At 58.5% G+C, this 461,373-nt stretch carries 365 protein-coding genes, 2 tRNA genes and 3 pseudogenes; 187 read left to right on the top strand and 183 right to left on the bottom strand.

Translation table 11 applies throughout. The features are described from left to right. Positions 1–3: 3 nt before the first annotated feature. Positions 4–1,539, bottom strand: a complete 1,536-nt coding sequence (locus Pan181_RS24690) for a BCCT family transporter (RefSeq protein WP_145251485.1) — start codon at positions 1,537–1,539, stop codon at positions 4–6. Between the two features lie 133 nt (positions 1,540–1,672). Between Pan181_RS24690 and Pan181_RS24685 the strand changes: the two genes are divergently transcribed. Beyond that, entirely contained in the window at positions 1,673–2,419 is a 747-nt protein-coding gene (locus Pan181_RS24685; RefSeq protein ID WP_145251483.1) for a sulfotransferase-like domain-containing protein, read from the top strand. Here Pan181_RS24685 and Pan181_RS24680 read toward each other — a convergent pair. From Pan181_RS24680 to Pan181_RS26395, 5 genes are all read right to left on the bottom strand, one after another. Further along, positions 2,416–3,711 (bottom strand): LamG domain-containing protein, encoded by a 1,296-nt coding sequence (locus Pan181_RS24680; RefSeq protein ID WP_145251481.1) that lies wholly within the window; start codon positions 3,709–3,711, stop codon positions 2,416–2,418. The two genes, Pan181_RS24685 and Pan181_RS24680, sit on opposite strands and share 4 nt — an antisense overlap. A gap of 6 nt (positions 3,712–3,717) precedes the next feature. Continuing rightward, the gene (locus Pan181_RS24675; protein ID WP_145251479.1) at positions 3,718–4,770 is read right to left on the bottom strand and encodes an NHL repeat-containing protein; all 1,053 of its coding nucleotides are present in this window, start codon (positions 4,768–4,770) and stop codon (positions 3,718–3,720) included. 183 nt (positions 4,771–4,953) lie between these two features. Further along, positions 4,954–5,796, bottom strand: a complete 843-nt coding sequence (locus tag Pan181_RS24670; protein ID WP_145251477.1) for an MBL fold metallo-hydrolase — start codon at positions 5,794–5,796, stop codon at positions 4,954–4,956. Positions 5,797–5,808: 12 nt separating this feature from the next. Beyond that, positions 5,809–6,270, bottom strand: a complete 462-nt coding sequence (locus tag Pan181_RS24665) for a PaaI family thioesterase (RefSeq protein WP_145251475.1) — start codon at positions 6,268–6,270, stop codon at positions 5,809–5,811. 6 nt (positions 6,271–6,276) lie between these two features. Then, a complete protein-coding gene (locus Pan181_RS26395) occupies positions 6,277–6,654 on the bottom strand; it encodes a NifB/NifX family molybdenum-iron cluster-binding protein (protein WP_197528680.1) in 378 nt (125 codons plus the stop codon). Positions 6,655–7,488: 834 nt separating this feature from the next. Here Pan181_RS26395 and Pan181_RS24655 point away from each other — a divergent pair. Continuing rightward, on the top strand, positions 7,489–9,123 hold the full coding sequence (locus Pan181_RS24655; RefSeq protein ID WP_145251471.1) for a GDSL-type esterase/lipase family protein: 1,635 nt from the start codon (positions 7,489–7,491) through the stop codon (positions 9,121–9,123). A 338-nt stretch (positions 9,124–9,461) separates the two neighbouring features. Here the strand turns inward: Pan181_RS24655 and Pan181_RS24650 are convergent, their stop codons facing one another. After that, on the bottom strand, positions 9,462–10,415 hold the full coding sequence (locus Pan181_RS24650; protein ID WP_145244891.1) for an IS110 family RNA-guided transposase: 954 nt from the start codon (positions 10,413–10,415) through the stop codon (positions 9,462–9,464). A 783-nt stretch (positions 10,416–11,198) separates the two neighbouring features. Between Pan181_RS24650 and Pan181_RS24645 the strand changes: the two genes are divergently transcribed. From Pan181_RS24645 to Pan181_RS24635, 3 genes are all read left to right on the top strand, one after another. Continuing rightward, positions 11,199–11,444: a type II toxin-antitoxin system Phd/YefM family antitoxin gene (locus tag Pan181_RS24645; RefSeq protein WP_145251469.1), complete on the top strand. Its 246-nt coding sequence runs from the start codon at positions 11,199–11,201 to the stop codon at positions 11,442–11,444. After that, positions 11,441–11,863 carry a type II toxin-antitoxin system VapC family toxin gene (locus Pan181_RS24640; protein ID WP_197528679.1) on the top strand — a complete coding sequence of 141 codons (423 nt, stop codon included), beginning with the start codon at positions 11,441–11,443 and terminating at the stop codon, positions 11,861–11,863. The genes Pan181_RS24645 and Pan181_RS24640 overlap by 4 nt, the downstream gene beginning before the upstream one ends. A gap of 840 nt (positions 11,864–12,703) precedes the next feature. Then, positions 12,704–14,578 carry a metallophosphoesterase gene (locus tag Pan181_RS24635; RefSeq protein WP_145251465.1) on the top strand — a complete coding sequence of 625 codons (1,875 nt, stop codon included), beginning with the start codon at positions 12,704–12,706 and terminating at the stop codon, positions 14,576–14,578. Between the two features lie 106 nt (positions 14,579–14,684). Here Pan181_RS24635 and Pan181_RS24630 read toward each other — a convergent pair whose 3' ends face one another. Then, positions 14,685–15,956, bottom strand: a complete 1,272-nt coding sequence (locus Pan181_RS24630; protein ID WP_231943696.1) for a hypothetical protein — start codon at positions 15,954–15,956, stop codon at positions 14,685–14,687. Between the two features lie 22 nt (positions 15,957–15,978). Continuing rightward, on the bottom strand, positions 15,979–16,719 hold the full coding sequence (locus Pan181_RS24625) for a hypothetical protein (protein WP_145251463.1): 741 nt from the start codon (positions 16,717–16,719) through the stop codon (positions 15,979–15,981). 969 nt (positions 16,720–17,688) lie between these two features. Here Pan181_RS24625 and Pan181_RS24615 point away from each other — a divergent pair. Further along, a complete protein-coding gene (locus Pan181_RS24615; protein WP_145251459.1) occupies positions 17,689–18,504 on the top strand; it encodes a metallophosphoesterase family protein in 816 nt (271 codons plus the stop codon). 45 nt (positions 18,505–18,549) lie between these two features. On the opposite strand, the gene Pan181_RS24610 is transcribed toward Pan181_RS24615, so the two are convergent. Continuing rightward, positions 18,550–21,150 (bottom strand): polynucleotide kinase-phosphatase, encoded by a 2,601-nt coding sequence (locus tag Pan181_RS24610; RefSeq protein WP_145251457.1) that lies wholly within the window; start codon positions 21,148–21,150, stop codon positions 18,550–18,552. A gap of 2 nt (positions 21,151–21,152) precedes the next feature. Then, positions 21,153–22,625, bottom strand: coding sequence for a 3' terminal RNA ribose 2'-O-methyltransferase Hen1 (locus tag Pan181_RS24605; RefSeq protein WP_145251455.1), 1,473 nt, complete (start codon positions 22,623–22,625; stop codon positions 21,153–21,155). Positions 22,626–23,308: 683 nt separating this feature from the next. Here Pan181_RS24605 and Pan181_RS24600 point away from each other — a divergent pair. After that, complete coding sequence (locus Pan181_RS24600; RefSeq protein ID WP_197528677.1) at positions 23,309–25,282, top strand: ATP-binding protein; 1,974 nt, start codon at positions 23,309–23,311, stop codon at positions 25,280–25,282. Here Pan181_RS24600 and trhA read toward each other — a convergent pair. Then, positions 25,270–25,926 (bottom strand): PAQR family membrane homeostasis protein TrhA, encoded by a 657-nt coding sequence (trhA, locus tag Pan181_RS24595; protein WP_145251451.1) that lies wholly within the window; start codon positions 25,924–25,926, stop codon positions 25,270–25,272. The genes Pan181_RS24600 and trhA overlap by 13 nt on opposite strands. A 176-nt stretch (positions 25,927–26,102) precedes the next feature. Here trhA and Pan181_RS24590 point away from each other — a divergent pair, with 176 nt between their 5' ends. Together Pan181_RS24590 and Pan181_RS24585 are read left to right on the top strand one after the other, a co-directional pair. Continuing rightward, positions 26,103–27,092 (top strand): serine/threonine protein kinase, encoded by a 990-nt coding sequence (locus Pan181_RS24590; protein ID WP_145251449.1) that lies wholly within the window; start codon positions 26,103–26,105, stop codon positions 27,090–27,092. Positions 27,093–27,114: 22 nt separating this feature from the next. Continuing rightward, a complete protein-coding gene (locus tag Pan181_RS24585) occupies positions 27,115–27,879 on the top strand; it encodes a hypothetical protein (RefSeq protein WP_145251447.1) in 765 nt (254 codons plus the stop codon). Here the strand turns inward: Pan181_RS24585 and Pan181_RS24580 are convergent. Both Pan181_RS24580 and Pan181_RS26390 read right to left on the bottom strand, forming a co-directional pair. Next, the gene (locus tag Pan181_RS24580; protein ID WP_197528676.1) at positions 27,824–30,181 is read right to left on the bottom strand and encodes a family 43 glycosylhydrolase; all 2,358 of its coding nucleotides are present in this window, start codon (positions 30,179–30,181) and stop codon (positions 27,824–27,826) included. The genes Pan181_RS24585 and Pan181_RS24580 overlap by 56 nt on opposite strands. Positions 30,182–30,244: 63 nt before the next feature. Further along, entirely contained in the window at positions 30,245–30,391 is a 147-nt protein-coding gene (locus Pan181_RS26390; RefSeq protein WP_197528675.1) for a hypothetical protein, read from the bottom strand. A 67-nt stretch (positions 30,392–30,458) separates the two neighbouring features. Between Pan181_RS26390 and Pan181_RS24575 the strand changes: the two genes are divergently transcribed. Next, the gene (locus tag Pan181_RS24575; protein WP_145244898.1) at positions 30,459–31,400 is read left to right on the top strand and encodes an IS5 family transposase; all 942 of its coding nucleotides are present in this window, start codon (positions 30,459–30,461) and stop codon (positions 31,398–31,400) included. On the opposite strand, the gene Pan181_RS24570 is transcribed toward Pan181_RS24575, so the two are convergent. Then, a complete protein-coding gene (locus Pan181_RS24570; protein WP_145251443.1) occupies positions 31,397–33,538 on the bottom strand; it encodes an SHD1 domain-containing protein in 2,142 nt (713 codons plus the stop codon). The two genes, Pan181_RS24575 and Pan181_RS24570, sit on opposite strands and share 4 nt — an antisense overlap. A 208-nt stretch (positions 33,539–33,746) precedes the next feature. Here Pan181_RS24570 and sufU point away from each other — a divergent pair, with 208 nt between their 5' ends. Then, positions 33,747–34,130, top strand: a complete 384-nt coding sequence (sufU, locus tag Pan181_RS24565; RefSeq protein ID WP_145251441.1) for a Fe-S cluster assembly sulfur transfer protein SufU — start codon at positions 33,747–33,749, stop codon at positions 34,128–34,130. Between the two features lie 211 nt (positions 34,131–34,341). Next, positions 34,342–36,441 carry a glycoside hydrolase family 172 protein gene (locus Pan181_RS24560; protein ID WP_145251439.1) on the top strand — a complete coding sequence of 700 codons (2,100 nt, stop codon included), beginning with the start codon at positions 34,342–34,344 and terminating at the stop codon, positions 36,439–36,441. Positions 36,442–36,456: 15 nt separating this feature from the next. Here the strand turns inward: Pan181_RS24560 and Pan181_RS24555 are convergent, their stop codons facing one another. Continuing rightward, on the bottom strand, positions 36,457–38,196 hold the full coding sequence (locus tag Pan181_RS24555; protein WP_145251437.1) for a prenyltransferase/squalene oxidase repeat-containing protein: 1,740 nt from the start codon (positions 38,194–38,196) through the stop codon (positions 36,457–36,459). A gap of 471 nt (positions 38,197–38,667) precedes the next feature. Here Pan181_RS24555 and gyrA point away from each other — a divergent pair, with 471 nt between their 5' ends. Together gyrA and Pan181_RS24545 are read left to right on the top strand one after the other, a co-directional pair. Further along, positions 38,668–41,361 (top strand): DNA gyrase subunit A, encoded by a 2,694-nt coding sequence (gyrA, locus tag Pan181_RS24550; protein WP_391483970.1) that lies wholly within the window; start codon positions 38,668–38,670, stop codon positions 41,359–41,361. A gap of 344 nt (positions 41,362–41,705) precedes the next feature. Continuing rightward, positions 41,706–43,181, top strand: coding sequence for a nitronate monooxygenase (locus tag Pan181_RS24545; protein WP_145251435.1), 1,476 nt, complete (start codon positions 41,706–41,708; stop codon positions 43,179–43,181). Positions 43,182–43,186: 5 nt separating this feature from the next. Here the strand turns inward: Pan181_RS24545 and Pan181_RS24540 are convergent, their stop codons facing one another. The 5 genes from Pan181_RS24540 to Pan181_RS24520 all read right to left on the bottom strand — a co-directional run bounded on the left by Pan181_RS24540 (position 43,187) and on the right by Pan181_RS24520 (position 50,206). Further along, positions 43,187–43,996 (bottom strand): hypothetical protein, encoded by an 810-nt coding sequence (locus Pan181_RS24540; protein ID WP_145251433.1) that lies wholly within the window; start codon positions 43,994–43,996, stop codon positions 43,187–43,189. A 107-nt stretch (positions 43,997–44,103) separates the two neighbouring features. Then, positions 44,104–47,163 (bottom strand): VWA domain-containing protein, encoded by a 3,060-nt coding sequence (locus tag Pan181_RS24535; protein WP_197528674.1) that lies wholly within the window; start codon positions 47,161–47,163, stop codon positions 44,104–44,106. A gap of 690 nt (positions 47,164–47,853) precedes the next feature. Beyond that, the gene (locus Pan181_RS24530; protein WP_197528673.1) at positions 47,854–48,414 is read right to left on the bottom strand and encodes an SMI1/KNR4 family protein; all 561 of its coding nucleotides are present in this window, start codon (positions 48,412–48,414) and stop codon (positions 47,854–47,856) included. A 298-nt stretch (positions 48,415–48,712) separates the two neighbouring features. Then, a complete protein-coding gene (locus tag Pan181_RS24525) occupies positions 48,713–49,354 on the bottom strand; it encodes a hypothetical protein (RefSeq protein WP_145251428.1) in 642 nt (213 codons plus the stop codon). Between the two features lie 183 nt (positions 49,355–49,537). After that, entirely contained in the window at positions 49,538–50,206 is a 669-nt protein-coding gene (locus tag Pan181_RS24520; protein WP_197528672.1) for a TVP38/TMEM64 family protein, read from the bottom strand. 232 nt (positions 50,207–50,438) lie between these two features. Here Pan181_RS24520 and Pan181_RS24515 point away from each other — a divergent pair, with 232 nt between their 5' ends. From Pan181_RS24515 to Pan181_RS24510, 3 genes are all read left to right on the top strand, one after another. Continuing rightward, positions 50,439–51,503 (top strand): hypothetical protein, encoded by a 1,065-nt coding sequence (locus Pan181_RS24515; protein WP_145251424.1) that lies wholly within the window; start codon positions 50,439–50,441, stop codon positions 51,501–51,503. A gap of 194 nt (positions 51,504–51,697) precedes the next feature. Then, on the top strand, positions 51,698–52,327 hold the full coding sequence (locus Pan181_RS26725; protein WP_231943695.1) for a sulfatase-like hydrolase/transferase: 630 nt from the start codon (positions 51,698–51,700) through the stop codon (positions 52,325–52,327). A 10-nt stretch (positions 52,328–52,337) separates the two neighbouring features. Beyond that, positions 52,338–54,032 carry a sulfatase-like hydrolase/transferase gene (locus Pan181_RS24510; RefSeq protein WP_231943694.1) on the top strand — a complete coding sequence of 565 codons (1,695 nt, stop codon included), beginning with the start codon at positions 52,338–52,340 and terminating at the stop codon, positions 54,030–54,032. Between the two features lie 298 nt (positions 54,033–54,330). Here the strand turns inward: Pan181_RS24510 and Pan181_RS24505 are convergent, their stop codons facing one another. Next, positions 54,331–54,657, bottom strand: a complete 327-nt coding sequence (locus Pan181_RS24505; protein ID WP_231943693.1) for a hypothetical protein — start codon at positions 54,655–54,657, stop codon at positions 54,331–54,333. A 444-nt stretch (positions 54,658–55,101) separates the two neighbouring features. Between Pan181_RS24505 and Pan181_RS24500 the strand changes: the two genes are divergently transcribed. The 5 genes from Pan181_RS24500 (at position 55,102) to Pan181_RS24480 (ending at position 60,306) form a co-directional block, all read left to right on the top strand. Beyond that, complete coding sequence (locus tag Pan181_RS24500) at positions 55,102–56,244, top strand: efflux RND transporter periplasmic adaptor subunit (RefSeq protein WP_145251420.1); 1,143 nt, start codon at positions 55,102–55,104, stop codon at positions 56,242–56,244. Further along, complete coding sequence (locus Pan181_RS24495; protein ID WP_145251418.1) at positions 56,241–57,455, top strand: ABC transporter permease; 1,215 nt, start codon at positions 56,241–56,243, stop codon at positions 57,453–57,455. The genes Pan181_RS24500 and Pan181_RS24495 overlap by 4 nt, the downstream gene beginning before the upstream one ends. Before the next feature lie 5 nt (positions 57,456–57,460). Beyond that, entirely contained in the window at positions 57,461–58,207 is a 747-nt protein-coding gene (locus Pan181_RS24490; protein ID WP_145251416.1) for an ABC transporter ATP-binding protein, read from the top strand. A 194-nt stretch (positions 58,208–58,401) separates the two neighbouring features. Then, the gene (locus Pan181_RS24485) at positions 58,402–58,941 is read left to right on the top strand and encodes a LysE family translocator (protein ID WP_145251414.1); all 540 of its coding nucleotides are present in this window, start codon (positions 58,402–58,404) and stop codon (positions 58,939–58,941) included. 57 nt (positions 58,942–58,998) lie between these two features. Continuing rightward, entirely contained in the window at positions 58,999–60,306 is a 1,308-nt protein-coding gene (locus Pan181_RS24480) for a right-handed parallel beta-helix repeat-containing protein (RefSeq protein ID WP_145251412.1), read from the top strand. 34 nt (positions 60,307–60,340) lie between these two features. On the opposite strand, the gene Pan181_RS24475 is transcribed toward Pan181_RS24480, so the two are convergent. From Pan181_RS24475 to Pan181_RS24460, 4 genes are all read right to left on the bottom strand, one after another. Beyond that, entirely contained in the window at positions 60,341–60,940 is a 600-nt protein-coding gene (locus Pan181_RS24475; protein ID WP_231943692.1) for a hypothetical protein, read from the bottom strand. 24 nt (positions 60,941–60,964) lie between these two features. Beyond that, positions 60,965–61,612 (bottom strand): IS630 family transposase, encoded by a 648-nt coding sequence (locus Pan181_RS24470; protein ID WP_145244957.1) that lies wholly within the window; start codon positions 61,610–61,612, stop codon positions 60,965–60,967. Continuing rightward, positions 61,600–62,064 carry a helix-turn-helix domain-containing protein gene (locus Pan181_RS24465; RefSeq protein WP_145244956.1) on the bottom strand — a complete coding sequence of 155 codons (465 nt, stop codon included), beginning with the start codon at positions 62,062–62,064 and terminating at the stop codon, positions 61,600–61,602. Before Pan181_RS24465 ends, Pan181_RS24470 begins: the two co-directional genes overlap by 13 nt. 146 nt (positions 62,065–62,210) lie before the next feature. Beyond that, positions 62,211–62,549: a hypothetical protein gene (locus Pan181_RS24460; RefSeq protein ID WP_145251408.1), complete on the bottom strand. Its 339-nt coding sequence runs from the start codon at positions 62,547–62,549 to the stop codon at positions 62,211–62,213. 202 nt (positions 62,550–62,751) lie between these two features. Here Pan181_RS24460 and Pan181_RS24455 point away from each other — a divergent pair, with 202 nt between their 5' ends. Continuing rightward, a complete protein-coding gene (locus Pan181_RS24455) occupies positions 62,752–63,783 on the top strand; it encodes a hypothetical protein (RefSeq protein WP_145251406.1) in 1,032 nt (343 codons plus the stop codon). 93 nt (positions 63,784–63,876) lie between these two features. Here Pan181_RS24455 and Pan181_RS24450 read toward each other — a convergent pair whose 3' ends face one another. After that, positions 63,877–65,550: a sigma-70 family RNA polymerase sigma factor gene (locus Pan181_RS24450; protein WP_145251404.1), complete on the bottom strand. Its 1,674-nt coding sequence runs from the start codon at positions 65,548–65,550 to the stop codon at positions 63,877–63,879. A gap of 633 nt (positions 65,551–66,183) precedes the next feature. Here Pan181_RS24450 and Pan181_RS24445 point away from each other — a divergent pair. The 4 genes from Pan181_RS24445 to Pan181_RS24430 all read left to right on the top strand — a co-directional run bounded on the left by Pan181_RS24445 (position 66,184) and on the right by Pan181_RS24430 (position 69,812). Next, positions 66,184–67,551 (top strand): hypothetical protein, encoded by a 1,368-nt coding sequence (locus tag Pan181_RS24445; RefSeq protein WP_145251402.1) that lies wholly within the window; start codon positions 66,184–66,186, stop codon positions 67,549–67,551. A gap of 104 nt (positions 67,552–67,655) precedes the next feature. Then, positions 67,656–68,024 carry a DUF2237 family protein gene (locus tag Pan181_RS24440; protein WP_145251400.1) on the top strand — a complete coding sequence of 123 codons (369 nt, stop codon included), beginning with the start codon at positions 67,656–67,658 and terminating at the stop codon, positions 68,022–68,024. A 108-nt stretch (positions 68,025–68,132) separates the two neighbouring features. Then, the gene (gene panB, locus Pan181_RS24435; RefSeq protein ID WP_145251398.1) at positions 68,133–68,930 is read left to right on the top strand and encodes a 3-methyl-2-oxobutanoate hydroxymethyltransferase; all 798 of its coding nucleotides are present in this window, start codon (positions 68,133–68,135) and stop codon (positions 68,928–68,930) included. Between the two features lie 102 nt (positions 68,931–69,032). Next, positions 69,033–69,812 carry an ABC transporter ATP-binding protein gene (locus tag Pan181_RS24430; protein WP_231943891.1) on the top strand — a complete coding sequence of 260 codons (780 nt, stop codon included), beginning with the start codon at positions 69,033–69,035 and terminating at the stop codon, positions 69,810–69,812. Positions 69,813–69,906: 94 nt separating this feature from the next. On the opposite strand, the gene Pan181_RS24425 is transcribed toward Pan181_RS24430, so the two are convergent. Next, on the bottom strand, positions 69,907–70,893 hold the full coding sequence (locus Pan181_RS24425) for a cupin-like domain-containing protein (RefSeq protein ID WP_197528669.1): 987 nt from the start codon (positions 70,891–70,893) through the stop codon (positions 69,907–69,909). A 373-nt stretch (positions 70,894–71,266) separates the two neighbouring features. Between Pan181_RS24425 and Pan181_RS24420 the strand changes: the two genes are divergently transcribed. Further along, a complete protein-coding gene (locus Pan181_RS24420) occupies positions 71,267–75,613 on the top strand; it encodes a beta strand repeat-containing protein (protein WP_145251392.1) in 4,347 nt (1,448 codons plus the stop codon). A gap of 116 nt (positions 75,614–75,729) precedes the next feature. Then, on the top strand, positions 75,730–76,272 hold the full coding sequence (locus Pan181_RS24415) for a hypothetical protein (RefSeq protein ID WP_145251390.1): 543 nt from the start codon (positions 75,730–75,732) through the stop codon (positions 76,270–76,272). Positions 76,273–76,281: 9 nt separating this feature from the next. On the opposite strand, the gene Pan181_RS24410 is transcribed toward Pan181_RS24415, so the two are convergent. From Pan181_RS24410 to Pan181_RS24385, 6 genes are all read right to left on the bottom strand, one after another. Then, positions 76,282–77,961 carry an alpha-keto acid decarboxylase family protein gene (locus Pan181_RS24410; protein ID WP_391484005.1) on the bottom strand — a complete coding sequence of 560 codons (1,680 nt, stop codon included), beginning with the start codon at positions 77,959–77,961 and terminating at the stop codon, positions 76,282–76,284. 89 nt (positions 77,962–78,050) lie between these two features. Then, entirely contained in the window at positions 78,051–78,269 is a 219-nt protein-coding gene (locus Pan181_RS24405) for a PLDc N-terminal domain-containing protein (RefSeq protein ID WP_197528668.1), read from the bottom strand. Between the two features lie 93 nt (positions 78,270–78,362). Beyond that, positions 78,363–79,391: an S-methyl-5-thioribose-1-phosphate isomerase gene (gene mtnA, locus Pan181_RS24400; protein ID WP_145251384.1), complete on the bottom strand. Its 1,029-nt coding sequence runs from the start codon at positions 79,389–79,391 to the stop codon at positions 78,363–78,365. 116 nt (positions 79,392–79,507) lie between these two features. Continuing rightward, positions 79,508–81,427, bottom strand: coding sequence for a hypothetical protein (locus tag Pan181_RS24395; protein ID WP_145251382.1), 1,920 nt, complete (start codon positions 81,425–81,427; stop codon positions 79,508–79,510). Positions 81,428–81,624: 197 nt separating this feature from the next. Beyond that, positions 81,625–83,289 carry a hypothetical protein gene (locus tag Pan181_RS24390; RefSeq protein ID WP_145251380.1) on the bottom strand — a complete coding sequence of 555 codons (1,665 nt, stop codon included), beginning with the start codon at positions 83,287–83,289 and terminating at the stop codon, positions 81,625–81,627. Positions 83,290–84,708: 1,419 nt separating this feature from the next. Beyond that, complete coding sequence (locus Pan181_RS24385) at positions 84,709–85,074, bottom strand: DUF4145 domain-containing protein (protein ID WP_145251378.1); 366 nt, start codon at positions 85,072–85,074, stop codon at positions 84,709–84,711. 21 nt (positions 85,075–85,095) lie between these two features. Here Pan181_RS24385 and Pan181_RS24380 point away from each other — a divergent pair, with 21 nt between their 5' ends. Together Pan181_RS24380 and Pan181_RS24375 are read left to right on the top strand one after the other, a co-directional pair. Then, positions 85,096–85,560, top strand: coding sequence for a helix-turn-helix domain-containing protein (locus Pan181_RS24380; protein ID WP_145244956.1), 465 nt, complete (start codon positions 85,096–85,098; stop codon positions 85,558–85,560). After that, positions 85,548–86,195 (top strand): IS630 family transposase, encoded by a 648-nt coding sequence (locus tag Pan181_RS24375; RefSeq protein ID WP_145244957.1) that lies wholly within the window; start codon positions 85,548–85,550, stop codon positions 86,193–86,195. The genes Pan181_RS24380 and Pan181_RS24375 overlap by 13 nt, the downstream gene beginning before the upstream one ends. 1,020 nt (positions 86,196–87,215) lie before the next feature. Here Pan181_RS24375 and Pan181_RS24370 read toward each other — a convergent pair. From Pan181_RS24370 to Pan181_RS24355, 5 genes are all read right to left on the bottom strand, one after another. Beyond that, positions 87,216–87,968, bottom strand: a complete 753-nt coding sequence (locus Pan181_RS24370) for a flagellin (RefSeq protein WP_145251376.1) — start codon at positions 87,966–87,968, stop codon at positions 87,216–87,218. A gap of 248 nt (positions 87,969–88,216) precedes the next feature. Next, positions 88,217–88,996 (bottom strand): peptide-methionine (R)-S-oxide reductase MsrB, encoded by a 780-nt coding sequence (msrB, locus tag Pan181_RS24365; protein ID WP_145251374.1) that lies wholly within the window; start codon positions 88,994–88,996, stop codon positions 88,217–88,219. A gap of 231 nt (positions 88,997–89,227) precedes the next feature. Beyond that, positions 89,228–90,511, bottom strand: a complete 1,284-nt coding sequence (locus tag Pan181_RS24360; RefSeq protein WP_145251372.1) for a cysteine desulfurase — start codon at positions 90,509–90,511, stop codon at positions 89,228–89,230. A gap of 227 nt (positions 90,512–90,738) precedes the next feature. Next, positions 90,739–90,900, bottom strand: a complete 162-nt coding sequence (locus tag Pan181_RS26385) for a hypothetical protein (protein WP_197528667.1) — start codon at positions 90,898–90,900, stop codon at positions 90,739–90,741. A 247-nt stretch (positions 90,901–91,147) separates the two neighbouring features. Further along, complete coding sequence (locus Pan181_RS24355; protein WP_145251370.1) at positions 91,148–91,801, bottom strand: PEP-CTERM sorting domain-containing protein; 654 nt, start codon at positions 91,799–91,801, stop codon at positions 91,148–91,150. Between the two features lie 323 nt (positions 91,802–92,124). Between Pan181_RS24355 and Pan181_RS24350 the strand changes: the two genes are divergently transcribed. From Pan181_RS24350 to Pan181_RS24325, 7 genes are all read left to right on the top strand, one after another. Next, positions 92,125–93,156: a GlxA family transcriptional regulator gene (locus Pan181_RS24350; protein ID WP_145251369.1), complete on the top strand. Its 1,032-nt coding sequence runs from the start codon at positions 92,125–92,127 to the stop codon at positions 93,154–93,156. Between the two features lie 108 nt (positions 93,157–93,264). After that, entirely contained in the window at positions 93,265–93,945 is a 681-nt protein-coding gene (bshB1, locus tag Pan181_RS24345) for a bacillithiol biosynthesis deacetylase BshB1 (protein ID WP_145251367.1), read from the top strand. A 13-nt stretch (positions 93,946–93,958) separates the two neighbouring features. Continuing rightward, entirely contained in the window at positions 93,959–94,081 is a 123-nt protein-coding gene (locus tag Pan181_RS26830; RefSeq protein WP_261342242.1) for a hypothetical protein, read from the top strand. A gap of 815 nt (positions 94,082–94,896) precedes the next feature. After that, complete coding sequence (locus Pan181_RS24340) at positions 94,897–95,427, top strand: hypothetical protein (protein WP_145251365.1); 531 nt, start codon at positions 94,897–94,899, stop codon at positions 95,425–95,427. Positions 95,428–96,655: 1,228 nt separating this feature from the next. Then, positions 96,656–97,099 (top strand): 50S ribosomal protein L13, encoded by a 444-nt coding sequence (rplM, locus tag Pan181_RS24335; RefSeq protein ID WP_145251363.1) that lies wholly within the window; start codon positions 96,656–96,658, stop codon positions 97,097–97,099. Positions 97,100–97,159: 60 nt separating this feature from the next. Beyond that, the gene (gene rpsI, locus Pan181_RS24330) at positions 97,160–97,561 is read left to right on the top strand and encodes a 30S ribosomal protein S9 (protein WP_197528665.1); all 402 of its coding nucleotides are present in this window, start codon (positions 97,160–97,162) and stop codon (positions 97,559–97,561) included. A 207-nt stretch (positions 97,562–97,768) separates the two neighbouring features. Beyond that, complete coding sequence (locus Pan181_RS24325) at positions 97,769–98,707, top strand: SHD1 domain-containing protein (RefSeq protein ID WP_145251359.1); 939 nt, start codon at positions 97,769–97,771, stop codon at positions 98,705–98,707. Between the two features lie 47 nt (positions 98,708–98,754). Here the strand turns inward: Pan181_RS24325 and Pan181_RS26380 are convergent, their stop codons facing one another. Beyond that, positions 98,755–99,219 carry a hypothetical protein gene (locus Pan181_RS26380; RefSeq protein ID WP_197528664.1) on the bottom strand — a complete coding sequence of 155 codons (465 nt, stop codon included), beginning with the start codon at positions 99,217–99,219 and terminating at the stop codon, positions 98,755–98,757. Positions 99,220–99,360: 141 nt separating this feature from the next. Next, complete coding sequence (locus Pan181_RS24315; RefSeq protein WP_145251355.1) at positions 99,361–100,035, bottom strand: hypothetical protein; 675 nt, start codon at positions 100,033–100,035, stop codon at positions 99,361–99,363. Between the two features lie 222 nt (positions 100,036–100,257). On the opposite strand from Pan181_RS24315, the gene Pan181_RS24310 reads away from it, so the two are divergent. Further along, complete coding sequence (locus tag Pan181_RS24310; protein WP_145251353.1) at positions 100,258–100,773, top strand: thioredoxin family protein; 516 nt, start codon at positions 100,258–100,260, stop codon at positions 100,771–100,773. 32 nt (positions 100,774–100,805) lie between these two features. Here the strand turns inward: Pan181_RS24310 and Pan181_RS24305 are convergent, their stop codons facing one another. Then, positions 100,806–101,390, bottom strand: a complete 585-nt coding sequence (locus Pan181_RS24305; protein WP_145251351.1) for an ankyrin repeat domain-containing protein — start codon at positions 101,388–101,390, stop codon at positions 100,806–100,808. A gap of 573 nt (positions 101,391–101,963) precedes the next feature. On the opposite strand from Pan181_RS24305, the gene Pan181_RS24300 reads away from it, so the two are divergent. The 3 genes and pseudogenes from Pan181_RS24300 to Pan181_RS26720 all read left to right on the top strand — a co-directional run bounded on the left by Pan181_RS24300 (position 101,964) and on the right by Pan181_RS26720 (position 105,529). Next, complete coding sequence (locus tag Pan181_RS24300) at positions 101,964–103,592, top strand: DUF1549 domain-containing protein (RefSeq protein WP_197528663.1); 1,629 nt, start codon at positions 101,964–101,966, stop codon at positions 103,590–103,592. Positions 103,593–103,645: 53 nt separating this feature from the next. Continuing rightward, positions 103,646–104,947, top strand: a complete 1,302-nt coding sequence (locus tag Pan181_RS24295; RefSeq protein ID WP_145251347.1) for a DUF1501 domain-containing protein — start codon at positions 103,646–103,648, stop codon at positions 104,945–104,947. A gap of 48 nt (positions 104,948–104,995) precedes the next feature. Beyond that, positions 104,996–105,529: pseudogene (locus Pan181_RS26720) on the top strand (MgtC/SapB family protein). A gap of 37 nt (positions 105,530–105,566) precedes the next feature. Here Pan181_RS26720 and Pan181_RS24285 read toward each other — a convergent pair. From Pan181_RS24285 to Pan181_RS24275, 3 genes are all read right to left on the bottom strand, one after another. Beyond that, positions 105,567–106,163: an SMI1/KNR4 family protein gene (locus Pan181_RS24285; RefSeq protein WP_145251345.1), complete on the bottom strand. Its 597-nt coding sequence runs from the start codon at positions 106,161–106,163 to the stop codon at positions 105,567–105,569. A gap of 213 nt (positions 106,164–106,376) precedes the next feature. Further along, a complete protein-coding gene (locus Pan181_RS24280; RefSeq protein WP_145251343.1) occupies positions 106,377–107,252 on the bottom strand; it encodes a class I SAM-dependent methyltransferase in 876 nt (291 codons plus the stop codon). A gap of 65 nt (positions 107,253–107,317) precedes the next feature. Then, positions 107,318–108,025, bottom strand: a complete 708-nt coding sequence (locus Pan181_RS24275; RefSeq protein ID WP_197528661.1) for an SGNH/GDSL hydrolase family protein — start codon at positions 108,023–108,025, stop codon at positions 107,318–107,320. Between the two features lie 89 nt (positions 108,026–108,114). Between Pan181_RS24275 and uvrA the strand changes: the two genes are divergently transcribed. Both uvrA and Pan181_RS24265 read left to right on the top strand, forming a co-directional pair. Further along, complete coding sequence (gene uvrA, locus Pan181_RS24270) at positions 108,115–115,146, top strand: excinuclease ABC subunit UvrA (RefSeq protein WP_145251339.1); 7,032 nt, start codon at positions 108,115–108,117, stop codon at positions 115,144–115,146. 218 nt (positions 115,147–115,364) lie between these two features. Further along, positions 115,365–115,787 (top strand): helix-turn-helix transcriptional regulator, encoded by a 423-nt coding sequence (locus Pan181_RS24265; RefSeq protein WP_197528660.1) that lies wholly within the window; start codon positions 115,365–115,367, stop codon positions 115,785–115,787. Here the strand turns inward: Pan181_RS24265 and Pan181_RS24260 are convergent. From Pan181_RS24260 to Pan181_RS24235, 6 genes are all read right to left on the bottom strand, one after another. Next, positions 115,732–116,142 carry a hypothetical protein gene (locus Pan181_RS24260; protein WP_145251335.1) on the bottom strand — a complete coding sequence of 137 codons (411 nt, stop codon included), beginning with the start codon at positions 116,140–116,142 and terminating at the stop codon, positions 115,732–115,734. The genes Pan181_RS24265 and Pan181_RS24260 overlap by 56 nt on opposite strands. A gap of 24 nt (positions 116,143–116,166) precedes the next feature. Then, the gene (locus tag Pan181_RS24255; RefSeq protein ID WP_145251333.1) at positions 116,167–116,805 is read right to left on the bottom strand and encodes an RNA polymerase sigma factor; all 639 of its coding nucleotides are present in this window, start codon (positions 116,803–116,805) and stop codon (positions 116,167–116,169) included. Between the two features lie 57 nt (positions 116,806–116,862). Beyond that, a complete protein-coding gene (locus Pan181_RS24250) occupies positions 116,863–118,359 on the bottom strand; it encodes a hypothetical protein (protein WP_145251331.1) in 1,497 nt (498 codons plus the stop codon). Beyond that, positions 118,359–120,461, bottom strand: coding sequence for a serine/threonine-protein kinase (locus Pan181_RS24245; protein WP_145251329.1), 2,103 nt, complete (start codon positions 120,459–120,461; stop codon positions 118,359–118,361). Before Pan181_RS24245 ends, Pan181_RS24250 begins: the two co-directional genes overlap by 1 nt. A gap of 178 nt (positions 120,462–120,639) precedes the next feature. After that, positions 120,640–122,064 (bottom strand): FHA domain-containing protein, encoded by a 1,425-nt coding sequence (locus Pan181_RS24240; RefSeq protein ID WP_145251327.1) that lies wholly within the window; start codon positions 122,062–122,064, stop codon positions 120,640–120,642. Positions 122,065–122,174: 110 nt separating this feature from the next. Then, a complete protein-coding gene (locus tag Pan181_RS24235; protein WP_145251325.1) occupies positions 122,175–122,984 on the bottom strand; it encodes a hypothetical protein in 810 nt (269 codons plus the stop codon). A gap of 280 nt (positions 122,985–123,264) precedes the next feature. On the opposite strand from Pan181_RS24235, the gene Pan181_RS24230 reads away from it, so the two are divergent. Then, complete coding sequence (locus Pan181_RS24230; RefSeq protein ID WP_145251323.1) at positions 123,265–123,870, top strand: OB-fold nucleic acid binding domain-containing protein; 606 nt, start codon at positions 123,265–123,267, stop codon at positions 123,868–123,870. 5 nt (positions 123,871–123,875) lie between these two features. On the opposite strand, the gene Pan181_RS24225 is transcribed toward Pan181_RS24230, so the two are convergent. Next, a complete protein-coding gene (locus Pan181_RS24225) occupies positions 123,876–124,499 on the bottom strand; it encodes an ATP-dependent Clp protease proteolytic subunit (RefSeq protein ID WP_145251321.1) in 624 nt (207 codons plus the stop codon). A 448-nt stretch (positions 124,500–124,947) separates the two neighbouring features. Here Pan181_RS24225 and Pan181_RS24220 point away from each other — a divergent pair, with 448 nt between their 5' ends. The 6 genes from Pan181_RS24220 (at position 124,948) to Pan181_RS24195 (ending at position 131,956) form a co-directional block, all read left to right on the top strand. Further along, entirely contained in the window at positions 124,948–125,964 is a 1,017-nt protein-coding gene (locus Pan181_RS24220) for a DUF4339 domain-containing protein (RefSeq protein WP_145251319.1), read from the top strand. Positions 125,965–126,033: 69 nt separating this feature from the next. Then, positions 126,034–126,873 (top strand): hypothetical protein, encoded by an 840-nt coding sequence (locus Pan181_RS24215; RefSeq protein ID WP_145251317.1) that lies wholly within the window; start codon positions 126,034–126,036, stop codon positions 126,871–126,873. Positions 126,874–126,882: 9 nt separating this feature from the next. Then, positions 126,883–127,995 (top strand): dGTP triphosphohydrolase, encoded by a 1,113-nt coding sequence (gene dgt, locus Pan181_RS24210; protein WP_197528659.1) that lies wholly within the window; start codon positions 126,883–126,885, stop codon positions 127,993–127,995. Further along, positions 127,992–129,158, top strand: coding sequence for a glycosyltransferase family 4 protein (locus tag Pan181_RS24205; RefSeq protein WP_145251315.1), 1,167 nt, complete (start codon positions 127,992–127,994; stop codon positions 129,156–129,158). Before dgt ends, Pan181_RS24205 begins: the two co-directional genes overlap by 4 nt. A 237-nt stretch (positions 129,159–129,395) precedes the next feature. Further along, on the top strand, positions 129,396–130,781 hold the full coding sequence (locus Pan181_RS24200) for a hypothetical protein (protein ID WP_145251313.1): 1,386 nt from the start codon (positions 129,396–129,398) through the stop codon (positions 130,779–130,781). Positions 130,782–130,924: 143 nt separating this feature from the next. Then, the gene (locus Pan181_RS24195) at positions 130,925–131,956 is read left to right on the top strand and encodes a glycosyltransferase family 9 protein (RefSeq protein ID WP_145251311.1); all 1,032 of its coding nucleotides are present in this window, start codon (positions 130,925–130,927) and stop codon (positions 131,954–131,956) included. A 1,083-nt stretch (positions 131,957–133,039) separates the two neighbouring features. Here the strand turns inward: Pan181_RS24195 and Pan181_RS24190 are convergent. The 4 genes from Pan181_RS24190 to Pan181_RS24175 form a co-directional block, all read right to left on the bottom strand. Next, the gene (locus tag Pan181_RS24190; RefSeq protein WP_145251309.1) at positions 133,040–133,945 is read right to left on the bottom strand and encodes a hypothetical protein; all 906 of its coding nucleotides are present in this window, start codon (positions 133,943–133,945) and stop codon (positions 133,040–133,042) included. Positions 133,946–134,038: 93 nt separating this feature from the next. Next, on the bottom strand, positions 134,039–134,548 hold the full coding sequence (locus Pan181_RS24185; protein WP_145251307.1) for a tetratricopeptide repeat protein: 510 nt from the start codon (positions 134,546–134,548) through the stop codon (positions 134,039–134,041). Positions 134,549–134,648: 100 nt separating this feature from the next. Beyond that, positions 134,649–135,434, bottom strand: coding sequence for a DUF6386 family protein (locus Pan181_RS24180; protein WP_145251305.1), 786 nt, complete (start codon positions 135,432–135,434; stop codon positions 134,649–134,651). Between the two features lie 122 nt (positions 135,435–135,556). Beyond that, complete coding sequence (locus Pan181_RS24175) at positions 135,557–136,087, bottom strand: hypothetical protein (RefSeq protein ID WP_145251303.1); 531 nt, start codon at positions 136,085–136,087, stop codon at positions 135,557–135,559. Between the two features lie 1,166 nt (positions 136,088–137,253). Here Pan181_RS24175 and Pan181_RS24170 point away from each other — a divergent pair. From Pan181_RS24170 to Pan181_RS24155, 4 genes are read left to right on the top strand one after another with little or no spacing between them, the layout of a single operon-like run. Beyond that, complete coding sequence (locus tag Pan181_RS24170) at positions 137,254–138,387, top strand: RidA family protein (RefSeq protein WP_145251301.1); 1,134 nt, start codon at positions 137,254–137,256, stop codon at positions 138,385–138,387. Between the two features lie 35 nt (positions 138,388–138,422). After that, positions 138,423–139,997 carry a DUF1553 domain-containing protein gene (locus Pan181_RS24165; protein ID WP_145251299.1) on the top strand — a complete coding sequence of 525 codons (1,575 nt, stop codon included), beginning with the start codon at positions 138,423–138,425 and terminating at the stop codon, positions 139,995–139,997. A 26-nt stretch (positions 139,998–140,023) separates the two neighbouring features. Then, positions 140,024–141,421: a DUF1501 domain-containing protein gene (locus Pan181_RS24160; RefSeq protein WP_231943690.1), complete on the top strand. Its 1,398-nt coding sequence runs from the start codon at positions 140,024–140,026 to the stop codon at positions 141,419–141,421. An 11-nt stretch (positions 141,422–141,432) separates the two neighbouring features. Beyond that, complete coding sequence (locus tag Pan181_RS24155) at positions 141,433–143,331, top strand: PPC domain-containing protein (RefSeq protein ID WP_145251297.1); 1,899 nt, start codon at positions 141,433–141,435, stop codon at positions 143,329–143,331. 158 nt (positions 143,332–143,489) lie between these two features. Here the strand turns inward: Pan181_RS24155 and Pan181_RS24150 are convergent, their stop codons facing one another. The 3 genes from Pan181_RS24150 to Pan181_RS24140 form a co-directional block, all read right to left on the bottom strand. Further along, positions 143,490–145,337, bottom strand: coding sequence for a dockerin type I domain-containing protein (locus Pan181_RS24150; RefSeq protein ID WP_145251295.1), 1,848 nt, complete (start codon positions 145,335–145,337; stop codon positions 143,490–143,492). Positions 145,338–145,422: 85 nt separating this feature from the next. After that, a complete protein-coding gene (locus Pan181_RS24145) occupies positions 145,423–146,517 on the bottom strand; it encodes a LamG-like jellyroll fold domain-containing protein (RefSeq protein WP_145251293.1) in 1,095 nt (364 codons plus the stop codon). Between the two features lie 104 nt (positions 146,518–146,621). Continuing rightward, positions 146,622–147,743 (bottom strand): DUF1559 domain-containing protein, encoded by a 1,122-nt coding sequence (locus Pan181_RS24140; RefSeq protein WP_145251291.1) that lies wholly within the window; start codon positions 147,741–147,743, stop codon positions 146,622–146,624. Positions 147,744–148,440: 697 nt separating this feature from the next. On the opposite strand from Pan181_RS24140, the gene Pan181_RS24135 reads away from it, so the two are divergent. Together Pan181_RS24135 and Pan181_RS24130 are read left to right on the top strand one after the other, a co-directional pair. Further along, positions 148,441–148,986, top strand: coding sequence for a sigma-70 family RNA polymerase sigma factor (locus Pan181_RS24135; RefSeq protein ID WP_145251288.1), 546 nt, complete (start codon positions 148,441–148,443; stop codon positions 148,984–148,986). Positions 148,987–149,035: 49 nt separating this feature from the next. Next, the gene (locus Pan181_RS24130; RefSeq protein WP_145251286.1) at positions 149,036–150,472 is read left to right on the top strand and encodes a hypothetical protein; all 1,437 of its coding nucleotides are present in this window, start codon (positions 149,036–149,038) and stop codon (positions 150,470–150,472) included. Positions 150,473–150,534: 62 nt separating this feature from the next. On the opposite strand, the gene Pan181_RS24125 is transcribed toward Pan181_RS24130, so the two are convergent. The 4 genes from Pan181_RS24125 to Pan181_RS24110 all read right to left on the bottom strand — a co-directional run bounded on the left by Pan181_RS24125 (position 150,535) and on the right by Pan181_RS24110 (position 154,128). Next, on the bottom strand, positions 150,535–151,938 hold the full coding sequence (locus Pan181_RS24125) for a Gfo/Idh/MocA family protein (RefSeq protein WP_145251284.1): 1,404 nt from the start codon (positions 151,936–151,938) through the stop codon (positions 150,535–150,537). Between the two features lie 46 nt (positions 151,939–151,984). Further along, positions 151,985–152,767 carry a 3-keto-disaccharide hydrolase gene (locus Pan181_RS24120; RefSeq protein WP_145251282.1) on the bottom strand — a complete coding sequence of 261 codons (783 nt, stop codon included), beginning with the start codon at positions 152,765–152,767 and terminating at the stop codon, positions 151,985–151,987. A 186-nt stretch (positions 152,768–152,953) separates the two neighbouring features. Then, complete coding sequence (locus Pan181_RS24115) at positions 152,954–153,424, bottom strand: nuclear transport factor 2 family protein (RefSeq protein ID WP_145251280.1); 471 nt, start codon at positions 153,422–153,424, stop codon at positions 152,954–152,956. Positions 153,425–153,546: 122 nt separating this feature from the next. Beyond that, the gene (locus tag Pan181_RS24110; protein ID WP_145251278.1) at positions 153,547–154,128 is read right to left on the bottom strand and encodes a carboxymuconolactone decarboxylase family protein; all 582 of its coding nucleotides are present in this window, start codon (positions 154,126–154,128) and stop codon (positions 153,547–153,549) included. Positions 154,129–154,355: 227 nt separating this feature from the next. Here Pan181_RS24110 and Pan181_RS24105 point away from each other — a divergent pair, with 227 nt between their 5' ends. The 9 genes from Pan181_RS24105 (at position 154,356) to Pan181_RS24065 (ending at position 169,761) form a co-directional block, all read left to right on the top strand. Next, complete coding sequence (locus Pan181_RS24105) at positions 154,356–155,972, top strand: sigma-54 interaction domain-containing protein (protein ID WP_145251277.1); 1,617 nt, start codon at positions 154,356–154,358, stop codon at positions 155,970–155,972. Between the two features lie 1,797 nt (positions 155,973–157,769). Then, positions 157,770–158,132, top strand: a complete 363-nt coding sequence (locus tag Pan181_RS24100; RefSeq protein WP_145251275.1) for a 50S ribosome-binding protein YggL — start codon at positions 157,770–157,772, stop codon at positions 158,130–158,132. 443 nt (positions 158,133–158,575) lie between these two features. Further along, positions 158,576–159,202 carry a hypothetical protein gene (locus Pan181_RS24095; protein ID WP_145251273.1) on the top strand — a complete coding sequence of 209 codons (627 nt, stop codon included), beginning with the start codon at positions 158,576–158,578 and terminating at the stop codon, positions 159,200–159,202. A 4-nt stretch (positions 159,203–159,206) separates the two neighbouring features. Next, positions 159,207–159,941 (top strand): hypothetical protein, encoded by a 735-nt coding sequence (locus Pan181_RS24090; protein ID WP_145251271.1) that lies wholly within the window; start codon positions 159,207–159,209, stop codon positions 159,939–159,941. A gap of 1,275 nt (positions 159,942–161,216) precedes the next feature. Then, positions 161,217–163,049, top strand: a complete 1,833-nt coding sequence (locus Pan181_RS24085; RefSeq protein WP_145251269.1) for a hypothetical protein — start codon at positions 161,217–161,219, stop codon at positions 163,047–163,049. Continuing rightward, entirely contained in the window at positions 163,050–164,711 is a 1,662-nt protein-coding gene (locus Pan181_RS24080; protein ID WP_145251268.1) for a radical SAM/SPASM domain-containing protein, read from the top strand. Next, positions 164,708–165,760 carry a hypothetical protein gene (locus tag Pan181_RS24075; RefSeq protein ID WP_145251266.1) on the top strand — a complete coding sequence of 351 codons (1,053 nt, stop codon included), beginning with the start codon at positions 164,708–164,710 and terminating at the stop codon, positions 165,758–165,760. The genes Pan181_RS24080 and Pan181_RS24075 overlap by 4 nt, the downstream gene beginning before the upstream one ends. An 89-nt stretch (positions 165,761–165,849) precedes the next feature. Continuing rightward, a complete protein-coding gene (locus Pan181_RS24070; RefSeq protein WP_145251265.1) occupies positions 165,850–167,070 on the top strand; it encodes a hypothetical protein in 1,221 nt (406 codons plus the stop codon). A gap of 435 nt (positions 167,071–167,505) precedes the next feature. Continuing rightward, complete coding sequence (locus Pan181_RS24065) at positions 167,506–169,761, top strand: glutamine synthetase III family protein (RefSeq protein WP_145251263.1); 2,256 nt, start codon at positions 167,506–167,508, stop codon at positions 169,759–169,761. 211 nt (positions 169,762–169,972) lie between these two features. On the opposite strand, the gene Pan181_RS24060 is transcribed toward Pan181_RS24065, so the two are convergent. The 3 genes from Pan181_RS24060 to Pan181_RS24050 all read right to left on the bottom strand — a co-directional run bounded on the left by Pan181_RS24060 (position 169,973) and on the right by Pan181_RS24050 (position 174,607). After that, positions 169,973–170,449 (bottom strand): CBS domain-containing protein, encoded by a 477-nt coding sequence (locus Pan181_RS24060; RefSeq protein WP_145251261.1) that lies wholly within the window; start codon positions 170,447–170,449, stop codon positions 169,973–169,975. A 432-nt stretch (positions 170,450–170,881) separates the two neighbouring features. Next, on the bottom strand, positions 170,882–172,957 hold the full coding sequence (locus Pan181_RS24055; RefSeq protein WP_145251259.1) for a hypothetical protein: 2,076 nt from the start codon (positions 172,955–172,957) through the stop codon (positions 170,882–170,884). 135 nt (positions 172,958–173,092) lie between these two features. Beyond that, positions 173,093–174,607, bottom strand: coding sequence for a carboxypeptidase M32 (locus Pan181_RS24050; RefSeq protein WP_145251257.1), 1,515 nt, complete (start codon positions 174,605–174,607; stop codon positions 173,093–173,095). 216 nt (positions 174,608–174,823) lie between these two features. On the opposite strand from Pan181_RS24050, the gene Pan181_RS24045 reads away from it, so the two are divergent. From Pan181_RS24045 to Pan181_RS24020, 6 genes are all read left to right on the top strand, one after another. Beyond that, on the top strand, positions 174,824–175,330 hold the full coding sequence (locus Pan181_RS24045; RefSeq protein WP_145251255.1) for an RNA polymerase sigma factor: 507 nt from the start codon (positions 174,824–174,826) through the stop codon (positions 175,328–175,330). After that, the gene (locus Pan181_RS24040; protein WP_145251253.1) at positions 175,303–175,980 is read left to right on the top strand and encodes a hypothetical protein; all 678 of its coding nucleotides are present in this window, start codon (positions 175,303–175,305) and stop codon (positions 175,978–175,980) included. Before Pan181_RS24045 ends, Pan181_RS24040 begins: the two co-directional genes overlap by 28 nt. Next, on the top strand, positions 175,977–177,470 hold the full coding sequence (locus Pan181_RS24035; RefSeq protein ID WP_145251251.1) for a hypothetical protein: 1,494 nt from the start codon (positions 175,977–175,979) through the stop codon (positions 177,468–177,470). The genes Pan181_RS24040 and Pan181_RS24035 overlap by 4 nt, the downstream gene beginning before the upstream one ends. Before the next feature lie 61 nt (positions 177,471–177,531). Beyond that, on the top strand, positions 177,532–179,208 hold the full coding sequence (locus Pan181_RS24030) for a DUF1559 family PulG-like putative transporter (protein ID WP_145251249.1): 1,677 nt from the start codon (positions 177,532–177,534) through the stop codon (positions 179,206–179,208). 102 nt (positions 179,209–179,310) lie between these two features. Then, positions 179,311–180,252 carry a M48 family metalloprotease gene (locus Pan181_RS24025; protein WP_231943689.1) on the top strand — a complete coding sequence of 314 codons (942 nt, stop codon included), beginning with the start codon at positions 179,311–179,313 and terminating at the stop codon, positions 180,250–180,252. Next, complete coding sequence (locus Pan181_RS24020; RefSeq protein ID WP_197528657.1) at positions 180,249–180,761, top strand: putative molybdenum carrier protein; 513 nt, start codon at positions 180,249–180,251, stop codon at positions 180,759–180,761. The genes Pan181_RS24025 and Pan181_RS24020 overlap by 4 nt, the downstream gene beginning before the upstream one ends. Positions 180,762–180,817: 56 nt before the next feature. Here the strand turns inward: Pan181_RS24020 and Pan181_RS24015 are convergent, their stop codons facing one another. Continuing rightward, positions 180,818–181,363, bottom strand: coding sequence for a hypothetical protein (locus Pan181_RS24015; protein WP_145251247.1), 546 nt, complete (start codon positions 181,361–181,363; stop codon positions 180,818–180,820). A 749-nt stretch (positions 181,364–182,112) separates the two neighbouring features. Between Pan181_RS24015 and Pan181_RS24010 the strand changes: the two genes are divergently transcribed. Next, positions 182,113–183,585, top strand: a complete 1,473-nt coding sequence (locus tag Pan181_RS24010; protein WP_197528656.1) for an alpha-L-fucosidase — start codon at positions 182,113–182,115, stop codon at positions 183,583–183,585. A gap of 10 nt (positions 183,586–183,595) precedes the next feature. Here Pan181_RS24010 and Pan181_RS24005 read toward each other — a convergent pair whose 3' ends face one another. Beyond that, on the bottom strand, positions 183,596–184,447 hold the full coding sequence (locus Pan181_RS24005) for a phosphatidylinositol-specific phospholipase C/glycerophosphodiester phosphodiesterase family protein (RefSeq protein WP_197528655.1): 852 nt from the start codon (positions 184,445–184,447) through the stop codon (positions 183,596–183,598). 256 nt (positions 184,448–184,703) lie between these two features. On the opposite strand from Pan181_RS24005, the gene Pan181_RS24000 reads away from it, so the two are divergent. From Pan181_RS24000 to Pan181_RS23970, 7 genes are all read left to right on the top strand, one after another. After that, positions 184,704–185,942 (top strand): aminotransferase class I/II-fold pyridoxal phosphate-dependent enzyme, encoded by a 1,239-nt coding sequence (locus Pan181_RS24000; protein WP_145251241.1) that lies wholly within the window; start codon positions 184,704–184,706, stop codon positions 185,940–185,942. Positions 185,943–186,070: 128 nt separating this feature from the next. Beyond that, positions 186,071–187,189, top strand: a complete 1,119-nt coding sequence (gene carA, locus Pan181_RS23995; protein ID WP_145251238.1) for a glutamine-hydrolyzing carbamoyl-phosphate synthase small subunit — start codon at positions 186,071–186,073, stop codon at positions 187,187–187,189. Positions 187,190–187,419: 230 nt separating this feature from the next. Further along, complete coding sequence (locus Pan181_RS23990) at positions 187,420–187,932, top strand: hypothetical protein (RefSeq protein WP_145251235.1); 513 nt, start codon at positions 187,420–187,422, stop codon at positions 187,930–187,932. 26 nt (positions 187,933–187,958) lie between these two features. Further along, positions 187,959–189,293 (top strand): formylglycine-generating enzyme family protein, encoded by a 1,335-nt coding sequence (locus tag Pan181_RS23985; RefSeq protein ID WP_145251232.1) that lies wholly within the window; start codon positions 187,959–187,961, stop codon positions 189,291–189,293. Between the two features lie 108 nt (positions 189,294–189,401). Then, positions 189,402–190,322, top strand: coding sequence for a TRAFAC clade GTPase domain-containing protein (locus tag Pan181_RS23980; protein WP_145251229.1), 921 nt, complete (start codon positions 189,402–189,404; stop codon positions 190,320–190,322). A 54-nt stretch (positions 190,323–190,376) separates the two neighbouring features. Then, positions 190,377–190,733, top strand: coding sequence for a hypothetical protein (locus Pan181_RS23975; RefSeq protein ID WP_145251226.1), 357 nt, complete (start codon positions 190,377–190,379; stop codon positions 190,731–190,733). Between the two features lie 336 nt (positions 190,734–191,069). After that, the gene (locus Pan181_RS23970; RefSeq protein WP_145251223.1) at positions 191,070–192,452 is read left to right on the top strand and encodes a hypothetical protein; all 1,383 of its coding nucleotides are present in this window, start codon (positions 191,070–191,072) and stop codon (positions 192,450–192,452) included. Between the two features lie 171 nt (positions 192,453–192,623). Here Pan181_RS23970 and Pan181_RS23965 read toward each other — a convergent pair whose 3' ends face one another. Both Pan181_RS23965 and Pan181_RS23960 read right to left on the bottom strand, forming a co-directional pair. Continuing rightward, positions 192,624–193,205 (bottom strand): DUF6580 family putative transport protein, encoded by a 582-nt coding sequence (locus Pan181_RS23965; RefSeq protein ID WP_145251220.1) that lies wholly within the window; start codon positions 193,203–193,205, stop codon positions 192,624–192,626. A gap of 65 nt (positions 193,206–193,270) precedes the next feature. Next, positions 193,271–193,771, bottom strand: a complete 501-nt coding sequence (locus Pan181_RS23960) for a DUF4430 domain-containing protein (protein WP_197528654.1) — start codon at positions 193,769–193,771, stop codon at positions 193,271–193,273. Positions 193,772–193,937: 166 nt separating this feature from the next. Here Pan181_RS23960 and Pan181_RS23955 point away from each other — a divergent pair, with 166 nt between their 5' ends. The 5 genes from Pan181_RS23955 (at position 193,938) to lptE (ending at position 203,320) form a co-directional block, all read left to right on the top strand. Further along, entirely contained in the window at positions 193,938–196,088 is a 2,151-nt protein-coding gene (locus Pan181_RS23955) for a 3-hydroxyacyl-CoA dehydrogenase NAD-binding domain-containing protein (RefSeq protein ID WP_145251214.1), read from the top strand. A 79-nt stretch (positions 196,089–196,167) separates the two neighbouring features. After that, entirely contained in the window at positions 196,168–197,328 is a 1,161-nt protein-coding gene (locus Pan181_RS23950; protein WP_145251212.1) for a thiolase family protein, read from the top strand. A gap of 364 nt (positions 197,329–197,692) precedes the next feature. Next, on the top strand, positions 197,693–201,025 hold the full coding sequence (locus Pan181_RS23945; protein WP_145251209.1) for a type II secretion system protein GspD: 3,333 nt from the start codon (positions 197,693–197,695) through the stop codon (positions 201,023–201,025). A gap of 343 nt (positions 201,026–201,368) precedes the next feature. Beyond that, positions 201,369–202,670, top strand: coding sequence for an outer membrane protein assembly factor BamD (bamD, locus tag Pan181_RS23940; RefSeq protein WP_197528653.1), 1,302 nt, complete (start codon positions 201,369–201,371; stop codon positions 202,668–202,670). Positions 202,671–202,777: 107 nt separating this feature from the next. Continuing rightward, on the top strand, positions 202,778–203,320 hold the full coding sequence (lptE, locus tag Pan181_RS23935; RefSeq protein WP_145251203.1) for an LPS assembly lipoprotein LptE: 543 nt from the start codon (positions 202,778–202,780) through the stop codon (positions 203,318–203,320). Positions 203,321–203,386: 66 nt separating this feature from the next. Here the strand turns inward: lptE and eutB are convergent, their stop codons facing one another. Beyond that, entirely contained in the window at positions 203,387–205,594 is a 2,208-nt protein-coding gene (eutB, locus tag Pan181_RS23930; protein ID WP_197528652.1) for an ethanolamine ammonia-lyase subunit EutB, read from the bottom strand. Positions 205,595–206,007: 413 nt separating this feature from the next. Between eutB and Pan181_RS23925 the strand changes: the two genes are divergently transcribed. From Pan181_RS23925 to fliM, 4 genes are all read left to right on the top strand, one after another. Beyond that, a complete protein-coding gene (locus tag Pan181_RS23925) occupies positions 206,008–207,465 on the top strand; it encodes a PQQ-dependent sugar dehydrogenase (protein ID WP_231943688.1) in 1,458 nt (485 codons plus the stop codon). 38 nt (positions 207,466–207,503) lie between these two features. Then, positions 207,504–208,397: a dihydropteroate synthase gene (folP, locus tag Pan181_RS23920; RefSeq protein ID WP_231943687.1), complete on the top strand. Its 894-nt coding sequence runs from the start codon at positions 207,504–207,506 to the stop codon at positions 208,395–208,397. Between the two features lie 110 nt (positions 208,398–208,507). Further along, the gene (locus Pan181_RS23915) at positions 208,508–209,782 is read left to right on the top strand and encodes a glutamate-5-semialdehyde dehydrogenase (RefSeq protein ID WP_145251194.1); all 1,275 of its coding nucleotides are present in this window, start codon (positions 208,508–208,510) and stop codon (positions 209,780–209,782) included. Between the two features lie 45 nt (positions 209,783–209,827). Next, complete coding sequence (gene fliM / locus Pan181_RS23910; RefSeq protein WP_145251191.1) at positions 209,828–210,913, top strand: flagellar motor switch protein FliM; 1,086 nt, start codon at positions 209,828–209,830, stop codon at positions 210,911–210,913. Between the two features lie 17 nt (positions 210,914–210,930). Here fliM and Pan181_RS23905 read toward each other — a convergent pair whose 3' ends face one another. After that, positions 210,931–212,766, bottom strand: coding sequence for a carbon starvation CstA family protein (locus Pan181_RS23905; protein WP_145251188.1), 1,836 nt, complete (start codon positions 212,764–212,766; stop codon positions 210,931–210,933). Between the two features lie 173 nt (positions 212,767–212,939). Between Pan181_RS23905 and Pan181_RS23900 the strand changes: the two genes are divergently transcribed. Together Pan181_RS23900 and asnS are read left to right on the top strand one after the other, a co-directional pair. Further along, entirely contained in the window at positions 212,940–213,989 is a 1,050-nt protein-coding gene (locus Pan181_RS23900; RefSeq protein ID WP_145251185.1) for a thioredoxin-disulfide reductase, read from the top strand. Between the two features lie 186 nt (positions 213,990–214,175). After that, positions 214,176–215,582: an asparagine--tRNA ligase gene (gene asnS, locus Pan181_RS23895; RefSeq protein ID WP_145251182.1), complete on the top strand. Its 1,407-nt coding sequence runs from the start codon at positions 214,176–214,178 to the stop codon at positions 215,580–215,582. Between the two features lie 47 nt (positions 215,583–215,629). Here asnS and Pan181_RS23890 read toward each other — a convergent pair whose 3' ends face one another. Then, complete coding sequence (locus Pan181_RS23890; protein WP_145251179.1) at positions 215,630–216,370, bottom strand: PEP-CTERM sorting domain-containing protein; 741 nt, start codon at positions 216,368–216,370, stop codon at positions 215,630–215,632. 263 nt (positions 216,371–216,633) lie between these two features. Here Pan181_RS23890 and Pan181_RS23885 point away from each other — a divergent pair, with 263 nt between their 5' ends. From Pan181_RS23885 to Pan181_RS23875, 3 genes are read left to right on the top strand one after another with little or no spacing between them, the layout of a single operon-like run. After that, a complete protein-coding gene (locus Pan181_RS23885; protein ID WP_145251176.1) occupies positions 216,634–217,329 on the top strand; it encodes a thioredoxin domain-containing protein in 696 nt (231 codons plus the stop codon). Then, positions 217,326–219,509 carry a response regulator gene (locus tag Pan181_RS23880; protein ID WP_145251173.1) on the top strand — a complete coding sequence of 728 codons (2,184 nt, stop codon included), beginning with the start codon at positions 217,326–217,328 and terminating at the stop codon, positions 219,507–219,509. Before Pan181_RS23885 ends, Pan181_RS23880 begins: the two co-directional genes overlap by 4 nt. A 37-nt stretch (positions 219,510–219,546) precedes the next feature. After that, positions 219,547–220,737 carry an HD domain-containing phosphohydrolase gene (locus Pan181_RS23875; RefSeq protein WP_145251170.1) on the top strand — a complete coding sequence of 397 codons (1,191 nt, stop codon included), beginning with the start codon at positions 219,547–219,549 and terminating at the stop codon, positions 220,735–220,737. 79 nt (positions 220,738–220,816) lie between these two features. Here Pan181_RS23875 and Pan181_RS23870 read toward each other — a convergent pair whose 3' ends face one another. Further along, positions 220,817–221,971 (bottom strand): S1C family serine protease, encoded by a 1,155-nt coding sequence (locus Pan181_RS23870; protein ID WP_145251167.1) that lies wholly within the window; start codon positions 221,969–221,971, stop codon positions 220,817–220,819. A 191-nt stretch (positions 221,972–222,162) separates the two neighbouring features. On the opposite strand from Pan181_RS23870, the gene Pan181_RS23865 reads away from it, so the two are divergent. The 6 genes from Pan181_RS23865 (at position 222,163) to lptB (ending at position 228,432) form a co-directional block, all read left to right on the top strand. Continuing rightward, the gene (locus Pan181_RS23865; protein ID WP_145251164.1) at positions 222,163–222,453 is read left to right on the top strand and encodes a (2Fe-2S)-binding protein; all 291 of its coding nucleotides are present in this window, start codon (positions 222,163–222,165) and stop codon (positions 222,451–222,453) included. A 118-nt stretch (positions 222,454–222,571) separates the two neighbouring features. Continuing rightward, positions 222,572–223,189, top strand: a complete 618-nt coding sequence (locus Pan181_RS23860) for a DUF4254 domain-containing protein (RefSeq protein WP_145251162.1) — start codon at positions 222,572–222,574, stop codon at positions 223,187–223,189. 48 nt (positions 223,190–223,237) lie between these two features. After that, positions 223,238–224,392, top strand: a complete 1,155-nt coding sequence (locus Pan181_RS23855) for a glycosyltransferase (protein WP_145251159.1) — start codon at positions 223,238–223,240, stop codon at positions 224,390–224,392. A 97-nt stretch (positions 224,393–224,489) separates the two neighbouring features. Further along, entirely contained in the window at positions 224,490–225,653 is a 1,164-nt protein-coding gene (lepB, locus tag Pan181_RS23850) for a signal peptidase I (protein WP_145251156.1), read from the top strand. A gap of 100 nt (positions 225,654–225,753) precedes the next feature. Next, a complete protein-coding gene (gene lepB / locus Pan181_RS23845; RefSeq protein WP_145251153.1) occupies positions 225,754–227,580 on the top strand; it encodes a signal peptidase I in 1,827 nt (608 codons plus the stop codon). A 111-nt stretch (positions 227,581–227,691) separates the two neighbouring features. Beyond that, entirely contained in the window at positions 227,692–228,432 is a 741-nt protein-coding gene (gene lptB / locus Pan181_RS23840) for an LPS export ABC transporter ATP-binding protein (RefSeq protein WP_145251150.1), read from the top strand. On the opposite strand, the gene Pan181_RS23835 is transcribed toward lptB, so the two are convergent. Further along, on the bottom strand, positions 228,429–230,372 hold the full coding sequence (locus Pan181_RS23835) for an acyl-CoA dehydrogenase family protein (protein WP_197528651.1): 1,944 nt from the start codon (positions 230,370–230,372) through the stop codon (positions 228,429–228,431). The genes lptB and Pan181_RS23835 overlap by 4 nt on opposite strands. A gap of 235 nt (positions 230,373–230,607) precedes the next feature. Between Pan181_RS23835 and Pan181_RS23830 the strand changes: the two genes are divergently transcribed. Both Pan181_RS23830 and Pan181_RS23825 read left to right on the top strand, forming a co-directional pair. After that, positions 230,608–231,720 (top strand): aminopeptidase, encoded by a 1,113-nt coding sequence (locus Pan181_RS23830; protein WP_145251147.1) that lies wholly within the window; start codon positions 230,608–230,610, stop codon positions 231,718–231,720. Between the two features lie 743 nt (positions 231,721–232,463). Further along, on the top strand, positions 232,464–234,512 hold the full coding sequence (locus Pan181_RS23825) for a methyl-accepting chemotaxis protein (RefSeq protein ID WP_197528650.1): 2,049 nt from the start codon (positions 232,464–232,466) through the stop codon (positions 234,510–234,512). Positions 234,513–234,546: 34 nt separating this feature from the next. Here Pan181_RS23825 and Pan181_RS23820 read toward each other — a convergent pair whose 3' ends face one another. After that, the gene (locus Pan181_RS23820) at positions 234,547–236,034 is read right to left on the bottom strand and encodes a porin (protein ID WP_145251144.1); all 1,488 of its coding nucleotides are present in this window, start codon (positions 236,032–236,034) and stop codon (positions 234,547–234,549) included. On the opposite strand from Pan181_RS23820, the gene Pan181_RS26365 reads away from it, so the two are divergent. Continuing rightward, the gene (locus Pan181_RS26365; protein WP_197528649.1) at positions 236,033–236,203 is read left to right on the top strand and encodes a hypothetical protein; all 171 of its coding nucleotides are present in this window, start codon (positions 236,033–236,035) and stop codon (positions 236,201–236,203) included. The genes Pan181_RS23820 and Pan181_RS26365 overlap by 2 nt on opposite strands. On the opposite strand, the gene Pan181_RS23815 is transcribed toward Pan181_RS26365, so the two are convergent. Beyond that, positions 236,190–237,227, bottom strand: coding sequence for a sialate O-acetylesterase (locus tag Pan181_RS23815; protein WP_197528648.1), 1,038 nt, complete (start codon positions 237,225–237,227; stop codon positions 236,190–236,192). The two genes, Pan181_RS26365 and Pan181_RS23815, sit on opposite strands and share 14 nt — an antisense overlap. 515 nt (positions 237,228–237,742) lie before the next feature. Here Pan181_RS23815 and Pan181_RS23810 point away from each other — a divergent pair. The 4 genes from Pan181_RS23810 to Pan181_RS23795 all read left to right on the top strand — a co-directional run bounded on the left by Pan181_RS23810 (position 237,743) and on the right by Pan181_RS23795 (position 243,653). Continuing rightward, positions 237,743–240,553, top strand: coding sequence for an MMPL family transporter (locus tag Pan181_RS23810; RefSeq protein ID WP_197528647.1), 2,811 nt, complete (start codon positions 237,743–237,745; stop codon positions 240,551–240,553). A 434-nt stretch (positions 240,554–240,987) separates the two neighbouring features. Further along, complete coding sequence (locus Pan181_RS23805) at positions 240,988–241,299, top strand: ArsR/SmtB family transcription factor (protein WP_145251135.1); 312 nt, start codon at positions 240,988–240,990, stop codon at positions 241,297–241,299. A 94-nt stretch (positions 241,300–241,393) separates the two neighbouring features. Further along, positions 241,394–241,951: a rhodanese-like domain-containing protein gene (locus tag Pan181_RS23800; RefSeq protein ID WP_145251132.1), complete on the top strand. Its 558-nt coding sequence runs from the start codon at positions 241,394–241,396 to the stop codon at positions 241,949–241,951. 52 nt (positions 241,952–242,003) lie between these two features. Next, a complete protein-coding gene (locus tag Pan181_RS23795; protein WP_145251129.1) occupies positions 242,004–243,653 on the top strand; it encodes an FAD-dependent oxidoreductase in 1,650 nt (549 codons plus the stop codon). A gap of 66 nt (positions 243,654–243,719) precedes the next feature. Here Pan181_RS23795 and Pan181_RS23790 read toward each other — a convergent pair whose 3' ends face one another. Continuing rightward, positions 243,720–244,733: an isoaspartyl peptidase/L-asparaginase family protein gene (locus tag Pan181_RS23790; protein ID WP_197528646.1), complete on the bottom strand. Its 1,014-nt coding sequence runs from the start codon at positions 244,731–244,733 to the stop codon at positions 243,720–243,722. Between the two features lie 84 nt (positions 244,734–244,817). Here Pan181_RS23790 and Pan181_RS23785 point away from each other — a divergent pair, with 84 nt between their 5' ends. Then, positions 244,818–245,906 (top strand): IS630 family transposase, encoded by a 1,089-nt coding sequence (locus Pan181_RS23785; RefSeq protein ID WP_145246142.1) that lies wholly within the window; start codon positions 244,818–244,820, stop codon positions 245,904–245,906. A 123-nt stretch (positions 245,907–246,029) separates the two neighbouring features. Here Pan181_RS23785 and Pan181_RS23780 read toward each other — a convergent pair whose 3' ends face one another. Both Pan181_RS23780 and Pan181_RS23775 read right to left on the bottom strand, forming a co-directional pair. Beyond that, positions 246,030–246,260 (bottom strand): hypothetical protein, encoded by a 231-nt coding sequence (locus tag Pan181_RS23780; RefSeq protein WP_231943686.1) that lies wholly within the window; start codon positions 246,258–246,260, stop codon positions 246,030–246,032. A gap of 8 nt (positions 246,261–246,268) precedes the next feature. Then, a complete protein-coding gene (locus tag Pan181_RS23775; protein ID WP_145251123.1) occupies positions 246,269–246,934 on the bottom strand; it encodes a DUF6677 family protein in 666 nt (221 codons plus the stop codon). Positions 246,935–248,615: 1,681 nt separating this feature from the next. Between Pan181_RS23775 and Pan181_RS23770 the strand changes: the two genes are divergently transcribed. Further along, a complete protein-coding gene (locus Pan181_RS23770) occupies positions 248,616–249,317 on the top strand; it encodes a hypothetical protein (RefSeq protein ID WP_145251120.1) in 702 nt (233 codons plus the stop codon). A 564-nt stretch (positions 249,318–249,881) separates the two neighbouring features. Here Pan181_RS23770 and Pan181_RS23765 read toward each other — a convergent pair. Next, on the bottom strand, positions 249,882–250,271 hold the full coding sequence (locus tag Pan181_RS23765; RefSeq protein WP_145251117.1) for a hypothetical protein: 390 nt from the start codon (positions 250,269–250,271) through the stop codon (positions 249,882–249,884). Positions 250,272–250,482: 211 nt separating this feature from the next. Continuing rightward, positions 250,483–250,938 (bottom strand): nuclear transport factor 2-like protein, encoded by a 456-nt coding sequence (locus tag Pan181_RS23760; RefSeq protein ID WP_145251114.1) that lies wholly within the window; start codon positions 250,936–250,938, stop codon positions 250,483–250,485. Positions 250,939–251,548: 610 nt separating this feature from the next. Between Pan181_RS23760 and Pan181_RS23755 the strand changes: the two genes are divergently transcribed. Continuing rightward, a complete protein-coding gene (locus Pan181_RS23755; protein WP_197528645.1) occupies positions 251,549–252,235 on the top strand; it encodes a PEP-CTERM sorting domain-containing protein in 687 nt (228 codons plus the stop codon). A 167-nt stretch (positions 252,236–252,402) separates the two neighbouring features. On the opposite strand, the gene Pan181_RS23750 is transcribed toward Pan181_RS23755, so the two are convergent. The 4 genes from Pan181_RS23750 to Pan181_RS23735 form a co-directional block, all read right to left on the bottom strand. Beyond that, complete coding sequence (locus tag Pan181_RS23750) at positions 252,403–253,557, bottom strand: GTPase (RefSeq protein ID WP_145251109.1); 1,155 nt, start codon at positions 253,555–253,557, stop codon at positions 252,403–252,405. Between the two features lie 68 nt (positions 253,558–253,625). Beyond that, entirely contained in the window at positions 253,626–254,525 is a 900-nt protein-coding gene (gene xerC, locus Pan181_RS23745) for a tyrosine recombinase XerC (protein WP_145251106.1), read from the bottom strand. A gap of 105 nt (positions 254,526–254,630) precedes the next feature. Then, positions 254,631–254,867: a hypothetical protein gene (locus tag Pan181_RS23740; protein ID WP_145251103.1), complete on the bottom strand. Its 237-nt coding sequence runs from the start codon at positions 254,865–254,867 to the stop codon at positions 254,631–254,633. A gap of 157 nt (positions 254,868–255,024) precedes the next feature. After that, the gene (locus tag Pan181_RS23735) at positions 255,025–256,206 is read right to left on the bottom strand and encodes a hypothetical protein (protein WP_197528644.1); all 1,182 of its coding nucleotides are present in this window, start codon (positions 256,204–256,206) and stop codon (positions 255,025–255,027) included. Between the two features lie 445 nt (positions 256,207–256,651). Between Pan181_RS23735 and Pan181_RS23730 the strand changes: the two genes are divergently transcribed. Continuing rightward, entirely contained in the window at positions 256,652–257,620 is a 969-nt protein-coding gene (locus Pan181_RS23730; protein WP_197528643.1) for a hypothetical protein, read from the top strand. Positions 257,621–257,763: 143 nt separating this feature from the next. Here Pan181_RS23730 and Pan181_RS23725 read toward each other — a convergent pair whose 3' ends face one another. Further along, a complete protein-coding gene (locus tag Pan181_RS23725) occupies positions 257,764–258,351 on the bottom strand; it encodes a glycosyltransferase family 2 protein (protein WP_145251094.1) in 588 nt (195 codons plus the stop codon). Positions 258,352–258,687: 336 nt separating this feature from the next. Here Pan181_RS23725 and hisI point away from each other — a divergent pair, with 336 nt between their 5' ends. Together hisI and Pan181_RS23715 are read left to right on the top strand one after the other, a co-directional pair. Further along, complete coding sequence (hisI, locus tag Pan181_RS23720; protein WP_145251091.1) at positions 258,688–259,077, top strand: phosphoribosyl-AMP cyclohydrolase; 390 nt, start codon at positions 258,688–258,690, stop codon at positions 259,075–259,077. A gap of 14 nt (positions 259,078–259,091) precedes the next feature. Continuing rightward, positions 259,092–259,556 (top strand): RidA family protein, encoded by a 465-nt coding sequence (locus Pan181_RS23715; RefSeq protein WP_145251088.1) that lies wholly within the window; start codon positions 259,092–259,094, stop codon positions 259,554–259,556. Between the two features lie 21 nt (positions 259,557–259,577). Here Pan181_RS23715 and Pan181_RS23710 read toward each other — a convergent pair whose 3' ends face one another. Beyond that, positions 259,578–260,981 (bottom strand): hypothetical protein, encoded by a 1,404-nt coding sequence (locus tag Pan181_RS23710; RefSeq protein ID WP_145251085.1) that lies wholly within the window; start codon positions 260,979–260,981, stop codon positions 259,578–259,580. Positions 260,982–261,162: 181 nt separating this feature from the next. After that, positions 261,163–262,629 (bottom strand): trypsin-like peptidase domain-containing protein, encoded by a 1,467-nt coding sequence (locus Pan181_RS23705; RefSeq protein ID WP_145251082.1) that lies wholly within the window; start codon positions 262,627–262,629, stop codon positions 261,163–261,165. 446 nt (positions 262,630–263,075) lie between these two features. Here Pan181_RS23705 and metG point away from each other — a divergent pair, with 446 nt between their 5' ends. Continuing rightward, a complete protein-coding gene (gene metG / locus Pan181_RS23700) occupies positions 263,076–265,151 on the top strand; it encodes a methionine--tRNA ligase (protein WP_145252434.1) in 2,076 nt (691 codons plus the stop codon). A gap of 2 nt (positions 265,152–265,153) precedes the next feature. After that, on the top strand, positions 265,154–266,119 hold the full coding sequence (locus Pan181_RS23695; RefSeq protein WP_145251079.1) for a DMT family transporter: 966 nt from the start codon (positions 265,154–265,156) through the stop codon (positions 266,117–266,119). A 20-nt stretch (positions 266,120–266,139) separates the two neighbouring features. On the opposite strand, the gene Pan181_RS23690 is transcribed toward Pan181_RS23695, so the two are convergent. Then, entirely contained in the window at positions 266,140–267,306 is a 1,167-nt protein-coding gene (locus tag Pan181_RS23690) for an AraC family transcriptional regulator (protein ID WP_145251076.1), read from the bottom strand. A 319-nt stretch (positions 267,307–267,625) separates the two neighbouring features. On the opposite strand from Pan181_RS23690, the gene Pan181_RS23685 reads away from it, so the two are divergent. Beyond that, complete coding sequence (locus tag Pan181_RS23685; protein WP_145251073.1) at positions 267,626–268,513, top strand: dienelactone hydrolase family protein; 888 nt, start codon at positions 267,626–267,628, stop codon at positions 268,511–268,513. A 106-nt stretch (positions 268,514–268,619) separates the two neighbouring features. Here Pan181_RS23685 and Pan181_RS23680 read toward each other — a convergent pair whose 3' ends face one another. From Pan181_RS23680 to Pan181_RS23670, 3 genes are all read right to left on the bottom strand, one after another. Beyond that, entirely contained in the window at positions 268,620–270,053 is a 1,434-nt protein-coding gene (locus Pan181_RS23680; RefSeq protein WP_145251071.1) for a sialate O-acetylesterase, read from the bottom strand. A gap of 383 nt (positions 270,054–270,436) precedes the next feature. Beyond that, positions 270,437–273,478, bottom strand: a complete 3,042-nt coding sequence (locus Pan181_RS23675) for a PEP-CTERM sorting domain-containing protein (RefSeq protein WP_145251068.1) — start codon at positions 273,476–273,478, stop codon at positions 270,437–270,439. A gap of 133 nt (positions 273,479–273,611) precedes the next feature. Beyond that, positions 273,612–274,721: a DUF1559 domain-containing protein gene (locus Pan181_RS23670; protein WP_145251065.1), complete on the bottom strand. Its 1,110-nt coding sequence runs from the start codon at positions 274,719–274,721 to the stop codon at positions 273,612–273,614. Between the two features lie 458 nt (positions 274,722–275,179). On the opposite strand from Pan181_RS23670, the gene Pan181_RS23665 reads away from it, so the two are divergent. The 3 genes from Pan181_RS23665 to Pan181_RS23655 all read left to right on the top strand — a co-directional run bounded on the left by Pan181_RS23665 (position 275,180) and on the right by Pan181_RS23655 (position 279,943). Then, positions 275,180–275,740: a sigma-70 family RNA polymerase sigma factor gene (locus tag Pan181_RS23665; RefSeq protein ID WP_197528642.1), complete on the top strand. Its 561-nt coding sequence runs from the start codon at positions 275,180–275,182 to the stop codon at positions 275,738–275,740. Positions 275,741–275,797: 57 nt separating this feature from the next. Then, positions 275,798–277,339 (top strand): hypothetical protein, encoded by a 1,542-nt coding sequence (locus Pan181_RS23660; RefSeq protein WP_145251059.1) that lies wholly within the window; start codon positions 275,798–275,800, stop codon positions 277,337–277,339. A gap of 666 nt (positions 277,340–278,005) precedes the next feature. Continuing rightward, positions 278,006–279,943: a DUF4914 family protein gene (locus Pan181_RS23655; protein ID WP_145251056.1), complete on the top strand. Its 1,938-nt coding sequence runs from the start codon at positions 278,006–278,008 to the stop codon at positions 279,941–279,943. A gap of 96 nt (positions 279,944–280,039) precedes the next feature. On the opposite strand, the gene Pan181_RS23650 is transcribed toward Pan181_RS23655, so the two are convergent. After that, entirely contained in the window at positions 280,040–283,867 is a 3,828-nt protein-coding gene (locus Pan181_RS23650) for a PEP-CTERM sorting domain-containing protein (RefSeq protein ID WP_145251053.1), read from the bottom strand. A 241-nt stretch (positions 283,868–284,108) separates the two neighbouring features. On the opposite strand from Pan181_RS23650, the gene Pan181_RS23645 reads away from it, so the two are divergent. Further along, positions 284,109–284,573: a helix-turn-helix domain-containing protein gene (locus tag Pan181_RS23645; RefSeq protein WP_145244956.1), complete on the top strand. Its 465-nt coding sequence runs from the start codon at positions 284,109–284,111 to the stop codon at positions 284,571–284,573. Continuing rightward, a complete protein-coding gene (locus tag Pan181_RS23640; RefSeq protein WP_145244957.1) occupies positions 284,561–285,208 on the top strand; it encodes an IS630 family transposase in 648 nt (215 codons plus the stop codon). Before Pan181_RS23645 ends, Pan181_RS23640 begins: the two co-directional genes overlap by 13 nt. Here Pan181_RS23640 and Pan181_RS23635 read toward each other — a convergent pair. After that, on the bottom strand, positions 285,196–285,951 hold the full coding sequence (locus tag Pan181_RS23635; protein ID WP_145251050.1) for a LamG domain-containing protein: 756 nt from the start codon (positions 285,949–285,951) through the stop codon (positions 285,196–285,198). The two genes, Pan181_RS23640 and Pan181_RS23635, sit on opposite strands and share 13 nt — an antisense overlap. Before the next feature lie 409 nt (positions 285,952–286,360). Between Pan181_RS23635 and Pan181_RS23630 the strand changes: the two genes are divergently transcribed. The 9 genes from Pan181_RS23630 (at position 286,361) to Pan181_RS23590 (ending at position 296,667) form a co-directional block, all read left to right on the top strand. Further along, the gene (locus Pan181_RS23630; RefSeq protein ID WP_145251047.1) at positions 286,361–286,900 is read left to right on the top strand and encodes a sigma-70 family RNA polymerase sigma factor; all 540 of its coding nucleotides are present in this window, start codon (positions 286,361–286,363) and stop codon (positions 286,898–286,900) included. Continuing rightward, complete coding sequence (locus Pan181_RS23625; protein ID WP_145251044.1) at positions 286,897–288,654, top strand: FecR domain-containing protein; 1,758 nt, start codon at positions 286,897–286,899, stop codon at positions 288,652–288,654. The genes Pan181_RS23630 and Pan181_RS23625 overlap by 4 nt, the downstream gene beginning before the upstream one ends. A 60-nt stretch (positions 288,655–288,714) precedes the next feature. Next, positions 288,715–289,743 (top strand): DUF1559 domain-containing protein, encoded by a 1,029-nt coding sequence (locus Pan181_RS23620; RefSeq protein WP_145251042.1) that lies wholly within the window; start codon positions 288,715–288,717, stop codon positions 289,741–289,743. Between the two features lie 8 nt (positions 289,744–289,751). Beyond that, positions 289,752–290,192, top strand: a complete 441-nt coding sequence (locus tag Pan181_RS23615) for a hypothetical protein (RefSeq protein ID WP_145251040.1) — start codon at positions 289,752–289,754, stop codon at positions 290,190–290,192. Between the two features lie 14 nt (positions 290,193–290,206). Continuing rightward, complete coding sequence (locus tag Pan181_RS23610; RefSeq protein ID WP_197528641.1) at positions 290,207–291,337, top strand: arylsulfatase; 1,131 nt, start codon at positions 290,207–290,209, stop codon at positions 291,335–291,337. A 71-nt stretch (positions 291,338–291,408) separates the two neighbouring features. Then, positions 291,409–292,350, top strand: a complete 942-nt coding sequence (locus Pan181_RS23605; RefSeq protein WP_145244898.1) for an IS5 family transposase — start codon at positions 291,409–291,411, stop codon at positions 292,348–292,350. Between the two features lie 22 nt (positions 292,351–292,372). Continuing rightward, complete coding sequence (locus tag Pan181_RS23600; RefSeq protein WP_145251036.1) at positions 292,373–292,678, top strand: sulfatase/phosphatase domain-containing protein; 306 nt, start codon at positions 292,373–292,375, stop codon at positions 292,676–292,678. Positions 292,679–292,734: 56 nt separating this feature from the next. Beyond that, entirely contained in the window at positions 292,735–295,275 is a 2,541-nt protein-coding gene (locus Pan181_RS23595; RefSeq protein ID WP_145251034.1) for a sulfatase-like hydrolase/transferase, read from the top strand. A gap of 51 nt (positions 295,276–295,326) precedes the next feature. Then, positions 295,327–296,667 carry a dockerin type I domain-containing protein gene (locus Pan181_RS23590; protein ID WP_145251032.1) on the top strand — a complete coding sequence of 447 codons (1,341 nt, stop codon included), beginning with the start codon at positions 295,327–295,329 and terminating at the stop codon, positions 296,665–296,667. Here the strand turns inward: Pan181_RS23590 and Pan181_RS23585 are convergent. The 7 genes from Pan181_RS23585 to Pan181_RS23555 all read right to left on the bottom strand — a co-directional run bounded on the left by Pan181_RS23585 (position 296,664) and on the right by Pan181_RS23555 (position 308,054). Beyond that, on the bottom strand, positions 296,664–299,507 hold the full coding sequence (locus Pan181_RS23585) for a dockerin type I domain-containing protein (RefSeq protein WP_145251031.1): 2,844 nt from the start codon (positions 299,505–299,507) through the stop codon (positions 296,664–296,666). The two genes, Pan181_RS23590 and Pan181_RS23585, sit on opposite strands and share 4 nt — an antisense overlap. A 36-nt stretch (positions 299,508–299,543) precedes the next feature. Beyond that, positions 299,544–301,184 (bottom strand): hypothetical protein, encoded by a 1,641-nt coding sequence (locus tag Pan181_RS23580; RefSeq protein WP_145251028.1) that lies wholly within the window; start codon positions 301,182–301,184, stop codon positions 299,544–299,546. A gap of 53 nt (positions 301,185–301,237) precedes the next feature. Next, the gene (locus Pan181_RS23575; protein WP_197529313.1) at positions 301,238–302,239 is read right to left on the bottom strand and encodes a DUF1559 domain-containing protein; all 1,002 of its coding nucleotides are present in this window, start codon (positions 302,237–302,239) and stop codon (positions 301,238–301,240) included. A 155-nt stretch (positions 302,240–302,394) separates the two neighbouring features. Further along, positions 302,395–303,741 carry a LamG domain-containing protein gene (locus Pan181_RS23570; protein ID WP_145251024.1) on the bottom strand — a complete coding sequence of 449 codons (1,347 nt, stop codon included), beginning with the start codon at positions 303,739–303,741 and terminating at the stop codon, positions 302,395–302,397. 94 nt (positions 303,742–303,835) lie between these two features. Continuing rightward, a complete protein-coding gene (locus Pan181_RS23565; protein WP_145251021.1) occupies positions 303,836–305,302 on the bottom strand; it encodes a hypothetical protein in 1,467 nt (488 codons plus the stop codon). 68 nt (positions 305,303–305,370) lie between these two features. Continuing rightward, on the bottom strand, positions 305,371–307,020 hold the full coding sequence (locus tag Pan181_RS23560; RefSeq protein WP_145251018.1) for a hypothetical protein: 1,650 nt from the start codon (positions 307,018–307,020) through the stop codon (positions 305,371–305,373). A gap of 119 nt (positions 307,021–307,139) precedes the next feature. Then, positions 307,140–308,054, bottom strand: a complete 915-nt coding sequence (locus Pan181_RS23555; RefSeq protein ID WP_197528639.1) for a PEP-CTERM sorting domain-containing protein — start codon at positions 308,052–308,054, stop codon at positions 307,140–307,142. A gap of 610 nt (positions 308,055–308,664) precedes the next feature. Here Pan181_RS23555 and Pan181_RS23550 point away from each other — a divergent pair. Continuing rightward, on the top strand, positions 308,665–309,255 hold the full coding sequence (locus tag Pan181_RS23550; protein ID WP_145251012.1) for a phosphonate degradation HD-domain oxygenase: 591 nt from the start codon (positions 308,665–308,667) through the stop codon (positions 309,253–309,255). Here the strand turns inward: Pan181_RS23550 and Pan181_RS23545 are convergent. Then, positions 309,252–310,556: an aspartate aminotransferase family protein gene (locus Pan181_RS23545; protein ID WP_145251010.1), complete on the bottom strand. Its 1,305-nt coding sequence runs from the start codon at positions 310,554–310,556 to the stop codon at positions 309,252–309,254. The two genes, Pan181_RS23550 and Pan181_RS23545, sit on opposite strands and share 4 nt — an antisense overlap. Before the next feature lie 173 nt (positions 310,557–310,729). Here Pan181_RS23545 and Pan181_RS23540 point away from each other — a divergent pair, with 173 nt between their 5' ends. After that, positions 310,730–311,974, top strand: coding sequence for an AraC family transcriptional regulator (locus Pan181_RS23540; RefSeq protein WP_197528638.1), 1,245 nt, complete (start codon positions 310,730–310,732; stop codon positions 311,972–311,974). 33 nt (positions 311,975–312,007) lie between these two features. On the opposite strand, the gene Pan181_RS23535 is transcribed toward Pan181_RS23540, so the two are convergent. Then, complete coding sequence (locus tag Pan181_RS23535) at positions 312,008–313,141, bottom strand: 2-aminoethylphosphonate--pyruvate transaminase (protein ID WP_145251004.1); 1,134 nt, start codon at positions 313,139–313,141, stop codon at positions 312,008–312,010. A gap of 350 nt (positions 313,142–313,491) precedes the next feature. Here Pan181_RS23535 and hemG point away from each other — a divergent pair, with 350 nt between their 5' ends. Beyond that, positions 313,492–314,967: a protoporphyrinogen oxidase gene (gene hemG, locus Pan181_RS23530; RefSeq protein ID WP_197528637.1), complete on the top strand. Its 1,476-nt coding sequence runs from the start codon at positions 313,492–313,494 to the stop codon at positions 314,965–314,967. Further along, positions 314,964–316,070: a TIGR04053 family radical SAM/SPASM domain-containing protein gene (locus tag Pan181_RS23525; RefSeq protein WP_145250999.1), complete on the top strand. Its 1,107-nt coding sequence runs from the start codon at positions 314,964–314,966 to the stop codon at positions 316,068–316,070. The genes hemG and Pan181_RS23525 overlap by 4 nt, the downstream gene beginning before the upstream one ends. 22 nt (positions 316,071–316,092) lie before the next feature. Here the strand turns inward: Pan181_RS23525 and Pan181_RS23520 are convergent, their stop codons facing one another. The 4 genes from Pan181_RS23520 to Pan181_RS23505 form a co-directional block, all read right to left on the bottom strand. Beyond that, a complete protein-coding gene (locus tag Pan181_RS23520; protein WP_145250997.1) occupies positions 316,093–316,590 on the bottom strand; it encodes a hypothetical protein in 498 nt (165 codons plus the stop codon). Between the two features lie 58 nt (positions 316,591–316,648). Then, entirely contained in the window at positions 316,649–317,671 is a 1,023-nt protein-coding gene (locus Pan181_RS23515; RefSeq protein ID WP_145250993.1) for a 2-oxoacid:ferredoxin oxidoreductase subunit beta, read from the bottom strand. A gap of 128 nt (positions 317,672–317,799) precedes the next feature. Beyond that, complete coding sequence (locus Pan181_RS23510) at positions 317,800–319,653, bottom strand: 2-oxoacid:acceptor oxidoreductase subunit alpha (RefSeq protein ID WP_145250990.1); 1,854 nt, start codon at positions 319,651–319,653, stop codon at positions 317,800–317,802. Positions 319,654–319,770: 117 nt separating this feature from the next. Then, positions 319,771–320,664, bottom strand: a complete 894-nt coding sequence (locus tag Pan181_RS23505) for a hypothetical protein (protein WP_145250988.1) — start codon at positions 320,662–320,664, stop codon at positions 319,771–319,773. A 139-nt stretch (positions 320,665–320,803) separates the two neighbouring features. On the opposite strand from Pan181_RS23505, the gene ribB reads away from it, so the two are divergent. Beyond that, entirely contained in the window at positions 320,804–322,012 is a 1,209-nt protein-coding gene (gene ribB / locus Pan181_RS23500; protein WP_145250985.1) for a 3,4-dihydroxy-2-butanone-4-phosphate synthase, read from the top strand. Positions 322,013–322,033: 21 nt separating this feature from the next. Here ribB and Pan181_RS23495 read toward each other — a convergent pair whose 3' ends face one another. The 6 genes from Pan181_RS23495 to Pan181_RS23470 form a co-directional block, all read right to left on the bottom strand. Next, positions 322,034–323,197, bottom strand: a complete 1,164-nt coding sequence (locus tag Pan181_RS23495) for a M24 family metallopeptidase (protein ID WP_145250982.1) — start codon at positions 323,195–323,197, stop codon at positions 322,034–322,036. Between the two features lie 80 nt (positions 323,198–323,277). After that, positions 323,278–324,174 (bottom strand): glycosyltransferase family 2 protein, encoded by an 897-nt coding sequence (locus tag Pan181_RS23490; RefSeq protein WP_231943685.1) that lies wholly within the window; start codon positions 324,172–324,174, stop codon positions 323,278–323,280. A gap of 11 nt (positions 324,175–324,185) precedes the next feature. Beyond that, entirely contained in the window at positions 324,186–326,003 is a 1,818-nt protein-coding gene (locus Pan181_RS23485; RefSeq protein ID WP_145250979.1) for a hypothetical protein, read from the bottom strand. 482 nt (positions 326,004–326,485) lie between these two features. Next, positions 326,486–328,258 carry a biosynthetic-type acetolactate synthase large subunit gene (ilvB, locus tag Pan181_RS23480; RefSeq protein WP_145250976.1) on the bottom strand — a complete coding sequence of 591 codons (1,773 nt, stop codon included), beginning with the start codon at positions 328,256–328,258 and terminating at the stop codon, positions 326,486–326,488. A 201-nt stretch (positions 328,259–328,459) separates the two neighbouring features. Continuing rightward, positions 328,460–328,684: a hypothetical protein gene (locus Pan181_RS23475; RefSeq protein WP_145250973.1), complete on the bottom strand. Its 225-nt coding sequence runs from the start codon at positions 328,682–328,684 to the stop codon at positions 328,460–328,462. 172 nt (positions 328,685–328,856) lie between these two features. After that, positions 328,857–329,723 carry a FliM/FliN family flagellar motor C-terminal domain-containing protein gene (locus tag Pan181_RS23470; protein ID WP_145250970.1) on the bottom strand — a complete coding sequence of 289 codons (867 nt, stop codon included), beginning with the start codon at positions 329,721–329,723 and terminating at the stop codon, positions 328,857–328,859. A 170-nt stretch (positions 329,724–329,893) separates the two neighbouring features. On the opposite strand from Pan181_RS23470, the gene nadA reads away from it, so the two are divergent. After that, positions 329,894–331,024, top strand: a complete 1,131-nt coding sequence (gene nadA / locus Pan181_RS23465; RefSeq protein WP_145250967.1) for a quinolinate synthase NadA — start codon at positions 329,894–329,896, stop codon at positions 331,022–331,024. 8 nt (positions 331,025–331,032) lie between these two features. Here the strand turns inward: nadA and Pan181_RS23460 are convergent, their stop codons facing one another. Next, positions 331,033–332,211 (bottom strand): DUF1570 domain-containing protein, encoded by a 1,179-nt coding sequence (locus tag Pan181_RS23460; protein WP_197528636.1) that lies wholly within the window; start codon positions 332,209–332,211, stop codon positions 331,033–331,035. 218 nt (positions 332,212–332,429) lie between these two features. Here Pan181_RS23460 and Pan181_RS23455 point away from each other — a divergent pair, with 218 nt between their 5' ends. Then, positions 332,430–333,662 (top strand): LL-diaminopimelate aminotransferase, encoded by a 1,233-nt coding sequence (locus Pan181_RS23455; protein ID WP_145250961.1) that lies wholly within the window; start codon positions 332,430–332,432, stop codon positions 333,660–333,662. Between the two features lie 95 nt (positions 333,663–333,757). Here the strand turns inward: Pan181_RS23455 and Pan181_RS23450 are convergent, their stop codons facing one another. Both Pan181_RS23450 and Pan181_RS23445 read right to left on the bottom strand, forming a co-directional pair. Further along, on the bottom strand, positions 333,758–334,864 hold the full coding sequence (locus tag Pan181_RS23450; protein WP_231943638.1) for an ISKra4 family transposase: 1,107 nt from the start codon (positions 334,862–334,864) through the stop codon (positions 333,758–333,760). Positions 334,865–334,901: 37 nt separating this feature from the next. Continuing rightward, positions 334,902–335,147: a hypothetical protein gene (locus Pan181_RS23445; RefSeq protein ID WP_145246355.1), complete on the bottom strand. Its 246-nt coding sequence runs from the start codon at positions 335,145–335,147 to the stop codon at positions 334,902–334,904. A gap of 159 nt (positions 335,148–335,306) precedes the next feature. Here Pan181_RS23445 and Pan181_RS23440 point away from each other — a divergent pair. Beyond that, positions 335,307–335,380, top strand: a tRNA-Pro gene (locus tag Pan181_RS23440). A 1,534-nt stretch (positions 335,381–336,914) separates the two neighbouring features. Here the strand turns inward: Pan181_RS23440 and Pan181_RS23435 are convergent. From Pan181_RS23435 to Pan181_RS23415, 5 genes and pseudogenes are all read right to left on the bottom strand, one after another. Next, the gene (locus Pan181_RS23435) at positions 336,915–337,856 is read right to left on the bottom strand and encodes an IS5 family transposase (RefSeq protein WP_145244898.1); all 942 of its coding nucleotides are present in this window, start codon (positions 337,854–337,856) and stop codon (positions 336,915–336,917) included. 221 nt (positions 337,857–338,077) lie between these two features. Next, complete coding sequence (locus tag Pan181_RS23430) at positions 338,078–338,476, bottom strand: hypothetical protein (protein ID WP_145250958.1); 399 nt, start codon at positions 338,474–338,476, stop codon at positions 338,078–338,080. Positions 338,477–338,574: 98 nt separating this feature from the next. Continuing rightward, a pseudogene (locus Pan181_RS27090) lies at positions 338,575–339,267 on the bottom strand (RHS repeat-associated core domain-containing protein); the annotation flags it as partial. A gap of 287 nt (positions 339,268–339,554) precedes the next feature. Then, a complete protein-coding gene (locus Pan181_RS23420) occupies positions 339,555–340,580 on the bottom strand; it encodes an IS110 family RNA-guided transposase (RefSeq protein WP_197528511.1) in 1,026 nt (341 codons plus the stop codon). A gap of 305 nt (positions 340,581–340,885) precedes the next feature. Further along, a complete protein-coding gene (locus Pan181_RS23415; RefSeq protein ID WP_145250952.1) occupies positions 340,886–342,016 on the bottom strand; it encodes a hypothetical protein in 1,131 nt (376 codons plus the stop codon). 182 nt (positions 342,017–342,198) lie between these two features. Here Pan181_RS23415 and Pan181_RS23410 point away from each other — a divergent pair, with 182 nt between their 5' ends. Continuing rightward, positions 342,199–343,005: a 3-keto-disaccharide hydrolase gene (locus Pan181_RS23410; RefSeq protein ID WP_145250949.1), complete on the top strand. Its 807-nt coding sequence runs from the start codon at positions 342,199–342,201 to the stop codon at positions 343,003–343,005. 6 nt (positions 343,006–343,011) lie between these two features. Continuing rightward, the gene (locus Pan181_RS23405) at positions 343,012–343,533 is read left to right on the top strand and encodes a TlpA family protein disulfide reductase (RefSeq protein WP_145250946.1); all 522 of its coding nucleotides are present in this window, start codon (positions 343,012–343,014) and stop codon (positions 343,531–343,533) included. A gap of 2 nt (positions 343,534–343,535) precedes the next feature. Here the strand turns inward: Pan181_RS23405 and Pan181_RS26360 are convergent, their stop codons facing one another. Both Pan181_RS26360 and Pan181_RS26355 read right to left on the bottom strand, forming a co-directional pair. Beyond that, positions 343,536–344,555: a transglutaminase-like domain-containing protein gene (locus Pan181_RS26360; protein WP_197528635.1), complete on the bottom strand. Its 1,020-nt coding sequence runs from the start codon at positions 344,553–344,555 to the stop codon at positions 343,536–343,538. 263 nt (positions 344,556–344,818) lie between these two features. Beyond that, complete coding sequence (locus Pan181_RS26355) at positions 344,819–345,262, bottom strand: hypothetical protein (protein ID WP_197528634.1); 444 nt, start codon at positions 345,260–345,262, stop codon at positions 344,819–344,821. Between the two features lie 466 nt (positions 345,263–345,728). On the opposite strand from Pan181_RS26355, the gene Pan181_RS26350 reads away from it, so the two are divergent. The 3 genes from Pan181_RS26350 to mnmA all read left to right on the top strand — a co-directional run bounded on the left by Pan181_RS26350 (position 345,729) and on the right by mnmA (position 348,828). Continuing rightward, complete coding sequence (locus Pan181_RS26350) at positions 345,729–346,700, top strand: hypothetical protein (RefSeq protein ID WP_197528633.1); 972 nt, start codon at positions 345,729–345,731, stop codon at positions 346,698–346,700. Positions 346,701–346,751: 51 nt separating this feature from the next. Beyond that, the gene (locus tag Pan181_RS23395; protein WP_145250940.1) at positions 346,752–347,648 is read left to right on the top strand and encodes an aminotransferase class IV; all 897 of its coding nucleotides are present in this window, start codon (positions 346,752–346,754) and stop codon (positions 347,646–347,648) included. Positions 347,649–347,718: 70 nt separating this feature from the next. Then, the gene (mnmA, locus tag Pan181_RS23390) at positions 347,719–348,828 is read left to right on the top strand and encodes a tRNA 2-thiouridine(34) synthase MnmA (protein ID WP_145250937.1); all 1,110 of its coding nucleotides are present in this window, start codon (positions 347,719–347,721) and stop codon (positions 348,826–348,828) included. Positions 348,829–349,262: 434 nt separating this feature from the next. On the opposite strand, the gene Pan181_RS23385 is transcribed toward mnmA, so the two are convergent. Beyond that, positions 349,263–350,171, bottom strand: coding sequence for an all3515 family Zur-repressed PEP-CTERM protein (locus Pan181_RS23385; protein ID WP_145250934.1), 909 nt, complete (start codon positions 350,169–350,171; stop codon positions 349,263–349,265). Positions 350,172–350,272: 101 nt separating this feature from the next. Here Pan181_RS23385 and Pan181_RS23380 point away from each other — a divergent pair, with 101 nt between their 5' ends. Both Pan181_RS23380 and Pan181_RS23375 read left to right on the top strand, forming a co-directional pair. Next, complete coding sequence (locus tag Pan181_RS23380) at positions 350,273–350,737, top strand: helix-turn-helix domain-containing protein (protein WP_145244956.1); 465 nt, start codon at positions 350,273–350,275, stop codon at positions 350,735–350,737. Beyond that, on the top strand, positions 350,725–351,372 hold the full coding sequence (locus Pan181_RS23375; protein ID WP_145244957.1) for an IS630 family transposase: 648 nt from the start codon (positions 350,725–350,727) through the stop codon (positions 351,370–351,372). The genes Pan181_RS23380 and Pan181_RS23375 overlap by 13 nt, the downstream gene beginning before the upstream one ends. A 30-nt stretch (positions 351,373–351,402) precedes the next feature. On the opposite strand, the gene Pan181_RS23370 is transcribed toward Pan181_RS23375, so the two are convergent. The 7 genes from Pan181_RS23370 to ilvN form a co-directional block, all read right to left on the bottom strand. Next, on the bottom strand, positions 351,403–352,173 hold the full coding sequence (locus Pan181_RS23370) for a hypothetical protein (protein ID WP_145250931.1): 771 nt from the start codon (positions 352,171–352,173) through the stop codon (positions 351,403–351,405). A 942-nt stretch (positions 352,174–353,115) separates the two neighbouring features. Next, positions 353,116–353,829 carry a ribonuclease PH gene (gene rph, locus Pan181_RS23365; RefSeq protein WP_145250928.1) on the bottom strand — a complete coding sequence of 238 codons (714 nt, stop codon included), beginning with the start codon at positions 353,827–353,829 and terminating at the stop codon, positions 353,116–353,118. 35 nt (positions 353,830–353,864) lie between these two features. Then, positions 353,865–354,779, bottom strand: coding sequence for an ornithine carbamoyltransferase (gene argF / locus Pan181_RS23360; RefSeq protein ID WP_145250925.1), 915 nt, complete (start codon positions 354,777–354,779; stop codon positions 353,865–353,867). A gap of 72 nt (positions 354,780–354,851) precedes the next feature. After that, complete coding sequence (locus Pan181_RS23355) at positions 354,852–356,042, bottom strand: aspartate aminotransferase family protein (protein WP_231943684.1); 1,191 nt, start codon at positions 356,040–356,042, stop codon at positions 354,852–354,854. Between the two features lie 239 nt (positions 356,043–356,281). Continuing rightward, complete coding sequence (gene argB, locus Pan181_RS23350; protein WP_391483969.1) at positions 356,282–357,178, bottom strand: acetylglutamate kinase; 897 nt, start codon at positions 357,176–357,178, stop codon at positions 356,282–356,284. Between the two features lie 70 nt (positions 357,179–357,248). After that, complete coding sequence (gene ilvC, locus Pan181_RS23345) at positions 357,249–358,286, bottom strand: ketol-acid reductoisomerase (RefSeq protein ID WP_145250922.1); 1,038 nt, start codon at positions 358,284–358,286, stop codon at positions 357,249–357,251. 82 nt (positions 358,287–358,368) lie between these two features. Further along, positions 358,369–358,905, bottom strand: coding sequence for an acetolactate synthase small subunit (ilvN, locus tag Pan181_RS23340; protein ID WP_145250919.1), 537 nt, complete (start codon positions 358,903–358,905; stop codon positions 358,369–358,371). Positions 358,906–359,169: 264 nt separating this feature from the next. Here ilvN and Pan181_RS23335 point away from each other — a divergent pair, with 264 nt between their 5' ends. Together Pan181_RS23335 and Pan181_RS23330 are read left to right on the top strand one after the other, a co-directional pair. Then, positions 359,170–359,994: a tetratricopeptide repeat protein gene (locus Pan181_RS23335; protein WP_197528632.1), complete on the top strand. Its 825-nt coding sequence runs from the start codon at positions 359,170–359,172 to the stop codon at positions 359,992–359,994. Between the two features lie 184 nt (positions 359,995–360,178). Further along, positions 360,179–360,439 carry a hypothetical protein gene (locus tag Pan181_RS23330; protein ID WP_197528631.1) on the top strand — a complete coding sequence of 87 codons (261 nt, stop codon included), beginning with the start codon at positions 360,179–360,181 and terminating at the stop codon, positions 360,437–360,439. On the opposite strand, the gene Pan181_RS23325 is transcribed toward Pan181_RS23330, so the two are convergent. Then, positions 360,427–362,037, bottom strand: a complete 1,611-nt coding sequence (locus Pan181_RS23325) for a LamG domain-containing protein (protein WP_145250913.1) — start codon at positions 362,035–362,037, stop codon at positions 360,427–360,429. The genes Pan181_RS23330 and Pan181_RS23325 overlap by 13 nt on opposite strands. Before the next feature lie 211 nt (positions 362,038–362,248). On the opposite strand from Pan181_RS23325, the gene Pan181_RS23320 reads away from it, so the two are divergent. Continuing rightward, positions 362,249–363,550 carry a glycoside hydrolase family 43 protein gene (locus Pan181_RS23320; RefSeq protein WP_197528630.1) on the top strand — a complete coding sequence of 434 codons (1,302 nt, stop codon included), beginning with the start codon at positions 362,249–362,251 and terminating at the stop codon, positions 363,548–363,550. On the opposite strand, the gene Pan181_RS23315 is transcribed toward Pan181_RS23320, so the two are convergent. From Pan181_RS23315 to Pan181_RS23270, 10 genes are all read right to left on the bottom strand, one after another. Further along, a complete protein-coding gene (locus tag Pan181_RS23315; protein ID WP_145250907.1) occupies positions 363,547–364,305 on the bottom strand; it encodes a methyltransferase family protein in 759 nt (252 codons plus the stop codon). The two genes, Pan181_RS23320 and Pan181_RS23315, sit on opposite strands and share 4 nt — an antisense overlap. Before the next feature lie 93 nt (positions 364,306–364,398). Further along, entirely contained in the window at positions 364,399–365,694 is a 1,296-nt protein-coding gene (locus Pan181_RS23310) for an alpha/beta hydrolase family protein (RefSeq protein WP_145250904.1), read from the bottom strand. Between the two features lie 118 nt (positions 365,695–365,812). Continuing rightward, the gene (locus tag Pan181_RS23305) at positions 365,813–366,550 is read right to left on the bottom strand and encodes a hypothetical protein (protein WP_145250901.1); all 738 of its coding nucleotides are present in this window, start codon (positions 366,548–366,550) and stop codon (positions 365,813–365,815) included. A gap of 606 nt (positions 366,551–367,156) precedes the next feature. Then, entirely contained in the window at positions 367,157–367,621 is a 465-nt protein-coding gene (locus Pan181_RS23300) for a hypothetical protein (protein ID WP_145250898.1), read from the bottom strand. 430 nt (positions 367,622–368,051) lie between these two features. Further along, positions 368,052–368,234 carry a hypothetical protein gene (locus Pan181_RS23295; RefSeq protein ID WP_145250895.1) on the bottom strand — a complete coding sequence of 61 codons (183 nt, stop codon included), beginning with the start codon at positions 368,232–368,234 and terminating at the stop codon, positions 368,052–368,054. Between the two features lie 727 nt (positions 368,235–368,961). Next, a complete protein-coding gene (locus tag Pan181_RS23290; protein WP_145250892.1) occupies positions 368,962–369,957 on the bottom strand; it encodes a sigma-54 interaction domain-containing protein in 996 nt (331 codons plus the stop codon). Between the two features lie 442 nt (positions 369,958–370,399). Continuing rightward, a complete protein-coding gene (locus Pan181_RS23285) occupies positions 370,400–371,314 on the bottom strand; it encodes an LpxI family protein (protein ID WP_145250889.1) in 915 nt (304 codons plus the stop codon). A gap of 19 nt (positions 371,315–371,333) precedes the next feature. Then, a complete protein-coding gene (gene lpxD / locus Pan181_RS23280) occupies positions 371,334–372,422 on the bottom strand; it encodes a UDP-3-O-(3-hydroxymyristoyl)glucosamine N-acyltransferase (protein ID WP_145250886.1) in 1,089 nt (362 codons plus the stop codon). A gap of 158 nt (positions 372,423–372,580) precedes the next feature. Beyond that, positions 372,581–372,997 carry a hypothetical protein gene (locus Pan181_RS23275; RefSeq protein WP_145250883.1) on the bottom strand — a complete coding sequence of 139 codons (417 nt, stop codon included), beginning with the start codon at positions 372,995–372,997 and terminating at the stop codon, positions 372,581–372,583. A gap of 129 nt (positions 372,998–373,126) precedes the next feature. Beyond that, positions 373,127–373,555, bottom strand: a complete 429-nt coding sequence (locus Pan181_RS23270; protein WP_145250880.1) for a hypothetical protein — start codon at positions 373,553–373,555, stop codon at positions 373,127–373,129. 89 nt (positions 373,556–373,644) lie between these two features. Here Pan181_RS23270 and Pan181_RS23265 point away from each other — a divergent pair, with 89 nt between their 5' ends. Next, the gene (locus tag Pan181_RS23265; RefSeq protein ID WP_391483957.1) at positions 373,645–373,842 is read left to right on the top strand and encodes a transposase; all 198 of its coding nucleotides are present in this window, start codon (positions 373,645–373,647) and stop codon (positions 373,840–373,842) included. A gap of 22 nt (positions 373,843–373,864) precedes the next feature. On the opposite strand, the gene Pan181_RS23260 is transcribed toward Pan181_RS23265, so the two are convergent. Continuing rightward, positions 373,865–374,635, bottom strand: a complete 771-nt coding sequence (locus Pan181_RS23260; protein ID WP_145250877.1) for a hypothetical protein — start codon at positions 374,633–374,635, stop codon at positions 373,865–373,867. Positions 374,636–374,824: 189 nt separating this feature from the next. On the opposite strand from Pan181_RS23260, the gene Pan181_RS23255 reads away from it, so the two are divergent. The 3 genes from Pan181_RS23255 to Pan181_RS23245 all read left to right on the top strand — a co-directional run bounded on the left by Pan181_RS23255 (position 374,825) and on the right by Pan181_RS23245 (position 379,260). Beyond that, positions 374,825–376,063 (top strand): lactate racemase domain-containing protein, encoded by a 1,239-nt coding sequence (locus Pan181_RS23255; protein WP_145250874.1) that lies wholly within the window; start codon positions 374,825–374,827, stop codon positions 376,061–376,063. 20 nt (positions 376,064–376,083) lie between these two features. Further along, complete coding sequence (gene ygfZ / locus Pan181_RS23250) at positions 376,084–376,926, top strand: CAF17-like 4Fe-4S cluster assembly/insertion protein YgfZ (protein ID WP_145250871.1); 843 nt, start codon at positions 376,084–376,086, stop codon at positions 376,924–376,926. A 297-nt stretch (positions 376,927–377,223) separates the two neighbouring features. Continuing rightward, entirely contained in the window at positions 377,224–379,260 is a 2,037-nt protein-coding gene (locus Pan181_RS23245) for a TonB-dependent receptor plug domain-containing protein (RefSeq protein ID WP_197528629.1), read from the top strand. Between the two features lie 10 nt (positions 379,261–379,270). Here Pan181_RS23245 and Pan181_RS23240 read toward each other — a convergent pair whose 3' ends face one another. Then, on the bottom strand, positions 379,271–379,882 hold the full coding sequence (locus tag Pan181_RS23240) for a CPBP family intramembrane glutamic endopeptidase (RefSeq protein WP_197528628.1): 612 nt from the start codon (positions 379,880–379,882) through the stop codon (positions 379,271–379,273). Positions 379,883–380,096: 214 nt separating this feature from the next. On the opposite strand from Pan181_RS23240, the gene ppdK reads away from it, so the two are divergent. After that, positions 380,097–382,787 (top strand): pyruvate, phosphate dikinase, encoded by a 2,691-nt coding sequence (gene ppdK / locus Pan181_RS23235; protein WP_145250862.1) that lies wholly within the window; start codon positions 380,097–380,099, stop codon positions 382,785–382,787. A 118-nt stretch (positions 382,788–382,905) separates the two neighbouring features. Here ppdK and rimI read toward each other — a convergent pair whose 3' ends face one another. From rimI to Pan181_RS23210, 5 genes are all read right to left on the bottom strand, one after another. Then, complete coding sequence (gene rimI / locus Pan181_RS23230) at positions 382,906–383,424, bottom strand: ribosomal protein S18-alanine N-acetyltransferase (RefSeq protein WP_145250859.1); 519 nt, start codon at positions 383,422–383,424, stop codon at positions 382,906–382,908. Between the two features lie 446 nt (positions 383,425–383,870). Further along, entirely contained in the window at positions 383,871–384,458 is a 588-nt protein-coding gene (locus tag Pan181_RS23225; protein ID WP_145250856.1) for a hypothetical protein, read from the bottom strand. Positions 384,459–384,753: 295 nt separating this feature from the next. Continuing rightward, positions 384,754–385,065: a pyrimidine/purine nucleoside phosphorylase gene (gene ppnP, locus Pan181_RS23220; RefSeq protein ID WP_145250853.1), complete on the bottom strand. Its 312-nt coding sequence runs from the start codon at positions 385,063–385,065 to the stop codon at positions 384,754–384,756. Between the two features lie 427 nt (positions 385,066–385,492). Next, positions 385,493–386,320, bottom strand: coding sequence for a hypothetical protein (locus tag Pan181_RS23215; protein ID WP_145250850.1), 828 nt, complete (start codon positions 386,318–386,320; stop codon positions 385,493–385,495). 167 nt (positions 386,321–386,487) lie between these two features. Next, positions 386,488–387,096, bottom strand: a complete 609-nt coding sequence (locus Pan181_RS23210; protein ID WP_145250847.1) for a hypothetical protein — start codon at positions 387,094–387,096, stop codon at positions 386,488–386,490. A gap of 1,318 nt (positions 387,097–388,414) precedes the next feature. On the opposite strand from Pan181_RS23210, the gene Pan181_RS23205 reads away from it, so the two are divergent. Then, complete coding sequence (locus Pan181_RS23205) at positions 388,415–389,050, top strand: hypothetical protein (protein WP_145250844.1); 636 nt, start codon at positions 388,415–388,417, stop codon at positions 389,048–389,050. On the opposite strand, the gene Pan181_RS23200 is transcribed toward Pan181_RS23205, so the two are convergent. The 8 genes from Pan181_RS23200 to Pan181_RS23165 all read right to left on the bottom strand — a co-directional run bounded on the left by Pan181_RS23200 (position 389,047) and on the right by Pan181_RS23165 (position 399,097). Continuing rightward, positions 389,047–391,269, bottom strand: a complete 2,223-nt coding sequence (locus Pan181_RS23200; protein WP_145250840.1) for a cation:dicarboxylate symporter family transporter — start codon at positions 391,267–391,269, stop codon at positions 389,047–389,049. The genes Pan181_RS23205 and Pan181_RS23200 overlap by 4 nt on opposite strands. Before the next feature lie 362 nt (positions 391,270–391,631). Beyond that, on the bottom strand, positions 391,632–393,008 hold the full coding sequence (locus Pan181_RS23195; RefSeq protein ID WP_145250837.1) for a sulfatase family protein: 1,377 nt from the start codon (positions 393,006–393,008) through the stop codon (positions 391,632–391,634). A 114-nt stretch (positions 393,009–393,122) separates the two neighbouring features. After that, positions 393,123–393,764, bottom strand: coding sequence for a YdeI/OmpD-associated family protein (locus tag Pan181_RS23190; RefSeq protein ID WP_145250835.1), 642 nt, complete (start codon positions 393,762–393,764; stop codon positions 393,123–393,125). A 177-nt stretch (positions 393,765–393,941) separates the two neighbouring features. Beyond that, positions 393,942–394,862 carry a hypothetical protein gene (locus Pan181_RS23185; RefSeq protein ID WP_145250832.1) on the bottom strand — a complete coding sequence of 307 codons (921 nt, stop codon included), beginning with the start codon at positions 394,860–394,862 and terminating at the stop codon, positions 393,942–393,944. Positions 394,863–395,017: 155 nt separating this feature from the next. Continuing rightward, a complete protein-coding gene (locus Pan181_RS23180) occupies positions 395,018–396,028 on the bottom strand; it encodes a DUF1214 domain-containing protein (protein ID WP_145250829.1) in 1,011 nt (336 codons plus the stop codon). Between the two features lie 269 nt (positions 396,029–396,297). Continuing rightward, the gene (locus tag Pan181_RS23175; RefSeq protein ID WP_145250826.1) at positions 396,298–397,260 is read right to left on the bottom strand and encodes a hypothetical protein; all 963 of its coding nucleotides are present in this window, start codon (positions 397,258–397,260) and stop codon (positions 396,298–396,300) included. A gap of 30 nt (positions 397,261–397,290) precedes the next feature. Continuing rightward, a complete protein-coding gene (locus tag Pan181_RS23170) occupies positions 397,291–397,926 on the bottom strand; it encodes a hypothetical protein (RefSeq protein WP_145250823.1) in 636 nt (211 codons plus the stop codon). Between the two features lie 79 nt (positions 397,927–398,005). Next, positions 398,006–399,097, bottom strand: a complete 1,092-nt coding sequence (locus Pan181_RS23165; protein WP_197528626.1) for a retropepsin-like aspartic protease — start codon at positions 399,095–399,097, stop codon at positions 398,006–398,008. A gap of 290 nt (positions 399,098–399,387) precedes the next feature. Between Pan181_RS23165 and Pan181_RS23160 the strand changes: the two genes are divergently transcribed. The 7 genes from Pan181_RS23160 to tpx all read left to right on the top strand — a co-directional run bounded on the left by Pan181_RS23160 (position 399,388) and on the right by tpx (position 404,485). Beyond that, complete coding sequence (locus Pan181_RS23160; protein ID WP_145250816.1) at positions 399,388–399,846, top strand: hypothetical protein; 459 nt, start codon at positions 399,388–399,390, stop codon at positions 399,844–399,846. Beyond that, positions 399,843–400,253, top strand: coding sequence for a TadE/TadG family type IV pilus assembly protein (locus Pan181_RS23155; RefSeq protein ID WP_145250813.1), 411 nt, complete (start codon positions 399,843–399,845; stop codon positions 400,251–400,253). The genes Pan181_RS23160 and Pan181_RS23155 overlap by 4 nt, the downstream gene beginning before the upstream one ends. A 64-nt stretch (positions 400,254–400,317) precedes the next feature. Further along, on the top strand, positions 400,318–401,409 hold the full coding sequence (locus tag Pan181_RS23150; RefSeq protein WP_261342261.1) for a vWA domain-containing protein: 1,092 nt from the start codon (positions 400,318–400,320) through the stop codon (positions 401,407–401,409). A 30-nt stretch (positions 401,410–401,439) separates the two neighbouring features. Further along, positions 401,440–401,859 carry a TadE/TadG family type IV pilus assembly protein gene (locus Pan181_RS23145; RefSeq protein ID WP_145250807.1) on the top strand — a complete coding sequence of 140 codons (420 nt, stop codon included), beginning with the start codon at positions 401,440–401,442 and terminating at the stop codon, positions 401,857–401,859. Positions 401,860–402,338: 479 nt separating this feature from the next. Beyond that, complete coding sequence (locus tag Pan181_RS23140) at positions 402,339–403,163, top strand: PEP-CTERM sorting domain-containing protein (RefSeq protein WP_145250804.1); 825 nt, start codon at positions 402,339–402,341, stop codon at positions 403,161–403,163. Positions 403,164–403,293: 130 nt separating this feature from the next. Continuing rightward, entirely contained in the window at positions 403,294–403,851 is a 558-nt protein-coding gene (locus tag Pan181_RS23135; protein ID WP_145250802.1) for a hypothetical protein, read from the top strand. A gap of 115 nt (positions 403,852–403,966) precedes the next feature. Next, positions 403,967–404,485, top strand: a complete 519-nt coding sequence (gene tpx / locus Pan181_RS23130) for a thiol peroxidase (RefSeq protein WP_145250799.1) — start codon at positions 403,967–403,969, stop codon at positions 404,483–404,485. Between the two features lie 4 nt (positions 404,486–404,489). On the opposite strand, the gene Pan181_RS23125 is transcribed toward tpx, so the two are convergent. Beyond that, positions 404,490–404,984: an FxsA family protein gene (locus tag Pan181_RS23125; RefSeq protein ID WP_145250796.1), complete on the bottom strand. Its 495-nt coding sequence runs from the start codon at positions 404,982–404,984 to the stop codon at positions 404,490–404,492. A 280-nt stretch (positions 404,985–405,264) separates the two neighbouring features. Between Pan181_RS23125 and Pan181_RS23120 the strand changes: the two genes are divergently transcribed. Then, positions 405,265–406,299, top strand: coding sequence for a PIN/TRAM domain-containing protein (locus Pan181_RS23120; protein ID WP_145250793.1), 1,035 nt, complete (start codon positions 405,265–405,267; stop codon positions 406,297–406,299). A gap of 26 nt (positions 406,300–406,325) precedes the next feature. Here the strand turns inward: Pan181_RS23120 and Pan181_RS23115 are convergent, their stop codons facing one another. The 3 genes from Pan181_RS23115 to Pan181_RS23105 form a co-directional block, all read right to left on the bottom strand. Further along, positions 406,326–407,009: a DOMON domain-containing protein gene (locus Pan181_RS23115; protein WP_145250791.1), complete on the bottom strand. Its 684-nt coding sequence runs from the start codon at positions 407,007–407,009 to the stop codon at positions 406,326–406,328. A 144-nt stretch (positions 407,010–407,153) separates the two neighbouring features. Next, positions 407,154–408,263 (bottom strand): alanine dehydrogenase, encoded by a 1,110-nt coding sequence (gene ald, locus Pan181_RS23110; protein ID WP_145250787.1) that lies wholly within the window; start codon positions 408,261–408,263, stop codon positions 407,154–407,156. A gap of 212 nt (positions 408,264–408,475) precedes the next feature. Then, complete coding sequence (locus Pan181_RS23105; RefSeq protein WP_145250784.1) at positions 408,476–409,912, bottom strand: sulfatase-like hydrolase/transferase; 1,437 nt, start codon at positions 409,910–409,912, stop codon at positions 408,476–408,478. A 96-nt stretch (positions 409,913–410,008) separates the two neighbouring features. Between Pan181_RS23105 and Pan181_RS23100 the strand changes: the two genes are divergently transcribed. Together Pan181_RS23100 and Pan181_RS23095 are read left to right on the top strand one after the other, a co-directional pair. Further along, on the top strand, positions 410,009–411,121 hold the full coding sequence (locus tag Pan181_RS23100) for a hypothetical protein (RefSeq protein ID WP_197528624.1): 1,113 nt from the start codon (positions 410,009–410,011) through the stop codon (positions 411,119–411,121). 378 nt (positions 411,122–411,499) lie between these two features. Beyond that, positions 411,500–412,195, top strand: a complete 696-nt coding sequence (locus tag Pan181_RS23095) for a hypothetical protein (protein WP_145250779.1) — start codon at positions 411,500–411,502, stop codon at positions 412,193–412,195. Between the two features lie 793 nt (positions 412,196–412,988). Here Pan181_RS23095 and Pan181_RS23090 read toward each other — a convergent pair. From Pan181_RS23090 to Pan181_RS23075, 4 genes are read right to left on the bottom strand one after another with little or no spacing between them, the layout of a single operon-like run. Next, entirely contained in the window at positions 412,989–413,693 is a 705-nt protein-coding gene (locus Pan181_RS23090; protein WP_145252422.1) for a TFIIB-type zinc ribbon-containing protein, read from the bottom strand. Then, a complete protein-coding gene (locus Pan181_RS23085; RefSeq protein ID WP_145250776.1) occupies positions 413,690–414,262 on the bottom strand; it encodes a hypothetical protein in 573 nt (190 codons plus the stop codon). The genes Pan181_RS23090 and Pan181_RS23085 overlap by 4 nt, the downstream gene beginning before the upstream one ends. Further along, a complete protein-coding gene (locus Pan181_RS23080; RefSeq protein ID WP_145250773.1) occupies positions 414,263–414,793 on the bottom strand; it encodes a BON domain-containing protein in 531 nt (176 codons plus the stop codon). It lies immediately after the preceding gene. Between the two features lie 17 nt (positions 414,794–414,810). Then, on the bottom strand, positions 414,811–415,191 hold the full coding sequence (locus Pan181_RS23075; protein WP_145250770.1) for a hypothetical protein: 381 nt from the start codon (positions 415,189–415,191) through the stop codon (positions 414,811–414,813). Between the two features lie 262 nt (positions 415,192–415,453). On the opposite strand from Pan181_RS23075, the gene Pan181_RS23070 reads away from it, so the two are divergent. The 3 genes from Pan181_RS23070 to Pan181_RS23060 all read left to right on the top strand — a co-directional run bounded on the left by Pan181_RS23070 (position 415,454) and on the right by Pan181_RS23060 (position 418,544). Then, positions 415,454–415,795 carry a hypothetical protein gene (locus Pan181_RS23070; protein WP_145250767.1) on the top strand — a complete coding sequence of 114 codons (342 nt, stop codon included), beginning with the start codon at positions 415,454–415,456 and terminating at the stop codon, positions 415,793–415,795. A gap of 195 nt (positions 415,796–415,990) precedes the next feature. Then, positions 415,991–417,622, top strand: a complete 1,632-nt coding sequence (locus Pan181_RS23065; protein WP_231943683.1) for an amidophosphoribosyltransferase — start codon at positions 415,991–415,993, stop codon at positions 417,620–417,622. A gap of 91 nt (positions 417,623–417,713) precedes the next feature. Continuing rightward, positions 417,714–418,544, top strand: a complete 831-nt coding sequence (locus Pan181_RS23060; RefSeq protein ID WP_231943682.1) for a glycerophosphodiester phosphodiesterase — start codon at positions 417,714–417,716, stop codon at positions 418,542–418,544. Between the two features lie 14 nt (positions 418,545–418,558). Here the strand turns inward: Pan181_RS23060 and Pan181_RS23055 are convergent, their stop codons facing one another. The 4 genes from Pan181_RS23055 to Pan181_RS26715 all read right to left on the bottom strand — a co-directional run bounded on the left by Pan181_RS23055 (position 418,559) and on the right by Pan181_RS26715 (position 424,822). Beyond that, positions 418,559–421,492, bottom strand: a complete 2,934-nt coding sequence (locus Pan181_RS23055) for an alpha/beta hydrolase family protein (protein WP_145250764.1) — start codon at positions 421,490–421,492, stop codon at positions 418,559–418,561. 106 nt (positions 421,493–421,598) lie between these two features. Further along, complete coding sequence (locus Pan181_RS23050) at positions 421,599–422,447, bottom strand: sugar phosphate isomerase/epimerase family protein (RefSeq protein WP_145250762.1); 849 nt, start codon at positions 422,445–422,447, stop codon at positions 421,599–421,601. A 112-nt stretch (positions 422,448–422,559) separates the two neighbouring features. Further along, positions 422,560–424,263 carry a DEAD/DEAH box helicase gene (locus Pan181_RS23045; protein WP_231943681.1) on the bottom strand — a complete coding sequence of 568 codons (1,704 nt, stop codon included), beginning with the start codon at positions 424,261–424,263 and terminating at the stop codon, positions 422,560–422,562. Continuing rightward, a complete protein-coding gene (locus tag Pan181_RS26715) occupies positions 424,247–424,822 on the bottom strand; it encodes a hypothetical protein (protein ID WP_231943680.1) in 576 nt (191 codons plus the stop codon). The genes Pan181_RS23045 and Pan181_RS26715 overlap by 17 nt, the downstream gene beginning before the upstream one ends. 417 nt (positions 424,823–425,239) lie before the next feature. Here Pan181_RS26715 and Pan181_RS26710 point away from each other — a divergent pair, with 417 nt between their 5' ends. From Pan181_RS26710 to Pan181_RS23005, 8 genes are all read left to right on the top strand, one after another. Next, on the top strand, positions 425,240–425,638 hold the full coding sequence (locus Pan181_RS26710; protein WP_231943679.1) for a hypothetical protein: 399 nt from the start codon (positions 425,240–425,242) through the stop codon (positions 425,636–425,638). Between the two features lie 316 nt (positions 425,639–425,954). Continuing rightward, complete coding sequence (locus Pan181_RS23035; protein ID WP_145250756.1) at positions 425,955–427,067, top strand: phenylacetate--CoA ligase family protein; 1,113 nt, start codon at positions 425,955–425,957, stop codon at positions 427,065–427,067. 263 nt (positions 427,068–427,330) lie between these two features. Beyond that, on the top strand, positions 427,331–427,792 hold the full coding sequence (locus tag Pan181_RS23030; RefSeq protein WP_145250753.1) for a hypothetical protein: 462 nt from the start codon (positions 427,331–427,333) through the stop codon (positions 427,790–427,792). 88 nt (positions 427,793–427,880) lie between these two features. Then, on the top strand, positions 427,881–429,302 hold the full coding sequence (locus Pan181_RS23025; RefSeq protein WP_145250750.1) for an aldehyde dehydrogenase family protein: 1,422 nt from the start codon (positions 427,881–427,883) through the stop codon (positions 429,300–429,302). A gap of 212 nt (positions 429,303–429,514) precedes the next feature. Further along, a complete protein-coding gene (locus Pan181_RS23020) occupies positions 429,515–430,627 on the top strand; it encodes an iron-containing alcohol dehydrogenase (RefSeq protein ID WP_145250747.1) in 1,113 nt (370 codons plus the stop codon). Next, positions 430,605–431,759: an outer membrane protein assembly factor BamB family protein gene (locus Pan181_RS23015; RefSeq protein ID WP_145250743.1), complete on the top strand. Its 1,155-nt coding sequence runs from the start codon at positions 430,605–430,607 to the stop codon at positions 431,757–431,759. Before Pan181_RS23020 ends, Pan181_RS23015 begins: the two co-directional genes overlap by 23 nt. 60 nt (positions 431,760–431,819) lie before the next feature. Then, positions 431,820–433,127 carry a coproporphyrinogen-III oxidase family protein gene (locus Pan181_RS23010; protein ID WP_145250740.1) on the top strand — a complete coding sequence of 436 codons (1,308 nt, stop codon included), beginning with the start codon at positions 431,820–431,822 and terminating at the stop codon, positions 433,125–433,127. 447 nt (positions 433,128–433,574) lie between these two features. Continuing rightward, positions 433,575–434,126 (top strand): hypothetical protein, encoded by a 552-nt coding sequence (locus tag Pan181_RS23005; protein ID WP_145250737.1) that lies wholly within the window; start codon positions 433,575–433,577, stop codon positions 434,124–434,126. A 180-nt stretch (positions 434,127–434,306) separates the two neighbouring features. Here Pan181_RS23005 and Pan181_RS23000 read toward each other — a convergent pair whose 3' ends face one another. Continuing rightward, positions 434,307–434,741 (bottom strand): hypothetical protein, encoded by a 435-nt coding sequence (locus Pan181_RS23000; RefSeq protein WP_231943678.1) that lies wholly within the window; start codon positions 434,739–434,741, stop codon positions 434,307–434,309. Between the two features lie 778 nt (positions 434,742–435,519). Here Pan181_RS23000 and Pan181_RS22995 point away from each other — a divergent pair. The 3 genes from Pan181_RS22995 (at position 435,520) to Pan181_RS22985 (ending at position 439,973) form a co-directional block, all read left to right on the top strand. Beyond that, entirely contained in the window at positions 435,520–437,049 is a 1,530-nt protein-coding gene (locus tag Pan181_RS22995) for a DUF7453 family protein (protein WP_197528623.1), read from the top strand. A gap of 281 nt (positions 437,050–437,330) precedes the next feature. Beyond that, entirely contained in the window at positions 437,331–438,713 is a 1,383-nt protein-coding gene (locus Pan181_RS22990) for a PQQ-binding-like beta-propeller repeat protein (RefSeq protein WP_145252416.1), read from the top strand. Between the two features lie 27 nt (positions 438,714–438,740). After that, complete coding sequence (locus Pan181_RS22985) at positions 438,741–439,973, top strand: hypothetical protein (RefSeq protein ID WP_145250729.1); 1,233 nt, start codon at positions 438,741–438,743, stop codon at positions 439,971–439,973. A gap of 36 nt (positions 439,974–440,009) precedes the next feature. On the opposite strand, the gene Pan181_RS22980 is transcribed toward Pan181_RS22985, so the two are convergent. The 3 genes from Pan181_RS22980 to Pan181_RS22970 form a co-directional block, all read right to left on the bottom strand. Continuing rightward, on the bottom strand, positions 440,010–441,245 hold the full coding sequence (locus tag Pan181_RS22980; RefSeq protein WP_145250726.1) for an FAD-dependent oxidoreductase: 1,236 nt from the start codon (positions 441,243–441,245) through the stop codon (positions 440,010–440,012). Between the two features lie 45 nt (positions 441,246–441,290). Beyond that, entirely contained in the window at positions 441,291–441,563 is a 273-nt protein-coding gene (locus Pan181_RS22975) for a hypothetical protein (RefSeq protein WP_145250722.1), read from the bottom strand. A 143-nt stretch (positions 441,564–441,706) separates the two neighbouring features. Beyond that, positions 441,707–443,965, bottom strand: coding sequence for a redoxin domain-containing protein (locus tag Pan181_RS22970; RefSeq protein ID WP_145250719.1), 2,259 nt, complete (start codon positions 443,963–443,965; stop codon positions 441,707–441,709). A gap of 717 nt (positions 443,966–444,682) precedes the next feature. Here Pan181_RS22970 and Pan181_RS22965 point away from each other — a divergent pair. Further along, positions 444,683–446,728 (top strand): thioredoxin domain-containing protein, encoded by a 2,046-nt coding sequence (locus Pan181_RS22965; protein WP_145250716.1) that lies wholly within the window; start codon positions 444,683–444,685, stop codon positions 446,726–446,728. Here Pan181_RS22965 and Pan181_RS22960 read toward each other — a convergent pair. Next, positions 446,725–447,084, bottom strand: coding sequence for a hypothetical protein (locus Pan181_RS22960; RefSeq protein WP_145250713.1), 360 nt, complete (start codon positions 447,082–447,084; stop codon positions 446,725–446,727). The two genes, Pan181_RS22965 and Pan181_RS22960, sit on opposite strands and share 4 nt — an antisense overlap. A 27-nt stretch (positions 447,085–447,111) precedes the next feature. Further along, positions 447,112–448,278 (bottom strand): nickel pincer cofactor biosynthesis protein LarC, encoded by a 1,167-nt coding sequence (gene larC, locus Pan181_RS22955; protein ID WP_145250710.1) that lies wholly within the window; start codon positions 448,276–448,278, stop codon positions 447,112–447,114. A 208-nt stretch (positions 448,279–448,486) separates the two neighbouring features. On the opposite strand from larC, the gene Pan181_RS22950 reads away from it, so the two are divergent. The 5 genes from Pan181_RS22950 to Pan181_RS22930 all read left to right on the top strand — a co-directional run bounded on the left by Pan181_RS22950 (position 448,487) and on the right by Pan181_RS22930 (position 452,479). After that, entirely contained in the window at positions 448,487–449,416 is a 930-nt protein-coding gene (locus Pan181_RS22950; protein ID WP_197528622.1) for a hypothetical protein, read from the top strand. A 61-nt stretch (positions 449,417–449,477) separates the two neighbouring features. Continuing rightward, positions 449,478–449,858: a MazG-like family protein gene (locus Pan181_RS22945; RefSeq protein ID WP_145250705.1), complete on the top strand. Its 381-nt coding sequence runs from the start codon at positions 449,478–449,480 to the stop codon at positions 449,856–449,858. A gap of 4 nt (positions 449,859–449,862) precedes the next feature. Continuing rightward, the gene (locus tag Pan181_RS22940; protein ID WP_145250702.1) at positions 449,863–450,966 is read left to right on the top strand and encodes an ATP-grasp domain-containing protein; all 1,104 of its coding nucleotides are present in this window, start codon (positions 449,863–449,865) and stop codon (positions 450,964–450,966) included. 132 nt (positions 450,967–451,098) lie between these two features. Next, on the top strand, positions 451,099–451,581 hold the full coding sequence (locus Pan181_RS22935; protein WP_145250698.1) for a metallophosphoesterase family protein: 483 nt from the start codon (positions 451,099–451,101) through the stop codon (positions 451,579–451,581). A gap of 139 nt (positions 451,582–451,720) precedes the next feature. Then, positions 451,721–452,479 carry an SGNH/GDSL hydrolase family protein gene (locus tag Pan181_RS22930; protein ID WP_145250695.1) on the top strand — a complete coding sequence of 253 codons (759 nt, stop codon included), beginning with the start codon at positions 451,721–451,723 and terminating at the stop codon, positions 452,477–452,479. Between the two features lie 90 nt (positions 452,480–452,569). Here the strand turns inward: Pan181_RS22930 and Pan181_RS22925 are convergent, their stop codons facing one another. Then, positions 452,570–456,238, bottom strand: a complete 3,669-nt coding sequence (locus Pan181_RS22925) for a proline dehydrogenase family protein (protein WP_145250693.1) — start codon at positions 456,236–456,238, stop codon at positions 452,570–452,572. Between the two features lie 260 nt (positions 456,239–456,498). After that, the gene (locus tag Pan181_RS22920; RefSeq protein WP_145244898.1) at positions 456,499–457,440 is read right to left on the bottom strand and encodes an IS5 family transposase; all 942 of its coding nucleotides are present in this window, start codon (positions 457,438–457,440) and stop codon (positions 456,499–456,501) included. Between the two features lie 130 nt (positions 457,441–457,570). Here Pan181_RS22920 and Pan181_RS22915 point away from each other — a divergent pair, with 130 nt between their 5' ends. The 3 genes from Pan181_RS22915 to Pan181_RS22905 all read left to right on the top strand — a co-directional run bounded on the left by Pan181_RS22915 (position 457,571) and on the right by Pan181_RS22905 (position 458,758). Continuing rightward, positions 457,571–457,924 (top strand): STAS domain-containing protein, encoded by a 354-nt coding sequence (locus tag Pan181_RS22915; RefSeq protein ID WP_145250690.1) that lies wholly within the window; start codon positions 457,571–457,573, stop codon positions 457,922–457,924. A gap of 129 nt (positions 457,925–458,053) precedes the next feature. Further along, positions 458,054–458,500, top strand: coding sequence for an ATP-binding protein (locus Pan181_RS22910; protein ID WP_145250687.1), 447 nt, complete (start codon positions 458,054–458,056; stop codon positions 458,498–458,500). Between the two features lie 185 nt (positions 458,501–458,685). Next, positions 458,686–458,758 (top strand) — tRNA-Asn (locus tag Pan181_RS22905). Between the two features lie 169 nt (positions 458,759–458,927). On the opposite strand, the pseudogene Pan181_RS27085 reads toward Pan181_RS22905, so the two are convergent. The 5 genes and pseudogenes from Pan181_RS27085 to Pan181_RS22880 all read right to left on the bottom strand — a co-directional run. After that, positions 458,928–459,941: pseudogene (locus Pan181_RS27085) on the bottom strand (tyrosine-type recombinase/integrase); the annotation flags it as partial. 68 nt (positions 459,942–460,009) lie between these two features. Next, positions 460,010–460,357, bottom strand: a complete 348-nt coding sequence (locus tag Pan181_RS22895) for a type II toxin-antitoxin system PemK/MazF family toxin (RefSeq protein ID WP_145250684.1) — start codon at positions 460,355–460,357, stop codon at positions 460,010–460,012. Between the two features lie 2 nt (positions 460,358–460,359). After that, positions 460,360–460,608 carry a ribbon-helix-helix protein, CopG family gene (locus Pan181_RS22890; protein WP_145250681.1) on the bottom strand — a complete coding sequence of 83 codons (249 nt, stop codon included), beginning with the start codon at positions 460,606–460,608 and terminating at the stop codon, positions 460,360–460,362. 102 nt (positions 460,609–460,710) lie between these two features. Beyond that, the gene (locus tag Pan181_RS22885; protein ID WP_145250678.1) at positions 460,711–460,899 is read right to left on the bottom strand and encodes a hypothetical protein; all 189 of its coding nucleotides are present in this window, start codon (positions 460,897–460,899) and stop codon (positions 460,711–460,713) included. Positions 460,900–460,997: 98 nt separating this feature from the next. Continuing rightward, positions 460,998–461,210 carry a helix-turn-helix transcriptional regulator gene (locus Pan181_RS22880; protein ID WP_145250675.1) on the bottom strand — a complete coding sequence of 71 codons (213 nt, stop codon included), beginning with the start codon at positions 461,208–461,210 and terminating at the stop codon, positions 460,998–461,000. Positions 461,211–461,373 lie beyond the last annotated feature (163 nt).

The following is a 461,373-nucleotide window of genomic DNA, read 5'->3' as shown; positions in this document are numbered from 1 at the left end:
GGGTCAGGTCTGAGTGACCACTGGTTCTTCGCGAACGAGCGAGCGGGCGACCGAGTAGCAGATGAGTAGCAGGATCACCGCTAGTGGCAATCCGGTCATGATCTGGAACGCCCGCATTGGTGCCATTCCTCCGCCGAGTAGTAGCACTGCGGCGACCACTCCTTCGAGTGTCGCCCAGAATACGCGTTGCCGTTTCGGTGGGTTGCGATCGCCGCCGGAGGCGATGTAGTCGATCACCAGCGAAGCCGAATCGGACGAAGTGACAAAGAACACAATGATCACCAGCAACGACACAATCGATAGCAATGTGGGGAGCGGAAAGTCGCTAAAGAACACAAAGATGGCAATCGCAAAGTTGTCGGCCACCGCGGTGGCCAGTTCGCTATCGCCATGTTCGATGCGATCGAGTCCCATGCCGCCGAACACACAGAACCACACGCAGGTGACCAACGTGGGGAGCATGAGCGCGCCGAGCAGGAACTCGCGAATTGTGCGCCCTTTGGAAATCCTGGCGACAAACAACCCGACGAAAGGCGACCATGCGATCCACCATCCCCAATAGAACAAGGTCCAGTCCGATTGCCAGGTTGTCGAACCGCCGAAGCTCGACACAAGCGAGTGCTCGACGACTTCTTGAAGGTAATTGCCTCCGTAGGAAACGATCGACTCGAGCCCTACGCCGGTCGGTCCAGCAATGAGCACAAATAGCCAGAGAGGCAGCGCGAGCCAAATTGCGAGTTTGCTGAGGAACTTAATGCCTCGATCGAGCCCGCTCACGACCGACACGGTCGCAATCGCAGTGATAAACGCAATAAGCATTAACTGAGTACTAAGAGACGATTGGATGCCAACCAGATGATTCAAGCCCGCGTTGATTTGCTGCGCTCCAAAGCCGAGGCTCGTAGCAACGCCGAACATGGTGCCAAGGATGGCGAACACATCCACGATGCTGCCGAGCAGCCCGTTGGTGTGCTCGCCGAAAACAGGATAGAGCACCGCGCGGAAAGTAAGCAGTTGCCCGCGACGATAAGCCGCGTAGGCCATGCCGAGCCCTGCGACAGCAAAAATGGCCCACCCGTGGAGTCCCCAGTGGAGCAGCGTGATATCCATGGCCAGGTGCGCTTTTTGGTTGACCGTGGACGAGGGAACCGGAGGATTCTCGAAGTGAGTAATCGGCTCGGCGACCGACCAAAAGAGAATGCCGATGCCCATGCCGGCGCTGAACAGCATCGAGAACCACGTGAGGTATCCGAACTCCGGGTGATCGTCGGGCTTGCCGAGCTTTACGTTGCCATACTTCGTGCAGCAAAGCACCAGGCAGAACAGCAAGCAGAGCGTGACAGTCAGATGATAGAACCATCCCATGCTGTCGCTGATGGCCGACTGGGCGGTTCCGAACACCTGCGTGGCGGTTTTCGTGTAGACGACGCCGAAGAGTACGAAGATCGCAATGAGCAATGCAGAGGTAAAAAATACTCCAGGGTCTGCTTTCAGGCGAAGCAGTTTGGAGAGTCTCTCAACGATTCCTGGAGAATTCATGACCCTCTAGTTTTTGCGGGGGAACGGTTCAATCGGCCGGTGTTTGCCGTTAGTCTAACGGATCGACCCGCAGCAGGCGACTGCTTGCGGAACCGCGCGAACTTTCAGATAGCTGCCGAGACGGGAGAAAGCCATGAACCACCTCATCGCCCTCTGGGCGCACCCACGATCGCGTTCTACCGCGCTGGAGCGTGTGTTCATCGAACGAGGCGATTTTCATGTGCTCCACGAACCGTTCGCTGCGCTTTACTACCAGCACGAACAGCGCGCGGCCGCGGTGAAGTCGTCGTTGGACGCGGAGGAATCGTGCGACTACGCAACCATCCGCAATCGGCTGCTCGGGCTGGTGCAGGACGAAGACCTGTTTTTCAAGGACATGTGCTACCATTGCCACGACCATCTGAAGGCCGATCAGCCGTTGTTGCAGCGGATGACGCATGTGTTCCTGGTTCGCGATCCCAAGCCGACGATCGCGTCGCACTTTGCGAAGAACCCCTGTGTGACGCTCGAGGAAATCGGCTACGAGAAGCAGGCCAGCATCTTTCGCCAAGTGCAGGCTGTTCAGCGTTCGATGCCGATCGTGGTGTGCGCCGAAACGCTGGTCGCCCACCCGACGAGCGTGCTCTCAGAGCTTTGCCAGCGACTCGAGATCGCGTTCGATGCCAAGTCGCTAAACTGGTCGGCTGGGCAGCACGACAAATGGCAGCAATGGCAAGGCTGGCACGAGGAGGTTGCCAACAGCCAGGGGCTGCATCGCGAGAATACCGAGTACGAGCAGACCGTCGAGAACAATCCGACGCTTGCAGAGTACTACGATTACCATTTGCCTTACTACGAAGAGATGCACCAGCACCGCATCGTCGCCGATGAAGCTCTCTAAGGGGCTGACACCATCGGCTGCTTGGCGATGCCGGCGAGCAACGCTAACTCGGTGGAAGTCAGCGCCCGGTCGAACACCGCGACTCCGCCGATCCAGCCGGTGAAGCCGACGCTCCGACCGCTATGGATCACCCGCCCGATGGTGAAGGGTCCGCCGGTATCGTCGTCGGCAGGGGTATAGATGCTGTGAGGATACCACCAGGGGTTCAGTCGCAACGCAATGAGCTCGCGATCGGTTTCGTCCCACGCTCCCTGAGCGTTCCGGCGAAGCGTGAGCTCCACCTTGGTGTAGGCGTACTCGCGTTGTTCGGTCCGTTCGGTCGGCGACTCGCTTAGCACCTTGGTTGCTACCGGCGTGTCCTCCGGCGGGTTGTAGTACTGATCGGCCGGAAACGACGGGTCCTCGCCCTGCTGCAGGCCCGGCACCCCGGCGTAGTAGCCTTGCATGTAGGCTTGGTAAGCCGAGCCGATCAGGCCATCGCGTTTCGGACGCTCCAGCCAGCGATCGTCCGAGTTGCCGTCGACCCAGCCGGTGAGCTGCTCGGTGGAATGGTCGAGCGTCATCGCCAGGCAGTGCCAGGAGTGGTCGAGCACGTCCGCTGGAGAGTCGGCCGACACGGCCGGCACTTGCGCGGCCGAATTGCACTTGTGCAGCGCGTACTTGTTGAGGAACGACCCGGCGCCGTTCTCCGACACGTGACCACAGGCGCTGCCGGAGTAGTTGAGTCCCGCGAACAGGGCGTACTGTCGCTGGCCTCGCTCCACCTTGGCGATGCCGGCCGTCTCGCGTTGCTTGAGGTCGGTTCCTTCGTGCCAGATGCCCGCCAGGGCGTGGTTGCCGCTTTCGCGGATCGCCCAGACCACGACGGTGACCGATCGAGCATCGCCTTTGATGTCGAGCGGGGTATCGTGCAGTCGGCTTCGCGGAACATACAGGAACGGGCGGAAGTCGGGCTCGCTTTCTTTTACGATGCGGACCGCCTGCCCGAACGGACCACGCCCGAGCAGCGGAAAGTCGTCGTACGTTGCTTCGCGACCCTGCTGCCAGTAGTCGCGGACGTAGTTCGCTGCGTCGAGGGGATAGCGCTCGTCGCCCTCCGGCACGTGGGCGACGAAACGCCGCTGCCTGTCCGGCTCGCGATCGACGAAGTCCCAGAAGGCAACGAGTCCTGACAGCTGCGTGACCTGCTCCACCCGCTCGCGCTGGCTCGCCGGAGCGGCCGCGAAAGTCGTGACCGCCAAAGCATTGGTCAGGCATACCCACGCGAACGCGAGCCGGTGATTGTCGAACATGGTGGGTTACTCACTTGCGATCGGCAGCAACCGGGTGACCCGGCCTGCTTTGTTCCAGTCCTGCACGTACAAGCCGCCATCGGCGTCGAAGCCCAAACCATGCGGGGCGGTGAACACGCCAGGTTGCCAGGCAGCTTTGTCGACACCAAAGTTGGCCTGCTCCGACTTGTTGGTGTTCTCTCCCAAGCGGGCGAGCAGCTTGCCTTCGCGGTCGAGCACGGTCACCCGCCCGTTCAACTCGGCCACGTAGCAACAATCCCCTTTCAGCACCGGCAGGCAGGGACGCGACACGTCGGTGGAATAGACCGATACAAACTCTCCTTCGAGCGTGTAGTGTTCGAGTTGGCTTGCTTCGCGATTGGCGATCAGCAGGCGCGGCTCGTCGAAGCGGTCGTCGTACGCCAGGCCATGGCAGCAATTGAATGCGCCGGGATCCTGTCCTTTGCCGCCGAACGTGGCCAGGTGCTTGCCCTCGGCGTCGAAGAAGTGCACCTTGTTCGATCCGTAACCGCACGAGGCGACGATCTGCCCATTGGGTAGCAAGCACACGCTGGTCACTCCGTCGAAGCCCCCATCGACCTCGCCGGTCTTCTCGTTGGGAATCGACAGCAGCACGGTGCCGTCGAGGGCGATCTTCAACACCTTCTTTTGCCCAGGACTGGCAGCGACGATCACTTGCTTGTCCCCCTCTTTGGTCATCACCATCGAGTGTAGATACTGCGTCGCAGGACCGAGCGTGGTGATCCGCTGGCCGTCGGCGTCGAGCACGAAGATGCCTTGCTCGGCGTCGGTACTCACGTATACCCGATTCTCCGCATCCACTACCACGCTGCCGTGCGTTGGTCCGTGGAAACTCTCCTCGACGTTGCGAAGCCAGTCGTAGTCGAGTTGGTAGCGATGCTCGCCGGCACCGGTAATCACCGGGCGACCTTCGGCCAGGGCCTCGGCGTAGTCGGCCGCCGCTGCGGCGGCGACCGGGTGGGTGTGCACCCCTTCGTGGGCTACGGCGTAACCTGGGACGAACAACAGCAGGGCAGCAGCGGCGTGGGTAAACTTCATGCTGGCTATCACGGGAGAGAAGGAAATGGGCGGGACAAACCATCGCCGAACAGGCCGAGCCGGTTCGCACGATTGGGCAACATTGTACCCGCCGGTTGCATAGTTTTCCTTATATTTCTGAGAGGAACCAAAGATTGCCGCCGACGTGCGATTAGCGGTGAAAACCAGCGATTCAGTCCCCCCTTAAGCGCGGAACTCGAATCGTGTGCCGACCGGGCAAGGGACCCAGCGATCGGGGAATTCGGCCCACAACCGCGCGGCCGAGCGACCTCCCGAGCAGTGGGCCGGGGCAATCATCTGCACCCCCAACGAAGTGAGCGACCGGATGGTCCGCTCCATCCGATCGCTCGAAGCGTTTAGCAGATGCATACCGCCGATCACCGCGTGCAGTGGTTTGCCATCGGTGAGTTGCTGAATATACTCAAGCGTGTTGATCACCCCCGCGTGCGCGCACCCGAGAAGCACCACGGTTCCCTCTGCGGTGTCGAAGAACAACGCCTGATCGTCGGGAATGGTGTCGATGCGGGTGCAATCGGAGTCGAGGTAAAAGTCGCCGCCGGTGTTTTCGAACTCCGTCGCGCGCGGCACGCCGCCGGTTACCGTCACCCCGTCCAGGATTTGTGTCGGTTGCTCGGTCCACACCAACTCGGCCCGGCGCTGCCAGTCGACTTCAGTGAGCCCGCCGCGAATGCCGATGGCCGACGTGGTTCCGTTGCTCCGACGACTGTAGCGAGGTTCCAACGCCGCGGGGTGCAGGAACAGCCGCGGTCGCGTGGCCTGATGCAGCACTTCTTTCAGACCGCCGGTGTGATCGTAATGGCCATGCGACAGCACGACCGACTTGACCGTTCGCAGGTCGATACCCAAGCAGGCAGCGTTATGGCAGAGCGTCTCCGAAGTTTGTCCGGTGTCGAATAGCAGACGCTGGTCGTCCACTTCAATCCAGAACGCCAAGCCATGTTCGCCACGAACGTGTTGGCCATTCGCGGTGTTTTCTACCAGTGCTGTGATTGCGATGTGAGTCATGAGATGAGGGCTTCAGTCGCCATTCCAAAGCTGCTTTAACTGGTTGTCGTTGGTCATGAACATGCCGGTAGCGATGGCACGCACGCGACCTTCTTGCACGATTTTCGACTTCAACACAAATAGCGGTGGGTTCCGCCGGCTGACGGTCGCAACAACCTGTGCTGGTGTGCCAACATGGAGCGGCCGCTTATACCGCACTTGTAAATCGGCGGTATAAGCGACGATGCCTTCGGCAAATAAGCAGTTGGTCATCGCTCCATCCAGCAGCGAGGCAATCACCCCCCCATGCACCAGGCCCGAGTAACCTTGCCATTGCTCAAGGCACTCGAACGTTGCGGCTACCCCTCCCTCGTCGGTCGCAGCGTACTCGACCTTCAACCCACAGGTGTGCTGCTCGCTGCAGACTATGCATCGCGGGTGTTGCTCTTGCCGGGCTTGCTCAAGGAGTTCGTCAGGAGATGTCTCGGAACCCACCGCACGCTACCTTTCCGATTCGCAATGATGCTCGTGATCATGATGATGGTGGTCGTGATGGCAGTCGTTCTCTCCTTCGAGTAACGTGCCTGCCAGGTAAGCGTCGACCAACTCAGCGGGCGTTGCTTTGGGGGCTCCCACAATCGTGCGTATACCAAACTTCGCAAGTAGCGCGAGCGCGTGCTGTCCCATGCTGCCAGCGATCACAACTGTCGCCCCTTTGTCGCGCAACCAGGTTGGCAACACCCCCGGCTTGTGCGGCGGAGCATCGAGCAACTCGACCTCGACCACATCGAGCCCATTTAAAGTAAACAGCGTGACCTGCGGGCAATGGCCAAAGTGACCGTAGAGTTGCCCTTGCTCCGTGGGAATAGCGATCTTCACGAGTGGGTTCCTGATGCAATAAGAAGCGAGACGACCAGCGGCGATTACTGTACTTATTTTATAGCAGTTGCCGAGTAGTGTCACTGACGGTAGCCGGGATAGTCGACCCTGGTTGCGACAAGCATCGCAAGCAATGACAGCAGTGCATGCCATTGTTTGCACACCGTGCACAGTCGCTCGGCGCGAATCGCACAGAAGCAAGCAACCGATGTCTGTGCGAAGTAAGGATGCCGAGCAATCCCAGGGGCAAGTGAATGAACGCTCGCGATGAATGTCCGAGTGGAGTCTAGTCGCTCCCCAGGTGGCCGAGCGATGCGGTGCCACTGTGCGGTTACAGCCATGCACAACATCGTCAGCAGCCACAACAGCGCGACCCGTTTGGTCGCAACTTCGGCGATCTGTTTCACTCAAGAAAGGCGGCGCAGCCCTGCCCCGCCACAGGTAAGTTTCGGTCGCCTCCGGAGGCCCGACCGCATGTTTCGTCGATTCGGCGTAAATCCGCATATGGATCGAACTCCCACTCTAATTCTGTTGATTCGGCCGCAAAAGACGTAGGGATTATTCATGGGTACGCGCATGGGAACATGCATTTGCACTAGGGCTAAGAGTGCTATTTATCTGGGACAAAAATCCCATGGCAATTCTGGTCGATTCGCATCAAGCACTCGATGGATGATCACCAAACGCGAAAAAGGAGAAAAAGATACAACAGCCAAGGAGTATGCGTTATCTTGTTCGTTTGGTGCCGGTGCCTCGTTACAGTGGTACTGGAGATCGTGGCTTCGTGCTTTGCGCAACATGCGATGACTCTTCTCGTTCGCGAAATGGATGAACATGGGTATTCGATTTACTCGGTCATGGGTGGTGCTGCTGATCGGCTGCCTCGTTGCTCCCCCGCTACGAGCCGAAACGCTCTCGACCGCTTTCGAACAACTGGGCATCGAGACGGAGCCGCTCGAGTTTCATGAGTTCTCCGGGGTGCAATTCAAACTAAATGGTGTTACCGCGTACGTGGTGGAACCCAAAGAGTGGGCGTCTGGCAAACCATGGATCTGGCGCGCTCGGTTCTGGGGACATGAGCCAGAGCTCGACCTCGCCTTGCTCAAACGCGGCTACGCGGTCGCTTACTGCGATGTGCAAAACTTGTTTGGAAGTCCTCAAGCGGTTGCGCGATGGAACGAGTTCTACGCGGTCGCTCAAAAGCTGCAGCTTCACCCGAAGCCAATCCTTGAAGGGATGTCGCGCGGGGGGCTCATCGTGTTTAACTGGGCGAAGGCCAATCCGCAGTGCGTTAGCGCGGTGTATGGCGACAACCCGGTTTGCGACATTCGCACCTGGCCAGCCAAGTACTCGCCCGACGACTGGAAGCGGTGCCTGGCGGCTTACGAGTTGACCGAGTCGCAAGCGAGCGAGTTCCAAGGCAATCCGATCGATGGCTTGCAGCCGCTGGCCGACGCCGACGTGCCGGTCTATCTGGTGCTCGGCGAAGACGACCGTGTGGTGCCGATCGAACAGAACGGCCTCGAACTCGCCCGCCGCTACCAAGCGCTCGGCGGCACCGTGCGCACCTGGCGAAAGCCGGGCCAGGGCCATCATCCTCATGGACTGCATCCGGTGACTCCTCTGCTGAATGAGTTGTTGATTGCCTCGCCGCGTGACGAGCTTGATCCGCTTCCGCTCGAGATGCTCACCGCCAAGCAGCGGATCCTCGTGCTTGGCGATTCTATTACTTACAGCGGGCAGTACGTATCGCACCTGGCGACCTGGGCGAAGCAGACGCACCAGATGCCGGCCGAGCGGTTTTTGAACGTCGGGGTTCCTTCTGAAACCGTCTCCGGTTTGTCGGAGCCGGGCCATGCGGGGGGCAAGTTCCCGCGGCCCGATCTGCACGAACGACTCGCGCGGGTGCTCGACCACACCAAGCCCGACCTGATTCTCGCCTGCTACGGCATGAACGATGGTATCTATCAATCTTTTGACTCCGAGCGGTTTCAGGCTTACCAGGCGGGTTTAACCAAACTAAAGCAGGCGGCCGACGAACGTTCCGTCAACATCGTGTTCTTCACTCCTCCGGTGTACGACGCCCACCAGCAGGCGGAGCAGCTTGAGTACGAAGGGGTGATGCACTGCTACGCGAGCTGGCTCATCGCTCAGCACCATGAGCAAGGCTGGCACGTAATCGACCTGCACTTCGCGATGCAGCGCCAGCTCGATGCGAACCGAGCGAGCGACCCGCAGTTCACCTGGCAATCCGACTCGGTGCATCCCAACGACGCAGGGCATCGCGCGATGGCGGCCGCGGTGATTCACGGGTTTGCTCCGGAGTTCGATCCTGCGGAGCTCGACTCGCCTACGTATCGTGCGCAGTTCGCCGAAACGCACGAAACCCTCAAAACAATTCAGCAATCGAAACTCGAAGCCACCGGACACCGCCGACCAAACATCCCCGGCTACCGCCCGGAGAAGTAGCGCCCCGACCGACTCTGCATAGGTGCTCGCGAATAGATTCCCACCGCTGGGCAAATAGATTCCCAATTTTCCCACCGATGGGAAAATTGAATCTCCGCCCACTCTACAAAACCAGTGGTTTTCGGCCTCGAATAGATTCCCATTTCCCAAAACGCATCGAATGGGAATCTATTTTCGCAGTGGGAATCCATCGCAAGTCGTTTGTCAGCAGCGAGTTGCATCAACACCTCCGCGATAGATGCCCAAAATAGATTCCCATCCATGGGAAAGTATTTTGAGTTGGGAGTTGGATGTTGGGAGTTGGAAGTTAGAAAGGGCAGTAGCGACTGTCTTAAAGTTCAAGTCTCTTTGGAGCATTTCCAGTCCGTTTTTGTTTTGATCATGGCATTGAGTATCAGCAGTAGTTTTCGCATGCAGGCGGTGAGAGCGGTCATCTTGGCTTTGCCTCGCTGCAGAAGTTGCTGGTAGTGTTCGCGGATAATCGGGTTGTGCTGGGTGGCCACAAGAGTGGCCATGTAGAGTCCCTGACGCACCGCCGCTCGACCGCCGCCAATCATACGCTTGCCACGCAAGGTTCCGCTGTCGCGGTTGATCGGTGCCAGCCCTGCCAAGCGTGCCACTTCGCGACGATTGAGAGTGCCCAACTCCGGCATATCGGCGAGCAAGGCCGCCGCCGTCGTCGTTCCTACGCCAGGCACCGTGACTAGCAGCGACGAGCGTTCTTGAAACTGAGGATCGGCTTTGATGAGCTGTTGAATCTGTTGGTCGAGCTGCTCCAGTTGTCGTTGGTAGAAGTCGATCGCTTCTTCGATCGACTGACGCACCTGCTCATCTCGCTGCGTGCCTCGCCGATTCTTTTCCCGTGTCAGAGCATCACTCACCTGCTGACGACGAGTTCGGAGGGAGCGGAGTTTTTGCTCGTTTTCCGAGGGTTTTTGGGTTTCTTTGGGCTGCATCAACACGGCATAGCGGGCGATCACCAGCGCGTCGAGGCGATCGGTCTTGGCGAGCTGACCTTGCGCGCGGGCGAAGTCGCGAATCTGACGTGGATTGACGACACTCACCGCAATCCCTTGCTCGCGAAGGAAGTCGACTAGCATGCGTTCACAACCTCCCGTGGCTTCCAGGCAGGCGTGGGTCACCTGATGCTGCACTAACAACTGCCGAAGTTGCTGGCATCCTTCTTGACCGGCAGACCAATGATGCATCTGCGGTTGCCCCGCAACGACGATGTCCCAGTGGTATTTGGAAACATCGATCCCAATCCAAGTACTTTGCAAATGGTTTTCCATCGATTACCCTTCCTTGCATATGCGAGCTTGTTAAAACAGCTCTGGCGACTGTTCGGGCTAATGCGACAGGCGGCCGGCCGGCGATCCAGCTACGAGATCGGTCTCGTGAGGACCGAGGGTGGGACGATCTACCGGCGGCCGCCGTCTTCTACTTCGTTCGCTACGCTCACTCCGCAGAAGACGGCGAAATCGTTGATAGCACCACCTCTGCAAGATACAAGGGTGGGTCCAGGAGCTTCCAGCGACGCAGCCCCACCACCGCTTTTCCCACCCGCGCAGCAGCGAACGCCCACGCAGGCAACCATTCGCCTGCGTGTCGCTAGAAGTCGGACGTAAAAACAAGCATCACATCTCGCAAACCTCCAATCACTAAAAATGCCAACAGCCGATAGCTGAAAGCCGACAGCCACAACCACCTATTCATTAGAACACTGCAGGTGGCCAATTCCCAGCGAAAAGTGGAGCATTCAGAAAAATCGTTTAGCCCGCAGCCGAAGGCGATGGCTAGCGATGTGGAACAAGTGCGACCACCAGACTTCTCACGCAGAGTGTCGCGGGCAGCGAATCGCGATAGCCACGGACTCGACCAGTCACCGGCATATCTCGTCAATGACAACACGCGTGCGTCCGAGCCCGAAATAACGCACCTTGGCTTGCCATGAGCGACACCAAGTCGGGGACTACTTCTGGATCAAACGCGTCGCCATACCGGCTGTATTTCTGTTGACTTTCGCCATTCCGCGGGCGATAATTTAACTAGTTTGACTAGTCAAGGAAGCTCGCATGCCAACAACCCCCTGGAACATCGCCGACGCCAAGAGCAAGCTCAGCGAAGTGCTGAACTTGGCGGAAGAGCAAGCGCAGGTCATTACCCGTCGCAATCGCCAGTACGTCGTGCTCGACGGCGATGAATATCGACGGCTCACCGGAGAGCGACCAAGTCTTAAGGGGCTCATCCTGAATGGGCCTAGTCTAGATGGCTTGGATGTTGATCGCGACGAATCCCCTGGCAGAGAGCTAGAGCTGTGAGAACACTCGTCGATACATGTGTACTATCGGAAGTGCAGCGGAAGCAAGGCAGTCTTCAAGTGCGCACGCGATTCGAGGCAATTGCCGACGAAGACATCTACCTCAGTGTGCTCACGCTTGGTGAACTCCGGAAGGGGATCGACAAACTGCGTGCCAGCGCTAGGAAACAGTCGCTCTCGCTATGGTTTGAGCAGCTAATACTTACGGCCAAGGATCGCTTGCTACCTATTGACTGCGAGACCGCCATAATCTGGGGAGAGATTACGGCCAAGTGCGCGAAGAAAGGTCGATCGATTCCGGCGGTGGACGGGCTGATCGCGGCGACGGCATTACGGCATGGTTTACACTTAATGACCAGGAACGTATCGGACTTTGAGCCGACCGGCGTGATGCTGATCAATCCATGGGACGAGCGTTGAATTGGCAGCTATCGCGAGCGCTACCCACAGGTGCAGCAACCCGCTCATTCCGATGGTTGTCTCCGCTTCTTCCGCTGCAAACCAATGCCGACTTCGACAAAGAGTCCAAGGACAACTCCCAAGAAGACTAGCAGCACTTTCTCCTCTAACCTGCCACCAATATCAGCAGCGCGGCTCAAAACTCTTCGTTCGGATCCAGGGAGAAGATCGGAAAGGATGGAGAGGGAGATCGGTCACTACCCAACATTGATTCAGCGGAGGTCAAAGGGTAGTAAAAGTAGCAACAGGTCACATGGAAATCACGGCCGAATTGCGTGCGCGGGTTTGCAAAGAAGTAGGTGTTTGACAACGATCCAATATCAAACCGTTTTTGGGCAATCGGTACCCAAACCAAGTAAGAGACTACATAGGCTACCAAGCAAATGGCAACCATGCCCAGGCTATTAGTGAAACGTTTCATCTTTTCGAATCCTGTTACCTGACACGGGACTCTTTATTATCGCGGATCGTCGGACTGGCACAGCCATTCATCGGAGAGTTCATCTGTATTTGATTTTATGACGTAATGCGGGACGTTGCCATTATAGCGAATAAGCAAGGCCTTCATTCCCCAACGACCCCCCAACCACCGACTCCCCACACCACCCTCCAGGGCGCAGAGGTTTTGACTCTTTCGCCCTCAGCTGTCGCGTTGCCCCTTGGTGGCTAGGGTTTTGCCCTCTGCGGGGTGCCTCGCGGGCGTTTTGCCGCGGTAGCTTCTTACAAACTTCACACGCATCCGCCATAATCGCTGGCCTTGTATCTGACTCTCCAAACCCCTTCGCTCGCGAGGTTGCTTCGATGGTGTGTGCTGCGAAACGGACGATGCTCGGCGCTTTGACGCTGATGATGTGCTTGACCCTAATTCCTGTCGCTAGCGGGCATACGGGTCCCGATCCGATTGCTCATTGGTACTTCACCGACAAAACCGTCGGCGACTCGGTGGTGACTGGTCGCTTGGGGCCCGATGCCGATTTGCGCGGCGCGCCGAAGTTGGTGAGCGACCGACTCGGCTCCGCCATGCGGTTCGATGGTTCGCAGGATGCGTTGGTGGTCGAAAAACGGGTGGAAGGGGCTTCGTCGAAGTTCATAACCGTCGCGGTGTGGGCGAGCATCGAGCAGCCGGCCGTTGATGGCACGCTGGTTGGGTTGGCCGAAGCCGATGGCAAGGCCGAGAAAGGGTGGAGCCTCGGCTACAACGATCGCGTGTTCAAGCTGATGCTCGCGACTCGCGACGCCGACGATGGCGACGGGCACGCGACCACGCTGCTCGGCACCACCGAGTACCAGCCCGGCAAGTTGTATCACGTGGTCGGTACCTACGATGGAGCGACCGCCTGCTTGTACGTGAATGGCAAGCTCGAAGCCACCACCGCCGATCAGCATGGCGACATTTACTGGCCGCGGCATTCGTCGCTGTCGATCGGCATGGATAGCGATTACGATGAGCCCCGCTTCCACCGCGGCATGATTCGCGACGTCGCGATCTACAACCTCGCGGCGACCGACAAGTGGGTGGCCGAAGAGTTCGATCACAACAGCGAACTCGCGGAGCTTGAAGCTCCCACGACCGACGAGCCGTTTGGCTTCGTGGTCCGCCCGTACTTGCAGTACGCGACCACCGAGAGCATTACCGTGATGTGCGAAACCACCGAGCCGGCCAAGATGACCGTGCTGTTCGGTGGCCTCGGCGAGTCGACCCGACGGGTGAGCGAAGAGAGCGACGTACTGCTGCACGAACTGAAACTCGATGGGCTCGAGCCCCAGGCGGGGCATCACTACCAGGTGCTTGTCGAGACTGCCGACGGCAAGCAGCTAGAGGCCCCGCTGTCGACGTTCCAAACCGCCTCGCTGCCCGGCACGCCCTACACGTTCGGCGTGATCGGCGACACCCAAGGCAATCCCAAAGTGAGTCAGAAGCTCACCGACCTGCTCTGGGCGCAGCGGCCAAACTTCATGGTGATCGCTGGCGACCTCACCGAAACCGGCACCAACAAGAGTCACTGGACTGAGCACTTTTTCCCTGGGCTGCAGCCGATTGCGTCGCGGGTGCCGTTCTATCCGGTGCTTGGCAACCACGAACGCAACGCGAAGTTCTACTACCAGTACATGTCGCTGCCGGATCCCGAGTTCTACTACTCGTTCAAGTACGGCAACGCGGAGTTCTTCATGATCGACTCGAACCAGCGGCTCGATGTCGAGAGTGAGCAGTACAAGTGGCTCGCGAAGGCGTTGGCCGAATCGGAGGCTACTTGGAAGTTCGTTACCTACCATCATCCCGCGTTCTCGTCGGACGAAGACGACTACGGCGATCTGTGGAAGGGCGAGAAGTCGTCGTGGGGCGAACAACGGCTGCGCCACCTGATCGACCTGTACGACGAGCACCAAGTCGACGTCGTCTGGAACGGGCATATCCACTCGTACGAACGGACCTGGCCGATGAAGAAGCAGCAAGTCGTCGAGCGCGGCGGCACCGTGTACGTGGTAACCGGCGGCGGCGGTGGCGGACTCGAAACCGCCGGCCCGATCAAGCCGTGGTTCCAGAACATGGTCAAGCACGGGCATCACTACTGCCTGGTGTCGGTCAACGGCCGCCACATGGAGTTCAAGGCCTACGATCTGGAAGGCCGACTGTTCGACGTGATGACCATCGACAAATCGCCGAGCCAACCCTAGCCGGACAAACACCCCACCAGAGTGAAACGCACAACGCCGAAGGAAGCACTGCTTCCTTCGGCGTTGTTGTTTTGACTGGGTGTGGGAGTCGCGTTTCACCCCCGCCTCACTCCCCCAACCAGAGCGCCTTGATAGTTTCTTCTTGCGAGTACCCAATCGGGCAGCGGCTGCTTTTCGTGTTCGCGCGGTAGCTGCTGTCGGTTTGGTTCGGGCAGGTGATCAATCGGCTCACGGGCATCTGCAGGTGCCCGTTGGCGTCGGTGCGGCGGACCCAATCGTGGGCGTAGGTCAGCCATTGCTTGCGGTACGGTTCGGGCTGCTGCGCGTACCAGGAGATTTCGTCCCACCCCCACACAAAGGCCGAGTTCGTGTCGGCCACGTTCGGTTGAGGGCCCGGCCCGTAGTTGTCGAACTCCACCAGGTAAGGCAGGCTGTCGCAACTCCATCCGCTCGGGGTCTGGCACCCTTTGCTGCGCTTGAAGATCGAGTCGAGGAAGCCGACTTCCAGCACCGCCTGCTGCGGCTTGTCAGGCACCTCTTTGATTCGCAACGGGAACGAGTTGAAATCGAGCAGGCTCACGCCGTCGACCACCATGCCCCCCTGCGGCACGTGGGCGTCGAGCAGCACCAGGTGCCGCCGGGCATGCAGCTTGGCGTACGCTCGGATTCTGGCGACGAGCGTCGCCCAGGTGCGATACTCGGGATCGGCCATGCCGATCAGGTCGACCTGACCAAGGTGCAAGGCTTCGCAGCCGAGGTCGATGTACGCGCCGGCCAGGTAGTAGAACCAGAGCTGCGTTTCGAGCTGCGTGATGTCGGGCACGCTCGAGCGGCCCCAATGCCCGACCATGCGGCCCTGGGGATTGAGCATCGCTTCATACGAAAAGTTCCGCTGCTCAACTGGCAGATCAAACTCCTCGAACACCCAGGCCGGGATCGGCACCTGATTGACCTCGGGGCTGACCGTTTCGAACAAACAGCCTTGGAAAATCACTTCGTCATCGTCGGCATGCACTTGCTCGATCAAGCGTGTCGCCTCTTGCCAGAAGCTATCGTCCACCAGGCGTGCCTCGCCATTCCAGCGATAGACCGCCCGCCCGATGAACTTCGCACCGATGTTCTGGATGAGCCGCACATCGTCGTCGCGGTACAAGTACTCGCGATTGCCCTCGGTGTCGCCGGTGACCAGAAAGTAGGCCATCGTCACGGAGCGATCGAGGTAGTTCTCAAGCACGCTTCGCGAGATGGTGGTGTCGAACTGATAATCGCGGTCGCTTCGCGGAGCCGATTCTGAGGCAACCTGCTGCGACCAAGCCGCTTCGGCAACCAAGGCCAAGCTGGCGATGAGCGCCAGTGGTAGGACGAGACGATGTGGCATGGATGTGGTTCCTTTCGTGTCGCTAGCGATCGATAGAGCAGGGGATGGCCGAGCGACCGATGCTACGCTGAAGCGTCCGCATCAGCCCCAATCCGATCAGGCCCATGAGTAGGGTATTTGGTTCTGGAATTGCTTGTCCAACAAGCGTGAATCTATAATCATCAAACTGTCGAACATCTGACAAGTCAGATAGATCAAACCACCCCGCTCCAAGCTGCCTTGCAACATAATCTGGACTGCCAAGGTCTGGGTTATTCAGAGGCATCGCTCCATTTCCTGTTGTGTCGAACAGTCCACTTCCCAGTACGATTGCATACCATCCAGGAGCTAGAACTAAATCCAATTCGCCGAAGACTTCCTTTGATACCTCTGGAAAGGGAATTATCGTGTGGCCCAGCACATCAGGGGTGGATAAATTCTCTGAATCTGGGAAGTCCGCTTGATCCTCCAGAGCTACTATGGCTCCAAAACAAGTATCAAGAGAAACGCTTGAGCCGACGAGATGAACACCAATCTTGGAAGTAGCAACCGTATGCGCTAGCTCAAATCTAACTCCGCTGAACACAGCGGGACTGATGCTGGAGCTAGGTACGTTACCGGCTAAAACTTCGTCCCAAGTAACTCCCGTTCGCCCCAGTGCCCCACTTTCGAACAAAATTAATTCCGCTCTTCCTGCAGAAGAAAACAACCCCAAGATAAGGGCTATTCTCAACAGCCTACTGGTTGCATCTTGAACTGTCGCGTACAAACTTAGAAACCGCATGGATGGTTCCTCGCATTATGGACGCGCGTTTGTCGCCATGTTATTGCTGCGAGTAGAGCACCGCCGAAGGAAAACAGAGCGATCCCCGAGGGTTCTGGAATGGCCGTGGTACTGAGTTCGAACCACATGCCACCGCTTGTACCAACGTTCCAAGGGCCTGTTGCTACGTCGTCATTCGTAGCCGCAAGGTCTTGATCGATCAGCCCATTTGCTCTCGCCCATGCCCATCCACTGCCCGGCCTTGGATTGTTTAGGATGGAAAGCCAGTACGTTGTCCCGCGATTGAGTTTAACTCCATCCCCTAGATTCAAAACGAACTCAATTGGTGCACCGATTCCATTGAGGAGTTGGCCATTGGTTGGTTGCCAAGTCGATGCGGAATTGACAGAGAAAGTTCCGCTTGCAGTTGGAGTTGTTGGTGAGCCAGCGTTGTCATTCAGGATAACGATCTTGAAATCGTCGTCTGGCATTGGGGATGGTGGGATGCCTGTTGCATCATAACCTCCAATAAATCGAATGGAACGAACCGTGTATTGCCCCGTACCTTCGACCAAGAAATTGTCTGCGATCTTCTGGCGATCTTGGAGATTTGACGAAGTATAGGACGCCCACGGTTCCTCTGGCGTCGTTTGACTATAGATCACTGCCGCGTGGGCCGGCGACGGCCAACCGCCGACGGCAAGTAGCACTGTCGCGTACAAACTTAGAAACCGCATGGATGGTTCCTCGGGCGAATGCCCTGGTTGGGGGATCCGCGATCGTAAGGGACGAGAAAACAGCAAACCCCATTCTAACCGCGGGGCGAGGAACACGACCACTGTTTGGGGAATCTGCCGTTGGAGACATGGAAGGCTGCTTTGGTATGGGAGGGACCAAGCGAAGCGGGCGAAGTTCTCGCAATTTCATTTGCTATTGCAGTACACCAATAGCGCGAACCACGCTGCGCCCTCGCGTGTCGTTGGCTGCACCATGCGTATCACCGGTATCGAGCCTGTTCTGCTGCTGGAAATCCCATTTCTCAATGCCGGACGTGGAGCTGGTGGGTATTACCGCGACCGGCTGCCGGTGCACCTTGGGTACGTCGACACTCTGCCCCAGGGGACTTCGGCCCTGATCGTGACCGCCGACCTGCAAGGCCGCGAGACGTTCGATACGTCGGCCGGTAGTCCCCTGCGACTGCTCGGCGAGGTGCTACCTCGCTGGCTCGTGGAGCAGGTGCTGTGCGCTCTCACACTACCAGCTGGAGAGATCGGAGTGCTCCTGGCGGGCGACTTCTACACCGTGCCGGCGCTCGACAAACGAGGCGGATCAGGCGACGTGACGTCGGTCTGGCAAGCATTCGCGGATGAGTTCGACTGGGTTGTTGGAGTCTCCGGGAATCACGATCTGTTTGGCGACGCGGCCGATCGTCCCCGGCTTGCCAGCGGCATGCACTTTCTCGATGGCGACATCGTTCAGCTAGGCGATCGTCGCATCGCAGGATTGAGCGGCATCACCGGCAACCCCCGGCGACCGTGGCGGCGCGACGAGCAGGCGTATCTCGATGCGCTGGAGCTACTGCTCTGCGACGCTCCCGAGATACTTCTTTTGCACGACGGACCCGGCATCGCCGAGCATGGCCTGGCTGGTTCGCACCGCATCCGTCACACGCTTGAGCAAGCAGACCCGCTGCTGATTGTGCGAGGCCATGCTCACTGGGACGTTCCGCTAGCCGAATTGACGAACACAACGCAAGTGCTGAACGTCGATGCGCGAGTCGTCGTGCTCCTCGAGTCCCCGCGCTAACAAGCTCGATCCCCCTCAGCTCGCAAAACCAGTCGCCCCCGCGGGCTATAGTCGGGGGTCGACCGGTTCGCTCTCTAAGGCGAGCACGCCGAAGACGCACTCGTGCACCCGATGCAACGGCTCGCGGCGGGCGAATCGTTCGAGGGCTTCGACTCCCAGCGCGAATTCGCGCAAGGCGAGCGAACGCTTGGTGCCCAACCCTCGTTTCCGCAAGCGGTCGAGGTTGGCCGGCTCGGTGTAGTCGGGACCGTAGATGATCCTCAGGTACTCGCGGCCGCGGCACTTGAGGGCCGGCTGCAGCAGTCCCTTCTTCCCTTTCGCAATGAAGTCGAGCGGCTTGACCACCATCCCTTCGCCCCCTTGCGCGGTAAGCTTGAGCCACCACCCGATGGCGTCGTCCACCGCTTGGGGATCGGTCACGTCGACCGTACGGTACTGCGTGGCCAGCAGCACCGCGGGATCGTGCCGACAGATCTCGGCCAGCGTTTGCATGTGCCACTGGTGATCGCGCTGCACGTGCACGCGGGCTTCGGTCGCTAGCAAGTGAAACGGAGCCAGCTTGTAATCGTCGAGCGAAGCGACCGGCCAGCAGTACTGACGATACGCGTCGACGAACTGGTGGGCACTTTGCTCGCGACGCGCAAAACGCTCGGCAAGCCCCGCGGCTAACTCGGCTTCGTCGCCAGCGAGTCGGGCGGTGGTTGCAGTCAGCGCAGCCTGAACTGCTGGCAGCGCGGCCGTGGCCGATGCTCCCACCGCTGCGTACTGCGTGCGCAGCAGCTCCTGAGCCTTGGCCGACCAAGGCATCAACTCGCAGTCCAGCACCGCCCAGTCGGTGTTCAGCTCGTCCCAGAAGCCAGCCGAGTCCATCGCGCTCCGCAAACGCTCGAGCAGCGCGGCTTCGAGCTGGGTGTCGCTGAAGAACCGCCGCCCGGTGCGGGTGACGATCACGCCGGCTTCCTCCAGCACGCCAAAACGTTTGGCGGCCACCTGCGAGTCGCGGCAAATCACCACCACCGCCCGCGAGCCCATGTGCTTCTCTTCGCACACCACGGTCGGCACGCCTTGGTTGCGATAATAGGCAAACGCTTGCTCGGGGTGTTCGAGGTAACCTGGCAGCAAACTGGTTTCCGATGGCGACATCGTCGGCGGCAAGTAAACGAGCCACTTCGGATTGGCCGCGAACCGGCTCATTACTTCGAGCGCAGCGGTGCCATTCTCCTCGCGGATCGTCACGTTGTGTCGCAGCCGAGTCGAGACGATTCGCTTGCCAGTAACGTCGGCCAGATCGAGCAGGTCGTCGCGCTCCGCAGCGGTTGGGTTTTCCGGCGCGGGTTGCTGGTCGCCGAGAAACGGCCGGGCGGGCTCGCAGTAGGTGTGCTTCGCCGCGACCGACACGGTTTCGAGCTCGGGGTAGCGCAGCGCGGTTAGCGCTCCGCCGAACACGCAGCCAGTGTCGATGTTGACCGTTTTGTTCAGCCAGTCGGGCTCCGGAACCGGCGTGTGGCCGTACACCACCATCGCGTCGCCGCGGTAGTCGGCCGCCCACTGGTACCGCACCGGCAGGCCAAACTCGTCGGTCTCGCCGGTGGTTTCGCCGTACAGGGCGAACTCGCGCACCCGCCCAGAGCCGCGGCCCTGCATCGATTGCTTCATGCCCGCGTGGGCGACCACCACCTTGCCCTCGTCGAGCACGTAGTGACTCACCAGTCGGTCGAGGAAGTCAGCCAGCTCTTGTTCGAACGTGCCGCGCACTGCCGCATCGATTGCTTGCAGCTCGGCCATGGTCTCGGCCAGCCCGTGCGTGAGCTGCACGTTCTTGCCGCGGAGTTTGCGAAGCAGCTTCACGTCGTGGTTGCCTGGTACGCAGAGCGCGGATCCCTCGTGCATCATGTTGCGGACCAGACTCACCGTGTCGAGCACGCGCGGACCACGATCGACCAGGTCGCCGACGAACACCGCCTGGCGACCCTCGGGATGCGTGTAGCACAGCGATCCCCAGCCGGGGCCTGGTTCACGGACCGGTTGCGACTGGTAGCCGAGTTGCGCGAGCAGTTGTTCCAACTCGTCGCAGCAGCCATGCACGTCGCCGATGAAGTCGAACGGGCCACGCACGTCGCGCTTATCGTTCCACAGCGGCACTCGCTCGATGGTTACCTCGTCGATCTCTGCAGGCGAGCGGAGCACGATCACATGGCGGAATCCTTCGCGGCGAAGGTGCTTAAGCGACTTGCGAAGCTGCGAACGCTGCTGCCGAATCACATGCTCGCCGAAATGGCGATCGCTCCGCTGATTGTTGCGCTCGCGGCAAATCTCTTCGCGGACGTCGAGTACGATGGCCACCGGCAACACATGATGCTCCCGGGCAAGCTTCACCAGCGGCTGACGGGCCTCGCGCTGCACGTTGGTCGCGTCGACCACGGTCAACCGCCCCGCGGCCAGTCGCTTGCCGGCAATGTAATGCAGCACGTCAAACGCATCGGTCGTCGCGGCTTGATCGTTCGGGTCGTCGCTCACCAGCCCGCGACAATAGTCGCTCGAGAGCACCTCGGTCGGCAAAAAATGCCGCTGCGCAAAGGTGCTCTTCCCCGAACCACTAGGGCCGATAAGTACGACAAGGGACAAGTTTGGAATCTCAATCGCCACGACTAATTTCCATCTCCAATCTCCAAGGGGACCGAACTACTCGATTCCCCTCCCTCCCATTCAAAAATCGCCATCTGCGACGGGGCGCCGATCTCCGGTTCCGCTGGGCCGACTGGTAGGAAGCGTACTTGGTAGCCAAACCGCGTGGCGAGTTGGCGGGCCCACGTTTCGAATTCCTCGCGGGTCCACTCGAAGCGGTGGTCGCTGTGTCGCATCTGGCCGGCGGGCAGCGACTCCCACATTGTGTTGTACTCCCGGTTCGGCGTCGTGAGCACCACCGCCCGCGGTCGGGCGTGCTCGAACACTACTCGCTCCAGGGCGGCCAGTCGCGGTGGGTCGAGATGCTCGATCACTTCCACCAGCGCGGCCGCATCGAAGTTGGCCAGCCGCGCGTCGCGGTAGGTAAGCGCTCCATGAATCAAGCGGATGCGGTCTCGTTGCCGATCGGGCAAACGGTCGAGCTTCAGCCGCCGGTGAGCAATCTCCAGCGCGCGGACCGAGACGTCCATGCCGAGGATTTCGGTGAACTGCGAGTCGGCCAAGAGTTCGCGGAGCAGTTTGCCTTCGCCGCATCCCAGGTCGAGCACTCGCCGCGCGCCGGTGGAACGGATCGCCGCCAGCACCGCCCCGAGCCGCTGGTCGTGCAGGCTCAGCTCGCGCTCTTCAGCCGGAGTAATGGTCTCTGCCGATGGGGGTGTTTCAGTCAGGTCGTCGTCCGTCTCGGTGGCTTCTTCCTCCACCAAGCGGGCGAGCGCCTGGCGCACCAGGCTGTGCCGCTTGGTGAGGTAGCGGCGGGTAATGGTCGCTCGCTCGGGATGGTCGGCCAACCACGACTCTCCTTTGGTCAGCAGTTTGTCGACTTCGTCGCTGCCGATGTAGTAGTGCTTCTTGTTGTCGAACACGGGAATCAGTACGTACAGGTGCTGCAGCAACTTGGCCAGCGGAATCGTGTGCTGTAGCTCGATCGTGAAGTAGGGACCTTCGCCCCACTCGGGGAATTGCTCGTCGAGCGGATGTCGAGTCGCCTGAATCTCGTAGCCGAGCGGGGCGAACAGCTTCTCAATCAACTCCAGCGGCGAAGTCTGCGCAGTGCCTCGCACGGGGAGCACTTCAAGTCGGGCGGTGAGCGGAAGCGGGGTGTCAACGAGTTCCTCACGCTGCGGAGCCTTGCCCGACAAGGCCGAACGAAACACCTGTGCGATGGCGACGCTCATCAGCGACGAAGCGACGTAAGGACGATCGTTGACGTATTGATCGAGCAGGCCCCCTTTCCAGTTCCCCCGCCCGCGGACGAGTTCCACCGGATCGATGTCGAGCAGCAAGCAGGCGGTGCAGCATTCCGTGGAGGCTTCGGGATAGAACACGTGGGCTTTGCCGACTGCCAGCTCGAAGGTTTGGCAGCGGTCGGGATGCTTCTGCAGCAGAAAGCCCAGGTCGGTCGCCGGGGCGTGAGTCGTCGAAATCGTCAGCAGCATCGAGGGTCGTCATCCGTTGTCATGCGAGTCGTCCATTTGGTGGGAGCGGCCATCTAGCAGAAAGCTACCAAGGAGGGGGGGCGAGTCCCCACCGCTTCCTGTAAGGGAGAGGCCATGCGATGGATAGAGGTTCACCAGAAAAAAGGAGGCAAAATCGGTTTCCCGCGTTAGCAGCAGGTAGAGTCGCTCCGAGGTGGCCAAAAATAAGTCTTGCATCTCTGGTGCAACTTGTTCTAATTAGGTTAATGAACAAATGTTCATTTGTGTTGTGTCGTGGTCGTCCGCTGTCGAGTGGATGATCGATGAGGTACTCGGTTTGCCTTGGGGGCAAAACAAAGGGAGACATATTGGTGTTATTCGACGTAAACAGTGTTGTATCAATGGCTTGTAAATGGCTAGATGACAGGTGCGATATGAATAGTGCCCCCACCAATCGATTTTCGGGGCTTTTGGAGTGGGGGCACAATCAAGGGCTAGGAGGCCAGGACACAAGATGATCAGCCGACGATTCACCGGGTATCGGAGATTGTCGCGAACGGGGAGGCTTGGAGCGATTGGAGTGATTGCATTGCGTGAAGCAAAGGTGCCGGTGTGCGAGCGATCTGCAGATCCTCCGGGCTGACCTATTCTTTTTTGTAGGTACTGAATTTAGGGGGACTGGAGGCTGTTACATGCCGGGGGCAATGGATAAATCGAATCACTTTCAAGGCATCAGCTCGCTGTGGTCGCGGTGCGGGTTCGTACTTGCTGCGCTACTGCTGGTGGCCGTGGTGAAGTGGCTTACCCTTGAAGCGTCCATCCATACATCGGACTCTGACGGGGCGCTCATTAGTCTCGCTGGCCAACAAGGGATGCTTAGCCAACGCTTAGGCAAAGCGGCGGTCGGTTTGAGCCTGGCGAATGAGCAAAATGCCACGAACGACTGGGACTACTGGAACAAGGTGTTGTCGAGCGTGCTCGAAGAGTTTGAGCACGGCCATCTCGCGGTTCGCGATCTCAAGTCATCGGCCGGCCTGGCTGGTACCCACAGTCCCGAAGTCGCTGCCAAGCTGCGGGCGATGCAACCGAGTTACAATGCAATCACCACGTTCATTGACGATTTGCTGGCGAATGCCAAGACGGCTGCCACGGATGGTTCGACCCTTCGCATCGACAATCGGGAGATGCAGCGATTGCTCGCGCTCACCGATGAGTATTTGGAATTGATGAACGAAACCGTATTTCAATTGGCCGACGAGAGCCGGGCGAAGGTGATTGCGACTCGCGATCTTTCTCGCTGGGGCATGGTGGCGACACTAATTCTGATTTGTTTGGAAGCGATCTTGGTGCTCGCGCCGGCGATCACCCGGCTTCGCCAAGAGCACGAAGAGTTGCTGGAAGCATACGGAACAATTGAAGACGAGCGAGCCCGAGCGATCGAGCTGAACGACTCGCTGGTTGCTTCCTGGACGATGAACGAATCGATTTTCCAAACCGCTGCGGATGCGATCATTGTGATCGACAGCAGCGGGCGGGTAAAGCGCGCGAACGAAGCGGCCGCATCGATGTTCCAGGTCGATCGCGATCACCTTATTGGTTCGCAACTCAGTCACTACGTACAGCTTGATAGCGAAGAGCTGTTCCGGCTCTGTCAGGATCAATCGGTTGGGTCGCAGAGTACCAATCTGTTAATCTCGAACCAGCTTGTGAATGGGTATCGTGGCACCAAGGCGTTCCCTGTGGAGCTTTCGGTATCGAGCGCTTACGTGAATGGTCGGCGAATTTACACTGGTATTCTACGCGACGTGAGCCAACGGACCGAGATGGAAAGCCAGTTGCAGCAAGCGCGTAAGATGGAAGCCATCGGCGTACTGTCGGCTGGCATCGCCCATGAGATCAACACGCCGATTCAGTTTATCGCGACCAACTTGGAGTTCGTCAAGGAGCGATTCGCCGACGCTGCTGCGCAGGAAAAAGAGGAGCAGTGGTCGGACGGCTCGTCGCACGAACAGACGTTGCATTTCGATTCGGATTGCCAGGATCTGGTGACCGAGATTAGCGACGCACTCCAGGACTGCGAATCGGGCCTCGATCGGGTGATTGAAGTCGTCCAGGCGATGAAGGAGTTTTCGCATAAAGAAGCTGCAGAAACCGAATTGGTGGATATCAATCGCTGCCTGCGAAACGCAGCGATCATCACCCGCAATCACACGAAGCATCTTGCCGAAATCGATTTTTCGCTAGGCGAGTCGTGCGATGTGTTTGGCTTAAATACTCCCCTGTACCAAGCGTTTGTGAACCTGATTATCAACGCGGCCGACGCTATCGAGGAACTCAATGGCGATAATGGCCAGAAGGGTAGGATTGCGATAAGCACGCGTCGCGACGAGCAAGGGGTCGAGGTTCGCATCTCGGATACCGGTTGCGGGATGACCACCGAGGTGGCTGCGCGAGCGTTCGAGCCATTCTTTACGACCAAAGGCGTCGGGCGCGGCAGCGGACAAGGCCTGGCAATCACCTATCGGTCGATTGTTAATTTGCATGGCGGACGGATTTCGATCGAGAGCGAACCAGGATCCGGCACTACGTTCCGTTTGCTGATTCCGTACGAAGCGGTCCGGCACGAAGATGAACCGACCGCGCCGCCAGCTACTGGCGAGCTGGCTCAGAGCGTGTAGTAGAACACCGCAGCAAAGTGAAACGCGGTGCCCGCGATCACAAACAAATGCCAGATCGCGTGATGGTATGGCAACTGCCGCCAGAGAAAAAACACCACCCCAATGGTGTAGGCCACGCCACCCAGGCCAATCAGCACGAGTGCCTGTATTGGTAACACGTGTATGATCGAGCCGGTTGCCAACACCGCCGACCAGCCCATCGCCAGATAAATGCCGACTCGTATGGCGGTGGAATGCAGTTTCTCTGCCAGCTCGCCATAGATGCCGAGCAAGGCAATCACCCACACGAACGCCAGCAGCGACCAGCCCACGACCGTCCGCATATTCGCCAGGATAAAAGGAGTGTAGCTCCCGGCAATCAACAGAAAAATCGCCGCCTGATCGTAGCGACGACCGCGCTGCTTCGCAGCATGCAAACGCTCAGGCACTGCGTGATAAACCGTCGAAGCCAGATATAACAAAACCATCGACAGACCGAACACCGCGCTACCAATGAGCTGCCAGGAATTGCCTTGATGGAATGCCAGGAGAAGCAGTTGAATCATGCCAACTACCGCAACGAGAGTAGCCGCACCATGCGTTATCCAATTGGCAACCTCCTCCTGCGGAAGGTAGTGTCGCCGCTGGGTAAAGCGTGTGATCATCGGAGTCGGTCCGGCGTGGCAAATCTCAAAGAGCAAAGTGCCTGGAGTGTACCACAGAAGTCGCAAGGTGGTTAGGCGACCAACAAAGGTTGCAACTACCGATAAATTCGGCGAGAATCGTATTAACCGAAGCCATTGAATTCCCTTTTCTATCCTCCTCGCAGCACGTCTCGTTTATGTCTCCTCGTCGGATTACATTCCTGCCTACGAAGGCCACGTTCAAGCTTGGCGAGCGGCTTGGCATGGGAACCGTGGGAGTCGTGTACCAGGCGACGAGTCCCGACATCGACGAGCCCGTTGCGCTGAAGTTGCTGCACCCGAACGTGTCGGGCGACGAGAACATCGTGAATCGCTTTGAACGCGAGATCATGATCATGGAGCGGCTGAATCATCCGCACATCGTCAAGCATTACGGCGGCGGCATCATGGATGGGCAGCACTTCTACGCGATGCAATTGCTCGATCATGGTTCGCTGAAAGATCGCTTGCAGGAACAAGGTCCCCTGCCCTGGCCGCAGGTAGCGGTCTATACCATTCAAATCGCCTCGGCATTGCAGCACGCCCACAACCATGGCATCGTGCATCGCGACCTGAAGCCAAGCAATCTGTTCTTCGACGAAAAAGGTAACCTGGTACTCGGCGACTTCGGTATCGCCCGCGATACCCACTCGGCCGAGTTCACCGACCATGGCATGACCGTCGGCACGTACGCGTACATGGCGCCCGAGCAGATCACCGCCGACTCGCACCTTGGCCCGAAAGCCGATCTCTATTCGCTCGGCTGCGTGATGTACGAGATGCTCACCGGCAGCCCTCCTTTCAAGGGTGCCAACTTCGCTCAGGTGTGGGAGCAGCATTTGAATCGCGATCCCGAACCGCTTGCGAAGCATGGGGTCGACTGCCCTGAATGGCTTGAGTCGCTAGTGCGCCAGTTGCTCGAAAAGGTGCCGCACGATCGCCCCTTCAGCGCGCGGACCGTACAAGGCTATTTGCATCAGCATCTGGTCGAAGAGTTTGGCGAAGAGGAAGCCAAGGAGCTGCTGACCAACCTCCCTTCGATCAGCAATACCGCTCCGATCCGCGAGCAGCCGAGAACCTGGGTGTTGTGGCTCGCGCTGGCCGCGATCGTCGCCGTCTGCACGATCGCTGTGCTTCGCGGGTCATGAGAGTTGGGAGACTCGCACCATCATGAAACTTCCCCGCTTTCGCGTTCGGGCGCTGTTGGTGACGACCACCATCGCCGCCGTGCTGGTCGCATGCCTGGCCCCCTGGCTGCGAGAAGTCGATTGGTTGCACGCCCTGCAAGCGGTCCCGCTGCGCATCGCCTGCATTCTGGTGGGATGTATTCCCTATGGTCTCGGCACGCTCTGGAAGAAGCAGTGGGGTACCGCTCCGCCGAAACCAGAAGAGGTGCGATTTGTGGTTCGGCGAAGACTCTGGCAGTTCATTAATGTCTTTAGTCTAGTCTGCCTGCTAGTGATGGCTGCCTACGTTTTGCACTGGGACCTGGCACCAAGGGTTAACTCTCTAATAACTGGTCGTGTCTCTCAGAAGATTGCATGCCTGTTATGGGTAAACGTTGGATTCATGGTGCCGATGGTGATTGATGCATTTCGAAACAGCTTGAAGGAGCTACAGCTTACCGATGAGGGGGTCGTTTCTTTTCCACGAATTTGGCGATGGAAGGAGCTTGGTGGATGGCATTGGTTAGATCGTAAGCGGGGGGTCTTCACACTGACTTGGAAGGGATCCGTCGCGGGAAATGGAACTCACCAAGTAGCCCCCGAGCAGGTAGACGCGTTGGATGCGTTCTTGCGAGGCTATCTACAGCCGGAATTATGGTGGTCTTCCAGCCCACAAGACGAGTCGACTGTCGAAGCCACATCGCCAACGCACACTACTCCGCAGGAGCCTGAAGCTGGATGCGAGTTGGTTGATCGCGATCACAAGTGAGGGTGCCATTCTCCGGGTGCAGTTCTACGACTTGAATCACTGTGCGGCGCTGGGCGGGGGTGTCCTCGCCCTTCCGCGGGCCCTGCCGGCCGGGGTGGGTGAAGTAAAACAGATACGCCCGGTCGCCTTGCACCACCACGTCGGGGTGTTGCCCAGCGACACGGTCCTCGTCGCCGAGGCCAGGTTGCTGCAACAAGTTGTGAGGCTGGCGCTGCCAGCTAAGCAGGTCGTCGGAGCGATAGAGCGCGAGCCCTTGCCAGACGTCGGTGATCATCCAGTAGGCGTCGTCGAAGCGAAACACCGTGGGGCCCTCGCCCGACTGATCGCCAACCGCCTTGCCCTGATCGCGCCAGGTGAAAAGGTCGTCGCTATCCGCGTAGTAAATCGACTTACGATCGACCTCGTTGTTGTACCACATCCGCCAGCCTCCGGAGGGGAGCGGGTAGACACACGCGTCGATCACCCGCTGCGAAGAGAGCACGATCGGCCCATGCGATTTCCAATGCACCAGGTCGTCGCTGGTCAGGTGCACGATGGCTCGCGGATGCCGCCAGTCGTCGAACACACCCGGAACGACGGTAAGGAACATATGGAACTGGTCGCCAGCGGCAATCACTTCGGGCGCCCAGAAGGTGGGCTCGCCATCGACTCCCGGGCCAGTGGCTTGGATGTCGCCGACGCGTTGCCAACTGGCTCCTCCGTCGCGCGATTCGGCGATGCTGATGGGAGTGCCGTGCACCCAGGAGACCCCGCGGAGGTTGGGACGATTGGCCCGGCGGTTGGTGAAGAACATCCACCAGCTCTGGCGGTCGGGGTTCCAAATCACTACGGGATCGGCCGCTCCATCGTACACCGGATCGACGTACAGCGGTTTCTCGGCGATGCGGCCGAGGTGCGCATCGCTGGAAGGCTTGCCAGTGACGAGCAGCAACCTCGACCCGTGTGGCGGAGTCGGGATCGAAAGCGTTTCGGCGACCTTACCAAGGTCCTGCCGAGTCCAGAGATCGCGGACCTCGACGCCGGGCGCGAGGCCGAGCCATTTGGGGTCGAGGCGATCGTCGAAGCTCTCGTTATCGTCGGCGATGTTGAACACCGCCAGGTATTTGCCACCAGCGGCAACATGGTCGGGTGCGTCGCTCACCCAGAGGATGCGCGACGCGTCGCGCCATACTTGTTGCGGCCGCGAGCCATGCTGATTCACCGCGAGCACTTCGGGGTTCGTGATCAAATCGATCGTCTCCTGATCGCTGGTCGGCAGGTCGCCGCCAAACATCAACGGCGAGCGGGCGATCGCCCAGGCTGTGATCAACGTCTGCTGTTCCTCGGGCGTGAACCGCGTGGTGCGTTCGCCTCCGCGTTCTCCGCGAATCGCCAGGCGGCCGAGCGGAAGCATGTCGCCATCGGGCCAGTGCCCTTCGCTGCGATAGGGTGTCCAGAGCTGGAGCTGCCGGAACTGCCGGCGGAGGGCCGGCCAGTCGTCCCAGAAGTCGTTCGACACCCGCCAGAGATTCGCGTGGTCGTGAATGTGCGAAGCGTGGTCGAGTGGAGTCGGGCCGGGCGAGGTGCTCAGCACGATCGACCGCCCGCAACGATCGATTGCGGTGCGAAGCATCTCGATTTCGTCCGCGTGGTAGTTCTTCTCACCAGGCTGGGCGTAGGGATTGTTGAGGTCGTCGACCTTCACGTAGTCGACTCCCCACGAGGCGTACAACTTGAACATCGAGTCGAAGTACGCCTGCCCGGCGGGCGACTTCCGTACGCCGCGCATGTCGCGCAGCCAGTTGGCCCCTTGGTCGGTCACTGGAACGTCGCGAGTGGTGAATTGACTGTCGGCGATCGGATAGCCTTCTGCCGGGGCGCCGAGGGCCGGATCGATGGCCGCTTTGGGCAGGCCTCGCATCAAGTGAATGCCAAACTTCAACCCGAGCGAGTGAACGTAGTCGGCCAGCGGTTTGAATCCAGCCCCATCTTGCGACGAAGGGAAGCGATTGGGAGCAGGAATGAACCGCCCATGCTCATCGAGCGTGAACACGGGATCGGTTTGGTTGTAGGGGCGAGTCGCGGGGTTCTGCACGGTCCAACGAATGTCGACTACGACGTATTGCCAGCCATGTTGCTTCAGGTGCTCGGCCATGAACTCGGCGTTGCTACGCACCTCGGCTTCGGTGACCGACGAGCCATAGCAGTCCCAGCTATTCCACCCCATCGGCGGAGTGGCCGCCCACGAGGCAAAGTCGTCGTCCGCCTGTAGGTTGGCCGACAAGGCGAAGATTACGAGCAAACACGGAAGGAGTTTTCGCATGGAGGAGTACCGCCGATTGAGGATAGAAAACCTGCCCCAAGTCTTGCAGGTCATTTGTAGCGACTAAAAACTAGCACCCCCCGATCCACCACCCTCGAGGTCGGTCACGCCGAAAGCGCCGCTGTGAGTCGCGTCGCCAGGGCGGATGATCTCTTTGGGAAACTTGGATTCGGTGAGCAATTTTGTATTAGGAGTGGCCTTGTTGAACAATTAGTCACAAACCTCCGTAAAAACTAACGTGGAATGGAACCACGTACCTTTTTTACGGAGATCGAACATGGCTACGAAAGAAAAACGAACCTACAAAGTCACGAACTGGAAGGAGTATAACAAGTCGCTCATCGAGCGTGGAAACATCACTATTTGGTTTAGCGACGAGGCGTTGGAGAACTGGGAACATCCTAACGACCAGACAAAAGTCGGTCGCCCTTTTGTCTTCAGCGATACGGCGATCGAGTGCTTGCTGACGATTCGCGAACTGCTGAAACTTCCCTATCGGCAGACTGAGGGATTCGGCCGCTCGCTGGTGGCGATGTTGGGCGTCGAGGCAGCGATTCCCAATTATTCTTCGCTCGCCAAGCGAGCCAGCAAGCTGAATGTTTCGCTCGATATCGCTAACAAGAGGGGCGACATCGATATCGTGGTGGATAGCACCGGCATGAAAGTGTTTGGCGAGGGCGAATGGAAGATGCGGACGCATGGCAAGTCGAAGCGGCGGACATGGCGGAAGCTGCATTTGTCGGTGAATCCTGACACCCGCGAGATTGTGGCGGAGATTTTGACCGAGAACAGTTGCCACGATGCCGATGCGGTTCCCGAAATGCTGGAGCAGGTGGAGCAGCCCGTAAAAAAGTTTCACGGCGACGGTAGTTACGACAAGTGGAAGGTTTATGAAGGGCTGGAATCCGAAGGCATTGAGCCGGTGATTCCGCCGCAGCACAACGCCAAGATCAAACAACATGGCAACTCTGCGGAGGAGCCTTTGCCCCGGGACGAGGCAATTCGTCAGATTCGACGCAAGGGGCGTAGGAGTTGGAAAGAGGAAGTGGGCTATCATCGTAGAAGCTTGGCGGAAACGACCATGTACCGAGTGAAACAAAGCTTTGGGAGCCATCTCAAAAACCGAGTATTCGAAAACCAACAAACGGAAGCCCGCTTGCGCTGTAAAATCATCAATCAATTCACCCAACTCGGGCTTCCACAGTTCGAGTGGAGTTAGTCAACAAGGCCATTAGGAGTCGTCAACCGCTGTAGCGCCTGGTCGACCGACTCGTTCTCGTCCATCCAGATGGTCATGCCAGGTTTACCCATGTTGCCATGCCCCCAAATTTTCTTACCACGGTAGGTCAAGGTGAGCGAGGAGGGGTGTGGGGTGATGGTGCGTTCGACGATGTCTTCCGGCCGAGCACGAAACCGGTCAGGACCCATATTGATTTTGATGGTTTGTGAAGGGAGCTTCTTGCAGACCGCGGTCACTACCAGATCCGATCCGTCGCCGACCACGTAGCCTGCTTCCTCAAGATTGGCCGTGACCGCCTGACGTACGGTTTCGGCGGAGATCACCCGTTCGTCGATGTCGAGCTTCAGCGATACACGATCGCCGGCCGAAGCGACGATAAGGTCTTCCGGCGCGCCTAGCTTCTCCTGCATGGCAATCATCGCGGGCGAGGGAAGTTCGAGCGTGCGAAGCACCGGTGGGCCGTCGTGGTTCTTGGGCACCACGCAAAGCAGGCCGTTCTTTAGGCTGCTCTTGGTGGTGTGACTTCTTAGTCCCTCGAGTTCCCACAACAAGATCTTGCGTTGCCAGTCGTACACATAAGCATTGCGATGCAGCAGCAAATTGCCCGCCCATACCAGCGACGAATGGGGGAAGTGAGTGCTGTGGTCGAACACCTGCTCAATCTTGCCGGTCTGCAGATTCACGATCAGGATGCCTTGATGAAAGCCGATGGCCATCATTTGGTTGTCGGCCCTGAACGCGATGGTATCGAGAAATATAGCGGAAATCTCTCCCGTACTAATCGAAGCGACATGTTCTTGTGTATCGAGATCGATAATCGCGATGCTCTTATCGGTCTTGAGTGCGAGATAGCGAGAGTCGGGACTGATGGTCACGTCGTCGTCGCCAAACGACATACTGACGGGCAACTCAGCAATCGCTTTGGCGGTGGTGGCATCCCAAAGGGTTAATGCGTTGTTATGACTACCGAGAGTCATGACTAGACCATCGCCGATAAACCATGCGTTCTCGATGCGACGTTCGTGCTCGCGCTGCGCGGCTCCGTAAGGCTCCCAGGTAACGAGCGGGGTCAGTTGGTTGCCGTTGAGTTCGCCGATGGTCAGTTCCGTGGCACCTCGACCGAATTCCACTTCTCCATAAACCACACGACCCGTTTCGGCGTCGACCGATAGCACTTCGTTCTTGGGAGGAAGCGGACAGAGCCCCAGCGATTTACCTGACGTCAGGTTGATGTATTCCAAGTAAACCGCTTCGTCTCGGCCAACGCTTCCTTGTTTGCGTGCGACGATCGCGCGATCGCCCGACGCCGATAAGTCGCACGACATGACGTCTTCGAAAAAGGGATCGGAGTCGGGGATCGATCCGAGACTCACCGGCTTGGAGCGCGCGGCGACCTTCGCCGGCGGGGCCCCTTCGGGCACAAAGGTCCACTCGGTGAACGATTGCGGTACGATTCGCTTCGCGTCGCTGCGATCGCCGACGCGAAGTTGTTGCGACGAGTTACCTCCCATGGCTGGCCGAGTGCTGGGGGCCACGGCAAACGGGTTTTCGGAAGCTTCGCTTTGAGAGTTCACGAAGTCTTGATCGGCGTCGGAGAGTTTGTCGAGCGGAACCTCGATCGTCGAGCCATCGACCTTCTGCAAAACGACCTTGTCGCCGTTCATTCCGCCGTAGGAGGCTTCGATCGAGAAGCGCCCCGATTGATCTTTCCAGGTGCGGCTCTCGGCAGTCGACTCTGCCAGGTCAAACGGACTTTGAGCCGAGGGGGGGGCAGCGGGCCTCATCGCGGGGGGCGACCGCGTCGGGGAATTGGCGGCAGCAGCGGGCTCGCTGCGGAGCGGCCGCAGGTCGGACGAGAAATACGAGCGAGTGAGTCGCTTTTCGAGCATATCAGCCGAAATGTCGCCGTGCGAACCGTCGTCGTCCAGGAGTACCGTGATACGCGACCCGCGATAGCCGGTCACGGTGCCGGGCGACCAGTCGTCGCCCCGGTTGACCTCCACGCGATCGCCGCGGTTGTACCCTTGTTGCTGGGCCTCGGCAGGGGGGGCCGCAACCAACCAGCAGCAGCCCAACAGCAGAAATGTCCAACAAATAGGTTGAGTGGGCCGGGTCATCAAGTGCTCCCCCGAAGATAAGCAAGACAAGCGAAAAAAAGTTTAGTTAGCGGGTAACCTCAAGCGTACACAAGATTCAGCGATGCTTCCAGCTTCGAATCGCCGAGGAGTTGGTTTGCCAACTGGAACTAAACCACTAAACTGGTAAATAATGCGGGCCTATTGGTCCAGATTCCCCCAGCGAACGACTACGTCCTACGAAGCAGATATGCCCAACGAAGAAGAAATCTACCAGGAACATATCCTCGATCACTACGAAGATCCGTTCCACCGCGGCCATCTCGACGGGGCGACCCACGCCCACGAGGAGAAAAATCCGCTGTGCGGCGACATCGTGCGGATCGAGCTCGAACTGGACGATGAGGGCAAGATTCGCGATTGCTACTTCCAAGGCGATGGCTGCGTGATCAGCCAGGCGTCGGCCTCGATGCTGCTCGAAGAGATGTACGGCAAGACCGTGCAAGAGGCGATGTCATATCGCGCCGAAGACATGCTGGAGCTGTTCGGAGCGAAGCTCACCCCGAATCGCCAGAAGTGCTGCTTGCTGGGATGGAAGACCTTGCAGCAGGCGGTGCACTCGCCGGTAAAGTAGTTGCACGGGTAAAGCGATGGTGAATGCAACGCCGTCGCCCGGCGGTTGGTCGCCTAATTAGGTCTCTCTAAGCTCACTCTGAGAAAAATTCGATCCGAGCGGATTCCAGTCCCATCCAGTCCCCGGTGCGCGATACCATAAGCGAAGCGGTCGGCGAGCGGTGCCTCGCCGCGAGTGTCCGTTTCGTTATCTCTCTCAGGTGGAGTCTGCAATGCGTACTGAATGGCGGTGGTGTTTAGCGCTGCTCCTGCTGGTTGGTGGAAGTTCCCTCGCAACGGCCGAGCCGGTGACGCTCGAGTCGCTCCTCGGCGAGATGACCAATCGCGATACCCTGGCCCGCTTGCCCGAGCCGAGCTACACCTGCAGTCAGGCGTCGAGCTACGATCGCAACACGGTCGAACCGGACGATCACAATAGCTGGATGGCAAACGCCGATCGCAGCCAATGGGTGCGGATCGAAGAGCGCGAAGTCGATGGCAAGCTCCGCAAAGAGTTCGTGATGATGGACCAAGAAGGTCCAGGAGCCATCGTGCGTTTGTGGGCAACCTGGCATGGCCCGCAAGGCAAACCCTTCTCGAACGGCACGCTGCGCGTCTATCTCGATGGCAGCGACACGCCGGCCATCGAAGGGCCGATTCAACAGGTGATCGATCAAGGGCTGCTGGCGGGTGCTCCGCTGTCGCAGGGTGTTTCGCCGGAGACCGACTATCGCCGCCGTGGGCATAACCTGTACTTGCCGATTCCGTACGCGAAGCATTGCAAGGTGACCTACTCCACCGACGTGCTCATGGATATCGGCGCCCGCCAGGGCGAAGCGCTTTACTATCAAATCAACTACCGCACGTACGCGCCGGAAACCGAGGTCGAGTCGTTCTCGATGGAGAAGCTTGCCGAGGCGAAACCGGCGGTGAGAAAAGCTCAAGACGTGTTGCTCGAAGAGTTTGCTCCTCAGGCAAACAGCTCGGCAGAATCGCAGGCGACGCTCGCCGCTGGCAAGAGCATCGAGGGAGAGTTCACCGGCAGCCAGGCGATTCGTGAACTCTCTCTGAAACTTGAAGCCGACGACTTGCCGCAAGCCTTGCGTTCTACGGTGCTGAAGATCGAGTTCGACGGTGAGCCTTGTGTCTGGTGTCCGGTTGGCGAGTTCTTTGGCATTGGCTACCAACCGTCGGAGTATCGTTCGTACAATACGCAGATGAACTCCGATGGCACCTTGGTTTGCCACTGGGTAATGCCGTTTAAGAAGTCGGCTAATTTCTCGCTCAAAAACCTTGGCACTCAACCGGTGCAAGTCGCGTTTCAAGCCAAGGCTTCCTCCTGGCAATGGGACGACCGCTCCATGCACTTCCACTCCGTTTGGCACGAACTCTACAAGGTCGATACCTGGGTAGGGGCCGATCGCCCGGGCGACGCTGCGTACGACGTGAACTACGCCACCATCGAAGGGCAGGGTGTCTATGCCGGTGATACGCTGACCGTGTTCAACGGCGCGGCCGCCTGGTGGGGCGAAGGGGACGAGAAGATCTACGTCGACGGAGAGACCTTCCCCTCGCACATCGGCACCGGCACCGAAGACTACTACGGCTACGCGTGGTGCATGCCGACCAAGTTTGCCGCACCATTCCACGCCCAACCAACCGGCGATGGCAACGTGGCCGGCGGATTCTCAGTGAATAGTCGCTATCGCGCACTCGATGCGATTCCGTTTACCAAGTCGATCAAGTTCGACATGGAACTCTGGCACTGGGCGTCGACCAAAGTGAACTACGCCCCCACGGTGTTTTTCTACGCCCGCCCAGGAGCGACCTGCAACATTCAGCCCGATGCCGAAGCGGCCGCTCGCGAGATCATGCGTTCGCGGGCTCAGCTCGGCACGTTGTTTGCCATCGAAGGGGCGCTCGAAGGCGAGAACCTGAAGGTAGCCAGCAAGACCGCTGGAGTGACTACGCAGCAACGTAGCGGCACCTGGCGCTGGAGCAACGAGGCCCAACTGTGGTGGCGCGAAGCTGCGGAAGGCGACGAGCTGGTCGTCGAGTTCCCCGTGGAGCAAGCGGGCAAGTACCGCGTGGAGTTCGGCTACACCAAGGCTCCCGACTACGCCAAGGTCGACTTGTTGGTGAACGACGAGAAGGCGTTGTCACTCAACGGCTACGATACCCAGGTCACCACCCACCAGGGTGAGCTTGGCACCTTCGACTTGCTCGAGGGAACCAATCGACTCACGGTACGCATCACCGGCCACGACGCAAAGGCGATTCAGCGAGGGATGTTTGGCCTCGACTACCTGAAGCTTGACCGCGTGGATCGGTAGCCAGCCGGAGTTCGCCTAGTCGAGCTTTATTTTGCGGAACAGCGGGGCGTGCCGATAGTACACTTCGAGCGTACACGTGGCCAATACGGTCATGTAAAGTCGGCCCCCCTGTCCGCCGTGCGGGGTGTTCGGGTCCCAGCTACCCGCAGCATGACCAACACGCACCTGCGAAGTGACCAGGGCGTCGGACATTGCTTCGTTCCAGGTGCGCCATTCCCGCCCGCCCCAGTGGTGCACCAACTGGGTGCCGTAGTACCAGTAGTAGATGTTCGGTTGGCGATGATTTACCGGGTGGCGGCGCACCAGCTCGCGGACCCCTTCGCGCAAGCCGGGCTCGTCCTGTTTCCAACCCAAGTAGATGCGAGATAGTAACCCTTCGGCAGTCATGGCCGGCGTGTCCCGCTGCCCTGGCTGGTAAGCGTACATCGATCCGATGCGGTCGGTCTGCACTTGATCGAGAAAACGGCTCGCCTGGGCCAGCGTACCTGGTTCCACTCGCAGGCCGGCTGCCCTGGCCGAGTGCAAGGCCATGAGTTGCCAGCCGGTGACACTCAGGTCGCCCCGTTCGCCAGGCACGTATCGCCAGCCACCAGCGGAGTGCTGAGCGTGCACCAGAAAGTTCACCGCCCGCTGCGCGGGGTCGTGTAGCATTTCGTCGCCGGTCAGAGCGTAGGCATCGGCCAAGGCGATGGTTGCCAGGGCGTGCGAGTACATGCCCGCGTTGCGATCGCTCTCGGTGGCCAAACTGCCATTCGCACTCTGGGCGAACAGTAAGTACTGCAGGCCATGGCTCACCGTGTCGCGATAGATTCCGGTGCGGTGGGTTTGCCCCGCACCGAGCATCGCTTGCAGCGCCAGCGCGGTTGCCCCCTCGTCGCTATGCATGCTCGCCCGATCGTGACAGCGACCATTGCACTCGCCCGCGTGATCGAATCGATCGAGCGACCAGCTGCCGTCGTTGTTTTGATGCAGCGCCAGCCAGCGGAGCGCTTTAGCCACTGCGGCTTCGGTGAGGTTGGTTCCTCCTTCGGCCTCGAGCACCTTCTGGCGAATTCTCGGGTCGCGGGCCGACAGCATCCGATCGTAGGGATTGTTGGAAACCAGACGATCGGCCACTCGATCGAGCGGCGGCAAGTTCGGCGCATCGGCCGGATCTTCGATCGCCAGGTCCTTGGCCCAACGCTCGGCTTCTTGCTCTTCGGGTGTATCGACGTCTTCCAGTGGTACTTCAAAGCCAACGGTCTGAATCGACTGGCTCAGTTCGTCTCCCTCGCGCTCGTCCTTATCGAATACCACGCTGAGTTCGATTGCAGGATCTTCCACCGGCAAGCTCCCCCAACCGAGGATCGCCAGCAGCAGGAGCATCAGCAGGTGAGCCAGAATACTCATCAAGCAGGCGAGCAGTTGATGCAAGCTGCGCATCAGTTGCTTGGCCCGAGAGGCAATTCGCGGCGGAGCGGTGACGTTGATCAACGGAATGTCGTCTACCGCAACCGCGCTCGGCAAAGCCGACTGAGGAGTAAGCTGCGGCGCGGGAGTTGCCTGCTCGCTGGCTTGCTTTCGGCGACTATTCGCTTTGGCTGTCGACGGAGCGATCGGCAAATACTCGAGCGAAATCGAAGTGCCACACCGCAGGCAGTCGGCCGTACGCAACCACAGCCGTACCGACATCGGCATGCCGCAGTCGGGGCACGCGCACGCGTCGACCCCTGGGTCGAGGGTCGGCGCGTCGGCTGTCGGTTGTTTGGTTGGCATTCGTGGAGAGAACAAAGAGTAAGTGGATCGGTCGTGCAATCTCGTCGCGGGCCGGCGCACCTGCAGCCATTTGCAGGCTTGGAGCGTGGGACTTCGGCGACCTGAGCACAGCGCAATGGATGACGAGCTTCGCTAGCTCCCATTCTACTGCCGAGCCGATTGGTCGGGCCACGCTACTTGTACGGAAAATGTCCCCCAATGGTTGTGTGCTGGCAAAGCGGAGCGACCATGCCGGATGTACCGTTCTCGGGTAGTTGATGGCATGGAGTCCCCCCGTAGCGCGACGAGCGCCTACGACATAGTTCGCTGGCGCCATGGCTTGCTTTTCCCGATTGGGGAAAATAGGCGGAAAACAGCCAAAAACACCGCGATCCAGGGGGTGGTTCACGAGGCTCCGCTCGTTGTGATTCAGGCCAAAAAACGGTAGAATACGGGCTTACTCCTACTCCCTTTTCGCAAGGATGAACCAACGTGGCAGACGAGACAAACGAGCCGGAAGAAACTGGTGCTGGCGCGGAAGCACAGGGTAGTCCTGAAGAGGCGGCCATTGCTGCCCGGCTAATCGATTTGCCGATCGAAGACGAGCTGAAAGACAGCTACCTGACGTACGCGATGAGCGTGATTGTCAGCCGAGCTTTGCCCGATGTTCGCGACGGCCTGAAGCCCTCGCAGCGTCGTATTCTCGTCGCCATGAACGACTTGAACCTCGGCCCGGGGGCGTCTCGGGTGAAGTGTGCGAAGATCTCGGGTGATACGAGTGGTAACTACCACCCGCACGGTGAAAGCGTGATTTACCCCACCTTGGTCCGCATGGCCCAGGAGTGGAACTTGCGGAGCGTGCTGATCGACAAGCAGGGTAACTTTGGCAGCATCGCCGGCCTGCCGCCAGCGGCTATGCGATATACCGAAGCCCGGTTGTCGCCCGTCGCGTCGATGATGCTCGATGATCTCAAGCTCGACACGGTCGACTTCGTGCCGACCTACGACGAAAGTCGCCTGGAGCCGGTGGTGCTTCCCTCGAAGTTCCCCAACCTGATGGTGAACGGTTCCGGCGGTATCGCGGTGGGGATGGCTACCAGCATTCCGCCGCATAACCTCCGCGAAGTCTGCTCCGGCATCATCGCTTTGATCGACGATCCCGAAGTGAGCATCATCGGGTTGATGGATCACATCCAAGGTCCCGACTTCCCCACCGGCGGCATCATTTGCGGCCGCAGTGGCATTCTCAAAGGCTACCAAACCGGCCGTAGCACCGTGGTGGTTCGCTCGCGGACCAGTGTGGAGGAAAAGGGCAAACGCACCCGCATCGTCATCCACGACATTCCTTACCAGCAAACCCGCGACGCGATGGTGAAGAAGATCGCCACGCTGGCGAGCGAAGGCAAGGTCGGCGGCATCAGCGACGTTCGCGACGAGAGCGATCTGAAAGAGCCGGTGCGGATTATCATCGAGCTCAAACGCGATGGCGATCCCGATATCGTGCTCAATCAGCTCTATAAGTACTCGCCGCTGCAGGACACGATTAGCGTGATCTTCCTCGCCCTGGTCGACGGCAAGCCGCGGGTGCTGAACCTCAAGGAGATGTTGCAGGAGTTCCTGCGACACCGCGTGATCGTGATCCGCCGCAGGACCCAGTTCTTGCTCGCCCGCGCACGGCGTCGCAAGCACACGGTTCAAGGTTTGCTGTTGGCCCATGCGAACATCGACGAAGTGATTCGCGTGATTCGGGCGTCGAAGACGCAGCCCGAGGCCAAGCAGGCGTTGATGCAGATCAAGACGCCCGGCGCATTGTTGCGTCGCGCCCTCGGCGACGAAGGCTACGCCCAGTTCCAGGACGAACGCGGGGTAGCCGAAGAGTACTCGCTGACTCCGGTGCAAGCCGACGCGATCCTGAAGATGACGCTCGGTCAGTTGGTGAATCTCGAGCAAGAGAAGCTCGCCGACGAGCATGCCGAGTTGCTCAAGCAGATTGCCGAGTACATGTCGATTCTGGCCGACGAGGCTCGCATCTACGCGATGATTCGCGAAGAGATGGAAGAGCTGATGAACTCGCGGTACGCCGACGATCGTCGCACAGAAATCTCCGGCGAAGAGATCGGCGAAGTCAACATGGAAGACCTCATCGAAGAAGAAACGATGGTGGTTTCCATTTCGCACAACGGCTACATCAAACGCACGCCGGCCAGCACCTACCGGGCCCAGCGCCGGGGTGGCAAAGGCATCAAGGGAGCGACTGTCGACGACGACGATCCCGTCGAGCACCTGTTTGTCACTAGCACGCACGATTACCTGCTGTTCTTCACGAACTTCGGTAAAGTGTACTGGCAAAAAGTCTACAATCTTCCTGCCCTCTCGCGCGAGAGCAAAGGTCGGGCGATCGTGAACCTGCTGAATCTGGCCGAAGGGGAGAAAATCGCCGACTGCCGCGCGATTCGCGACTTGTCGCAGCCCGATTGCTACCTGGTGATGGCTACCCGCCAAGGCCTGGTGAAGAAGACTGAGCTCAAGGCCTACAGCCGCCCGATGAAGACCGGCATCATCGCCATCAAGCTGAAGGAAGGGGATGAGCTGGTCGACGTCTCGCTGGTGCATCCTGGCGACGAACTGTTGCTGGCCACCGCCAAGGGCATGGCCATTCGGTTCAGCGAAGCCGACGCCCGTCCCATGGGTCGCAACGCTAGCGGCGTGAAGGGCATTAACCTGACCAAGGGAGATTTCCTGGCCGGCATGGTAGTGACCGACCCCGAGGCTACGCTGCTCACCGCTACCGAGCATGGCTTTGGCAAGCGTACCCCATTCGGGCCAAACGCAACGAGTGAAGAACCCGAAGACGACACCACCAATGGTGAAGAGGACGAAGCGTCGAGCTCGTTCAAGTACCGTACGCAAAACCGCGGCGGTAAGGGGCTTCGCGATATCAAGACCACCGATCGCAACGGTCCTGTGATTGGCATCGCCCGCGTGAACGACGACGATGAGCTCTTGATGATGACCGCTCGCGGCAAGATCCAACGCATCAAAGCTAGCGACATCGGCACCATTGGTCGTAACACCCAAGGGGTAAACATCATGACCCTCGGCGACGACGATACGCTCACCGCGATCGTCCGCGTGCCAGCCGAAGAGCTCGACGACGAGCCGACCGAAACGCCGGCTGCAGAGTAGAAATTAAACAGGCGTTCTGGACCTTAATGGAAGCATTAAGGTCCAGCGCTTGTTCTATGCAAAAGATGCTAAAGAGGGTTCGATTCTTTCTTTTAGAAGCCGCTTCGTTCGGTGCCGTAAAACCCACCGCATTCGCTGTCATCCGACAAAATGCCGAGCAAATGTTTGTTTGTCTGCAGGCAATCGTCGACTATCGCCTAGCCTCGTTGCTTTCGAGGCGCTAGAATAGTGCACAGCATGAGGCTAAGACGCGGTTCGCCATCCTTGCAAGTGGGGCGATGCGCTGAGATGGTGAGCCATTGGTACCTCATCGCACGAATCTACTTTCTCAAGAGCGTCCCACCATGCCGCGATCAGAAGAGCGTCCCGAACCTATCATCATTCAAGGTGGCATGGGGGTCGCCGTCTCCGACTGGCGCCTTGCCAAGGCGGTGTCGCAAGCTGGTCAGCTTGGCGTTGTCTCGGGCACTGCGATCGAAACCGTGTTGGTTCGTCGGCTGCAGCAAGGCGATGCTGAAGGCCACATGCGTCGCGCCCTCGACGCCTTCCCTTATCCCGCGATGGCGAAGCGAATCGTCGAGCGCTATTTTGTCGAAGGGGGCATTGCCCCTGGCGCTTCGATCGCGACGACGCGGGTGATTACCGATCAACCGACTCGCGAGCAACTCGAGCTGGTAGTTGCGGCCAACTTCGTCGAAATCTACTTGGCCAAAGAAGACCATTCGGGCGTGATTGGCGTGAACTACTTGGAGAAAATCCAAACGCCAACGCTGCCCTCGTTGTTTGGTGCCATGCTCGCAGGCGTCGACTACGTGCTGATGGGAGCCGGTATCCCGAAGTCGATCCCCGGCATCCTCGACCGCTTGCAGGACGGGCTCGAAGTGGAGCTGCCGCTGCACGTGGAGGGAGCCACCGACGACGATCACTTTGTCGCCCGCTTCAATCCGATGGAGCTGTGCGACAACGATATTCCCTGGCTCAATCGGCCTAAGTTCCTCGCCATCGTGGCCTCGGCGACCCTGGCCAGCATGCTCCGTCGCAAGTCGACCGGGCAGGTCGACGGTTTTGTGATCGAAGGCCCAACCGCCGGTGGGCACAACGCTCCGCCACGTGGCAAGGCTGGTTTGAACGAACGTGGCGAGCCGATCTACGGCGATCGCGACGATGTCGACCTGAACGCCATCGCCAAGCTTGGTTTGCCTTACTGGCTGGCCGGCTCGTGCGGCTCGCCCGAGGGCTTGCGTCAGGCGCTGGATGCCGGCGCGGCTGGTATTCAAGTCGGTACTGCGTTTGCATTCTGTAACGAGTCGGGCATTCTCGACCACCTCCGGCACTCGGTGCTGGCCGACGTGCTGGCTGGAAAGGTCGACGTACTGACCGACCCGCTTGCCTCGCCGACTGGGTTCCCGATCAAGGTGTTGCAGCGCGACGCGACCATGTCCGACGATATGCTTTACGCCGAGCGGAATCGGGTGTGCGACTTGGGTTATCTGTGTCATGGCTATCGTAAGGAGGATGGCAGCATCGGTTGGCGTTGTCCTGGCGAGCCGGCAAAGGCTTATGTTCATAAAGGTGGCGAGCAGCAGGAGACCGTTGGTCGCAAGTGCATTTGCAACGGCCTGCTGGCCACGGTTGGCCTCGAGCAGCACCGCGGCGGCAAAGCCGAGTTGCCGCTGCTCACCTGTGGGCTCGACGTGGCGAACCTTGGTCAGTTTGTGCAAGCTGCCGAGCACCTCGACTACTCGGCAGCCCAGGTGATCGAGCACCTGCTAACCGGCACACCAAAACCAGCTCCAGCAGCAGCCGAGAGCAACAGCTAAAGCGACTAGCCCGAACTCATCGCTCGGTGCTTCAGCCAGGCTATCGGTACGACCATCAGCAGTAGCCATGCGCTAGTCGGCTCCGGCACTTCCACGGTCGTCAGACGCAGTGGAGTCGACAGGCTGCGGAACGCAAACTCCACGTCGGGTAGCCGCCCCCGGGGTTCGTTCAGATTGGTTACCGACGTCACCAAGTGCGACATCTCCTCGTAGGTGCCGACTCGTACGTTGTACGAAGTGCTTTCGAAGCCGGGATCGAGTTCCACGTTCACTCCGTATTGGTTGCCCGGGAGCGTCTCGAACGTCACGGTCGAGTTGAATGCTCCTCCTACCGAAATGAACTTGTCACTCGGCACCGGCACGCCGGGCGGGTACTGCCAGCTGACGACATACGACTCGCCGACCACGGCCAGGTCTTGCGGGCTGGTGATGGTCGGTACTTCGTGAAACACGTCGTCCAGCGCAAACGGAGCGAGCTCGAATTCCCACTGCTCGACCTCCGCGCCGGGGATCGGCGACTCTGGTCGATCGATCTTCCAGGTGCCGAAGTAGTTGCTCTGGAGCTCGGCAAACGAAGCGACCTCGATCGAGAACGACGGAGGCGACGAACCAAACAGCGGCCCGATCTTCTCGCCGGTCGGAGCGGTGAAGCTCACCCACGGATCGCCAAAAAACTCAAACGCGTAGCTCACGCCGGTGTCGGTCGGCGATTGCGTAAGCGTCAGCGGCAAGCGAAACGGCTGAGCGGTCGCCGAGCGCGTAGCGACGATACTTGCCAGTGTGATAAGTAGCCAACAGAGGTGCCTGGTTTGCATGTAGCTCTACTCAGAAGTTAGGACAGAAGGTGACAAGCGGATCCGAGGCGATGCTAAACCACGCTTGGTACAGTGTCAAACATTTCGTGTTGTCGGGTGTGTGTTGATTAAGAGTCTCGGCGCGTCGCTTTGCGTTTGGCCTGCAAAAGTCGTTCGGTATAGCTGGCCGCTGCGTCGCTTTCGGGCGAGTCGCCTGCCAGATGCGGTTCTGTGCCAGTGGATGTATTGGTCGTGGAGTCGCTGCCTGAAGTGCGAGGGGGTGTTGTTGTTGCTGTTGCGAGCGGGCTGGTTGTCTCCGGCGGTGTCTGCTCCGGTTCTTTCGCCCGGCGGGTTGCTAGTTCGTCGTGCAAGTGTTGTTTGCGGCTGCGGAGTCGCTCGAGCGTGGCCGGCGTTTCGGCGCTCGGCTGGCGACCAAGTTTGCGACCGAGCCAGGCGGCGAGCGAGTGTCGAGTGCTCGCCCAATCGAAACGCACGCGACGCACGCCGACGTCGCCGACGTACAAGCAGGCGGCGGCCATCAGCAGCCAGGGCCAGATCGAGTCGACCGCTACCGCTTTCGGCAGGTCGTGTCGGAACGGGTTCGATTGGCTTGTCGCCAGCTGCTCGGCCGACTCGTCGAGTTCGGTGGGATCGACACCGCCGATCAGCTGTCCGGGCTCGCCGCCGCGGGGTTGTAGAGCGGCAATTGTTTCAAGCAGCGACACGTTTGCCGCGCGGTCGCGATACTCCGGCGAGTAGCCGACGCTCACGCCGGTGCGAAGCGTCGGGCCATCGGCCGGTACCACCGCCACGACGTAGGTGCCTGGTTCGTGCGAATCAAAATGTCCCACGTAGCGCCCTGGCGCGATTTGCTCGACCAGCATCGGGATCGCTTGCGAGTCGGGCCCGACCACGGTGCCGAGCATGCCAGTGTTTTGGTTGATGAACTGGTTCTCGTTGTCGAGTGCGTCGACCACCACCGTGGTGGTTCCATCACTGGTGGTGGTTGCGAGCGTGTAGTTGTGCGAGCCGTCGGTCGGCCGCATGCTGGAGCGAATCATGTTCGTAAAGAACGCGTCGTAGCCCGACCAGCCGGTCCACTCGTTGGTCCACCGCCGGCCCGCGTCGCTGGTGAACGCGACCACGCGGCCGAGGCCATAATTCCAGGTCGCCAGCAACGTGCTATTCTCCGCGTTCGGCGGGGCGGGGGAGCGTAGCACCACGTCGACCAGCGCGTTGTCTTTCACGGTGGTCATCACAAAACCGCGCATCGCCGGGAACGAGTCGCCGAGTCCTTCGATCATCGGGTCGTCGCTCACCACGATCGGCGTTTGCGGAGGAACCAGGTCTCGCAGCAGCGGTCGCGACACGCGTCGTACCTCTCGCATGAAAATGCGAGGCACCGCCAGCGGGCTGCGGACCGCGTAAAACTTGCCACCTCCCGCGGCGGCAATTTTCGTGAGCAGCGGAATCTGCGCGTCTTGCCCAATCGCGACCGACGTGATCGTGATCTTCGCCGCCCGGGCGCGTTGCAGTAGGTCGGCGTACGGGCGGTCGGGCGTTTGGCCATCGGTGAGCACAATCATGTGCTTGACCGACGCTTCGGCTTTTTCCAGGTCGGAGACCACCTGCTCGAACGCGGCGTACATGTCGGTACCACCACCGGCCGACAGGCGGTCGATCGCCGCGGTGGCTCGCTTGGCGTCGCCGACGTTTTGCAGCTTCACCACCGGCAGCGCGGTGGAGTCGAACGCCACGACGCTAATCATGTCGCGCTTGCCGAGGGCTTTTACCGCAGCGATGGCGGCCGCCTTGCTCGACTGCATCTTCACGCCATCCATCGAGCCCGAGCGGTCGATCACCAGGCCCAACGCACCAACCGGCACCACCTTGGCGTCCTGCACCTGGCAGTCGACCGGCAGCGCCTGCTCGAGCAAACTGCCGGCCCAACCACCGGCTCCGTAGCTGTTGGGTCCGCCGATGACCACCAGTCCGCAACCGAGGCTTTCGGTGTTTTCGATCAGCATGCGCAGTTGATCGTCGGTGAAGGCCAGCACCTCGTCGCCGGTGGCGGTGCCTGCGAGCGGCACGTCGGCCAGCACCACGCAGTCGAAGCGTTGCAGTTCGATGAGCGACGAGAACATCATCGAAGTGTCCATCACCTCGACCTCGAGTCCGTTGCGTCGCAGCGCGGCAACCAATGCTTCGTGCTCGCCAGGCTCTTCGGCGTTCTCGATCAGCAGCACCTGCCCGGCGCCGACGATCTGCGTGAACGCGGTCGCTCGGTTGTTGCGAGCGGTGGCGTCCGACTGCGGATCGGCCGGTGAGAACCGCGCCTCGTAGGTGAAGAAGCCCGGGCGGTCGAGTTCGTCGTGGATGCTGAGCACGGTTTTGCCGGGCGGGAGTTCCACGAACTGCTCGGCGAAGATCTCTTCGCGCCCAAACGCTTGACGCACAAGGCGGAGCGTGCCGAGGGTGTTTGGCTGCTCGGCCGGAGCGTCGACGTCGAGCACCACCCGCATTTCAAACGTCTCGTGGTCGCGCACCCGCGCGGGGAGAATCAGCTTCTCCACGGACACTTCCACGTGCTGCTGCAAAGCGACCGGCACCACATCGATGCTGATGCCCGCGTCGGTCAGCAGTTGTGCTTCGGCTACCGCGTTACCGAGGTTCTCGTTGCCATCGGTCACCAGCACCACGCGTCCTGCGGAGTCGTCGGGAAACATGCCGCGGGCGTGGGCCAGCGCGGCCGCCAGGTCGCTGTATTCGGGATCCACCAGCGCGTGCAGCCGCCGCAGGGCTGGCATCGTCGTGAGCGGCGGAATCTCAATCTCGGGCTTGCGTCCGAAGACCATCACGCCGACCCGGTCGTTCGTTTCGTCGCGGCGGTGAGCCTCGACCGAAGCGTTGACGAAGTCGAGCATGGCGTCGCGCTGATCGTCGGGAATGCTGTGCGACTGATCGAGCAGGTAAAGCACGGTCAGGCGATTGTTCGTCCGCATGATTTGCGTATCGGCCAGGGCCAGCACCACCAGGGCGAAGACCAAGGTCCGCAGCGTATTGGCCAGCATCCACTGCAGTCCGCGGAGTCCGCTGAAGCCGCCGCGGCCGATCCACCAGATCGCCGGCACCAGTGCGAAGAGCCACAGAAACTGGGGACGATCGAATTGCAGCCAGATAGAATTCAAAACGCGTGCTCCTTCTCTAAGCGTGTTGGCAGATAAAGTCATTAGAACAGGTTGTCTGCCGAGCGACCACTAAAACGGGGGAGCGTATGGCCGAACGCCGGAATGCCGAGGGAGTGGAATGCGTCATCCCAAGTGGTTTTGCCCCAATTGCCCCCACTTTGTCAGAGAGCGGGCGAAACGAGGTTTCGTAACCTGAAGCGACACAAGCAGTTGCGATTTTGCCCCCACTCGCAAACCGCCGAAAATCGATTCGTGGGGGCTTTATTTTCTGTCGAGCGATCGCGCGGTGGACGTAAGTGGTGCTGCCCCAGGCAGTTAGCGACCGAGCCAAGCGAGCCCGGCCTGCGATTGTGCCCCCAGTCGTTGCGGGGGGAGACCGAAAAGGGACCAAAGTGGGGGCAAAACGCCGCGCGGGTCGCCGAGGGCGAACTACCGAAGCAAGGAGTCGATTGTCAAAGAACAGTGGTACGGTGTATCTGTACAGTACCTATTGGAGCAAGTTCGGTGTCCAATTTCAAGCAAAAAATCGAGCCGTTTAGGACAGTTTGGACCGGTGCTAGTTGGCTGTCTATGTCTTTTGAGCGGCGGCGGTGAATGGAGGGGATGCTTTACCGTGGCATCCTAGCGAAGCGGTGATTCGGAACGCTGGGAGTCTCTTGTTTTACTGAGGCCGTGGAGCCGCGAACAGCCCTATGTCCAGAGTTCTAAGTCATCGAATGGCATCTCCACCAAGCTCTCCCAGAAAAGATGAAAATCGTCCGCGACCCACGACACAAACTCGGTTGAAGGTTGATCGTCGTCTGGTTCGGGAGAAGAGCTTGGATAGTACCAATAGGCCACTTGACCGAATGAGTCTGGCCGCAAATCCAAGCACAGGCGATGAACATGAGCATCGACTATTCCAATTGGAAGGAACTCTGCAGGCAGCCATTCTCGTATGTAATCTGGTTGCTGCTTGGTCAGTTGGAAATGAGGGTGATCCCCAATTCCAAATAGAGTTAATAGCTGCGATGCCTGCATTCCGGAATTGCAAAAAGCATCGGAATCTCCGTGATGCCAGTCAGCGGGAACCGCAACCCCTTTGTTCTTGTAGTCGATGGCAAATACAGGAACAATCTCGGTATTGTCGAAATCAGCACCATTCGTCGTGCTGAGGAAGTCTCGATATGCTTCAGGTAACTGGAGACCAAGTTGTTGTTCGAAATCCAGAATGGCAGTCTCCGCAGCCGGTTGGAAAAGATCTGCTTGCATAGAATGTCTGGGATACGAATCCATGAGTACTTCTTTTAATACGGAATATGGAGCAGTATAAAAAAGCGGGCCAATCGTGGTGCGTCGCAAGTTTACTTTGGCTGGCCGCAATGGTGCGAGGGACGTCTCCAATCCTAACTTTGCCACCTTGGCTTAGAATAGAGTGCGTGCGATGCACTGGCTAGCACCGATCGCTGTTAGAGAAGCTGGTGGTGGTGCGTGAAAGAATTGCCATCCAGGTGGCGATAGCCGTGATTCGGCGTGGCAGACCGCGGATCGCCAGAAGCTAGTTGCAGTGCTACTTAACGATCGGCATTGCCGGCGCATCGACGGCGCGCTCGACCGTGATCTGCAGTTGCCATTGGTCTTTGTCGCCGAACGAGGCCGAGGTTTTCTCGCCGATGCGGACGGTCTTGATGAACCGCCCTGTGACCGTGTTCACTTGCAGCGACTCGCGGATCTCCTGCGACTTGCCGGAGTCGACCGATTGCAGGTTGGCCGACAGATCGACCAGCACCTTCTCGTCGTCGAGACTCAGCACGGTGAACTCAAACACCGAGCCTTCGTGCAGCTTGCGGGTGATCGGCACCGCGACTTCGCCATCTTGCTTCATCGCGATAGTGAACGTGGTTTCGGAGGTGTCGGACATCTTGACGCACTCGCCATCGCGAGCCACCACTTCCGGCGTGTGGAACGAGAGCGAGTCGGAGATAATGTCGCAGACCACTTTGTATTGCGAGTCGGAAGGGGAAAGCGTCGACAGATCGGGCGCGCGGGTGATGCGAATCGTGTCGGGCAGCTTCTGGCACTTCGGCTCAGCAGCAGTCGCTGCTGCCGGAGGGGTTGGGGCGTCGGACGACTCCTCGGTCTTGGCGAAATGCCCGTAACCGAGTAGCACGATCGAGAGTTGAAGCGAGACCGAAAGCAAGTATCTTTTCATCGTGGCACCTTCAGGACGATTCGTAAAACGAGCCGATGCGAGCAGGCTTCGACCGAGCCAGCAGTCGTACCACTCCAACGATAAGCGCAGCGGTAAGCTGCGTCGGCGGGAGGCCGGGTACGGTATTTAGCGGCAGCACGCGTAGCCCGCAAGATCAATGCCAAGCCGGCTTGCGAGCGCGGGCTAGGGTTCGTTGGCAACGCGTTCGTTCCGCCGTTGCTGCTTGAGCCAGCGGTGTCGCACCACCCAGGTCATTGCAAGCGGGACGACGACCGAGAGCACGATGGCCATGAACATCCACTCCTGCTCGCTCGCCTGCTGCCCGAGCACCGCAAACGCCGTTGCGACGGCCGCGTTGCCGATGCCGAGGGTCCAGAGCAATCGCGGCCACGAGGTGTCGAGCGTTCCGCAGAGCAGCACGGTCGCCTCGGCCAGAATCGGCAGCGGCCGAGTCACCAGCAGCAGCCAGGCGTCGTGCTGTCGGGCGGTCGATTTAAGTCCCTCCAGGTCTTCGGGCGAGGCCAAGCGTCGGGTGACCGCCGGGCCCAGGCGTTTCGCGACCGCAAACGCCGCGAGGCCGCCGAGCATCAAACCGGTCCAGGCCGCGATGGCAGTGGGGAGCACGCCGATCTGCCCGCCAGCTAGCGTGATGACCGGCCCCGACGGCACCGGCAGCAGGATGTCGGACGCCAGCAACGCGATCAGCAGCCCAGCGACCCACCCTGTTGAGGGGGGCTCGGCCTGCCAGCGCTCGAGCAGCGACTCGAGTGGCCCGCTCCAGAACAGGGCTGTTACCATCGGAATTGCCAGCACGATCGCGATGACCCCAACCAAGCGAACAAGCAAACGCATAGCAACGTGATAGATGGGGGGTAAATTGTTGACTTTACGCAACACGGGTCTAGCTTTACGTGAACGCCTGCCGTGTGCGCGTTGTATTGAACGCACCATCGCAAGCCATCGCGTTTCGGCCCGAGTCGGCCTGGGAGTGACCGACCACCGAACTCGCGCGACGCCTGTGCGGCACGCCCTAGAAGCATCCATTATACACACCGCTCGTCGGTGCAGAACTGCCATGCCTGCCATGAATTCCCGCTACACTTTTGCTGCCTTCATGTCGTTTCTGCTGGTACTCGCGTTGGCCTCGTTTTCGGTGGCCCAACCGGTGGCCTCGAGCGACCGTAGCGATCAACTGCAGCGACTGGTGAACGCCCTCGGCGAACAGATTGCCTTGGTGCGGACACGCGACGAGCGGGTGGCCGATCTGCGTCTGAAGATGCTGGCTTACGCGTTGGACGAGTGGAACGCCTCGGGGCGGACCGACGAAGACTTTGCCGCCATGCAAACGTGGCTCGAAAAGAGCATCGACTCGGCCATGTCGGGCGGGCGTCGCCGGATGCCGGTGGTGCCGATGTTCTCGGTGCCGCAAGTCGCCGAAGCGGTGCCAGCCCCGTCGCCTGCGAGCGACGAGGAACCAATCAAGACATTTGCCACCGAGGATACCACACCAAGCGAACCTGCCCCGGCCGAAACCGCGCCGAGCTTACCAGCGACCACCGGCCCCTCGCTAGCGGCCGCCACCCCCGACGAAGCAGCGACCGCGGTTCCATCGCAGCCAGCCGAGCGTCGCGACCCATCGCGCCAGGCGACCCCCAAGAAGCAAACTGCCAGCATCTGGCAGCGTCATCCAGCGGCCCAGCCGATCGACCTGAGCGACCCCTTCGGCGACGAAGGCCCTGCTGAACCATCGAGCAACGAGTCGCGAGTGGTCATGCGGCCAGCGGCCATGTCGTCGCTCACTCCTGCGAAAACGCGAGTCGAAGTGAACGTGATGGAACTCGGCGCCCGAGTGAAGGGTTACATCCACGGGCTGCGTGGCGTAGAAGCTCGCTTGCTGGCCAACGACGAGATGTCGGCCGACGAGCTACTGATCGTGGTTCGCGAACTGCGTCAGCTCTCGAATCAACGCGACCTGCTGTCGCTCTATCTGGAGACCGAGGCCCTCGAGTCGTCGACTCAACCGACCGAACTGCCAACCGTCGAGCACGCCCGCCGGATGATCAACCGCCGGTTGGAACAACTGCAAGAAGCCGGCGAGTCGGACCGCAAGGTCCTCGACGCAACCGAAGCCGAGCTGATCGGGGTTTAGTGTTGGCAGCAGCGGCGGGCTTCTGCTGGGGTGGGAGTTCTGGCGTTTTAGTGGAGAAATGGCGTCGTAGGCCGTGACGACAACAATATCTATCGCCGACGCTGAAAAAAGATGATTCTCAGGCTGCATTGACTCCGGTACAATGCCAGCCAGTCAATCTCTTCTCCGCACTATCTTCGAAAGGGAGCCCTCGCATGCGCAAGCAACTTTGTATCGCTCTCGTATTGTCAGCGTTTTTGTCCGTGGCATCGGCCGCGGAGCCCGATCGCACCGAGATTCCGATGCCGCTCTCGGAGTTCGAAGGCAAGATTGGCAAATCGTTTGAGGATTCCCAACAGGACTATCCCCAGCCGGTTCAGCCTCCGAAGGGAGCGCCGAATATCGTGCTGATTCTGATCGACGACTTGGGCTTTGGTCATCCTTCTACGTTCGGCGGACCTATTCCAACACCAGCCCTCGATCGACTTGCTTCTGCAGGACTGAAGTACAATCGCTTCCATACGACTGCCATTTGCTCACCAACGCGTATCGCCCTGTTGACCGGTCGCAATCACCACCAATGCGCTACGGGAACAATCACTGAATTATCGACTGGGTACCCCGGCTATCACAGCATCTGGCCGCGAAGTTGTGCGTCGATTGCCGAAGTGCTGAAGGATAACGGATACAACACTGCCGCCTGGGGCAAGTGGCACAATACGCCCGATTGGGAAACCAGCCCCATTGGCCCCTTCGATCGTTGGCCGACGGGGTTGGGCTTCGAGTATTGGTACGGATTCCAGGGGGGGCGAGACGAGCCAGTGGTATCCCCAACTGTTCCGTAATACCACTCCCGTGGAACCGCCGAAGACCCCCAAAGAAGGCTACCACCTTACCGAGGACCTTACCGACGATGCGATCGCTTGGATCGCCCGACAGGAATCGATTGCCCCAGATAAACCGTTTTTCGTTTACTTCGCAACGGGAGCCACTCACGCTCCGCTGCACGCACCGAAAGAATGGATCGACAAGTTCAAGGGAAAGTTTGATCAGGGCTGGGACAAGGTCCGCGAAGAAACGTTAGTGCGCCAGAAGATGCTTGGATTGGTTCCGGAAAACACCAAGTTGACTCCGCGACCCAATGAGATTCCCAGTTGGGATGGGCTTCCGGAGGACGCTAAGCGACTTTACGCCCACCACCAGGAAGCGTTTGCCGGATTCCTGGCCCATACGGATTACCATGTTGGCCGTCTGCTCGATGCCGTGAGTTCCCTTCCCGATGCAGATAACACACTGATCATTTACATTGCTGGCGACAATGGCCCAAGCGCCGAAGGCAGCTTGACCGGCACCACCAACAACATGATGACCCAGAATGGGCTCCCCGATACGGTCGAATCGCAAATGCAGGAGATCGATGAAATCGGAGGTCCCAAGCACGAAAACCACTATCCGGTTGGTTGGGCCTGGGCCGGGGCTTCCCCGTTTCAGTGGATGAAACGGGTGCCGTCGCATTTTGGAGGAACTCGCAACGGAATGGTCGTCTCGTGGCCAGCAAAGCTTAAAGATGTCGGGCAGACACGCAGCCAGTTTCATCATGTGATTGACATCGCACCGACCATCTACGAGGCGGTCGGCATCCCAGAGCCGAAAATCGTCAACGGCGTTGAACAGACCCCTATCGCCGGTGTCAGCATGGTGTACACCATCGCGGATCCTAATGCGGAGGGAAGGCGGAAGACCCAGTACTTCGAGACCGGAGGGCATCGTGCCATTTACCACGACGGATGGGTAGCGGCTTCGTTCCATGGGGTTCCTTGGGAACTCGCAGGGTCCATCGGTTTTAAAGATAGTGAGTGGCAACTTTACAACATCGAAGAGGATTTCTCGGAGGCCGTCGATCTAGCCGACAGCAACCCTGAGAAACTGAAAGAGCTGCAATCGATCTTCGACGAGGAAGCAAAGAAATACAACGTCTATCCGCTGGACGATCGGTTCGCCGAGCGGGCGACGAATCCCCAACGTCCGTCGGTGACCCGTGGTCGCGAATCGTTTCGATACGCATCGGGTACCACCCGCATCCCCGAGGGAAGTGCGCCGCCTATCTATCAAAGGTCGCACAGCATTAGTGCGACTCTCAAAACGGATGGCCAAGCGGAAGGAGTCATTGCGGCCGAAGGGGGAAGTTCCGGCGGCTACACCCTGTACGTCAAAGATGGCAAGTTAGTTTACGAATACAACTTCTTTGGCAAAGAGCGTTACATCATTGCCTCGAAGTCCAAGCTGCCCGACGGCGACGTCGAAGTGACCATGGATTACGTGCAGAATCCCAACAAGCAAGACAATCCATCCATCGGTGGGGCGGTCACTCTCTCCGTTAATGGCAAGAAAGTAGCCGAGGGGGAACTTAAAAATGTTGTCCCCGCTCGCTTTTCCGCAACGGAAACTCTAGACATCGGCGCAGACCTAGGATCCACGGTGTCGGAGACTTACAAGGCACCCAACGAGTTTGGCGGCACCATCAAAGCGGTAAACTTCAAGTTGAAGTGACGCAATGTTCGTCTTGCATTATCGGAGCCATCTTCAACAGCCCTGACGCCCTCTTGTTGACGACGACAATGAGGGATGGTTGTTGCGAAGTACCAGTGGATCGACCACTCCGTAGGCTTCGCTCATCGGTGATAGAGAAGCAAACACCCCGAAGCGGGCACTCCAAAGGTGTTTAATGCTCTATAGACTCTGACTGTTTTCAGGGGAATTGCGTAAGTCGAGGGACCGTTGTCCTCGAACGAGTCGTACCTGAGCGTTGTAGCCTGCTAAAATAAGTTAGAGTGAAATATTTAGTGGGTTATCCAAGTCGCAGCTTGTCTCGTTCCGAAGTCAGCGTGATCGTATGCAGTACACCAATCACAAAGAGCGAGTTGTGCGTGTCGCCAGTCACTTGTTGGTGCAGCAAGGTGAGCTGACCGAGTCGCGTGTGGAGAGTATCTTGCGACACGGTTTGAATGGTCGTCTGTTTGAAGATCCCACGCTTCGCCCCGACCATATTCGCGTCGGTCTGGTGGAATTGGGGCTTCTTCACAGAGAGAGCGACGGGAGTCGCTACTGGATCGATCGGGAGCAATTCGTCTCCCCGGCGAACATCCAAGGGATCTTTGGCCAACACTACCCGCATGAACGAATCAAAGGTGTTGAGCACTTGGTTAAGAAGGTTGCCGCATTTGCAAATCGCCACGAGTTGATGGCGAAATAGTCGAAGTCGCGCTTCTGGATCACTGCGATTCGATAGCAAGCATCCGCTGCCTTGCTGGATTGAACGGTATCACTGTCTTCGTTAATCCGCATGCTGCGATGATGGTGCTGAGTACAAAGTGCCCCACCGCCAGTACGCGCACTCATCTCCACCGGTCTGATCAGCTTCCTGTAACCAAGTCAGGTGAAAACAGCTTCCGGGAGCTGAGCCGCTGCAACTACCGGACTCCCTAGAGCAGCTTGTCTCGTGTTCTGGCACTGCAGTTGGTCGCTCTGTTTTGCTACATTTGTATATGTGGCGTGGGGAATGCCGCGGCTTTCGGGCTCTTGTCTCAAATCGTCTAAGTCCGCCTAGAAAAGTACTACGATGATCACTTGGTTTCGCTATCTTCGGTTGCCGCTACTCGTGGCAGCGATTGCCGGTGCTGTGTTCTATGTGCGCACTCGGCCAGTTCCTGTGGAAGTGCATGAAGTGGAAACCGGTCCGTTGGTGGCCGAGGTCATGGGCACTGGCACGCTCGAAGCCCGAGTCCGCGCGACGATTAGCCCCAAGATTTCTGGCCGGATTGCGGAGGTGCTTGTCGACCAGGGCGATTCCATCAAGGCGGGGGAGTTGCTTGCTCGACTCGATGACGACGAGTGGGCCAAGCAAGTGAAGGTTGCCGAGGCCACGATCGAAGCGGCGAGGGCTTCGCTCGGTCGATTCAAAGCCGAGCAGCAACAAGCACAATCGACGCGCGTGCTGGCCGAATCGGAGTTCAATCGGATGAGTGAATTGGTGGGCCAAAATGCGGTAACCCAATCGGAGTTCGATAAGGCCCGCGAAGCACTCGAGGTCGCCAAGGCCGGTGTTACGCGGGCCGATGCGGCATTGCTGGAAGCCGAGCAGCAAGTTGTCCTGGCTAAGGAGTCGCTTGCCTACCAGGAAACCCGATTTGCCGACACGCGACTGCTTGCTCCCTTCGATGGCCTGGTGATCAAACGATACCGTGATGCGGGGGCCATTGCTGTGCCGGGTAGTCCGATTATCGATATCATCTCGCTAGACGAACTTTGGATTTCGGCCTGGGTCGACGAGACCGAGATGGACCGGCTGAAGTCCGATTTGCCCGCCCGAGTGGTGTTTCGCTCGGAGCCCGAGAAGGATTACCAGGGACAAGTCGCTCGACTCGGCAAACAGTCGGATCGCGAAACCCGGGAGTTCGTCGTTGATGTAAGGGTGGTGGAGCTGCCGGAGAATTGGGCCATCGGTCAGCGGGCGGAGGTTTACATCGAGTGGGCGCGGACCGACGAAGTGACGATCGTCCCTGAGCGTCTCGTTAGTCGCCGCAACGGTCAGGCGGGCGTTTATGTCGTCAGGAAGTCGAGAGCAGAGTGGCAACCAATCGAGATCGGCTTGCAGGGACGGGAGGAAGTCGAGGTCACCAAGGGACTCGCGCCCGGCGATAAGATGGTGACACCGGTCCGCGACAACATGTCCTTGGAGGGGCGGAACGTCCAATTGCCATGAACCTCGCCCTCAAGGATATTCGCAACAACCTCGGGCGGTTCTCGCTCACGACGGTCGGCATCGGCATGCTACTGATGATCGTCATGGGCATGGCGGGCATCTACCGCGGCTTGCTCGAAGATGCAACGCTGCTGATTCATCGCATCGACGCTGATCTGTGGGTGGTGCAGCAGGATACCCGTGGGCCATTTGCCGAAATCTCGCGAGTTCCTACTTCGCTGGTGCATCGCGCCGCAGCGGTACCTGGGGTCGAGTCGGCGCGGGAATTCGTATTCCACACCATCCAGCGAAGGCGGCAGGGCAAGTTGCTGCGAATCTCGCTGCTGGGGCTGAGTTGGCCCGAGGACAATGGAGATTGGATTCCGCTCGTCGCCGGGCGACATCTGCAACAGAACCATTACGAGATGATTGCCGACGTGAGCCTGGGGCTCGATCTCGACGATCAGATTCAACTTGGCAAGAACGATTATCGCATCGTCGGATTGACCAAGGGCATGGTTAGCACCGGTGGCGATGGCATGGCGTTTACCACGGTTCAAGACTCGCAAGCGATTCAGTTCGATACGCCAGCCGAGGCGATTCGCCTGGAGCGAGCCGCCCGCGACAATCGCGGACAGACCAGCGAGGCCTTCCTCAAGCAGCCGCAACTCACGGAGCAACTGTCGCTGCCGGCCAGCGAACTTCCGGGCATGCCTGGACCAAGCCTCAGCGCGGTGATCGTCAAGCTGAAACCGCAGGCCGACTCGGCGCAAGTTGCCCAGCTCATCGACAGTTGGGACGACGTGTCGGTCTACACGACCGATGGGCAGGAAGATCTGCTGGTGAAAGGAATCGTCGACAAAGCCCGTCGCCAGCTCTTGATGTTTCGAGTGCTGTTAACGGTCATCGCTGCGATAATCATGGCCCTGATCTTGTACACGCTTACGTTGGATAAGATTTATTCGATTGCATTGCTCAAGCTGATTGGGGCACCCAACTACGTGATTTTGGGGCTCATATTGCAGCAAGCACTGTTGCTCGGGGTGCTCGGGTACGCGATTGCTTATGCGGCCGGCACTTGGTTGTTTCCGTCGTTCCCTCGGCGAGTCGTGTTGACCGACGGCGATCTGCTGCAACTGGGCGTGGTGGTGCTAGTGATCTCGGTGCTCTCCAGTTTGCTAGGCATTTGGAAAGCACTGAAGGTTCAGCCCAACAGCGTATTGATGGGGTAACCAGTATGACACCACAAGTCGCCGACAACTCAAGCATTGCTTCGCCCGATGGCCGTGAAGTGGCCATCCAGACCACCGGGCTGACCAAGGTATATGGCAGTGGTAACACCGAGGTGGTAGCCATGCGCGACGCCGACATGGTGGTGCATGCCGGCGAGGTGGTCGCGCTGCTAGGGCCTAGCGGTTCGGGCAAGTCGACTTTCCTGACCGCGGTGGGACTCATTAACCCACCAACCGCGGGCCAGGTGACCATTGGCGGGCAACTGGTGATGGACGGCCCGCTGCCCAAGGTCAACTTGCGGGCGTTTCGGCGCAAGTATGTTGGATTCGTGTTTCAGAAGTCGAACCTCATCGACTTCTTGAACGCTCGCGAAAACGTTCAAATCGCCATGGAACTCAATGGCATGTCGTCGCTCGCCGCCCGGCGGCGGGCGATGCAACTTCTCGACTCCTTGGGAGTCAGCGATCGCAGCGAGCATCGCATTGCCATGCTCTCCGGCGGCCAGCAGCAGCGAGTCGCGGTGGCGCGGGCCTTGGCGAACAACCCCAAAGTCATTCTGGCCGACGAGCCAACCGCTGCCCTCGATAGCCACCGCGGGAGACAGGTCATGGAACTCTTCCAGCGGGTCGCCCGCGAGTTTGGCGCCGGCGTGATTGTTGTGACGCACGATCATCGCACGCTCGATGTGTTCGACACCATCTACGAGATGGAAGATGGCATCATGCGCGAGGCTACTGCCAAGCAACCGTGACTCAACAACGGCAAACACGCTCCGCGCGAGCCAGACGACGAACCGCCCAGTCGCTACAATCAAGGCGAACACCCTGGCCCCCCCGGCCGCGCAGTTGCCATCTGCTGGCCATGCACAACCGTTTCTCGCCATCGAACGATGCCTAGCAGGATTGCAATCCACTGATCGAGACCTTCTTCATTACGCTTCCGCTAATGCTTAGCCCTGGGCCTGCGAATTTGGTCTGTTTGGTGCTTGCTTCCCGCTATGGTCTTCGACAGACAGCCTGGTTCCAGATGGGAATTGTGTTGATCTACGCTCTGGTTGGTTTTGCCCTGGCGGTCACAGCCACTCAGCTCGGGAGTGTGTTTCAGAACGCAGCGGTGTTTCTGCAAGTGGCTGGAGGGGCGTTCATTGTGTACCTCGGTGTTCGCTTTATGGTCTCCAGCCCCAAGCTTGGCGAGTCGGATAGCGCGCCGACGTTCAAGTCAGGTGTGTTATTGCAGATGTTGAACCCAAAATACCCGCCGGTGGTGCTCGCGATTCTGGCCGCCCGGTCCGAATCCAATAACCTGGCCACCGTAGGCGTGGTTGTCTCCGTCGGCGCCCTGGGACTCATAACCTATGCTTGCGTAGGGTCGCTCGTTTACCGATGGACCCTCGACGATCGTTACCTGCGATGGTTCAACATCGCCTTCGGCTGCCTGCTTTGCGCGGTGGGAGTGTGGATGGCAAGCGGAGTCGCTGGAAGGTGATCCAACCCCGCCCGGCGGTTCGTATCGAAGTGAGGAAGCAGACGGGAACTAAAGACGATGCTCAAACAATGGATCATGGCGTACCTTTGTGTGATCGGTGCTGCGTACGGAGCTGACTTCCACGCGACCCCGACTGGTGCTGGTCTTCAGGATGGATCGGACTGGAGCAACGCCCTGGGAAAAGATTCCCTGTCGACGGTCTTCAACGAAGTCATGCAACCGGGCGACAGGCTGCTACTCGGTAGCGGAGTCTACTCCGCTGCCAAGCTGAATTTAAAAGTGGGAGGAGAGCCACCGGCTCCCAAGGTCATTGCCGGAGTCGATCGCGGAGAGGGTTTGCCATGCCTGCGAGGATCGTGGTCTATCGAATCGCCCGCCGAAGGGGCTACTGCGATTCGGATCGATGCGGGTGTCTCCAATGTCACCCTCACCGATTTGCGGATCGAGCGTTTTAAGATGGGAGTGCATGTTCCTTCCAGCAAAGGACTCAAGAAGTCGAGCCAGCTGGTGTTTCGCAATATCGATATGCAATGGATGAGGCACGGTTTTTATCTTGCTGGGTGCACGAATACGACTCTCAAAGGCTGCGATCTCAGTCGCTACAGCAAGCACGGATTTCGATTCGAGGAAGGGTGCTCCCACATTCAGCTCCTGGAGTGCACGGCCGACTGCTCCACAGGCGATGCGGAGTGGGAGAAGCAGACCGAGCTGTTTCCTTTCGGGTTTATTGTCAATCAATCCAGCGAGCAACAAACCGATTTTCTGTTTCAGGATTGCCTGGCTCAAAATAACCGGATGCCATTGCAGGATCGGAAGTACAAAAACGGAGATGGTTTCGTCGTGGAGAAAACGACCACGAACGTCGAGTTCGTCCGCTGTCGGGCGATCCGGAATCAAGATGGGGGATTCGACTTGAAGCCCCGCGGTATCAAGCTTCGAGATTGCGTCGCGGTCGACAACTCCCGGCAATACCGACTCTGGGACGATGGCACCCTAACCAACTGTTTTGCCGGGCGGGGAACCGTGGGGCTGTGGAACAACGGTGGTTCGGTGGTGGTAACCGACTCGACCTTTTTCGGTCTCACCGATGCGGCCGTGCTAACAGACGACCATGCCGACGGGGGAGTGGTGCTGCAGAACTGCATCGTCGCGTCGTGCAACCGAGTCGCCCGCCATACCGCCCACGGGAAAACGGAGCAACGCGAGACGCTGGTCGCTGATTCGCCAAACGCGAACGGAGTCGTGTCGTTTGTGGGAGACGAAGAGAAAACATGGACCGGGCTCACCAACGCCATGAACGCCCGCTCGCATCCCGATAAGGGCTATCGCTATATAGGGCGAAGGGTTGGGGATACGGGGGAGTAGTTGAGCGATGTGCGGGTTGATGGCCTCTTCCTTGTCAGGGCTTTAACACAGCCATGCGATAGAAGTCTCCACTATCGTGCCCCATCACTACCGCCCGAATCGGTGCGGACTTAAGCAACTGCGTTCGCATGGGGCCATGACACCAGTTCGAAATAACGAGAGCAAGGTACCCGTGGCACAAGAAGGCTTCACCAAGGTAGAAGAGATTGTCTTCTTCGAGCAATTCTACGCGGCGGTAGATTTCAGGCAGTACCTTCGATTCGGCATATCTCCCGTCTGGTAGATATTTAAGATTGCAAACCCACTCGTCGGACTCGGAATCCGCATCAAAATCGGTGGATCCACCAATGTAGGTTTGGCATATTGCTTCACCATCATCGGTGCAAGGATTGAATAAACCAAACCAGAGACCATTAATCTCTTCCGAAGGTGGCTCGGCTGTGAGTAGTTCCGATAACCAGTTCGTCAGTCGTTCTTGATCCGAGTCGAAATCGAGTTGGCGAAGCTGGGTCCATAGCTCCGTATGAGCAGGCGCGACGGAATCGCAATAGTCGAACCACTTCGACATGCCAGTAGCAACGGGTAGCGGATTCGACGCAACGTCTTCTATTAGCCGTGCTGACTCTGCAAACATCCCACTAGTACGTCGTCCCGGAAGTCATTTCCTATAGAGTTCAGGGAAGACGCGTTTGGCGTCTTTTCGATGGAAGGTCCAATTGATTTTGATTTTCTTCCGATTGCGGTCGCGTGAACAGTGGGAGAGTTCGCTTTGAACCTTGTCGAGCGAAGCCAACCGACGTCCCAGGCATTGTCGCTGTATGGCCGAGATTTCGATCTCGGCCATGTTGAGCCAACTGGCATGCTTGGGGGTAAAATGCCACACAATCCGCTCCAGCATTGGCCGAGCCGCCTCCTCGCCAAAGGTTTCGATCAACGACTTCTCGTTGTGCGTGTTGAGGTTGTCCATCACCAGATGAACCCGCTCTGCGTCGGGATAGCGCTTCAAGAGGTCGCGGACGAACCGGGCGAAGTCGGCTCGCTTGCGGTGACGCTTGGCCTGAACGAATCGCTTGCCCGCCTTCGGCTCGACCGCCACGAACACGCTGCAGGTTCCGCAGCGGCGGTACTCGTAGTCCTGCTTCGCGATCTTGCCGGGTGCCGCGGGCTCGGGCGGCCGCGCGTCGTCGACCCTCTGATAGGGCTGCTCGTCGAGGCAGACGACCGGCTCGTTCGGGTCGAGCGGCTTCTCGTACTGCTCGAGGACGTCCTCCATCCGCTCACAGAACTCGTCGTTCAGCTTGGGCACGCACCAAGTTTTTTTCGCCACGGCTTCAGGTCGTGTTCCTTGAGCCACAGCGAGACCTCCGTCACGCTGAGCGAATCGACGAAGCCTTCCTTCACCGCGTGCTCGCACAACAATTCCAGCGTCCAGCGAGCCCGTCCCTCGGGCGGCTCGCTGCACGCCAGGGCGATTACCTGTTGCTGCTGCCGCTTGGTGAACTCTGGGGGGCGGCCCGAGCGAGGCGCATCGTACACCGCCCGCTGGACGCCCTCTTCGCAGAACCGCTTTCGGACGGCTCGGACGTTGCGCGTCGTGCAGCCCACATGCTCGGCGATCTCTTCGTCGGTGCATCCCGAGTCCGATTTCAATAATATCTGGCAGCGACGCACCACTTGCGCCGCGCGGGCGCCTGAGCGTGCTAGCTGCTCCAAACCTCCACGGGCCTGGTGGTCCAGGCAAACAATGTGCTTTTTCATTCCGCAGCATATAGCAGCGGAATGGATTTCAGGAAAGACGTACTAGTATCCAGCATGCCGTGTTCCTGTGATTTAGGTGTAATTCGCTAGTTGCAATGGTTTAATTGTAGGATTTCAGCTTCAAAGAATATACGGTAGTCGCCGAGTCACAGGATGTAACCGGTCTTCGCGATTTTGGCGTAGTCGATGACTACAGCATTGGTAGTGGTGGGCGAACGTAGCCAGCGATTGAGCACCCGTCGAGCAGAGTGTACCTCTCTCACCCAGTGACCCAGGCTGTGAATCGCAGAGGTGATGCATTGGTCGTTCTGGGAATGAATTGCCGAGTCCATCACCCCTACGGATTCCTCCATCATGGCTGCCGAGGAATTGCCAGGATAGAGCACGAAGATATCCCACAGCATGTAACACAAGAAACCGATGTGCCCATTCACGTGGTCGTTGCCAATGTTACGAACCGGAGCAGTGCAGTACCGCTCGATCAAGTCGAGTTTCCATTGCGCGTCACGCAGGCCCTTGCTTCGTATTCGATACTCCCCCACAAGCGAGTGCTAGCATCGCTAGCCCTAAGGCAAAAGGCTGCTATTTCCCGAACGTGAATGCTATAGGTGCGGATCGGCGTGCTTGCTACACTCCGGGCCCTTCCCAACTTTGCATTGCTCCTGATATCTCGGAGAGAATAGGTTCATGCCTCGCCCGAAGACAATCGTACTGACTGCCCTCCTGTCGATGTGCTGCGCGACGCTGTTCGCTCAGCAGCCGGGGACGACTATTCCCGCGCGAACGCAAACCCAGCCCGCGGTTCAGCCGCAAGGCGTGCAGCCTCAGGCTGGGCAGACGTTGCCGGGGGCGCCGATGCCTCCGTTTGTGGTGCCGGTTGAGCATCAACGATGGCTCGATCAGGTGCTGGCCAAATGGGAATCGGACAGCAACCAGGTAAAGAACTTCTCCTGCGAGTTCGAACGGGCGCGTTACAACATCAACGGGCCGGATCCAAACCGCGTGTCGTTGTTCGCCAAGGAGAAGGGCAAGCTCAGCTACCACAAGCCCGACAAAGGGAGTTTCGAGATCGTGGAGTCGTTGGTGTGGATGCCGAAGTCACGCCCTGCGACCGATCCTAATCAACCTGTTCAACCGCAGCCGCAGCAACCGCTCGGTGAGTATGCGAAGCCGGTCGACAACAAAGGAAACGAGTTGCCCGGAGAGCATTGGGTAAGTAACGGCAAGAACATCTATCAATACCGCACACATACGGATCCGAAGCAGCTGGTGGTCACTCCGATTCCTCCTGATCTGCAAGGAGAAAACATCGTGGAGGGTCCCCTGCCCTTCTTGTTCGGTGCCAAGGCGGCCGATCTGAAGGAACGGTTTTGGTTCGAACCAGCGAAAGACCTGTGCCGCGATGGGTACATCGGCCTTCACGCCAAGCCGAAGCGTCAAGCCGATGCAGCTGAGTATTCCGACGTGTGGGTTGCTCTGCGGAACGAACCTGGCAAGCCGCTGATGCCTGCTGGAATTCGCATCGTATACCCCAGCGATCCTCGCCAGCCGATGTGGGATCAGTTTGTGTTCGATCTGGAAGGATCGAACGTCAACAGCATGCTCGCCAGCGCGATGAACTCGCTATTCAGCGAACCGACCACTCCGTTTGGTTGGAAACGCGTCGTAGAGCAAATGCCGCAGCAGGCTCAAGCCTCGTCGGGCACGCAGCGTCAGTAAATGAAAAAATCCCCTCCCATGGTGCCTCTCCCCCCGAAAGGGAGAGAGGCTGGGAGAGGATGGAGTGGTTCATGCGATCGCGGAACTCGATGGTTATAGATCGAGAGCGATCTTCTCTTCTTTGGCTGCTTGACGCAGTTTGCTGAGCGCCCGTAGTTCGATCTGGCGGATGCGTTCCTTGGTAACTCCAAGTTCGGCACCTACTTCTTTCAGGGTTTGCGGTTCCTGGCTGTGATCCAGGCCGAATCGCCCAATGATGATCTTCTGCTCGCGTTCGTCGAGCCGGCGAAGGATTCGCTCGATCTGTTGCTCGCGATGCGATTGCACCGACTCGGCCAGCATCGGATTGGCCCGCGATTCCTCGGTGGCCGCGAACAGTTCGTCGTGGCTCGTGCGGAAGCGATCACGATGCTTGAACTCGCTGGGAATCGTGCGGGCGAAGTTCTTCATGATCGCCCACGTGGCGTACGTGCTGAACTTGTTGCCGCGGGCGAAGTCGAACTTCTCAATCGCACGGAGCAGCGACATGTTGCCGTCGCTCACTAGCTCGAAGAAGTTTTGATCGGGCGTAACGTGACGCTTGGCGATCGAGACCACCAATCGCAAGTTGGCCCGGGCAATCTCGTTCTTCGTGGTGACGATGCGATCGTACAGGGCTTCGATGTCGTCGAGCAGCGTCGCCTTGGGGTTGGCTGGATCGAGCGAGTCGCGAAGCTTCGACGCCTTGAACTTCAAGTAGTTGTACTTGCGGAACAAGTGGGCTTCCTGCTCGCGAGTGAGCAGCGGCATTTCGTACAGGGCGGCCAGGTACGGGGGCAATCCGCTTGGCATCTTCGCCTTGCGGGTCGGCTTGTCGGCCTCGGGCATCTCGCCCAGGCATGCATTGTCGGCACCCTTGCGGCTGAACCGTGGGTTGGGGATGAAGTCGAGCGGCAACTCCATGACCTCGGCCACGCGGATCTCGTTGATCACACGATAGATCGTGGTCTTGGTGCGACCGTATTGCTTCATCAGCTTTTCGATCGGCATCCCCCGGCGATACTGTTGGAAGAGTCGCTGCTTCTGCGCGGGGGTGATTGGCAACTTCGCACTGGGGAAGATTGCCATCTGTGGATTTTCTTTGTCGAACTGACGGATCGTCGAGCGGATGGTCTCCACACTACGACCCGAACGCTCGGCGAGTCGCCGGGAGATTTCGCTCTGGCAGGCACCGCCGCTCGCCAGGCGACGAGCGCCAGCGATGATCTCGTTACGCTGTTCGTCGGTGAGTTGGCTGAAGCGGGCACCGCGCGAAACGCGCTTGCCATTGTTCTTCACAAAGCGGTCGACGCTGCTGCGAAGGAATCCCACTCGTTTGCGACCGTCGAACACGAACCGGCGGCTCACGAGGCCCAGTTCGCGCCAGCGCGAGATGGTTTTGGTCGATACGTTGAACTGACGCGCTAGCTGCTCGACGGTAAGCACTTGCTCGCCGACCGCTTCGGCATCGAGATCAATGGAGTCCGAAAGGTCTTCCACCAACAGCCGCAGGTCGTGCAGCAGATCTTCGCCTTGCATTTGCTGCTTGGCGTCTTCGTTGTTGGCGTCGGGACGATAACCGGTGACGCGATAGCACACGTACTCGTACGTGTAGGTCTTGTCGGCGACCGTATCGGCAATGAGATGTTCGGCGGCCTCGACTTGTTGCAGGCGTTTGGCGCGCGGGGCGTACCTTACCTGCTGGTCACGTAGGCGTCGTATAGCGTCGGATTGATAGTGGCGATGCATGCTGGGCACCTCTTTCGCGTTTCGCCTCTTCGGTCCGTACACTCCATGCGGTCAATTCGCTGCTAGCAACATTACAGGCGGCCAGCAAATGGTACGTGGTTCCGAGTCTTGGTCAGCGGGATCCTTGGGTTGGGAACTTCGAACGGGTTAAGGGTGAGGGAAACAGCATCGCAGGGGGATGCTAGTTAGGATTTCGTCGCGAGGCCTGCCATCTTGGAGACCAAAATCTGGCCAGCCCCGGCGTATGCGCCATGCCGAGTCGCGTCAAGGTTTGCTAGCGGCATTCGGACTGTACTTGTTGTACGCAGTAAGACGGAATTGGGTCTTGTACGCAGTAAGACGGAATTGGGTCGAGAGAAAGTTCGCGCCGCGAGCCGGATTTCTTCCCTGGTTCGTGAAATGTTTCACAAACGATTCACCGCAACCCCCGGAATCACCGGGGTTTAGGGCAATTTGAGTGATCCATGCGGGATTCATATTCTCCAGGTCTTATTTCTGAGAGCTTACCCAGCTTAACAATGCGGAGTCCTCGCCGGGTGAAGTGAACTTTCTTACCCGTCGCAGTCGATTTTACCCGACAGGTCGAGAAGTAAGCCCAGCGGGACCGCCTGCGCAAGAATAGGAATCGCCAATATGTCTGTTCGCCCCCTCAATTTTCTGGTTGCCACGGTAGGTTTTGCCTGTTCGCTACTACCTGCGGCCGTGGCGCCGGCCATCGAGTTGGGGCCTGACGACGCGCTCGGCGTTCGGCAATCCGTGCAGCTCGAACTCGAACTCGGCGGCGATCTGGTGTTCGAGCCGAGCGATCCCAAACAACCAACCAAGACTCCGGTGCATGTCGAAGCCAAACTCGGGTACGACGAAGTTCGGCAACCCGGCGATACGGTGCAAAGCATCCGGTATTACACGGAAGCATCGGCTACCACTAAGGTGGGAAATAACACCCGCAACTTGCAGCTAACTGACGAGCATCGGTTGATGGTCGCCAAACTCCAGGGCGGTACTCGCCTGCTGTGCGGGGTGGCTGGTCCGCTAGAGCAAGAAGAGTTCGACCTGGTCGACGTCGTTGGCGACTCGCTCGTACTCGAGTGGTTGTTACCCGCCCGCGATGTGGAGAAGGGCGATTCGTGGCAGGCCGACATGGCCACCTTGCAGGTGCTGACCGGCCTCGACAGCATCGAGCAGTGCGAAGTTTCCAACGTGCTGAGCGATTCGAATCCACAGTACGCCCGCTGCCAACTCGCTGGTAGCGTGCAAGGCACCATTCACGGAGCAGCGGTTACCCTGGAACTCGATGGCATCTACTTGGTGAACCTGGCCCAAGGTCAGCTCACGCACTTCAACTTGGCGATTCGGCAGAAGCGGCAAGTCGGCCCTGCGACCCCTGGTTTGGACGTCGTGACCAAGATTCGCATCCGTCGCACGCCGGCTGCGAGCGACTCGCCGCTGACCGACGAACGGATGGCTACCGCCGAGAAAGCGCTTGAGACTCCACAGCAACTGGTGCGTACCACCAATCCAAGGATGGGATTCGCTGCGGTGCACGACACCCAGTGGCACGTTACGAGCCGGGCGGGCGGCAACATGGCACTCCGTCGGGTGAACGTGGATGGCATGCTGACGCACGCGAATATCACGAAGCTCGCCCCACGTACGCTGGAAGCCGATACCGCGCTGGGCGAATTCCGCGCCGACGTGCTTCGCTCGCTGGGCAGTTCGCCAACCAACGTGGCCGCCGACGAGCAATGGATCAATCCGCAGGGTTGCCGGGTGATGAGCGTCACGGTGGTTGGCAAGGTGAACGATCAACCGGTCGAATGGCATTGCTATCAGGTGGCTCCTTCGGTGGAAAACGAATCGCTGCATCGCCTGGCTCTCACCTTTACTGTGGAGCAGGAGAAGGTCGAGTCGCTCGGCACTGCTGATCGCGATCTGGTCGACGGCATCGAGCTCACCGCCGACACGGTGGAGCAAGCCATCGTGAACCCGCTACGCAAATAGTCGCCGCATCACGCTGGCGGTTGGGTAGGCAGTGGCCGCGAACCGTGGGACAATCAACCGGTCCGTTCCTTAGTTCGAGGCCTTTGTTCCAGGGTGATCCAGCCATGCCGAATTCCACCGCCAAGAACGTGCTCGGCGAGCCGCTGCAGGCTTGCTGCACGAGTCCCATGACCGGTTTCTATCGCGACGGTTTCTGCCACACCGGCGGAGGCGATGTCGGCGTGCACGTGGTCTGCGCCGAAATGACCGCCGAGTTCCTCGAGTTCAGCAAGAGTCGCGGCAACGACCTGTCGACCCCGCGACCGGAGTTCGACTTCCCGGGCCTGGTGCCGGGAGACCGCTGGTGCTTATGCGCGGCTCGTTGGAAAGAGGCCTACGACGCCGGCATGGCTCCGCCGGTGGTGATCGACGCCTGCCATATTTCGTCGCTCGAGTTTGCCTCGCTCTCGGAGCTAAAAGAGCACGCGGTTTAGGTCCACCAGAGAATGGGGCCCCACGCGAGGCGAAGCTCTGCGCGTTACAATGGCAGGTCCCCAATGGGCTCCCTTCCTTTCCCCCTCGACCAGGCGCACCCAACGATCATGCCTCGCCCTAAACGGATCACCGTTCCGCAATTCACGGACTATAAGCAGTCGGGCAAGAAAATCTCGATGCTCACCGCGTACGACTATCCAACTGCTCGTCTGCTCGACGAAGCGGGCGTGGATGGCATTCTTGTCGGCGACACGCTCGGCATGGTGGTGCAAGGGCACGAGACCACGTTGCCAGTGACGATGGACGAGATGATCTACCATGCTGAGATGGTAGGGCGGGCGGTCGACCATGCGTTGGTGGTAGTCGATATGCCGTTTCCCAGCAATCACTTGGGGCAACACAAAGCAGTGGAGTATGCCGGCCGCATCTTGAAAGAGTCCCGCGCCCAGGCGGTGAAGCTGGAAGGGGGAGCCGAGCAGGCCGACACGATTCGAGCGCTGGTGAGCGCGGGCATTCCGGTGATGGCCCATTGCGGGCTCGCCCCGCAGAGCGTGCATAAACTCGGCGGGTATCGCGTGCAGCGCGATCACGACAAACTACTGGCCGACGCCCACTCGGTAACCGAAGCCGGCGCATTTGCCATGGTGCTGGAGTGCATTCCTAGCGAACTAGCGAACGAAATCACTCAGGCGATTGCAATTCCCACCATCGGCATCGGTGCCGGACCTAGCTGCGACGGGCAGGTGCTCGTGATCGCCGACCTGCTAGGCATCACCAGCGGCTACGTGCCGAAGTTCGCCAAGCAGTACGCGAATATCAAAGACACCATCATCTCGGCAGTCGAAACCTACTGCAACGAAGTTCGCACCGGAGAATTTCCCGGCGAGTCGCACGAGTACAAGTAGTGCTTCCGTAAGCGGAAAGTAATCCACCAGTGGAGCCAAAAGCGTTGTTGCGCGAGGTTCCATCAACGCATCGAGGTTGGAGGAGAGCGAACTGTGGTACCGATGATTGAACTGCAGGCGGTCGACTACACGCAGCAGGAGACCGAGATCATTCGCCAGGTAAGCTGGCAACTGCGAACCGGTGAGCACTGGGCCATTCTGGGCCCCAATGGGTCGGGCAAGACCACCTTGCTTAAGCTGGCATGCGGCTACGAATGGCCGAGCGGCGGCCGAGTACTCCGCCATGGTGAGGAGCTAATCGACCTCCGCGAATGGCGCAAACGCATCGGCTGGATTGCTAATGACCTGGTGGGCAAGGTACCGAAACGCGACTTGGCGCTCGAAACCGTGGTGACCGGCCGCACCGCCCAGGTGGGATTGCGATACCTGCCAACCTTCAAGCCGTCGGAGCAAGACTTTGCCGATGCGGCGGAGCGACTGCAGGAGATTAGCTGCTCGCACCTGGCCGAAAAGCCATTCGGCGTGCTCTCGCAAGGCGAGCGTCAGCAAGTGCTGTTCGCCCGCGCACGAATGGCCGATCCGGTGCTGTTGGTGCTCGACGAACCATGCGCCGGCATGGACCCAGGCGTCCGCGAGCGATTCCTCGCCTGGCTCGATGCGCAGCTCTCGAAGCCCGATGGCCCGACCACGTTGTTGGTAACGCATCACGTGGAGGAAATCATGCCGAGCATTACGCACACGCTCTTGATGAGCGATGGCGAAATCGCCCAGGCGGGGCCGACGAGCGAAGTGGTGAGCAAGGCCACAATCGAGTCGGCCTACCAAACCAAACTGGCCGAACTGCGTGAGCTAGGTGGTCGTCGTTGGCCGATTTGGGGCTAAACGCAAACAACCCAGCAGCCAGCCATCGATTGGGTTCGATGGCCGTCTGCCGGGCGCGGTGTTGCGTTCGGGGTGCCGAGCGTCGCGGCTCGTGCTAGCTAGCGACGAGTTCTTTGTCCAGATGGGGAGCTACCATCTGGCCTTCGACTCCTTCTTTCAATCGATAGCCATGCGGCGCTTCGGGATCGACGTAAAAAGTCTTGGGATAGACGAACTGCTCTTTCTGCTTGCCAAATAGTCGATCGACCAGTCGGAAGCTGCGTGCTAGCAGCTGCTTGGCGTGGGCCGTGGGGCCATCGGCGGCGATGTGCTGGCTCGCGATGCCAAACTTAGTGCGTAGCAAATGGTTGGCCGAATGCACGTTCAACCGCCGGCGAGCCCGCGCGTTTTTGTGCTCGGTCGAGAGCGACACATTCAGCCCTTCGAGATTGCAAACCCGATGGGGGGTGAGCTGTGGCCAGGTAATCAGCTGGCCTGGCTGGGCGTCGTACACGAGTGCGTAGCGATCGAAACTGGGATCGTAGGGCACATCCTCCGACCACTCGCCGGAGCAGACTTTCTCGAGCACCTGCGACGACGCGAATCGGTTATCGAACGGCGGGTACACCCACACTCGTTTGGTGCCGCGGATGTGCCACAGCATGTTCACCGGCATATCAACGTGATACGGAACCCACGCCGAAGGGGACGAGATCAGCAGATTCGCGGTGCGATTCTCGGCAACAAAGCCTGCCTTCTGCTGCTCGATATCGTCGTACAGCGAATGAATCGCCCGGGCGTAGTCGGGGTGGTTGTCGATCATCCGCCGGCAGTTGATCCAGAGCTGACCCTCGCGAACCAACTGCACCAGTTCGCGGCCGCTAACGCCGTTGCGTTCGCCTTCGCGCCAGTCGAACACATCGGGATCGACTCCCATGGTGTTGATGCTCAGGTCCTCCGCAGGATGGCTATCGATGATGTCAGCCAGGGCGTCGTCGGTAAACATACCGGTCTCGGCCAGGCCATGCTGGGCGACGAGCACGCCTTGTTCAACGGTGTCGAAGTCTTCTTGGGTCCAGTTGCGGAGGAGCGAGTCGTTCATGGGCATAGGTTTCTTGCAGAGAGGGTAGAGCAGAAGGTTGGTTCTGCCAGAGAGCAATGCAACCGCTGGGCCAATCAGCTAAACAGGCGAATTCCTGGCGTTTTGCGAACTAGCATGTTGCTCTCACGCCACACGATGAAGCGTTGGCGAAACATCGCAGCGGTTTCATTCGCTAGCAATGCAGGCAACCGCCTAAGCTGCCCAGTCTGCCAATCGTAGCGATTGTGCGGAAAGCGTTAAGCGTAGTGGTTGTAGCGGTCCGATGTTGTTTTCGAACCCCCACCGGTCTACCGTTCCGTTGGAAAATTGAGTCGGAGAGTTAGTTGTGGAGCTAAAAGCAACCGCTAAGCATTGTTCTGTTGCGTCGATCCTGATGCTGGTGCTCTGTATGGGCACGCAGGTAAGCGGACAGGGAATCGATTATCAACTGGGGGTGGGATACAACTCCGGCGACTCCATCGGCCTCGACGATGGCTTCAGTCGCTTCGAGGCGTGGGTTCCGCTGGGACAGCCGGTGATGGACACGATCGTGTTCGCCGACCTGCGGTTCCTGTTGTACAACGACAACTCCGACGCATTGGGCTTCAATGCCGGTCTCGGTGGACGCTGGCACGATGTGTATCGCGATCGCATTTGGGGCGGCTACGCCTACTACGATCAGCGCGATCTGGGAGTCACCGACTATCAGCAGATCACGTTCGGCGTGGAGAACCTCGGCCGCTTGTGGGACTTCCGCTTCAACGGGCATATTCCCCTGAGCAACGATCCCACGATTCTCCCTCTCGGCGATATCCAAACGTCGTTCGTCGGCGAGAACATGATTCTCTCGAACTTGACCATCGAAAACGCCATGCGTGGCATCCATGGCGAAATGGCTCGTCTGTTGGTCGATCGTGGCAACTACCAAGTTCGCGCCGCGATTGGTGGCTACGCGTTTGAAGATCCCGATCTCGACGTCACCGCCGCCGGCCCGCGGGCGCGGCTCGAGTTCCGTGGCGGCGACGAGTTCTGGCTCTCTGGCTACGTGCAGCACGACGACGAGTTCGAAACCACCGGCGGTGTCACCGCGGTCTGGCGATTTGGCGTCACCGGCAGCGGTCGCCATGAGCATTCGTCGTACAGCGTGGCCGCGCGGATGGGCGACCCGGTCGAACGCATTCAACATATCGCGGTCCATCGCACCGAAGGTGGTAGCGACACTTCGATCGTAGCCAACAATGCCGATGGAACGCCGATGACGTTCGCCCATGTCGATTCGGCACTGGTCGGCGGCGACGGCACCGCAGAAACGCCGTTCGCGTCGCTCACCGACGCGCTCGCGACCACGGCCGACGTGGTTTACGTGCATGGCAACAGCTCGTTTAATGGCAACTTCACGGTCAGCACCGCCGGCCAACAGGTGTTTGGCGAAGGGGTGACCCACACCGTATTCACACAGCAACTCGGCTACGTCGTCATTCCGACCGTCAACGGCGGAGCACTGCCGCAGATCACCTCGGCTGGCACCGCCTTTACCGTGGCTGCCAACAACGTGGAACTGGCTGGCTTCGACGTCACTGCTGGCGCGACCAACGCGGTGGTCGCCAACGCGGTCTCCGATCTCACGGTTCGCGACATGCAAGTGACCGGAACCACCGGCTCCGGCTTTAGCTTCACGAATCTCACTGGCGACCTCAACGTATTGGACAACGTGGTCACCAGCAGCGGTGGTTCAGGCATGGAGGTCACTGGCGACCTGAGCGGCACGATTGCTGACAATACGTTTGATAGCAATGGCGCGGCCGGTATCGGCATAACTGGCCTTGTCACCGGGGACATTACCGGCAATACCACCAATTCGAACACAACAGATGGCATTTTGGTGGCGGGAAGAGTTGAGGGCAGCATTGCTGACAACACCGCCAACTTGAACACCGCATCGGGTATTCGAGTGACGGGATCAGCCACTGGAAACATTACTGGCAACACCGCCAATAGCAATGGCGAGTTCGGTCTGTTCGTTGGATCCGGAGGGCCGGCCAACGGCGTCGTTGGCAACATCAACAACAACACGACCAACGACAATGGAACTTCGGCCAACGGCGGCGGTGGTATTCTTGTAGATGGAACTGTCACCGGCAACGTGTTCAGCAATGCAGCCAATGGCAACTCCGAAGGCGTCCTCTACGCAGGCAACGGAATCGAAGTCACCGAAACCGTCACTGGCAGTCTGTTTAGCAACACGACCAGTACGAACGAGGGAACAGGCCTCGTGATTCGCGACATCACTGGTAGCGTGAATGGCAATACGGCTTCAGGCAACGGTGCGGGAGCCGCTGGTGGCGACGGCATCATTATCTTGGGGGCGGTTGGAGGATCGATTGTCAGTAATATTACTAACGACAATATCAAAGGTGGTGTTGGTGGCCATGGTATGGTGGTTGCTGGCAATGTAGCCGGTGCTGTGACTGATAACACCGCGAACAACAATGGTGGTGCAGGTCTATCGTTCTCCAGCGGTGTGACCGGCAACGTGAGCGGCAACTCGGCCAACAGCAACGGCGGTGCAGGTATCGTCGCAGCCATGTTTGGGGCCGACGTCATTAACAACTCGACTTCGACCAACGCACTCGATGGCTTGCTTGTTCAAGGAAACGTAACCGGTAGCGTCAGCAGCAACACCGCGTTGGGCAATGGCACCTCGGTTGGCGGCGAAGGTGGTACCGGTATTCTGGTTACCGGCAACGTTGGTGGCTCGGTCAGCAGCAACACCACGAATCTCAATATTGCTGGTTCGGTCTCCGACGGCGACGGCATTCATATCGCTGGCACCGTGGGTAGCGATATCGCATCCAACGCGGCCACCAACAACGGTGGCTACGGCATCACCGCTGGCTCGACCGTCGATGGCTCGGTGAGCAGCAACACCACGAACGACAACGCTTCGGGTGGTATGCTCTTCACCGCGGTTACTGGTAGCATCACTGGCAATACGGCCAACTCGAACGACGCAGTCGGTATTCAGGCGACTAGCGTAGGGGCTTTGGTCAACAACAACGAGACCAACCAAAACGATTTCGGCGGCATGATTGTCACCGGCAACGTGGTCGGCAGCGTTTCGAATAACACCGCCAGCGAAAACGGTCAGTCGGCCGGGGGCGAAGGTGGTAACGGACTCGTGATCGGAGGCAATGTAGGTAGCAACATCACCGGCAACACCACCGAGTCGAACCTCGGCGGCTCTGTCGACCAGGGCGATGGTCTGGTCGTCTCTGGCGACGTGACCGGCACCGTGAATGCGAATATCTCCAGTTCGAACGCGGGTAACGGTATCGTCGCCAATAGCGTCGGCAGCAACATCACGACCAACACCACCTCGAACAATGGCTTCGATGGTCTGCAAGTGACCACCACCGTGGGTGGCAACGTCACCGGCAACACCGCGTCGGACAACGGCCAATCGGCTGGCGGCGAAGGTGGCAACGGCATGACCTTCGGCGGGGCGGTGACTGGCAACATCACCAACAACATTGCCTCGAACAACCTGGCTGGATCGGTGAGCGATGGCGATGGTATCCATCTGGCAACCGCCCACGCGGCTAGCATCAGCGGCAATACCACCAGCTTCAACGGCGGCGATGGTGTGTCTGTCGACGGCGACCTCGATGGCAATCTGGTGAACAACACCGCTTCGGGCAACGCTGGCGATGGTCTCAACATCAATGGCACCGTGACTGCCGACGCCTTTACACTTACCACTGGTGTAAGCGGCAATACCACCAGCAGCAACGGTGGCAGCGGTATCAACATCGCCGGCGGACTGGTTGCCTCGTCGGCAAACCCAGTGCGATCCGCACTGGCGAACAACACCGCGTCGAACAACGGTGTTCATGGCATCGGAATCGGCGGCGACGTGCGGGCCGACGTGTTCGGCAACGAAACCGAAGGCAACGGTACCTCCGCTTCGGGCGGTCACGGTATCTTTATCGATGGCAACCTGGTCGGCGATATCGAATCGAATACCTCCGAGGGCAACCTGGCGGGAGCCACCTTCGACGGCGATGGCCTGCACATCAATGGCGACGTCGAAGGACCATTCTTCAGCGTGGTCGTGCCGACTTCGACCGCCAGTTCGATCTTCGATAACACCTTCAGCGGCAACGATGGAGATGGCCTCGAGATTACCGGTAGCGTGATCGGTACACTCGATTTGAACGTGGCTTCCAACAACGGCGGCAACGGCATCAACATCGGTGGCTTTGTCGATAGCCTCGACGCCAACGGCGACGCGGTGACCTCGAGCACCACCAACGCGAACGGCTTGAACGGCATGCTGGTCGGTGGCGATGTTGTCGGCAACTTGTCGCTCAACACCGCAACGAGCAACGGTTCCGACACGCAAGGCGGTCGCGGTATCAATATCCTCGGCGGGGTCGATGGTGATGTTTCTCTAAACGTTACCAACTCGAACCTGGCCGGCGTCTCTGGCGATGGCGACGGGTTGGCCATCGCGAACACCGTGACTGGCGACGTTAGCTCGAACACCGCTTCGAACAACGATGGCAACGGCATGACCTTCGGGACCAACATCGAAGGCGACCTTTCCAACAATACCGCCAGCGACAATGGTGGAAATGGCATCGAGGTGGTCGGCACGCTCGATGGCAACGAAGTGGGAACCACCGTCGAAGACAACACCGGAGATGGCCTTCGCATCAACGGCACCGTGATCATTCCATAGTGTGGTTGCACGAGAAACACAGTGAAAAGCACCTCAGCCCGGCGAGCTTCAACTCGCCGGGCTGTTGGTTTTGGGGAGACTTACCATGCATTGCTCTTCCCTGCGGAGACCAACGAATGGAAGTGCCCGAACAATTGTCCGACTACTTGATCGTTAGCGACCTGCGGGACTCGCTGTACGAATTAAGGACCAGGCAGATCAACTGGTTCTTTAAGCTCGTGGTTTGTCTCGTGGGTGGCACGTTTCTCTGCATCATCGCAACCGACGACCGTGGCAATCCATGGATCGAATGGCCGCTAGTCGTTATCGGCATTCTCTATGTAGTGGTTACGGTTACGTTTCGGAGAGAGGTAACGATCGACTTGGCGGCTGGTACCGTTGCGAGTCGCGCGTATGCTGTTTTCCGACAGCCGATTTACCGCCGAAGCTGGCATATTCGCCCCGACATGCGGATTGTCCTTCTCAAAAATCTCGACAATGAAGCCGACTACTACACGCTAGCGATCGCGGATGGTCGCAAGCTCTTTCAGCTGGATGGTCGCCAACCTATCACTCCCGAGGATCGCGAAACACTGGAACAGTTAGCTGTGTTCCTGGCTCAGTTGCTGGGGATTGAGTTTGCCGGTTACGAGTCCCCTTGGAAGCGGTTTTACTGGTAGTAGACTGACTTACCCGCCGACCACGGTCTGCTGCATCTTGGCACCCAAGCGGTCGAGCGCGCGGCTCGAATCGGTCGGGCTCAAGTGAACGTGCAGAATGCTTGGGCCAGAGCGATCATCCCACGCGGTATTCAGCGCGGTATCGAACTCTCCTTCGGTGAACACTTCGTAGCCGGTGCCACCGCCGAGTACTTCGGGCAGCTTGTGGTAGTTCCACGTGTGAATGTCGTTAAACTTGTACTCACCGGGGTGTAAGAGTCGCTCGGTGCCATAGCCGCCGTTGTTGAGTACGATGATGATCGCAGGAATCTTGCGGGCGACGAGGTTCGAGAGTTCCATGCCGGTCATCTGAAAGGCACCATCCCCGACGATAGCGACCACCCGCGCCTCGGGCGAAGCGGTCGACGCGCCGAGCGTCGCCGGCACGGCAAAGCCCATCGACGTGTAGTAGGCGGGGCTGATGAACTCGGTATGCCCGCGCGTCGTCAGTTCGGTCGACGAGAAGAGCGAATCGCCGATGTCGGCAATCACGATCGTGTCGTCCACCAATTGCTCGTCGAGGCGATCGATCATCCGCGAGATGGTCATTTTCTCTTCAGGCTGCAGCACGAAAGGCTGTTTGTTCCAGTCGGTCGGCGCGGGAGGAAGCTGCTGCTTCGGGCGCGGCTTCCGTTCGGCCAAGCCGGCGATGAAGTCGTCGAGCCGTACATCGTGGTAATGGTGATGGCGAATCCGCAGCTCTTCACTCGTTGCGTAAATGCAATCGCTGTGATCCAGCTCGGCGGTGTAGATGCCGAGGTTGATGTCGGTCATAAAGGTGCCGAGCATCACCACGCAGTCGCTCTCTTCCACGTACCTGGTGACTTCGGGTTCACCGAGTGCCCCTTCGTACAAACCCATGTATTGCGGATGGGTTTCGGCAACCACTCCTTTGCCAAGCATCGTAGCAGCCATCGGCAGCCCTGCTTCTTCGGCCAGCTTCAGCACTTGGTCGCGCAACGAGAAGCGATGGATCTCCACGCCCAGCAGCAGCACTGGCTGCTTGGCATTCTCAATTCGCTTGGCGGCTTCCTCCACCGCTTCGGCCAGCGCGCGGGTGTCGCTTACTACCTCTAGGTGTTCGTACACTGGGTTTTGTCCCGGGCGGACATGCACCATGTCGCGAGGAATCTCCAAGTAGACCGGCCGGCTGTATCGCTTGCAGGAAGCGAGCACGCGATCGATCTCGCGGAACGCGGTGTTCGGGTCGTTCAACTCCGCCCCGGCGATGCACAGCTTTTCGAACACGTCGTACTGCGTGCGAAAGTTGCGAACCATATGGTGCAGCAGCGGATTGTGAATCCGCTCGCGCAGGCCTGGCGAGCCAGTGATCATCACCACTGGCGACTTTTCGGCGTACGCCCCAGCGATGGAGTTGCACACGCTCAAACCACCCACGCAGTAGGTAACACAGAGTGCGCCCATGCCTTTGACGCGGGCGTAAGCATCGGCCGCGAATCCCGCGCAGTCTTCGCGGGTGCAACCGATGGCGTTCAGCTCACTCTTTTCCAGCAACGTATAGAACGACAGCACGTAGTCGCCCGGGATGCCGAACACGTCGGCGATGCCATAGTCCTGGAGGCGGCGGATCAGGTACTCGCCGATCGAGGGATTCGAGTCTCCAAGGTGGGGGTGGGCGGGCACGGTCATCGGCATAGTGGCGTTCCTTCGGGCAAGCAATGAGTCGACTAGCCAGCGAGCAAAACCTCGCCGGCTAGCCGCATTGTACCGCAAAGTGGTTATTCGCCATACATCGCGATCCGCTCATGGCGGCGAACCACCAGATACAGCACCGCCCCGAGCAGGTGACCAAAGAAGATCACCAACGCCCATAAGATTTTATCGTTGGTGTCCGAGGGTTCCTTCACCAGACACTCGATAAACATCCAGAGCCAAAAGATGTTAGCTGCAATGGCCAGGAACACGAATATCAGGATGCAGGGTAACCCAATTGCCAAATCTACCATCTCTCCTCCCCTCACAAAGGCATATAAACAGGTACTATTCGCTTGTTTATTCGCCGACTGGAGAGGGATCTTGGCAATCAGCGGCTAATTGGCCACCATTTTTGTCACCGTGTCGGTAGTAACGGGATTAATCACGCCTCGCTCGGTGATGATGCCGGCAATCAGCTCGGCCGGAGCGACGTCGAACGCTGGGTTGTAGACCTCGACCCCCTCGGGAGCAAACATCACTCCCCCCGGTTTGGTGATCTCGCTGGCAGCCCGCTCCTCGATCGGGATTTCAGCGCCAGTCGCCAGCGACAGGTCGAACGTGGTGGTCGGCGCGGCCACGTAGAACGGCAGCCCATGAGCCTTCGCGTGCAGAGCAACTCCGTAGGTGCCGATCTTGTTGGCCGAGTCGCCATTGGCCGCGATGCGATCGGCCCCCACGATGGCAGCAGCCACGCGTCCTTCACGCATCACCTGGGCGGCCATCGAGTCGCAAATGAGCGTTGCTTTCACTCCGCGGTCGGTGAGCTCCCACATGGTAAGCCGGCTGCCTTGTAGCAGCGGTCGAGTTTCGTCGGCATACACGTGCGGCCCAAAGCCTCGGCGGTGCAGTTCGAACAGCACCGCCAAAGCGGTGCCGTCGCCGCCAGTGGCTAGCGCGCCGGTGTTGCAGTGGGTGAGAATGCCGCTTCCTTTGGCCAGGGTTTGTTCCAGCAAATCCGCCCCATGACGCCCGATGGCCGCGCACTGCTCAGCATCCTCAGAATGTATCGCTTTGGCTTCGGCCAGCAGCCGCTCTGCAAGCTCGTCGCGGTCGGCGTCGTCGGCGACGCGCCGCATGCGATCGAGCGCCCAGAACAGGTTGACCGCAGTCGGGCGGCTGGTCGCCAGGTGGTCGCAGGCCGACTTCACCGACTCGTGCGAGTCGCTGGTCGCCAGCACCACCGCGTAGGCGGCCGCTACCCCGATGGCTGGTGCTCCGCGGACCGAAAGCTTGCGAATCGCCCACCACACGTCGTCGACAGTTTCGCAGTCGAGCAGTTCCGTTTCGGCGGGTAGTTTGGTCTGGTCGATCAACCGCAAATGGCCGTCGACGCCGCCAATCCATTCAATGGTGGGAGTAGACATGGTTCGAGAGTTCCGTGCTGCGTGCGAAGTCTTAAGCAATGCACAGAGTCTAACCGAGCAAGCCGGGTGCATGCTACCGACTCTCAAGAGCTGAGCTTACCTCTCGCAGCAGAAGCTTACTCTGGCAGGTTCCAGCCGATGGAGAGCCAGCCGTTGCCGCTCTTAGCTTCTTGCATCAGCAGCGGGCCTTTGTCGGCAATGCGTTCCGGCAGCTCGAGCGTCGGCAGGTTGATCTCTTTGGGGAAACCACGGCCGGATTCCGCCTGGCGGTTCAGCTCTTTGGCCAGATTGCCCCGCAGGCCGACTTCGCGACCGCTAAGGCCTTTGCCGTCGGCCGGATCGAATGCGGTGGGGAACACCTCGATCTCACCCTCACGCACCAGGGTGAGGCCGCCGTCCTCGACCTGCATCCCGTAGGTGGTGACGATGTCCCACCCGTCGTAGGTCGAGTCGCCTGCAGTGAGTCGAGTTGCGTGTAAGCGGAGCCGAACCTGGTTGTCGAGGAACTCGATCGTCACCGGGCGTTGGCGACGCAGTTGCATGCTCCAAGGCTTGAACTCGTCGGTGTCGTCGCTAGCTTGTTCCTCGCGCTCTTCGCGGGCTTTGTCGATAGCCTTCGTCACCGCTTCAGGCAACGTGACATCGAGCTTCGGCTCGCTGGTGGCCGTGGCCTTTTCGACCGTCGCCCCACCGAGGTAGGTCGTCATGATGTTGGCCACGGCGGTCTCGTGCAGATTCACGGTCACGTCGTATGCTGCCGACAGACCCTCCGGCGTAGTGTCGGCGCCGAGTTGTCCGCGGGCGGCCTGCAGCAGTTCGACGTTCAGCGCGTCGTCGGTACTCGAGAAATGCACGAAGCCAGGCTCGGCGTCGCGATCGGCCATCGGTTCCTTGAAGCTGTGCAGGTACTCGTAGCGGGCGTCTTGCAGCTTCGGCAGCAGTTCGTCGTCCATGTTCTCGGCAATGCGCTGCTCGGCGTGTCGCGAGGCAATTGCGTCGGCCTGTGGTTTCTTCTCCGCCACCTGGCGTTCGCCGATGGCCGAGATCAAGCGACTACCGATGCCGCCACCTTGCTTCTGGACGCTCTGGGTCACCGTACGAGTGGTGGCCGACACTTGGGCCGGGTAGTTCCAGAAGTTGCTATCTTCGAAGTCCAGCCGCTTGGTGGCCGTGAACGGGGTGGTGCCGCTGCTGCGAATCACCACCGGGCCGTTGTAGCCGACCGTCTGCGATTGGGTGACTCCTTCGAGCGTCATCTTCAGCGACGCCTTCTCGTCGTTCGGCATCAGGTCGATCGAGACCGAAGCCGTCGTCCAACCGGTACCGTGGATCGAGGTGCCGAGAATGCAGTCGTTCACCGGCGAGTTGTTGTCGACCGGTTCGCTCAGCAGCTTGTTGATAATCGTCTCCGAAATCTGCGTCTGCAGATTCGCGTGTCCAAAGCGTTCGTTCAACAACTCGTTGAGCTTGGGAGTGCGATCGATGCTCGAGAAGAACTCCAACCGGCGTTCAATCTCGTAGCGTGCGCGGGCCGAAGGTTCGCTCTCGTAGCGATCAAGGTACTTGGTGAGCAGTTCCAGCTGGCGGGCGACCGCACGTTGCTGATCGTTCACCCGGCCGATATTCACCAGGCTCAGGTAACGGTCAATCGCCTCGCGAACCCGGCGGAACGCTGGCAGCTCGGTGCCATCGGCGCCGGAGCGAAGTTTATCGAGGGTCTCGGCCAGCGCTTGCAGGTCGGGATCGGCAGGGTTGTCGATGTTCTTCTTCACACCCTCCCACTTCAGGTAACGCTTCCAACGCTCGCCCCGATCGCTGCCGGGGATGAGCAAGGTTTCGAGCTCCGTAGCAGCCGCGGCCAGCTCTTCACGCTGGGTCTCCAGCTCTTCGGGCGAAACAGGTTGGTACTTGGTCTTGGCTTCTTCGATGGCGGTGGCCAGCTCGCCATCGACCGCGAAGGTCGTCAGGGGAGCTGCAATAAGCGTCACAGCAGCGAATGTCCAGCAAGCGAGTTGCAGTCGATTCACAGAAGGCATGTCGGTTAATCCTAAGCGCAATCCAGAGTGGCCGGAGGGGGGCGTTTTTGTACAAGCGCCCTGGAATCCCGGTGCCGGCAAAGTCTTCCCAATCTACCCCGCTGCCCGTGGGTTGTCCATCGACAGCAGCGGGCCGATCGCTGACGGGAGTGGCCTGATTAACCGACAAATTCCGCAGAAACCCGCGGTTTGCCTGCTTATAGGTCGCGAAGCTGCTTGAAGAAGTCTTCGGCGTTGTCGCGCTGAGTACGCGGCAAGTGTTGGCTCGTTTGCGGGTCGGCAGGTTCCGAGTTCGCACTCGACAGTTCCTGCTCCTCGGCTACCTGAGTATCGCCGCTGATGTTCGGACCATCGGTGAATCCGCCGAACGTGGCCGCACCCTGTTCGGGTTTCTGACGCACGCGGGTGTCGCGGAACTGGGTGTCGTTCTTTTCGTCGGGACGGAAGCCACCCCCTTTGCCTTCGCCCATGCCGTTGCCCATCTTGTTGCCCTTACCTTGACCTTGGCCTTGGCCTTGACCACCCCCCTGGCAGGCTTCGCAACCCTCGCCGTTGCATTGCTCACAGCCCATCGCGTTCTTCGCGTCTTCGAGCTGCTGCAGGGCTTCGTCCAGCATTTCCATCTGGTCGTTCTCTTGCTGCATCTTCTCGAGCTGGTCGGCGATGTCTTTCATCGCCTGCGCGGCGCCTTGTTTGTCACCGTTGTTCATGCACTCCTGGCACTCACCCATTTTCTGGGCCAGCTTGTCGAGGTTGTTCATCTGCTGCTGGTTCTGCATCATCTGGTCGAGCTTCTGCTGCAGCTCGCCCGCTTTCGCGAGGTCGCCATTCTTGCGTTGCTCTTCCACCTGACGCTTGAGCTGCTCCATGGCGTCTTTGTTCGCCTGAGCGGCTTCTTCCAGCTTCTTTTTCATTTCGTTCAGTTGATTATTGAGCGCTTGCTTCTGCTCTTCGGTCAACTGGTCGCTCGCGATCTTGTCCTGCAAGGCTTCGATTTCTTCGAGGGCTTTCTTCCAGTCCCCTTCTTTCATCGCCTTCGCCGCTTTATCAGCAGGACCTTCGCTAAGCTGCTTCATGTTCTCCATCTGCTTTTTCAGCTCTTCGGAGGTACCGAGCTCGGCGCGACGCTCTTCGAGTTGCTTGGCCAGATTGTTGAGCTTGACCGTGGTCTTCTTGCGGTCGGCCATGTCGTCTTTGTTCAGGTCCTTCGTTTCGTCCTGCAGTTGACGAAACATCTCTTCGGCCCCTTCCACCTTGTTCAGTTCGGCCTTCTTCTTCATTTCGTCGAGCTTCTTCTGCAGCTCTTCGTTGGCTTTCTTCACGCGAGCTTTGGCCTCGGCCGAGACAACCGAGGGCTCCACGCTACTCACCGCCTGGCGATTGCTGCCGAACACGATGAGCGCGGCCATCACCACCGCGGGTACCAATGGCAACCACGCGCGGCGATCAACGTGTGGGCGGAACTTCTCGCTGATGTCGATGCGATCGATCCGGCGGGCAGCGTCGTGCAGTAGCGCCTGACCCGCTGGCGTTTCCAGATCGGCCGGCGCCAGAGCCAGGCTGCTGGCCACGCGTTCGCGAAGATCGTACCGGCGATCGATTTCCATGGCCGCGTCTTGCGCGGTGCGGCACTTCAGCCAGGTCATCACCGATGCGGTCACAACACCCGCCACGCAGGCACCAATCAACCAGCCGAGCGCCCAGGCGTCCGGCAGCTTGGGAATCACCATCAACTGCGGCAGCGCAATCGCAATGGCAGCCACGATGAACGCCGCAAACAAACTCCACACTAGATACTGAAGGAACTGTTCGACCACCAATCGGCGGCGAGCGCGACGCACTTGAGCGAGCAATTGGTCCATGACAGTCTTCCTGAAAACAGTAGGTGGAGCGGGTACAACCTTACCTAAGTATATCGGACTCAGCATGCGGGGTCACGTAAGATTCCCCCGGTCTGCAAGCATTCCGTACTACTATTCGTAAGACGCACGGCCGACTTGGAAAGTTCCATAAAACCTGCGGGCAACGCTCTTTCTAACTCCCCCAGATGGGATAGTTCCCCAGTCTTCCCGAATAGATTCCCACGCCGGCAATAGATTCCCACTGCTGGGCAAATAGATTCCCAATTTACCCACCGATGGGAAAATTGAATCTCCGCCCACGCTACAAAACTAGCGGTTTTCGGTCGCGAATAGATTCCCATTCCCAATAACGCATCGAGTGGGAATCTATTTTCCCGCTGGGCACTTATCGCAAGTCGTTGGTGGGTAATGAGTTGCATCAACACCTCCGCGATAGTTGCCCAAAATAGATTCCCATGGGTGGGAAACTATTCTTGGTTGGGAGTTGGGGGTTGGAAGTTGGGAGTTCTGAATGCGAAATGTCATCTTGAGGGAGCTTCCAGCGACTGAAAGATCTCAGCTAGCCATTTCGGGCGTGTCACCAACAAGCGACTCGTAGGATGGGACCAGGAGCTTCCAGCGACGCAGCCCCACCACCGCTTTGCCACCCGCGCAGCAGTGAACGCCCACGCAGGCTACCATTCGCCTGCGCGTCGCTAGTCGTTCGAGTTCAAAACAATCATCACATCGCAATCACCTCCAATCACTAAAAAGCCAACAGCCGAGAGCTGAAAGCCGACAGCCTCAGTTGCCTGTCCATTAGAACACCATAGGTGGCCAATTCCCAGCGAAATCTGGTGAGAATAAAAGCACAAAATTCACCCTCCCGCTTGCGGGACGGGTCGGGCTATCAGGCCCGGGGAGGGTAGCACCAGAGTGCGGCGCGAGAATCGAGCCAGCATGGCAGAGTCGCCGTGACAGCGGAGCAACTGGGTAGCACCAACAGCTGGGCGCACGACGCATTGCCACTTCGCAAAAACGCCCACGCCCAGTTGTCGGTTGGCGAAGCCCAAAAGGCGACCCCATCCGTGACGATCCGTGTTCATCCGTGGCTAGAAGAAAACGGATTCTAACGTCCCAGGCTACCCGTTAACACCGATCGTTCGTCGGGCTCGTTGGCTTCTCCGTTCTCCGAGTGTCGCGACGCCCCACACAAAGCAACCAACACACTGCTGGTAATTGGGTAACGTGGCGGATCATGATCGAGCCGACATACGATCGGGAAAGGGTCGGTGACAAGCTAGCAATGGAAACTATTTTGCGGACGCTGTAGTGGTGCCACTCTGCCAGTTCTAGCCGTGCATGGAGACTACTGCATCTCACCTAAGCGATAGTGAATGGACCTGTCCCCGTTGCGATGCTCACACTTGATAGTTCCGCTCAGCTTAACTGATTAGCAACAAAATCTCGAACGCCTTGGATCATCAGCTTTACATCACCATCTTCGAATTCCCCTGGATGACCATGGGCGGCTGAGTTCCTGATCTTTGCCCATGCCCGAACCTGGTCGGCTCGCATTTTATTGTAGACATTAGCTTTTGCCAGATCATCGTTCATCTTGTTGAGTTTCTCTGATGCCTCGACATTATCAGTCTGTTCACAAAGCTTGCGAAGTGTGGTCTCGAGAACAACACCAGCTGTAACAGCGGCAGGGGTCTTATAGCCAGATGCCAAGAAGTGATCAGCTTGCTCCAACTCGTCCGAAAAGACTTCTGCATGAACTAGTACGTCTTTCCTGAAATCCATTCCGCTGCTATATGCTGCGGAATGAAAAAGCACATTGTTTGCCTGGACCACCAGGCCCGTGGAGGTTTGGAGCAGCTAGCACGCTCAGGCGCCCGCGCGGCGCAAGTGGTGCGTCGCTGCCAGATATTATTGAAATCGGACTCGGGATGCACCGACGAAGAGATCGCCGAGCATGTGGGCTGCACGACGCGCAACGTCCGAGCCGTCCGAAAGCGGTTCTGCGAAGAGGGCGTCCAGCGGGCGGTGTACGATGCGCCTCGCTCGGGCCGCCCCCCAGAGTTCACCAAGCGGCAGCAGCAACAGGTAATCGCCCTGGCGTGCAGCGAGCCGCCCGAGGGACGGGCTCGCTGGACGCTGGAATTGTTGTGCGAGCACGCGGTGAAGGAAGGCTTCGTCGATTCGCTCAGCGTGACGGAGGTCTCGCTGTGGCTCAAGGAACACGACCTGAAGCCGTGGCGAAAAAAACTTGGTGCGTGCCCAAGCTGAACGACGAGTTCTGTGAGCGGATGGAGGACGTCCTCGAGCAGTACGAGAAGCCGCTCGACCCGAACGAGCCGGTCGTCTGCCTCGACGAGCAGCCCTATCAGAGGGTCGACGACGCGCGGCCGCCCGAGCCCGCGGCACCCGGCAAGATCGCGAAGCAGGACTACGAGTACCGCCGCTGCGGAACCTGCAGCGTGTTCGTGGCGGTCGAGCCGAAGGCGGGCAAGCGATTCGTTCAGGCCAAGCGTCACCGCAAGCGAGCCGACTTCGCCCGGTTCGTCCGCGACCTCTTGAAGCGCTATCCCGACGCAGAGCGGGTTCATCTGGTGATGGACAACCTCAACACGCACAACGAGAAGTCGTTGATCGAAACCTTTGGCGAGGAGGCGGCTCGGCCAATGCTGGAGCGGATTGTGTGGCATTTTACCCCCAAGCATGCCAGTTGGCTCAACATGGCCGAGATCGAAATCTCGGCCATACAGCGACAATGCCTGGGACGTCGGTTGGCTTCGCTCGACAAGGTTCAAAGCGAACTCTCCCACTGTTCACGCGACCGCAATCGGAAGAAAATCAAAATCAATTGGACCTTCCATCGAAAAGACGCCAAACGCGTCTTCCCTGAACTCTATAGGAAATGACTTCCGGGACGACGTACTAGGTTTGTGAGGTCGAAAAGGTATCCGCCCTCAAACTCGTCTCTTGCGGATTGGAAGACTGCCCACATGTTTCTAAAGCTCACATAGGTCCGTGAACTGTTGTCAACTTCCATTACGCGTCTTGAGAAGGCCTGGTGTGTAGGGTGATACTCGCCAAAAACCCTTCTGAGCAGACTATGGGCGGAGGTGCGCCACTGGACATAGAGTTCAGCATTCACTAGATCAGCATGATTCTTGGAATTTTGAACCGCTTGCCCAAGAGTATTGAGTTCGCTGAACCGCTTTTGGACTTTATCCACCTTGCACGCCCTTATAGTAAATGACCACCAAATCTCTGACTTGTCAGCATTCCCCAGGTCCCGACAACAGGGGACTGTTAACTCCATCTTCACTCTCTGCTTCAAAGATGAGTTCCTGGACGCCCAAATTGCTTTCGCGGACGTTCTTTAGCTTAGCATGGCGGAGCAAGTACCTCACTTCCGCATTAATACAGTGGAGTTCGCCATTGGGAAGAGATGAGGGGCCTGAGTAGCCAGACACGCGAACACGAACCGTTGCTCCGTACTTGGGCTCTGCAAAGCCAACTCGTTGCAAGCTGCCGCTCTCTTCCTTTACGTCGATAACGTTTGGAATCTCAATGGCGGTCCCGCTGGACTCAAAGATGACTCGCCACTTCATGATCTAGTTTGCCTTCTCGGGTGAGGATTCTAAAGCCGGGATTATAACACCTTGAGCTAGATAATTGTGAGTGGAATGCATGGCGATTCAAATTCTCACGATGGCCAGTCTAGCGAATAGTGGTTTGACAGGAAACGGGTACACGACCAGGAGACTCTGAGGATATCCCATTCGTAAAAATCCGCGGCAGGGCAGATTAGTCGGCCCGAGTCATTCTACCCGATTCCCTGAAGGGAATCGTCCCCCAGCAAGGGGTGCGCGCCGGAGAGTTCCGCGCGAGATTACCCTGGATAGATCTTAGGCAAACAGCTTGTGACGCATGCCCTAGATGTTTAGCAGTAGTCGCATTTGGCTCTCCTTGTCACGGTTCGTGAGCGCCAGTAGAGCGATGGATGCTTTGGTGAGCGTTTGGCTGCGGGCCAGGTTGGCTGTTTCGGTGGCGAAATCGGCGTCTTCGAGCGTACTGAGCGTTTGCAGGTTGATCACTTGCTGGTCTTCTCGCAGGCGCTCGATGGTGTCGAGTTCCGCCCGTTCGTAGGCGCCGATTGCCGCCCGGGCGTTGACGATGGCGGATTGCTTGTCTTCGACGAGTGCTAAGGCTGCTTCCATATCACCGTCGACCACGTTGGCTGCACCACCCGAGCGAAGTTCGTACAACGCCGCCGAATTGCTTACTCCAGTGGTTCCATTGGCAATTTGGTCTATCGCGTCGAGCGACGCGTCGATCTGCTGCTGATAAGCGGTAAGTTGCGATGGCGAATTGAACCCATCGGCCGCTGAGACCAACACGCCCCGCACTTCGTTCAATACACCTTGAACCTGAGTGATTGCCGACTCACGAATGTGTAGCTGCGAACGCTCGTAGCTGCTTGCCCGCGACTGTCCATTGAGCTCGACAATATCGCCTCGAATCTTCTCAGCAGCGATCAACCCGGCCGGATCGTCGCTGGCGTGGTTGATTTGCTTGCCCGTGCTCAGACGCTCGGTGGCAGTAAACACGGAACGCGCGTTGCGATTATGGTTGTTGATCAGCTGTCCGTAGATGGCTGAGCTGTTCTGCCCGAGTGGTGAGATCAAACCAAGTGCTCCTACAGAGGGGGCAAGGCCTAATGAAAAGAGGTGGTACGCATTGAAACAAATAGCTTACAAACCCCATTCGCCAATCGGAAAACCACAAAAAGGCGGGAAGCAATCGCGATGATGCCAAAAAGCAGCGCACGCAGCCTGGAGAGAAGCGACTCGACACTCGCTTGAAGTATGAAGTCCCACGATTGCTGGCTTCGTGGCATGGGAACTCGAGTTCGAATGCCGAGCAGCGCGGTGGGTTATTCGTCGGCGGCTTGGGGAGCCTCGGCCGCGGGGGCTGGCGATTCTTCGCTCGGTTCGTCTGAGTCGACGGGCGTTTCGGCTTGCGACGACTCTTGCTGCTTGGCCGCTGCTGCTTTCGCTTCTTTGGCCTGCTGCTCGGCTTCGCGTTTCGCCTTGGCTTCGGCGGCTCGCTTCGAAATAAACTTGAGCGACACCGAGTTGATGCAGAACCGCTCGCCGGTCGGCACGTTGTAACCGTCCTGGAACACGTGACCCAGATGCGAACCGCAGCGGGCGCAGGTGACTTCCACGCGATTCATTCCCAGGCTAAAGTCGGGCGTGCGGACCACGCGGTCTTCGGCCTTCGCGGCGTAGAACGCCGGCCAGCCGCAGCCCGAATCGAACTTGGTGTCCGACTCAAACAGCACCTGCCCACAACCAGCACACATGTAGTAGCCTGGTTTGAAGTGGTGGTCGTACTTGTTGACGTACGGGCGTTCGGTCCCTTTCTCGCGAAGCACGCGATACTCTTCGCGAGTGAGCAGCTTGCGCCATTCGCGATCGGTGCGGACCACTTTGTCCGACTCCTTCGCTTCGGCGTCGGTTTTCTCGGCGTCGGTCTCCGCGGTGTCGGCCTTCTCAGCAGTCGCTTCGGCCGGAGTCGCTGGTTGCTCGTTGGCGACCTCTTTCGCTGCGGGCGTATCGGTGGTCGCGGTCTCGTCGGAGTAGCTGTTACTCGCGAACAGAGTAATGGCAACTAGAAATAGGAGAGTGCTGGCAGCGATGAGCGACTTCATTGGGAACCCTTGGTTTAAGAGGGATGCGGTCGGCGACAGGCGTGAACAAGGTATTCGGCTGGGTACGGTGAACTCTACGATCGCGACGCGGCCATGGCAACTACAACTGCTGCGCGAGGGTGAAATATCGTACGCTGGCACCCACCGAGCGGGGCGATACGGCCCGTTTTGCCACGGAACAAGGCGGTTTTGCCTAGGCTGCGACTGGTCGTTGCAGCGGACGATGCGTCGCTACTCCTCTACTTTGCGGCGGCGGCGTCGGCGGCCGGTCGGGCGGAACATCCCGGCGATCTCGCTCAGCCCGGCGGCCAGGGCGTCGACCTCGGCCAGGGTGCTATACAGGTAGAAGCTCGCCCGGGTGCTGGCGGTAATGCCCAGCGAGTCGTGCAGCGGCTGCGTGCAGTGGTGCCCCGCCCGCACTGCGATGCCGCGCTGGTCGAGCAACTGGGCGATGTCGTGCGCGTGAGGCTGCGTGAGCACGAAACTCACCAGGCCCGCGCGATGCTCCGGCGCAGGGCCCAGGATGGTGAGCCCTTCGATCGCGCTGAGCTTCTCGTAGGCGTATTCCACCAGCACATGCTCGTGCTGGGCGATCCGCTCGAGGCCGATCGACTGCAGGTAGTCGACCGCGGCCCCTAAGCCAATCGCCTGAGCAATCGGCGGTGTGCCGGCTTCGAACTTGGCCGGCAGCCCGGCCGAGGTGAAACCATCGAGCGTCACTTGGCCAATCATGCTGCCGCCGCCGAGGAAGGGGGGCATCGCTTCGAGCAACGACTCTTTGCCATACAGGATGCCAACGCCGCTGGGGCCACACATCTTGTGGCCGCTGAGCGCCAGGAAGTCGACGTCCAGCTCCACCACGTTGGTCGCCAGGTGCGGGGCGCTTTGCGCAGCGTCGACCACAATCACCGCCCCTACCGCGTGGGCGCGACGAGCCAATTCGGCCACCGGGTTCACGGTGCCGAGCGTGTTCGAAACGTGCGTGACCGCCAGCACCTTGGTACGTTCGGTGAGCACGCTGTCGAGCTGCGACAGGTCGAGCCGGCCATCGTCGGTGAGCGGAATGTGCTTGACCACCGCTCCGGTCCGCTCGGCCAGCTGGAACCAGGGGACCAGGTTCGAATGATGTTCCATCGGGTTCAGCAGAATCTCATCACCCGCACCGACGTTCGCGTTGCCCCAGCTGCGAGCCACGGTGTTGATCGACGCGGTGGTGCCCGGCGTGAAGATCACCTCGTGGTCGAACTTGGCCCCGAGGAACTTCTGCAGCTTGCGCCGGGCCTCCTCGTACGAGTCGGTCGCCCGTTCGCTCATCACGTGAATGCCTCGATGCACGTTCGCGTAGCCGCGGACGTAGACGTCGCGCACCACGTTCATCACCTGCAGCGGGCGTTGGCTGCTCGCAGCGCTATCGAGAAACACCAGCGGCTGATCGCCATGCACGTGCTCGGCGAGTATCGGAAAGTCGCTGCGGAGCGATTCGGGGAGTAATTGCGCGGTTTCGACAGCAGGCATGGCGGAGCGTAGCAGCGTAGGAGGGGGGAACGATTTCGGCGGGGAGGCATCTCACACACACGCTCGCGCGTCCGCACCACGATCGCGGGCGGGGCAAAAACGGTGCGCTGCCTGGGGGGTGCGTTAAGCAGCAAGGCGACCAGCTTCGTGTGGTCGGCGCGTGCAGAGGCTCACTGGTTCCATCCTACGGGGCGACCAGCAACAACGGCAAGGAGTTGACTGCTACCTCAGTCCTGCGGAGGAGGGTCGGCCAGCCGGCTATCGATGTCGACCGCCCGGGGATCGCGGTAGTCGTTCAAGTTGAACTTGGGCATACGCCACGACATGCAACCGGTGCCGGCCGCAAGGCTGAACAGGAGGAGCAGGCAGGTAATCGTTCGACGGAACATGGCTGTTTCGCTGCAAATAAAGGTGGAAAGCGGGCGGAGTGTGGCAGACCACGGTCCGCGAGTCCAGAGCAGTTGCTCCGCTGCTAGCGGATTGCTTTTCCCCCTTCCAAAAAGCAACAAAACCGTCGCGCCTGCCGACCGGGAACTGCCCAAATAAAAAAAGGGGGACACTCTGCCTGGGTGGAGCTGGGCAGAGTGTCCCCGTGGGGGAACGGCTTCTTTTACGACGGCCTGCAGCTGGGCGCGGTTAACCCAAGCGGCGGCGGACCAGCCCAACCGCAGCGGCGGCAGCACCAAACATTACCAACACCACACTCGCAGGCTCGGGCACGGTAGTAAGACCCGCATTCGAAGCATCGGGGGCGAAGTCGGTAATCTGGTTGTTCGCCCCGAGTCCGACTCGAGGCCACAAATTCCAAGTGTAGTCTTCGGGAGCAAATCCCGTGGATGGGAACAACGACAACGGCAACTCGGTCGAGGCGATGGTACCGCCATCGATCGACACGCTGCCTGGGGCCAGGTCGACACTACCCCCGTTAAATAAGTCGACATACGAGCCAGTGCCATCGGGCCGGAGGATCAATACCGAGTCGAAAAACACTCCCGCTCCAATCGCGGGGTCGCCGGTCAGGAACCGTTCGGTTCCTTGTCCACGGTCGAGTCCCCATACGTACAACGCCCCGTCGGTCAGGCCGATGTCGTCGGCATGGGTAGCCGTAAAGGCGAGCGTATTGGCTTGCCGGTCGAATACCACTTCGGACGACAAAACGTCCAGGTCACCGTTGGCCGGACCAGAACTGTAGGTTGGCAGCAAGTCGCCTGCCGGATCGACCACGATTTCGGCACGAGCGATCGACGAGACAGTTGCGCAAAGTATCACTGCTAAAGTAAATCGAACCATTCAAAACATCTCCTAAGCTGAGACTCTAAGTGTCACCATCCAACCGAGTCCCCTAGACAGAGTTGCGATGGTGTTGCCCCTGATAAGGTGCTTGCAACTGGCCGCACGCTGGTTTTAAGACCACGGTGCATTGCAAGTAACGAAACAGGCCCTTGCGGCAAACGCGCTGTCGACAAGCAAAACGTTCGCCAAGCGAAATCACAGTTTCATCCTAGAAGGCAGGCAGCAGCGAACAATGACGATCATCGGGCAATAAAGGACAACTTCCGCCAACGGTCTGCGCGCAAATAGCAGGCTCGGGAATACCTCGCTAGAATTGGGGAATGGAAAGTTTCTCTTCACGGCGAGTTTGGGTTTGTGTGACGCCAGGCTCCGCGCCTTTGGATATTACCGGTCCGTTCGATGTGTTCCGCCGCGCGAACGAGGTTACCGAGTCGGAGTACTACGACCTAAGGGTGGTTGGCGCGCGACACCGCAGCGTCGAAACGTTCAGCGGCTTGGGATTCATGGCTCAAGCCTCCTTGGACGAGGCGGCCTGCGAGGGCCTGCCCCATACGCTGGTGGTTAGCGGTGGTAATCCCGACGTCCCTGCTGGCAGCGACGATGCGTACCTAGCCAATTGGCTTCGCGAACAGTCGTCCCGCATTCACCAAGTCTGCTCGGTTTGCTCGGGGGCGTTCCTCCTGGGCGAAGCAGGATTACTGGACGGCCGGCGGGCAACCACGCATTGGAGTTTGCTCGCGTTGCTTCAGCAGCGGTTTCCCAAGGTCAGCGTGGTCGACGATGTCTTGTTTGTCGGCGACGATAAAGTGTGGACCTCGGCAGGGGTAACCTCGGGCATCGACATGGCGCTTGCCATGGTCGAAAGAGATTTGGGGTATCAGGTTTCGCTAGCGGTCGCGCGGTTCTTGGTGTTGTTCCTCCGCCGCTCGGGGAACCAGCGTCAATTCAGCGCCCCGCTGGCGGGGCAACGAACGGAACGCCGCAACCTGCGCGAGCTGCAGGTCTACATCGCCTCGCACCTAAACGACGATTTGACCATCGACCGACTCGCCTCGGTCTGCAAGATGAGCCCCCGCAATCTGTCCCGCGTGTTCAAAAACGAACTGGGCCTCGGCTTGGGCGAGTTTGTTCGAGCTGTTCGCTTAGACGAAGCCCGGCGATTGTTGGAGAGCACCGACCTGGGGGTTTCGCAAATAGCCGTGAAAGTGGGCAGCGGCGACGAAAGCACATTGCGCCGCTGGTTTGCCGATCGATATGGGGTCTCGCCCACACAGTACCGCGAGCGTTTTCAGGCCTCGTCGCTCTGGATGCCCAGCCCCCAGCGTGGGGGCGAAAGCCAGGTGGCGGACTAGGATGTTTGTAGCCTCGATGTGCGGTTGCCTCGCAACCGAGTGCAGGCGAAGATACTTAGAACCACCCACCCTTCTACCGTTTGACCAACGCCATCCCCCCACTCCGCCATGCTCGACGCCCTCGTGATTGCTCCCCACCCCGACGATGCGGAACTTGGCATGGGCGGGGCCATCCTCAAGATGCAGGCGGCCGGCCTGCAGGTCGGCGTGCTCGACCTCACCAGCGGCGAGCCGACACCGCATGGCACGCCCGAGCTGCGGCAGCGCGAAACGGCCGCGGCCTCCAAGATCTTGGGTCTCCAGTGGCGTGAGAACCTCGGCCTGCCCAACCGCAGTTTGGAGCCGACGCTCGAAAATCGCGCGAAGCTGGCGGCCGTGTTCCGGCAAACCCGCCCGAAGTGGTTGTTTGCTCCCTTCTGGGTCGACGCGCATCCCGATCACACCGCGGCTACCAAGCTGGTGGACGACGCCCGCTTCTGGTCGAAGCTCACCAAGACCGACATGCCCGGCGAGCCATTCCACCCGCAGCGCATCTACAACTACTACTGTGTTCACTTGAAGATGACCCTCCAGCCGGCTTTCGTGCTCGATATCTCTGCCGAGTGGGAAACCAAGTTTGCCTCGATCAAGGCGTACGAAAGCCAGTTCATCACCGGGCGCGACGGCTCGTTCCTCGAAAAGCTCCGCGACGAAGCAAGCTACTGGGGCAAAACCATCGGCACCGCGTATGGCGAACCGTTCAACTGCCGCGAACCCTTGGGCCTCGGTACGCTGACGGGATTGGTCTAGTGCGGACGACGAGTTGCGAGAGGTCTTACGGCGGTTGAAACAGATTGCCGACGATGCTCAGGTCGAAGCACGGATTGAACAGATGGACATCGAACAAGAAGTGTCGCAGATTGTTGCCACGGCTGTTTCGCGGTAAAACGATCGACGGTGAACCGAGTGAAATCTCGTTTGGTTGCTCTCGATTTCGTTCGCTCGAACCTACGAATCTCGCAAGAAAACTTCGCTTTCTCCCTCGACCACTCTGCGGGCCCAAAACCGTGCGATTGCCGACGAGTCGTGTCGTTTGTTTGGCTCGTTTTGGGACTGGTAATCACGCGATTTCGCGGCGAAGCTTGCGAATGACTCGACAATTCGCGTTCGTCCACGCGAATTCGGGAATATGCAGTGACATTTTTTCTTGTGCGGTTTTGCTACACGCGATGCAAAGAGGGTGTTGCACGATCCAACAGATGACGGGTGACTGAAATCTTTGACAGTCTCAGAATTGAACGTCCATTTGATGGACAGGTTTTTTCGCTCGTGCTATAGCGGCGTTTCTCGCTTGCCCGGCGATTTATTCTAGGTACCATGTCATCAGCAACGCACACTCGGAACAACAAAACGCGTTGCCGTTTCGTCGGACGAAACTCCCGCCGCAAGAGCCAATCGCTGGGCACGCGGCAATCCGCCCAGCAGTCTGTTACCCACACTCGTCGACCCAGCTCCCAAGTTTGGTTGCTAGCGATCCATTGCCTTGATTGGTGAATGCTGGCTGAAACCAAACCCACTTTGGTTCGTACACGGTAGGTAAGGGTAAGACTGTCGCCAACCTTCGCTCTCCCCTTGAGCCTGGTTGGCGACCAGAGAAACGCGCGAGCTTGGCAACTCGCATTCGTGGTTCGAACAGATTAGCGATGATTGCTTGGCCGCGAATCTCTTCTTTTTCGGAACTAGAGTAAGGAGGCAACCAAAATGAGTGTTGCTGATAACTGGGACACAACTCAAACGAGTGGAGCGGCAGTGCCGATTTCCAACAACCAGACAGCCGTCGTGCGGCATCGCATTGCCGAGGTACGCCGACAACAAGGAGTATCGGTTCGCAGTATTACCCGCAAGCTGGGACTCTCCACCGAAGAGATTCGTCGACAGGAGGATCCCACGTGCGACCTTACCCTCTCGCAGCTCGCCGCATGGCAGAAAGCGCTCGAGGTGCCGCTCGCGAATCTGCTGGTCGACTCCGACGCCCCGCTGTCGAGCCCGGTGCTGCATCGGGCGAGGTTGCTTCGCATCATGAAGACCGTGCAGGCGATTCGTGAAGGTACCAACGACAAAGGTACCGAGCGGATGGCCATCATGCTCGCCGAGCAACTGCTCGAGATGATGCCCGAACTCAAGGAAGTAAGCGGCTGGCACACCGTTGGCCAGCGGCGCACGCAGGACGAAGTGGGGCGCATCGCCGAACGACCGATCTCCGATTATTTCGCTCAAGACGCCCTCCGGTAGCAACGAGCGTTTGCCCCGGCGGCCGGCTGTGCTACTGGATACTCCGATACGACCTCGCTCCAGCCGGCCGCTTTTCTGCATCCATTGATTACCCCTCGCGTTACCCCCCTCCCCTTCTCCCCCCGCGCGGCGGATTCTGGCAGGCAGCGCCGGATACACCCCCCGCCGGGCCAGGAGGAGAGAACCTCAATCCTCTCAGTCGAGGTTCTGGGCTTGCTATCGCGAGCCAATAGTGCACGATTCCTTCCAGTTTTCGCTGGAAATTGGCCATCGATGGTGTTCTAATGGACAGGTGACGTGTTGTCCGTTGTTTGTCGTCAGTGGTCCGTAGTTGGAGGATGGAAAGATGTAACCGAGTGAAGATCAAATCGCTCGAAACCATCTACCACGCAAGCGCGCTGTAGCGATGCCGCTTGTGTGGGCGTTCGCTGCTGCGCGTGTGGCAAAGCTGTAGGCTTTAGGCTGTAAGCGGTAGGCTAGATCTTTCAGTCGCTGGAAGCTCCTTCAAGATGACATTTCTACATCCAACTCCCAACTCCCAACATCCAACTCCCAACCAGAATACTTACCCACCCATGGGAATCTATTTTGAGCAATTTGAGAGGAGGAGTGGCCGTAACCCATGAAATACCAACGACTTGCGATAGATTCCCACTGCGAAAATAGATTCCCACTCGATGCGTTTTGGGAAATGGGAATCTATTCGAGCGCGAAAATCCCTGGTTTTATAGAGCGGGCGAAGATTCAATTTTCCCATCGGTGGGTAAATTGGGAATCTATTTGCCGAGCGTTGGGAATCTATCCCGCCGATGCGGGAAGATGCAGACCTGGACGGATGGGAGAGCAACAGGATGGGATGGGTAAGTTCATGATTGGATGCCAAGCGCCGACGGGTTTCCTGCTGCTATCGGGATGCCTGGATCCCCTCCTTCTCTGTGCCACCTCCAGTGATTTGCCCCCTCCCGGTCGAAAAAACGAGGGAGTTGGGAGCTTGCGTGAAGTTTGCTGGTATTTCCGGCGTTTTTTCGCAGCCACGCCCGGTTTCGGCCCCTTGCTAATCTGGGGGATAGTTGGTAATCTTCGGGACTTCGCCAAACTCTCGCTACCCATTCGAGCGAGCGTCGCCCAGGCGTCGGGCTTGTGAAGTAGTCGGGCCCGGCCGCAGTTTGCGAGCGACCCGCCCTGGGGTGGAGTTAGCGTGTAAGCAGATAATTTCCGCGATTTGTGAGTGCGATCGATGAAAACTACCATGATTAAACCCGCCGATGTCGAGCCAAAGTGGCTGCTGGTGGACGCTACCGACAAAGTAGTGGGCCGGCTGGCCAGCGACATTGCCGTGCGGTTGATGGGCAAGCATCGCCCCACCTACACCCCGCATGTCGACACCGGCGACTTCGTCGTGGTGGTCAACTGCGACAAGGTGCACTTCACCGGTAAGAAGTGGGACCAAAAGAAGTACACTTGGTACACCGGTTATACCCGTCAACGGTCGATCACGGCCGGCGAGCAACTTGAGCGGCATCCCGAGCGGGTGCTTCGCGAAGCCGTGCGTCGCATGTTGCCGAAGAACAAGCTCGCCCGCAAAATGCTGGACAAGCTCAAGATCTACTCCGGTAGCGAACATCCTCATCAGGCCCAGAACCCCGAAACGGTGGAGCTGGCCGTTAAGTAATCCAAGCCTCACCGCCTGGTTTACTCCCGATCCTCGAATCCCGATCCCTGAATCCAACTCATGGCCGAAACCAAAGTACTCGATGCCCTTGGCACTGGTCGCCGCAAGACCTCGGTAGCACGTGTTCGTATTCGTCCCGGCAGCGGCAAAATCACCATCAACAAGCGCGAGCTCGAAGAGTACTTCGTGGTTCCGCAAGATCGCAACGCCGTGACGGCTCCCTTGGAGAGCTGCGAGCTTCGCGACAAGGTCGATGTGATCATCCGCGTTCACGGCGGTGGCAACACCGGCCAGGCGGGTGCCTGCATGCAGGGTATTGGCCGTGCTTTGATGAAGTACGACAGCGACCTGCACGAGAAGCTCCGCGAAGGCGAATACCTCACACGCGACTCGCGTATGAAGGAACGCAAGAAGCCCGGTCTGCACGGTGCCCGTCGTGGTACTCAGTTCTCGAAGCGTTAATTCGCCGACGAGACCAGCCGAATCGCTCAAACGGCCGAATTCCTCCGGGATTCGGCTGTTTTTTATGCGCGGATGCCTTCCTCCTCTCCCCACTCCCGATCATCTCGCTTCGCGATAGGCAAAACAATCGTTGCAAAGCTAGCGTACTCCAAGGACAATAGAAGCTCTTGTTCGCCACCTCTCTGAATCACCAAGCACCTATCTATCATGCCTCGGTTTGCCCCACTCGCCACGCTGGTTGTACTCTCCCTCGCCGCCACCTCCACCGCGCTGGCGGGTAAGGTGCGAACCTGGACCGACTCGACCGGCAGGTACACCGTCGAGGCCGCGCTGATCGCGTTCGACGAGCATCACATCGTGATCGAGCGGGAGAGCGACAAAGCGCTCGGCACGGTCGACATCGACAAGTTGTCGGAAGCCGATCAGCAGTACCTCGCGTCGAAAGAAGCGATCGACGAAGCCGATCAGGCGAGCGGGCAGCTGCAGAAGTGGACCCTAAGTAACGGCCTGCAGATCACCGGCCGGCTGGTCGACTTCGGCCGCAAAGAGATGGTGCTCCGCCGTAGCCGTGGCAACATCTACGTGAACGATCGCATGTTCGACAACCTGCCGGAGGTCTATCAGAAGATCATTCCGCTCGTGGTCGGCAACGCAGGCAATAAGGTTACCGACAAACGCACGCTCACTTCCTGGCTTGCCAGCCGCAAGGGAGAGCCACAGGAGTTCACCGTCGACGGCGTCGTGCTGCAGCTAGAGAACGGCGACGAATACGGGCTGCCATTCTTCTTGTTCAGCAAGGAAGATCGCAACGTGCTGGAGCCTGGCTGGGAAGCCTGGCTGGCGGCGAACACCGACCAGGACTTCGACGAGCAGCAAGAGGAAGCCTTGAAGATGCAGGTGGAAGCCGCCCGCTATCGTCAAGAGCAAGCCTACGATCGGCACATCGCCGAGCTGCAACTCGGCATGCAGGCGGTCGACGCCGGCGTGACCAGCGTGTGGGAAGTCACCCTCTACCCCGCGGCCGGCAACAACGGCCCGCCGCTGTGGGTCACCGGCTTCGCCCGCGACAGCCGCCAGGCCACGCAGATGGCCCTGACCCAACACCCCGGCTACGTCGCCGGCCCGGTGCGCCGAGTGAGCCGTTAGCGACAATTGGTAGGGTGTATGCAATACACCACCAGTAGAGCAATCCATCATCTCGACCTGGCGGCCCTCAGTGCGCTAATCGCTCCCGCTTTCCAGAGCGATTTTGCATGGGCCGAAGCGTACTCAGGGAAGGTCGCTTTCAACACCTCGCGCACTTGCCCCGCGACTGGGTCGAAGAACCCCCACTGCCGCTCGGCATCAGTTTCCAGTCGCCATTCGCTGCAGGGCATGCCTATGCGCAGCGTCGCCCAGCCATCGGCACTCCCAAGTGTCATAAGGGCTGTCGGCTTTGGAAGGCATTGCTTCATGACATACCACCAGGAGTCGTCGTCAAGCAGCAATCGCGACATCCTTCGAACCATCGCTTGATCCAGCGGGCGCTCCTCGGTCAATAAGCATGGCGTCCGACTTATATCATGGGGGTCGAGCAAGGCACAGGAGCCTTCGCTAGCGCGACTCAATATCGCAATGGTATCGCCGCTCAAGATTTGCTCAATGGAAACTCGCTTCATCTTAAACCTCTTGTTGCCCCCACCCGTCAAAATCGCGAAGCGAACGCTGCTTGATTCATTGTAAAATCTCATAGCGTCATTCGTGCTGGCACCAGCGGCCGTAGGGTGCATGAAATACACCATGGATCGGCTTTGGGGTGACTAACTGCCTTTGCGAAGCATCATCTCCCGCTTGGTATTGCGTGCTTGCTCGGCATCGCGATCGACTATCACGATCAGTGAACTTCTAAAGTGGTATCCGCGGCCTTGCCAGATTGGTACCTCACTGGGGAGGTTGCGAGGGATGCCTGAGAAGCTTCCTGTTTCGTAGGCTGCCAAGTGGACGACTTTGCCGACGTATCCTTTTTCAAGCTCTGCAATCTGTTCCGAATTTAGGCTTCGAGCCTTCTGTCCCGTTTTCATCTCGTAGAGTCTGAAAGAGTCATTCACAAGGCGACTATCAGCATGTCTTAGCGATCTGAATTCGATCAATTGCGATTGCGGTAACAATTTGCCATTTGCGTGGGTGACATTTAGCAAGTAGTCATGATCGTACGCTCCTTTGTTAGGAGTTGGATTCGCGACTACTTGTGCCTGGATCTCGACGCACGTTCCCAGCGGCATTCCCAGCTTTCCGATCACTTGGCGGCGGTTTAGCTCTTCCAGCGTTATCGGCTTCTCGGCCGGGGCTGCTTGCTTGGCTATCGGAGTCGCGGCAGCTTCTTCGGCACCGGCCCGTGTTGTGAGCATTCCAGTCAGTGCTGCGAGCGTTATAGCGGCTACCAAAGTCATGCGTTGTCGCATGCGGACCTCCTGAAGTTGTAGGGTGCGTGGCATGCACCTGTTGTAAACTTGTTTCACGTTCGTTGCAGGCGAGGGCGTTTCAAGCTTGGCCGACGCAAGTCATTGTATCATTCGCGGTCAGCGGAGACTCGTCCAGCAAGCGATCGATGCTTCCACGCCTTGCCAAATACCACCAATAGTTGACCAGCAACGCTTGCAGTGGATAATCCAGGGATCGCTTGAACGCCTGATGCCCGCTGAACAGGAGCCTAATCCATGAGTGAAACTCCCTCGCCCTCGACTACCGAGGAGGATTCCGCGGACGCGTCGTCGGTGTCGAAGAAGAAGTCGCCTTTCTGGCGGGGCTTCTGGCTGACCTTTCTGGTCGTGTCGCTCGCGTACGCCTGGTACTGTTTTTACGTGCCGAACAACGACATCGCCTGGGCCGGCAATTTTGCCGCGGCCGAGCAGCAGGCGGCTGCCTCGGGCAAGCCGATGGTGCTCTACTTCACCGGCCAGTGGTGCGTGCCCTGCCGAGTGATGAAGCGGCAAGTGTGGGCGGACGACGAAGTGAAGACCGCGGTGAACGCCGATTTCGTGCCGGTGATGATCGACGTGGATGACCCGCAGGATGAATCGCTCGTCGCCCGCTACAATGTGCGCGGCACCCCGATCACGATCATCACCGATTCCGCAGGCAACGCCCTCCGCTGGCGCGTCGGGGGAATCAGCAAGGCCGAGTTTCTGGAGTTACTTCGGGAGCCAACTCCGACGGCTGCCGAAGAGGGGTAGCGGTGAGCTGGGGCGTTGCAGATGTGCTGCACTCATCGTTCGCTATGTCGTTGCACTTCTATCATCACTTCGCGGCCGAAACGTTGTTCGATCGTTCGTCCGACGCCATCGCACTGATTGATATCGGCTCCTAAGTTAACGAGGAGCCCCATCATTTTTACGTTGGGAGAGTTGCTGTAGACGCCGGCCCAGAACAACGGAGGGCTATCGTCGGCGTCCCTCAAGTTGGGATCGGCCCCATGTTCTGCCAAGAATCGCACGACATCGTACAGGCCTCGCCCAACCGCAAGGTGAAATGCCGGAAAAAGCCCTGCATTGGGATTCGCCCCCGCAGTCAGGAGCAAGTCGAACAGCTCGCGGTTGAAGCTCTGCTCATTGCAACCTTCGATGGCCATCTTGAGCGGAGTGTCCCCATCGTCGGCGATGTAGTTTACCTGCCCCCCGAACTCCAGCAACACGCGAACGAGTTCGGTCCTACCGAGCAGGCACGCCGACATCAGAGGCGTTTCGCCAGAGCCGTCAGTTTCGTGCACGTATTCAGGATTTGCCTGGCAGTACTCGCGGACTTCTTCCACGGTTAGTTCGCGAAGATCTTCGAGGTGCGACTGTGAGTGCATGGGGAGATTCTCTGCAAGTTAGGTAGAGCAGGCAAGCTCCTCATCTTGGCGCTTTTCTCTCGCTATTGGCCACTTGCTGCGATACAATACACCTGTTCACTGAGTGTGAGGGAGGTGCTGTCGTGGTTCGCTGCGTCGGTGGTTTTGTGCTGCGCGTTGGTGGAGTTCGTGTGGGGTGTCCCTGCTCGCTGCTTATCCTTTCCCCTTCCCCCATTTTCAATTTGCCCGCTGTTTTAAGCCCTGATTTTTGTTTCCCACCGGTGGGAAAGTATAATGCTCTGTTCCCTGTCCACTGACATATGCAAGTGCTTTTGTGGTAATGACTTACGGCCAACGAAGGGGTGCGAGAATAGATTCCCAACGGATCGTATGTGGGAAATGGGAACATTGGGAAATTACCTAATTCCTTGGCAATTCACGACTTGCGGAAATCGCAATGTTCCCACGTGGGAATCTATTTTCCCGCCTAAGGGGTTATGCGCAGGTCGCGGAACCCTTGGCATCGGCCTGGGGTTGGATAGCCTGACCACTGTTTTGGATGTTCTTGTCTTCTACTCACTCAGGAACCTTGTCATGTTCCGATTTGCTTTGCTCGTAGCTGGTGTCGTGTCGTGCATGGCGGCGGCCGCTGTGGCCGAGGGGCGCAACGCTGGGCGCGTCGCCCGCGAGGTCGATCGCCTGCTGGCCGAGGAGCTATTCACCGACTCGGTCGAGCTGGCTCCCCAGACCGACGACGCGACGTTCCTGCGGCGGGTGTGGTTGGACCTGGTCGGCGATATCCCCTCGCCCGAGCATGTCACCGCTTTCCTGCTCGATCCTTCCGACAGCAAACGCGACCGGGTGATTCGCGACCTCCTGGCGAGCGAGCAGTACGGGCAGAACTGGGCTCGCTACTGGCGCGACGTCATCATGTATCGCCGCATTGAAGATCGAGCGGTGATTGCGAGCAACGCGGTGGTGACCCTGCTGACCGATGAGCTGAACGCGGGCACCGGCTGGGACGAAGTGGCTACCCGTTTCATCACTAGCTCTGGCGACGTGCAAGACAACGGGGCCACGGCCATCATGATGGCTCAGGATGGTCGTACCGAAGAGACCACGGCCGAGATCTCGCGCATCTTCCTCGGCATCCAGATTCAGTGTGCTCAGTGTCACGATCATCCTTACGATCGCTGGAAGCGAGAGCAGTTTCACGAGCTGGCCGCGTTCTTTCCCCGCACCGCGGTCCGCCCAGTGAACTCCACGACGCGGCGCAGCTTCGAGGTAGTGAGCAACGATAGCCCAGCTAACAATCGACGGGGTGGCGACAACGCGAACCGTCGCGGGACCCCGGAGCACTACATGCCCGACCTCGACGACCCCGCGGCCGAAGGAACACGCATGGAGCCGAAGTTCTTCCTGACCGGGGCCGAGGTGCCGCTCGGAACGCGCGATGCGGAGCGTCGCGAGCGCATTGCCGAATGGATGACCGACAGCGAGTGGTTTGCCAAGGCGTATGTGAATCGTATGTGGGCCGAGTTGGTGGGCGAGGGATTTTACGAGCCGGTCGACGACATCGGACCCGATCGCACACCAAGTGGTGGCAAGGCGATGGAGTACCTGAGCGAGGAGTTTGCCGCCAGCGGGTACAACCCCAAGTGGCTGATGCGGGTGATCCTAAGCACCGAGGCCTACCAGCGCGAAACCCGCCCTCGTCGCCTGCCCGATGCGGTGCCATTCACGGCCAACGTGGCGCAACCGCTCCGCGGCGACCAGCTTTTCAACAGTTTGCTGACCACGCTGGAGCTCGACGAAGCGACGATTCGTTCGATGGTCTCCGCAAACGGTCGGGCTTACGGCGTGCAGTCAACTCCGCGTTTGGCTTTCGACGTAGCGTTTGGCTTCGATCCCTCGGAGCCCCGCGAGACCGTGACCAGCAGCATTCCACAAGCCTTGGCGATGATGAATACACCGCAAATCAATGCGGCTGTCTCGGCAGGTCGGCGGTTGCGTCCGACCTCGCTCGGCAAACTGTTACGCGACGAGGAGGACGACGAACTGGTGACCAGCGAGTTGTTCCTCCGCACGCTCTGTCGCGAACCGACGACCGAGGAACTCGCGCAGGTGTCCGCCTATCAGCAATCGGTCGGCGATCGCACCGAGACCTACGAGGACTTACTTTGGTCGCTCATCAATTCCACCGAGTACGCGTATCGCAAGTAAGTGCGTCGCCCATTGCCATTCCCCTTTCCAAATCCCCAGCCGAACCCATTGCCATGTCGTACCAACTGCAACACCATATTCGCGTGCGGGCAAACAAGCATGGTCTCACTGCGCGACGCGACTTTCTCAAAGCGGTCGGCGCGGCAGCAACCGCGGCCGGCGCGCTCAGCTTTACCGATGCTCTCAGCCTGGCCGCGAGTGATCTTCGCAAGCAAAACAAGGCGTGCATTCTGCTGTGGATGGCTGGCGGGCCGAGCCAGTTCGAGACCTTCAGCCCCAAGCCCGATCACGAGAACGGCGGCGCGACCAAGGCCATTTCGACCGCGGTCTCCGGCATTCAAATCGCCGAAAACCTGCCGCGCGTCGCCGACGTGATGGACGAGATCGCCATCGTGCGGTCGATGACCAGCAAGGAAGGTTCGCACCCGCGGGCGAGCTTCTACATGCACCACGGGTACTTGCCGATGGGGGGAGTGAAGTTCCCCACGCTCGGTTCGAATGTCGTGCATCAGATCGGCGATGCGGCGAGCGAGTTGCCGAGTTTCGTACGGATCGGCGGGCGGTCGCAAGGCACCGGCAACGGAGGATTCCTCGGCGTCGACTACGATCCCCTCACGCTGCAGAACGCGACCAAGCCACCGCAAAATAGCACGCCGGCTACGTCGCGATCGCGTTACGAGCGGCGGTTAACGTTGCTGCAAGGTTTGGACAATCGCTTTGCCGAGGTCGAGGGAACCGATCTGGTGAACGACCATCGCAAGTTGGTGGATGCCGCCAGCGAGATGATCTTGAGCCCGCAGATGGAAGCCTTTGACATCGAGCGGGAAACGAACCAGATGCGCGACGCGTACGGGCGGACCGACTTCGGCGCGAGTTGCTTGATGGCCCGCCGGCTCGTGGAGCGTGGGGTGACCTTCGTCGAAGTGAACGTGGGGGGATGGGACACGCACGATAACAACTTCGAGCGGGTCGCAACGCTTACCAACCAGGTGGATCAGCCGATGGCTCAGTTGATTGCGGATCTTCGCCAACGCGGCATGCTCGACAACACCCTCGTGGTGTGGATGGGCGAGTTCGGGCGGACTCCGAAGATCAACGGCCGCAACGGTCGCGATCACTACCCGCGGGCGTTCAACGTCGCCTTGGCCGGCGGCGGCGTTCGCGGCGGGCAGGTGATCGGCAGCACCAACGCAGCAGGCACCGAAGTGGTCGACCGCCCGGTGCAGGTCAAGGAGTTGTTCGCCAGCATCTACTCGCTGCTGGGCATTGATTACACGCACGAAAACATGAGCCTGATCGGGCGACCGATTCGACTTGTGGACGAAGGAGAACCAGTAACCGAATTGTGGAGTTAGCTCACCGAGAACCGAAAGCCGAACACGCGCGAGGTGGTTTGCCAGACCATGGATCAGCGAGCTATCATGAATGGCAATCCTATGAACTTCGACATGCTACTACTCGGCGATAATCTCCTACGGCTATCGATGGCCGCGCTGGCTGGCGGTGTGTTGGGGCTCGAACGCGAGCTTTCGGGACACTGGGCCGGCTTGCGAACCCACATGGTCGTCGCCATCGGGGCCAGCATGTTTGTAAGCCTGGGATTATATATCGCGACAAGCGGATCGCAGCAAACGGTCGATCCGAACGCAGCCGCCCGAGTGGTGCAATGAGTCGCCGCGGGCATCGGCTTTCTCGGTGCCGGAACCATCCTGAAACTGCAAGATCGGCAGAAGATCCAAGGACTGACCACCGCGAGCAGCATTTGGTTGGCTGCAGCGTTGGGCTCGGTTGCCGGGTTCGGCCGCTACGAGTTGATGGTGGCCGGCATGATTGTGGCCATCATCATTCTGGTGGTGCTAAAACCGATTGAGAAGCGAATGGATGCTGCTCATAAGAAACACCACGCGGCAAGCGAACTAAAGGATCATCCTCCTTAAGCCGAGCGAGAATGCTCTTCGCTCGCGCGACGGAGCGTTACCCCCAGACGTACTTCGAGTCGAACTCGTCGCTGCTCCAGTCGACTCCGCGGCCGTTAGCGATCGAGGGCCAGTACAAGTCGGGCGGAATCTGAAAACAATGCCGCGCTCGTTGGTCGAGCCAAATGGTGAACGAAGCTTCGAGGGTCACCAGGTCGTCGCCTGATTCATGACTCCAGTAAGTGACGGTCTGATGCTGACAGTCGACACAGATTTGATCGCCGTTTTCCTCTTCGATCAGAGGGAGCCAATGGTACAGGTTCGGCGCATTGCACTGCTCGAAGGAGACCTGATGGTAATGAGTAAACCCTAATTGATCGGTGCACCAACGCTGCCGCAGCAGGCGGAGCTCCTGAAGCTCAGGAAGGTAGGCGTTGCCCCACACCCCCTGCGGAGTGTCCTCCCAGGCCATGGTGAACCCGTTGCTGCAGCTGGTATAGAACTCCGCCAGGTCGGCCGGCAGCCGAAAGCCAAGCTCGGCTTCGAACGCCTTGATCTCAGCCAGTTCGATAGCCGCAGCCTGCGTAAACTCGACCTCGATACCGAGCGACTCAAGATGAGCGATTGCGTGTTGCAGCAATTGATTGGAATTCATCAGGGCTCAGGAGGGGACGCGGGATCGAAAGGCGGGGACGCTGGCTATTTGTTGAAACTATAGCTTGGGAACGGGAGTAGTAGTTGTGAGTGAAAGCGCCGTGCTTTGATGCAAGTGTAACGCTAACAACAATCTAATGCTCCGCCAGTTTCCGCTGTTCTGCCTGGCGGTGTTCATGACAAACTCGCGGGAGGAATCGACGGTTCGACTCAATTATAGGTTGGGCCAACGGGCATAGACACCGCTTTCGAGGCGGCGGTTCGTGGAGGTCGCCAGGTACAGTGGGCCGCTGGCCGGTGGCTGACCGCAGTGTCCGAACAGCCCGTCGGACAGATAGGCCGCGAGTTCGGCCGGGCCGACGCCTGGCGTGTGGCACGTAGCGACCACGAATCGACGTGCGTCGTGCGTGAGTTCGCGAATCAGCTCGAGCAGCTTCGGCAGGTCGCGGGCCAGACGCCAGTCCTCGCCTTTGGGCCCGTGCCCGTAGCTGGGAGGATCGAGCACGACGCCGTGGTACTGGTTGCCACGCTTGAGCTCACGCCGGCAGTACTTCACTGCGTCTTCAACGATCCAGCGGATCGGCGCATCGCCGAGGCCCGAAGCCTCGGCATTCGCGCGGGCCGTCGCGACCGAGGGTTTCGAAGCGTCGACATGGGTGACCTCGGCCCCAGCGGCAGCCGCCGCCAGGGTGCTACCGCCGGTGTAGCCGAACAGGTTCAGCACCCGACAAGGTTGCCCGGTGCGAGTCGCCTGACGGGCGATCCATCGCCAGTTGTCGAATTGCTCGGGGAACAAGCCGACCTGTCCAGTCGGCAGGCAGTCGACTGCCATGCGAAAGGATCGCTGCTCGTCGAGCGGAATGGCAATGGTCGATGGCAGTTCGGTCTTGGCCGCTGGCAATCGCTTCCAGCGACCTTCGGTCATGCGATCGCCGGTGTAGCGAGCAACCGCTTCGCTCCAGGCGGTCTTGTCGAGCACATGCTTCGTTTCCGCCTGCGGAGCTGGGCGGTCGAACCGCAGCGTGCCAAACCGTTCGAGCTTACGCCCATCGCCGAAGTCCAGCAGTTCGTAATCCGCCCAGTGCGTCATAAATGAAAACGAAACGTAGCCGAGAGAACGGGAGGCAAACCATCAAACGAACGGGTAGCGAAGCACTACTGGTCGGACTTCGCGTCGGCTTCGTCTTCCGGCAGCAGCGGTTTTACCAGCGAGGTCCACAGCTCGTAGCCTTTGTCGTTCAGGTGCAGACCGTCGTTGCGGAACAGCTCCTCACGCGGCTTGCCTTGGTCGTCGAGCATCGGATTCCAGACGTCGATGTAGGTCAGCCAGTCCTCGGCTTCGCACTGCTTGGCGATGCGGGCGTTGGCGTCCTGAATGGTTTCGGCCAGGCGCCAGCGGGAGATGCTCGGCTTGATCGCGATGTACCCGATCTTGGTTTCGGGCAGGGCTTCGTGGATCAGCTTGACCAGCTTGCCAAAGTCGTCGCCCACTCGCTCGGCCGACTTACCACCTGCCAGGTCGTTGTCGCCAGCGTAGATGATCACCGTCTGCGGCTTGTGCTTGAGCACCAGCAGCTCGACGTTGCGAATCGAATCGCTGAGCTGCGAGCCGCCGAAGCCGCGGTTCAGTGGGGCGGGCTCCATGTCGGGGAGCGATTTGGGGAGATCCCACAGCCGGATGCTGGAGCTGCCGACGAACACTACCCCCCCTTCGGCGGGCGATTGCTCGGTGTCCTGCTTCGCGAACTCGGCCATTTCTTTGGCCCAAGGCACGTTTTCGGCCGCCCACATCTGGCCAACAGGCAGCGTGAATAGCAGGGAAAACAGCAGTAGTCGCGGTAAAGCTCGATTCGCGTAAATCATAAGGTTTCCACCTATAAACAAGTGCCATATAATGACTAGTTCGCGCCGACACCAACGAAAAAGCCCGCTTAACCGCAAGGATGCCATCGATGCCCGCTTCCGATATCGTGATCAAAGGAGCCCGCGAGCACAACCTCCGCGACGTCGACGTGCAGTTGCCGCGGAACAAGCTGATTTGTCTGACGGGCGTCTCGGGCTCGGGAAAAAGCTCGCTAGCATTCGATACTTTGTACGCCGAAGGACAGCGGCGGTACGTCGAGAGCCTGTCGACCTTCGCCCGGCAGTTTCTCGGCCAGATGCCGAAACCCGACGTCGATCACCTGAGTGGATTGTCGCCGTCGATCTCGATTTCGCAGAAATCGTCTGGCACCAACCCTCGGTCGACTGTCGGAACGATCACCGAGATCTACGACTTTCTGCGGGTGCTGTACGCCCGAGTGGGGTTAGGGCACTGCCCAAAGTGCGACCGGCCGATCACCGCACAGACCCGCGAGCAGATCATCGGCCACATTTCGATGCTCCCGGCGAAGACCAAGTTCAAGGTGCTAGCGCCGGTAGTGCGTCAGCAGAAAGGGGAGTTCCGCGACCTGTTCGAGGACCTGCTGAAGCAGGGGTACGTGCGGGCGCGGGTGGATGGCAACATCGTGTCGCTCTCCGAAAACCAGTCGCTCGATCGCCAGATGCGGCACGATATCGAGGTGGTCGTCGACCGAATCACGGCCGGGCCGGCCATGCGAGGTCGTCTGGGCGAGGCGGTCGACACCGCCCTGAAGCTCGGCTCAGGCAGCCTGATCGTGGCCGTCGAACAGGACGAAGACGAGCAGGTGCCGAAGGCCAAACGGACCAAGCGCCGCCGAGTCGGCGTGCGCGAAGGCGACATCGTGCTCTCCAGTCACTTCGCCTGCACCAGTTGCGGGCTGAGTTTCGAGCAGCCGACTCCGCAGATGTTCAGCTTCAACAGCCCGCAAGGCATGTGCCTCGACTGCGACGGGCTCGGCGAGTACTACAGTTTCGATCCCGAGCTGCTCGCGCCCGATCCCACGCTTTCGTTCGCCAAAGGGGCGATCGACTTGGTGGGCAAGTGGAAGGACCTGGGCCGCTGGAAACGCCACATCTACAAGGGGGTAGCCGACACCATCGAGCGGAAGTGGGAGCTGGAAGAAGGCACCTTACTCGAAACTCCCTGGGGTGAGCTGAGCGACGATCTGCGCAACGTTTGGCTCTGGGGCACCGGCGACGAGCACATTACCTACACCTGGCGAGCTGGCAAGAGCAGCCAGAAGTACGGCGGCGAGTTCGAAGGCATCATCGCCGAGCTGTTGGACAAGTATCGCACGTCGAAGAGTTCGTCGCTTATCAAGAAACTCGAAGGCTACATGCGGGTGCTCGGCTGCACCGAGTGCAACGGCGCCAGACTCAATGCCCAAGCTCGCTCGGTGCGACTTACGACGACTGCTCCGCGATTCGCCGACCGCGCGAGTCTGTCGCTGCCGGATGTCTGTAACTTGCCAGTCAGCGATGCGGCCGAGTTCTTTACCGACCTCACCCTCGAAGGCGCGCAAGCACTGATCGCGACCGAAGTGCTCAAGGAAATTCGTGGTCGACTCGGTTTCTTGACCAACGTGGGGCTCGAGTACCTTTCGCTCAATCGAACCGCTCCCACCCTCTCGGGCGGCGAGACGCAACGTATTCGCCTGGCGGGGCAAATTGGTTGCGGTCTGGTCGGCGTGCTCTACATTCTCGACGAACCCTCTATCGGACTGCATCCCCGCGATAACGACCGGTTGCTCGCGACCCTCGAACAGCTTCGTGATATGGGCAACACGGTCGTCGTGGTCGAGCATGACGAAGACACCATGCGGGCGGCCGATTACCTGGTCGACTTCGGCCCCGGCCCCGGCGTGAAAGGGGGCTACGTCGTCGCCACTGGCACCTCGGAGCAAATCGCCAAAAGCAAAAAGAGCGTAACTGGAGCGTTTCTGTCGGGCCGGCGGGAGATCCCGGTTCCAGAGACCCGCCGCGAAGTAGTGGCTGCTTCTGAAGCCCAAGACGAGACCGAAGCGACCCCGATGCTGAGCATCCTCAACGCTCGGCACAACAACCTGAAAGGAGTCGACTTCGAGGTGCCGCTCGGCAAGTTTGTATGCGTGACCGGCGTGAGCGGCTCGGGCAAGAGTTCGCTGGTCTCCGACATTCTGATGGAAGCGTTGCGACGCGATCTGATGAACGGCAAAGGCGAGCCCGGCGCACACGACGCCATCGAAGGACTCGACAATCTCGACAAGGTGATTTCGATCGATCAATCGCCGATCGGCCGCACGCCGCGTTCGAATCCGGCGACCTACATCAAAGTGTTCGACGAAATCCGCAAGCTCTACGCTCAGCTGCCCGAGTCGAAGCGGCGCGGCTACAAGCCAGGGCGGTTCAGCTTTAATGTGAATGGCGGCCGCTGCGAAGCCTGCGACGGCAACGGGGCGAACAAGCTCGAGATGGACTTCCTGGCCGACATCTGGGTGACCTGCCCGGTGTGCGAAGGGCATCGGTTCAATCGCGAAACGTTGGCCGTGCAGTACAAAGAGAAGAGCATCTCGGACGTGCTGGAGATGGACATTCAGGAAGCGCTCGCGCACTTCGAAGCCATTCCTCCGATTGCCGATAAGCTGCAGACCTTGCACGCGGTGGGACTCGATTACCTGAAGCTCGGTCAGCCTTCGCCGACACTCTCCGGCGGTGAAGCCCAGCGGGTGAAACTCGCCCGCGAGTTGGTGAAAAAGTCGACGGGCAAAACATTATACGTGCTCGACGAGCCGACCACCGGTTTGCACTTTGCCGACATCGAACTGCTACTCCAGGTGCTGCACGACTTTGTCGACGCCGGCAATACGGTGCTGGTGGTCGAGCACAATCTCGACGTGATCAAGACCGCCGACTGGCTGATCGACATCGGTCCCGAAGGGGGCCGCGATGGCGGTAAGGTCGTCGTGGCCGGCACGCCCGAGCAGGTCGCCGAATACGCCCAAACGCGCAAGTCGAAGCGGGGCGACGAGGCCATGCGATCGCACACCGGCGAGGCCCTCGGCCCGATTCTCGATGGCACACACACGTCGATCGTCAAAGCCAAGAAGGCGACTGCCGGCACGGTGAAGGAGGCAAAGTTCATCGAAGTCCGTGGTGCCGAGCAGCACAACCTCCGCCGAGTGGATGTGAAGATCCCCCGCGAGCAATTCACGGTTTGCTGCGGGCCGAGCGGTTCGGGCAAGACCTCGCTGGCGATGGATACGATCTATGCCGAGGGGCAGCGTCGGTACGTCGAAAGCCTGAGCAGCTACGCCCGCCAGTTCGTGGGGCAGATGCAGAAGCCTGCACTGGAACACATCGAAGGACTCTCGCCGGCGATTGCCATCGAGCAACGCAATACGGGGCACACTCCGCGTTCGACGGTTGGTACGGTCACCGAAATTTACGATTACTTCCGGGTGCTGTTCGCTCGGCTTGGTACGTTGCATTGCCCCGAGTGCGAGATTGCTGTCGGCACGCAGACGGTCGACAACATCGTGGACAAAGTGATTTCCGAGCCGGAGGGAACCAAGCTCTATCTGCTGGCCCCGGTCGACGTGGAAGTCGGCGACGAATACGACAAGCTGTGGGCGTCGCTCAGCGAGCAGGGGTACCTGAGGGTGCGGATCGATGGCACCACTCACTCGCTCGACGAAGTGCCAACCCTCACCCGCCGACGGAAGCATGAGGTCGAAGTAGTGATCGACCGCGTGACCATCAGGAAGGAAGGTCGCGGGCGACTGGCCGAGAGCATCGAGAACGCCCTGGCGGTCGGCAAAGGGGTGATGCGAGTCGCCTACGTGCAGGACGATCAATCGGAGCCTCGTTGGCGAACCAAGACCCACAGCCAGCACCTGGTGTGCGAGTCGTGCGGTCGCAGCTTCACGCAACTCACCCCGCATAGCTTCTCGTTCAATAGCTCGCTCGGCTGGTGCGGTGCGTGCGAAGGACTGGGGACTCAAGTCGGGGCCAACTTATCGGCCTTGCTGCGTGACGAAGAGCTAACGCTTGCCAATGGAGCGGTGCTACTGTGGCCGAACGTGAGTCTGCCAGTGTCGCAGGCGATGCTCGAAGGACTAAGCCGACACACCGGCGTGCCGGTCGACGTGCCGTTCAGCAAGCTCAGCGCCAAGCAGCGGCGAGTCGTGCTGTACGGTACCGAGAACGAATGGATCGAAGTGGGAGCCAGCGACTCTGGAGGGAAGGGCGGTCCGCAGTTCAAGTACCAGTTCAAGGGACTCTACCCCGCGCTGGAAGAAGCCTCGCGACTATCGCAGCGACTGCGCGGTGCACTCGAAGACCTGGTGGGCGAGATCGAATGTAGCGAGTGCGGTGGTAGCCGGCTGCGCGACGACGCGGCCGCGGTGCGGTTCCACGATCAGACCATCGATCAGATCACGCGGACCCCGCTCGGCGAGTTGCTCGACACGGTCAACAAGTGGAAGCTCAACGCTCGCGAGAAGAAGGTTGCCGGCGAGCTGGTGAAGGAAGTTGCGAATCGGCTCACCTTCCTGGTGGATGTTGGGCTCGACTACCTGACCATCGGCCGCAGTGCGCCGACCCTCTCGGGCGGCGAGTCGCAACGCATTCGCCTGGCCAGCCAGGTCGGTAGCGGCCTGGTCGGCGTGTTGTACGTGCTCGACGAGCCGACCATCGGTCTGCATCCCCGCGACAACACCCGCTTGATTGCTGCATTGCACAAGCTGCGAAATCTGGGCAACACGCTGCTGGTGGTCGAACACGACCGCGAGGTGGTCGAGAGTGCCGACTCGCTGCTCGACTTCGGCCCCGCGGCCGGACGGCTAGGTGGCGACATCGTCGCCCGTGGTACTCCTGCCCAGGTCGCGAAGAAACGAGCCAGCGTGACTGGGCCTTACCTGAGCGGTAAGAAAGCGATCGCCATCCCCAGCAATCGTCGCATCGAGAGCGTGGAGTATAGCGAGCCCAAGGGCAAGAGCGAGCGGCCCCACTCGGTGACCTTTACTCCGCCGACGTCGACGCTGTCGATCATTGGAGCCCGCCACAACAACCTGAAGAACATCTCGGTCGATATTCCGCTCGGTACGCTCACCGCAGTGACTGGCGTGTCGGGAAGCGGCAAGAGTTCGCTGGTAGAAGACGTGCTGTACAACACGCTCGCGCGGTCGTTGCATCGAGCCAGCACAGTGCCTGGCGCTCACGACGCAATCGAGGGGCTGGAACGCATCAATAAGGTGATTCGAGTCGATCAGCAACCGCTCGGCAACACGCCGACTTCGAATCCGGCGACCTACACCGGAGTGTTCGATCTGATCCGGCAACTGTTCGCGCAGCTGCCTGCCTCGAAGCTCCGCGGCTACACCGCGCGGCAGTTTAGCTTCAACGTGGCCGGCGGGCGGTGCGATGCCTGCGAAGGGGCTGGCGAGTACTGCGTTGAAATGCACTTCCTGCCCGACGTGTGGATCACCTGCGAGACGTGTGGCGGCAAACGCTACAACCCCGATACGCTCAGCGTGAAGTATCGCGGCAAGACGATTGCCGACGTGCTGGCGATGAGTTGCCGCGAAGGCCTGGAGCTGTTTGAGAACATCCCCAAAATTCGCCGCGTGCTGCAAACGCTATGCGACGTCGGACTCGACTACCTTACGCTGGGGCAGAGCGCTCCCACGCTCTCGGGCGGTGAAGCCCAGCGGGTGAAGCTGGCCGCCGAACTCGCCCGCCCCGACACTGGGCAAACGCTCTATCTGCTCGACGAACCGACGACCGGTCTGCACTTCGACGACCTGGCAAAGCTGCTGGATGTGTTGCATCGACTCGTGGACCTTGGCAACACGGTGGTGGTGATCGAACACAACCTCGACGTGATCAAGACTTGCGACTGGCTCATCGACATCGGCCCCGAAGCTGGCCGAGGAGGCGGCGAAGTCGTGCATTGCGGCACGCCTGAGATGCTGGTGGAGTATGCCAAGCAGCAGAACGGCAAGAAGTCTAAGAAGAAGGCACCGCCGATCTCCTACACCGGCATCGCACTGCAACCGATGCTCGAGGCCGGCCCTTACGAGAAGCGTAAGGTATACGATCCGTATGCGGCCGAAGCGGAACGCGAAGGGGATGTGGATCTCGATAAGGTGGGCGAGAACACCAAGATGCCCTGGGAGGTCGACGGCCGTCACTGGCACACGGTGGAACGCGTCGCCCGCGATGGCGACGCCTGCCGATGGGAAGGAGAGATCCTCGAACGCGTCGAGCGCGAGATTCACGAACTGGGCGACTTCGCCCCCACGAACTGGAATCACCGTTCAGTTGTCGAGGTGACAGGCCATACGAAGAGCGATGGTTGGTTCTTCCACGCGATCACCGCGGAGAAGTGGCTACTGAAAATGAAGTTTCGCGCTGCAAAGCGGACCTTCGATCGCGATAAGCTGTTGGCCGATATCAACTTACCTCCGCTGAACGATCTGGACGACGTGGAAGCCTATGGCAGTGGCCCCCGGGTGAAGTGCAAGAACCTCACTGGTCCCTGGCAAGAAGTGCAACTGGCCGTGCACACGTTCGAGGAAATCGATAAGCCGGAGTTCTGGAAGTTCCTCAAGCGGGCGGTCGAAGGTTTCGATAGCTTCACCAAGCGTAAAGAGAAGAACCCCGAAGATCTGATGCCCTGGAAGGTACTCGGCCAGAAATGGCATACCACGCGTAAGGGGTTTGCTCCCGGCAAGAAGGTCGCCTGGCCAGTGGAAATGCTTGAGGAGCTGTTCGAGATGCTCCACGCGGTTGCTCCCAAGGGGCAGTTCCTCTGGAACAACAAGGTACTTGTGCACCTCATGGCGCCGGGCTCGAAGGAGCCGTGGGCGACGGTGGTGACCAAGCGACCCGAGAACGTCGAGCTGGTGCTCAACGGGCCGAAGGGGGCGTTTCAGTTAGGGCGTGTCACCGATTTAGGGTCGGAGCAAATGCTCGACAACGAAGGGGATCAGCGCGACCGAGTACGGTTGCACTTCACCTCGCTCGACGACCTGCATCGGGGGGATCTCGAGGGATTTCTCCGCGAGCATTTGGACGTCGTGCAAGGCGCAGGTGTGGGGTAGAATTAACCGCACAGAGTTGCACGCGGTGGGCGGATACGCTCACTGGGGTTCCTGAAAGCACACTGGGAAAAGCCGCATGAAGTGAGCAGATCGCCTAATTTTGCCTATAGTGCAATACTAGGATTGCTGCGTCGAAACGTCCGATGCGCTTGGCATGGGAATTGCTTTTTAATCCCCCTTGCGGAATTTATTTTCGAGTTCAGCGACTGGGGTCAGCTATGGAAAACGTGACAGCTAACGAAAGCCAGCAACAAACGGCTTATCTGTTTGGAGATGACGAGTGGAAGCATCTAGGCAAGCGGCTTTCGCTGTCGAAGCGCGAACTCGAAATCGTCCAACTGGTGTTTACCAGCAAGTCCGAGGCGGAGATCTCCAAGGACTTGGCCATCTCGCCACACACGGTCCACACCCACTTGGGACGCTTGTATCACAAGCTCGGTGTGAACAGTCGAGTGGAGTTGGTGGTGAAGATCATGGAACGATACCATGAGTTCTGCCGCGAGCACGACAGTGTACTCGAGCCGATTTGCAATCGTCGCTCAGCAGGCGAATGCCCGTTCGACGAAAAGAACCGCCAGAATGGTTCTAGTCCTTCGGCAAATGGCCAACACTCGACTGGAAGTACTTCTTGCGGCGAGTAACCTCCTCTTCCTGATGCTCGGCCGCTTGCTGTTGCTCGAGGTCGCTCAGGTTCGCCGTACAGAGTCGACAGCGTGCCACTTCAAGGTGGAAACGGATGAAGTCCGTCTCGTCATCGGTCAACACACCGAGCAGATAGCTCCCTAGTTTGCTGCGATCGGGACAACTCAGGCGGTGCCGCCGCCAGATGCTACCGATGGTATGCACTCCCGCGTCGCGGCGACCTACCACGGCCTTGAGTTGTTCGCGCAAGGCATCGCTGTCGCGTAGCGCCTCTTCAATCTCTGCCATCAATTCCGGTGGCAGGGCTTCGTCGAGATAGGCTTCGAGCGTGGGATTATCGTAGTTTTCGGACATAGCAATCGCGGCAGAAAGGTGTGCTTACTCTTGTTCGTATAGCTCGGGGAATACATCGTCGCTCAAGTCTTGCCGGCGGACCAAGGTCTTCAGCCGAGCGAGGAAGTCGAACTTATAGTTCGCGACCTGTTGTTCGCTGAGATCCAGCAGCTTGGCCACCCGCTTGTTGGCCTGGCCGCGGGCGAAGAGCAGTTCGATGCATTTGTACTTGGTCCAATCGCCTCGTTCGCACCAGCGTTCGATCTCGCCGGCCAGGGCCTCGGCGATGGATTGCTCCTCGAGGCCCCGACGTTCGCCGCTGCGAGCGATGCTACTGGCAGCCCGAGCTGGTCCAGGCAGATCCCATGCTCCGCCGTCGGATCCATCGGTAGTCGACAAGGGGAGCGCCGGGCGACGACCTTCGCGGCGCAGGTAATCGGTAAGCTTATGAGCGGCAATCGAGAACAGCCAGCTCTCCAGCGGTCGACGCGTGTCGTAGTTCGGCAAGCTGGTGAGGAAGCCAACAAACGTCTCTTGCACAACGTCTTCACTGGCAGCGCGACGGCGCAAACGACTTTCGACAAACGCCAGCAATCGGCCTTCGTACTCGTCGATTAAACGAGTCCAGGCGTCGGGGTTTCCGCGGCGGATGTCGTCGACTAACAGGGAGTCGGGATTAGGCATCGGGACAAAACGGCGATAGGGGGTAAAGCTAGCCCGCTCAGGGGGGCGAGGCCAACCTTATATGTTGGCCAAGATAACAAATACTACTATCCCGATTATCGCTGCCGGAACGCCAATAAACAACCGCTTACTGTAATAGCCCTTGGTATAAGTATCGAGCTTAATCAGGCCCAAAACCCCGGCCAGGCTGGCCAGAACGCCTGCCATGCTAAGTCCTACGAGGGCTACATTTTCCTGTCGGGCGTAATCTCGCCAGCGGTTCAGCATGTCCTGCGTGGTATGATCGTCAAATTCCAGCAGCACGTGCAGGTTCGTCATGTACTTTTGGTGTTCCAGGTCGAAATCACGGGTCTCGTAGAATCGATCCGACACAATGTTGTCGCGAATGTAACGGTTGTTGATGCCGAGTCGCTCGAGCGTGGGGACGAACGTGGTGCCGTGAGCCTCGCCGGCGACTTCGTCTTGCAGATAGCTGATGACAGCATCCTGAATAACACCCTCCGCCTGTTCGTTGCAGCCTTGCGGAGTGGAGTACCAGCTAGATTCAATCACCAATCGGTGGACGTTTTCCACGCTCTTCGGAGGGCTCGATACCCACTCGGGTAGTGGAGTCATGGATGGTGAAGGGCCAATGGGATCGAAGTCGCTGTCGTGTTCCTCAGTCGACGTGGTTTCGGGTGTAGGCCAAGTTGCGGCCGCAGGCTGTGACTCTTCGACGGCTTCAGACGTTTCGTTCGAACTCTCCTCGGCGGGCGATTCGGTAGCTACGTTCGTATCGGCGGATTCGCCCGTTTCTGGTTTCTCAGTTTCTGCTTTGTCTTCCGATGGAGAGTTTTCTTGCGGCTCAGTCACTTCCGAGTCATTGGAAGCAATGGTTGTTGTTTCGATGGTGATCCGTGGGCCGAATTGCTGATCGTGCACGTCGTCCGAGAACAAAGGAGAGCCATGCTCAGAGCGATGAGTCGAAGTGCTCATCGTGCCGCTCATCGAAACCGCGCGAGGAGTGCTAGCTCGGAAGCTCACCACAAACAGGATGGCCATGATGGCCAGCGCGGTGAGCCCGACCACGGGGCCCGAACGCTTGAGCAGCTTCGAGACGATCGCCAGAAAGACAATCGCCAAGATCACGACCGACCAACTCAAGCGAAACTGGCTGCTACTCGAGCCCATGTGAGCCTGGGCCGATGGCATTGCTATCGCTGCTTGATTGTGCGCTTGTTCCACCAGTGACTCCGCCTGGCGACGATATGCTTCGGCGAGTTGCTGCGAGTCGGCTTCTCCGGTCATCTCCATTTGGGCAGCCATCGCCCGCAGTTCCTGGCTTTGGGCTTCCATCATCTGTGCTTGTTCCATCGCATACGCCTGCACTTCCGTTTGCTGATACGACGCGTAGGTCCAGCCAACGATGGCGACCACCGCGATGGCCAGCAGCGAAGCAACCGCGATCGTGGCACCGCGAGTATGACGGTTCGACAAACCGATCACGAACAGAACCAGGCCGGTGATCAACACGCCTAGCAGTAGTAGTAATCCTAAAATGCTAACTGCCATCATCAGACCGCCATGGTTTGTTCGGCCAACGACTTGCGCTTACTGGGTGGTAGCCAAGCCGAGACCAGTTGTGTACTTACAGCGATCACCCCAGCGACGGCCACGCCGGTGGGTTGGGGGAACCAGAAGATGAAATGAAGCAGCCAGGCACCGCAGATCGCAACCCCGGTGCCGATCAGGCTAAGGCGGGTGCGGCGGGTGTAATCGGCGAGTTTCCACCACCGCAACACCAGCATCATCAGCGAGAAGTACATCACGCAGAGCATCAGGTCGGGCAGCACCGCGTTGGTGCCATACCACTGCAGATAGTCACTTTGGTTGCTGTCGAGTACTTCGCTCAACATACTGCCGTTGAATCGCACCCCTGCGTCGTTGACGTAGGGAACACCAATCATCAGCTCGTAAGCGAGTCCCCAGGCGGCCAGACCGACGAGCGAACCCCCGGCCATTTGCCACATTCGCATGGGAACCTGGTCCTCGGTCCGACCTTCGGTGAACTTCGACACAGCAATCACAACCCAGCAGCCAAGCGTGCTGACGGAAGATAGCCATAAGTGGAGCGGCATCCGCTCGACCGAGGAATTGCCACCCACGACTACCACGATCAAAAGCGACAGGAACGTGCACACGATGCCCGATAGCACCATCGCACTCAGTAGTTCGGTAGCGCGATCGCGAAGCGGTTTTTGCGAAAGCTCTTTATGGACCTGTTCTTTCCAGTTGGTCCGCAGGTGGTGTGCCTTGAGCGTGGCTGCGCGACGTTGTTCTGCACGCGACATCGGTGGACCCGATGGCGGCTGGGCGTGGTCGTGAGCGCGTCGCGGTTGGGGCGGCGGAGGCTGCTGACCTGCCCGGCGTAGCTCGCCTGGCAATATTACCATCGACCAGATGATGTAGTAAAACAGGTATACCACTCCCGAGACAGCCAGTAAGCCGCCCCAGGTTTGAATGGTGAGCAACGCCAGCACGATGATGCCTAGCATCAGGAGCGTCTTGGGAACCGGATGCAAAGGCCATTGATGCCAGCGATCGACGGTGTCGTTCCAATTGGTCGCAACCCAATCGTAGATCGGTTCGCGAACCATCGGCTTCGGCGGAACCGGTGGTGGGGTCGCCGCGGCATGTTCTCCACGTACCGAGGTATCGGGAAACAGGTGGGCGGCTCCAATGCCATCGCCGTCGGCCTGATTGGCTGTCCATCCATCGATCTTCTCCGGATGCAAAGGTCCCACGCTGCGTCCATCCGGCAGCAACGAAACCAGTTCGTCGACGCTGCCGATTCGCACTTCGGGATCTTTGGCCAGGGTTCGTTTCACGATGTCGAGAAACGGGCTTTCGAGTTTCGATAGATCGGGCTCGGCGGTCAGGTGCTTCATGAGCACTTCGCCGACGCTCTCGCCTTCGAAGGGTACATGCCCGGTAAGCATCTCGTAGAGCATGATGCCCAGGGCGTAGGTATCGATCTCGCGGCCGTAACGACCGTTGGCAATCTCGGGAGCCATGTAGTGCACGGTGCCGACGCTTTCGGTTTGACCGCTGCGTCGACTGCACGAGATGAACTTCGACAGACCGTAGTCGCCGATCTTCACGGTTCCACCTTCGGTGGAGTCGATATCGAGGAACACGTTGCCTGGCTTCAGGTCGCGGTGCACAATGCCATGATTGTGCAGGTAGGCGACGCCGGTGCCGATGCCGCGCATCCAGCGTACGACTTGCTCGACCGGCATGCCGTTCGGGTGACGATCGATCGCGTCTTCGAGCGATTCACCCGACACGTATTCCATGACCACCCATTGGTCGCCGAGCGAGTCGCTACGGATGTCGTAAATGCCAATGAGGTTGGAGTGTTTCAGGTTCAAGCAGTGCTTGACGCCCCGCAACTCGACATCGAGGTTGCGACGAATCAGCTTGAGGGCGACTTCCTTGCCAGCATCGCTGGTGGCGAAATAGACCTCGCCGAAGCCGCCGCGGCCGATGCCGCGCTTGATGGTGTAACCTTCCAGGGGTTGGCTGCCGGTGGGGTAGAGGAACTTTACCGGCGTACGCTCTTCGCCACCCCCCAATTCGGGGTCGATCTGGCCAGGTTGTGGGGTGCGAACGTCCATTGTGAGTGTCAGAGTCGGTTCCCTTGTTTGCTTTCAGTGTAACTTCTTCTGTCCGCTTTTTCGCCAGCGGGCCGAAAACCTTGTCACAATTCTGGCGGGATTATTTCAAGTTTCTCTCTGCAGTCGTGCCCAACCCCAATTTCCCCTCTAAAGAGACGCTCTTCGGGGGCACGACGACTCACGCTTCTTCCAAACTTAGAGCAAAACTTTCGCCCTCAAGCCGAGCTCCCGCCTCGACTGGGGTCACCCCGTCGGCGGCTACGCCGTCGACGGTGAGGGGCAAATTCGACCGGCAGCACAACCGTCCCGCCTGGCGGAACAGCATGATGTCTCCTGGCCACCGGCGGCAAATCACGTGCGAGTGGCTCCGCGGACCCATCACGCAGCTATCGGCCATCAGCAGCACCGCGTCGGCGCGTGGCTCGGTACGGTGCCCACTAATGGGGGTCAGCCGGGCCGTGGCACTCAACGCATGTGGCTTGGTGAACTCCAGCCGCACGGTGCCACCGAGTTCGATCGTATGGTGATTAGCCAGCACCATCGGGCCCGTCAGCGGGCGGCCGTCGACCACCACATCGCTTAGGGGATCGATGGTGTAGTTGCCCCCTTCGCGGCGAATCACCGCATGGCGGCGCGACAGGTCGGCACACAACGGAATGGCAATATTCGAGTTCGGCGTTGGTTGTCCCAGCACCACTTCTTCGTCCAGGCAAACCAGGAACCCTCCGACAGCGTCGACCCACATCATGAATCGGTTGGGAGGTTCGGAGCCGGGCATCGTATCGTTCGACGTATGAGAGGATGAAGACGGGCGTTTCAGGTCGGCCGTGTCTTTCAGCGACAGCGAGGCCACTGGGCGACCTGCGCCGTGGAATAGTCGCGTGGCGTCGAGTCCCACGGCACGCCAGGCCTTCTTACGAGCTGCCTGGGCGACGCGATCGCGGGGAGCAAGTGATAGCATACGATCAGCCAGTTCGAGCACTTGTTGCCACTCTTGGTTGGCACTAGCAGCGTGCAATTGGCTGGCGAGATCGTGGTGTTCCTGGCAGTCGTGCTCGACTTGTTCGACGCGTCGGGCGACTAACTGTGTATCCATTGTAACACCCAGACGGTTCAATTGGACGGTAGGTCCGCGGAGCGATTGTGCGGCTTCGGCACTTTTTCCCACGGACAGCATTTGTTCGGCTTGGAGCAGGTGCTGGACGATTTCCAGCATCTCTGCGGTCTCACTGCTATTCAGGCCTCGGCGGGCCAGTTTCGCGAGCTCTTGCTCAGCGGCGGCGGTGCGCCCGTCGGCCAGGAATTGTTGGGCACGATCGAGAAGGTGCTGCCGGTACGATTGACGCAGGTCGGCCACCGGGCAGTCGTTGCCAGCCATTCGCTCGGCCAGTTCGACATCGCGCCAGCCGGCCGAAGTGTAGCCAGCTTGCATCCGCCCGCGAGCACGCTCGGCGACTCGCTCGGCCAACTCGGCCGAGAGTTCTCGGGCCTGGCGAAAGTCTTTCAGATCGTCTTGTCCTACGATGGCACAAGCCCGGTCTAATTGTCCCTCGCGCAGTGCACGTCGGGCTTCGCCAAGTTGTTTACGCCAAGTGGGCAACATCGGCCAACAGTCTCAAGTGCCAAATAGAAATAGAAGAAGAAAATGGATCCCACGGCTGGCTAGTCACCCGGAGCATCGTAGCCAACCGTGGGAGGTCCTGCAATTTTCAATTACTCGTGCAAGCTAACCGCAGCGACTTCGGTGCCTTCTTCGCTAGGCAGGTTGAAGTACGAGGCTACCTTCTGAGTGATCTCACCCGACTCTTCGGGGTCGAGTTGAATCTCGGGCACCACGTCGATATCGGCGTTGGCGATCCGGGCTTTCACATCGAGCGAAGTACGGATGTCGGTGATCAGCTTCTTGGCACGAGCCAGTTCGCTATCGTCGAACGGCAGTTCGCAAGTTGCTTGGGCCACGGCCACGAGTTGCTCTTTGGCTTCCAGGCACTTGATGTCGGTCTCGAGCTTCTTCTGAGCCGAAACCATGCCCGAGTACTTTTCGCGAGCTGCCATTAGGTTGGCTACACGAGCATCGCGCATGTCACGCAAGCTGGCGAGCGTTTCGTCGTCGACCTTGTAGCGGGCGAACTTGCTCTCAAGGCTACGTTCGACGTCCGAGCGATCATAGGTGCGACTAGCGTAGCGGAACACGCTTTTGCCGCTGGTCAGGTCGCTCTGCAGGTGCATGATTTCACCTTGCAGTTTGTTGCTATTTTTCTCGGCCAAGGCGATATGCTCGTCGAGTTGCTCCAGGGCTACTTCTTCCTTGGCAATCACATGCATGGCTTCTTCGATGACTGGAGTCAGGTCGGAAACCATCTGACGAGCGCGGTCGATTTGGAAGCTCGTGGGAACCGACTCCTGGACGCCGTCCGAAACGCGGCGAGCGCCGGTCTTCAGGTAACTTAGGGCATCCCGCCCGAACAACAGGCCGGCTACCAAACCGACGGCAAGAACAGTAACGAGGGTTTTTTTGATCATGGTATGGGCTCCTTGATCGGGTGAGGACTTACGGAAGCAGCAGGGGGCGCACTTTCGCATGGGAGTGATTTTTCGCTGGGTCGCGGAAAAGAAACGTCTAAACACCATTAAGACCAGTCACAAAAAGTGCTGATCTAATAAGGCATTCGCCGGCAGTTTCGAGATATTTGGAAACTTGTAGAAAAATTTGAAGTCGTTTGCCGCTTGCGACTCAGCCGGGGTACCGCGCAGAATGGAGGAACCCCTCGATTCTTTCCGACGCGTTCTGGAATACCGAAAAATGAAGCGTTTCCTGCTTGGCGGCCTGTTGCTAGCAATCTTGGCCGGGTGCAACGGCACTCAAACCGACTCCCCCGAAAAATCGCAGCCATTATCCGAGGCGGCCAAGAAGTACCGCCCGGTGTTCTTGGTCACCGAGCAGCCAGCCGGAGCGATCACGGTGGTTGAAGCGATGGGCAAGCTCGCCCCCCCTGCCGAAGGGGAGGCTGCCGCACCCGAAACGCCTGCCGCGGAACCCACCCTGATGGTGGTCGAAGGCCAAATCGGCGGAATGCCAAATCCCTTTGGCGAGGATGCCGGGGCCGAATTCCCCTGGTATGCGGAGATGGCCGCCTTCTCGCTGGTCGATCCGGCCACTGCGGTTGAGTTCGAGGGGCACGAGCACGCCGAGGGCGAAGAGTGCTTGTGGTGCACGCGAACCGCTCAGAAGATGGTCGACACGGTCGCTACGGTCGAGTTGAACGACGAGTCAGGCGAAATCATTGCCGAGCAGGCCGATACGTTGCTCGGTCTCGAAGAAGGGACGACCGTCGTGGTCGAAGGTACCGCCCGCATGGAGCTAGGCCGGCTGAAGATTGTTGCCGACCACATTTACGTGAAGCTGTAGCTGCTCTAGCGCGTTTCGGCGGGCTGTTGTGGCTTCAATTTGCCGGCCGAGCCATTCGGTGCCGGCGGCGCTTCCGCGTTGGGCTGGAAGCTACCGAGTTGATGGAACTCCATCAGTTCGGCCAGACCAGCGGCTGCTAGTTCGCGTCCCGAAACGTATTTGCCCGGCGTAATCCACTCCCGCATCATGTCGTGCGATACCTGGAACAAGTCAGCCAGCAGCACGTCCATATCGCTCTCGAGCGAAGCAAAGTGTCGCGCCCACTCAGCCGCTTCGGCTAGGCCAACGTTTTCTTCGCTTTGCCAACGCATGGGGTGGAACAGCAGCACGCTGAACGGCGTTACGATCCGGCGGCGACATGCCGCAAATGGCCAGAGCGCGGCACTCGAGCACTCGCCAGTCACTACTCCGGTGACATCTAACCGGCGGAGCTTGATGAGGGTCATCAGGCTCATCGCACAGTAGGGGCTCCCGCCGGGCGAGTCGAAGTAAATGGTGCAGTTGCCGCCTGGTTCGATGCTCAGCAACTTGTCCGTAAGCTCACTTTCGTGATCGGTGAGATCACCGACAATCGCAAGTTCTAACGGCCCTTCTTCTTGCTGCTGATCATGGTTTTCAGAACTAGGCATCGACAAATTCCCCTATACTCATATTCTCAGGCAGCCAATTCATCCGTCTCTGCAAATCGTGGTAATCTTCCTACGTTTTGCGGTGTCCCCAAACCTCTATTCTACGCCTCGAGAACGCGGGCCGCCATAGATTGGGCCGCCCCGCAGGCGAAACCCCCTGCAGGCTGCCCGGATTTAAACGGGCAACCGCTACAACCGGTGGGCTGCCAGCCGGGATGGTTCGGTTGCTCGGGCACGGGAATCTGCGTAACTGTCGAATATTTCTTCATTTAGCACCTTGGCGGCAATATACTGGAAGAGAGGCATCGTACCCATTAAGGGCAGCCATTTCCGCTTGCGGGGCCGGCTGCTCGTTGCGACTGCTTGCGAATGGTCGCAGGTGTTGTGCGGTACATCGATTGCCACGCTAGTCCGTTTTCCGATTCGCCTACGATTTAGACCAGTAGTCATGGGAATCCGTTTCGCCTGTCCCAACGGCCATCCGTTGCACGTAAAGACCGAGCTTGCCGGCAAGCGGGGTATTTGCCCTGAGTGCAAAGTTCGTTTTTGGATTCCCCAGCCCGAACAGGTACAGAACGACGCTGCTGAGTTAACCCGCGCGAAGCCAGCTCCAGTTCAGGCTGCTGCAGTAGGAGCGCCGGCCGCGGCCGGTTCGGCTGCGAGTGCACCAGCAAGCCAGCAATCGCCTGCGGCTCCGACACCAAAACAAGCCGCGCCCAAAAAGGCACCCGCTGCCGCGAGTCCTCCGGCCCCAGCGCCTGAGTCGGCACCAGCAACAGCTCCACCTACTCCCCCTGCACCGCCGGCTGCACCCGTAGCAGCGCAAGTTGCCCCTCCCCCTCCTCCTCAGACACCACCTGCGGCCGCTGCGCCGCCACCCCCTGCTGCTCCGCCAGCCCCAGCGGCAAGCGAGTCCTCGGCCGAACCACCCGCCTGGTACATTCGCCCGGCCGCCGGTGGCATGTTTGGCCCAGCGGATGATCAGTTGATCAAACAGTGGACCACCGAAGGTCGTGTGGGGGCCGATTCGCACGTTTGGCGGACTGGTTGGCCCGACTGGCGTCTGGCCAGGGATCTACCCGAGTATTTCCCCAGTCTGGCGGGCTCGGCGGTGCCGACTCCTGCAGTCGAGTTGCCTGTCGGCTACAATGAAACGCCCGCGTCGGAGGTCGCTCGACCGACGGATCCCCACGATCCGGCCGTGGTTGCCGCCCGCTACCAGCGTCGAAAACGCCGTTCGGCCGCCAGCCAGCAACTGGCTGCGGTGTTGCTTGGTGTGCTCGTGGTGGTTTTGGCGGGAGTGTTGGTGTGGGTAGTGGTAAACGCGAATTCCGACTCCAAGCCCGACGAAACCACGGCCCCGCCAGCGGTGACCACCCCCGAAGCGAAACCGCAGGAACCAGCCAATAACGCCGAAGCCCCGGCCGAAGAACAGGAAGCCGGCGACGAAGAAGCAGAGATGTAGCCTGCAACGTGTCGGCCGGTTTCCCACTTCATCTTGGACCTAAGATCTACGAATACCAACCTAATTGCTATGAATAATACACCTCGAGGTTGGCAATGGATTGCTGTACTTACTGTTGTTACTTGCTGTGGAAGTACTTTCGCGCAGGCGCAGGAACCGACCCCGGCCGCTGAACCAGCCGACGCGCCGGCGAAGGTTGAGTCGCAGGAAGACAAACCTGCTAGCGAGCAGCCAGCCGCCAAATCCGACAAGAAGCCTGAAGCCAAGAAGCCGGCGGACGAGAAGCCACCGACTCAGGTGCTAAAAGTCTACGACGATCGTCTGCAGTTGACCGTGCCAGCCGCCTGGAAGGTGGTCGATCCCAAGAACAACCTGATCGAACTGGAGTTGTCGGTTGCACCAGCCGAAGCCAACGCTGCCGACGAAGCTAGCGAAGACGAAGTGTTGTCGTCGCATGGACGAATCACCATGATGTCGGCCGGCGGCGATGTCGATTCGAACATTCGTCGTTGGGTAGGTCAGTTCCGCATGGGACGCGACGCTGATGGCAAAGATGCGATGCGGCGTCGCGAACGCAAAGTGCGGGGAGCCATCGCTCACGTGCTCGATATTGCTGGCACCTACTTCGACAGCCCTCGCGGTCCCTTTGGTCCCAAGGTCGAACGACCCGACTACCGGATGCTGGGGGCGATTATCGAAGTCGAAGGCGCGGGAAAGTTTTTCGTGAAATTCTATGGCCCGGCCAAGCTGGTCGAGAAGAATCAAGAAGCGTTTGAGCAAATGCTCGAAACGCTGGAAGTGATGGACCCCGAAGCCGATGCAGCTGATGCCGACGAAGAACAGGCAGAGGAGCAGGCCGAGGTGAGCGAAGCCAGTGTTCTGCAATCGACTGCTAAGGACAAAGAGTAAAACAGCCGCATGAATTGCACGCTTACGCCGATGGATCGCGAGGAACTGCTGTTAGCTCCTTACGCCATGCGCAGCCAGCAATCGGCCGGCCGCCAGTATCCGGAGTCGACGCACCCTTATCGGACGATCTTCCAACGCGATCGCGATCGCATCACGCACTGCGCCGCGTTTCGCCGCCTGAGTCAAAAGACGCAGGTCTTTACCGGCGACTCCGGCGATTACCATCGTACGCGCCTTACTCATACCTTGGAAGTCGCTTCCATCGCCCGCACCATCGCGCGGGCGTTGCGGTTGAATGAAGACCTGGTAGAAGCTTTGGCCCTGCTGCACGACATTGGTCATCCTCCTTTTGGCCATGCGGGCGAGGACCTGCTCGACGAACGCCTGGCCGGCGAGGGGGGCTTCAACCATAACGCGCAAGCGCTGCGAATCGTGAAACGAATCGAGCAGCGGTACCCTAATTTTCCAGGGCTGAACCTATCGCAGGAAGTGCTATCAGGGCAGCAGCGCCGGGGCAGCAGTCGCAAGGCGATAAGCGAACCCCCGCAGCCGTTGCTGGAAGTGCAAATAGTGGATGCCGCCGATAGTATTGCCTACGACGCCCACGATGCCGACGACGCCCTGGAACTCGGTCTGCTCACGATGAACGACATGGCCGAACTCGAACTCTGGCGCGAAGCGACCCAGGTGGTCGAGAGCCGCTACTCGAACCTGGAGCCTTTGCAGCTGCGACGGGCCATCATCCATCAGCTCATCGACCAAGGAGTCGGGATGCTAATCGAAACCACCCTCGCCCGACTTGAAGATTGGCAGATTACGAGTGTCGAACAGGTGCAGGCTTCTCCGTCGCTGGTGACCATGCCCGAGGAGTTTGCCGAACGCAAACTTTGCATGCAACAGTTCTTGTTTTCCCGCGTCTATCGGCATCCCGATCTCTTGCGTCAGCGAGAACTATCGACGGCTGAGCTCGGAGTGCTGTTCGACTACTACGTTGATCACGGCAACGAATTGCCAACGTTCTATCAGACGATTGCCGAAGAAGAAGGCCTGCCCCGCGCGGTAGGCGATTACCTTTCAACGCAAACCGATCGCTCCGCTCGCGAGGCGTACCAGTCGCTATGATTCGCATCGCCATCACGCAACCCGATATTCGCCCTTACCGAGTGCCGGTCTACAATCTGCTAGCCTCGCAGCCCGATATCGAAGTGACCGTGTTCGCCGATTTGGCGAAAGACGCCCCGAACCCCGAGAAGGAAGATATTCGGTTTCGTTTCGAGCCCGCGACGACCGATCCCAAGCCGCTCGGGCCGCTGCCGTTTGTCACGCACTCGGCTCACCATCAGGTGAACGATCCTGCGAAGTTCGACTTTGTGATTCACTCTTGGAATCCGCACTATCGCTCGTTGCGTCCCGCGCTCAAACAGGCTAAGAAGCTTGGAATTCCAACACTCGTGTGGGGGCATGGTTACTCGAAACGCGATAGCTGGTTTCGTACCATGCTACGCAACTGGGTCGCCCGGCCAGCGGATGGAATCCTGTTGTATACCCATCCGATCGCCCAGCGGATGATCGACAAATATGGCTTTGACGCCGAGCGAGTGTTTGTCGCCCAGAACGCGATTGACCAAACGCCGATCCAGGCGGCTCGTGAGGCTTGGTTGGCCGATCCTGAGCGACTCGCCCAGTTTCAGGCGGAACACGAATTGGTTCCAGGGCGAACCGTGGTATTTGTTTCCCGCCTGCTCGACGAGAACCGCCCCGATCGACTGGTGCGGGCAATCGATGGATTGCGACACGACTACGACGACTGCAAGCTGGTGATCGTCGGCGATGGTCCGGAACGACCGAAGCTGGAAGCCTTGGCCGAGCAGCTGAATGTAGCTGACCGCGTGATTTTTACCGGCGCTATTTACGACGAATACCAGATGGCTCCCTGGCTGCTTTCGAGCGGGGTGTTCTGTTACCCCGAGAACGTTGGACTCAGCTTGCTAACCGCGTTCGGGTTTGGTTTGCCGGCGGTGACCTCCGACAACATCGAGGCTCAGAACCCCGAAGTCGTCGCCCTGCAGCATGGCAAAAATGGATTGCTCTACCCTTACGGTAACGAGCAAGCGATGATCGACGCTTTGGGAAGTGTCCTAGGCAACGACGAGTTTCGCGAATCGCTAGCTGCCGAAGCTCTGCGGACGGTTACCGAGGAATTTACGCTTGCAACGATGGTGCAGGGCTTTCTGGATGCAACTCGGCTGGTGGATGGCAAGACCCGGAAAGTCGTACTGCCATAATCGCTTACCCACGAGCGACTTATAATCGAAATAATCGCAACAGTTGGCTTGTTCGACCTTTGGGAGGTTATGAAGTTGCCGACAAGTGCCCATTTTCGTTGTTCGTCACTTAGCTGGCGGTAAAATAGCTTGAATGCCTCGAACTGCCTGGAAATGGGCAGGTATAGCGTCCTCCAATTGCTCGGCATTCCATGTATGTAACACCCGCTGAGTAACTGTAATCGCAATAGCAGAGCAATGAATCCTCAAGACGAAACGCTAGGCATTCTGGGCCTCGTATTCATGGTTGCGATGGCATTGCTCATCGTGATTCCCTATCTGCGTGGGAAAGCGGATCTGCTCACCAGCTACAATCTGTTTCTGTTTGGTTCGTTTATCTTCACCGGACTGTCGGCTTATGCCTGGAGCAACCGAGGGCACTACCTTCATTACGAAGCTGCCGACTATACGTGGACCTATATCGGTTATGGGGTGTTCTACGCTGTATTTCTGGTGGTCTACAACTTTGTCTCGTGGCCTAGAAAGATGGCCGGGCGGCTATTTCGAACTTGGTGCTCTCCCTCGTTCGTGTCGTACTTCGTACTGGCGGTAATCTCGATTGTATTGAGCGGTATCGCGCTGCTCCAAATTCCGATTCCTGTTATCTCGCAGTTATCGTTCTTGATTTTTGTGCGATTGGGACCCTTCGCGGTGATTCTTGCGATCATGGCATTTCGTCGTGATGCATTTAACCCGCTCACCCTGCTACTTGTCGTTCTCACGATTACTCCGGCGTTCATTATGTCGCTGGCGTTCGGTGGTGGTCGACGTATTGCGCTATCGCTCCTGTTCGCCTTGCCGGTGGTCGTGTACTGGACTTGGCTACGTTATAAGAAGCCAAAGCTTGTGCTTCCGGTCTTGCTTGTCGTCGGTATCGTGATGTTTGGCTTCAACAATGGTCTCGAGGCCGTGCGGCACCGAGATTCGGATGCAAGAGGCCTGGGACGTGCTCTGGAAACGATTCGCTTGATTGCGACACAGAGCTTCACGTTTAGCTCCGCCGACCTGGCATTGACCGCACAAGACTCGGTGGAAGTGACTCTGTTTACCGTGCACAACTTCGTTGGGCCTAGTGCCAAGTACGAGGGTAAATTGTTTGCAGCCCCTTACTTCGTGCTGGTGAACCCCATTCCGCGAACTTTTTGGGAGGATAAACCCAAGGCGATTGGCTTCACCCTTCCTCAAGAAGTCGCGAAGAAGGAAGGCATGCATGGTCTTGGTAACGTGAATTGGGGCGTATCTCCCGCGGCTCAAGGTTTCCACGATGGTGGTATGTGGGTCATTGCTCTCTATGCGGTGTTTTTTGGCCTGTCGTTCCGCTACCTGGACGAGTGGTTGGTGCGCCAACCCGACAATCCATTCCTGCTAGGTTTCCTGGCTTCCAGCTCTGCGAACATCGTGGGCATGGCTCGTGGTAGCATCGATATCATGTCGATTCCGATCATTTCGTCCGCGATTGCGATGGTTTTCCTAGCCATCATGGCGCGCATGTTCTTTGGCTCCGATTACATCTATCCTCGTACGGACCAAGTAAAGAATTTCCCGCTCGACTACCTGAAACCGCAGCCAAGATCGGGCCCCTAGTCTTAGTGCTAGCACTCTCCGGTATTGCACTGTGCGCGGTGCTTTCAGGCGAGTACATTTTGCTCCCTCTGTCCGTAGGACTGACGGACGAACGTAGACGATGTGCGCACTTGTGTCGCACGCTCACCAAGGATGGTGTCACCATGGCTCAACCCCCTCGCATTCTGATTGTTCGCCTCACTGCGATGGGCGACGTGATTCATGGTCTGCCTGTCGCTTCGGCCTTGCGTCGGCAGTTTCCTGATAGCTTCCTCGCTTGGGCTGTGGAAGGGCGCGCGGCCGAACTGGTCGAGGGGCATCCCGATCTCGATCACGTAATTCGCTTGCCCCGCCATTGGTGGCGTTCTGCACGCTCGCTCCACGAGACGAGAAAACAGCTGCGAGAGAGTAAGTTCGATATCACCGTCGACCTGCAGTGCCTGACGAAAAGCTCGATCATTGCCTGGCTCACTGGGGCTCCCAAACGACTCGGCGTAGCCGGTGCCAACGGGCGCGAGTTCAGCAAGTGGTTCAACAACTGTCTCACGGATGTGCAAGCCTCGCATGTGGTGGATCATTATCTCGGCATCCTAAAGCCGCTCGGCATTGAGTCGCCCAAGGTGGAGTTCAAGCTGCCTGAGTCGTCGCTATTAACCGAGTACGCCAAAAAAACTCTCGCTGATCTCAATCTTCATACCCCCTTCGCGGTTCTGAACCCTGGCGCTGGTTGGCCTTCGAAACTGTGGCCTGCCGAACGATACGGACAGGTCGCCCGACATCTCCATCAGCAGGGAGTCCGCAGCCTGGCAGTATGGTGCGGCCAGGAAGAGCGAAAGCTAGCCGAGCAGATCGTCGACACGAGCCAAGGAGCAGCCGTGCTGGCTCCAGCCACGACGATGCCCGAGTTGGCCGCGATCACCCGTCGCGCGAACTTGTTCCTCGGATCCGATACCGGTCCGATGCACCTGGCGGTCGCGGTCGGCACTCCCACGATCAGCCTACACGGCACAAGCCAAGCCGATTGGTGTGGTGCCTACGGACGAAGCAACATTCGCCTGCAGCAGTACTACCAAGGTGGAACCGCTCGTCAGCGTCGCGCGGCGAATAACACCGCGATGCAAGCGATCACCGTCGAGCGAGTCTGCAAAGCGTGCGACCAGTTGCTGGCACGCAGCCGTGCTGCTCTGGCTGGATGAAGGTAACCCTCGAATCTGCACTGGTCGGGCCTCGGCATCGCATTGGATCTCTCCTATCCTGCTGCTCTGCAGTCCGCCCAGTTCCACCAGCTCCTCGCAGCGGGAGGGGACCCATCTTCCCACCCCCGGCGGGATAGTTTCCCACCGCCCTCGAATAGATTCCCACTGCTGGGCAAATAGATTCCCAATTTACCCACCTATGGGAAAATTGAATCGGCAGGCACTCTGCAAAACCAGTGGTTTTCGCGTCCGAATAGATTCCCATTTCCAATAACGCATCGAGTGGGAATCTATTTTCGCAGTGGGAATCAATCGCAAGTCGTTTGTTAGCAATGAGTTGCATCAACACCTCCGGTGAATGTGCCCAAAATAGATTCCCATGGGTGGGAAACTATTTTGAGTTGGGAGTTGGACGTTGGGAGTTGGATGTAGAAATGTCATCTTGAAGGAGCTTCCAGCGACTGAAAGATCTAGCTTACAGCTTAGAGCCTACAGCTTTGACACCCGCGCAGCAGCAAACGCCCACGCAGCCGAACATTCGCCTGCGCGTCACTAACAGTCTGCCATTCAAACAAGCATCACATCTCATTCACCTCCTATCACTAAGAGCCAACAGCCGAAAGCTGATAGCCGACAGCCAGCAATCACCTGTCCATTAGAACACCACAGGTGGCCAATTCCCAGCGAAAACTGGAGCATTCAGAAAAATCGTTTAGCCCGCAGCCGGAGGCGATGGCTAGCGAGGTGGACCTAGAGCGACCGCAAGAATTCTCACGCAGAGTCGCCGAGCCCGCAGAGGACAAGAGCACCACCGAGAGCCAGCCGGCCTCAACACCTGCCCCCCCCTCAAGTATTCGGTGAAAGGGAAACATCCCTCGCAAAGGGGGTCGCCGCCGGGGGGGGGGGAGTGAACTGCGATAATCTCGGCAAGGCGAAACTGCTTCGGTCGATGAAACCTAGGGGTCTAACGACGAAGCTGCCCCAGACCTGACCTGGGAGCGAGCGTGGATTCTGAGTTAAAGTTTTGAGTGGTCACAGCGTTTTCGCCACGGAGCGGGGCAGGTCTTGGTGTCCAGCGTCTTGTTAGCCCTTTCGTTCGGTAAGGCTGGCTCGGATGTGCTTGCGCAGTCCGTCCTCTAATTTGGATTTTCCGCTAATCGAATTGTCGTAGAACAGGGTCCGAAAAGCTGAAACATCAAATGGCAACGTCGTGCCTTTCTCAGCCATGAGGATTGTCGGCTTGTTTAGAGCATGCGCGTAACCAACCTCGTAAAACACATTCGGGTTCTGAGGCGAGATGTCAGCGATGATCAACCGCGACTCCCGAATAGCTCTACTGATATCGGCGATGATTAAGCCAGGGCCACTCTGCTCGTCGATTCTTAGGACCGAAATACCCTCCTCTTCACACACGCGTTGGATGACCTCGGAGTAAACTTCGTTATAGGGCGACGAGAACTGCATCACTACAAACGCACGCGGAGGTTCAGTCGTGACCGTGAAATTCCGAACCTTTATGTCGTGGTAACCCATGCAGAAGATTCCAACCTGTGACTGCGGTAGGTAAACTGGTATCTCGGCAGCGATCACTTCAACCCCATCAATCGAGAGCGTCACTTGAGATCCCTTTACGTCGACGTCCAAGTGGTATTCGCGACCGGCCTCAAGGGCTTCGACATCGCCTCCAACGGCGTAGTGATCCCATTTTGATCGGAATGAGCGAATCCCGTAGAGAAGCTCGTTTGAGATACCAGCGTTAAACGTCTGTTGGATCGACTTGTCGTAATAGAAAATGATGTCGCAAGCGCTCTTAGCGTCAACTTCTGGGAAGGTGACGTCAGCAGAAATTTGCCCGCCTGAGAAAGACTGGTCGCAAATGAAGTTTCCGGTCGCGGCGAGAATTTGTCCCTGATGCTCCTGCTCGGAGCCTTGGAAGGTGAGAACTCCGTCTTCCACGGACATTCTTCCGCTGATGGGCATCCAGTTCATGTGTGATTTCTTGGGCTAACGTCGGACATCACCGAGGACGCGCGAAAGACTCCACCAGTGCCAAACCGCTCGGCTCGCGTCCTTCGGTGCATGTCATTGTTTCCCGCATTCTACAGCATTTTCATAGTGTTTACGCATCGATTCCGCGTAGCCAGATTGGAGTCGTTCCAAGTGCAAAAGATCGTCCAAGGCCAGATTAAGCCTGCCGGTCGTCAGATAGTGCGCCATCCTAGCGTTGTGGAATTCATCGTTGTCAGGATCCAGTGCTAATGCGTTGTTGTAGTACGCGAGCATTGTATCGAAATCGCCATCAATCTCAGCAAAGGCATTGCCAAGTAGCAAGTAAGCGTCGGGAAAGTACGGGTTCAGCTCGATTGACCGTTTTAGCCAGCCGCGTGCCTCACGATAGCGTTCCAGCTCCGCGTCGTTGTAGAACGGAGTCTCCTCGCTATCGTCCGGCGGGCGCTCGTTGGAAAACCAAGTGGTCAAGCCATCAGACCAACGAGGAATCGCCGAACGTTGCAGCAATCGAATCTGGTTTACTGCATTCCGAAACAACGTGATTGCTTGGCGGGCTTTCTCAGCAGTGACAGATGATTCCATCACGATCGATCCAGTCGGGGAACGACGGCGGTAACGGGGTGCCGCCCAGAATTTAAGTATGCAAAACCTGTGTCGTCGGCGGCTCCCGTTCACCGCATGGTTATGTGCCGTTTACGGTTTCGATGTATTCGCCAGTCATTGCCTTCGCGTCGGGATCGATGTCGATCACCTTGAAGCGAATTGTATCCTTCCACGCGACGCGACAATAGTCTACCAACGACGCACGATAATAACACGGACCACAATCCTTGAGGGTGAGACCGTCTGGACCTTTGCGCACCTCCGTAGTGAGAATCATTCCGGGTTGCGGTCCAACCTGGCGAGTTGAGGAATCGAACAAGAAGCCATCGGGCACACCATTGAATCTTGGTTCAGAATCTAACGCGGGCATGGGATCCGTGCGTGGGCGAAGAACGACCACATAATCGGCGGGCGCATCGGCGGGCGGAGTATGGTCGTCAGTCCACCAGCGGGGTGAGTCAAACCAGTGAATCGCATAGACATCAACGCGATAAATTCCATTGTTGATCTCGCAAAGCGCCCCACGTTGCGTATCGGAATCATCAAATCGTGATTGACCGCCGGGTAAGCATTCGCCCGGACCAATGAAAAGCTTGCCGGACGTTACGTTGATGCCGAGGTTCGCCACCAGTTCGGCAGCGTAATCACGTTCGTCCGGGTTGAGGTCATCGTCGGTGATTCGCGTTTGATATACGCCGTCGCCGCCAAGTGAAACGAGCGCGATCTTGCCGGATTGGATTTCGTCGAGTTGGGCAAAGTCCAAGCACCACCAATCGACGTCATCGTCGACACGGTGTTCAAGCTGTTGCGGATCGAACATGGCTAGCGTGGCTGTGTCCGTAAAGAATTTGAACGTTCGATCCATAGCGAGCGGCGTTTTGGGCACATAACGTTTAGCGTAACCGGGTGGCGACGGTTGACGTTGATTTCAAATTCGGCGTAAATCGCCACTCCGGTTCACGCTCTTGTTATCCGCCCGGTTGGGCATCAATCGCGATACGGTTCACGACGACCGATCTGTGTACCTCGACTGTAATCTTCCTTCCATTGTAGTGCGTCTTGGAACAGCTCGTTGTGATCGTCCGAAATTATGTCGATTTCAGAATCGGGTATTGGTTCGCACTCTTCGGGATCGGATTGAACTACCTGAAGTTTGATAAATCCGTGATCGAAGCGGTCCAAGCGTAACATCCCAATGTGAACAGCCGTATCCAAGAAGTCGTCGAGCAGCGTGAGAATGGCGGTCTTCTGATCGTCATTGAGTGATCGGAGTAGTTCGCTGGCGGCACCGACATCGGAACCAGCATTGCAGTCCGTCGCCCCGATTTGATCGCGGAAGTCGGCGAACAAGTTGTCCGTATCAGAAACAAGAGTAAGGCCGAACAATCCACGCGCCATTTCGATGCGCGCGTCATCGTCGTTGGGCCAGAGTTCTTCGTCGTCTTCGCCGAGCCAACCGCGTTCACGACAGATCGATAGGTATCGCTGTTGGCGTTCAAGTCGAGTCTTTTCGTTCATGAGTGTGCTTGGCGGGTAACTTGTTATTCGACACGAAAAATGTGTGTAAGCACGGCTTATCCACATTTTTTGTGGATAAGATGAACCCGGACTATAGCAGATTCTCGGTGCTACGACGCCTCGAGGTGGGAAACACCCAATCGCGCTAGCAGGCTTGTGGCAACCCGCTGAACCGCTTGGGGCGATGAAACCTACGCGTTCTTGAGCTAGCTTAAACGGAGCACGGTGTCCCCTTTGAATAGAATGTAGCCAACAAGGTTGGCATGTTTGGGTAGAATTGAAATCTTGATTACACTTCACAGTTAAAATCTGAATTACTTGGAGGTTCACTCAAATGCCAGTGTTCGGTTGCTCCAACTGTTCGAGTTTGATTTCGCTCTCTCTCATCCCTGGTGGGAACCCTGCAGCAGAGGGAGATGAATTTGCAAGAAACTGGCGGATATGTGATAGATGTGGCAGCCTGCTCTGCGAGGAGTGTGCCCCTGCCTCTGAGACTCAGTGCAATTGCGGCGGGCTACTCAACGAACCTGATAGCGATACACGCATGAAATTATACTTTCCTAAGTGCGAATCTCTGGAAGACCTTCCGCCTTCACTGCGAAGGCTTACCACGAAGAGAGAACGCATGGAGAAGCTCAATGAGCAATGGGAACGGGGAATCTTGGCTCGCGGCGAATATGATGCTTACAAGTCAATCTTGGAAGCATCGGCGTGAAACATCCAAGCAGTTTACGGTGCATCGGCCTCTACCCTCCGGCAACGGACAACGAACAACGGACCACAACAGCACCTGTCCACGAGAACACTAATGGTGGTCACTTGCGAGTGAACACTGAGTCGTTTACGAAACCGTTTCGCCCGCCCGCGTTGAGTCACAGCGGGTAGTGGACTTGAGTGTCCTGATGGAATCTATGCGCGAAACACTGGGATCCGGTCTTGAGGGCTGTTCGCTGGTCGACCAAGTATCGTGCGGATACGCTCACTGCAACAAATCACACATTCGTAAATTGATGATGCGGAATTGCCTGATAGAATAATAGTAGCGTTCGCTTCTGGCAGTTCGATTGCGCCGTTATTCGGCTTGTAGTGTGGTTACGCGAAGCCGAAGGTCTGGATGGAGTTGCCGGGATCTGCCTCTCTTCGTACCCGCAGGCGATCTTTTCCTCATGCAAGTTGAAACCAGACGTGTGGTCGGTGAAAAGCTGACCGAGTTGTATCTCACTGTTTCTCCGAATCCGCGGCAGCGTTTGGTGCAACAAGCGGTCGATGCAATGATCGCGATTCGGGATGCACTACAAACGGCCGATGCGTACATGCTGTGCGAGCGGTACTTTGCCACGCCAGAGGCGATGGAGGTGATCCGCCGCTTTCGCCGCGATACGTTCATCGATGTCGACGATGGAATTCAGCCCACGTATATTGCCGTGGAACCGGGGGCGTATGGCCAGTTCGCGGGCGCGCAATTGCATGCGGTGGTGGGGCCACAGAAACCGGTTCCCTTGCGATGCACTCAAGGAGCAGGCGGTGTCGCAGGGCGACGCCTGCAAAACAATGGCTCGACTTGGGTCTATATAAATGGCATGCACTCCGACGTTTCGCAGTGCGAAGTTGAGCAGGCCAAGCGCATGTTTTACTGCACGGGATGTTTCTTGCGGCAAGCGGGCGCGTCGATGCGTTCCGTGGCGCGCACCTGGTTGTGGTTGCGCGATATTTGCGACTGGTACGATGGATTAAACAGCACGCGGAACCGGTTTTTCCAGAACGAGGGACTCATCGATCCGCAACATGGCAGCGTGCACCTGCCGGCCAGCACTGGCATCGGCATGTATGGTGCCAACGGGGCAGCCTGCACGCTCGACGCGATTGCGATGCCGGGCGCGGAGGACCAAATCGAGTTGCTCGAAGCCGGTGGCGACCAAGAGTCGGCCTTCGAGTACGGGTCGGCCTTCAGCCGAGCGGCCATCGCTCCGATGCCGGCGGGACCTACGCTATTCGTGTCGGGCACCGCGGCCATCGATCGCGCGGGGGTAACCGAGCACGTTGGCCAAATGAAGGCTCAGATCGACGACACCATCGAGCACATTCGGGCGCTGTTACGTCAGGGTAATTGCCGCGACGATCAGGTGCTTACCGCCTTGGTGTATTGCAAGTCGCCCGAGGTGGAGCAGATGTTCCGCACGCGCTGTTTCGATTTGCCTTGGCCACATCTGACGATGATCGGCGACGTTTGTCGTCCCGAGTTGCTGTTTGAAGTGGAGGTGACCGCAAGCCCTGTCTACGAAAGATCCACCGGTTCCTGATCGCAGGTACTCGGAGCACGACCGAATCGGATGTCATGAATCCAGAATCTTCCAGCCATGCGTCGGAATCGTCTGTGGGCATCGCTCCAGCAGCGGCTGCCTCGCTGTTCGAAACTTCGGGACCAACGACAACCGCCAACGACATTGATCAGGCGGTGCGTCGCCGTCTGAACCGGCTGAAGCTTGCTGCCGCTCCCCCCTGCTCCGACGCGGTTTTTTTGCGGCGGGCGTTTCTCGATCTGATCGGTACCTTGCCCACCGCCGACGAGGCCCGGCAGTTTTTGAATTGGAACAAAGCGAATAAACGAATCGCCTTGGTTAACCAGCTGCTCTCCCGAGAGGAGTTCGTGCAGTACTGGGGCATGAAGTGGTGCGACTTGTTACGGGTGAAGGCTGAGTTTCCGATCAATCTCTGGCCCAATGCCGCTCAGGCGTACGATCGGTGGATTCGGGAGAGTGTTCGCGAGAACAAACCGTACGATCACATGGTGCGGGAACTGCTCACTTCGAGCGGCAGTAATTTTCGCGTAGGGCCGGTGAACTTCTACCGGGCGATGCAAAGCAATACGCCGCGCGACATCGCCAGCACCGTGGCCCTCACCTTCATGGGCGAGCGGGTCGATCGCTGGCCGGCCGAGCGACTCGATGGCCTGGCGGTGTTCTTTTCGTGCGTTGGATTCAAGGGCACCCGTGAGTGGAAGGAAGAGGTCGTTTACTTCGATTCGGTAAAGGCGGTCGACGAGCAAGCCAACGGAAACCTGGCCAAAGCAGTGTTTCCCGATGGCACACCCGCGTCGCTTGATGGTCAGGTCGATCCTCGTGAGGTGTTCGCCGATTGGTTGATTTGCCGAGAGAATGCTTCGTTCGCTCGCTGTGCTGCCAATCGTATCTGGTTCTGGCTGTTCGGGCGCGGCATCGTCCACGAGCCCGACGACTTCCGCTCCGACAATCCGGCCAGTTGTCCCGAATTGCTCAACACACTGGAAAAGAAGCTGATCGCGTCGAAATACGATTGCCGCGAACTCATTCGGTTTATTGTCTCGTCGCAAACCTACCAGCAGAGTCCGGTGCCGCGCAGCGATTCGCAGCAGGCCGACACGCAGTTTGCTTGTTACCCGCTGCGGCGATTGGAAGCCGAGGTACTGATCGACGCCATTTGCGGCATCACCGACTCGACTGAGTCGTACTCTAGCGCGATTCCCGAGCCGTTCACGTTTATTCCCGAGCAGCAACGCTCGATCGAATTGCCCGACGGCAGCATCACCAGCAGCTTTCTAGAGATGTTTGGTCGGCCACCGCGCGACACGGGGATGGCCAACGAGCGAAACAATCAACCGACCTCAGCGCAGCGATTGCATATGCTGAACTCGAGCCATATTCGCCGCAAGATCGAACGCAGCGAGTCGATGAAGACCTTGATTGCCAAGTTCCAGAAGAATCCGGTCCAGGGAGCTGCCGAGATCTACCTGACGGTCTTGTCTCGCTACCCGACCGATGTCGAGCTGGCCGTGGTCGAGCAGTACGCCAAGGGGTCGATTGGCAAACGCCGGGCTGCGTTCGATTTAGTGTGGGCGCTGATGAACAGCTCGGAGTTCTTGTACCGCCATTAATCGCTTTCGAATCGGAGAGTGCCACGATGAAACGACCGAACAACGCTAGCGCAGCGAACGATGCGAGCGCTGGCCAGGCGATGATGGGCGTATTCGATATGCCTTTGTCGCGGAGGGCGGTACTCAAGGGGGGACTCTACGGCGCTGGGGGCTGCTTGTTATCGGACTGGCTCGCACGCAGTCCGCTCCAGGCGGCCCCCGCGCCCAATACATCAGGCAAGGCGAAGTCGGTCATCCAGATCTGGATGTGGGGTGGTCCATGCCACCTCGATACTTTCGATCCTAAGCCGGAAGCTGGGCAGGACTACACCGGGCCCTTCACTGGGGCGATCGAGACCAACGTCTCTGGCATGCGCATCCACCAGCTATTGCCAAAGCTGGCGCAGCAGGCCGATAAGTACTCGCTGATTCGCAGCATGACCCACGGAGTGTTTGCTCACGAAACCGCGTCGTACATCGTGCAAACTGGTCGCAAGCCGGGCGGGCGCGATGTGTTTCCGTGCGTGGGGGCGGTGGTCTCGCTCTTCAAGGGGTACAACGCGGGCTACAAAGGCCTGATACCGCCGTACGTGGTGCTCACCGAGCCGCAAGGCCGCTTCTCCGAAGCAGGATTTTTGGGCGGCACATACAAACCATTTGCCACCGGTGGCAACCCGGGTGCGCCGCAGTTCCTGGTCGAGGGGGTAGCGTCGCCGGGAGTGACCGAGGAGCAGCAACATCAGCGCAGGGAGCTGCTTCATCGGCTCGACATGCTCAACGCGGCAATGCCAGGCCATCCCCAACTTCAAGCGTTGAACGAGTGCGAGAACCAGGCCTACGAACTCATCGTGGGCGACGCCGGCAAGGTGTTCGATCCGAATCAGGAGCCCGAAGAAGTTCGTCAACGCTACGGGCGCAATACCTTTGGGCAGTCGTGCCTAGTAGCTCGTCGGCTGGTTGAAGCCGGCGTGCCGTACATCACGATCAATTACAAAGGTTGGGACACCCACAAAGAGCATTTTCAGATCATGCGCCGCAAGCTGCCGGAACTCGACGCGGGGCTCTCGTCGCTGCTGCAAGACCTGGCCGACCGAGGACTACTGGAGAGCACCATCGTCTGGTGTGGCGGGGAGTTTGGCCGTAAGCCGCAAGTGTCGTGGGAAGCTCCCTGGAACGGCGGCCGCCAACACTACGGGCATGTGTTTTCCACCCTCGTGGCTGGCGGCGGTTTTCGCGGTGGCCAAGTGCTGGGCTCGAGCGACGCGAAGGGGGAATTCGTGAAGGACCGCCCGGTGTATCAGTGGGACTTCATCTCGACCATGTACCAACAGCTCGGCATCGATCCGCAGGCACCGCTGCCTCATCCGCAAGGCAAAACCGTGTTGGCCACGCCGACCGTCGACGACGGATACGAAATCGGTGGTCGATTGAACGAAATCACTTAAGTGAGTTTGCGATGAAAGTTCTAGGGATTGTGATCGCGAACTTGCTGTTGGCGATGCCGCTCTACGCCCAGAAGGATCCGCATGTCGGCTACATCTTCCCCGCTGGCGGGCAGCGTGGAACCACGGTCACAGCGACCGTGGGGGGACAGTACCTCCAGGGAGTCGACGCCGGCTACGTTTCAGGCGATGGTATCGAGGTGCGGATCGTCAAGCACATCAAACCAATCCCCAATAACGTGCTCAACATGCTGCGCCAGAAACAACGTGAACTCACGAAGCAGGTGCGTGAGAAGGAACTGACCGACGAGCAGGCGATCGAGCAGTTTATCGAGTTTGCCAAGTCGAAGAAGCAACCCGATCTTACACCGGAAAAGTTCAAAGAGCTGGACGCAGCAATCCGCGACCCCAAGCGACAAGAGAACGCTCAGCTCGAAGAGCAAGTGATTGTGGAGTTTTCTATTGATAGCGGTGCTTCGCTCGAGCCGCGCGAACTGCGCTTGCGAACTCCTAAAGGGCTTACGAATCCGGTGGTGTTTCAGGTAAGTCAGTACCCGGAGTACGTCGAGTCGAAAGAGGATGACGCACTGGAGCAGGTGCTGCTTAAGGCAAAGTTGCCGCTGGTGATCAACGGGCAAATCCTGCCGGGCGATGTGGATAGCTATCGTTTTCGACTCCGCAAACGAACCCAGCTGGTGGCCAAAGTGGAAGCAAGGTCGCTGATTCCCTACCTGGCCGACGCGGTGCCGGGTTGGTTTCAGGCCACGCTCTCGCTACAGGACATCAACGGGGCCGAAGGGGCTTATTCCGACGATGATGCGTTCGATCCCGATCCGCTGATTCAATTGAACATTCCGCAAACAGCAGAGTACGTTCTAGAAATTCACGACGCGATCTATCGCGGGCGCGAAGACTTCGTCTATCGCATCACGGTCGGCGAGGTGCCTCGCGTGCAGTCGATCTTCCCGCTGGGGTGCCACGCTGGGGAATCGATCACGCTGCATCTCACGGGTTGGAACCTCGAGCAGGGCGAAGTGCCGTTTGATGCGGGTCAGCTCTCCGCAGGCGAGTTGCCGTTTACGTCGACACAAAACGCCCGGCAAACAAACCCTCGCCCGCTTGTTGTTGGTGAGCTTCCCGAAGCCTTGGAGGTCGAACCCAACAACACCAGTGAGGAAGCTAACCTTCTAACCTTGCCGGTGGTCGTGAATGGCCAAATCACCGCGCCCGCCGACCTCGACTGCTTTGCCTTTCAAGGCACCAAGGGAGATCAGCTAGTCGCCGAAGTCACGGCGCGACGCATCGGGTCGCCCCTCGATTCCATCTTGAAGCTTCAGGCGCCCGATGGAACGATGGTGGCCGCGAACGACGATTTCGAAGATCGCGGGGCGGGGCTCACCACCCACCAGGCCGACTCGTTGATTTCGTTTACCCTGCTGCAGGACGGGGAGCACACGTTGAGCCTCGGCGACGCCCAAGGTCGAGGAGGCGTGAACTTCGGTTACCGCCTGAGAGTGTCGCATCCCCAGCCCGACTTTGCTTTGCGAGTGGTGCCATCGAGCCTTTCAGCGGTGGTGGGTACCAAGGTGCCGATCACCGTGTACGCGCTGCGCAAAGATGGTTTCGACGGAGCGATCAAGCTTGCCTTGCACGATTTACCGGAAGGATTCCAGCTAAGCAGCGAGGAGATTCCGGCCGACGTCGACAAGGTGGAACTCACCTTGCGTGTTCCCAAGCAACCGACGAAGGATCCACGCAAGCTCCTCCTCGAAGGGACCGCGGAGCTAGAAGGGCAACCAATAACCCACCAAGCGATACCGGCCGACGATCAGATGCAGGCGTTCTTGTATCGTCACTTAACGCCTGCAAAAGAGTGTTTGATCATGGTGCGCGACAGGGCTGGCAAGAAATAGCAGCCAGAAATCAGCTTGATACGCGACTTGTGCACGGCGCATAAAAAAGCTGCCAAGTGGGATAGACCGCCCCAATTCAGTTCAGTGTACCGAACTGGCTGCCCTATTTGGCGATCTACCCACTCAGCAGCGGACTCTGAGAATCCTGTTCTCGACGACTACGACCGCTTGCGAAGTCCAGCGGTCATCAGGCCGATGGCCGACAAGCCAATCAACCAGGCGGAAGGCTCTGGCACACTGCTAGTTGCCAGCGAGCCCGAGCTCACGTATTCGATAACACCGGTAGCAAGGTAGCCATTGGCCATTTGCCACTTGAACTCCAGGTCGCCATCGTTGCCAGCTCCGAATGCCGAAGTATCGAAGATGTTACCAAGGCTATATTCGGTGGAGCCATTGAAAACGAAGCCCGTCTCGTCAAGAACGTACTCGACCATGAGTTCCGAATCGGAACCACCCGCCTCGGTCCAGGTTGCGGTCTGAGCGACTGTACCGAAGTTGGCCTTCCAAAGATCGTAGTCGGCCGAGTCGACGACCCCGTCGCCATTGCCATCGGCACCTTCACCAGGTGTGACATTGAAACCAAGGCTGTCGCGCCAGATCGTGTAGTCGGCAACGTTCACGGTCGAGTCGCCGTTGTAGTCACCCACTGCAGGAGTCACGGTGATTTGGTCGGCCAGGCTATTCCAAGAACCGGTTTCCAAAGCACCTGCCGAGCTAGAGATCTCATAGTAATCGGCACTGAAACCAGCGGTTGCGTTGGCATTCACGATCTTGGCTTCACCGGTCGTGGTGTTTACCTGCAGCTTCAACGTTTCACCACCCGCAAGTTCGGTAATGGTGGTTTGGTCCAGCGACGAGTCGTACGATACGGTAGCTCCGTTCAATGCAACCAGGCCGGACGAAGCAGAAGTCAGGATATCGCGATGGTTGCCAGCCAGAGTCACGGTGCCACCTTCGTAAAACAAGTACGAAGCGTCGTAGCCACCCTTCTCCAGGCCGCCTAAGTTCAGGGTACCACCTTGCATATAGTAGGCCCCCGAAGCGTCAAGACCAGTCGTCAGAGTACCGGCTACGGTGACTTCACCAGCCGACTGGTAAACGATACCGTGTCCGTCAGCGTCGGAAGTTGTGAGGTCAGTGCCGACAATCAAGTCGCCACCGACATTCAAAACGCCGCCGGTTACGTTGACCGTTCCATCTTGACCATCACCAACGATCATCGCACCCGCAGCAATTGGATTAATAGTGGTAACACCACCGGTCACGTTCATTGTAGCGCTACCGTCGAGGGTTCCACCACCAGTGCTGATGCCATAACCAACGATGAAGTACTGGAAAGCCTCTGAATCAAACGTGCCGCTGTTGACCTGCAGTACCGCATTTTGCGAGTAGTACATACGACGGTTTTCAGTGGTCGTGGCTAGGAAGTTCACGTCCCCACCATCGACCAGGAAGGTGTCATTGGGACCACGACGACCAGCCTGATAGTTGTGCAGGTTATTTGTGGTCGACGTGGAGTTCAATTCGACATTGAGCACACCGCCCAACGCGTTATAAACACCATCGCCACCGGTGCCGTTGTCGCTATGGAAGAAACCACGGTCGACGGTTACGTTTACGGTACCACCGGTCTGATTAAAGGTGCTGTCGTAAGCACCGGTAGCAACAATGAAGTAGTTGCCAGTGGTAGTAAGCACCGCGTCATCAGCAATGGTGAAAGTAGTGCCGGCGTTCGTGCCGTTTAAGAAACGTCCGTTAACGATGAGTTCGCCGGTGCCGGTCAGGTTGGTCGCTTCCGCTCGCCCGAGATTTGCCCCTAACGTGGCCTGCCCACTGGCGATGTTCACTACCTCGGTGTCGGCGGGCTGAGCCCCGGTATCCCAGTTGGTACCATCGGTGTAGTCGCCAACAGCGTCGGTAATCCAGTTTGCCGCTTGCGTCGCAGCGACCGGAATGGCCACCACTCCGCTGAGCAGCAGCGCCTTTATGAAAGAACGGTAAGACATGTCGATTCCTTGGTGCGTAGATATATGTTGAGTGCCTGGCGATCACCTCGGCTCAGGCAGAGATATTGGCAATTGCTTCAGAGAACTAACGCTTGCGAATCGCAGCGAAGGCCAGACCCGCTAGCCCTAGCAACAGCACGCTCGAAGGCTCCGGCACAGCAACTGCACCCAGTGCTTCGAAGGCGTCCAATCCATTGGCTGCGATGTAATCAGACTTGAACAAATTGAAGTCGTCGCGATCATTGTCGAAGTCGCCATCCAGGTCACCCGCCAGTGCGGCTTCAAGGGCCGTTAGTGCTGTGAGGTCGGCATATCCGTTCGCAGCAAAGATATCCCAGTCGGCCGAATCAATAACACCGCTACGGTCGAGGTCGGCACGAGCAAAGGCGATATCAATATCGTTGAAGCGGTAAAGTGCCGTGATTTGGTCGTCGGTCAAGGCACCGTCCCAAATGGCGAACTCATCAAGGTAGCCTTCAAACGTGTCGGTTCCACCTTCGTTGATTCCAGTACCACCGTTCCAAGCAGGAGCGGGATTTCCAACGTGTACTTCCGCCGAGGCGTCAACCCAGTCCTTCGCTTCATCGCTGCTGAGCAGGAATTCACCTCGGTGAGAACCATCAACGTATACTTTGATTGCGGTGCTAACATCGTCATAGGTGGCTGTATACATATGCCACTCGCTATCAGCTGCGAAAGCGGTATTCGAGCGTGCATCGATGTGCGAACCCCAGAGGCGGTACCCTTCCGAAATGTTCACAATCGCCCGGCTGGCGAAATCGGTTCCTTCCGTTCCCGACGGTGCGCCACGAATGCCAAAGCCGGCCAAGTAATTAAGGGTGGGGATGCTTTCGTCCACTTTCACCCATACATTCATCGACCAGTTGTCATCGGCACCAGTCGGTAGAACCGAGGTTTCTGGGTTGTCGTCGTAGAAATCGATGCCATCACCAGCGAAATCTCCACCGGCATAAAAGTAAGCAGCGTTGCCGTACAGTCCCTCACGGATGGCAGCAGCACCGGTGCCGGTGTGTCCATTTCCAGAGGAGTCAGCAAAGGTTTCCTGGAAGTCGGTAATCGCTTCGTCGAACGACCACAGGTGAACGAGCGTCTGAGCGCTCAGTTGCTGAGCGGTCGCGACCGCGATGATCAATGACAGAAAGACTCCACGCATAAGCATTGCAAGCTCCTCTAGGTAGTTACCAGTTCCAATGAGTCTATTAGTGTGGTCAGTTGAAGTGACTTGTAAGCAAAGTCCGTCGAAAGCAGTCGTGGCAGATCGAATCAACCGCCACGACGGTAGGTCTTAATTTCGCCTTCGTCGTTGCGGGCGCCCATTTGGCGGAACGTTTCGGGATCGATATCGAAGTCGACGCCGGTTACCGAACCATCGCACATGGCGAACAGGCAGACGCCAGGATGGGCACTACCAAAGAGTTCCCACTGCACGTTGTCGCTCAACGAACCGGCATCGCCATCCTTGCGGGGGACGTGCGAAGGGGTGCGGGCGTTGTAGAAGGTGGAGCGAACCATATCGTCCTGGAAGCCGATGTACATCGACCAGTCGTCGGCATGCCAGGTGCCGGATTCGTAATGTTCCACTGGCATCCACTTCTCGCCCAACGCAATGGTGTTGGACAATCCGTCGGTGATCGAACGGTTCTTTACCGCCTTACCGCAGAAAGAAACGCCGGAGAAATCTTTGGTCGAAGGGGGAAAACCGTCGGGAAATTGGTCGCGAATGTAGTTCTCGGGGATGATCTCGCGGCACTTGCTGTCGAAGCTGGTTTCGTCGCCGACGCTTGCAGCGTAGTCGCAACGGGCCACTTCGGTGTAGCTGTAGCTAAAAACGCTACCGGTGCCGTCGCCGGTCAGCACACTACCGACCGAAGCGGGATAAGGCCCCCCTTTGCGGCGCGAAGGGCAATTGGCGATCGAAATCGGCGTGGCATCACGCTGCAGCATCGCGGTTTGACGAGCAGCACCGGTCAGGCCATCGCCCATGTCGTGCAGTGCTTCCTGTTCCACGTATGGAAGCGTTGCATACAACCACGAGCCAGGTTGGTTCGCGCCGGAGCCACGATCAGGATCACCACTCCAGCGTCCGGGCCAACCCGACGAAGGCCATTCGCCGTGGGCACTTTCGTGGTTAATCATTCCGAGCGCCCAGTTCTTCAGCTGCGAGGTGCACTGCGAGCGACGAGCGGCTTCGCGAGCGGCTTGTACGGCTGGCAGCAGCAAGGCAACCAAAATTCCGATAATGGCGATCACCACCAGCAGTTCTACTAGGGTGAAGCCGCGTCGAGTGCGGGCAACTGAAGTTCGCTGTTCCGTGGTTCGGGCAACCTCACAGGATGGGGTGGCTGTAGCATTCCGTGCAAAATCACAACTAGTTACGCGACGCATACTTGTCCTTTCTTCCGCTTTTTAGACGCATGTGCAGACGAGTGTTGCCACACGCGCTGACCTGCCACAGAAGTGGGCAGGCGATCAAAATTGATTAATGTCTTATGGCTAGAGGCGGTCGCCTCGTGGGGGTGGGATCAGGGACAACCGGAAAGGCTATTACGAAAGCCAACCCTGTGTATGCAATCCAATTCCGACTTGGGTTGCACCGTTGTCACTGAGGGGAGCCGAAGAGTTAGCCGCGTTTTCGGCTAACCGTTGGTTTGGGCTCAGGTACACACTAGCTTTCGGCTAGGTGTAGTTTGTTTTGGTGAAACCTCTTCTCTTCCATAAGGACATACCGCGAGTACCAAAGAAGTCGCGCGCATTTTTTAGATTCATGAACTCTTAACGAATGTTTCTACGAGAACCTTTTTGGACAGATCACGGTTGTCTGCAACGGACCGGTTTTCCGGGCTTGAGAATCCTTAATTTGTGCATTTGCAGCCGCGCTCTCCCGCATGGCATTTCATACGATCTTCACAATTTGAGCGCTCCCACCAACCAAGCAGCGGTATATCAAGGTGAGCGGGCATTTGCCCACTTACTGCATTCAGTAAGCCATGTGGACCAACTCGACTCTTGCGGTACCCGTAAGTTTCAAGAAAACTAGCATTACGAATTAGTCACTTACTTGTCGTAATAACGCTAGGTGCCCATGGGTGATCTGCACGGAGGAGATGGTGTACCGAACCAACCACGGTTCGAAACGCTGTTGCTGAATGCGCAGAGGGGATTGCTGCGTTACATCCTGACTGCGGTCGGCGATGCCCACGCTGCCGATAATATTCTGCAGGAAACCAATATGCTGCTCTTGCAGAAAGCGGAGGACTTTGCGCCAGGCACGAACTTCGACGCCTGGGCTACGAAGGTCGCTTACTGGCAAGTAAAGGCCTATTGCCGAGATAGTGGACGAGACCGTCATGTTTTCAGCGAAGAACTGGCGGGTCAGCTGATGGATCGCATGCAAGAGCCTGGCCAGGTGAATCGCCTGGATTTGGCGATGGATGCCTTGCAGTCGTGTCTCGGCAAGATGAAGAAACAGGACCAAGAGCTGCTCTCCATGCGGTATCATGGGGAGTTATCGATCCTGGCAATCGCGTCGCGACTTGGCAAATCGGTGCCGGCAGTAAAGGGGGCACTGCAACGAGCCAGGCGAGCGTTGCGCAAATGCATGTATATGCAGAAAGAGATAGGCGACTGAAGCTTGAGCGTGTTGGGAAGTTTGGGCGGCTTTAGGATGGGAGCGTGCGGTGGAAAACAGCAAGTTTGAAGAATTGGAGCGGTTGGCTTCCGAACTTCATGATGGTGGTCTATCGAAAGATCAGTTAGACCACCTCAATCAATTGTTATTCAACGACGACGAAGCTCAAGACTTCTATTGCGATCTCGTAAACACACATGTCGGACTCAAGTCGGTGGTTGGCCGTAGCTTCGATGGAAGCAACGAGTGGAGCCTACCTTTTGCGATCGACAGCGATGCAGAGGAAGTGGCTTCTTATCCTGGTGCGTCATCTCGCAAGGCTTCTCCATGGCGTTGGGTACTGGCTGCTAGTATTGCGCTAGTTGCCTGCTCGGCTGCCTGGTTAGTGCTCGATGGCAATAAGGCCGTTGTCGCGCGTGGCGGGGAATCGATGGTGTACTTGCCGACCATTACGCGAGTTTCGTGGAAGGGTCCTACCTATCAAACCGCCGCTTCCGAGCATCACAACATGGTGGCCGTTCCGCCGGGGGCGATCAAGCTTCGCCAAACCCAAGGCGAGGATGGCGATGGCTACTTGTTCTGTCTCGAGCCTGGTTACTCGGTGGAATTAGTCGCTGCGTTTGATGCGGCAGGCGAGAACAGCCTGTCGATTGCCGAAGTATTTAACTCCCATGCGGCCACCGCTCGGAAGTTTACTTTCCACAACGCGGGCAAAGGTCCCAAGCCGCTACACGCAAACCCGGCCGCACTGAACCGTCGGTATGGTGTGCTGGGTCGGTGGTCCGAGTCGAACACGACGGACATTCCCCGGTTCTTCCTATTAACCGGCGTGCACAAGCTTTCGATGCGCGATAACGAGGACCACTGGCGGATGAGTTCGCTCCGCGTGCAGCTGGAGTCCGACGACGTGGTGCAGGTTGGCTGGGACGATAGCGGCCCTGCTCCGCTTACCGGCACGAATTATCGTCCCGACAATGATTTCGACGATCTCTCGGCAAGCTTGTTCTTCACCGCGAACGAGAAAACTCCCCAGCCCACCCAGCCAAAGGTTGATGTGATTCAACCGCTACACGTCGATGGTTTCGATTTCGGCGACGAGGTTCCTGAGGGATTCAATGTGGAACTATTGCCGGGCGATATGCTGCTGATGAAAGGCCTCGCCCAAGCGTCGGATCCGAACGCACTGATGCTCTACAATGTCGATACTGACAAAGTCCTTTGGTCGAATGCCAAAGTCGAAGGTAAAAGCGATTGCGATCTGGGATCGACTTGTGTTCGCAACACCACGAGCAGTCCTCAAACGATTCGGGTGATTGGTTTCAATCGACCAACCGCTTTGGACAAGTCTCCCGAGAATTGGCACGTTAGCAGTCGTGCGACCCTCTACGAGCAATCGGGCTTCTACATCATTGGTTACGACGATCTGGCAGGGGATCGCGACTATAACGATGTGCGAGTCAGCCTGCTCATCATGCAGCCTGAATAGGCGATTGCCCCACACGAACTCGGTACGCGGGGCAGCTTACCGAGTTCGTGGGGCTTTTGTTGCTAGCCGATTTCAGGCAATTCGTAACCCGCCCGGCGTGGGCGCGAGAGCATCGCGTTCGCTTCGTCGCAGTTGGTGAACTGCTCGGTTTCCGCGTCCCAGTGCAGGCTCTCCCCGACGCGACCCACTCCGCGGGCGATGTTCACCAGCTCGCAAAGCGTTGCTGCCCGCTGTCCGATTTCGATGTCGGCATTGCAGCGACCGCGCGACTTGATGCACTCGATCCAGTTCTCGATATGGTAGGCCGTTTCGGGGCGGCGGTTGGCCCCCGGGTTGTCGGACGCGGTAACCAGCTCCTTGGGATTGCTGGCAATCTTGTTGCGATTGATTTCGATCTTGCCGTTCTCGCCGACAAAAATCGCACCCAGCCCAGGGCCGCGGTCACCGTCCAGGTGCAAGCGAAGTTCGGTGCCATTGGCAAACCGCATGAGCACCTTTGCGCGAGGTCCTTCGAGTTTCGCCATGTGGTAATAATCGGCCCCAGTGTTCATGTCGGGACTTTCGTCCTGAATCGCGGTGCCGACCGTCTCGCGAGGGGCGAAGCGTCCCGAGTCGCGAATGGCGACTTCTTCTTGCAGCACGATCTCGGCCGGGCCGGTGTCGTCGGTGCCGAGTGCTCGATTGATCTGATCGTACGAGTGGGCGCCCCAGCCGCTGACGCCGAAACACAACCCGCCGGCGTCGTAGTCCCACCAGCGTCCCCAACCGAATTGCAGGTCGGCATCGTACGGACGCAATTCCGCCTGGTTGGTCCATACGTCCCACCATTTATCCACGGGGCCTTGCACGTCTGCGTTGGAAGACTTGGTCCACACGAACGGGCCGATGAAGTTGGGCGCGAGCACCGCTTTGATCTTTCCAATCGCTCCGTTCTTCACCAGGTCGCTGGCCCAGTTGTTGATCGGCATGCTCCGTTGCTGGGTGCCAACCTGGGTCACCCGATCGTACGCTCGCACGGCGTTCACCATCGCGCGACCTTCGCTAATCGTCAGGCACATTGGTTTTTCGATGTAAGCATCCATGCCCATTTGCATCGCATGCATCGCAATCCACGCCCTGGCATGAGTGGTGGTTTCGATCATCACCGCGTCGAGTTGTTCTTGCTCGATCATCTGGCGGAAATCGTCGTACACGCCCCACTTCTGATCGCCGGAGAGTTTACTGGCAAACTCTTCCGCACGTTGCTTGAAGCAATCGCAGGCGGCTACCACTTGGAAACCTTTGACGTCGGCCCCTTCGCGAATCATGTAGGAGCGACCACCGCAGCCGATCACCCCGACTCGCACTTGTTCGCTGGGGGGAGCGTTGCCATCGCGGCCGAGTACCGATGCCGGTAGGAAGGTGGGTAATGCGATGGCTGCGGTGCCGAGTTTCAGCGCGTCGCGCCGGGTGAGGGTCGTGGTCATGGTGGGTGCCGCCTTTGGCTGGTAGGAAGGGGGGATTGGAGGATGGTTAGTCCTCGATGGGAGTGTCCGCGTCGAGCGATCGCAGTCGTACGCTCTTGTATTCGATCTTCATGGGAGGGCCTTGATGCATCTGCAGGGCGATCAGGCCTTTGGTTGTCGAGAGCTTTGGGTCGTGATCTTCGACCTCGCACATGAGCTTGCCATTGATCCAGAGTTTGATCTTGGCTCCTTGGGCGACGATGCGATACTCGTTCCAGTCGTCCCCCTCGGTCGCTTTTAGCAGCGCTTGCGAGTCGGCAAACGTCTCGCTGGTTTTTTCGCCGGATTTGTCGAACGAAACCCGCTCGCCACGCCCGGCTACGAGTCCTCGGTCGTGCTGATACAAGCACCCGGTGTAGACGCCAGCGGTATCGAGATCGGCCTGATAGCCCCAGATGTCGAACTCCGGCCGGCGGTCGCTGCGGAACTGAATGCCCGAGTTGCCTTCGCCATGAATGCGGTACAAAACGCGCAGCTCAAAGTCGGCGGGCTCGCCGGCGGTCCAATTGAGATAGTGCGATCGCTGGCACGGCTTTTCGGGCGTCGACTCGCACACCAACACCCCTTCCTCCACTTTCCACCACCCTGGTTGGCCTTCCCAGCCCGAGAGGTCCTGGCCGTTCAGCAGTTCTTGGAAGCCGTCTTCGGTAGTCGCCTGCCCGGGAGCGGCTGCGTCCTTTGCTGGCGATGGAGTACTCTCCTCAGCAAACAAGTGCGAGGGAGCGCTAAGTAGCAGAGCTAAAAGCGGAAAGCAAACAAAACGTGCAGCGACGCTAGAGATGATATGCATGGAATTGACCAAGCCAAGTCAATGAGCAGGGAGGGGGGACAACGAGCGTTGCGCCCAGTATAGGCCCGCGTCGAGTTGGGCTGCAATCTTAGGCACCCTGCGTGCAATCATGGGGTACCCCCCCCCATGGGCTTATGCACGGCATGGATTTCTCAAGCGTGTGGTCTATGTAGGTGACAAGGCACACTAGAACACTTCGGGAATACCGAAGCCCTCCTCCGGGCGGGGGGACCCGCTCGGCCAGTGGAAGCGTCGCTGCGAGTCGTCGATCAACAAGTCGTTGATGCTGGCTTCGCGCCGACGCATCAAACCTTGCTCGTCGAACTCCCAGAGTTCGTTGCCATACGCGCGATGCCATTGATGTTCGGCCGTGCGGTACTCGTACTGAAATCGTACCGCGATGCGATTGTCACTGAACGTCCACAGCGACTTTGCCAACCGATACTCAAGCTCGACCTGCCATTTGCGAGTAAGGAACTCGACGATCTGATCGCGCCCGTGGAAGAACAGGTTGCGGTTCCGCCATTCGGAGTCAGGGGAGTAGCTCTGGGCAACGCGGTGAGCATCTTGCGAGTTCCAAGCATCCTCGGCAGCGCGGACTTTTTGGCGAGCTGATTCGAGCGTGAAGGGGGGACGAAGGGCGAGGGTGGCTGTCATCGTGCGCGACTTTGCAATTGAGTGTGAAGGTGTTGAGTGAAGGTCCCACCGATGGCTGGGCGATGGGCAATGTCAGGGCCATCGCCCAGCCAAATCGTTCGGCGGGTCACCGGGCTTCAGGATTAGTGGGTGGAGCAGGTGCCATTGCTGCTGCAGGTTCCAGCAGCGGCCAACTCAGGGGCGGCAGGGAAGTCGATCTTAGGATCGGCCACGTGGTTGAAGTAGTTCGTCAGAATGTTGAGCGAAACGTTCAACACGATCTCCACGATTTCACCCTCGCTGAAACCATGTTGCTTCAGGTTGGCCAGATCGGCGTCGTCGACGTGTCCATTTTCGTCGACCAACTTCCGGGCAAAGCCAACCAGAGCTTCGTCCTTGGCATCGACCGCAGTGCCCAAGCGGGCGTCGCGAATCTGATCGACCGTGAGTCCGGCCATCTTGCCAAGGGCCGAGTGGGCTGCCAGGCAGTAGTCGCAGCTATTCGCCTGCCCCACGGCCAAGGCAATTTGCTCTCGCTGGGTCGCAGTGAGCAGGCCGCCGCCGAGTGCCGAACTGAGCGACAGGTAGCCTTCGAGCGCGGCGGGCGAGTGGCCGAGCGTTTGCATCATGTTCGGAACCATGCCCAGCTTGGACTTGATGCCGGTGAACAGTTCAGCGGTACGACCAGTGGCGGAGCTAGGAGCAACAGGGGTAAGGCGTGGCATAGTAGGTTTCCTTTCGCAGCAGCGGAGTTTTGAGTGAGAGCCATCGAAAAGCTCGTTGATGCCTTGCTACTAACGCAGTTGGTGTGCCAGTTGGCATAGATTGTTGTAAGTGACTTGATGGTAAAGAGTTACAGCAATTGCCAGGATTGTTGCGGGCGCACGAAATATCGTGTATAAACGACAAATCGTTGCGTGAACACGAATTGTCGTTGGCTTGGAGCGGTCCGTTGCTTGAAACGAATGCCATCTTTGGTGACCCCAAGCAGATCTTGCTCGCCTTGTCGGGGCAGCACCATCTGCCTGAGCTTTTGCCGGCCGCGGTACGGTTGTTGGCCCAGCGTTCAACGATCGCCCTCGCGCGGATCTGGCTGTTGCGCCCGCCGCTCCACGGCGATTGCGGCAAGTGTGCGCTGGCCGATGAGTGCCACCAGCGAGACCGATGCCTGCACCTGGTAACCAGCTACGGCAACTCGGCAACCGACGAGCAGGAACATTGGACGCGCGCGGATGGCAAGTTCCGCCGCTTCCCCCAAGGGGGGCGGAAGATCGGGCGGATCGCCTCGACCGGCGAGTCGATGCTGATCAACACGCTGCAAGAAGGCCATGAGTGGATCGTCAGCCCCGAGTGGATTCATCGGCAGCAAATCGTCGCCTTAGCGGGCTTGCCGCTCGTGTATCGCGGCGAGACTCTCGGCGTGCTCGCCATCTTCGCTCGCGAGCCGATTGAGCAATCGTGCCAGGAATGGTTGCACATGATTGCCGATCACCTGGCGGCAGCGATTGCCAACGCGCGGGCGATCGAAGAAATCGAGGAACTCAAGTCGCACCTGGAACTCGAAAACGAATACCTTCGCGAAGAAGTGGCCGGCACCGCGTTTGGCGATCTTGTCGGTCGCAGTCCAGCGCTCGATACGATCGCTCAGCAAATCAATCTGGTGGCACCCACCGAATCGTCGGTGCTCATCCTCGGCGAAAGCGGCACCGGCAAGGAGGTGGTCGCCCGCGAGTTGCATCGCCGTAGCTCGCGACGCGATCGTCCGCTGATCAAGGTAAACTGCGCAGCGATTCCGCGGGAGCTGTACGAGAGCGAGTTCTTTGGGCATTCCAAGGGATCATTCACCGGGGCGCTTCGCGATCGGGCAGGGCGGTTCGAACTGGCCGACGGCGGCACTCTGTTTCTCGACGAGATCGGCGAAATTCCTCTCGACCTGCAAGCGAAGCTGTTGCGGGTGCTGCAAGAAGGGGAACTCGAACGCATCGGCGAAGAGCGGACGCGCAAAGTGAACGTGCGAATCATCGCAGCAACCAACCGTGAGTTGCGACAGGAAGCACTCGAAGGACGGTTTCGACAAGACCTGTACTATCGGCTTAGCGTGTTTCCGATTGAAGTGCCACCGCTCCGCGACCGGTTGGAGGACGTCGGGCTGCTGGCCGAACATTTTCTCGCCCGCTACTCTCGGCAGTTGGGCCGCGCTGAGTTGCGGCTGACGCTCGGCAACGTCAAGCAGTTGCAGGAGTACGACTGGCCTGGCAACGTCCGCGAGCTGCAGCACGTGATCGAGCGGGCAGCGATCGTCGCCTCGAACGGTCGGCTGACGTTCGACCTGCCAAAGCCAGCACGCACGGGGTCGCGAAGCCCGAAGCACGCATCCAAACGCGAGGGGGCAAACTCCAGCGAGCCGATCTACACGATGGCCGAAATGCGGGACCGCGAGGCCGACAACATTCGTCGCGCACTAGAGCATTCGGACGGCAAAGTGTATGGCAAAAACGGGGCGGCCGCTCGCTTGGGAGTCAAGCCAACCACGCTGGCCTCGCGGATCAAATCGCTGGGGATTCGCTAGCGACGGTGCGATGCTAGCATTGCCAGCAGGATGCGTGTTGCTGAAAGCCGATGAACGAGCTAAACTTCGCCCACTTTTCTGTCTAGCTTCTCTTCACAACAACTCGTCGGTCTCATGCGAACTACCGGTTGCGCACTGTGCTAACAGCTGCGTGGCTCAGCGAAACCTGCGTGGAACGATGAATGCAGAGCAAGTTCGTTAATCTTGGAATGTGTTCAAGTCGCTGGAGTTCTTTCATGCGTTCGCAACTCGACGCGTTTCGCTCTTCCAATCGCAAACCAAGCAAGAGTAGTTAGCACCACCAGTAGCACAGCGGGAGCTCCGATTCGGCCTGCGTATGCTAGTCCGCCAAGGAGGCTTGAGCCAATAAGCATTCCCAACAGCAAGTTGCGTACTGAGTACTGCAGTTTTTCTTGCTTGTGAGACAATGCTCTGACATTCGGCATCAGCGATGTTCCAAGCAAGACAACTGGAATGAAAACTAAGTCCCAGATGGCCACTGCGGATACGGCAGAAATCCCGAATCGCTCCACCGGCTGCAAACTCGAAGAGTAGGCAACGACGCTCATGACAGTGAAAGTTAGATACCCCGCAGAAAAGCAAAACGCTGCCAGGGTACTTCGCTTCCCGAACACTGCCCAGATGACCATCCCACAGCAAAAGCCCAGAACCCATTCACTGAAATGCGAACACACCATCCACCACGGCCCCAACCAGTTACCAAGACCGTTAGCTTCCAACCATCTTGAAACCGGTTTCTGAATGCCCAAGTCACAAGCTAAAGCATACAAGTAAACGTGAGCAATGGCGGCCGCGAAACCCGAACCCACACACAGCATGTGTATTCCAAAGCGAGTTGCAATTGTCCGCAGCGGCATTAGTGTGAAGCTCGCCACCAGGTAAGGAAGAATGTGAATTGTCGCCAGGCACCGACAATAATGGCTGTGTCTACAGTGTAACACAGGCGGCAGCCGCTGAGGTTGCCACAACTAGGGCAATTCGATGATCTCCGAAACTCGCTTGGTCTCAGCGGCCGAAGCTGTTTTGGCGAACAGTGAACCTGCGAGGCGTTGTTGGCAGCCAACCAGCGTAGAAGTTTCACACCCAACGTACGAAGGCGGGTTTTCTATTCTGCTTTTGGCACCTGTACTGTTTATTAGCTAACAGTGCGCTAGGCAGAAACATCCTATCACACAGCGAGAAGGTTGAGATAGACATAACTCACGGCTACACTGTAAGTTACGAGGATCGGAAGCCCGAGTGTTAGGCTGACAACTTTGCAGTCTACAGGTGTTATGATGATCATTCTATAAACAAGTTAGGCGACGGGACATTCATGCGGCGAGTTTCGTGTGACCAATTCGAGTTTGACCCACCGGATTCTGAGCAATCACTCGAACTGGCTCTAGCATCGCCATCACGGTACTGTCCCGATCTGTCCGCGCTGCTCAAGGCCTGCGCAGCAACAAAACATTATGGTCCACCACCAGTCAATTGGCCGCGATGGCAGATGGTTGTAGATCACCTGCATCGGTTCGCCGGTATTGATTTGCCCCACCCGACAACGCTGCGTGAATCAAGCCTCCTAAACGACGTTTGGGACGACGTAGAACTCGGCTTAGCATTTGGTGAAACAACGGTGTGGTATCACTGGTATACAACTGCTTAAAGTCGCCTAACCACCGGCTGCAGTTGACCGGCGACGCCCGCGAGTAGAATGGTGTTGTCGGTTGGACGCCTGCTCCCGCGGGCGGCCGGCAACTGAGCTGAATTACGTTAGGCCAAAAAACAGACGCAATGAAGAAGCGCCTCCGAAAGAAGCTGCATCGGGTAGAATTCGCGGTCCGTGGAGTAAGCGTCAGGGCATCGTTCACGCGGCACCTCGACTCAACGGAATTTGATCGTTTCACCGATGGCTTTATCGAGGAAGCGATCGAAGCCAGGGCGCTCTGGTTCGGCGGCGGAGGACACCCGGCGAAGGGATGGGAGGGTGTGATCGAGCCTCGGACAGGGGACACGACAATTCGGCAGGAAGATTTGGAATGGGTGCGGGCGTGGCTTCGAGAGCGAACCGAAGTCGATTCCTTCGAGATTTCGGAGCCATGGGATTTGTGGTATGGGAAGAACCCCTTCGATGAGGAGCCGCAACCAGAGGCCTAACAAGGCAGAGTAGCCAACCGTTTAACGTGCTGGCGGTCCTTTTTGCGTTAGCCCCCTAGGCTTCATCGGCCGAAGCTATTTTAGCGAACAGTGAATCTGCGAATCGTTTTTGGCAGCTAACCCGCGTAGAAGTTTCACTGCGACGCGTCTTAGCACCTAGAATCTGCTATAATCCGGGTTGAGCTTATCCACAAAAAAATGTGGATAAGCCGTGCTTACACACATTTTTTGTGTCGAATAACAAGTGTATGCCTCTGGCACGTCCCCGGCCCCTCATGCGAACCGAAGCAGTTGCCTTCGGCACAGCATGTGCATGTCTTTCTCCAGCCGGATCGCATACCTGCCATTTCGGCACGGGAATGCCGAACAAACACAGGGTCGCGAACCATATCTGGCAATACCTGTCATATCTTTCTGCCTACTAACAGTGAAGGAGAACAATCTTGGCGAAAAAAGAAAAAGGACGTTTGCGGGTATTCTTCGCTGAATTTGAAGGCGACGATGAGACCATCCAGGAGGGGCTTCGCGCAATCGGAAGTGCCGTTAACAAGACGTTCCAGCCCGCCACAAAGGTCGTCAAAGTATTGACTAACACGAATGGTAACGCTGCCGGAGATATTGACCTAGATGACGAATTGCTAGATGTCGAACCATACGACGACGATGATGTCATCGACGCGACTCCATCCAAAAAGTCGAAGTCTCCGCGGACGCGAAAGCCACCGGTAATGTCAATTGTCAAAGATCTCGACCTCAAGCCGGAAGGCAACACCGCGTTTCGTGAATTCATCGAAGAAAAACAACCCAAGGACCAACAGGCGTTCATTGCCTGTGCCGTCTACTACCTAGACAACGTTCTTGGCACTGAAGGAATTTCTCCGGACCATATCTTCACGTGCTTCAAGGACGCTGGCCGACGGACTCCGGCCGACTTACCACAAGCGATTCGCAACATTGCAAATCGGAAGGGTTGGGTCGACTCGAGGAAGCAGAACGACATCACGATCACCAATATCGGCGAAAATTTTGTCGAACACGATCTGCCTCCGTCAGGCGCCGCTGAGGGATAACGTCATGGATGTCAACCAGTTTTGCGTGAAGCTCGCTGCGCTCGACCTTACGAATGCGCAGCGTGCCGTTGCACTACTGTGGTTTTACGATAGGGACACCACCGGAATTAGAAAATCCGCTGGTGATTTGGCGCGAGTAATTCAGCGAAATGGTTTAGGCAATCCGAATCAGACAACTCTTGCACCCGCAATCGCGAGATTGCGTTTGACGCTTCAAAACAAGGCGGGATTTCAACTGAAACCGACGGCCAAGCCGACTGTGCAGGCTTGGGTACAGGGTCTATTAGACTCCAGTCCAGCAGATCACGACGGGGCGAACGGCTACCTACCTGAGGAACTGTTCGCAGGAACTCGTGGTTACATCGAAAAGATTGGTAACCAAGTCAACGGTTGTGTTCATTATCACTTCTTTGATGCGGCATCGGTTATGCTCCGCCGCTTAATTGAGACGCTACTAATCGAATGCTACGAGCATTTGGGCATTGGTTCCCGTATTAAAGACGCCGATGGCAACTATTCCATGCTGTCGGGAATTATTACGGACGCGGTGGATAATGGCGGGCTGTCACTCGGACGAGAGACAAAGAAAGTGTTGAAGGAGTTGAAGACAGTCGGCGACCGTGCCGCTCACAATCGGAGGTACAACGCGGTGGCGGCAGACTTAGAACGAATTCGTATTGGAACACGACTAGTTGTCGATGAACTCATTCAGCTTGCCACGCTACGACGCGCGGCATAACAATAGCGTGAACCGGAGTGGCGATTCACGCCGAATTTGAAATCAACGTCAACCGTCGCCACCCGGTTACACAATCCATTAGACGCCTATAGGCTTCATCGACCGAAGCAGTTTCGCCTTGCCGAGATTATCGCAGTTCACTCTCCCCGGCGGCGCAAACCTTTTGCGAGGGATGTTTCCCTTTCACCGAATGCTTGAGAGGGGGGCGGATCAGTAGTCGAGGCTGGCTGGCTCTCGGTGGTATTCTTGCCCTCCGCGGGCTTGGCGTCTCTGCGTGAGACTTCTTGTGGTTGCTCCAGGTCCACCTCGCTAACCATCGCCTTCGGCTGCGGGCTAAACGAATTTTCTGAATGCTCCAGTTTTCGCTGGGAATTGGCCACCAATGGTGTTCTAATGGACAGGTGACTGAGGCCGTCGGCTATCAGCTTTCGGCTGTTGGCTTTTTTGGTGATTGGAGGTGAATCAGATGTGATGCTTGTTTTGAACTCGAACGACTAGCGACACGCAGGCGAAGGGTTGCCGGCGTGGGCGTTCGCTGCTGCGCGTGTTGGCAATGCAGGTGATGGGGCTGCGTCGCTGTCGCTCCTGGTCCCATCCTACAGGGCGTTCGTTGGTGACACGCTCGAAATGGCGAGCTGAGATCTTTCAGTCGCCGGAAGCTCCTTCAAGATGACATCCCTCAATCAGAAATCATCACTCAGAAATCATAAATCCCAAACTCCCCTGCCCCCCGAATCCTGACTCCTGCCCCCTCCCCAAAATAGTTTCCCACCCATGGGAATCTATTTTGGGCACTTTCCGCGGAGGTGTTGATGCAACTCTCTACTAACAAACGACTTGCGATTGATTCCCATCGAAAAAATAGATTCCCACTCGATGCGTTTTGGGAAATGGGAATCTATTCGGGCGCGAAAACTACTGGTTTTGTAGCGCGGGCGGAGATTCAATTTTCCCATCGGTGGGTAAATTGGGAATCTATTTGCCCAGCTGTGGGAATCTATTCGTGGTGGTGGGAATCTATTTGGTGCAGGATGGGAAGCTGGCGGAAGTCGACGGAGTGGCGAGCAGCCCATCCGCAAACTCAATGGAAGGATGCCAAGTGCCTACTCATGTTCCACTCGTCGTCGTGACTCCTACCCCCTTGGGAACTCTCGGACCCAACCATCTTGATTCAACCGCTTCATCCGATTCCAATAGGAGCACTTCTTTTCAGGCTCGGAATTCGGAGTAACAGCCGTGAGTAGTCGACGCCGGGGTGCTGATCGCAGGACCGTTTTGTCCCTCTTTGCGCTGGCGATAGTCGTCGTGCTGGTTGCCCCCACCCGCGGTCAGGCCCAGGTGACGGCCGACCTGAAGTGGGTGGAAGTCGAAATTGCCCTCGCGCCGAACCAAAAGGCGATGGTGCAGTACAAAGTTCGCTGGCAGGTGCAACGCGGCACCATGGGGGGCTTTTACTTTCAGGGCGAACGCGGGCGGATCGACTGGCACCAACCCGGCTGCGGGGCGGTGGTCGAGGGATCGGGCAAGAGCTATCAGCTCGACCTGAAAAATCTCGGCGACAAATACGACGTGCTGCTCGCCAATGGTCAGCGGTTTGGGCCGGGCGAGATCACGTTTGTGCTGACGTACTTTACCGACGTAGCTGCTGCTGGGCATTTGCAGCGAACCACGTCGGCTGAATTGGGCGAGCTGGTCGTGTTCGGGTGGGCACCGGTGCAGTGGGACGAACCGCTGGAGCACGAAACCGTGCTGGTGAGGTGGCCGATCGAGATCGATCAGGACGAACTCACGTTTGAGCAGGCGGCCGAACTCGGTTTGCGGACCGAGCCATTTGTGAACAAACGGTACAAGCTGTCGTACCTCGGCCGCCGCGGCACCGGAGTCACCACGCCCGACGCCCCGACCGATGGACCTCGCTACCTGGTGGTACGAGCGCACAAAGAAAACTTGAGCACCAAGGAGAAGTTCCCGCTCACGTACTACGTGCCGGCCGATACGTTCGCGGGCATGTCGCTACGCACCAAGCCGACACGGTCGAGCCAGCCGCCGCCCGCTTCGGGATTGGTGGCCGAAACGCCGGCTACGTCGAATCAGCCGCCACCACGTTCCACGCCAAGCTACTCTCGGCAATCGGCCTCGCCCCGTTACTCGGTCGACCGAAACTCAGGGCGTGGGCTGGCGATTGTGATGCTGGTGCTACTCGGCGGCGGGGCAGCGGCCATCGTGCTCATCAAGCATCGCTCGCTGCAGCAAGCGGCCAAGCAACTTGAGCATGTAAGCTGGGATCGCGACGACTGGCAGGTTCCATCGATCGAGCTGAAGAGCTTCCGCAAGAATGGCAAGATCGCCAAGCTTAACGCGGTCGAGGTCGGTTACGTGTGCGATGTACCGCTCAAGACTTTGATTGCGGTGATGATCTTGGAACTCGAACAGCTCGGCATCGTGCACGTGATCGGCGAGAATCCCATTCGGCTCGAGAAAACCGGCATCACCGGCGACGACCTCACCGCTTACCATCAGACGATCCTCGACTGCGTGCAGGACGATGGATTCCTGGCCGAGGATCTGGCCGAGAAACTCGTGGTGCAAATCACCGCGGGCATTCAGGAGAAAGCCTGGGACTGCGATCTGGAAGCGACCAAGGAGCACTACCAGAAAGAGATCGAAAAGGAGTTCCGCAAAGCCCTGGCCGAGTCGGACGAGTTCTGGGAAGCAGCCACTCAGGCGAAACGCAAACCATCGGGGCGCAAGACTCCGCGCCGGCCGGTGCGGTCGGGGCGCGTGTTCGATCGCCGCCGGGTGTACTACCCGTACTTTCACACGTACCACCATCACGACAGCAGTTGGTCGACTCGCGAGCAACAAGTGTCGACCCTGGCCGCGGCGGTGCCCAACACCCACGGGCTGGCCGATCACAGCTACTCCTACTTTCTGTCGGGCGGTAACGACCTGGCCAGCCAGTACGCCGCGTCGGCTTGCCATAGCGCGTGTCACTCGGCGTGTCATAGTGCCTGCCATAGCGCGTGCCATTCGGCATGTCACAGTGCGTGTCATAGCGCGTGCCATTCAGCCTGTCATAGTGCCTGTGTGAGCGGAGGAGCCCACTAAATGTCGCAAGACCTGAGCTTACCCATCATCAATCAGGAAGAAGACGCCCAGCTCGAGCGGCTGGTCGAACAGGCGTCGGCTTACGTTGATCCTGCGAGCGAGCCATTGCCGATCGTCGGGCAATCGGCCACCGGATGCGGATGTGCCAGCGAGCAGGAGCAACCCCACTGGTACCCGGCCGACGGCGAGCAGTTCGGCACCGAGCTAGAGCACCTTGACTGGATCGACGAGTTCGTAGCCAACGTGCGGGCGTATGTTCGCGTGCGTCCCGACGATGGCGTGCTAATCAAAATGCCCACCGAGGTGTTTCAGTTGAACCGCTCGGGACTCACGTTGCTGCATCGAGCACTCGAGGGAGAGCCTGCCCGGCAAATTGCGTTGTCGGTTGGTGCTGGTAACCACCCCGAGCGCATCTATCAGATGCATACGTTCTTCTGCGACGTTCGCGACCTGCTCGCGAATCGCCTGGGAGACGGGCGGGGGCGGCCGACCACGAATACCACTCCGTTCGAGGGGAGCTTCACCCGCTACCCTGTGCTGAGCGAAATCGCCATTACTTACCGTTGCAACCTGGCTTGCACGTTCTGCTACGCGGGGTGCGGAACGCCCGACGCCACGCCGGGCAATTTGGCCCGCGAGCGGCATCGCAACTGGTGGAAGTTCTGGCGACAATTCGATTGGTGGAAGAATCGCCATCCGCAGCGTGATCCCGTCGGCGAAGAGATGACCGCCGACGAGGTGATGCGGGTGATCGAGCAGATCGCCCAGGTCGGCAAGGTGCCGAGCGTCAGCTTCACCGGCGGCGAGGCGACCTTGCGGCCTGAGCTGCCGATGTTTATTCGCCATGCCCGCGACAATGGTATGCGGGTCAACCTCATCACCAACGGCATCACCAGTTCGTCGAAGCAATACGTCGACAAACTGGCCGCGGCCGGACTGACTTCGGCCCAAGTGAGTGTCGAAGGGCCGAATGCCCAGGTGCACGAAGCCCTGACGCAGCGCCCTGGTTCGTTTGCGAAGACGATGCGAGGCATCGAGAACCTCCGCAATGCAGGTTTGCACGTGCATACGAATACCACCATCTGCGAAGAGAACGCCGAGCACCTGCTTGGCATTCTCGACTTGGCCAAGTCGCTGGAATTGCCGCACGTTTCGATGAACCACATCATCCCGACCGGCACGCCGCGGCTGGCTCGGCACGAGCAGATCAAGATCTCGTACACTCGCATCGGCGATTTCGTGCTGCAAGCCAAGCAGCATGCCGAACAGATTGGCATCGATTTTCACTGGTACTCGCCGACTCCGTTTTGCATCTTCAATCCCATCGCTCATGGGCTCGGCAACAAAGGGTGCGCGGCTTGCGATGGACTGGTGCACGTGTCGCCATCGGGCGAGGTGCTGCCTTGCTCGAGCTTCGCCCGCGGGGTCGGCAACGTGCTCGACGAAGGGTTCGACAACGTCTGGTTCGGCAAAGACGCTCAGTTCTACAAGAAGAAACGGCAAGCCCATCCTATCTGCCAAACTTGCGAACACTTCGAGCTATGCCAAGGAGCTTGCACGCTCTACTGGAGCGGCATGGGCTACAGCGAATTGTACAAAGCCAACCGCCGGCGAATGACGCCCGGCTATGTGATCGAACGCGTGAAAGGCTGGCTACGATGAGTCGAGTACTCCCCGATCGCGACCAGCGACATCTCTTGCAGTTCTATCTGATGTCGCAAATCAACTACAATCAGCGGCTGCTCTGGGCGGCTGGAATCATTGCTGCTGGCCTGCTGATGCAGATGTGCTGGCCAGCCGACTCGCTCGAGTCGGTGCTCGTGATTACGTTGCCGATGCTCCTATTCGGCACGCTCATGCTGCTGGTTCGCGGGTACGATCTGAAGCCGCGCTACAACGTGCGGTTCGGCACTTGGGAAAAAACCACTCGCGAGCAATTCACCACCGCGCGACTATTGCAAAGCAATGTATCGAGCTGGGACCAAGCGTTTGTCGATATCACCAGTCCACTGGGGGCCTTTGGTCTGGCGATCACCGGAGGAGCTGTGCTGCTGGCTGTGGCCGCCGTAGCGGCCGATCGGTCGACCAGCATGTGGGCGCCGGTCATCGGGCTTGATGCGGCGGTGCTGTTGCTGCCTCATTGGTTTGTCGGCACCAAACGCGGTTGGCGCCCGGTGTCGCTCAATCAAGAGATCCAAGCTCTCGAAACCGCATTGCGGGCGATCGAGCCTTACGAGGATCCACCCTGCCAGATTCAGCCGATGTTTCAACTCGCTGGCAAAGGGGAGACGAAAACCCCCATCGGCGCCCGGGTGTTTATTCGCTTTCCCGATGGTCCCGAAGACCTGCTCGGCGTTCAATTGCAGGTGGCCATCAACGATGTGCAAGGCACCAAATATCCCTACTTGTACGCGGTGATCGTCGCGAAAAAGTCGTTTGGTCTACTAGGCCAGCCGCTGCGTGAGTGCCAGGTCAGGATGAACCCGAAGAAGAAGCGACAAACGGGGCTGCTCGACTGGCTGAGCGGCGGAACCCCAGTCGGAAGGATGACCGTCGAGGGCAAATCAGAAGACGACGTCGACGTAATCGTGATCCGGCAGCACACTACCAAGAAGTCGGGCTATCACACGAGCGACGCCACCGTCGCCCGCATCGCCGCCAGCGCGTGGCGGATCGCCAGCGAAATGGCCACCGCGAAAAAGGTGAGGTAAACACAGGAAAGAGGTACTACGACGACAGTTACCAATTTACAATGCGGCCAGGGTGGTCTATTCCTTGTCGCGACTCATTGGGGGAAACCATGGTTGCCAAACTGCGAGCGTCTTGTTCGGTAGTGTTCGTTTTGGTCGCGTTCTCGTCCTCTGTCTGGGGGCAAACCGATCCGAGCAACTTTGCGAACGTCATCAACGTCCCACCGACCACCATTGGCAATCTTTATACGATTGCTTCCGATACGCAGCTTAATCTCTCGGAGGGGGGCACCATCGGCGATTGGCTTACTGCCGGCGATAGCGGCCTGGAAGACAATCATATCGAAATCAATGCGACTGGTGGCGTTGTAGGGTACAACCCCAGGGTCTTTCCCGGGACAACCGTTAACATCGACGGAGCGGAGATAGGGTCGAATTTCTATGTCTACGGCAGCACCGTGCATTTAGAGGATGGCACGATAGGTCCCTATGTGCGGGTGAGAGAAGGTACTTTGCTGGACGTAAAAGGAGGTTCGATCGACTACGCTTGCAATTTAGGGGCCGGTACGACGTTGCAGATGTCGGGGGGGAGTATCGGAACTCGCTTGCGCGCTAACGAAGCCACCGTCGATATTTCCGCAGGGATGATCGACAGCGACTTTGATCTAGAAGCAAGTGAGCTCTACCTTCGAGGTGGGAGTATCGGGGACGACTTCAATGCTAGCAAGAGTTCCTTGAATATCTCGGGCGGGGCAATCGGCAACAATGCTGTCGTGTTCTTCCTCAACGAGGTTGCCATCACGGGTGGAACGATTGGGAACAACATGAGAGTGTTTACCTCGAGTACAGCGACTATCTCTGGTGGTACGTTTGGCGACAATTTCACCATCTTGCCCCATGGGCCTCGAATCGTCAGTCCCGATTCCGACGAAGCGAGTGCAGCCTTCGAGCCTCCGCTGGCCGCGCTGAAAGGCGACCTGGACTACGACGTACTCATCTCTGGCGGTACCTTTGGAGACGCGTTCAAACTCTATGAGGGAACGCTTGTGCTCGTCGGTAGTGAGTTCTACCTGGATGGCATTCCGATCGAAGGATTGGGATTGGAAGAGCCCTTTGAGCTTACCGAACGCGATGTCACGCTGTCGGGCGTGTTGCAGGATGGCTCGCCATTTAGTTTCGATCTGAACTCCACCTCGGTGGATAACAACGACTACTTCTCTCCCGATGCTTCGCTCTACATCGCCCAGGTGCCCGAACCGCAGGCACTTGCCTTGTTCGTCAGCACCGCGCTGCTGGCGATCGTGCTCCGAACCCGGCAGCTCCGATGTTAATCCCCAGGAGACAGACTCGTTTTGACCCAGCGGCAGGCGAGCATTGACCAAAAACCGCGCGGTACGGCGACTCGCCTTTCGCGGGGAATAATCACACTAGAGGTCGGTGTTGCAGGTTTCCGAAGTCAGCATGCTGGGTGTGCTTGCATCGGGTGCTAAGAAAGCAGGCAGCAGTCGGCACCCCCCCGATTGGCGTAAGAAAGTTTCTCGGGCAGCGAGTTGCAATTATGCGGTCAAATTCAGCATTTCAGTGGGAGAGCTGTCGGGTTATGTGGTTTACAGCAGTCGTCGAGGTTTTGCCGGTACGAAATTTGCATGTTTAGTTACTTTTCGCACCTATGGAGTGGTGTTTCTCGTGCACGGAGGCATTTTCTCGACCGTGCGCACTCGCTGCAGTAGGTCAGCTCGATCTCTCTTTAATTGTGGGAACTTCGGATGGATACAGCTTATAAAGACAAGACAAGTCGCAACGGTAGTGGATTGACTGCTTCTTCGAACAGTGCCTCGCCATCGTATGACTCGGCTCGCAGGGCGGCTATTTCGGCAGTCACGAACTACAAGCCCAGCTCGCCGCCGATGAACTTCCGTGACACCTCGACTGGCGACCTGTTCAACGCCAATGTGTTCTCGAAGTCGGTCATGAAGAAGCGGCTCCCAAAGCCGGTTTACAAGGCGCTGCTCCGCACGATGGAAGCAGGCGAGAAGCTCGACCCCTCGGTGGCCGACGTTGTGGCCGCTGCCATGAAGGACTGGGCGATCTCCAAGGGCGCGACTCACTACGCTCACGTGTTCTACCCGCTCACCGGTTTGACCGCTGAGAAGCACGATAGCTTCCTGGCTCCCGACGACGATGGAACCGCGCTCGCCGAGTTCTCGGGCAAGCAGCTGATTCAAGGCGAGCCCGACGGTTCGAGCTTCCCTACCGGCGGTATTCGGGTCACGTTCGAAGCTCGTGGTTACACGGTCTGGGACGTGACGAGCCCCGCTTACATTCTGGAAAACGACAACGGCACCACGCTTTGCATTCCCACCGCGTTCGTGTCGTGGACCGGCGAAGCACTCGACAAGAAGACTCCAGTGCTACGTTCGATGCAGGCCCTGAATCAACAGGCCCAGCGCATCCTGAAGCTGTTCGGTCACACCGACGGCAGTCTGGTTTCGTCGACCGCTGGTCCCGAGCAGGAATACTTCCTGATCGATCGTAACTTCTACTTCTCCCGCCCCGACTTGCTGAACGCTGGTCGTACGCTGTTTGGTGCTGCACCTCCGAAGGGCCAGGAGTTCGACGATCACTACTTTGGTGCGATTCCCGAGCGCGTGCTGGCCTTCATGCTCGAAGCCGAACGCGAACTGTTCAAGCTCGGTATCCCCGTAAAGACCCGTCACAACGAAGTGGCTCCTGGTCAGTACGAGATTGCTCCGATGTTCGAATTCGCCAACCTGGCGACCGACCATCAGCAACTCACCATGACCACGCTTCGCCGAGTGGCTGAGAAGTACGGCATGGTTTGCCTGACCCACGAAAAGCCATTCGCTGGCGTCAACGGCTCGGGTAAGCACGTCAACTGGTCGATGGGCAGCTCGTCGCAAGGCAACCTGCTCGATCCAGGCGACACCCCGCACGATAACGCTCAGTTCCTGCTGATCTGCGGTGCGGTCATTCGTGCGGTACACAAGTACCAAGGCCTGCTCCGTTCGGTTGTCGCTTCGGCGAGCAACGATCACCGGTTGGGTGCGAACGAAGCTCCTCCAGCGATCATCTCGATCTTCCTGGGCGATCAGCTCACCGACGTCTTCCAGCAAATTAAGGCTGGTGGTGCTAGCTCGTCGATTCCCAAGGGTACGCTGACCGTTGGTGTCGACGTGTTGCCGCCGCTGCCAAAGGATGCTGGCGACCGTAACCGTACGAGCCCGTTCGCGTTCACTGGTAACCGGTTCGAGTTCCGTGCGGTTGGTTCGAACCAATCGATCGCTGGCCCGCTCGTGGCGATGAACACCATCGTCGCCGAGTCGCTCGACTACTGTGCAACCCGTCTGGAAGAAGCCACTGGTGGCGATCCCGAGAAGTTGCACGGCGAGCTGCAGAAGCTGCTCACCGAGATCATGAACGAGCATGGCGCGATCATCTTCAACGGCGACGGCTACAGCGAAGAGTGGCACAAAGAGGCCGAAGAGCGTGGTCTGCTGAACCTGAAGACCTCGGCCGACGCCTTGCCTGTGTTGAAGAACCAGGACATCATCGATCTGTTCGGCAAGTACAACGTGCTGTCGGAGCGTGAGCTCGCCAGCCGTCTCGATACCTACCTCGAGCAGTACTGCATGACGATCGGCGTGGAAGCCAAGCTGACGATCAAGATCGCCAAGACCATGATCTTCCCTGCTGCGATTCGTTACCAAAACGAGCTGGCTGCAACGTGCACCAACCTGAAGATGCTCGGGTACGAGTTCGATACCAACACCCTGGATGCCATGACCGAATTGGTCAAGGAGCTTCAGGATTCGATCGCCGAACTGGAAGCCTCGCTGGCCGAAGGGGAGTCGGACGATTTGCTCGCTGAGTCGCGTCACTGCTGCGACTCGGTGTTGCCGTTGATGAACAAGGTTCGCACCTACGCCGACAAGCTCGAAGGCTTCGTTGCCGACGACCTGTGGCCGCTGCCGACCTACCAGGAAATGTTGTTCATCAAGTAGTAAGTGCTTGCCGAACAGGCAAGAACGATGAACTCTGAGATAAGACGACGGGCGGACCAGCATTCGAAAGTTTGCCAGTCCGCCCGTCGCTATCAGGGGGTACGATGTCACGCAGCGCAAAGCCGCGCAGGTTGCTACTTATGCAGGACCGAACTCATGCATGACCGCGAAGCCATGGTGTTTTCAGGTCAAATCTCTTAGGCCAGCTTTCTCAGGCCAACGGCATCGATTTTCTCTCGTGCAACGCACTGAGATAAAGCAGCGATGGTTCATGTTTCTCGATATTCGTATCGTCGAGCATTTTCAGCCCTGCCGCCATCACGTCACGGCGGCTAATCTGCCCCAGCAAGTAACCTTGCTCGTCGACCACGGCCAGTCGGCGGAAGTTCGTGAGCAGGAATACTTGCGCGATCGACAACAGATCGGTGTCCGGGCGGATCTGTCGTGCTTGGGTATCCATGAACGCACCCACGTTGTTCGTGGGAAGCGAGTCGTACGTGGCGTCCAGAATGACTTGCATCGCGCACTTCTCGGAAAACACACCGAGAAACTTGCCATCGGCGTCGACCACCGGAGCACCTGAGATGCGACTCTTCAACAGCGTTCGCACTGCGTCCAGGACGTCGACGGTGGGTCGAAGGGTCACCAGTCGGGTGACCATGATATCCTTGGCAACCTTTGAATTCATACACTGCTCCACGAGATAAGGGTGCACTAACTGGCGATCAGGGTCCATGCAATCGCGTACCGCAACTGCCAATTAGTCTAGGACTGCGAGGAAATGATTCCGACTCAGTGCTGCATCGCCCGGGTGGATGCTGCTGGGGGATAAGGTATGAACGACGGATTCTCGCAGCGGTCGTCAGTATACCGAGTTAGGCTGCGAGCCCCAAAAGAAATCTAGCACCCATTCTGCAAGTTTTTGCCGAGATAGATTGTGAACCATTTCACGAAGGGGGTGCGGACCACTTTCGTTCGAGTTTCGGCCACGAATAGCACGCTGAAACAGATTGTGAATTCCTTCACAATCGCGCTGGAAGTAAACAGCTGGCAATTCGAGAATGCGCGCTACGTTGCTAGCATCTGGGGGGTGCCACGGCGGAGAGCGGTTGTTCGTTCGTTAGCGAACGGGAACGAAATCGTTCGACCAGATCACCTGTTCCGCAGAACCGGTGTAGCCTTCAATACGCTCTGCAGGCTGGTCGATGACGCTACCAATCACACCCACGTGCGATGCCGAGGTAATCGAGTCGGGCAGGGCCTTCGAGGTGAGTACGATCAGCTTGTGATTGTTCGGCAGCGTGAACTCGTACTCGGCGACACTTCCTTGCTGACGGCCTTTGTCGGGCTGGCCGCTAAAGAAGATGCCGCCATGCGTGCGGCGATCGCTCGTGAGCCAAACGCTCGAAATCAATGCGATCTCTTCGCGACTCTGCGCGGTGGCAAACAACGGAGGGAACACCGCTCGCGCTTGGGTGTTCCAACTCGCGGTTGGTTCCCCTTCGGCAAAGGTAATCGCGTCGGCCAGCGGGGCGATCGAAGCGTAGCCGCCACCCTTGGTGGGGCGGAGAGCGGAGTCGGACAGGCTGCCGTCCAGCAGCTTGCTGGTCGCGTCCTTCGCTGCTTTGGTCAGTTCCATGATTTCGGCCGCAGGGTACTTCGGAGCACCAGTGATCTCGACGGTGCTCTTGCTGAGCGGAGCGGCCGCCGAGTCGTCCTCGTCCCAGGGGGCGGGGGCCGAGCTGTCGGGCGGGGAAATGGTTTCCTCGAAGTTCAGCGGAATCACGTTGCCGGTCTCTTGGTGGTCGTTCTCGGCCAGCATCGTATCGCCCGAAGAGCTTTCGCTCGCGCCTTGCTCGGTGGTCGGATCGCTGCGGAACTCGGCCGGTTTCAGCAGGTCGGGATAGTACTGGGCGACCCCAAACGGTTCGGCCGGATTCGAACGGAAGTGGTTGATCCACATCACCGCCAGCGGCGATAGGATCAGCGCGACTGCAATGCTGCTCACACCACCCATGGCGAGTTTCAGCAGCGAGGTGCTGCCGCCCCGTTTGCGGGTGGGGATCTTGCCGCTCGGTGCTTGCACGCCGGCGAACGAGATTTCGTCGTCGGCTTCGTCGGTCACCGGCAGCAGCGACTCCTCTTCTTCCTCAAGGTGCGAGTCGCCCGACAAACCCATCGACGCCCGCAAGCCTTTCGGGTGTTCGGGTTCCGTGTCGCTGCTATCAGGCCCAAAGTCGAACGAGGGAGACGCTAGCGGTTCGGTGGTGGCTTCTTCGTCTTCGTCATGGAATGCCGAAGGGGTACTCGAATCGCGCGAGACTTTGTCTAACTCGTCGAGGATCGTATCGATCGACTCGCCTTGCACCATGGGCTTGGTATCGTTGGAGTCTTCGAACTCCACGTCGATCGCGTCTTCTTCCAGCGGCGATGGTTCTGGTACTGATTCATCAAATGCACTGCTGGCGCCAAATAGCTCGCCGAGGGTTGGTCGCCGATCGGAAGTCGGCGCCGGCTCGTCGGAGTCGCTCGTAGCGTGCTCGAGTGAATCGAAGCTGGCAGGCTCGAACTGGGCGTCTTCGACATCTTCTTCCCTGGAGCCGACAAACTCGTCAAACGAATCCGTCGACGGTTCTTTCGGCGAGTCGTCGCTGGTGTCGTCCATCGGTTCGATCGACGCGGTGCGGGGTAGCTTTTGGGTGATCGCTTCGGGATCTACCGCCGGCTCGCTGGTGGGCGGCTCATCGATTGTGGGGCGTTTGACCGGTCCAGCCGAGACCTTGTTGAACAGTTCCTCCAGGCTCTTGTAGTTGCCGAGGTTCAGTTCGCTAGGCTTCTCGGCGTTACTCTCCGAACCGGAGCCTTGCGGTTTGGGGCTTTCTGATGCGGCACGCTTGCTGTCGGAATCTTCGAGGCCAGCGTCTTCGAGAAACGATGCTAGCGTCGATGCACTAAACGATGGAGTTTCGTCCGCTGCGCGGTCGTCTTGCGACTTGGTGGGTTCCGCCTGGCTGGCAATCGAGGAAGCCTTGGTCACCGGGCGGGCTGCCATCACGGTGCGCGGCGCGGCATCGTCCACCAGGAACGTATGGCGACACGCGGGACACTCAACCTCGACGTCCGACGACGCTTCCAAGGCGTCGGCCGGGAGTTCGAGCTCACAATCACAAGCGGGGCAGCGGGCCAACAAAGCCATGGCGAGGGCTATCTCCGTACTGGCAGTTTCTACGAGGAGGGCACCCACAGCCGATTCGCGCGCGGAAATACCCTCCCTACGAGTGTACCATTACCGCAACCGCAACAAAACAATGCATTGAGAAAAAGCCGGCCGTTACAACCGGTAAAGTTTGCCAAATTTGTCGCTCAGGTGCGATAACAGGGCCTCCGACGACAGCGGCTTGCCGGTGACCCGTTCCACCAGGTCGGCGGCCGTGTACCGCTTGCCATGTTGATGGATGTTCGTACGCAACCAATCGAGCAATGGTTTGTAGTCTCCTTGGGCGAATTGGGCATCGAGGTCCCCGAGGTCTTCTTTCGCCTTGGCGAAGAACTGTGCCGAATAAAGGTTGCCCAGCGAGTACGTGGGGAAGTAACCAATCAAACCATGGCTCCAGTGCACATCCTGCATTACCCCTAGGGCGTCGCTGGGGGGCGTAATGCCGAGGTACTGCTCGTACTTGGCGTTCCAGGCAGCTGGCAAATCGGCGATCGATAGCTCGTCGGCCACGAGTGCCAGCTCGAGTTCGAAGCGAATCAGGATGTGCAGGTTGTAGGTCGCTTCGTCGGCTTCTACGCGAATGAGCGAAGGCTTCGACTCATTAATGGCAAAGTGGAAATCGTCGAGGGCCACGTCGCCGAGCGCGGCGGGGAACGCCGCTTGGGCGTCGGCGTAGTTGTGTTGCCAGAACGAATGGCTCAGGCCGACCAGGATTTCCCACATCCGCGATTGCGATTCGTGAATGCCTAGCGAAATGGCTTCGCCGGTCGGCAGGCCATACTTCTCGCTCGGCAGCCCTTGCTCGTACAATCCGTGACCTGCTTCGTGCATGATGCTGAACAGCCCCGCCCGCAAGTCGCGGGGATTGTAGCGGGTGGTCAAGCGAACGTCGGCCGGGCCGAGGGTGGTGCAGAATGGGTGGGCGGTCGGATCGATGCGTCCCCCTTGGAAGCAGAAGCCAATCCGCTTGGCGACGTCGCTACCGTACTTGGCTTGCACGTCGACCGGAAAGTCGCGATCCATGATCGACATGTCGGGCTGGTGCTTGCTCTCGCCGATCGCTGCGACCAACGGCACGAGCGCCTTGCCGAGCGAGCGCAGCACTGGCTCCACCTGCGAGGCCGTCGTGTGGGGTTCGTAATCGTCCAACAGCGCGTCGTAGCGGCATTCGGTGTAGCCGACCGCATCGGCCTCTTCCCGCTTGAGCTTGAAGATGGTCTCGAGCTTGGGAGCAAACTGGGCGTAGTCGTTTGCTTTGCGGGCTTCGACCCACACTTGCTGGCCGATGCTCGTCGCCCGGGTGAGGGCCTCCACCAGGTCGGCTGGCAGCTTGGTCTTGCGATCGTAGCTGCGCCGCATTTCGCGGATCACCACCGACGTGTCGCTCTCGGTGTCGGTCGCCAGCGGGCTGGATTCCAGCTCCGCGAGCCAGTCGCCGACCTGTGGGTCGGTCGCCTGCTGATGGATCGTCGAGGCCAGCATGGCTAGCTGATCGGCCCTATATTCCCCGGCCGCAGGGGGCATGTAGGTTTGCTCGTCCCACCCCAGCACATTGGTCACCGAGGTCAACAGCTCGGTCTTACGGGCGTGGTCGCATAGTTGGGCGTAGGTCTGCTGGGGGTCGGCCATGGGGGGATACTCTGGTTTGGGGGCGATAGCGAACGGGGCGGGGGCGGTCGCTGGCGTCAGTGACCGCCGCGAGCGGCTTCTGACGTTGTAAAACTGCGAGTGGAGCTTCGCAAGTGGGACTCCAGGTTCGCATTTCGGGGAATTCTGGAATATTCTGGGATGCAGCACGGTCGAGCGGTGACTCTTGTATAGATTGCCTTACTCACGGAGAAACGGATGCCAACCTCAGTCGACGATCTTGCGCGATGTCGACTGGTGGCCCAGTTGCTCGATCGGCACGGGGCGGCCCTTGCCCTGTACGCGGCTCAATGGACCGACGAGCCCGACGACTGCTTGCAGGAAGCGCTGATCGAACTGGCCGGACTCTCCGAGTTACCCCAGCAACCGATCGCCTGGCTGTACTGCGTGGTGCGGCGGCGGGCGATCAATACCGCACGCGGCCAGCAGCGTCGTACGTTGCATGAGCAACACGCTTGGCAGCAGCGACTCACCGGCACCCTGAAGCCCGGAGAACGTGCCGAGCTACTGACCGCGGTCGCCGAGCTGCCGGAGCTGCTTCGCGAAGTGGTGCTGCTGAAGACCTGGGGCAATCTAACGTTCGACGAAATGGCCGAGGTGCTGGGCAAGTCGTCCAGCAGCTTGCACCGCGAGTATGGTCGAGCGATTCAAGTTCTGCGTAACGAATGGGACACGCCATGCGAGAAGACGACCAACGCCCAGTAGAAGACGATCTGCGAGAAGAAGATCCGCTCGAAGCCACGCTGCGGCAACTGCAGCCCGCCGAGCCGCAAGTCGATCGCGACGAACTAATGTACCGCGCCGGCTACGCAGCGGGAGTGGAACATCGTCGCGAGAAGACCACCCGGCGGTCGAGCTTGAGTATCTGGCAAGCGAGTACCGGACTAATGACCGCGGCCACGATCACGCTCGCAGTGATGCTCGCCCGCCAACCCGACGGGGCTACCGCCATCGACTTAGCGAATGTCGACCGCATGAGCGCCCCGGTGGAGATCGACGACCAAGAACCACTTCAGGCACCCGACCCTGAGCTCCCGCCGCTGGCTCCGGTGGAAGTGGCCGAGCCGCTTTCGCCGCTGCTGGTCGTCGCCCCCAGTGGTGATCCCTCCAGCAACTACCTGGCCCTGCGCGCGGCGGTGCTGCTCCGCGGGGTCGACGCCTGGCCCGACTTCACCGATCGGCAACCATCCACTCGTCGCGCGAGCGACCCGGTGCCGACCCGCACCATGCTGAACATGCGGAACGAGCTGCTCCGCTCCCCTACCCCGTCGCAACCGCCGGACGATTCGCCGCCGGCCGCGACGGTTCCCGAAGCGATTCACACTACTCCAACGGACGAGGAGACCCTGGCATGAAGACTTATCTGATAGCGAGTTGGTTGCTGCTCACCACGGTGCTCGTCGCGCCGGTGGAAGTGCGCAGCGAAGCGATCTGGGACACCGAAAACGACGAGCACCAGTATCAAGTGATCCGCATGACCGTGACCCCGGCCGACGAGCCGGTGCCGGTGTTCAAGCACCGACTGTCGCTGCGCCCGCATGAGCTGATGCACGGCAACTCAGTCGCTCACTACATGCGGGCGTTTGCAGAAACGGGGATTCAAGAGCATTGGAAGCAAGCTCGTGAGCAGTACGGCGAGGAGGTTGAAAGCTGGTATGATACCGAGGTGCCGATCAGCGAGTTGCCGGTCGATAAGATGAAAGAGATCACCGACTTTGGAATCTGGAACTACATTGCTCCCGGTTCGAAATGTCGCGATACCGACTGGGGCGTCGCCTACGAAGACCTCACGGGTATTGAGATTATCGCGCTGTTGCTGCCCGAAGTGCAGAACATGCGTTCGGTGGGGCGGGCGATCTCGCTGCACACTCGCCTGGCGATTGCCGAACATCGCTACGACGACGCAATCGAGCTGATGCGCATCAACTATCGGCTCGCTGCCGACACCGGTCAGCAACCGATCCTGGTCAGTGGGCTCGTTGGCTTTGCGATCCAGGGAATCACCACCAACAATATGCTCGACCTGATCGCTGCGGAAGACTCGCCCAACATGTACTGGGCGCTGAGCGAAATGCCGCGCCCGCTCATCTCGCTCCGCGATGCCATTCGCTTGGAACTGGCAATCGGACCACGGATGTTCAAAATGCTCGACCATCCCGAGCGTCAGCAGCATTCGTACGAAGAGTGGAACGCGATCTGGCAACGCGACGTCGGCTTGCTGTTCACGCCCGAGCTTCTCTCGAGTCCCAATCCTGACTGGGGGGCGGAGGATCAAATGCGTTCGCTCCTCGGCATGGGCTTTGCCCTGGCTGGCTACTCGCACGCCAAGCAGCGGCTAGTCTCCTGGGGACACGACCCCGACGAAGTCGAGCAAATGGCAGTCGGTCAGGCACTGGCCTACTACCAGGCGGGCGTGTACCAGCGGATCGCCGACAGCATGGAGCGGTCGCAGTACGTCGACTTTGTCAACGCTCAAAAGATGGATCGCAAGCAGAGTGAAATGCTCCGCGGAGCCGGACCCTTTGGTGCGTCGGAGGATCGAGAACTGCTGCCGATCGGCAGTTTGCTGCTGCCAGCGATCACCGCGGCTCGCAGCGCAGAGGTGCGAACCGATCGCGACGTGCAAGCACTCCGCGTGATCGAAGCGTTGCGAATGCACGCTGCCGAGAACAACGCGACCTGGCCCGAGTCGCTCGACGCGATTACTTGCGTTCCGGTGCCGAACAACCCGGCCACCGGCGAACCGTTTGAATACCACCTGCAAGACGATACGGCCGTGCTGGTGTTGCCGATGAGCGACGGACTACGCATTCAAAAGCGATACGAACTGAAGCTGGCCGAGTAAACATGTCCCGTACCGAACAGCCGCCCGCCGATTTAGCGAGGTGGCAAGTCTAAGGAATACAATGATGTACAAGCGAACGATACTCACTGGCGTGCTGATTCTGCTCACCGCGGTCGCTCAGGCCGAGTCCGACCAGCAGGCTCGTGTCGCAGGAGCCATCGGCCAACTGGCCGGCGACGACACCCTGGCGGTAGCCGTGGTCGAGATCGATGGCCGCTGGGTTTCCGGCGTGCAAAAGGAAGTCGCTTCCCGCGTCGGTCCCGAAGCGAATCAGCTGGTCAATTCGCCGGCCTATGCGATGGGGCTGGGCTTTGTCGAGAGCTTTCGCTCGGCGGGGGCCAAGGAACTAGTAATCGTGCTCGGCACGAGCGACCTGCATCCAACCGCCGGACCGATCGCTGCGATCACCACTGGCTCGCCGAAAGAAGCCGAAGCGGTGTTGGGACTCACCAAGAGCCTGCTCCCGATGTTGGGGCGTGAGGCACAAGAGCTAACGCTCCACCAGCTCGACTCACTCGTGCTCGTCGGCCAAGCCGCGTCGATCGAAAGCTACGCGGTTCGTACCGATGGTAACGCGGAGCTCGGCAAGCGGGTCGCCGACCTGTTGGGCGATGGCGATGCGGACACAGCCCCAGTCGCTGGGCTGGTGATCGATCCCGGCAAAGACCCCCGACGGGTGATTCGCGAACTCTGGCCGCGGATGCCGAAGCCGTTCGACAAAGTCACCGGCGAGCTGCTCGCTGACCAGCTGCAGAGCATCCAAGTGCGGGCCACCTGTCCGCCCGATTGGAATGTGCAACTGAGGCTCGATACCCACAGCGAGGCCGCCGCTGAGGTATGCGAACAAGCACTGGTCGATGGCTTGAGCCTGGCGCTCGAACAGGCTGCTGGCGAGCAGGTGCCGGCCGAATTGAAAACGCTGGTCGCGCACGCGGCGAAGATTCTCGCTCCCCAGCGCGATGGTACTGCGATCACCGTCACGGTGAACTCCAGCGACGAGCAAGTTGCCAAGTTAATGAGCGAAGTGCTGATGCCAGCGGTCGAGTCGGCCCAGGCGAGCGCCAAGCGATCGCAGCAGATGAATCAATTCAAGCAAATGTCGCTGGGGATGCTCAACTTCGAGTCGGCCAACAACTACTTGCCCGCTGCAGGTGCCCTTACCGACAGGGATGGCAAGCCGCTCCTGTCGTGGCGCGTGGCCATACTGCCTTACTTGAGCGATGGAGAATCGATGGGCTTGTACAACAGGTTCCACCTGGACGAACCTTGGGATAGCCCGCACAACTTGCAGCTCGTGAAGCAAATGCCGGATGTTTACTCCGACCAGCTCCACCCGCAGCTTGCTGCCGAGGGGCTCACCACGTTCCAGGTGCCGGTGCAAGCGAACAGCATCTTCCCTCCCAAGCCAGAAGGGGAGCTGGTGGAGCGAGAGTACAACAGTCAGAAGTGTTACTTCGCTCCCGGTACGACCTTCCGCCAAGTCCTCGACGGCACCAGCAACACGCTACTCGTCGTGCAGATGCCACCAGAGCAGGCGGTGCCTTGGACTAAGCCGGCCGATTGGGAAGTCGACCTGGCCAAGGTGGTCGAGCAGTTCCGGGGTAACCCCGATCGCGGGCAAGTGGTCGCTGCGTTCTGCGACGGGCATGTCGAGATCCTCCCGACCGATGATCCGCTGCTGCCGAAGAACCTGCCGATTTTGGTGCAGATGAGCGACGGCAAAGTCATCGAGCGGTAATCCGGGTTGCCGACTTTTGTCGAACTCGATTGATCGTGGTACACTACCGCTGGCTCGCTGGGAGCCAGCGGTTTGCATCATGGCAACTCGGGGACCAAATCGATGGCCCGCATTAGTTTTCCGATTCCTACGTCCCGCCGGGGCCAGCGTAGCTATCGCTCGTCGAGTGGTCGCAACATGTTTGGTGTCGGCCGCGGGGGCTCGCGAGGTAGCGGGCTGAAGATGCGGCTGATCATCGCTGCGGGCATCGCCATCTTTGCGCTGATCTCCTACTACGGAAACCCTGGCGACAAGAATCAAATCACCGGCGAAGTCGAGCGGGTCGCCATGGCCGACGAGCGCGAGGAAGAAGCCCTCGGCCTGCAAGCGGCTCCGCAGATGATCGAGCAACACGGCGGCGAAAGCCCCCGCGAGTTCCATCGTCGACGAGTAAGCGACATGGGCAAGCGACTCTTGGCCGGGCTGAACGACTACATCGTCGAGCGCAGCCAGGATCTCGGCGAGCCGCTCGATAACCCCTACGAGTTCAAGTTCCACCTGCTGGCCGATTCCCGCACCGTGAACGCGTTCGCCCTGCCAGGCGGGCAGGTGTTCATTACCGAGGCCCTTTACGCTCGGCTGGAGACCGATGGCCAACTGGCCGGCGTGCTTGGGCATGAGATCGGTCACGTGATCGAACGCCATGGCAACAAGCGGATGGCCCAGCAGTCGCTCTTCAGCGGACTGGCGGCCGCGGCCGGGGCCGCCGGCGGCGACGAAAGCTCCGCCCGCATGGCCCAGGCGGCCGCGCAGATGATCAGCATGAGCTACGGTCGCGACGACGAACTCGAGTCGGACAAGTGGGGCGTGCGACTCTGCGTGCTCGCGGGGTACGACCCCAACGCGATGGTCGGCCTGATGCGCATTCTCGACGAAGCCAGCCCCGGCGGCGGGCCACCCGAGATGCTCAGCACGCACCCCAAACCTGCCAACCGTGTGCAGTACATCCAGCAGGTGATCGAACAGGAATACCCCAACGGCTTGCCACCAGGTCTCGAGCCGTGACGCACCGCGACTCTCCGCTGGCGGTCGTTACCATTGTGTCGGGCGGGCAAACGGGGGCCGATCGCGCGGCGCTCGACTTTGCCATCGAGCATCGCTTGCCGCACGATGGCTGGTGCCCGCGCGGCCGACGAGCCGAGGATGGTCCGCTCGACCTTCGCTACCAGCTTCGCGAAACCGCGTCGACCAACTACGAAGTGCGCACTCGGCAGAACGTGGAAGATAGCGACGGCACCGCGGTGTTCAGCATCGCTCCCCGCCCCTCCGGCGGCACGGCCCTCACCCTGCGTTTCGCCCGCGAGTCGCAGCGTCCGCTGTTGCACCTGGCCCGCAACGCCCACCCGCTGTTCGGCACCGCCGACGCCATCCGCACCGACGCGGAGCGACTCTGTGAGTTCCTCGTCGAGCACCAGATCCGCCGACTCAACATCGCCGGCCCCCGCGGCTCGCAGGAACCAACCATCGGCACCTACGTGTGGTCGGTGCTCGCGTCGGCCTTAGCGAGCGAGTGAGGTGTTGGTGGATGGAGGAGCGACTCGCCGGCCCACTGGAACGGTGGAACGCTCGGTTACGATCCCCAAGTGATCCACCAACTTCCGTCCTCTTCTTGATACATGCCTTCAAAGAAGATGTGATGCACGTCGATGCCATCGAGCCATTCGGACTTCGCCCGGCTCTCTTTCTCGGTCTTTTCCACCGCCGTCACTAATTCCGCGACCGTGAAGTGCTGCCCGTTGGGGGCTTTGTGCTCGACGGCCACGCCACCTTCGCCGACGAGCGTGATGCTGGCACCTTTGTAAGCCACCCGGCTCAATTCTTCTTCGGTAAGCGGGCGGAACTCTTCGGTCTCTTCCACAAAGATCTCAGGCACGAATGTTAGCGACACGATCGTCGCTGTCGGCGGGGCCGCTTCGTTCGCGAGATTCTCGGCAACGCGCTCGGCTGGCTCCGACAACTCGATCTCGAGCTGACCGGAAAGCGAGTTAAAGAACTCAAGCCCCGGCTGGTCCACCGATTGCTGCTGCGGATCTCGGAGTTCGGGCACTCGCGCGATTTTACCCTCGCAACCACACACCAATAGCAAAAGTAAGGTCGCTGAAACAAATCGCATCATCGCTGACTCCGGGGGAACTGCATGCCTCGCCGACCGAGGGGATAATCTGCTGCAATCGTATCGTGTGAACCACCAGATGCCTATCGTTGATTCCTGCGACCCAGTATCCGGTCAAGGGAAACTTGCGAGTTTTGTGCTTCGAAGTGGCCAAAGATTTGGATTGCAATTCCCGCTCCACCGGCTCTAATAGTAGTGTGAACAAAAGTATATATGTCGTCTCGGTTACCAGCAGCAGGTCGTGCTGCTGAGGGCCGGAAAATAGGAGTTGGAATACCGGATGTTTGTCGCAGGAGTGATGATGCTGAACATTGGAAATAGGAACCGTGGGGCGAGGGTTTTGCCCCCATTCGAAACAGGGTGGGGCGAAACTCCTTGTAGGGGCAAAATGGCGATGGCTGTAAGTCGTGGTATGGCAATCGTTTATGACGACGGATCGGTTTGCAAAACAAGAAATAAAAGCCCCCACGAATCGATTTCGCGGTTTTGGGGGCAAAACGATGGGGCCATCAACCAGGCAACCAGTCACTCGCTCGGCACCTTGCAGCGGGATGGCCGTTGTGGTCCCGTCGGCGACACGCGATTACACTCGACTCGAGCCAGTACGTGACTTGCACGCTGCTGACGATTTCCCCAACAAACCAAACTGGCGGGCCGCTCATAGAAGCGATCCACCGAACCCCTCGACCCAACCTTACGACCTAACCTCCATAGGGCGGCTCCGCCGGCCCTGCACGCACACAGGTGGTGCGATGTTTACTCCGTTCGAAAGCGAAGCGATGAAACGAACCCTCACACTCTGCTTACTCCTTAGTTGCTTGCTAGTCACTGCGACCAAATCCGCGATGGCCGCCGAACCAGCCGCGCCGGCCGCTGCGGAACAAGTGGAACCGATGACCACTCCCGAGCGGGAGCAACGCATGGAGTGGTGGCGCGACGCCCGCTTCGGCATGTTCGTCCACTGGGGACTCTACTCCGGCCTGGCAGGCACCTGGGAAGGCAAACCGGTCGGCGAGCGCGGCGGCATGGAATGGATTCAGTACCGTGTGCGGGCCGACACCGATACCTACGCCGAGCGGGCGCTGCCGTTGTCCAAGCCGACGGAGAACTTCGCCGAGCAATGGGCCAAGCTGGCCAAGCAGGCGGGCTGCAAGTACCTGGTGTTCACCACCAAGCATCACGATGGCTTCGCGCTGCACGACTCGGCGGTGAGCGACTTCGACGCGGGCTCGAAGCTCGATCGCGATCTGGTGAAAGAGATTGTCGACGCCTGCCGCGCCGAGGGGCTACGCGTTGGCTTCTATCATTCGGTGATCGACTGGCATCACGATCAGTACGAGTACGAAAAGTCGAACCAGTTGCCTCATCCGCTCAAAGGCAAGCCGTATCCCAACGGAGAACGCGACCATGCGAAGTACCAGGAGTACTTGCACGCCCAGGTGAAGGAACTCACCACGAACTACGGGCCAGTCGACATTCTCTGGTGGGACTACAGCGCGACCGACTTTCAAGGCGAAGAAGCCTGGCGGGCTTTCGAGCTGATGGACCTGGTGCGGAATAAGCAGCCGCAAGTGATCATGAACAACCGGCTGTTCCGCATCCCCGAAGCGGGTTGGACCAGCATGCAAATGACCGGCGTCGCCGCCCAGCTGAATCCCAAGTATGGCGACTTCGTCACGCCCGAGCAGCACGTGCCCGATCGGGGGCTTCCCGGAGTCGACTGGGAAACCTGCATGACGATGAACACCACGTGGGGCTATAGTCGTCACGATCAGGCGTGGAAACCCAACGATCAACTGGTGCATACGCTGATCGATATCGCCTCGAAGGGGGGCAACTTTCTGCTGAATATCGGCCCCACCGGCGACGGAACCGTACCGCCGGAGAGCATCGAAGGGATGCAGGCCATCGGCAAATGGATGGAGACCAACAGCGAGTCGATCTACGGCACCACCGCCAGCCCATGCGATGCACCAGCGTGGGGACGCATTACCACCAAGGGCGATACGCTCTACCTGCACGTGTTCGATTGGCCCGAGAGCGGCGAGCTGACCGTGCCGGTCGAAGCGACTGCTGAGGAGTGCACGCTGCTGGCCGACGCGGCGACCAAGTTTGCCGTGTCGTCGAGCGACGCCGGGCTGACAGTGAAGCTCACCGGTGAGGCTGTCGACCCGTACGCGACCGTATTGAAACTAAAGCTCACCGAGCCGATCGAAAGCAAGTAGCCGGCGAGCGTCATTCGCCAGCGGACGGCTGTTCAGGCTGCGGCTGCTCGGTTGGCAGCTGAGGATCGGCTTCGAGCAAGAACGATTGCAGTTTATCGAGCTTATCGGTGTTGATGTGGTCCACATCGGCATCGAGAAGCTGCTGCCACATTTCCGGAGTTTCGGGCGTGGCCCAGAATCGCACGCGACGCTGTTTGTCGTGCGCCTGGGCGACGATCCGGCGGAGCTTGTCGCGCTCGGCGGCAGGTATCTCGCCTTTGCCATTCCACTCGAAGTGCGAACCCCAGCGGTCGCTAATCAGCGGCATCAAATCCGCGGCGTCGCTTGAGTCGAGGTCGCCAACGCGGCCATCGATACCGACGTAGCGGGGGTTGCTGGCCTTGATTTCGCGTCGGGGCCGGTCGCCCGAGATGACGATCTGGATGGCGCCCTGGTGGTACTCGCCATCTTCCCAGCGGCTAAGCATGTCGCGGTAGTTGGCCAGCACCCGCTCGAGCTCGGCGTAGGTCGCCGCGGCGTCCTGTTTAATATCAATCAGCAACATGAAGGGAGGCCCCTCCTTGAACACCCGCCCGTCGTTGGCTTCGACCCGTGCCTTGAGCGGCTCGAGGTACGCGGCTTCGAGCGTCCGGCGTTCGTCGAGTTCCAGCAGGCTATGCCCCACCAGCAGCTTGCCCTGCAGGAAGAAGATGTCGGCCTCGACACTGCAGAACCCATGGTCGAGCGCGTCGATCAGCGGAGGATTGTGGTAATAATCGTTGTGCGCGTGAGCTTTTGGCAGCGGAGTGGGGTCCTCTCCCACGGCCGAGGTCGCCAGGAGCAGCACAAGAGTCACCGAGCAGAGAAAGCGGAGCAAAACCATGGATCACAACCAAAGATGCGGGGAAAGGAAGCACACGTCCGAAGGTCGATCGTACCAGAACATTTGTCAAAATGCTCCAGAGCGCGGCCGAAGTGCCGATGTAACAGTCAGGGCTATTTTCCGCGGGCGAGTTGGCCGCGATAGCCTTTTGGTTAAATAAGTCTAGAATACATGGCCGCCGCGTCCCCCGTATTGGGGTGCGACCGGCAATTCCTACTTTTACCTATTTCCCTACCGAATTTTTCCCCTTCGTTCGATGTCGCATATTCAAGTTGCCCAACGTGTTACTCGTTTGCCGCCCTATCTGTTTGGCCGGATCAATAAAATGATCTACGACAAGCGCACGGCCGGCGACGATGTCATCGAGCTCGGCATGGGGAATCCCAGCGACCCGCCGCAAGAGATGGTGATCGACAAGCTCGCCGAGGCGGCCCGCGATCCCCGTAACCATCGCTACAGTAAGTCGAATGGCATTGCGAACTTACGCCGCGAGGTGGGGGCCAAGTACTTTAAAAAGTACGGCGTCCGGCTCGATCCCACCGACGAGGTGATCGTCTGCCTGGGCTCGAAAGAGGGCTTCAGCCACATGTGCCTGGCGATGATGGGCCCTGGCGACACGGCGATTGTCCCGTCGCCGTACTTCCCGGTGCACGTATACGGCGTCGCCCTGGCGTCGGGCAACGTGATCACGCTGCCGGTGGCCAATAGCGACAAATTTTTGAGCGATATCGCGTATACCTGCGAAACGCTCTACCCACGGCCGAAGCTGCTGATTCTCTGCTACCCCCACAATCCCTCGAGTGTGGTCGTGGAGCAGGGCTTCTACGACGAGGTGGTGAAGCTTGCCAAAAAGTATGGCCTGATGGTCATTAGCGACTTCGCCTACGCCGACGTGGCGTTCGACGGTTACCATCCGCCGAGTTTCCTGGCCTCGAAGGGGGCGATCGACGTCGGCGTCGAGTTCACCACCATGAGCAAAGGCTACAACATGGCTGGCTGGCGAATCGGCTTTTGCTGCGGCAATCGCGAGATGATCCAGGCCCTCGCGACCATCAAAGGCTACTACGACTACGGCATGTTCCAGGCGATCCAGATTGCCGCGATCGTCGCCCTGCGCCATACCGACGCCGCGGTCGAGGAGCAATCGGTCATCTACCAGGGCCGCCGCGACACGCTGTGCGACGGCCTCGCCCGCATGGGCTGGGAGCCGAACGTGCCGAAGGCCGGCATGTTTGTCTGGCAGCCGATTCCCGAGCCCTGGCGGAGCCGGATGAGCACCATGGACTTCGCGATGATGCTGCTGGAGAAGGGCAACGTGGCAGTCAGCCCCGGCAGCGGCTTTGGCCCCGCCGGCGAAGGATTCCTGCGAATGAGCCTGGTAGAGAACGAAAACCGCCTGAAACAAGCGGTGCGGCACATCAAGCAATGCCTGAAGGAAGCCGAGGACGAATGGACCGCCAAAGGCGAAGTGACTACCGAAGCAGGAAAACCATAAACCGAGCGAGATTCGCGGAATTCCGCGTTCGCCATGGGCGGCTTGAATCGAAGTGCCCTGGTTACGTAGGATTGTGCTAATTCGTCTCTCCCTCCCCAGGTCCCCCCTCTGATCCACCCCCCCGCCCTATGACTGCTAAACTTGCGCTCGAAGACGGAACCGTATACACCGGCACCTCGATTGGTGCCGATGGCGAGGTGGATGGCGAGGTCTGTTTCAATACCTCGATGACCGGGTACCAGGAGATTCTCACCGATCCGAGCTACCGTGGGCAGATCGTCACGATGACCTACCCGCAGATCGGCAATTACGGCTGCAACACCGAGGATCTGGAGAGTCAGCGGCCGCATTTGTCGGGCTTTGTGGTCCGCGAGCATAGCCGGGTGCGGAGCAATTTTCGTAGCGAGAAGCGGCTGAGCGACTACCTGGAGGATCACGGAGTGGTCGCGATTGAGTCGATAGACACGCGGGCGCTAGTGCGCAAGCTGCGATCCGAGGGAGCCATGCGGGGCGTGCTGTCGACCGTCGACCTCGACGACGCCAGCCTGGTGGCCAAAGCCAAGGCGAGCCCGGGCCTGGTGGGCCGCGATCTGGTGCAGGAAGTCGCCGCTCGCGAAGCCCACGAGTGGAACGAGCCGCTGAGCAGCTGGACGTTGCTAAACCCCGACGCCCGGAAATCGGCCAGCAACAGCCCGCACGTGGTAGCCATGGACTTCGGCATGAAGTGGAATATTCCCCGCCATCTGGTCGACGGTGGATGCCGGGTGACCGTGGTGCCAGGCAGCTACAACGCCGAGCAGATCCTGGAACTCAGCCCCGATGGGGTGTTCCTGTCGAATGGCCCTGGCGACCCCGAGCCCATCGAGTACGCGATCCATACGATTCGCGACCTGGTCGAGAAGAAGCCGGTGTTCGGCATCTGCCTTGGTCACCAGTTGCTGTCGCTCGCCTGCGGCGCGAAGACGTTCAAGATGAAGTTTGGCCATCGCGGCGCCAACCAGCCGGTGCACGACCTGACCACCGGCAAGGTAGAGATCACCTCGCAGAACCACGGCTTCGCCGTGGACGAGTCGACCCTGCCCGACTCGCTGGAAGTAACGCACCGCAGCCTGAACGACCAAACGATCGAAGGGGTGCAACATCGAGAGTTACCGGCATTTTCGGTACAATACCACCCCGAAGCCTCGAGCGGCCCGCACGACAGTCATTATCTTTTTGAACGGTTCTTTGCCGCGATGCAGGCATAAGAATCGAGTAGTTGGGTATTCCTGCAGTTCTTCTGTTTGCCCCTGCTGAAATCATAACCTAGTTTTCAGTTGCAGTTCGGGTGCGCCTTGGGTGCATTCGTAGCTAGCAACTTATCACTGTCGTGGGCTCGTGTGTCTTCCGCCAAGTGCGGCACTTGCTTGGACATCGCGGGGCCTCGCACTTGTTCATCATTTAACGCCGCAATTGAGGCGGCCATAGCGAGAGTATCGTGTCCCAGCCGGAAGACATTATTCGAACTTGGATGGAAGCTTGGAGCGAAGAGCAGCAGGAGTATGCTGCGCAGCTGGGCGAATCGCTAGAAACCCTTGATGCCTACCAGGAGAAACTCACCCTCTGGCATACAGAACTCGATGCACAGGCCGCCACGCTAGCGGACGAGACAGCGGAACTCGAACGCCAGCGAGAAGCACTCGCTCAGCAGCAAGCCGAGCTTGAAGAGCAGCGGTCGGAACTCTCCAGTCATCAGGCAGTGGAAGTCTCTACCACTGCGATGCTCGATCAGGCAAGAGCCGAAATCGATGATCTCCGCCGACAGCTCGATGAACTCATCGAACCGTACGCGGTGGGCAATTCCCCCCCGATGGAGTCCACGTGTAGCGCCTCGCCCGGGCGTGGTAACGCGGCGGTCGCAGAAGCCATCGATCCAAAGGTTAGCGCGGTAGCTAAGCAATTCCAGAAACTCCGCGAACAGCAGGCAGCTCGTCGATCCGCGGCACGCTAGTCCCTCCCCTTCAGACGGCAGACGCTATGCAAGTCACGTCCCTATCAACATCGCTCTATCCGCACTGGCAACGACTCTCGCAACATGCGTGGTCGGCTGCCGCCCTTCTCGTGTTTGCGTGTGGGTTTATCCTTGGCAACGTCTACCTCATGGCCATCGCTGGTGTCGCCTTGTGCGCCATCTGGCGGCAGGTCGGCGTGGTGGCTGCGCGCAACGTTCATCGGCTGGTCACCAGCCATGGTGCGCTGTTGCCTTCGGAGCAACGCGCCGACTATCGCCGCACCTCGCTCCGCGGCGGTGGGTTGCCCCCCGAGGAAGATCCCTCCGAGTCCCCGGTCGAGAGTGTGTCGGAGCATCGGGCACGCAAGTCGGGTGGCAAAGAGAAGACCACCGGCGATCTGGTGAATCGCATGATTGATCAAGGGCGCTACGCGCTACTGCTCCGTCATGAGACCGCCTCGCAACTGTCGGACGAAGAACTGGCCGTCGTGCTGTCGGAAATGGATCAGCAGATGTCGGTCATTCCCGAAGGGCGAGTCCTTGTTGGCGAGTACGCCGAACGGGCTACCTGGGGTACTTCGCCGGTGTCGGCCGATTGCCCGGGTCTGGTGCACACCGAAGGTTGCTACCTCGACCGCTACTGCGTCACCAACGAGCAATTCCAGTACTTTGTCGACGACTGTGGCTACGAGCAATTCCAGCTCTGGCCCGAAGAAGCCTTGCCGGCTTTGTTCGAGTTTGTCGACCGCACCGGGGTGCCTGCGCCGGCTGGCTGGACCAGTGGACAATTCCCCGATGGCTGGGAGCGTTTGCCTGTAGTTGGCATCAGTTGGTACGAAGCCACCGCTTACGCACGGTGGGTTGGCAAGCGTTTGCCGACCGATGCCGAGTGGACCAAAGCAGGTGCCTGGCCAGTAGAGACTTCGCCGGGACGAGTCACTCAACGACGTTACCCCTGGGGCGACACGTTCGAGGCTCGTCGCGCCTTGCTGTGGTCGGCCGGCGCTCGCGGCCCGCAACCGGTCGATGCGTTCGAAGCCGGCTCGTCGCTCGGTGGTGTCGTGCAACTGATCGGCAACGTTTGGGAGTGGACCAGTTCGTCGCTCGATGCGACGAGTCGCGATCAAGCGACCGGCGATGGTCACTCGATGAACGTGCTGCATGGAGGAGCGTTCAACACCTACTTTGAAAATCAGGCGACTTGCCACTTCCGAAGTGGCGAACGCCCCTTGGCTCGACGTTCGAATATCGGCTTCCGCTTGGCGCTGTCGTTCGACGTAGTAGCCGACCAGGAATTTGGAGATGGCGGTGCTTCGTCGGTGGATGACCCATCGGCAACCGACTCCTCCATCGACTCCTAGCAGAACTGGGAGCACAGGTGGTTCTCGGCTGTCGATCAGTCGGAGGACACCCTGTGCCACCCTTTTAAAAAACCAAACCTTTACCATCCAACCAAACGGCAGCCTGCCATGCCTACCCTGTCTCGCTTACCGATCGATACCTACCTGCTCGCAGGTCAGGCTGCCCCGTTGGCATGTGCCATTTGTAATCACGAGAATCGTGTGTCGGCCGAACACTGCCACATTTGCGCCGCGCCGTTGTCGATCTCGCGAATCAATGCCGACCTGAAGCGCCCTGCGCAACTCATCGGCTGCGTGGGAGCTAGCAACACTGGCAAGACTACTTACCTCGGCATGTTGATGGACATGCTGATGCGCGATTCCGGGTCGCTGAAGGCGACCCTGCTAGGGCCGCAGTCCATCTCGTTGCAACAGTCGACCACCACCGCGTTGTCGGCCGGGTGGTACCCCGACAAAACGAGCCGCGACCCCGAACACACCTGCTGGGTGCATTGTCGTGTAGATTGTGGGCGCCGCCGCAAGCGTACTGATGTGGTATTTGCCGATTTTGCGGGCGACGCCTATATCGAAGAGTTGGCACGTCCCGGTAGCTATCCGGCGATCCGTGCCCTGCTGGGTAAGTGCTCGGCCATCATGGTGATGGCCGACGCCCAGCGGTTACAAGCAGGCGAACACGATGACGATTACGTTTCGCTCAAAATGCTGTCTTTAATAGATGAGCAGTCGAGCAAGGAGAAAAAACGCAACTGGTGTAATCGCGGCAAAACGCAGCCGCTGGCACTCGTACTCACCAAGGCCGACGCGACACCTGCGTGTGCCGAAGACCCCGTGACGTTTGCCGAAAACCACGCCAGTGCCTTGTGGCAGGACTGCCGCCGGCGTTTCCCGAACACCAAGGTGTTTGCCGCTTCGGTAACGGGAGCCACCGGCTACAAGCTGATCGGCGGCCGCCGGTGCCGAGTGCCATTGCGGGTAGAACCCCATGGCGTTCTCGATCCATTTGGTTGGCTGATCGAACAACTTGCCTAGGCTTTGCGTAGTAAAAGTGTTGGGGACTGAAAGGCCCTAAGAGATGACACAACGATGAACCGTCCACGCTTTACCGACCGACTGACTCGAGCCCCCTCCAAAGATGGGCTCGTTCTATCCACCCCGAATGGGTTGGAGATAGGCGGTGCTGCGCTGGAACAGCTCGAAGAGCTGGACGACGCCATATTTGCCGCCCTCGACGGCGACGCCACTGCGCTCGACCGATTGAGCGACCTATGGCACACGGTTCACCGCGAAGTCGACACCCCGTTCGTGGCCGAATCGCGGGCCGAATACACCCGGCAAGCCCGCCGAGTGCTCGATTCGGCCCTGAAATTGCCCGAGAACTCGCTCGGACGCGGTTTCGCCGCCTTGGAGGTGCTCGGCCTGGTGGGCCAACCCCAGGTCTGATTCCAGCCTCCTACCGCAGGATGACAGAACTCAAAAACCCCTCGCCAACGTGCGTTGTCGCGTTGAATCCCCGATTATTGCCTGGAAAATCGAGATATCTCCCCTCGATTTCCAGGCAATAATTGTTGGGTGACTCGGCGATTAGAGATTCGGAAGGCAGTTGACCGTTTACGGCTGTCTCTGGCGGCGTTTTCTTGATTTTCGCCGCCCTGGTGGTTAGCCTGGAACTAGTGGCAGCGGGCGCAAGTCGTTGCCACTGTTTACTTTAATAACACCGCCCTTTGGCAATCGATCATACACCCTCTCGCGCAAGAGCAAGTGTAGGAGAATAGGCACGTGGAACGAGTTCGCAGATTACTTTCAGGTGGGTGCATTCAAGGCATGACGCTGCTGCTGGCGTCGGTGCTCCTCGCGGCACCAGCGGTGCACGCCCAGTACGAAACAAAACCAATCGACGAAGCGGCCAAACGCTACGGGGGCAGCCGCGCGAAACGATACGCGCGTAACCCAACTGGGGTCGAAGCCGACCGCACAGGGTTTGGCAACTACATACGTGGTGTCTATCTAGCCTCGATGACCCAGTTCGATGCCGAGTCGTTGGCCGACCTTGGCAAGCTGCGTTACGACTACATGCGCAACTACCTGTGGGCCGCGGCCCCTTCGGTGCAGCAGGATCTCACGCGACTCACTTTCACTGAGATGAGTCAGGTGATCCGTGACAACTATCACCCCGCGGTGAAGTACAATGCGATGCTGCTGATCGGAGAACTCGACGCAACGTACGCCACGCAAACGACCGGTTCGGTGCCGATGCCCGAAGCGAATAAGCTGCTGACCGACTACGTGAATGGTGGTGTCGATACCGCGCGGGCGCCGGCTCCGCTGATCGTCGGGGCACTCGTTGGATTGGAGCGGCACGCCAAGTCGCTCGAAGCGTTGCCAGCTGCCAATCGCGGACCAACCGCGGCCGCACTGCTGAAGGTGCTGGAGAAGGATAGCTTCCCCCAAGACCTCTCGCCTAGTGTATCGCAGTGGATCAAAGTGATTGCCGCTCGCGGGCTCGCTAACATTGGCGTGTTGGGCGACGGCAATCGTGTGCACAATGCCATGTTCAAAATGATCGGCGACGAAAAGGCGCGGCTCAATACACGCGTTCGTGTTGCTGAGCTACTGGACATGTACAAAAATGCTTATGGCTCCGCGACCGGACTGAACGAGCAGGAGACTGTGCAAACGCTGCTGCAGTTGGCCACCGACATTGCGTCGGACGAAGAAGAGCGAGCTATTAAGTACGAGGACGAAATGCTCGGCGGAATGGGTGGAATGCGGATGGGATCTGGCCGTGGTGGAGGATTTGGTTTCGGTGGCGGCGGAGAAATCGAACTGCCCGACGAATACCAACGCCGACGCCTGGTGCTGCGTCTCACCGGCCTGAAAAAAGGCGTGGAAGCCGTAAAGCCGGCGATTAAGGATCAACGCTTTGCTGGCCTGTTAGACGAAGTACTAACGGCCATCGAACCCGTTCTCAACCGCGCGACGGAAGAGAATCTCATTCTCTTGAATCTGGTAACTGACGTAAAGCAAATGTCGAGCACGATCGCGACCGCCTCGGCGTCGCTTGGCGTCGAAGCCGTGGATGCTCCTCCTGAAAGCGAAGAGGAAGCAGCTGAGCTATTGCAAGAGGAAGAAGCAGCCGAGGCTGCCGAACCAGCCAACTAGCAAACGTGTGCTTCGTTTCGCGAAACACGGAATCAATCGGCGAAAGCGACAGTGTCTATGTCGTCGCTACGTCCAAATAAAAACACCCGGTGAGCTTGGCTCACCGGGTGCTTTGTTTTAGTAGGCCTTGTCGTGCATCGCTAAGCGGTTGTCGGCTCAGCGAGCAATGACTTAGCCAGCGCCTTGAGCGGTTTCGTTCCAAGCACGAAACCCGCCAGTGGCGATGGCGAACGCACCGAACAGCGTGGTGACGTAGAACAGGTCGCCGGCCAGCATCTTCAGGTAGAAGGGAATACCAGCCGCGTACACGGTGGCCAAACCAGCCAGGTCGCTACCAAACTGGAAGGGCGAACCAGCAACGGGGCCAACTGCCCACACCACCAAGTTGGTTACCAGGAAGAAGATCGTCGCTGGCAGCAATGCACTGGTGACACCACGCGTGGCGACTTGCAGCTTGCTGCTGGCCTTGCGGAGCCAGGGGCCCAGCATCGCGGGCACCATCATGCAGCCCCAAACCGAGGCCAGTACCCAGCCGCTGTAATGGCTTGGTTGAGTGAGATCGGTAATGGCCAGCGCGGTAAGCGGTACCAGCGCGGCAACGAATCGATTGCGGAAGTAACATCCGGCCAGCAGCGCGACAGCCGCTAGCGGAGTGAAATTCCAATCGAGTCGTCCCAAACGCCCCACCACGGCAATCGCTACCAAGAGCACAAATACCAAGTGATCGCTGTTGATTTGCAGTTGACGTCGCACGTTCAATTTCCTGTTGCGAGGGGACGATTAAAAGGTTCGCGGCCGGGCAGCGCCCGAATCCTCTATTATTCGTATGTCCCAAAGTTCCACAAGACGCGGTCGCCGCGCCCGACTTGCATTTCTCCGACGCTGCGGGGGGCCATTTCGCCGTTAATCTCGTAAGTCCAGTTGCTGCCAGTGTTTCCTTCGTTGGAAAAACCGGCAATCTCGGTAACCATCGTCATCTTCCCGCTGCCTTGATAAGTGAAATACCAGGCCGGTTCGACTGCTTGCACTTGCTCGAGAGCCGCGAAAACCGAGATTTTTTCCTCCCCCACGGCAATGCACACCTCGCGAGGGAGTCCCTCGACGCCGGTGGCGGCAAAGGTGACCCCAAGCTCCGGATTGTCGGTTTCCTCGGCCGCGACGTCGGACGGATGGTCGCCATCGACCACGGTCGAGTCATCAGGCATCCACCAGCGAGTCAGCACCAAAGCCACGAGAACCACAAATAATGCGATGGCGATCCGCCAACTTTGAGAGGCAGGCGCGTCGGCATTGGGGGTGTTGGGGGGAGTGTCGTTCATGCCGGTAGTTTGTTCCGGCAAGCCCACACAGGTCAACCGACCGCGTCGTGTGCGGGGGATGCTTGATGTTTCGCCGGACGTTCGTTCGTTTTCTAAGGCTACGCGGCGTATAATTCCCTTAGCAGATCGTGCGATGGTTCCCCGAAACTCGTATTGGCGATCGGTTATGGCGGATACACGGTTTACGACGCTCGACTTCCCGCAACCTGGCATTGCTCGGCTATCGTTGCATCATCCCGATCACAGCCTGAATATCTTGTCGCAGGCCATGCTCGGCGAGATCGCCGGGCACCTTGATGCGCTGGCCGATCGGACCGACTTGATGGGGCTGGTGATTGTGAGCGGCAAGCCTGCCGGGTTTATCGCGGGTGCCGACCTCAAGGAGTTTGCCGCCTCGATTGATGAGCCGGCTGAAGTGATTCGTCAGTTCAGTCGCCATGGTCAGCTGTTGTTGCAGCGATTGTCGAAACTCAAGATGGTAACAGTCGTCGCCATCGATGGCATCTGCGTCGGCGGTGGAACCGAGCTGTCTGTTTGGTGCGATCGTCGTGTCGTGACCGACAACCCGAAGACGCAAATCGGGTTCCCCGAGGTCAAGCTGGGACTCTTCCCCGGCTGGGGAGGCACCGCCCGCACGCCGAGAATTGTGGGACTGGCCAACGCGGTCGAGATGGTTACCAGCGGCAAGAATGTTAGCGGTGCCGAAGCGTTTGCCATGGGACTGGCCGACGACATCGTGTCGGCTTCGGGCGACGTCGCCAGCAAATTAATGGAAGCCGCTGTACGGGTTGTCATGGCCGATCAGGCATCGGGCGAGTACTTGGCCAATCGTGAGAAGTGGGCGAGCGAGATTCCGATCAACGAGGCCGAACTCGCTTTTCTCGGGGCGACCGCCTTGGGGGTGATTCAGCAAGAGACCAAAGGCCATTACCCTGCCCCGCTCGTCGCGCTCGAGGTATTGCTCGAAGGTGCCTTGCTCGACATCGACGCGGCTTGCGAATTGGAGTCGGAGCGATTCACCCCGCTGTTTGGTTCCCCGGTAAATCGTGGGCTGCTGAATGTGTTCTTCCTGACCGACTTCAACAAAGATGGTATCGGCAGCGACAAGAAACAACTGGCGGCCAACAGCGTGGGAGTTGCGGGTGCGGGGACCATGGGGCAAGGCATTGCTGCAGTGAGTCTCCGCCGAGGAGTACGGGTGAGTCTAGCAGACAATCGCGCCGAGGCCTTACTCGCAGCAGAGAAAGCGGTGCTCAGCGAGGCTGCGTTCGATCGCGAGACAAAGTCGGCCAGCACCGATAAAGTGCTGGAGCTCACGCCGGAGCTTGATATGACTCCGCACGTTACTGATCTGGCCGCTTGCGACTTGGTGGTGGAAGCAGTGGTCGAGAATCTTGAAATCAAGCAGCAACTGTTGCAGCAGATCGAAGCCGCCGCAGGTGACGAAACAATCTTGTGTTCGAACACTTCGACCATCCCGATCAGTTTGCTGGCCAAAGGGCTTACGCACCCCGAGCGATTCTGTGGTTTGCACTTCTTCAATCCGGTGCGAAAGATGCCGCTGGTGGAGGTGATTCGCGGCAGTGAGAGTTCGCCGGCGACGATCGAACGTGCGGCTGCCTTTGCGCGGAAGCTTGGTAAGTCGCCAGTGGTGGTAAACGATGGGCCAGGATTCCTGGTGAATCGGCTATTGCTGCCGTACATGAACGAAGCCGCGGTGTTGCTCACAGAAAAGGTGCCGCTCAAAGCGATTGAATCGGCCGCCAAGGAGTTTGGCATGCCGATGGGACCCATCGAACTGCACGACGTGATCGGTCTGGATGTCTGTTTGCACGCGGGGCGGGTGCTTCGCGATGCTTTTAGCGACCGCGTGATCGACACGCCGATGGTCGATAAGCTGGTGTCGAACGATCGCCTCGGCCAGAAGAACGGGCGAGGCTTCTACGACTGGCAAAAAGATAAGAAAGGCCGGTGGAAGAAACAGCCAAGCGATGTGGTCAGCGAGTTTGTTGCCGCGCTTGCAACGGATACCGAACCACCAGGCGATCTGGTCGATCGCTTGATGTTACCGATGCTGGTCGAAGCGACTCGAGCCTTGGAAGAAGGAATTGCGGCCGACGTTCGCGACATCGATCTCGCTTTGATCTTCGGCATTGGTTTTCCACCTTTCCGCGGCGGGCTTTTTTTCTGGGCCGACACTGTTGGTGCGGCGGCGATCGTCGAAAAATTGGCCCACTTCCACACTCTTGGCAAACGCTATGAGGTAACAAAGTTACTCGAACAGAAGGCTCGAGACGGCAGCAAGTTTTACGAATAGCAAAACGAGTAACCAACTCACTGCCGGCTTTGAGCTACGGACCCGTTGATTTCGTTTTTCAACCCACTCTGGCGACACCATGCCTACACCTGTTGTTATCGATGCTTGTCGCACAGCGATCGGTCGATCGCATGCGGAACTAGGTTTGTATCGCTACGTGCGCGGCGACGACCTAGCGACGTCGGTCGTGCAGGCAGTTGTTGAGCGGACAGGCATTGACCCCGCAGCGATCGAAGACGTGATCGTCGGCAACGTGAAGCAACAGGGAGAGCAGGGGCTCAACATGGGGCGGATGGTCGCACTGATGGCCGACCTGCCGATGGCGACCGGCGGCGCAACCGTGAATCGACTCTGCGGTAGTAGTTTGCAGGCGCTCAACCAGGCTTGCCATTCGATCATCGCCAAGGCGGAAGACGTGCAGATCGTCGCGGGCACCGAGCACATGCATCACTTGCCAATGGATGCTGGTGTGGATCTCAACCCTCGGTTGTTCCATCGCACCAGCAAAGGGGCACTCTTGATGGGTGTTACGGCTGAGTTCCTTGCGCAGTCGCGCGGCATTACTCGTGAAGAACAGGATGCGTTCGCGCTCGATAGTCACTCGAAAGCAGTCGCTGCGTATGAGCAAGGTGCTTTCGATGCGGAGATCGTTGCAGTCTGGGGACGCGATGAACAAGGCAATCGCATTCAAGCGATTCGCGATCAGTCGGTCCGCGACGATACCAGCCTCGAAGCCCTTGCGCAGTTGAAGCCAGCCTTCATGCCTGGGTTGGGTACCGTGACCGCGGGAAATAGTTCGCCACTGAACGATGGGGCGGCTGCTTTGTTGGTGATGAGTGAGCAACGCGCTGGTGAGCTCGGGCTAAAGCCGATGGCAAAAGTATTAGCCACGGCAGTTGCCGGCGTGGAACCAGCGGTGATGGGTACTGGACCCGTACCGGCAGTGAAGAAGGTGCTCGCCCGCAGTGGACTGTCGCTCGACGACATTGATTTGTTTGAACTCAACGAAGCGTTTGCGGCTCAATCGTTGGCTTGCATTCGCGAGCTTGAGCTTCCACTGGAAAAAGTGAACGTGCATGGCGGGGCCATTGCCATTGGTCATCCACTCGGGGCCAGTGGGGCGCGAATCGCGACCACGTTGCTACACGCGATGCAGCGAAGAGATGCGACGTATGGCATCGCGACCATGTGCATTGGGCTAGGGCAGGGCATCGCGACGCTCTTCGAGCGGGTCGGCTAAGTGACAAAGGCTTGCCAACTGGCGGAAAATCTTTTTCTGATTTTCTATAACTGCTATTGACCCAGTTTTCGCCAGCGGATATTTACGCCCCCGCTTGTCTTTCAAAAACTTGTCACTTAACCCTTTTCCGCTACCAGCGAAACGTTGTAGCTAGTACCGCTAGCGCTTGTAGGCTGCCATTGGCAACGTGCACAGCGCGGGAACGCTGCGATGCTAGCTACCCCTATAACCGAATCACAAAATCGTCTTCCGGTAATTGCCGGAATCGACTACCGTCTTTCACGCCACGGATGGCGCTAGGGGGACGGTAATGCTGCCGATGTGATCCATCGCAACAAGGAGAGTCGAGTTGAACGCGACACGGATGTCTAGAAAAGTACTGGTAGTCTTGGGGCTTGGCTTGTCCACCTGCCTTGCGGGTGTGGCCCAAGCTCAATCAACAACAACAGCCGCAACGGCGAACACGCCGTTGTCGAGGGAGCAGGTAGACCAGTTACTGGTCCAAGCCAAAGCTGCCATCGGTGCGGGCGACCTTAAGAAGGCCGACTCACTGATTACGCAAGCAGAGGGAGCGGATGTTCGCTACCCAATGTTCCACTTTGGCGACACGCCTGGTTCGCTGCGTCGCGACCTGATGCAGGCACAAGCGAACAACCAGGATCCCTTCAATACTCCTGGTCCGCCGGTTGCTCAGGCACCAACGACCCCGATGGTCGACCCTGCGGTCACCCCGGCGTCGGCCACGAGTCCCTACGGTATCTATCGGGAGGAACCTTCCGATTCGATTCCAGGGCTCGACTTGGCTCCGGTGCAGCTGCCTCCGGTCGGTTACCCGGCCACGGCTACCCCGGCGACTCAGCCGCAGAATACTCCGTATTCGGGCTTAGACATCTCGGCTCCGAGCGACGACAATCGCTACGCGAATCCTGTCGGGATGATGCAAACCAACGAAGACGTGCAGGCCCAGGCCAATAATCTGCCTGGTATCAGTGAGATGCGTTTCGCCCAAGCTCCAGCTACCAGTGCTCAGGCTCTGCTCGATGCTGGTGAGCAAGCTCTGAAGAGCGGCAATCGCGAGCAAGCTTTGTCGTTGTTCCGCAAAGCGAACGAAAGCCGCGGAACGCTCGACACCCAAGCCCGCGGACGTTTGGACGGTCATCTGCGAATCCTCACTGCGGCTCCTGAACCTTTGGAACTGTCGCCTGTGATGTCGAACGTATCGACTCCGGCAGTAAGCGAAACGCTTCCCAACAGTGTTGCCACGGCCAACTCGCGCGAGATGGACATGGCGGATGGCGAACGCCAGGTGCTGGTGCGTCAGCTCTCGGCCGATGTCGGACGCGTGCAGCTGGATGCCAAGCAGCTTCGCGAAACCGACCCCAAGCAAGCCTTGAAGGCCCTTGAAGATCTGCAAGCAGTAGTCAACAAGAGCCAACTTGGTGAGAACGACAAGCGAGTACTGCAGCATCGTTTGAGCATCAGCATCAACGAAACCGAGCAGTACATTCAGCAGCATCGTGCTGATCTAGAGCTCGACGAACGGAATCGCGAGATTCTCGCCGAGATTGATCGTCGGATGGAACTCAAGCTGCAGATGCAAGATAAGATCGGCAAGCTTGTGGATGAGTTCAATAAGCTTCGCGACGATCACCGGTACCACGAAATGGAACTGGTTGCCCAGCAATTGACGGAGTTGGCTCCTGAAGATCCAACCGTCATGCAGATTCAACAAACGGCCAAGTTCATTCGCCGCGAGTTCATCAACAACAGCATTGCTGAGCAAAAAGAAAACGGCTTCTGGCAAGCGATCTCCGACGTCGAAAGTGCGTCGATTGCGACCACCTCGGACAATAACGAAGTGGTGTACGACGTGCAGCGTTGGCGCGACCTGGTTCAGGAACGCGGACGCAACGATCGGAATCGCAACCGTAGCCCGAAGGAAATCGAAATCGAAGCCAGCCTGCGTAAGCCGGTGATGGTGCGATTCCAGAACGAGCCGCTCGCAGCAGTGATCGACGATCTGTCGAAAGCAACCGGCGTGAACATGGTGCTGGATCTTCGTGGTCTCAACCAGGAAGGCGTGTCGAGCGACACTCGTGTATCGCTGAATGTTAACGGTGAGATTTCGCTGAAGAGTGCCTTGAACCTGATTCTCGAGCAGTTCCACCTGGGCTACGTTGTCAAGGACGAAGTGCTGAAGATCACCAGCGAAACGCTGAAGGATACCGAGCAGTATACCCTCGTCTACGACGTGGCCGACCTGGTGATTCCGATTCCCAACTTCGTGCCCGATAACAACATGGGTCTGCAGGGGCTGATCAACAGTGCTCACGCCGCGATGGGCTACGGTGCTGGTTCGTTCGGCCATGGTCCGATGTCGTTCGTGAATGGCAACAACCCTGATCCCAATGGGGTAGTGCCTCCAACCGCGCTGGCTCAGCCCGGTATGGGTGCCAGCGGTGCGGGACTTGGTTCGCCGACAACGCTACCGATTGGTGGTGGCCCCGGCGGCATGGGTGGTGCAGCGAACGCCGACTTCGATTCTCTGATCGACCTGATTATCTCGACGGTCGCCAGCGACACTTGGGTGGAGAATGGTGGACCGGAAGCGGAGATTCGTCCGTTCCCAACTAACTTGAGCCTGGTTATTAGCCAAACTCAAGATGTGCACGAGCAGATTGCCGACTTGCTGGAACAGTTGCGTCGTCTGCAAGACCTGCAAGTCACGATCGAAGTGCGATTCATTCGTCTGAGCGATAGCTTCTTCGAACGGATCGGTATCGACTTCGATATGAACATCGAGAACAAGGATCCCGAGCCCGGTACCTTCCAGCCAGGTCAAGCCTACGAAGGCGAAACCAGCAGTGCTGTGGTTGGTTTGATCGACGGTGAGTTCCCGAACTTCACCAACGACCTTGATATTCCGCTGCGGCAAGGTAGCTACGCGTTGGCGGTGCCACAGTTTGGTAGTCCGCAGGATGTCGCCTCGTTCGGCTTTGCGATCCTCAGCGACATCGAAGCTTACTTCCTGATTAGTGCCTCGCAGGGCGATCAACGTAGTAACTTGTTGAACGCTCCGAAGGTGACCTTGTTCAACGGTCAGCAAGCGTTCGTGGCCGATACCACGCAACGACCTTTCGTGATCAGTGTGGTGCCAGTGGTTGGCGAGTTCGCCGCTGCTCAGCAGCCTGTGATTGTGGTGCTCAGCGAAGGTACTCTGATGAGTATCCAAGCGGTGGTGTCGGAAGATCGTCGCTACGTCCGCCTGACGGTGGTGCCGTTCTTCAGCCAGATTGGTGATGTGCAGGAGTTTACCTTCGAGGGTTCGACTTCTACCAGCACCTCGAGCAGCACGACCGACGACAACGACGGTACGAGCACCTCGGCCAATGATGCGGAAGACATCGTCCGCAGTGGCACGACGGTTCAGTTGCCTGAGTTCTCGTTCATCTCAGTAACTACAACGGTGAGTGTGCCAGATGGTGGTACGGTTCTGCTCGGTGGCATCAAGCGACTGAACGAAGGCCGTAACGAGTTTGGTGTACCACTCTTGTCGAAGATGCCTTACATCAACCGCTTGTTCCGCAACGTCGGTATCGGCCGCGAAACCGACAGCCTGATGATGATGGTGACTCCACGAATCATCATTCAGGAAGAGGAAGAAGCCAAGTTGATGGGCACTCCGATTGGTAACTAACTACTCCAATAGCAATATGCTATTCAACTCGCGCCGCCGTCGGAGTCTTCGGACCCCGGCGGCGGCGTCTCCGTTGGGTCGGCAAACTTGCAAGTAACAATGAGTAAAAGAACTTACGCGATTCTGCTCACGTGTGGTCGAAACAGGGCAACTGCTCTTGACTCGCGTGCAGCCGGTTTTCTAAGTTCCCGCTGCCTTGTCTTTTCGTCGCCACTGGCGGCTTTGGTTCTGTTCACGATGGTATTCCGATTTCATGAATTGTTACAGTTCCCGAATCGCCACGTTGTTACTCGCCATGCTGGTTAGTTGCGGCTGCGCATCGCTACCCGCACAGATGCCGAGCATGCCAAGTATGCCTAGCTTCGGTGGTTCCGCGGCCACGCCTGGTACGCCGGAGTGGTGGAAAAAGAATAAGAACAAAGCGACCTATGTAGAACGTCAGGGCTACCAGGTCGAAGGGGTACCAGGGTACTTCGACAAGAACGGCCGCCCGATGGACGGTGCGATGTCGGAGAAGGACCTGGTGTTCCGCACCGAGTCGGATAAACCACAAGGGCTATTTCCGCAGCTCGATCCGAAGAAGAACTACGAGAAGGCTAAGGTGGCCGTTGGTCTTGGTCCTGATCAACAGCGCGCTCAAGAGGTCTACCAAGAAGGCCAGACCCTGTTTACTGCGAAGCAGTATGCGAAAGCGGCCAAAAAATATCAGGAAGCTTGCCAGCGGTGGCCCAATTCGACGCTCGAACGGCAATCGCTCTATCAGCTCGGTAATAGCTATTTCTTCGACGACAGATATCAGGACGCTCGGGAAACCTACGTCGAGCTACTGGAGAAGTATCCCAACTCGCCACAAGTCGATGGGGTTGTGGAGCGTTTGTGGTCGATTGCGGAGTACTGGGAAAAGCACGATCAGAAAGAGCATCATTGGGCGGCGACGCCGAACTTCACCGACGAGACTCGCCCTTGGTTCGATACCCAAGGCTTTGCTCGCAAAACCTACGAAAACATTCAGCTTTACGATCCCACCGGTCCCCGGGCGGACGATGCGATCATGGCCATGGCTGGCATGTACTTCCGCAAAGGTCAGTACGGCGAGGCCGATCACTACTATCAACTGTTGCGTCAGCAGTATCCTCGCAGCGAGTATCAGTTCGAGGCTCACCTGCTGGGATTACAGACCAAGCTACGTAAATATCAGGGGCCGGAATACGATGGGGCACCCTTGGAAGAGGCCAAGGTGCTAGCCAAGCAGCTGCGAACACAATTCGCGGGACGACTAAGCGCCGACGAAGGTGAACGACTCGCGCAAACCCAAGCCGAAGTGAACCAGGCGATCGTGCAACGCGATATGGCAATGGCTTCGCACTACGAGAACACCGGCCACTACGGCGCCGCTCGCATTTACTATGGCGAGGTGATGAAGAAGTATCCCGAGTCGCAGTTGGCCTCGGCCGCCCGCGAGCGATTGTCAGCGATTGCCGACGAACCAGCCTTGCCCGAAGAACCAGCGAAGTGGCTCATCGAGATGTTCCCCGAGAACCCGGAACGGACGCGCGTCGCCCGCGTGCCTGAGCTTCGCGATTCGCGTGGCGGTGACCAATCGCCGGACAAGAAAGACGAAGAAGGAACCACACTGTTTCGCTAGTCAACGTACCTTGCGAAGTGCTGATGAGCTGGGCCTCGTCGTATTCCCCCCACGACCAGGCGTAGCTCGTCGGCCTTCTTTTATACTTGCAACGCATCGCTCCTGCCATGAATTATCGCCACTTGCTATTGCTGGTTGTCGGCCTGATCGCCGCCAGCGGGTGCGCGAACTATCGCATGGGGAACGAATCGCTCTACGCGCCCGACATTCAAACGATCTACGTGCCGATGATCGAGTCGGATAGCTATCGCCGAGACCTCGGCGAGCGACTCACCGAGGCGGTGATCAACGAAGTGCAACTCAAAACCCCCTACCGAGTGGTGAGTGATCCGTCGGCCGATGCGGTGCTTTCGATCAAGCTGAACTCTGATATCCGCCGTACTCTGGTGGAGGACGCCTTCGACGCGACGCGATTGGCCGAGAATCGGCTGCAAGCCGAGGTGGTCTACGTAAACCGCCGCCGAGCGGGATTCGCCATGCAGGCACCGATGGCCACTCCCACGTACATCGACATGCCAGCGGAGCTTGGTCAGGTGGGCGATACCTCGTTGATGGTGCCAGCCGTGGGCCAAACGGTTGCTTCCAGCCAACAAATAGCTATCGAGCGACTCGCCCAGCAGATCGTTGGTTCGATCGAAGAAGAATGGTAGCGTTCGCGAAGCGGGCGTGCTTCTCGCGCGACCAGCTTAAACAGCTATAGGCGATTTCGGCTTCTGCTAAATCATGCCAGCCAACAATCGAGCGACATCGTTGGCTGCTTTCTTTGGCTCCAACGCAGTTTTCGCAATGCCCGAGACCACTTTGGTGATGTTGTGATCGACTGCGTTGGGCTCTCCCCAAACGCTGCCTGCGGCTGCGGTAATGTAGGTAGAAAACGTGCGATGTCCGGTGCCAGGGCGTTCGCCGATCACGTGCAGGATGGCGCGATTTCCGGGGAGTTGGCCGAACAGGGTCTCGCCGATCCGATATCCCGCCCGCACCCGCCCCGAGTGGACAAGCACCTGCTGCGCGGCAAGTTTTCGGCCTTGCTTGCGGAGTTGCTGGCGAAGCTGCGAGAGGAATAGTGCTAGCTGATCCGATTCCATGATGGCCAGGGCGTTGAGTCCATCGGATACGATGATCTGCACATCAACCTCGCCCGCATGCTTATCACGCAATGTTTCGATAGCAGTCAGCGCAGGTTCGCTCAGTTGCTCGCCGGAGGTGGGGTGCAAAATGTAGTCGGTTCGGTCGGCCGACTGAGTCGCGAGTGGTAGCACGTCGGGAACCGACTCGACAAACTTCTGATCGAACTCAGCCCAGATGCTTTGCTTCGCGTCGTCGTAGATGCGATGAATATTTGCCTTCAGTTCAGGCGCCAGCTGCGAAGGTTTCTCTCCATAGCCTTCCGCGACAAACACACCTCGGCGGCGAATTTCTGCTAGCTTCTGCCGACCTTCGGCAATGATTTCAGCAGCTGGTCGCTCGTCGTTCTTCCTGCGGCAGTATTGCTGATATACCCATAGCGGGTCGCCAAAGTGCTCCGTGGGATTCCCTTGGCGATCGACGACCCCCAATTGCTGGAAGAACTGCCACATCGCGTCGTTGATGCGGTAGCCAAACTTTTCGCGAATACGAACGTGATCCTGGTAGCCAGTGGTCAGGTACCCGAGCATGGGATCGATCTTGGTCGGCAACGCCATGAGGTAGGCCGGGTTGGCTGGCATGATTTGGTCCAGGCACCAGTCGAGATCGTCGAGCGACACGTCCATGTGCAGGGTGGAGCAAACATCGAGCCCGATGCACAAACCATGCAGCTTGCCCATGACGATGTCTTCCAGGCAGCAGCGGACTAGCTGCTCGCGGGAGCGAAACACCTCAGGTCCGATGAACCCGGCCACGTCGTTCAGGTGCACCCACGCAGTGTCGGGCACGCCGGCTTTGGCGCGGGCCGTAGCGACATCGTGACTCAGGGCTCGGGCGAAGCCATACTTGCGTGATTCGTGGATCACCATGTCGAAGCCATGGCTATGGCCGTTGGTGAAGTCGGCCCCCTGCCCTGTTTCGAAGTACATGCCAAACCGCCCGGTCCGCGACCGAGCGTGCTGCCGCATCTTCTCGATGCTAATATCGAACGTCGCGTTCGCGGCATCGCTCCCCGCAATACTCTGGAACCACAGTTCCGTGGAGCCGGGCCAGTGTTGCTCGACTTCGGCTTGAACATCGATGTGGGAGAGCACACAGTGCGGCATCAGCGAGTCGATGCCAAATGTCTTGAGCAGGTCCTGCAGCGTGAGTTCGACCGCAGCGACCGACTTCGCCTCGCTGGAGACTGGATTCGTTCCCAGCAGCAGGTCGCCTACCCCGTACGACCAGGCGTCGAACACTTGCCAGGCAATATCGTCGATATGATCCGTCGGCGAATTCGGCTGCACCCGGGCGCTCAGGTACCCGCGGGCGCCGATGTTGCTGCCAGGTAGCGGGTTGAACACCTTGCGGCCGACCTGAATCAGCTCGTCGTTCGACATGAGCTTCACCACCGCTGCAATCGCTACACTCGATAGCCCCTTGCTCGCTTGCTTGATGGCTTGCTCGTCGGCTGATAGCAAGAAGCTCTTCAGCTGGCCCACCGTGAGTGTTTGACTGGTCGGGCGATTCGCAGAATCTACGACGCTAGCAATGTAGTCGGAGAGGTCGTCGTGATGGATCGCGTGTGAGTCGAGGTCGGCGAGCTTCGTGCGAGCGAGCAACTGCCGGGCGTGGGAGCGCGAGGCCTCGTCGGCCGCTGCGACGCCGACAATCTCGTCGCCCTCCTTGTAGTCGTTTGCCGCGCCGAGCAGTTTGGCGTAGAGCTGCTGATCGAACTCCCCTTCGGTGCGTTGCATGTACGCGAACAGGTCTTCGCCTTGAACAGGGGGAGCGATTCCGGTGGTCAGTGTTAGCATATCATCTGCCTGGCTTCGAGGGCCAAAGGAACCCATGGCAACGGCCGCCGACCCGCTGACCAGTGATTGCATGAAAGTTCGTCGCGTAGGCATATGGCTACGTGCTCTTCGGTATTTGCTGCCTGAAAGTCGCGAAGGGGGAAGTCAAGCTGCGACCAATATAAGCGAGGTTGAGCGACTCGCCAAACATAAATCGTGAGACAGTGGATTGGTTGCCTTCGATGGCTCGCCCCGTATAGTGCTGTGACGGACCCGGAAGTCCCAGGAACCAGGCTCCGAGTGAATGGTCGCTCTTCTTCGCAAAGCACAGGTGTTTTATGTCTTCTCCTCTGCGATTCGTCCCGATAGTGGCCCTCGTCGCCAGTTTAGTGCTTGCGTCCAGTGGACAGGCGGAGATTCAAGGGCTCGAGCGCATGGCAACCGGGCTGGATCGCCCGATCTATGTGACGCATGCACCGAATGACCCGGAGCGGCTGTTTGTGGTCGAGCGCGGAGGAGATATCAAGATTCTTAATCTCGATGATCACTCGATCAACACGACCGAGTTTGCCACCGTGACCGGCATCAACGGTTCCGGCGAAGGAGGGCTGCTCGGCATGGCGTTCCACCCCGATTACGACAGCAATGGCAAGTTCTATGTTTATCTGACAGGAAGTAGCAGTAACTCCGGCACCAATTTCAACTCACTCGTTCGTGAGTACACCGTGTCGTCCGAAAATCCGGATGTCGCGAGTACCGACTACACCACGGTAATCGAATGGCAGCAGCCAGCGACGAATCATAACGGAGGATGGATAGGTTTCAGTCCAGAGGACGGATACTTATACGTCATGTCGGGCGATGGCGGAGGCAGCAACGACACCGGCAGCGGTCATACCTCCGGCACCGGCAACGCCCAGGACATCACCGACAACCTGCTCGGCAAGGTGCTGCGAATCGACGTGGATGGCACCAACGCGGGCAACTACGGCATTCCTGATGACAATCCTTTTGTCGATATAACCGGCGACGACGAAATCTGGGCCTATGGTGTTCGCAATCCTTGGCGGTCGAGTTTCGATCGCCAGACGGGGGATCTTTGGATCGGAGATGTTGGTCAGAGTTTTCGCGAGGAGGTTGATTTTCAATCTGCCGACAGCACCGGCGGGGAGAACTATGGCTGGCGACTTCGCGAAGGAACCAGCGCGACTCCCAGCGGAGGGGTCGGCGGAAATCGTCCCCCTGGAAACGTCGACCCGGTCTACGAATACGCGCACGGATCAGGAGAGTTCGAAGGTAACTCCCTAGTCGGTGGCTATGTCTATCGCGGTGCCGACACGAGCGTTCAGGGCAAGTACCTGTTCGGCGACTCCGTGTCAGACAATGTCTGGATGTTTGATCCCAGCGATCCGACAGGAACCGTTGAGAACATTCTCGACCAACTCACGCCCGATGTTGGTTCGGTCAACGGTCTCGTCTCGTTCGGAGAAGATGCCATGGGCAATCTCTATCTAGTCGATATTGCGTCGTCCCTTTTCAACCAAACGTTGGGGACGGGAGAGATCTTCCGCGTGGTCACCGACACACCGCTGCCAGGCGACTACAACCACGATGGCACCGTGAACCTGGCCGACTATACCGTGTGGCGCGACAATCTCGGCGCATCCGGCTTGGCCCCGTTCGTGCCTGGCGATGGAAATGGCGACGGCCAAGTGTCGAGCGCGGACTACGAATTGTGGAAACAGCAATTCGGAGCGGTCCAACCAGCCGACAGCCCAGTAGCGGTGCCTGAGCCAGTTGCGGCAAAAGTGGCTATTTTTTCGCTGTTCGCCGTGGGGTGGCTGGTCGTTTCTAGTGCACCGCGGCGGAGGCTGCAGCCTGATCGGGCCTGACTGTTGGCCTCGCCAGCGTCTCCGATTACGCTAGTGGGATGACCAATCCCTTCGAACCTGCCTCGTTTCCTGTGCATCCCATCGAACCGCGAGCTACTAGCTGGCGGTTGCGAACCCGTACGCTTGAATTCAAGTCGTTACCGATGTGGATGGGCATCGTCAATGTGACGCCCGATAGCTTCTCGGATGGCGGTCGCTACGCGACCACGGATGAGGCGGTGGAGCATGCCTTGCAGCTAGCAGACGAAGGGGCCGACATTCTCGACATCGGCGGCGAGAGCACCCGACCCTATTCCGAAGTGGTTGGCGAGCAAGAAGAGCTTGATCGTGTGGTGCCGGTCGTCGAGAAGCTCATTTCACAAACCGACGTGCCGATTTCGGTCGATACCAGCAAGTCGAAAGTCGCCCGCGCGGCGATGGCTGCCGGAGCCGAGATCATCAACGATATTACCGGCCTCGAAGGCGATCCGGAGATGATCAACGTGGTGGTCGAAACCGAGGCCGGCGTTTGCGCCATGCACATGCAGGGCACGCCGCAGACCATGCAGGACAATCCACAGTACGACGACCTGATCGGCGAAATTCGCAACTACCTGGCGACACGCCGCCATGTGTTGTTGTCGGCCGGCGTCGACCTGGAACGCATTTGCCTCGACCCGGGCATTGGATTTGGAAAGACCCACGAACATAACCTGACGCTTGCCGCGCACTGTGGCGACTTTCATTCGCTGGGATGCCCGCTGCTGGTGGGACATTCCCGAAAGGGATTTTTGGCGAAGATCGTCGGCGACTCCCAGGCCGATCGCTCGGCCGCCACGGTCGGCGTCGCCCTGGCGCTGGCACGCCAAGGGGTGCAAGTGATCCGGGTGCACGAAGTACGCCCCGCCCGCGAAGCAGTGCTAGCATTCGCTGCCGTGGGTGGGCTTGCCTGACCGCTAGCATCCGCGGCGATCCGCCGTTATTCGTTCGCAAGCGGCGTTGACCGCTATCGCGAAACTCACGATACTCCTTCGCCACTCTATCTACGAATACAGCACTCAACATGGGTACTAGCAACCACGTGGACCTCGAAACTTACACCAAGCAAGTCGCCGAGCAGGCCAAGGCCGCTTCGCGGCAAATGGCTTCGCTACCTGGCGGTACCAAAATCGCTTGGCTTCGAGCGAGTGCGCAATGCCTACGCGATCACACGAGCGATATCCTGGCAGCCAACAAGCAAGACATTGCCGCCGCTCCCGGTTACGGTTTGAGCGATGCCCAGATCGACCGCTTGCGACTCACTCCAGAGCGTATCGAAGGCATCGCCAGTGCGTTGGAAGAAGTCGCCTCGCTGCGTGACCCCATTGGATCGGTAATCGATTCGACGGTCCGCCCCAATGGTTTGCGGATCGACAAGGTTAGCTGCCCACTGGGGGTGGTGTTCTTCGTGTACGAGTCGCGTCCGAACGTCACTGCCGATGCAGCAGCGATTTGCGCGAAAGCGGGCAATGCAGTGATTCTGCGGGGCGGCAAAGAAGCCATCCACTCGAGCCAAGCCATTGTTGCGCAGCTCGCCTTGGCGGCCAAAGAGCATGGCGTGCCGGAGCATGCAGTGCAGTTGGTCGACACTACCGATCGGGCGGCCGTGGGACATTTCCTTAAGCTAAGCCAGTTGATCGATGTCGCCATCCCCCGGGGCGGCGAAGGGCTCATTCGCCGAGTGGTCGCTGAAGCGACGATGCCGGTAATCAAGCACTTCAACGGCAATTGTCATGTGTATGTACACGCGGATGCCGACTTGTCGATGGCCGAGCAAATATTGATCAACAGCAAGTGCCAGCGGATGGGGGTTTGCAACGCCTGTGAGTCGCTGCTGGTACACAAAGACGTAGCGGCCGAGTTCCTGCCAAGCGTCGCGAAGGCACTCGCTGCCAACGACGTGGAGATTCGCGGTTGTGAGCAAACTTGCCAGATCCTGAGTCAGGCAGTTCCTGCCACCGAAGAGGATTTTGGAGCCGAGTTCTTGGGACCGATCATCTCGTGCAAGGTGGTCGATTCCGTTGAGCAGGCGATCGACCATATCAATCGCTACGGCTCTGGACACACCGAGGCGATCATCACCACCAGCTTGGAGCCAGCCCGGCTGTTCGCTGAAGGGGCCGACAGTTCGGCCGTGATGATCAACGCCAGCACGCGATTCAATGATGGGGGAGAATTTGGCCTGGGAGCCGAAATCGGGATCAGCACCGATAAGTTCCACGCCCGAGGACCTTGCGGCATCGAGGAACTCACCACTTATAAATACATTGTTCAAGGACAAGGACAAGTGCGAGGATAAGCCAATTGCTGTTTCTCGCCTTGATTGCTAACGGATTGGCAAACGATGGGTGACGTACTAAGCCAAGCAGAAGTTGAAAGCCTACTGAACGAGGCCAAGGCGGCCCAAGCCGGACCGCCTGCAGGTGTCGAGGCGGCTGCCCCTGAACCGGTGGCCCCGCCGCCCCCCACGGCCAAGGCGCCCCCGATGCGCCCTCGCGAAAAGATTACTCCTTACGACTTCAAACGCCCCGAGCGTGTGGGTAAGGAGCAAATGCGGGCGCTGCAGACCATGCACGAAGGCTTTGGGCGTAACTTCGGCGCTGGCTTGTCGGCGTTGCTGCGGTCGATCGTGGAGGTAAAGCTCACCAGTGTCGATCAGTTGACCTACAGCGAGTTTGTGTTCAGTCTCGAGAACCCCACCTGCTTCAACCTGATTACGGCCAAGCCGCTAGAAGGACAGTTGATTCTCGATATCAACCCGTCGCTGCTGTTTCCGATCATCGATCGCCTGCTAGGCGGCGGTAGCACCCCCACTCCCCCCGCACGCAGACCACTCACGGAGATCGAACTCCGCCTGGTTCGTCGCATTACCGACCTGTTTCTGCAGGAAATGCGCCGGGCGTGGGAGAACGTGCTCGACCTGGAACTGAGCGTCGACCGTGTCGAGAGTAATCCGCAACTCGTGCAGATCGTGCCGCCAAACGAAGTGGTGGTGCTGATCAGCTTCGAGCTAACGCTCGGCAACGTGCGGGGCATGATGAACCTCTGTATTCCGTTCAACTCCATCGAGCGGATTGGCAACAAGCTTAGTGCGAATAGCTGGGTAGCCATTAGCAAACGCCCGGTTTCGGCCGAATCGCTGCAGCGATTGTCCGACCAGGTGGGCAATGCCCCTGTGGAGTTGATCGTCGACCTGGCCGATACAACGATTTCCACCGCCGACCTGCTCGGACTGCGCGTGGGCGACATCGTGACCACCGAGAAGGACATTCGAGCGCCACTCGTGCTGTGCGTGGAAGGGAGGCCCAAGTTCCTCACCGCCATCGGTGCTTTCAAAGGTCGCAAGGCGATTCGCGTGGTCGACGCCATCGAAGAACAGCACGTCTCGATCGGCGAGGAGATCACCACCGCGGTGAGTGAGGAAGCCTAGCCGGGCCGATCTGATCGTTAACTATCGCGGGCGCGGAGCGTCAGCGGCGGGAGCGCTTGTTCGAGGACACCTCGCGCGCGTTTCCAGGTGAGTAGGCCTTCGACGATCATCCAGCCTTCGAGGGCCAGGATGCACACACCGAAGCCCATGAGCACATAATTGCCCTGCCATTCGTGGGTCAGGTTGTAGATCATCGCCCAGGCGGGCATGAGTAGCATGAACATCATGGGGGCGACCACGAACCAAGTCGCAATGTTCCGCCGCCGCAGATAGAAAGCGGTCACCAGAAAGGCCAAGCCAGCCAGCAGTTGATTGGTCGCCCCGAACAGCGGCCAGAGGATCAGGCCACCGGTGCCTGGATCTTTACCTGGTGCTGGCAGTAAGGCGATGGCTCCCCCAACGACCACCGCAACCGTCGTTGCGGTGTACTTGTTTGTAAGTGGTGCCATGTTCAGCGAGCTGCCGAGTTCCTGAATCACGTATCGTTGCAGACGCGTGGCGGTGTCGAGCGTCGTTGCGGCAAAGCAGGCTACGAGCACCGCGATGATCGCCTTGCTCAGCGGCAATGGAACGCCTAGTGCGGAAACGAAGTTTGCTCCACCATCGACGAAGGCTCCCACCTTTTTGGCGAGCCCCATCGTCTTCCAGCCTTGCGTGGACGTGCTCACGGTGCCATCTTCGGCTACGACTTGCTGAATCGCATAGCGACTTTGCCAGGCGGCCCGCCCAGTGAGTGTCGGTTGCCCCTCCACCGTGTCGACTCCCATGCCCACGCCCGCGCAGCAGGCCAGAATCACCACCACGGCAAGTGCTCCTTCGAGTAGCATGCCACCGTAGCTGACGTACTGGGCGTCGTTCTCCGAGTCGATTTGCTTGCTGGTAGTTCCGCTCGAAACCAGGCAGTGAAAACCACTGCAAGCACCACAGGCAATGGTAATGAACAGGAATGGCATGATCGGCGGGGCATCGGTCGGCACGTTCTGGGCGATGGCCGGAGCACTCTCGAGCTGTGCTTTGCCTTGCACCGCAGCGACGATCAACCCACCAACGAGCAAAGCCAGAGCCACCAGTAGCTGATGGCTGTTCACGTAGTCGCGGGGTTGAAGCAGCAACCAGACTGGCAGTACTGAAGCCGCAAAACAGTAGACCAGTAGCAACGCAGTCCACTGAATCACCGGCGAGCCAAATGGCCCAAACGCTTCGAGTGTTGGCAATTCAATCGCACAACCCTCCACGTAAACACCGCAGTAGACCGCTGTATACAGGATTGCCAGCGCGGCGATCGATGGCCAGAGCAAACCAACATTCGCTTTGTAAACCAAGACACCCACCGCCACCGCGACTGGCACGGCGACCAATACACTGAGGACCGACGACGGGTACATGTCGAACACATTAGCAATGACGAGCCCAAAAATCGCAATGACAATCGACAGAGCGAAAAACAGGATCAGCAGGAACAGCAGCTTCGCCCGCGGAGAGATTAACCGCCCCGCGACCTCGCCGACGGTCTGTCCTCGGTTCCTCAGGCTGACGACCAAAGCGCCGAAGTCGTGGACCGCTCCGATGAGAATCGATCCGAATACCACCCACAGCAGTGCGGGTAACCAACCCCAGAAAACAGCAATCGCAGGTCCCACAATTGGTCCGGTGCCAGCGATGCTGGTGAAATGGTGTCCAAATACCACCGACCGTTTGGTGGGCACAAAATCGGTGTCGTCGCGGAGTTCGTGACTCGGCACGGTCCGCTGCGGATCGAGCTGAAAGATGCGGCTTCCCAGCCAACGCCCATACGTATGGTACGCGATGATAAACGCGAAAAACGAACCAATGGCAACCAGAATGGTAAGCATGCGTGGAAGATCTGCGGAAAAGAGGAGGAAAGTACCCTCGATAGTTTACCTTTCTCCCAGTCGGCTTGCCACAACAAGCCCCGAAGGGCTGAGTTTACCGCGATTCACTACGCTCCTATAATGCTGCTTTGGCGTAGAAAGCCGGTTGAAGATTAGCTGTAAAGGATATTGCCGTGGCTGAAAAAGTTGTGATCGTCGGTAGTGGCCCCGCAGGGTGGGCGGCCGCCATTTATACTGCTCGTGCCAGCCTGGAACCGCTGGTATACGAAGGCGCTATCACCGAAGAAAATCGGCAAAACGGCACCATGCCGCTGGGACAATTGAGCCTGACAACCGAGGTCGAAAACTACCCAGGTTTCCCAGCTGGCGATCTGAGCCATTACCTGCGTGATTCGCTCGACGAAGAAAACGCTTGGTTGGCCGATATGCACGCCAAGGAAGGAGCCAGCGGGCCCGAGTTGATGAACCTGATGCGAAAGCAGGCCAAGAACTTTGGCACTCGGGTCGTGACCGACGACATCGTGGAAGTCGACTTTTCGAGCCATCCCTTCAAGCTCAAGTCGCTCGGTGGCGACGAGGTCGAGGCCATGGCTGTGATCATTGCCACCGGTGCTCGGGCCAACTACCTGGGGCTCGAGTCGGAAGACAAGTACAAGAACAAAGGGGTGAGCGCGTGTGCGGTATGCGATGGTGCCCTGCCCCGCTTCCGCAACAAGCCGCTCGTCGTAGTCGGCGGTGGTGACTCGGCCGTGGAAGAAGCCGATTACCTCACCAAGTTCGCCAGCACCGTGTATCTAGTGCACCGCCGTGACGAGTTGCGTGCTTCGCAAATCATGGCCGAGCGGGCGAAGAATCATCCCAAGATCGATATTCTCTGGAACAGCGTCGTCGAAGAAGTGCTCGGCACCGACGAGGACGGAGTGACCGGCGTACGGATTTCGTCGACCGTCGGCGAAGACGATCGCGAACTCGAAGCTGGCGGCATGTTTGTTGCCATTGGCCATACGCCGAACACGGCTTTTCTTGAAGGCAAGCTGGAGATGACCGACAAGAAGTACCTGCAGTGGACCGTTCCGTTCCGCACCAATACGAGTGTCGAAGGTGTCTTTGCTGCCGGCGATGTTGCCGACGACTACTATCGTCAGGCGATCACCGCTGCCGGATCTGGCTGCATGGCCGCGCTCGACGCCGAGCGGTGGTTGGCCGCCAAAGGTTTCCACTAAATCATGCCCACGGCCTTCGACGAGCATCGGGCTCGTCGAAGGCCAAAGCAGGATGAAGTGCGAATCATCCTTTTTGTAACCCGCCGCCAGCAATGGCATTCCGTGTTGTGCTTGAGTCCCGCTTAGTCCCTTCAAAGCTCTCGGTATTTTTTTCGAGAGTCGTTTCGCTTCAAGAAGTCAATCACCATGCAACGTCTCTCTGTGAAAGAAGCCCGGTTACCTGAAGCCATCGGCCAGCAGGTTCGTCTGTCGGGATGGGTCCGCACGCGCCGCGATTCGAAAGGCGGGTTCAGCTTCATCGAGATCAACGATGGTTCCTCGCTCGGCAACATACAGATCATCGCCGATGGTGATCTGCCAAATTACGAGTCGGAGATCAAGCATCTCTCGGCGGGAAGCAGTTTGACTGTCGAAGGCGAAGTCAAACAGTCGGGTGGCAAGGGACAGGCAACCGAGATTCAGGCCGCCTCGATCGTGATGCATGGAACGGCCGACCCTGAGAGTTATCCCCTGCAAAAGAAGCGTCACAGTTTCGAGAAACTTCGCGAGTGGGCCCACTTGCGTCCCCGTACCAACACGTTTGGTGCAGTCATGCGGGTGCGGAATCGCATCAGCCGCTCGATTCACGACTTCTTCCAAGGCGAAGACTTCCTTTGGGTGCATACGCCGATCATTACCGCCAGCGACTGCGAAGGGGCTGGCGAGATGTTCCGCGTTTCGACGCTCGACCCTGCGAATCCTCCGAAGGACGATAAAGGCAACATCGACTACGCCCGCGACTTCTTCGGACGCGCGTCGTACCTGACCGTTTCGGGGCAACTCGAGGGCGAGATCTACGCGACCGCGCTCGGCAAGATCTACACCTTCGGACCCACGTTCCGCGCTGAGAACAGCAATACCTCGCGCCACTTGGCTGAATTCTGGATGGTCGAGCCTGAAGTCGCGTTCTATGACCTGACCGACAATATGGAACTGGCTGAACGGTTTCTCAAGCGAATCGTTTCCGACGTGATGGCCGATTGTGCGGAGGATATGCAGTTCTTCCAGGACCGCATCGACAACACCACGTTTGCGAAGCTCGAGAAAGTAACCGAAGGTAAGTTCCAGCGGGTCGCTTATACCGATGCAATCGACATACTCGAGAAGTCGGGGCAGGAATTCGAGTTCCCGGTTGCCTGGGGACACGACCTGCAAGCCGAGCACGAGCGGTTCCTTACCGAGCAGCACTTTGAGTCGCCGGTGATCTTGTACAACTACCCGGCCACGATCAAACCGTTCTACATGAAAGTGAACGACGACGCCGAGCCCGATCGCCCCACGGTGCGGGCGATGGACGTGCTCACACCAGGCGTTGGCGAGATCATCGGTGGCAGCCAGCGTGAAGAACGACTTGACGTGCTCGAAGACCGCATGCGGCAGCAGGACCTGAACCTCGACGACTACTGGTGGTACCGCGAGCTTCGCGAGTTCGGAACCGTGCCGCACAGTGGTTTCGGTCTCGGTCTGGAACGCATGGTGCAATTCGTAACCGGCATGGCCAATATTCGCGACGTCATCCCGTTCCCCCGCACTCCAGGTAGTGCGGAGTTCTAAGCAACGCAAAACGCGAAGACACCAGCTGTTCGACAGCCGCTGAGAGTTTAGCGGCGACGTACAAACAGCAGGCTCATCGTGGCCAGCCCGAATACAACCAGCGAAGCTGGTTCGGGGACCGACTCGATGATGATGCCCGACAAGCTGCCGCGTTCATCTCCCGAACGAACCGGGCCGGCAATGCTGAGCGTGCTGGCGGTTTGCACATCGCTAACCCAGAAGTTACCGATTTGCGAAGTGGTGAGACGCTGCCAGGGATCGCCGGCAAAGTTGTTCTCGGCGTAGTCGTAATCACTGGCCGCAATAGCGGTGCCACCCAGAACAGCCGCGCCGTTGACCATGAAGTCGCCGGTCGTGTAAGTCGAGTCGTTGCCGTTCTGGTCGGAGCTGATGATGCCGTACACGCGGTACTTGGCGTACGGTACGTCTTCTACAGTGACCGATACGCCGGTGCCACCATCGTCGAGATAGGGGTGCAGCAGAATGCGGTCGCCGTTGCCGTTGTTATCGCCATTGGCCCAGGTGTTGGCCGACGACCAGGTAATGCTGGCCGAGGTCGAGTCGCCAAGGTCGTCTACCAGCGATTGAGGACCGCCGCTGGCGGTGCTGGTGTTGTTCCAGTTGGCCGAGCCAAGAGGGCCCGCGGTATCGGTGGGTTGCAGGCTCCAGTTCTCAGCGGTGGTGTTATTGAAATTCACCGAGATTGCTGCCGACTGGGCGCGCTGAGAGAAGCAGAATCCGACGAGCAAGCATGCCGCCAGGGTCGTGCCGATTTGAGTGCGAATCATTAGACCAGCGTCCTTCTAGAGAAGATCATCGTTGAACAAATACGTAGGTCGCCTGGGCGTATGTTAATTGCGGGACCGGGCCTTGTTGGAAGAAAAACTGGAAAAACTAGAGAAATCCCTATATCTGCTAGAAGGCGAATGTGGGTAACCACGTCCGTGATCAACGGATGGCCGTAACTTCGATATTAGACGGTTCGTCTGTCGCCTGAACAGCTATGTTTGCGCTCCGCCGTACTATTAGCGACGCGATTGCTCAAACAGATATGTTTCATAATCCGACTGGCACAACTTGGATGATTGCTTCGTGCCTGTGGGGCGTAGCCGCGGTCGGCGTGTGGTCGTGGACGACTTGTTACGAGTTCAAGACCGATGCTCCGAGTGCCACGCTGGCTAGCCTTGAGCGTTGGCCGAGCGATTCGGAACTGGTGCTCGCCGGTGACCGCCCGACGCTGGTGTTCTTCGTCCACCCGCGTTGCCCTTGCACAAGAGCCTCGGTTCGGCAGCTGGAGCGAACCCTCACCGGTGCTGGTCTCTCGAATGGGGCGCAACCCAAACTCATCGTCGTAGCTACGGTGCCGGAGGATGCCGATCGAGCTTGGCGCGCGACCGACGTCATCACTCGCTCCGCCCGTTTGCCTTTCGCCGAAGTCCATTGGGATACCAGTGGAAAGGAGTCGAGCCGATTTGGGGCGACGACAAGCGGAACGCTCATGCTATTCCAACCCGACGGTGCTCTCTGTTTCGCGGGGGGTGTTACCTCGTCACGTGGGCACGAGGGTGATAACCAGGGGAGTCGAAACCTGCTAGTAGCACTTCGGCAGGAGCAGTCGCTGGCGATATCGCACCAGCCGGTGTTTGGTTGCAAGCTCTGTACGGAGTTCGACTTCGCAACGTGCAATAACAACTGTGCGTTGATGCCCTCCGACGGTGAGCATTCAACAGAAGGAGCAAACCGATGAAGGCCCTGATTGAGTTTGCCCAGTCGAAGTTTACCGATCTTTCTCCTTCGGTGCAGTTGAAGCTGGCAGACCAGTTTAAATCGATTCACATTCGTACCGATCGCATGTTCGCCGTGCTCATGCTGCTGCAATGGGTCGGTGGCATCGCCATGGCGTTGATCGTGTCGCCTCACACTTGGATCGGCGCAAAGAGCGAGTTGCATCCGCACGTGGCGATGGCCGTGTTCGGCGGCTTTGTGCTCGCATCGATGCCAATCGCGCTGGCGATCTTTCACCCCGGACGAACCACCACGCGAATGGTGATTGCTTGCAGCCAGGTCATGTTTTCCTCGCTGTTGATTCACCTGAGCGGTGGGCGGATTGAGACGCACTTTCACATATTCGGATCCCTCGCGTTTCTTGCTGCGTACCGCGATGTTCGTGTACTCGCACCCGCTACGCTGATCGTGGCCGTCGACCACTTGATTCGCGGAGTTTGGTGGCCCGAGTCGGTGTTTGGCATCGCCACGGCGTCGGAATGGCGGTGGCTCGAGCATGCGGCGTGGGTCGTTTTCGAAGACATCTTCTTGCTCATCGTCATTCTGCAGAGCCAGCGTGAAATGGTAGATCTTGCGCAGCATACCGATCGGCTCGAACAGGGCGAGCTGCAGTTGAAGCGTGCGATCACCGCAGCGGAGCATGCGAACCGCACGAAGAGCAAGTTTCTGGCGAACATGAGCCATGAAATTCGAACTCCTCTCAACGGCATTCTTGGCTTTACCGAGGTGTTGATGCGTGATCGTCTTTCGATCTCGGACGACGAATCCGACGAGTACCTTCATACCATTCGGCGGAGTGGTCAGCATCTGCTTGCCTTGATCAACGACGTGCTCGATATCTCGAAAATCGAAGCCGATCAATTGCAGGTAGAGAACATCGCCTACTCTCCGCATCAAATCATTTCCGAAACCATTTCGGTACTTCGCGTCGCCGCAACCGAGAAGGGTATCGGCCTTGACTATCGCTGGGAGAGCACCATCCCCAGTACGATCGAGACCGATCCCTATCGATTGAAGCAGCTTCTGCTCAATCTGGTGGGGAACGCGATCAAGTTTACCGACCAAGGTTCGGTGGTCGTGGTTGCCAGAATTGAGAGTGCTGCGGAAAACCCAGAGTTGGTGGTCGAGGTCCGCGACACTGGCATAGGGATCGCCCAGGAAAAACTCGATGCGATCTTCCAGCCCTTCGTGCAAGCCGACGACACCGTGACTCGCAAGTATGGCGGAACTGGTCTGGGGCTGGCGATCAGTAAACGCATTGCCGAAGCCCTCGGCGGAAGCCTGACCGCTCAAAGCATCGTGGGGCAAGGGAGTACCTTTATTGTACGCGTAGCGACCGGCGACCTCACCAGCGTTGGCGACTACGCGCCTGCAGTGCATCTCCCCGGCGGGGACATCCGGCAACAAATCACGCCGAGTTGCGATCTCAACGGATTGAGTGTGCTGGTTGTCGACGACGGTGACACTAATCGCAAGCTCATTCGCTTGTTGCTCGAACGCAACGGAGCCAAAGTGCGCCAGGCCGAGAACGGGCAAGTTGCCATCGATATGGCGATACAAACGAGTTTCGACGTGATCCTCATGGATATGCAAATGCCGGTGCTCGATGGTTACTCGGCGACTTCTCGATTGAGAGATGCTGGCTTCCAAGGGCCTATCATCGCGCTCACCGCCCATGCGATGAAGGGCGATCGCGAGAAGTGCGAGCGGGCCGGGTGTACGGGCTACTTGTCGAAGCCGATTGATGCCGACGAACTGTATCAGGCGATATGCATTGCGATCACCGATGGAAAATGCACCGCTGAGACTCCAAGCTCCTCGGCAGCCGTTCCCCAGATTACCGGCGAACCGATTCGCTCGCTGTTGCCGACCAGCGATGCGGAGATTCGCGAAATTGTGTCGGAGTTTCTCGATACGTTCGACAGCAAGTCGGTCGCCATGCAGCAAGCATGGGAGAGCGGCGATTTGGAAGCACTCGCTCAGCTGGCTCACTGGCTGAAGGGAGCTGCGGGAACCGTTGGTTTCGGCTGCTTCACCAACCCGGCCGCCGAGTTGGAGCTGAACGCCCGCGATGGGGAGGTCGCCAACATTAGCGCCCCGTTGCAAGAAATCAAAGAACTGAAACAACGACTCGTACTCTAAGACTCGACCGATCCCCCCTGCCCCGGCGATAGCTACCATGACCAGTGCCTTTGCTTCATCAACCGATACCGATCCAACGCTGCAAGCGGGGCTCGAACCACTGCAGGCGTGCCCGGTGCCGGATGCCAAGTTGGTGGTGATTGACGACGAACCAGTGAACATTAAAGTGGTCTCGCGACTGCTACGGATTGAAGGTTATACGAGCTTCGTTTCGACGACCGATTCGCGGGAAGCGATCGACTTGATACGTGGGGAGTCTCCTGATCTGGTATTGCTGGATCTCATGATGCCGCATGTTAGTGGGTTGGATATTCTCTCGGAGCTTCGGCAGCAGCCGTCGCTCAGCCATACTCCGGTGATTGTGCTGACCGCGTCGACCGATCAGGAGACTCGCGTCGATGCCTTACGGCGAGGGGCGAACGACTTGCTCAACAAGCCGATCGACCCGAGCGAGCTGGCTCCGCGGGTGGGCAACCTGCTGGTGCTTAAGCGTCACCAGGACCAGTTGCGGGATCAGTCGCGGGAGTTGGAAGCAGCGGTGCAGAGACGCACTGCCGAGCTCGAAGCATCTCGGCGTGATCTCTTACACTGTTTAGCACGGGCGGCTGAGTTCCGCGACGACGACACCGGCCATCACGTGCTACGCGTGGGCCGCTACGCCCGACTGGTGGCCGAGGCCATGCAGTTCGACGCGTCGTTCATCGATTGCATCGAGCAGGCGGCTCAGCTGCACGACGTCGGCAAGATTGGTGTCGCCGATGCGGTGCTGAAGAAGCCGGGGAAGCTCACGGAGGAAGAATTCGATGTGATGCAAAAACATGCTGGCCTTGGTAAACGGGTGTTGCAGCGTTTGTCGCCGCAAGAGGAAATCGCCCTTCGGCATCATGCGGATATCGGTGCGAAGGTGCTGGGGGTGGCGAACTCGCCGGTGCTCGACATGGCTACTCGCATTGCACTGACCCATCATGAACGATGGGATGGCTCTGGTTACCCGATTGGACTGAAGGGGAACGACATCCCGATCGAGGGTCGCATCACTGCCGTGGCCGACGTGTTCGACGCGCTGAGTACCAAGCGGTGTTATAAGCAAGCGTTTCCCATCGATCGCTGTTTTGAGATCATGGCCGAGAGTCGCGGCACTCACTTCGATCCCGTCGTGCTCGACGCATTTTTCTCCAAGCGTGCCGAAATTGTCGAAACGCAAATGCGATACGCCGACGACCAGTAAGGCATGGATGGATTGATGTTTCGATGGGGCGTCTGGGTTAGGTCCTCCTTTCGTGATGTGTTTGTTGGCTCTGCATCGACTAGGCCTCGCCTAAGGTCATCTTTATCTGTTTCTCCTGGCCATCACGCACGATGGTTAATGTGACGGTTTGGCCCGGTTTGTAGCCATCGATGATCGCCAGGAAATCGCTGGCCGATTCCACCGGTTTGCCATCTACGGCGGCTAGCCAGTCGCCGCGGGTGACGTCGGAGGTCCGCGTGCGATAAATCATGTTTCCTTTTCGCAGGGTCTCGAATTGCACAATCGCTTGCAGTCCTGCTTCGGCGGCGGGGCTACCTGGGCGGATCAGTTCGATCTTCACTCCGCGGTCGGTGTATTCGCGGAACAGCACGATGCCGTGGTCGGGACGCACGATGCGCCCATGTTCGATCAACTCGGGCACGATCGTCGCGATGCGGTTCACGGGAATGGCGAAACCGACTCCCGTGTTTTGTCCCGTGCGGGTGGCGATGGCCACGTTCATGCCGATCATCCGTGCGCCGGAGTCGAGCAGCGGACCGCCCGAGTTGCCGGGATTCATCGCCGCATCGGTTTGGATGAGCGACTTCATCTCGCGGCCGGTGCGACCTTCGATCGAGCGGTTCAGGCTCGAAATGATGCCTTTGGTCAGGGTGCCTTCCAAGCCAAACGGGTTGCCGAGTGCGTAGACCTGCTGGCCGACCCGCAAGCCTTCGCTCTTACCGAGCGGCAGCGGCACCAGTTCGTCGGAAGGGGCGTTGATCTTAAGCACCGCGATGTCGTGCTCGCGGTCCTGGCCGATGATTTCCGCGGGATAGGTCTGCCCGCTCGACAGGGTGACTTCCACCACGCGAGCGTCTTCAATCACATGGGCGTTCGTGAGAATGTGGCCCTGCTTGTCGATCACCGAACCAGAGCCCGAGCCCTGCCCCACGCGGCGGCGCATGAACACGGGATCGACCTGCTCGGTCTGCGTATCGATGTTTACCACGCTGCGATTCGCCACTTCGTACACCCGGATGTTGGCGAGCTCCTCGGGGGTGAGCACCGCTTTGGGGGATGCGGATTGTGGCAGCTTGGGGCTCGATACCGCCGACGTGGCGAGGCTTTGAGCCATGACAGGCGTTTCTAATTCTTGACGGTGGATATAAGCCGTGGCAGCGATCGCGCCGACCACTACCCAGGCCAGCGGCACCAGCAGTCTTTTGTTGGTCATGATTCGACTATGTGGGTAAAGGATAGGTATTGGTAAATGAATGTCGTTTTGCGATGCATTCAATGGTTGCTACGATGGCAACGCACGAATCGTTCGCGAATTGCGATTTCGCCCGATTTCGAATCGTGCATTTTTTGCGTTATTTTCGATACGATCGGTCCAGGAAGGTGTCCCCGCCGCGGGGGAGTGATATGCAACTCGACGACGAACTTTGCCTGTGCTTTCACGTGACCAAACGCAAGGTGCTGAACTACCTGCGGATTGAGCGTCCGCGCTCGGCGTCGCAGCTGGCCGACTGCCATGGGGCGGGCACCGGGTGCGGCTGGTGTCGAGCGGCGCTGCGGCGGTTGCACGAGGCCTCGCTGGCGGGCGGGGCCGACGAGGCCGAGCTACCCACGGCCGACGATTACGCCCGGCAGCGAAGTGCGTACGTCGAAGCCGGGGGAGGCACACCGCCGCCGGGGGCCACTGCCACGGGGTAAGTGCTAGCATGGCCGCGAATCCATCTTGCCGGTGCGGCTGGCAGCTTTTACACTCCTGCCGCCCAAAAACCACCCGCTTAGGGGTACTTGTCACGCCCATGTCGCAAGGAAGCGCATCATGTCGTTCGATCCCGCACAACTTGTCTCTACTATCACCCAGTTGCAGCACGATACCGTCGCGCGTTGGCACGAAGTCGACCCCGATAATCCCTACGAGGGATTGTTGAACACGGTTTGCCAGCAGCACCAATTCAACTTTCTGCTCTGGCACGAGGAAGACATTGCTCGTAGCCCCGACGTGACCGATCAGCGGATTGCAGCGGTCAAGCGAGCGATCGATGGTTACAACCAGAATCGCAACGACTACATCGAGCGGGTCGACGAGGCACTCATCGAGCTGCTCACGGCCGAAGGAGTCGCTCCGGCCGAAGATGCTCGGCTGAACACCGAGACTCCCGGTAGCGCGGTCGATCGTTTGTCGATCATGTCGCTCCGCATCTATCACATGAACGAACAGCTCGATCGCACCGATGTCGACGAGGCCCACCGCGAGAAGGTGGCCGAGCGCATCGCCCGGTGCCATCTGCAGCATGCTGATCTTTCGCAGTCGCTGGTCGAACTGCTCGGCGATCTCCAGCAGGGCAAGAAGCAGCTGAAGGTCTATCGGCAGATGAAAATGTACAACGACCCAACGTTGAATCCCTACTTGTATCGTCGACTCCGCAAGGCGGGCTAGCATTGGTTTGCTCTTACACTTCCGTGTTTTTCTGAGCGAGATATTCCTATGTCGATTGCCCCCCAAGCCACGAGTCGGCCGAGCCGAATCAGTCGGTCCCCAGCCCCGGCAAGTGGTCCGGCTGGCACGATGCGCGTGTTGCACGCGATTACTCCTTCGCGCATGGCAGGGGCCGAGACCTTTCTCGCCCGCTTGCTGAATCATGCCAAGGGGGGCCGCATCGAGCATCGCTGTTTGGTGAATAACGATAGCCCCGCGATTAATGAAATGCGGGCAGCTGGTATCGACTTTGCGCAGGCCGGCATCGGCGGCAAGGTGAACTTGCTGGCCGTGTCGCGGCTGGCCCGCGCGGCCCGCGAGGCGGGGGCGTCGCTGATTGATTCGCATCTGTCGACCGCCAGTTGGTGGTGCTGTTGGCTCGAACGCTGCGGCGGCATTCCGACCGTGGGGCACGTGCATGGGTTCACCTCGGCGCACTGGCATCGTGGCCAATCGCATCTGGTGACTTGCTCGCACGCGGTGAAGGAAGACCTGATTGAAAAAGGCTTCGACGCGGGACAAATCACCGCGCTGCACGTGCCGGTGGAGCCAGCCGACGTGATGGCCGCTCGCAGTCGCCGAGACGTGCGGCAGGAGTTCGGCGTGGACGACGATACCCCGGTGGTGGGAACGTTCGCCCATCTGTCGGTGAAAAAAGGGCATCGCGAGCTGATTGTGGCTGCCGAGCAAGTGCTCCGCGAAATGCCCAACGCCCAGTTCTGGTGCTTCGGCGATGGCTTGCTCCGCGAGGAACTCACCGCCAAGGCCGACGAACTCGGCATCAGCGATCGCTTCCGGTTGATGGGCTTCCGACGCGACGTGCCCGACATGATGCGGGCGGTCGACGTCATGGCGTTGCCCTCGCATCGCGAACCGTTTGGGTTGGTGTACGTCGAAGCGGGGTTGTGCGACCGTCCGGTGATTGCCTGCCAGGCAGGCGGTGCGCCGGAGATTATCGAGCATGCCGAAAGCGGGCTGCTGGTGCCGCCGATGTCGCCGGGGAAGTTGGCCGAGGCCATCCTCGAACTGCTTGGCGATCGCACTCGGGCTGAGAAGATGGGCCGCCGGGGCAACGAGATCTGCCGCACCCGGTTCAACTGGCCGAACTACGTGGAGCAGCTTTCCCAAGTGTACGAGCAGGTAGTCGAGCAATTCGCCCGATAACAGCGGGCGTTGCGGGTGGTTCGTTTCCCACAGCCCTTGCTGTGGGGTAGGATGGAGAGGTTCCACTGGCAATCTCGACTCCGTTGTTTGTGACACTATGAAGGCCCTCGATCAACCGAATCACCTGCTGCACGCCTGGTTGCGGTCGATGGCTTTGTTGGGGATCGCGCTGACGCTCAGCGAAACTTTCTTGGTGCTAGGGGTGGTGTCGCCGGTCGCGATCGAAGGAAGCTCGATGGCCCCGACCGCGTTGGGGCCGCATCTCGAGGCCATGTGTCCTCACTGCCAGTTGGCGTTTGCCGTGGGGCTCGACCAACGCCCCGCGAGCAACCGGCTGGTGTGTCCCAACTGTTTGCAAATCTTCGAAGTCGACGAGCAGTTGCCGCTCGCAGCAGGACAGCGGGTGCTGGTCGATCGAGTGCATTACGAGATGTTTGACGCCCAGCGTTGGGATGTCGTGGTGTTTCGCTGCCCGGAGCATCCGACCGATTACTGCATAAAGCGAGTGATCGGCCTGCCAGGCGAGCACGTTGATTTCGAGAAAGGCGACCTCGTGATCGACGACCAGATCGTTCGCAAAACACTGTCCGAGCAACTGCGCTTGCGACAATCGGTGCACGTTGAACGCGACGACTTGCAGGCGTGGTTCGCTCCGCGGGATGGCTGGAGCTACGACCACTGCACGTGGACTCACCAGGGCCCGAGCACGCAGCTCTGCTTTGCCCCCATCGGCGATTTGGCCGTGCTGAATCACCTGGGAGTGAACCAGGCAGCGGTGCTGCCGAGATCGATCGCGCTCGACCTGATGGTGACCTGCCAGGCAAAATTGGGTCCGCAGGCGACCCTGCAATTTGTTGCCGAGTTCGGCGAAGGGACTCGGCTCGAGTCGTCGCAAGTAACGGATTCCAGGGCGAGCGAGTCGGGCGTGTCGCTGGTGTGGTCGCTGTTCGATCGCCAAGCGTTGCTAGCAGTCGATGGCTCGCAGACCGTCGAGCAAACACGATCGACCCCCTGGCCGGGGCCGCCAGGGCTGCGGATCGAGGCGGTTGGTGAGGTCGAGATAACCGACCTGACCGTCTGGCGAGATATCCACTACCATACGCGTCCCGTGGACCGCTGGCCTGCCGCGGGGGTGCAGGTGAGCCCGCAGAATCTGTTCGTAGTCGGCGATAATGTGGCCATTTCGTCCGATAGCCGCACGTGGGCGAGCCATCAATTACCGGCGAAACTGCTAATTGGCCGGCCGATTGGGGTAGAATGAAGTTTTCGACTAGATTCCGCCATAGCCAGCGAATAGATTCCCTGGGATAATTGCGGTTTGCATGACGACGACCCGCTAGAGCTACGATTCGAGAAACCACATGGCGAAGAATAACAAGAAGAAATCCGGCAGCAACGTTCCTTTGCCAAGTTCGCGCAAGGAGCCGGAAGCGGAGTCGCCGAAACCGAACGCCCACCCTTCGCAAAGCGCGGTGCGGGAGACCTTCGAGTCGCTCGCGATCGCGTTCATCCTGGCGTTTCTGATTCGCACGTTCGTGGTCGAGCCGTTTGTGATTCCCACCGGCAGTATGTCGCCCGCTCTGCGCGGAGTGCACAAAGACCTCGAGTGCCCGCAGTGCGGCCACCGCTATCGGGTGAATGCCTCGCAGGACATGGCTCCGCAGCAGGAGCGCTGCGTCGGCGGCATGTGCCCGATGTGCCGGTACACGATGGCTTTCGACACCGAGGCGGCCGCCAAAAGCAAAGTGGCTCCCAAGTTGGCGGCTAACGAGCCCAACTACAGCGGCGATCGCATTATCGTCAATAAGTTCCAGTACTCGTTCCAGGAGCCCGAGCGGTGGGACGTGGTGGTCTTCAAGTATCCCGGCAACGCGACCCAGAACTACATCAAACGACTGGTCGGGCTGCCGGAAGAGACGCTTCGCATCTTCGGCGGCGACCTGTTTGTCCGCCACGTTGGCGAGAAGCAGTTCACCATCGCCCGCAAGCCGCCAGCCACCGCGTACGCAATGCGTCAGGAAGTGCACGACAACCAGCGGAATCCGCGGAAGCTTCGCGAAGCGGGCTGGCCCTATCGCTGGCAAGCCGACGATGGCTGGAAGGTGGATGTCGCCGAGACCGATCGACTGACGCATCGCACGTTCCAAAGCGACAAGGCAGGGGAACAATGGCTGCGGTACTTCCACACCCCGCCCGACAAAGCGGTCTGGCCGATTCTGGAGCAGGGAGGAGAAATCCCCAGCGTCAACAAGCAATTGGTCAGCGACTTCAACTCGTACAACACGCGGATCATGCAACTGTACTACAATCGCCTGGCAGGCCAGGGAGCCAGCAATCGATTCGAGGTTTACGACAGCGTGCTCGGCATGCATTGGGTCGGCGACTTGTACGTCGATGCGAATGTCGAAGTGCAGCAAAACTCGGGTGAGTTGATGCTCGAACTGGTCGAGTCGGGGCAGCGTTTCCGGGCGACCATCGATTTGAAGTCGGGGCAAGCAACGCTGGGCATCATTCCCCGCGGTCAGACTGCGCCCGCCAGCGACTTCGCCCCGGTGGGCGAAACCCCGTTGATGACCAAAGGAAGCTATCGGGTGGTCTTCGGCAATGTCGACGACACTTTGCGGCTGTGGATTGACGACAAGCTGGTGGAGTTCGACTCGGCGACCACATACGACTGGGAGCAACGCTTCGGCAATCGCGAAGATTGTTTGCCATACACCAGCGACGACGAGCCGGGCGATTTGTCTCCTGCCCGGGTCGGCACCAACGATGCCCTCGTGGCGGTGAATCGATTGCGGGTTGAACGCGACATCTATTACATCGCCGATAAGCAGGGGAACGCTCCGAGCAGAAACCCCGAAGAGAGCATCGTCAGCGACTATGGCATTGATGTTTATCGGAGCCCCGCGGCGGACCAGCGCGACTGGGATACGATCGCGACCCGCCAGGCGGTGGAATTCCCCTTGAAGGAAGATCAGTTCTTCGTGATGGGCGATAACAGCCCGCAGTCGAGCGACGCCCGCTTGTGGTATTCGGTGCGGGAGAACTCCTACGACGGAGCGAAGTCGCAGCCCGGCGGCAATTACCTGGAACGCCAGCTGTTGATTGGTCGGGCGATTAGCGTGGTTTGGCCGCATCCTTGGTATCACGTGGTTCCTAATGTGACCGACATGCGTCGGATTCGTTAGCGGCTTGTCGACCGCGTGAGTGCTAGCACGCGGACTGACCTTTGCCCAGCGGGCGAAGCTTGGTAGAAAAACAGCTTGCAACTCGTTTCTCGCCTCGCGTATGTAGTCGTTATGCCATTGCTCGAAACCAAAGGATTGGTCAAATCGTACGGTCGCCGCCGAGTGGTGGATGGCGTCGAGTTTGCCGTGGAGTCGGGCGAGATCGTCGGGCTGCTCGGGCCAAACGGCGCCGGCAAGACTACCTCGTTTCGCATGACCTGCGGCATGGTCGACCCCGACGCTGGCGAAGTTCGCCTGAGCGGGCACGTGGTGACCAACTGGCCGATGTACCGTCGCGCCCGCGAAGGGGGCATGGGTTACCTGGCTCAGGAATCGAGCGTGTTCCGCAAGTTGTCGGTGCAGCAAAACCTGCTCTGCATGATGCAGATGCTGGGGATGGATCGCCGAACCCGCCGCCGCCGGTGCGACGAACTGCTCGAGCAATTCGGCATCACCAAACTGCGCCGGAGCAAAGCGATGAGCCTCTCGGGCGGCGAACGTCGCCGGCTCGAAATCGCTCGCTGCCTGGTTTCGGATCCCAAGATCATCCTGCTCGACGAACCGTTCACTGGTATCGATCCGGTGACGATCGATAGCATCCAAGGCATCGTTCGCGATCTTCGTGAGCGCGGCATCTCGATCCTCATCACCGACCATCAGGTCCGCGAGACTCTCGAAATCACCGACCGCAGCTACGTGGTACGTAGCGGGCAGGTGCTTTGCTCTGGCTCGCCTCAGGATGTGCTGAACAACGAGGACGCCCGCAAGTACTACTTCGGCGAAGGCATGGACGTGAACCTCGGCGCTGCCTAGGTGGTGGTCGGCTGTTGCTGATACGGCATCTTGATGTCGTCGATATCGATCTCCTCCAGGCCGGGGAATCCTTGCTCGACAATCGCCTGGCCTAGTTCGGTGACTTGTCGATAGTACTTGTTCGTTGCCCGGCGACCCGTGAGCTTCGCGATTTCGTGCTGGCAAAACGTGTCGGCCGCTGCGGTCAGCAACGCATTCTCTTGCCGGGCGGCGTACAGACTGGTTGCCAGTAGCGTGAGCATCGTCTGGCAGCGGCTCGAAAGTTCGGCCATTCGGCATTGGCGATCGGCCAGGCCGAGCTGGAACTTGCTCATCGTGCCCGAGATCTCCAGGGCCATCTGCTGCAGACCGTCGCAAGCAAACTCGGCATGCGCAACCAGCGCGGCAGGCATGTTCGGCAACGCCGGTTTGTGGGCGAAGCGTAATCGTCGGCCGAGCACCCACTTTACGTACGGCCAGGCCACCGGAGCCAGCTTCAGCACGTGGGCCGGATTCAGCGGATTCGGCTTCTTGATGCCGGCCGCGGCCAAGGCTTTGCCGACCGGTTCGAAGTAGGTTTTGCCATGATGCTTCACCAGCGACTTGAAGAACGCCATGGCGAGCATTTCGCCTTCGCCCTCGTAAATGCAGGGGGCGAGGAACTCGTGCACGTTGTCGCCGAACAGATGGCCATGCAGGAACGACCGCCCGCCGTGGGTTTTCATGAACAGTTCGATCGCAGCATGTTTCTGTGCTTCGCTGCCAAAGATCTTGGCCACCACGCATTCCATCTCGCCGCGGTAGCCGCGATCGATCAGGTCGGCGCACCAGGCGACGAGCGCATCGCTGGCGACAATCAGCCCCGCGAGTTCTCCGATCCGGCGTTGCACCAGTTCGCGATGGGCAATCGGCTCGTTGTAGGTCACCCGGAACTTCGCCCACGGAATCATGTTGGCCAGCATCGTCCGCATGGTGCCCGCCGCGTTGGCGCACAGCGAGATGCGTCCCAGATTCAGCCCGTGATAGGCGATGGTGAGCCCGTCGCCGCGGACTGGCTGCAACAGATTCTCGGCTGGCACCGGGAAGTTGTTGAATACCATGCCACGGTTGTAGGTTTGCTTGAGGGCCCACAAGCCGTATCGCTTGAGCTGAAACTGCTCGCTCTCCTCCTTCGGCAGTTCGACCACCAGCACGCTCGGCACGTGATCGATCAGGCAGACCAGGCCGACGGTCCGCCCGAGTTCGATATTGGTGATAAACAGCTTCTCGCCGTTCAGCAGGTAATGGTCTCCCTGCAGCACCGCGGTGGTTCGTAGGGCGGTCAGGTCGCTGCCGGCGCAAGGCTCGGTCAAGGCAAACGCGCTGAGTCGCTCGCCGCTGGCCAGGCCGGGCAGGAACCGCTGCTTCTGCTCGTGGTTGCCGAACGAACTGACCGGATCGACCGCACCAATGCAGCCATGCACCGAAGCCAGCCCAGCGATCGTCGGATCGACGGTCGCCATCCGCGTGATGAACGCGGCAAACGAAGTGAAGGGGGTGCCGCTGCCGCCGTATTGCTTGTCGACCAATAGCCCCCAGTACCCCGCCTCGGCCAGGTCCTGCATCACGTGCGTTTCGATTTTGCCTTCGTCGTTGAGCAGCGTGCCCGCCCGCTTGTGGCGTCGCACCACCGCGATCGAGTCGTCCATCACCCGCTGGATGTCGGGCGCGACTTCGAGCCGGGCGCTCTGGAACTCGCCGACGGGGACCTGTCGATCCCACACCGCGCGATGAGCAGGGCTGTTGACGGTTTGGTACTGCGGGGCGAAGAGGGCTTCGACCTGATCGTCGGCCGTATCGATCGCTCCGGTACGGCGAGCCTCCTCGGCGCTTTTGCCACCGAGCTCGAGGGCCACTTCGGCAAACGACTTTTCTTGCGGCGACTGACCCGAGGAAGGGGGAACCGGCATGCTGGTGGACATGACGCGCCTCGTTTTGTAGGGTGGGGCGGTCGGTCTCCAAGCTGGCCAGACCCCACGACGAAAAGGGAATCCTCTGTTTAATCATAGGTCTCAACCTGGGGGGCGACAAACCGCCAGCTACGGCCGCATCTACCCCGAAAGCCTCGGAAATCCCTGGGGGATATGGACAGATCGCCCTTCGGATGACCATCATCTGGTAGAGACTGTTACCTAAACCACACTGGGAATATCCGATATGCACGACCCCCGCATCGATCAATTGGCCGAAGTTCTGCTCGATCACAGTTGCCAGCTTCAGGAGGGCGAAAACGTGCTGATCGAAGCCATCGATCTGCCCGAGCCCAATCTTGTCTGCAGTCTGGTAGAGGGGGCCGCCAAGCGAGGGGCGATTCCGCTCGTGACCTGGAAGAATCAGTCGGTGCTGCGATCGATGTATCGCGAAGCGACCGTGGAGAGCATGCAGCTCGCTTCCAAGTTCGAAGCCGCCCGGATGTCGGAAATGCAGGCGTACATCGGCATTCGTGGTTCGGCCAACAGCAGCCAGTTGGGCGACGTGCCGCAAGAGAAGATGGACCTCTACCAAAAGCACTGGTGGCACCCCGTGCACTCCAGCCTGCGCGTGACCGGTACCAAGTGGGTGGTGCTGCGGTACCCGACCGATTCGTTCGCCCAAGCGGCTCAGATGAGCACCCGCGCGTTCGAAGATTTTTACTTCAAGGTCTGCACAGCCGACTACGCCGCGATGGCCGAAGCCCAAAAGCCGTTGGTCGAGCGGATGGAAAAGGCCGACCAAGTGCGAATCGTTGGACCGGGCACCGAGCTGGAATTCTCGATCAAAGATATTACCGTGGTACCGTGCAACGGCAGCCGGAACATCCCCGACGGCGAGGTGTTCACTGCGCCGGTTCGCGACAGCATCAACGGAAAAATTGCGTTCAACACCCAGTCGCGTTACCAAGGCACCGTGTTCAGCGACATTTGCTTCGAGTTCAAAGATGGCAAGATCGTCAACGCGACTGCCAACGAAACCGAGAAGCTCAACGCGATTCTCGACTCCGACGAAGGGGCTCGCTACTGCGGCGAGTGGGCCATCGGCACCAACAACCACGTGAAGCACCCGATGCTCGATACGCTGTTCGACGAGAAGATCGGCGGCTCGTTCCACCTGACCCCTGGTAACTGCTACGACATTGCCAACAACGGCAACGACAGCGTCATCCACTGGGATCTGGTGCTGATCCAACGCCCCGACTACGGCGGCGGCGAGATCTACTTCGACGGCGAACTGCTTCGCAAAGATGGCAAATTCGTGCCCGACGACCTGCAAGCCCTGAACGTCGGGCTGTAAGCGCCGGTTTGCTGCGTTGGAATCGACCCGAATTGTGCCCCCAAAACCGCGAAATCGATTCGTGGGGGCAATTCTTACGGCCAGCCTGTTCGCCCTAAGTGCTTGTAGCAAAACCACTTGCAAAACCGAGCGTCGACGTAAGTCACTTTCAAGTGCCCCCACCCTGGGGGCACTTTTTTTGTTGGGGGCACCACGCCCAGCACTACCCCTGCCGGCACCGCCTGCGCAGTTTGGCCATGGGTAGCAGCTGCGTCTGTTCGCAGGCATGTAGGGCTCCTCTTGTTTGCTGGTGTAGTGGTCATGTGTATATTTGCACGCTCCATTAGAACAAATCGGCGCGCGAATGCAATCAAAACTTTTGGCCGCGCCCCGTATGGGGGGCTTGGTTCTGGGGTGGATGCCATCCCGTCGACCGAATAGGGGACAAGAAGTCGATGGGGTTTGCTTCGATCAGTCGAAAACTGCTTGGTTTCAACCACGGTTGTGGATAACCGGCTTTGCGAAAAGCTGATTTTCAAGGCTTTTCTGTCCGCTCGGCCGGTAGTTGGATGGGGGCGATCTATGTTTTTTTGAGCTTCGCAAGAGCCCGATGATCGGATGCCTGATCTTGGCAGGCGTGACGCTTCGTTTCGAATCTGTTTTGGGGACCACGTATCGGCAGTGATAGGGGAGCGGGGGCTCGTCGCACGAAGCACCCTTTCCATCCGCCATCGACGTCCAGCACCGCATCGAGGAATACAGTCATGGCCCTGAAGAACTTGTCGTTGTTTCAAAAACTGATGGGCAGTTTTCTGATGCTGGCATTGCTCGTGACCTTGGCCGGCGGTACCGGCATCTACCTTATCGAGCAGGTGGCCCGAAGCGGCAACGCCGTGGTGGAAGAGCACGAGCCTTCCAAGGAGGTCGCCATGCGGGCGTCGATGGCAGCGATGGAGACCATTGAAGCGTGCCAGCACTACTTGCGATCCGAGTCGGAACTCAATGCGATCGAAGCGGAGATTCAGGAGGGACTCGAAGACATCGATATGTGGCTGGCGATGATCGAGTTCGGTACGGAGTCGGATCGATTCAAGAATAGTACGTCGGGTGACATGTACGTGAAGGATGGTATCCAACTGGTGCTCCAGCCTGGCACCGAAGAGATGCAGCAAGCGATTGAGCTGATCAAACAGCATCAGGCCGATTTTACGAGCAAAGCAAGTGATCTGGTAAAGCTGCACCAAGAGAAGGTGCAATACGTCTTTGAGCGAGATGGATTTCGATACGATATTACCTCGTTCTTATACGCAGCCGACGTGATGCATCGTCGATGGGTCGAGCAACTGGAGTCGTCCGTCAAGCATGGCAAGCCATTCTCAGGCGAGCTCAATCCTACCCAGTGCGCCTTGGGTACTTGGCTCGGTTCCTATCATTGTGACGACGAGTCGTTTATGGACCTTCTAGGAGAGCTGTCGGCGATGCACCGTAGGATCCATGGTGATGGGAAGCGGTTGATGGAGGCCACGGCGGAAGAACAGCCCGAGCTGCTGAAAGAGTCGCTAGTGCAAATGAAAGTGCTGTTGGCTCACTTGGACAAAATGCAATCGTATTCGATCCAGTTACTGGACTCGTTGGAGAAAAGCGAACAGTTTGCGATGCAAGCCATGTTCGACGAGGGAGAGGAGATGACGAAAGGTCTGACCGACCTGCAGGGACTCACCAATCAAGAGATGGATGCCTCGCATCAAAAAGCAACCGACGCCCGCTATTCTGCGAGGATCTTCTTGTTGGCACTCATCGCGGTCGCTTTTACCCTGGCGGTGAGTATTGGGTGGTTTATTTCGCGGAGCCTGACCGCTGCGTTGCTAGAGGTCGACAGTATTTCGCGCATGCTCTTGAGCAATTCTCATTCGCTGGCCAATGCTTCCGACGAACTCTCGAGTGGTGCTCAGGAGCAGGCGAGCAGCTTGGAGGAAACCGCGGCGAGTCTCGAGCAAATCACGTCGACCGTGCAACGCAATGCCGAGTACGCCAAACAGGCGAATCAGCTCTCAGGGCAATCGCGAAAAGTGGCTGAAAATGGGGGAGCGACCACCGAGCGAGCCGTCGAAGGCATGCAGCAGATCAACGAAGCCTCGCGGAGTATTCGCGACATCATCACCGCCATCGACGAAATTGCCTTCCAAACCAATCTGCTGGCACTCAACGCTGCGGTCGAATCCGCCCGCGCTGGTGAGCACGGGCGAGGGTTTGCTGTGGTGGCCAACGAAGTGGGCAACCTCGCCCAGCGGAGTGCCGAAGCGGCCAAGCAGATCAAGACATTGATTGAAGACTCCGTGTCGAAAGTGGAGCATGGATCGCAGTTGGTGGAACAATCGGGCGAAACGCTGACCGAAATCGTTACGTCGGTGAAAAGTGTGTCGGACCTGATCGAAGATATTGCCTCGGCTTCGAACGAGCAGGCCATCGGCATCGAACAGGTGAATCGCGCGGTCACGCAAATGGATCATGTGACGCAAGGCAATGCGTCGCAAACCGAGCAGCTTTCGAGCACCGCCGATTCGCTGGCAAGTCAGGCGAAGCACTTGATGGCTCTTGTCGATCAATTCAATTTGAAGCGGAGTCATACCAAGACCGCCGAAGTGCCAGTGAAGCAAAAATCAACTGCTGCACCCCAGGCTGCGGGTAAGCGAGTCGAGCGCTTTGGGTATCAGTCGCCTGCCAAGCAAGCGTGCTGGACGGACGATGTCGATGAGAAGGAGCAACAGCTCGCGACAGCTGCTGCGAGCGATGGTGGCTATACCGACTTCTAGCAATTGCTATCGCACCGGCATTCAGGTGCGAGCCTTAGAATTCGGTTTGAATCTGCGCGCGGATCAGTCGACCGTCGTCGCCGACGAGGATGTCGCTCGACGTGTTTTGTAACGCACTGCTCACCACGTTGGTGAAGTCGATCGAAAGTTTCATGTCGGTCGATTTTCGTGGGAACCAGTTCAGGCCGACGGCCACTTCGCCGGAGTTCCCAAACCGCCCGTTGATTTGCGAGTAGCGAACGTTCCACTCGAGCGTACGGGGGATCACAAAGTGTCCCCCTTCCACGAAGTACCCGTGTTGATACAGGTTGTAAGTCGGTAGCGCTCCGTTGGCCTCGAGTTGTTCGATCCATCGCAGGTAGACCTCGGAATTGAAGCTCCAACCGCGATACTTGGCAGCGAAGTCGACGCTATAGAGATAGATCTTGTAGGCCGAAACGGTAACGCCAGGTGCTAGTGCTCCGTTGGCGGTGAGCTGCGTGCCATCGGTCAGGCGGGTGAAGTCGGCCTCGCCGAGCGGCAGGCCATTCGTGCCTTCGGTAATCGGCGAATAAACCATCGAATGCCCCAGCCGCGCGACCGGATCGTCGGACGGCTGAAAGTCGACAATCTGGCTTCCGTACTTTCCACCGATATCGAAGTAGCTGGTTGCCGCGAAGGTCAGGTTGTTATCGGTCGCCGAGTCGGGCAGGTTGGACGTGGAATAACCGTTGCCGACCATCAGTTCGTAGCGACCCGTTTCGCCGAACTTGCCATTAGCGAAAATGCCGAGCGTGCGGTCGGGGCGGAAGAAATCGCACGCCATCGGCCGCTCGGTGAGTCGCGTGGAGCGTGCGCCGAGCAGCCATTGCCGACTGGCGGTGACTTTGCGTTTGCCGAATTGGATTTGGAAGTCGTCGCTGAAGTCCCACGCCCACCAGTAGTCGAAGAAGTCGACCGCGTGGCCGCCGTCGGTGTCGCCGTCGAGCTGCAGGAAGTAGGTGAGGCGTGGGTCCTTGGCGTAGCCAGAGAAGACGAGCCGGCCGCGCTCGATATCAAACGCGTTGCGATTGCGAATACTGTGCGTGTTGCCAGCCATGCTGGTCCACGACGAGACATCGCGACTGAAACCGTGATGGCGGAATTGAATCCAGCCGTTGATCTTGAGCTCGAACGGATGCTTCGCCGGATCGTAGGGGCGGATCACCAGGCCATCGTCGTACTCGGTTTGAAAGTGCAACAGCCGGTGCGAAGCGCTGTCGTCGATCGCCTGGCAGCTGGGGGCGGTCGATTGCTCGGTTAGCACCGGCAGTCGCCGAATCGTCAGTGGAGCTTCGCAGCCAGGCTCGGTGGAGAGATCGGGCTCGTAGATCGACTCCCAGCGATCCAGTCGCTCTTGCAGTTGGCGAATCTGAATCGCTTGCTGCTCGACGATCGCCGCCAGGTCGTCGGCGTCGCTGGCCGGCGTCGGCGTTTGCCCCTGGGCGATGCCAGCAAGTAGCCAGACCGCTAGCGCAATACGTAGTACTGGCTTGCCTGGCATGATGACCGATTCCTCGATTCCCGTAGAGATGCACACTCCCGTATCTGAGCATCGACGCTATCGCGAGTTCGATATGAGCGATTGTGTCGATTTTACCGGTTTGCGCAGCCGCCGAGTCGATGGTTGGAATCGCCTGCTAGCACGCCAGATGGATGCTACTTGCTGGTGAGTTCGAGCATCTCTTCGCCAAACGCCTGGCCAACCTCGTAGATGATTTTGGGGCTGCCGAGGTAATGGTACGGGCGATCGTTGCCAAAGTGCTTCCACGCTTCGACGTCGTCCTTCCAGGTCTTGAAGGCCTCGGCCGCGTCGGCGTCCCAGTACTGGTCGGTTTTCACCACCGCGACGTTGCCCGCGAACTCCGGCAGCTCGGCCGCAGCCGCCTGGTTGGCCTTGAAGCGTTCCTTCTTGTCGCTCGTGGGATCGTCGCCCTGGTATGGTCCGTCGACCCCCATCTGGCCGATGATGAACGGCAACTCCGGCGCCTGCAGATCGCTCCGCACGTCTTTGATGAAGTGCGCCATGTTGTCGGTGTAAGCGGCGGAGTATTCGTCTCTGATCATGTCGTTCCAGCCTTGGAACCACACGAAGCCTGCGAGTTCGAATTTCTTGTCGGCCAGCTCCGGAAAGAGTTGCTGATAGTTTTCGCGGGCGTGCTTCACTTCGCTCAGCATATCGCGATAAGCAAAGCCATACTTCTGCTTCACGTCGTCGAGCGTTGCTTCGGGCTCGCGTTTCTGAAGCTGCTCGAGTTCTTTCGATAGCTGTTCGTCGCTGGGCAGGCCGGCCGATGGCGGGCGGAAATCGCGGTACAACGAACGACCACCGTACGCGGCTTTCACGATCAGCACTGGCTCGTCGAGCGCGTTGCCAACCGTCCAGCCGAACCCGAGCTCGGGGCCGAAGCGATCGTTGCGGGCGCCGTAGCCGACAGTCAGTTTGCCATGGCGGTCGAGAAAGTGGATATACACGTCGTCGCGGCTCAGGTAATTGCCTTGGCCGTCGTGCAGATGGGCGAACATCTCGCGGGTGCGGGGCTCGATGATCTGGTGCCCGAGCGTTTCGAGCGAAGCCTGGCCCTGCATGTTCGACTGCCCGACTAGCACAAATACCTTCACCGAGTCGGCCGCGGTCGCAGCCTGGTGACTCAGCAGCATTAGCATCGCGGCAACAGCAAAGGCAACAGTTCGCATGGCAAGCTCCCAGCAGTTCGAAAGGGGATGAGCATCAATACCGAGCATTATTTCGCCGGGTGTTGCGGTTGTCCCCTGCATTACCTCATGTGGGGGGTGTTGTGCGAGTGGGGAGTGTGGGAGAGATGCGGGGACAACTGTCGCACTTACAGGCGATACTCCGTGCCACCTGGGAAAAAAGGCAGGTTGGCCTGTAACAGCAGGAGAGTAGGTACGTAGTAGCGATTAGGGAGATTTCCGGCCTGTGAATCTGGGTTTTGCGAGTGGTCTGAACACTAGGACTGTCGTCACAAACGGGATAACATCATGGGCTTGGGACGATCTCACCGGAATGATGCTCAGGCTTTCCGTTGTTGGTAGGCCGATCGCAAGTAGCCCAAAAATACATCGAATCGTCTCAATCGCCTCGCGAGTCAGGTCGCCTTGGCGGCCTACCCCTCGCGAGCGGCCTAACTTCCCCCCCGCCTATCTCTCTCGAACCGCAAAGCCCCATGTTTGATGCACTGGGAAAATTGGTGAACCGCTTCTGGCTGGTGCTTCTAGTCGGTTGGATCGTTCTGGCCATTGGTTTGAAGATGGTCGCCCCGAGCTGGAAAGACGTAGCTCTGGATGGCGACTTCGATTACCTGCCAGAGAACTCCACTAGCCGCCGTGGCATTGAACTGTTGAAAAAGGCATTCCCCGATGAGAATGTCAAAAGCCAAATCGCGCTGGTCTTTGCCCGGCCCGATCGCCCGCTCGACAAACTTGATCGCCAGTACGCGATCGACGTCGCAAACAAGCTGGCCCACGTCGATCACAACAATACAGAGAATCTACAGGCACTCAAGAACCTGATTGTCGAGAAGTTCGGCAGCGATCCCACGAACATCACTCCCGAGACCTTGCTGGTAACTCTTGAGCAAGCGGAAGCAGCCGCAAGCGACTCCGGCGAGTCGGCTCCACCGGTTCCGTCGCTAGGGTTGTCGGCCACCGAAGTCACCGAACTCGTCGATGAGTGGATCAAGAAGTTCAACGCGGTACCGCCGACCGATCCGGTGAAGGCGTTCACCACGGTCGGCGATATGGTGGACTACGTGAACCTGCCGTGGGCGGATCCGCAGAACCGGGTCTGGACCGAGCTGACTCCCGTGGTCGGGCAGATGCTCAAGAACAATCGTCGCTCGGCTCGTCCCACATCGGCCGACTCCAACGAAGCCCGTTTGGAGGGCCACGCGGTGATGGTGGTCGGGCGTTTGACCACCGACATGATGGCCACCGAGAACGTCGGCATCCTCAGAGCCGTCACCGAATTGGTGGATGCCGCTCGGCAGGATCCAAACAAGCCCGAGGGGCTCGACATCGGCCTCAGTGGTTCGGCCATGATCGGCGGCGACATGCAAGCGTCGGTCGCCGAGAGCTTGAAGAGCACCGAGACCACTACCGTGATTCTGGTGTTCCTCTGTTTGATCGTGATCTATCGCTCACCGCTGTTGGTAATCATCCCCATGGCGACTATCGCGATCAGCTTGAGCGTTGCGAGCGACGTGGTCGCTTTGCTGGCCGAGTACTTTGCTCCCGGCAATATCACCCTGTTTGGCATTACGAGTGACTTCAAGATTTTCACGACCACTAAGATCTTCGTGATCGTGATTCTGTTTGGTGCGGGTACCGACTTCTGCTTGTTCTTGATCTCGCGATTTAAGGAAGAGCTGGGGCTTGGCACCGATATCAACAAAGCGTCGGGCACCGCGCTGTCGAACGTCGGCGACGCACTGGCCGCGAGTGCGTTTACTACCATTCTTGGTTTGGCCACGATGTTCTTCGCCGAGTACGGCAAGTTCGTTTACTCTGGCCCGGTAGTTGCCATCTGTTTGTTTGTCGCATTGCTGGCGTGCATTTCGTTTGCCCCCTCGCTGTTGCGAGCGTTCGGCAAGGTGGTGTTCTGGCCGTTCGGCATTCACAACGAAGATCACGAAGCTCGCGAGGGCGAATCGTTCGACGACCAAATGCGTCGCATGTCGCCGCTCTGGAACTGGGTGGCCGTGCAGGTGCTGAAGCGTCCCGGTTGGATTCTCTGGGGGGCGTTGGGCATCGCTGCGGTGTTTATTCTCGAAGGCCTCGACGTGCAGGTAACGCACGACTTCATGAACGAGTTGGCCGAGGATCGCGCCAGCAAGCAAGGCACCGAGTTGATTCGCGAGTACTTCCCGCCAGGTGAAAGTGCCCCGATGTCGGTGGTTGCCTACTTGCCGGAGGGGCAGTTGAACGAGAAGGGCAACTACTCGATCGCCTACCTGAATATGTACTTGTACAACGTCGAAGGAGTGGCCGACGTCCGCAGTTTGTACAAGCCGCGCGGCGGTGATCCGACCAGTAGTGAGAACCTTACCGCGTTGGCCGTGGCCGGCAGCCCACTCGCGAAAAGCACGTTTGTTTCCGAGACCGGCGAGTACGCTGGGCGAGTGACACAGTTGCACTTGGTGCTCGATAAAGATCCCTTCTCCCGCGACGCCCGCAAGATCGTCGACGTGCTCGAAGAGAAACTCGGTGCGATCAGTCGCGGTGAGCAGCTTCCCGAGCAAGCGCCCGAATGGTTTGCCAGCGGCAACGACGCCTGGCAGAAAGTGCGCGAGGGACTGGGGGCCTGGAAAGGGGCCACGTTCGAATACATCGGCACCACGCCTGGTATGCGTGACTTGCAGAACGTCACCTCGCGCGACGAGACCACGATCAAGATGTGGGTCGTCGGCGCGGTGTTCGCAGTGATCGTGTTGATTCTCCGCCGACCGATGGTCTGCGTGTACTTGATTATCACCGTACTGCTTTCGTACTACGGAACGATCGGCCTGACCGAGATCTTCTTCGGCTGGTTCTACGGCGATACCTTCGATGGGCTCGACTGGAAGGCACCGGTCTTCTTGTTCGTGATCCTCATCGCAGTGGGACAAGACTACAACATCTACCTCACCACGCGTGTTTTCGAGGAGCAAGAAAAGCTCGGCCCACGTCGCGGCCTGCGTAAAGCAATGGTGCAGACCGGTGGCATCATCACCAGTTGCGGCATCATCATGGCCGGCACGTTCATCGCGATGACCACCGGTACGCTTCGCGGTATGATCGAGCTGGGATTCTCGCTCTCGCTTGGTGTACTACTCGATACGTTCTTCGTGCGTACCGTGGTAGTTCCTTGCTTCTTTGCTTTGATGTCTGGAAAGGAAGAAGACCCTTCTGCCAGCGAGAACGAACCGCAAGAAGCCGATGCAACTAGCACTCCGGCGAAATCAGCCAAGCAGCCGACAGCGGCTCGCTCGAAAGATGCATCCATTACCAAATCGGCAAGTTAACAGCGCCAACTTGGTAGCCGTCACTGCTAGCGCAGTGTGGGAAAAGATGACGATAATGTTAAATTCTTCTATTTTCCCTTGCGCCCTGATTGACTCAGACGTACCAAGTAACGAGACTACGGTTGTGACACTTACTTGTTGCTCACATTCATCCATCCAGCTGTTCGCACACCCGCACTGATCATACTTCTACGACCCGCGAATAGCGACGCCGGAGGGACCCAATCGGGTCCCTTCGGTTTTTTTATGCGCCCATTTCTACCTGGGCCGCGATGGTGCTCGAAGGGAGATTGCCCCGATCCGGTTAGCCGGGCGAACCGCTAGAAAGTCGACAAAAAGGCGTGCGGCGACCCGCTGTGAGATTTTGTGAGAATAAGTGAATTGACATATCGTGATGTTACGATATATTTGAGTGTAGGAGGCAATCGAAAACTATGGCAAATGCAAACGAAATGCGACTGACGAACCTGGGTGCCCTCGACCAAGCGGCCGAGTGCCTGCGAACGCTGGCACACCCCCATCGCCTTCGCATGGTGCAAATGCTGCTGCAGGATGAATACACGGTAGGCGAGCTGGCCGAGGCGTGCGAGATTCCTAGCCATATGGCTTCGGAGCATCTGCGATTGATGCAACGCTGTGGCCTGCTCGAGAGCACCAAGGATGGCCGCAAGCGGTACTACTCGGTGGGAGAACCTCATCTGGCGTCGATTATGACCTGCATCGAGACCCGATTCGGTACCAAGTAGTCGGTCGATGCAAAAGCTGCGTGTGATTCGGGAAACTGTCACAAATGAAATGTCGTATTGTCGCGATGTTACAAACAATAGAAGGAGCCTGGCAATGGCCGTTCAAAACATGAGTCCTGAAGAGTTCAAGCAAGTTCACAACAGCGGTAACGTGACGTTGATCGACGTGCGTACGCCGGTTGAGTTTCGCGAAATCCATGTTCGCGGAGCGATGAATGTTCCCCTCGATCGGCTGTCGGCTGATAATGTGCCGCAGCGCTCGGAAGACGAGCCGTTGTACGTGGTTTGTCAGAAGGGGGGCCGCTCGGCCCAGGCTTGCCAAAAGCTCGATGCCGCCGGCGTGCAGAACATTGTGAACGTGGAAGGTGGTACCATGGGTTGCCACGCAGCCGGCATGCCGGTGGTGAAAGGCAAGAAGGCCATCTCGCTCGAACGCCAAGTTCGCATCGCGGCCGGACTGCTTGTGCTGACTGGCGTCGGGCTGAGCTTCGTGCACCCAGCCTGGATTGCCTTGTCGGGGTTTGTGGGAGCGGGCTTGGTGTTTGCTGGCGTGACCGACACGTGTGGCATGGGCATGCTGCTGGCTCGGATGCCTTGGAACCAGGTCACCGATACCAGTTGCTGCACCACCAACGTGAAGAGTGCCGCCTGACATGCCGCAGGGCATCTGTCCATTTGAAAAACTCTAACCTCATTGAATGATCATGAAGATTGTTATCGTCGGTGGTGTCGCCGGTGGGGCCAGCGCGGCCGCTCGGGCACGTAGGTTATCGGAATCGGCCGAAATCATCCTCGTCGAACGAGGCAGCGACCCGTCGTTCGCCAACTGCGGCATGCCTTACTACGTGGGTGGCACGATTGAATCGCGAGACAAGCTGCTCGTGAGCCCTGTCGAACGGCTTCGTCAGCGTTACCAACTCGATGTGCGTATTCGTGAATCGGTCGAGTCGATCGATCGCAAGGCGAAGCAGGTGACGATCAAACGCCTCGACACCGGCGAGGAGTACACCGAGAGTTACGACAAGTTGATTCTCGCGCCGGGGGCCGCTCCGTTTCGACCGCCGATCCCAGGGATCGATTTGCCAGGCATCTACACCCTACGCAACTTGGACGACGCCGATCGGCTGGCGAGTGCGACTCGCGAAGCGAAGCGGGCGGTGATTATCGGCGCAGGATTCATCGGCATCGAAATGGCCGAGAACCTGGTGCATCGCGGACTCGAAACCGCAGTGGTGGAACTCAACACGCAGATTCTGCCGCCGTGGGATGCCGAGATGATCGCCCCGCTCGAGACGTTGCTACTTGAGAAAGGAGTGTCGCTCCACTTGGGGACCCAAGCCAGCGAGTTCCGCCAAGCGGGTGATCATCTGGAAGTGGTGCTCTCTAACGGCGAAGTGCTGCCGGCCGATTTCGTGGTGCTCTCCATCGGAGTCCGCCCCGAAAACATGCTGGCGGTGAATGCCGAGCTGAACGTCGCCCAACGCGGCGGCATTCAGGTAAACGCTCACCAGCAGACTAACGATCCCGACATCTACGCAGTGGGCGATGCGATCGAAGTAACGGAAGTCGTATCGGGCACTCCGGTGCAGATACCGCTGGCAGGTCCGGCGAACCGTCAGGGACGCATCGCGGCCGATCACATTTTTGGTCGCGACTCGAAGTATCGCGGAACGCAAGGCACCGCCATCGTGGGACTTTGGAAACACGGCGCGGCCATGACCGGGTTGAGCGAAAAAGTGTGCCAGCGCATGGGGTTGGAGTACGAGAAGGTCTACCTGCACCCAGGTAGCCATGCCGGCTACTACCCTGGTGCGAAAGGGATGTCGATCAAGGTGTTGTTCGATCCGAAGTCGGGGCGGTTGCTCGGCGGGCAGATCGTCGGCACCGAGAGCATCGACAAGCGGACCGACGTGCTCGCCATGGCGATTCAGGCTGGGATGACCGTGGAGGACCTCGAAGAGGCCGAACTCTGCTACGCTCCTCAATACGGATCGGCCAAGGATCCCGTGAACATGGCAGGCTTCATTGCTGCAGGTGCGATGCGTGGCGACCAACCAGTCGCCCACTCGACCGCTCTAGTGCAAGGCGAGCTGGACGACGCTCTGCTGCTCGATGTTCGCACTCCGCAGGAGTTTGCCGATGGAGCCATCGACGGAGCGAAGAACATTCCGCTCGACGAACTGCGTGATCACCTCGACGATTTGCCGAAGGATCAACCGATCGTCGCGTACTGCAAAGTCGGCCAGCGCGGCTACATGGCCACCCGTATTCTGCTGGAACACGGATTCCAAGCACGCAACCTAAGTGGCGGTTACACCACCTACATGCATGTGACCGCGACGCAACCAAGTTAAGCCTCGCGCGGCTGCTTGTTTGGGGACAGGATCAAGGATCCCCTCGCTCTCTTAATCGATCGTTGGCTAGTTTTCGTTGAGAGCGGGGGGGTCCATCCATATACCGATCTCACGCCGACCGTTTGAGTCGGCAATCGCATGGGGCATCGAACCGGTGTTGCTCAGCGCGGTCACCTGACCATCCGCACCGATGGCAATCAGCCCGCCTTGGTTGGGTTTCAGAATATTGGTCAGGCAGTGCTGCACCGCTTGCTCTGGCGTTTGGCCTGCTTCGACCAGCCAGGCAACTCGGGCGCACAGCACGTGTCGCATGTACTCTTCGCCGATGCCGGTACCGCTGACACCGCAAAACTGGTTGGCGTACGTTCCCGCACCGACGATCGGGGTGTCGCCGACCCGTCCTGCCATTTTGCCATTCAGCCCGCCGGTGCTGGTGGCCGCGGCGAGATGCCCCTCGGCGTCGAGCACCACGCAGCCGACCGTGTTGCCCGGTTCGTCGGCGCTAGCATCGGGCTCGATCCCCTGCCCTGGCTCCAAGGGATAGCCGGGGGTCGCGAGCGGTTCGAGGTTGCGACGCTCCCGATAGCGATTGAGGGCGTGGAAGCGTCGGCTCGTGAAGTAATACGATTGGTCCACGTGCTCGCATCCAGCAGCCAGGGCGAACTCTTCGGCCCCTTCGCAAGCCAGCAGCATATGACGGGTGTCGTCCATCACATGGCGGGCGGCGCGGATGGGGTTCTTCAATTGGTTGACGTTGGTCACCGCGCCGGACGACAGCGTGCTGCCATCCATGATGCAAGCGTCGAGTTCATGAACTCCTGCGCCGGTGAAAACCGAACCTTTGCCAGCGTTGAAAATCGGCGAGTCTTCCAGGCAAACCACCACCGCTTCGGCGACATCCACCGCCGACTTGCCTTGCTCCAGCAGTTCCACTCCCACCTGCATCGCCTGGCGCACTCCGTTTTCGTAGCCAGTGCGAATGTCGTCGGGCGAGTCGCCGGGAATGCTGCCGGCTCCGCCATGGAGCACCAGCACCCAGCGTGGATTGCTGTTGGGTTGATCGTCCGCAGTTCCATCCATGGCAGTCATATCCCAGGCGAGTAATACGCATTCTAAAGAAGAGCTGCGCGCTTTCTATTGCGCTTTCCTATTCCCCCCATCATAATGCGACTTTCCGAGAACATGGAGGTCGCGATGAAAGTGGCGGGGCATCTTCCGCTTGCGGAGTTAAAGCGATTGGAGCGTGTGGAGAAGAACGTCAATCGCTCCAAGCGGTTGCGGATTCTGATCTTAGGTCACGAGGGCTGGACGGCCCCCGCTGTGGCAGCCGCTGTTGGGCTATCGCGACGGGCGTGCCAGGAGTGGGTCGCCCGATACAATCGACACGGGCTGGCGGGGCTGGACGACCACCGCGGTGGGTCGTTGAACCTGCCACTCACAGCCGACCAAGAGCAGACGTTTCGTGAGCGTCTCGCGGCAGGGCCAACGAGCGAAGACCTTGTCTGCTCGTTGCGGGGCAAGGACTTCCAACGCATCTTGGCCGAGGAGTTCGGCGTGAGGCGGTCGTTGCCTGCGGTGTACTGGCTGCTACACCGATTGGGCTACAGCTACCTGCGTCCCAGGCCGCGTCATCGCAAAGCAGACCCTGAAAAGATCGAGGCGTTCAAGCGGGAGTGGCCTGAGCGAATCAAGGAGATCGCCGCGGAGCATCCCCATAAACAGCTGCGGGTCTACTTCCAGGACGAATCACGGTTCGGACAGCAGGGGACCAACACCAACCTGTGGGCCGAGCGGGGCTCCCGACCGACCGCCGTCCGTCAAACCGAATACGAATACTTGTGGGTGATTGGGGCGGTCTGCCCGGAAACCGGACACGCCGAGGGCCTGCTGAGCCCGCAACTGAACACGAAGATCATTAACTCGTTCTTGGAATCGTTCTCCGAAACGATCCCCGAGGGCGAGCACGCCGTGATGATCTGGGATGGCGCCGGCTTCCACACCAGCAAGGCAATTCAGGTCCCAGAAAACGTGTCGCTGGTGCAACTGCCGCCCTACAGCCCTGAACTTAACCCAATCGAAAACCTCTGGCATTACCTCAAAAGCCACTTCTGGAGCAACCGGGCCTACGACGACTACGATGACTTGGAAGAAGCGGCCATGACCGCATGGCGGACCGCCGTGCTCAACGAAGAACTCATCAAAACCGTCTGTGCCGCCCCGTATGTTGATGGCGGCTCAAACGCGCAGGTTTAAATTAGAATGCGTATAAGGTGATCAGCAGAAGGGTGATGCACCGCATAGGGAATCCTTGCTTTTCGGAAGTGGCAAAAGGCTTCAGGCGGATCGCCTACGCGTTGGGCGACCTAACTCGCCAGACTACAAGGTCCAAGTCGTCACTTGAACAATGGCGGCCACGCCGAGCATGAACACTAGTATCCACAATCCAAATCGCCAGGCGTGATTCAGAATGGCGGGCATCGCTTCATGACGAGTCGCGGCATACACCAAGCTCACGCTGGCAACCAGCGGCAACGCATACCATAGACGACCTGTCATGGCAGCCAGGGGAACCAGTGTCGATAGCTGAGCTAAGGCGGAAAGCATCATGGCAGGTCTTACGTGGAGGAGTCGGAGTTGGCGTTATCGTCGGACTTTGGTTCTGGCTTCAAATGCGTGAGTGGTCCCCACCTTGCATCACAGATCGCCAGCACATTCATCAGCCCAGCAATCATCGTAAACACGGTGCCTAGCTCGAACAGGTAATTGTAATCGTGGTTCCACTTTTCGCGTTCCGAAATATGGAGCACGGTGTTCTTCGACTGATCGGTCGACTGCAGGTACTCCGCTTCCAGCACGCCACGTTCGGTAGCCGGCGATGCGAGCTGTAGCGTTTGCACGTTGTACGGGGGACGCTCGAAGTTATCGCCGAACCAGTGCAGCGGTTCGTTGCCATTCTCCACTCGCCAGGTCTGCACATAGGCGGGCAGCGCCGGCAGCCCGATCGGCAGTTGGCAGGCATAGTGCCAGCGCTCTTTGAACTTGGTGAAGTTGCCGACCGGATTGGTGGTCGACGCGTAAACCACGCGCCCACCGCCGAGGTACATGCCGTACGCAAACGTGGCCATGATCGTAATCATGAACAGCAGCCCTTTGCCGACCCGCCGCTGATACAGGTGGCCGAGTCCAGGGAACAGCCAGGCGAGAAACGCCGCGAGCCGCGCATCCCGTAGATCGACCTCGGGTTGTTGGTCGGCGGTAGTGTACGGGTTGGGGTCGGCCATCACGATCCACGCTCTAAAGGGAAGCGGTAATTATCAATCTACTGGGGATTCGCCCGGTGAAATCCTATATTGTTATCCAATGTGGGGCTTTCCGCCAGATGTGTAGGCGGCCATGAATGCAAGCAGGAACCCAATGGGGGATCGGCTCCAGCTCATTTAGCTTACCTATTCTGTGGCTCATTCCTCTGGCCAGGTCCGCCAACTCCCCCGGTGCGCGAACCCCCACCATCGGGCCCCCGCTGCTAGCGATACATTCCCACCACCACGAATAGATTCCCAATTTACCCACCGATGGGAAAATTGAATTAGCACGCACTCTACAAAACCAGTGGTTTTCGGCTGCGAATAGATTCCCATTCCCAAAAACGCATCGAGTGGGAATCTATTTTCACGGGGGGAATCAATCGCAAGTCGTTTGATAGTAGAGAGTTGCATCAACACCTCCGCGATAGTTGCCCAAAATAGATTCCCATGGGTGGGAAAGTATTTTTGGTTGGACGTTGGGGGTTGGAAGTTGGGAGTTGGGAGTTCTGATTGCGGATGTCATCTTGAAGGAGCTTCCAGCGACTGAAAGATCTCAGCTAGCCATTTCGAGCGTGTCACCAACGAGCGCCCTGTAGGATGGGACCAGGAGCGACAGCGACGCAGCCCCATCACATGCATTACCAACACGCGCAGCAGCGAACGCCCACGCCGGCAACCCTTAGCCTGCGTGTCGCTAGTCGTTCGAGTTCAAAACAGCATCACATCTGATCCACCTCCAATCACCAAAAAAGCCAACAGCCGAAAGCTGATAGCCGACGGCCTCAGTCACCTGTCCATTAGAACACCATTGGTGGCCAATTCCCAGCGAAAACTGGAGCATTCAGAAAATTCGTTTAGCCCGCAGCCGAAGGCGATGGCTAGCGAGGTGGACCTGGAGCAACCACAAGAAGTCTCACGCAGAGACGCCGAGCCCGCGGAGGACAAGAGCACCACCGAGAGCCAGCCGGCTTCGACAACTGAGCCGCCCCCGCTCTCTAGCATTCCGTGAAAGGGAATCATCCCCCCGCAAAGGGTTGCGCCGCCGGGGGGAGAGAACAGCGAAACTCTCGGTAGGGTTAATGTGCTTCGGCCGATGAAACCTAGTGAGTCTCGGAGATTACTGAAGTGATTGAGGTTGTTACAACCGCCTGCAGATAGGTCACCCCGCTAGGTGATGTCGGTGATGTACACCGATGGCAGCTTCTGGGATATTCAAACCTGCGGCTAACGATGAAGCTGAGGGAGGTCCTTGGAAAATGTTTCGACGGTCGGGTTGGTGATAACTCATACACATGACATTGTGGTCGAAGCGGAAGGAAGCAATGATAGTCCGAGGTTGTCCAGTATATGCCAGATGACGGTGACCTGAATCTCGAACGCGTTATTCGCCTCGCGAAGAGAGATGTTTGTGATGCGATTTCTGCAAAGATTGCTCGACCGCTGACCGACGACGAATCGAGCGCCATCGCTACGATGGTCGGGACCGAGCATTTTTGGGCACGTGCTGAGGAACTTCGTATGTTCGTACAACACCGGAGTTCGAGTGATGTACAACACACGATAGCCGCCCTGGGCACTCAATACCGTAAAGGCACGCTTACGGTCCCAGGAGAGTCCAACAGTACGACATCGCGAGTGGTGCTCTGCGACATGTGCGATGCGACCGGCGTTTGCTACTGTATTCGCAAGGGTGCTGGAACGGCAGTCGGATGTCCACGGTGCAGTGGTACCGAGAAATGCCGGTACTGCAATGGAACTGGGAAGCGGTGAGGATGAATGCGGAGCAGCTGCGGTGCTGGCAAAAGTTGCCCAAGCGTTAATCGCGGAGGCGTCGAGAAGAATTGTGTGGGAAACCTGCGTAGACGAAGGAGCCGACGCATCCAAGCAATCCGTCTTACCGAAACCGCGAGCCGACTGTTCCGGCCTACCAACCGACCGAATGAGGACACTGAAGTGGGACTACGCGACGCCGAAGCGGCAATGGCCAAAGATAGAATCGATTGAGCAGACGTTTGAGTACGAGAAAGTCGATCTCTACCGAGATTGTATCCGAAAGTACGTAGATGCGAAGCGAGAGCTGTTTCCTGAATCACCAGCTCTCGTTGACGTCTCGGGCGGGAAAGTTGAGCTTCCAGGGGTCTTCGAGAAGAGGATCGAGGACTGGATGGAGCGTCACCCAGAGTACTCACCGTACATGCGAGGCTTCGCAAGAAACTACCTCATCAGTCTCTTGGATGATTCGTTCGCCGAAACTATGTACGAGCATCTGGCGGAGTTGGCTTTCGCAGGTGGCGACTTCTATGTCGAGACCGGCTTCTTCTACATCCGTGATGCTGGCGCCGTCTCTTCTTTGAGCTAGCGGATCGGGAGACAGTGGGTGGCCCTACCAAGCCGCCACAAGAAAACTCCGTTGCTCGGATAACGGGCTTCAGCTCAATCGCAAGCGAATGCAGAAGGCGAAGCCCAGGGGCGACACTGCCCAAGCGTGAAACTTCGACGGAGCTTTCGCAGTCGCGAACTCGCGTCGGTGCCCAACACCGCGGGCAGTTCGCATTCCCGCTAACTCTCCGCGGTGTGCCCAACCTCAGAGACTTCGAGCCCACCTCATTCGACGCATCAGCGTAAAACACCCAAGCCACCTAGCCACCAACAACGCCGCTCAGATTCACTTTGTGCCAAAACAGCCTCGGCCGATGAAGCCTAGGCGTCGAACTCCCGCATCGACCGAGCGGTCGAATTGGTTTGAATTGGTGAAATTGGACTCGTATACAAAGGGGAGCGAAGCGAACATTCGACGACAGGCCGATCCTAACGCAATGGAGGCTTTGGTCCAACGCTTTGTTACACAAACAGCGGAGCGAATCGTTTTTCACGGTCGCTGAAATCTGGCAAACGAAGTCGAGCATTGTTCCCAACACGGTGTTTAATCATGCGGGGCAAATGGTCGGATTACGCAGCCGCATTCACAGTGAATTGCATTGTTGTTGAGTTGTGAAGTACCACAAGATGGGCAATTCGGCAGTTTTCCGTCCACGATAGATTCTTCGAGGTGACGTTTCAGCAGCTTGTTGCGATAAATGATTAACGGACAAAAGAATACAGGACCGAGCACTACCGACGCTACGATCCAAACGACAGGACCAAGCAATGCAAAAAACATGCTTATCGCCAGGTAGGGAAACAGAAAGGCAAAAAGTGCAAAATAGAATTTCAATTCGCCAATCGCGCAAGTCACGAAGCGGCTTCGCTTGCGAAAAGGTATCGAGCGAATCAATCGCACAATATCTGGATCGTCGAGACGTGTCTTAAGCATGAAGTCAGTCTGGATAACTTGTTATTCGACACAAATTGTGGATAAGCAGGCTTTATCCACATGTGTGGATAATCCCCCAGATGATTGTAGCCGATTATCACTCCTTCGACGCTTCAGTGTAAAATAACCAAGCAGCTCAGCCACCAATAGTACCCATCTGGTCCACTATTCGCCAGAATAGCTTGGGCCGCTGAAGCCGAGGCGGGATAGCTCAGACTCCCATGAACTCGGTTAGCGCTTCCCGCTGACCCGGTAAGTCGCGGTGCACTATTCGTGTAATCTGACCATTATTGTCAACCTCTAGCACTTGCTCGCATCGGAACGTGTGGCTTTTTCCCTTTAGCGCAAAATGGTCAACAAAGGTAATGAGGGCAGTGCCATCAGGCATGTCCGAGACTGAGCTTTCGTAGTCAACCGAATCGAACTTCGAATCAGCGGTGTCTCCATTACCTTTGTAGGATGCAATAATTGCAGTCGGGCCGACATGGCTCTGCCCACGGCAAGAGTACTCGCATGCCTCAGACAGGAGCTCTTGGGCAGATTCATAATCCTCGCTATCGAGGGCTTGTGCAAATCTCTCGGCAATCTCGATGGCGTTCTTCATGGCTTGAACGTGATTCAGGTTAGATTCAGCTTTTTTCAATTCTTGCCGAAGTGCTTTCAGCAATGATGCACTCGTTTTAACAGTCTCTGAATGGTCCTAATTCTACACGCAACGCAACCTTCGCCGTGACACAATGCCCCACTTCTTGACCCGTCCAATTCCACTTCGGGTCTATTGAACGTAGTTCGGCGGGAGTCAACGGACCGTAGTCATCGTGGCCGATTCCGTGTCGACGGGGATCGCGGAAGTGTCATGACCTAACGCCCCTCACACTGTCGGCAGCCATTTCGCAATACCGTTGACGATCCCGTCGTTTGCTGGACCGTCGCAGAAACCGCAGAAACCCGCCAGGTCGCGCAGAGTGGTACTGTTCTTTCGTGCAGTAACGCAAGTTGCAGAAATCCGAAGTCGTGTTCGGGAGCCGCGTGATTTGCTGCGAAATGTTCGTGTTCCTCCCGGTTTTGTGCAAAGGGCGCGCGGTTCGCGGAACCGCGCAGGCGAATCAAATAGAAATCAATGGCGGCTTTTTAGGTAACCATCGTGATTAGGGCGGTATTGGTATGTGAGGAGAGGAGCGTTCTATACAGGCGAAGGCCCATTCTTGACGAAGCATGGCTGAATCTGCAGCTATGCGCAGGAGATTGTTTTGCTGATGAGATGTACTTCTTTTGCGATGATTGTATGCGCGCTGGTTGCTACTGCTGCGACTAGTGCCAAGGCTGCTTACGTGGATGTGACGACTGGTTACAGTTCGGTTGCTGGTGCTGAGTTAGAGCTCTCCGATGGTTCGCTCAACCCCAATAGCAATACGCCGGGGGCCAACGAAGATCCAGACAAAGCACTCGACGATGATTCTGGCACCAAGTATCTGAACTTCGCAGGTGCTGGTTTGAACGACGCCGGCGAACAGGCGAGTAACCCCACTGGTTTCGTAGTGGTTCTCGATTCGCCCGCTGCTATCGGTGGCGTTCAGTTCACCACGGCCAACGACTTTGCGAGTCGTGATCCCGGCGTGGTGCAAATCTTCGGTACCAATATGACCGGTACCGCTAGCGAGATTATCGACTTGGCAACCGCTGCCGATCTGACCGAAGTCTACTACGGTTCGACCGGTGTTCCCCAATTCGCTACGGTCAACGATGGCCGTTTCGAAACCACTCCCGCTCAGTTCTTCGCCGAAAGCGATGAGTACTCGGCCTACGTGGTGATCGTTCGCGACCTGGTTCGTTACCCCGGCAGCGCTCCCACGAACATGCAGTTCGCGGAAGTTTCGCTGCTGCAAGTTCCCGAGCCCAGCACCCTGGCCTTGGTTGGTCTGGCTGCGGTTGGTTTGATCGGATTCGTTGGCCGCAATCGCTAAGTAAGCGACGCGACGAAAGAAACACACAAACACACCAGTTGGTGCACGGTGCTGACTGGTGTGTTTTTTTAGATAGCTACAGCGTGTTCAATGTTGCCACTCCGGCTTGCTGTTGGTGAACCGCGGAATATCGGCCGCCACGCAAAGCTTCGGATGGACAACGTGCACTAGAGCAACGCTTGCAACAGCAGCGCAGCGGTTTCGGGCTGGTTGCTGGTAAGGAGGTTGCAAGCCGCCAGGATGGCTTGCTGTTGTTCTAGCGTGAAGGGTACTGCCGCTTGCGGTTCGAGCATCGAGGGCACCACTCGCCCAGCGATTGCTTCGAGCAAAGGGGCGGCCCCGTGGGGTTCGATGGCAGAGGTAAGGATTAGCTCGCTAGCGTGTTTGCAAAGTAGTTCCTGCGATTGATTAGTCAGGCGATCGCATTTGTTGGCCACCCGCACGGTTGGACGGTCGGCAAACCACTGGGCAAACTCGAAAGCGGGTGGTTGGTCGGCGAGCCACTGTTCGGCTTCGCCGACAAGCACTACCAGGTCGGCATTTGCCAACTCGGCCTGTGCTAGCTCGATGCCAGATTGTTCCACCCCATCGGTTGCCTGGCGCAAGCCTGCAGTATCCACCAAATCAACTGCCCAGCCTTCGATCGCGGTGCTGGCGGTGACCACATCGCGAGTGGTGCCGGGTGTATCGAACACGATCGCTCTCTGGTAACCCACCAGAGCGTTGATCAAGCTGCTCTTGCCAACGTTGGGAGGTCCGGTGAGCACCACGCGGGCAGGCGTGGTTAATATTCGCCCTACCTCCCAACGTTTGGCCAAGGTGCTCAGTTGCTGTTCGGCTTGGGAGTAATCTCCCCGCTCGATGGCCGCGATGGCCTGCTCCAACTCGGCGCGAAGCGCCCCGTTGTATTGATCGAGAAGCACGAGCGCGGCCCGTTCCGTCGCGCACAGGCCAAGTCGCTCGGCCGCTTGCGCGGCAATGCTGTCGCGAGCATGTTGTTGCTGCCATCCCGCGGAGTCCAAGCGAGCGACTCCCGACTCGACCAACGACTGCACGATGGCTCGACTGGCTGCAATGCCGCCATGGCATTGAATCTCGAGGCCGCTCTCGGTGCGGACGATCACCACTTCCTCGCCATCGTCGGCGGCCCAACGACCAAACGCGATGCGGCCGAGGGGAAGCTTGGCGAGTTGCCAGCCGCTCGCCGACCGAAACCAACGGGCGACTGCCGAGTCGGCTCCGGGGCCTTCGACCGCTAGCACCGCTACTGCACCGCGACCATCGGCGGTTAATAAACAAACAGTGGTGTCAGTAGCAGTCATGGTCGCTGGCATCGAGGGAAGGGGCAATCGCACAGCCTGCTATTGTACGAGATAGCTAGCCCGAGATTCTAACCCGCGCGGGGATGCGCCTTCTCGTACGCCGCCCGCAGGGTGCTGGTGGAGACATGCGTATAGATTTGCGTGGTCACCAGGCTCTTGTGCCCGAGTAGTTCCTGCACGCTGCGAATGTCGGCCCCGCGGTCGAGCAAGTGCGTCGCGAAGCTATGACGCAACGTGTGCGGCGAGGTCCGCCCGTCGAGCGAAGCGGTCGCGATGTGCTTCTCGAGCATTCGTCCCACGCTGCGAGTGGTAAGCCGAGTGCCGAAGCGATTGGTAAACACCGGCGCTTCTCGGCCCGACGCTTCGCGGGGGGATAGCTCGCGTACTGCGAGCCATTCTTCCAAGGCACCACGGGCGTAGCTACCGATAGGGGCCAAGCGTTCTTTGCGGCCTTTACCCCGAACGTGAACAATGCCTTGCTCGAAATCGATGTCGCCATCGTTCATGCCGACCAATTCGCTCACACGCAACCCAGCCGAGTAGAGCGTTTCGAGAATGGCCCGGTCGCGGATGCCTTGCTTCCCTTTCTTCGGGGGAGCTGCTAGCAAGCGACCGATTTCGTCGGTCGTCAGGAAGTGCGGCAGCTTGCGGCTCTTCCGCGGATTCCGCAGCGCGGTCGCAGGGTTCGACTGCGCCCAACCTTCTCGCTGGCCGAAGCGGAAGAAGCTCCGCACGGATGCCAATCGTCGAGCGATCGACGATTTGGCGAATCCTGCTTCGGCCAGCGCTGCCACGTAGCCACGTAGCTCGGCGGTGGTGATCGACGCGGGCTCGGGTGTTAGGCCCGCGTCGTCCGCCAGGTAATCGGCAAGGGAGATAAGATCTTCGCGATAAGCCTTCAGCGTGTGCGGGCTCGCATTGCGTTCCGCATCCAGGTGCCGAAGGAATTGAGCAATCTGACGGTGCATGGCATTCTATCGAAGGGGAAAGGGTGAGGGCGTTCGTGCGTCGAAGCGGGGTTTCGACGCGACCTGCCATTCGATCGCCGTTCCACTTGATCCCCCTCGAGCGCCTTACTCGTCGATATCGCTCGATTGAGGAATACTGAACCGCGAACGATTGCGGGCAGCACTTTCGTTACGAATCTTCTTGCCCAGCACGGCAGCGTCGTACCAGCTGAAGCTCAGTTCGGGATTCGCAGCGTGACGACCAAGGGTTCGCAAAGCTTCGGCTTGTTGCGAGTCGTCGAATAGAAAGATGTAACGTTCCTTGCCTTTGACGAGTGCAAGCACATTGATGTCGTCGTTCATCGTGGGGCCTCCATGCGGCGGGTATGCGGGGGGAGTGGATGCAGTGTGGCAGAGCAAGCGGTGCATTTAGTCGTACCGGCTCAAAGGGGAGTGCTTGCGTGAATCGAATCCGCGACCCAGTCAGCAACTCTTTCCTAATTGGATGCCACACGATGACCTATCGGCTATCGGACCAGCGTTCCACCACTCGCGTTTCAGTTGCACCACCACGCGCCGATAGCATTTCGTTGATGTGTAAGTGACAACAAAATCGGATGAAGTCGTCACTGCGTTCAAGGTATCCGCGCCATCCGCCGAAGCGTGCGTCGTCGCGAAAATCGAAATAAGCCTTAAGAGCGGTAGTGAATTCGGGGTCACTCCCCCGGAATATCCGAGTATGCGTCATCACCGGACCATCATGTGTCACACAAGTTGGTCGCACCGGCGATGGTCCGGGGGGGATGAACCCCCGCGGATCGGGCCATTCTGGTGGCAATGCGGGGACAAAATTATTTTCGGTGCCAGTAACGATTGCGCGAGGCGTAGTGGTTGCATCGCCTGCTTCGCTCGTTGGAACTTTGTAGGCTGCTTGCTGTTGAGGGCGCCAAGCGGCTGGCGATACTTTGATCGGTCGCTCGCTTACCGGAGGTTCCAAGGGATCGTCGGGATCGTCGTCTTCGATGTCGAAACCATTCGTCGGACTGTTGTAGTCGTCTGGTGGTGGAAGCGACTCATCCATTTGGTCGTCCAGTTTCATGGGAGTCGACCCGTAATCAGGCATGGGAGCCGACCCGAAATCAGAATCGTAAGGCTCGATCGCCATCCCTGGATCCTGTGGCATCAAAGGCAAGGCGTCGGTCGTTGGCAGTGTCGCTGGTTGAGGAGCAGTGGGGCAGACGGGCGATTGCGTCTTCATCTGTTCGCGGGCCAGGGCCATCTCGGCTTCGAACACCACTCCCTGCGGAATGTACTCCTCCTCCGGTGTGCCCCAAGGCAAACCGTAGCCAGCAGGAATCTCGTGGAAGCCAGGGTTCGCGGCGTACCACTCCACGCGCAAACCACATCGCGGCGGATAGTACGGCGAGTAGTCGGTGACCGCGCCGACCACGATCGCATCGGCACCAAGCTGCTGCGCCAGGCGGCGAATCTCGGCCGGATCCGACGTATTAATGCCGCTATCGATGATGGTCTGTTCCACGACACCAACGGGGATCACTTCGAACCCGGGAACCGCCTGAAGCTCGGCGTAGTACGCTTCGGCAAATTGCACGCCATCAACGGTGGGTTCGTTGCTGAGATTGAAAAACGGCAACACCGCCACCCGACTGAGCTGTGGAAAAGGATTGTGTACTACCGGCATCGTCGAAACCTCGGGCAGCAGAAGACTGCACCCGGGCGCGAGTCCGACCATCAGTAGAACGGCCGCGATTTGCTTGAGGGATTGCATCGACAAGTTGTTTTGAAGCCGGCAGCCCCCCTGCTAGCAACAATGGCCACCTGCGCGCAGGTATCGGCCTATTTCGCCATCGGCATAATCGCGCCAAACGCTTTAACCCATTTTGTGGCGAACACCTGCGACATGCTAGCAGTTCGTGACCTAAGTTTTCGTTGACCCGTTATGCACCTGCAGCGGGCGACCTTTTCGTAACGGTGGTGGGAACTCCAGAGGCTTCTGCTGGGAGTACCATTCGCCTGCTCTGCTAGCTTATCTTCTTCAAGGGACACGCCATATGCTGAAGTCGAACCATGCGCGCACTGTTTTGTTGGTAGCTCTGTTGGTTTTCTCAGTGACCGCAAGCAGCGCAATGGCTCGAGGGCGGGGCGGTGCAAGTCGTCCTGCTGGGCGTGCTGGCAGCAATCTTCCTTCGCCTAGCGGCAACATCGCTGATCGCAGTCCAAGTGTCGGCAGCCACCAGTTCAACGGTCGTACACCAACTGGCACCCGTAATTTGCCAACTCCTTCGACAAACGGTCGCGTGCCAACTGGCAACAAGGCCTTTGGTCAGGGGAACTTCAGCGGCCAGCAGCCGCAGAATGCACAGCAAGTGCAAGCGTTTCTCAACGGGCAGTCGTTGGGCGAGATGCAAGGCAACCTCAGTCAGCTCAATGGCAATCTCAGCCAGTTGAATCAGAATGCTCAGCAACTGAGTAGTCGCTCGCAACAGTGGAGCGATGCCGCGCAGAATTGGGACCCATCGAACCTGCAGTCGGCTGCCAGCAACTGGCAAAACGGTCCCGAGCCGTTCTCGCCAGCCTGGTATGCTGAGCATCCCAACGCTTGGCAGGCGACGCATCCCTACGCTAACGAGGCAGCAGCGGTGGCAACCGTGGCCTCGGTGGCTGCCTGGACCGCGTACGCGGCCTATCCCGCAAGTAGCTCGTCGACCGTCGTGATCGAAGGGGATACGGTGGTGTACGAGTCGTCGTCGGACGAACCGGCTCCGACAGGAGTGCCTGCAGACCAGCAAGAGTGGATGCCGCTTGGCACCTACGAAGTGGCCCCACAAGCGGGAGCCGCTGCGACGCGTCAGATGCAGCTAGCAGTCAGCCGCCAGTCGAACGTCGCTGGGGTGTACTTCGATCAGCTCACCGGCAGTACGCAAAACTTAACCGGCCAGCTCGACGCCCAGTCGCAGGTTGTCGTCTGGCAGGCTGAGAACAATCCCAGCGTGCAGTTCTCGGCAACCTTGCAAGATCTCACCAGCGACAAAGGAACGGTTCGCGTGAAGCAGGGCAATCAGGAATTCCACTGGGCGATGAATCGCAGCCCGTAGTTGCTGTTGACTACAGCAGCTTAGTGAAACACCCCATGCCGCGGTGCTTATTGACGACCGTTCCTCTTCGTCGCAGGCACCGCGGCTGTTTTATGCGCGATGCCTGCAACGATAGAGTTCGACCGTGAATCGCTTGCAGCGGGTTATTCACCCAGGGCGAAATTAGCTAATGCACCCATGAAGTTGGGTCGGGGCAGGGGAGGGATGACCCCGACGTTCTTCTGGGCTTGCTGATCGCGTCGCGTGAGCTGCGAATCGTCGCTGGCTGCCATGTTCGACAGGCGTTGGAAGCCAGCCAGGCGGTTGTGCGCGGCAGCCATCGCGGGATGCGTTGCCGCGGCGTGGCGCAGGTCGTCGATGCTGGTGTTCTTGTCGGTCGCCCGAGTGATCTGGCGAGCTTCGTCGTCCCACAGCCGACGGATCTGTTCGGCTTGGATCGGCGAGGCACCGTCGTGTACCAGCACCAGGTCGTCGCCAATCTGGCCGCGCAGTTCGGCAATTGCCGAACCAAGGCCTTGCCGCGTGGCGTGGTGCATCACCCGAATCTGCGGATAGCGGGCGGACAGCTCCATGGCCATGTCGTACGTGTCGTCGGTAGAGCCATCGTCCAGGATGAACAATCGCAAGCCCGTCGACAGTTCGGCAGCCACTTCTAGGACATTTCGCACATCGTGGTGAAGACTCGCTTCAGCGTTGTGCACCGGCAGTACAACCGTCAGATTTTTATTCACGGATCGATACTCCTGCCATGCTTACGAAAGGGGAGGGGAGGGCGAAAGCACGGCGGCGGGAAAGATAGGGAGGGCCAACACGCCAATCGTTCAGGGTTGCTTGACGTGCCTACCCTTACAGATCGGAAACGCTAGCGTGGTGCCACACCATTCGGCAAAAACGTCGGATTGATCGGCCCTTACCGCTCGCACCGATTTTGCAGGCCGAGCAGCTATTCGGCCCTGCAGCGAACAGATCAATTGACCGTGCCAAAGAGGGCCGTCGGCTAGTGGCAACTAGACCAGTCGGTTATGCTCGGGGGTGCAACTTACACCGCCAGTTTCAGGCAATAAGCAATGAGCGAACCCCTAGAACCCGACTTCGACAAGTGCGACGGCCTCGTGCCTGTGATCGTACAGGAGACCGGTACCGGCTTAGTGCTGATGATGGCCTACATGAACCAGCAGGCCTACGACGAAACCCGCACCACGGGTCGGGCGGTTTATTACAGCCGCAGCCGGCAGTCGCTATGGCGCAAAGGGGAAACCAGTGGCAACGTGCAACTCGTCAAGCGGATCGCGATCGACTGCGATCGCGACACGCTGCTGATCGAAGTCGATCAGCAGGGAGGAGCTGCTTGCCACGAAGGATATCCATCGTGTTTCTTTCGCGAGATCACGCCCGACGGCCCCAAAATCGTCGGCGAGCGGGTGTTTGACCCTCGCGATGTTTACGGCAAACAATAACAGGACCGACTACCATGAGCTTTCAGGCTACTTTCGAATCGTTGAATCTCGAACTGCCACCTGCCCCCAAGGCCATCGGGTTGTATAAGCCTGTGATCGTGGTCGGCGATCTGGCCTACACTTCCGGGCATGGACCGCTACAGGCCGATAAAACGCTGATCACCGGCAAGGTGGGCGACACGATGACCGCGGAAGAAGGCTATGCCGCAGCCCATCAAACCGGGCTGGCGACGCTAGCGACCCTTATCGAGAACTTTGGCTCGCTCGATCGAATCGTACGGCTCGTTAAGACCTTCGGCCTGGTGAACGCGACTCCCGACTTCACCGATCATCCTGCGGTGATCAACGGCTTCAGCCAGCTGATGAAGAACGTGTTCGGCGACGACGCAGGCATTGCTGCCCGCAGCGCGGTTGGCGCCGGGTCGCTTCCGGTCGGCATGTCGGTAGAAGTGGAAGCGGTGTTCCAGATCAAGCCGTAACGCCAGTTCGCGCGGCACGCGTTAGATCTTTACGCAGACTTCTGGCACGTCCATTTCCATGGCCGGTACCAGCTCGCAGCTGGTGCCATCGTGGTGCACCGTGCAGCTTTCGCCTAGGTTCTTGGCTTCTGTGAGAGCCTCGCCCAGGCGTTGTTGCACCACTTCGCTGTCGATGGCTCCAGCCGCTTGCACGATCGCACAACGGGCGATCCCGCGGGTTTCCTGGCCATTGTGGTGGAACGTCGCCGCGGCGATGCGTTGCCGGACCCGTTCGCAGCGTTCGTCGGCCGTTTTCTGGTCGTCGCCAGGCAGGTAGAGCAAGAACCGACTTTCGTCGTCGATCGCCATGGTTTGCCCCAGGGCGAGTTCGCCGGCCACGATGCTTTCGAGCCCGGTGAGCATCCGCTTGATGTGTTCGCCTTTGCCACCTGTTTCGTCGAGTACGTCGATGGCACCCACTTGTAGCAGGGTAGCGGGGCCATCTTCGGAGATCGAGCGATCGATTTGATCGAGTAGCTGGTCGAGTGTTCCCAGCGAACTGGGGATGGTGGAATCGCTCTCCATCACCTCGGCTACGAGGTCATCGGTGTTTAGATCACTAAGATCTAGCGATTCTTCCGCGGACTCTTCTACCGGCTCCTCCGATAGACCTTCGGCAAGGTCTTCGGCAAGTTCCTCAGCAGAGTCTTCCGCACCCTTGGGTTCGGGGATGGCTTCTTCGACCTCTTCGGCCGAGTGAGCTAGCTGGTCGGTGGTATCCAGCAGCTTCTGGCGTACCTTCTCGTTATCTTCCTCGGCCAGGATGTCGTCGATATCATCGTTTGCCTGTTTGACTTCGGCCGACTGTTTAACCAGCGTTTCTTGCAGGTGTTGCTCTTCTTCGGTCACCGTGTCGGGATCGGCCTCGTTGAACTCGTCCATCGCTTCGGAGGCTTTGTCCAGGTAATCGTTATTGGCCTGTTTCAACTCGTTCGCGCACTCGTCCATTTCCGAGCGATCGTCGTCGATCGAATTCAGCTTTTCGCTGACTGAATCGAGCTTCGACTTAAACGCTTCGAGACCCTGGAGGATGTTCGCAAAGTTGTTTTGCTCCTCCTCTTCCACCTCGTCGGCGGGGTCGCTGGCCTCTTCCTCCGACTCACTTTCGAGAGTCGCTTCGTCCTCTTCTTCCGAGTCTTCCGTTGCCGATAACAGCGGTTCCGGCTCAGTCGGAGGAGCCAGCAGCGGCTCGTCTTCTTCCAATTCGGACTGATCCTGCTCGTCGTCGGCCGATTCGTTATTCAGATTCAGCCCAATGAGGTCTTCCTCTTCACCCGACTTCCGCGCATTCCGCGGCGTGATGCCCGGCATCACACCCACATAGACCCCCAACGCGTACCCCAGGCACAGGTTGAATGAGGCTATGAATGCGATGTAAGCGGCCATGGTGGGCATCTAACAGAAGGATGAAACGAGCCATTGGATATAGAGCAACACAACACTGCACATTGCGGCTCTATGAATTCTTTAGCTCATCCTTCGGTTGCTTAGGCTAGCCTTCAAGGCGAGTTGCACACGTCCGTAGCGAGTTTCGTGGATTGTGCCGATTCGGCCGGTTGCGTGGATGCTAGCGAGCTTGCAGCGATTTCAGCGCCTGGAGCAATTCGGGCGAGACGCGACCGAGCTGAATCACCTCGCTGTCGCCACTGCCATCGCGAGGGTGCACTACCAGTACCACCTCGGAGTCGACCGCCCGCTTGGCGATTTCCTGAAGACCTGCTTGCTCGCGAGGGGGAAGATTGCGAGCGATATCAAGCGTATTCGATGCCGGAAGTGTTGCCGGTGCTACGGTCGAGGGATTGCCTATCGTGTTGTTCAGCGCTGGCATCGCAGGCGTCTGAGTCGGAAATTCCGAGTCCGTTAGACCCTGTCCACGCACGATCGGGTTTTCTCGTTCCGGCAGCGTCGCCATGCCGCGCGACAGCGGTGGGGTGGCAGCAAGGGCGGCAGGCTGGGCAGGAGTCGTCGGGCCACCACGGTAGATGTCCTGGAAACCAAGCTTGTCGAGTTCGGCGTGCACCGAGGCCAACGCCGAGTACAGCCCTTCGTCACCTTCGTTGTCGGCGGCAAAGCAAATGCCGACGAGTTTGCCTTCGCGATTGAACAAGCCACCGCCGCTGCGTCCTTGAACGGGAGCACCAGCCGCTTCGATGTTGGGAGGTCCATGATAACGGTCGAGCGCGGTAATGTGCGAATCGCGGATCGTGGGATCGGCTCCACGGTCGCAGCCAACGCTCCACACCCGGTCGTTAACCCGCTCGCCAAAGTGGTCGGCCACCTGGCTCACGGCCACGGGGCCATTGGGGCGGAACGTCACCAGGCCGATGTCGCTCTTCAGGTCGTACTGCAGTAGTTGGCCGCGAACGCGGTCGGTCACTTGCAGTCCCGCAGGGCCGACCGTGAATCGTTCGATCGTGATCTGTCCCTGTTCCGCTTCACCACGGAACAAGTGACCGCAGGTCACAATCAGGGCGTCCCCCTGGCGGGTGTCGATGATGGTACCGGTGCCGTACGACTTGCCAGTGGAGTCTTCCACGGTAATGCGAACCGACGATTCAATCAGGTTCTTGGCGAACGCATCCCCTTGAGCAGGGGGCACACTGGCTAGGGCAGGGGGAGTAATCGACGGCAGCGAAGGGGCAGGGCCACTTGCAGCATTAAGAGTCCGTGCAGCCGTGGACGAAACCGAAGTGATGCCGGCTCGACTGAACATCTGACGTACGATTTGTTCGTTTCCACCAACCTGGCGAAACAGCTCTTGGCCATCTTTCACCATCACCAGACACGGAATTTGCGTGACCCGAAACTTCTGGGTCAACGCCGGGTGCATGTCGGTATCGATCGCACGAATCGGGTAATCCTGCTGAATCAATCGCTGAATCACCGGCTTCAGTTGCTGGCAAGGGCCGCAATGCTGGCTGGAAAATACGTACAGCTCGGTTTGGGCTGTAGAAGATTGGGTCGCGAAGGCTGCAAACAGTGTAGTAAGTGCAGCGAAAGTGAGTGCGCGAAAGATGGAATGAGACTGTGACATCGGTTCCCTCCTTGGAATCCGTGTTTTGCATCGCCTACCGCCCGGGGTCCGCCGTGGTGGCCAGCAGAGTCGTGGGTCGCTTCCTGCGACCGGTGCTCTCACTGATGGGAGTGGGTGGAACTAGTTGGTTCAACGGGACTTTGGGAAAGGGCCCTGCCCCGTCGGCTCGGCAATGTCTACAACTTGAGCAAATCTTACAAGATCAGCTTCTTTTGCTGACGCTAGCACCCACAAGGTGCTAGCTGGCCAAAACCTCGGGCGAACCAGTCTGCGGGGGCAAATGTCCCTGCTATGTCGGGCACCCGAAAATCGGATATTCCCGAAAAAGCACATTGCGTGCCAATCGTAGCGGCCGCGGTGCAGGTCCGCCTCGTCGCCCGGCGGCAATCGGGTTACAATCGCGGCAATCACCAGCCCTTTCGGCCGCATCCTCCAGCCCCTCACGAATTCTAGTGCGTCGCATCCTTGTTACCTCCGCCCTGCCCTACGCCAATGGCCCGATCCACATCGGCCATCTGGTGGAGTATCTGCAAACCGACATTTGGGTCCGGTTCCAGAAGCTCATGGGCAATGAGTGCCGATATTTCTGTGCCGACGATACCCACGGCACAGCAATCATGATTTCGGCCAAGCGGGCCGGCGTGACCGAGGAGCAATTCATCGAGCGCGTGAGTGCTGAGCATCAGCAGGACTTCGCCGGCTTCGACATTCAATTCGATAACTACGGCAGCACGCACTCCGACGAGAATCGGGCGCTGTGCGAGGAGATCTGGGCGGCTATTGCTAGGGAGGACCTGCTGGTAGAGCAAGAAGTTGAGCAGCCTTATGATTCGGTAGAAGAGACATTTCTCGCCGACCGCCTAATTATTGGTACTTGCCCGAATTGTGGTGCACCTCAGCAATATGGCGACCATTGCGAGAAATGCTTATCTAACTACCAACCGACAGAGTTGATTGATGGTAGAAGCTCGCTTTCTGGTACCACCCCAGAACTCCGTGCAGCTCCGCACAAGTTTGTGCAACTTGAAAAGCTGCGACCCTTCCTGGAGGAATGGGTCGACAATGGTCAGGCATTGCAAGAGGAAATTGCCAATTACTTAAAAGGCCATTTCCTCTATGCCAAAGACAAGGAAGGGAATATCAAGCCACTGCGAGACTGGGACGTTACTCGGCCACACAAGTACTTTGGCTTCGAAATTCCAGGCTTCGAGAAAAACTACTGGTACGTGTGGTTCGATGCTCCCATCGGCTACATGGCGTCGACGAAACAATGGTGCGACAAGCATGGCGAGGACTTCGACCGATGGTGGCGCTCCGACCAGTGCGAGGTGCACCACTTCATCGGCAAGGACATCACGTACTTCCATACGCTGTTCTGGCCAGGCATGCTCAAGACGGCCGGCTTCTCGCTGCCGACTAAGGTGCACATTCATGGGTTCCTGACCGTCAACGGCGAGAAGATGAGCAAGAGCCGCGGCACTTTCGTCGCAGCCAGCACTTACCTGAAACACCTCGACCCCGCCTACCTGCGGTACTTCTACGCCTCGAAACTTTCGAGCAAGGTCGACGATATCGATCTGTCGATCGAGGAGTTCATCGCCAAGGTGAATACCGACCTGGTCGGCAAAGTGGTGAATCTGGCCAGCCGGAGCGCGAAGTTCGTCGCATCTACCGGGTTGTCGTCCAAATATCCCGACGACGGCGGCTTGCTCGCCGCCGGGGCAGCGGCCGGCAAGGAAATTGCCGAAGCCTACGAAGCCTGCGACTACAGCAAAGCCATGCGGTTGATCATGGCGTTGGCCGACCGGGCGAATCCGTTTGTCGAAGAGAACAAGCCGTGGGAGCTACGCAAAGATGAATCGCAAGCCGAGCGTTTGCAGGATGTCTGCACCGTAGCACTCAACCTGTTTCGCCAGTTAGCCATCTACCTGGCACCCGTGTTGCCTAAGCTTGCCGAGCAAGCTGGCGAGCTGCTGAACGATCCGATTGTTAGCTGGGATCAGGCCCAGGAGCCGTTGGTGGGTACCGCGGTCAACAAATTCAAGCACATGCTCCAGCGAGTAGAAGAAGCAAAGGTAAATGCAATGATTGAAGAGAGTAAACCCGAAGAGACCACCGACGAAACCGCAGAAGGCACCTTTGTCGACAAGTGGAACGATCCCGGCGACTCGCTCGAAGCCGAGCCGCTAGCCGAAGAGTGCACGTTCGACGAATTCTTGAAGGTGGACCTGCGTGTCGCTCGTGTCGTGTCGGCCGAGCAAGTGCCCGAAGCTCGCAAGCTGCTGAAGCTCAAGCTCTCGCTTGGTGGGGGAACCTACAAGCAAGTGTTCGCCGGCATCAAAGCGGCTTACGATCCCGAGAAGTTGGTCGGTCGCCTGGTGGTGTGTGTCGCCAACCTGGCGCCGCGGACCATGAAGTTTGGCGTTAGCGAAGGCATGGTGGTTGCCAGCGGCCCCGGCGGCGAGGAAGTGTTTGTGCTGTCTCCCGATGAAGGTGCCAAGGTCGGCCAGCGGGTTCACTAACCGTGGATGGCGAAGTTTCAAGCGACGCGAGTCGTTCGTCGCTGGCTAGCGGTGCGTCGGTAGCTAGCGAGAACGTCTCCTACACGTCTGGTGTTGTCCTGGCGATTCTGGGGACCTTTCTCTTCGCGCTCAAAAGCATCCTGATCAAGTTTGCTTTTGCCGCGGGGATGAATCCCACGCAGTTAATCTTCCTGCGGATGACGATGGCGGTGCCGTTTTATATCACGGTGCTGCTGGTCGATGCGCGGTGGGGCAATCACCAATCGCACGAGAGCCTCCGCCCCCGCACCATCGCCCGCGCGATGCTGCTGGGGCTGTTTGGCTATTACCTGGCGTCGTACCTCGACATCTGTGGGTTGGCCTATATCTCGGCGCAGCTCGAGCGGCTGACGCTGTTCACTTACCCCACGATGGTCGCGCTACTAGCCTGGATGTTTCTCGGCGAGCAGATCACTCCCCGCATTCTCATGGCGATCGGCCTGAGCTACGCAGGTATCTGGCTGATTTACGGGCAAGAGCGTTCGCATGCCGAAGGCTCGAACGTCGGCATCGGCGTGATGCTCGTGCTTGGTTCGGCGCTCAGTTACTCGCTATATTTGCTGTTCTCCAAACCTTTGATGCAGCGCATCGGAAGTCGGCGGTTCACGAGCCTGGCGATGATTGGCTCGGCCATCTTTATCGGTTTGCACTTTGTGATGACCGAGTCGTTTGTCAACCTGGTGCAGCTACCAGGCGTGGTGTTCGTGTACGGTTTCGCTCTGGCTTTCGTTTGCACGGTGATCCCGAGCTACATGATTAACGAAGCCATTGTTCGCATCGGAGCTACACGTACCACGGTGATCGGCACCGTGGGACCAGTGCTGACCATTCTGCTCGCCGTGGTGCTACTGGCCGAACCGACTTCCATCTACCACTTCGCCGGCGTGGTGCTGGCCATCATCGGGGTGAGTTTAGTCTCGGTGAAATAGAGCGGAGATCCCCACCGAGATTACTCGTCGCGGAATCGGCGGCGGTATTCGGTTGCGGTCGCGTTGTGATGCTTGCGGAACACTTCGCAGAAGTACTTCGCTTCGGCAAAGCCCGCTCGTTCGGCGATGGTCGCGATGGGGTACTCGGTCTCGGTCAACAGTAATCGAGCGCGGCTAAGCTTCACCCGCGTGATCTCCGCCTTGATGGTTCGGCCCAAGGTCTTCTTGAAGCGGCGCTCAAGTGTGCTCGGCGCCTTGGCAGCCCGCGACACCACCTGGCTGGCGCGAATGCCTTCGGTCGCGTGCTCACGAATGTATCGCAGCGCGGCGGCGACATCCTCGTCGTCGATCGCCAGCATTTCGGTTGATCGTCGGGCGGCAATTCCACGTGGAGGACCAAGCGTCGTTACCTGGCGTTCGGGTTGTTCTCCTTGCATCATGCGGCCCAAGAGTTCGGCAGCAGCAAACCCGATGCGGCTGGGATTCACGTCGATGCTCGACAGCGGCGGCGTACATATGTTGCACAGGTAGGGATCGTTATCCACGCTGATCACGGCCACTTCGTCGGGCACCGAGAGATTCGCCCGTCGGCAGGCGTCGAGCAGCTGCTGCCCACGATCGTCGTGGCACGTCATGATGCCGACCGGCTTTGGCAGATTGCGAAGCCAGCGAGCCATGTCCTGCTGTTGTTCTTCCCAGGTGGCCGCGTGCTGCTTGCTTTGCGCGCCGAGCCAAACATCGCAAGCTTGCCCCCCCTGCTCTACCAGTTCCACAAACCAATCGCAGCGGTTGTCCTGGTTGGGGTTCTCACCGCGAGGCGTGCCACAGAAGGCAAAGCTCCGCAGGCCAAGGTTCCGCAGGTGTTCGTATCCCAACTGGGCGACCGGACGGTTGTCGACACCGATGAACGGGATCGAAAGATCGGGCAGCGCCCCGCGGACATCGACCGCTGGAATGCCGGTTGCCAAGATCTTCTCGGCGGTCTCGCGACTGTTGATCCGCGCGAGGATGCCATGCCCTTTCCAGTCCGACAACCAGTCGGGCGGTGGATCGTCGAGCCCGTGCGGCTCGAAGTAAATGGACCAGGGACCATACTCCTGCTGGTACCGAGCGACTCCCCTTAAAAGCCCACGGGCGTATTCACGCGAGGTCTCGACTAGCAGCGCTACGTGAGGTATTTCCGGCATGGGATTCGGCAAATGGCTAACGGAGTGACAAAAACACGGAGTCTCAATCGAAGAAACTTGGAAGACGTGTGATTTATTGTCCTAGGATACCGAAAATACGTCACCCGGGGCAAACTTATTCTCGGTGTTCGATTCCGGTTATGCGACACATCAGTTCCAGGAATTCGATTGCGCGTACCTGGGTTAGAAGGCGTGAAAGTGAGCTACTTGTAGCGACTTACTCGCATTGTTGGGCAACGCGAACGAAGTTCACTAAACTATTCAGGCGACACATCGGTAGGTTTCGCTTCCCTTCCACCCCTCGACGAAAGTACTGAAGATGCCTCGCAAATCCGCTGCAGATTTCGATCAGGACGTTCTCAACCTCTACGACGACTACGCCCATGGCCGCCTGACTCGACGCGATTACATTGCCCGGCTCAGTGCGTTTGCAGTCGGCGGGCTGACGGTCGAAGCGTTGCTCGAAAGCTTGTCGCCGAACTACGCCTGGGCGGAGCAGATTGCTCCCGACGACAAACGGATCACCACCGAGCGCGTCACGTACGAGTCGCCCGATGGGGGCAAAGAGATTAGTGGGCTGCTGGCTTACCCGAGCGATGGCAAGGAGTTCCCCGCGGTGCTGGTAGTGCACGAGAACCGTGGACTCAATCCTTACATCGAAGACGTTGCGCGGCGGTTGGCTGTCGAAGGATACCTGGCGTTCGCTCCCGATGCATTGACTCCGCTGGGAGGCTACCCCGGCAACGACGACGAAGGTCGCAAGTTACAGTCGCAACGCGACGGCGAAGAAATGCTGCAGGACTTCATGGCCGCGGCAAAGTGGCTGGATGCCAACGAAAAGTCGACCGGCAAGGTAGGAGTCGTTGGCTTCTGCTATGGTGGCGGCGTCGTCTACCAGCTGTCGGTTCGCATCCCCGACGTCATCGATGCAGGCGTTCCCTTTTATGGTCGCCAGCCCGACTCGGACGACATTGCAAAGATCAAAGCCCCGCTGCTGATTCACAATGCAGAGAACGACCGGCGAATTCTCGCAGGCGCGGCGGATTTTGAGAAGGAAATGAAGTCACAAGACAAAACGTTTACGTCGTTTGTATATCCCAAAGTCAATCATGGGTTCCACAACGATACGACTCCCCGTTACGACGAAGCAGCGGCTAAGCTTGCTTGGAAGCGAACCGTAGAGTTCTTCAACAAGCATCTGAAATAGCAACAGGCCAGCAAACGCTGGATGCTCGCCACCACAAAAAACAGAAAGCCGCGATTCAAGTCGAATCGCGGCTTTCCTTTGCTATGTTACGAGAGCAACGAAGGGGTTACTTCCGTCCGGCAGTCACTTCGGTCCAGCGATCGCTGCGGAACGACGATGCCGGTAGTCCTGCTTTGTTCATCAGGTTTGGCTCAGCGGTGTCGCTCCAAGCAAAACGAACCGCAACGGGAGCGGGCACGTCGGGCGAGGTGACAACCACCGTGTCGCCTTCGATGCGGGCTTCGGCTGGATGGAACTCGCGATCGCTTCCGGCCAGGCTAAACCAGGTGAGTGGTTCCCCATCTCGCGAGGCGAGGCCACCGTCGACGTGATCGAAATGCACCCGCGCTTCGTTGCCATCGATTTCGGTGTAGCTGTAGAGCGGGCCACTGTAAACAAGGTCTTCTTTCCCGTACGTGTTGGCCAACGCCCAGGCGGCCAGACGCTCGCCGACATCCACTTTGTTGCGGGGATGAATGTCGCTTACGTTGCCGATGTCGTTGGTGACAGCCATGCCGGTGTTCGGCACGTCGAGAGTCATGGTTTGAGCTTCTTGCAGCTCGGGGAACGCGGTGGAATTGCCACCATAGTTATAGGGTGCCAACTGCACGAAGTAGAACGGGAAATCGCCTTGGCCCCAACGAGTGCGCCAGTCGCGAATCATGGTGGGGAACAACTTGCGATACTGCACCGCGCGGGAAACGTTCGATTCGCCTTGATACCAGATGGCACCACGAATGCCGTAGGGAATGAAGGGATGAATCATCTTGTTGTACATGCCGGTGCCGTTCTTCAGGTTCTCTTCCGAACGCTTCAGGATATCCGAGTAGTCGGGGTCGCTCTCGAGCGCTTCGCGACTGGTCCAGGCTTCGCACAACGAACCGCCCCACGAAGTGTGGATCAATCCCACTGGCACATCGAGTTCCTTGTGAAGCTCGCGGCCAAAGTAGAAGGCCACGGCCGAGAAGTTGGGAACGCTCTCTGGGGTGCAAGCGACCCATTTGGCATCGCATGTTTCCTCGGGGGTCGCACTCATCGCCAGGGGAACTTGCATCAACCGAAGCGAATGGAAATTAGCCGAAGCAATTGCTTCTTCCCCGCTGTTGGTGGTCTTCACATTCCAGTGCATGTTCGACTGGCCGCTGCAGACCCACACCTCTCCGATGAGGACATCGGAGATTTCGACAGTCTGCTCACCGCTGGTGCAGGTGAGTTTCACGGGACCACCAGCAGACTGAGGGGGAAGCTTCACCATCCAACGACCTTCACTATCGGCCTTGGCGGTTACCGCGTCGTTGTCGCCAAGTTGCACGCTTACTTCGCTGTCGGCAGTCGCGTGACCCCAAACCGGGATTTGGCGGTCTCGCTGCAACACCATGTGGTCGCTGAAAACATCGGCCACGAGCGAGGCCGGTTCTTGGGCCATCGCTATTTGCGAGGCAAACAGTGTGACGAGGATCGTCAGCACTGCGAGCCTCAACGCACGCAAACCAGTTACCATTTCAAACTCCGCGAATGAATGTTTAAGAGTGGGGCCGCCGACAACTGGTTAACATCGCCTGTTGAACGTTTAGTGTCGGCCCCTCGCAGGTGGGTCGTTCTTGCCGAATGCTAATGCCGGGATTGGCCGTTTTCAAGCTTTTCGGGAAGGGTGTCGGATAAACGAGAAGTACCGCAGCGGAAAAGCGGAGATTCTGCGACCGAATGTCGCAGGAGCAAGCGAAGCGGCTCCTTTAGTGAGCGGTAGATAAGAAGAAACGCCCGATGGAAGTTCCATCGGGCGTTTGATTCGAGGTACGTGCCTTAATGTTGACCCGGACTGCCCTACCGGATCGCCATTAAGGAAACAGCGTTCCCCGTGTGAGGATTGTTTGCTGGCCGCAATTAGCGACGGCGATAAACAGCCAAGCCAGCGGCGGCCAACAGGCAGAGACCCAAAGTAGCGGGCTCGGGCACTGCAGCGGTCGACAAACCAGCAGGGACAACGCGACTGATTCCGAAGTTTTCCTTCCAGGTATCGTAGTCGCTCATGTCGACGATCGACGGAGTGTTGTCGTTCGGCAGGTTGGCCGTGGTGGAGCCGAGGTTATCGCGCCACACGGTGTAGTCAGCCAGGTCGACGATGTCGTCGCCGTTGTAGTCGCCAGCCAGCGGAGCAATCGCACCGCTATATACCACGCGACCGTTGTAGACTTCGCCTTGAGAGTTGGTCCACTTGAAGATCAGGTCTTCGGTGGCCAGCACTTCGTTGTAGGCAGCACCAATGCTCATGGCAGCGGTACCAGCCGAAAGGGTGGTTTCGCCAAGGTAATAGGCTTCCATCAGGCGACTGTCGTTGCTCATGTCGCCCGATTCCCAGCCGTTGCCCGAACCATTACCCGCGGTAAAGGCACCGATGCCAGCCAGCCCGTTGAACTCATCGGCATCCAGACCACCGCCAGGGCTGTCGATGGAGTAAGCCTTCATGAAGATGTTCTCTGAGCCAGCAAGGTTGTTGCGAATGGTCATCTCGCCAGTCGTGCGATTGACGTCGAGTACCACGTCGCTGGGACCGTCGAGCAGACGAAACTCGTGACCACCGATGTTGCCGACGCCGCCGGAGATTTCCGAGACGGTCAAACGCATGGCAACGTAGCGTCCCGATTGATCACCGCCGAGCGTGTAGGGACGCAAGGTGCTGTCGACAATGCGGGAATCGTCCGGAAGCAATTCAACCACCGAATCAGGATCGGAACTGGGGAGCACACCGCCGAAGTCGGTGTTGCTGAACCAAAACTCGAACATGCCCACGCGGTCGGCCGTGGTGATGGCGCCGGAGCGTTGGGCGTACATGAACCAGTTCGCAGTTACCGAGCTACCGTAGTCCAAAAAAACCACCTTGGGTTCCACGCCCAGACCAGCGTACTGGGCTGGAGGTCCGGTTGGGAACAGTTCAGGATCGTTGTAGTCGGTTGAGAATAGGTCGAAGACCACCTGACCAGGGTCGTCGAGAATCGTGTCGTCGAAAAAATTGTCGGGACCCGAGGTCTCGTTCTCGTTCGCTTGATCTGCAGGAATCGAAGTGGTAGGCGTCGAGCCAACCACGGAGAAGTTCTGCATCGACTGGGCTTGCGACAGAGCGGGTACCGCTAGAAACCCAAGCATCGCGACCATGGCAGCGATGTGCCGACGGCGGCGAACGCCGAAGGCCACTGCACCAGCGATCGCGAACAGAGCGATCGACGAAGGCTCAGGTACTTGAACACCAGCAGCGATCAACGCATCCATACCACCTGGAACCAGGCTCACGAACAGGTTGAAGTCGTCGATGTCGTTGTCGAGGTCACCGTCGAGGTCGCCCAGCAGGTAGGCTTCTAGTTCGCTCATGCCGGTGAAGTCGCCACCCATGCCGGCGCGGAACGCAGGCCAGTCGGCAGCATCAATCGACAAGTCACCATTGAAATCACCCCAAGGTACGGGGTCGCCAACGAATTCGACGTTACCGCCGATCACGGTTCCATTCTCATCGTAGAGGATGAAGATCGCATCGTTCCAGTTGGTAGGAGTCGTTCCATCGGCGTAGAACGAAGGAACCACGCGGAAAGCTTCGCCAAGGTTGAACTGGCCACCGGCCGAGAGGGCCAGGCCGTTGTCGGCACCACCTTCGCCATCGGCTTCGGCGATCAGGAAGTCGGTGCGGCTCGACTCGCTCCAATTGTCGCTGGCATCAGCACCGGTCGAAGTGATGGAGGTCCACTCTTCGGACGCGAGCAAGCCAGAGGCCGAACGGATTTCGTAGCTGCCGATCGAGAAAGATTCGTCTGCACGAATGAAGCCGGTACCTGCGTTGGGACCACTAATGTTAATCACCAACGCCGAAACATCGGCAGCGTTCAGCGAGAACTCAGCAATCTGCATCGAGTTGGCAGTAGCTGCGTCGCGTACGGTTGGGAACACCACTTTGTACGAGGTGTAGGCCGTATTGTTGCTGAACTCGATGGTGGGGCTTTGGGTGAAGCGATCGATAGGAGGTTCGAGAGTACCCGAGGTGATCAACGTGTAGTTTTGTTCGTTGCCGATACCATTGTTAGGAGTGGTAATCTCTTCGTTAGTGCCCCAGATCTCGTAGCTGGTGGGATCACGTTCAGGCCAGTCGTTGGCCGTGGTGATATTAAAGCTGTTGACGATGGTTGCACCGACCGAAGGGGTGAGAATGAAGCCCGAGTTTTCTTCAGCAAAGTTCAGGTATTTGGTCGTGAGAATGCGGTCGATCGCCTTTTCGGGGAGTTCAGCAGCTGGTGACGCGCTTTGTGGCAGCAGTTCGTCGTCAGCAATGGCAACGATTGGGTCGGTGGGCGAAAGAATGGCGTTACCAGTTCCATCCAGTCCACTGTAGAACTGGATTTCAGCAATTTGCATGCTGTTTTGGTTGGAATCCTTAATCGTGGGGAAGTACAAGCGATACGACGAGTAGGAACTCGAGTTCGTGAAGTTCACCGGGTCGGCAACCGTGAGGAACGTGTCGGGAAGCGCCAAGGTGCCTTCCGAAATAGTTTCCCACATGTAATCGATTTCTTCACCGGTGCCGTTGTTGGGAGTAGCGGTCGGACTAACGTTGGTACCCTGCAGGATGTAGGAAGCAGGAGTACGGCCGACAGCGTCGTTGGCCGTGGAAAGCACCATGCTCTGTACGGTGGACAGGTCGCCGGGGGTTACCAGAATACCAGTGTTGAACTTCCCAAAGTTCAGGTACTTGGTGTTGATGTCGCCATCAATCGCCATGGGGGCATCTTCGTTCCCACTTGCAGGTGTACTGCTTACAGGCGCAAGAAAGTCGGTATCGATCGCGATAATGAAATCGTCAGGGGTGAAAATATTGAACGCGTAAGATAAGTCTGCCTGAGCGGCTAGAACTAGCGCCATCAGGCACAGCATGCATCGTTTCATGAATCTACTCTCCCAGAGAAAAAGGCTTGTCCATTGCTGCCCTCGCAGGCCGCCTCGCAGGGCCTGCGTCAATGGAACGCTTGCTTCAACAAGTTCTCAAAAGTTGTGGTACACGAAGATAAGAAGATAGGGATCAACGGTTGGAGATTTTGTTCTCGCCGCCGTCAAAGCGGCTTCCCATGCGGCGATAGGCTTCGGGATCGACATCGAACGCGATTCCTTGAACCGAGCCATCGCACATCGAGAAGAGACAGACGCCAGGATGAGAGCTACCGAAAAGTTCGCGGGAGATGCCATCGCCGACATCGGCAACTACATCGGTGATCGACTCATCGGTGGATCGAGGTAGGTGGGTTGCCGCACGCGGAACGCCGGCTCGTGAGTAGCCAACATAGTAAGTGGAGCGAACCGTATCGTCCTGAAAGCCCACAAACATTCCCCAGTCGTCGGCAGCCCAACCTTGCAGGCTTTCGATGGTTTCGCGGGGAACCCACTTCTCGCCAAGAGCGATCGTGTTGGATAAACCGTCGGTGATCTGACGCAGTTTTACCGCGGTACCACAGAACGAAACGCCGGAGTACTCGTCGGCCGAAGGTGGGAAATCTTTGCTCCAAAGCTCGCGATTGTAGTTGTCGGGGGCGATGTTCAGACAGATGGAGTCGAAGCTGGTCTCGTCGCCTACGTTTGTAGCGTAGTCGCCACGCGAACCTTGGGACATGGTGTACCAACCTGCATTGCCGGTACCGTCCCCGGATAGCACGCTACCACCTGCAGTCACCGCATAAGGTCCACCGGTGCGACGCGATGGGCAGTTCATGATAGCCAACGGCGTGGCATTGCGTACTTGCAACGCGGCAAAACGATCGGAGCCGGTGAGGCCAACCCCCAAGTCGTAAAGCTGTTGCTGTTCGATGAACGGCAGCACGCTGAACATCCAGCAGCCAGGTTGCTCTTTGCCATGACCACGGTCGGGGTCACCAGTCCAGTGGCCTTTCCAGCCCGACGAAGGCATTTTGCCATAGGTCGATTCGTGATTAACCATGGCCAAGGTAAGGTTTTTCAGGTTATTCGTGCAGCTCATGCGACGCGCTGATTCGCGTGCGGCTTGGACTGCTGGCAAGAGCAGTGCGACCAGAATGCCAATGATGGCAATGACCACCAGCAGTTCTACCAGGGTGAAACCCCGGCCCTGTTTAGGCGGGCAACTAGCGAAATTAGCGGTTCGGGGGCAGTAAGTAGCCATTCGCACGCGTCTCCATGACAAGTTTTAGAAAGCACCAGTAACGGATCCTGTCTGTAGACCTTGCTTTGGCAAACCGCCCCACACGGCTTTGGGTCTCAGGAACTCGTATTTCAAAAAGTTGAACTAGCTAGTTCAACGGTGATGATAAGTCGTCGCAAAGAGATTCTGGTCGAAAAGCGCCCTTATGGGTTCACCACTTATCAGCATGACGAACGCAAATAAGCGGAAGCGAGGAATCTCTCCTACTACATTCATACCAAAAAAGGCAACGAGGTTACAAGATTTTTTTAACATTCGTGCCCCCTTTGGTTGGAACCAACTCAAGATCTCAGAAATAATGTAAGTAACCAAGCGAGCTATCTTGGTATCTAGCCTAATAGGGAAGGAAGTATGCGCCGGCTTGATTGTCGCATGCGCCCTGCCGCAGGCAGAGCTGGTCTTTCACCGGGAGTGTCGCGTTGAGCCCAAATCAAGACTCCGACGAATCGTCCTCGCTCGATCAATTGAGCAAGGAACACCAAGAGCATTTCGTCCAGCTTCTCACCGACGAGCAATCGAAACTGCTCAACTATATTGCCATGTTGCTGGGAGACCCGCATGCGGCTAGAAACGTATTGCAAGAAGCCAACTTGGTGATCTGGCGGAAAGCCGCCGAGTTTGAGCTCGGTACCAGCTTCACCGCCTGGTCGCGTAAGATTGCCTTTTGGCAGGCTCAGGCTTATGCCCGCGATCGGCATGTGTTTAGTGACGAGTTGATGGAGCAGATCGCGAATCGCAACCATTTCGGCGTGGCCGACCAGGAAGAAGCCAGCCCGCGAATCGCGTTGCGGCACTGTTTGTCGCAACTCAATCGTTCGCACTTGGAGTTGTTGCGAGAGAGATACGAAGAAGACACTCCCATTTCGGAGCTCGCCAAACGTACTGGCAAGACTCCCTCGGCGGTCAAAGTGGGATTAATGCGACTTCGTCGAGTTCTTTTGAAGTGTATTCGGAAAGAATTGGCATTCGAAGGCACTTAATAGAACAGGGCAGAGGTTCCAAGGGAATTCGCCGTTTTTGTCAGGAGAGAATCGGCCGTGAATCACGAAGAGCAGTGGGAAATCGAACGACTTGTCTGCGAGATTATCGAAGATAAGGACAATACCGACGCGATCGACGTGCTCAACGCCCGGTTGGCGGGACGCCCCGACCTGCAGGATCACTATTGCCATTACTTGTCGGTTCACTTGTTGCTGGTAGGCGAGCTGTCCGACTCGTACGGTCGATACACTCCCCTCATTCCGTTGAGTCCTGCACTCGGCCAGCCGGTGGTTGACCAGGACGAATGCACGCTGCTGGTAAAGCGTATCGATACTGCACTAGCCGAAGCGACCCGAAAGTCGGGCAGCAAGCGGTGGATTAAGCAGGTGCTCCTGGCCGCGGCCGCTTGTATTGCCGTGTTCCTGTTGATGCCAAGAGGTGGCAGCGATACCGCTAGCAACCACTCCGTCGCCGAATTGGGGCTGGATGGGTGGTATCAGGATGTGAACCACGCATTGTTCTGGACCGCCGACGATCAGGCCAAAAACCTGGTGAGTCGGCTGACCCGCACGTCGTCGCCGGTGCGGGTGTTGCTTCCTTCCAATGGAACCGCCGATCTGCCCGAGCCGCAACTCATCGGCGGTACTGCCTGGGTGGAGTACGAAACCGGCTTCCGCGAGCGGGGCCGTGTGGTACCGCTCCCGCCGGGCATGTCGATGGAAGTGTTCATCGATACCGATGCTTCGTCGCAGAACAACTTGTCGGTCGTCGAGCTCGACAAATATGGCCGAGCGGTTGGCTCCAATTACTCGGTGAGCAACGTTACCGGCAACAGCAAGCCGGTCGACCTGCGAGCGGGTTGGATTGGCAAGGTGTCGGAATCGAATCCTACCGACTCGACCAAGTACTTCTTGTTCATGGGCGCTTACCTCGATGTGCGTGAAGAAAACGAAGCTTGGGTGCCAAGCAACTTCCACGATTACATCGACACCGAAAGCCTACTGATCGTCGGCTGGGACGACCGCTCCTATTGGTCGACCGAAGGACCATTCGCGGTGCCAGATCCTTCGATGGATAGCGACTTCAACGACATGCGAGCGATCATTCGGTTCTCGCACCTCGATGGGAAGGGGCCGAAGGAACTGCCAACGTATTTGCCAACCCCCACCCAACCTACCAAACTGGCCGAGACTCGAGGGATTGGTTACGAATTCAGTATTCGGCCTGGGGAAGAGGCTTACCTGATGGTCTCGGGGTACGCGGCTCTGCAAAACGCTATGGAAATCATCGACCTCGAAACCGAAGAGGTCGTTTGGCGGCATGGCGGTATTCCAGCGGCCAAGGAGCTGAAAGGAAATTCCGAGCCCGACCGTGGGGTGTACGTGATTCGCAATCAGTCGGACGAAGTTCGCCAATACGAGGTGCAAGCTCAATGCCTCTACGTGCCGGAGAAGGATTATTGGAAGCACATTCCGTTTAAACTGCTGGGCGACAACCCCGACACCGCAATCGTCGGCTTTGAAGACAATCCCCACGCGACTAGCAATTGGGACTGGGACGACGTGCTGGTAGTCATCCACTGGTTTGAATGCCAGTAATTTGAATGCCAGTAGAGCGATGGTTGTCTCGCCTCTCCCGGCGAACTGCCTGCGGGCCAATTTGCATGGCCCAAGTGGCCAAAAATAGTTGTTGAATCTGCGCGCGAGTTTGCTCTAATAGGGCTATCTGAAAACCATGACCTGCAGGCCGAGTCGGTGTCCGACTACGGTATTGCAGAAGGACCCCACTCACGGTGTCGATCGTTGGTCGAATCTCGGCCATGGTTACGTCGAGTTGATTCGCTCCCCGCACTGTGGGGGCACAATCGGCCGATTCGGTTCGATGCCGCTCGCTGTAAGTTGAATGCTGGTAACGTGTTATCAGCATCGCCAGACTGCGAGTGGAGTGAATAAAGCCCCCACGCATCGATTTTCGCGGAAATTGAAAGTGGGGGCAATTCGATAAGTCGTTGCTGCGACTGATGTTACGTGGAGGTGAACAAGTTGCACCGGCTCTAAAGTGGGGGCAAAACCGGTCGGAGCTTGCTAGCTGACCACCGATGAACGATTGCAATCGGCCCAACCCGGGCAGTTTCACTGCTTTGCCGAAGGATGGGGAAACTCCACCTGCTGCGTCGGTAGTGTGGTGCTTTTCCATCCGGACTAGCAGGTCTAGAATAGTCCCCCGACCGCAGGCCTTAGTAAACACTCAGAATAGGAATCGAGATGCCCCTCGCTGATTTTCCCGACCTGACTCTCTCGCACAGTGCGATGTCCGTACTCGAAGCCGCCGAAAAGGCTGGCCGCCTGCACATGGCGGGCAGCGTGGAGGAGCTAGTCGCACTGTCGCTACCCGACGCTTCGCTCGGTCTTGGCGATATCGACGCCGATGGATACTACACCGTGGGGTACGACGTGCCGGGCGGGGAGTACGTGCCCGAAGCGAAGGTCTGCAAAGTAAAGAACGGCGTCGCTGCCAACTACATCGATCCCTATATGCGTCGCCGCGACCCCGACTGCATGCTCGTCGGCGACATTGCCAGCACCGACAAGCCAACCTACCAGCAGCGGTTTGGCAAACCCTTTAACGACCTCCGCGGCGAAACGCTCGAATGGCTGAAGACCCAGCCGATTGCTGCGTTCTTCTTTCGCACGGGTCTGCCAAATCGTCCGCTAAACGCGGTGGCCATCGCTCCCGCGAACGCGGGCTTCTTCGCCCTTGGTCTGGCGATGCTCCAGGGAATCATTCCGCTCGACGAAATCCGCGCGGCTGGCACTAAGTACCATCACGGGGCCGTGCTGTACGTGGCCCCGCCGTTCCGCCATACGCATTTCGAGGGCAAGCAGGTCGTCGTGCACAATCGTCGCTTCGAAGACGAAGTGAATCTGCACGAGCTGTTCTCGTACAACCTGTACCCCGGTCCTTCGGCCAAGAAGGGTGTATACGGCATGCTGCTCACCATGGGCGAGCGCGACGCGGAGCCTTGGACCACCGCCCACTGTTCGACCGTGGAAGTGGTGACTCCCTACGAGAACACCACCACCATCATGCACGAAGGTGCTTCGGGCGGTGGTAAGAGCGAAATGCTCGAGCGGATGCATCGTGAAGCCGATGGTACGTTGTTGCTCGGCGAAAACCTGGTGAATGGCGACCAGCGGAAGCTGGCCCTCGCCCGCGGCTGCGATCTGTTGCCAGTGACCGACGACATGGCCCTGTGCCATTCCGATCTGGAAACCGAGTACAAGCAGGAAGGCAAGCTCTCGCTTACCGACGCGGAAGCTGCCTGGTTTATTCGCGTGAATCACATCGAACACTACGGTGTCGATCCGCATCTCGAAAACATCACGGTGCATCCTCCAGGACCACTGTTGTTCCTGAACATCCAGGCCAAGCCCGATTCGACCGCTCTGATCTGGGAACACACGATGGACGCGCCTGGCAAGCCCTGCCCGAATCCGCGGGTGGTGTTGCCACGGACCTACGTGCCGGGCGTGATTAGTCATCCCGTGACGGTCGACATCCGTAGCTTCGGCGTGCGTTGTCCCCCTTGTACGGCCGAGAATCCCACGTACGGCATCATGGGCATCTTCCATGTGTTGCCCCCCACGCTGGCTTGGCTCTGGCGATTGGTTGCCCCCCGCGGCCATGGCAATCCCTCGATCGTTGATCAAGGCGGCATGCAGAGCGAAGGGGTCGGTTCGTTCTGGCCGTTCGCGACAGGTCGCAAAGTGGATCAGGCGAACATCCTACTCGATCAGATTCGCAAGACCGAAGAGACGCTGTTTGTGTTGATTCCCAATCAGCACATCGGTGCTTGGAAGGTTGGCTTTGCTCCGCAGTGGATCGCCCGCGAGTACCTGGCCCGCCGCGGCGCGGCCCCGTTCCGCCCCGGCGACCTAAGCCCTTCGCGTTGCCCGCTGTTGGGTTACAACAAGCACACGCTGATGGTCGAAGGCCAGACGATCGGTACCTGGTTCCTGGATGTCTCGCAGCAACCAGAGGTTGGCCCCGAGGCCTACGACAAAGGTGCCAAGATCCTTACCGACTTCTTCCACCAGCAGCTCAAGCAGTTCCTGGTCGACGATCTGCAACCGATCGGTCGCAAAGCGATCGAGGCCTGCCTGGATGGTGCGACGATCGAAGATTACGAGTCGCTTTTGTAGTTTCGTCGTGAGTCGACCAAGGACTCGCAGCGCATAAAAAAGCTCCCCACTCGCTCTCGGCGAGTGGGGAGCTATCGCAAACAAATAACACACCGTCTAGGCTGTCTTGCGGCGCACGCAACGCAACGCAAGCAGTCCACCACCAACCAGTAGCAAGATGCTGGAGGGCTCGGGAACCGACTGACCAGAGAGCAACTCGCCGAGGTTCAACGAGGCCGCGTTTACATGGTTGGTACGGATGATGTCCCAGTCGAACAGGTCGACGATGCCATCCATATTGAAATCGCCGAGACCATAGCTATTCAGGTCTCCCACACGCAGGTCGCCAATCACCTGCTCGGTTTGCCAGTTGGCAATGAACGCCGCAATGTCGTCATTCGCCCCGCCGGTGCCATCGCCCATCACGACACCGTCGCCGGTGAGGTCGCCAGGCGTGAGGCCTGCGATCGCGTCGGCGACAAACGAGTTATCGGTCGCCAGGTCGAAGTCGCCGTAGTCGTCGAACGGCGCGGCCGTCGAGGTGCCGATGACGAACAATTCGAGATCGTCGAGCACGCCTTGGTAGTAGTCGGTCGTGCCCGGCGTGTCGCCGCTATTCGAGCCGACTACCAAAGGAGAAGTATCCGCATTGCCATAGCCTGCACCACCCGCGACTACCGCGATGCCATTGATGTATAGTCGCGAGCCATTCGCCGCACCATAAGGACGAACCAACATGACATGCGCCCACTCGTCGAAGTCGACATCGACTCCCGAGCTGTACTCGACATTGGAGTACTGCATGACCCACTCACCCGCGGCGCTAATACGCACCGAGTGCTGCGGGCTGTCGGCCACCAACGACTGGTCGGTGCCTAACCCCGAGGAGTAAGGATAAGCCCAGAACTGCATCCCACGATCAAAAATGCCGACGTAGTTGAGGTCGCCATTCTGCGTGTCGGCACTGTACGAGTTGACCGGTCCATTCAGATTCGGACCGTCAAGGTAATCGCCGGTGCCGAGGAACTCGACTCCAAGATCGCCGGAGCTAGCCCCCGGGCGGCCCATCTGGTCGACGCGAACGTACTTGGGATCACCCCCCGAGCGAAGCAGGTCGGCGTAGTTTTCGAAGTCGGTATCTGGACCAATGGAGTCGAGCGTGCCATCGGTTACCACGTTGCCAGAGCCGGTGCCAACCACGTTGTTCACTGCGTTGCCGGCATCTTCCAATGGGTCGTCGCCAAACAAATACTGCCGGTCGAGTGTCGAAGCCAACGTGATGCTCGGCAGCAACACGATGGCCAACAGCAGAGCAGACATCCCCCGCCGGCGGCCCACCAGCAGCAGACTACCGACGAGCAGCAAGGCCCAAGTCGCGGGCTCTGGTACTGCTGAGCCGGCGTTCAACGAACCAGATAGAGCACCCGAACCGAATTGACTCTTCCAGAAATCATAGTCCTCGCTGTCGACCACCCCAGGAGTGCTGGCCGCGGGATTTTCGTTTGCGAGCGTGATGTTCGCACCGAGATTGTCTCGCCACACGGTGTAGTCGGCGAGGTTTACCAGGCCATCGCTGTTGTAATCGCCGGGCGTACCCCCGCCGGTTACATAGGTGGCAGGCACATCCACAAACAGACCGGAGGAAGTATCGCGGTAGCGAAGCATGATGTCCTCGAGTCCAGAGCTTTGATTGAACACACTGCCCAACGAGACCTGTTCGCCGCCGGCCAGGGTTGAGTCGCCGGTTAGGAAGAACTCGCCGAGTTCCGAATTATTGCTACCGCCGGCTTCCTCCCAGCCATTGCCGGAGCCGTCGCCAGCAGGGAAGCTCGCCAGATTCTGATCCTGCAGGCTATTCCAACTTACAACATCCAGCGATCCCGACTCGCTGGTCAACTTATAGAGGTTTAAATCGATAGGAGAGCCAGTGTCGTTCTTGAGACTCACCATTCCCGTATCGGTATTCACTTGCAGTGCAAGCAGAGGATCGGGTGCGTTCAGCGACAGGTTGTCCAAGGCAAAGTTGTTGCCTGCGGTCGCGTTGCTACTCACCTCGAACCGTGCGGTATAGGTAGAACCATTCGTGAGCGAGACATTGTCGAAGTCCACAATCACATTCGAGCCGATGTTGCTCGCAGCATCGGTAGTACCGAGAGGTCCAATTTGGGCGGTTGATAATGAGTTCATGCTACCGTCGAAGATGGTGACATCCACGATACCGCTATTGTTATGAGCACCACCTTGATTACCACCACCGCCAGAGATGAACTGATAGTCGAACTTCAGGTAGTCGAGTATCACACCAGGGGTCGTTGCTTGGAAAGACAAGTCGATGTACCAAGGACCTTGCGTATCGATGTTGTAGGCAACCGCCAGGCGATCGACGTTTTCCGCGGCCCCATCGGTTTGCACGGCCCCGACCGAGAGCGGAATCGTGGAGCCAGGGCTGCTCACTCCGTTGGTCGTCCAGTTGATGCCAGTAAACGCACTTGCCCCGTCGGTCGATCCGTGGGCGTCAAAATTCGAGGAGAGCACTTCGAGAGCCTGAGCCGGTTGGCCAGCCAGGATGCTGACGCCAAGCACCAACATGGCGACTACTCGAACAAGCGCCCGACGGGGACGATTGCCTGTGCGGCAGAAAAAGAGCAGCGGAGCGACTGCTGCCAGCAGCCAGGCGGTAGATGGTTCGGGGACCGAAGTTGCCGCGACCATCGACTCGAACGCCCCGGTGCCGAACGTGGTGTCGTACATGGTTTTGAACAGCAGGAAGTCTTCCTCGTTGTTCAAACCATCGCCATTCATGTCACCCATTTTGAATTGCTCGGCCGCCGACATGGTAGAAAGATCCCTGAATATGTTGTTGCGAAAAGCAGGCCAGTCCACTTCGGTAAACAGACCATCGGAGTTGAAGTCGCCGTTGATGATCGGGGCCCCGACGTAGCGAAGCGAAGCGTCGGTCGGTCCCGCTTGGGTGAGAAGTTGCAGTTCGAGGTCTTCGGCTGGGTTTTGGATCCAGATGTTGCCCAGGTCGATGCTTTGGCCGGCAGCAAGGGTCAGGCCGGCACCTCCAGGAAGCTCGGCTTCGCCGACGTTCTGGCGATCGCCAGTTGCGGTGAACTCGAACCAATCGCTTTGAAGACCTTGATCGGTAATCGAGTTCCAAACCCCATTGTCAGAGTTGAGAGCACCGCTGTCAGAGCGGAGCGAGTAGCCGACGAGAGTAAGCGACGAAGAGAAAGGGTTGCTCAGCGTCACATTGCCCGACTGTCGATCGACTTCCACAAAGAAACGCGGAGTCGGAGCGACCGCCGTGGCGGTGTTGCCAGAGATGTTAAGGATGCCAGGTTCTTCGAGTGCGGATACACCATCGACAAAGATCTCGCCCAAATGTTCGCTGAACTCGGCTTCCGAGGCCAAGGTGAGTGTCGCACCCGGTTGCATAAGAACTCGGGTCGTATCCCCTTGCGAGTTGATCGGATCGCCCCCTCCGCGGAAGGTGAGCGAGCTAGTGGAGTCGAGCAGGATGTCGGCCCCCAGCGTGGCGAATTGCATGTCCATGCTGCTGCCATTCGTCAGATGAAAATAGCTCTGCAGATAGCCGACCTCGCCGGCAATGCCGCCCGAGTCGTTGGAGACCAAGGTCGCCCCGTTGAGGGTCGCGGTGTAGCCGTCGGCCATGGCGAAGGTCGTAAAGCCAGCAGGATAGTCGCTAGCGACTATCGTTGTGCCCGAGATCGTCACGTCGTCTTCGATCGGAACACCTGCTTCGATCGTGGTGACCGACGAACCCGTCAAGTTGTAATTGTCCACGGCAAACAATGCGGTGGAGTCAGCGCCAGCACCGGTCCAAACAATCACGGCCAGCGTATGGTTTGCCGAGCCGCAGGTAAGCAGTGCGAACAGTGCTATCCATTTCCAAGCATAAAACCTCTGTAGAGCAACCACGGGAACTCCCTATATCGATGGAAAACTCGAAAGCCGGCCTGGTTCAAGCCAAGGTATTAAAAATGAGTGAGAAGCGTTGGATAAGACAAGCCAAGCTACCGAAGGCAACAGCTGCCGGCTCGGTAGCCAGGCTAGTGAAGCGTTGTGTGAACTATCGAAAGCGTCTGACGGAAGCCATCGCACCGATCGCCAGGACTAGTACGTCTTTCCTGAAATCCATTCCGCTGCTATATGCTGCGGAATGAAAAAGCACATTGTTTGCCTGGACCACCAGGCCCGTGGAGGTTTGGAGCAGCTAGCACGCTCAGGCGCCCGCGCGGCGCAAGTGGTGCGTCGCTGCCAGATATTATTGAAATCGGACTCGGGATGCACCGACGAAGAGATCGCCGAGCATGTGGGCTGCACGACGCGCAACGTCCGAGCCGTCCGAAAGCGGTTCTGCGAAGAGGGCGTCCAGCGGGCGGTGTACGATGCGCCTCGCTCGGGCCGCCCCCCAGAGTTCACCAAGCGGCAGCAGCAACAGGTAATCGCCCTGGCGTGCAGCGAGCCGCCCGAGGGACGGGCTCGCTGGACGCTGGAATTGTTGTGCGAGCACGCGGTGAAGGAAGGCTTCGTCGATTCGCTCAGCGTGACGGAGGTCTCGCTGTGGCTCAAGGAACACGACCTGAAGCCGTGGCGAAAAAAACTTGGTGCGTGCCCAAGCTGAACGACGAGTTCTGTGAGCGGATGGAGGACGTCCTCGAGCAGTACGAGAAGCCGCTCGACCCGAACGAGCCGGTCGTCTGCCTCGACGAGCAGCCCTATCAGAGGGTCGACGACGCGCGGCCGCCCGAGCCCGCGGCACCCGGCAAGATCGCGAAGCAGGACTACGAGTACCGCCGCTGCGGAACCTGCAGCGTGTTCGTGGCGGTCGAGCCGAAGGCGGGCAAGCGATTCGTTCAGGCCAAGCGTCACCGCAAGCGAGCCGACTTCGCCCGGTTCGTCCGCGACCTCTTGAAGCGCTATCCCGACGCAGAGCGGGTTCATCTGGTGATGGACAACCTCAACACGCACAACGAGAAGTCGTTGATCGAAACCTTTGGCGAGGAGGCGGCTCGGCCAATGCTGGAGCGGATTGTGTGGCATTTTACCCCCAAGCATGCCAGTTGGCTCAACATGGCCGAGATCGAAATCTCGGCCATACAGCGACAATGCCTGGGACGTCGGTTGGCTTCGCTCGACAAGGTTCAAAGCGAACTCTCCCACTGTTCACGCGACCGCAATCGGAAGAAAATCAAAATCAATTGGACCTTCCATCGAAAAGACGCCAAACGCGTCTTCCCTGAACTCTATAGGAAATGACTTCCGGGACGACGTACTAGCAGGCAAATGGTGCTCGGTTCGGGCACGGCCGCCAAGTCCGCGATTTCTTGGGCCGACAGGGCAGAGTCGTACAGTCGGACGTCGTCAATATTGCCTTTAAAATCGCGACCGTTGTCTTGGTAGCTGTCACCGATACGAAGTGGCCCTTCGGCAGTGGCGATGGCACGGGTGTGGTTGAAATTATCGACATACAAGCCATCGATGTAGTACTGCACGTCGGATACGGTTGCTTCGTCGATGGGAACAACCACCGCGATGTGATGCCACTGGTCGTCGGCGACGATCGACGAAGTGGTGAAGCCACCGCTTTGCACCTCGAGTCGCAACGCATCGCCATCCAGGCGGACATCGAAACGCTCGCCGGCTCCGGTGCCAGCGCCCAACGATATGAGGGTACTAAACGAGTCGCCATGGTCCCCAGCGGTACCCTTCATCCAAAAGGCAACCGTGCGGATGTCGCTTGTCCAGGTGAAGCTGTCGCCGGAAACAGCGCCATCTTCGCCGAGGGCATCGTCCGTTGCAGCAGACAAGGCGAGTGAGCCTGAGCCCACAGCGTAGTCGGAATTATCGATGCTGGCAGATCCGCCGAGCGTTGCGTCGGCTCCTACGGTCGCGGAGCCATCAGCATCGAATGGGTAGTGAGTAACAAGAGCAGCCTGAATTGGACTGGTTAAAAGCAGAATGGGTAGAATGAGGAGTATGGGCAAAGGTGTGTGTTTCATTAGTCAGAGCCTTTCAGATACTTCGGTTCAGTAGGTGATGCTTCGGAGCTATCGGTGGAGACAAGTGGTCGGACTCGGGAGAGTCGACAAGTAACAAGGAACCTTCTCTGCGCCTGATTGACGAGTGCAGATACTCGCTTATTGAAAAGTGAGGATGATCACGATTCTGTTACCGAAAAAAACGAAAAAGGAAAAAATACTGATGGGGGGACTTCGCCGGAGTGTTTGCTTGGCTGGGGTGGCGGCCGCGGCTTTGCAAGGCGGCAGAACTATTTCTGCAATTATTGGTAGTTGAAGGTAAAAAAAGGCCAGGTCGTCCACTTATAGAGAGGAAGCATTTGCTGATTAGTGAATGCGTTCGCCTGTTTTGCTCGTCTTCATCCGTTAGCTGTATGCAAGTTTGGCTGATATGAAAGATCTTCCCTCCGGTAAGCGGACCGAAGAGTTTCTCCGGCTCTACAACCAAGAGCAGCGGAAGATCTATGCCTATATCCGGACGTTGCTGTATTCCCCCGAAGAGGTGGAGGACGTATTCCAGGAGACCTGCATCGCACTGTGGCGATCGTTCGACGAGTTTGAGCCAGGCACCGATTTCGGCGCCTGGGCCCGCACCACCGCACGCTTCCGTGTGCTAGCGCACGCGAAAAAGCGGACTAGCGACAAACATGTATTCGCGACCGAGACCATTGAGCTGCTAGCGGAGGAAATCGAAGAAGACTCGCCGGTGATTGCCAAGCGAAGTGCCCAGCTCGATCATTGCTTGCGCAAATTGCCAGAGGCGGATCGTCGGATTCTCGTGGAGCGATATTTCGATGGCCGCTCGGCGGCCCAGATGGCGAGCGACATGGGTCGTCCCTTGGGAACGCTCTACAAGTCGCTGCGAAGGATTCGCCGCCTGTTGCTCGAGTGCGTGGAAATGAACATTCGGCGTGAGGAGCACACCGCATGAAATCGGATGACGCAGCTGGCAATTTCGAAGACCTAGTCGATCGGACTGCGGACGAGTCTCTGTCGGCCGAAGAGTTTCGCGCCTTGGAGCAGGATATTCTCGAGGACCCAGAGAAACGAAAAGCCTATCTGAAAATGGCTTGGCTCTGTGGAGAGCTGAGTTGGTCGCTGCGCGACGATGCCTCGTTCGACCCGCTGGCGAATGTCCAGGCGGAGCACTCATTCGAGGACAAACTCGAGTTGCGACGCAGTCGGCCTGCCGCGTGGAACTCGGCGATCAGTGCTTTCGCGGGTGCGGCAGCGGTTGTGATACTGCTGTACTTGGGCGGTTTCTTGAAGCTAACTCCCCCGCAAGTCGCCGATGCAACCAGTAATCAGACTGCTGCTGATAACGTGAAGCCAAGCAAATCAAGGTCAAACGCAAAACGAAGAGAGAAAACGACTCCTCCAGCGGCCACGCTCACCGGTTTGGTCGACTGCCATTGGGGCGATTCGGTGGCCCCGCCGACCTACGGCGAGCCCCTCGACCCGGGGCGGCGGCTTGACCTGCGATCGGGACTCGCCAAGTTGACGTTTGAAAGCGGAGCCCAGCTTATTCTGCAGGGTCCTTCGAATTTCCTCGTCGAATCATCGATGGATGGTTCGATGGATACCGGTAAGCTCAGTGCGGTAGTGCCGGTGCAGGCGCATGGCTTCAAAGTCTCCACCCCTACGGCCAAGGTGGTCGATTTGGGGACCGAGTTTGGGCTGGAAGTTGACGATCGCGGCGATACCGAAGTGCATGTGTTTGATGGTGAGGTGCTTACCTGGCCGGTCGATGCAAAGGGCGAGCCAACCGAAGAAGCTCTGTCGCTACTGAAGGACGAAGCGGCACTCATTCGTCATGGACAAACCCTGGAGCAGTCGTCGGCCAAGGCTCATCACTTTGTGCGAGACATTTCGGCAAGGCTCGATGAGGCAAGTTTGCCGCCATTGCCAATCGTGGAAAAGCTGCAAGTCTGGTGGGCTGCTGATGTGTTGGTAAAGAAAGACCCAGTCGATCGAGTCATTGCGTGGCGAGACATCCTCGTCGGAGACAATCAGTCTGACGAAGACGCGTGGCAGCCCGACGAGGAGTCTCGTCCGCTTTGGGTGGAAGATGCGATAGGTGGTCAGCCGGGGTTGCGATTCGACGGCTCGCGAAACTTCATGATCACGACCCCTTTTATGACCACACCTGAGCAGACTGTCTTCATTGTGTTTCAGCGAAAGGATGCCGAAACTCGCGTGGAGACGAAGCGTCAGCTGATTTACTATAACGGACCCCCGTTTGATATCCCGCGGACAAGACGCACCTTTAGCATCCTTCAGATCGATGATGGCCGTGAGCAAGGACGATACCGAGCCTTTTGCTACGCAGGCTTGGATCAGCCACGTATGCATGCCAAGGTGGGAGGGGTGCAGATGAAGACCGCGATTGCCGAAAACGAGCCCATCGTGTTGGCGTATGTTTATGATCCCGCGGCGAATCGTGCGGAGATGTGGGTAAACAACAAGAGCCAAGGGACATCGAACGCCCCGGCTTGTGAGCCTTTTGTTTCGCGAAAGATAGTGGGTCGCCATCCACTGGAGTTTACCCACTTTTGTGGCGACATCGGAGAAATGCTGATCTACAACTCGGCGCTAGCGCCGGAAGATGTTGCGCAAGTGAACGCTTATCTTGGGGACAAGTATTCGGTCCCTCTCATTCCCAGCGAACCCGCGAATGTCGATTGATCGTTCATCGAACATTGGCAACAACGGTAGGTAGGTAGTAAGTAATTAAGGAAGGAACTCATGCAGAAGTTTCGTAGCGAAGCTATGTCTCGAAAGAGATTGCGCGGCTTTACTCTGGTGGAGCTGCTGGTGGTGATTGCCATCATCGGCATCCTTGTTGCCTTGCTGCTACCAGCGGTGCAAGCAGCCCGCGAAGCGGCGCGAAGAACCGAGTGCAATAATAAGATGCACCAACTGGGGATTGCATTACACAATCATCACGATACCAAAGGTCGATTTCCTTTAGGGAGTAGTGGTCGCAATCCCGAATCTACAACCTTGGCTTACGGAGGCGATGCGCAACGAATTGCATTTGCCATCTACTTGTTCCCGTTCATCGAGCAAGGAACGCTTTTCGAGAACTACGATTTCAGCGTTACCTACCATAGTCAAGTGAATAACCCCAATTCTCCGTTCGCGGTTTCGCAGCCGGCGTTTACCTGTCCTAGCGATGAACCAGTGCGGACTACCTTGTGTGATAGCAATTCTGCGCGTGACTATAAAGGCAACTACGGGGTGAACTGGGGCCCCTGGAGTTTCGATTGCCAGGTGGTGGAGTATCGAGCCTCGCGCGGTGGAGTGGTCGCTTCGCGTGGCTGTCCGAACGATTCGAGCGAAGCGGCAAAGATGCACAGTGCGCCGTTCCATTTGGAGTGGGGGGCTAAGTTTCGCCACATTACCGATGGCACCAGCAATACCTTGGCCATGATGGAAATGGTGCAGATTCCCGAGGCGTACGGCACCTGTGATCGTCGAGCTCGCATTTGGAACGACGACTATGGGACCTATCAAATCAACACCTACTCGACGCCGAACAGTACCGAAACCGATGTTTCGTGGTGCAGTAGTGACGACGAAATGTATCCGTGCCAACATGGCGGAAGCGATGTAAAGCTTGGCCGTTTGGGTTCGCGTAGTCAGCATCCCGGTGGAGTGGTAGTGCTGATGTGCGACGCATCGGTGCAATTCGTCTCCGACGATATTGACCTCGCCGTGTGGCAGGCAGCCAGCACCATCAACGGTGGCGAAACCCTATCGTTTGTACAATGAGTAAACTCGTGCGATCTCAAAAGTGTCGGTATATCCCTGGCAAGTGGGCGCTGGCTGCAGTAGTGACCGTGGCGTTTGCGCTTGCCGGTTGCCAGGGAGGAAATGGAGTCACGTTGTCGGGTAAGGTAACACTCGACGGACAAGATGTACCCAACGGGCGGATATCGTTTGTTCCGTTAGGCGCCGGACCAACCGCGAGCGCCCGCATTGAAGCGGGTAAGTACGAGGTGCTGATCTCCGAGGTTCCGTTGCCGGCCAACTATCTGGTGCGTGTTTCGTCGATGCAACCAACCGGGATAATGATCAAGCATCCGGATGCCGAAGGTGGCCAGCTCGCCGAGGAAAAAGAGGTGATTCCAGCAAAGTACAATACAAACTCGGAACTAACCATCGAGTTAACGTCCAGTATGGAACCAACTTGGGATATTGAGCTAACGACCGATAAATGACTGGATACATAGCCGTGAATAGACTCTTTTGCTTCGCAGGGTGCCTGCTAGTGTTGCTGCTTTCTGTCGGTGCGGTTTCGCGCGCAGCCGACTCTCCGACGAAGCCTAATATCATCTTCATCTTGGCCGATGACCTCGGGTATGGCGATCTGAGTTGTCTGGGACAACAGCATTTCCAGACCAAACATATCGATCAGCTGGTCGCCGAAGGCATGTTGCTCACCGATCATTACGCCGGTTGCACCGTGTGCGCTCCGTCGCGAGCCTGCTTGCTATCGGGCAAGCACACCGGCCATGTGTATCAGCGGTTTAACGGCCAGGTGCAGTTCCGCGAAGATCCCCAAGATCTGACCATCGCCCGCATTCTCGGCGAAGCGGGCTATCACACGGCGATGATTGGCAAGAGCGGATTGTCGTGCAACAGCGACGATGGATCGCTCCCCAATCGCAAGGGCTTCGATCATTTCTTTGGCTACGTCAGTCATGGCGGGGCGCATCGGTACTATCCCAAGTCACTATGGCGAGATGGGACGCTGGTCGAGTATCCGAACAATCATGGCAAAGAAGGGGACCAATACTCGGGCGACCTGTTCTTGAGCGATGCGCTGGATTACCTCGACACGCATGCCAGCGAGCCGTTCTTCTTGCATCTTTCGCTGCAGCAGCCACATGCGGACCTCAATGTTCCAACACAATGGAAAGAGCCGTTCCTCGGTAAGTTCGACGAAGTGCCATACAAAGGCGACCACTATCGGTCCGAACCGAATCCCAAAGCAACGTTTGCCGGCATGGTGACCTATCTCGATCACTCGGTTGGCCAAATCGTCGCCAAGCTGAACGAACTGGGCATTGCCGAGAACACCCTGGTCATCTTTAGCAGCGATAACGGGGCGATGTCGGAAGGGGGCTGGAACCGCGACTACTTCAATGGCAGCGGGCAGTACCGTGGTGGAAAACGCGACCTTTACGAAGGGGGCATCCGCGTGCCGACGGTTGCCTGGTGGCCCGGAACCATTGCCCCAGTTAGTAAGTCGGACCATATGTCGGCCTTTTGGGATTTCCTGCCGACTGCGTGCGAACTGGCCGGCGTCGACTCACCTGACGACATCGATGGCATTAGTTTTGCTCCCACACGGCCTTGTTGAACAATTAGTCACAAACCTCCGTAAAAACTAACGTGGAATGGAACCACGTACCTTTTTTACGGAGATCGAACATGGCTACGAAAGAAAAACGAACCTACAAAGTCACGAACTGGAAGGAGTATAACAAGTCGCTCATCGAGCGTGGAAACATCACTATTTGGTTTAGCGACGAGGCGTTGGAGAACTGGGAACATCCTAACGACCAGACAAAAGTCGGTCGCCCTTTTGTCTTCAGCGATACGGCGATCGAGTGCTTGCTGACGATTCGCGAACTGCTGAAACTTCCCTATCGGCAGACTGAGGGATTCGGCCGCTCGCTGGTGGCGATGTTGGGCGTCGAGGCAGCGATTCCCAATTATTCTTCGCTCGCCAAGCGAGCCAGCAAGCTGAATGTTTCGCTCGATATCGCTAACAAGAGGGGCGACATCGATATCGTGGTGGATAGCACCGGCATGAAAGTGTTTGGCGAGGGCGAATGGAAGATGCGGACGCATGGCAAGTCGAAGCGGCGGACATGGCGGAAGCTGCATTTGTCGGTGAATCCTGACACCCGCGAGATTGTGGCGGAGATTTTGACCGAGAACAGTTGCCACGATGCCGATGCGGTTCCCGAAATGCTGGAGCAGGTGGAGCAGCCCGTAAAAAAGTTTCACGGCGACGGTAGTTACGACAAGTGGAAGGTTTATGAAGGGCTGGAATCCGAAGGCATTGAGCCGGTGATTCCGCCGCAGCACAACGCCAAGATCAAACAACATGGCAACTCTGCGGAGGAGCCTTTGCCCCGGGACGAGGCAATTCGTCAGATTCGACGCAAGGGGCGTAGGAGTTGGAAAGAGGAAGTGGGCTATCATCGTAGAAGCTTGGCGGAAACGACCATGTACCGAGTGAAACAAAGCTTTGGGAGCCATCTCAAAAACCGAGTATTCGAAAACCAACAAACGGAAGCCCGCTTGCGCTGTAAAATCATCAATCAATTCACCCAACTCGGGCTTCCACAGTTCGAGTGGAGTTAGTCAACAAGGCCCTCCCACACTATTGGGAGAGCAGGGACAGGTTGAGCACGACTATCTCTACTGGGAGTTCTACGAGCAAGGCGGCAAACAAGCGATTCGCAAAGGTAAATGGAAAGGGGTGGTGCTCAACACGAAGAGTGCCCCCGTGTTCGAGCTCTACGATCTCGAGGCCGACCCCAGCGAAACCACGGATCTCGCTCAGCAGCACCCCGAGATTGTCGAGCAGCTGAAATCCGCCATGCAGGAAGCGCACACCGATTCCGAATTGGTATCGCTATTCTCTAAGGCAAAAGCAAAACGGGGCAATCAAAAGAACAAGGCCCGCTAATCGGCAAAGTGCGGAGTGAACGATCGCAGACGTAAAGGACTTGAAGAGAGAGCACCATGAGATGTATTGAGAGAATCGCTTCATTCGCATCCTTCCTGATGTTGTGGGGAATCACCAGCACCTGCTGGGCGGATTCGCCGAATATTGTACATATCTATGCCGACGACCTCGGCTTCGGCAGCGTTGGTTTCAATGGCCAGACCTTGATCCAAACGCCGAATCTCGACGCCCTCGCTACCGGTGGTATGCGATTCAACAACGCTTTTGCGGCTACCGTGTGTGGGCCAAGTCGAGCGATGTTGTACTCGGGCCTGCATAACGGACATACGCTGGTCGATAGCAATGCGAACCTAACCGGCGACCCTTGGCGTTCCGAGGGGCAAACCGTCGGCGATCACCTGCAAGCGGCTGGTTACTCGACGGCGGTGTTTGGTAAATGGGGCTTCGGCGGCAGCGGCTCAAGCGGCGATGGAACGATTCCCAATCCCACGATCACAGGGCCTAATTCGATTCCCACCGCCCAGGGATTTCAAACTTTCTATGGTTACTTGAATCACGCCCGGGCGCATTCGTACCGAGTTGACTCGTTGTGGACGACCGAGGAACCATTCGACGACGACAATGATGGGATTGCCGAGGTCGGGGAGAAGTATCAGCCCAACTCCGATAACGGACTCTGGTTGGAGAAGACAGGCAACACCAATAGTAATCTGAATGCGAACTATACCGCCTATACCGCCGACCTAGTGACCGCGAAGAGCGTTGCTTACATCGAGCAGCATGCCAATTCCGGGCAGCCATTTTATCTGCAGTACGCCTCGACGATTCCACATTTCGACATCGATGCAGTACGAAACTACCCGGAGTGGTTCGCTGCGTACGAGAATGTGCCAGGAGCGAGTTCGTGGACCGACGATCAAAAGTCTTATGCTGCGATGATTTCGCGTCTCGATGCAGCGGTCGGCGAGATCGTGGCCAAGCTCGACGATCCCAATGGCGATGGCGACAAGTCCGATAGCGTGCTCGAGAATACGGTCATCTTCTTCACCTCAGATAACGGACCTACGGCCGAAGATGGCTCGCCGATTGCGTTTTTCGATGCCTCCGGTGGCAAACGCGGCGGCAAACGCGACCTTTGGAATGGCGGAATCAACGTACCGGCCTTCGCGTACTGGAAGGGAACCATCGAGCCCGGCCAGGTTTCGGATCGCTTTACCGATCTGCCCGACTTCATGCCGACGGCTTTGGAGTTGGCCGGCACGCGCGGGCCGGTAGGGCTCGACGGAGTGTCGCTCGTCCATGAGCTAACCGGCCAGGGTGTCGATCGTCCCAAGGACTACATCATTCAGGAGCATCATGAAGGGAGTGGCCCGGACCCTGATGGGAAAAATGGTCGCTGGGCGATCATTAAAGACGATTACAAGCTCATCAAATACAGCGATGGTACGCTGCGGCTTTACAGTTTGAACGATGATTACGACGAGAACAATGAGCTAAGTCTGCAAGATGCCGCCAACCTGGCTATGGTCACCGAATTGCAAGCGATCGCCTTGGCCGAAGGAGTGGAGCAGAACGATTCGTACGCGATTGAATTCCATACTTGGACCGGCGACGATCTCGGCGAGGTGAGCGATAGCGCCAACTGGTCGGGTGCTGCGGTGCCAGCCGAGTACTGGTCTGCGGTGTTGGCCAACGACGGTCGCAGTCCAAAAACCGCAGTGGTCTCCGAAGACGTGCATACCTTGGGCTTCGAGGTTCGCGGCACTGGTAGCTCCGCCACACAAACCGTTCAGGTGCAGCAAGGCCACACGCTGGAAGGACGCAACGAGATTCGCATCAGCGAGTATGGTATTGTCGAACTACAAGGTGGTAGCCTGAGTTCAGTCCGTTGGGTCGATGTGCTCGAAAACGCTCAGCTAGTTGGGCATGGCGACGTGAACGCCGACGTATATAACTTCGGCCAAGTCTCGGTTTCCAACAGCGAGGGAGGCACTAGCATTCTGAGCGTTGGAGACGACTACCGGCAATTTGCATCAGGCGTACTCACGCTCGATATCGGTGGCACTTCCGGCGGCACGCAGTTCGACCAGCTAGAAGTTGTCGGCCAGGCGGTGCTTGGCGGTACGCTTGCTCTGCAGCTAGTGAATGGCTTCGTGCCGACGCAGGGTGAGTTCTTTCCGCTGATGCGAGCCGAATCGATCGAAGGCGAGTTTTCTACGATTCAGCTTCCCACGGTCGATGGTGTCGAGTTGTCGCTGCAATACACAAACTCGCTTGTGCTGCTCGTCGCAGGAGATTTTAACTTGCTCGATGGCGACGTGAACCTCGACGGAGAGCTAAACCAACTCGACGTGGATGCCTTCATCGCGGGTTGGCTTTATCAACAGCCTGTGCCCGATGTTGGGTCTTACAAGAAGGGCGACTTGAACCTGGATGGCATTGTCGATCGCGCCGACTGGCGACTGTTGCGACAGGCTTTTCTCGATGCCAACCTGCCCGCTCCGCAGTTTACTCCCAATCAGGTTCCCGAGCCGGTCTCGCTGCTGCAGATACTCGGCGGTATCAGTGTTGGGCTTGTGATGCGGAAGTGCAGCTAACAGGTTGCCAACTTATGGACTCTCACCTTAGTGCAAGATAATAAAGCTGTGATGTACTTTCGACGATACTGCTGCTGCATTGCCTTGGTAGGGACGATGGTGTTCCTGGCCGGCTCGGCGCACGCAGTTACACTAACCTGGACCGGTGCCGGCGATGGCACCACCTTCTCGCAGCTTCAGAACTGGGCCGGCACACCGACCGGAGGGGTAATCGATACGTCGGATCTGGTCGATACGTATGTGCTCGATACCCCTGCTACGATAGTGGAGAGTTCGGACTTGCGATTCCGCGCTGGGGGATCGCTGGTGCAATCAGCCGGTTCGATTGATATCGCCAGCGCCGATTTTGGCATGGGGTATCTGGAGAATCCCGACATGCCAGGAACGATTGAGCTCTCGGGTGGCTCGATTGCCGCAAAGTTTCTGGCAGAACTCAATGTATCGCTGGGTAGCGGTGCCCAGCTCACGCTCACAGGACCAAATAACCCGGTGAACGAATCGAGTATCTCCTTCACCGACATCACTGCCGAGGTGCATTTCACCGACGAAACCACATCGGCTGTCTTAAGTGAGCATGTGGGCAAGTTCACCGTATTCGGTGCACCAGCTGTAAGTGGAGTGAACCTGAGTATCGAAAGCGATGGGGCTAGTGGGTCGATCGTAACTCCCATCATTACCGAAACTCCAGCGGTGAAGCTTTACGTGAATCGCGACACCGGGCAGCTCACTTTAACGAACCTTACTGGGCAAGCTTTGACCTTTTTTGAGTACGACATACTCTCCACGGCCGGAGCATTGCGCGAGTCGCAGTGGACCTCAATTGCTGGCAACTACGATGAAGCAGCAAATGGAGGGGATGGTTCGGTCGATAGCGACAATGCGTGGCTGCGTTTTACCGCCGCTGGTAGTCGAACGAATCTTGCCGAAGGAACGTTCGGCGAAACCACGCTGGCCCACAACCAGTCGATTGAGCTTGGCACCGCCTGGATACCGAGCCCTTACGAGGACTTGCAGGCGACTCTTTCGTTGTTGAGTGAAGACCTGAAGGTCGAGATAGTCTATACCGGCACCCAGATCGAGTCGCCGATTGAGGTTGGCGATTTCAATGCCGATGGGTTGATCTCGGCGGCCGACTGGCCGTTGATGCGGGCCAATCTGTTTACCGATGTCTCCGGCATGTTGGCGGTGGATGCCCATCGTGCCGGCGATATGGATGGCAACGGGCGAGTGGACGAGCTTGACTTCCTCGCGTTCGAAGCACTCTATGACGCGAATTTCGGTACCGGGGCATTCACTGCGATGGTAAGCCAGGTTCCCGAGCCGCCGTGCTGGCCGATGTTTGCCAGTGTGGCCGGAGCCATCGTATTCGTCGGCAGCCGGAAGCGATCCTAAACGCAGGTGACCCGTCTGCAAGCCAGAACGCTTGCGGTCAGAAGCAGGGCGGTGTAGCTGGCAGGTTCAGGCACTTGAGTGGTGGATGCCGATGCGTTGAGCGGCGCTGCCATGGATTGGCCGAAGTGACTTTTCCAAAGCTGATAGTCGAGAGAGTCGACCACCTGATCGTTGTTGCCATCCGCGGCAAGTCCATCGCCAGTGGACCCAAGGCTGTCTCGCCAAATCGTGTAGTCGGCCAGATTTACCTGATTGTCGCCGTTGTAGTCTCCCTTAAGGTCTGAGGCCGCAACGCAATTGTCGCAGTAATCCACTCGGCCTGGATTTAGAACGCCATCGACTTCGTGGAATAGAATCTCGAGAGTTTCGGCTCCGCCGGGAGCAAAGATCTGTCCCAAGTTGATGCTCGCACCAATGCTTAGTAGTGAGCTTCCTTGCAGAAACGACTCCGCAATGAGTTTCGTGGAAGGGGTACCCATGACTTCCCAACCGTTGCCGGAACCAGCAGTTCCATTTTGTTCGTAGTCCTGCTGCTCAAGCGAGTAAAAGCTACTGGGAGTTAATGCTTCGTCGGGTGAACCTATTTGGTAGAGGTCGAGGTCAACATCGCCGCCCGATTCGTTTCGCAGTTCGGCGTAACCGGTGACCCGATCGACCACCAAACTCAGAAAGGGAATATCTGTTCGTTCGACCACTTGAATACCATGTACGCCTGCGTTGCCGGTAGCGCGGTTCACGGTGAACTCGATATTCGGCGACAACAGACCTTCGTACAAGATGAAGTTGGAAGGGGCGGTCTCGCCGATGCTCTTTGCTTCCGCGCGAACGTAATCGTCCGGGCCGGTGAAGGCTCCCTGTCCCGTGTTGGTTTCGAAGTAGGTGTCGCTCGAGGAGTCTTCTCCAAGTCGAGTGTAAGAAACACGACCGTTGCCATCGGAGCCGACATAGATGTATAGATCGTATCCCGTAAACGGGATGTTATTCAGAGTGAAATAGGATGTGGTTAGATCGGTGGAGTTGTCGACATACCCGTCCATCAACCGTTCGTCGTCGTTGTCCTTCGTGGGGTTTCCAGCCGCCCAGGTGTTATCGGCCAGCCACGAGACCGACATGTCGGTCACTACATTCTCGCTGGTCTTCAGGTTTTCCGCAGTACCGAGAATGTCGTATACCCCGTCGACCCCACCCACGGTGAAATAGGCCACGTTGTTCCAGTTGGCTTGCGAAACGTCGGCGAGGCCTTTCTCCGTGTCGCCGCGAAACCCGGCAACCCCATTAACCTCCGAGGCCGAAGATCCAATGCCACCGACCATGTTCATGCCGACTGAGACCGCATAAGTCGGTTGGCAGAAGCCCGTAGCGACCAGTACCGTAGCAGCTAAAAGAAATGTACGTACTCGATTCGCTGAAAGGCAACGAGTACGTCGTAAACCGAAAGGCACGAAACCAATTGCGAGCAAGCAACACAGCGTCACGCTGCTTGGCTCAGGGACTTGCGTGTTGGCGACGGCCTGACTGGCACCAGTGCTGGCTCCGAAGTTAGCTTTCCAAACTTGGTAGTCGGTCGCGTCGACAACGCCTTGGCTGGCGCCGGTGTCGTCGCCGTTGGCTCGCAGATCGCTGGTTGACCCTAGAGAGTCGCGCCACACCGTGTAGTCGGCCAGGTTTACGACGCCATCGCTGTTGTAGTCGCCTTGAAGATCAATGAACAAGCAGTTCTCGCAGTACTCGACGCGTCCCTTTTGTGTGAAGCTGCCGGTCTGGTGGTACCGGAACACCAGGTCTTCGACCGACTCAGCGGTAAAGGAAGACCCAAGCAAAACGCTGCTGCCGACATCTAGCACGCTGCTATCGGCGAGGAATGCTTCGCCCATCAGGTTGGCCGAGGGAACTCCGAGTTCCTCCCAACCGTGACCAGAACCAGAAGCCCCGTTGCCTTCGTAATCTTGGTCTTCGAGCGATCGAAAGCCAGTGGGATTCAGGCTGCCATCGGCGCTTTCGATCTGGTAGGCATCGAAATCCACCGCCTCGCCGGAGTTGTTTTGAATCGCCATGACACCGGTTACGGTATCGACCATCAGTGTTAAGAAAGGAACGTCGCTCCGCTCAATCAGTTGAATGCCATTGATGCCGGCGTTGTTCGTGCCGCGGGTGATTCGTACTTCAAGATCGCTGGAAATTAACCCTTCGTAGACGATGAAATTACCAGGCTCGGCATCGAACTCACTGATAGCGGTTGCACGAATGTAGTCTTCGGGGCCAGAGAAAGCTCCACCACCAGTGTTGGTGACGAACCAGGTCCGCGAGTTGTCGTCGTTGCCGAGTTGTACGCTAGCGGTGCGGTTGTTTCCATCGGTTCCAACGTAGACTACTAGGTCGTACCCGTTATAGGGAATGTCGGTCAGGTTGACGTAAGACGTAGGCCAGGTGTCGTCGACATCGATGTATCCCGACATCAGTTCCTGATCTTGATTGCTGTAGGGGCCGCCAAACGCACGGTAGGGTTCTTCGGCCAACCACGATACGCTGAGCGAAGTGGTCTCGCCTGCGGAGTTGATTAGGTCCGACGCGCTCCCCTTGAAGTCTTGCAGGTCTTCGATTTCACCATCCACTGGAGGGGCGACGTTGTTCCAGTTGATTTGAGAAATGTCGCGTGGGTAATCGTAGTCGCCGCCGTCGGAGGTGCCTTGCCAGCCCGCACTACCAGTGACCGTACCGCCGGGGCCGCCGCCGGTGATGCCACCGATGAAGTTGATACCGATCTGGCTTTGTCCGCTGGCCTGATGGACGCTGAAGACTAAGAATACTGCGACCGTTGTCAGCAGTGCTTTCGTTTTCAATGGATTACTCCCTGATGTAGTCCGCAAGGTGATGTTCTAGGTTCTGGAGGTGTGTAGACGCTGACCTGCCATGGCGGTAGCGACCAGCAGGGCCATCAGCGAAACGCTGTGGGGTTCCGGAACCGACTGAGACTCGGCCGATGACAGCCCCGCTTGCATGCCGAAGTTGGTCTTCCAAATCTGGTAGTCCGACATGTCGACCACGCCCTGGCTGGCGCCGGTGTCGTCGCCATTGGCACGCAGGTCGGTCGTAGAGCCAAGCGTGTCGCGCCAAACAGTGTAGTCGGCGAGGTTGACCAGGCCGTCCTGGTTGAAATCGCCCGCGATAAATAAATCGGTGTACACCGCGGCAATGTTTTTTACATCACTGTTCAGATCGTTATAGCGAAGGCGGATGTCTTCGGTGCCGTTGCCGTTATAGAGATAGCCGAGCGAGATGGCTTCGCCGGGAGCAATTTGCGTGCTGCCGTTCAGGTAGCCTTCGGAGACCTTCGATGAAGTCGAATCGCCAAGCACCTCCCAACCGTTGCCGGTGCCGCTAGCTCCATTGCCTTCGTAGTCTTGTTCTTCAAGGGTGAGCATCGCGTCGAGGTTGATTCCGCCGCTTTCACTGAGAATCTGATAGAAGTCGATGTCGATGGGGATATCATTCGGGTTGCGAATCTCGGCGTAGCCAGAGTTGCGATCGATCACCAAATCGAGGTTCTTGGCCTCGACGATTTGAATGCCCGCCAGGCCCATATTGCCGTAGGTGGGGTCGCGGTAGAGTTGAATTTGAATATCACTAGAGGTCTGATTCTCGAATTTCACGTAGTTCGAAGGACGATTCATCGCTTCGAATTCCGAAGTGGCAGTTGCGCGAAGATAGTCGGAGCGACTCTCGAAGAACCCCGATCCCGTATTGGATAGCACGTAGGTGTCGGTGAGTAGGTCGTCTTCGTCGGCGGGGATGTCGTTGCCGTCTGTGTTGTAGAAAAGTGCGTCGCTCAGGTTCGGCATCGTTGCGGGCGACTCGTAGTCGTAGAGTCGGACTCGCGAAATCCGCCCATCCGATTGGATGCCTGACGAACCGATATAGACGTAGACGTCGTACTTCGGGAATGGCAGGTTCGTCAGTTGAACCGTGACGTCGGCATCGCTCGACGATACGTCGATATACCCTTGCATCAAGGCTTCATCGCCATCGTCGATCGCTGGCCAGGGATTGCCTGAAGCATCGACCGTGCTGCCATTGCGAGAGTACCAGCTGTTGTCTGCTTCCCAAGCGATTTTAGTATTCGAAAAATAGGTCCCTTCGTCGGAAGTAAGCCCCGTCTTACTGCTATCGGCCCTCGGTGTCCCGTTCGAAGAGTTGGCGGTCTCACTCCAAGGGGCGAGATTGTTCCAGTTGGCCTGAGCTACCACCCCGGCCCGATTCATCAGCAAGCTGTAGTCGGTGCCGGGGGTCCAATTCAAATCGGTCTCGTTCGGGCCGAGTACTTCACCATCGAGGAGGTTGACGATCGGATTGTCAAATCGATCCGTTCCCTCAATCCACGGACCATCAGGGCCTCCCGAGTGAGGCCCACCGATAAAGTTGATGCCAATGGCATCGCCATGAACATCTGCAACAACACAGCAAAACATCGCTGCGAAGGTTAGGAGTTGGGAGATGGTGAATACAAGGGTGCGCGACATGGATCGATCCGAGTGAGAGTGGTCAAGCAAAGTTGTCGAACTAGCAGTGAGGTTTAGAAACCGCCGGGCAATTCGGGAAGTTGACCAGCGCGGGTGCCAAGGTCGCGCCAAGCGTTAGCGTCGATGTCTTCCTCGATAAAATGCACCGAACCATCGCAGTAAACTCCCTGAACACCACCTGGATGCTCGCTAGAGAACGACAGTTGCAGAGCATGGCATCGGGTCGAGCCGGGCAGGGCCGACTTCTCTTTACAAGCCATGGGGTCGGAAAGGTGCAGATTGATGCCGACGGCCGTGGAGCCTAGGCCTTCGGATGTATCGCTACCTTTATTGGTATCCATGTCGTCACTGCCGATATACCAATGGTCTTTATGGTCGCCTTCGGGATCTTCCGCTTCACGACCGATGCGATCTTGTTCATCCGCGTCGTGTACTGTTTCGGCAATGAGCAGCGTATTCGAGAGTCCGTCGGTGATCTTCCGCAGTTTCACCAGAGGATCGTTCTTGTTAAAGAGCACGGGATACAGTACCCCGTCGGCCATCCAGAGCTTCCGCCCCTTGGTGGGAGAGTCCTGGAAGCGAATGAGTCCCGTTGCACAACCAAGGTACGAACCAGGCACTCGTCGCTGCACGATCCAGCCCGGGTCGGCGGTGCCATCGAATTGGTGCTGCGGCAATGCCGCTGAGGGGCAACGCATCACGCTGAACACGGTCTCGAGCAATTGAACGTTCTGATAGGGAGGGCCTGCCAGGTCGGCGGTGGTGTAGCTACCACCATTGAAGGCCCATTGGCCATCGCCTTCGTTGATGGTGATCAACTCCTTGGCGTTGGCTTCTTCCAAGTAAGGGAGCAGGTGAAAGCTCCAAAAGCTACCTTCCGCGTATTGAGCTCCCGGCGGATACGACCGACGTGCCGACTCGTAGTTGGCCATCGAGAGTCCGAGTTGCTTGAGGTTGTTTTGGCATTGGGCACGCCGAGCCGACTCGCGGGCCGACTGTACCGCAGGCAGCAACAGAGCTACCAAAATGCCGATAATGGCGATCACTACCAGCAACTCAACAAGCGTGAAGGCGTGTGCACTTCGGCCTGCTAATCGCGACTTAACCGCTGTAGAACGCTTAAAATCCATAAACCCACCAAACCCTTTCACTATCCATGAAGGCATATCAACATGGCCCGCCCACGTTGATACGCGTACCTAAAATGCGATTAACGGAAACGCCGAGCAGCGAAACCAAGCATGGTCAACATGCAGGCAAGCGAAACGCAGCTTGCTGGTTCAGGCACTGTTGAGACCCCAAGCTTGTTGAGCACGAGCGATCCCATCGAGGGATCGGCCGCGTTGAGGATCGACCAGTCGGCTAGGTCGATGATGCCATCGACGTTCAAGTCGCCGAGGGCACGAGTCGTGACGTCGCCAACCCGCACGGGTACTCGTTCGTCGGCGTCGCCACCGGCCAGGATGCTATCGATGGTTTTTTCGTAGAAGAAGTTTTCGACAAACGCGGTCACGTCGTCCGAAGAAGCAGGGCCGGTGCCATCGCCGGCCACGATGCCATCGAGGTTTACGTCGGCAGGATCGACACCATTGAAGGCAATCTCACGGGCGAATTGGTTCTCGGTGGCGAAATCAAACTCGCCCCATTCGTCGTTACGATTGAAGCCGATCACGCCCATTTCGAGTTCGTCGATCAGGCCTTCGAAATAATCGGCTTCGCGAACCAGGTAGCGGATGGTGCCGCTAACGTTACGGGCGCGGGCACCGCCGCCGATGGAGAGGGGGTAGTCGTCGATCACCACTGGTTCACCTAGCGTGGTTCCGGTGTCGACTACTTCGCCTTGAATCTGGTAGTCGCCAGCGATTGCGGCAACGGCTACACCATCGACGTAGAGGGTAGCGCTGCCACGCTCGTAGAGGTTGTCTTGGGTCAGCAGCATGATGTGGTACCAACCGTTGCTGTCGACATTCGTACCAGGGAAGTTTCCACGTCCAACTTCGACTTCCACGTCGGAGTCGAAATCGGTCTCGGCATATCGCATCGAGAACTTGCCATCGTGTATGCGGACACCATGTTGCTGAGTGTCGTTCACCAATACCTGAGTCGAGGTAGCGTTGGCAGGTTTGACCCAGAACTGCAGGTATCGGTCGCTAACGCCGGAGTAGTCGTAGGGGCCGGCACCGGCGTCGCTGATGCTCAGCACCGACGAAAACGACGATTGCGGGAAGTTCAGGTTGACCGTGCCGAACATGTCGCGATCGCCATCGAAGCTGGCGGCCATGTTGCCGGTGGATCCGGCAGGTAGGTCGGGGCGATCGTCTGCAGCGGCGTACGTTGGTTGCGAGGTGCCGAGCACCGAGCCAAGGTTGGCGAACGATAGGACTTCAGGCTGATCGAAAATGGGATTGCCAGAACCATCAAACTCGCCGGCGCTGTCCAAGGTACCTGTGGTACCCTCGTCGCCGAAGCGATACCAGCGGTCAACGGTCGAAGCATCGGCCATGGCCGACGTCAAGAAACAGACCATACTAAATAGCAGGGCGTGTGAATATCGCATCGAAGGTTAGCTCCTCAGTGGCGGTTCGTGTTGTGCCGAACTCAGGGGTGGCTTTGTAGGAATTATGGAGTGGATTGCTCGTGAGCTGCATCACTTACACAGCAGCGTGTTGCGAGCGTTTGCGTCCGATGATACGACCTTTGAACACCAGGCCGATGGTCAGGAGCGAAGCGAGTACGAAGGTCGATGGTTCGGGCACAGCTGCACCGGAGACCATTGCTTGAAAGGCTTCCAACCCGTGGGCGGCAACGAAGATGCGCTTGAACTCAATGAAGTCGGCCAGGTCGTTGGCTCCGTCGCCGGTGATATCGCCATGAACATAGGCGTCGTATTCCGACATGCCCGACAGATCGGCAGCGAAGTTGTCGCGAATCGTAGGCCAGTCGAGCTCATCTGGAGCGCCACCGCTGAAGTCAAAGTCACCTAGTAAATAAGGAGTGGTTTGCGAAGTTCCTTCGAACCGAACGATGCCTTCGACTACCTCTCCATTGCCATCGAGATAGGTGAAGTTGATGTCTTCCTCTTCGATGCTGAACTTCTGCCAGACATTGCCAATGGTTTCGCTTGCATTATTTGCGATTGAATAGGTCGAAAGGTGACCTTCGCCAACAACGTTCTTGGGGGAGTTGCCACCGAAGGGAATCCAGCCAGAGTACCTGCTGGACATAGGGCTGGTCTGATCGGCGCGATCCAATGCCCCTGCTTCGGAAGTAATTGTGTAGCCTTTGATATCAACCGCACCGTTGGTGCCATTCTCGATGGTCATGGCCCCAGTGTCGCGATCGACGACGAGCGACAGTGTTGGGTCACCGTCGTAGAGACCAATGTTGTCGATTGCCCACCACCAGTCGTTGCGGGCCTGCTCCATGCCAAACTCGAGAGAAATGCTCGAGGTGCCAGCAGGCAGCGGTATATCTACGGTAACGGTTTCATTTGTTGCATCGGGCTTGAAATACTGACCACCGACGTTGGAGTCCCAACGCATGACCTCGGTGTCGTAGTCGCCGCCGTTGTAGGCAACGCGAATCACAGCGGTCTGATTGTTTGTGCCGGATGGGAAACTGCCACCGATCGTGTCGTCGAAACCTTCTGGTCGCCAGCTACTATCGAACTGCAGGCTCAGGGTGTCTTCGGTGGCTGATCCGACGCTAATCGCGGGGGTGCTCATGAAAGTGGTGTAGTAACCGTCGCCTGGGCTCTTATCATGCCATTCGTCCGGATCGGCCACGGCGACCACGTTTTCACCCTTCTGGAATTGCCCGCGGGCTTGCAGGTCGGTGATGGCCCACAAGTCGGGATCGGTGAAGGCCCAGCCACGCCATTCGGTAACACCGCCGGTGGGCATTTCGGAGTTGTCGATCGCCCATCCAGGCAACGAACCTGGGTTGGTATCGAAGTTCGACCAGAACTCGTAGACCACGATGTTTTCGTCCACCGAAGGGCCGAGGGCGATGGAGTCGAAGTTTTCGGAGAACAACAGCTGTTGCGAAAAGGCGGAGGTCGCCGCCATGAGAATCATGAACGCCAGGGATGTGATATGGAGTCGCTGCTGAGTACGCATTGAAGGTGGCATCCTGTAAGTGATTGGTTCAGTGAGTAGTCAATGGATGATTGTTTGTGGTAAGCAGGCTAAACGTGCGAGTCGTTGTTGCCCTGCATTGAGGACCGACGGCTGCGTACCGCACAGGCTATGCCCATCAGCACTAGCAAGCAGGCGGTCGAGGGTTCGGGGACACTTGCTGTTTGCACCGAGCCGGCGGCAGCTGTCTGGCCAAAGTTGGTCTTCCAAGTCTGGTAGTCGGCCATGTCGACCACGCCTTGGCTGGCGCCGGTGTCGTTGCCGTTTGCACGCAGGTCGGTGGTGGAGCCAAGAGAGTCGCGCCAAACCGTGTAGTCGGCGAGATTGACGATGCCGTCGCCGTTGTAATCGCCGGACAGGGGTTCGGCGGAGAGAACATTTTCGCCGTAAATGATCTTGCCGGTGCGAGTCACCCCCGAAGCCGTCTTGTACCGGAATACCAGGTCTTCGGCACCACCTGGGGTGAACGCTGCTCCGAGACGGATTTCTTCTCCCAGCGTGAGCATGGTGCTCTCCAACAGGTAACCTTCTTGAATCGAGGTGTCGCTGAGGCTCCCCATCTCTTCCCAACCATTGCCGGTGCCGGTCGGGCCGTTGCCTTCGTAGTCTTGATCCGCCATGCCGCGGAAACCTGTAGGACTGAGGGCGCCTGACTCGCTTGTGATTTGGTAGAAATCGAAATCGAAGTCAATCGAGGAAGCAGGGCTGGCGTTCTGCAGGGCGACTTCGCCAGTCACCGTATCAACGAGCAGCGTCAAGTCGTTGGCTTCGATGAGCTGAATGCCATGGATGCCTGCATTGCTGCGGTCGCGAATGCCTTCGATGCGGATGGAAAGCGAACTGTCGTCGCCCATCGCGGCCACCGATTGAAGCAGTAGATAATTGGCCCCGTTCTGTGCATCGGCTTGATTCATCGACTTAGCATTGATCTGCAGGTAATCATCAGGCCCAGTGAAAATGCCTTTGCCAGTGTTGGGGACAAAGTAGAACCCGCTGTCGTTGTAGGGCCCTTCCACGCCATCCATACCGTCGTCGATGCCGTCGCTGTTGGAGTCAGTTGGATAATTGACATCGATATAAGCCATGCGGCCGTCGATACCATCGGATCCGACGTAGACCACCAGATCGAAGCTGTTGTAGGGAATGCCAGTCATCTTGACGGTCATGTCGCGATCTCGCCCTGAGATGTCGAGATAGCCTTCCATCAAGTGTTCATCTTCATTCTCGATGCTGTTGTTGACTGCTTGATAGGAGTTCTCGGATTCCCAGGTGACGGTCATGCCAGGAATCGTGGTACCGGTTGAGGTGATAAACCCTGTCTGCGAGCCATTGGTGTCAGGCAGGCTCGGATCGTCTCCGGCCCCATAAGTGCCTTCGTTGAGCGTCTCGGTGTACCGAGCGACATTGTTCCAATTGGTCTGAGCGAAGTCGCCAACACCGGCCATGCCTGTGACTTCATGGCCATTCAAGTAGGCCGTAGGGTTGTTAGGGTTGTAGACCTTCTGATCCTCGGTCAATCCAGCAATCAGAGCGTTGATCTCTGCTTGTGTCTTGCCTTCCACGTTGATTTGCGAATGACGTCCACCGACGAAGTTGATGCCGATGGAGTTCGCTGCATACAGCGTGGAGTAGATAAGTGTGTTTGCTAGCAACAAGGCAAGCATTGCCACGAAGCTATTCAGGATACTAGGACGCATCATGTTCAATCTCGGTGGAATGCTCTTAAAGAAACGGGTGGTATCAATCGAGTGGCTAGAAGACCTCGTTGCCTCGGAGCATCAGACGCCGAGACAACGAGGGACTGAATCACTACTAAGGCTCACCGGCTTGCTGCTTGCTTGCGACGGAAAGCAGCCAAGCCAAGGATGGCCAAACCAGCCAGCACACAGGTCGAGGGCTCGGGCACGCGGGTGATGCCGTACACGCCGGTAGCACCGAGTGTGGAACCCATGGGGCCAGTGCTCACGAAGTCGTCGGTGTTTATCATCCAGCCTGTGGGAGGAGTTTGAGTCCAACCAATTACGTCGGCTTCGATCGAACCTTCTCGTACTTCGTCCAATCCAGGACCGAGTTCCGATGCCAGGCTTTCAAAGTCTTCGCTCAGGATCACCGAGCTGCTGAACAGGCTTTCGGCCGAGATGTTATCCACCGCGAACCACCAGTCGTTACCAGCGTCGACCATTTCGAATGCCAGGGTAGCCGTCGTTGCGGTAGCGGGCACTTCGACAAAGTCGTTGTAGTTGGCGTTCAGGTCGAGATTGACCAATGGGTCGTCGCTGTCGACCGAGTTACCAGTGTTCAGGTCAAGTAGCACAATGTCGCTGCCGTCGTCGAACTGCACTCGCACAAAGGCTTGTTGAGTGTCTTCGGGACGCCAAGAGTAGTCGAAATTAATAGTGAGAATGTCGGTTCCAATCACATCGAACGTCGGCGACATCAGCTGAGTGTTGTAGCCGATGTCTTCGCCGTTGGGACCTTGAGCGCCCATGCCGGCGGGACCGCGGGAGTCGTCCCATTCGTCGGGATCCGCTACCGCGAATACGCCTTGAGCTTTGGTGAACTGATCACGGCCTTGGTTGTCGGCATCGACCCAGAAGGTCGAATTGACGAACGACCATTCTTCCCATTCGATGCGACCACCGATGCTGTCATCGGCCCGAGGAACGTAGGTGCCGGCAAAAGCATTGCCGACGCAGCAGAGAGCTGCTGCAGCGAGTCCAAATATCTTCATCATTAGTAAACCCTCGCGAATCCAAAAGTTGAAAAACTCAAACGCACAGGTATGGCAACGTGCCAATTGCGCCAGATAACAAACCCGGCTCGTGATGCCCTCGACTACCCTCTCACGCATACTCCCCGTCGCAGCAGATTCGCGTGCCAATTCGAAACAGAGACCTCAATGGAGTCAGGTATGCAGGGTGATTGCTGCCACACGTTCCGCGCAAACCAGTAGCTGTTTCCCTGAGAAGCACGATCCCTTCGCGGAAACTGAAAGAATGGTGAGCCTGGGTAGTCTTGGAATCTTTCGTTCGCTTGTCGTTGGCGACATGATGGAGGGCGATTGTGAAGAAGGGATGAGGGTTTGATTGGGTTTCAGAAAAGGGATGCGAAATCCCACGAGCAAGGGAAACCGATTTGATGCGTTGCGCAAGAGGAGGGATTTCTTCGCACAGCGCTAAGGTTGCTCCGCGCAGAGAAACAAATTCGATGTGACATCGCCGAGGTGGCTTATCGTTTTTCAGAAAACGGGGGTGTTACAGCACGAAATGGAGCTTAATATGTGGACTACTTTTCGCACCAAACTGGTGCGTGTCCGCAAGAAACCACGAAAGAAATAGGCCGCGATGTCTACGAACGAAGTACCTCGATGTGGAGTGGATACCGTGGCTGAAATCGCCAGGTTGTTTCAATTGAATGGCGATTCGCAATACGGTGGAGAGGACGTGTCGCAACTGGAGCATGGGTTGCAAGCTGCCTGGTTGGCTGAACAAGAAGAGGCCGGAAGCGAGCTCATCGCCGCGGCTTTGTTGCACGACATTGGGCATCTACTGCATCACTTGCCTGACGATGCTCCGGACAACGGCATTGACGATTTGCACGAGCAACTCGCCTTCGAATGGCTTGAGTCGCGTTTCCCGCCCGAAGTGCTAGAGCCCGTGCGTTTGCACGTACAGGCGAAGCGTTACCTCTGCACGGCCGAAGATGGCTATTGGGAGTCGTTGAGTGCCCCTTCAAAGCAGAGTCTTGAGCTTCAGGGTGGACCGATGAGCGACCAGGAATGCGAAGATTACCGGGCGAATCCTCATTTTAAAGCGTCGCTTCGGCTGCGGCGATGGGACGATCTGGCGAAGATCGATAACCTAGAAACTCCGCCCATCGAGCATTTTCTCGACTACGTGCAGCAAGTTGTCGTTGATTGCGAACCGCAGAGTTAACTGGCAGCGACGGCGGTCGTATTGGTGAGTTGGTCGAGCGACTCTTCGAGCTTGTTCAGCAATTCGTCGCACGCTGCATGGGTGTGTGATAGCGACAGATACAGCTTGGTCCCCATCGGATTCAAGAAAATTCCACTCCGAAACAGCTGCAGCATGAGATCCCGGGCGAGTTGTCGGTCTTCGTGCTGACTCGACCAGTAATCGTGCGGCATCGACGGAGTAAACGCGATTTGGGCTAGAGGACCATCACCTAGCACATGGGCGCGGACGCCAAGCCGGTCGATCACGCTACGCATGCCATGACGAAGGTATTTGCCCAATGTGTGCAAGTGCTCGTAGCTCGCCGGATCTCGCAGGATATTGAGTGTCGCCAAGGCCGCTGTGCAGGAGATGGGGTTTCCGCCGAGGGTCGAGGCAGTCCATACGTAGGTATCGGAGCCTTGGCGGCTCTCGGACGCTAGCTCCATAAGATCAGCGCGACCGCCGAATACGCCGATCGGCAGTCCCCCGCCCAGTGCTTTGCCGTACGCGACCAAATCGGGGACCACTCCATAGTATTCTTGGGCTCCACCGAGGGCTAAGCGGAACCCGGTCACCACTTCATCGAAAACAAGAAGCACTCCGCACTCTGCTGTGACTTGCCGAAGTCCTTCCAAGAAACCAGTTGCAGGGGGAAGGCAGCGTTGCAGTGGTTCGACAATCACCGCGGCGAGTTCCTGCTTGTTTTCCTGGATGATTCTTGTGGTGATCTCCAGATCGTTGAACGGGGCGACGAGGACCCCACCATTCTCGTGGGCGGTAAGTCCATCGCTCGAAGGACGCGGCTGAGGAGGATCGTTCCGCTCGGTCGGGAACAGATTGGTGACGCCGACATCGTGGGCGCCGTGATAAGCCCCTTCGAAACGAAGCACTTTGCGTTTTCCCTGGGCCGCGCGGGCCAGTCGCAAGCAGTACATCGTGGCCTCGGTACCAGAAGCGCAGAATCGTACCTGATCGCAGGCAGGACTGATTGCGATGATCTGCTCGGCAAGTTCAGTCGAGGCGTCGGTCACGGTGGCAAAGTTGGTGCCTTGCAGCAGTCGTTTGGCGACAGGGCCCACGATGCGAGCATCGGCATGGCCCACCAGCACCGAGCCCCAACCCATGGAGAAATCGAGCATTTCCCGCCCGTCGGCGGTCGTCAGTCGGCATCCCTCACCATGTGAAACCACGGTCGCCAGATCGCTGGGGAGATTAAATTCCCCGTTACTTCCAGCAGGGAAATACGTGAGTGCCTTACGACTCCAGGTCATATTGTTCATGGGTTTTTAAAAGAAGTTTGATGTTTTCGCGAAATCTTAACTTCGGTGAATACAATCGTCATCGACGTCCACGGGAACGTTATACCTTGTCTGAAGGGCCCTGACGCAATCTGCGGGAAGTTTTGCGCAGTGAGTCACGACAAAACTAGAGGGGGGAAGTTACACCAATGAGCATGATGACACTGCCGAATGCTGCGAACGACTCTTTCTCGACCTCCAGGCACGGGGTCAAACCGATACGTATTGCACTGCTGATCGATACCTCCACCACTTGGGGAGCAGGATTGATCGAAGGCATTGTCGACTACGCCAAAGCGAAACACAAGCAATGGTTGTTCTCGTTTGAGCACCGTGGCAAGAACGATCGGCTGATGCTGCCGGAGTCGTGGGTGGGCAATGGAGTCATTGCGCGGATCAATCATCCCGATCTCGCCGAGCAGATCATTGCCCGCAAAATCCCCGCAGTGAATGTCTCCTGGTTTCGCTTTGGCGAAAACCTGATTCCGACTTGCACCTGCGACGAGGAGAAGGTCGCCGAAATGGCCATCCGCTACCTCTTGGGGAAAGGGCATCGGCAGTTCGCCTATTGCGCTTCAGTCACACGGCCTGGCTACTATGATCGTCTGGGGAAGTCGTTTGTCGATCAGTTGCAGCAAAATGGTTTTGCTTGTGCTCAATTCAATGGCGATTTCGAGCAACTCGCCAGGCTCGATACTGAACACTATCTTATGGAGCTCGGGAAGTGGCTCAAGCAACTTCCGCGACCGACTGCGCTACTCGCGTTCGACGATCTGCTTGGTCGCCTGGTGACCGAAGCATGTGCCCAATCGGGAATCGTGGTGCCCGACGACATCGCGGTGCTCGGCGGTGAGCACGACGAACTCTGTTCGCGAGTTTCGTCGCCACCGTTGTCGGGCGTGGATCAGTCGGCGCACGAAGTCGGATTTCATGCGGCTGAAATGCTCGATCGCCAACTCTCAGGCTATGCTGGCGAGATTCGCAACATTCGGCTATCGCCGGCTCGCATCATCTCCCGTCAGTCGACCGACAAAGTGGCCGTAGAAGACGAAATGCTCGCTGAGGCGATTCGCTACATCGAAGAGCATTACGCGGGGGAGATTACGATTCGCGACATCCTGAAAGAGATCCCCCTGAGTCGACGGGCGCTGGAGATTGGCTTTCGACGTTACCTTGGTCGTACCCCACGCGACGAGATTCGCCGCGTCCGCGTACAGAAGGCGCTCGAGTTCCTGTGTGATACCGAGTGGTCGGTAACCAAAATCGCCAACGAATGCGGCTTCGATCGCCCTGAACTCTTAACCCGCGCATTCCGACGTGAGTTCAAAGCGACCCCCTCGGAGTTTCGCAAGCGATTCGCCAATCGCAAACCACCGATCACGCCCGATGCGCGCGGCTAAGCAGTCAGCCATCTTCGGTTGCCGACTGCAGAGTTAGGTCGTGGTGAGCGTTTGCTGCCAGTACATCGAACTCTCCACCGCGTCGATCAGGCGTTCGATGTCGCTTGGGAACACGTGCCCGATGGTGCCGATGCGGAACGAGTTGATATTGGTCACTTTACCTGGGTAAATCACAAAGCCTTTTGACTTGAGCAGTGCGTAGAACTCGCGGAAGTTGTAGTCGGCACTCTCTGGATCGAGGAATCCGGTGATGATCGGGCTGTGCAAGTCGTGAGGGAGAAGGCTGCGGAAGCCGAGATTCTCCATGCCTTTGACGAGCGCCTGTTGGTTCCCGCAATACCGCGCGTAGCGAGCGGGCACGCCCCCTTCGGCTTCGAGCTCTTGCAAAGCCTGGTGGAAAGCCCGAACTACATGCGTGGGGCTGGTAAACCGCCATTTGCCGTTGCCTTGCTCCATGGTGATCCACTGGTCGTACACATCCATCGACAGCGAGCGGGCGCGGCCTTTGCATTGCTGCAGCAGATCGATGCGGCAGATCACAAATCCAAAGCCAGGAACCCCCTGGATGCACTTGTTCGACGACGATACCACGCAGTCGATGCCTAACTCGCCGACGTCGAAGGGGATGCCACCAAACGCGCTCATCGAGTCGAGCAGCATCACTTTGTTGTACTGTTTGACGATCCGACAGACGTCATCCAGCGGATTGAGCATGCCGGTGGTGGTTTCGTTGTGAATCAACGCGACGTGCGTGATGTCGCTATCCGCCTGCAGTGCTTGTTCGAGTTGCTCAAGATCGGGGGGAGCGAGTTCGCCGCTGTTGTGCACCAGGTGGTTGATCTTCAGGTACGAGGCAATCTTCGCCAGGCGATCGCCATACGCTCCGTTGGCGAGCACTAGCAGTTTGCCCTCTTCGGGAATCAGTGTGCCTAACATCGACTCGACCGCGAAGGTTCCGCTACCCTGCATGAGCACTGCGGAGTACTGGTCGCGATGTTCTGCGGTTGCGATCTCGACCAGTCGTTCGCGAATCGGGGTGACGATGCCGACGTTATAATCATCGTCCCAGGTGCACCAGTCGCGATCCATCGCCGCTCGCACGGTCGGCGAGGTGGAGAGGGGGCCGGGGGTAAGCAGTAAGTAGTCGTTATCAGCCCACGCGTCCATGGTTCTCTGGCTCCGGATGTCGGGGGGACATAGGTGTGAGGTGGCGATTGTAATCGCCCTGGTGCGAGGCGAGTACATCCAAATGTTGCTTCTACGATCGATTTTTAGAACTACGACCAAATGTCGCAAGATGCACCGCCAAGATGGGGGTTCGATTTCGCGGCGAGTCAAAAAAACTTTGCGTGAACGCGCGACGAAATTGACCAAATGAGTTGATCAAGTGACCCGTTACGCTCGAAAATATCGTGTTTCGCCAATGCTGAAATCTGGCGTTTGCTATCCACATTTCGGCAACTACGCAAGCGATGGTAGCCCTTTTCAAGGCGGAGCGCCGGTCGACAATAGTAGGTATGAATAACAACGATCAAACAAGTCGCTCCGTGGCCATCGTCGGCGGAGGGATTAGTGGACTGGCAACCGCCTGGCGGCTGAAAGAACTAAAACCGCACTGGCGCGTTGTCGTGCACGAAGGCAACGATCGCCCTGGCGGCGTGATTCAAACCCGCCGGCAAGACGACTTCACGTTCGAGCTAGGCCCCGACAGCATTTTGAGCCGGCTCCCTTGGGGCGTTGGATTGTGCAAGCGACTAGGCCTGGAAGGGGAGCTCATCGGCACCGAAGCGGCCGCCCGTGGAGTGTACACGGTGCATCGCGGCCGCGCGACACGCATGCCCGAGGGGCTCGCGATCATGGCCCCCGAGCGGATGTGGCCGATCGTGACCACGCCGATTTTGTCACCATGGGGAAAGATGCGCCTGGCTGCCGAGCGTCTGGTTGCCCGCCGTACCGATCCGAGTGACGAAAGCCTAGCCGATTTCGCCCGTCGTCGGGTTGGCAAGGAAGCCTTCGAGCGGATTGTGCAGCCGCTCGCAGGTGGCATCTTCATGGGCGATCCCGAGCGGCTGAGTCTTCGCTCCTGCTTTCCGCAGTTTGCAGGCATGGAGGCCGAACATGGCAGCCTGATCAAAGCGACTCAAGCCGCCAAAAAGAAGGCTCCGCCTGCCACGAACGGTAAGCCGGCCAGTGTGTTTGTCGCTCCCGCTCGAGGGTTAGGGCGGATCATCGAAACGCTTGCCGAGAAGCTGGGCGACGCGGTGCAGCTTGGCTCGCGAGTCGAGTCGGCGCAGAAACTCTCCGACGGCTGGCAGCTAACCATTCAGCAAGGCGAGGGCCATTCGAGCTTTACCGAGCAGTACAATGCGGTCGTGGTTGCAACTCCGGCGAAAGCAACCGCTGCGATCATCGACCAAATCGAGCCGCGAATCGCCGACATCATGCGAGGTATCGAGTACTCCAGCTGTGCGATCGTGCAATTGGTGTACAATCGCAGCGACGTTCCGCATCCGCTCGATGCCTCTGGCATGGTAGTACCCCACGTCGAAGGTCGCCCGCTACAAGCTTGCTCGTTTAGCAGCGTGAAGTATGCCGGGCGGGCGCCGGATGGTTCGGTCGTGCTGCGTTTGTTTTTCGGCGGCGCATTGAAGCCGGAACTGGTCGACTTGGATGAATCCGCTCTGCAAGACTTGGCCTGCAACGAAGCCGCTAGTCTGCTGGGAGTCACGGCCAAACCTCAAGCGACCATCGTGAAGCAGTGGAAGTCGTCGATGCCGCAGTACTACGTGGGGCACGCCGAACGGATTGACGAAGTCATGCAGCTCGTCGCTCAGCACCATGGACTTGAGCTCGCAGGGGCTGCATTGCACGGGGTTGGCATTCCGCATTGCATTCATACTGCCGAGTCGACTGCCGAGCGTTTAGTAGAACAGCTGGAAGCCGATGAACCACAGTCGTCGGGCCAGACCGCGCAAACCGGGGCAACCACATGATACCTACCGACTATTCGGAAGCCGATTTTGCAACCAGTCCGCTGATGTTCTATTACGAAGTCACGCAGGCGTGCGACTTGGTTTGCCAGCATTGTCGGGCGTCGGCTCAGCCGGAAGCCCACCCGGGGCAGCTAACCTTTGATCAATCTCGGGCGTTGATTGACGACGTGGCGAGCTTCCCAAAACCTCCGACCATGGTGTTTACCGGGGGCGATCCGCTGAAGCGGCCCGACTTGTTCGAGCTGATTCGCTACGCCCGCGACAAAGGTCTCCGCCTGGCGCTAACCCCGTCGGCCACCCCGCTGGCGACGTACGACGCGTTGTCGCAAGCCAAGCAGGCCGGCATTGGATGCTTAGGCGTAAGCTTGGATGGTGCCGATGCGGAAACGCACGACGCGTTTCGAGGTTGGAGCGGTAGTTACGCCCGCACGCTCGAGATGCTCGAAGACGCGAAGCGCCTCGGCTTGCCAGTGCAGGTAAACACCACAGTGTCCAAGCGAAACGTCGGGCAGCTCATCGCCTTGGCCGATCAACTGGCGAAGCATCGCATCATGATGTGGGCCGTGTTCTTTTTGATTCCTGTCGGTCGAGGCGTGGAAGAGCAACGACTCACGGCCGAAGAGTGTGAGCAGGTATTCGAGCTGTTGTGGCGGCAAACTCAAGAGCAGCCGTACGCGATCAAAACCACCGAGGCCCCGCACTATCGCCGTTTTGTGATGCAAAAGCAGGGCGATCCGCTCGCAGGGCGGAGCGACAGCCATGGTCGCCGGGCACCTTTGGGGGTGCGCGATGGCAAAGGCATTATGTTCGTCGCCCACGACGGTCAGATCTTCCCTGCGGGGTTCCTGCCACTATCCTGTGGCAAGTTCCCCGAGCAGTCGGTGGTCGACGCCTACCAGAATCATCCGACTTTTGTTTCGCTCCGCGATCACGATCAACTGGTCGGCAAATGTGGCATGTGCGAGTACCGCGCAGTGTGTGGGGGAAGCCGGTCGCGAGCCTTTGCAGTCACCGGCAATCCACTGGCCGAAGAGCCCGATTGCCAGCACCAGCCGGCGGGGGATGGCGAGCTCATTGCCTGGAACGCGGCCATCGGACAGTAGGAAGTTGGTCTGCCTGCGCACGCTATTCAGGATAAAGGACGGTTTCAACGACCTCTTCGTTGAGATCACAGAACTCCATTGCATAGTCAAGGCTGCGGAACTCGTAATCAATCGACTTTTCGTAAGCCGTGACATCAAACGCAGGAGGCCAGTAAGTCTTCCAAATAATATAGGGGACCAGGCAGATGATAAACGGAATGAGTACCGCGTACTTTGCTAGCGGTCTTGGCACGTGAGGTTCGATAAACGGCATGCAAGTGAAGATGACTGCTAGGCCGACGGCCCAGATCAACAGCCCATCTCCCCAGCGCCCGAGTCGCAACCGCCACCGGCAGCCCGGGCAAACCGGTGCGACGATACGAACTGGTTTGCCCCAGAAAAGCGTGATGAATGTCCACCAGCCTTGGGTGCTGGTCCAAATCGTCACTAAGCTCTCAGGATGGTCTGCGTTGCATTGCACGCATCGATCAGGGAATTGAGCGCGATGCTTGCGAGGTAAGCGCACATCGGCAGATGCCATCGTATCCCCCCTTTAGATAACGATCCGATTACTTGTTCTAGGCTAACCTTGCAATCCGCTACGATACGGTCCAGGTGTCGCCGGAATGGAACAGCTTTTCCAAGTCGCCAGGGCCTTGGGTTCCGATGGCTTGCTCAATCTGCCGATTGATCAGGTCGTCGTACTGCGGAGACTCAACGGCTCGGAACACGCCGATCGGTTCGGGGAAGCCATCTTGATGTCGCATGCGAGTCAGCAGGTAAGCTAGGCTGGGCTCGGTAGCTCGCTCGTCGTGGAATAGCAAATCGTCTTCCGAGATACCTTTGCCAAGTTCCACGACTTCCGGCTCTAGGCCATTCAGGCGAATGCCTTTGTCGCGGTTCTTGCCGAAGATCATCGGCTTGCCATGTTCAAGCTCCAGCACGTTGTCTTCCTTTTCGTCGCGTTCCTTGGCGTAGTTCCACGCGCCGTCGTTGAACACATGGCAGTTCTGGTAGACCTCGATGAACGAAGTGCCCGAGTGCGCTGCGGCGCGCTCCATCACTTTGCCCATATGCTTCAGGTTCGTATCGATCGTGCGAGCGACGAAGGTGCCTTCGGCGCCGACCACGATCGACAAGGGATTTAGCGGGTTGTCGATGGCTCCCATCGGCGAGCTCTTGGTCTTCGCACCGAGCAGCGAAGTCGGCGAGTACTGGCCCTTGGTCAAACCGTAAATGCGGTTGTTGAACAGGATGATGTTCAGGTCCATGTTGCGACGAATCGCATGCATCAGGTGATTGCCGCCGATGGACAACCCGTCGCCGTCGCCGGTGATGACCCACACTTGCAAGTCAGGACGTACGGTCTTCAGGCCCGAGGCCACCGCCGGAGCACGGCCATGGATCGAGTGCATGCCGTACGTGTTCATGTAGTAGGGGAATCGACTGCTGCAGCCGATGCCGGAGATGAACACGATTTTCTCGCGAGGCACTCCCAGCGAAGGCAGCACCTTTTTCATCTGCGCGAGAATGGCGTAGTCGCCACACCCGGGGCACCAGCGAACGTCTTGGTCGCTGGCAAAGTCGGTTGGTTTCAGTACCGGAAGTGCATCGGTGGACATGATGGTACAGGGAGTTAAGTGTGGGATTCGTTGACGCAAAGCCGCCAAGCGAAACGAGTGGGGTAGTGACTATCTCAAGTGAGAGTGATTGCCATCGTTTCTTGGCGTCAAGAATAAGTGGTGGCTGTTCAGCCTTCTAACTCGGCGTGAATGCGATCCAGGATCTCTCCCACTTGGAACGGTTTGCCTTGGACTTTGTTGAGCCCAACCAAGGGGATGTCGAACTTGGAGCGGAGGATGGTGAGCAATTGTCCGCAGTTGAGTTCAGGCACGAGCACCTTTTTATAGCTGCGAAGGATCTGCTCGAAATTCTTGGGGAACGGATTGAGGTATCGCAGGTGGCAATGGGCTACCGACTTGCCAGCTGCGAGCGCGGTGTGCACGGCTGTAGCACACGATCCGTAGGGGCCACCCCAGCTGACGACCAGCAGGTCGCCGCTCTCGGGGCCATCGACTTCTTGCAGCGGAATGTGATCGGCAATCAGTTCCACTTTGCGAGCCCGGGTCTCGATCATGTGTTGGTGATTCGCGGGATCGTAGCTGACGTTGCCGGTGATGTCTTGCTTTTCCAATCCACCAACGCGGTGCATCAAGGTCGGGGTGCCGGGCCGAGCCCAGGGACGAGCGAGTCGCTCGTTGCGTTCGTAGGGATGGAATACGTCGCCGTTGCTGAGCGGTTCGGCGTACTTCACCTCGGTGCGCGGCAAGCTGCCGACATCGGGAATGCGCCATGGCTCCGAGCCGTTCGCGATGTAACCGTCGGTCAGCAGGAAGACGGGGATCATATGCTCCACGGCAATGCGCCAAGCTTCCTGAGCGACTTCGAAGCAGTCGGCGGGGCTCGACGCCGCAATCACCGGCATCGGGCATTCGCCATTGCGACCGTACATGGCCTGGAACAGGTCGGCCTGCTCGGTCTTGGTCGGCAGACCGGTCGAGGGGCCACCTCGTTGCACGTTGATCACGATCATCGGCAACTCGGTCATCACCGCCAGGCCAAGGGCTTCGCCTTTGAGGGCGATACCAGGGCCACTGCTGGCGGTCACGGCCATCTCACCGGCAAACGACGCCCCGATGGTCGCGGTGACGGCGGCAATTTCGTCTTCGGCCTGGAAAGTCAGCACGTCGAAGTTCTTAAGCTTCGCCAGTTCGTGCAAAATATCGCTAGCGGGAGTTATGGGGTACGCACCGAGGAACAACCGACGCTTGCTCAGGTGGGCCGCGGTAACTAGTCCCCAAGCCAGGGCGGTGTTGCCCATGATGTTGCGATAGGTACCAGGCGTCAGGTCGGCCTTGCCCACGTGATACTGGGTGCTGATGGCTTCGACGGTTTCGCCATAGTTGTAGCCAGCCTTCAACGCACGGCGGTTGGCTTCGGCAACGTCGGGGTTTTTGCCGAACTTTGCGTCGATGAAACGTAGCGTCGGATCGAGCGATCGATCGTAAAGCCAGAACACCAGGCCCATCGCGAAGAAGTTGCGGCAGCGATCGGCTTCCTTCTGGCTGAGTCCCAAGCCCTCGACCGCCAGCCGGGTGAGCTTGGTCATGTCGACCTTGTGCAGTTTGTAGCTCTGCTCCAGCGAGCCATCTTCCAGAGGGTTCGAAGCGTAGCCAGCCTGTTCCAGGCCTTTCTTGTCGAATGCACTCTCGTTGCACACGAGGATGCCACCGTCGCGGAGATCGCCGATGTTGGTGATCAGCGCGGCCGGATTCATGGCAACTAGCGCGTCGACCGTGTCGCCGGGCGTGTAGATGTCGCGGCTCGAGAAGTGGATCTGAAAGCCACTGACGCCAGCTTTGGTGCCGCGCGGGGCGCGAATCTCGGCCGGAAAGTCGGGAAACGTCGCGACATCGTTGCCAGCTAGCGCCGAGGTGTTGGTGAATTGGGTTCCCGCGAGTTGCATACCGTCGCCCGAATCGCCACAAAAACGAACGGTAGCTTCATCTAGTTGTTGCCTAGGTTTTTCGGTAGCAGTCGACATGATGTTGAGTGGGGAGAGTGCCTGATTGACAGATGCCAGCGGAGGGCATTCCGTGAGTGTAACGCGCGGCGGGCAGGTGTTGAACCGCACTTGTTGGGCAAAATATGCCGGGTGGGATTAACGACTTGGGTACTCGGGAGGAGGTTCGTACAGCTTGGTCAGGTCGATGCCCCCTCGCTGTTCCTCCTCCATGAGCTTCATGCGTTTCTCAAGCTGCTCGAGCCGGCGAGCCATCTGCGGTAGCAAATCTTCCTTCGGATCGCGTAGTACTGGGCGCGGTACCTCAGGGTAGCCCAACTGTCGGTGGAGCGAAGCAAACAGAAACAATGGATCTTTGCGGCGGTTCGCTAGGGCGATGCGTCCTTCGCGCTCACCAAACAGGGGTGCCGATTTCTCGGACGGCTCGGTATCGCCATGCCCCGATTGATTAGCACGTTGGTGATAATAGTCGCTCCGCACGTAGAGCAGATCGGCAATATCAACCATGCCTACCTGGTGTCGGATGGTAAGAATCCACTCCCGCCACAATGCACTATAGGCGGGGTCGCCCGAGATGGCAGTGAGTCCTTGGTCGTATCCCAGACGATTCCGGCATAAAACTTCGAACTGGTATAAGAAGAGTCCCTGCAGCGTGGGGGCGGTCTCGTGATAGCGTCCCGCGCGGTACTCCGCTTCCTGGGCCAGTACGGCCAGTCCCACGCGCAGATCAAATCGGCCCCGCTCGTTCTCCGCCTGATCGATCACATACGTCTGAAACGGCGTGAAATAGTGAGGCAGCTTGGCCATGGCGGTCGCAAACGTGCCGGCATGCCGTAGCTCGGCCAGCATGAAATCGATGGCCATCGGCAGCTTGCAGGTAGCCAGCGTCTCCTCGCGTACCGCGGCTAGCACGTCCTGGGCGGGAATGTTTTCGGCCACCCGAGTGCCCAGTGTACGAAAGAAATGCCCCTGTTCGATGTATTCCTCGATTCCCAGGGGGGAAATCGGGTTCTTAGAATCAGCTTCCGGCATGGGATTAACCGCGGAGGATTGGCCAACAGGGGATGGCCACTTATGATCGTAATAGTCAGCTACATTTGATAGTAGAGCGCCCTTCGGGCCGACCTGCAAGCGGTCGCCGTTCATCCCCCCTGGATCGAGACAAAACATCATGCCCGGCAGATTCACCAGCATCGAGGAAGCCATCCAAGCCATAGGTCGTGGCGAGATCGTGGTGGTGGTGGACGCCGAGGACCGGGAGAACGAGGGAGACTTCATCTGCGCGGCAGAAAAAGTCACGCCCGAGATAGTGAACTTTATGATCACGCACGGCAAAGGGCAACTTTGCATGCCGATCCTGCCCGAGGTCAGCGAGCGGCTGAATCTGCCGCCGATCGTCAAGGACAACACCGCCCCGCTCGGCACCGCCTACACGATTCCCGTGGACCATCGGACCAACCGCACCGGCATCACCGCCTCGGAGCGGGCGACCACCATCCAGGCGATTTGCGATCCGAAAAGTGTGCCGGAAGACTTCGCCCGTCCTGGTCACTTAGCCCCCTTGGTCGCCAAGGAGGGGGGCGTGCTCCGCCGTGCCGGCCACACCGAGGCCGCAGTCGACCTGGCTCGGCTTGCAGGGCTCATGCCCGCTGGCGTGCTCTGCGAAATCCTCAACGCCACCGGCGATCGGGCCAATCGCGACGAGCTGGTAGCGGTCGCCGAACAGTTCGGCTTGGCGATGATCACCATCGAGGACCTGATCTCCTACCGACGGGTCCGCGAGAAGCTGGTGTACCGTAAGGCCGAGGCTGAATTGCCCACTCGCTATGGCACCGGCCGCATCATCGCCTACGGGGTGCAGCACGAGACGCAGGAACCAGTGGTCTACGTGGTCGGCGATCCGACGTCGGTCGAGGCCCCGCTGGTTCGTTTGCATTCTTCCTGCTTCACCGGCGACTTGCTTGAATCGCTCCGATGCGACTGCGGCGACCAACTGCACATGGCGCTCGACATGATCTCGCGCGAAGGCTGCGGGGTGCTGGTCTACTTGCCGCAGGAAGGTCGCGGCATTGGTCTGGTCGAAAAGGTAAAAGCCTACGCCTTACAGGATCAGGGGATGGACACGGTGGAAGCCAACGTTGCACTGGGCTTCAAGGCCGATCCCCGCGACTATGGCGTCGGCATTCAGCTGCTGAAGGACCTCGGACTGCGGAAGATCCGGCTGCTGACCAACAACCCCAAGAAGACCGACGCGTTCATCTACGGTGGCTTTGACCTTGAGGTGGTCGATCAGATTCCGATCGTCTCGCCGACCAACAAGTACAACGAACGCTACATGGCTACCAAACGCGACAAAATGGGCCATCAGTTGCCGCAATAGGTCGTTGTGACCTCCGGGTGGCTATTCTACTTCGAGCCAGTCGTAGCCTTCGTAGAGCGGCGAGAGCGTCACCGGGCCGTCTGCGGTCACGTGCACCATGTCTTCGATCCGCACGCCGCCATGCACCGAGGAGTACAGGCCAGGCTCCACGGTGAACACCTCGCCGGCGAGAATCTCCTCGCCATCGGTCGATAGCAAGATCGGTTCGTGCACGTCGAGGCCGATGCCGTGGCCGGTGCCGTGGTTCATGACGGGCGTTTCCAGCTCGCGTTCTTCGCTCGCTGGTACGTAGCGATAGCCATGCTCAGCCAACGAGGCGACCGTCGCCTGGTGGACAGCATCGCCGGTTGTGCCAGGCTTCAGCGCGTCGATCGCTGCCTGCTTGGCCGCCTGAACCGCTGCGTGCATGCGAATGAACTCCTCCGAAGCGGTGCCATGCACCACCGTGCGGGTGCAGTCGCCGTTGTAGTGCGACTCGGTGTCGAGCGGAAAAATGTCGACCACCACCGGGCAACCGGTACGAATCGGCCCAGTGCCTTTGTGATGGCAATCGGCCACGTGCGGCAAGCTGGCGACGATCGAGTCGTGAGGATTCGCGAACCCCAGATCAATCAGCCAGCTAGTGATCTGACGCCGGACTCGCTCGCTAGTTAAAATCTGCCCCTCTTGAAGGAGCTGCCCCTGCGAATCGACATCCGCGGTCGCGATCCACCGACAGGCCTTGGTCATGACCTGTCCGGTGATTTGCTGTGCGTGCTCCAGCGCGGCAATCTCGTCGGCCGACTTCACCCGGCGCGACTTCACGCCGAGGTCGTCGTCCAGGTTCACTTCGATGCCAGCTTGCAGCAACTTAGCGGCAAACAGGAATGGCAGCGAGCGATCGGTCTTCACTTGCTTCACGCCGCGCTGCGTAAGCAGCTCGACCACCGCCTGGGCGGTGGCTACGTCGCGGTCGCCCGACAGTCCGCCGGCCGGGGAAAAGTCGGCCGGACAGGCGACCTGGTCGGCCTGGGCGTGTGCTCGTGCTCGCTGCATTTCCAGGTCGCGGATGATCAGTAGCGACTTGCCTTCGGGAGGCAAATTGCCGAGGTAAGCCGCGGCGTCGCCCACGGCAAAGCGAATCTGGTGAAACAGGGTGCGATTGGTATCAGGGACACCAGCGAGCAGCGTAACGGTATCAGGCATCGGGACGACTCGATCAAACGAAGAAGGAACACGAACACTTCTTCGATTGTGACCGAACAGCCCTTCGGCGGATAGATACGTCAGTCAAGCAGCCAGTATCGCAGGATGCAGTAGATGGCTCGCAGGCCGTCGCGAACGTGGATTTTCTTCCCCTCGTCGTAGCCGCGGCTTTTGTAAGCAATCGGCACCTCGAGGAATCGGCACTTCCGGCGAGCCAGCTTGGCGGTCAGCTCCGGCTCGAAGCCAAACCGGGTTTCTCGGAGCACCATATTGCGGACCGCTGCCTTGCGGAACACCTTGTAGCAGGTCTCCATATCGGTCAGGCGCAATCCTGTTGTCGCGTTCGACAGCCAGGTCAACGCCGCATTGCCGAAGCGATGCAGCCAGGAGGGGTCCTGCTCAGCGTTCTCCAGGAATCGCGAACCGTAAACCACATCGGCTTCGCCCGAGCGGATTGGAGCGATAAGCTTCTCGTAATCGGTCGGATCGTATTCCAGGTCGGCATCTTGAATTAGCACAATGTCGCCGCGGGCGTGGGCGAGCGCCGTGTGCAGGGCGGCCCCTTTGCCTTTGTTGTAGCCATGCAGCAACACTTGCACGTTCGAGCGTTGGCCCAGTTCGACCAGTACGTCGCGGGTGCCATCGGTGCTGGCATCGTCGACAATCACCACCTCGTTGGCAACGCCGGTCGCAAGCACACGATCGACAATCGTGCGAATCGTCTCCTCCTCGTTGTACACGGGAATCAGCACGCTGACTTTCAGCGCGGTTCGCCGGCGACTCGCGGCATCGTGCTCCCGCGCGGCCGCTTCGTCGTGCTGTTCAAGGGCCTCCAAACCAGCTTCGGCCACTTCCAGGGTCGAGAGCATCCGCTTGGTGGTTTCGTTCGTCAGGGCCTCGCGCTGCTGGTTGTCGGTCGACGAACCAGGCAGGTCGCTGCGAACTTTGGTATCGGTATCTTGAGAGGATTCAACCATGGTTGTGTACGCTATTGAAGGTTCTCGTTGGGTGTCTGCGACGATTCTCGATCGGCGAGTACTTTGGCCGTCGGCTGCACCGGCAGGGCAGGCCAGTCGAAAGCGGTAACGTGAAGGGTGTCGGTAATCAGCCGCTCCTCAGGAGCCACGTACTGATCACTTTGGGGATCGTTGTAGATCGACGAGCGGCCCCAAAGCTGGGCGAGGCCGTCTTGGTAAATCAGGGTCCACGCTGGATTCGGCTTCTCCGATTCCAACCGCATCACCTCGATTGGTTGGTTGTATTGCCGATCGATCAGCACCAGATCGGGATTGCCGAGTTCGAGCACTGCTGTCGGATCGATGGGCCCCGCTTCAGGGCGGCGATAGCGATACCCTTTGTTATCGCCGAGTAGGAAGTCGAAGTTCTTGTCGACCACCTCTTGGGGATAGCAGGTGCGAAAACGCCCGTCGAACGACACCGTGGTCTCCGGCGACAGCGCGGCAATCGCGTACTGCGCCCAGTTAAACGGAACCACTAGTCGGCCGTGCAGATCCTTGAAGGTCATCCATTGGAACGCGTCGACCGGATACTTATGGCGATACACCGGCAACCGCTCCAGGCGATTGCCCAGCGTATTGGCTTGCAGCCCGATGGCCACCAACAGGGCGGTCGCAATGCCCCAGCGACTCCAGGTGCCGAGCCGGGTGACCGGTAGTTTGCTCGTGTCGGGCTTGGCCCGTAGCAGCATCGATTGCAAATGCACCGGTACCCAGAACCCGCATAAGAGCGTAAAGAACGCAATGTGTCGCAGGTGCGAGCAGGCTTGCCAACCCACCAGTAGGAGGATGGCGATTTGCACCCAGTCGCGACGCTGGCGGGTGAACGCGATGCTCGCGATCGCGACCGCAATCAAAGTCATCAGCGGCCAGAACACTGGGTCCGATGGTTTGGGGGCCGCCCACTCGGTAATCTCCGGGCGGGGGCTGCCGAGCGATAGTAGCAACCACTCATGCAGCCCGGTGCCGTAGGGATTCACGAACGTGGCTGCGAGCACCAGCAGTCCGGCGACGACCATCGCCGCGACGATGCCGAGCGACTTAGTACGCTGGTAGTAAATGGCCTCGACGATTCGCCCGGCCAGGTAGGCTCCCGTGATGCAAATGCCAGCGACGAACGCCCCGTGCGAGTTGGTCCACAGCACCATGATCACCGGTAGCAGGGCCAGCCAGCCCAAACGCCGCGGAGTCCAAGGAGTGATCGACGACTCGTCGCTTGCTGGTTCATCGACGAGCCAAGCCCGCCAACCAGTGAAGGCCAGCTCAAGGGTTAATAGTAAGGTCGTGCACCAGGCGAAACTCAGCACCTGAGGACGGACCGGGAAGAACGCAGTAAGGTTATTCGCCAGTAGCAGTAAAAAGGCCGCCATCGTCAGCGGGCGAACGCCTTGTCGGTGGGCCGCCCAAGCCATCGCACCCAGAATCGCTAGCCCGACCAGGCATTTGAAAATCTGCAGCCCTTCGTCGTCGAACCAGGTATAAATCGTCGCGTACGTCAGCTCGGCGATGTTCTCGTGGTTGACCCACGGATAGCCTTCGGCCGTAAAGGTGTGCGTTGCGGTGCGATGCAGATGCCCGTCGCGGATCACCTCCTGCCCGTAGGTTACGTGTCCCCACAGGTCGGGATCAGTGAAGTTCAGCGACAACGCAACCGCGCATCCTACCCACAGGGCGAGGATCACCAACCGGCGAAGGAGTCGATACTCTCGCTTGGCGCAGGCCAGTTCGCTTTCGCTGATCTCAGTTCGTTTGACTGGCGAGAAGTCGTCGGATTGGGATTCAGTGGGCATAGTAGCGGGGGGCAAGCGATCGCGAGAAATAGGGGACCAGGAAAAGCTACCCCGCCGAATCCGACCAGGCTGTCGCCTTTTCGCAACATGGCAAGGTTCCGCCACCCGGGAATCCCGTGCGATGCGTGCAACCAATACAACTGCTTAACCCGCTCGGACTACGGTGCTCAGCAGGCGTTCCGAAACGTAGTAGATGCCGAAGCCGACGATCGACCTCCTGCTCGAGTTCACCTGTTCGCCTGCGCTCCCATTCGCCCAACTCCGCCAAGTCCCCGCCCCTGACGGAATAGATTCCCAAAGCTGGTCAAAAAGATTCCCAATTTTCCCACCTATGGGAAATTTGGGATTCTATTCGTGAGCGTCGCCAGAGCAGGGGAGGGGAGTCGGTGCTTGCGACGAGGCCAAACAAGAATGCCGCTCCTCCCTGTGGAGTGGGAGGGCGGCGATTGTTGGGGTGTTCGTGCTCAACGAGAGTGCTGGTGCTACTCTTTGATCATGTCCTTCACGGTGTGACCGCCGGGGATCATGGGGAGCACGTGTTCCTGGTATGGAGTGGCGACGTCGAGCACGTAGGGGCCGTCGTAGTCGATCATCTCCTGCAGTGCGGCTTCGAGGTCTTCCTTCTTCTCGACGTAGGCCGACCCGCAGCCGAAGCCTTTGGCGATCTCGACGAAGTTCGGGAAGCGATGCTCCTGGGCCATCGGGCCGATGCCGTCGCCTTCGCCGGACCACTCGGGGTTGTCGATTGGTCCCAGGTAGGTGTGCGCCCGGTTGCCTTGCATGAAGCGGTCTTCCCACTGCACGACCATGCCGAGGTGCTGGTTGTTGAGCAGCAACACTTTGACCGGCAGCTTCTCGCAGCTAAGGGTCGCGAGTTCCTGCACGTTCATCAGGAAGCTGCCGTCGCCGTCGATGTCGACGACCAAACGTCCTGGGTACTGGCTTTGCACGCCCATCGCGGCTGGCAGGCCGAAGCCCATGGTGCCGAGCCCGCTCGACGAGAGCCAGGTTCTTGGCTTGTCGAACTTGTAGTACTGAGCTGCCCACATTTGGTGCTGCCCCACGCCGGTGGTGATGACCGGGTCGAGCTGGTGGGTCATCTTCCAAAGCGTGTGGATGGCGTGCTGCTGGGTGATGCCAGAATAGTCCTGGTTGTAGTGGAACGGTTCGTCCTTCTTCCACTTCTTGCACTTGGCGACCCAGTCGCTGATGTCCTCGGGGGCTTCAACAATCTTGTTGAGCTCGGTGAGGGCGAACTTCACGTCGCTGCAAACAGGAATGTGAGCAGGTTTGTTTTTGTTGAGTTCCGCGGCGTCGATATCGATATGAATGATCTTGCCATGCTTGCAGAACTCTTCGACCTTGCCGGTCACGCGATCGTCGAACCGCACGCCGAGGGCGATCAGCAAATCGGCTTCGTCGACTGCGTAGTTCGAGTAGACGCTGCCGTGCATGCCAAGCATGTCGAGCGACAGTTCGTCGGTGCCGGGGTAGACGCCGAGTCCCATGACGGTCATGGTGATCGGAATGCCGGTTTTCTTGACCAGTTCGCGAAGCTCGTTGGAGGCTTCGCCGGTAATCACACCGCCGCCGGCGTAGATCACAGGGCGCTTCGCTCGCTTGATGGCTGCGGCGATTTGCTTGATCTGCTCGGGACGGGCCTTGGGGTTGTTCAGCTGGAAGCCCGGCAGCTCGATGTCGACATCGTAGTTCGGCACGCACTTGTCGAGCAGCACGTCTTTCGGCATATCGACCAACACAGGACCCGGGCGGCCGCTGCTGGCGACGAGGAACGCTTCCTTCATCACCCGGGCGACGTCGTTCACGTCGGTCACCAGGTAATGGTGTTTGGTGATTCCGCGGCAAACTTCCACGATGGGAGTTTCCTGAAAGGCGTCGCTGCCGATCACTTTGGTGGTCACCTGGCCGGTAATGGCGACGAGCGGCACGCTATCGAGCTTGGCATCGGCAAGCGCGGTCACCAGGTTGGTGGCCCCAGGTCCGCTGGTTGCCATGCAAACGCCGACCTTGCCGGTGCTGCGAGCAATGCCTTGGGCGGCGAAACCGCCCCCTTGCTCGTGCCGGGGAAGGATGGTGCGCAGGGTGTCTTTGAATCGCGTGAGTGCCTGGTGCAGCGGCATACTACAACCGCCAGGGTAGGCAAAGATGGTGTCGACGCCGTGGTTAACGAGGGATTGAACCACGATGTCCGCGCCACTTGTCAATTCGGTCGTTGGATTTGCCTCGGTTGCCATCGCCACGTTTATTTGCCTCGAAGTGTCAACACAGATGAAGTCCGTACCGGTATCCCTGAAACCGCTTCAGAGGAAAGGAGGACACGAAAGGTCGCGAATCGGTTCATGATAAGAGCGGAAGTCTCGCGGAGCAACCATTTGCCCCACGATTCGTCGATTCTGCGATGGAATTTTAGGCCATCGCGGCGGCCAGATCCCGCGCTAACCCGTAACCCGCTTGGGAATCGTGAACGAATAGAGCACGACCACCGCGCCGGCTCCCATCAGGCTCCACGGGGCCCAGTCGGGGGGCGAAATCACGCGGGCGGGGGCGATTTGTTGTCCACCCCGCACCTGAGGTTTGAGCACCGCCTGGTCGAGCAGCAGCGCTTCGACACCTAAAAAACAGCAATAGGCACCAACCGCTAGAAAGAATGCACGCCACATGGCAACTACTCGCCTCCAAAGCTTCATACGAACTTCGATACCCTGGTTAACAAAATCGACTCGCCAGGGGGGAGTGGTTGACTGCGAACCGCGCGTCGCGGCCGAAAGCAGGCCGATCGGGTGCGGTTTATGCAGGCTTTTCGCGTCGTTCCGCGCATCGAGCGTCGGGCGGTTACCGTCGGGCAGTGTAGAAGTGCTCGTCGGGCAACGTCATCTCTTCGACCTCCAGCCCGAAGTGCTCGCCGACCTTCACGGCCGCTCCGCGAGCGATGATGCGGTCGCCGACCATCAGTTCGAGCGTGTCGTCGCACGATTTGTCGAAGCTCACCATGGCACCCGGGCCGAGTTCCAGCACTTCCTGCACGGAAAGCCGTTTATTGACGAGTCGCACCGAGACCGGCACCGAGATCTTCAGCAAGTGCCGGGCGTAGGGTGGCAGCTCGGTAAGCGACTTGGGCGAGGGTGGCGGCGGAGGTGGTGGCGGCTCTTTGGCCTTTTCCGCGGCCTTAGCGGGCTCTTCCTTCGGTTTCGGCGGTGGCAGCAGCTTCGCTGGCTCGGCGCAAGGCCAGAGAAACATCAGCTGCGAGGTCACCCCATCCTGAGTCAGCTCCAAGGGAAGCAGCGAGGCCCCGTCGGCCAGCTCGCCATCTTGCAGCGACTGAGCGAGGTTCTCGACCCACATCGCCCCGAACTTCTCGGAGAACATGGTGTCGGGCACCACGAGCATCGAGAGCTCTTGGGCCAACGTGTTGAGCATTCCCTCGCCGGTGATGTCGGGCTCGCGGACCCATCCCCGCAGCAGCCCCGACTCTTCGGGCAGGATGGCGGCCATCGCCTCGTCGCCGAACTGCATCATCATGACCAGGCCCGGGCCATCGACCCCTTCGGGCAACTGATCGGCGTTGAAAGTGTCGGGCGTGCCGACTGCCACGGTTACCTCGGCGTCGATGCCGCGCATCAAGGCAGCACCGATTTCGTCGGCGTTTTCTTCGCAGACTGGCAGCATCTGGGCAACAAGGTCGGCGTTCAGATCGCTCATGCTAGCAGATTGGGGGGCGAAAGCTTGGAGTAGAGTTTCTTCCATTTCGTATCGGCACCCTAGCCGGCAAACTTTGCGCGAACCGCCTGGCCCGTCGTCTGGGTGCTAGCGACGCCAGCGCGTATAATGCAACGCCTGTTTCCAGTATCTCCTATTATTGTCGTGGAACTATGCCTACTGTTTCGCTTGCTCACGAACTGAAACCCTACAAATCGCTCTCCAACGAGGAGCTGTACGAGCGGATCGCGACCATCAAACGCGAACTGGGCGATCGGCTGCTGATTCTTGGGCATCATTACCAGCAGGATGAAGTGGTGGAGCTGGCCGACCTGCGGGGCGACAGCTACCAGCTCTCGCAGCTTGCAGCGGATAGCGACGATTGCCGAGTGATTGCGTTTTGCGGCGTGCACTTCATGGCCGAGACGGCCGACATCCTGGCGAACCGCCCCGAGAAGCTCGCCGAGCGATCTGGTGAGCGGGTAAACGTGATCCTGCCCGACATGGCCGCCGGGTGTTCGATGGCCGACATGGCTGCGATCGAGCAGATTGAAGACGCGTGGGACGAACTCGGCGAAGTGATTGATACCGACGACATTACGCCGGTCACTTACATCAACTCGGCAGCCAGCCTCAAGGCGTTTGTCGGTCGTCATGGCGGGATTGTTTGCACCAGTAGCAACGCGAAGGCCGCGCTCGAGTGGGCGTTCGCCCGCCGGTCGCGGGTGATGTTCTTCCCCGACCAGCACCTGGGACGCAATACCTCGCTCGGCATGGATATCACGAACGACCAGATGCCGGTGTGGGATCCGTTTGCGAGCGAGCTAGGTGGCAACACCGAGGAAGCGCTGAAGCAATCGAAGGTCATCCTGTGGAAAGGCCATTGCAGCGTGCACCAGATGTTCCGCCCGGAACACGTGGAGATGTTCCGCGAAAAGCACCCTGGCATCAAAATCCTCGTGCACCCCGAATGTCCGCAGGATGTGTTTGAACTGGCCGACGAATACGGCTCGACCGGCAAGATCATCCAGACCGTGAAAAACGCTCCGGCTGGCTCGAAGTGGGCCATCGGCACCGAACTGCACTTGGTGAATCGCTTGAAGCAGCAGCACCCCGAGCAGGAGATTCACTTCCTGTCGCCGGTGGTTTGCATGTGCGCAACGATGTACCGCATCGACCTGGCGCACCTGGCGTGGAGTCTCGAAAACTACCGCGACGGAACGCCGACCAACCTGATTGAAGTCGACGACGAAACCGCGAAGTGGAGCCTGGTAGCTTTGCAGCGCATGCTGGAGGTCAAATAACGCTGCGGCTATTTCAGTCGCGACATGCGTTTGAGGAAGTCGCGTTCGAGATCGTCGATATCGCCAAAGTGCTTCTGGAACTCCTCTCTGCGAGCTTCCGGCGTTTCCGGCAGCAGCGGTAGCTTTTTGCTCATCGCCTGGATGTACGAAACGTACTGGTCGGGCTGGTAGCGAATCAGGTAGTAGTTCAACGCCCACGCATCGGCGTACGCATCGACCGCGGTGCGACTCTCGCGGAAGCGTTTGTCGTCGGCCACCATGTCGGCGACCGACAACCGCCGAGTGGTGGTCATGTTTTGCTTGAAGGTCCTCAGCCGAGGATAATTCACTTTGCCGATGCCCCGCCAGCCACGACTGCTCGAGAGATCGGGAGCCTCAAAGTAAACCGCCATGCCTTCGACCAACCACAGCGGCATCTCGGCCAGCCGCTCCTGAAGCCCACAATTGAATGCGATCTGATGCGTGGCCTCGTGCACGACGGTCGCCACCAACGGCACCGCGGCCGGCTGCGTGAGCATGCGATTGATCTCTTTCAGCGAACCTCTGCCAGCATCGTCGCCACGCATGGCTTCGGCACCGGTCAGGTCGTACATCGTCACATGATTCGACAGCATGTTGTAATAGCCGATCACACTGCCAGCGGCTGAGCCCAGCTCTTCGCGACTCGCTTCGCGATACTGATCCGCTGTGGCATAGATGATGACCACCAGCGGAAACTCCGGCTCACGCACTTCGAACCCTTGGTTCTCCCAGTAATTGGTAAACGCCCGATGCAAACGTTCGAGCAGCGAACTGGTCCACTGAGCAAACGCCCGGCTCGTGTTGAAGCACACCACGTAGTGCGGAGTCGTATGAACGCTGAACCCCTCGGGCAGTTCCGCGAGCGTCTGCTCGGCGAGTTGGTCGTGGGTGAGCGGGGTGAACTCGGCCGCAAGCACTTCGCGATTCAGCACGTTAGCCGCCTCGATCACCCACCGCCGACCATCCTGCCCTTCGAGCAGCATCCCCCCTTCCTGGTCCTGAACGATCACCCGCCCGGTAATGGTGCGTTGCTCGTCCTTGTCGCTAAAGGTCACCCGCACCGCCGGTTGCGGCTCGGAGTCGGTCGGCTCGTCGGACCACGCCCGCGCCGGCGCCAGCAGCAGCATCGCAAGGATCAAGCAAGTAGGGAAAGCAGTTGGAAGCATGATTCTCCAGGGCAAACAGTATGGAACTACAGCCAGGCAGCCTACGCACGGCGGCCTGCTACATATCAGGTTCACCTGCATCTGCGATACTCCATTTTACCTCGGCCAATCGGATGGTTGCGCGAAAACCCCGCAGAACCGCCCATTGTGCTGGGATTACCGGTCCATTAATCTGGCAACCGAACCTAATTTTCCAGAGACAACGCTTGGACAATGCCATGGCCGATCCTTATTTTCAGCAGCTGTTCGCCGACCGCATCGGGGGTGCCGACTACGGTAAAGGCACCGAGATTTACAAGTTCGAGAAGATCAAGCGGGCCAAGCGACAAGCCTTGGCCGATCATCCCGAGCGGGCGCTGCTCGACTTCGGCATCGGCGAAAACGACTCCATGGCTCCGGCCAACGTGCGTCAGGTGATGGCCGACGAAATCAATAAGCCCGAAAACCGCGGCTATGCCGACAACGGGGTGATTGAGTTCAAGCAGGCCGTCGCCCGATTCATGCATCGCGAGTTCGGCGTCGAGCTCGATGCAGCAACCGAAGTAAATCACGCGATCGGGTCGAAGCCCGCCTACGCGATGCTACCGGCCGCGTTCATCAACCCAGGCGACGTCACCCTGATGACCGTGCCCGGTTACCCAGTGGCCGGCACCCACACTCGCTACTACGGCGGCATTGTCCACAAGCTGCCACTGCTGGCAGAGAACAACTTTTTCCCCGACCTCGATGGCATCTCGCCCGACATCCTGGCCAAGGCCAAGCTGCTGGTGATCAACTATCCCAACAGCCCGACCGGCAAGACAGCCACCACCGAGTTCTACGAAAAGGTCGTGGAGTTCGCCAAGCAGCACCAAATTGTCGTCGTGCAGGACGCAGCCCACTCGATGCTATCGTTCGACCATCCACCGACCAGCTTCCTGTCGGTGCCCGGCGCCAAAGAGGTCGGCGTCGAAGTCCACAGCATGTCGAAAGGCTTCGACATGATCGGTTGGCGTCTCGGCTGGGTCTGTGGTCATCCGCTCATCGTGCAGGCGTTTGCCGACGTGAAGGACAACAGCGACTCCGGTCAGTTCATCGCCATCCAGAAAGCAGCTGCCGCGGCGTTGGACGATGCTTCGATTCCTCAGCAAACTCGCGAAAAGTACCGTCGCCGGATGACGAAGCTGGTCGAGGTACTCAAGCGTTGTGGATTCGAATGCTCCATGCCCGGCGGCACTTACTTCCTGTACACACCGGCTCCTAAGGGGCTGGCCGATGGCACCACCTTCGAAAACGGCGAAGCCGCCAGTCAGTACCTGATCCGCGAGCAGTCGATCTGCACCGTGCCTTGGGACGACGCCGGCCCGTACTTGCGGTTCAGCGTGACCTACGTCGCTGCCGACGAAGCAGCCGAAGACGCCCTGATGGCGGAAACCGAAGCCCGTCTCAAGTCGCTGGCACCCGTGTTTTAACCTCCTATTTTTGGGCCCGAACACCGAACTTCACCGGTTTCCGGGCTGTCCTAAGCAATTATCGGGTGTAAGCGTCACAATTGTGGGCAGTTTGCTTAAGCTGCGTACTTTTGCCAGTAGTCTTCCCAGCAGCCGCGTTGGCTGAGGTAGAGGGCGCGGAGGTGGCACACGGCGTTTGAGCCGTGCTGGCTCCAGCGCATGCCGCTTTGCTTCAAGCGCCCCGCCACGACGGTTTTGCACGCGCTCTCGACCGGGCCGCTGCCGATCTGCCAGCCGTGGGCCACGTAGCGGGGGTAGTTCATCTTGTGCTGGTGGTTTTGGAAGTATCGCAGGCAGGTCGTATAAGCTTCGCGTTGAGCGGAAGACCAGTTGGTCTTCTCCAGCGACTGCAACATCCACACGATGCTCAAGCCTCCTTGGTGCTTCAGCCGGTGACACCACGATGCCAACTGAGCAGTGCGATGCTCCTCGTCGTCCGGATAGAGCGACTGGCTTAATTCCACCAGGTACTCACTCGCGTGCCAGAAGTCGAGGATCCGCTCCGCACGCGGGAAGTGCACTCGCAAGAACTCTTCTAAACCAGCACCGCCATCCGAGATCGCGATCTGCTGCTCTGCCTCGTCCCACCCAACCGCGGCGGCTTGGCGACGCAGTTGCCGCCCAAGTTCCGGGAGTTCATAAAACCCCGATAAATACCGCACCGAATGCGGGTCGGGCGAGCGAGCATCCTGCTCGCTGTTTATGTTGTAAATCATGCCGACGTACGCCATGCGGCCCTCGGCCTGCGCGCCACGAGGGCCTTGCTGTCGCACGCCTGTGGCGTCGAGACTCACGTACGCGCACGTCTTGCCATGCGCATCGCGTTGCCAGGCGAACGGCTCTGTGTTGCCAAACGTCTCGCCTTCGGCGAGTAACGTTTGGAGACGCTCGCCAGCGTCTTCGGTGACTCGTTCGACGGTCGACTCGCTGACTTTCAGTCCACACAGTTTACGAAGTGTCACTTCGCTCGACTGAGCGAAGCTCGTTTGCACGCCGGCGATGCTCACCACCTGGGCCGCGGCCGGACTAAACTTTCGCTTGCCGAGTCCCAACGTTTTGTCCCGCGGAAACAATCCGTGACGGCACCGGCGGCAGTGGTAGTAGTGACGCCTCACTTGCAGTGGGCCGAGCAGGCTATCGACCCACCGCGAGCGAACGTTCACGCAGCGGGCGTCGCCATTGCAGGTCGGGCAGACGCAGCTAGCTTTCTCGTACCCGTCCCTTTTTTTGTCGCTCGTTGGCGACTGTTTCCAAGGCCTTGGCTCCGAGTGCATGCACTCGGTCGCGGAGGTCGAACTCCGTCTGCCCAAACAGATTCGAGTCGTCCTTGCCAGCGAGCGCCTTCGCGATCCGCCGGCGTTCCTGCTCGAAGCAATCTCCCAGCAGCTCGTAAACTCGCTGCTCCTCTTCGTTTAGCTCGATTGGCTCACGCGGCGAATAGGCCATGATCATCTCCTGGCGTGTGGCAAAATAGGAAGAGTCACCCGGCACAATATATTAGAACCGATTTCATGCCTACTTTCGAGACGCTTACACAATTATCGGCCCCCACGCGGTTAGCGATTGCCACCACCCCGGGTGGCTGCTACGATAAGGGGCCACTTACGGGGCGTGGCGCAGCCTGGTAGCGCGACTGCTTTGGGAGCAGTAGGTCGCACGTTCGAATCGTGTCGCCCCGATTTGTGTTAAGTCCATACTGACCGCCGGCCTGGTGCATCGCCTGGCCGGCGGTTTTTGTTTGGTGCTCTGCTGCTGGCTTAACTCCTTTCTCTCTGGCCTCCTACTTTCGGGACCAGATTATCTGCAACGCTGCGGGCGCTCGCCCCCAGGACAAGTCCCACTCTGCCAGCAACTCGCTTCGACGGGCCAGGCAACGGTATCCCCGCCTCCCCTGCTCTGGAGACACGCTTGCTCCCGAGCAGTTTCCCACTGCCGTGCAAATAGATTCCCAACGCCCCAGATAGATTCCCAATTTACCCACCGATGGGAAAATTGAATCTGCACGCACTCTACAAAACCAGTGGTTTTCACCCCCAAATAGATTCCCATTTCCCAAAACGCATCGAGTGGGAATCTATTTTCCCGGCGGGAATCAATCGCAAGTCGTTTGTTAGCAATGAGTTGCATCAACACCTCCAGGATAGTTGCCCAGAATAGATTCCCACCCATGGGAAACTATTCTGGGGAGGAGACACGATTGGGGATTTGGGATTGCGGAATGCGGAATTCGAATATGTCATCTTGAAGGAGCTTCCGGCGACTGAAAGATCTAGCCTACCGCTTCAGCTGAAAGCCTACAGCTTTGACACGCGCGCAGCAGCGAACCCAACACAAGGGCCATCGCGGTCAGAGACCGCTCCTACAGCGCGCTTGCGTGGTCGATGGTTTCAGTGGATTTCATGTTCACTCGGTTACATCTCTCCACCCTCCAACAACGGACTACTGACCACCAACAACGGATCACACGAACTGTCCATTAGAACACCACGGGTGGCCAATTCCCAGCGAAAAGTGGTGAGAATCCAAGCACCAAATTTCACCCTCCCGCTTGCGGCCAATAAAGAGACACGGGTCGGGCTATCAGGCCCGGGGAGGGTAGCACCAGAGAACGGCACGAGAATCGAGCCAACATGGCAGAGACGCCGATCCCGCAGAGCAACTGGCTAGCACCGACAGCTGGGCGCACCACGCATGGCCACTTCGCAGAACGCACCACGCCCAGTTGTCGGTGGGCGAAGTCCAAGAGGCTATCCCATCCGTGATAAGCCGTGTTCATCCGTGGCTAGAAACCGCTATCCACATCCTAGTCCATGCACTGCCGCGATCCGTAGCCGGGATTCGTTGGCTGCTCAGTTCTTCGAGTATCGTGACGCCCCGCACCAAGCATCCAATACACTGCTGGTCATTGGGTAACGTGGCGACTCATCATCTAGCCGTTGCTACTGCCATGCGATCTGGAAAGGCCGTCCGCGACAAGTCAGCAGTGGCACCAAAAAAAGAATGGCTAACAGTGCCACGCTGCCGTGTTTATAAACGTTGGCAGAGGGTGCTTTTGGTCCAAGTGGCGATCCCCTGCCAGCCCCGCCGAACTGGGCACCTTACGGTTCGGTGGGGTCTTTTCAGAACAGACAGGGAGGCCGACAGGTCTCCCTATTCAGAGCCCGTCACATCTTCGGATGTGGCGGGTTTTTTAGTTTGAACCGGCCTTGTTGACTAACTCCACTCGAACTGTGGAAGCCCGAGTTGGGTGAATTGATTGATGATTTTACAGCGCAAGCGGGCTTCCGTTTGTTGGTTTTCGAATACTCGGTTTTTGAGATGGCTCCCAAAGCTTTGTTTCACTCGGTACATGGTCGTTTCCGCCAAGCTTCTACGATGATAGCCCACTTCCTCTTTCCAACTCCTACGCCCCTTGCGTCGAATCTGACGAATTGCCTCGTCCCGGGGCAAAGGCTCCTCCGCAGAGTTGCCATGTTGTTTGATCTTGGCGTTGTGCTGCGGCGGAATCACCGGCTCAATGCCTTCGGATTCCAGCCCTTCATAAACCTTCCACTTGTCGTAACTACCGTCGCCGTGAAACTTTTTTACGGGCTGCTCCACCTGCTCCAGCATTTCGGGAACCGCATCGGCATCGTGGCAACTGTTCTCGGTCAAAATCTCCGCCACAATCTCGCGGGTGTCAGGATTCACCGACAAATGCAGCTTCCGCCATGTCCGCCGCTTCGACTTGCCATGCGTCCGCATCTTCCATTCGCCCTCGCCAAACACTTTCATGCCGGTGCTATCCACCACGATATCGATGTCGCCCCTCTTGTTAGCGATATCGAGCGAAACATTCAGCTTGCTGGCTCGCTTGGCGAGCGAAGAATAATTGGGAATCGCTGCCTCGACGCCCAACATCGCCACCAGCGAGCGGCCGAATCCCTCAGTCTGCCGATAGGGAAGTTTCAGCAGTTCGCGAATCGTCAGCAAGCACTCGATCGCCGTATCGCTGAAGACAAAAGGGCGACCGACTTTTGTCTGGTCGTTAGGATGTTCCCAGTTCTCCAACGCCTCGTCGCTAAACCAAATAGTGATGTTTCCACGCTCGATGAGCGACTTGTTATACTCCTTCCAGTTCGTGACTTTGTAGGTTCGTTTTTCTTTCGTAGCCATGTTCGATCTCCGTAAAAAAGGTACGTGGTTCCATTCCACGTTAGTTTTTACGGAGGTTTGTGACTAATTGTTCAACAAGGCCGTTTGAACCACACAATGCTTCGGTGTTATCGTTCAGCGGTTTCGCTTCTGTGAGCCGTGTTGCAGTCGTCACTGGCGAGGCTTTCTGTATGGCATCACTATGGACGCAACTCCTAATTCTGTACGCTAGTCCCACTAGGTTACTGCAACACTCTCTCAACCCAAGCTTCCGCACATACTATCACGAGGGTTCCTTCAATGGCTGATTGCAGCTCAAGGCGGAGCAGCCTCTCTGTGGACGCATCAAGATCTAACCGGTCTACTCGTAACGAGAAAAGCACATCTGGGAAAGTGACTAACTGTAATTGCTGCAATGCAATATCAGAGAAACGCAACTCGACGAAACATGCCCTCTCTTGAACGAAATGCCCCGTGTGATCCTTGTATTTCTTTGTGTCAAATAACTGCACACCAATTGTCAACATTGACGTACCATCTTCGCCTCGCGATAGCCGCAACTCATCGAGCGTGGCATCGTGAAAGTCCGGCCAACTTCCAACTACCTCTTCGACGAGTTCTTTGTTCCTTAGTGGTATCATCCGTGCGTCTCCTTAATTGCAAATCCCCCACTAGACTAGCATATTACTGGCTTTACGTCCTAGCTGCGCACTTTGCACACACTGTCAGCTGGATACAATCATTCGCCACCGCGAGGAGGAGGAGGGTCGCCTGGCTTCGGTGGCCTCGGTGGTCCGCGATCATCGTGCGTTGGCGGCCCGCCGCCTTCTGGCCTTCCCCAATCATGTGAATGATCTTCCTCTCCATCATGGGCGGTGTCTCTATCTGTTTCTGGATACCCATCCTCCCCATACGTGCGTGACTGCCCCCTGCCCCTTAGTGTATCACCCGGTGGCCCCCTAAAAGGGGGAGAAATCACATCTTCGAAGTTGTCTGTTCCACCGTCCCCCTCCCCGGCCCCTGTCCCTACTGATGGATTCACTGGTCGTGTTGGTTGTACTGGGCACCACCACTCTCCAATTGCTTTTCCAAATCCCCACTTCTCTTCAGCCCGCCTACCGCACCAGTAGCCAGCCGCGGGCCCAGCCACACAGGCAGTACCAGCAATGACCACTGGAGCGGCGGCTGCCGCACCAGCACAGCCACAACCCGTTGCCAGTGCGGTGCCACCTCCGCCTATCACCAAGGCAGCCTGTCCTGAAGGGTCCGTTGAGATTACAGGATTCCCACCGACATATTGATAAAGATTTAGCCCATCCAAATACTCCAGCCGGTCATTTGTCAGGAACCTGCCGAGTTGAGGATGGTAAACTCTCAGCCGGTACTGATACAGCCCCGTCTCGGGATCGATTCTCCTTCCGGTATACAGAAATCTATGGGAATCTTTGTCAAGCGTGGTTTCTTAGGGGATCATCATTTTCTCCTATTGTCGGATGTTTTATTTCGTTGAACCAAGACCGCTGGGGTATGCGAGTCATCGGACCTGCCGTCCGTGCTCAAACATCTATGCGGTGATCACCCGCTACTCCGTTGGCAAGTGTCCCATAAAAACGTCGGCGAAGAATGTCCCATTCACTCGTGCGCCGATCGGAGTCGCTCTCCGCCGGCATTCTCTATATCGAGATCATCCTGGCTTACGGTCGGTTCGTTCGTGGATGGCTACTTGGCCGCGGCAAACTGGTAGGCTCGTCCGTCGCGGAGCATGGCGTGGACGACCAAGAGCAGTCGCCGGGCAATCGCACAGGTCGCCTTTTTCTTGCCGGTGCGTTGGCTTAATCGCTCGAAGGTCGTCCGCCAGCGGCTGCTCGATTGCTTGACCCGGTGGGCCAGTTGAATCATCGCCCACCGCAACAGCGGCGAGCCCGCTTTGGTGATGCCCAAGGCCTTGCGGTGGCCATCGCTTTCGCGGAACCCGGGCGACAGTCCCGCAAAGGCGACCACCGCATCGCCGCTAGTAAACCGTCGCCAGTCGCCCAACTCGGCCAGTAGCACGTTGATGGTCACCGGACCTGCGCCGGGAAGCGTGGCCAACACCTCGCGGGCTTCGCGTTCGGCCAGCGGTGCCCGCTCGGCGAACTCACGCAACCGGCAATCGACGTTCGCCAAGTGGTGCCGGGCCTGGTCGAGGTCTTCCAACAGGTCGTCAACGAGCCACCGTTCTTCGTCGAGAAATTGAAACTGTCTGAGGGCCTTCCGCCCGATGCGAGTGAACAGGTCGCGGCGGTCGGCGTTGTAACGGGTCAATAGCGCGCGAATCGTGGTCTTGATCGAGGTGATGCGATTCTGCACCTTCTGCCGTCGGCGGATCAGCGAGCGATGTTGCCGCACGCGGGGCGTGGCTCGCCACGCTTCGGGGATCATGTTGTGAGCCAGAAAGTCGGCCAGCGTCTGGGCATCGATCTTGTCGCTCTTGCGAGTGCTGTCGGCGATGACGCGGAGTTTATGGGGGTGGGCGATCACCACCCGCCGGGCCAGCGGTTCGGCCAGGGCCGCAAACCAGTCGTAGCCGATGGTCGCCTCGACGGTGATGCAAAACTCCCCGAGCGAGGCGAGGAACTCGCCGATCTGATCGGGCTCGTCGCAGCGTAGTCGCTTTCGCTGGACGACTCGCGTGGAGTGGTCGTGCCATTCGACCACGCACAGGCTAACGGTCTTCTTATGCAAATCGGCACCAACGTACTTCATGGGAATCTCCTTGCGTCGGGGTGAGACGGGCGAATAACCGTCCGTCGGTGTACCACGCCCCGGTGCACGCGACAACGCACGCAACGGGCTGATTCCCATGTTTTCACTCGTTATCGATGTCGCTGCCGTCGGTGTCGACATCCCATTCGGTGGTGTCATCGAGTACCGTTACCACTGTTCATCGTTGTAGAAGTGACGCAGCTCTCCTCCACCGCCAGTTTCGTTCCGAACAATCCGGCGATGGAACCCCGTTCTGGAGCTACGACTTAACGTCCCGCCTTCCACTCTCCTGGCGGACGGTCTAGCTATTTCACTTGACCGCGGAGATGGGCGATGATCTCGGCCGTACTGGTGGGAGCGGCATCGCTAGAGGTTGGCGTGTCGGACACTGGAGCGGTGGCTGGTTTGCCGGCTCCTCCACCGCGAAGCTGCGCGATGATGTCAGCCGTGCTGCTCGGCGTATCGGTCGCGGGCGAGGCGGGCGTTACCGGCGCGGGGGCAGCGGCGGCGCTGCTCGTGGTTTCGCCCCGCAGGTGGGCAATGATGGCGGCCGTGTTGGTCGGCAGGCCTGCGACGTCTGGCACGTCGGACACTGGTGCGGTGGCCGGTTTGCCGGCTCCTCCGCCGCGAAGCTGGGCGATGATGTCGGACGTGCTGCTGGGTGGGCCTGCCGAAGCGGCTGGCTTTGGCGACGGGGCCGACTTGGCTTGCGGCGCGCTTCCGCCTCGCAGTTGAGCGATGATGTCGGCGGTGCCTTTGGGTTTATCCGCGGGCGGCGCTGGTTTGGCGGGCGTGGCCTGCCCGCCACCTCCGCCACGGAGTTGTGCGAGGATGTCGGAAGTCGATGGCTTGCCAGCAGGCTTGGCCGGCGCATCGGACTTCTTCTTGGCTCCTTGCTGACGCAGTTGTTCGATCGGCGACAGGCCTTCGCTCTTCTTCGCGGGAGCCGACTTCTTGGCTCCTTGCTGACGGAGTTGCTCGATCGGCGACAAGCCTTCGCTCTTCTTCGCGGGAGCCGACTTGCCGGCACCCTTCTGGCGCAGTTGCTCAAGCGGTGAGAGTCCCCCGCCGGCTGGCTTCTTGGCCGCGGCTGGTTTGTCCTTCTTGGCACCTTGCTGACGCAGCTGCTCGAGCGGCGAAAGTTTGGCGGCTGGCTTCTTCGCTCCGGCGGCCGGAGCCGCTTTCTTGGCAGCCGGCTTCGGCGGGTCGAGTTCGGCGGGCCGCTCCACCACTTTGAGGAGTGCGGGGTCCAGATCGTACCAACCGATGTTGCCGTGGTAGCCATACCACTCCACCAGCGCCCGACCGTTCATGTTGACGGTCTTCACCTGCCCGACGAGCCCAGCAAAGCGGGCGTACTCGGGGGGCGAACTAGCCAACGAGACATACTTGTCGGTAAGTTCGCTACGGGTCTGTTCGATAGTGCCAGCGGTCATGCCGATTGTCCATTCGCGAGATCGAAAAGTAAGCAGCTATTTTCGCCTGTTCCCTGGGTGGCTGACAAGTGTGGCAACCGGTCGGTCGCGGGAGTAGAATGTGCGTAAACAGAGCGTTTTTGCCGTGGGGTGCCCCCTCGGTTGGACGCATTTTTTCTTATTCACCTGGGATTTGTCGAGTCATGAAAAAGATCCTCTTGCTAGCACTGGCGGTCGTCCTCGCGCAACTTTGCGACAACTCTAACGCCGATGAGTACCTCAACGGCATCAAATGGCAGGAACCTGCCAAGGTGACACCGGGCGAAGAGAACAGCGATGCTCCTTCGGACGCGGTGGTGCTGTTCGATGGCAAGAGCCTCGACGCCTGGGACAACGGCGACAAGTGGCTGGTGGAAGACGGGGTGGCCACGGTTCGCAATGGCGGCATCCGCACCAAGGAAAAGTTTGGCGATTGCCAACTGCACATCGAATGGTCGTCGCCGAATCCTCCCAGCGGCGAAGGTCAGGGCTGCGGCAACAGCGGCGTGTTCCTGATGGACACCTACGAGATCCAAGTGCTCGACTCGTACACCACCAAGACCTACCACGACGGCCAGGCCGGCGCGATCTACAAGCAGACTCCTCCTGCGGTAAACGCGACCCGCAAGCCCGGTGAGTGGAACACCTACGACATCTTCTGGACCTGCCCTCGATTCGATGAAGATGGCGAATTGGTCTCGCCCGCCTATATTACGGTAGTGCACAACGGCGTTTTGATTCATAATCACTTCGCTTTGCTGGGCGACACCCCTTACCACCGCCCGCCAGAGTACAAGCCGATGGGCGAAAAGGGTGCGATCTCGCTTCAAGATCACGGCAACCCAGTTCGCTATCGCAACATCTGGATCCGTGAATTCAAACCAGCCGAAGGCGAACAAGTTCGCGAACCCTTCCTGAAAAACGGCGACAATGAAACGCCGGTCAGCGAAGTCTACGGCAACAACAAATGAGCGCACATGGCTAAGTCGAACAACCTCACTCTCTGGGTGTTCCTTCTACTCGGTGCTGCGGCGATCGTACTCTACCTACGATTGCCGCGGCTGCCGGCTGGGTCGCCAACCATTCCCCTGCCCACACCGCTACCAACGGTAAAGGTGGAAGGCTGGACCAACACTTCCTCGCCCCCCAAGGCTGCTGACCTGAAAGGCAAGTGGGTGCTGGTGGATTGCTGGGCGACCTGGTGCGGGCCGTGCCGGGCGGCGATGCCCGAACTCGCTGCGTTCCGCAAACGGCACCCCGAAGTGGTGGTGCTCGGCATCACCAACGACACCTCAGTCGACCTGCCGGAAATCGAAGGCGTGGTCAACTCGGTCGAGGGTTTCGACTGGCCGGTAGCGTACGGAGCCGATGAGTACTTCTACGAGTACGGCATTGACGCCATTCCGGCGCTCATGCTTTACGACCCCAACGGCAAGCTGGCGATCTCCAAAGTGCACTCGCTGGCAAAGATCGAGCAGCTGGTAGCCAGCGAGCAGTAACGCTACTGCGGTACTTCTTCGCGAATGTACTTCACAGTCGGCTTGCCACTTTTGCCGACTGGCAAAGCCATCAAGTAATCGGAAGCGTAAAACAGCTTCTCGCCGCGACGCTCGGGGACCTGAAAGCTATCCCCTTTCTGCATGATAGTCCGCGCGAGCGGCATGCCGCCGAAGCTTCGCGAGCCAGCCGACTCGATCGGGAACCACTGCCCGGTGCCTTCGGCGTCTTCCATGTAGAACTCCGCGTAGCAATGCTGGTCGACCCAGACCACGCGAGCCGGGATGTCGTTCGCCCGGCACAACGCGATGAACAGCGCACTGCGGCCGAAGCAGTCGGCCTTACCGTCGCGCAAGGTGTTGGCCGCGCTCTTGTCGGGGCCTTCGGAGTACTTGATGTTCTCGAGCATGTAGTCGTACAGATGCTCGATCCGCCGCCAGTCGGTAACCTCGCCATCTTCGGTCGACAGGTCGTCGGTCTCGCGCCATAGCTCGCCAGCGAGGGAACGAATCTTGCCGTCGCGAGATTCGATCATCGGGCTCGAGGTCAGGTACTTCCGTACCTTGCGGTCAGGGCGTTTGGGGATCACCAGGTCGACGGTGTCTTCGTCTTCCGGCGGCTCGATCGTGTTAGTGGTGACTTCGTAGGTTTGGATCGCCGTGGCGGTTTCGCCGGCGCCGAGATACGGAATGGTGATTAGCATCTGCTGCGCACCGCCATCGAGGTCGCGGACCTTCACCTTGTCGACATGGCGGCTGAAGTCCTCGGAGACCAGCCTGACCGATTGCTCCGCGCACTCAAACGGCACCGCGACCATCGCGCGGATGTCTTTGCACGCGCCGCGAACAGCGGTGATTTCGGCACCTACGCGAAACTGCACGGTAACCTTCTCGCCGACCCGCTCGGGATCGATGCCCGACTCCTCGGCCGACGAATCGAGCAACTGCGCGCTGGCCGAATGGCAGCACAACAGTAAAAGGAGCAGGCAGGGCAGGGGAGTGGTCTTCGCCATTTGCGGAATCATCGAATCTCTCAGCTGGGCTCGTCGCAGAAGGAAACAGTTACCTATACGTTCCATTCTACGTCCCTTCGCCCCGCGAGTCGAAAAAGTCGCCGCGTAAAAATCGAACCACCCCGCCCGGAATCCGACGTTCAGGATGGCGTCGGAAGCCCGAGCGGGGCGGTTATGTCGGCGGAGATGCCCGGTGGTGGGCAAATCCGCGGGAGTCGGGCCGCCAGCATTATGGCGGGAGAGTCCGGCAGCCCAACTAGTTATACGCTTCGTAATTAGGGGGTAGGACCAGGATCGCTGGTGCCCCACGTTTCGTCGTCGGTTTGGATCTCGCCCAGGTACTCGTTCGGGGCAACGTTGATCCCAAACGGAGCGTTGCAGCCGCAGTCGCCAGCGTAACCGGCCGACGTTGTCGTACCGCAACAATCGTTGCAAGTCTCGCAGCAAGGATCGCAAACCACGGTCGGGCAAGGGCAGCAAGGCATCGCCTGAGGCTGTACCACCCGAGGTTGAACGTAGGTTGGCGGACGAACCACTTGCGGGTTCGTAACCACCATGTTGGGCGTTGCCACCGGAGCCGAAACCGATCCGAACAACGGAGCCTTCGAGCCGCAATAAGCGCCCGGGCAGAGGGTGCCGCGAATTCGGCGCAGGCAGCCGCAACCGGTCAGACTCGTGGCAAACAGCGCAACGGTAAGCAGCAGGGCAATGCGTTTCATGGCGAGGGTCACTCCTTTTCCAAACTGGGTAACTACCTGGCTCAATCTCCAGGAGCGTGCGTGGTGCAGAACCAGTTGGGTTCGAGGGGGGGAGTCCACCGAAGTGGACCGCAGGGGGGATCTTGGGGCGGGGCGCGCTCACACCAACTGGCTGTGAGTTGTCGAGGCTACATAGCTCAACCGATGTGGCGTCAAGCAAACGTACAACACAGCCTATGTGGTGCAAACGAAACGGTTGATTTTTTTCAACATCGCTCTCCGTTCGCTGCAGTACAATGCACCTACGCAGCAGAATCGCTGCAACCGTCACAACCCGGCGCCGTATGCCGCAATTGGCATATCGCGCATGGACAGAAGTACTTATTCGTTCGTACCTTGCAACAAATCGGGTGGCGAGGCTTAGGCTTAGTTTCCGATGGTTATAGGGTCTGTGCAATCGTTCAACTCCCCACCCCACCTTGCCTCCATGCGCGCCGCCCTCCCCCTCCGCACGCCACTGCTGGCCTTGACCGTTTGGTTGCTGCTGGCCAGTAGTTCTCTGGTGCAGGCTGCCTGCGCTTGGACCGAACGTGGCGACGAGATTTTCGAAATCAACGTTCGGGCCGCCGGCTGCTCGACCGACCCCGCGCGCGTTTCGCAAGCGATTCGTGTTCAGCAGTTCGTCGCGACTAACGAGTATGGTCACCATCAGTGGCTGCCTGGCGATATGTCGCAAGTGACCACCGCGCCGGACGATGGTCGCATCACCATCGTTTACGTGCATGGCAACAAGGTCGATCCCTGCATGGCGCGCGATCGTGGATTGCAGGTCTATCGCACGCTGGTGGGTCGCGATACCGAGCATCGCCCGATCCGCTTCATTATCTTCTCGTGGCCCTCGACCGAAGTGAATGGCATTCTCAACGACTATCGGGTGAAAGCCTCTCGCACCCAACCGGTCGGTTGGCAACTCGGCTACGTGCTGAACCAGCTCTCGCCGGAGAGTCCGATCAGCCTGCTTGGCTACAGCTACGGGTGCCGCGTGATCGGCGGGGCCACCCACGTGCTGGCCGGCGGCGACATCGGCGGCCACTCGCTGGCGGGCCAACCGCTCGCGAATCACGCTCCGATGCGAGTCGCGTTTATTGCTGCAGCAACCCACTCGGGATGGTTCAGTTCGACCGGCTACCATCGCCAGGCGCTCGACCAGATCGACGGAGTGATGCTGCTCAACAATCGCTTGGATCCGGCGATGCGGCTGTATCATATGGTCGAGAAGTGCAGCGATCCTCAGGCGATGGGGCTGTGTGGTCCGCAGTATCTTTCCGCCGACCAGCGGATGAAAATCTGCAACTACGACTGCACCAGTCGCGTTGGCCGCTCGCACGATCTGTTTAAGTACATCGCGAACGGCGGAACGATGTCGATTATGTGGAATCATCTCACCTACTCCGATTGATCGATTTCCTGTTTCCTCGAGCCAGCACTGGCCGCGTTGCCAGGCGAGTCTATGTCGAACCGCCAAGCCTATTACTGCGGCCAGTGGATCGCCGAACACCAGCTGTCGATCCCGGTGGGTGACCTCGGCTTTTCGATGGGTATCACCGCCACCGAGCGACTGCGGACGTTCGGCGGGCAGCTGTTTCGGGAGCACGAGCATCTGCGACGCATGGGGCACTCGCTCGACATCATTGGGTTGCCGGCCGAGTCGCTCGTGGCCGAGCTCACTCGCGCGATCGAAGAGTACGTGCCTCGCCATGCAGCGCAGATCACCCCCGGCGACGACTGGGCGGTCGTCGCGTTCGTTACGCCTGGCAGTGGTTCGGGTCCGACGGTCGCAGTGCATGGATTGCCGATTGGGTTTGGGGAATGGGCCGATCAGTTTGAGTCGGGAGTTTCGTTGTATGTGAGCGATCACCGACAGGTGCCGCCGAATTGCTGGCCTGCGGAGCTGAAGTGTCGCAGCCGGATGCATTACTACCTGGCCGACCAGCAGGCCCGCCGCCGCGAGGCTCGCGCCCGCGCGCTGTTGCTCGACCAGCAAGGCTTTGTCGGCGAGGGCTCCACGGCCAACGTGGCCATCTACCACCAGCAAACTGGCATCGCGACCCCCAAGAGCACCAAGGTGCTGCCTGGCGTGAGCGTCGCGGTGCTGGCCGAACTGGCTGCCGCAGCAGGCATCGCGTTCACCGAACGCGACATCACGCTCGACGAGTTCCTGGCCGCCGATGAAGTCTGGCTCACCAGCACGTCGATCTGCATGCTGCCGGTCGTTGCGGTCGACAACCATCCGATCGGCTCCGGCACGCCCGGCCCGGTTTACCAGCGGCTGCTGGCCGACTGGAGCACGCTGGTAGGGGTCGACATTGCCGAGCAAGCCCGCACGTTTGCGGTTCGCAGCTCCTAGGTCCGCCGCAACTGCCAGCCAGGGCAGGGTGGCCGTTGTTCAACAGGGCGATGGCGCCTATGCTTCATGCATGGCACGTGTCGTCCTGGCAATGAGCGGTGGAGTCGACTCGAGCGTGGCAGCCCATCTGCTTCTGGAAGCGGGCCACCACGTGATCGGTGTCTTCATGCGCCATGGGCATCAAAGCCCCGCGGTTTGCGACCTGGGAGACGCGCCGGCTTCAGCGGAGCTGCCGATCGTGCGGCTCGACCACAAGCAAGGCTGCTGCACCGCGGCCGATGCCGAAGACGCCCGCCGCGTGGCCGATCGCCTGCAGATTCCATTTTACGCGATCGATCTGAACGCCGAGTTCGGGCAGATCATGGACTACTTTGCGGCCGAGTACGCTGCGGGTCGTACGCCGAATCCTTGCGTGCAGTGCAACAACTGGATCAAGTTCGGCAAGCTGTTCGACTACGCCGACTCGGTGGGAGCCGAGTACGTGGCCACGGGGCACTACGCCCGACTGCAAACTATCGACGGCCAGCCGGCCCTCGTCCGCGGCATCGACGACGCAAAGGATCAGTCGTACGTGCTGTTCGGCATCCAGCGACCTTACCTGCAGCGGATGATGCTGCCGGTCGGCGAGTATCGTAAGCCAGCGATTCGCGAGCTGGCGACCGAAGTCGGCATGAACGTCGCCGACAAGAAAGACAGCCAGGAAATCTGCTTCGTGACGAGCGGCCGCTACGACGAGTTTGTCCGCCATCGCCGCGAGGGAGAGTCGGTGCCCGGCGACATGGTCACCACGTCGGGCGAGGTGGTCGGCACCCACCAAGGGATCGAAGGATTCACCGTGGGCCAGCGCAAGGGGCTCGGCGTCGCACTCGGCGAACGAAAATTCGTGGTTCGCATCGAGCCCGATACCCATCGCGTGGTGCTCGGCGATCGCAACGAACTCGGCCGCGCCGAGCTGACCGCTAGCGAGTGCAACTGGCTGACCGAAGTGCCAGTGGCCGAACCGCAGCGGGGGCTGGCCCAGATTCGCTACAACGCCCCGGCCGCGCCGGCCCGGTTCACCCGACTCGAAGGGGATCGCTTGCAGGTGACGTTCGACGAGCCACAGTTTGCAGTCGCTCCGGGCCAGGCGGTGGTCTGCTACGACGGCCCCCGCGTCGTCGGCGGCGGCTGGATCGACTAACCCCCTGCCCTCTCCCCGCGATGCAGGTTCCGCGCTGCTGGCAAGCTTGCTGACGCACGAGCGTTTTGCCCCCCAAACCGGAAAACGCGATCGTGGGGGCAATTCTTACGACGATTGCATTCTCAGTAACCTGCTTCGCTACAAGCACTTACCGATTTCGGCGTTGACGTAAGTAGGTTTCAATTGCCCCCACCCTGGGGGCACTATCCCCCGCGCTCGCAGGCGAGCCCATCTACGTGCTGCGGATTGCCTTCGTTAGAACGAATTGTCAAAGATCACGCATGAACACCAGTCCACTGCACTATTAGACCAGCGCCCACGGCGATTTCAACAACGATTTTTGGCCGTTTTCGGCGGGAAACTCGACGTTTTGGCGTTGACCATTCGTAAAGAAACGAGCCCCGAAGAAAGGGGCCTTCGGGGCTCGTCAGAGGTTATCGTCGATAGACCGCCAGCAGCCCCACGCCGAGCAGTGCAGCAATCACAACCGAAGAGGGTTCGGGCACCACGGTGAAGTTCAGACTGAACGCTCCCGAATCGAGGATTCCGGTGGTTCCTGAATTCAAATCAGTGAGCATGAAAGTGGCCGTGTAGTCGCCGATCGATGCATCGGCTTCGGTCCAGAAAGTAGGGTCGAAGCGGAACGTTTCCCCATCGCCCAGTACGAAGGTGTCGGACGACTCGAACAGGTCGATCGTATCGGTGTTGCCGACGTGCAGTCCGGGAGTGATATCGAGCAGCGTGATCGCGATCTCGGCGCCGACCAAGTCGCCTGAATAGCGTCCCACGGTGTCGCTCGCGCCATCAGGCCCGCCGATCTTGCCACGATTGCCATACCGCATCCAGTACTCGGCTTCGGTGGGGGTATAGCCATCAAGTTCGTGAACGGTTCCCATTCGCAAGTCGCTGTAATGCCCTTCCTCGCCGGTGGCTTCGGAAGTGTCGTCGTAGATATAGCTCGTGAGCTTGCCCGCATAGAGACCACTATCGGCTTCGCGAAGCTCAAGACCAGGAAAACCGGTATAGAGTTCTGGAATCACGTTGTCGGGATTCGAAGACAGCACCGTAGGGCTTTCGGCCGCACCGCTGTAGAAGTAGTTGCTACGGCCATGGTAGTGATTGGCTTGTACCGGCAAAGGAGACTGGACCCAGTGGGCGTAGAGGAACGTTAGCCGGTTGTAGTTGGGGTTTTCGAGCCCTACGTAGGTATTGTCAGCGTGCTCGTAGTAGTTGATGGTTGGATGAGCATCTAAGCCAATGTAGTAGGTCAAACGCTCAGCACGAGCGGTTTGGTCGAGGCCGAAGATGGCCAACAGCAAGAAAGCAGCAATGAAACGTCGCATGAGACAACTCCAAGAAATAAAACCAAAGAAGAAACACTGTTCGGGGAACAACAAACTAGTACGTCTTTCCTGAAATCCATTCCGCTGCTATATGCTGCGGAATGAAAAAGCACATTGTTTGCCTGGACCACCAGGCCCGTGGAGGTTTGGAGCAGCTAGCACGCTCAGGCGCCCGCGCGGCGCAAGTGGTGCGTCGCTGCCAGATATTATTGAAATCGGACTCGGGATGCACCGACGAAGAGATCGCCGAGCATGTGGGCTGCACGACGCGCAACGTCCGAGCCGTCCGAAAGCGGTTCTGCGAAGAGGGCGTCCAGCGGGCGGTGTACGATGCGCCTCGCTCGGGCCGCCCCCCAGAGTTCACCAAGCGGCAGCAGCAACAGGTAATCGCCCTGGCGTGCAGCGAGCCGCCCGAGGGACGGGCTCGCTGGACGCTGGAATTGTTGTGCGAGCACGCGGTGAAGGAAGGCTTCGTCGATTCGCTCAGCGTGACGGAGGTCTCGCTGTGGCTCAAGGAACACGACCTGAAGCCGTGGCGAAAAAAACTTGGTGCGTGCCCAAGCTGAACGACGAGTTCTGTGAGCGGATGGAGGACGTCCTCGAGCAGTACGAGAAGCCGCTCGACCCGAACGAGCCGGTCGTCTGCCTCGACGAGCAGCCCTATCAGAGGGTCGACGACGCGCGGCCGCCCGAGCCCGCGGCACCCGGCAAGATCGCGAAGCAGGACTACGAGTACCGCCGCTGCGGAACCTGCAGCGTGTTCGTGGCGGTCGAGCCGAAGGCGGGCAAGCGATTCGTTCAGGCCAAGCGTCACCGCAAGCGAGCCGACTTCGCCCGGTTCGTCCGCGACCTCTTGAAGCGCTATCCCGACGCAGAGCGGGTTCATCTGGTGATGGACAACCTCAACACGCACAACGAGAAGTCGTTGATCGAAACCTTTGGCGAGGAGGCGGCTCGGCCAATGCTGGAGCGGATTGTGTGGCATTTTACCCCCAAGCATGCCAGTTGGCTCAACATGGCCGAGATCGAAATCTCGGCCATACAGCGACAATGCCTGGGACGTCGGTTGGCTTCGCTCGACAAGGTTCAAAGCGAACTCTCCCACTGTTCACGCGACCGCAATCGGAAGAAAATCAAAATCAATTGGACCTTCCATCGAAAAGACGCCAAACGCGTCTTCCCTGAACTCTATAGGAAATGACTTCCGGGACGACGTACTAGAAAACACAGATCACCTAGACACACGCTTACCAAGAAGCAGGACTCCCAAGCCACCGACCAACAGCAACATGCAGCCAGTAGCAGGCTCGGGAACCTGATGGGTAGCAACCCACTCGGCCGCCTGCTCGCGCACCGCACCATCGAGCCCTTTATTGAAGAGCAGATAGACCGGTTCGGCCGGTTCCAGGCCTGCCATCGATAGCTCCATTGGCAGCAAGTAGAGACCGTCTTGCGAATCGGAACCTCCCTCGCCTGCGAGTTCGAAGAGCAGATGCTGATGCAGCGAGCCAGTACTTGAGGTCGTGGCAATTGGGAAACCATGCAAGTCGGTCGATTGCTCATCCACGAACAACTGGTCGACACTGCCGGTGATGCCTAGCGAGTGCCCAGTGGGTACTTCGCCAAATTGCACGTCGCCGATGCCATCCCAATACCAGAGCGTTTGACTTTCGGAACCACCTGAGAGACGAACCGCAGGCACTGAGAACTCGACCTGCTCGCTTCCAGGCAATCGCTCGATTCCAGTGGGTAGTAGCGCCTCGTTACCGAGCGCCCCAAAGCCTGGGGCGGTAGCCCCCCAGCCATCGACCCACAGAGCAAGGTCTTCGCTGAACACGCGCTGCCCCATGCTGGCCGAACTAAAGTCGGTCGCACCGGTAACTAGCTTCGACTCCTGACGTGCAATTAGCACGTCGGTATGGGCATTGGCAGGCGCCGCGATGGCCCCCACCAGCATGGCACCCACAAGGCACCACTTGCCTATCACACAACTTAGGCGCATGAGCACCCTCCTTTCTTGAATGAACAAACAAACAAACTCGCACCCGCGCACAGCGGTAGCGGAGACCGCGCAGCAGCGGGTCGACAATCAACACAGAAGGCAAGCGGCTATCCAAACAGGCATGCCAGGACGTAGCTATCTAGCGCAGCAGAGATCACATGCTTTTACACTATCTCTAACCAGACGCATTCATAGCGACAAACGCAGGCGCTGCTGCGATAGAGACGCGCGCAGGACGCCGCTCACCTAACAGAATGGACACTCCCCAGACCGAGATCGCGAAACACCATGCGTATATACCCCTGCAAAACAAGGACTATTCGCGAGTTGCGCTGCTGGGCTAGGCGTAGCACTGCGCCGGTGGACCTCGAGGCACGCAGACCCGATGAGGAGCCGTATAGCACGGGCTATCGTAGCCGCTATAGGCCGGGTGCACGACGATGGTTTCCATCGCCCAAGAATCGCTCGTGATAACTCCCGACTTCAGTTGCCCCATGACCATACAGGTAGGGCAGTCGGTGCATTTCAGACTACCTGGCGTCGACTTCAACGCTGGGCCATCCCCCTGGAAGGCTTTCGCAAAGTCACAAGTAGTCTCTTTGCACCTCTGATGAAAAAAGCAGTTGCACGAACTCGAGTCGGCCGTTTGACTGCAATCACAACACCCGCTGTGCGTGTGGAACAGATGTCCAAACGTAGCAATAAAGACATAGGCCGAGGCAAGGCCTAGCGAGGTCGTCTTGTGCAACCAAGAATTCACGGCAAAGACGTTACAATCGAGAGAGTCAAATCAATGGTGGTAAACCCACTAGATCGCCATTATTCACTCTCGATCACCCGACCGCAAGATACGTTTACTAAAAAAGCCGTGAGGCGTGCGCGCTCACGGCTTTCTGTGGATCCCTGTTTTACATGGCAGCCACATCGGGTAGCCGAGTGCCTTTAGGCCAAGGCTGCTTTTTGCTTGTCGGTGAGTTCTTGGATGCCCTTGCTGCAGACGGCCAGTAGCGACTGCAGTTGCGCGGCGTCGAAGGTGCCTCCTTCGCCGGTGCCTTGGACTTCGATGAACTTACCGCTGCCGGTCATGATGACGTTCATGTCGACTTCGGCGGTGGAGTCTTCGGAGTAGTCGAGGTCGAGCAACGTTTCGCCCGCGACGATGCCGGCACTCACCGCGGCGACCGAATCGGTCAGCGGCCAACGCCCTGCGGGCGAGAACTCCTCGCAGGCGGCCAAGGCGTCGTGCAGCGCGAGGTACGCGCCGGTGATGCTGGCAGTGCGGGTGCCGCCGTCGGCCTTGAGTACGTCGCAGTCGACGGTAACGGCCAACTCGCCGAGCACCTTTTGGTCGACAATCGCCCGCAAGCTACGACCGATCAATCGCTGGATCTCGGTGGTGCGACCATCCACCTTCTTGCGATCGCGCTGCTTGCGCGGCGAGGTGCTGCCGGGCAGCATGTTGTACTCGGCGGTTACCCAGCCTTTTCCTTTGCCGGCCAGCCAAGGGGGCAAATCGTCGGACACGCTGGCAGTGCAGAGTACCACCGTGTCGCCGGAGCGGACGAGCACGCTTCCAGCAGCGTTGGCGTAGAAACCGCGTTCGAAACTAACAGTGCGAAGTTCGTCGGCCGCGCGGCCAGCGTTGCGTGGAGGCATGATTGCTCGGGGGTGCGAGGTTGGTAGGTCGAGTTCTATTCGCTGGTCAGCAGCCAGACGAGAATGCCCTTTTGAACGTGCATGCGATTGCCAGCTTGCGGCACGATGACGCTTTGCGGGCTGTCGATCACCTCGTCGGTGACTTCCTCGCCGCGTTTGGCGGGCAGGCAGTGCATGAACACCGCACCGCTCTTGGCTGCGCCCATCAGCTTGGCATTCACCTGGTAGTCGGCGAAGTCCTTCAGACGCTTGTCGCGTTCGCCTTCCTGGCCCATGCTGGCCCACACGTCGGTGTAGATGGCGTCGGCTCCTTCGACGGCCACGAACGGATCGGTGGTTTCGATGATCTCGGCATCGGGCGATTGCTCGCGGACCCGGGCGATCACGTCGGCCGGCATCTCGTAGCCCGGCGGCGTGCAAATGCTCATCTGCATGCCGACCTTCGCACAACCGCGGGCCAGGCTCACGGCCACATTGTTACCGTCGCCAACCCAGGCCAGCTTCCGCTTGGCCAGCGTGCCAAAGTGCTCCTTCAGCGTGTACAAGTCGGCCAGGGCCTGGCAGGGATGGGCCAGGTCGGTCAGTCCGTTCACGACGCAGGCCGACGAGTACTTGGCGACCTCTTCAACCGTGCTGTGCTTCTTGGAACGCACGACGATCACGTCGACCATTTCGCTCAGCACGCGAGTGAAGTCGGCGATGCTCTCGCGCTTGCCGAAGCCGGCGTCTTCGCCGAGCATCAGGCTCCCACCACCCAAGTGCACCATGCCCGACTCGAAACTCACGCGGGTGCGTAGCGACTGTTTCTCGAACAGCAAGGCCATCATGCGGCCGGGCAGGATCGCTTCGCGGATGCCGGCTTGGAACTTGGTTTTCAGGTCCTCGGTAATGGCATAAATGCGCTCGATCTCGGCCGAGCTAACGTCTTCGAGGGTTACGAGGTGTCGCATGGTACGTTCCAGTTCAACTGGCGACGCGTAGCTGCGTCGCGCGATGGGTTGGGTGAGCCACGACGGTTGGGCTCAGTTCAGGTTCTTCAGTACGTCGATCAGGATGTCGCAGCCTTCATCGGTTTCGGCGTCGGTAAGCGTCATGGCGGGCAGCAGCCGCACCACGTTGCCTTGCGTGCAGTTGATCAGCAGGCCTTTCTCCATGGCCGCTCCGACCACCGCGGTGGCGTCGACCGTCAGTTCGAGACCGATCATCAATCCCTGCACCCGCAACTCGCGGGCGTAGTCGAGCTCGTCGACCAGCGGCTGCAGCCGACTGCGGAAGCGTTCGCCGAGCTCCTTGGTTCGGGCGAGCAGGTTGTCGCGCTCGATCATTTCGATGGTCGCGATGCCGGCCCGAGCGGCGATGGGGTTACCGCCGAAGGTGGCCGCGTGCATGCCAGGTCGCAGGCTGGGGGCGATTTCGGTCGTGGTCAACATGGCCGCGCCGGCGATGCCGCCGCACAGGCTCTTGGCCAGGGTCATGATGTCGGGGGTGACGCCGAAGTTCTGGTAGGCGAACCACTCGCCGGTCCGACCGCAGCCAGCTTGCACTTCGTCGAACACGAGCAGCAGGCCGTGCTCGTCGGCCAGTTGCCGCAGGCCTTGCAGGAATCCGGCAGGAGGGATGCGAATGCCCCCCTCGCCCTGGATCGGCTCGACCATGATGCCAGCGGTTTGGTCGTCGATGGCGTCGCGCACTGCGTCGAGATCCCCAAACGGCACGTACGTAAACCCTGGCAGCATCGGCCCGAGATCTTCGTGGTACTTCGGCTGCGCCGTAGCGGTGACCGCACCGAACGTGCGGCCGTGGAATCCCCCCTCGAAGGTGATGATCTTGTACCGCTCTTTGGGCGTATGGAGTCGCACCAGTTTGATCGCGGCCTCGTTGGCCTCGGCACCGGAGTTGCAGAAGAACGCCTTGCCGTCGAAGCTCCGCTCGCTGAGCAGCTTGGCCCACAACCCTTGCGACTCGAAGTGCCAGGTGTTCGGCACATGAATCAGCTTGGCGACCTGCTGCTGCACGGCTTCGACCACCGGCGCGGGGCAGTGCCCTAGCAGGTTGCAGCCCCAGCCTGGAAAGAAGTCGAGGTACCGCCGCCCGGCGTCGTCCCACACCCAGGAGCCTTCGCCGCGGACGAGCGACACCGGAAACCGACGATAATTCGGCACTACGTACCGATCGAACAATTCCGACGTGCTGGGCGACATGGTGGTGGACACGGTAGGGGCTCCTTAAAAGTAACACAAAGTTCGATGGAACTCGCGATGGCACTTGGTAGGTCCGACGCGAGCGGTTGCTGGCAGAACAAATTGATTGTGGGTTCTGCCGACCACATTTCGCAACAACGAAGACATGCCGACGACGAGCGAAATTACTCGTCAGCAGCAACCCATCCGAAACGCTAGTGATGAATCGAGATCGGGCCGTAGCGGTCAGCGGTAGAAGAAATCGGGACGCGTCAGATCGCGGTGACGATTTCGGTACCGATGCCGCGGTTGGTGTAGATTTCGAGCAGCAGCGAATGGCGGAGTCGGCCGTCGATGATGTGGATTTTCTTGACGCCTTTTTCCAGTGTTTCGAGGCAGGCCTGCACTTTGGGAATCATGCCCGACTCGATCACCCCCTTCTTAATCAGCTCGCTGGCCGCTTCGGCCGTGAGCGTGTGGATGAGCGATTCGGGATCGTCTTTGTTGAGTCGCACGCCGTTGACGTCGCTGAGGAAGATCAGCTTCTCGGCGCCCATCGCCTGGGCGACGGCCATCGCTGCGGTATCGGCGTTGACGTTCAGCAGTTGGCCATCCGCGGTTTTGCAAACCGAGGGAATGATCGGCACCTGCCCGGCATAGCAAAGGTTGTCGAGCGCGTCGCGGTCGACGCTGGTCACCTGACCGACGAAGCCGAGGTCGATTTCTTCGCCGTTTTCGCCAGCCAGCTTGAGCGGCTCGCCGAACAGCACGTTATTGTCGGTCTCGCCGTTGGGGTTGAGCGGCATCGCCCGACCGCCGAAATCTTCGATCCGCTCGGCGATCATCTCGTTGACCTCGCCAGCGAGCACTCGCTGAACAATGTCGAGCGTGTCCTGATCGGTGTAGCGACGACCTTGAATGAACCGGGGCTCGAGCTTGGCTTCGGACATCGCCCGCGAGATGGCGGCTCCGCCGCCGTGGACGACGATGGGCCGCATGCCGACGGTTTCCATGAACACGATGTCGACCAGCAAATGCCGGAGGGCATCGGCGTCTTCCATCACACTGCCGCCGAGCTTGATGACCGTGATGCTATCGCGGAAGCGACGGATCCAGCCCATCGCCTCGATGAGGGTATCGGCCTTTTCGATCGCTTCTCGCACTTTCATCACTTAACTTTCGCGGCGTATGCATGAACGTGAAAGCGGCACACTGCCCACTTTCGACGAAACCCTCCGATTAAACTTCTTTCTCGTCGATCCAGCTCATCATGCGACGAAGCTCACGACCGACTTGTTCAACGGGGTGATTACGCTCGCGGCGGCGAGTGGCTTTGAAGCCTGGTGCGCCGGCTTTGTTTTCCAGAATCCAGTTGCGGGCGAAGGTGCCGTTTTGGATCTCTTCGAGGACCTTCTTCATTTCCTTCTTGGTCTCGTCGGTCACGATCCGCGGACCAGTGCTGTAGTCGCCGTACTCGGCGGTGTTGCTCACGCTGTAACGCATGTAGTTGAGGCCGCCCTGGTAGAACAGGTCGACAATCAGCTTCACTTCGTGCATGCACTCAAAGTAAGCCATCTCGGGCTGGTAGCCGGCTTCCACCAATGTCTCGAAGCCCGCCTTGATCAGTTCGCTCAAACCGCCGCACAGCACGGCTTGTTCGCCGAACAGGTCGGTTTCGGTCTCTTCGGCAAACGTGGTGCGAATCACCCCACCACGGGTACCGCCGTTGCCCTTGGCGTAGGCCATGCCCACCTTGAAGACGGTAGAGGACTCGTCGGACATGTCGTCGTCGCTGGCAGTGCTACCGGCTACGCGAGTAGCGATAAGCGAAGGGACACCGCCGCCAGTCACGAACTCGCTGCGCACCAGATGGCCAGGCCCCTTGGGAGCGACTAGCAACAGATCGACACCCTTAGGGGGTTCGATCAGGCCGAAGTGGACGTTAAAGCCGTGCGAGCACATAAGGATGTTGCCCGGCTCGAGGTTGTCGCGAATGTCTGCCTTGTAGACGTCGGCCTGCACTTCGTCCGGCAGCAGGATGTTCACCACATCGCCCTGCTTGGCGGCTTCGGCGGCGCTGACCGGCTCGAAACCGTGCGACTTGGCCAGATCGTAGTTTTCGCCACCAGGACGCTGGCCAACCACTACCTTTACGCCGCTGTCACGCAGGTTCTGGGCGTGGGCGTGACCTTGCGAACCGTAACCAATGATGGCGACGGTCTTATTCTTCAGGTGGGCCAGATCGGCATCGGCGTCGTAGTAAACTTTGGCGGCCATGTTGTTCGGTTGCTGAGTGGGGTGAAATGGAAATAGAGGGAAAAGCACTCTAGGGTCGGCAGCTCCGCGAGTCGCGACTGCCTTACTCGGCTGGCTTATGCGTGCCAACGGCAGGACGGATATTGCCGGCTTTCGCCGGGCGGTCGATCGAGCGAACCATCGCAATACGCCCCGTCCGCACGAGTTCGCTGATGCCAAAGGGACGCATCAGGTCGATAAAGGCCTCGACCTTGCGCTCCTGGCCCGAGATTTCGATGATCATTTCGTCGGGCGCGATATCGACAATCCGCCCGCGGAAGATCTTGGTCAGCTCGCGGATTTCATGGCGATGGTCGCCAGTGGCGGCGACCTTGATAAGCATCAGGTCGCGTTCCACGAAGTCCTTCGCGCTGACGTCGGTCACTTTGACGACCGTCACGATCTTCTCGAGCTGCTTCCGTACCTGTTCTAGCACGCTATCATCGCCGACTACCACGAAGGTCATCCGCGAGAGTAACGGATCTTCTGTCTCGCCAACGGCAAGACTGTCGATGTTATACCCACGCGAAGCCAACATGCCGGCCACATGGGCCAGTACGCCAGGAACGTTTTGAACAACGGCAGATAGGACGTGTCGCATGAAACCAGGTCTCAATTAGCGGCAGTGAAATACGCAGAATCCATGAGTTTATCCACCTCAACCGGCCCCCGCAACCGGCTAGAGGGACCCAGGTGGGGAGGACCGCACCCTTTTTCTCGGGAAACAGCCCTCCAGCATGCCCGCCAGGACGCCGACAAACAAGCAGAGGTTCGCTAGCAAATGACAAACGATCCGACGTTGCGGAACTCCCGCCAGGCTGCTACCCTCCGCGGCGCGTTTTTCTTCGGTTTTCCAAGGACAAAAATGCGATCTGGTTCGCCACTGACACTCCTGATCTCGCTACTGCTGCTGGCCGCACAGGCTGGCTGCGTGAGCTGGCGATCGCTGCAGCCGGTGCCGCCGTCGGTGTCGCACGGGCGGCGATTGGCCCGTCAAGGCGTCGCGGCCATGGAAGTAGGGCAGTGGGACGAAGCCGAGGAGCTACTTCGCGAGGCGATTGAAAAAACCCCCGACGATCCCGAGGCTCGCTGCAAGCTGGCCGAAGTGCTGCAACGTCGCGGGGCCAATGCCGAGGCCCTGGAGCATATGGCCGTGGCATCGCACTTGGACGCGGCCGATCCCTGGACCGCGGTGCGAGCGGGCGAATTGCTGCTCGAAGCCGAGGATGCCGACCGGGCGATCCAGCAGGCCAATCGGGCGATCCGCCTCGACCAGTCGCTCGCGGCCGCCTGGACCCTGCGGGGGCAAGCCTACGCGGCGCAAGGCGACACCACCCGCGCAATGGCCGACATGCAGCGGGCGTTGCTGCTAGCTCCGAACGAAGCAGGGCTGCTGCTTGAATCGGCCAAAATCTACCACCAGCGCCAGCAGCACCATCAGTGCCTGGCCACACTGCATCGCCTGCAGGATGTCGTCGGCCCCGGCGGAGAATCGAGCGCGATGCTCGAACTCGAAGGGCGCACCTACCTGGCCTTGGGGCGACCAAGAATGGCCACCGAGCGACTCGCCCTGGCCGCCGAGCGGGGATCGACCAATCCCGAGCTGCAAACGCTGCTCGCCCAGGCCCAGCAATCGACCGTGGAGCTAAGCCAGTTGCCCAAGACTCCCGGCGGCGGACAGCGTCTGTAAATCGTTACGATCGCTACAACTGGCCAGCGAGTTTCGATTTGACGGCACCGCGCGTTCTGGCTGCTTTCGCTGCATAAGAGGTGACCTAGATTTGTGGTACAGACATGATGGGGCCGACTCTGCATAGAGCAGCAGGCTCCCCGGATCGTTTCATCCGCACGCCACCTGCCAGAAAGGACTCCCCATGAATCCCGTTCCTATGGTCGATACCACTCCGGACACACCTCAGGAAGCTGCCACCTTCGTCGACCGTCGTCGCAGTGTTCCGGCGGGGGATGCCCCGGTGCGTGAACGCCGACAGTTTACGAACAGCCACAGCGAGTTGAGTGCCGATGCGGCCGAACTGGCCCGCGCAATCGACGAATACAAGGCTCGTCATCGTCGCCGGTTCATCAACTACGAAGAAGTACTGAGCGTCGTCAAAGAGCTTGGTTACTCGAAGTAGCGGCAAACTCGCTTACGCACTGCTTGTGTGAGAAGGGTGAGCCCTATTACAGCCAACAGCCCCCCGGTGGGCTCTGGCACTTGAGAGGCCGTCAGTCCGCTGGCGGCATCCAAGGTGTTGCCAAACTGCAGACGCCATAAACGATAGTCGCCAAAGTCGACTCCAGCAGCGCCGTCTCCATTGCCGGCAATCGCGTGTTCGTCGGCGACCCCCAGATTGTCGCGCCAGACAACGTAGTCGGCCAGGTTCACGGTACCATCGTCGTTGAAGTCGCCAGGTAGCGACGCGACTTCGCTTGTGTATTCGATGCGGGCGCGTTTGAGCGAGCCCCCTGGCTCGGCGTACTGAAACACCAGATCGCCCGCGAGCCGCTCCACATCCACCGGCACGCCCAACCACCGCGACTCGCCTGCAGCCAAGGTGGTGTTGCCGAGCAGGAAGTTCTCTACCAACAATTGGCTCGACAGCACACTGGCCTGGGCTTCGTCCCAGGTTTCGCCGATGCCGGAGCCATCGCCGGAAGCGTCGACCTGCTGATCGCTCAGCGAGTACCATCCGCTGGTTCCGTCGTAGTCGTCTACGAGCAATGCACTGTCAGTTGGGCTATCGATGCGATAGTAGTCGAGCGAGATCGCGGTGCTTCCGTTGTTACGAATCCGCACTTCGCCGGTTTCGGTGTTCACGACTAGCGACAATGCCGACGCGTAGGGGTTGAGCAGGTCGTCGACCGCAAGGGCAACGTCGCTGATGCGAACGTCGTCGAGATAACCTTGCACGCGGTCACGATGTTCATCGTCGTACATCCCGCGGAGTAGCGACCAACTGTATGCCGGCCCCGAGTTGCCTTCCTGGCCCGACTCGTCGAGTGCGGCCATCGCCCGGTTGCTTGATCCGCTCGCCGTGAGATCATAAGCCGCGTCGAGGTTGCCATCGACGTAGATACGCAGCGAGTCGCCATCGCTGGTCGCGGCCACGTTGTACCAAGTATCGGCTTCGACCGTGGTGCTGCCATCGAGCAGATGCTGGTAGCCGGCCGCGTCGATGTAACGAATGCTGAACACGTTGCCCGAGGTCTTCTGGAAGTACAACGGCGCGGCCGCGCTATCACCCGACGCGAATGCCTGCCCGACGCCATCTTTGCCGACCATGGTTTGATAGCCACCCAGGCTCGTGAATCGCACCGACGCTTCGATGGTCCACTCGGCAAGCTCACCGACTGCAATACCGGAGCGGTCGAGATCGCCAGCGGTGGAAAGAGAGGGATACGATCCCCCGTTCTGCACGCTGAACTGGCTGCCGGTGAGACTGCCGGCCGGAACCACCTGGCGATAAATGCCAGTGCCCCACCCGTCGCCGAAAGCCGACAAGTGATTGCTGTTGCCCGAGAGGTCGGGCACCGCGTCCTGATGCACCCCGTCGGCAGTGGTATGCGTGATGTACTGCCCATCGACAACCGAGCCAGTTGCGAGATCTGACTCGAAGTCCCACCACGCGAGGGTGGTAGCCGCGAGCCGCGGAGCACCACAAGTCAGCGCGATCCAAGTGCATAGCACCAGACAAGCGGGACGCGCGAACGTACTACGAGTCGAGAGGTTCATGCCTGAAGCAAGGGGGGAGAAGTGTCTGTTCCAGCAATTCCATTATCGCAAAAATGTTTATGATTACTATGCCTGTGCGGGGACTTTGCTTAGAATAAAGTCATACAGTCCCCTCTCCTCGGCAATGCGGACCCGATGCTCCTCAAGTGGTTCCGTGGTTGAATCCGTAGGTCGCCAGCCGTTGTGCTGGCCGCAGAAAGCAAGCGAAACCGTGAGCACTTCTCGTTTCTGGATACTTGGCCTGGCACTGTTCGTGTTGGCCGCTCCCGCTGCGCAGGCGGAACCAATGGGATACGTGTTCTCCTACTTCCAAGGGGGCTGGCCGGTTGGTGGGCACTCGGGCGTGTTCATGCAGAGCAGCATCGACGGGCTGCAATTCTCCGACATGAACAACGGCGACGCAGTGTATGTTCCGCCGAGCAGTTGGGGCGATGGCTCTAATACCAACACCAACGACGAAGACCAGGCCCGCGACCCCTCGGTGGTGTACGGCCCCGATGGCCTGTTCCACATGGTCTGGACCTCCGGCATCACCACTCGCACGATCGGCTATGCGTCGTCGCCCGACTTGGTGAACTGGAGTAACGAGCAACTCATTGAGATCTGGGACCAGAGCACCGTGGTCAACCACACCTGGGCGCCGGAGGTGTTTTACGACGAGGCGAACGCCAACTACCAGATCATCTTTGCTTCGGATCTGGACAACGGCGACCATAAGCTCTACTCGATCACGACCACCGACTTCGCGAACTACAGCGACCCGAGTTTGTATTACTACAACGGGGCAACAGTGATCGACGCCATGATCGCCCACGATGCCGAGAACGGTCAGTACCTGATGGCAATCAAGGACGAACAGAACGGGCAAAAGAACATCCGTCTGGCGACTTCGTCCACCGCCCAGGGACCTTGGACCACCGACAACCCGATTATTGTCGGCCCTGGTTCGGCGATCGAAGGCAACGCGACCGAAGGCCCATCGCTGCTGAGAGTCGACGACCGCTGGCTGATGTATTACGACGCATACGGTGCTGGCTACTTTGGCGTCGCCGCGACGACCGATGCCGATCCCACCAACGCATCGTCGTGGGTGAACCTGACGAGCGAAGCGAACCTGCCGAGCGGGCATCATGGCACCGTGTTCGCCGCGCCGATCTCGGCGATCTTCGACTCGCTGGCGTTTTCCGCGGCCGACCTGATCGACGACGATCAGATCGATGTGCAGGACTGGCTCGCCTTTCAGGAGTACCACCTGACCGACCTAAGTGGTTTGACCGCCGCCGAACAAGCCGCACGCGGCGACCTGAACGGCGACGGCCTGAACGATCAGAGTGACTTCCGCTTGTTCAAGTCGTACTACAACGACTACTACCAGGCGATGGACCTGGCCACCGCGGGGCAAGACTCGTTCGCCGCGATGCTCGACTCGCTCGCCGTGCCTGAACCAACCAGCACCCTGCTCGCGCTCTTCGGCCTGGCGGCGGCTTACGTCTGCGGACGCAGGCTACTCTAGCGGGCGAGGGCTTCCTGCTTGTCGGCGGTCCAACGCGGCACCGGCATCAACCGGCGGACCCGCCGCTGGTAGTCGCGGTAGTCGTCGCCAAAATCGGCCACGAGATCCCGCTCTTCCAACGCCAGCCCAATGAAAATGTAGGTGGTCAGTCCGATCGACAGCAGCAGATGCGATACCGACATGAAGGGAGTCACCCAAATGCCGATCAACACGCCGAGCTGAATGGGATGACGCACTAGGCTATAGCCCCATCGATCGTTAAACGCGGGTGGGCTCGCGGTGCGATTCGTCGCGTGGGCAAACGCTTGCTGCAGCCCAAACATCTCCTGATGGCTGAGCATGAACGTCGCCGCGACGGCCAATGCCCAGCCCGACCACTGGAGTGTGGTTAAGAGCGTGCTCACGAGCGGAAAATCCACCTGCCATACCACGCCAGCAATCGGCTGCCAGCCAAAGCAAAGCAACAAGGTCACCACGCCCGACAGCAACACGTACGTGCTACGCTCGGCCGCGGCGGGTAAGTAGTTGGCGAACAAGCTTTTGAACGACTTGCGGGCCATCACTGAGTGCTGCAAGCCAAAGAGCAACAGCAGGCCCGCATTCACAGCCAGTGCCAAAGGTAACGCGCGGGTTGGCTCGGCATCGATGCGATACGGCACCGCAAACCCACCGACGAACAACATAAACGCTGTCAGCCCCGCCAAACCAACAGCGTAACCAAGCAGGCTGTATGACACGATTGCGAAACGGCTCATCTGAGACCTCCATTGTTAAAGGACGCATCTCATACGGGTCGACCTACGAGCTGTTACAGACGCCTCGTCGCGTTTTCATCAAGGACTGCTGTTTCAGGGTGTTTCGCCGATCTTCCAGATGTCGCGTGCAACTCGCAAGTACTGCTGCCAGTCCCACAATGTCAGGTTATGGCGGCCTGGACGAATGTGGTAACTCGTGCATCCTCGCGTAACCGGCTGGCCGAGCACCGGCATCGTATCGCTGGTATCCAGACTCTCGGAGCCGATGAGCTCGAAGGCCGGGCTGGCGTTCACCAAGCCGAGCCACTCGCCGCGGGGGTCGGCCCACAGGTCGTCGCCGGCGCTCGCCACGTAGACGTTGCGGGGAGCACACAAAGCGATGAGCTGGTGTTGGTCGATCGGCAATTCGGCGACGCGATCGCCATACTCCTGCAGTTGCGGGCAGAACCAATAATCGAAAGTTCGACTTATGATGTTGACCGTTTCGCCGTATGCACGTCGCGACAAAGCGGCCCCCATGCAGCCCGAGTTGTTGGAGATCACTAGCGAGAATCGAGGGTCGCAGGCGCCGGTCCAGAGGGCCGTCTTCCCGCCCCGCGAGTGCCCGATGATCGCCGCGCGTTCGGCATCAACCAATGGATGATCGCTAAGCGAATCGAGCACGCGACTCGCTCCCCACGACCAGGCAGTAATCGCGCCCGGTGCGTCGGCCGCCCGCGGACCTTCTGGCAACACCACGCTCAACACTCCTTCGCGAAAGTGCTCCGGGTTGTCGGGCGCAACGTGGCTATGGTGGAACACCGCGACCGCGCAGCCCGCTTTCAGAATCTCCGGCACTGGCAAAAACCCGATGAACTCTTCCCCTTCGGGCGACGAAAGCTCGGGATCGCGATTGTTGATCATCACAAACAGGGGACTCTGCTGCGATTGCTTCGCGTACAGCACGTACTCGAAATCGAATTCTCCTCCTTCCAGGGTCGCGGTCACGCGCCGGCGCTCCCTGACGCCACCTGGCACCGAAGCGAGCGGAGCGACTTCGATTGTTTCCACTTCGAGCTTCGTAGGAGCCGGAACCGCCTGGCCGTACGCGTTGTTGCGGAACACATCGAGCAGCGTTTCGCGGCGATCGTTCCATGCTTGCTGCTGCTCATCTTTTGGAGCCTGGCGATCGATCTCCCCAAGCACTTCGGGCAGCGTGTAACTCGGCACGTGATCTTCTCGCACTTCAACGTCGGTGCGAGTGGCGTAGCCACGGACGGTTTCAGGCCTGGCGATCCAGGTGGCCGGTTCGTCAGCCGATGTCGAAGGGCAGGGGAGGAGAGTGGTTCCCACCAGAATCGCCCCCATCGCTAAACCATGAAACCGCGAAACAACGCTTGCACCGATCATCAGAAAAGGCTCCTACCTACGATTGGATCAAGAAAAGAAGAGGCCAAAAACACAACCGGCCGAAGGATTAATCCCTCGGCCGGTCGTAGTCTATTCATCTATTGGTGGGTCGTAACCCTTAACCGAGGCGGTAGCGAAGACCAACCACCACGGCACCCATCAGGCTCAGCAGAGCATAGCCAGCAGGCTCAGGAACACGAATCGGCTCCTGGTAGAAAACCTGATCGATCCGCGACAGAGTTACCGAGGGATATCCGGTGTAGGCCAAAGCACCGATGTCCTTGTAAACATGCAGCGACGTAATCGGCTCTGGTTCGTTGAAGTAAACCGAGTCCATCAGTTGCGAGAACTGGAGTCCTGCACCCTGACGATCGTCGTAGATCGACAACGTGTATTCACCATTCGCACCGAGCGGCAGGAAGTCTTCGGTCACGTTGATGGCACCAGCATCGCCCAACACGTTGGGGTTGCCAGCCAACATCACACCACTAATCTCGTAGTCTTCATCGAGCACGTCGACATCAAACTCAATCGCCGCGTCCGAACCACCTTGGGAGAAGGCTGAATCGCTGAAGTAGCCACGGAATCGAATACCGTAGTTGCCATCGTCGTCGACCAAACCAATCACCGAGATGCCAGAAGCACTCGGCATATCGTCGGGAGTTACTTGAGCGTTGCCGTAGTTGAAGTTGCTAAACTGCTTATCGCCAACGACGTAGACACCGTCGTTGTCAATCAAGTCTGCGAGGCTGGCAGTGTCGCCTGTTTCTACCAAGGCCGCACTTGCTGAGCCGGCAAAACAACAACAGGTAACAAGGGCCACAAGTGCCCATGACGCCAGGGTGCTACTCTTCATTGTCTCATACCTTTCAAGGAATTGCTGTCTTGCTCTCGTTGGATAGCAAGCCTCACAGCGGGATAAATGCTAAGATTCCAAAAATCATATTCATCGTATTGTTAGTAATGATGCTGGCCGCCCTGCTGCATCGAACCTGCCTGGACATCCGCTGTCGCGGCGCCCCCTCTCTCACTTCACCATCAGGTTTTCTGCGGTCGACATACGGCCGATTGCATCGATGGAACTTCTCGCCTGCTTATCTGTTTCTTCTGCTTTGCTTTGTTTCTCACCATGCGTGAGCATGGGCGTGCCTGAGGGTTACCATGCCGATCGTTTATTACGACGCTGATGGATTCCTCCCTGCGACGAGCTGCGACGTTTCGATTGCCCACTGGCACCCCTCGAAAGCTTCGCTCCCTTTGTCTTTGCCTGGCGGTTTCGCGATGGCGTAGGCATTCGCTGAAAACGTTCCAGGTGTTCAAATTCACTGCTATCTATTGCATCAGCCATGCATCGATCCTCTATCGATTCGCGCGACCTCGCCACGCAACGCGGCGCAGTCTCACGATCTGTGGTTACCTTGTAACGATGCCACTTGGTGACGATCCATGGCTTGCACTTCCGCTACTGGTGTGGCTTCGATGCAGTGACTTCAATTACTCCCGTGGATGAGGGTTGTCTGGTTAGCCGCTTCAAGGCCAACCGAGCTTCCCGAAATAACACATCCAATTCTGTTTTGCCGTCGAATCCCGGCAGGTAAACCCACACGCCGATCTGACGTGCGGTGATCTCGCCGATGGGATCTTCTGGTACCCCATTCACAATCAACAGCGGGACATGATCGCGCGACAAGTCGCCCGCCAGGCCCTGGTAGTCGTTCTGCATCGAACTGCCGGCCACGCTCTGGATGTCGACGAACGCCAACTCGTATTTCTTACGAAACACCAGTTTCATGGCCTCGAGCACAGTGACACAGGCATCGAGGTTCCACCCCTCGGTGCAGGCCACTCGTTCGAGAATTTTGCGATGCTGCTTATCATCCGAGATCAGCAGACACCCGATGGTGCTTGCCGGACCCGAACGATTCATGGTGACGACAGGCGCACCTACAACCGCCAAATCTGGTTGAATTGTTCGCGTCGTACTCATCACCAACTTCTCTCGCCGAGTCGCGACTGATCACCCGCTGGTAAAGCCATTGCCAAACGGCGCGAAACTGCGGGGCGGCAGCTTCATGGCACGGTTCTCACATTTCAGGCGTAAGCAAAGTTCAACACTTACACCCCAGTCGCACATGCTTTGTTTCAGCGCGACCGGCAATGACTTGCTTTCTCCTCACGAACCAAGATGCTCGCATCATGCGATCACTTGATTTCAGTATTCGATGGTTTGTCTCAACGCAGAGGACGCATGCAACCGCATGGCCTCACGCGACTCGCGTCTCTCGCAGGAACAACTTGCTTGTTAGTTGCTGCCCCCACCTACGCGGAGATCGCAATCGCGACCCAAGGTGCAGCTGCTACCAGTTCACCTTCTTGCGTCGGCGACGGTGAATACCGTTGAACGACTGAGGCGCCTTGCCTTTGCGACGACCTTGCGGTGCACGCCGCTTGCTCGAGTTGCTCTGCGACGAACGAATGTGCTCGAAGCTATCGGTGCCGTACTTGGATTCTGCGTTTTCGTAGACTTGCTCGATGCTCATGACCGAACTCCTGGTTTGCTATCAAACGGATTTCGTTCCGCCATGCGGAACGGCATCAGACGCTGCATCGTGGCGCTTGCGGGGCAATCCACCCCAACCGGCTCGGCGCCTACCTACACAGCCTCCGATCGCTCAGAGTTACTGACTTGCGACTCTCCTTTTGCGAGTCGCGTGCCAACCGCTGATGGCCCCCGAAGAGCGAAGCATAAACCTTTATGCAGAAAGCACTTACGGCATGTTGGCGAGTCGCGTGATGTCCGTTTCCCTCGCCGAAAGTCTCCCTCGGATTGTGAAAACGGCCGCAGTTAATCGTCGTAAGTCAAGTTTAATAAACGACTTAGAGTTCGTTTCACTATCGGAGTGAACCCTCACACTGCTGGTGAGTCCCCCCGGGCACTGGGCGAACGAAGATGCGGAAAACTTTCTATCAGCCCCAGATTTGTGGCAATTTGGGCAAAATAGTTGCCCCGAAGGCTTCGTAGACCTCTGCGAACACCGCGGATTCCCGCGAGGCGTCCAAGCGCGTTCACCAAACACAGGGAACCGGCTCACCAGAGTAGTGAGTTCCGTCCATCGACTTTGGGAAGATTATTCCCACGATGTGAGAAGGGGTTAACAGGGCCGCTTCAGAATTATGTCACCCATGCACCGAATGGGTGCAGACCAGCGGAGAGAAAAAAAGAATCGTTGTGCCATGGCCCAACGACTGATTCATGATGGCAAGCGATTAGGAGTCGGCGGACTCGTCGTCTTGTGCTTCGCTTTCGATCTGCGCCAACAACCGGGTCATCGTGTTAGCGTGAATACCCAACAGCTTGGCCGCCCGACCTTTATGCCCGCGAGTCGATTGCAGGGCTTGCTGTACCGCCACACGACGCAGCTTGGCGAGATTCGTGAAGGGGAGGGCGGGGACCGATGTCTGACGGGTGCGAGTAGAGGGAAGCGACGGCTCGCAATCGAGCACGTACGCTTGCTCTATCACATGACCCAATTGACGAATGTTACCGGGCCAGGTGTATTCGCAGAACTCGCGGAGACGCTCCGCCGAGGGAGTCCACGGGGTGCGTTGATACTTCGTGGCATACTTCATCGAGAAGTATTCGATGAAGCGTGGAATGTCGTCCGCACGATGGCGAAGCGGCGGCACTTCGAGCTCTACCATGTTCAAACGATAGTAGAGGTCTTCGCGGAATCGACCGGCTGCCACTTCGGCTTCGAGGTCGCGATTCGTCGCGGCAATGATTTGTACGTTGATGGGTACTGGGTGAGCAGCACCTACCGGAGTCACTTCGTTCTCTTGCAGCACGCGGAGCAGTTTAGGCTGCAATTCCGCAGGCATTTCGCCGACTTCGTCGAGGAAGACGATGCCACCGTTGCCGGCGCGGAACACACCCATGCTCGCTCCGGCAGCACCAGTAAACGCACCTTTCTCGTGACCGAACAGCTGACTCTCGGCCAGCGTTGGGGTGAGCGCGGCACAGTTGACCGGCACGAAGAGACGATCGCGGCGAGGGCCAAGTTCGTGGAGCAAGCGTGCCCACACTTCTTTACCAGTACCGGTTTCGCCGGTAATCAAGACAGGACACTGAACCTCCGCGGCTTTCTCGGCGTGGCTCGCAATGCGCGTTACGCGCGGATTGCTTCCCAGCACCCAGCTCTTGGGATGTTCTGGTGGTCGAGAGAGTAATTTCTCGATCGACGGTGTTAGTGCCTCTGATGCCATCGTTAGAATAGGTCCGCAGGTATGTCAGCCTCGCCTCACTAGCGTGCTGCATGCGAGCAACTGTTCCGGGTTACTCGACCTGCTATTGGCTTTAGGGGGTATCAATCACCGATTTACTCCTGCTTCTCAAAGAAGCAAATCGGTTGTCCATCGCTTCACTAGCGTTTCCATGAATCACAGTTTTCAAACGGGAGTTGCACGCTTTGAGAATTGCCTCCGGTATTCCTCAGAACGCGACAACCTTGAAGCTTCAATATACTCAGCCTCAACGGAATCCTCAATCAACTTGAATGAGTTAGCTAGAAAAACCCCAGCGATTGATTGAATTGCGGTTGCAATATCGATGGTAGCGATTACGAGGGTTATCGCGAGTCGCGACAACCAGCGAGCAGAAAGCCCGGCAATAGACGTAAGTCATTATACGCAAAAGACTTACTCAATTCTAGGCGGCTAACTCGGCCTCTTCGCCATGCGACTCACCGAGCCGCTGCACCGACACCACGGTGATGCCAAGCTCGGCGGCTCGCTGATGAAACTGGCTCGGCTCGAGCAAAATTGTGCGGTTTGCCTCAACCGCGAGCACTCTCCCCCCCGAACGGGCCATGCTTTCCAAGGTCCCCACGCCGATGGTCGGCACGTCGAACCGCATGTCCTGCTGTGGCTTGGCGGTTTTTACCACCGTGAATCCACCCTGGCGACAGAGCTGCCCCGCGCGGGCGATGCATTGGTCGGTGCCTTCCACCGCTTCGACAGCCAGCACCGCCTGCCCTTTCACACACACGCTTTGGCCCACGTCGAGCGCGCCCATCTGGCGAGCCAGGTGCCAGCCGAACTCAACGTCGGCATACTCGCTCGTCGACAGCGGGCGGCCTGCTACTTGCCCAGGCCCCACGAGCAAATCGGGGGCAAAGTCGGTCGCCGGCACGAACTCGATGCCTTGGCTCGCAAACGTGTCGACCACGGCCAGCAGCAGTGTATCGTCTTTCTTGTCGGACGACCGCGCGATGAAATGTGGATAGAAGGCCTTGAAGGTGGTCCAATCGGGCATGAGCTGCCAGATGGCATTTGGGTTAAACAGATTCACCTTGTGAATCTTGCCGGCCATCGTGGCCTGCGTCGCACCTTGCTTGCGAAACCACCGCGTCGCCCGCCCGAACTTGGCGAGCCCCACCCAGTCGAACTCGTCGCACACCTTGGCCAGATTGGCATCGGCATAGCCTTTCACACCCAGGCAGCAAACGCGATAGCCATTGTCGCGCAAGCTTTCGGCGACCACCAACGGAAACCGGCCCCATGCGGCTAATAGGCCGATGGTTGGCTGGGTGGTGCTGGTATGCGTTGCTTCGCGTTGGCTCATCGTGTCGATCGAATCGGGATCAGGCAGCGGGGTCCATGACTTTGCAGTTTGTCTGGTCGGAAGCTTGCTCTGCTACACTTTCCAGCTCGCGTACCGCTTTCTGCAGTTGCTTGAATTGCTTCCGAAGTTCGGGCAGCTTGGCCAACGAAGCAAGCAGAATCTTCTGATCGCGCTCCGGAGTAGCGGGGGCACCAAAGGCGACCACGCCTGGGGCGATATCGTTCGATACGCCGGCCATGGCACCGATGCGGGCCCCTTCGCCGATGTGCACGTGATCGCGAACCCCAACCTGCCCTGCCATGACGACGTAGTCGCCGGTGGTAGTGCTGCCGGCAATGCCGACCTGAGCACATAACAGATTGTGACGACCGATTTGGCAGTTGTGAGCGACTTGCACCAGGTTATCGATCTTGGTGCCATCGCCAACGCGAGTTGCACTGTAGGTTCCGCGATCGATCGTCGCGTTGGCACCGACTTCTACGCGTTTGCCGATAATCACGTTGCCCAACTGGGCGGAGAGTTCGTGTTGTCCGTCGACCGGGCGATAACCAAAGCCATAGGCTCCGATCACAGCGCCCGAGTGAATGATCGATTCGTCGCCGACCACGGTGTCTTCATAAAGCACCACGCCGGGGAAGATGGTGACGTTCTTGCCGATCTGGCAGCCCGGCATCACGTGCACACCAGCGTGAATCACAGTGCCGCCGCCGATTTCGACGTCGGTATCAATCGTCGCCCCTGGACCGATCGAAACTTGAGGATCGATGCGTGCCTGGGGACTCACGATGGCCGAATCGGAAATACCGGCGTAGAGCTGCGTCCGCTGCGGGCGGAAGTGGGATACGATCAACCGAAAGGCCGCGTGCACGTCGGCGACGACGATCACCGGCTTGCCTTCGCACACGGTTCCCTCAGGCACCACGATGGCCTCGGCTAGCGATGCCACGGCCTGGCCCACTCGCTCCGACTGGTCGATGAACGTGATTTCGCCAGCGGCGACTTCGTCCAACGGGGCAGCACCACAAATCGTAAGTGTTTCGTTACCAACACAAGTGCCTTGCACCAGTTCAGCAAGGTCAACCAGAGTGGATCCGGGCAGGTCGGTCATGGGGGAAATCCTTTTCCCATTAGGATCAGATATAAACTCGAGGAGTCGCACCACAACTTCCATGTGTGGTGGCTGGGTGGCCAAATAGTACTGCCGGACTAAACAACCGACAACATCAACCATCGGCGATGCTAGCACTGCCGAAAATCGCCATAAAACTAGGCGTTTCGCAGGCTTTCGAGCAAGGTTCGGGCTTCTTCGAAATCACGCTGTAAACGAAGAAATGCATTTCGATCGCCGCCAAGGTCGGGATGCTCGTTCTTTACTCGTTGGCGGTAAGCGTGCAGCAGGTCGCTTTCGCTGCAGGGAAGCTTCAAATCGAACGCTGCCAGGCATTTGGGAGTTCGCTGCCGCCGACGCGACTCGTGGGCCACCCAAGCGGGTATCTGCACGGTGTAGTTCGACACCAGGACCAAAGCCCGCTTTAGCCGGCGGTAATGCGCCCGAACGTCACTCACCATCAGAATGAAGCCGACCAGGGGAACCCCCACGACCACCAGCACATACACGCCTAACGTCCAATAGTCGGCAGGCGTCGATGGCCATCCATCAGCTAGCAGCATTGGCGAGGGCATGATTCCGACTATTTGCTGGCGTTTTGGAGGAACTCTCGCTTCCGGGCTAAAAAACACCTACGTTCTTCATGACCGTAGTGTAATCGAGATGTCGGGGGGCAGCACTATTACTCCCTTACTTGCGATACGCTACTCAGGGGTCGATGGTTGCTGCTCAGGCTCAGTTTCGCCCTCCGTTTCGGCCGGCTCGTTGCCAGCTTCCGACGTTGGGACCTCTGTCGCTGCAGAGTCATCGCTCTCGGAAGCGTCGGGTTCCGGTTGCTCGCTTGGCTCGGTTTGCTCTTGATCCATCGTATCGGCCGACTCATCAGCAGGCGGGGTGTCGGCTAATGGGGTGAAACGAGTGACAACTTCCAGATCGGCTTCTTCGGGGGTAGGAAGCAAGTGGAACACCTCGTCGGAAATCTCGGTATCAAACGAAGCGTTGTAGAAGTCGAACTGCCAGACAAACTTCAAATACTCTTCACCGGGATGCAGTTCGCTGGTTAGTTGCTTGTTCTCTATTATCCAACCGATGGGGTTAGAACCCTCGCCTTCAGGCGAAACCTTCAGGTTCATATACTACTAGGATGGATAGTTACCGGACTGGGGCACATTGCCGCTTTATTTTGAAATGCCATTTCGTTTGGGGCGAGAAGTTACAGTAGGTGAGGAACTCGCGAAAGCTTCTGATGGAGTTCCAGCATCTGCAAAAGCAGTACTGGGGGCGTCATTTGTGGGCCCGCGGGTACTTTGTGGCGTCTAGCGGAAGTGTGACTGAGGAAGCGATTACCGCGTATATCCAGGGTCAGCGGGGAACGGAGCCCAAAGACGGGGAAGATAACTTCCGCGTAACGCCTTCGTGAGTGAAGGACTTCAGTCCGTAGCTCACGAACTCTTTCCAAACCTACCGGCTTCCAGCCGGTAGTAGTTCAGTTCCAGCCGCAGCAATAAGTAGGATCCTTTCTCGATCCAGCAAATGTGAGGGCCGGCATGTGTCGCGATTTTTACGCGGTAGCAGTCGGCCGGCACCTCTCCCTCACGCTCTAACTGAGCGGGGGGCAGCAACGCGAGTTCGCGGGCGGGATCCAGAAACCAGAGTGTCTCGTCCGGGCGGGCCAGCAGCATGTCGAGTTGCGGAAAGATGTCGCGAACCGGCCCTGGGAAAAGTCCTTTGCGGAGTTCCGGGTCGGGAGCCATGGTTTCGAGAGTCGCCTGCTCGGGAGCTGGCAGAGTGAGCCGCTGCGGCTCGAGTGTTGAGACCGAGCCTTCCAGGGTGGTTCCATCGCAAGCGACGAACGCAGCAAACGGCTCGGCATCGGGCTGGGGTTCGATGCGGGTGATTAAAAACCGGTTCGGCCGCTGAAACATGACCCCCAAGGCAATCGGCAGCCCATGATGCTGCAAACCATCCACCGCTGTCACGTAGTGGGTGCCATAATCAGCAGCGTCCACGTACGACGCAGCATTCCGGTAGGCCGCAGCCATGTTCTCCAGAATCTGCCGGGCGGTCAGTTCGTCCGATTTCGGCTCGGTATCTTGCAGCCCTGATTCGGCACCTGCATCCGGCGTCGATTTCGGCGTTTCGCTGCAGCCGAGATGGGTCGCCGAGATCAGCCATACTCCTGCCAGCAACCATCGCACTCCCCGGCTAGTCATCAGTACCTCACCCTGTGAAAAAGGTCCTTGTTTCGAAGCTTTCAACGTAGCATAGCCCAGGGCAATCGACCATCGCGGGTTGACCCTCGACACCGAGCACCGATACGATTCGTTACTCCCGTGTTGGCAAGCCAGTGATGCGTAACGGCCGGCCCTACCCACCCCTTCCGCGAATTTCCTACTACCAATATGCCCGTAGTTACCCACATTCACCTTGGCGACTGTCCCCCGCTCGAGCTGTCGCTCCGCGACGAAGCCTGGATTGGTTGCCACGAACCCCAATCGCCCGGCGAGGCCGAATCGCTCGACGTGGCCGCCGCTACGATGGCAGCCTTGCAGCAGCCGGTCGGCTTTCCGCCGATCACGCAGGCGATGGTGCCTGGCGATCAGGTGGCGATTGCCCTGGGTGCCGATGTGCGGCAGGCCGATGCTGTGGTGCGGGGCTTGGTCGCCGCGCTCGAATGGGCCGGCGCTGGGCGTGAGTCGGTGCAGGTGGTCGTCGGCAGCACTGCCGAAGCCGACACCCTACGCGAACAACTACAAGATTTGGTGCAGGATGGTTGCGTGGTGATCGGGCATACCCCGTCGGACGAGAAAGCGTTGTGCTATCTGGCCGCGGTCGACGAGGTGCCGCTACTGATGTGTCGCGAGTTGTTTGAGGCCGACGTGGTGATTCCCGTGGGTTGTGGTCGCACGGCGGGTTCCTACGATTCGCGCGGTCCCTACGAGTCGCTCTATCCACGCTTCTCCGATACGGCCACCCAGCGACGCTACGAGCAGGCCGACGCATTAGATGGTCCGACCGCCGTGTCCACCCGACGTGGCGAGACTGATCGCGCAGGGTGGTTGCTTGGTGCCTCGCTGGTGGTGCAAGTGGTCCCTGCTCCTGGCGGCGGTGTCGCCAAGGTGGTTGCCGGCGCACCCGACGACGTCGCCCAGGCGGTCGCGGAAGCATGCGATAGCCAGTGGGTTCAGGAAGTGGAAAGCCGCGCCCGACTGGTGGTCGCCACCCTGGCAGGCAACGAGCAAGAACAAACGTGGGACAACGTCGCGCGGGCATTGTACGCTGCGAGCCTCGCGGCCGACGAAGACTACAGCGCGGTGGCCATTTGCACGCGAATCCACACCCCACCCGGCAAGACGCTTCGCAAACTGATGACCATGAATGGCGACCTCGAACGCGTGGCTTCGGAGCTGCAAGGGGCTCAGACCGACGACGCCCAGGCGGCTTGGGAAATCTACAAAGCCCTGTGCCGCGGCCCGGTGTACTTCATGAGCCAACTCGACGAGGAAACCGTCGAAGAGCTAGGCATGACCCACGTCAACTCGCCCGAAGAACTGACTCGGCTCGTCGAGCGCAGCGAGAGCTGCCTGGTGCTGAACGAAGGGCAATACGCGGTACCGCGCTTCCCCGCTCACTCGCGTTAATTCAACAATCGGACCACCTCATGAGTGAGCTACGTTACTTCGCCGACTGGCCCGCCTCGACACTGACGATTCGTGGTGCCGACCGCACCCGCATTGTGCACAACCTCTGCACCGCCGACGTCAATAAGCTCTCGCCTGGCAACGCGTGCGAGGCATTTGTCACCAACGTAAAGGGGCATGTGGTCGCTCACTGCGTGGTTTGCTGCGGCGACGATGTACTCTCACTAGTCGTATTGGCTGCCGATGTAGCGGAACTGGCCAAGCACTTCGGTAAGTACATCATCAGCGAAGATGCTACGGTCGAAGTCGCGTCCGAGAAGCCTTTGCTACTGACCGGGAGTCTCGAAGGTTGCGAGTCGGCAGATGGTTTCGCCTGCACGCTCACCGGGGCAGACGCCTGGATCGTGCTCGCTGGCAACATCGAACGAGCCGAGCAACTCGGCTACCAAGCAGCAACCGTAGAGCAATTTGACGCACTGCGGACCGCGGCCGGGTGGCCCTTGGCCGGCGTTGATTTCGGTGAAAGCACGCTGCCGCAGGAGCTGAATCGCAACGAGCTGGCGATTAGCTTCACCAAGGGCTGTTACCTGGGGCAGGAGACAATCGCCCGCCTCGATGCGTTGGGGCATGTCAACAAACAAATCGCGGTGGTAAGAGCTTCGCCGGGCGTTGAGTTATCGGTGGGAACCACGCTGCACCGCGACGACAACCTGGTGGGCTCCGTAACCACCGCCGCGTTAGTGGGCGAATGCTGGCAGAGCCTGGCGATGATTCGCCGCGGGAGCTTCGCGCCGGGGACACAGCTCGATTCGGAAGCGGGCAAAGTCGAAGTGATCGCTGCGGTGCGTCCAAGTAAGTCGTAGGTTGTTTGTACTAAAACGATCACACAAACGCTCGGCAATCAAACACCTATCGGCTGGCCATTCTTTGCATTTCTTGCCAATCAACTCCTCTTTATGATCGGCTTGGCGCGGTCGTAACGATCGCAACGAACGATGTAGCGCCTCCACCGCTTATGCACCGAAATGTTCGTCGCTCGGGTCACCGAACCGCCGATTGCTTTTTGAGGGGTCGCCATGCGCTCGCGCAGTCACGGAGGTGCGATCCATGATGGCCATGTCGGTTCGATTTGCTCAATTGCTGTTCGAAGGGTAGGTACAATGCAATTTCCACAAGGAGTGTGGGCTTGCCTGACAGCCACGCTATTTGTGGCCCCGGTGTGCGCACAGCAACTTAGCGTCGGTCCTGATCCAACACTTCCCGAATCCATTTCGCTCGAGCAGTCTTTAGACCAACCTTCGCTTGATGACGTTGAAGACGAAGACCTGCTCGACATGGATCTTGAGCAACTCACGCGGGCCGATGTGATGGTGGCCGGGGAGATGGACACCGAAGTGTCGATCGCCACGCGAACTGCCCAACCGATCTCACAAACCGCCGCAGCAGTATTTGTGATCACCAACGAGATGATCACTCGCAGCGGCGCCCGCAACATCCCCGAAGCCCTCCGCTTGGCGCCCGGGGTGCACGTCGCCCGCTCGAACTCCCACACGTGGGCGATCTCGATCCGCGGGTTCTCCACCCAATACGCGAACAAACTGCTGGTGCAGATCGATGGCCGGGCGATCTATACTCCTATCTTTGGCGGCACGTTCTGGGACCAGCAGTTGGTACCGATGCACGATATCGAGCGGATTGAAGTGATTCGCGGGCCGGGCTCGTCGGTCTGGGGAGCAAACGCCACCAACGGGGTGATCAATATCGTCACCAAGCACTCCCGCGATACCCGAGGTGGTTATGCCGAAGCAGGGGGAGGCAACGAACACCGCCATTTTGGGCACCTCCGTTGGGGCGGCGGCGACTCCGAGCTCACGTACCGAGTGTATGCCATGGAATCCGAGGACGACTTCGGCTACCGGGCCGATCAGCCTCCCAGCGATGGTCGTGATGGAGCGACCGTCGGGTTCCGCGCCGATTGGAAGCCCACCTGCCAGGATGAGTTCACTTTCACGGGAAACCTGCTTAAAGGCAACTCCAATTTTGGAGCCCCCTACGTTGGTATCGAAAGCGAGAACATTCTGGCTCGCTGGAATCACCAAGTCGACCAAGATACCGACTGGCAAATTCAGCTGTATTACGATCAGTTCGATCGCGAAGACGACTTCCCACCCTTCTATGTGAATAGCCAATCAGCGCACCGCGCTTTTGATCTCGACACGCTGTTCCATACTCGTTGGCGACAACGACACGACATTGTATGTGGATTTGGTTTTCGTGACTATCACACCGGCATCACCGGCACTGGTCTGGGGGACTTCCTCGCGCCGCAGCGTGATCAGTTCGACATCATTAGCTATTTCCTCCAAGACACTTACACGGTTGCAGAAGACTACTTGTACCTGACCTTGGGTAGCAAGATGGAACATACCGATTTCGTGGGCTTCACCTATCAGCCAACGGTTAAGCTGGCCCTGACGCCCGACGAGCGGACCTCGCTCTGGGCGTCGGCTGCTCGGGCGGTACGCACCCCCAGCCAGAGCGACCGTGATCTGAATTACTATCTGCCACAGCCATCGCCGCCCGATGTGCTGGGCGTCGGCTCGCGTTCGGTCATGGCCGAATCGGCTATGGTTTACGAACTTGGCATCCGCCGACAGGAGTCCGACAGCTTCTATTGGGACCTGACAGCCTACTACTCTGACTACGACGACGTGATCAGCTTTGTACCTCAGAGCCAAACGCCGTCGTTGATCACGGTGCAATACGACAACGCCTACTCCGGCGCGGTTTACGGAGCCGAGCTTTTGGCCATGCTCGAAGTGAACGAATGCTGGCGGCTGCGAGGATTCTACACCTGGATGCAAACAACGGGGGATTTGGGCCCCACAGGGATCGACTCGTTTGGCGTGCCGCTCGATATGTTCGTGCACAACACGGCTTCGATCACGTCGAGCCACGATCTGACTTCAAAACTGAAGTTCGACGGCACGCTTCGATACGTCGACTCGGTCCGCGGCGGCGTGTCGCACTACATCGTGGCCGACGTCCGACTCGCCTACCGTCCCTGCAAGCACTGGGAGTACTCGGTCGTGGGACAGAACCTATTCGATGACAAGCACCTGGAATCGACCCAGGACCTTTACGAATCGACCGAAGTGCAAACGGGCGTGTTCGGTATGGTGAGCTGCGAGTTCTAGCCGCAACAAGCTAAGCGATTCCCTCGCCGGCTGCTGGCTGGCGGTGCCGTAGCATGGCTTTCAAGGCCACCAAGTCGTACAGGGCGTGGGCCACCGCGGCACTAAGGATTTCCCCCTGCCAGTAGGCGAGACTGCCAAAATAGACGCCGATGACCGTCGCCAGTACGAAATAAGTCCGCGAAGCCGCATGCACGATTCCGAATAACAGGCTCACCAGCAAGATGCCGACCAGTGGTGTCGTCACCCGAATCGCCAGCGGTTGTAGGGCGCCGCGGAACAGCAACTCCTCCCCAGCCCCCGCGGCCAACGAGATGAGCAGTAGCCCCCCGAACGACTGCCCAGCAAGCCAGGGCCCAATCGCCCGATCGACCAATTGCCGAAGCCGAACGAGCGGTCGCCAGCGACTATGAAGCAGGAAAAACAGCCCTGGCATCAGCAGCAGTGCGGCCAGCAGCCCTGCAACAGCAGCCCGATCGAGGTCCGCTGGCCAACAAACGTCGGCTATTGGGATGTCCGCCAGCCAGGCAATGGCGAGCCCCAGGGCCCCTAAGCCCAGCTCGAATCCGACGATGAGCCCGAGCACTCGGCGGGGGTCTGTAGGGGGTTGTTGGATGGTACTCACAGGGGTTTCTCCGCGGGTCGCAAGGGGTGGGACGCTTGACGAATCGCCAAATCGCCCGCTAGATTGACCCATTCTTTATTGCTGCAAGGGGCCCGCCTTGGGTCTGCGTTTGGGGCCACATTGCCCGGCTGGCCATCGTGCCATCGCTTCGCACCCTTGCCATGACACCTACATTGAATCGTTTCCACCCAAGAATACCAAGGACAACCCAGGCATGGCCAAGAAGAAGAAATCTTCCAGCTCCAAGTCGAAGATGGTGTACTACTTCGGCAAGACCCGTACCGACGGCGACGGATCGATGAAGCAACTGCTCGGCGGCAAAGGTGCCAACCTGGCCGAGATGACCTCGATCGGCCTGCCAGTGCCTCCAGGTTTCACCATCACCACCGAGTGCTGCGGCCAGTACTACAAAGAGAAGCAAAAGCTTCCGACCGGCCTGATGGACGAAGTGAACGCCGCAGTAGCCATCCTGGAAAAGGAAAACGGCAAGAAGTTCGGCGACACCAACAATCCTCTCTTGGTGAGCGTACGCTCGGGTGCTGCTCTGTCGATGCCCGGCATGATGAACACCATCCTCAACCTGGGCCTCAACGACGAGTCGGTGGTTGGCCTGGCCAACGACACTGGCAACGAGCGTTTTGCTTACGACGCTTATCGTCGCTTGATCAACATGTACGGCGACGTGGTCATGGAAGTGCACCACGAGTACTTCGAAGAAGCCTTCAGCAAAATCAAGAAGAAGTACGGCGTCGACCTCGACACCGAAGTTCCGACCAAGGGCTTGATCGAACTCGTAGCCGAGTACAAGAAGGTCTACAAGAAGCACACCAAGCAAGAATTCCCTCAAGACCCCATCAAGCAGCTCGAGCTGGCTATCGAAGCGGTGTTCAAGAGCTGGAACAGCGACAAGGCCATCTCGTACCGCCGCATTGAAGGTATCACCGGCCTGGTCGGTACCGGCGTTAACGTGCAGAGCATGGTGTTCGGTAACATGGGCGAAGACTCCGGCACCGGTGTCGCCTTTACCCGCAACCCCTCGACCGGCGAGAACAAGTTCTACGGCGAGTTCCTGGTGAACGCCCAGGGCGAAGACGTGGTCGCTGGTATCCGCACCCCGCAACCTGTGGCCGAAATGCCGAAGTGGAAGTGCGACGCCGACAAGACGATCGGCAAGAAGGTGCACGCCGAGCTGATGGCCATCAAGACCAAGCTCGAGAAGCACTACAAGGACGTGCAAGACATCGAGTTCACCATCGAGCGTGGCAAGCTGTACATGCTGCAAACTCGTACTGGTAAGCGGACCGGTGCTGCTGCAGTGCGGATCGCTTGCGAGATGGTCAAGGAAAAGCTGATCACCGAGAAGACCGCCGTGCTGCGGATTCCGCCAAACGACCTCACTCAGCTGCTGCTGCCGTCGTTCGATCCGGCTGCCAAGAAGAAGGAAAAGCCGCTGACGATCGGCCTGCCCGCTTCGCCGGGTGCCGCGTTCGGCATGCTAGCATTCACTGCCGACGAAGCGGTGGAGCGTGCCCACAACGGCGAAAAGGTGCTGCTGGTTCGTAAGGAAACCTCGCCTGAAGACGTCGACGGCATGCACTCGGCCGCTGGTATTCTGACCAGCACCGGTGGTATGACCAGCCACGCTGCGGTGGTTGCCCGTGGTTGGGGCAAGTGCTGCGTCGCTGGTGCAGGTGCTATTGAAATCGACGAAAAGGGTCGCAAGATCAAAGTCGGTGGCAAGACCTACACCCACAAGGACGTGCTGTCGATCGATGGCTCGACCGGCGAAGTCTACGGCGGCGAACTCGCTACCGTCGAGCCCAAACTGTCGGGCGACTTCGAAACCGTGATGAAGCTGTCGGACAAGTACCGCAAGCTTGGTATTCGCACGAATGCCGACTCGCCGGCCGATAGCAAGCGTGCTCGCGACTTCGGTGCCGAAGGCATCGGCTTGTGCCGTACCGAGCACATGTTCTTCGAGCCTGAGCGCATTATCCACATGCGTGAGATGATTCTGGCCGAAGAGAAGGAAGCTCGCGAAGCGGCTCTCAAGAAGTTGCTGCCTTACCAGCGGAAAGACTTCGAAGGCATCTTCAAGGCCATGAAGGGTCTGCCAGTGACAATTCGTCTGCTGGATCCCCCGCTGCACGAGTTCTTGCCGCACGACGCCAAGAGCCAAGCCGAAGTGAGCAAGGCCACCGGCATCACCACTGCCAAGATCAAGAACCGCGTGGCTCAGCTGCACGAAGCCAACCCGATGCTTGGTCACCGTGGTTGCCGCTTGAGCGTGACCTATCCCGAGATTCTCGTGATGCAGGTTACCGCCATCACCGAAGCGACGATCAGCTGCTTGAAGAAGAAGATCGACGCCCAGCCCGAAATCATGATTCCGCTGGTCGGAACCGTGAACGAGCTGTCGATGCTGCGTAAGATCGCCGAGGAAACCATCGAAGACGTGAAGGCCAAGAAGAAGTTCGATGGCAAGCTGCCGATCCTGATTGGCACCATGATCGAGATTCCTCGTGCTGCTCTGACCGCCGACGAAGTGGCCACCGAGGCCGACTTCTTCAGCTTCGGCACGAACGACCTGACTCAGATGACGTTCGGTTACAGCCGCGACGACATCAACTCGTTCCTGCCCGACTACCTGGGCGAAGAGATTCTCGAGAAGGACCCGTTCCAATCGCTCGACACCACCGGCGTGGGCCAACTGGTCTCGATCGCTGTCGAAAAGGGTCGTGCGACCAACGGCAAGCTCAAGCTCGGCATCTGCGGCGAGCATGGTGGCGATCCTGCCAGCATCGCGTTCTGCCACAAGGTTGGCCTGAACTACGTGAGCTGCAGCCCGTTCCGGGTGCCAATCGCCCGCTTGGCTGCTGCCCAAGCTGCCCTGAAGGACGCCTAAGCGATCCGTCAGGAGCACTCGGCCAAAATGGCCGGACGTGACGTTAACAAAAAAACCTGGAGGTTCCGTAAGGAGCCTCCAGGTTTTTTCTTTTTTGCGATGCTAACTACGAGGTAATTCAGCCTGCCAAACGATGAATGCGGTTGGAGGATTCGTACTCCTCCGTCTCGTTCATGATGCGGTACTGCATAACGTAGGCGTCTTCCGTGGAATCGTCGTAAAAATCTCGCAGCACGGCAGTCGCAAGAAAACCGTTTTGCTTGAAGAACAATTGTGCGGACAAGTTGGTTTCGCGAACTTCCAGCGAGATCCGGGTGCGGCGCTGACTGGAGAGTTTGCTGACTAGCTTCTCGATCATTTGCTGACCAATGCCCAATCGGCGATACTCGGGAGCCACGGCAAAATTGAGCACGTGTAACCGAGTCTTGTGCAGCTCGTAAATCATGAAGCCGACAACCCGTTCGCCATGTTCGGCAACCATGCCGATACAATTTCGTTGGCGTAGGCAGCGAACGAAGTCCTCCTCGAACCAAGGAAACTCAAAACTTCCCTTCTCGATTTGTAGCACTTCGCCCATATCGCGGCGGATCATCCAACGTATATGAACCCGCAGCTTCTCTTTGCCCTGAACTTGCATAAGGGGCCATCCTTCCGTGTCGGCCAGATGAGGTCATCTATCGGCAGGAACAAGCAGCGGTCGAGCCACTTGTCCCAACTGAGGGCCGCAAGGTAACAAAACCGGCTGGTGGTGCCAAGCGAGATAAATGCCGCCCTTGTCCTATTGCTAGCACCATCGTGCAAACGTCGCCTTGGTAGGTATGTCGGGCGACTATTTGGCCCCATTTCCAATTGGCCGGTGGGGGAGCCAGCATCGCCTGGTGGGCCACTGGAATCGGCCGGCGATGCGTCCGCAAACCACTCGGGGCGAGCTGCTGCGACCGGCTAGCGTTGGTGCTAACTACTGCGCGGCTGGGAGTCGATTCGGCAGGTTTGCCTAATACATGAGGATACGCGGGGGTTGGGCACACCGCGGGCAGTTCCGTGGCTCGGCGAGACCCGCGTCGAACGATGTGGCCGAGGCACTTAAACAGGTCGCCCATCTATTTCTGCCCGGTGAAGGCTTGGCACGTAGGCAACACCTGTTTTGGGATTGAGTTCTTCAGCAGTCATCGAAATTTCAGCAACACGAAGCGAAGCTGAAGACCGCTGGCAAAGAATCGCTTTGCCCCCGGGTTCCACTAGATATCGGTCGTAACACCATTCCGTAAAGTCGTCTATACTTCCTGGAGTGAACAATTCTTCCATCGCTTCTTCCAGGCAAGGTAGCCAGCCTGCAAAGTGGTTTCTCATATCGTCCTCGGTCCACCACAACTTTGGGCAGTCTTTATGTCGCACCTCGACAATAAGCGTCCCTCCCTTGCGTGCAATGAGGTGCTTCAACTCCTGCCACCGAAGACACCGCCCTTCGCTTGCAAGTCGGTCCTCCAAGCGGTCGTCACGCCGCAATGCAGCCCAGCGGTGAAAAGCAGAAAAAGGCAATGACACTAGGACGATGATCAGTAGCGGGATTCCGACTACGAGAAGTGACACTGGCAATACTATTGGAGCCAGCAGCAATTGCAACGCACGCTGCCACCATGATAAGTCTTCGGGGATGCTGGCGGCTTGCATGGCAATGCAACAAGAGCAAGGAGGTGAGTTGATTTAACTTCTATGCTTTCTGAGCATGACATATTGTAAGTTTAACTCTTTCCGACTGAGGGTGCCAAACTGCCTCGGCGTGACACGCCTATGCGTTTTGAAGGCACCTAGTTAAGTCGCTGAGGTTGTCACAACCTCCATCAATTCGACGGTCTCGGAAACTAACTGAGGTTCATCGCCCCAAGCGGTTCTAGCGACAAATGGGCACCGCCGACGTTTGTTCTGGCGCATGCCGTCGTGTGAAGCTACTGGTTATGTTTCGGTTCTAGGCCAGATAGCTACAACAATAGTCGGTGACTTCGACGATCTTCAATTTGAAGCTTGAATTGGCCGGAACTTCAAAGGATCCGCCAGGTGCGATCTTCTTCCACTCCTCACCGACAAGTTGAATCTCGAGATCGCCAGAGAGAATTTCCATCAGTTCTTTTGCCTCCGTGTTGAACTCATAGTCTCCTGGCATCATGATCCCCAGGGTCTTCTTCGTCCCATCGGGAAAATGGATGGTTCTGCTCGTAACTTTTCCGTCAAAGTAGATGTTTGCTTCTCTGGTAATGGACACATCGTTGAATTGCGACATAGTTCGGTATCTCTAATTGCTTTTGAAAACATAACGCCGGCGGTAACGGGGTAGGCGTTAAGTGACGATGATACAATAACCCGCGTCATCGGGGACTCCCGTTCACCGCTTGGTTATACTGCTTGCTTTGGCGATGCGTGAAGTATCCCACGGATCATGCGGCAGGCGAACGCGCCCTGTGTATCACTTTGAACGCGGTGCTGCAGTCGGCTAGCGTTGGTGCTCCCTAACGCGCGGAGCGAAATCGATTCGGCAGGTTTGCCTAACACATGGGGATACGCGGGGGTTGGGCACACCGATGTTGGTTGAGGGACTGCCGACGAGCCCCGTAACGTCGGTCACAACCGGGCGACAGCCTAAGATGTCCCATTTGGAAACGCGCTGGCGGTCGCTCCGCGTTCATGCCTTTGTTATCTGGGCATTGTGACTATGGCCATCGTTTTTTCTTAAGTATGTGCGATTTGTTCAGCCACGCGAAGTCCAAGAACTCGTCCATGTAAGGCACAGCTATTTGCGTCTGCCCCATTTGTTGCGCGGCCGAATGGGTCGAGTTCACGACGAATTCAATCAAATCCTTCAATGCTGCTATCAGCACCACGGTGTGGTACACAGCGTGAGGACTGGCAAGTTCTTGCAGCGCAGGATTAACCAAGCTCCGGGTCAGTATTTCGTGTGATGATTCATTCGGTGCAGCGGGATCAACTGCGAACACCATAGGCGACATGTTTGTCGCAAGAGCAGATTGGCGAGCGATCGTTCGCTTGACAACCTTCTGCGCAATATCCTCTTCGAGGATGCGTTGCATCACTAGTTTGTAGTCATCGATCGGATTCGAAGCAGTTGTGCTGGCAGCCAGCGTGTCTAAGTTGTAGTACCTCGATGACCGTGCGAATGAGTCGAGTACAGTCAGAATGTCAAAACTGATCGACGTAGTTGCGATCTTGCCCAATGGGTTGTCGTCAACACCATCGAGTGATTGCAAGTGCGAGTATAGATCTCGGAGGCGGTGTCCAAGTCGGCGAAGAACGTCACTAGACGGAGTGGAAAAACTGTTTCTCCACATATGGTGGATGATCACTGTTGTTTTCATCAATCGCTCTAGACCGATCGACAACTGAAAGAATGCAACGTAGTAGTTGCCCTTTTGCGAATCGGAATCATTGGCCTTACGCAGTGCAGTAAGCCCCTGTGTAAGCGATGACTGAAAGAGGAATCCCTCTTGTTGCAGTAGATTAAAAGTCTCTGCCGGTGTCATACGTCATTCCATGTTTATGGGGCTTACGGCATGACGCCAATTTGTAGCAAAGGTTCGATTTGCCAGAGAACGATGGCGAACAACGGGCGGAAAAGCGAGGGATCTTGATAATGCGACAAAGTCGGAACGCGATTTTCGCTCCGTCACTTCGCTTTGTTATTTGCGACTTATGCGATAAGATCCTCACGCGTCCCAGTTACCACATTCTCAAACCAGTTTATCACGAGGGTCAATTCCTGGATTAAAAGAGCAACGTCAATACGCATATGATCTTTGATGTATACCCCGCCAGACTTATCTTCGGGATACCGGAACACAAAACTCTTCGGGTCGAATTTATCGAAATCGGTAACAATAGCTTCGATTCCGTCTAATTGTTTGCGTGCCAATTCCCGGTGCGGATGAATGGTGGCGTGACTTTCAATTAGAGGTCGAAGGATCTTCCAGTTATTGATAATCCCGTGATTCAAAACTGGCGAACTACCGGCGCCGTAGTGTGGCGAAAGGAAATAGATGAGGTGCTTGATCGCGAGTTCTAAGCCTTGCCGATACAAAAAAGCAATCGGGTATACGAGAATATCAATAAATCCAACATCTTCTACGAGAGAGGCACTTATTCGCCGAGCCGCTTCAAAGTATCCATGGGCAAAGTCATCAAACTGATAAGGACCGCCGTTAGTACCAACACAAGCCATTTGATCGTGGAAGACCCCGACTGGCGGCTCATCAAACAGTGAGCCAGGCTTGTATTTTGACATATCTGACGATTCAGTCATAATGGATCAACGCGAAAAGCATTTTGGTGAAAACGTGGTCATACCTAGCTGGACCGTTTCTGACAGATGAAGGTTCGGGCAAATAACGTTAATTAGACAAACTGGATTCTGTTTATCTCCCAATGATCTTACAAATACGGAATCCCAATAGTCAAATCACCAAGAGGCTTGCGGCCAGATCGCTGCTTATTTAGGTGGATACTGCAGATATGGCTTCGAGTAGGGTGTACCCGCGACGTTGCCATTGCTTAGTAGCTGAGGATGTCACAATCTCGATCAATTCGACGGTCTCCGAAGCTAACTGAATCATCACCCCAAAATCTTCCGGCGAATAGCGTACCTGAGGAGCTTTGTTGGTGGCTAAGCGGATTGGGTGTTTCACACCGACGAATTAATGCCAATTTGGCATTTCCATCACGTCGATAAGCGTCTAATGTACTAGAAGATGGCGCTGTCTCCTTACCTCTTCCTGCGACGCAATGCGACTACTGCTTTTACTCGTAATTCTGTTTTTCGTTGTGCCCGGATGCCAGTCTCCGAGTATGACTCTTGAACGGCTTTGTGCCCTTTACGGTTCTAGCACTACGCACCCGCGGAAAATCTCACCGCCAGTTATGCATGAGACGAAGACTGAACCGTCTTTGACTACAACTGATGTGGCTCCATAAAGCGTGCATATCTCTCAGTGTTGTTTTGCCTAAGCAAAGTGAAGGAGCCAGTTTGCCCCAACCCTTTGCGGGCGATGTTCCCCTTTCACCGATTGCTTGAAAAGGCGGGCGTTGCTGCCGGTTGGGGGTGATAGCCCAGTCAAGTTGCGTCGGTGGACGAGCCACGCTCGGGTGCTGCCCTCCCCGGGCCTGATAGCCCGACCCTCCCGCAAACGGGAGGGTTAAATTTGATGCTTAGATTCTCTCCACTTTTCGCTGGAAATTGGCCACCGGTGGTGTTCCAATGGACAGGTGGTCGTTGGCTGTCGGCTTTCAGCTATCGGCTGTTGGCTTTTTTGGTGATTGGAGGTGAACCAGATGTGATGATTTTCTAAAGGTCAGAATACTAGCGACGCGCTGGCGAAGGTTTGCCGGCGTGGGAGTTCGCTGCTGCGCGGTTGTTAAAGCTGTAGGCTTTAGGCTGGAAGCGGTAGGCTAGATCTTTCAGTCGCTGGAAGCTCCTTCAAGATGACATCCCCAAGTCAGAAATCATCCTTCAGAAATCATAAATCCCAAACTTCCCTGTCCCCTGAATCCTGCTTCCTGACTCCTCCCCAAAATACTTTCCCACCCATGGGAATCTATTTGGGGCAACTATCGCGGAGGTGTTGATGCAACTCATTGCTGACAAACGACTTGCGACCGCCAGGCACCGCGAAAATAGATTCCCACTCGATGCGTTTTGGGAAATGGGAATCTATTCGCTCGCGAAAACCTCTGGTTTTACAGAGTACGCGCAGATTCAATTTTCCCACCGGTGGGTAAATTGGGAATCTATTCTGGCAGCCTCGATTCGACATTATGTACGGTCTCGAGGGATGCATGTTGGCTCTCCCAGCACAACAACTTTTGTGAATGGCGATTGTGGCGTACTCAAACGTCGAGGCGTGGTAGAATACCACTTGTTGAACCGCTGGCTTATTTACTGGAGCAAGGCGATGTTTCAAGGCTTTGTTGATGTGGTGTTCTTAGCTTCGCTGTTGCTGATCTCGCTTGCACTATGGTGGAAGAAGATCTCGCAGCGCGAGTTGTTTGGACCGCCAGGTAGTGTGGTCATGAAAGCGTTTTGGATCGCAGCACTCTCGTTCCCCTGCGTGGCAGCAGTATCGTCACTCCTGGGGCAGGCGACCTTGTTCGGCGAATCGCTGATGGCAATCGGTTGCTTGATCTTTGTGAGTTACTTCCTGACGCGGACCATTGGTTTGTTGATGTCAGGCTCCAACCAATCAAGCAATGCACTACTTTAGCGGGCGGTCGACACGGCTGGGTTCGTAATCTTGCGGGTGGTGAGAGTCGTGTCGCTTTCGGGCTGGGTTCCGTAGCCGAGCACGTTGGTCATCACGTTCCAGCGAGGGCCTCTATCTTCGGCCGACTTGCCTTCGATCCAATGGGCGTAGAGTCCGTCGATCGTGCCATCCTTTTGCTTCAGGTCGATCCAGTGACTCACGACGTTCTCCAAATGGGTTCCCTGCAGCGGCATTGGATAGCCAACGCTCACGGTCAACTCGGCATCGCTCGGCACGACCACCGTGTAGTCGGGGTAGAGCAGGGTCCAGGCGCTGCCAGCTTCGGCGCTCATCACCAGGGCATCGAGTTTCTGTTCGCCTTCGAAGAACGGCCGCGGCGAGTCGAGCAGCACAATCTCTGCGTCGGGAGCGATTTGTTGAATGCGAGCACCGAAGTACGGGCGTTCGAGCACGCCGATACGAAGATGGCGATCGCTGCGAAGTTGGTGCAGACTGGTGAATTCCTGCTTGCGATAGTCGGGCACGATGAGCGACAGGTGCAGGTCGAGATACGGATCGCTGAAACGCATGGCTTCCACCCGGCGAGTCGTCGCGAACAGCCCGCCGACGAGCATGTCGTAGCGACGGTTGCCGTTGAGACCTTCGACCATGGCCAGTTTGTCGTAGGGATAGTACACGGCCTCGACGCCGAGTTCGTCGGCCAGGGCTTCGGTCATTTCGATGTCGAAACCGACCAGCTCGTCGCGGTCGTTAAAGAAACTAAACGGCAGTCCGTCAGGGTCGTAGCCAACGCGAAGCTCGCCGCGCTGACGGATCAACTCAAGCGGAGTGGCTTGCTGCTCGTTCTCAATCGGTTCGGGCGGTTCGCGATGTACTCCGCTGTTTGGCGAGTTGCTCGTCGCCCGCATTCCGGTAAGCACTTGGTCTTTCGAATAGGTTTGATCCACGGTGTTCTGCAGCAGCATCCGAGCGGAGCCGATGCTCACCAGCAGCAGCAAAGCCGACGTGGTAGCGTACGTCATGAGTTTGCGGGGGCGAACATTCAGCCACCCGGCGTTGCCTGCCGCGCTCAACAGCGCGACCGCTGCCAGGTGCATGACTGCCAGCATCGTGGCGAGGCGGCCGATATAGACCAGCGTTACCACGTGCAGACGGAACATGTCGGTCGGGATCCGCAGTTGCTGCAACACGAAGGGCAAACCAATTTCGACGCTGCCAAAGAAGCTGAAAAAGCCGAGCACGCTGAGCTTCGGATAGTCGGCCAGCGAGACCGGCGCACCAGTGAACCAGCCTGCAAAGGGAATAAAGAGCAGCAACAGTACCACCCCGAGGTTCGGAAACGTAAAGGCAATCGGCAGCGCGACGTCGACCACCGACTCGGCATGGCGGCGGCTGCGTTCTTCTTGTTCTTGAAAGAGTTGCTTGCAGTTTTCGGCGAGCATGGCCAGCACCACCAGCAGGTTGCCAGTGGTGAACCCCGTGACCAGCGGCACCCGCGTGGCGCGGAGCACATCGTGATAGCTGAACGGAGTGAGCGACGATACGAGCATCGGCACGAGCCAGAACGACAGCATCAATGCTCCCACGGTGTAAGCAATCAGGTAGACCTGCAGGCGGCTGAGGTCTTCGAGTGTCATCGTACCAGCGGCACTCGCGGCCAGGGCGTACACACCGATCGGGGTGAGCTTGACCACGAATCCGGTGATGCGTCCCAACGCGTCGGCCAGGCTATCGAGTACCGTGAGAAGCTGCTGCTTGTTTGGGACACCGATCAGGGCGATGCCGAGAGCCACCCCGAAGACGACGACGCCTGGGATTACCGCTTCGCTCAAACTGCTGAACGGGTTGGCGGGAATGTAGAGTTCGACGAAGTCGACTTTCTGAGCCGGTTCGACCATCGAGTGGCTGAAGAAGCTAGCCGATTCGAGCTCGGGAAACGTGAGCGGCAAGAGCATCACCAGCGCGATCGCGAGCCCCCACAGCAATACAGAAAACAGCGCCAGACGGGCGCCGGTGAGCTTTGCCTCTTCGTAGCTCAGCCGCCCAAAACCTAGGGGGAGTGCGACGATGAAGTAGGGCAGCACTGGCAATTGTAGCAAGCGGATAAATCCGTTGCCGATGGGATTGAGCACCTCAGCACGCTCGCCGATCAGCACGCCGGTGAAGATACCAAGAAACAGGCCAATAAGAATGTAAGTGGTCAGGCTTAGTCGCTGCATCGTCTCCCCAAGGGACTTCAATCGGTTTGTAAATCGTCGCCTCTGCTTGCAGTGCGAGCGGGCTGGCAGCGCGCACTGCGATTGCTATCGCTCAACGATTCGCAAAAGGCGCGCCGCTCGAGCGATAGGTCGCTAAGTTCGCGTCTCGACACGGTTTAGGAGTACCGTGCCGCCTGAGAGATCGCGCAGGCGACTGGCTGCTGCCTAAGAAAGCAGCAGCGTCGCCATGGATTGGGTAGTGTAGGCCGCTCGGTGGAGATGACAAAGTGTCCAGCGAGAAACGGCTGAACAAAGTGCATCGCCGGTGCGAAAGAGCGTACGTCTACGAAGCTAGCAGCGATGATTGCAAAGGGAGAATCATGCTAGGGAGCTTTCTGCGCCTTGGCTTTGAGTTCCGCGAACCGCTGCCGCATCTCGGTGAGTCGCTGCTGTTGCTCGGGATCGCTGGCGAGGTCATGTTCTTCCTGCGGATCGTCTTTCAAGTCGAACAATTGTTCGTACTTGTGTTCGGGCCAAACCATGTACTTGTACTGCGGAGTCACCAGCGCTTCGGACGTGGGAATGAAGCTCGTATCGCGAATCGTTGGATGCTCGTAGTAATAGTCGGTCCGCCACTCCGGCGGCGACGCGTCGAGGTAAAGCGGGGCGATGTCGGTACCTTGCATCGTAGCAGGAATCGGCAAACCAGCGGCCGCCAGGATGGTGGGGGCCAGGTCGACATTGAGCGTCAGGTGTTCGTCGGTGGTACCTTGCCGCGATTCGGGAAGGCGAGGGTCGTCGATCATCAGCGGCACGCGGATGCTTTCTTGATGCGGGTACCATTTGTCGGCCAACCCATGCTCGGCGTGGTAGTATCCATTGTCGGCGGTGAAGATCACCAGCGTGTTGTCACGAATCCCTTGGCGGTCGAGTTCGGCGAGGATCTTGCCACACACCGAATCGACCTCGGAAACCAGCCGGTAATAGTTCGTCATCATCCGCTGGTACTTTGCGGACTCGTCGAAACGCTTCCGCCAGCGGGCGCGGCCTTCGTTCTGCTCGTTAAAAAACGGCGGTAACCGCTCCCAAGATTCCTCCGTTGCATTCTCCGCCCGCGGGATGGTGACTCCCTCGTAGAGCGACTCGCTCCATGGCTGCGGAAGGTATTGCTCGGGACTGTTGTCCTCAGCATGCGGAGCGAAGAACGATGTAACTAAACAAAACGGTTTGTCGCGAGGGCGATCGTTGAGGAACTTGAGGGCGTCGCGGTCGTTGCGGGCGGTCACGTGCATGCGCTCGCCATCGACGTTGTACCAGTGCTTGCCATGGTAGGCGGTGCCGAAGTCGTACTGCTCTTTGGGAAAGCGTCCGTTGTGCCATTTGCCAACGTGTCCCACGTGGTAGCCATGCGATCGCAGCACCGACACAAAGGTATCTTCCCAGTCTGTTTCGAACATGGTAAAGCCTCGGCAACCGTGGGCCGACATCCACTGCCCTGTGAGTAGCGTTGCCCGGCTGACTCCGCAGATGCTGGTAGTCACGCAGTTCTGAGTGAAGCGCACGCTTCGGTTCGCGAGTTGGTCGAGGTGAGGAGTTTGGACCACGGGATTTCCGGCCACGCCGAGCGTGTCGTGTCGCCAGTCGTCGGCGAAGAGCAACACGATGTTCATCGGTTGCTCAGCCCGCACAAGGGCAGGGCAGAGCGAGAGACAAACGAGCAGAGCAATCGAAATACGCAGTACAATCGCCTGAATATACATGACGTAAGACTCGCAAGAAAAGTGCAGCAGCGAACACGGATGCCGAATCCTGAGCATAGCGCCGGGACAACAGCCGTACAAGTCGCAGCATTGGCTCGAGCGAGATTCTCTTCCTTACTGCTTCAGCGATTTATGCGAACCATCGCAACCCGGCATCTTCCTCGAGAGTCCGCAAGTGCAGTCGTTTAGCCCTTTGCCATCGAGAATGCGAGGGCGGACCTTTTCGATGCGGGCCAGACGAGTGGTGGATTGCTTGGCGGATGAGATATGCATCAGATACGCCCGCTGACGCCCGGGCGTAAGGGCCGCGAACGCCTGGGCCAGCTTCGGCGATTTGCTGAGTTGCTGCTCGAGTTCTTTGGGCACTGGCAATTCGGGAGCGCTTTGCGGGTCGATCTTGAGCCCCGCTTTTTCGTTTTCGATGGCCTCGCGGATATAGGTTTTGAGCGTCGTACGAAGTTTCTTCACTTGCGCGATGCTCGTAAAGCGAACCACCATCGCCGAGCGGGAGTTCTCACCCGGCTTTTCGAGCACCCCTTTGGGATCCTTCAGCAATGCCCCCTTAAAGAAACTGATAACACAGCTCTCTTTGAACGAACCAAGGATCACGATGTTCTTTGATTCATAGGTATAACAAGGGGCCCGCCATTTGAACGTTTCGGACAGCTTGCACTCGAGGGCAATTTCGCGGAGCGCGGCAAGCTCGTCGGGCCAGCGTTTCTCGTTGCGAAGAAATTGGTGAACGTCGGGATGCATGGGCGAGGGAGATCTCGAAGGGAGTGCGTATGTTTCAGCTTATAGGTCCCCGGCGATTATATCGCGGGCGACTGCCGACGGAACGACAATTCGCAAGGCCCAACAAAAAAGCCCCGGATGGCATCGGCCGATCCGGGGCTGCTCGCAAAACCTTGGCAAGACCACTGCCAGGCAGGTTTATAGATCGTCCTTGTCGTTGAACTGCTCGACACTGGAGAACCAGTCGATTTGGAAATCGTTATCGGGGTTATAACCATAGTTCGTGCGATAATTGAAGAACTCGTCGAAGCCGCTTCCGCCGTTGTAGTCGAAGAGAAAGGCATCAACAGCCGCAGCGTGCACGTCGTCGTCGCCGTCGCCAGCGTTGACTTCGGCTGTGTCGAGATCGACGAAGGCGAGGTCGACTTGATCGTTTCCACCCCCGAGATTGATTTCGAGGTCGTCCATCTCGCTAACAATTACGTTTACCGTGTCTCGCTCATTCAGATTGTTGTTATCGGATGTATCGATCAGCACGTCGCCTTCGCAGAAAACGCGGAAGATGTTCACGCTATCAAGGCCGTCGCCGGTAAAGACTTCGAGGGCGTCATCGTCGTTCAATAAGGTGCTGCTGGCGACTTGTACGCTATCGTTCCCTCCGCCGGTCGAGATACTAACCAAACCGCTGGCGACGACACGCTGTAGGTTTACCCGATCGCTGTCGTTGCCGATGCCCATGTCGATGTTCACGTTGTTTACGCTCATCTTCTCGCCGGTGGTCTGGAACAAGTCGTTCCCTTCACCGAGATTGGCATTCAGGTTCTGCATGCCGGAGATGATAATCGTGTCGGCGTCGATCACCTCGACCGACTGGCCGCGGCCCAGCGCATCGCCCCGGCGGACGACGTAGTCGAGCTCGGTGCCATTGAGACCTTGCACCTGAATCCGCCCATCGGTGAGTTGCGAGACCTGCACTTGCTGGTTTTCGCCGATGTCGCCTGCGGCTTCGTTTAAGAACAAGTCGCCTGCATCAAAGCTCACAGCCACGTCGCCGGCCATCATGGTTTTGGCCTCGAGCGACTCGATTCCCTTGCCAAACTTGCGGTTCTTAGTGATCATCACTCTCTCCCAATGCGTTAAGTGGTGGTGCGGTGTCGGGCGATGCTGCCCGTGTTCACCACCATGTACGTGGGGAGAGAGTGCCTGTTACAGGCAGGAGAGATTTGGAGGGTATCGGTGCTGGCCGAAGATCAAAAAGTGGCGGTGTTTGCAGCCTACTTGGTCTTTTCGGCTTTTGGTGGGGTCCAGTCGCCTTCCAGCATTTTCCAGCTTGGCAAATAGCATCGCACGATGTAATTCCACCCATCGGTGATTGGCAGATAATTGGATTGCTGGGGATCGCCGCCGAAGTGGATGGTGACGCTTCCATCTTTGTTCCGCTCGGCGGTTATGCTGTTGTACGAGTAGAGCCCGCGGTCGTTTGGTTCGAAGAACCCCTCTTTGTTGTAGATGGTAACCGACCAGAAGGCATCGACGGGAACATCTTGGGGCATGGTTAGCGTGTAGGGCGTTTTGCCATCGTTCTGCTCCACAGCGAAGCTGAAGTACATGGCCCCCCGCTCCGGATTGCCACCCCAGCCAAACGCGCTGCCGAGCAGGTGTTCGGTCGGATTCACTTGCCCCTTCTTCCCAAAGGCGTTCGTAAACGTAGGGACCTTGCTGGCGAGTTGATTGAGTTGCTGGCGGGTCTCGACCAGCGACGCTTCGTCCCAGTCGGGCAGATCGAGCTTGCCAGACGCAGCTTGTTTCACCTCAATGGCATCTTGCAATGCGTGGGCTTTCTTCACATCAGCAGGATCGTCGGGGTCGACAAACGTGCGGAACAGCACCATCGCATAGCGAGTACCTACGCTATCGAGGGTAAGTTTCACGGTGCCGGCGCCATGCTTGAGTACCGGATTAAAGTGATCCTGGTTGATCACCAACAATGATTGGAAGCGATCGGGCGAAGCTGGTTTGACGATCGTCACCGGCGAAGTTAGGTCGAACACCGCCGACGAATAAAGTGTGTCGCGATTGCCACGAATCGTAATTTGATGTTCCACCGAGTAAGGCTCGCGCATGTGCACCAGCTTGCCGATACCTCCGTTGGTCTTGGCGTACCCTTTGAATTGCATATCGCTCTCGGCGCGAATGTAATTCATCACGTTTACCGGCTCACCTGCATTGGTGGATACCGAAAAGAGACAGATCGTTGTCAGCGCAATCGCTCGAAATAGTAACATGACGCACCCCCGCTTAGAAAAGGAAATCCAGACTTGGGCTCACACACAAAACAAGAACCCCCCCGCGATAGCCAAGCTACCTACGCAGGATACCACAAGCGAAGCGTCTGGGAAGTAAGTACACGCAATTTCCACCCGTCATCGTGGAATCGATGGAGTTCGTTTGGCGCAACAAAAAAAGAGCAGGGCAATACTTGGCAATTGGTGAGCAGACGGTTGGGGGCACAATCGCTGCTCTGCGGTGGTGCGGCTACGAGAAGGCGAGCCACTTAGAAGATCCGCCAGGCTTTTGCGTCGAGTTTCTCGGCTAGCTCCGCATCGTCGGCCCGGGCGACCAAATCGTAGTACGCGTAGGGGTACTTAAATACGTGACCGAGGCCCAGCGTGTGATCTCCCCGCTTGTTCCAGTACTCCGCGACTTCCGGACGGAGCTCGCTGGGGCGATGGGGAGCGATCTTACGGTCGCCTGGTTGGGGGCCCTGGCGGGTGACCGTGACATACTTGCAAAACGCAGTGCGACACCCCTCGGCATACTCCTCGTGGCCCGAATCGGCTAACTCGATGAGCGACTGCCCAAACGTCAGCATATGTCCGGCAAAGCCTTGCCCGTAGCCAGCAAAGCGGTCGATTGCTTCGCTCGCTTCCTGCAATACAAAGCGAGCCGCGGCCGCCGACTCGGCAAACGGTGGGGGATCGACCTCGGGATCCGGTTCCACGTCGCGCCAGGGTTTGAACGAACGAATCAGCCGGCAGACGCCTGCGGTGCGCTCGGGGGTCGCCAGCTCCGGCATCATTTCGAACGCCTTGATCGCGTGCATGGCAAAGATGGCGTCATGTCCGACCTGGCGGAGTAAGGTTCCCCCCGCGGCCAGCGCCTTGCCGACCTGCGCAGCGGCATCCGGCACCGGGTCGCCATCGGGATATGGTTGGCAGAGTTTGGAGTTCGCCCAATTCAGATCGAAGAGTTGGCCGATCCTCGCCACTGCGGCATCGTCGAACTCGTTGTCGGTACACATCATATGGGCCGAAATCATGGCGGCCCCACGATGCCCATCGTTAAAGTAGTTCAGCTCCGGTGCGCGAGCCAACGCATTGATTCCCAATCGCACCAGTCGCTGCGGGGCGTTTGCTGCTTGCTCAGCCGAGGCGAACTCGAACACTGGAACCGACACGCTGGCGAGCAACGCCGCCATGCGAGTGGCAAATTCGCGACGATCGCAAAAGTGGCTCATGACAACAAGCTCCTACGAGATTGCTCAGGGCTATCGACGGCTCTTCGACAAGAGCTTGGAGACTCCAAAACCAAGAAGGAACAGTAGGCTGATAGCACCGATTTTCCCAGACCAATTGTCTACAGAAGTCTGATCGTCCTCTTCTTCCCGTTCGGCGGTGCGGCTTCTGGCAGGGGAAGGGCGGTGTGCTACGTGGATTTGAAGCGAGTCGAAGAATCGGTGGACATCCGCGTCACCACGAATGTCCCTGCCCATTCCGATGGCCATGAGCTTGTATACTTTGCCTTCGATGGCTGCGATCGATTGCGAGAAATAGAGCTCCGTGTCTTGTATTGTGCCATGGCATGTCATGAAGTACACGTCGTGCCCATTGAGCTGTCTTGATGACGATTCGATGATCTCTCCGCCCATTTCCTCTGCCAGACCTTCTTCTGCTGAGGATTGAATAAGCTTCACCCCTGGCGGCATCGGGACCTCCACGACACTCAACTTAATGGTCTCGTCATTCGAGATCCAAATCGCAGCGATGGGAGGATCGGCCTCTCCAATGACGAACTTCGATTCATCGGGTATTTCGACCGACAACTTACTATCGGCCGATTTCCATTCCGCTGCTTCCACCGGAACGGCTAGCAAACACCCGATGATAGTCAACGTTCTGAGCATGAAGGGTTCGTCGCAAAAGAGAGGACCAGGAAATCGCACGGCTTCGGCTTGATACACGCCTGCGCGGCAGAATGAGTGATTATCGATTACGCCCGCGGGCTGGCTTCTCGTCGGCAGGGTTCGCCCCTTCGATGTTTACCATGTTCAGTGTGCCCGCTTTGGCGTCGAGCTCGAACTTGAAATTACCCAGGAAGCTCATGCCAAGCAGCGGTTCGGCACCGACTGCGTCGGGGCCGAGCACGGCGGCTTCGACGTTCTGCACGGTGAACTGCCCTACGCGGACTTCGTCGATCGTGACCAGGCGACCTTCGATCGTGCGACCGTCGGCCATCATGAGTTGCACGGGAGGATCGTCGGCGGTGGGCTCGATGCCGAGTTCCTGCGCGACCTTGGCGGGCAGGCTGAGGATGCTCGCCCCAGAGTCAACCACCATTTCCTTTTCGTACTTGCCATTCACCACCACGTTCGCAAACAGCGTGTTGCCTTGCCGCCGCAACGTGATCGATTCGGTCAGCACGTCGTCTTCGATCTTTTCGAGCTTGCGAATGGAGCTCGCCAGGGTGCGCGGGGCTTCGAGCGAAAACTCTTTGCCGGTCGACTTGTTCAGCTCCTCCACGGCAGCTTGCAGCTCTTTGTTTTCGGCGGCTTCGTCGTAGATGGCAGTTGCGTTGTCGGCCAAGGTGCGGAGTTCCAGCACTTCGCTCAGGTAGGCTTCGCGAGCTTTGTTCCAGCCGCCGCGGGCTTTGGCAATCGCCTCGTCGGCTTGAGGTTGCTTGCCTTTGAGCAGTTCGAGCTGCCCGTCGAGGGCCTGGATGGCTCCGACAATCTTGTTATTGGTCGCGACATCGCCTTGCCGGACGTTGGCAAGCTGTGTTGCGAGCTGTACCCGCTGGCGGGTCAGACCGTTGAGCTGAGCCTTGAACTCATCGACCTTCGCCTGCACGCCTGCGAGTTCGCGGGTGGCGTCGAGCAGGTCCTTGCGGAGCTTGCTGGTCGCGCGGAGTTGGTTGCTGAGTTCCCGCTCGCTCTCGGTCACAAGCTTCGACCCGCTCACGGAGAAGCCGGCCGCTTCCAACGTAGCGGTGGCCGATTGCTCGTCGGCATGGCTTGCCGCCATGGCTGCCAGCATGGCGAGGGAAAGCAGTGATTTCGACGCTAGCGATCGCAACATGGTTGGCAAGCTCCGGCAAGTAGGGCAGGGGAGGGGGCAGCACGCAAGAGTCTCCATCGTACCACCGGCCTGGGAGGGGGGCAAACTCACCAGATGCACTGCTCCGCAAGGAACCGGCCTGATGGTTTCGTGCCGATTCTGTCGGTCGTACTGCTGGCAGCGAACAGTCACGGGGCGCAGTTGGAAGACTGCAAGCAGGTTTCGCCGGCCGCCTAACTATTCGTGGAGTAGGCTTTCTCGAATATGAACCCGAATTCCCTTTCCTTCGCTCCTACTGAAGGTAAATGACGATGAGTCGCTATTCCCGCAGCCAACTGTATGTCGATCCCAAAGTGCAAGGCGCCTTGTGGCGGCGTTTGCTCTGGCACTGGGTGATATATAACGCGGTTGTGTGTGTGCTGGTGCTCGGATTGGAGTGGATGAACGATCCCTTCCGTCCCATTAGTGCGGTGGTATCAGATACCTGGTGGACCTATGGTCCGCTGTTGATGGTACTGGCCTGCTTGATTCCCGTATTCATTTACGACTCGATTCGCTTCAGTCACCGCTTCGTGGGACCTGTGTTCCGCCTGCGAAAGGTGCTGCATAGTTTGGCCCAAGGCGAAAACCCAGGGCACGTAAAATTCCGTGAGAAGGACTTCTGGAAAGAGATTGCCGACGACTTGAATCAAGTGATCGGCCGCCTGCACGATGAGCCTTCCGCAACGCTCGAAGGGGACGACACCGTCAAGGAGGAGCAACTCGTATGATCCGTCGCAAGAACCGAAACTCCAAGAAACGTCGCGGTGTTGCCGCGACGGAGTTCGCCGTATGTCTGCCGATTATCATGCTGATCATGCTCGGCATGATCGAGACCTGTAGCATGATTTTCCTGAAGCAGTCGCTGGCGATCGCTGCCTATGAAGGCTCGCACACGGCAGTGAAGCCGGGGGCTACCACGGCCGAAGTCGCCGCGACCTGCCAAGGCATCCTTAACGACCGAAACATCAGCGGCGCAACGATTCAGGTGTTGCCGAAAGACATCGAAAAGTTGAATGTCGGCGAGTACATGACCATTCAGGTCACGGCTCCATCGAGCCAAAACGCGGTTGTCCCAGTGAAATTCTTCCGAGGTAGCACCATCCAGGCATCGGCCGTGATGATGAAGGAGATTTGAGTTGAACCTACGACTTGTCCACCCCTTATCCCGATCTCGGTCGAATCGACGCGGTGCCATTTTGGTGCTGGTGGCGTTCCTGCTGCCAGTGATAGTGGTGCTGTCCGCTATCGCTATCGATATTGCCTGGATGCAACTGGTGAATACTGAGTTGCGAACGGCGACCGACGCAGCGGCTCGCGCCGGGGCGAAGGTACTGTCGACATCGCAAGACATGGACACTGCTCGGGCGGCGGCCATCGAGGCAGCCAGTCGCAACCAGGTGGCCGGCACCGCCATGCAAGTAGCGCCCGGCGACGTGGAATTTGGTCTGTCGGAGCAATTCAACGGCAGCCGCTTTCAATTCACTCCCACCAAGAAGGGGGTGATCAATGCAGTGCGGGTCGACGGGCTGCGAACCCAAGGCTCGGCCGGCGGGCCGGTGAACCTGTTCTTCGCCCGCGTGCTAGGTGTCAATCAGTTTGAACCCCGCCAGCAAGCGACTTCCACGGTGCTCGATCGCGATATCTGCTTGGTGATCGATCGATCGGGTTCGATGGGATTGCCAGCAGGCTCCACACGGAATGCCAATGGGCAGAATTGCGGACCGCTTGATCCAGGGACTCGTTTTGGGGCCTTGAACGATGCGATCAACGTGTTTCTCGACGAACTGGAACTCACCTTTCCCGAAGAACACGTTGCCTTGGCCAGCTATAGCAGCAACTTCAAGCTCAACTGCGGGGGAGGTTTGAAACTCGACTATAAGGTCGCTGACGTTCGCCAGGAACTCACCGATGACTACTCGGCTATTCGCGCTGTGATGGACGATTTCATGACCAACGGCATCGGCGGTAGTACCGCGATTGGTCTAGGGTTGAACGAAGGTATCAACGAAATCTGCAGCAAGCGGTCGCGACCCTACGCGGTGAAGACCATCGTGCTGATGACCGACGGGCTTCACAACCTGGGGGTCGACCCCACGAACACCGCCAAGCAGGCCGTTGCCCGAGACGTGGTGGTACACACCATCTCGTTCAGCCCTGGTGCCGATCAGAGCCGAATGAAAAAGGTCGCCGAGATTACCGGCGGCAAGCACTTTCATGCCGACTCGGCGGGCGACCTGAGTGCCGTGTTCCAAGAAATCGCCCGCACGCTGCCGGTGTTGTTGACCGATTAGAGTGAGCCAAGCCAACCAAGAGTATCCGCTATGTTTCAACGTTTGACCCGTCGGCAGCCATCCAATCGTCGCGGCGCTGTGATCGTCGAGTTCGCTATTTGCGCACCGATCTTTTTCATGGTGATCTTCGCGTTGATTGAGTTCAGCTGGCTCAACGTGATTCGCCACACCGCCGACAATGCAGCGTACGAAGCCTCGCGAACCGCGATGGTGCCTGGAGCGACTGCCGACGAAGCGGTGGCCGAGGCCCAACGAATCATGTCGGCCGTCGGTACGCGGGGTGCCACCATCTCGGTGGACCCCAAGGTGGTAACCTCCGATACCTCGGAAGTCACCGTACGGGTGCAGGTGCCGGTCGACAATAATTTGCTGCTCTTGCCCACTTTTTCTCGGGGCAGAACGATCGACACCAGGGCGACGCTTCGCACTGAACGTGTCGAAACTCGCTAGTTTTCCAGTGATTGTGATGGTTGATTTACACCATTACAGTCCTGCTTTTTTGTGAAAACTTCATTTCTTGCTTGCGCATTTGTTGACCTACCTGCGGTTCTGTGTAGGCTGGAGATAGTGTGCGAAGGATAGGAAAACTTTAGCAGCGAGAAGATCTCACGGAATTCAAAACTCCCACAATCGGCAAAGCCTATTAAGCGACCTCTCCATGATTCACCAATTTGATTCTCCATGCGCAGCGTGGGAGGTGAATGATAGAGAGGTCGTTTTATGTTTTCGGCAGACGTCGATGCGATGACGCCAGTGATGCTTTGGAACGGATCGTGGTGAGGGGCAACTAGTTTTGTAAGCAAGTGTTTGGGGATAGCTAATGGCGAAACCAGTGATCGCAATTGATTGCGATCCACTCTCGCAAATCACTGTCGAGCGAACGACAAGGAATTCCAAGAACAATTGAACTTACAACGGGGATAGACCTTATGAGTTTTAACATTCGCCGAGCTTTTGCTTGGCTTCTGATGAGTTGCGTTTCGGCCGCAGCCAGTACTTCCTATGCGGCATTTGTTGTGGACTACGGCGACTTTGGTCCCGATCCAGCACCCGCAATTACCATGTACAAAGACGTGACTGAGAGCTCCTTCTCCACGTCGACCCCCCCGCTCTACGACGCGCCTGAGCTGAATGGCGACGAGCTCGATTTCGACCCCAAGACCTTTGGTGTCAAAGCACAAACCTCGACTGGTCTTTCTGATTCGCTCGATGGCCAGTTGAATGTCGAAATGATGGCCCTTAGCACAGGCGACACCGTAGCTGGTGGCTACACCGGCATTACCATCGACGAGTCGGGCCTGTACTCGCTTACCGGCGCTGGCGGCGCTGGCACGCTGGTCGAAGCCATTCTGTACGCCGAAGTGCACATCCTCGAAATCGACGGCGCCCCCGTGGCCGATCCGGGGGCATCGACCTGGGAACTGTCGGGCACCGACATCTTCTCGCTCGACATGGCGAGTGCTACCGAGACTGCTGGCGAATGGAACAATAGCCTGTTCATCGACTTCGCTACTGCCTTGTCGACAGTAACCTACGAGTTCGGCGTGACCAAGGCCGAGATCGTGATCGATAACCGCCTGAACGCGATTGCGGAAGCGTCGCCAGTGACGATTGCCAGCATCGACAAGAAAGATCTCACGATCGTTCCCGTGTCGGTCACGAACCCTGAATACCAGAATGTACCTGAGCCAACCAGCGTGTTGCTGCTGGTCGGTTTGGCTGCTGGCCTAGTGGGGTATCGCAAGCTTGCCTAACTGGCAACGCTCTACGTACAACTTAAGACCCACTAGTGATCGATCGTGATTGCTAGTGGGTCTTTTGATGCGCGGTAGGCTCCGGGTATATTCACGGGGGCATTCACTACTCTTACCCCCCGACTCCGCCATGCACGACTTTCAACCCGAGCAATACGGACCAAAGTTCGCTGAGTTGCTTTCGATCGACCGTTGCCGACCATTGGACGAAGGACAAGCCGATCGGGCTGCGTGGGATGCCTTATCGGCCATGTCGCCGAAAACCACCTTCGAGCCAGCCGCAGTGGCCGATCGCACCATGGCCCAGGCGTGCTTGTCGGGCGTGTGGTTGTTGTACGACTACCTCGACGATTCACACAACATCAGCCAAGGCATTAGCGGACCGACCGGCAGCTTCTGGCATGGCATCATGCACCGCCGGGAGGGCGATTTCTCGAACGCCAAGTACTGGTTCCGCAACGTTGGGTATCACCCCGTGTACGAACCCTTGGCCAGAGTCGCCGAGCAACTGGCCGACCAGTTCGATGCAGCAGGCGTGCTGCCTGCTGGCAATTGGGACGCCATGGCGTTTGTCGACGCTTGCCAGCAAGCGGTGCGACGAAACACCCATGCGGAGTTCTGCCGGGCGGTGCAGCAAGCCGAATGGGAGTTATTGTTCGATCACTGCTATCAACAAGCGATTCAGTAGTCGGCTGCATGTCGCACAATTCTACCACCCTTGTCATCTATCGCTGTCCGGCGCGATACTGAGTGCAGCGACGCGGCACATTCACTAAGCAAAGTATGAACAAGGGAGTACACGTATGTCTCGCTCTGGAGCGGTTACATTCAAGGGCAATCCAATGACTCTGGCCGGCGAGGCTGTCGCCGTGGGGCAGGACGCGCCGGATTTCACCCTGCACTATTTCGAAGGGGGCCTGCAAACGCTCACATTGGCTGACCTCAAAGGCAAGCCTTCGCTGCTGAGCATTGTTCCCTCGCTCGACACGGGAGTCTGTGCCATTCAAACCAAGAAGTTCAACGAGCAACTCGCCAGCATGGGCGACTCGGTGAACGCGGTCACGGTGAGCCTCGACCTGCCGTTCGCGATGAACCGCTTCTGCGGTGCTGAAGAGATCACCAACATGCGGGTCGGTAGCGACTACTTCGATCGCAACTTCGGCAACAGCTGGGGTACGCTAATGGAAGAGCTGAAGATCCTCTGCCGGGGATGCTTTGTGCTCGATAGCACTGGCAAAGTCGTGCACGCGGAGTACGTGCCAGAAGTTACCAACGAACCCGACTACGAAGCTGCCTTGGCCGCGCTGAAGTCGGCCTCGTAAACGCTTAGTCTACAACGCGAGTTTCGACCACCTCGGCATCGATCACCTGATCGTTGTAGGGGTGGTCGTTATATTGCTGCGACTGAGAATGGATGTGTCCCCACATCGGCGACACATTGCTCGTCGTGCGAACCTCGATGTTGTGCTTCGCCCAGTTGCGGAGCCAGAGTTTGATCACGCTGCGAGCGGGGGGAATCAACAAACAGAACCCAAACGTGTCGGTGATCAGCCCTGGGGTAATCAGCAAGAGTCCAGCGACCAGGATGAGTACCCCGTCGAAGAGTTCGTCGGCCGGCACCTGCCCTCGCCCGATTCGACGTTGTACTCGCAACAAAGCCTTCACGCCTTGCCAGCGAGCCAGCGCTGCACCGACGATACCAGTGAGTAGTACCAAGCCGACCGTTTCGACCAGCCCGACATGAGCGCCTAGGTAAATCAGTAGCGACAGCTCCAGGAGCGGTCCTACAGTGAACAACAGAAATAAATAGAGTAGTAGCATGCCGTTATTGTACGGGGCTCTGGCCTGGGGAATAAGTTCTGGGAAGCGACGTTTTGTCAGTTCGATTGTCGAAACGCTGTTTTACGCCAATAATTGAACGGATCGTAGCAATTGTAGGGGCTACAGGTGGACACTCTGGATGGTTCAGCCAACTCCGACTGTTTCCTCTGCAACCGCTCGGCTAAAATGATAGCATAGGCAGCGACTATCCTGTTTTGCCGCCTGCCGGCTATCCGTATATTGTTTTCCCACCGCCTCGCCCCACTGCCGAGCCGCTGCCATGGCCCTGGTTATACTCCGTGTGCTCTTTTTGATGATCGCGATCGCCTTGGGCGTTCAGGTGGTCAGCTCTAAGGTATTCGAAAGCAATAACAGTTTCTTGCCCATCCTCGCCTTTCTCGGCGTGATGCTAGGAGCCATCGGCGTGCTGGTGGCCGATATCTCGATTCGCCGCAAGCGGCTGGACGTGATTACGGCTGTCTACTTCGGGGCGGTCATCGGACTGTTTCTGAGCTATGTGCTGCAGTTGGGACTGACTCCACTGCTCGACGAAGTGCGTAATCCCGATATCGCTGGCTGGTTCAAGCTGTCGATTGCGGCCATTACCTGCTACATCTCGATCAGCGTGTTGCTGCAGACTCGCGACGACTTTCGCTTCATCATTCCCTATGTCGAGTTTGCCAAAGAGATCAAAGGCCTCAAGCCATTAGTGCTCGACACCAGCGTGGTGATCGACGGTCGCATTGCCGATTTGGTCGAGACCCAGGTAATCGATAATCAGCTGATCATGCCGCAGTTCGTGATTTCGGAACTGCAAGGCATTGCCGACTCGAGCGACAAGCTCAAGCGAGGTCGCGGCCGGCGAGGGCTCGACATCCTGAACCGCCTGCAGAGCAATGGCAAAGTGGACATACAGATCTTCGAGCGAGAGCTACCGGAGTTCGCCGGGCAGCCAGTCGATCAGAAGTTGGTGCTGCTGGCCAAGCATCTCGAAGGCAAGGTAGTCACCAACGACTACAACTTGAATAAGGTCGCCAAGTTGCACAGCGTAGGGGTGGTGAACCTGAACGACATCGCCAACTCGCTGAAGCCGATCTTCCTGCCGGGCGAGACGCTCGACGTGCAGTTGATCAAGCCAGGCGAAGACATCCGCCAGGGCGTTGGTTATCTGGAAGATGGCACGATGGTGGTGATCGAAGGTGGCCGCGAGCACATCGGCGAGATGGTGCGTGCTACCGTGACAAGTGTGCTGCAAACCAGTGCAGGGCGCATGGTGTTTGGCAAGTTCGAAGGCAACAAGAACGACAAACGCTAGACGTTTAAGCCCCCATCGCTTCCCAATCAGTCCACCATTTCCAGCGTGGCCCAGCAACTGGGATCTTCGCCGAAGGGGAACGCTGGTCCGTTGGCAAACGTTGCCAGGCCAAGCTCACGATCGATTACTGCATAGGTAAAGCCAATCGCGCCGTGATTCGCGGGGTCGAACCCACCGAGTGCTACCGCTGGCACGAACGCGGCCAGATGATATCCGTCGTCGCGTACCTTGCTCTGCACCTGCAGTTCGCGGGGACGAATCGGCCGTGCGTTCTCCCTCGCCCGATTGATGAGCATCTGATCGCCCAGCGGTTCGTTCGACTGGCGACCGCCGCCGGAGGGAAGGAACACGTACGAATGGCAGTATTTACTTGCGCGGTGAATGTTGTGCGTCGCCCGGGTGTCGATCCACACCACGAGCCCGTCGCTATCCTCCAAACGCGTTTCCCGGCACCATACTGGTTGCCGTTTGCCGGTCACATCGACGGTGATGGCCACGCCGGTGGTGTCCCACGCCATGCGCACGTCGGCAAACGATCGCTCGTTGCTACTGGTGCCCGAGTCGAGTTCCGCCAGGTTCGGCAGCTTGTATTCGTCGCCAAGTACGAGTGGCCCACCGGTCCAGAGCGGCTGCTTGCGATGGATTGGCACCGCAAAGCGGAACAGAAACCGCGGCGAAAGTAACGAATTGAGTTGCGTGGCTGGATCCATACGCAATAAGCTCTCTTCCCTGCAGGTGGTGCTGGTGGTGCAAGTGCGAATCGGCCCTCTCGTCTGCTATGCACAGCCGACAAGCGAGGCTTTCGCGGATCGCCACCTTTCCTGCTCCGTCGCAGCGGGGGAAAGCGTGTGCGTTTAAACCGCGAACGTACTATCGTACTCGAGATGAAACGTCTCGGCCACGGCAAGGTTCGTGACTTTGCCGCCATGCATGTTGATGGCGCTGGCCACTGGGCGGAACTTGCTGGCGGCTTCTTCGATGCCGCGATCAGCAATTTCGAGCACCCACCGTAGCGTCGCGTTGCACAACGCGAATGTGCTGGTGCGTCCAACGGCACCAGGCATGTTGGTCACGCAGTAGTGCAGCACGTCGTGCACCATGTAGGTTGGTTCGGCGTGCGAGGTCGGGCGGCTCGTCGCGATGCAACCACCTTGATCGATAGCCACGTCGATGATCACGCTGCCAGGCTGCATCAGTTTCAGATCTTCTTCTTCCACAAGCCGCGGAGCCTTGGCCCCGGGAATCAGCACCGCACCAATCACCAGGTCGGCCCGCTGCAGTTGCTTGCGGATCGTATGACGGTCGCTGTACAAGCAGTCGACGTTCGCCGGCATCACGTCGTCGAGATAACGCAGGCGGTCGAGGTTGATATCAAGAATCGCTACGTTGGCTTGGAAGCCAGCCGCAATGCGGGCAGCATTTGCACCGACGATACCGCCACCGAGAACCGTGATATGAGCCGGAGCAACGCCCGGCACGCCGCCGAGTAGGATCCCGCGTCCCATCTGCGGACGCTCTAGGTACTTGGCCCCTTCCTGCACGCTCATGCGGCCCGCTACTTCACTCATTGGGGTTAGCAGCGGCAGGCGACCTTCGGAGTCCGCCAGCGTTTCGTAAGCAACGGCCGTCGCCCCGCTGGCGAGCACTGCTTCGGTCAGCTCTTGATCAGCAGCGAAGTGGAAGTAGGTGAACACCACCTGGCCGGGACGCATCAGTTCCCATTCGGCCTTCTGGGGTTCTTTGACTTTGACGATCATGTCGGCCTGGGCGAACACCTCGGCCGGGCTCGACAGCAGTTCAGCTCCAGCGGCCAGATAGTCTTCGTCGAGCAGCCCCGAGCCCATGCCAGCGCCGGCTTCGATCACCACCTTGTGTCCGCGGCGGGTAAGCTCTTCGACTCCCACGGGGAGCATGGCGACACGATATTCGTCCGATTTAATCTCTTTGGGGACACCGATAATCATCGCTGCAAAATCCTGAACCTGGCGAGGGGGGCTGATGGATCCCGATCCGGCAGCAGCGATTTCGCCACGCACGCTGGGGGCCGGGCCTACTGGTTCCGCCTGAGGCGTATGCCTAAACCGCTAGTCTAGGGGCCCTGCGGAGCAAAGACTAGGGGAAGCGCCCGATAGTTTTTGGGCAACTTTCCGAGGGTACAAGTCATTTGCGCACAGAACTATTGCGGTTGCGTTGCCGACAGCAATTCGGCGGGTAACTCGAGCGGATCGTCGAGGGTTTGCTGCAACTTGCGGAGTTTCTCGAGCAGCTCCTCCACCTGGCTGCGGTACTCCGATTCGCCAGAAAGATCATGTCGTTCCTCCGGATCGTCGGCCAGATTGTAGAGCCGCACCGCATTGGCTTGCGGGTAGACGATGAGCTTCCAGTCGCCGGAGGTAATCATCCGCTGCCGATTCAGATACCCGCCGTAGATCGAAGGGCGGGCGGAGTCGGTCTCGCCGGCCACGAGCGGCATGAGCGACTGGAATTCGATGCCAGCGGTGCTGGCCCCGGCCCAATGCAGCGTGGTAGGCACTACGTCCTGCATGTAGACCCGCTGGTCGATTTGCTCGCCAGCAGCAATGCCCGGGCCCGCGATCACCAGCGGCATGCGGACACTGTGGTCGTACATGTTCTGTTTGCCGAGCAGCCCATGCCTGCCGATGGCCAGGCCGTGGTCGGAAGTGAATACAATTCGCGTGTTCTCATCCAGCCCCTTAGCCTCGAGGGCGTCGAGCAGGCGACCGATCTGCACGTCGAGGTGAGTGATGATGGCCGCGTACTCGGCGCGGTGCGCTCGAATGGCATACTCGGTTCGAGGGAACGGAGCGAGCCGCTCGTCGCGCAGCCCGCGGCCAGCCCCCATGGCTTCGGCAAACGGGTACTCTGGCAAAAAGCTATTCGGCACGTCCATCTGCTCACGAGGGTAGCGGGCCAGGAACTCGGTCGGCGATTGCCGTGGGTCATGCGGGGCGTTGAACGCGGTGTACAGGAAGAAGGGCCGGTCGTCTCCCTCTGGCGAATCGAGCATGGCAATCGCATCGTCGGCGACCACTTCGCTCCAGTGCTTGCCACCTTGCCAGTAGCCGCCCGCCGATTTGTCGGCAGGGTCGAACGGGTCGGGCTCGCCGGGGTGCGGGCGATTGTACATCTTCGCTTTGTCCCTCGGCATGCCGGGCCGAACGTGCCGGACTTCGTGGAACACCGAGTCGGCTTGAACCGCAACGTGCCATTTGCCGGTCATTCCGGTGCGATAGCCAGCGTCGCTCATCCGCTGGGGCCACGAGTTTCGAGTGTCGACGTACTTGGCATTGAGCTTCGGCACATCGCGCTGAGCGTGCCACACGGTTTGCCCCGTGAACAGCATGGTGCGACTCGCCACGCAAACCGCTCCGCTCCAGCTACCCATGTTATAGGCATGAGTAAATGTGGTGCCGCGCTCGATCAGGCGATCGAGATTCGGAGTCTCCACGGTCTGCCACCCGAGCGCATGCACCGCGTCGAACGACTGATCGTCGGTAAGAATGAACAGCACGTTCGGCTGCTCAGCACGAGCTTGAGCGACGAACACAACGAGCAACAACACGGTGGTAGAGCGAAACGCACATGAGACCATGGTGACTCCCCTTGGAAGAACGAACACAAGATGATTGTTACTGTAACCGCGGGACGATAGGATTGGAAATTAACGGCGGTGGATGGAACATCCCTCGTGTCTAAGCGAACCAGTCAGGAGTCAAAACCGATGACGACGAGTGGATCCATCGAACCACTACGTTATCCCGAGCCATGGCCCGAAACGTCGCTAGGGGAGGAGAAATGGAAACAAGTTCCCCTCGTTGGGCGGTATGTTTCTGTTTTCGTCGCAGAAGCAAGATTGAGCTCCGTTGAAGGCGACCTGGAACGACAGTTTAATCTCCGCGATCCTTCCCCGGTCGACTACTGGCACGACGATCTCCGTCGGCAGATCGCCGAGGGAATCATCGACGCTTGTGTCGAGGCGATCGGCTGGACGCACTCCCACTTTGTGCCCGACGACAACCTGGGGGTGATGATCTCGATCCGCACCGGTGACTTGTGCGAGTTGGACGCGATCTTTCGCATCGAAAAACTGCTAGGCCGCCGACACAGCAAGGAAGAGTGGCTTCACCTGGTGGAATTGACGCTGGGGGAAGTCGTAGAGTTGTTTGCCAACGAACTGCTTACAATCGAGGAGGCTGTGATGATCGACCGACCACTCCGCGACCAGCTTGCCCAAGAACTTCGCCAGCTGGTGACCGGCAAACTATCGAACGACGACTTCGACGATTCGTATTACGACGCGTACCGCCAGTCGAGCGATCCCGCAGTCCGCGAGGTTGCCCAATTCGGCTGGAGCCTTTACAGCAGCGACGTGCTCTGGCCTTACTCTCTGAAGGGGTGGCACAAAGTCAGCGAAGCAACTCGGCAGCGGGCCGCCCATGCGGTGTTGTTCTTGCGTACCGACTTGAAATACGTTTACCGCGAACAGAAACGGTCGCTGGCCGACATGGGAGTGTGCATGTTCGAGTCGATGGGCTGCTTGTTGGGGTTGGCCCTGTTCGTCATGGCTTGGCTAGTATTTGCCAGCGACCTGGAGCTAGCAGCCATATTCGCGTGCGTCGGAGCGATTGCCCTGGTCGTGTCGCGATTGATGGCCCAGGTGCGACACGCCGATGATCAGTCGTTTCAAGTCGAAGCCAACAAAATCGGCGACCTGCAGGTCTGGCCCTTCGTCAGTAAGCAGCAACTAGCCGACACACCGGGTAGTGGTTTTGTAACGTGTGCACTGCGAACGCAGCCATGAAGAACGTGTTGCAAAAAGTACTTGTGGTGATTGTGGTGGTAGTATTCATACTTTCATTCCCATTGGTGCTGCCTTGTATTGCGGTGAGCGATTCGATTCGTCGCCGCCGACTTCGAAGATGCGTCGAAAAGACCCTTTGTGAACAGTGTGGGGAATTACTGGGATGGTCAGCGGTACAACGCTCTGATTATGAGTGGAAGGCATACTGGAACGAACGACTGTCAAAGAATCCCGGAGTCAGATTCCGCCACAGAGTCCGAACTCACGACGCGATTTGCACACACTGCGATGCAAGATACCGATTTGCTACAAAGAGCAAGAAGCTGGTCCGAGTCGTAAAGCAACCGCCTGCTCCTGTCCTTCGAACGAAGTCTAGCCATGAATCCGCTTGAAAGAGCCAAGGAGAACTACGTAGCCGCGGAACGCGATCGAATTCGCGATGTGTCGATGGCGCGGCTTCGTGAGTTAATCGATTTGCTGATGCAGCTGCCGGAGGAAGATCGCTATGTGTGGGCGAGGGAGTTTGCTCGTGAGTTGCTGGAGGGAGACGAGGGCACTCCCGTGCGATCTCCCATGTTTCGCGAGGTGATCTTTCCCGCCCTGCATGCCGGCCTGCGGGACCGGCTGCCGGGGTGCGCCCGATGGATGGCGGGATTTTATCCACAGCTTTACAAGTCGCCAGATTGCCTGAGCAAGTTGCCAGCGGGGCAACGTACATATAGGGATCTTTTGCGATTAGCAATCGACCAGGACCCCATTGACGCCCTGGCTCGCGGCAAGCTTATAGACTCCATCGCCGGGGCGCTGGACTTCGCCATTCACGAAGTGCCCGACGGAGTGCTTGCCTGGTGGACGAGTAATAGCGTAAGCCTCGAAGAGTGCCACATTCTGCAGGCGGAACTTGCTGAGTTCGAAGCCCTGGCAAAACAGCATGGCAATGAGCAGGAGCATGCCGAACTCATCGAAGAGTGCCGCTACCATTTCACGGCCTACGCCGACTACCTAGAACGGCGGCCAGAGTTCACTCGTTACGCCGAGTACCTGGCGGCAGATGGCAGGCCGGAAGGCTTTTGACGTTGGGAAATCACGCGACGCACCAGCCAACCAATGTTGCAAGTGCCTAGCAGGCCGGTAGGGCAGCCGTGATAGTGATAGGGAGTTAGAACTGGGAAGTACATTGGCTGTTACCCCGCCTCGGTCGGTTGAGCCTCTTGGGCGGTTTTCCAGACGTGGAGACTCACCAGACTCCCGAGCAAGCCGATGAGCATGACGCAGGAAGCCTCGATCGATTTGACTAACGCTTCGACTGATTTCAACCCAAGCAGCTTCGTCTGGACGGTCGGTTGAACTAGGCGATTGTCTTATCGGCGACACTTCCGCAAATGGGGCACGCCTCGTCGGGAGTGCTGTTGCATTGCTCTCCGCAATTGCTGCATTGCCGGGTGCGGCGGTCGAATCCAGTGAACATCGGGGGCTCGCTGAATTCGTAACACGCAAAGATAGCAACTTCGTCACAGCGTACGCAAACGAGCGACACGCCCGATTGGGGAACACGTTCTCCAAAACAGCTGATCTGTGTCAGTGGTGATTGAAGATGGTATTGAGTTCCACAGTTCGGGCAGTGGAGTTGTTGGGATAACCAGTATTGCTGCTCGGCCGATCGAGAACGGCTGCCACTCCAATCGCCCAACCAACCCCAAAGCACGACGATACCGACCGCCAGTACGAGTGCAATGATGAGGTTCGTTGTCATGGTTCAACTTCCATGGAGCGCTACCAGAGCATCCAAAGGCGAAATCCAATGGCCACGTAAGTAAGAGCCATGAAAAGCGTTTTCAGCGACAGACTCATGATTGCCCCTTTTTTATCAATGCACCCGCCACCAAGGCACCGTGCTGGGAAACATCCAAGCCCTGAAGAGCAGGGAGAGTAATAGCAGCCAGCCAGCTATTGCGACCATATCGCTTGGCGCGGTGGAGCTCACGCGAGGTCGCACCTGGCCCCAGCGGGCATATCGCATATTGCTGAAGGCATCCGGGAACCATATGAAACCTAACAACAAGATGGCGTAGAGGCCTTGGTATCGATAGTTCCAAGGCACGTCGAATCTGCTCAGCCGTGAGCACAGCCAAAGAGCCACCACCAATCCGCTTAACACCCGCGATCGGAGCAAGCCGCGGGCGAATTGCCAGCGGGCGGTGGTTTGCATCTGGTCGCCGATCGCCTGGCTCAGACGCTGTTCGGCGGGCGTCCCCTGGCGGTAGCGGACGAGTTGCGTCAGTTGCCCTGCGGTAAGCCAAACACCCTCGCATGCTCGACACTTGTGAATCGTCACACCGGAGTCGTGGGCGTACTCGAATGGCTCGAGTCGACTCTCGCAGTGCGGGCACGCCAACTCCTCGGTGGTGCAAGGCTCAGCGTCCGACAAGTCGTCGGCCGGGGCCACGTGACGGACGATTGCTCCAAGCTCCGCGTGATCGAGCCACCGCCCACCGCAGTTCGCGCAGCGATCGACCTGCTGCCCATGCAAGGCTTCGGTCACAAGCGGTAGATAGCACGTGGGGCAATTCATGGTTGGCCCCACGAGTCGGCCATGGGCGAGTCGCACACTTTGGTTCGGTAAGCCTCCTGGAGCAATCCTTCGATGTAGTGAAAGTCGCCTTTAGGAGGTGCAAAGCCAATCGTCGCCCCAAGAGTGCAAGGTCTCTTAAGGTGCAGAATAGCTATCTCAAAACGATTAAGGTCGTTGCTGAAGAGTGTCCCTAGCTTCTTCTGCTCGACGAAATGAATGTCGTCAATAGAGATGCGGTCTTTGCAATCAGCATTTCGCACAACAATTGTGACGTCCTCTAGCCAAACTTCGTCGGCGATAAATCCGTAACTGCTTCTAATCACGTAGAAGAACGCCCCGAATACTGGTGGAGGAAAGAGGGTGATTAAGGAGAAGGATTGAAATAGAACAAAAACCAGGCTGATAACAAACCACCCCCCAAGCATGGCAAAGACGATCACCGGAGTCCACCATTTGACCCACCTGGTTGCGTTTGGAGAAGAAAGTAGGGTACTCATTGAAAGAACGCGGGGAGCAAGGGCCGGAAATGGTGCATTGAGAATCACTCTGTATTCGCTCAAATCGGTCAATTATTGGGTCGTTAGTGATTCTCGTTCCTTGTCGACTTTCACTTCCCAAAGAATCCCGCACATCTCGTAGCAATCGCACTCCTCTTGCACTCGACACATCAACCGCTCCAGGTCCGATTCGGTCGGTACGCTTCCCGTAATCATGACGTTCACCCCCTTCACCTGCACGGTCGAGACACCCAAGTTGCTGAACGCAGGGTCGTCGGCAAACAGGGCTGCTAGTTCCTGCCGGGCCTGGTGTTCGGTTGCTTGTTGGTCGATGAAGTACTGGCATTGTGGGTTGATGAGTGCGGGATAGGCAAACGCCAGCGATACCGGAATCGCAAACACCGTGAGCAACACAAGCCAGACACGTTCGACAGGTTTCCGCCAGACCGCCCGAGCGAAGAGTAGTGTCATGAGCAAGGCGACGAACACGTAGAGTGTTGCTCCGCCACTTCCATGCAAGTAGTTGCCTCGACTGTAAGCAGCCAAGACGTACGCACACAGGAAGACCACGACCAGCATTTTCTTCATCGAGAATTGCATCACGCGTTCTCCTTCGTCGATCAAACTGATTCGTTTGGGGTGTCGGAGTTATTGCCATCCCCTGACGATCGCAAGAACGCGACCATCGCTCCGGCTGGTGCTCCGACTAAGAAGGCATAGCAGTCCAGAGTTTGCCGCAGATCGGACTCTTGGTAGGTAGAAGGTCCAATGCTGCCAAAGCGTAGGCTGGCATAAGCACTCATCACGAAGACTCCCACGATCACTCCGGCGAGACTTCCGTAGGCGAGCCGCCGCCATTCGTCGCCCGACAACACGAATCCCGCCAGGGCGATGACGGTCGCCAGCACCAAGCCGATGATCTCCAACGGTTGCGCACGCAGGGCGAGGGCGACGCTCGTCGCGGCCAAGAGCGCTAGCATCCCTCGCATCGACCATCGCATGATTGCCCCCTCTGTTCGCTCTCGATACCACCTGTCGTCCCTGCCGGGGAGATACCCCAGGGACCAGCTGTATTCTACCCCATTCGCCCTATGGGTGCAGTATTCTGCGAATTCGTGATGGCTGCGGGGCGAAATGGGCGCCCTGCGGGAACGCGGAAGTTGATCCCCTGAATCGGGTAATTAGCATGGAAGGTAGGCCGCGGCCGCGCTTTGCCTGCCCGGCTTCCCCCCTGCTCTTCCCCTCCGCTGAGAGTCTGCTGCCATGTTCCGTTTGCTTGTTTGTGCTGCTGTTTGTTCGCTCGGATTGCTGGCCCTCCCCTCGGCAAAGGCCCACCCTCCGGCTTGTGTTTATGGCACCTATTACGGCAACTACCATCAGCAGGTCGCCCGACTCGACGCGAGCATCCGCTTGCAGAAGGCCGAGATCGCTTCGCTCGAGCGATTGCTGGCCGAGTGGGAGCCGCTCGACCGGTTTCGCGTTGGGCGCAGCGTGGGAGTGGATGTCGAGCGTACTCGCCTGGCACTGGCCGAGGCCGAGTGGACGCTGAAATGCCTGCAACAAGATAAGTTCGACCTGGTTCGCAGCCGTAGCTTCGGCTGGTAATGAACGTAATGGGAGCCCGGTGGGCTTAGGCGGTGCCCACCGTGGCTAACCATTACAAGGGGCAAAAATTGCCGAGTTGTGTACCGTAACCCGCACCGGGCGGTACACAAAATGTGTCGGTCGGTTGAGTCGATAGGCGGCAGTTTCTACAATTGGGGTTTGAGCGAAATCGTCGAGCGGCCACGCCCCACCCTGATGGCCGACCTCCGAATCGCTTCGGCCCCCTCTGCGAATGGAACCGACCCGTCGATGAGCGAACTACACCATGAGTGCGGCATTGCCGCGATCTACCACCTGCCGTCCGACGAGCCGAGCCCGCTCTGCCCCATGCAGGGACCGGATGCCGTATCGCGGTTGATGCCGCGGATGCTGCTCGACATCCAGAACCGGGGACAACTCTCCGCTGGCATGACCAGCTACTCCCCGACTCGGCAGCAGCTGATCGACACTTACCGCGAATTGGGCAGCGTGTCGGAGGTGTTCCGTCTGAGCCACCGCGGCAAGTCGGAAGCCCTGATGAAAGAATACGAAGGCTGCGCAGCGATCGGCCATGTTCGCTACGCGACCTGTGGCACCGAGGATCGCAGCTACGCCCAGCCGTTCGAGCGGCACCACCTGCAGAAACGTAAGTGGTTCAGCTTCTGCTTTAACGGGCAGCTGGCCAACTACAGCGAGCTTCGCGAAGCACTGCTCGCCGACGACGATCATCATCTCGCACGGACCACCGACACCGAGATTATGATGCACGAGATTAGCCGCGAAATGTCGGGCGATCTGCGTCCCTCTATGGTCGAGGTGATGCGGAGCGTTTCCAAGCGTTTCGACGGCGCGTACAGCATCGCGATGATCAACGCCTTGGGCGAGATGCTCGTCGCCCGCGATCCGCTCGGCGTGAAACCCGTGAGCTACGCGATCCAGGGCCCCCTGTTCGCGGCCGCGAGCGAAAGCGTCGCCCTGCTGAATCTGGGTTTCGAGCCCGACAATATTCACTCGCTCGAACCGGGGGAGATGATCACCATCAGCAAAGGCGAGATCAAGATCGAACGATTCGCCGAATCGCCACGGCGAGCGCATTGCTTCTTCGAGTGGATCTACTTTGCCAACGTGGCCAGCAACATCGATGGCCGCAGCGTGTACCTGTCGCGCAAGACCCTCGGTGAGGAATTGGCCAAGCTGGAAGACGTAACGATCGACGACAACACGATCGTGGTGCCGGTGCCGGACACCAGCAAAGGGGCCGCGGATGCCATGGCCTACCAGCTCGGCGTGCCGAGCGTCGAGGGGCTGATTCGCAACCGCTACTCGGGGCGCACGTTCATCGAAAGTGGTGCTGGTCGTAAGGATAAGGCCGCGTCGAAGTACACGCCGCTTTCCGAGGTGCTCGAAGGCAAGCGAGTGCTGCTGGTGGAGGACTCCATCGTCCGCTCGACCACCATGCGAGTGCTGCTGGATAAGATTCGCGAAATCGGTAAGGCCGCTGAACTGCATGTGCGAGTCGCCTGCCCGCCGATCGTGGCCCCCTGCTTTTACGGCATCGACATGTCGACCATCAACGAATTATTTGCTCCGGAGTTCATGCGCGAAGGGGCAGAGCTAGAAGAGATATACGCCGAGATGGCTCGCGAGCTGGGAGCGGACTCGCTGCGTTACCTGCCGGTCGACTCGATCGCCCGCGCGGTCGCCCGCCCGCAAAGCGACCTTTGCCAGGCCTGCATCACCGGCGATTATCCCACGCCGGCTGGTCAGCAGCTCTACGACATCGCCCTGTCGAATGTCGGCAACGGTTCGACGGCCCGAACCTACGAGAGCGCCCAAGCCCAGGCCTAGAGCCGCGAGCGGTTACTATATTGGCGTAGCGACACACACAACACATATTGGCGGCGGTGGTGCGTACCCAACTTTTGCAACCGAGGCACTGATGATCAACTGGCGATGGCTGAACGTACTGGTACTTGTTGTGGGGGGCATGTGGATGAACACCGCCTCGGGGCAATGGATCGTGGCCCATCGCGGCGCATCGTACGCCGCCCCGGAGAACACCCTGGCGTCGTTCCAGCTGGCCTGGGATGAGGGGGCCGACGGAGTCGAAGGCGACTTCTACCTGACCTCCGACGGGGAGATCGTGTGCATTCACGATAAGGACACCAAGCGAACCGCTGGTAAGAAGCTGGTGGTTGCCGAGTCGACCCTGGCCGAACTGCAGCAGCTCGATGTCGGCAGCTGGAAAGATCCCAAGTACGCTGGCGAACGCATTCCCACGCTTGAGCAGGTGCTGGCAATCGTGCCCGAAGGCAAACGCATGGTAATCGAGTTGAAGATCGGTCCGGAGATCGTCGAGCCGCTCGCCAAGGTGCTGGCCGAAAGCAAAGTGCCTCGCGAGATGATTACGATTATCGCCTTCGACGCCGACACGGTGAAAGCCTGCAAGCAAACCCTGCCCGACCTCCGCACTCACTGGCTTACCAGCTACCGCGACCAGAAGGATGGTACCTGGAAGCCGACCCTCGCCGAGGTAAGCGAAACCCTCGCGGAGACCGGTGCGGATGGTCTAGGAAGCCAGTGCAAGCAAGCGGTGTTCGACGCCGAGTTCATTCAAGCCCTTAAAGGGCAGGGGCTCAAGGAGTTTCACGTTTGGACCGTGGACGACGTCGAGATTGCCCGCTATTACGCCAAGCAGGGAGCGCTCGGCATAACGACCAACCGCCCTGGTTGGTTGCGAGAGCAACTGCAGCTGACCCCCGCAAAGTAACGCAGTACGCGTGGTTACAGGGCCAGGTCGCGCCAGGCGACGTCGGCTTCTTCCACGTCCCAGTCTTCACCGAAGTAACCCGCGGCACGAATGCTGGGGTCGCCATTCTCTAGAGCTTGGGGCCCCAGCAATAGCCAATCGGGATAGGCCACGCCGGCCCAGAAGTATCGCAGCCGGTTGGTGAGTCGCATGCCTTTCGCACCGGTGCCGCTCACGGCGGCTACCAGCCGAGTGTTGCTGCCGCTGCGGGGACGCACGACGATCAGACCGAGGTCATCCCCCTGCTCGGGGCGGATGCCAAACGTCAGGCGGCCGCGTCGCACCTGCACTGGCGAGCTCGACATGAGCATCGCCCAGGCGCGATTCGAATCGACGTTGCCATAGATCACCACGTTGCGGTCCTTGGTGGTATCGGCATTGAACTCGGTGTCGGGAATCACTTCGAGGGCTCCCCCAGCGCGGTAGGCGAACGTCTCGGCGTCGTAGTGCGCTTTGGCCCGCGACCAAGCGTTTTCCTCGTCGTTGCCAATGGTGCCATACACCAGCAGCACGTTATGATCGAACACTTGCTTCATGCCGCCATAGCGCTGGGGCGACTTGTCCGAGTCTTTCGGCGAGGTGCGCCGCATCCATTGGTCGCCGACCTTCTCGAGCCATACCTGGCCGCTGGCGGGCATGCCAGCAAACGGTACCGACTTCGTATCGTCGAGTCGCACGACAAACGGCTTCCGCGGCGGAACAGCCGACTTATCGATCGTGATGCGTTTAACGTTCTTCGTTGTGCCGACAAACGCCAGCGGTTGTTGCTTCAGTTCAATCTCGATACTGCTCTCGGCGAACTGCTCTTGTTGGGCGGCGATCGTCAGCCAGTGGCTGGTGGCAACCGTGCCGAGGTCGGCCGTGGTGAGTATTACCTTGGTAACCTTCGAACTATCGCGTTGCCGCGCGGCGAGAAACTGCATCGCTTCGGCCGAGTCGACCGTTTCGGGACCCCACCAGTTGCCTTTGCCCGAGAGTTCGTGGAACGCAAAATCGTTGTGCCAGTTGGCCAGCTCTTTTGCGACGAGTCGGCTTTGACCGGGATCGATCTGATCGTCGTCCGCGCCGTGAGCCAGATAGACTCCACTGCCGGTCAGGTTTTTCAAGTGGGCCAGCGTATCGCTCGGCGAAGCCGCCCTTAGTAGCATTTCCTGAACCGGCGAAGGATCGCGGTAGTCGGGCATGCCACCGCCGTAGGTCCAGAGGCTCGGCCAGGCGGCGGTGGTCGCCACGCCGGCGAAGGTATCGGGCTCGGTCGTGGCCAGCACTAGTGCGCCATGCCCTCCCATGCCATGCCCGCTAGCGTAGATTCGTTCGTCGTCGATGTCCCACTTCGTGCGGGCGTCGGCCAATGCTTCGCTGGCGTCGATCCGCGACCAGTCTTCCCAGTCGAGGGGGTACATGCCGCGGCCGCTGGGGACGATCAGGTGCGCCCACGTCTTCGCCCGGAAGAGTCCCGCGTAGTCTTGGGCGGTCATGCCGTCGGTGTGCAAGGCAACAATCGCGGCCAGGGCCGAATTGCCCTTGTCGTTGTTCGATACGGTTTGCGTGGTGGCCGACGTGGTCGTCGCTGGCACGACAACGTACGACTGCACGCTGCCATCCACTCGGCTGCGATAGGTGTGGGTTTGCAATGCGTCGGCCTTCACGACCGCCAGTTCGTATTGCTGTTCGGCCAAAACCTGGTCCCCCTGCTTCACGCGAAGGGTGAGTTCGGCCACGCTTTTATCGAGCCCCGCAGGCACTTCGATCTCCACCGGGCAGCCCCGCAAACTGGCCGCATCGAGCCAGGCAATCGAGGTGCTGGAAGCTGGCTGCCCGTCGAGTTGGGCTTCGAGCTTGGCGCTGGCGAGGGGTTCGCCCTGCTGGTTGGCAACGGTGACCGCAGCCCACACTTTGGTAGCCTTCTCGCTCTTCACCAGCGACGGCAACGTATGTCGCGACGACGACAAGGCCACCTTGGTTTCGGGCCGCACGAGCTTGGCTCGCAGTTCGCCTTGGGCCACATGGAACACAAACGTGTTGATGCCTTTTACGACTTCGACCGGCACCTTGAAGTCGCCATAAGCGTAAGGGTCGCCAGCCACCGGCAGGCCGTTCACGTAGACGGTCGCATGCCCGGTTGCTTCGAGCAGCATGACACCTGCGACCGGTGATTCGAACTCGGCACATGCGTAGCCGCCGCGGATCGAGCGAGTCGACAGCAGCCCATCGTCGGCCGAAGTGGCCTCGCGCCATTTCACCTCGCGACCATCGCCTGCGGTGAGGTCGTCGCCAGGCTTCGGCATCGTGAAGGTGCCATGAGCGATGGCCGAATCAACCGGGTCGATGTGCACCGTCGCCCGACCGTAGATGCCTACCATCGGCAGCGTGACGTACTTGGTCAGCGTGACCTCAGCCGGCAGTTCGGCAGGAGGTTCTTCTGCTTTTGGTTCCTCAGCGGGAGGTTGCTCCGTCTTGGGCTCTTCAGCCTTTGGTTCTTCAGCCTTTGGTTCTTCAGCCTTTGGTTCTTCAGCCTTTGGTTCTTCGGCTTTTGGTTCTTCGGCTTTTGGTTCTTCGGCTTTTGGTTCTTCGGGAGCCGACTCTTGCTTCATCCCCTCTTCGGGCTGGGCCGGTTCGGCAGGAGTCTCCGCCTTGGGTTCTTCCGCCGGAGTCTCAGTTTTTGGTTCCTCAGGCTTCGGCTCTTCCGCCTTCGGCTGCTCGGGCTGGGGAGTTTCCGGCTGCGGCTCGGCTTTCGGCTCTTCGGCTGGTGGGGCTTCGGGTTGCTCGGGCTGCTCCGCTTGTTCCGGTGCTTCGGCCGCCGGCGGAGCCGCGGGCTCCCCCTCCTGCGCAACAGCGGGTGCCAGCCCCCACAGGGTCAGACAGCCGAGGAACGTGAGATTTGCCAGCGTCAGGGTGCGTACGCGCATGGTGCCAATGCCTTGGAGAACGGGCAGCGAGGTCCAAAACCTCCAGTTTAGTCTGTAACTGTACCGTTTTCAGCCGGTCTCGGCGCGTTTTTTCTGGCACTTGGGCCTATAAACCGTAGTCGGCTTTGATCGATTTGAGCAGATCGAGCGCACCGCCGATTTCGGCTTTCTGACGTTCCGGCTCCTGCGGAATCTCCCGCTCGATGGTGAGCGGACCGGTGTAGCCGATTTTGTCGAGTACCGCGAGGAATTTTCGGAAATCGACATCCCCTTCGCCCAGGGGAGTCTCGCAGCCCCAGGTCTCGCCTGGCTTATCGCTCCAGGTCGCATCCTTGCAGTGGACGCTCCGCACAAAGCGGCCCAGCTGCTCGACCGCAGGCAATGGCTCGCCACAGCCGTAGAGAATCATGTTGGCCGGGTCGAAATTGATGTAAAGGTTCGACCGATCGACCGTGGTCAGAAAGCCTTCGAGCACGTCGGCCGGTTCTTGGCCGGTTTCGAGATGCACGTTTTGCCCGTCGCCGGCGCATTGGTCGCACAGATCGCGGGTAATGCCGACCAGCTCTGCGAAATCGGGATCCGAGGTATCGTGGGGAACAAATCCAAGGTGCAAGCCGACCGTGTCGACTCCCATCGCATGGGCGAACTTGGCGATCTCCATCAGTTCAGCGGTGCGAGCTGCCCGGGTTTCCTTCGGCACGAGGCCGACGGTCTTCTCAACCGTGGGAATATCGGCGTAGCTCTCGCCTTCGAAGCCGGCAAACACGCAGGTCACTCGAATGCCCAGGTCGTCGAGACGCTGGCGAAACTCAGCTATCCGCTCCGGAGTCCGTGATTCGGCGTGAGGCGTATGCAGATGAACCGTGGTAACCCCCAGCTCTTTGGCAACATTGAGGTCGACCCCCAGACCGGCGTCGATACTTGCGAATACACCCAGTGGCCACTTTTCGCTCATCGTGATTGCTCCCGTGGAAGGCTTAAGGCTCGTTTGCAAAGACCCGAAGCTATCGTTGCGACATGCCGATAGCAACCGCCCCCCACCGATTTTGGGTGGAGACCAACTCCAGCTAAGCCGCTTTCATCCGACCTTCGGGCGTCTGCAGGTTGAAGAGCGAGAAGAGTTCCTCGCGCGACAGGCTCAGGTTGCGCGGCGAGCCGCTGCCGTTGTTGAACACCGAATCGAACAGGTCTCGCTTCTCTCGCAAAATCTGGTCGATGCGCTGCTCGATGGTGCCAGCGGCCAGGAATCGCGTGACCGTGACCGGCCCCGCGCAGCCGATACGGTGGGCGCGGTTGATCGCCTGGTCTTCGACTGCCGGGTTCCACCATCGGTCGAACAGGAACACGTAACTGGCAAACTGCAGGTTGAGCCCTACGCTGCCGGCGCCGTAGCTCATGAGAATGATGCTGCACTTCGGGTCGTTGCGAAACTGCTCGATCACGCCGTCACGTTTGGCGTGCGGCACCTTGCCGTGGTACTGCACGGGATGGAAATCGGCCAGCGAGTCGGCCAGCTTCTCGATGGTGTCGACCCATTGGCTGAATAGAATCGCCTTGCGGCCGCTGGCTGCGCACTCTTCGAGCTCTGCGATTAATTGATCTCGTTTGCTGCTCTGACCTGTGACCGGGTCGAAGTTACAAATCTGTTTGAGCCGTAGTACCAGTTGAAACACGTGCTGCAGCGTGATCGATTCGCCCAGGTCACCCAGCTCGACAACGCCGTCCGACTCGGCCCGCTGGTACGTTTCCCATTGTTCAGGCGTGAGGTCAATCTCCGAGTCGCGGATCAACCGCGGCGGCATGTCCTGCATCACCATGTCTTTGGTGCGGCGGAGCACAACGTCGGAGACCGCGCGGCTCATCTCGCGCGGCTTCATGCCAGGCCGTAGGTGGCCGGGCGAGGCGAAATCGAAAATGCCCACCAGGTCGTCGGTGCTATTCTCAATCGGCGTGCCGGTGAGGGCCCAACTCCGTTGGCGAATGAGCTTGCGGACCACCTGATTGGTAGTGCCGCTGCGATTCTTGATGCGTTGCGACTCGTCGAGCACCACCAAATCGAACTCCAGCCCCAGCGACTCGATCAACGGCTCGTCGCGGACCAGCGTTTCGTAGTTCACCAGTGCCACGACTGGGTGCTGCCGCCAGAGAAACTCGCGTTTGGCGACCGATCCCAGCATGGCGGTCACCGGAATCTCCGGCGCCCACAACGCAAACTCTCGCTGCCAGTTGGTCACCAGCGGTTTGGGGCACACCAGCAGCATCCGCCGCACCTGCTGGCTGCGGATCAGCAGTCGCGAGGTGGTGACCGCCTGCATGGTCTTGCCCAAGCCCATTTCGTCGGCCAGCACCGCGTGATGTCGTGGGAACAGGAAAGCAATGCCATCGAGCTGATACTCAAACGGCGTGAATGGCAGCTCCACCAGTTCGTCGGCCAGCAGCGACTCAAGCGGCGGTTGCAGCAGGTAGCTTAGCCGATCTTGTAGGCGGACCACGTCGCGGGGTGCACGAATGCGCGTGCACTTAGATGACCGCTTGCGGGCTGGTGGCGGTGGCCCCTCGCCTGGCTCGCGTTTCCTCAGCGGCTCGCTGTGGGTGAACCGAAAGCTTTTGACCTTCACCTTGGCCGTTTCGAGCGGCAGCGTCACCGCTTCGGCCAGGTTGGCCGAGATCGCCTGGCTGCGAATCTGCGGAGTCTCCCCCTCGGCCGGCAGATTGGTTAGCGACAGGGCGAATGGCACCACCTGCGTTTGGCGATCACGCGGCAAGGTCATAAGGCTCCTCGAATTCGGCAGCAGGCACTTCTTCTTCCGTCGATAGCAAGCCGGTCTCGCGAATCGCCTCCTCGATGCGCTCGAAAGGCTCGGCCAGGTCGATGTACCGCTCGAGGGTTGCCAGCATCTCCTCGACCACCGGGCGGGCATCGGGCGAAAGCCGGTCGAGGCAGGCCTCGCTCGCCGGCGCGCTGTCGTCGATACTCGGCGACCCCTGGGTCGACTTAGGTCGTGGGTCGACGAGTACGACAGGCACGTTGGTTTCGTCCGCGAGTTGCCAGCAGTCCATCTGATTGACGACCACCAACGCTGGTTTCACCGAGGCCTTGGCCAGCAAGGCAACGCCTAGCCGCTCGCTATAGAAATGCGGGCGAAGCGTTGGGCCATATAGGATTTCCTCGGCCCGGCTGGGGACAATCGGCGTGGTGCAGTGGAACTCGAGTGGGCGGCCACGATGGTCCAATACCAGTAGCCCTCCTACCATTCCAGCAGCAGGGTCTTCCAGTACGGTAAGGAACCCGCAGACGGGTTCAGAGGATTTGGGGGGAGTTTGACTCATGGACAACGTAGGTTCGGCGGAGACGATTCAACTTGGTGCTAGCAAACGGCAGAACGAAGCGACGGTGCGCCTACGAAACAAAAATCGGGACATAGGACACGAGCACTTGAATTCCGCAGAATCATTACAGTTTGGCTGCTCCCTCTGGTTTCCGGTGTTTGAACAACTTTGCACAGAAAACCGTACTTATTTCCGTAGCAAGATTCTGGAACGCCGGGCGGCAATGCACTACACTGAAACGCTAGTGCATGGGGCACGGAACAGTGATAGCCCCCGCCCACGTGCTGTCAGTGCTGGCACACGCGGCCCACTTGTTGCTGGATTCTGCCTTGCGGAATGCGGGCTTCCGGGCGATCGGGGTGCACATGTTTCAGGCTAATCCATTCAGGAAATCAATCCCCGAGGACAAAGGGTCGAATGAGCAACCAGCAACCATCGCTTGCTTCGATGTATTCCCAGGTCGACGTGACCTCTAGTAGCCAGCCCCGCCCCGTATCGACGCAAAGTGAGGAGCAAGTGGAATTGCTACGTGAGGTGTTAGCCGCTCAGGATCGTACGAACGAACTGCTTGAAGAAATGTTGGCACAGATGTCGGCCACGCAGCGCCAACGCAACCACGAGTTGCAGCAATGGCGCAAGGCGAACCCCGATCTGGCCGAAGGCTGCCGCGAAGCGGCCGAGGTACTGAGTCGCGTGCATGTCGAGTATCTCGACCGCCTGACCGACGAAGTCAGCTACTCCCAGGAGAACCTGGTAGACGGTGAGTTCGTCTCAACGAGTTCATCGACCGCTACGGACCTCGCTTGGCCCATTTGAACGGGGTGATTCAGGTGCTGGCTCAGTTGGGCGTTACCCCAGCGTCGGCCAATGCCGAAGCCCAGTCGTAACAGCCAACCAGTCGTAACGGCCAACCAGCGGCACCCAAGTCGGCGGTGCTCGGGCCCGACAGACGGTTTGCGTTCGGGTTTTCTGGGGGGAAGCAGAGGTTTTTTGGCGGTAACTCCCGCCATTCTCTGCGATTGCTTGCCATCTGATACCCACTCCGCTATCGTGCATCAGGCGCCGGGCGGACCATGGTATCGTTCTGGCGTCGTCCCCCCTCGAAATCCTTCCTTGTAGGCGACGGTTACCCATGTCGGATTCGCTGCAGGCGGCCATCGATCAGGCCCGCGACCAACTCGATGCGCACACACTCGAGATCGTTCACTGGCATTTTAGCGATAACACAGGCTGCCCTTTCTGGCTTGAAAAGAAGCGCGAACTGAACTTCGATCCGCTGACTGAGGTCAAGTGCTTCGAGGATCTGAACAAGTTCCCCGATTTCGAAGACGAATGGCTGCGCGGCGGGCCGGTCCGGCGGTGGGTGCCACAGGGGCTGGCCGATAAGCCGGTCTACGTGTTCGAAACCGGCGGCACCACCGGTGTGCCGAAGAGCCGCATCGCGATCGACGACTTCCGCACCGATTACTCGCTGTTTTCCGACACCCTGCCCGACCAGTACTTCCCCCCGGGAGGCAACTGGCTGATGCTCGGCCCGAGCGGCCCTCGCCGGCTTCGCCTGGCGGTGGAGCATCTGGCGCAGCACCGCGGCGGCATCTGCTTCTGCATCGACCTCGACCCCCGCTGGGTGATCAAGCTCATCAAGAAGGGCTGGATGGATCACCTGGAGGAGTACAAGAAGCACTGCATCGATCAGGCCATTACCATTCTTACCGCTGGGCATGACGTGAAGTGCATGTTCGGCACGCCGAAGCTCATCGAGTCGCTTTGCCTGGAACTCGAGAACCGCGGCACCTCGCTCGCCGAGTGTGGCATCACCGGCATCTTTTCCGGCGGAACCGAATTCACTCCGCAGTGGACCAAGTTTTGTGTCGAGGAGTTGTTCGGCGGCCCGCCTGAGAAGAGCGGTATCTACATGACTCCCACGTATGGCAACACGCTGATGGGGCTGGCCTGTAGTGAACCGGTGACCGCGGAGAACAAATACAAGATTACCTACCACGCCCCGCAGCCTCGTGCGGTACTGCAAGTGGTCGACTTCGACGAGACTGACCGCGTGGTTGGCTACGGCGAAACAGGCCGCTCGAAGCTCACCACGCTGACCAAAGAGTTCTTCGTGCCAGGCTTCCTGGAACGCGACGAAGGCGAACGCGAACCGCCTTACGAGAAGTACCCGTGGGACGGCATCAGCGGCGTCCGCCCGTTCAGCAAGTTGGCCGGCGGTACCACCGTAGGTGTTTACTAGCGAACCTTGATCGCTGCAGCGGTGTTTCACCCACAGCGAGTCAGCTTGCCGGCAAGCGATGTGTGATGCTAGCGGGCGGTGCGTGCCAGACGTAATCCGATCAGTGGTCGACGTCTGGTGTTTCGCTTCGCTTTGTAGCTCCACGGTGGCTTCACTATTTGCCAGTTGCTTGACTCGCTGGAGATTTGAAATCCCCCACACCCCCAGGGACCCGAAAGAGTATTCAACCCGCGGCTCGTCGCGGACGGAGGCAACAACACCATATGGCTTATACAATTCGCCTCGCCGACGAAGTGGCTGCCACGCTTGGCAAGCAACTGACGATGAACAGGTTCCAGCTGGCGGGGCAGTTTGCGAACATCGACTTTTGGGTCGATGAGGTAAAGCATGTGCTCTCGGTGATCGACGGTTACTCCGCCCGCCTGGCGCTGCTGGAGTCGGCTCAGCAGGAATACATCGACAAACACGACGTCGACATAACCGACGAGCGACCCTACTCCGCGGGCAGTCAAAATAACTGGGGCGGTGGCGAGCAGGTTCCCAGGTCGGAACTCGATCGCTACCGCGTTGATCCCGAGTTGCTAAAGGCCAAGCGGCAGAAAGTGGCCGACGCGTTTTACTATGTGCTCCGGCGGTATTACAAAGAAGGAATCCTGACCGGCCAGGCGGCCAAGGATCTGCTGACCAATTGCCAACTAAATTGGAAACCAGACGACTTTGCTTGAGCCTCGACCGATGGTTCGCTTCCTTCGCGTTACCTAGTGCGATTGCCGCTGCTTCCCCCACGAATCTCCCCCTTTCCCCTCTCATGCCATGATCGAACTCCAAGCCATCCGTTGGGGCGAACCGTACGAATCGCTCGATGTCGACGAAGTCAAGCACTTCTACACCGGCGAGCCGGTTGCCAAGATGCACTGCGTTGGTTCGGGCATCGTGCAACGCGACGCCAAGAAGGCCAAGTTTGCCCGTCGGGCGCTGCAGGACATGTCGCCGGCCGAGCTGATCGAAAAATGCAAGCACGCAGGCGAGCTGTTTGAAAACGGCACCCTGACCGTTGGCGATAGCCAGCAAACGCCCGAGGATTTCATCCAGCAGCAGTCGGCCACCACCGGTATGCCGGTGTCGATGTGCCGGGCGAACGTGACGAAGAACGCGTTTGTGCTGAAGAACATCGATACGATTCTCGACGCCCTCACGCGCGGGCTCGATCTCAACATCCTCGCTCGCGGCTACGGCGAAGAAGGTCGTGGGGTGACGCTTAGTTATCAGGCGCAGTGCGACGCCCTGGGTGCAGTGCTCCCCTCGAACTCGCCAGGCGTGCACACGCTGTGGATTCCGGTGATCGCGTTGCAGATTGGTCTGGTCCTGAAGCCAGGCTCCAGCGAACCGTGGACTCCTTACCGGGTTTACTCGGCAATGGTCGAAGCGGGCATTCCCCGCGAAACATTCTGCCTGTACCCGGGAGCGGGTGCCGACATCGGCGGGGCAATCCTCTCGAGCTGCCGCCGGAGCATGATTTTTGGCGGGCCGCAGACCATCCAGCAGTACTCCGGCAATCCCAAGGTGCAAGTGCATGGGCCTGGGTACTCGAAGATCTTGCTCGGCGACGACTGCGTCGACAACTGGGAGCAGTACATCGACATGATGGCCGACAGCGTCTACCGCAACGGTGGGCGAAGCTGTTTGAACGCGTCGAGCATCTATGCCTCGCGTCACACCAAGGAAATTGCCGAAGCCCTGGCCGCCAAACTCGGCCCGATCGAAGTGCTGCCGCCCGACGATCCCAACGCCGGATTGGCCGCCTTTACCATCGAGGGTGCGGCGAAGGCGATCTGGGGAGCCATTGAAAACGACGCCCAGGCGCCGCTCGTGACCGACATGACCAGCAAGTATGGCGACCGCCTGGTCGAGCGCGACCCCGTGGCCTACCTCCGCCCGGTGGTGCTGCATCACGCGTCGATCGAAAGCGATTCGCGGAACAAGGAATACATGTTCCCAATGGTCAACGTGGTCGAATGTCCCGAAGCGAAGATGCTCGACGCGATCGACTACTCGTTGATTTGCACCGGTGTCACGAACAACGAAAGCCTGCGCCGAGACCTGCTCGACAGCACGAACATCGACCGCCTGAACCTCGGTCCGATCCCCACCCCGCAAGTCGACTGGCTGCAACCGCACGAAGGCAACCTGATTGAGTTCCTGTACAAGAACCGCGCGGTGCAGGTAGCCAACTAGATGACCGTAACTAGTAAAGCGAGCAGTGGGCTTTCCATGCTCGCCTTGCGAACCGCCCAATTCCCCTCCCGCTTGCGGGGAGGGGGATGTTGGTTTCCTCACTTGCTTTGACTTGTACATCGTACCCTCGTTAATCTGAATTACTTCGCCTCTAACCTCCAACACTGCGATCCTCCCCCCGGCCGTCCCACCTTTTATCAACGGCAAGTTCCATGGCCTTTGATTTTCATTGCCCTACGCGAATTGTTTTTGGCCCTGGCCGGTTGGCCGAGTTGGGCGGGCTGGCTGCTTCGTTGAGCGTGCAGCGGGTGCTGCTGGTTTCGGACGCCGGCATCATTGCCGCTGGGCATACGGAGCGTTGTTTCGCGTCGCTGGCCGAGGCGGGCGTTTATGGCGAGCTGTTCGACGGAGTGCAGGAGAATCCCACGACCACCAACGTGGAAGCTGGCGTCGCCCACGCCCGCGAGTATCGCCCCGAGGCCATCATCGCCATCGGCGGCGGTAGCAGCATGGACTGCGCGAAGGGAATCAATTTCGTCTACTCGTGCGGCGGGCGGATGCAGGACTATTGGGGCGTCGGCAAGGCCACGGCCGACATGCTGCCGATGATCGCCGTGCCGACCACCGCCGGCACTGGTAGCGAAACCCAATCGTTCGCGCTGATCTCCGATGCCGAGACCCACGTGAAAATGGCCTGCGGCGACAAGCGGGCCGCGTTTCGCATCGCAGTACTCGACCCCGAACTCACCATCACCCAGCCCGCCCGCGTGACCGCACTCACCGGCATGGACGCGATTGCCCACACGCTCGAGACGTTTGTCACCAAGCGTCGCAACGCGATGTCGCTGGCCTACAGTCGCGAAGCGTGGGCGCTGCTCGCTCCCGCGTTTGCCGTGGTGCTGGCCGAACCGCAAAACTTGGGTGCGCGGAGCAACATGCAACTCGGCGCGATGTTCGCCGGGCTGGCGATCGAGAACTCGATGCTCGGCTCGGCCCATGCTTCGGCAAACCCTTTGACCGCGGAATACAACGTGGTTCACGGCGAAGCGGTCGGCTTGATGCTGCCGCATATAATACGTCGCAACGGCCAAAGTGTCGGAGACTGGTATCGCGAACTTACTGGCCAATCCCCCGAGGATTTGGCCGATCTCGTCTCGCAACTTCGACAGCAAGCAGGGCTGGCGGGTACACTGAGTGAGTGTGGAGTCGACCGCGCGCGGCTTGCCGAACTCGCTGCCGCGGCTACCGAGCAATGGACCGGTACGTTCAATCCTGTGGAGATGAGCCAAGAGGATTACCTGCATGTTTATGAAGCAGCCTGGTAACACGGAGAGGTTTACAATCGTCATTCGTTGCTCGCTACTGTTGTGCGTGGGGCTGTTCGTATCGACGGCTTGCCAGGCCGACGACTGGTTGTACGCCCGCGGTACCGCCGCCTCGAACGGCGTCGCTGCATCTCCGCTCACGCCGAAGCCAACCGAGCTTTGGCGTTACGAAGCGCCTGATACCGGCTTCGAAGCCACCGCGGTGGTGAAGGATGGCATTGCTTACCTCGGCGATGTGAATGGCACCTTCCATGCGGTGAACATCGAGACTGGCAAAGCGGTTTGGACCAAAGCGTTCGACGACTCCGGCTTTCTCTCCGCGGCCGCCATCGACGGCGATCACCTGTTCGTCGGCGACTACAACGGAGTGCTCCGCTGCCTGGCCATGGCCGACGGCACCGAGCGGTGGCAAGTGGAACTCTCGGCCGAGCTGATGGCCGGCCCGATGGTTCACCAAGGCAAAGTGCTGGCGACCACCGAGTCGGGCCACTTTACCAAGCACGAAGCCGACACCGGCAAGCAAATCGGCGAGTTCGTGATCGACGCGCCGCTTCGCTGCACGCCGACCATTGTCGACGGTCGCGCGATGCTGGCCGGTTGCGACAGCAAGCTGCACGCGATCGACATCGAGACCTTCAAGGAGGTCGACTCTCTGGAGATCGATGGCCCGACCGGATGCACGCCGGCCGCGATTGGCTCGCGGATTTATTTTGGTACCGAAGAAGGCAGCTTCTTCGCGATAGACACCGGCAAGTCTCCCTTTGAAGTGCTGTGGAAGTACGTCGACCGCCGCCGACGCCAGGGCATCCGCACCGCCGCGGCGGTGAGCGACAAGCTCGCTATCTACGGCAGCCAAGGCAAAGCGGTGTTTGCCATCGACGTGACCACCGGCAAGTCGGCTTGGACCTTTCCCACTCGAACGCGGGTCGATAGCTCGCCGGTGATCGCCGGCAGCGTCGCGGTGGCTGCCACCCAGCGTGGCAAGCTGCACCTCATCGACCTGGAATCGGGCGAAGAGACCTGGCAGTTCGACGCCGGCAATAACTTTGTCGCCTCGCCGACGGTGGTCGATGGCAAGCTGCTGATCGGCAACACCGGCGGCATCCTGTTTTGCTTCGGCGAGCAGAAGTAAATCACGCATCTAACAATTCTCCGCGATCTGTTTCATCAATTAGCGGCTACGAAAAACAATATGTCTGAATCCACCAAAACCGAAGTCGGTTCCTACTTCATCAGCAACTACCCACCCTTCTCGCAATGGTCGCGAGACAACGTGGGCGACGCCCTGCAGGCGCTCGAGTCGCCGCCGGTCGAGGTGCCGCTTGGGCTGTATTTGCACATTCCGTTCTGTCGCAAGCGTTGCAAGTTCTGCTACTTCAAAGTGTTTACCGAGAAGAACGCCGGCGAGGTCGAAGAGTACCTGGCCGCGCTCTCGCGCGAAATCGAATTGGTAAGCAAGTTGCCGGTCATGGGTGGGCGGCCGTTCCGGTTTGTCTACTTCGGCGGCGGCACCCCGTCGTTCCTTTCGAGTCGTCAGTTGCATCGATTGGTCGACCGCTTGCGGGCGAACATCGATTGGAGCCTGGCCGAGGAGGTCACCTTCGAGTGCGAACCTGGCACGCTCTCCGAAGCCAAGGTGCAAACCCTCAAGGAGATCGGCGTCACCCGATTGAGCCTGGGGGTCGAGCACTTCGACGACGCGATTCTCGAAGCCAACGGCCGCGCCCACCAGTCGCCCGAGATCTTTCGGGCCTGGCCTTGGATTCAGGAAGCTGGATTCGATAGCGTTAATATTGACCTCATTAGCGGGATGGTTGGTGACACCACCGAGAAGTGGCAAGACGCGGTGCATAAGGCCATTGAAATGGACCCCGACAGCGTCACCATTTATCAAATGGAGCTGCCGTACAACACGGAGTACTCCAAGGACATCCTCGGCGGCAACATCGAGTCGCCGGTGGCCGACTGGGAGACCAAGCGGGAGTGGCTCGCCTGGGCGTTCGACCCACTCGCTACGGCCGGCTACGTGACTTCGAGCGCGTACACGATGGTGAAGCCGGGCGTCGAGTTCAGCTACCGCGACAACCTGTGGCGTGGAAGCGATTTGCTCGCGACCGGCATCGCCAGCTTCGGCCATGTGTCGGGCGTGCACTATCAGAACGAGCCGGAGTGGGGCACCTACACCGGGCGGCTGAAAGCCGATAGCGACGACGGCGAACTGCCGATCGGCCGCGCGCTTCGCATCACCCCGCATCAGGCGCTGGTTCGCGAAATGGTGCTGCAGCTCAAGAAGGGCTGGCTCGATCCGAGCTACTTCTCGAACAAGTACCAGGTAAATATCGTGGAACACTGGAACGACGTCTGGCAAAAGTACGTCGCCGAAGGCCTGGCCCTGCTTGATGAAGATCGCGTGCGGCTTACTCGCGAAGGACTAATGCGAGTCGATAGCTTGCTGCCGGCGTTCTTCGAGCCCGAGCACCAAGGGGTTCGCTACACCTAAGCCGCAGCACGAAACGCCTGCACCGATTTGCCAGCGTTGTTGCGCGGAGTGAAGCGTATTGCCGCGCGTTGCGCGAAGCGTTTTGCCCCCACTCGTTATGCCCCCATTTGCCGAAATACGATCGGTGGGGGCTATTCTTACGCCGATCGCACGAGCGGTAAGTGCTGGCAACTGCACGACTTGCGCAGGTTGCTCGCGACCTAAGTCGAAATCGCTGCCCCCGGGGTGGGGGCAGAATCGCCAGCAAAAGCCCCCACCCGCCCGCAAGGGGACGAGCGTTTGAAAGAGACCGGAGGTCCGCTATATTACCAAACAGCGATAGTGAATGCGTGTACATGCTTTTATTAGAGCAGATCGCCGGCCAAAATCAAGCAAAATCCAGAGCATTCGCCAGGCATTTGTCAGCGCCGCGTCGTTCTGGAATCCAACCATCTGGAGGGGGGAAGCGTGGTTCGACGACTCTTGCGTTTTCGTCTCTGGCACCTGCTGCTGCTCCTCACCCTGGTCGCTTCGCTGGCGGCCTGGTATCGGCACTCGGCAACAATTCGGGCGCAAGAGCTAGCCGCCATCGACGCGTTGGATTTGGAAACGTTTGGTGATGTCCATGTGAGTTATGGCTTTCAATTCGATCGTTACTTCACTGCCCCGGCGAAGGTACAGCTTCGCTGGGCGGGACCCTGGTTCGTCCCCGAGAGTTGGCGACACTCCGCATGGGGCGATGTGTTTCATCGAGTCGATTGCATCTCGTTAAATGGCAGTTCGATCAGCGATCAGCCAGACGATCGCTACATCGATATCTTGCTCAAGTTCGAAGCGGTCCGGGAAATCGAAATCTACAACTCGCGGCTAACCTACGAAGGAATTGATCGCTTAAAAGCCGGACTGCATGGAACCACACTTGTGCTCTACGTACCGACTGCTAGTGAGACAATTGCACCTCGGCCAAATGCCTGGAGTCGATCTGGTATCGCCGAGCCTGTGTCTGCGAGCAAACCGTAACCAGCGCGGCAAGTCGGGGGAGTTTGTAACTGCTGGAGGTGGTGTAAGAAAATCTCTACCTCAGAGACTTGTCGCTGTAGGAATGAGACAGCGGTTGGTTCGACCGCAGCAGCGAAGGAGCAGGCCGAACTGCACGAGGGTGATGTGTATGCAAGAAAACGCGAGATCGGCGACTTGGGTTTATGGCTTGGTTCGTCGATTCGTCACCTCCGTCAACCACTCGCTTTCGTTTTGCAATTCAAGCCGGGTCTCGGTGTTCTTTGAAGCGTCCGTTTCCAACCAATGCTCGACAGCGTGAGCATATTCGTCGAACGCGGGGGTGCCAACGAACTCGGCAGCAATCACGGGGTCTAGCCGTCGCAGGATCCGTAATGCAGTAGCACGTAGCGACACATGTTCGTGCTCGTCGTTTCGACGAGCCGAATTCACGATACCGCAGAGATGTTCGATGGCCTCAGGAAGTCTTGCTCGAAGATTTCCCAATCCATGAATAGAGTGGCCAGCCACATTAATATTTCGGCATAAAGTAGTTTGCATAATCCATTGCAAGATCGACACATGAAGGGAGTCTGCCGAATCAAATCCACTTTCGCCAACAATGTCACCCATTGTCATCGCACCGAATCCAAGTAGTGCTTCCTCGAACCGATTTAGATCCTTGTTTGCGTTAATTGCCTTGCACCGTGCGAGTAGTACAGAAAGATGTTTCGCACCATTGCACCCCTCGGCCCGCAAGAAAATTGCAGCCGCAGATTGGTCGCTTACAGATGCAGATTGGTGTCAAAGTCCATCGTGTTCGCCGAACGGAAATGCGTGGAGATGTGCGCCGCAACACGCAGGGAATAGTTCTAGTGTTTCAAATTCACGTCGAACAACGCAGAAAACGTCAAACCAGTCTTCCGCAGTCGATTAAAGTTTCCATTCGCCACATGTCATTATCAAGTGGCAGTCATCGGATTCGATTTTACTAATAACTACCGATGCCATCAAATAGGTGCCGTCCGCGATGCTCACCCTTAGCGACTTGTCGATGAAGTGAACCTGCCGCGGGTGGTTCGAGCGTGGCGGATTGGACGCCCGGAGCGATCACATGATGCCTCCGAAGTTGATTAATTACGCGACTTGCTCCCGTTGGAAGGTGGAATCGCTGAGAGGTTTCCAAAGGTGTTTTTCCAGAGAAACTGTTATCTTGTGTGTATCGATCTGGTATGCTAGTTTCATCGCTTCCCCGATAGCCCTTTACTGCTGGAGGGTTACCCGTGGTTGGTTTGGCGACTATTCGTAGAGTCTGTTCCGTCTAGCAATGAAGTGTCACTTCTTCGGTTGAATGTACCAAAGACAGGTGCTTGATCTCATGTTCGCACATCGATGTGGCTGGATGACTCGATCCTCCTTGTACCTGAAAGACTCCATAGAAGCTGTTGTGATTGCAGGGTTATTGACGTGCTTTCTGGCACGCCTAGCTACTGCAGACGTTCCGGTGCTGCTCACTCCAATTGCATTGGTCGGCGATGCAGCTGCGGGCCTTGAGGATGTGGTTTACACGAGTTACCCAATCTGGAGTCGATCCAGCAGTGATGGTCGCCTTACATGGCAGGCAGATCTATCGAACGGACAAGAGGGGATTTGGGTGTACGACGTTCTGGGATCCCGGCCAATCGCGCTGGCAGGCCCTGGCGCAGAGTATGAGAGTTTTTACAACCAGGGATCGGGATTTATAAACTCACTTGGGCAAGTCACCCTTGTGTCGGAGCGTGGTGCCGATCAGGACATTGTCGTGATTGATGGGGAGAGCAAGACAATCGTGCTCAGCACAGACGAACAAGCCCCGGGACTGGCGCCTGGGATTTCGATCTCGCCTGGATCGGTAGGCGTCTCCATCTCGGATGGTGGAATCGTTAGTTTTCGGCGGACACTCGATGGTCCAGGCATTACGACCGATAATGACAACTCCTGGTGGATTGGACCTGTCAATAATCCGCAGGTATTGCTTCGAGAGGGTGATCCTGCCCCTGGATTGCCTGGCGACCAGATCGGCGGATTGGTAAGCGGGTTCTCCAAGAACGATGCGGGGTATGCCGCAGTTCCGGACAGTTTACAATCAGGTCGACGTGCAATCTGGGCCGGCGTCCCGGGAGACGTACAGCTGGTTGCCTCCGAAGGGGCACCAGTTCCAGGCTTCCCAGAGCAGTTTTTCGGTTCGTTCATCAACCAACTCGCCCAAGTCTCCAGCAGCAATGAGGTCGTGTTCCGATCGCGGATCGTCGATGCATCGTCACAGCCTGTTGGAGATGCTTTGTTTGTCGGAGGGCCGGGCAACTTGAGCTCAGTGCTCGCGACGGGAGACCCCTCGCCTTTCGGTGAGGGGGAGACGATCCAGACCATCGGTACACCATCCCTCAATCGCGTCGGCAAGGCGCTCGTCACTGCGACGCTTGAATCGGAGAATGGAAATACGCGAGGAGTATTGATGTCTTTCGATCTTGACGATCCGATGGATGCGTCTCTAATCGTTGAGGTCGGCGACATTGCTCCTGGCACTGATACTGCGATCACCAGCCTACCAGGCGGATACATCAATGATCGAGGCGACGTGCTTTTCAGTGCAAGGTTGGCTGGATTTGGTCCAGCCAATTTTGGGCATGGGTACTGGCTCAAACCAGCAGATAGGCCGACGCAGGTTGTATCCTTTGAGGGACAAACAATTGACTTCTTGGAGCAGGGCAAACTCGTGCAGAGGGATTTGCGCACCTCCGGGATTCCGACTGGACTCAGCGAAATGGGTACCGTTGGAGTATTGCTTAGTTTCGAGCAAGGTGGAGGGGGATTGTTCTTAGCGCAAATCAATCCGATTCCTGAACCATCCACAAGTATTCTCTTAGTTGTAGCGGTAAGCTGTGTTGCTTTGTTGAGACGGCGATAGGAACCGCTTCTGCAAAACCCGCCGTCCTTGGTAACATCTCTAGATGCCGCGGCCAGCGATGCGTCGTCTCGCCAAATGTACTTGAAGAGGGGCAAAGCGGGATAGTTCGCGACTGCGAATTGCTACCAATACGTCTTGCCCACCCTCCAATCCCGCGCCGCAAGGGGGCTTAAAACCGTGTGCTATACTCTTGCTGACAATACTGTCGGCATCTTTGTTCCGGCAGGACCGACCTATTTTCCCCGACTAATCCGCCCATGCCGCGCAAACGAATCGTGAAAATGCCTCGCTGGTTACTGTTCGTGCCGCTGATGTCCGCGCTGGTGGTATCGAGCGAGCTGAAGGGGGAAGAGACGCTGCCGCCGAACCTGGCGACGCGTGAGTTTGGGCACGACTGGCCGACTTTCTTAGGGCCGACCGGCGACGGCAAATCGCAGGAGACGGGACTCGATTTCGATTGGCCCGACGACGAGCCTCCCATTGTTTGGCAGACTCCAATCGGGGTGGGATACAGCGGGCCCTCGATTAGTCGGGGGCGGTTGTTTCACTTCGACCGCCATGGCGACGAAGACCACTTGATTTGCCGCAACGCGGAAACTGGCGAACCACTTTGGACCGCCCGTTACCCGACCAGCTACGAGGATATTCTCGGTTACAACAACGGCCCTCGCTGCTCGCCAGTGGTGGATGGTGCCCGCGTCTACACGTTTAGTGAGGAAGGCGTGCTGCGTTGTGCGGCCGTGGTCGATGGCAAGCTGCTGTGGGAGGTCGACACGTCCAAAGAGTTTGACGTGGTGAAGAACTTCTTCGGTGTCGGCAGCACTCCATTGGTGTTTGGGGACCTACTGATTGTCCACGTCGGCGGCAGCCCACCGAATGACTTGGAGGACGTGTACGACGCAGCGGGCCCGCTGCGCGGGAACGGCACCGGGGTCGTGGCGTTCGACAAGTTTCAAGGCAAGGTCGTTTGGAAATGTGCGGACGAACTGGCCAGCTATGCTAGTCCTGTGATTGCCGAAATCGATGGCCGGCCATGGTGTTTCGTCTTCGCCCGCGGCGGGCTGGTTGCCCTCGATCCGCGGACCGGCGAGATCGACTTCCAGTACCCTTGGCGGGCAAAGATGTTTAATAGCGTGAATGCCTCGACGCCGGTGGTGGTGGGCAACGAGGTCTTCATCTCCGAAACCTACGGCCCGGGCAGTTCGCTATTGCGGGTGCGGCCCGGCGAGTACGACATCGTCTGGAAAGACGACGTGCGGAAGCGTCAAAAGGCCATGCAACTCCATTGGAACACGGCCATCTACCACGAGGGGTATTTGTACGGCAGCAGCGGCCGGCATACCAACGGGGCGGAGACTCGCTGCATCGAGTGGTCGACAGGCACCGTGAAGTGGAGCCAGGACTTTTTTGGCCGCTGTTCGCTGCTCTACGCCGACGGGCACCTGATTAGCCTCGCAGAAAATGGCACCATTCAGATTTTGAAGGTGAACCCGGAGAAGTACGACTTGGTGAAGTCGTACTTGCTGGAAGATGCCGACGGCGAGGAACTGCTGAAGCCTTATGCCTGGACCGCGCCGGTGTTGGCCCGCGGACTGCTTTACCTGCGCGGCGAAGACCGTATGGTATGCCTTGAATTAAAGAAGAACCCCGAACAGTCGCCGTAGTTCGTCCTCTGCTCGAATCGCTCCACCATGCGAATCTCTTTGGATAGCCTAGTGTTCGCCGACGAGCAGCGCCGGCTGATCGCCTTCACGCGCGTGCTCGCCATTGCGGTGTTGTGTTGTCTCGTGGTCTCTTGGAAGCTGTGGGTTTCGCGACCCTACTATCCGCTGGTGCCACTGCTGGAGGGCCTCCCTTCGTTCTCGCACCCGTTCGATTACGCATGGCTCGGCATGCTCGTCGCGTCGCTGTTGGGCATCGTCGTTCGGCCACGGTCTCAAGTGCTGATCGCGATCGTCTTGGCGGCTTTTGGAGTGTTGTTTCTCCAGGATCAGAGTCGGTTGTGGCCCTCCTTCTACATGTTCTGTCTGTACTTCGTGCTGCTGGTCTCCCACCGAGGCCAGGAAGGGGAAGCAGCCGACGAGCGCATTCTGGCAGGATTACGATTCGTCGCCGCGATGGTCTACTTCTGGGGCGGCGTGCAGAAACTCAATCCTTATTTCTTCTACAATGAGTTCCCCTGGTTTGTCGAACCAGTGGTCAAGCTGCTGCCATTCGAAACGACCCTGCTGCCTACCTTGGCGGTGCTGGCCGCGGTGTGTGAGGTGCTGATTGGCGTCGGGTTGCTGACCACTCGGCTGCGACACCTCGCGCTGATCGGCGCCATGCTCATGCACCTGCTGATTCTTTTTTCGATCGGCCCCCTCCGCAGTCATTGGAACAACAGTTCGTGGATGTGGGGCATGTCGGTTGCCGTGCTGACCTGGACGCTGTTCTGGCAAGCCCCGGCGTTTCGCTTGCAGAAGATGTTCGCAGCGCCGCGACTGCAGAGCGCTCCGCAGTGGCTTGTCGTGCTACTCGTGGGAATCCTGCCGGTGCTGAACAACTTCAATCGCTGGGACTCCGCGCTGTCGTTCAACGTCTACTCTGGTAACGTCGACTACGCAGAAATCCACCTGCGCCCGCAGGCAGTGCCTCTCTTGCCCGATGAGATTGCTGAGAGGGTCGACGTTGGTTTCGGAAATGCAGTACTCGTTCTGAACAAATGGAGCCTGCACGAGTTCAAGGCCAATACGTACCCGGAAACAAGGGTTTTCAAAGCCGTGTTCCGCAAGGTCGGTTCATATCTGCCGGAAGGATCGGCTCAGCTGTACGTCGGCGAGAAAGCAGGCTGGTTCTTCCCGAAACGAATCGACCGCTACGAGCTTAACAGCGATGGTGAAGTCGAACTTAAAGAGCTTGGCGTCGAAGCACCGACGCCTTAACCATGGCAGTCGCTCGCGAAATGGAGTCTCGATCGCTCACGGCTTATGCACGTCGGGCGTTTCGATGTGCTCGGGCTGAAAGCCGATGCCGACCCAGCGGCCTGCCAGGCGGCGGAGCACTGGTTGTAGCACGCTTACCCCGATTCGTACGTACCACGGTGGTGAAAACGGCTGCCCCGGCGACGATGCGTGGCCGAACAGTAGCGAGTGGACCATCGACTGCACCCGCTGCGTTCGGATGGCTGCCCGCTCGCGGCGATGCTGCACCGCGGCCAGATGCTGCTCGCTGACGTTCTGCTGGCGAAGAGGTTCGGCCAGCAGGTTGGCCGTCGCCACGGCGTCTTGAATGGCAAGGTTGATGCCGACTCCACCCACCGGCGACATTGCGTGTGCCGCGTCGCCGATGAACAGCAGCCCCTCTTGATGCCACCGCTCGAGGCGGCTGATCTCGACCGTGAGCAGTTTTACCTGCTGCCAGTCTTGCACTCCCTCGGCGACGTTTGCCAGCAGTGGGCAAACCTCGGCAATCGTTTCGCGAAACGCCGGCAGGCCGTGCTGCTGAATGCTGTCGAACGCTCCCTTCTTGATCACCATGGCGGTTTGGTAATGGTCGCGGCGAGGAATGGTGACCAGCATGTGACCATTCTTCAGCCAAGCCAGCGTGTGGCTGTCGTCTTCTTCCGGACGATCCAGGCGAAACCACAACACGTCGATCGGTATGCCTTGCTGCGATGCCTGGCGATGCACCGCGTCGCGTATGGTGGAACTCCGGCCGTCGGCCGCAACCACCAGGTCGGCGAGTATCTCGCCTTGCTCGGTGGCCGACTCCCAACGGACTCCTACTACTCGCTCGTTGTCGCGGATCACATCGACCGCCTTGGTGCCCATCCGTAGATCGAACTCCGCGTACCGCGACGCCTGCTCACTCATCAGATTCAACAAGTCCCACTGCGGAACAAACCCGATAAAAGGGCAGGTGGTATTGAGATGCTTGAAGGTCGGCCCGACGAAGTCTTGACCTTCGATGTTCACATGCAGGGTGTCGGTACGAAAATCGACTAACGGCAGGAACTCGTCGAGCAAGTCGAGTTCTTTCAGTAACTGCATGGTCGAAGGATGAATGGTGTCGCCGCGGAAGTCGCGAAGAAAGTCGGTGTGCTTCTCAAGCACCGTGATTTGGATCCCCGCGCGAGCGAGCAGGTAACCGAGAAACATTCCGGCCGGGCCACCCCCGACAATGCAACAAATGGTCGAGGGGGTCGTCGGTTCCATCGGTCTCAGCTACTTTCCTGTCGTAGTTATCGGACTGGCTGGTCGCTAGCTTTGTAGTTGGCCGAGCCAAGCCATTAAGGCAACCGCTGCGGTGGCCATCCACAGTGCCGCAAGCAAACAAGTGGCCGGCACCAGCGAGCCACTCTGGGTGCGGAACTGATCGGGCAAGGCCAGCACGTAAGCCGACAGCAACACCGCACACCCGAATGCCATGGCAAGGCTACCAAACTGCGGCAGCCAGAACATCAGGGTGAACACCACGATCAGGCCAAAGGTGGAACTAGCCACCACGTTCTTCGCACTCGAAGCAGTATGCATCACACCCTCCCCTCGATCGAAAGACAATCGTAACGGGCCACGACGACACTACTCAATTATAGAACGAGAGCAACGCTGGGAAAGCCACGGGGCCAAAGGAGCTACACGTATCGCCTTTCCGCAAACAGGCAGCCAGTGGCTCTTTATTCTTCTTGCAGGAGCGACTCGATCGCTTTGTCGAGTTCATCGCGATAGGGATTCGCCATCCGCAGCACCCCTTGGCGATCGATCAAATAATGCGAAGGCCAGTACGGCATTTCATAGGCGGTGGATGTTTGCTTGGAATCGTCGAGCCCGATGGCCCAGGTAATGTTGTTCGACTCCACGTATTCGGCCGCTTCGTCGGCGGCATTTGTGGAATGCATGCCGATGACCACCAACCCCTCTGCAGCGTACTTTTCGTGCAAGCGTCGGATCTCAGGCATCCGCGCCCGGCATGGGCCGCACCAAGTGCCCCAAAACTCGACGAGCACCACCTGCCCTTTGAGCGACTCGAGGCTGGTGTTCGGTTCGCTGTTGATCCATTCGGTGACCGCCAATGTGGGGGCGGGCTTACCTTCGAGGGCGTTCAACTGCTCGCGCTCCTGCTCGGTTCCTTCGCGCCAAAACGAGTCTCGCGATGATGTTGATTTCGATACCTCGGTGTTTCCCAGCCGGAACTCCCGAAGCTGTAGACTCACGAGCTTGGGATGGCTCGCACGCAGCTGCTCGATCATCGATTCGGTGAGATGTGGCGATCCGATCGAGACATACAGCAGGCGAGGGGCCGCGGCAACGATCTCCGCTCCTTGCTCGGTTGCCAGGCAGTTGATCTGCAATCGTTCCAACGCAGGCAATTGGCCGATTATTTTCAGCCCTTCATCGGTGATCACCGAGTTGGTTAGTTCCAGATACTCCAAGTGGTCTAGGTTCTGTAAGTGTGCAAGGTCCGCATCGGTGAATGTTTGCCGACCGTCGATGCGCAACTGCTTCAGATGGCGAAAGCTGCTAAGCTTGGCGATGTCGTCTGGCTCAAGCCTAGGGCACTCGCATAGTAATAATTCCTGTTCGAGAAACGACAGCTCTTCGAGCTGCTGCCAGACCGGCGCTCCATCGGCACGAGGATCCACGTTCATGATGCCGATGTGTTTGAGTCTTTTCATGGTCGCGAGCGTTTCGACGCAGCGGGTCGTCATGCGATTTCCAGTGATCTGCACCCTCTCGAGAGTCGTGGAGTTTGCCAGCTGGCTGAATCCTTCGTCGGTAATGAGCGTATGCTGAATCGATAGCTCTTTCAGCGCCGGCATGGCTGCCACCGCTGGCATACAGGCGTCGTCGCATTTGCCAGAGATACCTAGCCTCTCGAGACTGGGGAGCGAAGCGAGTCGCATTACTCCTGCGTTGCTAAGCTCCAAATCACCGGTGATATTGCGAAGTTTGTGTAGGTCGCCAAAGTGCTCAACCACCTGGTCGTTGATGTCGATGCCATAGCAACGCAGGTACTCAAGTTCCTTGAACAAGCCGAGGTGTTGCAGCCCGTCGCTAGTGAGACTCGAGTAGTCGAGACTCAACCGACGCAGGTTCGGGCAGTCGCTCGCTAGCTGCCGAAGTCCCTGGTCGGTGACTTGCGAACCATTGATGTCGAGGTGCTCGAGATCGGGACAGTTCTTTAGACTAGCCAGTCCGCTGTTGGTGATGACAGGCTCTGGATCGTCGCCGCGGAATTCCGGATTGGTTGCGGAGAGACTGATCGCCCGCAAGTTGGGCAACTGGGCAAGTGAAGTCAGTCCCGTGTCGGTGATGGCCGTATACCCGGCATACACCGCCCGCAATTGTTGGTTTTGAGCGAGTATTCGGTAACCTTCGTCGGAAACAGCGGTTCGGTAAGTGCCAATCGCTTCGAGTTCCGGTAGCGCAGCAATCGCTGCCATGGCTGCGTCGCCTACTTCGGCGTTGGAACCAATCCAGAGAAACTGCAACTGCTGCAACCTCGGCATATCGTCGGCAATCTTCGAAGTCAGCCCGACATTACTGAGCGACAAACAACGTAAACCAGCCAAGTGAGTGAGATCCGAAAAGCCGGAGTCGCCAAGGTCAAAGCCATAAGCTTCGACCATATCGACAAGGCCTTCGGGGACTTCCGCGGTCCACCCCAACTGGCCAGCGGCCGCGGTGTTGAGCACCAGTCGCACGTCGTGGTCCTCGGGTATCTCGACCCGCCCGACTGCAGGACCAAGCTCGCGCCAGTGCGACAAGTCTCTCCCAAACGTCCGATAGCCAAAGTCACTAACGGAGGTCGGCTGAACCCAAACGGTACCAATCGATTCGCTGGAAAACTCGATCCCCTCAGCAGCTTGGCCAGCGATGGAGTAGAACCACAGCGTGAGCGTGAGCGTGAGAAGACCCAATGTGAAACGTTGCATGGCGACCCTTGTGTTGAGCTAAGTCGGCGATCCGGTCTCCGCGATTCAAGACCGAAGTATAAACGCTCGACAGGGCCAAGACTATTTCGCCAGATCGTTAAATCCAGGGAGGATGGTCAGCACTTGGGCGGGGGGCTTGGGAGTCGTTGCCACGACAGATGTCTTTGGTAAAGGTCCTTGGTGAGGTGCAGAAGGGTGATTTGCATTCGGCAACACGCCGCGCAGCTAGCCACTCCAGGGGGGAGTCAGGAAGTCATCTGCTCCAGTTTTTGCTTGAAATCGGCCCGCTATTTGCTTTAATGCGAAGTGGATAAATGGACACTTTATGCAATTTGAGTTCAGAGTCGGTTTTCTAGTAGTTTTTCCTATCCTCTTTTTGGTAGTTCCACGTTCCCGATTTCAATTTTCCCACCGGTGGGAATCTATTTTCGCGTCGCCATGCCGGCTACTACTCACAAGTTGTTTCCCTACAATGACTTACCGCGAGTGCCTGCAGCCAGAATAGATTCCCATCGAATCGTATTTTGGGAATGGGAACTTTGCCCATGCTGTAAATCACTACTATTACGAGACTTACACAAATCGATAGTTTCCCATGTGGGAATCTATTTTCTCCGTGCTTCCCAGCCGAGGGATGCGGAATACCAGACTACCTACCATACCCAGCCCCCCTCCGCAGGCGGAACACGCAGGGGGCGGCGGGGAAGGAACCAATCGATGCCCAATAAACTTGCCGACGAAACTTCCCCTTACTTGCTGCAGCACAAGAATAACCCCGTGGACTGGTATCCCTGGGGGCCCGAGGCGTTGGAGCGGTCGCGGGCGGAGCAGAAGCCGATCTTTTTGTCGATTGGGTACTCGTCGTGCCATTGGTGCCATGTGATGGAGCACGAGAGTTTCGAGAATCCGCAGATTGCCCAGTGGATGAACGAAAAGTTCGTGTGCGTGAAGGTCGATCGCGAGGAACGCCCTGACCTCGACCAAATCTACATGAGCGCGGTGCAGTTTATGACCGGGCATGGCGGCTGGCCGATGAGCGTGTTCCTCACGCCCGACCTCAAACCGTTTTACGGCGGCACCTACTGGCCACCGACCGCTTCGCGGGGCATGCCGGGATTCAATCAGGTGCTGATGGCCGTGGACGACGCATGGACCAATCGCCGCGATCAGGCGCTAGCGGGTGCCGAGCAACTGACTGCCGAGATCGAGCAGATCACCCGCAAGGGCGTAGAAGGAGCAAGCGTACCGCTCAGCGGCGATCTATTGAACGCGGCTGCTCACTCGCTGGAGCGGATGTTCGACCCCATCCATGGTGGCTTTGGCGAAGCGCCGAAGTTCCCCCACCCGTTCGAGTTGCAACTACTGCTCCGGTGGAGCCAGCGAACCAACAACCAACGCTGGAACGATCTCGTGTTGCTGTCGCTCGATCGCATGGCGGCCGGCGGCATCTACGATCACCTGGCGGGAGGCTTCGCGCGGTACAGCGTCGACGCACGTTGGCTGGTTCCGCACTTCGAGAAAATGCTGTACGACAATGCCTTGCTGAGCGTCGTGTATCTCGAAGCCTACTTGGCGACCGGCAAACCGAACTACCGCCAGACCGTGGTCGAAACACTTGACTACTTGCTGCGTGATATGAACGACCCGGATGGCGGATTCTATAGCGCCGAGGATGCCGACAGCGAAGGGGTGGAGGGGAAGTTCTACGTCTGGACGGTCAAGCAGATTCGCGACATCCTGGGGGGCGAGGCGGCCGACTTGTTCTGCAAAGTGTACGACGTGACCGAGACGGGTAACTTCGAAGGCCAGAACATTCTGAACCTGCCGAAGACGATCGCCCAGCAGGCCGCGCTGCTCGGCCGCGACGAGCAATCGCTGGTCGACGAGCTGGCCGAGAGTCGGGCGAAGCTGCTGGCGGTGCGGGGTGAGCGGGTGCGGCCCGGCCTCGACGACAAAGTGCTCGTGGCCTGGAACGCCTTGGCGATCGATGCGATGGCCAGGGCCGGTGCGGCGCTTGGTGAGTCGCGTTACATCGACGCGGCCAGCAAGGCGGCTAAGTTCATTCTGAGCGAAATGCGCGACACCGATGGTCGGTTGCTACACACTTGGCGCGGCGGCACCGCGAAGCTCGCCGCCTACCTCGACGACTACACCACGCTGGCCGACGCACTGGTGAGTGTGTACGAGGCCACGTTTGACGAGTCGCAGCTGACGGCCGCGACGGAGTTGATGGACACGGTGCTCGCCCGCTTCGCTGGCGGCGACGACGCGGGGTTCTACTTCACCGCCGACGACCACGAGAAGCTGCTCACTCGCAACAAAGACCTGACCGACAACGCGACCCCAGGTGGCAACTCGATGGCCGTCTCGGCGCTGTTGCGACTCGGCAAGCTGATTGGTCGGGGCGACTACCTCGACACCGCCCACACGATTCTGGCGGCCGCTGCTCCGCTGATGCAGCAAATACCGATGGCGACCGGGCGGATGTTCGTCGCGCTCGACTTCCGGCTAGGTCCGACCTACGAGTTGGTGTTCGCCGGGGCGGGGGCGAAGCAACTCGCCCAGAGTGCACAAGGCAAGTTCATCGCCAGTCGGGTGATCGCCGCAAGGGAGTCGGCCGACGAGCAGGGAGCGATCGACGAGCTATACCAGGGACGCACCCCCAGCGACGAGCCGGTGCTCTACGTTTGCCAGAACAACCGCTGCGAGTCGCCAGTGGTAGGGCGCGACGCGATCCTCGCCCGCATCGAGGAACTTAGTTAGCGCAAACGAGCGTCGCCGGAAGCCACTTCTGATTCCTGCAGCAACTGCTCCAGGCGAGTGATTTGCTGCTGGCTTTGGGTCATCAGTTCGCGGAGGATCATGATCTTTGTATCGAGCTGCCCGTTGACGTCGCGGCTCATTTCAGCGAGCTCAACGCGTTGCCGTTCGATGACCGCGGTCGAGTCGGCCTTCGCACCGTCCCACTCCGATTTCGGGCGGGGCTGGGCGTCGATCGGGCGGCTATCGAACTTCCGCCGGCGGCCGATCGTGCGATAGGTCCGGCGGAGCAGGATCATGGTCATTAAGGCAATGCCAGCAACGAACATCAAGATCGGTGCAAATTGGGCTAGCAGCATTGTCGAGCTCCTTTCGACCGGTCAGGATCACTTGCCAAACGCCTGTCGGGCGGCTTGGTACACGTCGGCCAGTGCCAGGCCTTGTTGTTGGGCGACCGTGCGGCACGACTCGTATTCGGGGGCGAACCGCTCGGTGCCGTCGGACAGGGTGGCCACGGTTCCTGCCAGCACTCCGAGCGGGGTTTCTACTTCTATGTGTCGGCGTGGCAGGGTGCGACGCTCGACGATTTGCCGGCGAAGACCCAGCGTTGTGGTCTCGCGGAACACGATTGCTTCGAGTTTATCGGCCAGATCGAGCGGGCATTGCACGCTTAGCTGCACCGCTGGGCGGCCCTTCTTCATCTGAATTGGGGTGGTCGCCACGTCGACCGCTCCGGCCTGCCAGAGCAGTTCCAGGCAGTATCCGAGCTGCTCGCCGGGGGTGTCGTCGAGGTTGGTCTCGAGCAGCACGATCTTGTCGCCGACCACAGTGCTGGCATCGCTGGCTTCGCCGATCACGAGCCGCAAGATGTTTGCATGGTCGAAGTCCTTCTGCCCCGCCCCCAGGCCGATGGTTTCGATCGCCATAGCTGGCATCGGCCCGAACTTACTTGCTAGCGTGGTCACAATGGCCGCCCCCGTGGGGGTGGTCAGCTCTCCCTCGGGAGTGAAGTCCGCCAGCGGCACTCCGCGAAGCATCTCGGCGGTTGCTGGAGCGGGAATCGCGCAGCGGCCGTGGGCGATCTCGATGAAGCCGGTACCGGTGGGAATCGGCGAGGCCTCCACGCGGTCGACCCCCAGCAGGTCCCAACCAATGGCCGCGCCGACGATATCGGCAATCGAATCGACCGCGCCGACTTCGTGGAAGTGGACCTTCTCGATGGTGCTCCCATGAACCTTGGCTTCGGCCTGGGCGAGTCGCAGGAAGATATCGTTCGCGAGCTGCTTTTGCTTCGCGGTAAGCGTACTCTGCTCGATCATCGCGGTGATGTGATGCAGATGGCGATGGGCGTGCTCAGGCTCGTGTTCCACGACGATCTGCGTTGCGCGGAAACCTCGCTTCTTCACTTCGCTGGCAACCAGCCGACAACTCGGCAAGCCCAGCGAGTCGATGCCGGCCTGCAAGGCGGCCAAATCAACGCCGGCGTCTACCAGGGCTCCCAAGGTCATATCGCCGCTGATACCGCTGGCACAATCAAGATACGCAATTCGCATGGTTATTCGGATGCTAGCACTAATGGTTCATAGAAGGATCACTCACGCCCGATTGTACCCCGATCACCGCCTCGGCGTCGACGTTGACCTCGGTGCTCGATTCTTCTAACGTACCGCGGTCGAAATAGAGAGACTATGGATGTCAGCCCTAGCAAGCCCACAATCTGCTTCACGCACCCCCCGGCCGCGGATACCCGATCGGTTGAAGGTGCTGTACGTCACCACGCTGCATCGAAGCAGTAGTTGGCTGGTCGAAGCGTTTGCTACCGACAGTGCGTCGCGGGTGTACGTGACCGAAGTCGTCGGTGTGACCGCCGGGCTGTCGGCGCTTCGCGACGAAGTGTTCGACGCGGTCGTCGTGTTCCACGAACCAGGCGTGCTCGACGCGCTCGATTTTGTCGAAGGCCTTCGCACCGGTGGACACGACGAGCCGATGATCGTGCTCGGGGCCCAGCCCCCTCAGGTGTTCGAAGCCCTGGTGTACGAAGTGGGGGCCGACGCTTATTGCTCGCTCAAACAAACCACCACGCGTTGCTTGCTATGGGAATTCGCTCGGGCGATTCGCCGCTTTGAGGTGGTGCGGGAGAACCGTCGGCTGCAGGAAGCCGAGCGGCAACGACTCGCCAGCGAGCATTCCGAGGCCGAGCGGCTGCTGACCGAACAACGCAAGCTACTTACCGAGCTCGAAGCGATCGACGCCGGAGAGTTCGACGCCCCCGAAGGGCTGGCCGGTGCATTAGCGGCCGAGGTCACGACAAGCCGCGCCCCGTTGCCGCCGATGCTGATCTCGCACTACCGCGATTTGCTGCAAACCTACGTCGTGATGGGCTCAGGCAACCTGACCGAGGAGATGACCAAACTGGCCGACGTGCTGGTGGATGCGGGCATTACCGCTCATCAGGTGATGCAGCTCCACGTCGAAGTGCTCGAAGGTATGATCGACGGACTTGGCCGCCGGAGTGCCAGGCACGTGATGAATCGTGCCGACCTGCTGGTGCTCGAAGTTGCCGTGCACCTGGCCGAAGGGTATCGCCAGCGCTGGCAGGCGAAGCGTTACACCAGCAGCCAACGGTTGCTGCCAGGATTCGACGAAGCCGATCTGCTGTCGCCCGGTTGCCGGAGCTTCGATCAGCCGTAACCCCGCCGGAAGCCACGGCCGCATCTTGCCAGCCACGGCGTTGCAGTCCAAAATCGCTGCTATGACCGACTCAACCTCCCCTGCACCGAACGATTCGAATACCTCCGTCGCCGAGCTGAAGAAGCTGGTCGACGACTTCGTGGGCCAGCGCGACTGGCATCAGTTTCATTCGCCGAAGAATCTGGCCATGGCCTTGGCCGTGGAAGCGGCTGAGCTGATGGAACACTTTCAATGGATCGAAGTGGCCGACTCCCGCGAGGTGGCCAACCATCCCGAGAAACTTGCGGCCGCGGCCGAAGAGATTGCCGACGTACTCTCGTACACGCTGGCGATCGCCAACTCGCTGGGGGTCGACCTGAGCGAGACGATCCACGCCAAGATGGTGAAGAACGCCCAGAAGTATCCGGCCGACTCGTTCCGTGGTCGGCACGGCGGAGAATAGTGTCGTGCGGTTGGCCATCGTAGGAGCCAGCGCCCGCGCGGCAGCGTGGTCGGCACGATCGGCTGGCTACGAGGTGGTTGCGGCCGACTTGTTCGCCGACGCCGATCTAGTGGATCGCTGCCCTGCGACACGCATCGAAGACTGGCCCGGTGAGTTTGCCAGTTGGCTCGCAAACCAGCAGGTCGACGCCTGGCTCTACACCGGCGGACTCGAAAACTATCCCCAACTGGTAGCCGAGATGGCGCGGATTCGCCCGCTGCTCGGCAATGGTCCCAAGGTGCTGGAGCCATGTCGCTCCCCAGTGGTGCTCCACGATTGGCTGCAAAAGTCGCTCGTCGCCACCCCCGCGATTGCCAGCGTGCAACCGAATTCGACTGAAGAGTGGTTAGTGAAGTCGACCACCAGTGCTGGCGGCATCGGTGTTGCCGACGCCAGCGGCGATGCGCTGCCGAGCGGAACGATCTACTGGCAGCGACGCATCGCTGGGCGGGCGATCTCGGCCGCGTTCGTGGCCGCCGACACGCAGGTCGAACTGCTCGGCGTGACCGAACAACTCATAGGCCGACATTGGACCGGTGCTGCACCGTACCAATACGCCGGATCGATCGGACCGCTGCAGTTGTCGGCCGCGGCACTCTCGGCAGTGATTGACGCAGGTCGCGTGGTTGCCACCAAAGCGGGATTGGTCGGTCTGTTTGGTATCGACTTCGTGCTCGACTCGCACAACGTGGCCTGGGTGATTGAAGTCAACCCGCGCTACACCGCATCGATGGAGGTCATCGAGCGTCTCACCGGGCTCAATATGATGGCCGTGCACGTGGCCAGCTGCATCACCGAGCAGCTCCCCCCTGGCCCGACGGTGATGCCCGGGCGGTTTGGCGGCAAAGCGTATCTGTTTGCCCCCCGCGAAGTGACGGTCGGCAACCTGCCCCGCGTCGGCGTGGCCGATGTGCCAGCCACCGGGTCGACGATCGCCCAAGGCGATCCCCTATGCACACTGCTGGTCGACGCGCCAGAATACAGCTTGGTGGAGCCGGCGCTCTGTCGACGCGCGGCCGCGCTGCTGCGCCAGTTCGATAACGATAGCTCCCCAACCATCGAACCGTAGTGCAAGTTGCCGATCCATGTTCGTGCGTGGCGTGCGCAATGGCGGCGGTACACCAACATTTAGGCGGAATTGCAACGGTGATAACGCTCTAATCTGCTTCCATTGAAACTTCCAACTGCGAAGAAATATTCTATGCGCCTTGGCATTGTTAGCGATACTCATGGACACGTCGAAAACACTCGGCAAGCGATTCGGCTACTCGATAGCCTGGATGTCGACCAAGTGCTCCACTGCGGCGACATCGGCACCGAGGAGATCGTCCCGATGTTCTCGGCCTGGCCCACTCACTTTGTGTTTGGTAACTGCGATTACGACCAGGCGGGGCTGGCCAAGGTGATCGAGAAAGCCGGCCAGCACTGCCATGGGTTGTTTGGCGACCTGGAGTTCGAAGGGGTTCGCTTCGCCTTGCTGCATAGCCACGAGCGGCGCAGATTCCAGGAAGCTCTCGACAATCCCGAGTACCAGTTCGTGTGCTACGGGCATACTCACTTGGTCGACGATCGGTGCATCGATGGCAAGCACATCCTCAATCCAGGGGCGCTCTATCGTGCGCCGAAGCACTCGCTGGCTATCGTCGACCTCCCTAGCGGAGAAGTGAATATCGTCGAGCTATAGCACCTTTGGGGGCTCCAAACAGGCGAAACTGGACTCGCGAGCTGGCAAGGATTAGCATGAATCAAGGCCAAACCACCGCGCGGACGCTCGTTGTGGTCATGGCCTTGGACTTCACAACTACCTTACCAGGCTCACTACCATGACTTCATCGCTTGATCGTCGCCATTTTCTCTCCACCGGAATCGCCTCGGCAGCCGCGGCTGGCATGCTTGCCTCTGGCTCCGCTAAGGCCGCCGATAGCCCCGCGTCGGCGGAGAGCATCATCACGCCCGGCAGTACGATTTTGTTCCAAGGCGATAGCATCACCGACGCAGGTCGCAAGCGCGGCATCCCTGAAGCCAACGACCAGGCAGCCCTTGGCGGAGGCTACGCGTTTCTGGCCGCGGCGGAATTGTTGGTCGATCACCCCAAGGCCGAGCTGAAAATCTACAACCGCGGCATCAGCGGTAACAAGGTGAATCAGCTTGCTGCTCGCTGGCAGGAAGATTGCTTCGACCTGAAGCCCGACGTACTCAGCATCTTGATCGGCGTGAACGACATTTGGCATCACCTCAACGACGATCTCGAGAAGATGCTCGAGGTTTATGGAAACGACTACCAGGAACTGCTCACCCGCACCAAGGCCGAGCTACCGGAAACGAAGCTCGTGCTGTGCGAACCGTTCGTGTTGCGTTGTGGAGCGGTAAACGATAAGTGGTTCCCCGCGTTCGACAACTTCCGCGCCGCGGCCAAGCAGATGGCCGAAGAGTTCGACACGATTTGGGTGCCGTACCAAACGATGTTCGACGAAGCAGTGAAGCTGGCTCCTCCCGCCCATTGGGCTGGCGACGGGGTGCATCCCTCCGCGGCCGGCGCGGCACTCATGGCCCATGGCTGGATGACCGCGGTAAGCGCCTAATCGCTTCGCACCGAACTCCAACGCAGTAACGCAAAGGAGCGACCAGCCAACCTGGCTAGTCGCTCCTTTTTTTGGTTGTTGCAATACTTTTTAGGACGGTTCGTCGCGTTCTTCTTCCGCGCGGAAGCCCAAGTTGCCGTAGCGATGGTAGCGGTTGGTGACCGACTGCTCGCGGAGATACCACAGCAGTTCGACCCGTCCGTGCGACGAGACCGGCGTGTCGGCCACGAAGTCCAGCACCGCAGCCGTGGCCTGGCGAATCACCTCGGGCACCCGGCTGCCATTCGCATAGCGAATCCGCCCGGCCATGTTTTCGCCGATCGCGGTCACCAGTTGCTCGTCGGTTTCTTCCACGAACTCAATCACCGCGCCCCACTCGTCAGTTACCTGATCGAGTTGGGCAATGACCTGGGCGATAGTCGTTTGCGGATCGAGCGGCGGAGCACTCACCACCACCCGCGCGCCCGCGATGATCGCCGCGGCGACGCGTAGCAGCAGCTCGCGAGGCGTATCGTCGGCATGCACCCGCAGCCGTACCAGCTCGACCGGAAGGTACCGGCGGAAATTATCCTCGCCCAGCAACCGCACGTCGTCGTGCTGCTGATGGAACTCCTCGGCGGCCCACTTTTCGTAGCTGGCAATCGCCGCGTCCAAGCCCAGCTCGCCATCGGCATCGAAGCCATACACCAGCTCGCGGGCGATCGACGAATTCTGAGGGTCATTCGACTCGGCTTCGTCGGGCTGCAGCGGATTGGCCGCGAAGTCCATGAGCTGAGCCACGTAGTTCGGACCGCCCGCTTTGATGCCGGGACCAACGTTGCTTTTGCCCATGCCGCCGAACGGCTGCCGCTGGACGATCGCCCCGGTGGTCGAACGATTCACGTACAGATTGCCCGCCCGGATTCCGTCTCGCCAGATCTCGTACTCGCGGTCGTCCAGGCTTTCGAGTCCTGAAGTCAGGCCAAACCCAGTGGCGTTCACCACCTCAATCGCTTCGTTCAGCGTGCGGACACACATCACGCCGAGCAGCGGACCGAAGAACTCGGTGCAGTGCGTCATCGATCCCGCGGTGACATTCCACTTGACGCCAGGCGAGACGAGGTGGGGATTGTCGTCGACGCCTACTTCTGGCATCACCGCCCACGATTCGCCGGGCTCGAGTTCCTTGAGGCCTTGTTCGAGCGCGCCGCGCGGTGGGCGAATCAGCGGGCCGACGCGAGTCGCCAGTTTCCAGGCCGAGCCAACACGCAAGCTCTCGACCGCATCGCACAACACGTCGCGGAATCCCTTGTCGTGATACACTTCGTCTTCCAGCACCAACAGCGACGTGGCCGAGCACTTCTGACCGCTATGGCCAAACGCGCTGTAAACCACGTTCTTCACCGCCAGATCGCGATCGGCCATCGCGGTGACGATCGTCGCGTTCTTGCCGCCAGTTTCGGCGAGCAGGTGCAGCGATGGCTTCGTCTTCAGCAGGTGAGCGGCAGTTTCGGTACCGCCGGTCAGCACCACGACGTTGGCCGCGGGATGGGTCACCATTTGCTGCGACACATCACGGCGGTTGCTGGCTACTAGTTGCAGCGCGGTCTTTGGTACCCCCGCGTCCCACAAGCAGCGGCACATCTCGTAGGCGATCAACGCAGTATCGCTGGCCGGCTTCAAGATCACCGTGTTGCCTGCTGCGAGCGCGGCCACGATGCCGCCGCACGGAATGGCTAGCGGGAAGTTCCATGGCGACACGACCACCACTACCCCTTTGCCTTTGGGGTTGAGGTCGGGCATCTCGTAATAGTACTGGGCGGTGCGGGCGTAGTAGCGGCAGAAGTCGATCGCTTCGCTCACTTCAGGGTCGCTCTCGGTGAACAGCTTGCCTCCCTCGGCCATCATCACGCCGAGCAAGTCGCCGCGGCGCTCGGCCATCAGGTCGGCAGCGCGGTACAACGTCGCGGTTCGCTCCACCGGCGAGCGTCGCCGCCAGCCATCGTTGTCGTCCACCGCGGTCTGAATCGCCCGCTCAGCGTCGTCGGAGTTGGCCGCACGGAACCGCCCGACCACCAACTCGGGACGGGAAGGATCGATGGTGTCGACCAGATCGCGGCCGTCGTAGATCTCTTCGCCACCGACGACCAGCGGTACATCGCGGGCTTGGTCGCTGTGACGCGGTTGCCACTTGGCGATGATCGACTCGGCCCACTCGCTATGTTGCGTGAGCGCCCAATCGGTGTTGGGTTCGTTCTGGAAGGGCTCCTGCGGGCTCTGCGGCGTGGCTCCCCCCTGCTGGCGACGGTCTTGCGTTCGCCGCGGCTGGCTGCCGACCGTTTCGAGGTTACTAAACGAATCGCGGAACTGCTGCTCCAGGCGATTCCACTCGTCGCTCCCCACCTGCACGTTAAACGCGTGACGCAGGAAGTTGTCGGGGCCGGTGTTCTCGTCGAGGCGACGCACGAGGTAACCGATGGCCGAGATGAAGTCGTCCTGATGCGCAGCCGGGGCGTAGAGCAGCAGGTTCTGCACCAGCTCGAACAAAGCCCGCCGCTGGTGATTAGCCATGCCTTCGAGCATCTCGAACTGCACCTGGTTGAGCATGCCCGACTGGTGGGCGGCAATCACTCCGTAGGCCAGCGTGAACAGGTTGTGGGAGGCAATGCCGATTTGCACCGCATCGCGATTCTCTGGCAGCAACGCTTCGTGCAGCATGCGAACGTAATTAGCGTCGGAGTCGATCTTGATCTTGTAAGGAGCCTGCGGCCAGCCTTCGAGACTGGCTTCCACCCGCTCCATCTCCATGTTCGCCCCTTTCACCAGGCGAATCGTAATCGGCGAGCCGCCGGCCGCAACGCGTTTGCGAGCCCACTCGAGCAGCGATTGCAAGACCAGGAACGAGTCGGGCACGTACGCCTGCAACGCGATGCCCGCCCGCACTTGCTCCAGGCCAGGCCGATCGAGCGTTTTCATGAACGCGTCGGCCGTCAGGTGCATGTCGCGGTACTCTTCCATATCGAGGTACACAAACTTCGAGACCTCGCGGCCATCATCGCGAACAAACTTACCCCGCGAGGCCGCGCGGAACAGCAGCTCGATGCGATCGCACAACTCGTCGACCGTGTGCTTGCGAGCCAGCGCGGAAATTTGCGAGTAGATCGTCGAGATCTTCACGCTGATCACTTCAATTTCCGGACGCTGCAACACCGCCAGGTACTTTTCCAGCCGCCGCTTCGCGTCGCGCTCACCGAGCAGTGCCTCGCCGAGGTGGTTCACGTTCATTCGCACCCCTTCGGTGCGTCGACGCTTGAGGTGTGAAGAGAGCAACTCCTCCTCGGCCGGCAGGATAACGTTGGCTGTCTCCTGTTGCATCTTCTCCTTGACGAATGGCATCGCCACCCCAGGCAGGTACGCCCCGAACGACTGGAAGCCGCGGAGTAACGTGCGGTCGAGCGGGCTGAAGAATCGCGGGATGCCTTGCACGTCGAGAATATGAATGAACTGGTCGGCCGAACGCTGCGCTTCACGGGACCGGAAAGTCTGGTCGGTCATTTGCGTGAGCGTTGCTTTGTCGTGCGGGCTCTGGATCATGCGATCGAGCTCCACCTGCTGGCGACGTTCGGCGGGGGTCTGCAGATCGTGCGAACGCTTTTGCAACTCCCGCGCGAGGGCGATGGCTTGCTCGACGAGCGAGCCCCCTGAGGCCCCGCTCGAAACGGTGGACAGTAGCTGAGCAAGTTGCTCGCTAATCGATTGAACTTGGGGAGTCGTAAGCATAGCAGGCCACCGCGAAGTAAATGTCGTAAAGGGCAGAACCGCCTGGGCAAACCTCTAATATTCCTGCAGGTTCCCGCGGTGTCCATTGGGGAGGGCCGTTTACCGCGGATACCCCTATCGCAGTAGGGCCGATTTGGCGGTTGAGTAGGTTGCTATCCGGAATCGCTGTGACTTGCAGTCACATGGTCGACTGGGTACGATTCTCTACAGTTACTAAGTGATAAGCTGGCTAGATTTAGTCTTTGAATTGGCCTTGTTGACTAACTCCACTCGAACTGTGGAAGCCCGAGTTGGGTGAATTGATTGATGATTTTACAGCGCAAGCGGGCTTCCGTTTGTTGGTTTTCGAATACTCGGTTTTTGAGATGGCTCCCAAAGCTTTGTTTCACTCGGTACATGGTCGTTTCCGCCAAGCTTCTACGATGATAGCCCACTTCCTCTTTCCAACTCCTACGCCCCTTGCGTCGAATCTGACGAATTGCCTCGTCCCGGGGCAAAGGCTCCTCCGCAGAGTTGCCATGTTGTTTGATCTTGGCGTTGTGCTGCGGCGGAATCACCGGCTCAATGCCTTCGGATTCCAGCCCTTCATAAACCTTCCACTTGTCGTAACTACCGTCGCCGTGAAACTTTTTTACGGGCTGCTCCACCTGCTCCAGCATTTCGGGAACCGCATCGGCATCGTGGCAACTGTTCTCGGTCAAAATCTCCGCCACAATCTCGCGGGTGTCAGGATTCACCGACAAATGCAGCTTCCGCCATGTCCGCCGCTTCGACTTGCCATGCGTCCGCATCTTCCATTCGCCCTCGCCAAACACTTTCATGCCGGTGCTATCCACCACGATATCGATGTCGCCCCTCTTGTTAGCGATATCGAGCGAAACATTCAGCTTGCTGGCTCGCTTGGCGAGCGAAGAATAATTGGGAATCGCTGCCTCGACGCCCAACATCGCCACCAGCGAGCGGCCGAATCCCTCAGTCTGCCGATAGGGAAGTTTCAGCAGTTCGCGAATCGTCAGCAAGCACTCGATCGCCGTATCGCTGAAGACAAAAGGGCGACCGACTTTTGTCTGGTCGTTAGGATGTTCCCAGTTCTCCAACGCCTCGTCGCTAAACCAAATAGTGATGTTTCCACGCTCGATGAGCGACTTGTTATACTCCTTCCAGTTCGTGACTTTGTAGGTTCGTTTTTCTTTCGTAGCCATGTTCGATCTCCGTAAAAAAGGTACGTGGTTCCATTCCACGTTAGTTTTTACGGAGGTTTGTGACTAATTGTTCAACAAGGCCCTTTGAATTTGGCGATTTCCCTATCTCGATCCCCTGAAGGCCCGGCTGATGCCACAACAGAATCGAATCAAGGTTAGCGATTCAGGCGGCGTGACCGTCGTTACGTTTGCCGACTCGAAGATTATCGACGAAGACGAAATCCAGGAACTGGGGCAAGAGCTCTACGACCTGGTCGAGCGCGAAGATCATCGCAAGTTTGTGCTTAATTTTTCGCACGTCGAGTTTCTCTCCAGTGCCGCGTTGGGCAAGCTGATCAGCTTCGAAAAGAAGGTGAGCTCGCACTCGGGCGAATTGATTCTCACGAATATTCGTCCAGAAATTTACGAAGTGTTTGCTATCACCAAGCTGACCAAGCTGTTTACTATAAAAGATGACGAGGCCGACGCCCTAGCGGTGTTGTAAAAGCCAGCAAGGCGGTTGCGTTATCGCAAGGCTCGCGAGCGACCGACCCTTTTGCCCCTCCGCCCAAACTCATTTACTCACTCCCCTCAGCTTGCGGATAGCTGGCGGGTATCAGCGTGAAGGCGAGCCATGACCCAACACAACTGGAGTTGGACGATCGAACGATCGCTACCCAGCAAGCGGAATGCGCACTTGGAGGTAATGGAAGCCATCCTCGCGAAGCTAACCGAGCTGGGTTGGAGCGATCACGAGCTGTTCGGCGTGCAAATGGCCTTGGAAGAGTCGCTAACCAACGCGATTCGCCACGGCAATAAGTACGACGAGTCGAAAAAAGTGCAGGTCGAGTGCAAGGTAAGTGCCGAGCGGTTCTGGCTGAAAGTGCAGGATGAAGGCCCCGGCTTCAAGCTCGAAAAGGTGCCCGACTGCACCCATGCGGAGAATCTGGAGGCCTGTGGCGGGCGGGGCGTCATGCTCATCCAGGCCTACATGACCACGGTCGAGTACAACGGCTGTGGTAACCAGGTGGTGATGGAGAAAATCCGCGGTGCCGGAGCCGACGACCTGGTCGACGTTTAGCCCACCAGCCGCCAGCGATTGCAGCCGAGTACCTGGGGTGAACCTGCGGGAGCGGCCGCGGGTCCCTATCTCAGCCTGGCGCGACTACCCGCTGCTGGCATAATCGACAAAAACGGCCCGGTTTTCGGGGGCGACAGCCTATTGAACCCCTGCGAGTCGGCCGATAAGATAGAGGTTTCCACTATTCCCCTGTAGCTCAGTTGGTAGAGCAGGCGGCTGTTAACCGCCTTGTCGCAGGTTCGAGTCCTGCCGGGGGAGCTTCAAATACCCGAGAACCACTATTATTGCAGTGTTTCCCGGGTTTTTCTTTTTCGAGCGCTGCAGGATGCGGTGCAGTTCCGAACGTTTCCGGCGCGTGCTGCACCGGATTTTGCAGCGCCTCAGGATCAGGCTCCAGGGCTTGGGCGAAGTGGCCGTCGGTCACTTGCAGGTAGTGCTTGCTAGCAACCGGCTCGCTGTTGCCGATCCAACTGCAAACCACGTGCAAGGGGAACGTCTCGGTCAGCTCCGTTTCGCGGGTCGATCTCAGGTTCTGAAAGACCTTTGGCCAGGGCTTCACGCCTGCACCTTTGATAATCCGATGCAACTGGGTCCGAAGGTTGGCGTTCTCCGACCGATTGCGGGTGATTACATGTTCCGCTGTGCGCGGGGCCAGCCGTTGGGCATCTTCCAGGTACGGGTGCAGTTCTGGGAAGATCGGAATAATCCGGCAATCGCCCCCCGCATGGTGATCTGTCTTGGGGCTCGGCACAGTCAAGCGGTCGTGCTGCCAGTTCACGTGCTCCCACTTCAGCGCCAGCACTTCCGAAGGGCACCGTAGGCCCGCGTAGCGGCATAGGGCGAAGATCAGCCGCCACTCGGCGTCGGGGCAGGCGTCCAGCACCTTTTCAGCGTCCTCACGGGTCACGAAGTGGTAGCGGGACTTGTTCGCATGAACTGCCGACTTCACTTCGGCAAAGGGATTGCGGTCCAGGACCTCCCGGTCCACCGCATGGGCGAAAAACTGCTTAGCGCGTCCGCACCGTCGGCGGACCGTGTTGCTCGATACTCTCTTTTCAACCAGCCACACCCGGAACCGCTCGCCATCGGCGCGGGTGAATGCCGCCAGAGGAGTCTCGGCACCAAAACAGTCGGTCAGGTCGGCTTTCACTCGGTTTAGGTGATCGCGGGTGGACTGCTTCACGTCGGTACGCCCGTTGACGTACTCGTCCAGGAACTCGCCCAGCTTGGCCGTCAGTCTTGAATGGCACAAGCCGACCGACGCCAGCTTGGCGTAGAGTTTATCATCGATGGAAGCCAACCAGCGGGCTGTATCGGGATCGATGGCTTGCTTGGCGATAACAGCGGAGTTGATTACCTCCACACGGTATTTGATTCCCTCGGCGACGCGCTGCGCGACCTTACCCAGGCGGATCGATCTACGCTTGCCATCCCCTGCCATGAATTGAATGGTTCGGCGTCCGTTCGGTTCTTTCGAGATACTCGCCACTAGGTTCTACCTTTCAGTGATCATACGTCTAGAACTACCATCACGTGATCCATAACCCGCGCCAACGTCGTCACGTCCAACTTGCCGCGCCGTCGGACTAACCGCTCTCTGGAAACGCTACGGATATGCTCAGGCATGGCGTAGCTATCTACCGTTACTCCGCCATCCGGTTTGGAAACCTTCACGTGTAGGGCAATCTGCTTATCGTGCTTGGTCAGGGGCACCACCACCAGCAGGCCAACAGCCCCTCGGTTGAGAGTATCGGCCGACACAATAACGGCCGGTCGTTTACCAGCTTGCTCGTGCCCCTCCCCTGTGTTCAGGTCCACGTCCCATACTTCGCCGCGCATTGGGTCAGCCTTGGCCATCGTCACTCCTTTTCTAGACCGTCTTGCAAAGTCCGATCCCACGCGGCCCGCTCGGCTTGTTCCGACTTCCAGGCTTTCTTGTCGCCCTGCAGCGCAGCGTAGTCTCGATCGGTCGCTTCGAGCAGACGCTTGCGCCGTAGTAGCTCGACCGCTTGCTCCAGAATCTCGGGCATGGTTTGCCCGGTATCGTCGGCAATCGCTCGCAGCTTGGCGTGGGTTTCGGGTTTAATGCGGACGGTTTCGCTGGCCATGGCTGGTTCTCCTGAAGTGTATTCAGGCCAGTATACGCCAGCGGGTACGTCCACGGAAGCAGGTTTTCGGCGGATTGCCGTTTTCGCTATCACTTGTGCCCCTTACAACTCGCCCAGATACCGGAAACGACTAGCCCGACGGCGCAGGCGGTCCCCCTTCTCTACCAGGGCCAGCACCTTCTCGGCCACCAGCAGGAATAGCCAGCGGTTGGCTTTGATACTGCTTCCACCGGACGGTTGGCTTTTTTCGAACGGCTCGAATCGGCACCAGCGACCACTCGCGACCGGCATAGCCTAAGGCAGCATCAAGGATACAATTACTCAAAGGTCCTACCTTATTTGCCGTTAGCATTCGTTAATATCGCGGTGATCAGCCGCAATAGTTCCATCTACTCCGTGGGGGGCGCACCAGCGGCCAGCCAGGCCTCGACCTCCGACCGCACGTAGCGGACCGATCGGTTGAGCCGGATCGCTCGCGGACCGAGTCGGCCCGTGCTATCAAGCGTGTGCAGGTGGCGTTCAGAAATTCCCAGCGCCCGGGCGAGTTCCGCCTTGGTCAGGGCGAGTGGGTCCGACTCAGAAATATGCGGGGCAGTGCTCATGCCCCAAGTATGAATTCCACAGAAAGAATATCTACAAGCGCCGACTTAGCGCGGTTCCGCGCTCCCTCGCTTAATGTAATATCCTTTGCCTGGTACGTTCGTAAGCCCAAATGGGCGAAGTTGCTTTGTGTAGTGCCGCGTGAAAGTCGAATACTCGACACCA

It is taken from the genome of Aeoliella mucimassa (assembly GCF_007748035.1).
Classification (GTDB): Bacteria; Planctomycetota; Planctomycetia; order Pirellulales; family Lacipirellulaceae; genus Aeoliella; species Aeoliella mucimassa.
The sequence above is the reverse complement of the archived record's forward strand: the minus strand, read 5'-3'. Positions and strand labels throughout refer to the sequence as shown.

Bases quoted from the DNA above. Each gene is read 5' to 3' on its own strand.
- Pan181_RS23175 (WP_145250826.1), bottom strand. From the start codon at position 397,260: ATGAGCCACTTTTGCGATCGTCGCGAATTTGCCACTCGCATGGCGGCG.
- Pan181_RS23315 (WP_145250907.1), bottom strand. From the start codon at position 364,305: ATGAGCCGTTTCGCAATCGTGTCATACAGCCTGCTTGGTTACGCTGTT.
- Pan181_RS24525 (WP_145251428.1), bottom strand. From the start codon at position 49,354: ATGAAAAGATACTTGCTTTCGGTCTCGCTTCAACTCTCGATCGTGCTA.
- Pan181_RS23095 (WP_145250779.1), top strand. From the start codon at position 411,500: ATGAATCCGCTTGAAAGAGCCAAGGAGAACTACGTAGCCGCGGAACGC.
- Pan181_RS24010 (WP_197528656.1), top strand. From the start codon at position 182,113: ATGTTTACTCCGTTCGAAAGCGAAGCGATGAAACGAACCCTCACACTC.
- Pan181_RS24495 (WP_145251418.1), top strand. From the start codon at position 56,241: ATGAACCTCGCCCTCAAGGATATTCGCAACAACCTCGGGCGGTTCTCG.
- Pan181_RS24395 (WP_145251382.1), bottom strand. From the start codon at position 81,427: ATGCCTTCTGTGAATCGACTGCAACTCGCTTGCTGGACATTCGCTGCT.
- Pan181_RS26715 (WP_231943680.1), bottom strand. From the start codon at position 424,822: ATGAGTCAAACTCCCCCCAAATCCTCTGAACCCGTCTGCGGGTTCCTT.
- xerC (WP_145251106.1), bottom strand. From the start codon at position 254,525: ATGCACCGTCAGATTGCTCAATTCCTTCGGCACCTGGATGCGGAACGC.
- Pan181_RS24015 (WP_145251247.1), bottom strand. From the start codon at position 181,363: ATGATGCGATTTGTTTCAGCGACCTTACTTTTGCTATTGGTGTGTGGT.
- Pan181_RS24155 (WP_145251297.1), top strand. From the start codon at position 141,433: ATGAAAGTTCTAGGGATTGTGATCGCGAACTTGCTGTTGGCGATGCCG.
- Pan181_RS22915 (WP_145250690.1), top strand. From the start codon at position 457,571: ATGCCACAACAGAATCGAATCAAGGTTAGCGATTCAGGCGGCGTGACC.
- Pan181_RS23655 (WP_145251056.1), top strand. From the start codon at position 278,006: ATGCCCCTCGCTGATTTTCCCGACCTGACTCTCTCGCACAGTGCGATG.
- Pan181_RS24530 (WP_197528673.1), bottom strand. From the start codon at position 48,414: ATGCAAGCAGATCTTTTCCAACCGGCTGCGGAGACTGCCATTCTGGAT.
- Pan181_RS24120 (WP_145251282.1), bottom strand. From the start codon at position 152,767: ATGCATATCATCTCTAGCGTCGCTGCACGTTTTGTTTGCTTTCCGCTT.
- Pan181_RS24090 (WP_145251271.1), top strand. From the start codon at position 159,207: ATGGATGTCAACCAGTTTTGCGTGAAGCTCGCTGCGCTCGACCTTACG.
- Pan181_RS22880 (WP_145250675.1), bottom strand. From the start codon at position 461,210: ATGAGCACTGCCCCGCATATTTCTGAGTCGGACCCACTCGCCCTGACC.
- Pan181_RS24235 (WP_145251325.1), bottom strand. From the start codon at position 122,984: ATGATCAAAAAAACCCTCGTTACTGTTCTTGCCGTCGGTTTGGTAGCC.
- Pan181_RS23325 (WP_145250913.1), bottom strand. From the start codon at position 362,037: ATGAACCTCTCGACTCGTAGTACGTTCGCGCGTCCCGCTTGTCTGGTG.
- Pan181_RS23050 (WP_145250762.1), bottom strand. From the start codon at position 422,447: ATGAGCGAAAAGTGGCCACTGGGTGTATTCGCAAGTATCGACGCCGGT.
- Pan181_RS23260 (WP_145250877.1), bottom strand. From the start codon at position 374,635: ATGACTAGCCGGGGAGTGCGATGGTTGCTGGCAGGAGTATGGCTGATC.
- Pan181_RS24545 (WP_145251435.1), top strand. From the start codon at position 41,706: ATGCCGCGATCAGAAGAGCGTCCCGAACCTATCATCATTCAAGGTGGC.
- lptE (WP_145251203.1), top strand. From the start codon at position 202,778: ATGAATTATCGCCACTTGCTATTGCTGGTTGTCGGCCTGATCGCCGCC.
- ppnP (WP_145250853.1), bottom strand. From the start codon at position 385,065: ATGTCGCAATTCAACGATGTGTCCATTACCAGAGAAGCAAACATCTAC.
- dgt (WP_197528659.1), top strand. From the start codon at position 126,883: ATGAATTGCACGCTTACGCCGATGGATCGCGAGGAACTGCTGTTAGCT.
- Pan181_RS24080 (WP_145251268.1), top strand. From the start codon at position 163,050: ATGTCGCAAGACCTGAGCTTACCCATCATCAATCAGGAAGAAGACGCC.
- Pan181_RS24585 (WP_145251447.1), top strand. From the start codon at position 27,115: ATGAAACTTCCCCGCTTTCGCGTTCGGGCGCTGTTGGTGACGACCACC.
- Pan181_RS24615 (WP_145251459.1), top strand. From the start codon at position 17,689: ATGCGTATCACCGGTATCGAGCCTGTTCTGCTGCTGGAAATCCCATTT.
- Pan181_RS24360 (WP_145251372.1), bottom strand. From the start codon at position 90,511: ATGCCTGCTGTCGAAACCGCGCAATTACTCCCCGAATCGCTCCGCAGC.
- Pan181_RS23200 (WP_145250840.1), bottom strand. From the start codon at position 391,269: ATGCAGCGACTAAGCCTGACCACTTACATTCTTATTGGCCTGTTTCTT.
- Pan181_RS24540 (WP_145251433.1), bottom strand. From the start codon at position 43,996: ATGCAAACCAGGCACCTCTGTTGGCTACTTATCACACTGGCAAGTATC.
- Pan181_RS23395 (WP_145250940.1), top strand. From the start codon at position 346,752: ATGTCGAACCGCCAAGCCTATTACTGCGGCCAGTGGATCGCCGAACAC.
- Pan181_RS24440 (WP_145251400.1), top strand. From the start codon at position 67,656: ATGCCGAATTCCACCGCCAAGAACGTGCTCGGCGAGCCGCTGCAGGCT.
- Pan181_RS26725 (WP_231943695.1), top strand. From the start codon at position 51,698: ATGCGCAAGCAACTTTGTATCGCTCTCGTATTGTCAGCGTTTTTGTCC.
- Pan181_RS24635 (WP_145251465.1), top strand. From the start codon at position 12,704: ATGGTGTGTGCTGCGAAACGGACGATGCTCGGCGCTTTGACGCTGATG.
- Pan181_RS24425 (WP_197528669.1), bottom strand. From the start codon at position 70,893: ATGAACGACTCGCTCCTCCGCAACTGGACCCAAGAAGACTTCGACACC.
- Pan181_RS23635 (WP_145251050.1), bottom strand. From the start codon at position 285,951: ATGAAACACACACCTTTGCCCATACTCCTCATTCTACCCATTCTGCTT.
- Pan181_RS23775 (WP_145251123.1), bottom strand. From the start codon at position 246,934: ATGGCCGACCCCAACCCGTACACTACCGCCGACCAACAACCCGAGGTC.
- Pan181_RS22890 (WP_145250681.1), bottom strand. From the start codon at position 460,608: ATGGCCAGCGAAACCGTCCGCATTAAACCCGAAACCCACGCCAAGCTG.
- Pan181_RS24450 (WP_145251404.1), bottom strand. From the start codon at position 65,550: ATGCATCGCCACTATCAATCCGACGCTATACGACGCCTACGTGACCAG.
- Pan181_RS23830 (WP_145251147.1), top strand. From the start codon at position 230,608: ATGCACGACCCCCGCATCGATCAATTGGCCGAAGTTCTGCTCGATCAC.
- Pan181_RS22885 (WP_145250678.1), bottom strand. From the start codon at position 460,899: ATGCCGGTCGCGAGTGGTCGCTGGTGCCGATTCGAGCCGTTCGAAAAA.
- Pan181_RS23750 (WP_145251109.1), bottom strand. From the start codon at position 253,557: ATGACTGCTACTGACACCACTGTTTGTTTATTAACCGCCGATGGTCGC.
- Pan181_RS23960 (WP_197528654.1), bottom strand. From the start codon at position 193,771: ATGAACGACACTCCCCCCAACACCCCCAATGCCGACGCGCCTGCCTCT.
- Pan181_RS23985 (WP_145251232.1), top strand. From the start codon at position 187,959: ATGCAAGTCACGTCCCTATCAACATCGCTCTATCCGCACTGGCAACGA.
- Pan181_RS24250 (WP_145251331.1), bottom strand. From the start codon at position 118,359: ATGATGGCAGTTAGCATTTTAGGATTACTACTACTGCTAGGCGTGTTG.
- Pan181_RS23540 (WP_197528638.1), top strand. From the start codon at position 310,730: ATGATGACACTGCCGAATGCTGCGAACGACTCTTTCTCGACCTCCAGG.
- Pan181_RS23525 (WP_145250999.1), top strand. From the start codon at position 314,964: ATGATACCTACCGACTATTCGGAAGCCGATTTTGCAACCAGTCCGCTG.
- Pan181_RS23415 (WP_145250952.1), bottom strand. From the start codon at position 342,016: ATGACCGCTGGCACTATCGAACAGACCCGTAGCGAACTTACCGACAAG.
- Pan181_RS23705 (WP_145251082.1), bottom strand. From the start codon at position 262,629: ATGTCACAGTCTCATTCCATCTTTCGCGCACTCACTTTCGCTGCACTT.
- Pan181_RS23945 (WP_145251209.1), top strand. From the start codon at position 197,693: ATGTCTAGAAAAGTACTGGTAGTCTTGGGGCTTGGCTTGTCCACCTGC.
- hisI (WP_145251091.1), top strand. From the start codon at position 258,688: ATGAGCGAACCCCTAGAACCCGACTTCGACAAGTGCGACGGCCTCGTG.
- Pan181_RS23950 (WP_145251212.1), top strand. From the start codon at position 196,168: ATGCCTACACCTGTTGTTATCGATGCTTGTCGCACAGCGATCGGTCGA.
- Pan181_RS24190 (WP_145251309.1), bottom strand. From the start codon at position 133,945: ATGAACTGGATGCCCATCAGCGGAAGAATGTCCGTGGAAGACGGAGTT.
- Pan181_RS24215 (WP_145251317.1), top strand. From the start codon at position 126,034: ATGAATAATACACCTCGAGGTTGGCAATGGATTGCTGTACTTACTGTT.
- Pan181_RS24650 (WP_145244891.1), bottom strand. From the start codon at position 10,415: ATGGAAAACCATTTGCAAAGTACTTGGATTGGGATCGATGTTTCCAAA.
- Pan181_RS24300 (WP_197528663.1), top strand. From the start codon at position 101,964: ATGTTCCGATTTGCTTTGCTCGTAGCTGGTGTCGTGTCGTGCATGGCG.
- Pan181_RS23805 (WP_145251135.1), top strand. From the start codon at position 240,988: ATGGCAAATGCAAACGAAATGCGACTGACGAACCTGGGTGCCCTCGAC.
- Pan181_RS24240 (WP_145251327.1), bottom strand. From the start codon at position 122,064: ATGTTGCCCACTTGGCGTAAACAACTTGGCGAAGCCCGACGTGCACTG.
- Pan181_RS24605 (WP_145251455.1), bottom strand. From the start codon at position 22,625: ATGCTGCTGACGATTTCGACGACTCACGCCCCGGCGACCGACCTGGGC.
- ppdK (WP_145250862.1), top strand. From the start codon at position 380,097: ATGGCCAAGAAGAAGAAATCTTCCAGCTCCAAGTCGAAGATGGTGTAC.
- Pan181_RS24075 (WP_145251266.1), top strand. From the start codon at position 164,708: ATGAGTCGAGTACTCCCCGATCGCGACCAGCGACATCTCTTGCAGTTC.
- Pan181_RS22985 (WP_145250729.1), top strand. From the start codon at position 438,741: ATGCGAATCTCTTTGGATAGCCTAGTGTTCGCCGACGAGCAGCGCCGG.
- Pan181_RS24355 (WP_145251370.1), bottom strand. From the start codon at position 91,801: ATGGTTCGATTTACTTTAGCAGTGATACTTTGCGCAACTGTCTCGTCG.
- Pan181_RS23160 (WP_145250816.1), top strand. From the start codon at position 399,388: ATGAGTCGCTATTCCCGCAGCCAACTGTATGTCGATCCCAAAGTGCAA.
- Pan181_RS24170 (WP_145251301.1), top strand. From the start codon at position 137,254: ATGCAAGTTGAAACCAGACGTGTGGTCGGTGAAAAGCTGACCGAGTTG.
- Pan181_RS24385 (WP_145251378.1), bottom strand. From the start codon at position 85,074: ATGGATTTCAGGAAAGACGTACTAGTTCATGCAGAAGTCTTTTCGGAC.
- Pan181_RS23825 (WP_197528650.1), top strand. From the start codon at position 232,464: ATGGCCCTGAAGAACTTGTCGTTGTTTCAAAAACTGATGGGCAGTTTT.
- Pan181_RS23195 (WP_145250837.1), bottom strand. From the start codon at position 393,008: ATGTATATTCAGGCGATTGTACTGCGTATTTCGATTGCTCTGCTCGTT.
- Pan181_RS23580 (WP_145251028.1), bottom strand. From the start codon at position 301,184: ATGTCGCGCACCCTTGTATTCACCATCTCCCAACTCCTAACCTTCGCA.
- Pan181_RS23380 (WP_145244956.1), top strand. From the start codon at position 350,273: ATGAAAAAGCACATTGTTTGCCTGGACCACCAGGCCCGTGGAGGTTTG.
- Pan181_RS23880 (WP_145251173.1), top strand. From the start codon at position 217,326: ATGAAGGCCCTGATTGAGTTTGCCCAGTCGAAGTTTACCGATCTTTCT.
- Pan181_RS24500 (WP_145251420.1), top strand. From the start codon at position 55,102: ATGATCACTTGGTTTCGCTATCTTCGGTTGCCGCTACTCGTGGCAGCG.
- Pan181_RS24145 (WP_145251293.1), bottom strand. From the start codon at position 146,517: ATGCTTATGCGTGGAGTCTTTCTGTCATTGATCATCGCGGTCGCGACC.
- Pan181_RS24205 (WP_145251315.1), top strand. From the start codon at position 127,992: ATGATTCGCATCGCCATCACGCAACCCGATATTCGCCCTTACCGAGTG.
- Pan181_RS24380 (WP_145244956.1), top strand. From the start codon at position 85,096: ATGAAAAAGCACATTGTTTGCCTGGACCACCAGGCCCGTGGAGGTTTG.
- larC (WP_145250710.1), bottom strand. From the start codon at position 448,278: ATGCGAATTGCGTATCTTGATTGTGCCAGCGGTATCAGCGGCGATATG.
- Pan181_RS23210 (WP_145250847.1), bottom strand. From the start codon at position 387,096: ATGACTGAATCGTCAGATATGTCAAAATACAAGCCTGGCTCACTGTTT.
- Pan181_RS24630 (WP_231943696.1), bottom strand. From the start codon at position 15,956: ATGCCACATCGTCTCGTCCTACCACTGGCGCTCATCGCCAGCTTGGCC.
- Pan181_RS23275 (WP_145250883.1), bottom strand. From the start codon at position 372,997: ATGCCCTCGCCAATGCTGCTAGCTGATGGATGGCCATCGACGCCTGCC.
- Pan181_RS23535 (WP_145251004.1), bottom strand. From the start codon at position 313,141: ATGGACGCGTGGGCTGATAACGACTACTTACTGCTTACCCCCGGCCCC.
- Pan181_RS23800 (WP_145251132.1), top strand. From the start codon at position 241,394: ATGGCCGTTCAAAACATGAGTCCTGAAGAGTTCAAGCAAGTTCACAAC.
- Pan181_RS24445 (WP_145251402.1), top strand. From the start codon at position 66,184: ATGTCTGTTCGCCCCCTCAATTTTCTGGTTGCCACGGTAGGTTTTGCC.
- Pan181_RS24490 (WP_145251416.1), top strand. From the start codon at position 57,461: ATGACACCACAAGTCGCCGACAACTCAAGCATTGCTTCGCCCGATGGC.
- Pan181_RS24180 (WP_145251305.1), bottom strand. From the start codon at position 135,434: ATGGATCGAACGTTCAAATTCTTTACGGACACAGCCACGCTAGCCATG.
- Pan181_RS23545 (WP_145251010.1), bottom strand. From the start codon at position 310,556: ATGAACAATATGACCTGGAGTCGTAAGGCACTCACGTATTTCCCTGCT.
- Pan181_RS24645 (WP_145251469.1), top strand. From the start codon at position 11,199: ATGCCAACAACCCCCTGGAACATCGCCGACGCCAAGAGCAAGCTCAGC.
- Pan181_RS23980 (WP_145251229.1), top strand. From the start codon at position 189,402: ATGCCTACCCTGTCTCGCTTACCGATCGATACCTACCTGCTCGCAGGT.
- Pan181_RS23020 (WP_145250747.1), top strand. From the start codon at position 429,515: ATGGCCTTTGATTTTCATTGCCCTACGCGAATTGTTTTTGGCCCTGGC.
- Pan181_RS23305 (WP_145250901.1), bottom strand. From the start codon at position 366,550: ATGAAGAGTAGCACCCTGGCGTCATGGGCACTTGTGGCCCTTGTTACC.
- Pan181_RS23795 (WP_145251129.1), top strand. From the start codon at position 242,004: ATGAAGATTGTTATCGTCGGTGGTGTCGCCGGTGGGGCCAGCGCGGCC.
- Pan181_RS23000 (WP_231943678.1), bottom strand. From the start codon at position 434,741: ATGACAATGGGTGACATTGTTGGCGAAAGTGGATTTGATTCGGCAGAC.
- Pan181_RS23155 (WP_145250813.1), top strand. From the start codon at position 399,843: ATGATCCGTCGCAAGAACCGAAACTCCAAGAAACGTCGCGGTGTTGCC.
- Pan181_RS23070 (WP_145250767.1), top strand. From the start codon at position 415,454: ATGTTCCGTTTGCTTGTTTGTGCTGCTGTTTGTTCGCTCGGATTGCTG.
- Pan181_RS23730 (WP_197528643.1), top strand. From the start codon at position 256,652: ATGGCTCGAGGGCGGGGCGGTGCAAGTCGTCCTGCTGGGCGTGCTGGC.
- Pan181_RS24430 (WP_231943891.1), top strand. From the start codon at position 69,033: ATGATTGAACTGCAGGCGGTCGACTACACGCAGCAGGAGACCGAGATC.
- Pan181_RS23925 (WP_231943688.1), top strand. From the start codon at position 206,008: ATGGCAACCGGGCTGGATCGCCCGATCTATGTGACGCATGCACCGAAT.
- Pan181_RS23780 (WP_231943686.1), bottom strand. From the start codon at position 246,260: ATGATGCTTTCCGCCTTAGCTCAGCTATCGACACTGGTTCCCCTGGCT.
- Pan181_RS23475 (WP_145250973.1), bottom strand. From the start codon at position 328,684: ATGTGGCGTGCATTCTTTCTAGCGGTTGGTGCCTATTGCTGTTTTTTA.
- Pan181_RS23620 (WP_145251042.1), top strand. From the start codon at position 288,715: ATGCAGAAGTTTCGTAGCGAAGCTATGTCTCGAAAGAGATTGCGCGGC.
- Pan181_RS24670 (WP_145251477.1), bottom strand. From the start codon at position 5,796: ATGACTCACATCGCAATCACAGCACTGGTAGAAAACACCGCGAATGGC.
- Pan181_RS23605 (WP_145244898.1), top strand. From the start codon at position 291,409: ATGGCTACGAAAGAAAAACGAACCTACAAAGTCACGAACTGGAAGGAG.
- Pan181_RS24100 (WP_145251275.1), top strand. From the start codon at position 157,770: ATGAAGAAGCGCCTCCGAAAGAAGCTGCATCGGGTAGAATTCGCGGTC.
- Pan181_RS23595 (WP_145251034.1), top strand. From the start codon at position 292,735: ATGAGATGTATTGAGAGAATCGCTTCATTCGCATCCTTCCTGATGTTG.
- Pan181_RS24410 (WP_391484005.1), bottom strand. From the start codon at position 77,961: ATGACCGTGCCCGCCCACCCCCACCTTGGAGACTCGAATCCCTCGATC.
- Pan181_RS22910 (WP_145250687.1), top strand. From the start codon at position 458,054: ATGACCCAACACAACTGGAGTTGGACGATCGAACGATCGCTACCCAGC.
- Pan181_RS24560 (WP_145251439.1), top strand. From the start codon at position 34,342: ATGCGTACTGAATGGCGGTGGTGTTTAGCGCTGCTCCTGCTGGTTGGT.
- Pan181_RS23135 (WP_145250802.1), top strand. From the start codon at position 403,294: ATGCACGACTTTCAACCCGAGCAATACGGACCAAAGTTCGCTGAGTTG.
- Pan181_RS23685 (WP_145251073.1), top strand. From the start codon at position 267,626: ATGCCTCGCAAATCCGCTGCAGATTTCGATCAGGACGTTCTCAACCTC.
- bamD (WP_197528653.1), top strand. From the start codon at position 201,369: ATGCCAAGTATGCCTAGCTTCGGTGGTTCCGCGGCCACGCCTGGTACG.
- Pan181_RS23630 (WP_145251047.1), top strand. From the start codon at position 286,361: ATGAAAGATCTTCCCTCCGGTAAGCGGACCGAAGAGTTTCTCCGGCTC.
- asnS (WP_145251182.1), top strand. From the start codon at position 214,176: ATGCAACGTCTCTCTGTGAAAGAAGCCCGGTTACCTGAAGCCATCGGC.
- Pan181_RS23495 (WP_145250982.1), bottom strand. From the start codon at position 323,197: ATGCCTGATACCGTTACGCTGCTCGCTGGTGTCCCTGATACCAATCGC.
- Pan181_RS24295 (WP_145251347.1), top strand. From the start codon at position 103,646: ATGTCGTACCAACTGCAACACCATATTCGCGTGCGGGCAAACAAGCAT.
- Pan181_RS23570 (WP_145251024.1), bottom strand. From the start codon at position 303,741: ATGCGATATTCACACGCCCTGCTATTTAGTATGGTCTGTTTCTTGACG.
- msrB (WP_145251374.1), bottom strand. From the start codon at position 88,996: ATGAAGTCGCTCATCGCTGCCAGCACTCTCCTATTTCTAGTTGCCATT.
- mtnA (WP_145251384.1), bottom strand. From the start codon at position 79,391: ATGTCTACTCCCACCATTGAATGGATTGGCGGCGTCGACGGCCATTTG.
- Pan181_RS23555 (WP_197528639.1), bottom strand. From the start codon at position 308,054: ATGATGAAGATATTTGGACTCGCTGCAGCAGCTCTCTGCTGCGTCGGC.
- mnmA (WP_145250937.1), top strand. From the start codon at position 347,719: ATGGCACGTGTCGTCCTGGCAATGAGCGGTGGAGTCGACTCGAGCGTG.
- Pan181_RS24035 (WP_145251251.1), top strand. From the start codon at position 175,977: ATGAAGACTTATCTGATAGCGAGTTGGTTGCTGCTCACCACGGTGCTC.
- ygfZ (WP_145250871.1), top strand. From the start codon at position 376,084: ATGAGTGAGCTACGTTACTTCGCCGACTGGCCCGCCTCGACACTGACG.
- Pan181_RS24200 (WP_145251313.1), top strand. From the start codon at position 129,396: ATGAATCCTCAAGACGAAACGCTAGGCATTCTGGGCCTCGTATTCATG.
- Pan181_RS23755 (WP_197528645.1), top strand. From the start codon at position 251,549: ATGATTGTATGCGCGCTGGTTGCTACTGCTGCGACTAGTGCCAAGGCT.
- fliM (WP_145251191.1), top strand. From the start codon at position 209,828: ATGGGTGACGTACTAAGCCAAGCAGAAGTTGAAAGCCTACTGAACGAG.
- Pan181_RS24575 (WP_145244898.1), top strand. From the start codon at position 30,459: ATGGCTACGAAAGAAAAACGAACCTACAAAGTCACGAACTGGAAGGAG.
- rpsI (WP_197528665.1), top strand. From the start codon at position 97,160: ATGGCCGAAACCAAAGTACTCGATGCCCTTGGCACTGGTCGCCGCAAG.
- carA (WP_145251238.1), top strand. From the start codon at position 186,071: ATGACTGCTAAACTTGCGCTCGAAGACGGAACCGTATACACCGGCACC.
- Pan181_RS24255 (WP_145251333.1), bottom strand. From the start codon at position 116,805: ATGCCTAATCCCGACTCCCTGTTAGTCGACGACATCCGCCGCGGAAAC.
- Pan181_RS23215 (WP_145250850.1), bottom strand. From the start codon at position 386,320: ATGACACCGGCAGAGACTTTTAATCTACTGCAACAAGAGGGATTCCTC.
- tpx (WP_145250799.1), top strand. From the start codon at position 403,967: ATGTCTCGCTCTGGAGCGGTTACATTCAAGGGCAATCCAATGACTCTG.
- Pan181_RS24175 (WP_145251303.1), bottom strand. From the start codon at position 136,087: ATGAACGAAAAGACTCGACTTGAACGCCAACAGCGATACCTATCGATC.
- Pan181_RS22945 (WP_145250705.1), top strand. From the start codon at position 449,478: ATGACCGACTCAACCTCCCCTGCACCGAACGATTCGAATACCTCCGTC.
- Pan181_RS24655 (WP_145251471.1), top strand. From the start codon at position 7,489: ATGGGTATTCGATTTACTCGGTCATGGGTGGTGCTGCTGATCGGCTGC.
- Pan181_RS23030 (WP_145250753.1), top strand. From the start codon at position 427,331: ATGGCTTATACAATTCGCCTCGCCGACGAAGTGGCTGCCACGCTTGGC.
- Pan181_RS24415 (WP_145251390.1), top strand. From the start codon at position 75,730: ATGGAAGTGCCCGAACAATTGTCCGACTACTTGATCGTTAGCGACCTG.
- Pan181_RS23505 (WP_145250988.1), bottom strand. From the start codon at position 320,664: ATGCCGGAAGCTGATTCTAAGAACCCGATTTCCCCCCTGGGAATCGAG.
- Pan181_RS24340 (WP_145251365.1), top strand. From the start codon at position 94,897: ATGAGTGTTGCTGATAACTGGGACACAACTCAAACGAGTGGAGCGGCA.
- Pan181_RS22990 (WP_145252416.1), top strand. From the start codon at position 437,331: ATGCCTCGCTGGTTACTGTTCGTGCCGCTGATGTCCGCGCTGGTGGTA.
- Pan181_RS23680 (WP_145251071.1), bottom strand. From the start codon at position 270,053: ATGGTAACTGGTTTGCGTGCGTTGAGGCTCGCAGTGCTGACGATCCTC.
- Pan181_RS23145 (WP_145250807.1), top strand. From the start codon at position 401,440: ATGTTTCAACGTTTGACCCGTCGGCAGCCATCCAATCGTCGCGGCGCT.
- Pan181_RS22975 (WP_145250722.1), bottom strand. From the start codon at position 441,563: ATGCATACTGCTTCGAGTGCGAAGAACGTGGTGGCTAGTTCCACCTTT.
- Pan181_RS24260 (WP_145251335.1), bottom strand. From the start codon at position 116,142: ATGTCCGAAAACTACGATAATCCCACGCTCGAAGCCTATCTCGACGAA.
- Pan181_RS22920 (WP_145244898.1), bottom strand. From the start codon at position 457,440: ATGGCTACGAAAGAAAAACGAACCTACAAAGTCACGAACTGGAAGGAG.
- Pan181_RS23740 (WP_145251103.1), bottom strand. From the start codon at position 254,867: ATGAACGACGACATCAATGTGCTTGCACTCGTCAAAGGCAAGGAACGT.
- Pan181_RS23515 (WP_145250993.1), bottom strand. From the start codon at position 317,671: ATGTCCACCGATGCACTTCCGGTACTGAAACCAACCGACTTTGCCAGC.
- Pan181_RS26385 (WP_197528667.1), bottom strand. From the start codon at position 90,900: ATGTTCCGTCGAACGATTACCTGCCTGCTCCTCCTGTTCAGCCTTGCG.
- Pan181_RS24050 (WP_145251257.1), bottom strand. From the start codon at position 174,607: ATGGCCGACCCCCAGCAGACCTACGCCCAACTATGCGACCACGCCCGT.
- Pan181_RS24310 (WP_145251353.1), top strand. From the start codon at position 100,258: ATGAGTGAAACTCCCTCGCCCTCGACTACCGAGGAGGATTCCGCGGAC.
- Pan181_RS24070 (WP_145251265.1), top strand. From the start codon at position 165,850: ATGGTTGCCAAACTGCGAGCGTCTTGTTCGGTAGTGTTCGTTTTGGTC.
- Pan181_RS24505 (WP_231943693.1), bottom strand. From the start codon at position 54,657: ATGCGGGTAGTGTTGGCCAAAGATCCCTTGGATGTTCGCCGGGGAGAC.
- Pan181_RS23245 (WP_197528629.1), top strand. From the start codon at position 377,224: ATGCAATTTCCACAAGGAGTGTGGGCTTGCCTGACAGCCACGCTATTT.
- Pan181_RS23025 (WP_145250750.1), top strand. From the start codon at position 427,881: ATGATCGAACTCCAAGCCATCCGTTGGGGCGAACCGTACGAATCGCTC.
- Pan181_RS23445 (WP_145246355.1), bottom strand. From the start codon at position 335,147: ATGGCCTATTCGCCGCGTGAGCCAATCGAGCTAAACGAAGAGGAGCAG.
- Pan181_RS23115 (WP_145250791.1), bottom strand. From the start codon at position 407,009: ATGGATCCAGCCACGCAACTCAATTCGTTACTTTCGCCGCGGTTTCTG.
- Pan181_RS23430 (WP_145250958.1), bottom strand. From the start codon at position 338,476: ATGATACCACTAAGGAACAAAGAACTCGTCGAAGAGGTAGTTGGAAGT.
- Pan181_RS24110 (WP_145251278.1), bottom strand. From the start codon at position 154,128: ATGCCACGCCTTACCCCTGTTGCTCCTAGCTCCGCCACTGGTCGTACC.
- Pan181_RS23125 (WP_145250796.1), bottom strand. From the start codon at position 404,984: ATGCTACTACTCTATTTATTTCTGTTGTTCACTGTAGGACCGCTCCTG.
- Pan181_RS23170 (WP_145250823.1), bottom strand. From the start codon at position 397,926: ATGCTCAGAACGTTGACTATCATCGGGTGTTTGCTAGCCGTTCCGGTG.
- Pan181_RS24055 (WP_145251259.1), bottom strand. From the start codon at position 172,957: ATGGCTTTGTTGGCCCGCTGCCCCGCTTGTGATTGTGAGCTCGAACTC.
- Pan181_RS24045 (WP_145251255.1), top strand. From the start codon at position 174,824: ATGCCAACCTCAGTCGACGATCTTGCGCGATGTCGACTGGTGGCCCAG.
- Pan181_RS23290 (WP_145250892.1), bottom strand. From the start codon at position 369,957: ATGGCATCAGAGGCACTAACACCGTCGATCGAGAAATTACTCTCTCGA.
- Pan181_RS23435 (WP_145244898.1), bottom strand. From the start codon at position 337,856: ATGGCTACGAAAGAAAAACGAACCTACAAAGTCACGAACTGGAAGGAG.
- sufU (WP_145251441.1), top strand. From the start codon at position 33,747: ATGCCCAACGAAGAAGAAATCTACCAGGAACATATCCTCGATCACTAC.
- Pan181_RS23915 (WP_145251194.1), top strand. From the start codon at position 208,508: ATGGGTACTAGCAACCACGTGGACCTCGAAACTTACACCAAGCAAGTC.
- Pan181_RS23905 (WP_145251188.1), bottom strand. From the start codon at position 212,766: ATGCTTACCATTCTGGTTGCCATTGGTTCGTTTTTCGCGTTTATCATC.
- Pan181_RS23405 (WP_145250946.1), top strand. From the start codon at position 343,012: ATGGCTAAGTCGAACAACCTCACTCTCTGGGTGTTCCTTCTACTCGGT.
- Pan181_RS23255 (WP_145250874.1), top strand. From the start codon at position 374,825: ATGCCCGTAGTTACCCACATTCACCTTGGCGACTGTCCCCCGCTCGAG.
- Pan181_RS24420 (WP_145251392.1), top strand. From the start codon at position 71,267: ATGCTGGTGCTCTGTATGGGCACGCAGGTAAGCGGACAGGGAATCGAT.
- Pan181_RS23185 (WP_145250832.1), bottom strand. From the start codon at position 394,862: ATGATCACTAAGAACCGCAAGTTTGGCAAGGGAATCGAGTCGCTCGAG.
- Pan181_RS24480 (WP_145251412.1), top strand. From the start codon at position 58,999: ATGCTCAAACAATGGATCATGGCGTACCTTTGTGTGATCGGTGCTGCG.
- Pan181_RS24515 (WP_145251424.1), top strand. From the start codon at position 50,439: ATGAATTCCCGCTACACTTTTGCTGCCTTCATGTCGTTTCTGCTGGTA.
- Pan181_RS23285 (WP_145250889.1), bottom strand. From the start codon at position 371,314: ATGAGCCAACGCGAAGCAACGCATACCAGCACCACCCAGCCAACCATC.
- Pan181_RS23455 (WP_145250961.1), top strand. From the start codon at position 332,430: ATGGCCGATCCTTATTTTCAGCAGCTGTTCGCCGACCGCATCGGGGGT.
- Pan181_RS23225 (WP_145250856.1), bottom strand. From the start codon at position 384,458: ATGCAAGCCGCCAGCATCCCCGAAGACTTATCATGGTGGCAGCGTGCG.
- Pan181_RS23710 (WP_145251085.1), bottom strand. From the start codon at position 260,981: ATGGCCGCTTACATCGCATTCATAGCCTCATTCAACCTGTGCCTGGGG.
- Pan181_RS24125 (WP_145251284.1), bottom strand. From the start codon at position 151,938: ATGACCACGACCCTCACCCGGCGCGACGCGCTGAAACTCGGCACCGCA.
- Pan181_RS24115 (WP_145251280.1), bottom strand. From the start codon at position 153,424: ATGACAGCCACCCTCGCCCTTCGTCCCCCCTTCACGCTCGAATCAGCT.
- Pan181_RS24680 (WP_145251481.1), bottom strand. From the start codon at position 3,711: ATGTTCGACAATCACCGGCTCGCGTTCGCGTGGGTATGCCTGACCAAT.
- Pan181_RS24160 (WP_231943690.1), top strand. From the start codon at position 140,024: ATGAAACGACCGAACAACGCTAGCGCAGCGAACGATGCGAGCGCTGGC.
- Pan181_RS24625 (WP_145251463.1), bottom strand. From the start codon at position 16,719: ATGCGGTTTCTAAGTTTGTACGCGACAGTTCAAGATGCAACCAGTAGG.
- ald (WP_145250787.1), bottom strand. From the start codon at position 408,263: ATGATTATCGGTGTCCCCAAAGAGATTAAATCGGACGAATATCGTGTC.
- Pan181_RS23550 (WP_145251012.1), top strand. From the start codon at position 308,665: ATGTCTACGAACGAAGTACCTCGATGTGGAGTGGATACCGTGGCTGAA.
- Pan181_RS23890 (WP_145251179.1), bottom strand. From the start codon at position 216,370: ATGATTCGCACTCAAATCGGCACGACCCTGGCGGCATGCTTGCTCGTC.
- Pan181_RS23510 (WP_145250990.1), bottom strand. From the start codon at position 319,653: ATGTCGACTGCTACCGAAAAACCTAGGCAACAACTAGATGAAGCTACC.
- nadA (WP_145250967.1), top strand. From the start codon at position 329,894: ATGCCTACTGTTTCGCTTGCTCACGAACTGAAACCCTACAAATCGCTC.
- Pan181_RS23815 (WP_197528648.1), bottom strand. From the start codon at position 237,227: ATGCGAACTGTTGCCTTTGCTGTTGCCGCGATGCTAATGCTGCTGAGT.
- Pan181_RS23075 (WP_145250770.1), bottom strand. From the start codon at position 415,191: ATGCGATGGTCGATGCGAGGGATGCTAGCGCTCTTGGCCGCGACGAGC.
- Pan181_RS24305 (WP_145251351.1), bottom strand. From the start codon at position 101,390: ATGCACTCACAGTCGCACCTCGAAGATCTTCGCGAACTAACCGTGGAA.
- Pan181_RS26380 (WP_197528664.1), bottom strand. From the start codon at position 99,219: ATGAAGCGAGTTTCCATTGAGCAAATCTTGAGCGGCGATACCATTGCG.
- Pan181_RS23485 (WP_145250979.1), bottom strand. From the start codon at position 326,003: ATGCCCACTGAATCCCAATCCGACGACTTCTCGCCAGTCAAACGAACT.
- Pan181_RS24285 (WP_145251345.1), bottom strand. From the start codon at position 106,163: ATGAATTCCAATCAATTGCTGCAACACGCAATCGCTCATCTTGAGTCG.
- uvrA (WP_145251339.1), top strand. From the start codon at position 108,115: ATGCCCGCTTCCGATATCGTGATCAAAGGAGCCCGCGAGCACAACCTC.
- Pan181_RS26710 (WP_231943679.1), top strand. From the start codon at position 425,240: ATGAGCAACCAGCAACCATCGCTTGCTTCGATGTATTCCCAGGTCGAC.
- Pan181_RS24685 (WP_145251483.1), top strand. From the start codon at position 1,673: ATGAACCACCTCATCGCCCTCTGGGCGCACCCACGATCGCGTTCTACC.
- Pan181_RS24280 (WP_145251343.1), bottom strand. From the start codon at position 107,252: ATGACGCACTGGGCGGATTACGAACTGCTGGACTTCGGCGATGGGCGT.
- Pan181_RS24150 (WP_145251295.1), bottom strand. From the start codon at position 145,337: ATGTCTTACCGTTCTTTCATAAAGGCGCTGCTGCTCAGCGGAGTGGTG.
- Pan181_RS24390 (WP_145251380.1), bottom strand. From the start codon at position 83,289: ATGGACCAATTGCTCGCTCAAGTGCGTCGCGCTCGCCGCCGATTGGTG.
- Pan181_RS23765 (WP_145251117.1), bottom strand. From the start codon at position 250,271: ATGCTTAAGACACGTCTCGACGATCCAGATATTGTGCGATTGATTCGC.
- lepB (WP_145251153.1), top strand. From the start codon at position 225,754: ATGGCGAAGAATAACAAGAAGAAATCCGGCAGCAACGTTCCTTTGCCA.
- Pan181_RS24165 (WP_145251299.1), top strand. From the start codon at position 138,423: ATGAATCCAGAATCTTCCAGCCATGCGTCGGAATCGTCTGTGGGCATC.
- Pan181_RS23645 (WP_145244956.1), top strand. From the start codon at position 284,109: ATGAAAAAGCACATTGTTTGCCTGGACCACCAGGCCCGTGGAGGTTTG.
- Pan181_RS23670 (WP_145251065.1), bottom strand. From the start codon at position 274,721: ATGGCTACTTACTGCCCCCGAACCGCTAATTTCGCTAGTTGCCCGCCT.
- Pan181_RS23790 (WP_197528646.1), bottom strand. From the start codon at position 244,733: ATGGATGGAACTGCGGACGATCAACCCAACAGCAATCCACGCTGGGTG.
- ilvN (WP_145250919.1), bottom strand. From the start codon at position 358,905: ATGCGACACGTCCTATCTGCCGTTGTTCAAAACGTTCCTGGCGTACTG.
- Pan181_RS23420 (WP_197528511.1), bottom strand. From the start codon at position 340,580: ATGAAGTACGTTGGTGCCGATTTGCATAAGAAGACCGTTAGCCTGTGC.
- Pan181_RS23190 (WP_145250835.1), bottom strand. From the start codon at position 393,764: ATGCATCCCGACGTTCACCAATTTCTTCGCAACGAGAAACGCTGGCCC.
- Pan181_RS24520 (WP_197528672.1), bottom strand. From the start codon at position 50,206: ATGCGTTTGCTTGTTCGCTTGGTTGGGGTCATCGCGATCGTGCTGGCA.
- Pan181_RS24475 (WP_231943692.1), bottom strand. From the start codon at position 60,940: ATGTTTGCAGAGTCAGCACGGCTAATAGAAGACGTTGCGTCGAATCCG.
- Pan181_RS24225 (WP_145251321.1), bottom strand. From the start codon at position 124,499: ATGCCTAGTTCTGAAAACCATGATCAGCAGCAAGAAGAAGGGCCGTTA.
- Pan181_RS24485 (WP_145251414.1), top strand. From the start codon at position 58,402: ATGCTTAGCCCTGGGCCTGCGAATTTGGTCTGTTTGGTGCTTGCTTCC.
- Pan181_RS23065 (WP_231943683.1), top strand. From the start codon at position 415,991: ATGGCCGACCTCCGAATCGCTTCGGCCCCCTCTGCGAATGGAACCGAC.
- Pan181_RS23975 (WP_145251226.1), top strand. From the start codon at position 190,377: ATGAACCGTCCACGCTTTACCGACCGACTGACTCGAGCCCCCTCCAAA.
- Pan181_RS24060 (WP_145251261.1), bottom strand. From the start codon at position 170,449: ATGAATTCAAAGGTTGCCAAGGATATCATGGTCACCCGACTGGTGACC.
- Pan181_RS23885 (WP_145251176.1), top strand. From the start codon at position 216,634: ATGTTTCATAATCCGACTGGCACAACTTGGATGATTGCTTCGTGCCTG.
- Pan181_RS24005 (WP_197528655.1), bottom strand. From the start codon at position 184,447: ATGGTTTTGCTCCGCTTTCTCTGCTCGGTGACTCTTGTGCTGCTCCTG.
- Pan181_RS23865 (WP_145251164.1), top strand. From the start codon at position 222,163: ATGCAACTCGACGACGAACTTTGCCTGTGCTTTCACGTGACCAAACGC.
- Pan181_RS23295 (WP_145250895.1), bottom strand. From the start codon at position 368,234: ATGAGCATCGAGCAAGTCTACGAAAACGCAGAATCCAAGTACGGCACC.
- Pan181_RS23470 (WP_145250970.1), bottom strand. From the start codon at position 329,723: ATGAGCGATCTGAACGCCGACCTTGTTGCCCAGATGCTGCCAGTCTGC.
- hemG (WP_197528637.1), top strand. From the start codon at position 313,492: ATGAATAACAACGATCAAACAAGTCGCTCCGTGGCCATCGTCGGCGGA.
- bshB1 (WP_145251367.1), top strand. From the start codon at position 93,265: ATGCTCGACGCCCTCGTGATTGCTCCCCACCCCGACGATGCGGAACTT.
- Pan181_RS22970 (WP_145250719.1), bottom strand. From the start codon at position 443,965: ATGCAACGTTTCACATTGGGTCTTCTCACGCTCACGCTCACGCTGTGG.
- Pan181_RS22935 (WP_145250698.1), top strand. From the start codon at position 451,099: ATGCGCCTTGGCATTGTTAGCGATACTCATGGACACGTCGAAAACACT.
- Pan181_RS22965 (WP_145250716.1), top strand. From the start codon at position 444,683: ATGCCCAATAAACTTGCCGACGAAACTTCCCCTTACTTGCTGCAGCAC.
- Pan181_RS24245 (WP_145251329.1), bottom strand. From the start codon at position 120,461: ATGGACGTTCGCACCCCACAACCTGGCCAGATCGACCCCGAATTGGGG.
- Pan181_RS22925 (WP_145250693.1), bottom strand. From the start codon at position 456,238: ATGCTTACGACTCCCCAAGTTCAATCGATTAGCGAGCAACTTGCTCAG.
- Pan181_RS23010 (WP_145250740.1), top strand. From the start codon at position 431,820: ATGTCTGAATCCACCAAAACCGAAGTCGGTTCCTACTTCATCAGCAAC.
- Pan181_RS24555 (WP_145251437.1), bottom strand. From the start codon at position 38,196: ATGCCAACCAAACAACCGACAGCCGACGCGCCGACCCTCGACCCAGGG.
- Pan181_RS22895 (WP_145250684.1), bottom strand. From the start codon at position 460,357: ATGGCCAAGGCTGACCCAATGCGCGGCGAAGTATGGGACGTGGACCTG.
- Pan181_RS26365 (WP_197528649.1), top strand. From the start codon at position 236,033: ATGATGACCGATTCCTCGATTCCCGTAGAGATGCACACTCCCGTATCT.
- Pan181_RS24590 (WP_145251449.1), top strand. From the start codon at position 26,103: ATGTCTCCTCGTCGGATTACATTCCTGCCTACGAAGGCCACGTTCAAG.
- lepB (WP_145251156.1), top strand. From the start codon at position 224,490: ATGAAGGCCCTCGATCAACCGAATCACCTGCTGCACGCCTGGTTGCGG.
- trhA (WP_145251451.1), bottom strand. From the start codon at position 25,926: ATGATCACACGCTTTACCCAGCGGCGACACTACCTTCCGCAGGAGGAG.
- Pan181_RS23560 (WP_145251018.1), bottom strand. From the start codon at position 307,020: ATGATGCGTCCTAGTATCCTGAATAGCTTCGTGGCAATGCTTGCCTTG.
- Pan181_RS23055 (WP_145250764.1), bottom strand. From the start codon at position 421,492: ATGCGCGTACGCACCCTGACGCTGGCAAATCTCACGTTCCTCGGCTGT.
- Pan181_RS23335 (WP_197528632.1), top strand. From the start codon at position 359,170: ATGCGATCTGGTTCGCCACTGACACTCCTGATCTCGCTACTGCTGCTG.
- ilvC (WP_145250922.1), bottom strand. From the start codon at position 358,286: ATGGCCGCCAAAGTTTACTACGACGCCGATGCCGATCTGGCCCACCTG.
- argF (WP_145250925.1), bottom strand. From the start codon at position 354,779: ATGCGACACCTCGTAACCCTCGAAGACGTTAGCTCGGCCGAGATCGAG.
- Pan181_RS23460 (WP_197528636.1), bottom strand. From the start codon at position 332,211: ATGCTTCCAACTGCTTTCCCTACTTGCTTGATCCTTGCGATGCTGCTG.
- lpxD (WP_145250886.1), bottom strand. From the start codon at position 372,422: ATGACCGACCTGCCCGGATCCACTCTGGTTGACCTTGCTGAACTGGTG.
- ilvB (WP_145250976.1), bottom strand. From the start codon at position 328,258: ATGGCAACCGAGGCAAATCCAACGACCGAATTGACAAGTGGCGCGGAC.
- Pan181_RS24600 (WP_197528677.1), top strand. From the start codon at position 23,309: ATGGATAAATCGAATCACTTTCAAGGCATCAGCTCGCTGTGGTCGCGG.
- Pan181_RS23205 (WP_145250844.1), top strand. From the start codon at position 388,415: ATGCAACTCATTGCTGACAAACGACTTGCGACCGCCAGGCACCGCGAA.
- Pan181_RS24315 (WP_145251355.1), bottom strand. From the start codon at position 100,035: ATGCCACGCACCCTACAACTTCAGGAGGTCCGCATGCGACAACGCATG.
- Pan181_RS23955 (WP_145251214.1), top strand. From the start codon at position 193,938: ATGGCGGATACACGGTTTACGACGCTCGACTTCCCGCAACCTGGCATT.
- Pan181_RS23820 (WP_145251144.1), bottom strand. From the start codon at position 236,034: ATGCCAGGCAAGCCAGTACTACGTATTGCGCTAGCGGTCTGGCTACTT.
- Pan181_RS24195 (WP_145251311.1), top strand. From the start codon at position 130,925: ATGGCTCAACCCCCTCGCATTCTGATTGTTCGCCTCACTGCGATGGGC.
- Pan181_RS23690 (WP_145251076.1), bottom strand. From the start codon at position 267,306: ATGCCGGAAATACCTCACGTAGCGCTGCTAGTCGAGACCTCGCGTGAA.
- Pan181_RS23015 (WP_145250743.1), top strand. From the start codon at position 430,605: ATGTTTATGAAGCAGCCTGGTAACACGGAGAGGTTTACAATCGTCATT.
- Pan181_RS23410 (WP_145250949.1), top strand. From the start codon at position 342,199: ATGAAAAAGATCCTCTTGCTAGCACTGGCGGTCGTCCTCGCGCAACTT.
- Pan181_RS24455 (WP_145251406.1), top strand. From the start codon at position 62,752: ATGCCTCGCCCGAAGACAATCGTACTGACTGCCCTCCTGTCGATGTGC.
- panB (WP_145251398.1), top strand. From the start codon at position 68,133: ATGCCTCGCCCTAAACGGATCACCGTTCCGCAATTCACGGACTATAAG.
- Pan181_RS23870 (WP_145251167.1), bottom strand. From the start codon at position 221,971: ATGACCAACAAAAGACTGCTGGTGCCGCTGGCCTGGGTAGTGGTCGGC.
- Pan181_RS23565 (WP_145251021.1), bottom strand. From the start codon at position 305,302: ATGCGTACTCAGCAGCGACTCCATATCACATCCCTGGCGTTCATGATT.
- Pan181_RS23855 (WP_145251159.1), top strand. From the start codon at position 223,238: ATGTCGATTGCCCCCCAAGCCACGAGTCGGCCGAGCCGAATCAGTCGG.
- Pan181_RS24275 (WP_197528661.1), bottom strand. From the start codon at position 108,025: ATGATTTACGCGAATCGAGCTTTACCGCGACTACTGCTGTTTTCCCTG.
- Pan181_RS24690 (WP_145251485.1), bottom strand. From the start codon at position 1,539: ATGAATTCTCCAGGAATCGTTGAGAGACTCTCCAAACTGCTTCGCCTG.
- Pan181_RS23060 (WP_231943682.1), top strand. From the start codon at position 417,714: ATGATCAACTGGCGATGGCTGAACGTACTGGTACTTGTTGTGGGGGGC.
- Pan181_RS24040 (WP_145251253.1), top strand. From the start codon at position 175,303: ATGCGAGAAGACGACCAACGCCCAGTAGAAGACGATCTGCGAGAAGAA.
- Pan181_RS26355 (WP_197528634.1), bottom strand. From the start codon at position 345,262: ATGAAACGCATTGCCCTGCTGCTTACCGTTGCGCTGTTTGCCACGAGT.
- Pan181_RS23770 (WP_145251120.1), top strand. From the start codon at position 248,616: ATGCGACCGGCGTTTGCTACTGTATTCGCAAGGGTGCTGGAACGGCAG.
- Pan181_RS23370 (WP_145250931.1), bottom strand. From the start codon at position 352,173: ATGCGCCTAAGTTGTGTGATAGGCAAGTGGTGCCTTGTGGGTGCCATG.
- Pan181_RS22930 (WP_145250695.1), top strand. From the start codon at position 451,721: ATGACTTCATCGCTTGATCGTCGCCATTTTCTCTCCACCGGAATCGCC.
- folP (WP_231943687.1), top strand. From the start codon at position 207,504: ATGACCAATCCCTTCGAACCTGCCTCGTTTCCTGTGCATCCCATCGAA.
- Pan181_RS23105 (WP_145250784.1), bottom strand. From the start codon at position 409,912: ATGGTCTCATGTGCGTTTCGCTCTACCACCGTGTTGTTGCTCGTTGTG.
- Pan181_RS24350 (WP_145251369.1), top strand. From the start codon at position 92,125: ATGGAAAGTTTCTCTTCACGGCGAGTTTGGGTTTGTGTGACGCCAGGC.
- Pan181_RS23835 (WP_197528651.1), bottom strand. From the start codon at position 230,372: ATGTCCACCAGCATGCCGGTTCCCCCTTCCTCGGGTCAGTCGCCGCAA.
- Pan181_RS23140 (WP_145250804.1), top strand. From the start codon at position 402,339: ATGAGTTTTAACATTCGCCGAGCTTTTGCTTGGCTTCTGATGAGTTGC.
- Pan181_RS23715 (WP_145251088.1), top strand. From the start codon at position 259,092: ATGAGCTTTCAGGCTACTTTCGAATCGTTGAATCTCGAACTGCCACCT.
- Pan181_RS24000 (WP_145251241.1), top strand. From the start codon at position 184,704: ATGTCGCATATTCAAGTTGCCCAACGTGTTACTCGTTTGCCGCCCTAT.
- Pan181_RS23300 (WP_145250898.1), bottom strand. From the start codon at position 367,621: ATGAATCGTTCGGGTCCGGCAAGCACCATCGGGTGTCTGCTGATCTCG.
- ribB (WP_145250985.1), top strand. From the start codon at position 320,804: ATGCCCGGCAGATTCACCAGCATCGAGGAAGCCATCCAAGCCATAGGT.
- Pan181_RS23310 (WP_145250904.1), bottom strand. From the start codon at position 365,694: ATGATCGGTGCAAGCGTTGTTTCGCGGTTTCATGGTTTAGCGATGGGG.
- Pan181_RS22960 (WP_145250713.1), bottom strand. From the start codon at position 447,084: ATGCTGCTAGCCCAATTTGCACCGATCTTGATGTTCGTTGCTGGCATT.
- Pan181_RS23785 (WP_145246142.1), top strand. From the start codon at position 244,818: ATGCGACTTTCCGAGAACATGGAGGTCGCGATGAAAGTGGCGGGGCAT.
- Pan181_RS23590 (WP_145251032.1), top strand. From the start codon at position 295,327: ATGTACTTTCGACGATACTGCTGCTGCATTGCCTTGGTAGGGACGATG.
- Pan181_RS23385 (WP_145250934.1), bottom strand. From the start codon at position 350,171: ATGCGACGTTTCATTGCTGCTTTCTTGCTGTTGGCCATCTTCGGCCTC.
- argB (WP_391483969.1), bottom strand. From the start codon at position 357,178: ATGAAAGTGCGAGAAGCGATCGAAAAGGCCGATACCCTCATCGAGGCG.
- Pan181_RS24570 (WP_145251443.1), bottom strand. From the start codon at position 33,538: ATGACCCGGCCCACTCAACCTATTTGTTGGACATTTCTGCTGTTGGGC.
- eutB (WP_197528652.1), bottom strand. From the start codon at position 205,594: ATGCTAACACTGACCACCGGAATCGCTCCCCCTGTTCAAGGCGAAGAC.
- Pan181_RS23035 (WP_145250756.1), top strand. From the start codon at position 425,955: ATGTCGGATTCGCTGCAGGCGGCCATCGATCAGGCCCGCGACCAACTC.
- Pan181_RS24465 (WP_145244956.1), bottom strand. From the start codon at position 62,064: ATGAAAAAGCACATTGTTTGCCTGGACCACCAGGCCCGTGGAGGTTTG.
- Pan181_RS23165 (WP_197528626.1), bottom strand. From the start codon at position 399,097: ATGTTGCGATCGCTAGCGTCGAAATCACTGCTTTCCCTCGCCATGCTG.
- Pan181_RS24580 (WP_197528676.1), bottom strand. From the start codon at position 30,181: ATGCGAAAACTCCTTCCGTGTTTGCTCGTAATCTTCGCCTTGTCGGCC.
- Pan181_RS24140 (WP_145251291.1), bottom strand. From the start codon at position 147,743: ATGCGTCGCGTAACTAGTTGTGATTTTGCACGGAATGCTACAGCCACC.
- Pan181_RS23675 (WP_145251068.1), bottom strand. From the start codon at position 273,478: ATGAAACGATGCATGCTGTGCCTGATGGCGCTAGTTCTAGCCGCTCAG.
- rimI (WP_145250859.1), bottom strand. From the start codon at position 383,424: ATGCAAGTTCAGGGCAAAGAGAAGCTGCGGGTTCATATACGTTGGATG.
- Pan181_RS24675 (WP_145251479.1), bottom strand. From the start codon at position 4,770: ATGAAGTTTACCCACGCCGCTGCTGCCCTGCTGTTGTTCGTCCCAGGT.
- Pan181_RS24220 (WP_145251319.1), top strand. From the start codon at position 124,948: ATGGGAATCCGTTTCGCCTGTCCCAACGGCCATCCGTTGCACGTAAAG.
- Pan181_RS24265 (WP_197528660.1), top strand. From the start codon at position 115,365: ATGGAAAACGTGACAGCTAACGAAAGCCAGCAACAAACGGCTTATCTG.
- Pan181_RS23625 (WP_145251044.1), top strand. From the start codon at position 286,897: ATGAAATCGGATGACGCAGCTGGCAATTTCGAAGACCTAGTCGATCGG.
- Pan181_RS23045 (WP_231943681.1), bottom strand. From the start codon at position 424,263: ATGACCTTGCCGCGTGATCGCCAAACGCAGGTGGTGCCATTCGCCCTG.
- lptB (WP_145251150.1), top strand. From the start codon at position 227,692: ATGCCATTGCTCGAAACCAAAGGATTGGTCAAATCGTACGGTCGCCGC.
- Pan181_RS23490 (WP_231943685.1), bottom strand. From the start codon at position 324,174: ATGGTTGAATCCTCTCAAGATACCGATACCAAAGTTCGCAGCGACCTG.
- Pan181_RS24065 (WP_145251263.1), top strand. From the start codon at position 167,506: ATGGATACAGCTTATAAAGACAAGACAAGTCGCAACGGTAGTGGATTG.
- Pan181_RS26360 (WP_197528635.1), bottom strand. From the start codon at position 344,555: ATGATTCCGCAAATGGCGAAGACCACTCCCCTGCCCTGCCTGCTCCTT.
- Pan181_RS23330 (WP_197528631.1), top strand. From the start codon at position 360,179: ATGAATCCCGTTCCTATGGTCGATACCACTCCGGACACACCTCAGGAA.
- Pan181_RS23735 (WP_197528644.1), bottom strand. From the start codon at position 256,206: ATGCCGGTAGTACACAATCCTTTTCCACAGCTCAGTCGGGTGGCGGTG.
- Pan181_RS22980 (WP_145250726.1), bottom strand. From the start codon at position 441,245: ATGGAACCGACGACCCCCTCGACCATTTGTTGCATTGTCGGGGGTGGC.
- Pan181_RS24025 (WP_231943689.1), top strand. From the start codon at position 179,311: ATGGCCCGCATTAGTTTTCCGATTCCTACGTCCCGCCGGGGCCAGCGT.
- Pan181_RS23520 (WP_145250997.1), bottom strand. From the start codon at position 316,590: ATGGCATCTGCCGATGTGCGCTTACCTCGCAAGCATCGCGCTCAATTC.
- Pan181_RS23875 (WP_145251170.1), top strand. From the start codon at position 219,547: ATGACCAGTGCCTTTGCTTCATCAACCGATACCGATCCAACGCTGCAA.
- Pan181_RS24185 (WP_145251307.1), bottom strand. From the start codon at position 134,548: ATGGAATCATCTGTCACTGCTGAGAAAGCCCGCCAAGCAATCACGTTG.
- Pan181_RS23120 (WP_145250793.1), top strand. From the start codon at position 405,265: ATGGCCCTGGTTATACTCCGTGTGCTCTTTTTGATGATCGCGATCGCC.
- Pan181_RS23180 (WP_145250829.1), bottom strand. From the start codon at position 396,028: ATGTTACTATTTCGAGCGATTGCGCTGACAACGATCTGTCTCTTTTCG.
- Pan181_RS24030 (WP_145251249.1), top strand. From the start codon at position 177,532: ATGATGTACAAGCGAACGATACTCACTGGCGTGCTGATTCTGCTCACC.
- Pan181_RS24325 (WP_145251359.1), top strand. From the start codon at position 97,769: ATGCCTCGGTTTGCCCCACTCGCCACGCTGGTTGTACTCTCCCTCGCC.
- Pan181_RS23090 (WP_145252422.1), bottom strand. From the start codon at position 413,693: ATGAATTGCCCCACGTGCTATCTACCGCTTGTGACCGAAGCCTTGCAT.
- Pan181_RS24230 (WP_145251323.1), top strand. From the start codon at position 123,265: ATGAAGCGTTTCCTGCTTGGCGGCCTGTTGCTAGCAATCTTGGCCGGG.
- Pan181_RS26350 (WP_197528633.1), top strand. From the start codon at position 345,729: ATGCGCGCCGCCCTCCCCCTCCGCACGCCACTGCTGGCCTTGACCGTT.
- Pan181_RS24135 (WP_145251288.1), top strand. From the start codon at position 148,441: ATGGGTGATCTGCACGGAGGAGATGGTGTACCGAACCAACCACGGTTC.
- Pan181_RS23270 (WP_145250880.1), bottom strand. From the start codon at position 373,555: ATGAACCTGAAGGTTTCGCCTGAAGGCGAGGGTTCTAACCCCATCGGT.
- rph (WP_145250928.1), bottom strand. From the start codon at position 353,829: ATGCCTCCACGCAACGCTGGCCGCGCGGCCGACGAACTTCGCACTGTT.
- Pan181_RS23860 (WP_145251162.1), top strand. From the start codon at position 222,572: ATGTCGTTCGATCCCGCACAACTTGTCTCTACTATCACCCAGTTGCAG.